This window comes from Ignavibacteriota bacterium (genome assembly GCA_016716225.1).
Lineage (GTDB): Bacteria > Bacteroidota > Ignavibacteria > Ignavibacteriales > Melioribacteraceae.
Map to the genome: position 1 here is coordinate 403,700 of JADJWT010000001.1, position 461,373 is coordinate 865,072.

Consider the following 461,373-nt stretch of genomic DNA (forward strand, 5'->3'; position numbering starts at 1 on the left):
TGAAGATAGTTATAAAGATAACGCTTCTGAAGTACGTGCGGATTATGGTGAAGGTGTATTAATGTTTATTATGAAACAATCCGATGCAAATACTGTATTGACTTCAAGACGTGTTAAAGAAGCCATGCCAGATATTTTAGCAAGACTTCCTCAAGGTACAAAACTTACTTCATTGTGGGATCAATCAGATTTCATAATGCTTTCCGTAAATAATCTTAGCAATACCGCAATAATTTCTTTTGTTCTGGCATTTATTGTAATATACTTTTTCCTTCGCAATATTCGCGGAAGTATAATTATGGGAATTTCAATACCCCTTTCAGTAATTGTAACATTTGCAGTTATGTATGCATCAAATTTAACATTAAATATTATTTCTATGGCTGGACTTGCATTAGCTATTGGAATGCTGGTAGATAATTCAATCGTTGTTCTCGAAAATATTTACCGCCACAGAGAAATGGGCAAAAATAAATTTGATTCCGCTGATATTGGAACTTCTGAGGTCGGATTAGCAATTACAGTATCAACACTTACAACAATTGCAGTTTTCGTTCCGGTTTTATTTGTGCCAAATATTACCGGGCAGTTATTTAAAGATCTAGTTTTAACAATTACATTCAGTTTAATAGTTTCATTGATAGTTGCGTTAACAATTGTTCCACTAATGTCCGCTAATATTTTGCGTTTGGAGAAAAAAAATAAAGATGGGTTTATTGAATCCATAAAAAATAAAATTGGAATTTGGCTTGAAAAACTTTCACAAAATTACTCAACAATTTTAAATTGGTCCTTACTTCATAAAAAAACAGTTCTGGGAATTGTATCAATAATGTTTTTAATTTCTCTGGGATTAACAACATTTCTTGGCGGAGAATTTTTGCCAAAGAGTGATCAAGGATTTATTGATTTTCTAATGGAATCACCATCCGGAACGCCAATTGAAAAAACAAGATTGTATGCATATCAAATTGAAGATATCGTAAAAGAAATTGTTCCAGCTGATGCAATGGAATCTATAGCAATTTTTTATGGTGAACGTGAAGGAATTGGTGCTTTTGGAACTACTTCAAGTACAGTTGAAGCAATTATAAAACTCAAATCAAAAGAGGATAGAAAAATTACACAATTCGAAATCCAAGATTCTTTAAGAAAAAGACTTGATGATATTCCCGGTGTAACATATTTCTTTCAAGAGGGTGCAACATTTTCAACAGAAAAGGATATTGAAGTAAAAATAATTGGATTTGATACTGACGGGGCAAAATCCATTGCAAATCAGTTAAAAAGTAAATTTGAAAAAGTTCAAGGATTTGTTGATATAACTCTAAATACAAAAGAAACAACTCCAGAGTTACAAGTTCACCTTAACAAAGATGTAATGAATGATCTTAAACTATCCGGATTATCTGTTGCAAGTAATATTTCAACAGCTATGCAAGGAAAAGTAATTTCGCAATACAGAGAAAAAGGTGATGAATTCGACATTAGAATTCAATATGATAAAAAATATCGCAATCAAAAATCAATGATTGAAAATATGCAAATTCCTTTGATGAATGATGAAATGATTCAACTTAAACAAATTGCAAATGTTACTGAAGAAGAATCTTCGCCAACAATTTTTAGAGAAAATCAAAGCAGATATATTTCTGTGGGAATTGCACTTTCCGGAATTGATTTATCACAAGCAGTTGATGAAGTTAATAAAATTGTTTCTGAAACTGCAATCCCTTCAGAGTTTCAAGTTATAATTGGAGGCACTGCAGAAGATCAACAAGAAGCATTTTTCTATTTAACATTAGCTTTCATTGCTGCAATTCTATTGGTTTATATGATTATGGCAGCACAGTTTGAATCATTTGTGGATCCGTTTATTATTATGTTCACTGTACCACTTTCTGTAATCGGAGTTTTCTTTTTCCTTTTTATTACCGGTACAAGTATAAGCGTTATGGCTTTAGTCGGATTAGTAATGTTAGTAGGTATTGCAGTAAATAATGGTATTGTTTTGGTTGATTATATAAATCAATTAAGGAAACAAGGAAAAGAATTATACGAAGCAGTTAAAGATGCATGCGCTGCAAGAATGCGCCCGGTTTTAATGACAGCATTAACAACAATTTTGGGAATGGTTCCCTTAGCTTTGGAATTTGGTTCCGGTTCTGAAACTTGGACACCATTAGCACGTTCAGTAATTGGCGGATTAACAACTACCACTTTGTTAACATTAGTTGTTATTCCAATTTTATATATTTTATTTGAAAAATTGGAAGTTAAAATAAAGACTAAATGGAAAGCTAGAAAAGTTAAATAATTGTATAAATGGAAACTGAATTAGAAAATAAAATTATGACATCTTATAAGGATGAGCTAGTTGAATTCTTAAAATCTCATCCTGAATTTTTTGATGAGGCAATTGAATTGGCTGTTTCCGATAAACAACCGTATTCATGGCGTTCAGCTTTTTTACTTTTTGATTGTATGGAAGAAAATGATTTTCGAGTTCAAAAACATTTAAAGAAAATTATTAATTCATTTGAAAATAAAAAAGACGGTCATCAAAGAGAGTTGTTAAAGATTTTACTAAAAATGGAAATAAATAAAAAATATGAAGGTAAAATTTTTAACATTTGCATGAATTTGTGGGAGCATATTGATAAAGCTCCTTCAGTAAGAATTACTGCTTTAAAGTTTATAATAAAAATTGCAAGAAAACATAAAGAATTATCTGAAGAAATTACTTATATAACTCAAGACCATTATTTACAGACATTATCGCCCGGAATAAAATGTTCTGTTGAAAAATTAGTACAAGAAATAGCTACATAGAAACCCAAATATATTTCAAATTTATAAGTATTTATGATCTTTTAAAAAATCGGTTTTTTTTAAATATTTACTTTTAATTTTTTAAAGATTTCTCAATCCATATTCTGCGTGCTTCAAAAAAACTGTTTTACTTTTGACCTTTGACTTTTTACTTCAAAAATTTGCAATATGGATTTTTAATAAATTTCATTAAATTCAAATAGAAATAATAAATCCTAAAAATTGCATGAAAAATTCATCTCCAAAAACAGAATTAATTAGAAGTCTAACTCTAACTGCATCAATAATGATAGTTGCGGGTTCAATGATTGGTTCTGGGATCTTCCGCAAACCGGCAACAATGGCTGGACAATTAGGCTCGCCGGAATTGTTAATTATAATTTGGATTATCGCCGGTATCATAACGTTTATTGGTGCGTTAGTAAATGCTGAAATTGCCGGAATTATTGATTCAACCGGAGGACAATATGTTTATTTTAGAAAAATGTACGGAGATGGAATTGCATTTATTTATGGATGGTCCGTGCTTTCTGTAATTCAAACTGGAAGCCAAGCAGCAATTGCATATGTTTTTGGTGAGTACTTAGGGTATTTTATTAATTATCCTCAATTAAGTCAAAGCTGGCAAGATTTTTCATTTTACATGCCATTAGTTGGTGATGTTCATCCGTTTTTTGAATTTGGTCCAAAAGCTGTTGCAATAATTTGTATTATATTTCTAACAACTGTGAATTATTTTGGAGTAATATTTGGCGGAATAGTTCAAACAATTGTAACAATTATAAAAATTGCTTCAATAGTTTTATTAGCATTTTTGTTAATTACATTTGGAAACGGCTCATTCTCAAATATTAATACGGGTTTTACAATTATTCAAAATACATCCGGAGAATTGATTACTGCAATTGGACTTGCACTTGCCGGAGCTTTTTGGGCTTATGATGGTTGGAATAATGTTACATTTATTTCCGGTGAAATGAAAAATCCACAGAAAAATATTCCACTCGGTTTACTTTATGGAACATTAATTGTTATGGCAGTTTACGTTATTATTAATATTGCTTACTTATATATTTTACCAATCGATGTTATGAAGGAATCTCCTCTTGTTGCAGCTTCTGCAATGGAAATTATTTTTGGTTCAGCTGGTGCTTCAATTATTTCAGTTGCTGTTATAGTTTCTACATTCGGAGCTTTAAATGGAAGTATTTTAGCTTCAGCACGTGTTCAATTTGCGATGGCAAAAGATAATTTATTTTTTAATTTTCTCGGTAAAGTCCATCCTAAATTTGGAACGCCGCACACATCTCTAATAATACAAGGGTTATGGTCAAGTGTACTAGTTCTTTCCGGTTCATTTGATACAATTACCGATTATGTAATTTTTGCCGCTTGGTTATTTTATATGCTTGGAGCTTATGGGGTAATTATTTTACGAAAGAAAATGCCAAATGAAAACCGACCCTTTAAAGTTTGGGGTTATCCTTATCTTCCATTAATATTTGTTGGATTTTCACTATTATTTTTAATCAATTCTGTTATTTCAGATTCCGAAGATGCCGCAATGGGATTAATTTTAATTTTATCCGGATTGCCATTTTATTTTTATTGGAAGTATTTTGCAAAGAAATAAGAAAACCTCCCCAAGGAGGTTTTCATTACTAATCATGAGGAACTAATCAACTCTATCTTCGTCCTCTGCCTCTCCCTGTGCCCCTTTCTGCTTCAGAAGTGACAATCGTCTGAAATTGTTCATCATCTAAATATTGAGCTTTATATGAAACATTTTGCGTATTCAAATTTTTTACAAATGCTCTTAAATGATTTCTCGAACCTCTCATCAAATTATTATAAACAAATGTTATATCTTCACTATCAACTTCATCAAGATATTTTTCTAAATCCAAAATATCAATTTCTTCAATAGCAGCACCAATTTTAAGTGCTTCAACTAATGAAACTTTACCTTTTTCAACTAATGAATTATATAAAGTTTGTAAATCGGAATTCTGAAAAACTCCTATTTCATCGTTCACAACCGGATCTTCAATTTCATATTTATCTAGTATTGTTTTTATTGCATTTGTATGTTTTTGTTCACTCTTTGCAATATTGCTAAAAACATTTGCATTCCAAGTTTCATATAAAACTAAATAAACATCTCTTGCTAATTTTTCTTCTTCGCGCATAAATTTTAATCCCTCCAATTCAGTTGGACTAACATCCTCAATAGCCATATTTTTTAGGATGGTTTCCATATCGTCGGAATAATTATCATTTGTTGATTCAACTGGTGAATTGCATGCAGAAATTAAAAATATTGAGGTCAATGTAATTGCTAAAATTTTTGATAGATATTTTTTTACATTTTTCATTTCGTATTCTCCTTTTTCTGCTTGATTGACAATTGCTGTGCCAAACAAAAAAATTCATTTTTGAATTTTATTTTACACAAACAAAAATTTGAAATAAAAATATCGACTGGTTTGTCGAACAAAACGACGAAAATGTTGACGATTCTTTGGGGGAAAATTTTTTATTAGAATGGAGAAAAAATGAATTGTTACACTTTTTTAAATATGTTCGTTTTTTATTAGTTAAACCAACTTTTTAAAATAAAAAAATTTTTGATTTTGCAATTTCGATCAAAAAATAATTTGGCATAATTGTTTATATATTTTATTTATGCAAATAAATTGAGGGAAATATGAAAAAAAAATTTACACTTTATTTAATACTTTTCGGATTTTTAACTTTAACAACAATACAGTTTGCACAAGATTCTTCATCAGCAAAAAATAAATCCGAAGTAAAAAACACCAATCAAAAACAAAATCAGCACGGTAGAAATTTTGTTGATAATGATGGAGATGGTTACAACGATAACGCACCGGATCATGACGGCGATGGAATTCCAAATGGTATAGATGATGATTATAATGCAAATGGTAGAAAAGGTTTTGTTGATCTTGATGGAGATGGAATAAATGATAATGCTGCAAACGGAAAAGGTTTTGGAGCGAGAAACGGAATGCATTCAACAAAAGGTTTAAATAAGAATGCTGTTGGTGCACAAAATGGCAATAATAATGGAAATGATAACTCTGATGGAACTTCTTCCGGGAAAATGAGAAAAGGTAGAGGCGGAAGAGGTAATTAATAAATCAAACTTCTAAACAAATTGAACTTATTTTCTGAATCCGTTTTAAACGGATTCAGAGTAAAAATTTGAAAATTTTTCTGAAGTTTATAAAAAGTATTTTTATGGCAAATTACAAAAATTATAATATTGTATTGATGGCAATTTTATTGTTATCATCTGAATTATTTGGGCAATGGAATTTTAGTTTATCAACTCAGCAAGAATATTCTGATAATCCATTTCATTCGCCAGTTCCAGTTTCCACTTTAATCAGCACATTTGATCTTGGAATAGAATATAAGCATGAGACTTTAGGAATTGGATATTACGGCGATTATACAATTTTCCATGAAATTGCAGAAAGAAATTATTTTTGGCATCAGATTGGTTTTTGGAATTCTGCTAATGATCTTATTTACGGGCTCTATTTTGAACAAAGAAAAAATAATATTGAATATGAATTGTATAATTACACAAATTACAACGCTTATCTGAGATACAAATTTCAATTTTCGGATATTAATATTTTTTCAAAGGCATCTTTAAGTGTTACAAATTATTCATATCTAACTGACTTAGATAATTTATTGGGTTCAATTGGAATTGGTTTTAATAAAAGTTTTGAAACAAAAACAACAATTATTGGTGGTGTAAATTTTAATTACAAAAATTATTTTGAAACAAATCTTAATGATCCTCTACTAATTGGTGATAGTTTGGAACAATCTTTTTCATCAAGTGTATTCACAAATCAATTAAATTTTTATGGCAGAATTGCTCAATCCGTTTCGGAAAATACTGGATTAGCTTTTCAATATTCACATCAAAATATTGTTGGAGGAACGGCAAAATATGTTCGTCAACTAGATTATATTTACGGCGATGAATCGCAATATTTTGACGATCCGGTTAGTTATGAAAGTAATACTATTTCCGCACAAATAACTCAACTTTTTGGCGATGGATTTTCTCTTAAAGGAATATATTCTTTCACTCAAAAAGAATATCCATCACAAGGAATTTATTTAGATCCGGAATTTTTTGATTCAACAATTTTAAGAAAAGATGATCAATCGCTATTAAGATTTACATTATCAAAAACATTTGAATTTGCTCAAAGTAATATTGATGTTTCCTTATCATACTTAGCAATTAATAACTTATCTAATAGCTATTGGTATAAATACAAAAACAGTCAGTTTAATATTGGTTTTGATTATCAATTTTAAGATGATATTTTTCAAAAAACTATTATTGTTTTGCAGATTAAAACATTTTAAATTCATGTAACAATAATTACTTAATGTGAATTTTTTAAATAAAATAAATCTCCAACCAAAAAGTTTTATTCTAATATTTATTGTTGTTGCCATTTTGGTAATCACATCATCTTTGTTTGAGTATTATCAAAGCAAAAAAGAAATGTATAATTTAATGGCAGAACAAGCTCATTCACTTTTGGAAACAACTTTAGTTTCGTCAACAAATGCTCTATATTCATATGAATCGCTTGAAACTGAACTTAAGAATAGACTTTTGAATAATGCTAATTTTGTAAAACTACTTTATGAAGAAAACAAAATTACTAATGTTGTTTTAAAGAATATTGCTGAACAAAATAAAATTTTTAGAATTAATATTTTTAACAATTCTGGTGAAAAATTATTCAGTAATCATGAAAATATTCATACTGATTTAATTCAAAAGTTTGATCCAAGAGAAGAACTTGCACCAATATTTAATGGAATAATCGACACAATTTTTTTAGGAGTAAAACAAGCTAGATTTGAAGATGATTACAGATTTGCTTTAGCAATTTCAGCAAAAAACAGAAGTGCAATTATTTTAAATTTTGATGCAGATGAAATTCTAAATTTTAGAAAACAAATCGGTTTTGGAAGTTTGTTAAAAAAACTTTCTGAAAATAAAAATCTAGTTTATGCAGCTTTACAAAATGATGAAGATATTTTAGCTGCTTCCGGAAATGTTAGCAATTTAGAAAATATTGATGAATCTGAATTTCTGCAAAAATCACTTTCTGATTCAGCATTTGCTTGGAGAGTTATTGATCTTGATTCAACTCAAATCTTTGAAGCAGTTCATCCATTTGCGCATAATAAAAAAATAATTGGAATTTTTAGATTAGGAATTTCTCTTGATCCATTAAAAAAAATAAATCAAAATGTAATAAGCAGATTAATTGTAATTGGAATAATTTTATTTATTCTTGGCTCACTGTTACTGATTTATATTTTTACTTTGCAGAATTTTGATTTGCTTCAGAAAAAATTCAAAGTTTTTGAAGGTTATTCGAACAAAGTTATTCAAAATGTAAGCGATGGCGTTATTGTACTTGACGAAAAAAATTTCGTTAAAATTATAAATTCTTCTGCAAAAAAATTATTTCATATTACTGATCATTTTGATTATAAAAAGAAATTTGATGAAATTATTTCTTCAAGTGAAATAAATAATTTTGCTAAAGCCCCAATTGGTTTAAGTCAAATTGAAAGTTCAATTAATAATCAAAAAAAATATTTGCTTGTTTCAAAAAGTGAATTTTTAACCGAAAATAATTTATCGAATACAATATTAGTAATAAGAAATTTAACTCAACAAAAATTATTGGAAGATCAATATCAGCGTAAAGAAAGACTAATTGCCATGGGAGAACTCGCTTCCGGTGTTGCTCATGAAATCAGAAATCCGTTAAATACAATAAGCACAATTACACAGCAGCTAAATAAAGATTTTGAACCTATTCAGAGAAGTGAAGAATTTCATTCACTTGCAAGTTTAGTTGCAAAAGAAGTAAAAAGAATTAATGAAACAATAAATAGTTTTTTAAGATTTGCAAAGCCGGAAAAAATATCCATTGCAGAATTTCAGTTATCAGATTTAATTAATCAAATTGAAAGTCAATATAAATCAATGCTGAATGAGAAAAATATTAATTTTGAAAAGAAAATGAATTGGGATGGAATTGTAAATTGGGATAGAAATCAAATTCAGCAAGCAATTATGAATTTAATTCAAAACTCCTTTGATGCTATTGAAAATAAGGGAGAAATAGTTTTAAGAATTTCAAAAGAAGAAAATGAACAAATTAAAATTGAAATAATTGATAGTGGACAAGGTATATCAAAACATATTTTAAATAAAATTTTTAATTTATATTTTACCACAAAAGCAAAAGGTACCGGTATTGGTTTAAGTTTAGTTCAAAGAATTATCTTTGAACATGGCGGAACAATTTTGATTGATAGCGAAGAAAGTAAAGGCTCAAATTTTTCAATTTTGCTGCCACAATTTCCAATTACAAATAATTGAAAATATTTATGAAAAAATTATCTATACTTCTTATTGATGATGAAGAAACTCAATTAGAATCTTTAAAAAGTTTTTTAGTTAGAAGGGATTACGAAGTTTTTACTGCTTCTGATGGAAATAAAGGATTCAGTATTATTCAAACAAAATTAATAGATGTTGTTTTAACTGATTTCAGAATGCCGAATTGGGACGGATTTACTGTTTTAAAAAAAGTGAAAGAATTTAATCCGGAAATTGATGTTGTTGTAATTACAGCATATGGAAGCGTTGAAGATGCAGTAAATATAATGAAAGCCGGAGCATATGATTATTTATCTAAACCTATTGATTTGGATGAACTTGAAAATTTATTAAATCGGATTAAAGAAAAAAGATTTTTGATTTCTGAAAATAAATTATTGAAGCAACAACTTGAAGAAAAATTCAAATTTGATTCTATTATTTCTGAAAGCGGAATTATGCAAGAAGTTTTGAATACTGCTGCGCGTGTGGCAAATAGTAAAGCATCAGTATTAGTAAGAGGTGAAAGTGGAACCGGGAAAGAACTAATTGCCCGCGCTATTCATTTTGCAAGTCCGCGAAAAGAAAAACCATTTGTTACTGTAAATATTTCTTCACTTTCTGAAAATTTATTGGAGAGTGAATTATTCGGTCATGAAAAAGGTGCGTTTACTGGTGCAACAAATTTAAGAATCGGAAGATTTGAAGAAGCTAATGAAGGGACTTTATTTATTGATGAAGTCGGAGATATTCCGTTGCAAGCACAAGTAAAACTTTTGCGCGCAATTCAATTTAATGAGATACAAAGAATCGGCGGAAATAATACAATAAATATTGATGTAAGAATAATAACTGCTACGCACAGAAATCTTGAAGAAATGATTAAGAATGGTGAATTTAGAGAAGATTTATTTTACAGATTAAATGTTGTTTCTATATGTCTTCCAAAATTAAAACAAAGAAAAAGTGATATCCCGATTTTGATTGATCATTTTATTAAAAAACATTCTAATATAAATCAGAAAAATGTAAATTCAATTTCATCCGAAGCATTGGATGTGTTGATGAAATATGATTATCCTGGAAATATTCGTGAATTGGAAAATATAATTGAGCGAGCGGTTGTGTTGTGCAGAAACGATTATATTTCAAAATCTGATTTGCCGAATTTGATTAATAAAATTTCTGAGAAAAAAATTTTTGATACTTCGAATTTGGAAGATGGATACGAAAATAAAGTTAGAGCATTTGAAAAAGAAATTATTTTAGAATCATTAAGCAGAACTAACGGTAATAAAAGTGCTGCAGCAAGATTATTGGGCATTAGCGAAAGACATTTAAGATCTAGATTGGAAATATTAAATATAAAATTCTCAAAAGATTAGATTATTTTTTACTTTATTTTTAAAATAAAAAAGAGAAGCAACCGCTTCTCTTTTATTTTCAATTTGATATTTAATTATTTTCTGCCGGATCTTTTTGCTGTTCCTTTTGAACCGGACCCATCGCAAACACCAGTTCCATTACCAGCTCCATTTCCTTTTCCGTAACCAGAACCGTCTTGAGGTTGAACTTTTGCTCCGCTGCCGTCTTTAATTCCGTAACCTTTTCCAGCACCCTTGCCTTGGTTTCCAGTTCCAACATTATCACAAATACCATCGCCATCTGCATCAACCCAATTTGGACCATGAACTACATCACCGGTAATCGGCACATCAATATCTTCTTGTGCAAAAATTGGTGATGATAATAATGTTACTACTAATAACATTGCTGCAAGATTAATTATACTTTTCATTTTTTTCTCCTTTGTTTTTTATTGAGTGATATGCTCCAAACAAAGAAATATTTATGCCAAAATTTATTGTTCAAATATTGATAAGAAAATAATGTTTTTTGAAAAGCAATAAAACGAAAATTACTTATTGGTCGTATATTTCGCCGTGGTTGTCGAATCTTAAAAAAATGCTAACCAAAAATTTTTTTTTTGATTAGCACTTTTACATTTGTGAGAAGATTTATTTTTAGAGTACCAAAGTATGCTTAATAGTTTTATTTGAATCTGACATATCAAAATTATTTCCGGTAATAGAATTTACAAATAATGCACAGCCCTCTAATTTTACAATTCCTAAATTTTCTGATAGCCAAACATTTGCTTTATAATTTTGAATTTTGCTATTCAATAAATTATTCATATCCGGAATATTAATAGTTACTGTATATTCAATTTTTATTGATGGAACTTGTTCTGATTTATTATTTAGTAAAATATTTTCTTCGCCTAAATATTTCGCAGTTAGTGCAAATACCTTAAATCTAGCTGTGCCCATTACAGCATAAGCTTTGTAAACTTCCCATTCTTTATTTTGAACAAGCGGAAAATCAAGAACTTTGAAAACTTCATCTAATTCAAGTTTTACCGTTATGCCTAATGAATCCGGAATTAAATCAGAAGTTCCCGTTGTATCTGAAAAAATTTCTACAGAATTATCTGTTACTTTTATTTTTGTTTGTAGATTTATTCCATGAAGGAAATTATAAATTTCACTGCATACAAAATAATCAGATTCAATTTTATCAACGTGTAAAGTTCTTTGTCCAATTTCTACATAATTTTCAGAATTGTTATCAAGAGTATCAACTTTGTAAATAAAAGATTTTCCAATTTCAATTGGAAAAAATTTAGAAATTTCTTCAGCATTATTATTTGTTTCCGGATCAGTTGTATTTGTTGAATTATCTGAACAACTAATTAATAGCGAAAGTATTACCGCAAAAATTATTTTATTAATTAATTTCATTTTTTATTTCTTTGCTCCCTTTATAAATATTATTGCTGTTTGTACTGGAAAATTTTATACTAAATTTGGTTCCAATTCCTTTCTTACTTTTAACTTGAATAAATGCATCGTTTAATTCACAATATTTTTTTACTAATGCCAAGCCCAAACCATTTCCGTCAAACTTTCTTTTATATCCGGTTTCTTCTTGTGTGAAAGGTTCAAAAAGTGTTGGAAGAAATTCATCAGAAATTCCAATTCCCGTATCTTGAATATCAACACTCAAGTTTCCATTTTCATCATTGTACACAACTATTTCTACATGACCCTCTTTGGTATATTTCAAACCGTTATCTATTAGATTAACGAATAATTGAGAAAGTGAATATTTATCACCCAAAATATTTGTTTTCTCAGCACTGTTAGTAAACTTTAATTCCAAACCACGCTGCTTTGCAGTATGTTTAAATTCCTCATAAAGATTATTTAAAATATCTTCTACCAAATCTATTTGTGTTCTAAATGTTTCAAAAGTTCCGGACTGGAACTGCGCCATATTAAGAATTGAATCTATAGTTCGTGTTAATCTTCTGCTTCCCAAATCTATAGCATGAAATAATTCTTTGTAAGTTGTCGCATCGTCTTGATTCAATTCATTTTGCAATAGTGAGATATAACTTAGAATTGTATTTATTGGAGTTCTAATTTCGTGTGACATTCCAGCTAAGAATTCGGTTTTTAATCTATCTGATTCTTCAGCTTTTTCTTTTGCTCTAATTAACTGAGCTTGGAATTGTTCTTGGATAGATACATCTTCAATTGTTCCATCGAAAAATACTCCATTCTTTTCTGCTTTTATAAGATTTCCGTTTATACTTACAGTAATTAACGAACCATCTTTCTTTTTTACAATTTGTTTATTGCTGCTTATTGCGCCTTCAAATTTTATTTTATCTATCAAATGATTCCAAGCTTCAATTCCATTTTGCAGTAATGAATAAGTCGGAACATTTAACAACTCGTTTGAATTCGCAAAGCCGAGAATTTTAACTAATGCCGGATTAACTAAAACCAATGTACCATCAATTTTAGTTCTAAAAATTCCCATAGTTGAATTTTGTACTAAACTTCTAAAACGAGCTTCATTTTCTCTTAACTTAGCTTCCATTTTGTGTTTGTACAATGCCATTTCTATAGTGGTATTTAGTTCTCTTTCTTCAAATGGTTTTATTAGATATCCGAAAGCATCAGAAACTTTTGCTCTTTGAAGTGTTGGTTCATCTGCATTTGCAGTTAAATATATTACTGGGATATCTGAAAAAGATCTAATTTTTGTTGCTGTTTCAATTCCATCAATATCACCTTGAATCATTATATCCATAAGTATAAGATCTGGTTCTTCTCTTATTGCATTTTCAATTGCCATTTGCCCGTTTGAAACTATTCGCATTACTTCATATCCCATTGCTTTTAGGCGCTCGGCTATTTCCATTGCAATAATAATTTCATCTTCAACAACAAGAATTTTTGCTTTATCCATAATTACTTAACTCGCTTTAGCATATTTGGGATCTTCGAAAACAAGTTTTACTGTAGTTCCATTTTTATTATAAAATTCTACTTTTCCGTTTAATTGAATTGTTAAATTGTTTACCAATCTTAAACCAAGTGAATCAGATTCTTCAATCTTTAGATTGCTGGGTATTCCCTTTCCATTATCGCTTATTTTCAATATTAGTTTATTATTTTCATTGTGACCCATATCAATTCTTATTTCACCACTAGCTTCATTATCAAAGCCGTGCTTCAACGAATTTGATATTAATTCATTTATTATTAATCCGCAAGGAACAGCAGTATCAACATTCAATTCAATGTTTGCAATATTTGTTTTAAGTTTTATTTTATTTTGGTTTACACCATAGGATTGGAATAAATAGTTCGTTAATTTTTTTACATACTCTTTAAAATTTATATTTGCCAAATCATCTGATTGATACAATCTTTCGTGAATTAAAGCCATTGATTTTACTCTATTTTGACCTTCTCGAAACATTTCTAAAGTTAAGGGATCGGTAATTTTTTTCGATTGAAAAAAGAATAGACTTGAAACTATTTGTAGATTGTTCTTTACTCGGTGATGAATTTCTTTGAGCAAAACTTCTTTTTCTTCGAGAGATTTTCCAATTTCTTTTTCAGCTTTTTTTCTAACATCATTTTCTTTTTGTAAAGATTTTAAAGCTCGTTCAAGTTCAACAGTTCTATCAACAACGCGTTGCTCCAATTCTTTATTTATGATTTCCATTTCAACAGTTGTGCCAGCAATTTTTTCTACCATTTCATTAAATGAATTTGCCAAATATCCAACTTCATCATTGCTTACAACTTCTGCTCTTTGTGAATAATCTCCATCTCTAATTTTATTCACTGTACTTACAAATTTTGTCAATGGTTTTGTAAAATACATACCAATGAAATAGACAAGAACACTGCCTACCAAGAATAAAATCAAACTTACAATACCAATATTGAATCTAAGCTCTTCAATTTTATCATAAACCAATCTTAATGAATAACCAATATAAATGTTCCCAACGGTTTCACTTCCCATTAAAATTGGAGCATGGATTTTCATTATTTCCCATCGTTTTGAAATTCCATTTCCTTCATTTTTTGTATAATTATTCATCACTGCAGTAAAATAGTTAAAATCAAAAAAGAGTGAATCAGCTTTTTCTATAACCACATATCTAATTTCTTCATTTTTAATTAAGGATTCTATTTCATCAACGGATGTATTATTTTCTTCTAAATATAAACCCGATGAAATTCCGTAAGCTGCAATTTTTGCAACAGAATTTGCTTTTTCTCGCAAACTTTCAATTCTTTCTTGCTCAAATTTTTCTGGGAAATAAATGAATATGAATAACGAAAATAATCCCAATAAGATTGTGAAAAGGGATGTGAGTTTAAACTTTAACGAAATATTTAATTTGAATTTCTGTTTCATATTTTAATTTTAGTGCATAAATCTTTTTACTCAAAAAACCTAAATACATAAAGAATTATATAATTTAGGTTTTAGTAAACTTTCTAAAATGTTTATTATACTATCGAATAAGAAACTAGTAAATTGAGGGAGAAATGATTAATTATTAGAAAGAAAAATTATTTTAATTTTTAATTTTTCTAATTTATAAATATTTGGAATTCCTCATCATTGGGTCTAAGTGAATCATACATTTTTCTTAGCGAGTTATAAGCGGCTTCGTTTCCTCTTCTTGCAGCTTGTCGGTATAATTTTGCGGCTTCTGTTTTATTTATTTTTACGGCAATTCCTTGTTCATAACAATTTGCCAAAGCTGCTTCGGCTAATACCGATCCTTTGTTTGCAAATTCCATTAATGTTTTTAGATGCTCAGAATTTGAACTATCTTTGTCAGAATTAATTTTAAGAAATGCTAATCTTACTTCAGCTTCGCTGCTACCAAGTTTTACAGCTTTTTCAAAATATTCGATAGCTTTTAAAGAATCTTTCTTAACTAAAATTCCGGTGTAATACGCTAAACCTAATTCAATTATTGAATTTATATGATTTTGTTTATCTGCTTTTTTTAACAAATCAAATGCTTCGGTTTCGGTTAGTGAGTAGTCCATTCCCAACGCAATTAATCCAGCCCAAATATACATTGCATCTGGATTATCATTTTTAACTTCATTTCGCAAATAATTATAAAAATTATTACTTCTAGAAATTTTTAATAGTGGTTCCGCAGCTTTAAAGGATCCTAGTCTAAAAGCTTTTAAATAATTTGCTGCTGCCAATATTTTATTTTTTTCAATTCCAATTCCTTGATCAAAGAGTTTAGCATTAATTAACAATGCTTCTGGACTTCCCGAAGTTGCCGCATAATCTATTAAACCCAATGCGGATGTATCTTTTATTTCATCTTCATATTCATTTGAATTAATATTTAGTATTTTTTTAATTTCATTTTTCTTAGAAGTTAAAATTTCATTTAGATATTTTCTTTCTTCATCTTCATTTAATGTATCGGCCTTAAAATCAAAATAATCCAAGTTGTAATCTTCAAGTGTAAATGAATTATCACTGATTTTTGTTTCCGGTTTTACATTTTGATAGTTAGTTGAATCATTTGCAATAACAATTCCGTTTTTCTTGAATTCGTCTAAAACAAGTTTCGCTTCCTCAAATCCTCTATCAGCTGACTTTTTCAACCATTTATATGCTTCATCTAAATTTTTATTAACAACAAGATTATCTGTATGAAGTAAACCAAAGATATACTGGGCTTGCTCCATTCCGCTTTCAGCAGCAACTTTAAAATTGTTAAATGCTTTAAAAGGATTCCATTCTATTCCAATTCCATTACTTAACATAATTGCATAATTAAAATTTGCTGCAGGTAAATTTTTAGATGCAGCTAAGCCAATCCATTCTGCAGCTTTTATAGAGTCAACTGGCACACCAATTCCGAGAATATATCTAATTCCCAATTCATGCTGCGCAAATGGATCTCCGCTTTTTGCTTTTTCTGTTAGAACAAATGCAGCAGCTAAATTATAGTTTGGATATTTGGGTTTGATAAGTGGTGTTTTATATTGCAGACCAGTTTTCTTTATAACTTCGCTTTTTACATTTTCTTGAGGGAAAAGAATAGTTGGAATTAAGAGTGCAACAAAAATTATTTTTTTAAACATATTCCGGTTAAAAGACTTTAGCATTATTTAAGGTTTTTAACCATTGTGAAAATATTTTTGTTCCCTTCTCTTAAATAATTTGTTTCATCCATAAGTTGTTCAATTATAAATAATCCCATTCCACCTTCAGGTAAACTTTCAATATCATTTGGATCAAAATCAAGTGTAGGTTTATTTAAATTTGATCGTTCAATTCCGTAATCGGTTAAAATAATTTTAAATATTTTATTTTTCACTTCCATTGAAATTTCAATAGTGTTATTTTCTTCTCCTTTATAAGCATGCTTAATTATATTATTTAGAGCTTCAGCAATACTTAATTCAATTTCTCTAATGGAGTTATCGGAAATTAAATGATCTTCACAGAAAGTTTTAGTAATAAAACAAACTGAATTAACATTTTTATATTCACTATTTATTATAAATTTTTTAGAGTTCATTAAAATTTTACTTTAGAAGCGAAAAGTTTTTAATTATCGAAAATATTATTTCAAAAATATAATATTTAATCAAAGTTGACAAAAAAAATCCAGCAAAAAGCTGGATTGAAAAAAATGCGTGAAAAGGAAGTCAAAATTATAAAACTTTAACGTCTTGAGCTTGCGGACCTTTTTGTCCTTCGCCAACGGTAAATTCTACTTTTTGTCCTTCTTTTAAAGATTTATAACCGTCTCCAACAATAGATTTGAAGTGAACAAATAAATCTTCACCTTCGGATTGTTGAATAAAGCCATAACCTTTAGAATTGTTGAACCATTTTACGGTTCCTTCTTTACGCTCTGCCATTTTACAGCTTTCCTTTAAATAATGATAAAACTAGGAGTTGAACAGAGCTTCAAAATAACCAGAAAAACAAGATACTACCTTGAAAATTGCTGATCAACCACTTACTTATTAAATAACTTCTTACGAAGTTATTGCGGAGAGTTAGGGATTCGAACCCCAGAAGGACGTAAATCCTTAACGGTTTTCAAGACCGCCGCATTCAACCACTCTGCCAACTCTCCAAAATTTAACTATCGAAAATTAGCTAATTTTCTTAAGTAAAGAGTTAAAAACTAAATATTTTTTTTAACAAGACCAAGAAAAATAGAAAAAATAGCAACCATTTTTTGTAATTTTATTTATATAAAAATTATAAAAAGAGGTGTTTGTATGAAAAATTTATCACTTCTCCTTACTTTTATTCTACTTTTTACTTTTTCCTGCTCAACACAAACAAAACCAAAAATTGATAGAGTTCCAAATTGGGCAAAATCTGCAGTCTGGTACCAAATTTTTCCTGAAAGATTTAATAATGGAGATAAGTCAAATGATCCAAAACCACTTGATTTAGCGGGAGGTTGGCCTTATGAAATTCCGGAAGGCTGGCAAAATCACCCTTGGACATCTGATTGGTATAAACTTCAACCTTGGGAAAATAATGGAAAAGATTTCTACTGGAATGCCGGAGTAAGAAGATATGGCGGTGATCTGCAAGGAATTTTAGATAAGTTAGATTACTTAGTTGATTTTGGAATAAATGCGATTTATTTAAATCCAGTTTTCGAATCTCCTTCGCTTCATAAATATGATGCGACAATGTATCATCATATTGACAATAATTTTGGACCCAATCCAGAAAAAGACAGAGAAGTTTGGGAAACCGAAAATCCATCAGATCCAAAAACCTGGAAGTGGACAACTGCAGATAGTTTATTCTTAAAGCTTATTGAAGAAGCTCATAAAAGAAATATAAAAATTATAATTGATGGAGTTTTCAATCATGTTGGAAATACATTTTGGGCATTTCAAGATGTTGTGAAGAATCAAGAAAAATCTAAATTCAAAGATTGGTTCACAATAAAAACTTTTGATAACCCTGAAACTGCGGAAAAAGAGTTTGATTACCAAGGTTGGCTTGGTGTTAAAGATCTTCCGGAAATTAAAGAAGATGAAAATGGATTAATTGATAACGCAGCAAACCATGTTCATAATATTCTTAAAAGGTGGATGGATCCAAATAATGATGGAAATCCAGAAGACGGAATTGATGGCTGGCGACTTGATGTTGCTGAAATGGTAAATCATCCTTTTTGGCAAAAGTTTAGAAATTGGGTTAAAGAAATAAACCCAGATGCATACATCACAGGTGAAATTTGGTGGGAAAATTGGAAAATAAATAAAATGATGAATGCTTCGCCTTGGTTGCAAGGAGATCAATTTGATGCCGTTATGAATTATAGATTTGCTGAAGCTGCAAAGAATTTTATCAGCGATCAAAAAAATAAAATTTCTTCACAAGGATTTATTGATTCTATAAATATTATCAGAAAAGATTATAATAAAGAAAATCTATATGTTTTGATGAATATTCTTGGAAGTCATGATGTTGAAAGAATAGCATCATTAATTGTAAATCCAGATTATTGGTATGATCATAATGCAAATCCAGCTCAAAGAGAAAATTTTGATGTAAGAAAACCAAATGAATCCGAAAGACAAAAACAAAAACTTATGGTTGGTTTGCAAATGACTATGCCGGGAGCTCCAATTGTATATTATGGTGATGAAGCCGGCATTTGGGGTGGAGATGATCCTGATTGCAGAAAGCCAATGATTTGGCCAGATTTGAAATATGAAACTGAAACAACTCATCCTTTTGGAAAATCAAGATCATTTGATGTAGTAAAATTTGATTCTTCACTTTATAATTGGTACAAAGAATTAATTAAAATAAGAAAAAATAATATTGAACTGAGTCTTGGAGATTTGGAATTTCTGAATATTGATGATAAAGATGTTATTGGGTTCCAAAGAAATTACGAAAACAGAAAATCGATAATATTAGTTAACAGTATAAATTCAGTGAAAAGTATAAATATAAAATCTGAATCAAATAGTTTAACAAATATAATTGATCAAAATGAATTTACAAATAAAGATTCTAATTTTACTTTTGAATTAAAACCATTTGAAATTAAAATTCTTAAGTAATTATTAAAAAATTGCGTATATAAATGGAGCTAAAGCTGAACCTTGAGTAAGAACTATTAATGCACCTAATAGTACCAAGAAAAAAACAATTGGCAGAAGCCACCATTTTTTTCTTACTCTTAGAAATTCCCAAAGTTCTTTAATTGTGGAAAGTTTGCTCATAAAATCTATTTTTAAATGAGTTGAAAAATATTAAAAACTATTTAAATAAATAATGAAATTTCGTTGAAAGTTATTTTTCTTTAAAATAAAAAAGACTGCCTATTATGACAGTCTTTTTTTTATAAACTATGTTAATTTTTTTTTACTGTATAAGTAAGATTTACCGGATCAAATCTAATCGTGTAATTACCAGCTTCAGAAAGTGCAATATTAGAACCGCCAGCTGATAGAGTTCCATCAGTACCGCCATAATTTACATCCCAGCCATTATTTGCTCTAAATTTAAATTCGCCAGCATTGAAATCGCCAGTAATTTCCCACATTTTTCTTTGACCATTATAGAACATATCAACATCAACAGACCAATCAAAAGGAGGAACTGAAGAACCAATAATTCCCCAATCATCAGTTTTTGTTAAGCTAATTGTTAAAGCGGAAACATCAGCTGTAATTTCATATGTTCCAGCTTCAACCTGTAAATTGCTTCCTTTTGCAACTAAGGTTCCTGAATAGTTATTTCCATCTTTTGTTAAAGAACCACCCCAATCGTTATCCCAATTTGCAGCTGGTGTAATCTTAAAATCAACAGTTGGATTATCTGCATCGACAAATCTAATAATTCCTTGATAGACTGAATTGAAACCATATGAATAAATTCTTCCGTTATCTGCACCCGGTGACCAACCTTGATAAGCGCCTGGTACATAAGCTATTGGATAATCAATGATAGTTTCAAATGGAATAAAAACTTTTGATTTTACATTAGAAGTAACAACTTCATTTGCAGTAACAGAAGCCAAAACACGATAGTAAACTGTTGCATTTTGACCAATTGAATTATTCCAAGATAGCAGTAAATTGTTAATATCACTAACTTTTGCTGTTCCTTCTGTATTTTGAGTAGTTATAAGAGTAGCAACATTATTTGAAAAATCATTTACAGGAGACAACTCCAATTTATAAGTTGTTGATGAAGCAAAACCAAAATCAGCTGCAGTCCAGGTAAATGTAAGAATTCCATTAGCATTAGCCATGTTAAAATCACCGGTAAATGATAAATCAGCTAAAGTTGGTTCAGTTGGATCAGAACTCATCACAACTTCGCTTATATCGCTTTCGCATGAGACTATCAAAAGCCCAAGCAAAACAATTAAAGAAATTAATTTTATTTTTTTCATTTTTATATTCCTTAACAATAATTTTTAATAGCCTTCATTTTGAACTAAATTAGGATTGGCATTTAGGTCATTTATTGGAATTGGATATAAATCTCTAAAACCACCGGTTGCTGTACCTTCTTTAGTTTTCCCTTTCCATTCCCAAACATAATTGCCGTCTGAAAATTGGCCAAAACGAATTAAATCAGTTCTTCTATGTGCTTCCCAATATAATTCACGAGCTCTTTCATCCAATAAGAAATTTAACGTTAAATCAGAATTTGTAATATTTCCCGAAGTGTTTCCATAAGCACGTTGTCTTAAAGCATTTACGTATCCAACTGCGGTTGCAACATCTCCACCGCCGCCTCTTAATACGACCTCAGCATACATTAAATATGCATCTCCCAAACGAAACATTGGGAAATCTGTACTAACAAATGTTGCATGAGCATTTGGAGCTGCTCCACCGGTTGAAGTAACATTTTTATATTTCGTAACACCAATGCCTTGAGTAAAAGTACCAACATTTTCAATTTCCCATTTCCAACTTGCATTATCAAAAAAGAACATTCCTCTTGTATCAGCACCGTGAAATTGAGTTGTTGAAGCGAAGTCACTTTCACTAATATTGAATTTTGTAACTAGATCACTAATTGTTCTAATACCTCCCCATCCACCATCTATTCCATTCAATGGCATACCGCCACCGTTGGATGCGTGAAGCAGAAATGTCATACCACCGTATTGCTGTGTGTTTTGTCCATCAAAAGCAATTGGGAAAATTAATTCTGTACTTGTGCTGTTATCTGCACTAAATAGTCTGCTATAATTATTATCAATTGTGTAACCGCCAGAAATCACTTTATTTATATATGTTAATGCTTCTGCATATTTTGCTGAACCAGTATAAACTTCTGAATTCAAATACAGTTTAGCTAATAAGAACCATGCTGCACCTTGATCAGCTCTTGCATATTCATTTTGTCTTGCAGGAATTAGTTCGATTTCAATTGCTTTAAGTTCGCTTTCAATATAATTGAAAAGGTCAGCTCTTGTTATTCTCTTTGGAAAAAATGCTCCAGGTAAATCGGCTTCTGTAATAAATGGAACATTTCCAAACATATCAATTGCATGCCAATAAGATAGCGCACGTAAAAATCTGGCTTCTGCTTTAAATGCTTTAAGATCATTTGCAAATGTTCCGCTAGCAGAACCGATTTTTGCATCAACATTTCTGATAAATTCATTACTTATCGTTACTGTGTAAAATATTCTGGAATAAATTGCCGCAATAAAAACATCATTGGGTGACCATGTTTGCCAGTGAAAATCCTTAATTGTAGCATCATCCCAAGCAATTAATGCTTCATCTGTAGAAAGTTCTTGTAAACCCCAATATTGGCGAATATAATTTCCAAAGTTTTCATCAATACCAGCAATATCAGCACTACCGCCGCCGCCGCCAGTTTGACCACTAACTGCATAGCTTGCATAGATTTTTGCCAAAGCTTGTTTATAAGCCGCTTCATCCTTAAATACTTTATCTTGAGTATTTACATTCGGATCGATTGGTTCCACATTCAAATCATCAACGCAAGAAGACGAAAAGAATGCAGTAATCAATACTACTGTAATTAGAAATATATTTTTTATTATTTTCATTTTTTTCTTCCTTCTTAAATTTTAATAATTAAGACTAATTGACAACATATAAGTACGTGGTCTTGGATAAATGTTATTATCAATACCATTATCAACTTCTGGATCTAATCCGGAATATTTTGTTAGAGTAAATACATTTTGAATAGATAACCCAAGACGTCCGCTAAGATTATTGCCAAATAAGGAAATGAAATTATAACCAAGACTCACGTAATCCATTTTGAAATAAGATCCATTTTCAAGATAAATGTTTGACCAATACTGTGCAGTAGTAAAATTTGTCTCTTTTACATCTGTTAAAATATTTGATAAATATCCGCTTTGGTTATAAACTTGTTGATATAATGCTCTATTTGAGGCATTATTATTATATACGTAATTACCTAAGCTTAATCTTCCGGAGAATGAAAGATCAAATTCTTTGTAATTAACTTTTGATGAAATACCAATTAAATATTCAGGATCTGGTGATTTGTAATAATATTTATTCAATTCATTACCGGAAACGTTACCGCCTTCACCGCTTTTATCAACATATAATCCTTCTATTGGATTTCCATCTTCATCATAAACTTGGTTGAATAAAAAGAATACTCTTGCAGGTAATCCAACGATATATTTTTGTACATTATTACCAACACCACCAGAAATTCCACCAGTATTTACACCGGTATATTCCGGATCATCAACTAAAGTTAATTTAGTAATTTCATTTTTATTATAAGTTAAGTTTGTACCAATTTCCCATGAAAAATCTCTTTCAAGAATTGGAGTAAAATTTAAACCAAGTTCAACACCATTATTTTCCATTGAACCTACATTGGTTAATAAGAAGTTTGAAAAATTACTTCCTACAGGAATTGGAATGCTATTTAACAAATCATCTGATGTGTTTTGATAAATTTCAATGTTACCTGATAATCTATTATTGAGCAGTACAAAATCCAATCCGGCATTTAATGAAGTAAGAGTTTCCCATTTTAGATTTGCATCATATGCATCTGGGCGTAATGTTGAATAGAAAGCATCACCGAATTGATAATACGCTCCGGATGTACTTGCTGTATATGTTGGAATATATGGATAATAATTTGTTCCAACATCTTGCTGACCAGCTTGTCCCCAACTAAGTCTGAGCTTCAATTCATTTACAAAATCTGATTTACCAATAAATGATTCTTCAGTTAATTTCCAAGCTAAAGCAACTGCTGGAAATAATCCCCATCTATTATCTTCAGAGAATCTTGAGGAACCATCATTTCTTAAAGTAAATGTTAATAGATATTTATCAAGCAAAGTATAATTCATTCTTCCAAAGAAAGAAATTAAAAAGTATTCATTTTTGTAAGGAGTAGTTCTTGCGCCCGGAAGTGTAGCATCCCAAGCTCTGTTTGAATTTTTTCCTTCATTATAAAAATGTTGATATGAATAACCACCGGTTAAATCAACATTATGAACACCAATTTCCTTTTTGTAATTTAGATAAAAATCTAACAAACTATTTTTCTTCGTTTGTCTGTATTCTCTAATTTGTGTTTCTGGTTCCCTATATGACCAAGATGCTAATTGATCAGTAATATCTTCACCTTCTGAATCAAAATAATCATAACCAAGATTTAAGATTGCTTTTAAATCAGAAACAAAAGGAATAGCATAATCAAATTTACCGCCTAAAATATATCTTGTAGCGCTTGAAGTATTATCGCGATATTCTAATCGTGCAACCGGGTTATGTGTTGCAATGTTATTTGGAAGATCATTAATTCCTCCACCGGTGCTTAATTCGGTCCAAGCAGTATAACCGCCGTATCTTGTATTTCCGTTTTTAATTGGCTGAGTTGGGTCAAATTCGATTGCAGAACCAATTGCATCATTATTCGAAAAATTATTGTCGATTAAAGAAGCAGATGCATTTAAATCCATATTCAATTTTCCATCAAAAAGTGATGGTGTTGTAGCAAAGGAAATATTTTTTCGATCAAGTGTGTTATATTTTAAAATACCGCCTTGATATAAATATCCCAATGAAACACGATATGGAACTGAACCAATTGCATGACTAATACTTAAATTTTGATCTGTTGATGCAGCTGATTGATAAATTTCTTCTTGCCAATCAGTGTTAGCTGTTCCTAATCTATTGGCAGCTTCTGAAGTTAAACCATGATTTGTAATTCTATCCTGTATTACATCTCTAAATTCATCACCACTAAAAACTTCTAATAATTCAGCTGGAGTTACTAATGAAACGTTACTATTATAATTGATATTTATTTTTGAAGTACCGTCTTTATCAACTAATGCTCCTTTTTTAGTCTTAATGATTATAACACCATTTGATGCTCTTGAACCATAAATTGCGGTTGCAGATGCATCCTTAAGAATTGAAATTGATTCAATATCGTTGGGGTTAATTGAAGATAACGGATTTGCCATACCGGAAATTCCAGAACTTTCTAATGGCATATTATCAACAACAATTAAAGGATCATTGCTGCCAGTAATTGATGAACCGCCACGGATTCTTATTTTTGTTGCAGCTCCAGCAGCTCCTCCAAGTGAATTTGCAACAACACCAGGAGCTTTACCAATAAGTAATTCCTGAGGTGAAGTAATTGTCCCTTTGCTAAAATCTTTTGCAGAAATTGCAGTTACAGAACCGGTAGCATCAGATTTTTTAACTTCACCGTACCCAATTCCAACAACTACTGCACTTTCTAATTCCAAAGCTTCTTGTTTTAATGCAATATTCAAAAAGTTTTGGTCATTAACTTGAATTTCTTCTTTTGTAAATCCCACGTAGGTAACAACAAGAACTGCACCTTTTTCAACAGTAATTTTAAATTCTCCATTGAAATCTGTTGAAGTGCCGTTACTAAGTGTTCCTTTTTCAAAAACGTTAGCGCCAATTAATTCTGCCCCGTCATCAGCACTAACTACTTTGCCCCTTACCTCGATTTCTTGCGCGAATAGAATAGAGCCAGTCTGCATAACTAAAAACATAAGCATAATAAAAAGCTTACTTAGCATTGCATAGTTGCCTCTTTTATCTAATTTCGCGGATAATATACGATTTCCGCTAGATGTTATACTTAACTGGCTTTTATTGCAGCTGCAATCATTTGCCGTTAAGTTAACTTGTTTTGGTCTTATCATATTTTTCCTCGTTTAATATGTATGATGAAATTAGTTAATTGATTTTTTTTGATTATTTTGAATTAAATTCTTTCCTAAACTTTTTATTTGAAATACGTTTTCATTTCAATTTTTATCAAATTGAAATGATTAAAATTCTTATAAAAGTCATTTATATAAAAAAATATTTTAGACAAATTGTTATTAATGGATTGAAATTCGGGATGAAAATCTAATGATAAAAAAATATTTTTTTTATGTTGATAAATATTTCTCACAATCTTTAGTAACCTAAATTTTGTTGTTGAATAAATAATTATTCATAAATGTGAGTAATTTATTCGTCGCAAAATATACCAAAATATTTTACTTAACAAAACTACACTTATGTATAGCAAAACCATTATTTTTTTACAATTTTCAAAATAAAACTACATAAATGGATAGGTAATTTTAATGTAATCTTATTTGAAAAAGTTTATCATAAATATTTTTAAAATTACTTTTTATTTCTGAAGAGCTTAACTTTAACGAATTTTCTATTGCCACTAAACTATTTCCTTCGGTTATTTTCTTCAAAATATTTATTTCACTTGGTTCTAATTTTTTTAACGAATTTCTTTTTTTGAAATATTCAATTGTTTTTCTTGCAATATATGAACTCATTAATACTTTTCCATTTGCCGCATCTTCCATAATATTTATAATTTTTTCTGAAGGAGTATTTTTAACTAAATAATTGTTTGCACCGGCAGAAAGCGCATCAAAAATCCTATCATTTTCTTCATGCAGTGTTAGAATTATTATTATAAACTTCTCTGAAATTTGTCTAAGTTTTTTAATTCCTTCAATTCCAGATATTCCAGGCAAATCCAAATCAATTAAAATTATATTGGGATTTAAAATTTTTATATTTTTTTCGAATTTCTCAAAATTTTCAAAAGTACCAACACACTTAAATAATTCTGAAGCATCTATAAGTGTTTTCAGACCTTCACGAATATTTTTTACATCTTCAACAATTGCTACTTTTTTCATAATTCGTTTTGGTTTTTGAAATCAAAAATTAAGCAGAATATTAAATTTTGGTAACTACATAATAGGATGGTTTTTTGTTGAATTATTTTTAAAACAAAAGAATTGCTACATTTTTTGGTAGGATTAGATTAAACCTTCTTTTAACGCTTTTACTACAGCTTCGGATTGTGAATGAACGTGCATTTTTTTGTAAATATTTCTAAAGTGAAATCTTACTGTATCTAAACTAACATTTAGTTCGTCAGCAATTGCTTTATAACTATTTCCTTCAACTAGTCCGCTTAAAACTTCTTTTTCTCTTTTCGTAAGCATAATATGCTCAGAATCTTTATGAATTGGTTTTGACTTTTGAAAATAATCAACAACTTTTCTTGCGATATTGCTTGTCATTGGCGCGCCACCTTCATAGGCATCTTTTATTGCATCAAGCAATTTTGCCGGAGGAGTTTTTTTTACTAGATATCCGGAAGCTCCGGCACAGAGCGCTTCAAATATTAAATCATTTTCATCATAAATTGTTAGTATGAGAATTAATATTTCATCAGAAATTTTTTTAATTCTTCTAATTCCTTCAATTCCAGAAATTCCCGGAAGATCAATATCCATCAATATTACATCAACTTTTATTTTTTTAATTTCTTCAAGAAGATCTTCGCAATTAGAAAATGCCGCAGCACAAGAATATCCTTCGGTTCCGTCAATAAGAAGTTTTAATCCTTCTCTTATAGTTGTGCTGTCTTCTACAATTACTACATTTATCATTTTATAATTTTTAATTATCTAATATTACCAATATACTTAACTACTGTTCCTTTACCAACTTCTGAATTTATTAATAATTTACCTCCAATTTTTTTTGCTCTCTTCTGCATATTCGTTAACCCGTTTCCTAAATTTTCACTGTTTGTATTTGTTGAAAACCCATTTCCGTTATCAGTTAAAATCATTTCCAATTTTTTTCGTTCAACTTTTGCATTTAATAATATTTCTGAACAATTGCTATGTGTAATCGAATTATTAATTGCTTCTTTAAAAATTAAAAATAAATGTTGTCTATGCTCCATTGTTAATGAAACTTTTTCAAGAGATTTTAGATTTTCTGATCTGAATGAAATTGAAGTATCAGCTAATAATTCGGAATAGGTATCTTGCAATCGTAAAATTAAATCATACAAAGAATCTCTCTGCGGATTTACAAGCCAAACAATATCGCTCATTTTATCAATAAGATATCTTGATTTCAAACTGATTTTATTGAGATTTTTTACAATATCTTCATCTTTACTTTTTAGTTTTGTGTTTATTACTTCGCTTAAAATTGAAATCTCCGTTAAACTTGATCCTATATTATCATGCAGATCGGCAGCTAATTTTGTTCTTAATCTTTCTACCGCTAGGAGATTTCTTACTTGAGTTGTAACAAAATAAATTATCAATGCAGCCAATGAAGAAACTATCATCAGAATAAACCACCAAGTTTTCCAGTATGGAGTTTCAATTACTATTGTTAATGTTGCATCCTTATTGCTCCAAACTCCATCGTTGTTAGAGCCTTTTACATGAAAAATATACTTTCCATCTGTAACATTTGTGTATGTTACTTTATTTGCATTTTGCGGAAGTGAAGGATTTTCATCAAAATTTTCTAAATAATAAATGTAAAGATTTTTTTCTGGCGTAATATAATCTAAAGATGCAAATTCAATATCAATTTTATATTGATTATACGGAAGTATAATTGTTTTATTTTTGCTGAAAGAATTTATATTAATAATTTTCTGCTGATTGGGAAAATCGATTGGAAAAATATTGCAATTCGTAATATATACCGGCGGCTCGTTATTATTTTCAATAAGCTGACTTGGAACAAAAGAATTAATTCCATTAATTCCTCCAAAATAAAAAGTTCCATCTTTTGCTTTGTGATAAGCTCCCCAAAAAAATTGATTGCTTTGCAAACCATCGCGTGTATCATAATTTTTAAATTTTTCAGTTTTAATATTGAATTTTGAAATTCCGTTATTTGTGCTTAACCAAAGATTTCCTTCATCATCTCCAATAATTCCGTAAACAACATTATTCGGCAATCCGTCTTTTTCCGTAAAATGTTTTACATCAAAAATTTGATTGCCATTCTTTTCAGTTAGAATAATTTTATTTAAGCCGCCGCCAATTGTTCCTGCCCAAATTATTAATTCGTTTTTAGAATTTTGAAATTTATCTTCGAACAAAGAAATTACCCTGCTATCACTCAAACTTTTAAGATCGCCGGGAATATTTAGATATTTATTTATTTTAATATTTGAGAAATCATCAAAATTATTTTTCATTGGAATTATTATTTGATTCAAACCTCGCCAAGTTCCAATCCATAAATTTCCATTTCTGTCTTCAATTATACATTTTGATTGAATTCTGTTATCGCTAATATTTACGGGCATTGAATCATTACTTGTAAAATGAAAAACTTTATTAAACTTTTCATCAAAAACATCTAAACCGTTTTCCGTTCCAATCCATAATCTTTTTTTTGAATCTTGAAAAATTGATTGAATAATATCATTGCTTATTGAATTTTTATTATTTGGATTATTTCTGTAAACTTGAACATTTTCCATTCTGGTGTTTTGGGAGTTGGGTGAAAATTTTATTTTGTACAAACCACTTGACCAAGAACCAACCCATAAATTTCCAAACTTATCTTCCAAAATTGATGTAATATTAACTTCGCTTAAGTTTAAATTATTTTTTTGCGAAATTCCGAAATGCTGAAAAATATTTTCATCTTTGTTAAATCTGTTTAAACCTTTTCCCAAAGTTCCTATCCAAATATTTCCAAAAGAATCTTCGGAAATTGCTCTAATCATACTATGACTTAAACTTTTTTCATCTGCGGGATTATGATTATAATGTTTGAATTTTCTATTTATATTAACTTTATTAATTCCGCCGCCGACGGTTCCAATCCAAACCAGATTGCTTTTATCAATAAAAATTGTTCTTGTTAAATTTTTACTTAAACTTTTTAGATCAGATAAATCATGTGTATAATTTATAAATTGATTTTGGTTTGCATCAAATAGACTTAATCCGCCTTCGGTTGAAATCCATAACATTTTTGCATTATCAAAAACTAAATCAGTAATATTATTATTAACCAAATTTGGAGAAGATTTTCCAAAATTTATTTGGGTAAACTTTTTTGAAATTTTATCAAACTTATTTAATCCTCCGTTATAAGTTCCAATCCATAAATTATTTTCGAGAGAAGCTATTGCCCAAACAGTATTGCTGCTCAAAGAATTTATATTTCCATTGCTCAAATAATTTTTAATAAAATTTTTATTTTGATCAAATTCAAAAAGTCCACCGCCTTCTGTTCCAATCCACAAAACATTATTTTTATCAACATGCAATGCTCTAATTGCATTTGCATCATTTCCCTTTTCTGAATTTTTTGCCAGTGAAATTTGGCTGAATTTATTTTTCCTAAAATTAATTTCCGTTAAACCTTTGCTGTTTGTGCCTAAAATTAAATTTCCTGATTTATATTGAACAATTGTGCGAATATTATTTTCAGAAATAGAATTTGAATTTTTTGGATCATTTAAATAATGAACAAAATTATTGGATTCATACGAATAACGATTTAGTCCTCCGCTATTGGTTCCAATCCACAAATTAGAATCAGAATCTTCAAATATTGACCAAATAAAATTATCGGAAATTGAATTTAAATCGGAAGGATCATTTCTATATACTATAAAACTGTAACCGTCATATCTATTTAAACCGTCTTCAGTTCCAAACCATAAAAATCCTTTGCTGTCTTGCAAAATTGCTTGAACGGTAATTTGAGAAAGTCCATTTTCTATTGATAATCTATCAAACATCAAATCTTTATAAACATCATTTTTACTAAAATTATTTTGTGGAAGTTTTACACTTGGTGAAAAGAAACTGAGAATCAATAAAAAAGTCAAAAATTTTATTTTTCGCTGATTTAAAAGCATTTTTAGTTATTTATTGCCTATAATGATTTATTAAAATAATAATAAATAATTATATTTATATCATACAAATTATTAGTAATCTTGCCAATAACTTTAATGTTTATTCAAATTTAAAATGATTGAAAATAAAATTCAAACTTCCGCATATAATAAAATTTCTGAGCTTTCCGATTTAGCAAAAAATGAAAATTATCAATCAAGTAAAATTGAATTGAAGCAATACAATTATGAAGTTGAAGTTGCTAAGAATAAACAAAAAATAAAAATTCAAGTTTATTTTGGTAAAAAAGGACTGAAAACAATTCTACAAGGGAATAATACTTCTAAAGAATTTGCTGAACTGAATAATTTAATAAATGGAAATTTTTCTCTGGATTTTCAAGATAATTCGGAAGAAAATTTTGATAAATATATTGGCACTGATGAAACCGGCAAAGGTGATTTTTTTGGACCCTTAATAATTGCGGGATTTTATGTTAATGAAGAAATTCAAAATTTCTTAATAAATTTGGGTGTAAAGGACAGTAAAGAATTAGCTGATACAAAAATTGATGAAATTGCTAAAATTATTAAATCCAAATTCCCCAAAAATTATTCAATCGTTATAATAAATCCAGAAAAGTATAATCAGCTTTATGATGAATTTAAAAACTTAAATAAAATTCTTAATTGGGCACATTCAAAAGTTATAGAAAATTTATATGAAACATTTCAACCGGAGACCGTAATTATTGATCAGTTTAGTAAAACTCCAATTAATATTTCCTTAAAAAATAATTTTGCAAAAGTAAATTTTGTGCAAATTCCAAAAGCGGAAAAATATGTTGGTGTTGCAGCGGCATCAATTTTAGCAAGAAATGAATTGAATAAATGGTTTAATAAAAAAAATCATGAAGGAATTCCGGTTTTAAAAGGAGCTTCAACCGAAGTGGAAAATTCGGCAAAAATAATTACAGTAAAGTTTGGTATTCAAATTTTGAATAAAATCTCAAAAGTTCATTTTAAAACAACAAAAAAAATTTTCGAGAATTAGTTTACATTTTAGAAATTACTTAAAAAAAATTATATTTAAATTCATTTAATTAGGTAAATAATGGCAAAGTCAAATCAAATTAAACGCATTGGAATTTTAACAGGTGGTGGTGATTGTCCCGGATTAAATGCAGTTATTCGCGGAGTTGCAAAACCGGCTCATGATCATGGCTTAACAGTTCTTGGCATTCAAGATGGTTTTGAAGGATTGGTTGAAGGAAAAGCTATTGAGCTTTATAATAAAGATGTTTCTGGAATTTTGGCTCAAGGCGGAAGTATTTTGGGAAGTTCAAATAAGGGCGACCCGTTTCATTGGCCGGAAGATATCGGCGATGAAATTCAAATTTTAGACCGATCTAAAAAAGCTATGAAAAACTATGATGCATGGAATTTAGATGCGATAATTGCAATTGGCGGAGATGGCACAATGCACATCTCAAAAAAATTATCAGAAATGGGAATGAACATTGTTGGCGTTCCTAAAACTATTGATAATGATCTAGAGGCAACAGATCAGACTTTTGGACATGATTCCGCAGTTTATGTTGTTTCTGAAGCTTTAGATAGATTACACACAACCGCATCAACTCATCATAGAGTTATGGTGATTGAAGTTATGGGACGATATGCCGGTTGGATTGCATTAAATGGCGGATTAGCTGGCGGTGCTGATATAATTTTACTTCCGGAATTTCCGTTCAGCTGGGAAGTTATTTATGATAAAGTTGAACAAAGAAGTATGCAGGGAAAAAGATTTAGTATTGTTTGCGTTGCGGAAGGTGCCAAAGCACAGAATGAAGAAATGGTAATTAAAGCAAAAGATATTAAACGTACTGATCCAATTCAACTTGGTGGAATTGCCGAACATGTTTCAAAAATGATTGCTGAAAATACAAAAATTGAAACTCGATATACGGTTTTAGGACATTTGCAAAGAGGTGGAAGTCCAACACCTTTTGATAGAATTCTTTCTACAAGATTTGGAACATATGCAATTAATTTAGCAATGAACAAAAAATTTGGGATGATGGTAGCTCTAAAAGGTTCTGATATAACAAGTGTAAAAATTGAAGATGCAATAAAACGACAAAAACTTGTTACTTCCGAAAATCAAAGTGTTCATGCGGCATTGCAAGTTGGCGCAAGTTTTGGCGTTGAAGAAATGGATCATAATGTAATCAGATGGCTTGGAGCTTACTAATACAAAATTAGCTCTAAGAAGGAACAAAATTAGTATAACAATTTTTTTGAAATATCTTTAATTTGTTATAGTAGAATATAAAAATTTTGCTTTTTGAATAAAAAGTATTATTTTTGGCAACTATTTTTATTGGGGTCGTAGTTCAGTTGGTTAGAACGCCTGCCTGTCACGCAGGAGGTCGCGAGTTCGAGTCTCGTCGGCCCCGCATCTAAAGCCTTGTAATTTAATAATTTACGAGGCTTTCTTGTTTTAAACAATATTAATAATAAAGTTTATTTTTAAATTTTATCTTGTTTTTTCTAAATCTTCTATTCTTTTAATTAAATTTTGAATGACTTCTTCTTGTTCCTGCACTGCTTTAACTAAAGGAACTATAAATTCGGTATAACGTAATCTGTACATACTTTTTTCATTTTCAGGTATTTCAACACCACTGAAATCAATACCAAGTTTATTAACCAACACTTCTACTTCCTGAGCAATAAATCCTGTTTGGCGCATTTCAGATTTTTTATTTCTTGCCTCAATTATTTTTATTTCTGCTTTTGTACTTTTTGAGCTGACAATTCCATAAGTTTCATTTTCCTTTGTTTTTACAATATTATTATTTTCACCAAGTTTTTCAGCAATTAAGTTATAATCCATTGTGTAACTTACCGGTCTAAGCCCCATAATAAAATCTAAACCTGAAATATTTTCTTTAATATTTTTCTTAAATCTCCCATCAGATAAAAGTGACATCGCTACTTGTCCTTGAATACTTGTAATTGCAGTATTACCAATTACAATATTATTACTTGAAGTTGGAATTGCAGAATAACCTATTGCGGTAGTATTATTTAAATCTGGAGTGATATGACTTGGACCTGAACTATATCCTATTGCAGTATTAAAATTTCCATTTACATTAGAATTTAATGCAGCATTTCCAATTGCAGTATTTCCCTCACCTTCTATGTTTGATTCCAAAGAATTATATCCATTTGCTGTATTTCCTGATCCAGAAGTATTATCAATCATTGCTCTAAAACCAGTTGCTGTGTTACCATTTGCAATATTTGAGAATAGCGCGTTAAAACCAATTGCAACATTATTACTTGTTGTCAAATTGTAGAAAAGTGCATTTATTCCAATTGAGATATTACTATTTCCACTTATGTTATTTGCCAGTGAACTTGTGCCAAGTGCAATGTTAAGATCACCTGTTGAATTATGAAACATTGCGCTGTGACCACATGCAATATTATTATGACCATCAATATTATTTGCAAGAACAATATTGCCAAGTGCTAAATTGTATGCACCTGTTGTATTTTTTTCCAATGTTTTATACCCTACAGCAGTATTCATGTATCCTGATGTATTTAGTTTCATGGAATGTTTTCCAATAGCAGTGTTTTGATTAGCGGTTCCATCATCATTGATTCCGGATTCAAAACCTAAAAAAATACTTGTTGCATCAGTTTTAGCATCACTTAACTGATCAAGTGAATCAATTTTTGAATTGCTTCCAGTCCTGCTCAAATTTGTATTACCATAAAAAAGGCTGTCACCATTCCTATAAAGTTTATTGGAGGTTAGAGCTGGAACTCCATCTTTAAATTGTATTGATGCTGAAGTTCCTTCATCTGTAATTCTCATTAGTTGGTTATTATCACCATCTTTAAAAACCACATCTCCTTCCACATCTTGTGTTTCTATAGGTTTTTCAACTTTAGATGTTTCTGGAGTTTTTTCATTATTCTTTTTTATCTCTTGAGCAAGTAAATGTGAAAAGGTAAAAGTGAAAAGGCAAAAGAAAATTAAAAAGGTATTCAATTTTTTTGATTTCATATTTCCCTCAACGATTATTTTGTCTAAATTCCGATTACAAGTCTTTTTATGGTTGTAAAATAATTTTCAAAAGCTGTTTTGTCTACTACTGATTCTGGTAGTATTTACATAAGCTTTATTTAAATATAATTGAACTGTTATGTATTAAAACGCCTTGCTCAACTAATTTTTTAATTAGCTATGCAAGGCGGACATTGAGGATTAAAGAACATTTAATTTTTATTTAACTGTCATCTTAATTTCGTTTTTATTTGCAATTACTTGATTAAGTGCATTTTTTATTTGTTCAATATCAGATTTGTACTCAGAGTTTAGTTTTGCCAATTCTTGATTTTGTTTTTCCAATTCCATAATCCTAACTTCTTGCTCTTTAGTCCTTTTCTCTAATGCTTGTATTGCAATAAAGTTAATTCCATCAAAATCTGTTGCTGAAATTGTTGTATCGGTTCCAATTGTCCCAATTCCGTCATTACCAAAAGCAGAATAAAAATCTTGTGCCATTGGTCCATAGTGTCTGTGAGTTTTGGAATCTTGAGTTTTATAATTCCATGAAGTGAGTTTAAATTTGGAGATTTTTCCCAAGAATTCCTCTCCATTGACTGACTTAAAGTTTTCCTTTTTAGTAGAATCCGAAATTGAACTCCACCCGTTATCACCTGCGTTCATTAAAGCACCGCTAGTGAGTGCCGAGTTTGTGTAGAAGCGATAACCATTTGCAAATCTTGCAGCCAATCTATTGTCTGTATTTGCATCTTGAACAGTGCTGGCTGAATTATCTCCCAAAAATATTGTTCCATTTCCGGCTGCATTAACGTTTGAACCAATTGCAAAAGAATTAGTTCCGTTTGCACTTGCAGTAGAACCCAATACAGCTTTGCCATTAACTCTAAAATTACCGTTAATTTTTACATTTTCACTTCCATCTGTAAAATCACCGTAAATTAAAGGATCAGATGTTCCCGAATTATCAATAACTAATTTATTATCTGTAAGCTCATTTTTACCGGCTTGATAACCAATAAAAATAGAACCATTTTGATAATAATTTGAAATTCCATGATAACCTGCTTCATGACCAATAAAAATATTTTTAGAGCCATTTATGTAATTTCCTGAACTATTACCAATACCAAGATTAAAATTTCCAGTCCCATTTCCAAGTGAACCACTACCAATTGCAATATTCTGATTACCCGAGAAAACTTGACCTGCTTGATATCCAAAAGCTGAATTACTGTCACCATTCATAGTAACAAATGTCCCGCTTCCGAAAGCTGAGTTGTAACTGCCGGTTATGGAAAGTAATGAAGAAGCACCAAAGGCGGAATTATAACTTCCACCATTAGTTTCTAAAGCTTTTGATCCAACAGCAGTATTTTGTTCACCATTTGATTGGTTAAGTGCGTTGTAACCAACAGCTGTATTATTTGCTATAAAAGAGCCGCTATTTAATGTTTGATGACCAATAGCAGTGTTAAAATTGCCTAATGTTAATGAAGTTAAAGCCTCATAACCATTTGCTGTATTCCCAACGCCTGTTGTGTTTAATTTAAGGGCATTATAACCGGTTGCAGTATTTCCAGTTCCTGTAGTATTTGCATACATTGCATTATGACCTATTGCAGTAGTTCCGTTAACAACATTGTTTCTTGCAGCTTCAAAACCTACTGCAGTATTTTGGTTCCCCGAATTAGAATAAAGTGAAGAACTACCAATAGAAACATTAGAATGTCCAGCAGTATTTGAAGATAAGGAAGAATTTCCAATAGATATATTATCATGTCCGCTGATATTGGAATATATACTCCCAACACCTATTCCTATGTTATTATTTCCGGTTTGATTTGTTTTTAATGAATTGTAACCCAATGCTGTATTATATGCCCCAGAAGAATTTACATTCAATGCTGCTATACCAATTGCAGTATTTTGATTATTACTTCCATCATCTAAATTACCGGTGCCATATCCAAGAAAAACACTTGTTCCATCAGTCTTTGCATCAGTTAAATCATTTATAGCGGATACTATAACAGATGTTCCATCGGAAGTAATATTTCCGGTAACATGAAAATCACCGTTTATTTTAACTAATTCACTTCCGTCTGTAAAATCTCCCCAAATTAATGGAAAAGATGAACTATCATTATTTATATAAAGTTTATTATTCCCTGTTTCAAAATATCCCGCTTTATAACCTAAAAATATATTCCCAGATTTATTATGAAATGCTGTTCCACTTCCTGCTTCATTTCCAACAATTGTATTTTTTGAACCAGTCTGATTATAAAAATTTGAATAATAACCTATTCCAACATTTTTGTTTCCAGTAGTATTATGATGTAGTGATGCAGAGCCAGTTGCAGTATTAAAATTTCCATTATTTGAACCAAGAGAAGAATTTCCAATACCCGTATTATCATTACCAGCAGTATTATCATTAAGCGCACCAGCACCATAAGCACTATTAGAATTACCAGTAATATTATCCGCCAAGGAATTTGCTCCAGTGGCAGTATTTAAATAACCTGTTGTATTAAAAGTTAAAGCTCGTTTACCAATTGCTGAATTTTGCCAGCCAGTCGAATTTGAATTAAGTGAAAGAATACCTATCGCAACATTTTCGATTCCTGTTGTATTTGAAAAAAGAGAATGATATCCTAAAGCAGTATTAAAGTTTGAAGTAAAACCAATTGAGACCCCGCCATCATCAGAAATACCTGATCCCTTACCCAGAAAAATACTAAAGGCATCAGTTTTGGCATCAGAAAGCTGATCGAGTGAATCTATAGTTCCACCGCCACCATTTAAATTAGCGTTACCAAAATACAGATTTGTTCCGCTTCTATATAACTTGTTGGTGGTATTTGATGGTACGCCGTCAGTAAATTGAATTGCTCCAGAAGTTCCTTCATCTGTAATTCTTAACAATTGGTTTGTTCCATCTGAAAAAATTACATCACCTTCAACAGCTTGCGTTTCTATAGGTTTTTCAATTTTTGATACGGCTGAATTTTTCTTTTCATCAGCTACTTTTTTTGATTCTTGAGCGTGGATTTGTGAAAAAGCAAAAGTAAAAAGGCAAAAGAAAATTAAAAAAGTATTCAATTTATTTGATTTCATATTTCCCTCAATGATTATTTTGTCTAAATTCTGATTACTTGTCTTTTTATGGTATGTAAAATAATTTTAGAAAGCTGATTTGTCTACTACCGATAGCAGTAGAAATGTTTCGATATTCGATTGAAAAGAATGTTTTTACTACCGAAATCGGTAGGAGAAAGTGAGATAATTAGATTCTTCAATCTGTTCAGAATGGCTAGTAATTAGCTTTTGTAATTGCGAGGAATGTAATGACGAAGCAATCTTTTTCATCTTGTCATTCCCGAATGTTTTTATCGGATATCTATTAAGACTTCTGGATTCCGGATCAAACCCGGAATGACAGCTCTTTTGTTTGTAATACTGAACTTGTTTCAGCATAGAGATTCTGAAATGAATTCAGAATGACAAATCCTTAATTATACTGAATGCTGTTTACTGAATTCTGATTACTGCTTTAAATCAGTCCTCTTTTAATTGCTGTGGCTACGGCTTCTGATTGAGAGCAGACATGGAGTTTTTTATAAATATTTTTAATATGATATCTGACTGTTTCAATTGAGATAAATAGATTTGATGCAATTCTTTTATATCCAAAACCTTGTGAAATACTATTTAGTATTTCATATTCTCTATCGGTAAGGTTTATTGTTTCTTCAACTTCTTTTTGCGGTGCAATATTTCTTAACAATTTAATTACTTTTCCTGCAATTTCGGAATTCATAGGTGATCCGCCTTCTGAAGCTTCTTTAATTGCTTTAATTAATTCTGATGGAGGTGTTTTTTTTGGCAAATAACCGGATGCGCCTGCCATTATTGCTTCAAATATATTTTCGTTTTCTTCGTGAACGGTAAGCACAATAATTGTTTGATTCGGAAGATTTTTTTTTACTTCTCGCATTCCTTCAATACCAGACATTCCAGGTAAACCAATATCAGTTATTAGAACATCAGGTGCAAGTTTTTCTATTTCAGCTAACATTGATTCACAATCTTCGAATGCAGCTAAACATTTAAAACCTTCAGTTCCATTTATAATGGCAGCAATTCCATTTCTTACAAATTCAACGTCTTCTACAATTACAGTTGTTATCATATAAAACTTAATCTTTGCTTATTAAATTTTCCCGTAAAAATTATTTTAGTACCATTATTCACTTCAGAAAAATATTCAATTTTTCCGCCAATTTCTTTTGCACGGTTTTGCATATTTAATAAACCATTTCCCAATTTTTCTTGATTTAAATCAAAACCTTTTCCATTATCGGAAAATGTTACTGTTAATAAATTTCCTGCGGTTTTTATATTTAAAGTTAGCAAATCAGCATCACTATATTTTATAGCATTATTAATTGCTTCTTTAAATATTAAATAAAGATGCTGTCTAAAATTCATTGGGAGTTTTATGTTTTCCAATTCATCTAAATTTTCAACAAATAAATCAGTATCGGTATGTTTTAAAACTTCATGATATGAAAGCTGAAGTCGTTTAAATAAATCCTTGAGTGAATCTTTCTTCGGGTTTACAAGCCATACAATATCTCCCATACTTTCTACTAAAGTTCTGGAAATTGTGCTTACATTTCCGAGGCCGGATTTTAATTCTTGTTTTTCTTCCGGCACTTGATATTTAAGTAATTCCGTCAGAATTGAAATTTCAGATAAACCAGAACCAACGCTATCGTGAAGATCAGCAGAAATTTTTGATCTCATTTTTTCAATTGCTAATAGATGTCGATATCTGTATGAAGAAATAAACGCAATCAGTGAACCGATTGCAATAAAACTTAAAGAATAAAACCACCAAGTTTCCCACCAAGCGGGATTTATAACAAATGACAATTGAGTTGGTTCACTCCAGTAACCCCATTCATTCTTTGCTTTAACTTCAAATATATAATTTCCATCATCTAAGCTTGTATATTGAACACTATTTACATTACTTTCTACCCAATCAATATCAACACCGCTAAGTTTGTATTTATAAATTATTTTATGCGGTGCAGAAAGGTTAATTCCCACATAAGAAAATTTTAAATAATTTTGATCATAATTCAATTGAGGATCTTGTTTAAACTTTTTTAAGTTTTGCGGTTGATTAAAAATTTCAACCCCATTAATATAGACCGGTGGAGGTATTTTATTTAATTTATCAAAGTTTGGATTGTATTTGCTCAATCCGTTTTTTGTGCCAATGAAAACATTATTATTTTCATCAACAAATAAAGCTCCTACATTGCAATCATTACCAATTAAACCATCTTCTTCATTAAACGATCTAATTAGATAATTATTTTCTGAAAATGTTAAAATATTAAAACCTTTTGGTGATGTTAGATAAATATTTCCAAATTCATCTTCGGCAACAGCTCTAATTTCATTACTTAACAAGCCGTTTTTTGTTTTAAAGATTTCTATTTTATTATTATTAAAAATATTTAATCCACCGTTTTGTGTTGCAATTAAAATTTTACCATTTTGGGTTTCATATAAATCGAGAATGCTATTATCAGAAAGTCCATTTAGCATTGAGAAATTTTTAAAATTTCCATTTGAATAAATATCAATACCAGAATTATGATATCCAAAAATTATAGAGTTATTTTTAGTTGAAATTACTGCCTGCACATAATTACTTTTTAATCCGTCACTTTTTGTAATAAGCTTAATTTCGTCATTAGTTATTTTATAAACTCCTTTATAAGTTCCGGCGAATATTTCTCCATTTTTAGTTTCGGCTAAAGCAAAAACATAATTACTACCTTCTGAATGAACATCAATTGTTCCTTTAAATTTTATTAATGATTGAATTTTATTGTTTTTGAAAATGTCTATTCCGAGTCGCGAACCAATATAAATATTACCGTTCTTACTTTCTATGAATGAAAGTCGGATATTGTAATTTTGAAATTCCGGAGTTTCATAAATTTTTGATGATATATTGTTTTCAACTAATAATCCGCCATAAGTATTTATAAATTTTATTCCGTTATTTGCTTGAAAAAAATTAAAAACATTGTTATCCGGTAAACCATTTTGTGAATTGTAATTTTCAATTTTATTTGGTTCATAAATTTGGAAACCGTCTAATCCGTTTGAAACAAATAAATCTCCAAGATTGCTTTCATAAACAACCCAACCACGATTGAAAGTCAATCCGTTCTGTGTAGTTAATAATTCTATTTTTCCTTGGGATAGAATTCCCAAACCAAGATCAGTTGAAAAATATCCAACATCAGAAATTTTTGAGAAATAAATATCATTCAGATCAATATTTAAAATTTTCTTATTTGGAACAAAACTTTTAATTTCTCCATTGTTGAAAGAATAAAGTTTTCCAGAACCTCCAAAATACAATTCCCCATTTTTATTTTTCCCAATTGCCGAAAAGAAAGGATCATTTACATGCTTTTCATTTACAATACTTTTTAATTGATTATTAGAATATTCTAAAATTCCGTTGCTTGATGCAAAGTAAATTAAATTTTCATCAGAAATTAATTTTTTATGAATTGGAGATGCCGGAATATTGTTCATCTCATTGAGATTTAATAAAACATTATTCTTGAAAAGGTAAATTCCTTGTGAAGCTCCTAAGATTAAAGAACCATCTTTGTTTGCATGAATTACGGAAACAAAATCGACTTTATTATTTGGAGTATTTAGAATTGTATCAATTTTTCCATCATTAAAAGTTGTGATTCCGTAAACACCAAAATTTGCAAAATAAATTGTACCATCATTTCCTTCGGTGATATCAAAAACTGCGGATGATGTAAGTCCATCAAATTTAGTTAGATTATAAAAATTATTTCCATCCCATCTGCTTACTCCATTATTAGTTGCAAACCACAAATAACCTTTAGAATCTTGAAAAATATTTCTTACTTCATTATCAACCAAACCATTTCTTACGGAAAATGTTTTGTGTATTTTAATTTGAGAATTGAATTCTGCTGAATTAAAAACAAGAACTAAAAATATTATAAAAACATTCTTCATGAAATTGTTGAATAATTGATGTAATAATTCATTGAAATTAAAAGGAAATAATAAATAATTCAATAACAAATTATTGTGATTTGGAAGAGAATTCCGGATTGAGTAAAAAAAAATAAAAAATAAAAAGGGAAGATCATTCGATAAAAAAACTAGTTTTTGTAGCACAGACACTCTTGTCTGTGTTTATTAAAAGAACAGACTGGAAAGTCTGTTCTACAAATAACTTATAAACTGGAATGGCTTTCCGGAAACAATCAAATAAATTTGATTCCCATGAGATTCCCGCCCGCCCTATGTGGGGGAACATAGGGTGTAGCCATTCCTAAAAATATTTATTTATTTATTTGCGTGAATTTTTGACCATCTAGCACACTTTCTATTTTGCTTAGTCGTTTTTCTAAGTCAAAATTCTTAATACTTGTTAAAGAATTCTGTTTTCTGAGTTCTTCATCTTGTTTTACTAACTTCTCAATTATCTTTTCTTGCTCTTTTATAGCTTCTACCAATAGTGCAGTTAGAGAAGCGTATTGCATAGTGAAATATTCACCACTATTGTCAACGACTTCTGGGATAATTTCATTAACTTCTTGAGCAATAAATCCCACTTGTAATTTTTCTGAGAACTCTTTATTATTTTTCCATTTATAATTTACACCGCGTAATTTTTTTACTTTATCTAATGCATCAGTTATAGTTGAAATTTCTTTTTTAAGTCTTTTATCACTTAAATTATTCCATGGAGAATTACCTCCAGCATCTCCGTTTACGAACAACTCATATCCCGTATTACCATACCCGCCATTTCCATTTATTACAACTCTATTTTTAACAAAATCTCCCCAAATTAATGGAGTGTAAGTAGATGTATTATCAATATAAAGCTTACTATTATCAGTTATAAGTTGTCCAACCCCATGTCCAATAAACACGTTGCTATCACCAGTTGCTTGATAGCCAGTCTTAAATCCTATATAAACATTTCTACTTGCACTGTATGTTGTAATACCTTTTCCAGCTTCATAACCAATAACTGTATTTTCAGACCCAGTTTGATTTAACTGATTAGCTCTAGTCCCTACAGCAGTATTATAATTTCCCGTGGTGTTATAATAAAGAGTTTGATAACCAATACCCGTGTTTTCAAGGCCTGATTGATTGTTGTATAGTGCCGCTACTCCATTAGCTGTATTGTTTAATCCGCTATAATTAGCTTGTAGGGCACTTGCACCTATTGCTGTATTATTTCTTCCAAATTGATTATCATGTAACGAAAACCATCCAATTGCTGTATTTCCATATCCACTAGTATTTAAAGCAAGTGATGATATCCCTATTCCTGTATTAAAGTTTTTTATTCCATCAGTTAAACCTCCATCATCATTAACTCCTGCGCCTTCTCCAAGAAAAATACTTCCTTCGGCACTTCCAACATCAGTTATAGCATCACTTAAATCATTTATTTTTGCAGTAGTAGGTTGTGCCCATGTCCCATTTCCTGATGCATCTGAGGTTAATACATAACCATTCAGTGCTCCGTTAGTTATCTGAATTTTTGACGTTTTCGTATTATCGGTAATTTCCAAATTACCGTTTATTTTAACATCATCAGTTGCAAAATCTCCCCAAATTAGCGGGGAAGATGAATTAGAATTTTCTATGTATAGCTTATTATCACCTGTTTCATTATAACCAGCTTGATAACCTAAAAAAACATTACCGGTTTTATTGTGTGCAATTGTATTTCTTCCAGCTTGGTTTCCAATAATTGTGTTGTAATTTCCTTCTTGGTTAAAAAAATTAGACTGAAAACCAATTACTACATTTCCAGATCCTGTTGTATTGCTATACAATGCTCCATGTCCAATTGCAGTATTAAAGTTCCCAGTTGTGTTTGATATAAGCGTATTTAGACCAATACCATTGTTATTATTTCCTTGAATGTTAAAGTTACCGTTAACATGAAAATTACCATTAATTTTTACTAGTTCACTGCCATCTGTAAAATCACCCCAAATAAGTGGAGAAGATGAATTTGTATTTTCTATAAATAATTTATTGTCGCTCGTTTCATTTGCACCTGCTTCTGCGCCAATAAAAACATTTCCGGAATAATCACTTCCTAGAGTACCTTCTCCAGCTCTCCAACCAATCATTGTGTTTTTTACACCATTCACATTGTAATAATTAGCTCTTGAACCTACAATTGTATTATAAAGTCCATTTACACCAAGTTTTGAAGCCTGGTGTCCAATTGCAATATTTTGGTTTTGAGTATTTGATTGCAATGCTTCATACCCAATTGCCACATTCCATTTTCCATCATAAATAGTTTGAAGTGCATCCTTACCTATTCCTATATTAAATAGAATTGAATCAGGCCCTTCATTATTTCCAGTGCCATTTCCTAAAAATAAACTTCTTGATATTGGACTATAATATGCATCAGATAACTCATTAATAGAAGTTGCCCCACTTCCGCCGCCAAGAGACAAGCCATTAAATTTTAGTGTGCCGTCTACATTATACAACTTATTTGTTGTTAAAGATGGTGGTGATGTCATTGAAGGTAAAGTAATTGATCCTTTATTACTTCCTTCATCGGTAATTGTAAGTAAAGAATTACCGGTTGAATTTTTTACTTCAACTTTATCACCGGTTGCAGTTGGTGCATTTGGAAATTTGATATTTGCAGTTTGGGTTGAATCTTTAGAAATTGTTTTAATTTCTTGAGCTTGCAATAAAATTAAATGTGAGAAGGCAAAAGTAAAAAGACAAAATGTAAAAACGTTGTGAAGTTTTGTTAAGTTGTTCATAATAATCCTCATTATCTGATTAAATTTTGCAAGCAAAATAAAAATTGAACAAAATCAAATCAACTAGCTATTAATGTAGTTTTTCAAGGAAGTGAAAAGTCAAAAGTGAAAAGTTAAATGTAAAAACGAAGAGATGTTGAAACGTTAAAAAAGTTAAAATAAGAAATGAGTATAGTTGCCATCAGTCATTCCTGAATGTTTTTACTTGACTACCGAGGCAGTTCGAGAATCTAAAAGTTTTTCTGGATTCCCACTTTCGTAGGAATGACAAATTCTTATTGTCATGCCGGACTCGATCCGGCATCTAAAAACGGAATGGCTTTCCGGGTATAATCAAACCTAGTTGATTCTCATGAGATTCCCGCCCAACTTAAATTAAAGCCGTAGCCATTCCTAAAATTACTTTCTTTACAAACTTATTGCTGATGCACTCATTACACTTAAATGATTTCTATGTTTAACTGAAATAAAATACTGATTTGATGGAGAGTCAAAATGCATCACTCCACCATTTTGAATATTTACTATTCTTCCATCATTAAGCAAATATGCAGACTTTGATTCAATAATATTTGTTTCATCATTTTTGTCCCGCAATTCTACTAGAACCCAATCAACAGCATTTGTTGGAGTTGTTAAAGCTGCTGAACCATCATATGGTGAAGTAGATGGAAGTGTTAATCCATAATTCATATTATTTGAAATATATGGACCTTCTAAAAAGACTTTAAGACTTGCAAAAACTCCGCCATAATTAAATTCATCTGCACCAATAAAAGGAGGATCATTTCTAGTATTTCCATCAATATCGGTCGTTATTCCGGCAATTGAAATTCCGAAAGTCGGTTGAGAAACACTTACAATATGAAGATCAGTATCTGATATGAAAGTAACTATTGCATTGTATGAATTGGTATCTAAACTAAAATCAGTCTTATATTTTGAAAAGGTTGAAGAATATTCTATATTGTTTAAGTTTGCAAAACTGGTTCCATTTGTATTAAGAATATTGTAATTACTTGTTACATTGTTAATTGTTCCAGTTTCAATCCAAGAAACAACATAACCACTCTTGAAATTATTAAAAATATTATTCCTAACATTTACGTTCTCAATTATTCCGCCTGAAGTAGCTTGGTAGCCTAATGCAAATGTCGTTGTATTTACAGTACCAAATAAATTTACGCTGTTAAAATAAATATCAACATTGCTGGAATTTAGTAGATTTATACCGTTATAGTTTGATGCAATAAAATTATTTTTAATTACTCCTCTATTTACTGAACTTCCATCGCACGCATTTAAATGAAGTCTTCCTCCAATAATTTTATTTTCAGATATTATAAAATTGTCTAAACAGTTAAAAAGTGTTAATGCAAAGGACCAATTTGTAGATAATGTATTGTTTTTAATTTGTGGTGCTGTTGAATTTTTTAATACAATATTATCATAATAACTATTTGTTACTGAATTGCCATCGATTAGAATATTGTTAGATAAATTATTATTATTTAAATCCAGATGAATACCATAGGATCCATAATTGATACTATTATTAACTAGCGAGATATTATTCATCTCGCTATTATCAATACAAATAAAATTGCTCTGTTCTAATTCATTAATAACACCAGAATTTGGAATGTTATAACTGTTGAAAGTGTTACCGTTAAACTCTAAGTCACTACAATCATTTTCCAATTTTACGACTGTTGCGAAAGAAGTTCCTCCAGCCGAAAAGTTAAAATTATTAAATGTTAGGTATTTAGCTGAATTAAATTTTAAAACATAATTATCTAAACTACTTGAAGCTGAGTAATTTACTATAACGTTTGGTCCAGCATCGAAGAGTATATTATTAGTTGAATTGCTTCCTACAATATTGCCATCAAAGTTAAATTGTTCATTGTATGTACCATCCAGAACAGTAAACTTTACTGTACCGGCTATTCCTTTAAAATACAGATCATACACTGCATCACTTATTGTTGTGTAATCGCCACCAGATCCAATATCATAAGATCCGTTAAGCGGGCCAAAACCAAATCTAACTAAAGCAAATTCATCATCAGTATTTCCAGCAAGTATTATTTTTCCATCTGATTGAATTCCAATACTATTAGCCATTTCAAAAGTTGATCCACCCATATCATTTATAATAATACCATCTGAATCAAAAGTGTTATCCAATATTCCATTTGTATTATAGCGAACAACAGCAAAATCATTATTTGAAACTCCACCTACTAGAATTTTTCCATCTAATTGAATTGCAAGACTATTTCCACCATCATTGCTTCCCAAATCGGTTGTAACAATTCCATCTGAATCAAAAGTGTTGTCCAATGTTCCATTTGCATTAAATCTAAAGAGAGCAAAATCTTGATTCTTAGAACCAGATATTAAAATTTTTCCATTTGATTGCACTTTTATTTCATGACAATATATCAACTCACCCTGTTGAGTTGTTACAATACCATCACCATCAAATGTATTATCTAATGTTCCGTTTGTATTATATCTAACCATAGCAAATACTGAAGATCCATATAAATTATAGTTAGATCTTCCGCAAATAATAATTTTACCATTTGATTGTATTGCCATACTGTGAGGATAATCTCCAATTATACCTATTGCTGTAGTAACAATGCCGTCTGAATCAAAACTATTGTCTAGCGTCCCATTTGTGTTATATCGAATTACAGTGAATACATATTTCCCAAAACTATTTCTGGAGTAACCGGCAACCACTATTTTTCCATCTGATTGTATTGCAACATTTGTTCCGACATCGTTATTTGATCCAATTGAGGTCAAAACAATTCCATCATTATCGAATGTATTATCTAAAGAACCATTTTCATTAAATCTTAATATTAGAAAACCACTTGAATCTGTAGACCCTGAAATATATCCAGCAACCACAATCTTACCATCAGACTGCAATGCTATACTTTTTGGCACAACTATACCTGAATCACTTGTTACTGTAACTACGCCATCATTATCGAATGTGTTATCTATTGTTCCATCTGGATTATAACGAATTAATACAAAATCTAAATTTGGTCCAAAATAATATCCCGCAACTAGGATTTTCCCATCCGATTGTATTGCCATACTTTCGCAATCCGTCTTAGTTGTGCCAACAGAGGTTTTAACAACTCCATCAGTTCCAAAAGTTATGTCTAAGGAGCCGTCTTGTGCAAAGGACAAGTAAAAAGTGAAAAGAAAAAATGTAAAAATGTTGAAACATAAAGAGGGTAAAACGCAAAATAGTTTAGTTAAGTTTATCATAATAAGCCTCTTTGTCTGGTTTTATTTCAATACAAATGTAATCTCGAAAACGAGTGAAATCAACTAGCTATTAATGTAGTTTTTTAGGGGAGTGAAAAGGGAAAGGGCAAAAGTCAGACCATAAAAAAGTTGAGGTGTTAAGACGTGAAAAAGTTTGAGAAGTTTAAATGAAAAAAGATTACGAAATAATTTCGGATTGACAAGTTTACTCGGTCTCATGCCGGACTTAATCCGGCACCTAATAATTTAATAGATTCCGGCTTTAAGCATAATGGAATGACAAATTATATTTATATTTTGATTACTGATTACTGCTTTTATATCAATCCTTTTTTTAACGCTTTGGATACTGCTTCAGATTGGTTATGAACCTTAAGTTTATCATAAATATTTCTGATGTGATATCTAACTGTGTGAATACTGATAAACAATTCATCTGCAATATTTTTATATCCAGTTCCGTTAGAAATTTTTTGTAAAATTTCAGTTTCTCTTTCAGAAAGATCAATTTTATTGTCTAAATCTTTATCCGAATGAGCAATACGCATTAAGTTAATTACTTTATTTGCAATGCTTGAATTCATTGGTGAACCGCCTTCATGCGCATCTTTTATTGCTTCAATAATTTGTTCCGGCGGTGTTGTTTTGAGCAAATATCCGGAAGCTCCCGCCATTAAAGCTTCAAAAATATTTTTGTTATCCTCATGAACCGTCAGCATAATAATATTAATATTCGGCAATTTATTTTTTATTTTTTTTACTGCTTCAATTCCGCTCATTCCCGGCAATTGAATATCCATCAAAATTATATCCGGTTCATTCTGATCAATTTTTTCAATCAAATCTTCTGCTGTTTCAAAAGCTCCAGCGGAATTAAATCCATCTGAATTTTTAATCAACATTTCTAATCCTTCGCGGATCATTTTTATATCTTCAACTACAGCAGTTTTAATCATAAAAAATTCCGTAAATAATAATGATATATATTTAAGAAAATATGTTAATATTATTTAAATTTTCCCGTTAAATTTAATTACTGTTCCTCTATTAATTTCAGAAATTATTTCACAATTTCCGTTAATTGCTTTTGCTCTATTTTTCATATTTGTTAATCCATTTCCTTTTTCATCTTTGCTCTTTAAATCAAATCCTTTTCCATTTTCTTGATAATGAATACTTAGATTTTTTCCTTTTACAATAATTGTTAATTCTATTTTTGAACATTCACTGTATTTTAAAGAATTATTAATTGCTTCCTTAAATAATAAAAATAAATGTTGACGATAGGTAAGAGGAAGATGAATTTCTTCAATGTTTTCAATTCCATTAATGTTAAAAGAAATATTTGCTTGAGCAAATACTTCTTGATAAGAATCCTGCAATCTTAAGAGCAAATCTTTTAATGAATCTTTTGCCGGATTAACTAGCCAAACTATGTCACTCATATTCCCGACTAATGAACGAGCTGTTACAGAAATATTTTTTAATCCATTTTGCAAATCATTTACATTTTTATTCGTTTTTAGCAATCCACTTAATATTGTAATTTCAGAAAGTCCGGAACCAATTGAATCGTGTAAATCGGCGGAAATTTTTGTTCTTAGTTTTTCAACAGCTAGAAGTTGTCTATATCTAAAAGAAGCAATAAACGCGATTAATGATCCAATTAATACTATGGTTAATGTATAAAACCACCAAGTTTCCCACCAAGCCGGATTTATAACAAATGCTAAAGAAGCAGGCTCGCTCCAATATCCCCATTCATTTTTTGCTTTAATTTCAAAATTATAAATTCCATTATCAAGACTTGTATATTGAACCGAGTTTTCTTTGCTTGTTACCCAATCTTTATCAACTCCAATTAATCTATATTGGTAAATTAGTTTATGAGTATTTGGTATATCAATTCCGGCATAAATAAATTTTAAATAATTCTGATCATAATTTAATTCCTGATTTATTTGAAGAAATTCAAGCGAGAAAGGTTTATTGAAAATTTCAAATCCCGTAATGAAAATTTTAGGCGGAGTAGAATTTATTTTATCTGCAGTTGGATTATATTTGCTTAATCCGGATGTTGTGCCAATCCAAACATTATTTTCATCATCAACAAAAAGTGAAGAAGGATTACAATCATTTCCCGCAAGTCCATCTTCTTTTGTAATATTTCTAATATTTATTTCACCTTTTTCAAACCGAATTATATTTAAACCATTTGGAGTTGTAACGTAAATATTTCGCAAATTATCTTTTTTTACGGCTCTAATTTCATTGCTTAGTAAACCATCTTTAACTGTGATTGAATCTATAATTTCATCTGATAAAATATTTAAACCGTTATGCTGAGTTGCAATAATAATTTTGTCATTATCAATTTCGCATAAATCAGTTACTGTGTTGTGCGATAATCCATTTTCGGTTGAATAGTGTTTAAAATCTCCGTTATTATAAATACTTAATCCTTTACCGTGATAACCGTAAATAATTGACTTATTTTTTGTAACTAAAATTTTAGAAACAAAACTGCTTAGCAAACCATTTTTTTGATTTATTAAAGTTGATTTATCATTTACAATTTTGAAAACACCTTTATAAGTTCCTGCATAAATTGTTGAATCATCAAAAGCGGCAAGTGTAAAAACTGCATTGCTTTGATTATGCATTACATTTCTTACCTGATCAAACTTCAGCAAATTTTTTATTTTACCATTTTCATAAAAATCAATTCCAGCACTTGTTCCTAAATAAATTTTATTGTTATTTTCAAGTAAAGTGACAAAATGTTCATATCCAAAACTGTTTTTATTTTCTAAACGAACTGTATTATTTTCCGTTTGCAATAAAAGGTTTTCATCAGTATTTATAAACTGATTCCCATTTTTTGAAACAAGTATATTGAGAATATTTTTGGCATCTGATTTATCTGAGAAAAAATTTTCAAGTTTATTTGGCTGATAAATTAAAACACCAGAAACCGCACTTGATATTAAAAGTGATTTATTTTTAAGAGCCCAAATAAATAATAATTTGTCATTTGGCAGCCCATTTATTTTTGTTAAAAAATGTATTTCTTTTGTTAAAGAGTTGAAAATACCTAAGCCAAGATCGGTTGCAAAATAACCAATATTATTTTCGTCAAAATAAATATCGCTTATTTTATCTGCCAAATAATTGAGACTTTTATTTACTTCACTTAATCCATTTTGATTTATTATCCAAAATTTATTTTCATCGGTAAAATAAATATTGTCATAATTATCAATTCCAATAGTATTTATAAATTCATTTTGATTGTTTTCATATCCGTATAAAATCTCTAGGTTTTGATTTGAATATTTTAATAAACCATTTCTTGTAGCAATGAATATTTCACCTTTTGAGTTTTCTTTAATATCGTGATATGATGAAGCTGGAATTTCGAAAAGTTTATTGAGATTTACTAAAGTGTTATTTGCTAAAATATGAATGCCATCAGCCGCGCCAAAAAATATTGAATTATTTTTTGCTTTATGCACAACTGTTACAAATTCTAATTTTTGATTTCTGTCAGCAAAAATTGTATCAAATTTTCCGTTATAAAAAGTTGTTATTCCGTTTTTGCCAAAATTTGCAAAATAGATTTTACTGTGGTTATCTTCAGTAATATCAAAAACCGCAGAAGATGATAATCCGTTTAACTCGGTAAAATTTTCAAATATTTTTCCATCCCATTTACTAACTCCGGCGTTTGTAGAAAACCATACAAATCCTTTACTGTCTTCAAAAATATTCCTTACAAAACCATTAATTAATCCATCACTTGTAGTAATTTTTTTGTGGATTTTAATTTGTCCAAATAACGAAATCATAGAACAAACAAGCAGTATAAAAAAATATATTTTGTTTATCATTTTTTGTTATTAGAAAAGATTAATCATTCAAAATTGATATAAATTTAATGCGAAAATTTTTATTATACAATATTAAATAACTATTGCAAAAGATAAATGTGACGTATATTAAATGAATAAGTATAAGTTAATTCGATATTACGAATGTTGATTAATTTCGAAATGACTAAAAGAATTCTTCGAGAGAACTTCTATATTTTTAAGAATTTATTCGAAGTGATTTTTTACAAAATGGAATTTGAAGAATTTTTACTTGCCCCTTTTTAATAAAAGGAGCAAGTGATTTTATGAAATTTATATTTCTAAATCAATTGAAAAGAAAAATGTTCTTGGTTGTGAATTACCGTAAACATATCCTGGACCTCGTGTATCTCCATAATCTAAATCTTCTTGATATGAATCGGCTAAGTTTTAACTCATAATTCAAATTGAATGAGTTAATTTATGGTAAAAATAATTATTGCAATTATCGGAGGTAAAAATCCGGCTGCTAAAAACCACTTCCCTCTCCCCAAAAATCCATTCTTTCCTTTTAGAATAAATAATCCCGTAATGTTTATTAAAATTAACGCAACCGCAAAAATATCGGAAAACCATTTCCATTCTTTTAAACTATTTCGATGAAGAACATTAACTTCGTAGAATAAAATTCTCTTAGTTATAACTTCATATAATCCTAATCTTCTTGAAAAATCTATATGGAATGATGCATCTTCGTAATAAATTTTTATTTGGTTAGTTGTTGGCGAATCATAAAGTTTAAAATCATTTTGATTAATTAGTTTACTCAGCTCAATTATATTTTGATCGGAAATATTTTCAAAATTATATTTTGCCGGAATTGATATTGTATCTTTCTGAATTACAAAATCCGGATTCCAATCATCAACATGATTTAATGCTAATCCGGATAATGAATAAACAATAATCAATGTTGAAAAAAAATATCCCAAATCTCTATGAAGATCATTATTTAATTTTCTAAGATTTCGAAAATTCATTTAAGATTGCCTAAATACTTAAATTTATTTTCTTAATAAATTCATTGGAAATATCCAAAATCCATTTTTCGATATTTTCATCCGGTAAAATTGAATCCGGTTTGTAGATTACTCTTTCGTTAGAATTTTTTATTTTCTTAATTCCATCACCGATAATTTTTATTTGAAACATTTCATCATGTGCAACTAAAACCGGAACTACTAATGCTTTTTCCTTTTTATTCAGAACTTGATTGATTGCAATTGTGGTTGAATCGGGATTATAATTTGCTACATGTCCGCACCAGCCATAACTAAATTTATCTATTCCAAAATTTTCTTTAATTGTATTTCCTACTTTTTCTAAAAGTTCACTCCATTCTTTATTGTAAGTTTTATCGCCATAAGCAATTAAAACCAATCCTTCGGAATCAGATTTTTTTGTAAGTACTCCAACTCGTTTTAAAACATTTTTCTCAAGAATATCTCTAAAATCTAAAAGCGGCGTGATATGGATTTTTGCTTTGGGTATATATCTTTCAATTTTTTCTATTTTCAATAATTCCAGAGAATGTTTATCATTTTTCTTTCCAATAATTGTGGGAATATCATCAAACGAATGTGAGCTTACAGTTAAAAATATTGGTATTAAAATAATATCTGTAAAACCAACTTCATCAAATTCTTTCAATCTAGTTGCAATTGAAGGTTCAGTATATTCCATAAAAGCGGTTGTAACTTTTGATATAGATTTATTTTGTAATAATTCAGGTTTAACACTTTTTTCTAAATCAATCAAAGCATTACGCCAAGTTGCAGAATGCGAACCGTGATTGACTAACAATACACCAATTTTTTTTGATTGCTGTTTATCTGATGCAGATATTTTAATCTCTAGAAAAAATACACTGATAATTAGAAATGTTAAAAAATATGTTATATTAAATTTATTCATGATTTCCCTTTCGGTAATTTTTTTAATTTAGTTTAAATATTTCCAATCAATTGTAAATGTGCCCGAATTTCCTTCGTCATCATAATAGTTAGTTATTTCAAATGCGGCATATTTTCCATCTGAAGTTTTAACAACATATACATAATCTTTTGAAGTAAGCAAATGACCTTCTCCATAATTATACCAACCCAGCGTTACATAACTTGTTTTTGTATCTGAAGTAAATTCAGAAGTAGAAATATTTGCGATACTTTCAATTGAAGTATTTTCCAATTTTTTTATCTCAACATTTTCTCCCAACCAAATTGCGCTGCCATTTATTTTTAATTGATAAGTTTGACTTGAAGAAACTTTTCCTTCTTCAAACGAAAAATATTTCATATCGTTATAAGCATTTTCCGTTTTGAATGAATCAATTGGAGTTGTAGAAAAATCAGTTCCACCGAATGAATTATATTTGTACCTAAAATGAATACTCGATATTTGATGAAGTGTAAAATCATAATCATAATTTGTGATTTCGAGTAATGAGTAATTGCCGGCACAATTTTTTATTATATAAACATTTTGCAAAACTGCATTATTAGCATCATACCATTTTTTTCCAATATAAGCTTCGCCAACAGTGTTATCTTTTGCAAATTCACTTGCAGCGGGAATAGAAGTAACTTCACCTAAACTTACAGCATCAATTATTGCAATTTCTGAATTTGGTCCGCATAAAATTACCGGATCGTTCGGCATTGTAAAATATTGACAAGGTGCAGATTCAACAGTTAAGGGTACAGTACCAAAAGCAATATCGAAACTACTTGGTTCACTCGTTTCTGCAGAATTTGTGCTGAATGAAAAATAGTGTTTGCCATTTGTTTTTACATTGTGGGATTTGAATTGTTGAACTTCTGTTTTATTATCATCTTTCGGATCCGTTGAGTTTTCATCGCATGAAATAAAAATACTTAATATTAAAATTATATATAGAATTTGTTTCATTTCTTCTCCTTAATTATTCAAATAGTTATAATTATTGAATTGTGGAATTATTAAATATTTTGTTACTGCTTTTTCAACTTCTTCTTTAAATTGTATGTAATCCTCATTATTTACGGTAAGTAAAATCGGATAGATCTTTATTCTAAAAGGTTTTTCTTTTCTTATTTTATCATTCAAATTATCATATTGATATAAAATCGTAAGCATATATTGTAAAGTCTTAAAGTTAATATGCATTTGAACGCCTTTGTAGTAAAGGTTAAATGCATTACAATTTTCACAATTGTTTATTAAGCAATTTTTTTTATTCAAGTATTTCCTCTTTTATTTTTCATTTTATTTATATGAATATTTTATACCAACATACCACTCACGACCCGGCATTGGTCCCCACATTTTATTTACGTAATCATTAAGATTTCTCATGCCGAGATAAGCATTAAGGGTTTCTGTTATCTTATAATTTAGATTTGTGTGGAATAACCAATAAGGTGGAATATTTTCTTTTATACCGACTTGTGCAATTTCATCATAATCTGCCCAATAAAATTGCTCACCGAAAAATTGTCCTCTTACATTAAATGAAATTGATTCGATAAAATTAAGATTGAGAGAAAAATTTAATTTGTGTTTTGATTTAAACGAAAGTGGTTCATTTGTTTGAAAATCTTTAGAATCAAAATATCCGTAACTAAATTTGAGATTCAGAAAATCCAATGGAAAATATTCTATCTCAAAATCTCCGCCCCAAGTATTTACTTTTTCCATATTTGAAGTTTTGTAAAAACCATAATTGTTTACAATTCCTAAATATTCGTAATCAATTAAATTTGAAATTTTGTTATAATTTAAATGAATTCTAAAATGATAATTATTATCGTTCCAATATTCAAAATCAGTTTGGATTGATATTGATTTTTCCGGTTGTAAATCCGGATTTCCAATTATGTGATATCCAACCGGAAGATTTACATATTCAAGAAATAATTCTTTAAATGATGGCGAACGAAAACCTTCTGCATAAGAAAATCTTATTCGTGATGTATTTGTTGGCTTTAACATTATTGCGGCTTTTGGTGTAAATTGACTTCCATAAACCGAGTGAGCATCTAAACGAATTCCACCTAAAAACGTTGACCAATCATTAAAAGTAATTTCATTTTGAAGGAAAATATTATTTAGAGTACTATTTTGATTTTTTCCAATTACTCTATCAGATTCAATTTCTTCGTACTCAAAAGAATATCCGCCATTTATTGAATTGCTGCCTACAAAAAAATCAAATAATAAATCTCCGCGCATAAGTTTTTCATCTGTAATATCACCTTCTTTAATAAATCCGCTGCTAATTACTTTTTGATCATATTTATGATTGTATGAGGAATACTCAATTCCAGCTTTAAGATTTAACGATTTATATATTTTCTTTGTTGCAAATTCAGCTCTTCCGGCAAAGTGATTATTCTCAATTTGATCTTCAAAAATTTGACTGCTTTGTGAATTGTGATTTTCTGTAAAAAATAAAGTTTTGAAATTCAGTTCAGAATTTTCATTTAAATTGCCATCGAGATTTAATTGTCCGTGATATTTTTGATAAGCAGTTCCATCTTCGGAAGGAGTCAGATCATTTAAATCATATCCATTATATTTTCTGTAACTTAGATTTAAACTTGGTTTCCAATTTTGAATTGGAGCGTTAATATTAATATTTCCGTCAAGTCTTCCGTAACTTCCAGTGGTTAAATCAGAATTAACAGAAAAATTATTATGAATTTTATTTGTGATAATATTTATAACTCCGCCCATTGCTTCGCTTCCGTACAATGCTGAAGCGGCACCTTTTACTATTTCAATTCTTTCAACTTGGTTAATGGGAATTGCGGAAATATCCAATTCGCCATTTACTCTGCCAATCATTTTAATTCCATCAACCAAAATCTGCACATGCTGACTGCTGAATCCTTGAATTTCAACAGTATTTACCCCGGTTCCAAATTGATTTTCATGAACTACGATTCCGTTTATTTCCGAAAGTGCTTGCTTGATATCGCTCGCACCGGAATTTTGAATTTGTTCTTTATTAATCACTCTGGTTGTTACAGGAGTGTCTTTTAAAAATCTTTCGGTTCTTGTTCCGGTTACAACAATCTGATCCAAGTTTAGCAAAGATGGTTTTAAATAAATTTCAATTGATTTATCAGAATTTATTTCAATAACTTCTGTGAAGTATCCAATGTATGAAGCTTTAAGTTTTCGGGACTTTACATTAAAATTGGAGGAAAGTGAAAAATTTCCATTTTCATCACTTAAACTTCCAATTTTTGTTCCTTCCAAATAAATATTTGCGCCAATTAAAGGAAGATTTGTTTTAGAATCGAAAATTTTCCCGGAAATCACTTGTTGCGATTGAAGATTACAAACAAAGTAAAAATGTATTAGAAAAATTTTAAGCAGATTAATTTTTTTAATAAACAAAAACTTAAATAAAGTATTCACGCCATTTTTATGGTTATTAAGATTATATCTTAATAGAAAATTAAAGATAAGTGGAACTTTTTATCAATACTTGGGAATTAGTAATTTTGGATACTAAAATTTTAGTATGTGAATTTTATTTGAAGGTAACTATTTCATTTCTAATTGAGGCAACAATTAATTCCGGAGTACTCTTTACATTTAATTTTTTCATAATATTTCTTCGGTGAGTTAGAACTGTATTTTCGCTTATGAAAAAAGTTTTTGCAATTTCCTTATTTTTTTTGCCAAGAACAATATGTTCTAAAATTTCTTTTTCTCGCTGGCTTAATAATTCGTCAAACATCTCACTTTTCTGATCATTCAATTCTTCGTCAAAATTATTCATTACGTATTCATATATTTTCTTACTGTAATATTTTTCTCCATTATGAATTTTTTTTGCGGCAAAAATTAATTCTTCTTTTGTGGTATTCTTAAGTAAATATCCTTCCAATTTATACTTCAGTAATTCGCTGATATGTTTTCTGTCATTATAATCAAGCAATACTAAAATTTTTAATTGCGGAAATTCATCCTTAATTTTTTCAATAAGGAGACACGTTTCATCTTTACTTTTTTCAACTTCGCAGATTAATAAATGTGGATTATACCTAATTATTTCATTATGAATTTCTTGCGACTGAACTCCGTATACTTCAAAGTCATTTAATCTTTGAAGTATACAAGTTATTGCAAAATTCATCAAAAAATATTTATTCGCAATTAGGATTTTTATTCTTTCCAATACAAAGTCTTTATTTAGATTTGATCTAAATTACTAAAATTCCAATCCAAATAAAACGTTTATTCTAAAATTTATATTTCATGTAAAATATTTTTTTTTCATTTTAAAATAAAAATCCCGAATCAAATTCGGGATATTTTAGAAACTACTCAAAATTTTATCTAATTATTTTTTGAATGAATCGGGATAAGTTACAAAATTAATACGAGGTTCATTTGTGTTATGAATCCAAGTATCAAATTTTCTTTCATCTTCATAAAGAACAATTACTCTTCCGCCTTTATCAAAATCTCCGTAGGAATTTTTTCCGGTTTTACAACCGTAAGCAAGAGCAATATTATTTAATGTTCCGATGTAATTATTATTATGATCGTGTCCGACAAAAATTCCCATAACATCCTTGCATTCTAAAAATGCATTATACATTCCGGAATTTATTTTTGGCGAACAAACCTCTTCATTTCTATCACCAATTGTTGTTGGGAAATTTTTAATTAAATCATATTCGGGAAGCGGAATGTGAAAAAAAGCCAATGCTGGTAATGGTTCCATATCATTGTTAGTTGTGAAATTTTTAGAAATATTTCTATACCATTGAATTTGATCACTTTTAATCCAATCATAATGACCGAGTTCTTCATTTTCTTTTTCATCCGTATATGCATTTGAATCAATAAAATAGAGCAAAGCTTTTAATTCATCAGAATCTGAAGATCTTACTTGAAGTACATAATTTCCAATTCCAGAAATATTTTCTGATCCCGCATCTGATAAATTATAAGGAAGTGTAACCAAATAATCCATAATTTCTTTATTTGAACTTCCTTGTTCATAATCATGATTACCAAACACAACAGCATAAGGGATTTCCATTATTCTCATTGGTTCTGTTACCTTCTCCCAAGCTTTTTCAACCGGTTTCGAGGTAACAATATCACCGGTTAATACAACTAAATTTGGATTCTCTTTTTTTATTATATCCGTCATCATATATATAACACTATCAGTTTCAGATTGATTCTTAATATCCAAATGAATATCTGTGAATTGTAATATTTTAAATTTTCCTTCCTCATTAAATTTAAGAGTATGTTTTGTTTGTGCGTTTATTTGAATCATTGAAAATAGTAATATCATAATTATTGAAATCCTTTTAGTGCGAATTTGATTAAATGTAAAAGTAAGAAGATTCATAAATTCCCCACAAAGCGAAGGTTCGATAAATAAAGTAATCAAATAAAAATTAAAAATAAATTTATATAATTGTGTTAAGTTTAAGTAAAGTTTACTTTCAAAGATTCCTTTTTTGCAATGTTCAATAAATATTTTTCATTCTATAATGAAGGAAATTATTTTATAATAACTTATGATAAATTATAATTTCATATTTCTAAATAAGAATTGTAAACCTTATTTCATAAGAATCATTTTTTTTGTTGAAGTAAAATTTCCAGCTTGCATTTTAAAATAATAAATTCCACTAGGAAGTTTGCTTGCATTAAAATTAATTTCATATGTACCGTGGTTTTGATTTTGATTAACAAAAGTTGCAACTTCTTCTCCCAAAATATCATATATCAATATTTTCACTTTTGACGTTTCACGTTTTTCATTTCCCGGAATTGAATATTTTATTGTTGTACTTGGATTAAATGGATTTGGATAATTCTGTTCCAACTTAAATTCTGAATTAATAATTTCATTTTCTACCGATACCGCTTTATCATCATATTGAAATGCAATTCTTCTTGGAGCAATACTTGTTTCATAAGAATTTATAATGCTGCCTTCATTACTATAAATTTTAAGAATTCCATTTGAAGCAAAATTTTTAGCATCAGTCAAATAATGATTTCCAGATAAATAATCAAATCCATAACCGTAAGTATTAAGAATAGTTGAATCATCAAGTGCAATTTCTGTTTCACGAGAATTTAAATTTAATCCAACAATTGCATTTGTTGCCGATTTGAAATAAATCATATCACTTTTCTTATCAACAAAAATATCTTTTCCAAAACCATATTCCGGAATTTCAAATGAATCAATTTTAGCAAAATTTGTTAATTCAATTTCGTAAATTACTCCACTCGGACAACCAACCAATAAATTTCCTTCATTAGTAATTGCAAGAGAAGAGGGATTTAATTTAACGGAAATTGTTTTAATTATTTCATCAGCTTCGGAATCAATAACAGAAATAGTAGAATCAGAATTTCCTCCCCATAAACTATTATTTGCAACAAATATTTTTCCATCATATGAAATTATTTCTTGAGGATAAACACCAACGGACAGATCTTTAACTAAGCTCAAATCATTTTCATTAAGAACTGAAATACTGCTTGTAGGACCATTTGTAATGTAAATTTTTTCATTTGCAATTGCCAATGAGTAAGGATTTGTTCCAACTTCTTTAGAATTTATAATTATTCCGTTTGAATCTATTTTATAAATTTTACCAACACCGCCAAAATTTCCTTGTTCAACTAAATAAATATTATCATTCTCTACAACTAATCCATCTGGATATAAACCAAGAGAGAAAAAGTATTGAGTATATAAATAATTATCCAAACTTAATTTGCTTAACACAGATGTGCCGGAACTAAAACCACCTTCTGATAAAACAAATACATTTTTTAATTGCTGAGCATTTAGTGAAATTGAAATAATAAGTATTAAAAATAATTGGAGTATTTTTTTCATGATTCCCTATTTAATAATTTATAGTAAATGACAACTTGTAAAACCTTAACGGCATTGGGTAACCGGAGATTACTTCATAGTCTGTGTTTGTTAAATTGTTTATTTCCATTTTTAATATTGAAACAAAATCAAACATGTTGATTTGATAACTTATATTTCCATCAATAGTGTGGTAAGAATTCATTTCAATTTTATTTTCAAAATCTGAAAAATGTTTACCGCTGTATGAATAGAAAATATTCACTTCTAAATTTTTGTAGTTTGCTCCAAAATTTAATTTTGCAGATTGCAATGGCAAGTATGGAATAAATTTATTTATTGTCGGATCACCGTAATATGAAGCACTTGTTTTTATTGTGTTGTTAAATTGATATCCGGAATTAAAATTAATATTTAAATTTTTTGAAATTGTTTTTGTGAAATCGAATGAAATAGAAATATTATTTGATTTTGATTCAGCAATATTTTGAGGTGCCCAAAGTCCGTTAGTTTGTGGTGTCCAAATAATTTTATTTTCTGCTTTAATGTGTGTGTAAGTTAATTCAATTTTACCGTTTATATAATTTGAAAAACTATAAAATAATCCACTTTCCATATTTACAGATTTTTCCGATTTTAAATTTTCATTACCGGAATTTTTCCAGTATAAATCATTAAATGATGGAGCTCTAAAATTTTTACCGGCATTGCCTCTAATCCCAAAATGATTTGAATTTAACGGTTGAAAATTGAACCCAAGTTTATAAGTTAACTCCCCTTCATCAATATCTGAAATATAATCATATCTTACAGACGGATAAATTTTTAACAATCCTGCATTGTCTATAAATGTAGATAAAAAGAATGCATGCTGGTTCCTGCTAATTCCGGTAAGTAGTTCATCACTTTCAAGAGTTGCATTAGTAAAATTGTATCCGGAAGTAATTCCGTAATTTTCTTTTTTATATTTAATTTCACTGCTTCCGGAGTAAACTATATTTTTATATGTACTGTTTAAAAATCTTCCTACAGTATAATTCATAAAATTATTTTGAAAATTGAAATTGGTTTTCAGAAATAAATTTTCCATTAAATCATTTTCAACGGTTAATATATTATTCCAATTTTTATCTTGCTGGTTTGTTGGAGCCGGAGTTGTACCGGTTTCAATTCCCGGAATTTCTTTTTTTTGATCTGAAAAAGTTGCAAAAAACTTAATAATATTTTTTTTATCAAATATATATTGAGCCCGTAAACCAATATCACTTAAATTATGTGCAGAATTTCGTCTTTCCTTTAGTTCATTTTTATAATAGTATTCATAATTTCCATCTGAAGTTTCTTTATTAAAATTCATTCCGATATTAAAATTTTCAATCTCTTTGTATGCATTAATTTTATAACCTAAAGTATTGAATGAACCTTTAGAAATTGATGCACCAAATTTTGAAGTTTTGTTTTCAGTTAAATATTCTTTGTTCTTTGTTATAATGTTAATAACTCCGCCCATTGCATCGCTTCCGTAAATTGAGCTAACTCCGTTATTAATAATTTCAATTCGTTCAATATTTTCTTTTGGAATTATGGATAAATCAACGTGAGAATTTTGAAATGAATTAATCTTAACTCCATCGATCAATATTAAAGTATTTTCTGCTCCTAATCCATTAATAGATATTGTACTTAATGCTGGTGTTAATCCATAAGATTTAATAAAAATATTGGATTTTGTTTTTAGTATATCCGGAAGTCTTTCACCATTTATTGATTGAATTTCTTTTTCAGTCATAATTTCCATTTTAGTTGGAACGTTATAAAGTTTTGTATCCAACTTATCAGAAACAATGGATATCTCATCAAGTGTATAATTCAGTGTTGAATCCTGTGCAATAAAATTGTGAGCAAGAAGAACTATAATTCCAGCAATATAATGAAACTTAATTCTCAATTTTTACTTCTTCTAATTTTGGGATGTAATTTTTTAACAATTTAAAACTTCCGAAAAGCATTGCTGTGTATATTAAATCTCCAAATAAATTATTATGAAAAAATGGAATTGCTGCAACAAAACATGCAATAAAACCTTCTATTGTTTTGGGATAATAATTACTAACAACCCAAACTGCAAAATTTGTTAAAACAAAAAATATTACTGAACCGATTATTGAAGCAAAGGCAATACTGGTAATACTTTTATTATCCCGTAGTTGAAAACCTAAAAAGACAATAATTACAAAACTTGCGTAAACAAAAGGAATTAAGCTGTGCATTCCTAAATATAAATCACTAAGAAACATTGCAAGCAACGGAACAATAAACGATAATTTCTTATCACTAAAGTACGCGCCGCCAAATAATGCAATGGCAGAAATTGGAGTAAAATTATAAGGATGAGGAACAAATCTTGAAACCACTGCCGCAATTATAATTACAGTTACAAATGAAAATTTATATTTGTTCATTTTCGAACTCCGATGCGTGTTTTTCTATTTTAAATAAATTGTTTTTTAATAATTTTAGCGTATTATGTAAAGAATTGGTGAACTGAAGTTTATTAGCTTCGACTAGAAAATTATTTAGATCAATAGAGTGATTTTGAAACTTAATTGAATTATAACTTATTGAAAATCCGTACTTAATGGCTTCTCTGAGAATGAGTTTGTTCACAGTTTTCCCGCTATGATAAAATTTAAATTTTAAGAATTAAAAAATGAAGTTTGGGGAAAGAAAGAGAAACGACTGAATTAGCTTCAATTCCCGAAAGCTTCTTAAACAAAAATTCAAGGCAGGTCTCCTGGCTCTTCCGATTTATAAGCGTCTTCCCGTTCTTTATTGTTTGAACAGTGACATATTGCCTATAAAATTTTAGTCCGAATTAACGGAATCAGAATTACAGTTGCGGGTACAGCTCCGGAATTTTTCAAATTTTGAAATCACCGGATTCCCTTTGAACCTAAAATTTGTGAAAGTAACTTAAGTAAAAAATTGAGTAACACAAAATTAATTCTAGTTTGGCTTGAAAAAAAATTAAAATCAATAAAATTTATTTAGAAATTTAAACTAAGTTTATGAATAATTTTTATCAAAGTACATCAGGTGAATAAATTGATTAATTCTCTGTTAAAAATTCCAACAATAAAACTCTCAAATCTTCCTACTCCATTGGATGAAGCAAATAGATTAGCAGAAAAAATCGGTTTATCAAAATTATTTATTAAGCGCGACGATCTTACCGGACTTGCTGGTGGAGGTAATAAAGCAAGAAAACTTGAATTTGATTTTGCGGAAATATTAAATAATAATCATAATGTTATTATAACTGCTGGCGGAATTCAGTCAAATCATGCAAGAATGACGGCAGCTGCTGCAAGAAAACTTGGGATTGATATTAAACTTGTTTTGGGTGGAAGTGATTTCGATATTCCAAAAGGAAATTTATTGCTTGATGTTTTATTTGATGCTGAAATAAGATATCTAATAAATGATGATTCAAATGCAAGTCTTGAAGCAGAAATGTTTAAATGGGCAAATGAACTTAAGAATGAAGGGAAAAATCCTTTTGTAATTCCTATTGGTGGAAGCACCGGATTAGGAGCTCTGGGCTATGTTAAAGCAATGCAAGAACTTTCCGAACAAGTTGAAACTGATAATTTGCAAATTATATTAGGTGTTGGTTCTTGCGGCACTTTTGCCGGAATAATTTTAGGCGCTCAATTATTTCTGCCAAATGCAAGAATAATTGGAATAAGTGTCTCCAGAACGAATGATGCAATAAAAAAAAGAACATTAGAATTAATAAATGAAAGTGCCTCACTAATTAATTTCAAAATTGAAAAAGAAATAAATATTGAATGTTATGATAAATATCATATCGAATATGGAATTATAACCGATGAAAGTAAAAAAGCAATTTGGGATTGTGCAAATTTAGAAGGAATTCTACTTGATCCGATTTATACCGGAAAGGTTATGTCGGGATTAATTGACTTAACTAATAAAAATATCATCAATAAAAATATTCCTGTTGTTTTTATCCACACGGGTGGTTTTCCTATAAATTTTTCTTTTGAAGAAGAATTAAGTAAAAATTTAAATTGTAAAAAAATCTATTCTAGAATATGAGATATACATATAAAATATTTTTTCATTTAATCTTTGCTTTTTTTCTATGCTCGGATATTTATAAAGCTCAAGTAATTAGCAACTTTGATTCAACAAGAATTAATTCATTAATAAATAATTTTAGAACAAGTGATCCATGGATAAATGGTGAAGCAATAAACGAAATTGTTAAAATCGGTGAAACTTCTGTTGATTTTCTTATTAGATCACTTAGTGATAGTAATGATAATGTGCGCTGGTGTTCATCGATTGCATTAGAAAAAATTTCTCCAAATGGAATTCAGTCTATTCCATATTTAATTAAATCACTTGAAGATAAAAATTCAAATGTAAGATGGTGTTCATCTTTAGCATTGGGTAAATTTCAAGATAAAGCAAATTCTTCAATTCCATATTTGCAAAAGCTTTTACATGATGATGATTTCGATGTAAGATGGGCAGCTTTTGCATCAATATCGAAAATTGATAAATCATCATTAAATATTGTCCCAAATTTTTCCAAAAGAATGCAATTCATTGAAAATTTAATTCCAGATTTAATAAATGAATTATTTGTCCCAGGAGTCTCAATAAGCATAATTAATAATTACCAAATTATTTACAATAAAACATTTGGAACTTCTGATGCAGAATCAAAAACTAAAACTAATGAAAATACAATGTTTGAAGCCTGTTCAATGAGCAAACCAATTTTTACTTTATTAGTTCTTCAATTAGTTGAACAAGGAAAATTTGATTTAGATAAACCACTATTTAATTATTATCCGGAAATTTTTGCAAGTGATAATGATAATTTTTCTGAACAAATTTCAGCTCGAATGATTTTATCACACACTAGCGGAATGCCGAATTGGCGTAAAGGTGACGAAGAAAGAAACGGACCAATTCCTATTTATTTTAAACCTGGGATGAAATTTAATTATTCCGGTGAAGGATTTTATTATTTACAAAGAGTAATTGAAAAAATTACTAACCAATCTTTAGAAACTTTTGCAAGAATAAATATTTTCGATAAATTACTATTAAATTCGACAAGTTTTATATGGGAAGAAAAGTATAACAATCAAATTGCAACAGGTCATAATTCTGATGGAAAAGTTAAAGAGAGAAAAAAATATTTACATAGCAATGCAGCATTTACGCTTTATACTACATCTAAAGAATATGCAAAAATAATTTTGGAGATTTTAAATTCATATAAAAATAATAAAACTATATTTGCAAAAAGTTCGATTGATGAAATGTTATCACATCAAGTTCGAGTTGACTCACGTGATGTTATTGAAAGACCAGGAAGAAATATCGGGTTACAAGCTTTCCGCGGATTAGGTTGGGCAATTGATTCAACAATAACCGGAGATGTTATTTACCATAGCGGTGCAAATCAAACCGGTTTTAGATGTTATTCACAATTTAGTCCAAAAGATGGTTCTGGAATTGTAATTATGACAAACGGTGAAAACGGAAACGAACTTTGGCGCAAACTTATTCAGAAAATTGGAGATTTATAGAATTAGGTAAATTCTTATAATAAATTAATTTCAATTTATATGTTCACATCATTAAAAAAAATAATTATAATTTTAGCATTAATTCTGCTTCTCCCAATTTTTGTTTATACTTTTTATGAATTAAATAATTTATCGGAAAACGAAAAACATTTAGAAAATATTTACTCGGAACAACTTAACACAATTATATTTAGTGTAAATCAAAATGTTGATGATGTTCTTCAAAGCTGGTCCGCTAAAATTAGTGATATTTATCAGTCACAAGATTCAAGCTTTACGAATATTGAAATGCAAAAATTCTGCAAATCAAATTCTTCCATTTCACTAATTGTAATTTCAGATACATCCAAACGGAATATTAAATTTTATTCATCGAGTTTGTTTTCAGCTTCAGTTAATGCTGTAAACAGAATTAAAAATATTTTGAATGAAAATTCAGAAAACATAAAATCTCTTATTGAGTATAAAAATTTGGGTTATAATAAAATTCAACCACTAAAAAATAACTTGGATGAAACTCCACTTTTATCATTCTTAATTCAAGATGATAAATTTTTAGAAATTGCAATTTTAGTAATTGATATGAATTTCTTTGTGAAGGATATTTTGCAGAAAAGAATTAATTCAATTTCAAATAATGATTTTATAGTTTCCGTTTTTCATAATCAAGATTTAGTAAGTTATTCCGGCGGGAAAGAAATTTCATTTGATAATTTAATTGAAAATAAAAATTTATGGACATTCACAAATTATACAATAGGAATAAGCACTTCCGGAAAAACAATACATAATATCGTTAAAGAAAGATCAAGAAATAATTTGATAAGTCTTGCTGTATTGAATATTGTAATAATTTTAGGAATTATTTTTCTATTTATAAATATTCGAAAAGAAATTAAACTCTCGCAGTTAAAATCAGATTTCGTTTCAAATGTTTCCCACGAAATCAGAACGCCGCTTTCATTAATTGGAATGTTTGCGGAAACATTAGAATTAAACAGAGTTGAATCTGAAGAACAAAAAAATGAATATTATAAAATAATCCGTAAAGAAGCAGAACGATTAACAAGAATTGTTAATTCAATTTTAAATTTCTCAAAGATGGAATCAAAAAATAAAAAGTATAGTTTTGAAAGTGAGAATTTAAATTCTATTCTTGACGAAGTTTTATTTACATATCAGCATGAATTAAACAGTAAAAAGAATGAATGTAAAATAAATAAATTTGAATCTCTACCCGAACTACAATTGGATAAAGAATCAATAATGGAAGCAATAATAAATCTAATTGATAATGCTTTGAAATATTGCGATAAAAATTGCAGCATTGAGATAGCAACTGGTATTGATGAAAAGTTTGCATATTTAGAAGTTAGCGATAACGGAATTGGAATTTCGAAAGAAAATCAAAAAAAGATTTTTGAAAAATTTTACAGAGTTACAAGCGGAAATGTTCATAATACAAAAGGAAGCGGCTTGGGATTATCGTTAGTTAAAAATACTATGCTTGCTCATAACGGAAATGTAACAGTAGAAAGTAAATTAGGTAAAGGAAGTAAATTTAAATTGCTTTTCCCAATTGATAAAATTTAACCTTATAAAAATATCATGAAAAAAATATTAGTAGTTGAAGACGAACAAAATATGCAGCTTGGACTTGGCAATAATTTGAAATATGATGGCTATGATGTTGAATTTGCCTCAGATGGTGAAGAAGGTTTGAAAAAAATTAAAGAGAATTTTTACAACTTAATATTGTTGGATGTGATGCTTCCCAAATTATCTGGATTTGATGTTTGTAAAATGGCAAGAAATTTTGGAATTAAAACTCCAATTATTATGCTTACCGCAAAGAGTGAAGAAATTGATAAAGTCCTCGGTTTAGAAATTGGCGCAGATGATTATATTACAAAACCTTTTAGTTTAAGAGAACTTCTAGCCCGCGTTAAAGCCGTTCTTCGAAGAGGCGATCAAGAAACACTTGATAAAATAAAAATTGGAAGAATTGATGTTGATTTCAATTCTTATAATGCAGAAGAAAATGGAGTTTCATTAAATCTTTCGTCAAAAGAATTTGATGTTCTTCATTATTTATGGAATAATAAAAACAAAACAGTCTCACGCGATGAACTCCTTACGCACGTTTGGGGAAATGATGTTTTCACAACTACAAGAACGATTGATAATTTTATTTTAAAACTCCGACAGAAAATTGAAGAAAATCCTAATGAACCAAAAAAGATAATTACAATTCATGGAATTGGATATAAACTTTTAGCATAATTACTTTATGTAAAAATTGCAATTCATAAAAATCATCAAAATAATTTGATGACAACTTGTGACATATTATAACAAAACTTTGACAACTCTCCTTTTACAATAATCGTCATAATAAGTGAACGTAAAAATTTTTTAAGTCGCAAAAAAAAATGAAATGACAACTTGTGACAAATATTTACTTTCAGATGACAACGGAAACAAAAACAAATAATATTTTTTCATCAACAAAAGGAGGGCTTTACAATGAGAAACTTAAACACAACAAAAAACATATCAACATACATTTTAATATTTGCGTTGATAATTTCAGTATCGGTTCAATTAAATGCACAAAGTTATATAACTTCCAAAAATATGTCTAAACATGTTACACTTGATTTAATAATGGAAAATTTTGCAAAATCGTTGGAATCAAAAAACCATGGTGTAAAAATGAGTACAGTAGAAAATATTGGTAGATACAAATTATCAAACTTTGAAGAAGAATTAATTGAAATGCTGGAAGAATCCGAAGACACAAAAGACAAACAAATTATTGCTTTAAGTTTATCACAACTAGGTTCATTAAATTCTATTAACGCAATTAAAAATTCTGTAAAAAATAGTACAGATAATGAATACAAAAATTTCTGCTCAGAATTGTTATATAGTTATAATGAATATGATAAATTAAGATCAGAATATTTTGAAGCATTTGTTGTTAATCTACTTGATACTAAATAACTTTATTGCATTATATAATTTAATCTTTGGATTTTAAGATTATGCGCACAAGAATTAAAATATTTGGATTTGCTTTACTAATAATTTTGACAAGTGAAATTATTGCTGACCAAAAATATTCCAGAATAGAAAATTTGAACGGACTTTGGAGATTCAAACTTGGAGATAATAAACGGTGGGCAAATCCAAATTATAATGATAATGATTGGGACCCGATTAAAGTTCCCTCCCGCTGGGAAGATGAAGGTTATAATGGATATGATGGATATGCTTGGTATAGAAAGGAATTTGATTTTAGTTCACAATTAAAAAATAAAAAACTTTACTTATCATTAGGAGTTATTGATGATGTTGCTGAAATTTATCTTAACGGAAAATTAATTGGAACTTCCGGAACATTCCCGCCAAATTTTAATACGGCATATAATTTAAAAATTTGGATTCCGTTACAAAGTAATTCATTAAATCTAAATGGAAATAACATAATTGCAATTAGAGTTTTTGATGAAAGATTAGACGGCGGAATTTACAATGGTGATATTGGAATTTTCGCTTCAGACTTGCCGCTAAATTTCATTATTAATTTAGAAGGAAGTTGGAAATTTAAAATCGGTGATAATTTAAAATGGATGAAAACTAATATTGATGAAAATGATTGGAAATCTATAATTGTTCCATCAACATGGGATCAACAAGGTTACAGTAATTATGATGGTTTTGCGTGGTACAGAATTTACTTTGATGTAAATTTGACAAAAGAAATTTATAATAATGATTTGGTTTTATTACTTGGAAAAATTGATGATATCGATGAAGCTTATTTAAATGAAAAAAAGATTGGAAATACCGGTGACTTATTAGCAATGCCATTAGTAAGAAATTTTTCAGAAGGAAATAATTCTGAATATGGTCAGTTAAGAGGATATAAAATTAGTAAATCAGATTTGAAAAACGGTAAGAATATTCTTGCAGTGAGAGTTTATGATGGTTTTCAGTTTGGCGGAATTTATGAAGGACCAATTGGAATTTTAACTTTAAAAGATTATGTAAAATATATTTCTAGAAATTTAGATACAAAGAAAAAGAATTTTATTGAAATGTTGTTTGAAGAATAATCTAAATTTCTTAAAAAATATTTAATCATAAAAAGAATTTTTTACATTAAATTTTTTTCCTCAAAATATATTTATTCAATTCAGTTAATTTATCATTTAATAAAAAACTTTTTCTTCTTGCTATTTAGGTTTTTTAATAAGATATTTAATCTTATTAAAACTTCAAATAATTGAAATTGCCAGCATCGAGAATTATTCGTAACTCTCTACGTGAAATTTTGAATAAATATTAACACATCATTAAAAGGGGACACATATGAAAAAAATATATACATTCTTAATTCTTCTCACTATTCAGGTTTATGCTCAACCTTATCCGCAGCTTTCTACAGATATTTCTTGGTCACCAGGTAACTTTAATACAGTTGCAGATATTGAAGCTGCCTTTGAGAATGGGCGAATTCAGGAAAACGTTCAACTCAATCCTGATATTTCGACAGATCTTGTAATGCCTTCTCAAGTAGATTGGGATGCAAAATCACATAGCGAAAAAGCTTTGTATCTAATTAATGCTGAGCGTGTTGCAAGAGGACTTCTACCTTTTGAAGCCGTAAGTAATAATATTGTTACAATCGCACAAAACTATGCCGATTTTTTACGAACAAATAATCTGTTTGGTCATAATTTGAACGGATCACCTTCAGATAGATTAAATTCCGATCCTTCAATTAGCGGTTGTAGTGAGTCCGGTTGGATTTTTGGACCAGAGAATTTGTCTAATTATGCTTCAACAAATCCAGATCCTCCAGCTTTACCTATAGAACGCGCAGTGTATGGCTGGATTTATGCTGATGCCGGTTCGACATGGGGTCACAGAAATACATGTTTTGCACTATTTAACAATAATTTTGGATCAGCATTAAACGAAGGTTTTATTGGGGTAGGCTATTCTCAAGGTGCATATACTTTTTTTGGTGATCCTTTTAATTTTGGTGCTGTAGTTGTTTTTAATTTTGTTGATCCATGTCCAACATCTCCTTTACCAGTTGAATTAACTTCTTTCACTTTAAATCTTTCAGAAAACAAAATTGAATTAAACTGGGAAACTGCAACTGAAGTAAATAATTATGGATTTGAAATTGAAAGATTGAAAACAAATATAATTATTAAAGATTCCGAATGGGAAAAAATTGGTTTTGTAGAAGGTCACGGGAATAGCAATTCTCCAAAATATTATTCTTTCAAAGATAATTTACTTGAAACTTCAGGTAAATATTCTTACCGATTAAAACAAATTGATATTGACGGAACTTTTGAATATTCAGATATTGTTGAGACAAATGTTAGTTCGCCCCAAAATTTTGAACTTAGACAAAATTACCCAAATCCATTTAATCCGGTTACATCAATAACTTACTCAATTCCGAATGATGGGCATGTAGAACTTGGAATATATGATATTTTAGGGAATGAAGTTGAAATTGTTGAAAATGGAATTAAACCGGCGGGAAGTTATACTTTTTCGTTTGACGCAAGCAAATTAACAAGCGGAATTTATTTTTATAAAATTAAAACCAATAATTTTATTTCCATTAAAAAAATGATGTTGATGAAATAAGAAAGGAATTTCTAAATGAATTCGAAACCAACATTGGAAAACTTATCTGATGAAGATTACATTATCCAAAAAGATTTACAATTAGAAGAATTGGATGTTGAAAATAAGAAGGATTTTCATTTGAAAATTGGCTTAGGTGTAGTTTATATCGCACTATTACTTACATCATTATTTTTGGTATAAATAAAAATTTTTGATAATGTGTATAAAAAACAGTAACTAATTGAATTTCTGAAATCCAAATCAATGCCCGCAAATTGCGGGCTTTTTTATCATCAAAATAAATGGAATTTATTTAATTATTTTTAAGATCAAAAAATTTTATAGTAATTAAATTTTGAAATGAACTAATAATATAGATTTCTTATCCTAAATTCAAAAAAGGAATTTATATCATTTTTAGGTTAGATAATTATTATCAATTTATTTAATTTTGCAAATAAGTTTAGAATTTATTAAAACTTTAGAAAAGGATTAAGTATGTCTATTTCAAAAAGATATTTGAAATCAAAACAAATTTGTAAAGTTACTTTTAAAATCCCGGCAGAAATTGGCATAAATCATAAAAAAGCAAATATTCTTGGTTCATTTAATAACTGGGATTATAATTCCCACAGAATGAAAAAACTTGTTAAAGATGGTTCTTTTTCAATTTTAATTGATCTTGAAGTTGGAAAGGAATATGAGTTTAAATATTTTCTTGATAATTCGGTTTGGTTAAACGAAAAAGATGCTGATAGTCAAAAAACTACTGAATTCGGTGATTCATCAAATTCTATTGTAAAAGTTTAATTCTATTGTTCATTTTTGAGTGGTAGAGTAAATTTAAACTCACTTCCTTCTTCAAATTTACTTTCTACCCAAATTTTTCCTTGATGTTTCTCAACAAATTCTTTACATAATATTAGCCCAAGTCCGGTTCCCTTTTCTTTATCAGTACCTTTGGTCGTAATATGACTATCAATTTTAAACAATTTTTCTATAATTTCTTCTTTTATTCCAACACCGCTATCTATTATAGAAATCGTTAAATTATTTTCATCTAATTTTTCTACATTAATTTTAATTGTACCGCCTTGCGGTGTAAATTTTATTGCGTTAGAAACTAAATTACGTAAAACCGTATCAATCATAAATTTATCGGCATTTACTTTATATTGTTTTTCCAAAAGATTTACTAACGTTATTTTCTTTCTTGCAGCATTTACTTGATAAAGCGCAATTACATCATTTATTAAATTGTTTATTTCAAAATTAATTGGATTAAATTCAATTCTTCCGGTCTGAATTCTTGACCATTGCAATAAATTTTCCAGCAGATTTTGAACATTTTTTGACGATTTATAAATGCTGTTCGTAAATTCTTTAATTTCTTCTTTTGATAATGTTTCAAGATCTTCAATCATAACTTCGGCAAATCCAATAATTGATGTTAACGGACTTCTCAAGTCGTGTGAAATTATTGAGAAGAATTTATCCTTGCTGGCGTTTAATTCTTTAAGTCTTGTTTCAGAATCCCAAAGCATTTCATTTAATCTTGCTGCTTCAACCGCATTTTCTTCCATCAATTCTTTATTAAATTGAAGCTCTTCCACATATCTTTTTAGTGCTTCTTCAGCTTCAATTCTTTCTGTAATATCATGGAAAGCAGTTACGCAGCCAATTATTTTTCCATTTCGTTTAATTGGCGATGAGACAAACGAAACCGGCAAATAATCATCATTTACGGTTTTGAAAAAATCATGAGTAATTCTTACAATTACTTCATCATTTAACACTTTGTTAATCGGGCAATCAATTTCAACTTTACTGTTATGATTATAAATTTTTTCAAATACTTTTGTATCTAGAACTTCTTCTGCGCTGTAACCAAGTAAATTATAAAATTCGGGATTTGCAAATCGCAAATTTCTATTTGAATCAATTAAGAAAATTCCTTCGGCAACTACGGAAGTAATTTCATTAAATTGTGTTTCGCTTTCCAAAAGTTTTGTTTCAATTTCTTTTCGTTTTGTAATATCAATTCCAACACCTAATAATCCAACAAATTCTCCGGTTTCTAAAATTCTTGGAACAACTTGCATTAAAATCCATCTAAATTCGCCAGCTTTATTTTTAATTCTAATTTCACCTTCAAATCTTTCTTTATCTTTTAATAATTTTCTAAATTTTTCGGAAAAAATTGAAATATCATCTTGATGAACAAAATTCTTAAAACTTTTTGCAAAATTTTCTTCACCAATAAATTCTGTTGTTTTGGGATTTACATAAGTTGCAGAAATTTTATTATCAGTCATCCAAAGCATTAGCGGCATTGTGTTTGCAATATTTACAAATCTTGCTTCGCTTTCTTTTAAAATTTCCTCGGCTTTTTTTCTTTCGGAAATATCACTTAAAGTTCCGGCAACTCTTAAAGGATTATTTTGTTCATCTCTAATTGCAACTTTTCCTTTATCCAAAACCCATTTCCAATCGCCGGATTTTGTTAAAACTTTATATTCTTTATTAAATTGTTCGGTTTTTCCTTCAAGGTGAGAATGCAAAGCTTCAATAACATCATCAATATGTTCCGGATGAATTCTACTTTGCCAGGTAAATAAATCAGATTTTATTTCTCCGTTACGATAACCTAAAATTTCATAATAATGTTTACTGTAAAAAATTTCATCTTTTTGAATATTCCAATCCCAAAATCCATCGTTCGATCCTTCAAAAACTATTTGAAGTCTTTCAACATTTTCGATAAGAAGTTCTACAGCTTCGTCTCTTTCTTCTTCAACAGTTTTACTTTCAAAGTTTTTTTCCGAATTGCATAAATCACAATCTTTAACATTTTTTCTTATCAAATCTTCATATTGATGACGAATGGTTTCATCGGTAATTATCAATTGAATATATTCTACATCATCATCTTTAATAATCGGTATAAATTGTATTTGAAAATGAAGATATTTTCCGCCTAATTTATATTGAAAATCCTCAATAAATTTTTCTTTCAACAAACATCTTTCAATCCAATAATTCCAAGTATCAAAATATTCTGAAAATCTTTTTATGCCTTGGTAGGAATTTAAACTTTTATTGTAATCAAGTTTTTCACCGATGAAAATTTCAAATCTTTCTTTGAAGGAATTGTTAAAATAAATTAACTCCAAATTTTTATTGAAGGAAACAACACTATCGCGCAGAGAATCCAGAATGATTTTATGATCAAGTGCAATGGATGGTTTAAATGTAATTTCTGTATTCATTCACCAAAATGGAAAATAGTTTATCTACTATCGAAATAAATATCTAGTTTTTAATAACTTATTTTAATTTACTGCGTCTATTAATTTGCAATAAATTCTTTTTGGAGTTGAAAAATGTTAACTTTTATACTTTGGGTAATTTTGGCGATTATTTCATTTCCTTTGGCAATTGCAGTTTTGATTCTTTATCCATTTATTTGGCTTCTTTTATTACCATTTAAAATTCTTGGTTTTGCTGTTGGTTTGGTTTTTGACGTTTTAAAAGCTATAATTTTATTTCCATTTAAAGTTTTAAAAATTGTTTAAATACATTTCATTACTTTTTCAAAATTAACTTTTTCCGCAAAAGAATAAGATTTTATATCTCATAATTTTTCTTCCAAATTATTTATCTTATAAAAACATTTTTTTAAAATAAGACACAATATTTTTTATGAATAAAAATAAATCTGAAAATGAATTGATTCATGAGAAAAGTCCGTATTTATTACAGCATTCTCATAATCCGGTAAATTGGTTTTCATGGAATGAAAAAGCATTTGCAAAAGCAAAAAGTGAAAATAAACCAATATTTCTATCGATTGGTTACTCAACTTGCCACTGGTGTCACGTTATGGAAAAAGAATCTTTTGAAGATGAAGAAGTTGCAATATTAATGAACGAAGTTTTTGTATCCATAAAAGTAGATCGCGAAGAAAGACCCGATATCGATAATTTGTATATGTCGGTTTGCCAAATGTTAACCGGACACGGCGGTTGGCCTTTAACAATAATTATGACTCCATCTAAAAAACCATTTTTTGCCGGAACATATTTTCCAAAAAATTCCTTTGGAAACAGAATTGGAATGATTGATTTAACAATCCGAATTAGTGAAGTTTGGAAAAATCAGCAAAATGATATTATTGATTCAGCAGAAAAAATAACTGAACATTTAAAATCGAATAGAAATTTTAAAGTTTCAGATTTTACAAAACACGAAATAATTGAAACAGCTTTTCAAGAATTTCAAAATAGATTTGATGAAGAATTTGGAGGTTTTGGAGACCGTCCAAAATTTCCATCGCCTCATAATTTACTTTTCCTTTTAAGATATTTTGAAAAATCTAAAAATACAAATGCATTATTTATGGTTGAAAAGACTTTAACAAAAATGAGAAATGGCGGAATTTTTGATCATATTGGATTTGGCTTTCATCGCTATTCAACCGATAGAAATTGGCTTCTTCCCCATTTTGAAAAAATGTTATACGATCAAGCAATGTTAATAATTGCTTATTCTGAAACTTTTCAAATAACAAAAAATCAGCTTTACAAAAATACTGCCGAAGAAATTATTACATACGTCTTGCGTGATTTGAAATCTTCCAACTTTGGTTTTTATTCTGCTGAAGATGCAGACAGCGAAGGTGAAGAAGGCAAATTTTACGTTTGGAATAAAAGTGAAATTCTAAAAACTCTTGGAACCGAAGACGGAAATAAATTTTGTGAAATATTTAATGTTACTGAAAGCGGAAATTATTTTGAAGAAGCTACCGGAAATTCAACAAATACGAATATTCTTCATCAAAAAAAATATTTTGATGATTCTCAAATAAATAGTTTCAAAACAAAAATATTTTTGGAACGCGAAAAAAGAATTCATCCATTTAAAGATGATAAAATTTTAACCGACTGGAATGGCTTGATGATTGCGGCTTTGGCAATTTCCGGAAGAATTTTTGAGAATAAAGAAATTATAAATGATGCGGAAAAATCTTTACAATTTATTTTTGAAGAATTAATTTCTGAAAACGGAAATTTGCTTCACAGATACAGAAACGGCGATTCGTCAATTTCAGCAAACATCGATGATTATGCTTTTCTAGTTTGGGCTTTAATCGAATTGTATCAATCAACTTTTAAAATATTTTATTTGCAAAAATCTATTGAATTTACAGAAAAATTAATTGCAAATTTTTGGGATGAAGAAAACAATTCCGGTTTCTTTTTTACCGATAAAAATAATTCAGATTTAATTTCACGCACAAAAGAATTTTATGATGGTGCAATTCCAAGCGGAAATTCTGTAATGTTTAATAATTTGCAAAAACTTTACAAAATTACAAACGATCATAAGTTTAAAAATTATTCAGAATTTTTAAACAAAACTTATAAACAAAGTGTTGAGAAAGTTCCAATTAGTTTTGCACATTTTTTAGCTGGATTGAATTTTCAATTTAATTCTTCACAAGAAATTATAATTGTTGGTGATAAAGAAAATTCATTAACAAAGCGAATGCTGAAAATAATTCATGAAAATTTTCTACCGAATAGTGTTGTAATTTTATGGGATAAAAATTCTTCTGATTTTAAATTGCAGAAAAAATTAATTCCGTATTTAGATAATTATGAAATGCTAGAAAATACAACCACAGCTTATATTTGCCAGAATTATGAATGCAGTTTACCAACTAATGATTTAGATAAATTTAAAGAATTGCTAAAATTGAAATGATTTGTTTTTAATTAATTATAAATCTACAAATTGCATGCTTATGCACGAATGTTTAAACCGGTCATTCATTTTTAAATTGTGAATTCTGAAATATTCAAGTAAGTATTTGGAAGAAGCAAGATTTAGAAATATATTTTCACAATTTAGATATTGTTGTTTCACAAAACTGAATAAAACTTTTCGATAAATTTTTAAATTCTTTCACAATTTCATCGTCATTGCAATTTCCGTTTTCATCAAATTTATCTTCAACATTTGCAATTGAAACAGCACGAGGTAAAACAAATCCGCCAATATGTGCACAGACACTTCTTAAATGTTCTAAAGATTTTATTGCTCCAATTGAACCGCTTGCAATTCCAAAAATGCTCACTGGTTTATTTTTCATTTCGGAAGGATAACTTGCATTTTCAAACATTAATTTTAATTTTGCCGAAAAAGAACCGTTGTATTCGGGAGTTCCTAAAATATATGCATCAGCAGATTTTAAAAGTTTTCTTAATTTTGGCGAGTCGTCGTTTTCAATTTGTTCGCCGGGAAAAGGTAAATTGAAATCTTTTAAACTAATTTCAGTAATTATAAAATTTTCATTTTTTGCAAAAACTTTTTTTATGCAATTTATACAAAAACCAACATAATTTCTTTTTTGTGCGCTTCCATTAATAATTGCAACATTAATCATTCTAACTTCTTTCTAAAATTGAGAAGAGTTTTACTTTGCAAAATTACAAATTTGAAATAGAAATTAGTAATTAAAAGAATCTTCTAAAATATTAATAATGTCATTCCGGCCAGCCTGCCGGTAGGCAAGTTTCCATTATTTGCAATACCGGAATCTATTAAACATATTCTGGATTCCCACTTTCGTAAGAATGACACCACCTTTGATTTATTTTTTTCGAGGTTTCTAAAACAAAGTTTCCTTTTTGAAGAAAATTTTATTTCCAAAAGTTTTTCCATCAAAATAATTTTCAATATTCATTGAAGATTCAATAATGTAGTTTATTGAATCTTGATAAGCAAAAATTGTTATAGGATTTTGATTTTCAACTTCGATTGTAAGTTTGGAAGTCAGCTTTGGAAAAGCTGCCTTTTCTTTATTAACAAAATTCGAATTCGTTAATCTCTCAATTGAGTTTAGAGTATTTTCAGTTTTTGTAGAATCCGTTTTAATTCCGTTTACAAACCAAGAATTATTGACTTTTACAAGCTCATAAGAACTATCAGAATTTGCAGATTCAAATTTCAGTTTGTTCCATTTTTGTCTTTCAGATTTAATAATTGTTTCGTCTCTAAAATCATTTGAAGTTTTGTTGAAAATCATATCCAAAAATCCTTCAACTTCATAAATATCAATATCACTGGCAAGTTTAACAAAAGTGGACATTGATCTTGGCTGCTGAAATGCAAATTTACCAATCATTAAATCCAGTACTTTTTCACTTCCTTCTTTTATTTCAATTCTTGTTGATGCAGAATCAATTTGATATTCTTTCCATTTATCTTTACTTCTCGCAGCAACTCTTTGTGGTTTCACCAATAATAATTGATTAAGCAAATTTTCAACTTTTATTTTTGGAACAGTAAATTGTTTACCAAAATCGGAATTTACTTTCCAAATATTATCAACTTTTAAAATTCTTACTTCTTCGCCTTTTAAAGATTTTGGATAAATAGATATTTGTGAAACTTTTGATGTATCAATTGAAACTAATTCATTTCTGAATGTTCTTTCCTTTTTTGTCGATTCACTCGTAAATATTAAGGTAACTGCAATTATTAAAATTGCTAAAAATATCCAAAGAAATTTGTTTGAATTTTTATTAAACATAGTCGGTCGATTTTATAATGTTTCTAATTTTTTTCTTATACTGAAATCTTGCAAAACCAAATAAAATTATTGCACCAATAGGAATTAAAAAATTAGCATATTTAACTAAAGTTTTTGTGCTGTCTTCTAATTGTGCATCGAGCGGGCGCGCAGTTACACCTTTTGTTCTAAGTTCAATTAAGCCGGTATCATCGGAAAGCCAATCAATTGCATTAGTCATTAAATTTACATTATCCGGTTGTAATTGTTGAGCTTGCTGGCCTTCTCCGTTTACAGCAAAATCGCCATCGCTAAACACAACCATTTTTGTATAGGAATTTCTTGCAATCTTTCCTTCAACCGCAACTGCAACGGGAATGTTAGACATTCCAAAATCTTGACTTCCCCACTGTTTTTGAATATCAAAAAATAATGGTAAAGTTTCTAAAGAAGATTTATCCGAAGAAGATGCTAAAGTAGTAAATTTTATACTTGTATCTTTTTGTGTAACTGTAATTGAACTTGCAAAAGGAAACAAAACGGCTTCTAAGCCTTTTGTAATTGGATGTTCATTAAATTTAGAAATAATTGGTAAGTATGGGAAACTTACCGGGATATTCATTCTGAACATTCCTTGATTTTGTTGAACCATAACGCTGCTGCATTTTGCATCAACTAAAAAATTATCCGCAATTGTAATTCCATATTTACTTAACCATTTTGAAAATCCAGTATTTACCAATTCACCGGTTGCATTTTGAAAATTTCCTTTAACATTATTTATTGCTAAAAGTAATCTCCCACCGCGAGATAAAAATTCATCCAAGAAAATAAAATCTCTTTCAACAATTGAATCAGTTGGAGCAATTACTACCAAAGTTTTTATTTCAAATGGAATATTTGTAGAATCTGTAAGTGTAACGGTTCTTTCTTCATACATTACATTTAGTTGCTGCCTTAACTGAATTAGTTGATCTAAACTTGGTTCGCCGTGACCTTGTAAAAATCCTACTACCGGTTTTTCTTTTGCCGATAATTTTTTAATTCCAGACGAAAGTGCATATTCCATTGCTGCTCCGGGTTGAATAAAAGGAATTGGTTCTTTATTTTCACCAAGCTGCAAAAGCGCACCAAGATATGCTTTCTGTTGTTTAACTTGATCTTTATCCCTAACATTTATCATAATTGGTGAAATTCCAGCTTGCTGAGCTTTCATTTCAACTTCTTGATCTTCATTAGGGTTTATAAATTCATAAACAACATTTCCGTTAGATCGGTTTGAATATTCGATTAATAAATCTTTAAAATCTTGTCTAACTTTCTCAATATCCGGAGGTAAATCTTCTGAAAAATATGATGTAACAGTTAACGGTTCATCTAAATTCTTTAAGATATCTTTTGTAGCATCGCTTAATGAATATCTTTGATCTTCAGTTAAATCAATCCTAAAAGAATATCTTGATGAAAGAACATTTATCAAAATTATTATTGCAACTGCTAAAAATAATGTGGTCTGAATTTTTCTTTTTGTTAACATATTTATTTTACTCAACTATATTTCTTTTTGATAATACTGAATCTGCAGATAATAAACCAATCGCTGTAATTGATAAAAAATAAACTAAATCTTTGGAATCTATTACACCTCTTGATATTGATTCGTAATGAGTTGATAAACTCAAATAATTGAAAAAGTATGCAGCTGTACCCGTAAAACTTGAAGATAAAACATCAAAAATTATTAGAAAGAATACACCAATAAAAAGTGCAATTAAAAATGCAACAATTTGATTATTAGTAATACTGCTTGCAAATAATCCAATACTTGTAAATGCGGCACTCATTAACAACATTCCAAAATATCCGCTCCAAACTGAACCGTGATCTATTGGTCCAAGTAGTGAAATGCTTATGTAATAAGGAATTGTTAAAAGTAATGCAACGCTAATCAACATCATTACCGAAAGAAACTTTCCGGCAATTAATTGCCAATCAGTAATTGGTTTTGTGAGTAACAATTCTAAAGTTCCGGTTTTTCTTTCTTCAGCTAGCATTTTCATTGTTAATGCGGGAATGAAGAAAAATAAAGTCCAATATGCAACTGAGAAAAACGGCATTAATGTAGCTTGACCAATAAAGAAAATATCCGAACCGTAAAGCCATGTAAAAAATCCGCTTAAACCTAAAAACACTACTAATATTATATAAGCGGCAAGTGAATCAAAAAAAGTTCTAAATTCTTTTTTTGCTATTATCCAAATTGGTTTCATATTATCCCTAAAATATAATTTTTATACTTTGTCATGCTGTCCGTTAGCCAACGTTTTATTTCAGCATCTTATTCCTAAAACAGATTCCGGCCTTTCATATAAAAACAATGAAAACCGGAATGACAAATAGTTAATTGTTGAAATTAATTTGTTGTTAAATCTCTAAAAATATCTTCAAGTTTTGTTTCAATTGGAGTTAGTTCCGATAAAACCCAATTATTTTTTACACACATTTCAAAAATTGATTTTTTTGAGCTCTTTTCATTTTTACTATTAACGTAAAATGAAAAGTCTACTTCTTTTATCGGATCAACCATTGCAACCGATTCTAAATTTTGCAAAGTTTTAATTACAATATTTTTATCTGAAGCTTCAGAAATTCCAACTTTTAAAACTTCTTGACCTTGGGCTTGTTTTCTCAAACTTTCAGAAGTTCCATCCGCAACAATTTTACCATCATTAATAATTAAAATTCTATCACAAGTTGCTTCAACTTCCGGCAAAATATGCGTACTTAGAATTACAGTTTTTTCCCTTCCAATTTCTCTAATTAAATTTCTTATTTCTACAATTTGATTTGGATCCAAACCGGTTGTTGGTTCATCCAAAATTAAAATTTCTGGATCATGAATTAACGCTTGAGCTAATCCCACTCTTTGCTTATAGCCTTTAGAAAGCTCACCAATTTTTTTATGTTTCTCAATATTTAATCCGCAAACTTTAACCATTTGAGCAATTCTATCTTTAACTTTTTCTTTTGGTACATTTTGAAGTTCAGCAATAAATTCCAAATATTCTAAAACCGGCATATCATGATAAAGCGGATTACTTTCTGGTAAATAGCCGATCATTCTCTTAACTTTTTCGGGTTCTTCTAGAACAGAAATTCCATTAATTTTTGCATCGCCATCGGATGGAGCCATAAATCCGGTAATTATTTTCATAGTTGTAGTTTTTCCGGCACCGTTTGGACCAAGAAATCCAAGAACTTCTCCCGTTTTAACTTCAAAAGAAATATTATCAATAGCTCTTTGTGTTTGATATTTTTTTGTCAGATTCGTTACGGTAACACTCATATGTTCAAATACCTATTTTTTTCGGTGAGAAAAATATTAAGTGATTAAAAAAAATTCAATAATAAAATTAACAATGTTGTTTTACAAAATTTGATTTTTACGGTTCCAAATTATTTTTCAAGAATTTTAATTCCATTTTTTCCGGCAACAATTACTTTTGATGTAAGTTTAAGAAAAAGTCCATGTTCAATAATTCCGGCTCTGTTTTCTAATTTTTCAGCAAGTTCAAAAGGATTTTGAATAATTCCAAAATTTGTATCTAAGATAAAATTTCCTTCATCTGTAACTAATGGAGAGCCATTTTCAAATTTTCGAAGTTTTGGTTTTCCATTAATTGATTCTAAAAATTTCATTTCCAAAGGATACGCAAATTGCAAAACTTCAACAGGAACCGCCCAATTTGTTCCCAATTTTTCAGAGAGTTTTGTTTCATCAACAACGATAATTAATTTCTTACTCGCTTGGGCAATTACTTTTTCTCTAAGATGAGCCGCTCCGCCGCCTTTGATCAAATTTAAATATTTATCAACTTCATCGGCACCGTCAATTGTTACATCAATTTCTTGTTTTTCGTGAAATGTTGTTAACGGAATTCCAAACTCATTTGCTAATTTTGAAGTTTTATCCGAACTTGAAATTCCTACAATATTTTCCAATTCACCGCTTTTTATTAATTGTCCAATTTTTTGGATTGCATAATAAAAAGTACTTCCGGAACCTAAACCAATTACCATTCCAGATTGAATTTCTTCAACAGCTTTTTCAGCAGCAAGTTTTTTAAATTGTTCAATCATATATTTTATTTTTGTTTGTGAAGTAAATTTATAGAAATTGTGCAAAAATTTATGCACCTAAAATGTTAATAAATAATTTTATTTTTTTAGATTAGTAATATTCATCAAAATGAGAAAAATTATGCATGGTAAAATAATTTATTTATTTTTTACAATTATATTACTTTCTGGTTGTTCTTCAAAAATTGAAGATATTTACCAAAAAAATTTAGAAGGACCAATTGCTGCTGGTTGCCCTGGGGTAACATATCCAAATTGGAAAACTTCAGAATATGTTTTACCATTTCCAATTGGGAAATCCTACAAAGTAGATTTAAGCAATTGCAGCGGTTCATTTCACGGAAAAGGTGAACCAGATCAATTTGCAGTTGATTTTAATATGAAAATTGGATCTTTAATTACAGCTTCTAGAAAAGGAAAAGTTGTACATGTTGTTGAAAGTGGTAAAGATGGTGAACATCCAAATAATTTGATTGTTATTGATCATGGTGATAGTACTTTTGCCCAATATATGCATCTTACCCGAAAAGGTTCTTATGTAGAAGTTGGAGATTCTGTGGAACAAGGTGATAAAATTGGATTAAGCGGTAGTACCGGACTAGCTGGTTATCCTCACTTGCATTTTGTAGTAACTAAGAGTTCTTGGGAATGGCCATATGAATCAATTCCAATAACTTTTAAAAATACTTTATCAAATGAACGTGGTTTATTTTCCGGAACACTTTATGAAGCTTTTGAATACTAATTATTAATCCAATAAATCAATCATTAGGATTTGTTGCAAAAACTGTTAATTCAATAATAAATCCTCTTTCATTCATTTCCAACGCAGAAACAATTGTGTGAGCAATATCTTCGCCAATTAATTTTGTTGGATTAAAATTTCTTCCGACTCTTCCGGAATTTACAACAAAATCCGTTTGAACTTCGGAAGGATTTATTAAAATTACTCGAATGTTAAATGGTCTCAATTCCGCACGCCAGCATTCTGTCATTCCGCGTAAAGCAAATTTAGATGCAACATAAGAAGTTCCACCAGCAAAACCTTTAGTAGCTGCGGTTGAAGCAATATTTATAATATCTCCGCCATTTTTTAATTTGAATATTTTTGATGCTTCTCTTGCAGCTAAAGCGGCTCCTATTACATTTGTCTGTAAAACATCATTGAATTTCTCAACATTAACATTTTCAAGAGTTTCAAAATAACCAAAGCCGGCATTGTTAATTAAAACATCCAAAGTGCCGAATTTGTTTTTTATATTTTGAAAAAGTTCAAGAACTTCATTCTCTTTTGAAACATCAGAAACAAATCCGGTAAACCCAAATTTATTTACCACATTTTCTAGCTTTGATTTATTTCTTCCGGTTATTATAACTTCTGAACCTTTTTCTTTTAACTTAATTGCGGTTGAAAGTCCAATACCTGAACTTCCTCCGGTAACTAAAATTATTTTTTTATCTATATTCATTTTACTTCCTTTCTCTTTTTTATTGATCAATAAAATTTCACATTGATTTTAATTTTACTTGTTCCGCCCTTATCATCAGAACAAAGAATATTTACGATTTTCTTCTTGGGGATAAAAAATATTTTTTCGCCCGGTACACATTTTTTATAAAATTCATCATTAATATACCAATAATGCGATAAAACATTTGATGTTGAAACAGCTTGTAATAATAATTTTTGATCGGAATTTTTATCAATATAATAATCATAATTTTCCAACGGAGAAATTATTTTGGGACCATTATTATTTAATTTGCTGTTACAATCGGGATTATGTAAAGGCGGTTCGCCAATGTGAATATTATTTTTCTTATACCATAATTTTAGATCCGGATCTAAAACCTGATACGCAATTTCCCTATATTTATTATTTCCTAAACACTCGGCACAATAAACTTTTGTTTCATTTTCATCAACTAAAAAAGTTTTGTATCTATCACATTTTTTTTGATGTGAAACATTTTCAATGTAATAATCATAAATAATGTTTTTACAATTTTCTGTTGGAAGAAGTCCGGTTTCCTCACAAACTTTTCTTTCTAATATTTCGTAAGGAATATCAAACCATTTTTTTTCTGAATTATAATCTATTGAATTGAATAGATCAAATAAAAGCGGTACAGCCATTTCAGCACCGGATAAATATGGTGAACCTTTTCCACTAAAATTTCCAAGCCAAACTCCAATTGTATATTTTGGATTTACACCAATTGCCCATGCATCTCTTTTCCCATAAGATGTTCCGGTTTTCCAAGCTATTTTGGGAAGTTTAGTTTCTCCAATAAATGTATTGGGGAAATCCGGTCTTTCAATTCCAGACAATATTTTTGTAACTAAATATGAAGCTGATTCGGAAAATATTTGTCTTGAGTTTATCTTTTTATTACTCAATTCAAAATTTATTTTTTTAAAATTTCCTTTATTAGCAAATGATGAAAATGCTGTAACAATTTCTTGTAAAGTTGTTCCACATCCTCCAAGAATAAGTGAAAGTCCGAGTTTATTTTTATCAGCAGATATTTTTTTAAAATCTGTATTTTCTAAGATTTGTATAAAATTATATAAACTAACTTTTTGCAAAAGTTGAACAGCTGGAATATTTAAAGAATTTTTAAGAGCAAAATCAGCTGTAACTTCTCCATAAAAATTATTATCAAAATTTTCCGGTTCATATCCACCAAAGTCCATTGGAATATCATTCAATTTCATTTTTGGTGTTAAAATTCCTTTATCGAAAGCTTGTGCATAAAGAAACGGTTTTAAAGTTGAACCGGGAGAACGAATTGCAGTAATTCCATCAACTTGTCCGGCATTTTCATTATTATTATAATCTGCTGAACCGCAGTAAGCCAAAATATTTCTTGTTTTATTTTCAATAATTAAAACTGAACCGTTTGTAACTTCTTTGCTAATATTTCTCGAAATATAATTTGATAAAAGTTTTTCTGATATTTTTTGTTTTGTAAAATCTAAAGTGCTTTTTATTACTGGTCCTTCAAATGTTCTAATCAATCTATTACAAAAATGCGGTGCAGATTTTGGCATAGAAAATCTATTGGTTTGTAAAGGTTCATAGAGAGCGTCTATTAAAATTTTCTCCTCGAAAACTTTTCCATCAATAAATTTATTTATCCAAATATCTCTTTTGATTTTGGTATTAATATAATTTTTATCTAACCGATAATTGTTCGGATCGTTTGGAATAACTGCAAGAGTTATAGATTGAGCAAGACTTAATTTATTCGGCGGTCGATTAAAATAAATATACGATGCGGCTTTTACTCCTTCTATATTTCCACCATAAGGAAGATAATTTAAATACATTTCAAGAATTTCTTTTTTGGAATAAAGAATTTCAATTTGTATTGCACGAAGAATTTCAAAAAGTTTATTTAGATATGTTCTACTTGATGGATTCCAAATTCTTGCCAACTGCATTGTAATTGTTGATGCTCCGGAGACAATTTTTTTTTGCGAAAAGTTTAAAAAAAAAGCTCGAAATATTGCAATTGGATTTACCCCAAGATGCCAATAAAAATATTTATCTTCCTTTTCAATAATTGATTGTACCAATTCCGGAGTAATTTCATTAAGAGAAGTTTTCAATCTCCATTTGTCATCACCGGAAAGATAAGCCGTTAGAAGTGTTCCATCATTAGCTAGAACTTCTTTTGAAAATATTTTTTCATTCGGTAACGGAAATAAAAAATTCAAAAATGAAAATAATGCAACTACACTTAAGAAAAATACAATTAAACGCGTAAATATTTTTTTAGTTCTTAATTTCACATTATTCAATCACAACCTTTCCGTTCCCGTTGAATGAATGATATTCCCTATCATACATAGCTTCCGCGGCAATTACTGGTAGTTGATATTCACCTTTATTTACAACTCTCAGCATGTAATAAAAATCATTAGTTTTGTTTGCATTCAAATTTGTAAATAAAATTAACCTATCATCTCTCACATCCATATATTGCACATATAATGGATTTTTATTTTCCCAATTAAAATTTGTTGATGTTGATAGCCGTGGATTCTCAATTTCAAATCCAGCTGGAATTAAATCAGATATAACAATATTTTCAGCTGATCTTTGTCCACCCGTTAATGATATTTTGCAAACAATCAAATCACCTTGTATAAATTTATTATTTGTAATTTCATTTTTGGTTTTGTAGTTATAATATGTTCTTCTAACTTTCATTTGCGAATCAATAATTTTCACATCCGGTTTCGTACTTATTCCTTCCGTATTCCAGAAGTAGTAAACTCTTCCTTCACCTTTTGCATTTATATTTATTTTACCCAAGTGAAGATTATTATTAGAAATTGTAATATCCGAATTTTTATATGTTCCAAGATTTTTACCATTTGAAATTACATCAACTTGCAGATCAGATTTTGTCTGCGATTTAAGAGCTTTGCCCAAGGCAAGAAACGTAAATGAAGTTTCTTGTGTTGAATATATATTTTCAGAATTTTGACTTAGATATTTTACAATAATTGGAATTTGCAAATTACTTGGATCAACTTCCAAAAGTACATTTAACATAATTGCATTGGCTCTAATGTTGGAATCAAAACATCCGCCTGAAAGTCTTTCTGTTTTTTCTTCGTTAAAATTATTTGGAATTAATTCCGCAAATGAATTTCTCTTTTCCATTAAAGCAAATGCACCCGCCAATAAATATTTTGTATCATTTGTTAGTAGCTGCGGCATTGCTTTATAATAATTCATAGTTGAAATATCGCCTTTGTTGGTAAGTGCTAAAACATATAAAGCATAAATAATTTCTTTTTGTGCAATCTTAATTATTGTTTTCTGATTGTTCGAATAAGTTACATAATCAACTATATTTTTTTCTTTAACTTTTCTTCCCAAGTACGAAATTAATTTTGAGAAAACATTTTCATCAACATAAAATCCGGCTTTTTTAGCTTCAACTAAAAAATGAGTTGCATAAACAGTTCCCCAAAAATTTGATTCGTTAGAACCTTGCCAATAAGAAATTGATCCATCATAAAGTTGCATTGATTCTAATTTTTTAATTCCTTCATTAACAAAAAATATAGAATTGTTATTTTCAAATAATTTTGGATTAATATTTTTCGCAATATCTCCAAAATACAATTGTGGAAAAACCTTAGATACTGTTTGTTCAACACAACCATAAGGATATCCGAGAAGATATTTCAATTGTTTTGCAAATTTTATTACCGGAAGTTTACTAATTGTTAGAGTTGAGCTTTGCGTTGATTTAATAAAATAATTTGGCAAATTTATTTCTAATTTATCGCCAGCTTTAATTTCTCCTGAACCGCTTTCAACAACCAATGGTGAAGCTGGTCTAATACCAATATTTATTTCCTCTTTTATTTTTGCTAAACCTTCGGTTTCAAAAATAATTTTTGCATTCCCAATTTCATTTTTTGCTGATAAATTAAATTGTACAGTTGCAGTTGAATTTGGATTAATTTCGACTGTTTTATTTTTTTCAGAAATAACTTCTATCGGTCCAGAAACAGATGCTTTAATTTTTACGTTACTTTTTTTGTTGGTAGTATTTACCAAAGATATGTTGGAAACAATTTTATCATTTGAAGAAAGAAATCTTGGAATCTGCGATTCTAAAATTAAATCATCCGAAACTTTAATACTTTTATCAGCTGAACCAAATTTTGGACCGCTATAGACAAGAGCCATTAATCTAAGTTCACCATTAAATTGCGGGATCGGCAGGTTAATTTTAACTTCCCCATTTGAATTGGTTTTTTTAATCCCGCTCCAGTAAGAAAGAAGTTTGTATCTTTTTGATGTTACCGGATTAACTCTTTTCTTTAACTGACTTGCAAGTTCATCCCCACCTGTTGATGATTTTTTAGAAATTACTTCGGGCAATAAAAGTGAATAGAGATCATAGCTTTCAACATTTAATGGTCTATCTGCATACATAAAATTATATGCATTTGGAGTAACAAAATTTTTGATTTGTAAAATCCCCTCATCAACTGCTGCAATAGTTACATAAATATTTTTTTCTTGATTGGTCTTTATTGTAATTTCTTGAGTTGTGTTTGGTTTAACTTTTTCCGAAGCAATTATTTTTACAGGAAGTTTATTTGCTTTCTTCTCTATTTTTATTGACGCAAATCCATGTCCAACCAAAAATGGTGATTCACTTTCTTTTCCGTGAGGTTTAAACAAAGTTGCAGAAATAAAAACATTCGGTAAATAATTTTCAGATAATTCAAATTCTGTTTGCGCCGAATTGTTTTTTACATCGATATATTTATATTCATAAATACCTTTTCGTTCCAATGTTAATAGTAATTTTCCGGAAAATGGACATTTAAAAATTGCTTTAACTTTTTCATTAGGCTCATAAGTTGTTTTATCCAAAACAATTTCTACACTTCCCTCTTTATCAATATCAAAATTTGAAACAGTAAGATCTGACCAGCCATAAACGTAAAACTCAGTTTTATAATATGCGCTATTACCTTTTTCGGAAATTCGCAATTCATATTGACCGGTACTTTTTGCATTAACGTTTATTTTTGATGGAACTCCGCTTATTGAAATTTCTTTTTCCCATTCAACAATTTCTGACTTAACTGAAGTATAAATATTTCTGCTATCGTAATCTTTTCTTAAAACCGAATCCCATTTATATCTTACTAATTTTGCAATTCCATTAAAACTTTTTGATGGCTTATCATCTTTATCTACCGAAACAATTTCAAAATTGTAGTTCTGATTATTGTTCAAATAATAATCCGGTGATTTGATTCCGATAAAATTATTTTTTGTGAAGATATCAAAATTAACAACGCGGTTTACGGTCCTTCCTGTTAAATCAAATACGCTTACATAAGCATAAGCAGAAATTTTTCCGCCACTTAATAATATTTCCGGAATTGTATAATCAATTTCAGCGCTTCCATTTTCATCCAAAGTTCCATCAAAAGTATAATTGCTGATTGAAGAATTTTCTCCAACGTAATCATCAAAAGTAAAATCTTTAAATTTGTTGCTTCTGAAATTTGTTTGTCTAAACTGGATTTCACCTTCATATTTTAATTTGGACGCTTTTGCCCCGAATAAAAATTCTGATTCCAAATTTAATTTTACTGATTCACCCAGGATGAATTTTTGCTTATCAATTTTAAAGTTTACTCTAATTTTATCTGGAACAAAATCTTCAACATTAAAATTATAATAACTAATTATTTTTTTTGCTCCATTATAAAGTTCGGCTTTGTATAATCCGGTTTGCGCATAAGTCGGCATTACAAATGATTGTTCAAATGATCCTTGTTCATTTAATGTTTTTGGAAATTCTTCAAAAACTTTTCCGGTTGGTGAAATAATTTTTAACAAAACCGGTTCATCGGAAATAATTTCCATTTTTTCATTTCTCAAAATTCCGCTTAAATTAACTTTTTCACCTGGACGATATAAATTTCTTTCTGCATACATGAAAACTGTGTAATTATCTAAAATGTCAGATAATCCACCAACATTAAATCTCGAAGTTTCAACGTATGATTCGCGGAGATCCAAATAATTAAAATCATTTTCCTTTTCGATAAAAATTATTCTTGGTGATTCATCTTTGTACTTTCCATTTTCTAAACTAAATTTTGCAACACCGTTTTTATCTGTAACTCCTTTCAACATTGATGTATTATGAGTTGAATAAATTTCAACATTTGCTCCTTCAATCGGTTCGGCATTTGAAATTGAATTAACAAAAACAAGCATTTCATTTTTGGCTTTTTTTGTAATTATTCCAAAATCAGAAACTGCAACAATTTTTCTATCCTTAATCCATCTTTCTTCGTTGGAAATTATTTCAACTAAAAATATTCCTTTCTTATTTTGCGAAACAGCTTTTTCCAAATTAATGTTAATTGTGTTCATCCAATTTTGCGATGAATTTAATTTTACTTTTTCTTTGTACAACGCTTTACCATAACTGTCTTCACTTTCATGCGGATTCATATAATAATCGTAACTATAATATCCCCAATAATCATTATTTAAATTATTTTTGAAATACATAATATTATTTTTCTGAATTTGCGAAACTTCAATATCCACAGCATCAATATTTACAATATTTGCAGTAAGATTTTTCAAACCAGGAAGCATTAGATATTTTCCCTGTTTATCGGAAAAATTTATTGAAGGATCAACATTAAAAAGCGAAACAACTCTTTCATAATCTCTATCAAGCGAGCCGCCGTACAAGCCTTGCAAACCTTTATTCACTTTTAGTGTAAACGTATTCTCGTTCTGATTTTTTGTAATAATTTTTATGTGATTATCATAAACTTGAGTTTCAAATTCTGTCTTTGGTTCAAGTGTTAAATAATTATTTACATTTTCTTTTATGATTGCTTGATTTAAGTATATATCAATCCAGCCGTTATTTCCGTCAAATCCGGAAACTACATCGGTTATATCAAGTTTTGTAATTTTTAATAATTCGTATTCAAAATTTCTATTTTCTGCTAAACCATCCTTTCCTAAAATTGATTTTAAATCTTTTTTAATTTCGACAGAAATATTTTGATTTTCAGAAGTCTGTTTAATTTCACCCAAATTGATAGAAATTATATTTGACGAAGAAGTTGTTGTAATTTCAAAATTTGAGATATTTTTTCCATCAATGGAAATTGTTAAGAATGATGAAAGCTCTTGTGGTTGAACAGGATAATTAAAATGTAAATTTGTTTGAATACTTGTAACATAAGATTTATGTGGAATTTGCGTCCAAAAAAATTCTGCTTTGGTTACATCAAAATGCGGAGTATTAAAATTATAAGTTTCAAAATCAGTACTTAAATTTTTATTAAACAAAACTTTAGTTGTAATTTTCGCAGAGTAATTCTGCATAGCATCCAAAGCAAAATCCGGAGAAAATTGTAAAGTTCTTGCATCAAGCCATTTGAATTTTCCATTTATCTTCGGTTCAAAAGAAATAAATTCATCTGTCAACCATTCACCAATTTTTTCCTCCGGAGCTAAATCTTGAGAAAATTCAACAGTAAAATTTGTAGCTTTTTCAATTTCACCATTGGGAGAAAAATCAACAACCTTAACTGTATTTTGGGATGAACATGAATAAATTAAAATCATTAAAACAGCAAAAGTTATTTTTGGGAAGTTCATATGTTCTCACGATTTAATAAAAATTTGTAATTAAAGTTATAAATTTTTTATTGCATTAATACAATTTTTCAATACCGAATTATATTTGTAAGTGATTTGAATTCTTGAGATTAAGCAAGCATATAAGTAAATTTCAATTCAAATTTTTTAGTTTTACAGAAAGGAAAAGTTTTGCAAAAAAGTAATGTCTATATTGAAACTTACGGATGCCAAATGAATTTGGCCGATACGGAAATTGTTCAAGGAATTTTATCAACAAAAGGTTATGATTTAACAAATAATATAAATAATGCAGATGTAGTTTTATTAAATACTTGCAGCATTAGAGAAAATGCGGAACAAAGAATTTACGGCAGATTAGGAAACTTTAAAACTCTGAAATCGGAAAAACCAAATTTGGTAATTGGAATTTTGGGCTGCATGGCTGAAAGATTGCGCGATGATTTAATTAACGATAAAAAAATGGTTGATTTGGTTGTTGGTCCCGATGAATACAGACGTTTACCTGAATTTATTGATTTTGCTTTTTCCGGAGAAAAAGGAATTGGTGTTAAACTTTCCAAAACTGAAACTTATGATGATTTAATTCCGTTCAGAGCCAATGACGATGGGCTTTCTGCGTGGATTTCTGTAATGCGCGGATGTGATAAATTCTGCACATTTTGTGTTGTTCCATTTACTCGAGGAAGAGAACGAAGCCGAACTTTAGAATCAGTAATTAAAGAAGTTGAACAGCTTTCAAATCAAGGATATAAAGAAATTACTTTACTCGGACAAAATGTAAATTCGTATAATGATAATGGTTTGGATTTCGCGGATTTACTTTCCGCTGTTGCAATTGTTGATAGAAAAATTCGTGTGAGATTTTCAACTTCTCATCCGCAAGATTTTTCCGATAAATTACTTTATACAATTTCCGAACATCCGAATTTGTGCAATTATATTCATCTTCCGGTTCAGTCCGGCTCAAATAGAATGTTGGATTTAATGAACCGAACTTACACTATTGAACATTATCTTAACATAATTGAAAAAGCTAGGAAAATAATTCCGGGTGTTACATTTTCTACAGATATTATTTCCGGATTTCCGACAGAAACTTATGAAGATCATTTAGCAACATTGGAAGTGATGAGAAAAGTTAGATACGACGGAGCTTATATGTTTAAATATTCTCCGCGAGAAGGAACCAAAGCGTACAAAATGATTGACGATGTTGATGAGGAAACCAAATCAAAAAGATTAAGCGAAATTATTGATCAACAGCAAAAAATTTCTTATGAAATAAATCAAGACTTAATTGGTAAAGAAGAGGAAATTTTGATTGAAGGATTCAGTAAAAAATCAAATGAATTTCTTGCCGGAAGAACCGATACAAATAAAGTTGTAATAATTCCGGCACAAGAAAATATTTTTAAAGGTGATTACATAAAAGTGAAAATTAATAAAGCAACATCGGGAACATTATTTGCAGATGTTGTTACAAAAGTAGATTTTTCTAATGAAGAAAAACATAAGATTGCATAAATGAAAAATTTGATTAAGATAATTTTATTAGTTTTTTCTACTCAAACATTTGCACAAAATGTTGATATAATTCCGCAATTAAAAATGATTGAACAAGGAAAAATTGATGAAGCGAAAGAAAATTTGGAGTTCTTCAAAAAGAAAAATGCAAATGATCCAAATGTAATTTTTCTTCAAGCAGTTTTAACTGAAAATGGCGAAGAATCTCAAAAACTTTATGAATTAGTCTATTCAACTTTTCCAAACAGTAAATTTGCCGATGCAGCTTTGTTCAGAAGTTTCTCATATTTTTATGCAATCGGTTTATATAAAAAAGCTGAAACTCTGAAAGCTTTGCTCAACAAAGAATATCCAGATTCACCTTATCTAAAAAATACAGATAGAAGTTTTATTCAAGATGATGAAATGATTCTAGTTGAAAATAAACCATATAATAAAAAATCTGCATCAAATAAAAAATATACAATTCAAGCTGGTGCTTTTGGAAATTTACAAAATGCTCAAGAGTTAAAAAATAAATTTATACAGAGAGGTTTAATATCAAATATTTCTCAAAAAAATGTTAATAATTTACAGCTTCATGTTGTTACCGTTGGAGAGTTTTCTTCACAATCAGATGCTGAAGTTTTGCAAAAAAGATTGAAAACAGAATTTTCTGTGGATGGAAAAATTAGAGAAATTGAATAGAAAATTTTTCCTTATTGAGTTCAAAACAAATTCAAAAAAATTTATTACAGACGATTTTACAAGAAATCATACCTAAATATTTAAAATTGATAAGTTTAAATTTCGCTTCAAATATTGCATTTTTATCAAATATTGAATAATTTTGTCGTATATTACTGTCATAATGTCATACAAAATTTAGTAAAATGGAAATAATTGGCAAATCCAAACAAATTAAAGATTTAATTGATATTGCACATCAAGTTGCTCAATCTGATATTTCTGTGTTAATTTACGGAGAAAGCGGAGTTGGGAAAGATATATTTGCGCGAGAAATTCACAATACAAGCAAAAGGGCAAATAAGCAATTAATTAGTGTAAATTGCGGAGCAATTCCAGAAGGAATTTTGGAAAGTGAGTTATTTGGACACAAAAAAGGTTCGTTTACCGGAGCGATTGACGACAGAAAAGGTTATTTCGAAATGGCAGATAAAAGTACGCTTTTTCTTGATGAAATTGCGGAAATGCCGCTAACAACTCAAGTAAAACTATTGCGTGTTTTAGAAACTGGTGAATTTTTACCATTGGGAAGTGAAACAACAAAAAAAGTAGACGTTCGCATTATTGCCGCAACCAACAAAGATTTGCAAACGGAAGTTGATTCAAAAAGATTTAGAAAAGATTTATTTTTCAGATTAAAAGCTGTTACTTTAAATATTCCTCCGTTACGTGAAAGAAGAGAAGATGTTGTACTTTTGATCAATTTTTTCTTAAATAAATATACTGAACATCACAAGATTGAATCTCCAAACATAACAAATGAATCATATGAATTGTTAAATAATTATTCTTGGCCCGGAAATATTAGAGAACTAAAAAATGTTATCGAAACTGCGGCAGCGTTAAGCAAAACCGGAATTTTAAATGAAGATTCGTTTACTAATTTATTAACAAATCCTAAAATTGAAGAAAATAAAAATCTTCCAATATTTTTACAGAAATCTACAGAATCTTTGGATAGAGAAATAATTTTGGGAGCTTTAATCGAAATTAAAAAAGATTTAAATGAGCTTAAAAATTTAGCATATAGAAGTAATGTTCCGCAAAAATCTGAAGAAGCAAATTTTGATTTGGATGAAATTATTCCGATTACAAAACTCGAGAAAGATGCAATAAAAAAAGCATTAGCATTTACAAAAGATAGTAAACGAAAAGCCGCAAATTTATTAGGAATTAGCGAAAGAACACTTTACAGAAAGTTAAAAGAGTACGGAATCTAAATTTATTTTCAAAAGTTAATAAATGAAAATGTTTGTGGAATTTTGAATACATTTGAACAAAACGAATTAGAAATTGTATAAAATTTTAGAAAATGTTTTACAAAGTTAAAAAATATAAAAATATTGTAATATTAAGTTTCATTGCAATAATTTTATCAAGCTGCGCTTATTCATTCACTGGAAGTTCTGTTCCCAATCATCTAAAAACAATTGCAATTCCTTTTGCTGTAGATAGAAGTGGATCCGGCGAACCAAATATGGCTGATAATTTTACCAGCACTTTGATTGAAAAATTTATTTCAGATAATTCGCTTGCAATAACAGATAAATCAAAATCTGATGCACTTTTAGATTGTACAATCAACTCAATTTCTGAATCTCCAAATATTATTCAAGGTGGAGAAACTGTTTCAACAATAAGATTAACAATTAATGCAAGAGTTATTTATAAAGATTTTGTGTTGAAAAAGACAGTTTTTGAGAAAAATTTTTCCGATTATGCTGATTATTCAAATAACGGAGATGTTTACACAAATAGAAATAATGCAATCACAGAAGCAATAGAAAAATTATCAGAGGAAATTTTACTTGCCGTTGTATCTGATTGGTAACAATTGAAAATCTGATAAAATTACGTATATTTACAGCCACTCTTTTTTAAAGAGTTTATTTAATAACTTTTGGAATTTATAAAATGGTTTTAGACGAAATAATTTTAATTGTTTACATTCTTACAATGGTTGTTCTGCTTGTATTTGCAAGTCACGGCGTGATAATGCTTTATTATTATAGAAAATTTATTTCCAACGTTCCGGAACCTTCTGAAGTAGAAAATTTTGATAAAAAAGTTACTATTCAACTTCCACTATACAATGAACAATATGTAACTGAAAGATTAATTGATTCTGTTTGTAAAATTGATTATCCAAAAAATTTGATGGAAATTCAAGTTCTTGATGATTCTACTGATTCAACAGTTGATCTTGTTAAAAAAATTGTTGAAGAGAAACAGAAAGAAGGATTTGATATTAAACAAGTTAGAAGAAGCAGCAGAAAAGGTTATAAAGCTGGAGCTTTGAAAGAAGGATTAGAATCAGCTACTGGTGAATTAATTGCAATTTTTGATGCAGATTTTGTTCCAAAACCGGATTTCTTAAAAAAGACTTTGAAATATTTCACAAATCCTAAAATTGGAATGGTTCAAACTCGATGGGAACATATTAATGAAGATTACTCAATTTTAACTCGAATTCAAGCTTTGGCATTAAATGGACATTTTGTTATGGAACAGCCAATAAGAAATAGAGCTGGATTTTTTATCAATTTTAACGGAACGGGCGGAGTTTGGAGAAAAGAATGTATTTTAGATGCCGGTAACTGGAATGATGATACAATTACTGAAGATTTAGACTTAAGTTATAGAGCTCAATTAAACGGATGGAAATTTGTTTATTTGAAAGATTTTACAACTCCTGCTGAATTACCGGCTGAAATGAATGCTTTGAAAGCTCAACAATTCAGATGGACAAAAGGTGCTATCGAAACTGCAAAAAAATTATTGCCAATGGTTTGGAAATCCAAAATTCCATTCAGAACAAAAATTCAATCAACTTTTCATCTAACAAATAATATTGTTTTTCCATTTATTCTTATTGCCGGAATTTTAAATGTTCCGCTTGTGTTTATTAAAAATAGCGGACCTTACGCAATATTTTTTAATTTTATGTCGGTTTTTGTTTTAGCATTTATAAGCTCATTTTTATTTTATCTTTATGCACAAAAAGATGTTTACACCGATTGGAGAAAAAAGATTGCGTTATTCCCAATTTTTATGGCTGGAAGTATGGGTTTTGCAGTAAATAATTCCCGTGCAGTTTTTGAAGGATTAATGGACAGAAAAAGTGAATTCGTTAGAACACCAAAATTTAAAATTGTTGAAAAATCTGACAAAATTAAAAAAAATGAAAGTTACCTTTCCTCTAATAAAATAAACTCTACAGTAATGGTTGAAATTATCCTTGCTGTTTACTGTTTAATTGGCGTTGTTGCATCACTATACTTTTTTGAAATTGCAGCATTACCGTTTCACTTAATGTTTTTCTTAGGATTTTCATCGGTTGCCGGATTATCAATAAAACATGCTTTAGAAAATAAATCTTAATTTCTATGGATAAATTTGCTCTCATTTACGAATTTAACAAAGAATCTCCGTTAATTGTATATGAAGCATCTAAAGAATTAGATAAAAAAAATTTTCAAAAAGCATTGGATTTACTTGAAAAAGCATCTCAAAAGTTTCCTTATCACCCAACTGTCTTTTTTCTTAAGGCAGTTGCGGATGCTTATAACAATCAATTTGAACTTTCCAAACAAAATTTACTTAAAGGTGATAACCTTCTGAATGATAAAAAAACATTAGATTTTTATCATCAGCTTGTTGAAAATATTAGGTTAAAAAAAGATTATATCAATTTATATTTAGAAAATTCTCAAAATAATTTTTTCTATAAATCAGTAATTGATAATAATGATTTTGATTCTTCACAAATAATTCCTGATGAAAATATTAATTCAAATGAAAATGATTTCGATAATGAACCTATTGTTACAGAAACTCTTGCAGAAATTTATGCTTCTCAAGAAAATTATTATGAAGCTTTAGAAATTTTTGAAAAATTAAAAATTGTTAAACCTGAATTAACAGAAAAATTTGAAAATAGAATTATAGAAATTAAAACTGCTATCGAAAATAAACAACAAAACAAATTTGGAAATTGAAAATATTTCCTTGTAATTAGATCCCATCAAATTTATTTACTCGAAAAAAATTTGGAGAAATAATGTCCCAACAAAAAAATTCAAGTGTAGAAAATTTAATTAAACAATATTCATCAGAATTCAATTATAAAAATAAAGAAACTGCAATAATTTTAGCTGCTGGTCACGGAAAAAGAATAAAATCTCAAACTTCAAAAATGCTGCATAAAATTTGGGGAAAATCCACGGTTCAAAGAGTTTACGAAGCTTGCAAAAATGGACTTTCAAAATCAAACTCAATTATTGTAACCGGAATTAAAGCAGAAGATGTAATTAAAGTTATTGGAACAAAAAAGAATAATTTATTTGCTTTTCAAGAAGTTCAGCAAGGAACCGGACATGCAGTTCAAATTGCTCTTCAAAAAATTGAAAAAAATAAATACGATGGTATCGTTTATATTTTACCTGGTGATATGGGATTAATTGATGATTCAACTTTAAAAATGTTTAAGAAAGAATTTATAAAATCTAAAACCGATATGATGGTTTTAACTGGAATGTATGATGGAAAAGATCCTTATGAAAATAGTTACGGAAGAATTGTTAGAGTAAAATTAATTGATGATAATGGAAAATCTTCCGGCAAAGATACCGGTAAGGTTATTGAAATTATTGAGTACAAAGATATTTTAAGACTCGATGAAAAAATTCCTTATACCAGAGATTTTAACGGAAGAAAATACAGTTTTACAAAGGATGAACTTATAAAAAATAATGAATTTAATTCCGGTGTTTTCGCATTTAAATTTAATTTTCTCGTAAAACTTATAAATAAAATCAGTAGCAATAATGCTCAAGGTGAAATTTATATTACAGATTTGATTGCATTATTCAACCAAAATAATTTATCTGTAGGAGCCGTAAGTGCCGAGCAGCAGCATGTAATTATGGGATTTAACAATAAATCCGTGTTAAAAGAAATGGATGATATTGCAAGAAAACATGCTTACGAAAAATTGAAAGATATAATTGAAATTGATGATCCCGATGATTTTTTTATTGCAGATGATGTTATGGAAAATATAATTGAAGCAGATAAAAAAGGTCAACCTTTGGATGTTAAAATTGGCAAAGGTGTTTATGTTGGTGAAGGTGTAAAATTAAATTACAATATTAAATTGCGTAAAAATGTTTACGTAATGGGTAATGTAGTTTTCGGACAAAATATAACTATTGGTGAAAATGTTCATCTTTCTTGTTTTCCAAATCAAAAGTTAGAATTGAAAGACAACGTAGAAATTCTTTGGGGTGATATTATAAAAGGAAATATTACAATTTGTGAAAACTCAAGAATTGAATCAAGCGTTAATATTACCGGAAGCGATGAACATCCAACAAGAATTGGAAAAAACGTTACAATAAAAGGAACAAGTTACGTTTTTGGTTCAATTGTAGATGATGATTTATTTATTGAACACAGTGTTTTGATTAAGAAAAAAGTTGATAAGTTAATTCGTAAAGATGGGAAAATTCAAGATATTAGATTCTTTCTTCCCATGCCGGAAGGAATTGACGCAATTGATGAATTATAGAATTTTATAAATTTTCGTATTTAAAAATAAAAAGCGATCAAGAATTTCAAGATCGCTTTATAATCTATTCTAAAGTATAACTTAACTTTTATTTTGCTAAAGAATTTACAAATTTTGTTAATTGAGATTTTTTTCTTGCAGCATTATTTTTATGAATTTTACCTTTCCCGGAAACTCTATCTAAATATGCAACAGCGTCTTTCAATTTAATTTCTGCAGTTTCTTTTTCTTTTGAATCAAGAACATTTTTAACTAATGTTTTCACTTTAGACATTGAAGCTTTATTTATCAATCTTTTCTTTTCACTAGTTTTTGCTCTTTTTTTAGCAGATTTATGATTTGCCATTCTTTACCTTACAAAATTTTTTAAGACAATAAACTTAGAAAATTTATTTTTCAACTGCAACTTTAAAATGTACAAAAACTTCTATTTTATTAGTATTTTTGCACATAAAATGAAAAGAAAGTTAGAAATTGATTAAAATAAACGAGATTTTTTATTCAATTCAAGGCGAAAGTTCAAAAGTCGGTTTGCCTTGTATTTTCATACGATTAACATTTTGCAATTTAAGATGCACTTATTGCGATACGGAATATTCATTTTACGAAGGTATGGATTATTCAATCGATGAAATTTTAGCGGAAATAAAAAAATACAAATGCAATTTAGTTGAAATTACCGGTGGTGAACCTCTAGTTCAAAAAGAAAGTTTGGAATTAATGGAAATTCTTTGTGATAATAATTATGAAGTTATGTTGGAAACCGGCGGAAGTTTATCTATAGAAAATGTTGATAAAAGAGTGAAAATTATTTTAGATTTTAAAACTCCATCAAGCAAAATGGAAAAGAAAAATTTCTATAATAATATTAATTTTCTAAAACCGAATGATGAAATAAAATTTGTAATTGGCGATAGAGAAGATTTTGAGTGGTCGAAAAATTTAATTACCGAACACAAACTTGATGAAAAATGTGAAATTTTATTTTCATCGGTTTTTGGTAAAATTGAGTATAAACAATTATCAGAATGGATTTTAGAAGAAAATCTAAATGTTAGATTTCAAATTCAATTACATAAACATATATGGGAACCAAACCAAAGAGGCGTATGAAAATTGCAAAAGAATTTAGATGGGAAATGGGACACAGATTACAATGCCACAAAGGCAAATGTATTAATCTGCACGGACATTCATACAAATTAATTGTTGAATTTTCCGGTGATATAAATAATGATGGAATGGTTTTAGATTATTTTGATGTTAAGGAAATTGTTGGTCCCCTTGTTGATGAGCTTGATCACACAGTAATTATAAGTGATAAGGATTTTGAATTACTTAATGCAATAAAAAAATTAAACTCCAATCACGTAATTGTAGATTTTGAAAGTACTGCAGAAAATTTGTGCAAATATTTTTTGAATAAAATTTCCGAAAAGAAATTACCAAAGAATATAACTCATCTAAAAGTTAGAGTTTGCGAAACAGAGAATACTTATGCGGAAGAAGAAATTTGTTTAATTGAAAAATAGATTTATCCTAATTAAACAATCCGATCTTTTAAAAAGATTGGATCTTTAACATTTTTTTATTTTCACTTTTTTTGCCAACTCCAAAATCTCCGGCAAAATTTCTCCGGACTTTCCCATGATTGAATAATCAACTTTGTAAGTCATTTCAGTTGGTTCAATATTTATTTCAACTAAATATGCGCCATATTGTTTTGCTGTAAGTGGAATATATGCTGCGGGATAAACAATTCCCGTTGTGCCAATAATAAAACAAATATCACATTTTTTTGCAATTCGTTCACTATTTGGAAACGCATTTCCACGTAAATTTTCACCAAACCAAACAACATCGGGTCTAATTAGTCCGTTACATTTTGAGCATCGCGGAACTTTATTATCAAACATAAAATCTTGATGTTCATAAAAAGTTTTACAACTAATACAGAAATTTCTAATTATGCTGCCATGTAATTCTTCAATATTTTTGCTTCCGGCACGCGCATGTAAATTATCTACATTTTGTGTTGCAACAAAAACTTCATAAAAATTTTGTAATTCTGCAATTGCTAAATGACCTAAATTCGGCTTTGACTCTTCAACAATTTTTCTTCTGTATTGATACCATTCCCAAACCATATCTGGATTTTTCATAAATGCATTAAAGTTAGCGAGTTCTTCCGGTTTTAACTTATTCCATAATCCATCTTTTCCGCGAAATGTAGAAATTCCGCTTTCTGCAGAAATTCCAGCACCAGTAAAAAATAATAGTGTGTCAGCAGTTTTTAATTTTTCTATAAATTCTTTTTTAAATTCCATACGAATATTTGGATTTAAAAAGCTTCGATCTTTTTTAATGATCGAAACATTGATAAAAATTATTTTGGAAAATTATCAAAACAAAGTTTCCTTGAAATCATCATTTATTTCTTTAGCTTCTTTCACATATAATGAAGTTTCTGCAAGCGGTAAATATTTTGTCCAACTATTTCCGCTTTCCTTTTCAGAAATAATTGCATTTTTATACGCATTGGCTTTCGCGCTTAACTCATCGGCATGATAAAGAATTATTGCTTCTAAAGTTTTAGGAATTACAGGAGATGCAAATTCCAATTTCCCTTGGTGACTTAACACAATATGTAAAAGTTGATTTTTTATTTCTTCCGGAAAATTCTCAATCTTTCTTGTTTCTTTCTCAATAATATTTGCGGCAATTACAATATGTCCGACTAATTTTCCTTTATCTGTATAATCAAATCCGGTTGAAAAATCTAACTCTTCAATTTTTCCAAAATCATGTAAAATTGCGCCGGTTACTAGTAAATCGCGATTTGCTTCTTGATGAATTTTACACATCAATTCACAAATTTTAATAATTTCCAAAGTGTGTTCAAACAATCCGGAAATATATGCGTGATGCCAAGATTTTCCCGCGGGAACTTTTCTATATTTATTAAAATTTTCTTCGGTAAAAATATTTTTTAATAATTGAGTTAAATATTTTGATTTAATTGAATTTAAAATCATTTTAAATTCCATTTCCATTTCTTCCAAATTTTGTTTTGATTTAGGAAGAAAATCTTCTATCGTAATATTATCATTTTTATCTGCAATTTTTAATCGCTCAATTTTTATCTGAAGTTGATTATTAAATTCATCAACAATTCCATTAATCTTTAGAACTATTCCGGTTTTTAAATTTTCAACAATCGATTCAAATCCACTCCACATTTTTGCATTAAGAGAAATTGTTTCATCTCTTAATTCCAAATCGAGAAAATTTTTTCCGGTTTTTGCAGCTTTTATGGAGAAATTTGAAAGCAATAAAAAGTGATCAATCTTATCTTGATTTTTAAGTTGTTTTAATTTTATTTGATTCAACATTTTTATCCTTTTTATTGTGCTTCAATAACGCTTTCTTTTGGAATTTTTACAATTACTGATCTTCGTAGTAAATCAATTGTAATTGCTAAAATTTTATCTTGATTTGCATTTTCATAAACAATTCCTTCAACATCTTTAAACGGACCAGAAATTATTTTAACACGGCTCCCAATTGCTAAAGTTTCAGTAACAGAAATATCCGTTCCTCTTTCTAACATTTTCTTGAGATTTTCAATTTGCCAATCCGGAACTATCGCTGGTTTGCCTTCAAAAAAAATGGACCGAACTACCGATTGCTGCTCCAATGCAATTAGTCGATCTCTTTCATTACCATGTACAAAAATATATCCGCTGAATAACGGAAAATCTACTTTCTTTTTTCTATCGCTCCATTGTCTAGTTTTAGTAATTGTTGGTAAATAATTTTCAATTCCGGCAGCATTTAATTGAGTTACAGATTTAAATTCATGGCGCGGCTTTGTATACATAGCATACCAATTTTTTTGTTGAGAAATTAGGGGATTCTGCAATTTTTTCCTTTAGAATTGTTAAATATTGTATTTAAAGATAAGTAAAAAATTAAAATAGTTGGAGTTTAAGAAATAATTCCGGATAGAATTTCAGAAATTTCTTGCGGTGTTTTGTTAAAGTCTATAAAATTATCAACTTTAAGTTTTTTATATTCCGATTTTTCTTCATTATCAATTTTATCAATTAAAATAATTACTGAAACTTTATTATGAATATCTTTTTTTCTAAGTGAAGAAACTAATTGAATTCCATTCATAAGCGGCATTTTATGATAAGAAATTATTACGGAAGGAGTTTTTTCTAAAATAAAATTCAGTGCTTCAAATCCGGTTTTTGTAAATGCAATTTTAAATGTTGGATATTTTTCAGAAAAAACTCTCTGATATTCATTTCGTATATCTTCATGTTCTTCAACAATTAAAATTGTATCTTCAGCTTTGGGAATTGTAAAATGAAATTCGCTGCCCTTCTGCAATTCAGAATAAAACCAAATTTTACCTGAATGTTTTTCGATAATTTCTTTTACCAAAGCTAAACCCAAACCGCTTCCCTTTTCGCCGGCAGTTCCGGTTTGAGAAAATTTACTTTCAACTTTAAATAATTTTATCTGGTTACTTTCGGAAATTCCAACGCCTTCGTCTTTTACAGTAATTTCAACCATATCGTTTTTGTAAAATCCGATATTTACCTTTATCTGTTTTCCGCTTGGAGTAAATTTTACGGCATTGCTTAATAAATTTGTAATTGCTTGCGAAATTAACTTTTCATCTGCGTTTACAAATATTCCTTTTCCGCCATCAATTTTAATTTCTATATTTTTTCTAATTGCAACACCGGTTAAAACAGAAATACAATTTTCAACAGCGTCTCTTATTTCTAATCTTTGAGGTTCAAATTTCATAGCTCCGGTTTGAAGCCGAGTCCAATCCAATAAATGATTTACCATTTGCAACTGAATTTTAGAAGCATCATAAATGTATTCCAAATATTCACGTTTTTCTTCTTCGGATAAATTCTGTTCATTCAATAGAATTTCTGAAAAACCAAGCAAACTTGTAAACGGTGCTCGCAAATCGTGTGAAATAATTGAAATTAATTTATCCTTAGAATTATTTTGTTCAGTTTTCGTTTCAATAATTTTATGAAATTCTACTTCTCTTTGTTTTAAATCGGTTATATCAACAAGCAGACTAAAAAATCCATTATTAATATTTGATTCATCAATAGAAATAAATTCCTTAAGCCAAATTGGTTTTTCTGCTTTTGATATGATTTTAAAGATTTTTGTGATTTGCGAAATTTTTTCATCAAAATTTAATTGAATTACTGAATTGTAAATTTGTTCATCTTCACCATTTTCGGTAAGCGAATGATGTTTATAAGGAAAGCTTGAAATTTCTTCTTTTGTAAATCCGGTTAAATTTTCAAAAGATTCTTGACAAGTAAAATCTCCGTTATAACTCCATGAAGCAATAAAATAATTTTCATTTGGAATTAAAAGTTTGTCAATAATTTTATTATCGATAAATTCCATTATTTACAAAAGTTTCTTTAAAGATTGAATTAAAATTAATTAAAATTTTGGAATAATATTTATTCCGTTATTTGTCGTGTTGGAATTCCTAATAATTCCATTTTTCTATAAAGCGAAGATAAGCCGATATCTAAAGCTTTTGCGGCTTCTTCTTTATTATTTTCATATTTTTTTACAATTCTTTTAATATGTTCTTTTTCAAAAATTAAAGTTGCTTCTTTAATTGATTCGGGCATATTTCCAATACTTACAGTTGAATTAACATTATCTGCAAGATCATTTACTTCAATTTTACTTCCACTAGAAAATATTATCGCTCTTTCTATAATATTTTCAAGTTCTCTAACTCCTCCGCGCCAATCGTAATTTATTAATTTTTTCATTGATTCATTACTTACACCAATAACTGGTTTTCCCATTTCATTGCAATATTTTTCAACAAAATGATCAACCAAAAGCGGAATATCTTCACGTCTTTCATTTAATGTTGGAAGCTTAATTTCAACAACATTTAAACGGTAATATAAATCTTCTCTAAACTCACCGGATTTTGTTTTTTCGTAAATATCTTGATTTGTTGCGGCAATAATTCTTACATCGGTTTTTACGGGTTTTATTCCGCCAACCGGCATAAATTCTTTATCTTCAATTGCGCGCAATAATTTTACTTGTAGATTAATTGGAAGATCAGCAATTTCATCAAGAAATAAAGTGCCGCCATCAGCAACTTTAAATAATCCATCTTTATCGCCTACAGCTCCGGTAAATGAACCTTTTCTATGTCCGAATAATTCACTTTCAATTAAATTTTCTGAAATTGCTCCGCAGTTAATTGGCAGAAAAATTTTATCTTTTCTTTTGCTGTTAAAATGAATTGCTTTTGCAACAAGTTCTTTTCCGGTTCCACTTTTTCCGGAAATAAAAATATTTGTATTTGTTGGTGCAACTTGAGAAATAATATTAAAAACCTTTTTCATCGGTTCACTTTTACCGATAATATTTTCGAAATCAGCTTTAGCAGTTATTTTTTGTCGCAAAAATTTATTTTCATCTGATAATTTTTTGTAATCAAGTAGTCGTTTTATTTTATTCAGAATATCATCAAACTCAACTGGTTTTAATAAATAATCGTAGGCACCGTTTCGTAATGCACTTATTGCAGTTTCTACGGAAGCATAAGCTGTCATCATAATAAAATAAGTTTCGGGAGAAATTTTCGAACATTTTTCAAGCAATTCAATTCCATCCATTCCGGGCATTTTTATATCGGAAATTACAAGTTGAAATTCATTATTCTTAATTTGCTCAAGCGCTTCTAATCCATCTGAAACTGCTGTTGTTTGAAATCCTTCTTCATTCAAAATCATTTGAAGTGAATCTCGGATTCCTTTTTCATCATCTGCAATTAAAATTTTTATATCCATAATTTTCCTTTTACTAAAAGAAATATTAGAAAATCTCTAAAACATTTTTGAATTTAATTTTCAACTTAAAATATTTTTTTCTTTCTATAAATATTAAATTTAGAAAAATTAAACCGGAATTTGTACAATAAATTCACTTCCGTTTCCTAATTCACTTTTAACTTTTATATCGCCGTTAAATTTTTTAATTATTCCGTAACTTACCGATAAACCCAATCCCGTTCCTTTTCCGACTTGTTTGGTCGTGAAAAAAGGATCGAAAATTTTTGAAATAACTTTTTCTTCAATTCCGCATCCGTTATCACTTATGCTTACAAAAATATATTTTTCTTTATAAAACGATTTTACTTTAATAATTCCTTCACCTTCGACTGCATCTAAAGAATTTATCAAAATGTTTATAAATACTTGAATTAATTGATCGGGAACAACTTTTAGCATTGGTAAATTTTCATCAAGATAAGTTTTAAACTCAACTTTTTTTACACGTTTATCGTATTTTACAATTCCTACAGCTGTTTTTATAACTTCATTGATTTGAGTAATAACTTCATCATGACTTGGCGGGCGCGAAAGATCTACCAATTCCCTAACAATTTTAGAAATACGATTTATATTATCTTTTACATTTGATAATTGTTCAGCTGTAAAATGATCTGTAGTTTTTCTCTGAAGTATTTGCACAATTGATGAAATTGCTGCAAGCGGATTTCCGATTTCATGTGCCACTCCAGCAGCTAATTGTCCAATAACGGCAAGCTTTTCCGATTGGTCAACTTGCTGTTGAAGTTTTCTAACTTCGGAAACATCCGTAATAATTACTGTTCTACCAGCGTATGAATTATTTTCTCCGGGCAATTTTGCAACATTTAATTGAACCGGAATAATTTTATTGTCTTTAGATTTTCTTTCGGTTTCAATTACTTCAGCAAAACCTTTTGCTTTTACTTCCTCAATTATATTATTTAGTTCAGTTATATATTTTTCACCTTCCGGTAAAAGTGCCGATGAATTTCTTCCAATAATTTCATCTTGAGTATAACCAAATATTTTTTCTGCGCCTTTATTCCAAACTAAAAACTCTTCTTTTTCATCTACAACCATAATTGCAGAATCAAGATATTTAAAAACATTGTGTAAATATTTTGGGTTAATTCCCCAGCTTGAAGTCATTTATATTTAATAATATTTTTTATGAAATTATATTTTATTTCTAAAATCAAATTTAATAAAATTTGAATTGTGTTTAGTTGATTATATTTGGAATTACAATTTACATTCATCATTATCGTTGTTCAACAACACATTATTTTATTTATCAAATATTATAATTACAAGTAAAATTATCTTCAATTATTTCTAAGTACATTAGAAAGTTTATATGCTAAAAATTAATTTTAAGTTAAATATTATTCCAATACTCATGTTTTACTGTTCAACATTTTTAAATGCACAAATAATTTTACGCGATGATTTTAAAGAAAATAGTAATTACTGGTTTTTCAGAGAAGATGGAAATCAATCGGTTCCTATTGTTAAAGATGGAACGCTTCAATTAAAATTAATTGATGCAGTAGAATCTGAATATTGCAACACCGAGATTTATGATCCAACAGAACCATACCAATCTGGAACAATTTTACGAACAAGAATAAAAGCTTCTCCACAACATATTGGTTCAAGAGGTTGGGGATTTTGGGATGGAGATTTAACCCTAATTGATATTTTTCTTGAATATGATGTTGCTTGGATTATGCAGCAAAAAAGTTTAGTGTCAGATGAAAAATATAATTGGTTTTTATTCGGTGTTGCCAGCGATTCTCTAAGCAATAAAAAAACTGTCAGCTTGCAAAATAAGTTGAATGAAAATGAATGGCATACTTATAAAATTATTTGGGATGAAAATATTACATCGTTATACGTTGATGATGAACTTTTCTACCTTACAAATTCCAATATTCCGGATGACAAAATGCGCTTTGATGTTTGGATTGACAACAGAGTTATAAATATTGAAGACCCAAGTAAATATTGGAATAATAATTCCAACGGCTCATCAATATTTGTTGATTATGTTGAAATTACGGGATTAAATGGAACAGAAATCTCAAGAAATACTTTTGGGAATATTTTATTTTGGGATTCACCAAATTCTTATCCAAATGGTAAGAAAGACAATTTGTGGAAAGAATATAATTTTTTTGTTGGTCAGCAAAGTGAAGTTTTAATTTACATTTCCGGAAATGCAGAAAATTATGCTGAGTTTGGAATTGATGATGATTTAAAAATTGTTATTAATGGAATTGATTATGGATGGGATAATCAAAATTCGCTAAATGGAAAAATGAATAATGGAAATGGTTATGCAATTTCTTTGCCGGTAAATTTATCTTCCGGAAATCATAATTTGAAAATTTATACTGATGAAACTCCTTTTGTAAGCGATATAATTGTAGTAAACTCTCCAAACGGAAAATTAATTTACAATAATATTTTTAATCAAATTGCAAACGATGAAGATGGATTTTTCAAAAATATTGATTTTGAAGTTTCCGAAAATTCTGAAATTACTTGTTTACTTTCATTTGATATGAATTCAAAAGATGATATTAATATTATGATTGACGATAAGGCAATTGATTTAACAAACCAAAAAAAAATTTTAGGAAATGAATTACAAAAACGAACTGCAACTTTTGTTATAAATGAATTATTAACTTCAGGAAAACATTCCTTAAAAATATTCAAAACCGGCTCACCAAAATTAGTTAATGTTTCCGTTTATTCTCCTTCAACTATTACTGATATTGATAATAATTTAAATGATAATTTTGAATTTGAGTTTACAGTTTATCCTAATCCATTTAATATTACGACAAATATAAATTATAAAATTTCTCAACCGACAAATGTAAAAATAAGAATTTATAATTTGCTCGGAGAATTAATTGAAGAAGTGATTAATGATAATCATATTATCGGCTATTATAATTTTGAATGGAATGCCGAAAATGTCTCAAGCGGAATTTATTTATTTACTATTTCCACAAATAATTATTTCGAATCAAAAAAAGTTATATTACTAAAATAGATTTTAGATTTTTGATATGAGAATTTGATATTTTAAAATTTCAGAAAATATTTTTTCTACGTTTTCCGTTTTCCGTTTTCACTTTAAAAATACTTTTGCAACATCAATTAATAATGAAGGATTATTTATTACAGCTTTTTTTGCAACATTTCCCAATGTTCTTTTTTCATCGGGCAAATCAACTAATGAATGCGCAATTTGATTATATTTTTCATCACTAAATTTATAAATTCCGTTTTTAATTCTATTAAACATTTCATGACGTTTGCCAAGTCTCTCTCGCCATAAAATTTCATAATCATAAATTTTATTCAAATCATTACTAATAATTGCATCAGCGGCAACTTTTCCGGCAATACTTCCGCCAATCATTCCGCTAATAATTCCTCCGCCGGAAAGCGGATTTATTTGTCGAGCCGCATCTCCGACTAACATAATTCCGGGATTTACAATTTTTTTTAAAGTTGGAGTAAATGGAATTCCCCCGGCAACCGAAGATAAAATTGGCGAATTGGGAAAGTAATTATTCATAAATTCATTAAGAAAAGAAATTGCGGATTTTTTCTTTCCAATATCTCCCGTAATTGCCAATCCAATATTTGCTAATTTGTTTCCTTTGGGGAAAATCCATAAATATCCTTGCGGTGCATATTCGCTTCCCCAATAAAAATAGCATGTATTTGGATCAACATTAATATTTGCTGCAGTAATTTGAATTCCGCTTTCCATATCTCTAAAATCTGAGTGAGTTTTTAATCCGCCCCAGCGCCCAACTCTTGATTCAACTCCGTCTGCACCAATTACAATTTTAGATTTTATTTGATGTTGTTTCCCTCGAAATTCATATTTAACTCCGCAAACTTTGTTGTTTTCTAAAATCAACCCGTTAACATAAGTACGAGTTAAAATTTCAGTTCCATTCTGAGCAGCTAAATTTGCAAGTTCATAATCAAATATTTTTCTTTCTAATATTATTCCTTTTCCATCAAAGGGAATTATTACTTCGGTTTTATCCGGTGAAATAAAACTGAATTTCGTAATTTCTGCAGCAATCCATTTCGGATCGGGTTTTACAAATTCTTCAACTCCGGCTAAACTTACAGCTTCTCCGCATCTTACCGGATAACCAACATCTCTATCTTTTTCCAGCATCAAAACCGAGATACCTTTTTCAGATGCAAATTTTGACGCTATTGATCCAGCTGGTCCGGCACCAACAACAATTATATCATATTCGTTTTTCATACTTTTTCCAATGCAATTTTATTTGAATTAAATTTCAAAACTTCAATTGGGCATGACCAAACACATTTTGAACAATTTGTGCAAAGTTTTTCAATAATTTTAATTTCAGCTTCTTTTAATTCAATTGCGTCTTCGGGACAAACCCCAACACAGCATCCGCAAAAATCGCATTTATCTGGTATTATTTCTATTAAAAGCAAAATGACTTCCTTTATGAAATTGTTGCAAAAAATAATTAAAGGTGCGTACAATTTAAAGAAATATATGTGATTCACCTCAAAAACTGGCAAGTTTTACCGATAATACTGCAAGGTAAATTACTATAAAATGCAAACAAATATTGAAAATACAGCAACCGGAAAGGATTTGACAGATAATTTCAGAGAAAGATACATAGATTTTTTTAAATCTGTATTTAATGAAGCGCAGACTGCTATTTGTATTGCAGATTATGAAGGCAAAATTGTAGAAATTAATAATCATTTTGCAGAATTATTTGGATATGAAAAATCTGAACTTGTTGGAACTGAATATCTTAATTTACTTTCAGTTGATTCGCAATCGGTTGCAAAAGAAAATCACAAAAAAATTTTTAACGGAATAAATATTTTAAAAGCTGAAGAAAAAGTTAAACATAAAAATGGTACATATTTTTACATTCAAACAACAAATTTGCGCGTTAATGATGAAGATGGAAATAAATTAAGAATTACAACCGCAGTTGATGTTACAAACAGATTAAAAAATGAATTAGTTCAATCAGTACTTCTACAAATTTCCAACCTAATAAATAATTCACAGATTGATAAAAATCTATATGAATCTATTTATAATTTTTTAACTCAATTAATGCCGATTAAAAATTTTGCAATCTGTCTGCTTAACTCAAAAACAAATCAGCTGGAGTTCCCATATTTATTGAGTGAAATTGAGTTTGATGAAAAACATAATTTAGAAGAAGAATTTAAATTCATGCAAAAAACTGCTTCATCATTTATTCTAAGTGAAAAAGATATAGAATTGCTTGTTACAAATTCGCAGTTATTTGAATACATTGCAAAACCAAATACTATTTTAGGAATTCCGCTAAAAATTAAAAATGAAATTATTGGTGCAGTTATTATAAAAGATTATTTAGGAAATTTGTATACAAAAAAAGATAAAGAAGTTTTAGAATTAGTTGCTGATCAAATTGCTCACGTTATAGAACGTAAAAATTATGAAGATGAATTAATTGCTGCAAAAAAAGAGGCAGAAGACGCAGCGAGATTAAAATCAGATTTTCTTGCACAAATATCACATGAAATTAGAACTCCGTTAAATTCCATATTAAGCTTTTCTGCATTGATAAAAAACGAATTGAACGGTCAATTAAATCCAGAAATGGCTGAAACTTTTGAATATATAGAACGAGGCGGAAACAGATTAACAAGAACAATTGATTTGATTTTAAACGTATCTAAAATTCATAACCAAAAGTATAAAATTGAATTAAACGAAGTAAACTTGGATGATGATATTCTTTGGCCAATTGTTAAAGAACTTCACTCAAAAGCTTTTGCTAAAGGAATAAAACTGGAATTGAAAAATTCTAAATCACCGTTGCGTTTAGTATGCGATCAATATTCGATAAATCAAATGTTTATAAATTTAATTGATAATGCAATTAAATACACAAACAAGGGAAGTATTTCAATCGAATCATTTATTAATCCTTACGGAAATATTCAAGTTGATATAATTGATACTGGTATTGGAATTTCATCTGCCTATATAAATAAAATTTTCGATCCTTTTATTCAAGAAGAACAAGGTTACACAAGAACTTATGAAGGAATTGGTCTTGGTTTATCTTTAGTTAAAAGTTATGCCGAATTAAACAATGCCGAGTTAAAAGTAAAAAGCGAAAAAAACGTTGGTTCAATTTTCTCGGTAATTTTTAACACATAAATTTGTGTTATTATAAATTCTTTAAGTAATCTAATCCATCTTCCTTGCGAACTGTAAAATAAAACGTTGTTCCAATATTCTCTTTACTTTCAACCCAAATTGTTCCGCCGTTTCTTTCAACAAATTCTTTGCAAATACCTAAACCTAATCCGGTTCCTTTTTCACCGGCTGTTCCAATTGTAGAAATATTATAAGAATCTCTAAACATATTTTTCAAATTTGCTTGTGGAATTCCAACTCCAGTATCTGTTATGGAAATCGTAAACTTCTTATCATTATTCGGTTCTGCTTTAATAAATATTTTTCCTTTATTCGGTGTAAATTTAATTGCGTTTGAAAGTAAATTACGAAGACAAGTTTCAATCATAATTTCATCGGCAAATATTTTTATTGACTTATTTATATTTTCTTCAATATCTATTTGCTTATTTAATGCATTTATTTTTTCTTGATTTATAACTTTTTCAATTTGTTTACTTAGTAAATATGTTTTGGGAGAAAATGTAATTTGTCCAAGCTGCATTCTTCCCCATTCTGCCAATCCTTCTAAAATTGAATTTAGTGAAGTTGATGACTGATAAATGTAAATGCAATATTTTTTTATTTCTGCAAGATCAAGTGTTTCAATATCAGTTACAAGTAATTCAGAAAATCCATTAATCGCAACTAACGGACTTTTCAAATCATGACTAATAATTGAAAATATTTTACTTTTCTCAATATTCTGCTTTTCAAGTTTTTGACTATACTTTACTAATTTTTGCTGAATATATTTTCTTTCAGTAATATCAATGTTAATTCCAATTGCTCTTTCCGGTTTTCCATTTTGATTTCTTGCTATAACTTTTCCTAACACTTGTACCCATTTCCAATTTCCGGATTTTGTACCAAGTCTTGATTCCGAAGAAAAAACTGGAGAATATCCTTCAAAATGATGATTAAGCTTTTCCATCACTTCTTCTCTATCTTCCGGATGAATAAGTTTTTCCCAACTTTCATATTTTGATTCTAATTCATTTTCTCTAAACTCAAGCATTGTAGCAAATCTATCATTGTAGTATAAATCTCCGGTAATAATATTCCAATCCCACAAACCCAATTCTGCACCATCTATTGCTAAATTTAGTCTTTGTGCACTTTCATTTAATTCGCTGGTTCTTTTATCAACAATTTTATTTATTCTTTCCTTTTCTTTTGATACTCTGTTATAATAGAATGCGAAAAAAGTGAAAATCGAAAGAGAAATTATTGCAATTAAATGAGGAATATAAGCTTGGTTTTTATCGTAAAAATCTTTATTGGGAATGCAAACAATTGCCCAATTTCTTCCACCAAAAACAAATTGTTTTTGAAATTTATTATCCTCAAAATTTGATTTCCTTTTAGAAGAATCTTTTGATATTCTTGCTTTATGATAATATAAAATTTGATTTTCGATTGATGCAGATCTATCTAATAAATAAATATCAATCCCTTGTACACTTAAAATTGAAATTGAATTTTCAACAATATTTTTTGGTTTAAAAACACCGCCAACAAAACCAATTAGATTATCAAATCTCTCTTCCGGAGTTTTATTTATGGTAATATTTTTTATTACTGGTTCAAATAATCTTATGCCGACTTCGTTTTTATTATCCTGAACTAAATTTAATTTTTCAGAAACAACAAACATATTTTCCGCTACAGATTTTCTTAGAGCAGAATTTCGTGCTTCATCTGATGAAAGATCAACCCCAAGTACCTCTTTATTATTTTCAATCGGCTCTAAAAAATAAACGGGAAAGTATTCGTTTTTTTCTCGTGCGTTTATCAGATTTTTGTTTTTATCTAATTCGTATATTCCATATGGAATTCCTAAAGTTAAACTTGCTTGCTTTATAAAATTTTCTTTTTCTGAATTTATAATTTTGGGAATCCATTCAATAGATTGAATTCCAAGCATTTTTTTATTGTAAGAATTAAAAAATTTCTGAAAGTCTGAATAAGAAATATCGCCTTTAACTAAAAATAAATTCCTCATTGATTCGGTAACCAATTCGGTCATTTCAATAGACCGATAAATTATTTCAATTCTTTCGGAAGCGGCTTTTTCAAAAACTATTTGTAATCTTTTTTGTTCAATATTATCTGCAATGAAGTAAGAAATAATTGTGCTAATAAGTCCCGTAATTATAATAATTGTTAATTTATTATTCTTTGACATGATAGAAACCTTTCATAAAAATGGGAAATTGTACATTGTGTCTTATTACAGGTTATACGAATTCTAACATAAACAATTTCAATGTAACATTTGGGGGATGAGTAAATAAATGTAAATAAATTTACAATTTCAACTATCAAAATTTTCTCTAAAATTTTCACATCACATAAAACAAATAAAATACATTTATAATAATTTTTACATTACACAATTATTAAATTACTTTTGGAATTAAGAACTTTTTATAGTCCACTTTTTTATGATAAAATTAGAAATTTGTATAAATTGTGATGGTTTGCAAAAAGTCAGCGAATCAGTTAAAGCTGCTTATTTAGGTGGCGCTTCAACAATTGAACTTTGCAGCGCAATGCATTTGGATGGATTAACTCCAACACCAAATCAAATTGTTGATGCAAGAAAATCCTTTATGATTAGAAAAGGATTGATGGTTATGATAAGACCGAGAGCCGGAGATTTTTGTTATTCTAAAAAAGAAATTCAAGTAATGAAAAACCAAATTAATATAGCTGCAAAAAACGGTGCAGATGGAGTTGTTTTTGGAATTTTAGATAAACAGAATAATTTAGATATAAATTCAACACAACAATTAATTGAAGATAGCAAAAAATATAATTTGCTTACTACATTTCACCGCGCATTTGATGCTTCAAGAAATCCTTTTGAAACTTTGGATTTATTAATTCAATTAGGAGTTAATCGTATTCTAACAAGTGGTACAGTTTGGGGAGAAAATAAATTCGCAATAGAAGGAATTTCCAAATTATCTCAATTGATTGATAAAGCTAATAATAAAATTGAGATTGTAATTTCCGGAGGCATTAATTTTATAAGTTTAAAAACTATTTTAAGTCAATTTAATATAGAAAATAAAAATATATCATTTCATTCGTATTCCGGCGTACGAGAAAATGGATTTACAAAATTGGAATTGGTAAAATCTCTTGCTGAACTAGTTAAGAATTTTTAGTTCACAAATAGTATAATACATTAAATATCTTTTCAAAAACTATAAATTCCACCCATTTGAAATGAAATTTTTTCTTACTGAATTATAATCTTCATTATTATGAACATAATATTCTTCTAACTCTAAAATAATTCTATCGATATTAAAGTTTGCAATTATTGATTTAATTTTTCTTGTTCCTTCCCAAGCATCATCTTGTAATACCAATTCTAAAAAAGGTTGAATATCTGTTTCGAAATCTTTCCTTGCTGTTCCAATTAAATCTTTTTGATTATAAATAGACACATTGATATTTAGTTTCATGATTTGTTAACCTTAACAATGAAATAATTTACATAAATTAAATTTTTAATTGCATTTTGTTTATATCGCTTTTTCTACCCATCAAAAAAAGTATTGTATCCGGTTTCAATTTAAAATCTGCATCCGGCATTAAATAAAATTCATTTGTTAATACATCCTTAACTGCAATAAGTAAAATGTTAAACTTAGTTCTTAATTGAATTTTTTTTAAAGTATTACCAGCAAATTTATCCGGACAAGCATATTCAACAATTGAATAATCTTCAGATAAAGGAATTCTTTCTATTAAATTCGGTTCAGCCAATCTTGTTGCAATCCATTCTGCAATATCTCTCTCGGGAAAAATGATTTCTGTTGCACCCATTAGTTTTAGTATTTGGGCATGCATTTCATTATTTGCTTTTACAATAATATTTTTAACGCCAATTTCTTTAAGATGATTTACTGCTAAAATGCTGTCAAATTCATTTTCTCCTGTACTGATAATTGCAGTATCAATTGTTGCGTCAATAAATTCAGTTAAAACAATTTTATTTTTTATATCTCCAATAATTGAATCACTAACAATATTTTTAATTTTTTCAATTTGATTTGGATCTGAATCTATTGCTAAAACATTCTTTCCTTTTTCAGATAAATTGCGAGCAATATTAAAACCAAAATTTCCTAAACCTAATACAGCAAAGTTTTTCATTTTCAACTCCTATTATGAAATAAAAAGTTCTTCTTCGGGATATTTATAATGATTTCCATTTGACTTACTCAGAAAAATTAAACCAAGTGCAAAAGGTCCAATTCTACCAATTAACATTAAAATTGTAATATAAATTTTTCCAATTGGTGTAAGATTAAAAGTAATTCCAGTTGATAACCCAACTGTTCCAAATGCTGAAGTTGCTTCAAATAGTAATTTTATGAAGTCTGTGTTTTCAGAGATTGTTAATAGAATTGTAAAAATTATTACAGACGTAAATCCAATAAATACTTGACCAACTGACTTGTAAAAATTTTCAAAGTTAATACTTCTTTTAAAAACGGAAACATTTCTTTTATCTTTTATTAATGCAAATGAAAATATTGAAAGCAATGCAAACGAAATTGTTTTAATACCTCCAGCAGTACTTCCGGGTGACCCGCCTATAAACATTAAAATTACAAAAATGAAAAGACTTGAAGATGTTAACTGTCCAATATCAATTGAATTAAAACCAACTGTACTAGATGCCGAAATTGCTTGGAATGAACTGAAAAAAATATCGTCCAATAAATTTGAAGAAAACTTATTCCCTTCAATAAAAAAAACTAAAATGCTTCCTATTGCATACAAATAAAAAGAAGAGGAAATAACTAATTTTGATTGAAGTGTAAATTTATTATTGGTTGATGATTTTTTAAATTTCTCTAAGACATCAAATATTACAAAAAATCCTATCGCGCCAGAAATAACTAGAAAATTAGTGTTTATGTTTATTATCCAATTTGATTTATATGAAACGAAACTGTCTGCAAACAGTGAAAATCCAGCAGTGCAGAATGCTGATACTGAGTGAAAGATTGAAATGTATAGAGCATCTATAAAAGAATATTTTTCAATAAAAACAATGAAATAAAATATTGTTCCAATAATCTCAATCACAGATGCATAAGTAACAATTAATTTTCCAAAACCTATTAAGTTTATATTCGGCAATCTAGAAATAGATTCTCGTAAAAATTTTTTACTACTAATTGAAAACTTATTGCTGGTTATCATTACAATTATTACATAAATTGCCATGTAGCCTATACCACCGATTTGAATTAAAACTAAAATTATTATCTGTCCAAATAGAGAATAATAAGTACCTGTATCAACAACAATTAAACCTGTTGTTGAAATAGCTGAAGTGGCAGTAAATAATGAATCAATAAAATTTTGTGATGTTTGTTGACTTGATGAAATTGGAAGCATTAGTAAAAATGCACCAACTAAAATTATAACAATGTAGCCAAGACTAAGCGTTTGTACTGGAGTAAATTTTATATTGAATTTCTTTAACACTTCTATGATAATTTTTTATCATAGTTAGACAAGTTTGATGCCATTTAAAAAGTTCAAAAGACTTGCTGAAACGCAATAAAATCAATGTATATTTTTATAAATTTTACAGCTCTATTCTATTATGAAAATTATTTTTCAAAATGAAAAAGATTAAGCGATTGGTAGTGTGAAATGAAATTTGGATCCTTTATTAATTGAACTTTCCACCCAAATTTTACCACCTTGAGTTTCAACCATTTCTTTTGCAATAGATAATCCTAATCCGGTTCCTTTCTTTTTATCTGATCTTACAAATTTCTTAAATATATTTTCAATATCGTCTTGCGATATTCCAGATCCATTATCAATAACAGAAAACATTAAATAGTTTTCAAGTTTTTCTAATGTAATTTTAATCTTTCCGTGTAAAGAAGAATATCTAATTGCATTTGTTAATAAGTTTACTAATATCCAAACAGATTTTTCTTTATCCGCTTTTATTTGAGGTGGGTTTTCTAATAATTCAAAATCAAGTTCAATTTCCTTTTCTGAAAATAATATCATTAATGCAGAAATTGCCAAATCAATTAACTGTATCGGATCTGTTTTCTCAATTATTAAATTTATTCTTCCGGTTTCTACTTGTGTAAAATCCAGCAATTCATTTACCACTCTTAACAGTTTTCTATTCTGTAGAGAAATTGATTCAACTAATTTTTTCTGTTCTTCATTTAATGTACCTAATCTAATATCATTCAATAATTTCAAACTCAAATTAACTGATGAGATTGGGGTTTTCAATTCATGAGAAATTGTTGCAATTAAATTAGTTTTCGCTAAATCTTTTTCTTTAAATAAAGTAACATTATTAAAAATTAAAACTGTTCCCTTTATTTCATTTTTATTGTTTAATGCTTTTTCAAGTTTAACCTCTATTTTATCAAGATTAAAGAACTGTTTAGTTTCGTCATCAAATATTTCAATTTGTTTATTGTTTTTATTTTCAGAGAATATTTCATTACAATAAATATCCAATTTTGCTGAATGTTTTTTTAAATCAAAAATATTTTTATTTATGACTGGTATATTCTCTGTAAATAATAATTTTTGAGCTTTGGAATTTATTAAAATAATATTATTGTTTTCATCAAGAAGTATAATCCCGTCATTCAAACCATAAACCAAACTTTCAATTCTTTTCTTTTCGAATAATTTCTGATCAATATGCTGTTCTTCAAATTCCTTTAGTCTTTCCGCCATTAAGTTAAACGCATTTGTTAGTGAACCTATTTCATCTGTTGATTTGAAATTAATTTTTTGATCAAAACTTTTTGCAGAAATTGCTTTTATTTTAGATGTAAGTTCTACGATAGGTTTTATTATATAATTTGGAAACTTTATTAAAAAAAATAATATTATTATTAAACTGCTGAATGAAATAATTGACATCAGCGATATTACTTCTTTCGATGTATTTTCAGCAATGTCATTTTTCCGTACTATGCTGTTCATATTTAGATTATAAATATCACTAATTATTTTTCTCATCGAAATAATTTTTGTTTCAAGATTTTCTACCAATAAATTTTCATCATTCTGATTTTCTGAAATTACTTTTTTACAATCAAAAAAAAACATTTCTAATTGTTTAACAAGTTCCTGTTCACCCTTTTCTGTAATATTGTTTTTTTGTCGGTGTAATAAAATGCTGAAATTAGAAATGTGTTTTAATAATGAATCTTGATTAATAAAATTATGATCAAGTTTTCGTATTTTTTTTAAATTATATATGTCTTCAATTTTACTTAATTCTTCAAACATTAAAAATGAATAATCAATTGAATGATAATTATCTTTTATTATTGCTCGTGAGTCTTGAGATAGTTTATTTAACGAATAAATGCCGAATAAACTAAGAGCAATAATTGTTATAATAATTATTGAAAAACTGACGAATATTTTTGTTTTAAGTGATAACATTAATCTTGTTTTATTTCATATTGCTCAATTTTTCTGTACAACGTTGTTAATCCTATTCCCAATAGATCAGCTGCTTTATTTTTGTTATTCTGTGTTAATGCAAGTACTTCCTGAATATGTTTTTTTTCTAGATCATTTATTGACAATGTATTATTCGACATGGTAAAATCATCATGTTGGAAAAAGAATTCTTGAGGTAAATATCTTGATTGAATGTTTCCATTTTCTGAAAGTATAACTACTCTTTCACAAACATTTCTTAATTCTCTTACATTCCCTGGAAATGGATACATTATAAGTTTAATATGAAAATCCGGATCAATATTAAATATTGGTTTATTAAATTTCTTTGAGAACTGAGAAATAAAATATTCAGCAAGAATCGTAATGTCTTCTTTTCTTTCACGTAATGGTGGCAAGTTCAATATAAATGTACTAATTCTGTAAAACAAATCTTTCCTGAACATCTCCTTTTTAATTTCTTCATCAAGATTTTTATTCGTTGCTGAAATAATTCTTACGTCAACTTGCGTTTCTTTTAAATCACCTGGTTTTATAAAAGTATTTGTTTCGAGAACCCTGAGTAATTTCGCTTGCAGATTAATCGACATTTCACTTATTTCATCTAAAAATAAGGTTCCTCCATCAGCTTCTTCAAAAAGTCCTTTTTTATTTGAAATGGCACCTGTAAAAGCACCTTTCTTATAGCCAAATAACTCCGATTCCAAAATATCTTTCGGAATACTGCTGCAATTTATTGCAACAAATTGTTTATCAGCTCTATAACTTTCATAATGAATTGCCTGCGCAAAAACTTCTTTTCCGGTTCCGGTTTCACCGGTTATTAAAATAGTTGTATCAGAATCCGTAAATTTTTTTGCTAGTGAAATGTTTTCTTTAATTGAGGTTGAACATCCAATAATATTTTCATACTTAAATTTGTTTCTAATTTTACTTTCAAGTTTATTTAATTTTGATGATAAACGAAATTTATCCATTGCTTTTTCAATCGTCGGAATAATTTTTTCATCATCATCTCCTTTTGTAATATAGTCAAACGCCCCAAGTTTTATCGATTTAACACCGTCATTAATTTTACCATAAGCTGTCAATATTATTATTTCGACAAATGGGTTTTTCTTCTTTATGATTGGGATAAATTCAATACTATTAATTTCATTTAGTCTTACGTCCAGAACAATTACATGAATATCTTCTTCAGTTATAATTTTCAATCCGTCATCAATATTTTCCGCACAAAATGAATTATAATTTTCCAAAGTCAATAATTTTGATAACAGATTTCTAATTTCCAGCTGATCGTCAATTACTAATATATTTCCTTTATTCATTGGATTATCTACTAAAATAAAATGTTTTCATTATGAATTAGAAATAATATAATCAATATTTATGCCTATTGGAAAAGTAAGTTTGTTTAACATTTTGAATAAATATCAGTTTATTTTTTTCATTTTGAAAATATTTTATTCAATTTGGAAATTGATTTAATATCTTTATTATGTTTTAAGACAATAAATATATTTATATGGTTAAGGATGATAAAACTAACACTTTAATTTTTCTATATCGCTGCAACTTCCATTTCCATATTTTTTTCATCTTTGTATGGAACACATTTTTCAAAATTACTGCTTAAATCTCCACTTAAAAATTCAACTGCATCTTTCATATTCAATATAACTGGCATTCTGTTGTGAATTTTTTTCATAAATTCATTCGGTTCGGTCGTAATTAATGAAATAGTTTTTTTACCTTCTTTATCCTTGTTAAATAAACCTGGAACGAAAAACATTTCGTCATTTTTTAAAAATATTCTGTATGGAATTTTCTTATTTTTTTCTTTTTTCCATTCATAAAAAGCTGACATTGGAATTATACATCTATTTCTATCAAACAACATTTTCCAAAATTGTTTTGATGAAATAGTTTCAATTCTTGAATTGAAAATTAGTGGTGATTCTTCTGAAAATTTTATTCCCCATTTATTTGTTTCAGCTAAATGATCAGAATCATTCTTCAATATTGTAACAATGGTATTAGTTGGAGCAATATTTTCTTTTTTTCGCAATTTATCAATTGTTCTAAAAAATACATTAATATTGAACTCTGCAAATTTTTCCATCATCCAATCTTCACGGACTTTATTCTCAAATCTCCCGCACATAATTTTCCCTTTCTTAAAGTCTTTAAGACAAATTTAAAAAATAAATCAGATAAATAAATGGCAAGATTTGGGATGGATTTTAAACGTAGATAATTTTAGAAGGGTTATTGTTTTGCTAATAAATATTTATTATTCTATATTGCCATACTTTTCTTTTCACCACACACTAAACATATTTCTCTGTGAACACAAATGATGTTTCCGCATTTTGAACAACTCCATTTCTTTTTTTCATTTTGAATAAATTTTTTAATACCAATTTCTTTGATAGTATTTAAATTCTCAATCATGCTCATTCCATATTTTGTTCTATAGCGTTTATCAAGATTCCTAATTCTTTTACATGGATATTTTGCACATGTATAACAGAATTTAGATTTATCATTTAATAAGAATTCGCAATTTTTTATAGAACATGTAAAACAATGATTCGACTTATTTAAACTAGTTGATTGGCAACCAGCACATTTATTTTTAATTCGTTGATAGCCAATACAGAGCCCACAATTCATTCCGCATGGTGCTATCATTGAAGAAGTTAAATTAATATTTATTTTCATACTTGAATTTAAATTTTTTTCAAACTTTCTGATTTCAAACCAAACCCAAATTAGCGAAGCAGTTTACCCCGATTCATCGGTTTCGGGAACATGCCCCGCTTGTTTTTACGGGGATTTGTTGGCTATGCAATTATTTAAATGTGTTAAATAACTGTTAAATGAATTATAATTAGCCAATTATTATTTACTTTCTCTAAAACAAGTAAATTTCTTCCTATAGCTTTTTGTCCATTATTTGTTGCTTCGTATTTACAAGTAAGCGTTGCAAGTTTACATGAATAATTAATTGATAGGATTTCAATACTATCAATATGCCCTCCCATATTCATACCGTTTTGAAAATTCTCAATTAATCGGTCTCTACCTTTTGCTACTAATCCTTTTACGTGGGGAGAAATATATTCAGCATTTTCACTATATAACGATATAAGATTTTTTGCGTCACCTCCATTGTAAGCTTCAATCCATTTTTGCAAATTATTTTGAAAAGCAATTTTAAGTGAATCAGCAACTAATTCATTTTCAATACTAGTTTGTGCAGTTATTGAATAATGTAAATAAAATACAATAAAAAAAATGAATAATACTTTCATACCTGAACTCTTATATTTTTAAATAATACTATTACATTGCCTAAAAGTGTGGCTCCGTTATCCGTTAGTTAACAGAAACGGATAACCAGTCAGCACAAAATTACAATTTTTAAATAACGATTGGTTAATTTTACAAAGTAGTTTTTAATTTTATTTTACTAAAAACTGCGACTCACTTTTCTTAATTGCACTTCACTTTAACAAAAAACTAAAACTTGCCTGCTGCAAGCAGGTTTAATTTCCAACTTTCTGTTTACAACCCAAACCAGTATTTAGCTTACACGCCTTGGTGAGTAAAGCTATCAGGTTGAAGTTGGTAAGGAGTAACTCTAATTTGACTTTGAATTTTGTCGTAATAAACTAATAGTTGTAAAAATGGCTGAAATACTAAAAAGAACAAAAAGAAGTAATCCCATAACTACAACGCCCCATTCTTCTAACAGATCTGGTTCGCGGTTCTGATATATATCCAGCAATGAGAGCACCACAACGATTAAATATACGACCGAGATTATACCTAATACTAGGGTTACTACTATACTTGTTCTATGATTTTGCATAACTCCTCATAAATTGATATTAGTTGATGGTAATTTTCATCTTGAATAATACCTATCAATTATAAGTCTAATTCTATTTCTATTAAATCGTTGAACAAAAACCGGATAGAGATTCATTATTACATTAAATATCGTTAGCCAAAGCACAAATTGAATGTCTCTTAAAATTCCAAATAAAATTGCTAACAAAACATTAAGTCCAATTCCAAGAGCATGACCTTGTTCAGATTCAATCATTTGCTTATTTAAGTCTTCAACTGCAGAAAGACTCTTACCTTTTAAAATAATTTTTCTTGTTGAAATGGGAATAGGATATTTTTGCAAAACTTTCTTGAATCTTATAACTCCGATAGATTTATAAATTTTTGAAGAATATTCAATTGGTAGAATTTTTAAATGCTTTATTAATCGAATATTCATTAATCTTGTGACTAAAGTTATAAATACCACTGAAAGACCAGTCAGCCAAAATGAATCCAGTATTATTCCGAATAAATTTCTGTTTAATTCATTATTCAAATATAAAACCAATATCAACAGATATAAAAGAATTAATAAAAATCCAAGAAGGCGTTTCATCTTTTCATAAATCCTAATTTTTAAATACAAACTACATGGCTCAGTTGCTAGTGGATTTCTAATTTTTACTCTACTTTTACAAACTTGCATTGAGCATGTCGAAATGATACTAAAATTTACTTTCTAGCTTAAATCGTAAACAAGCTTGTTACTTTTCATCGATGTAGGGTTGCCTGCACTTCTTGTTTTACTGCTATTTACCGGTTATTTTTTTATTTTTTTAAATTTATAATTATTGTTCTACAAGTTGATCATCTTGATGTGAGCCATGATAATGCACTATTTTCCAGTTCTTACCTTCTCTTCTGCAGACAATTGTTATAGCTCCTTTGTTAAAATATTGGCTTTTATTCTTATCTTTCTTGGTACCATACCATTTATATAAAACACTGACAACTCCAGAATTTTCACTTAATATTGTACATCGGATCTCTTCAATTTCATGTTTGTAGTTTAAGTGTTCTTCTGCTTCATGCTGCATACTACCAAATGTAACTTCTTCCCATTTATTAAAGCTTGGGACATAAAAACCATCACTAATTAATGTAAAATCATTTGTTTTTGAAAATAATTTTAATGAGCCTTTTGGATCGAAAGGTGGTTCCCAACTTTTTAGGTAGTTGATTGCTATATTTTTTAATGAATCACTAACTGCAAAATTGTATTCCTTTATTGAATTTTCAGATGTTCGCTCACATGATAACAATATGAATGTTATAACAACCAGAATTAAATATCTCATTTATTGTTCTCCACATTTATTTCTATTTTGACTTTTCATTTTTTGTATTTAATAAGGCATATCGATATGGCCCCATTTTCCGTAAGCTATACAATTATCTTCACTTTAACAAACCTGCATTCAGCTTGCCGCAATTCATCTGGAGTCTGGTTGCTTTCCGCGTTTGCTTTTGCGGGGATTTGTTTGATAAACGAATTTTTTATTTCCATTTACCAATTGCAAAATAACTAAAATCACAATAACCTTCCCAATTCATATAAAATCTTGCACTTGAATTTGTGATATTATCAACACCTAATGCATTTTGTCTAACTATTAAATCCATAAGTATTTTGGGCGGATCTATAAAACTAACTGGAAACTCAAGAGTTACTCCATTCATATTTGTTCTCCCGTTCCCCCAGCACATTTGTAAACTATCGATTCTTAAATAATTTTCATTTGTTTCAGGCTGACTAGCTATTAACATTTGAATTGTTTGCGCTTGGTTCTCAATTAACCTTTCTAATTCTGAATTCAAAGAATCTGAATATTGTTTTTGTGATAAATTTAATGAATCAATAATTTCTTGTTGCCTAGTTAACTGAAAAAGTAACGTTTTAATTAATTCTTTTTGATTTTCTTGTTCAATTTTTTGACTTTCTAATTCATCTTCTAACTTATTCAATTTATCTTCTAAAGGATTTTCACAATTTACAAATAATATAGTAGTTAATACGATTAACTTAATTTTTAATATTTGATACATTATTCCTCCTAGACAATAATTGTAAATTAATTTTTTCAAACATACTAAGTCACTTTACCCCTTTATTTTACTTCACTAAAAGCATCTTCTTTGTTTGAGTAAATTCTCCTGCTTGAAGTTTATAAAAATATACTCCAGTTGGAAAATCACTTGCATGAAACTCAATATGATAACTTCCTACACTTTGTAGATTATCGACCAAGGTTTTAACTTTTTCACCAAGTATATTATAAATAATTAATCTTACTTTTGTTTGTTCACTATTCACATTTATTGGGATTGTATAGTTAATTCTTGTTGTTGGATTAAAAGGATTTGGATAATTTTGGGATAATATAAACTCAATTGGATTTACAATTTCTTTTTTTTGAATCGACGTAATTGTTGAACCCAAATAAATACTAGCTGTATCATTATCTGTCTTCGTACCAATATATAAATTATCTTTTGAATCTATAAATATTGAATTAATTGTTGAATCGATTAATCCCACATCAATTTTTTCCCAATTATTCCCATTATTTGTTGAATAATAAATTCCAGCATTTTCTATTGTATTAAAAATTGTTCCCTTTGAATCTATGGCAATTTTTTTTACTTTCAATGATGGTAATCCATTATTTACTTGCTTCCAATTAATACCATTATCAACTGACAAATAAATTCCACCACTATTTAATGTATCATATTGCGATGAAGCTGCAAAAATATTTCCATCTTTGCCTTGCACAAATGACCAAGAATATGTTCTTTCTAAAGTGAGTACTTCTTCCCATGTTTCTCCACCATCTGACGAACGATAAATAAAAGAAGGCGGATTAGGAAAATATCCAGAGATTACCCCGGCTAATATGACATCGTCATTTATAAACAAATATTCTTGTACTTGATTTTCTAAATCTAATTTTGTCCAACTTTTACCATTATCTTTTGAGCAATAATTTGTGCTGTTTGCACCAATAAAAATTTTACCATTTGGACTGATTCCAATTGTATGAACAAAACTTACCGGTAATGTATCTACAATAGTTTCCCAATTTTGTCCTTTATCAATTGACTTGTATATCCTTCTTGCCGCTGTTATGTAAATGTAATTAGTATTTGAAATCACACAACTTAAATATGGATGATCATAAATTTGTTGAAAAATACTTTTCCCTACTTCTTTTAAATGTAGTTTATTAGTCCAACCACCAAAAATTATATTTGGATCATGCCAATAGGATATTGTTAAAATATCATCATTATTATTGACAACAATTTTTTCAATTCTTTTAGTTTCGGGAATAATAAATTTTGTCCATAACAAACTATTAGGATAAATAATTGAAATAAATAAAATTGGTAAACCTATCAAACTAACACAATAATATTTTTTCATAAGATTTTCTATTTATCAACATAACGGCGGCGCAAACAACCCGTCCGCCCAAAACAACAATTTTATTAAATAACGAATGATTTATTTTAAAAGCAGTTTTTAACCTTGCGGGCAGGCATGTTTGGTTTTACAAAAAACTGCGACTCACTTTACATAATTGTACTTCACTTTAACAAAAAAATAAAACTTACTTTCAAACTTTCAGTTTACACACCAAACCAGAATTGAGCGAAGCGGTCGCGTTGATTTGTTGGTTATATGCAATTATTATAATCTTAAATTAATTATCTAAAAACGGATTAAAACTAAGAGTATAAATCATATAATCTATTAATATTGTAGTATCATTTTCAACTTGCCATATTTCAAAATACGAGCCATGATACGCCTTTGGAATTTTTGACCATTTAGTACTTTGTGACATTGCCCATGTTCCTTTTTCATATATTCTATCATCGCAGCTCCACATATCTTCAATTTTTGCATTAAACGAATGTATAACAACATTATCGTCAATATTTTTTTCGTACGCTTTTTTGATAGCTTTTTTACCTTCTAATTTCGGACCTAAAGGCGGAGCAATAACTGCATTATTAGTAAAGTATTTTAATTGAGTTTCATAATCATTTTCAATTACTGCTTTGTTGAGTTCTATAGTAATTTGTTCAATTCTCATATAAGATAGGGAATCATTAGTTTTTGTTTTTTGAGATGTGAGCTTTATTTCTTTTTGATTACAACAGCTTAGAAGCGTTAGTATTCCAGTTATAAGGAGAAAATACATTACCATATTCCTAGTAAATGATTTCATTTTAACCTCATTATTTATTATTACATCAATGTATTTAATCAATTGAAAATATATTGACGACAATAATTTTACAAAATATATCTCACTTTTGCGATAAGTTTATAAAATGACAGATTTTATAATGTTCTTTTTGCATATAACGGCGTGGCAAATAACCCGTCCGCCCAAAACAACAATTTTATTAAATAACGAATTTATATTTTTACAAAACAATGTTTAACTTTTTCTTACAAACATTGTTTTTAAACTTTCTGAATTGACTTCACTTTAACAAAAAACTTAAAATTACTTTCTAACTTTTATTTTGCACAAAACCCAAGCCGGAACGGCGGTCAAGTTGATTTGCTTGATATTTCCAATAAGTAAAATAATAAATATGTTAGTAATAACATTAACAACAATTGGAGGTATCAAATGTATTACACCGGAATCGATCTTCACAAATTTACTTCTTATCTAACAACTGTTGATTCATCCGGAAATATTATCAAACAGCAAAACATTAAGAACACAGATTATTATTTTGTTCAATATTTTTCTGATCTTGGAACTGAGAATTTAACAACTGTTGAATCCACTATGACTTGGTATTGGTTAGATGATTTACTCAATTCTCTAAATATACCATTAGTCCTTGCCCATGCTAAATATGTTAAAGCTATTGCTTATGCCAAAGTTAAAACCGATAAAGTTGATTCTCACACTCTTGCTCAACTCCTTCGTATGGATTACATTCCAGAAGCTTATAAAATTTCTATTCAAAACAGAACTCTCAGAGATGCTCTTAGAGCTAGATTAAAAATAGTTCAACGGCATACTTCTGTAACCAACTCTATGCATCTGCTTTTAGCTAAATTTAACTTCGATAATCCATCTCAGCTATTTGGTATCTCTAAATACCAATATCAACAATTAGCAAACTTAGAATCTTTACTCAATGATCAAATTCTTGATCTTGAAAAACAACTTTATCCAGCCTTAATTCCCAATGAAGACATTCAACGATTACTCTGGATTCCCGGTATTGGGAAGTTGAATGCTTTCAACATTGTTCTAGAAGTTGATGATATTAACCGGTTTGAATCTATTAACAACTTCTATTCTTACTGCCGTTTATCTCCTTCTGCTCGTAACTCTGCCGGCAAAGCTAAACAACGTTCCTCTAATGATGGGAACAAATATCTTAAGGTTGTTTTCTCTGATGCTGCTGTTCATGCTATTCAATATTACCCAGTAATAAGAAAATACAATAATTCTTTAATGAGAAAAAAAAATAAACAGATAGCTAAAACTATTATTGCCAAAGAAATTGCGAATATTGTTTTTCATGTACTTAAATACAAAACTAACTTTAATAATAAATTTAAGGGTAGAGATTTAGAACATACTAAATCTTTACAATGGCCACGAGTTGTAAGCCCCTACGCATAACTGATTACTGCTACACCGTAATCCTCGCGCTGGATTGGGAATCAACTCGTTTGCCTATTAAATATCTGAGATTGTTTCTTTTTATTTTGGAACACCTAACATTTTTTTTGTTAGTAAGCTCCTTAAGAGGTTTGGTTGCCATCTATTTGGTTAACCTTAAAAGATATTCTGGCATTGTTTGTTGTTTATTATTGTTTATCTAATTTATGCACCTATCGTGTACAACTTTTTTTAACAATTTATTTTTGTGATAAATTTTTATACCCTCTTAACTTTTTACTTATTTAAGAGGTTATGTGTTAATTACTTTTAATTTGATTAACTAAGTTTTCCACATCCAACAATTTATGACCTTCAAACACTGTTAAAATGTCAACAGAATTTTTCTTAATTAAATAAACTATCCTATAATTTTTGTGTAATATTTCCCTTATTTGACTTATTGATAATTCTGGAACTATCCTTCCTTTTTCTGGAAATTCAATTAAGTCTTCAACAAGTGAAATTAGTTTGTCAGTTAATTTAATTGCAGCATTAGGATTATCTTGAGAAATGAAATCTTCAATTTCTTGAAGATTAAGAAATGATTCTTTTGTCCAATTAATTTTCATTTTTATTTTACAACTCTGTGTTTTTTCAATCCATTTCTTATTTGATAAGTTGTCAAAACTTCTCCATTTTCTGAATCAGCAAGTCCTCTTGAAATTGAATCAATAAATAATTTTGTTTCCCTAAGTTCATCGAACTCTTTTGGTGAAACTAAAACACCAGCTGGTTTACCATTTTGAGTAATAATTAAAGAATTTTTACGAATTTGTAAATCCTTTAAATATTTTGCCAAACTAGATTTAAATTCTCCAACTGGAATTATGTCACTTGAAACTGATATATTTTTCATTTTATGCCTTTTTCTTTACCTAAATTTTAGCCCTAATTTAATGCTAAATTACGACTTAAACAATAACATTTTTTAACACATAACGGCGTGGCAAATAACCCGTCCGCCAAAAACAGCAATTTTGTTAAATAACGATTGATTAATTTTACAAAGCAGTTTTTAATTTTCCTTTGGCAAAAACTGCGTCTCACTTTTATAAATTATACTTCACTTTAACAAAAAACTGAAATTTACTTTCAAACTTTCTGTTTACAAACCATACCCAAATTAGCGAACTTGTCTGCCGTGGCAGAGCGGTCGGGTTGATTTGTTTGTTATGTGCTTTTTTATTAATTTATTTCATCATTATAATATCATTATATAATCTATATGTATAATATTCATTTTCAATGGGATCAAAAGAAAAATATTGAAAATATTAAGAAACATAAAATTTCTTTTGAAGAAGCTAAAACAGTTTTCTTTGATGAAAATGCTCGAGTTATTTCAGATCCAGAACATTCCATTGATGAAGATAGATTTATCATTTTAGGTTTTTCAACTAAACTCAATCTCCTAGTTGTAGTTCATACTTATAGAGAAAATGATGAAATTATTAGAATTATTTCTGCTAGAAAAGCAACAAAAACAGAAAGTAAATATTACCAAGAGGTAAAATAAAATGAAAAAAGAATATGATTTTTCAAACTCCATAAAAAATCCTTACAGCAAAAAACTGAAAAAACAAATATCAATTCGTATCGAAGATGATACCGTAGAATATTTTAAAAAATTGTCTACAGAAATTGGAATTCCCTATCAAAATTTAATGAATATGTATTTACGTGAATGCGCTGATAAAAATATGAAGCCGAATATTAACTGGCAATAATTCACTCTTTTTAAGCATATAACGGCGTGGCAAATAACCCGTCCGCCCAAAACAACAATTTTATTAATTAACGATTGATTTATTTTAAAGAGCAGTTTTTAATTTAGTTTTACAAAAACTGTTTTTTGGTTATTTAATTTTACTTTCAATGTTTAACAACAATTTAAAACAAACTTTCTATTTTAATTTTTACAACAAATGCCTGACTGCTTACGCAGTCGGGTAGATTTGCTGGTTATACATTTACTTTATTAAACTGTATTTAGTTCCCCATGAACTAGATTTGTAATCTAATTTATATATTCCAACATCTTTCTTGATAGTAATAATATCTTGTCCATACTTAGAAATTTTTATTGTATCGCCTTGAATAAATGAATTATATCTATTAAACGATACTACCCAATAAGATAAATTTCTCAATGTAATTAGATTTGAGCTATCTTCAACTATTTGAAATGTTAACTCACTTGAATCCTTTTTGGAAGTTAACCAATTATCTGTGGTAAAATTATAAACTAATTTTTCTTCAACTTCATAAATAATTTTATCCTCAAATGATTGAATATTATTTAGTTTCCAGAATGCTAATCCACTTCGGAAATACAAACTGGCAAAATTATATGTTATATAATTAAATATTTTTTCGAATTCTGAATTTATGGGGAAATAATCATCTTTACCCTTTACTAATTCTATATTATATGTCATATTGCTTTTAACATTTATATCATTTCTAAAAATAATAGTAGGTGAATATTGAGGATGAGATAAAAGTAAATTTATTGTATGAACACCTTCCTTTACTTTTGGAAATACATATTTCCCTTCTAAATTAGTGTATACTGTATCTCTGTCTAAAACTACAGCAGCATTTTCTCTTATATTTGGGGTTGAATCCCAATAAATTTTATCATATACAAAACCACTGAGTTCGTAATAATTTGAATCGATGGGATTAGTTTCACATGATTCAAAGAATATAAATAATATAAGAATTAAAGTTATATTAACTATTCTTTTCATAAGTTTCCTTAAATGCATAACGGCTTTGCGGTTAAGCTGCTGCCAATAACAAGTAGGCAGTAAACAGTAAGCAGTATGCAATTTTAAATAATTTTGTTTAGTAAGACCAACCTGAACAAGTACCTTTAAACGGAAAAATAAACTCTTAAATATTAAATAAACCCGAGTGCGAAAGCGCAGTCAGCTTGAACCGCTGGTTAGGCAGTTTTTAGTTTTAACATTTTTATTAAATAATTAATAATCTGTTTGAAATAATCATATCCGATTCCTATTCCAAATCCAACCAACAATCCTATTTTTCCCATTGCTATTAAAAAGTCAATTGGTGGAAATTCTAATTTTGCGTTAATTGTATACACAATAATTGCTGCAATTATATTATTTATTGCATAAAATATTGCTAATGCAAAACTTCTAAGATAAAGAGTTAATTTTGAGTTTTGTCGAATAAATTGTTGATATAATTTAATTGATAATAAAAGACTTAGTAAATAGAATAAATCTCTAATGATTGAACTAAAAGAAATGTATTTCCCAAGAATAAAAGTTATGTCTAAAATTATTATTATAGCTATACCAAATAATTGTTCTTTTTTTGATGTGAATTCTAATAAACTAAAAAATAATGACCCAGCAAATCCCATTGTTATAAATTGAAATGCTGAATGTGATGAAACAAAAATTAGATTACCCACAAACAGAAAACCAACTAAAATACTTCCAAGTGTCCCAAGTAAAGTTAAAACAATTATCTTAAATATTATTTCAGTTTTCATTTGAATAACTTTTTTTAACTGCATAACGGCGTGGCAAATAACCCGTCCGCCCAAAACTACAATTTTATTTAATAACGAATGATTTATTTTACAAGCTTGGCCGCCGTCTTTTTGGCGGGAGCAGTTTTTAATTTTCATTAACAAAAACTGCGACACAATTTGCTAAATTGTTCCGTCAGCTGACGGATCACTGTAACAAAATACCAAAATTTACTTTCTAACTTTTATTTTGCACAAAACCCAAGCCGAAACGACGGTCGGGTTGATTTGTTGGTTAGGCAAATTTTTTATGGAAAAGTAAAAATTGGTTTTTTACCAGTCCATTTCTCTGTATTGAGTATCTCATTTATTTTAATATATAAATTCTTCAATTCTTCTGGTGCTGAGCTATCACCAAAATAATGTTCTATTCTTTTATATTTTCCTTCCATATCTATTGATGTAATTGCTGAAGCCATATCAGTAACATGTATTGCATTATATTTATCTTTTAATAAAAAATAATTACATTCATCAAATGCATTTGTTAGCTTTTTAATTTGTTCTAAAGTGACCGACTCATAAATTGTATCTTTATTTGAAACATATCGTTTCCCTACATATCTCAAAATACGATCACTGCTGATTGTAATTTCATATACAGGGCAACCTCCTCTACAAGAAAGTTGATTATAATACATTGTTTCAAGTAATCTATCTTCTTCTTCACAACCATTAATTATGAAGAATAAAATAATAAATAAATATTTTCTCATTTTAATTTGCCTAACGGCGTGGCAAATAACCCGTCCGCCCAAAACAACTATTTTATTAAATAACGATTGGTTTATTTTAAAGAGCAGTTTTTATTTTTCCATTTACAAAAACTGCGACTTACTTTTCTAAATTGTACTTCACTTTAACAAAAAACTAATATTTACTTTCAAACTTTCTGTTTACAACCAAACCAGAATTGAGCGAAGCGGTCGGGTTGATTTGTTTGTTATACGTTATTATTATTTTAACAAAACAAATTTTTTAGATTGAGAAAAGTTTTCAACTTGCAACTTATAAAAATATATTCCACTTGATAGATGTTTTGCATTAAAATCTATTACATAATTTCCTAATGCTTTTTCTTGATTAATTAATGTTTCAATTTCGTTACCAAGAATATCAAATATTTTTAATGTAATAATACTTTTAGTAGGAATTGAAAAATTTATTTTTGTACTTGGATTAAATGGATTTGGATAATTTTGATATAAAATAAAATCTGTTTTGATTTCTTTATCATTTTCTATACTTGAAATAGTTTGACCGTATTTTTTTCCATCAATTTCACATCCTAGCAAATATTCTGGGACCCAATTATTCCAACTAGTTGCCCATAATGTATTAAATCCAATACTATCTGAATAACTATAAAAATCGTATTGAGTAAAAGAGAAATAATAAGTATTTAAATTTCTACTAAATACATTCTCAATTATTATTGTATCTAAAATCGCTGGATATGGTTCGTTATAAAATGAAATTACTGAATCACTTATTTTCATATCATAATCCATAATTAATCTATTTGGATATTCAATGATTTTTCTTCCTTCTAATCTAAGATAAGAATAGCCTTCTTCTAATAAGTTAATTGAAGAATCTGAATTGACTTCAAACATATTAAATTTAGAATAATAATTATTATCTTCAAGAAGAGTATCTTTTTCAATTTCTAATTTTAATCTAACAACACTATCAGTCCCTTTTGAAAAAAACCATTTATTTCCAACACTCAACGGAAAGTATGAAAAACCCTGTGCTAAATTAATGTTAGATATTTGTATTATAAACATTAAAAAAAGTAATCTGATAATTTTCATATTTTTTCTCATAACGTATAACGGCGTGACAAATAACCCGCTGCCCAAAACAACAATTTTAAGTTTATTCGTTTCTGCCATAATTTATAAAAACAGTTTTTAAATTGTTTTTACAAAAACTGTTTTTTGGTTATTTAAATTTACTTTCAATGTTGAACAACAAATTTAAACGATTTTTCAAATTTAATTTTTACCACAAATGCCAGCCTGCTTACGCAGTCGGGTTGATTTGTTGGTTATATTTTATTTATCTAATAATGATGGCATTTCTGTAGCAGTTTCTTCAAACGAATATTTGATTACTGTTATTTTACCTTCAATTTCATAGAATATTATATCTAAAACCATTGGAAAATTTTCATGATATATCAAATACCATTGGTTTGTTACTTTTCCAACACTTTTACTCCAAACTAGTTCACAATCTAATATTTTACCGTAAACTGATTGAAGATTTTGTATTTGAGTAATTTGGTTATTTTTATTTGTTTCTACACCAAAAATAGTATTATATAAAATCGTTCCTTCACCAATTAAACTAGCCAATCCATTTTCAAATTGTTCATTTTTCAGCAATTCAATTGATGATTTAACTCTATTTTCATATTCTTGATTTTGTGCAAATATTGTTAATGTAATATTTAGAAAAATTGTAATTAAAATAATTTTTTTCATATGACTCCTTTTTATAAAATATAACGGCGTGGCAAATAACCCGCCCGCCCAAAACTCAATTTTATTAAATAACGAATGATTTATTTAAAGAGCAGTTTTTAATTTTATTTTACAAAAAACTGCGACTCAACTTTCTAAATTGTGCTACACTTTTACAAAAAACTTAAAATTACTTTCTAACTTTTATTTTGCACAAAACCCAAGCCGGAACGGCGGTCGGGTTGATTTGTTGGTTATACAGCATTTATAATTTTGTTTGTATATATGATTGGTACATAAAATATATTGATATTAACCAATACAAAACTTGTATTATCTTTACAATAATACCACTATATTTTTTCTCTTCATCAATTCCAAAATATTTAGATAATTCTTTCGGAAAAAATATTATAAATTCAATCCAAAATAACGGGTTAAAACTTTTGAGAGCTTGAACTTTATAATATCCTTTAGCACGTTTCATAATTTCAATAGATTTCCCCATAATATCACTATTTAAAAGCAATAAATTGTCAAGTGCTGAAATACTTTGTTCTTTAGTATAACCAAGCCCTAAAGGTTTCATGTATGATTGTTTTTGATCTTGAACTCCAGTATTTAAAACTACCTTCTTGATTTCAATTTGATTTTCTTGTACCCAATCACCAGCTTTCCCGGCTGCTTCTTTTTGACTTTCGGTTGATTCTTCAAATTGACCTTGAATATAAATTTCTTGTTTCTTTAATACTTTTTTTAAATAATAAAACTTGGATATATTTAGGAGAAACCGAATTATTATGCTCAGTATAAAAAGTGATATGAATATGTAATTATCTTCCATAACTATTTTTTTTTGCTGTATAACGGAGTGGCAAATAACACGCCGCCCATAATTAACAATTTTACAAAATAACGAATTTATATTTTTACAAAACAATGTTTAACTTATTTCACAAACATTGTTTTTTCACTTTCTGAATTGCCCAATCTTTAACGAAAAACTTAAATTAAACTTCCAATATTTCTATTTACAAATTTTCGCCAAGTGAAAACGGCGGTCGTGTTGATTTGTTTGTTATAAAGCTTTTACATATTTAATATATCATTAATACTTTTACTACTATTTAATCTATTCTGATATTCTTCTTTTTCTCTTTTCTGTTCTTCTAATTGTTGTGACCAATTATATTCTTTTAACCAATCACTAACTACATATTTTATCACAAAACAATAAAAATAAAATATAAATAATGAGATCATTAAAATGATTGGAAAACTTTCTTTTTCAATTCCGACAATTTGTGATATTATTATTGGTAGAAAAATCATTATTATAAAAGCTGTAAACCAGCCAAATCTTTTTTCTTTAAATAAAACATATAGTAAAAATGGAGTAAATAAAATAGCAGCTAAACTAGTTAAGATTAATGCGATTACATGAAAATATGATAATGCGAGAAGAATTGAAGTCGATAATTGATAGTTTAAAATTGTGCTAAATGTGTTAACAAGATTATAATTGTATATTTTATTCATATTTTTCTCAAGCTTTATAACGGCGTGGCAAATAACCCGTCCGCCCAAAACAACAATTTTATTAAATAACGAATTTATATTTTTACAAAACAATGTTTAACTTTTTCTTACAAACATTGTTTTTAAACTTTCTGAATTGACTTCACTTTAACAAAAAATTTAAAATTACTTTCTAACTTTTATTTTGCACAAAACCCAAGCCGGAACGGCGGTCGGGTTGATTTGTTGGTTATATTGCTTTTTATTTTTATATATTAAAATTAATTGGATTGATTTACATTTTTAGAATTTTAGCCAAATTTATAGATAAAATAATTTAAGAATAAGTTTGAGATAGTTTTATCTTTTTTTGTTAAAATATACATTAATAAATAACCTTAAAAATATATTATATAATAGTAAAAAAATATAAAATCCAAGTTATAAAACTGATAATATAACTGAGCAAAAGCCATTTACTAAAGATAATCCCTTTTGGAGTTAATCCTTTTTCTGGATCAAAAATACTCAGACTAATATCTTTTATTTTTTGAGATTGAGTAAGAAGTGTTAGAATAATTGAAAATATATTAGCAATAATTGCTATGTAATAAAATAATTTCATGTTTATTTAAATTGCAATATAACGGCGTGGCAAATAACCCGCTGCCAATAACTGCAAACTTAAGTTAATTTGTTTCCGCTAAAATTTATAAAAACAGTTTTTAAATTGTTTTTACAAAAACTGTTTTTTGGTTATTTAATTTTACTTTCAATATTAAACAACAATTTTAAACGAACTTTCAAATTTAATTTTTACAATAAATGCCAGACTGCGCACGCAGTCGGGTTGATTTGGTGGTTAGGCATTTATTTAAAATTTAATTACAAATAATATGTTAGCAATAAATTTAGCTCAGAAGTATTATAATCAATCCATTCATAAGTGCCACCATCTCTTGTAAACTCTCCATTTTTTGGTATTGAAGTTAATCCAAAATTATAGACAGATTTAATCCCAAATTTTTCTTGGGATATTAATACGACATATTCTAAACCTAATCCGATGGCAAACTGAATTTGGTTCATTTCATTTGTAATCTCTCGTTCTTCTGATGTCATTTCTTCTGAAATACTAGGAAATTTAATTTTACTTTTAAAAATATAAGATGGCTGAATATTCAATAATGCATTTGTATTAATAATATCAACATTATACTTAACTTGAAAAGGAATAGATAAAATATAATTATCAACAGTAAAAAATTCTCCTTCTGCGAATCCAAAAGGTGACATATCCAAATATCTAAATAAATCATGATATCTTAAACCAGCTGTAAGAGAAAAACCATATAATGAATAAACTTGATAATTAATCCCAAAAGTTAATTGCGGTTTAAACTCAGCATCAAAATCATTATTAACATTTAACTCATAATTAAACCAAGACTGACTTAATCCTAATTCAATCTGAAATAATTTTTCTTGTGATAGAAGAGCGGAATTCAAAAATAATAAAACAATTATTACATGATTAAATTTTAACATTTTTAGCTCCAAATTATTTGATAATAAAAATGTATCTAAACTTAACTTATTCTAAAAGTCAATTGGAAATGCCTAACGGCGTGGCAAATAACCCGTCCGCCCTAAACAACAATTTTATTAAATATCGAATGATTTATTTTAAAGAGCAGTTTTTAATTTGGTTTTATAAAAAACTGCGACTTACTTTTCTAAATTACACTTCACTTAAACAAATAACTAAAATTGAAACAAAATTTTCTGTTTACAAACCAAGCCCAAATTAGCGGAGCGGTCGGGTTGAGTTCGCCATAAAGACCTTGTCTTTATTCAAAAATCAAATGACCTTTGTGTTGATAATCCGTGTAAAAATGATAGTCCAGCTAATTGATGCTTTCATGCTCGTGGTTGAGTCTTGTTGTCGAAGATTTGTAATTCAATAATTGGTGTTATACTTCTTTTCTGGAAAACCCGCTTGGCAGCCTACTTTTTTACATCTTCGAACACGGAATTAAATAATTAACTGGAGTTCATATGAAACAAAAAAATATCAGAAAAATCAATCACACTGCTGCCGGTATTGATATTGGTTCTACTGAAATATTTATCGGCATTGAAAACAAACCGGTTTTATCTTTCCCAACTTTTACTGAAAGTTATATTAAAGCTATTGAGTATCTTATTGAAAATAATATTACTACCGTTGCTATGGAAGCCACCGGTGTCTATTGGTACGCTCTCTATGATATGATTGAACAAGCCGGCATTGACGTACATCTTGTTAATGGAAGAGCAATGCGAAATGTCCCCGGTAGAAAAAGTGATGTTCAAGACTGTCAATGGCTCCAAGAACTTCACAGCTATGGTCTCCTTCGACGTTGTTTTATCCCAGATGATATTACTCGTCAACTTAGAACCTATACTCGTTTACGTCAAGATCATCTCTCTTTAGCTACTCAACATATTCAACATATACAAAAAGCTTTTGATTCAATGAATATTAAACTTCACAATGTTATTAGTCAAATCAATGGCACCAGCGGTTTACGTATTATTAAAGCTATTATCTCCGGTCAAAAAGATCCAATAAAATTAGCATCTCTTTGTGAAAATAGTATTATTAAAAAGAAAAATGATTTAGTAATTAATTCCCTTAAAGGTAATTACCGTAATGATTACATTTTTGCCTTAGAACAAGCTTTTGATGGTTATCAGTTTTATTTAGATAAAGTATTCTTATGTGATAAAAAAATTGAAAATCTTTTAGAGCTAATTACTAAAGACAAACATGTACCAGAAAAACTTAATCTCCCTAAACGAGTTAGACACAATGCTCCACAAATTCAAGACCTTCACTTAATGCTAATGAAATTAACCGGTGGTAATGATCCTTCCCAAATTACCGGTCTTACTGACAAAACTCTTTTGGAGATTATTGCTGAAACCGGAACTGACTTATCCAGATGGCCTACTGAAAAACATTTTACTTCTTGGCTTTGTCTTGCTCCTGGTAAACACTCCTCGGGTAAAAAAAATAAAACCAGAAATAAAAAAGGTCACACTAAAGCTGGTCAAATTTTTAGAAACGCTGCCTATGCTTTAACTAATAGTAAACATATTGCTCTTGGCGCTTTTTATTATAGAATAAAAGCTAGAAAAGGACCCCTTATTGCTATTAAAGCTACTGCTAGAAAAATTGCTGTTCTTTACTACAATATTATGACTAAAGGTATTGAGTATGTTGAAAAAGGCATTAAAGATTATCAACAAAAAGTCAAAGAACAAAAAATTAAATTTTTACAAAAACAAGCCAAACAACTTGGTTTTAATTTATCGCCAATGATTACTTAGTGGTCATTGGCATTTGTTTGTTATACGTATTTTACAATATTTTAATATATACTAATGGAAATTCAATTTTAAACCACTTTACAAATTTTGAATAATTATTTCCAAATTCATAATTTAATTTGTCCCACATTTCATTTTCAGAAAAAGGTTTTAATTCATTTGAAAAATTTTTGAAATTATCTAAAATTGTAAATGATTTTTGCATTTCATCACTTAAATAAAATATACTTCTATGTTTATTTAATTTCCAACATTTATCATTAATTGTTTTTTGACAATTCCAATTTTCTGGCAAATCACCAATTAGTAAAAATGATAATTCAGTAAAAAAAAGAATTACAGAAACATTAACTCGATCAATATTATCAGATTGCTTAATCGTATAAATAGCTTTATCACATAATTCAACTAATTTAGTTATATGAATATTGTCAATGTTGACCAAATTTATTTTTATAGATCTTTTTAAAGAAGAAATAATTGATGAGTATATTTTTTTTAATCTTGTAATATTATAATGTCCAGTTGCTCCGTGATAATTCGCTTGACCAAAAAGTGTTTTTAATAAACCTTCAAATTCTATTGGAATTGTGAATTCTTCTTTTTTCATAATACGTATAACGGCGGCACAAATAACCCGCTGCCTAAAACACAATTTTATAAAATAACGATTGGTTAATTTTACAAAGCAGTTTTTATTTTGCCTTTAGCAAAAACTGCGACTTAACTTTTTGAACATTGTTCACTTTTAGCAAAAATTACAAAACAATTTTCAATTTATATTTTTATACAAAACCCAAACCAGTACGGCGGTCGGGTTGATTTGTTTGTTATACCACTTTTAAAATATTGATTTTATTTTCTCTATTATTTTCTTTTTTAATTTATATGTTGTTGAAAATTTAGTTAAATCACCATTTAACAATTCTACGTTCTCAAGCAATATTTTTATATTTAATCTTAATTCTCTATCAAATTGTTGCAATTTTTGTATTTGAAAATCAAAATTATGAATTAAATTCTTTTCTGGTAAACATTCTTGAGGTAATTCCATTTCTTCAATCTGAACAAGATTTTTTTTGTATTCATCATTTGAAATTAATTCTCTAATTGCAAAATAACTTGATGATTTTTTTGAATCTGACTTTTCATAAGTTTTTATATCCATTCCAACAAATGAATTTACTCCAATCCCAACATTTATTGAATAATTTTCTTTCTTATATTCAATGTAATTTTCATAAGCAATATTATAGAAATTTGGTTTACTAAAATTATGTTCAATTACTAAAAACGATAATCTTTCTTTCACTAAATTTTGAATATTATCAAACATTCTTTTGTTTTTTTTTAGTGGTATAACGGCGTGGCAAATAACCCGTCCGCCCAATACAACAATTTTATTTAATAACGATTGGTTAATTTTACAAAGCAGTTTTTAATTTTCATCAACAAAAACTGCGACTCACTTTTCTAAATTGCACTACACTTTTACAAAATACTTAAACTTACTTTCAAACTTTATTTTTACAAATTCGACCCAAACGAGCGAAGCGGTCGGGTTGATTTGTTGGTTATGCACAATTTTAGATTTATTCAAATTAATTATTTATTTATTTATTTTATATTTTCATTAAGTAGTTTTACTCTAAAGTCTTCTGGTTTCGAATTTGGCAACAAACTAAATTTACTCTTTGATGAATCTGATGGAGGTAGAGGTATTATTTTAAAGTCTTCATTTTGTTTATTATTATTTTGAGCATCTAATAGTAGTTTATTTAATAATTGATCGACTTTTTGCTTTGATAATTGATTGTCTTGCAATTGCTCACTTTTATTCTTCAATGTGTCAATATTATTTTTATCTTGATTTTGAGAAAATATTGAAGTTGATAAAACAATTATTATAAATATTGAATAATTTATTTTCATTTTAAACCTCATTTTAATTTCTCATTAAACTTTTTACAAATATTATTTTTTTTATGTTTCAATAATATTTAGCTATTTCTAACTTTTTTTTGTGCATAACGGCGTTGTGCTTAACCCGCAGCCCATAACAAGACTGCCGAATGAAACTACAACTGTCAATGATTAAGCAAACCGTACTTATCTTTCTTTGCAAGTACGGTTTGCAAGTTAATTAATTTAGTAAGAACACCTGGAACAAGTTTGCCGAAACGGAACGACCAACATTAAAATTATAAAAAAGCCGAATGCGAAAGCGCTGTCGGGTTGAAGCACTGGTTATATGGCGTTTTGAAATTATATTATTTAAAATTACTTTTTTCCTTCATACCATAAATAATGGAGTGCTCTCATTGCATCTATACAATGATTTCCCCAATGATATTTAAAACCAAAATTTAATTGCCACAAAGCATCTTCTATTGCTTCATCGGAATTAAGTTTTATTTTTTCCAACTCTCTTTTCAGATCTTTGTAAATGTCCCCGAAATCATCTTCTAATGAAGCAAGAACAGTTTTATCTTCTTCCCTTGAATCAGTTGGATCAAAAACTTCCCAATACAAGATTTCCTTTTTAAGATTAGAAATTAGGTTTCGATTTTTTGATTCTATATTAATGTTATTATTTATTTCTTTATCAGCATCAGAATATTTTAAGGAAATATCTTCTAAATGGTAACCAGATATATATAATTCTAATAATGAAGAATGAGCATAATTCATAAAATCTTGAAATGATATTTCTTCATTTTCAAGTAAACTTACAAAATTTTGAGCAGCTTTTAGGAATATTTGAGTTGATCCCTTTTCAAGAAATATTTTTATGTCTTCAGAAATATTATTTGACATATTTGTTTTAGCCATATAACTATATATTAAGCAGAATAGCCCAACTCATATTGAAAAGAGTTAAACAAGCAATTTCTTCTGCTTTTGTATTTTCTAATATCTACTTAAAATTTTTATAACTTGTTATAAAATATACTTTTACAACAAAATACAAACTTATATTTTGATCTGATATGCGGAATTTTCTTCCGCTTTTCATTCCTTCAATATCATTATTTTACTTAAATAACTTTCTGCATAATATTAACTTACAATTATTAAGTATTTGTGTTTTAATACTACATACAAAACTTAATTACTTAATTTTATTTATCAACAATTATGCTAATTTTATAGAACTTAAAAAAAGCTTCGCCAATTAACCTACATTAACAATTATTTTATAATTTTAACTTAAATCAAAAATACAATATAAGAGAAAAATATCTTTTTGTAAATACGTATAAGTACGTACAAAGTAAAATTTCATATAAACTGGGTTGCTCACACAGTGTTCTACACCTATGGTTCGAACCCTTGTGAGAAACATACGGGTAGCTCGCAATGGATTTCATTTACCTCCCCTATCTGAATATTTTCAACTACTAAGATGCTAATGTCGATGTATGATTTATAGAAATGTTTTTAATACTTCCTGATCGCCGGCGGATCAAGATTTTCTTTTTCTACTTCTTCGTTTCCCCATTTTTACTGATTAGTTGATTGATTTGATTTGTGAGAAAGTTGGGAAGTTTGGATAAATTGTGTTAAAACAGCTTATTTTTATGTGGAATTTTATGAGAGAATTTGGAAAGATTATTTCGGAATGTACTTCCAAAAGTTCTTCCTTAAATATTTCTTTAAAAAACAAAACCCTCATAAGATATTATCTCATAAGGGTTTAGGGGAGTGAGCGCGGGTGGTCTCGAACCACCGACCCTCTGCTTAAAAGGCTCCCTTAAGTTTCAAATATTGAGATTTTAAGCTATTTTTCAAATCTTTTTCATCCATATTGTTTTATTTCAGATTCAAACTACTACGATTTCTACTACGATTTATTGTTACTTATTCTGAAACCCAATACAAGTATTAATTCTTTGACACTTCGACAAAATGACACTTCGACAAATAAATTTATGGTACCAATAAATTATTTTTTATTGAATGGATTTACTTTGTAGGAAATTCTAATTTGTTCAATTCCAATGCTTGTTTGGTAAGATTAAGTTGGTTATAATATTTCTGTGTTGTGTTTATTTGCTTATGTCCGGCAAGTTTTGACACTGTTGCTAAATCCATACCGCTTGCATGAGCCAATGTAATAAACGTCTTTCTGAATGTTCTCAAAGTGTAACCTTTGTTCTGAAGCTTTTGCTTAGTCAAATATCTTCGATATGCCTTACCTATATTGTTGATTGATTCGTATTCAAGAATTTTCCCTTCCTTAACTTCGCTAATTCTTTCCTTTAGAATCGGAATCAGATTAGGATGCATCGGAACCATAAAATGTTCATTTGTCTTTGGAGAATAATATGATAAAATATTATCTGTGAAATTAATATCACTAACTTTCAATTCATAAATGTCCGACGGTCTCAATCCTGTATAAATGAGCAGGTTAAAAGTCGTTCTGAAATTCGAGTTCTTTGTTTTCAATCCATCAATTAACTTTTTGAGATCTTCACTTGAGAAAACAATAATAGGTTTGACCGCTCTTTTAAATGTGACATCTTTGTTTAACTTGAACATTGGAACATAATTATATTCAAACAGGAAGTTCAGAAATTTCTTCAGGACTTTGCTAATTTTAAATAAAGTATTCTGTTGATAATTTGAAGTTCGAAACGATGTCAGCCATGCCTCACAGCTTAATTTTGTAAGCTGAAGGCACGACTCATCTTTATTAAATTTCTTATTTAACTTTTCAAAGAACCAATCATATTCATCAATAGTACCCGGTGCTTTGTTGGAATTATTTCTATAGAAATGTTCAATAGCAATGCTTAGTTTATCTTTTACAATTCCGATTTGGTTTAATTTATTTATTTTATTTTGCAGTTCTAATTCAAATGCTTTTTTTAATCTCTCGGCAATCTTTAAATTCTCAGAGTTGTATTTTAAACCAAGAGCTTTACTTTTAGGTTTACTTTCAAAAGTATCATACCAGGAAATGTAAATTTTATTATCCTTTTTATAAATGCTTGCCATCTAATATTTCTCCTTTTATTTTATTAAATATTTCAACCGTATTAAATTCATCCATTGCGGCAACATCTGAATGATTACTGAATTCAAATACTGATGTTGGGGTGCTTGTGTATTGAATGCTTTCGTTTATGTATCTCACAATTTCTGTGTATGGAATAAATCGTTTCTTTCCCAGAAGAATAAAACCGATTTTGCCTTCGTTAATTAATGCGTATAACCGCTCTTTGCCGATGTGCATTAGCCCGGCGGCTTTTGATATTGTTATTAATTCTAATTCATTATTTTTCATAATTCACCTAATCAGTGCGTAAGTGCACAAGTTTTCCTATTATTAATTATATATATTTTCTTAAAACATTCTCCGCGATATAATGGTAATTCTTCTGCACTTGTGCACTTTACTTTGTTTTTAATCTATAATCAAAGATTTTACAGTGCACAATACAGTGCAGATGGAGTGCACAGCAGTGCACAACTTTTAGAATATCTGAGTTATATCAATTTCAGAATCATCCGTATTTTCAATAGCGGCTTCTTTCTGATTTGGGTTAGTAATAATTATGTAGCGGTTTCCATTACTCTGGCGTTCTGAGAGTTCATATTCCATATTGTTGGTAAAAACTGTTATGCAGCTCGAAAACCATCGCGATGTCCATTTGGAGCAATCAGGATACTTCAAACGGAAAGATTCAACGAGTTCTGCTTTATTATATTCTTCATCGAGTTTTACATAGTTCAGCATAAAATCATAAAAGTCCTGACCTGTTGTATTTATTATTTTTCTAACCGGTAAATTTTTGACAGAATAAGTTTGCAGTCCGTTTTTTAAGTAGAATTGGATATAACCAATCATTGTAATATAGAATTCTTCCCACTGTTCATCATTCCATTCATCAAACAAACGATGTCCAAATTCCATATCGGGAGAAAATCCTTTACGATAATAATTTGAAAATTCTATTTCATGTTTTCTTCTGTCAAACGAATTTCCATTTCCGTTGATGGTATAGTTTGTTGTTATAACAAACTTCGGCGCATCTTCAAATGGTATTGTGATTGGGTCCTTGAATTTCCTTTCAACAACTAAATCAGAAGTTATTGCTGAAAGTAAACTTTCAAAATCAAATTTTTTTCTAACGTCATCAAGAATTACAACTTTAGTATCTGTTTCAATTTTTTGAAATGTAAACCTTGACTCTGTGTTATAATTCTTACCGTCAAATATTGTTGTTTTTCTTAAATAGTTTAAAGAACTGCAAACGAGGGATTTGCCGCTTCCACCATTGGCATCATTGCCAATGGGGATCGATTCATCACAAAATATAATTGCTTTTGCTTTTGCCGGATTTTTATATGAATGAAGTAGATAACCAATCGAACTTATTAAAGCATTATACCATTGCTCCTCATTTCTTGTTATATTTTTAATTAACATATTAAATGTAGAATTATTGTGCATATAATCGAGCCTATAAAGCCCGCAATTGCGCCGAATAATATTTCCTGACCATACATATTTTTGATCTGCCGAACTATATTGGTTACGTTTAATATTATCTGCCGATATTTCAAAATATGCATCTTGAAAAAAGAGGTAAGCTTTGTTTTGTTCATCTTTTATAATCTCCGGATTTATTGTTGTTAAAAAGTTAAATTTTTGTTTATAAAATATTTCTTTTGTCTTTGTAACTATTTTGTTTAATAATTCATCTTTATCATTTTCATCTACATTATTTATGATAAAGTATTTAACGTATTCTTGAATTTCTGTTATTGACACTTTTTGAATTATGTGCTCGTCTATTTTCACAAATTCGTAAGTGTCAAATCCATATTTCATTTTGTAAAATCCCTGCTCTTCCAAAAAATCTATAAATTCATTTTCTTCTATAACGATTCCTTTTTTTTCATGATAAGACCAAAACTTTTTGAATTTAGGTTTTTGATTCTTTGAAAAATTTTTATAGGCTCTTTCAAATTCCGTATTTAACTCAGATTCATCAAGCGGTGGTTGGTTTAAAAGATTCCATGATTGAAGTGATTGAAGTATTTGTGGTTTGGTTAAGCCTTGTTTTATATAAGCTCCGATTAGCTTAATCATTGAGGAATGGCGTCTGCCTTCTTCGACACCGCAAAGAATTTCTTTTATTTCATCTCTTTTATTTATTGGCGGGGGGGTGTTTACCAATACATAATTATTAAGAAATTCTCCTTCATCAATATTTATTGCTTCAGCTAATTCATTGATGTACATAGCCGGATCAAAGCTTAAGAAACAAGCTCTTGCTGAATCTTTTGTTGAGCGATCCAAATTTACATTGAATTCTTTCTCAATGAGATTAACTAGGTTCAAATAAATTCTCTCATACTCATTATTAGCTGTAATGGGTCTATTTAGCTTTACAATGAGCTTCAGACCGTTACCAGAGGGAGATATGAACACTGCACTGGTATATTTCCACTTTGATAAATATGATTTGATTTCTTCTACATTTTCAAGATGGTCGATATCAAAAACCATTGCTTGTGTTGAAATAAAGTTTTCTTTTGATCTCTTATTACTAAATTTGTTTAAAGTAAAATATGGTAGATTTTTTGCTTTAAATTCTGCTCGTTCTCCGTGATCATTAATTTCTCTTAGTTTTCCTACTAATGTTTTTAACTCTTGATCATAAGTTATTTTGTTAATAATTTCAGCCATTGGTAATAACTCCAACGCTGTTGGATTTTTTACGTTTAACCCGAATGTTACCATTAAGGTTAAAAACGCATTTGTAATTAATAGATTTTGCATTTTTTTGTTCCCTATATTTTGATTGTTAAATTCTCCCAACCACAAAGCTGGGAGTTGTTGTTAATTAATTAGGTTTGCTGATTTACTAAGTAATATTTTTCTTCGCTTCTTTATTATTAATAAAATCATTTAATTTGTTTTCTTCTACTACATACATTTTACCGACTTTCTTAGCCTCTAAGCGATTGAACATTACATAAAGCCAAGCTGACTGTCGAGAAACTCCCATTCTGTTTGCGCATTCTTTTAATGAAAGTAATTGCAATTCCATTTTCACCGTCTCCTTTTTTTGTTTTTAGAATCTTAAATTGCAGTAGTAAAAAAAATATCCGATAATCGCGAAATCAAGTGTGGGGTTACCTAATAATTCATCAAATCAGAATATTTTTTATTACAATCAACCTAAGAAATGGTCAAATCGATTTGTAAGTGTCAATTTCAAAGTTATTATGCAGATTTTATACACTAAGTGTAAACTTCTTTTAAGTCAATAAAATGAGGATCAAAACCAATTACAAAAGCCGATGATGTTTCCAATCGTATTTAAATATTAACGTACAGTAGAAATTATATTTGTTTTTTAAGTAACAAGAATTCAATTTTAATAAGAACAATTTATACTTTAAAAATGCACATGCATGGTGTTTAGGTCAACCGTAAATATCGTCAAATCGATTTAATGGTTTTGTAGTGCCTATTTCTATTGGCTAAAGTACTAATTTTGCATTGTTGTTGGTTATTGAATATTAATATTAAAAACTTCATTTTTAGAAGGATTTCAAAGTTTACACTCAATAAATAACCTTTATTGCAGCACACATATGAACTTTAAAACTCGGTGCAATATTTATTCTGCACCAAGTTTAATACAACACAAAAACAAAGAACTATTAGAACTAACTTCAATTACATCTTTAATATCAATATGTTAATATGGCGATGGGTATTGGGTTTTTCAAGATTGAAGGTTGTAAAATCGATTTGATCAAATCTATGGGTTATGGAGATGAGTTAATAATGATGGGGTTAATTTATAATATCAGCATTGAAATTTGTAAAATCACCCAAAATATATGATACGGCTTTATTCGCTTCTGCGGCGGCTCGGGGGAATAGATTTTCTTGCTTCTCACTCAACTTAATCCATCCATCAATGTAACTTGCAGAATTATCAATCACCTTTGGAGATATTCCGCATAGAGCTGAAAGATATGCGCTTCCAATTTCTGCAATCAGTTCTTCAAAGGAATATTTATCTTTATCATTCACAGTTAGACTTTCCCTGCTCAACCTTTGAGAATGCCCGCTCCAATGAATAACCTCATGGAATAAAGTTGCGTAATATTCCTCAGTAGAGTTGAAGTCTTGCATCTTGGGAAGTGAAATATAATCCTTCTTTGGATTGTAATAACACCTTCTGATATTGTGCTTAATAACCGGTTTATCTTTCATCTTTTCTATTACCTGCTCACATTCAATTATTCTGGGGGCTTCATTATTCTCCTTGATCAGCGAGGTCTGACTTAAGTTAAATACATTAGAATATCTTATAACTGGATATCTTTCCAAATCCTCATCCCTCTCCTCATTCTTATATTCCAATACTTTCCAATATACAATCATTTGGCTTTTGGATCCTGTTAATACAGATCCGCCTCTTTCTTTGCACTGGTTAAATGTAAGATAATACGGACTATCAAAATCATTCATCGATAAACTTAAGAAGTTTATTCCGTGATAATTTCTCTTACTTATGAAGTTCGCCGGAATACCTTCTTTCCAAGTTTTCTTCCATGGGATTACATTCTCCTTGAGCTTCTCCAATATCTGATTATTTATTTTACCGAATAATTCATTTCTGTTCATAATTCCTGATCTCCTTAGGCATTGCCCTTTGCTGTTAGATTTACTTTTACTGTTACATCCCCATCAAATCGGTTTACTAATTCCAATAGTTCATTTATTAGAATTTCTTTCAACCGTTCCTGTTCATAGAAATTAACAGGGATATAATCTTCTTCTTTCCATACATCAAGCTGGAATTCTCTAAATGAGTTCATTTTCTAAATCTCCTTCTGTTATTGTTCGTTTACATACTTCACATTTGTTTTCTTCAAGATTATTTTTTACCCTTGTCTGATTAAAACACCACGGACAGATAGTAACATTCTGTAACACATGCAAATATCTATTAGTAGATAAAGTTTTATCTAAACTACTAATAGTTATATTATTATTTTTCATATAGTTATCTCACTATTTTATGATTTTAAAAACTAGAGGTTAATATTTTTTTTTACTTTGAGGTGCTAAACTGATGTTTTTTAGATGGTTTTACTTCTTGCGATAAAGAGGGTTATTGCGATCTTAGCTGGGTCAGCCATTCCGTTTAAATCAGAATTTATCTTTAGAGCATCTGAATATGAACGTTTCATAATATGGAAGAATTCATCAGGCTCATCTTCAACTTCTGTCGGGAGAATATCTTTAATTGCTTCTCCAATTGAAACAATATTTGATTTTGGAACTCTGTTAAATATATCTACAATACATTTAGTTACAAGTTTAGAACCTTTCTGTTGAGCAACTTTTGTTATTGTTGCCTTTGCTCCCTTTCTTAAATAACTTAGTTCTTTATGCACCTCATCCGGCGCGAAATAACTGTATTCATTTCCGTTTACTGAAACAGCGTACATATTATAATTTCCGAATTCACTTCTTCCTGTTACCGGTTCATCATAAAGAAGTTCAATCGTTACCGGCTTGTTTATTTCCAGCTCAAGCTTCATTCGTTTTGTCATCTTCTTCCTCCTTGTTATTGTTTAATGTTAGTTTAAATTCCTCTGTTCCTGCTATTTTAGATATCCCTGGAATTGATCTTCCGCTGTATTTCATCAATGCTTTAATCTTTGTGAGATTGGGTTTTATAGATTCCGGTACAACGGTAAGCATATCATTTGTTGCGGACTTTAAGAATAAATCAAGATCTGATATTTCTATTCGGTCTGGCTTCTTGTGAAGTTTTAGAATACCATTTGGGAATGATATTGTTTTCACATTGGGATCAAGACGATTTTTTTCACGAATATATTCTTCCAAAATACGCGCGATTCCGTCTACGGCTTCCTTGATCTTACTATTCTTCTTAAGATAGAAATCATTTATTATTTTAACTTCCTCCTCTGCTATTTTGAAATTCCTGCTGATTTGAGATTCAAGTCCTGAAATCTTTTTAATTAATAAATCAAAATATGCTTCAGACTGTAACTCCTCTTTAATTTCTACTTCTGCTAATAACTCATCCATAAAATTAATTTCTGTTTCCACTACTTACCTCCTTGAATATTATTGTTATTTACTTTGTTATTTAAATACATCTCAACTGCTTCATTTATTAAAACAGTCATTGGTCTTTTTTCAATCTGTTTAAGTTGATAAAGTTTTCTGATTAGCTCCTCAGATAGAGCCGGAGTGTACATACGGATGCCTCCTTTAGTTTAGTGATTGTTAATGTGGGTTGGTTTAAAAAGAGAAAGCCCTTCTTTAAGGGAAGGGCAACAACTAAATTGATTTAAATATTAGATATTGTTTAAATGCTAGTAAATTTTTAACGTGTCGCGGCTTACACCAGATGCTGCTGCAGTCACTGACCAATACAAAACTACAACTTTTCTAAGAAAGATAAAATTGTTTCCACCAGATTATTCTCCACGAAGCAAAAATAGCAAGCGCAAGCCCAGCAATTAGTGTAAACCACTGTTAGAGGCTGTGTTAACTTACTTTAATCTTTCTAATTTACCTTTTCTTTTCACAATGTTTTTATAATCCCATTGAATTTCTCTAGACTTGTTTAACCAGCTTTTTAGTTGGGTTGGATTAATTTCAGAAACGTTATTGAAGAAAATAGATGCGTCTTTAAATTTCTCGCCTTTAATATTTAATGAAGGTTCTTTAAAATCAGCTCCACTCCAAAACATTAATCTAATACCAGGCTTTTGTCTGCTATATCCGACAATTGGATTTTGATCTAAAAACCAAACAGGATGCGAATGCCAAATTTTACTTTCAGCTTCTAATAATTCGTCGTCAATAATACTTGCTATCTCGTCACATATTTTTTTGTCCTCAGCACTCTGATTATTGTTATAATTTATAATTTCTTCTTTCATTGTTAATTTAGTTTCAGTTTTGAAAACATAGCCTATAACGTGCCGCGGCTATATGGTTCCGCTTCGCTCCACCAAAATTTTTGCTCCACTGCGTTCCGCAAAAACTTCATATAGCCGCTGTTGTGCGATGTGCTTGGGAGGTGGTCTTCATACGATAATGCTTCTTTATACATGTGCCTTCTTCTTCTCCTAAAAAACTTGCCCGTCCTTTAGCTGAAACACCTCCATGTGTTTCGGCTAAAATGTTCAATTCAATTATTTGATTTTTTTATATTGCATGTTGTGCAAAGCATTTGACAGTTATCCAAAACTGTTTTTCCTCCTTTGCTCCATGGTTTTATATGATCAGCATGCATTTCTGTGATTTTATATTGTTTTTCACATAAGGGACATACACCTTTTTGTTGATTATACACTGTCACACGTTCATCATTATCAAACTGTCGAAGACTTAAGTATTTCTCATCTCCTGTTAAAATGAACTCATATATCCCAGATTTTTTTTGAACTTCTTTATCGGCCATCAGTTTTAAAATATTTTCCTTGATTGTAGAAGAGTCAAGATTGTCATCCTTGTGTTTATTATAAAGTATGCCCCATTTTATGCCCTTCATAGATTTGTCATAGTTGCCAAAACTATTTTCCACCCACTTAAATACATCCTCAATATACTTCCATAACTGGTCTGCATTAGAATCATTTCTATGTTTTTGCATGTATTGTGAAATGGGGTCCTTACCAGTTAATCCTGATGCGTCGGCACTCCAAGATATTGCTGTTTCAAGGTACTTCTGTCTGATATATTCCCCAGCAAAATATTTACCATGGTTCTTATAAGCTGCACAATTACGACGACTAAATACTGACTTAGCATCTGATAACCATGCACTATGATAAATTGCGTTTCGGATTTCTTGTGTTTCTAGCATTTCCCCTGCTATATTGATAATTTGAAACCACTCTAACTTTTCTTTTTCAGTACCTTCGCAAAGATAAACTTGCAGTTCATAGCTTAGAAAAGCCTCTGACTGCTCATCAAATAGATTGGGAAAATTGACAGTGTTATACTCTCCTTTTGCATCTGGTATTTTAACGCTATATTTATTTGTAGCATATCTGCAAATTGAAATTATTCTTTGTTGACCATCTAAAACTTCGTATGAACCATCCTTTCTATCTACAAAATACATAATATTTAGTGGGAAACCTTTTAAAATTGTATTAATAACAGCATCACGTTTCTTATCGTCATATACATATTCACGTTGGTATTCAGGGCGAACATCTAAATTACCTCCCCAACCTTGAACTCTGCTTGTAGCATCATCTTCACTGTAAGATTTTACTAAATCTCTTATTGGCAATTTAATCATATTAATCTTCATTTTTAATCCTTAACTCTTTTTATTATTATTCTGCTATATGGTATTGAGCCTGCTTTCCCATTTTCCTCTAGTCTCAATGAATTACCTGCTTTTCGTTCAGGCACTGTGTATGGAACACTATAAATCAGCTTGTTTGTCTTAGCATCAATAAAATCAATTTTATCACCATTTGTTTTATGTATAATTGTCTTTGGAACACTATTGCCTCTTCCGATAATTTCAAACTGCTCCGGACTATACTGACTCATAAATGTAATTGGGACACCCATGTGTCCATAGTAATCACAAGGAATTTCTGCTACTTTTGGAACATCAACGCCATCATAATTATAATATTTTGAATATTTTTCTGGGTTGAAATAATTCCCTCTAAGGTCAATTTTCTCGTGTCGTTTAGGTATATCCATGTTAGTTATCCAAGTACAATTCCGAAATTTTACAAGACCTGTTTCTGGATCATAAACACCTTTTGCATAGTCTTTAGCTACTTCCTTTGGTATTCTAAAAAAAGCATTCCCATTAGCAAATCCATACCCAAGCCATATTTTATTTTCTTGAAATAAACCAAAAATCTCTTCACGAGATATGGCAGTAAATGGAGCTATAATTAAAAATTTTTTATCGTATTCTATTAATTGCTGTATATATTCTGTAATGAGACTGAATGGAGGATTGGTAACAACAATATCAGATTCCCTTAATAAATCTATACAATGGGCAGATCTGAAATCACCATTACAAGGTATCTGTGTAATTACTGGTTCGTCATTAATATCTATACGACCATCACCATTTGTATCCTCGGTTAACTCTAGTTTATAAGCATAGTTTTTCTCGTCAGGCTCATAGTGAGTTGCCATAATTTTTTTCAAACCAAATGGTTTAAAGTTCCGAACGAAATATTTCCAAAATTCTGATGATACGGGGTCATCACAATTACAATATACAACTTTATTGATAAAGTGTTCTGAATAATGAGATACTTCATTTTCTATATCTACTCTTTGTGTGTAGAATTCATCAAATTTCTTTTTTTTTGCATCTTGAAGATTTTTATTTGGTGCCATTATTCTTCCCTTAATTCTAATTGCGAGCTATGGACGGCGAGCATCCAAGATGGGCAAGTTTTTTCTTCAGTCTCTTCGCACATGTATGTTCTCATGGTTGCTGGTAGCCCTCCTAAGCATTTCGCACAACGTTTGGCGGTAGTATTTTATATTCTTCCTTCAATTGTTCCAATCAAATTTATTAAAGAAATCGTTGCTGTCGCACATAAAGAAGCTTCTTTTTTATTCGCCGTCCGTTTATGTGTTAATTCGTTAGCTAAATCTAATGTCGCTCTTGCATACTTTCGCAGAATCTCGTTACTTGAACCCGATAATTCAATAGCGATATAAGCTTCAAGCATTCTTTTTGCATCAGTTTTACTAACCTCTTTTCCATCAAGTATTGGGTGTTTGTCTTTACTAAATACAGCTTGAGCTAAAGTAATAATAGTCTCCCTACTTAACAATCCAACAACTTGAAATTGTTCCTCTGTTTTTGCTTCGTTTTGTCTTAACCTAATTTCGTTTACAGACCTTTCTATTCTTTCCCAATCAGTTAAGTCAACTGTTACACTTATAAAATCTGGCTCTTCATTTTCCTCTAACATTTGAATAAGAGAATTATACATTTCATTAATATATGTTCTCCTTTCGCTGTATTTTGAAAACGTAGAACTCCATTTACCATACCATTCCCAAAGGTCCTTGTGTGGGTTAGGATTTTTAAAATTCAATTTTTGCAGTGCTTTGTCGGTTGCTATATATTTAGATTTATATTGGTCGTTTATATCTTGAATCCTTTGTCCACCAGTAGCAACAGAAATCATTGTGTTTTTCTGAAATCCTATATCTTGAATCAGTTGTTCTTTACTAATAGTTCCACCAAGTCTAGCCCAATCAATTTTAGGTTTTGCTTTTGGAACAATCGTAATATTTGATATTCCTTCGTTTTCATAATGTCTTGTGGCAATACTGAATTTTTCAAGCAAGTCGGATTCAACACTTTGAATTCTATCACGAATTTTCACAAACGTACCAATATCAACAAGTAAATGAAGCGTATAGAAATAAGTTCCACCATTCCAATTATCATATCCAGTCTGCTCTAAAGTTATTTGAGCACTATTCAAAATGTCAGTCAATTCTTCAAGTTTATCGGCTTTTAGAATTTCTGTCACAGTATAAACAATCGTTCTTATTTCATCTTGATTTTCAAGCATCTCTGTCTCTTTTTAATATTACCGCCAACTTATTATTACACGCAATTATATAAAATTTAAGTCATATTTGTAAGTTTACTGCAGATAAACCACCAAATTAAGTGTTATACAGCAAGTAATCTACTAAATTATATTTATTGCGGGAGGTTTACTTCTATAAAATTAATAAGACTAATTTTTCAGTATTATAACTTCCTTTATGACTATAAATTAAACTTAAATATATTATTCTTTTTTTCAAAGATTATTTTAATACTCACATTATTAAAATTCTATATAATTCTCTCTTCAACTAATGAAGTAAATCCATTATCCGTGAATATAACGTGGTCTAAAACTGAAATGTCTACAATTTTGCCTGCTTCAACTAATTTCTTAGTAATATTTATATCTTCCCTTGATGGCTCCAAATTTCCTGATGGATGGTTGTGAGCTATAATTATATTTGCACATGTTGCTACAATGGCGCCGCGAAATACTTCCCTGGGATGTACTAGGCTGCTGTTTAATAAACCTTCTGATATAACTTCAAAGCCAATAACTTTATTACTTGAGCTTAACCAAAAACTACAAACCTTTCTTTTACTTCTCCTGAAAATAGAAAATTGAAGTTTTCATAGATTGTTGATGGGGACGTGATTTTAACCTGCTTATCCTTTAATTCTGGGTATGTCTCACTTGTATCTTTAAATTTCCAAGTGATTGTTTTAATGCATTGTTTCATGGAATTCCCCTTTGATCGTGGATGTTATTTATGGATTATATTATTGCTTTAAGATGAAAAGCCTTTCTTTTTCGGAAGGGCTAAATCTTATAAAATTTATATATTAAATTTTTAAATGATCGCAAGTTTTTTGACGGTTTCAGGCTTACGTAGTGCGGGATTTCAAGGCACTTTACTTTCCGCTTACCTATTAGTTTATTTAATGTATTTAATTTAATAGCAGCACTTTGCCCGTATTACGTATAGCTATTGTTAGCGGTTGTTTTTTTAAGTTAATGTCTTTACTTTCTTGTACAAGCCAACTAAATGTAAAACTGAAATATCAATCAACGGTTCATACATAAATGCATTTACATGAATATTTTCAGGTGTCATCAAATTTACTCTCTCTAATACGGAAATGATTGCCTGGTCAGTAGAGGATTGCTTATAATGTTTCAAAAGTTCTGAAGTTTGGTTTGAAGTAATCACTAGTGTTGCAACATTAGGAATTTTTGCCAACATATATTCTTCAGCTTTCAATCGTATAGCAATGGATAAAGTTATTTTGTTTTCAAGCAAAATTTCATTTATTGGATTTTCGTTTTCGATTGAGTCCGCAGTTTCATAAATCAAATCTTTTATAAGTTTTGCTCCAAATGCAATATTTTGATTTGCAGTTGATTGAAAGTGATAATGTATCAATGTCAAAATATTGGTACAACTAATTGAACTAGTGTCGGTTTTTATATGCAAACACGAAGTTAATAAAGCATAATTTGCACAAGCACTATCTTCCGTATATTCAATGATATTGCGTAGAAATGGAATGATACTAATAAAAATCTTAGGATCTGTAATATGTTGTTTGAAATAGCTAAAAACGTCTTTTCTGTATCGTCCTTGTGATAAGGTAATCTCTCTATTATCATTTTTAGTTGCCATAAATGCAGAATTCCAATTTAATGAAAGTCTTGAAGCAACTGTTCTGTAAAAGTCGAAATTATGGGTAAGAATTAAAAGTCTAAAAATTGAATTGTTATGCAATTCTTTTAAGTATTCAATTATTGCGTACTTGTTTTTATAATCAAATGAATCAGCAATGTCATCTAAAATTAATAATGTTGGTTGGTTAAGCTGTTTGCGAGATTCAATATCAAATAGAAGTTGAAGAATATAAAATGCTCGTTGCTCTCCTTTGCTTAAAATCAACAATAACGAATTTTTGTCTTTTCTTACAGGAGTTTCACTTGAGTCTATATAATCAAATTCAAGATTTGCGGTTTCTTCTTTTAAAATAACGTCCTCTTGGTTTACTAGTTTTATTTCAAAAGGAACATAAAATCGCTCATTAAAAGTTCTTATAATTTCTTCCCAAATTGCAAATTCTTTTTTTGCATCATTTATAATCTTTTCGAGGTCCACTTTTTTACTTTCATAAAATGTTGCAAGTTCTTGAGTTTCAGTTGCTAATGAAGAAATATAATTTAGCCATATTTTTTTTCTAAAGGCTTCATACTTTTCAAGTTCAATAAGTAGAAGATTGTCCTTTTCAATTGCTGATTTGAAAGTCCTTAATTCGACATTTGCACCAATTGATTTGTCTACTTGGTCAAAAGATTTTTTTAGTTTTTCATCATTTACAATTGCTGTGATTTCATTTTGGAGTAACTGCTTCAATTCATCTGCTGATTTAATTTCTGCATTATCATTTAAAGTAAATTTATGTCCTGCATCAAAAAAAGAATTGTCTTCTATTGATTTAAGCAATTCGTTTGCTTGATATGTTCCGAAAGAATTTTCAGAGCTTTTGAAGAATTTGGATTTTGCTAATAATTCATCATATTTGGTAACATACTCTGATAAAAGTTTTTGATTCTTTTCTAAGAATTTTTTTACGTAACCTTTTTTATCAAAAATATCATTATACCTAAATTTATATAAGTAAGGTTTAGAAACTAATGATTTTGAAATAGTAAGTAATAATTCAAAAAAAGTATCTTTAGGAGTTTGGCTATAAGTATTAACAAATTCAGTTTCGCAGTCCGTACTTTGAGAAACTTGTTTCAATTTTTTAATGTATGCACTTTTTTGTTTTTCTAAATCCGTATAAATTTCATCATATTTCTTCTTTAGATCTTGGCTCGCAATAAACGAGCTAATTTTATTCGAAGAATCATAACTGCCGTCTTCTGCATTTACAACTAAAATTGATTCATTGGAAATGGCATTTCCATCTACATTGATAATATATGAGGTTATTCTATCGTCATAGACCTTGTCACAAGGCATTGATTTCGTATCATTTTTTGCAATAAGGTCTAAAGTCTTTGCAAATGAGGTTTTCATTGTCCCATTTGGTGCATATATAAGAATGGAATTGCTGTTTAAATGTCCAAAGTCGAAATTTTGGTCAAGTTTTCCAATTCCAAAGCAATTTTCAAGTTGAATTTCAATTAGGTTCATTTAATTCTCAGTGTTTTTTTAAATTACCACTAATTACTAAATTATATTTATTGTGGGAAGTCCACTTTAGGAAATTAATTCGATTAATTTAGTTTTGTAAACTTACTTTATCACGATAAATTAAACTTAAATATATTATTCAATATATCAAAGAATATTTAAGTTTATTTATTATAAACAAGTAAGTAATAAATGAGGAATTAAACGTTTTATTTAATTTCTTAAGTACTGCGGAGCTTAACAAACCATTGCTGAAAAGCTGTTATTGAGGTAAGAGTTTTTAGATGGGCTGAACTGCGGAGCTAAATTTAGAAGCGAGTAAATCCCGTCTCTAAGCTTGCATTCATCACCAAGATTTAGAAGTGTTTTTCCAATCAGAACTTGATTCTTCTCAATTAAAACCTCTGTTGTGGAGCTTATCTTTTTAAGATCAATTTTGTCTTTCGTCCAAAATCTCACCTCGGATATTTCCTTATTTTCCGGTTTGACCACTTCCCTTTTTACACATCCGTTCTGTTTAACTTTGTACGCTTCTCCAATTTCTGAAAGTATGTGTATCATCTGAAAAGCTGTTCCAAGTGTTCCATCTGTTCCGTTTATCCATAAAATGCTGTCATGTACTGCAGATTTGGATTTGTAAATCTCATACGAAATCGCCGAAATAATTTCCTTTCTTTCATTTTCTGAATATTTCTCAAGCTTCTGTAAAAACTTCTTCTGTATAAATTCAATTCTCTCCTTGAGAACAATATTTCTTTCATTCTTCGGAAGTTTATTTGTTTTCTCAATCAGAATGGCTACTTCTTTGTTATAGTTTTTCATCAATACCTGTGATTCTAATTTCATTCTGTTCCCTAAGTTGTAAAGCCCTAATTCAATCACCGGAATATCCAATCTGTCAATCCAACCTTCAATACGATTACCCTTCTTCACCGAACCGCGCCCGACAATTTCTTTATCTGTTTTATCAACTAGTATTTTTATAGCTTCCAATAGCTGATCCAATAGATGCCCGTTCGTAATCTTTGCCTCCTCCTGTAATTTCGACGGTAGTCGGTGGATTATTGATTTTGGTAACTCTATTTTGCTAGTTATTATAAATTCATACATTTTTCTAATAGAGTTCATATCTTCATCACTTGCAACTCCATCTTTTACGGTGCTATCAATTATTCGTTCTAAGTTCCATGAATAAGTTCTTGTAAGCATTTCAAAAACTTCATTGTTCTCAATTCCTATTGCTGATCTTATCATCTCAGCATTTGCTGCAACTCCGATATTTGAACTGTTTCTTGATATTCCCGTGTAGGTTCTGAGTAGGTTTTTTGTGCTGTATTCAATATTTAGGAACGGTTGGAACACTTGGAACGCTTTTTTTGAATACATACCATCAAGTAATTTATTTCCATATTCTTCAAGTTTTTGTTCCACTTTATTTATTTCGACTTTCTTTTGATTCAATCCTCCAATTAGAATATTTTCTTTAACTTCACAAAAAGATTTTAAGTCACAAATTAGATACTCACCATATTGGTTGGGGTTTCTGTAGACAATACACTTCCCTTCTTCAATTGGAATAATTCCCAATGAATCATCCATATCCGCGCCGCCAAGTATCTTTAAGTTCTTTTCAATATCAATATCACTGAACCATACATTTCCATATTCATCTATTTCTATTTCCCCCTTGTTAACCTGCACCTGAAAGTTTCCTAGCTCATCATGGTTTCTTAAGTCTATTCTTAAATATCCTCTCATTCCTCCTGGAACTGGTATTCTAAAAACTGGATTTCCTGAAACTGATTCTCCATACCTCAGTATTGAATTTCTCATCATGCCCCAAGCTAATCTTACTAATCCCGGGAATTTCCTGTAATCAACCTTATGCCAAATTGCTTTTCTTAGTATCCAACTTTCCTTGTTATAATCCTCAACACTTATTTCATCAAAGTTATCCAGCCATTCACTTAGTCTTCCGCTCTTTAGTATATTTACATATTCCTCTATTCCTGAATATGCCCATTCAAGATATTGTTCTGCTCCAAATAGATGCCATAGATTTAATAGGGACTGGATATCAAGCCTAAGACTCTTTCCCAACTTAACTGGCTCAAGCGTTACATAACAAAGATCACCGGATAAACTAATATCTTTTTTAATATTTCCTGATCCGTAAATTACTACATCGGATTTAATCTTATCGCTTACAACACAATGCCCTTTTACAAGTCCGTCTTTATAGAACAAAGTGAACTGCCCTGACATATTTACCTTAGCTTCTTTCCATCCAAGAGAATTAGCCAAAGAAATAGATATCAGAGAAATACCGTCTGTAATCGCGCCGGAATACTTCTTCTCCTCGTTTACATAAACATCTAACCCTTTATAAAAACTTCCATATTTAACTGGTCTGAATATCCTACTAAAATACTTGCCTGATTTAAATAAATTACCTGAGTTTACTTTTATTCCGAACTTCTCTAAAAACTGATTAAACGAAATCTTACTATTCCTGCTGTCATAAACATCAATTGTTCTAAGTTTATCCTCTCTTAAATATGCAAATGAAAAATTTTCTCTTAATAGGCTTAATTCTACTAACTCCTTATTCTGATCAAAAAACAGACTATTGAACTTTACTTCACTTAATCCAAACTGAGATAGATCAAAAAAATGACTTCTGTAATCACCTTGAGAGATGTTGGACTTAACAAGATTAACTGGTTGCTTCATTAAATGTGACATAGAAATACTCCTCTCCGTTAATAGCGGTTTAAAATGAAAAAAGACCAGCCCCAAAGAGATAATTATTCCCTTCAGAACTGGTCTTAATGAATTAGTTATTTATTTTATTTAGTTAATTGTACTTTGTTTTATATTGTAGAGGGGGGTGGGCTCGCATCGAAAATGGGAAAGAGTCCCATATGCAGAATAACGGGTTACCTAGGGATGCGCTTGTTGATTGGGTTAATGGTCAATGACGTTTATAAAGATTATAGAGAGAACAAATGTTTAATATCGAATCATTTGACGGTGAAATGATACTATTTTACTTTATGATAATTCTCAAGAGGTTCAAAATATTTAAAATATTTATCACTTAGTTTGTTATTTAATGAAATACTAAAACTTGGTGCAAGAAAACCATCTCCAGAAAAATCTCCAAATTCATTCAAATCATATGAGACTAAAAATCTAAATTCCTCTTTTCTATTACAAACTGCTATTTCTAATGTAGATTCTTCAAGATCTAATTCACCAAACATATCGATTGATTGTTCATTGTTTGCAAATTCTCTAATTATTGGTAAACCTGTTTTACCAGAAATAAATGTTACTAGCACAGATTTTTCATTGTTAAATTTTATTTCTAAAATATTCCCAGAATTATTTTTCCATGTGCCCAAAAAATTTTTCTATACTCATAACTTTTTTTAACAAACATTGTTTTTAAACTTTCTAAATTTTACTTCACATTAACATATAACTTGAAATTACTTTCTAACTATTATTTTGCACAAAACCCAAGCCGGAACGGCGGTCGGGTTGAGTTCGCCATAAAGACCTTGTCTTTATTCAAAAATCAAATGACCTTTGTGTTGATAATCCGTGTAAAAATGATAGTCCAGCTAATTGATGCTTTCATGCTCGTGGTTGAGTCTTGTTGTCGAAGATTTGTAATTCAATAATTGGTGTTATACTTCTTTTCTGGAAAACCCGCTTGGCAGCCTACTTTTTTACATCTTCGAACACGGAATTAAATAATTAACTGGAGTTCATATGAAACAAAAAAATATCAGAAAAATCAATCACACTGCTGCCGGTATTGATATTGGTTCTACTGAAATATTTATCGGCATTGAAAACAAACCGGTTTTATCTTTCCCAACTTTTACTGAAAGTTATATTAAAGCTATTGAGTATCTTATTGAAAATAATATTACTACCGTTGCTATGGAAGCCACCGGTGTCTATTGGTACGCTCTCTATGATATGATTGAACAAGCCGGCATTGACGTACATCTTGTTAATGGAAGAGCAATGCGAAATGTCCCCGGTAGAAAAAGTGATGTTCAAGACTGTCAATGGCTCCAAGAACTTCACAGCTATGGTCTCCTTCGACGTTGTTTTATCCCAGATGATATTACTCGTCAACTTAGAACCTATACTCGTTTACGTCAAGATCATCTCTCTTTAGCTACTCAACATATTCAACATATACAAAAAGCTTTTGATTCAATGAATATTAAACTTCACAATGTTATTAGTCAAATCAATGGCACCAGCGGTTTACGTATTATTAAAGCTATTATCTCCGGTCAAAAAGATCCAATAAAATTAGCATCTCTTTGTGAAAATAGTATTATTAAAAAGAAAAATGATTTAGTAATTAATTCCCTTAAAGGTAATTACCGTAATGATTACATTTTTGCCTTAGAACAAGCTTTTGATGGTTATCAGTTTTATTTAGATAAAGTATTCTTATGTGATAAAAAAATTGAAAATCTTTTAGAGCTAATTACTAAAGACAAACATGTACCAGAAAAACTTAATCTCCCTAAACGAGTTAGACACAATGCTCCACAAATTCAAGACCTTCACTTAATGCTAATGAAATTAACCGGTGGTAATGATCCTTCCCAAATTACCGGTCTTACTGACAAAACTCTTTTGGAGATTATTGCTGAAACCGGAACTGACTTATCCAGATGGCCTACTGAAAAACATTTTACTTCTTGGCTTTGTCTTGCTCCTGGTAAACACTCCTCGGGTAAAAAAAATAAAACCAGAAATAAAAAAGGTCACACTAAAGCTGGTCAAATTTTTAGAAACGCTGCCTATGCTTTAACTAATAGTAAACATATTGCTCTTGGCGCTTTTTATTATAGAATAAAAGCTAGAAAAGGACCCCTTATTGCTATTAAAGCTACTGCTAGAAAAATTGCTGTTCTTTACTACAATATTATGACTAAAGGTATTGAGTATGTTGAAAAAGGCATTAAAGATTATCAACAAAAAGTCAAAGAACAAAAAATTAAATTTTTACAAAAACAAGCCAAACAACTTGGTTTTAATTTATCGCCAATGATTACTTAGTGGTCATTGGCATTTGTTGGTTATGTGGTTTTTGTTAATTTACCCAAACAAATTTTAATAATTCAGGTTTTAATATCTCAATTCTTAGGCTATTTTCTCTATTTCCATTTTCATTATATAGATTAATTATATTTGGATTTTCTTTTAGTAATCTCCACCTTAATTTTACATATCTATGCCCATCGTTTGGTTCTAAAATAGTATATTCACATTCTCCATTTTCATAAAAATTTATTTTACCTCTAAATCTACTTGGTTTATATTCCTTATAATTTTCTGGTCTATATATTTTTATTATTGTCTTTTCTTCTTCTCTAGAATTAATCCATTTGCAATATAAATCTTTAATTGAAAAATCTTTTGTAAAGAAATTTTGATTTGGAAAAAATACTGTGGAATCTGATATCTCAACAAATTCTTCTAAGATTCTTGACCTTTTTTCAAATTCAGTATAACATCCACTTAATACTATTGTAAATAATATTACATAAATTTTTTTCATATTTTTTAACCACATAACGGCGTAGCAAATAACCCGACGCCATAAACAACTATTTTATTAAATAACGATTGATTTAATTTAAAAAGCAAAGTTTAACTTTTCTTTGCAAACTTTGCGACTCACTTTTATAAATTGCACTACACTTTAACAAAATACTTAAAATTACTTTCTAGCTTTTATTTTGTACAAAACCCAAGCCGGAACGGCGGTCGGGTTGATTTGTTGGTTATATTGCTTTTTATTTTTATATATTAAAATTAATTGGATTGATTTACATTTTTAGAATTTTAGCCAAATTTATAGATAAAATAATTTAAGAATAAGTTTGAGATAGTTTTATCTTTTTTGTTAAAATATACATTAATAAATAACCTTAAAATATATTATATAATAGTAAAAAAATATAAAATCCAAGTTATAAAACTGATAATATAACTGAGCAAAAGCCATTTACTAAAGATAATCCCTTTTGGAGTTAATCCTTTTTCTGGATCAAAAATACTCAGACTAATATCTTTTATTTTTTGAGATTGAGTAAGAAGTGTTAGAATAATTGAAAATATATTAGCAATAATTGCTATGTAATAAAATAATTTCATGTTTATTTAAATTGCAATATAACGGCGTGACAAATAACCCGCTGCCCAAAACAACAATTTTAAGTTTATTCGTTTCTGCCATAATTTATAAAAACAGTTTTTAAATTGTTTTTACAAAAACTGTTTTTTGGTTATTTAAATTTACTTTCAATGTTGAATAGCAATTTTATAAGAACTTTCAAATTTAATTTTTACACCAAATGCCAGACTGCGCACGCAGTCGGGTTGATTTGTTGGTTATACAACTTTTTTATTTTATTTGAATAAATTCATTATTGTTATTTTTTACAAAAATATATGTTTTGTTTCCACTCCAAATTGTATTGGCAATTAAAGTTATGGCATAAGTTGCTCCACCCACTGCTATTCCCGCAAGACCACACATCTCTGTACAATCATCCATCAATTGATTTGTAATTATGATAGATGCGAAACTAACTGGAATTCCCATGAAAAATCCATCAAAAAATCCTCTTACCCAATCTCTTAATTCTATTGATGAAACTAATTCTAATGGAATTGATTTGGATCTATAGCCTTTAATAACAAGTGAATCTTTTGTTACTTCAATTAAATTTGAATAAAACTCCGTTCCATCAGACAACTTAATTAATGGGACATAAGATTTAGTTAAATAGTTGATTTTTTCAATATAATTTTCTGAATCTTCTCCTTGAACTAAATATGTTGAAGAACAACCAAATATTGAAATCATTAATAAGATTAGTAAAACAGAATTTTTCACAATTTTGAACCTATTTTTTAAGTTGTATAACGGCGTGACAAATAACCCGCTGCCCTAAACTGCAAACTTAAGTTAATTTGTTTCCGCCAAAATTTATTAAAACAGTTTTTAAATTGTTTTTACAAAAACTGTTTTTAGGTTATTTAAAATTACTTTCAATGTTGAACAACAATTTTAAGTGAACTTTCAAATTTAATTTTTATAACAAATGCCAGACTGCGCACGCAGTCGGGTTAATTTGTTTGTTATGCAACTATATTTTAAAATTATTTTCAAGGGAAATAGAAACCAACCATTAATTGAATATTGCTATGCTTAAAACTTGTATTACTTGCATCAAATGTTTTTGACAAACCTAGTGAATATCTAGCACCAAAACTAAATTGTTTATACAGATATTCTCCTCCAATAGTTATACCAAATCCCGGGCTTTTGATCATTGAGGATTTTATTTTATGTGTATCATCTTCATTGATATTTGTTGTAATAACTTCATTTCCATTATTAAATTTTGAATACCCTTTTGAATTTATTTCTGTTTCACCATTAATAAAAATGTCAATATATGGGCCAGCAAAAATATTAAAATTTTTAATAATTGGATAAACTATAAAAATTGGCATTTCAATGTAATTTAACGATAATGTCATCTTGTTATTTACAGAGTATTCATCAATTCCACTCAAAGAATAATCTTTGTATTCTGATAAATAACCTTTTGAACAATAATAAATTTCTGGACGAATTGATAATTTATCATTTAATTTAATTGTTACAAATCCCCCCAAAGAATAGCCAAAACGAATAGAATTATTTTTAACATCATTGCCGTATAAATTTGATAAATTAAGTCCACCAACAATACCTTTTGAAACAATCTCTTGAGCAGAAACTTTAATTAGACTAATAAAACTTAATAATAGAAGCAAAAATATTACTTTTCTCATTTCATCCGCCGAATGTTTGTTTAAGAAATTAAATAAAGAATAATTATGTTTTTTATTTAACAAATAAAATCTTAAACAATTCTAATATTTTTGTGTTCCAATTATTTTAATATTTTCTAATACATTACCTAAGTATTATTTTATGTTGCATAACGGATTGCGGCTTGGCGAAGGGCGGGATTTTTACCACAAAGGTTCATACGAAGCAAAAATGTTTGATAAACCACAAATGTTTCTACGAAGCACGAAACCCCGCCTTTTGCCAAACCGCTGTTAGCAGTAGTGGTTTTTTGTCCTTCCGTCATTTTGATAGTTTTAGAATTTTAAATGCTCCTTGTCCAACGATGAAAAATACTATTGTCCCAACGATAAGGTCGGGATATTTTGAGTTTGTCAAGTAAACAAGTCCGCCTGCGACAATTACACCTAAATTTACAACTACGTCATTAGATGTAAAAATCATACTCGCTTGCATATGTGCTTCTCTGCTTTTGCTTTTTTGCAGTAAATACAAACAAAGTCCGTTGCCAATAAGTGCAAGAATTGAAATAATTATGATTGTCTGAAATGTAGGAACTGTTTCAGTTCCAATAAATCGTCTGATTACTTCAATGAAACCAAAAATGGCAAGTGTCAACTGAAAATAACCTGCTGATTTTGCAATGTTCTTTTTTCGTGTCATTGTCCCACCAACAGCGAAAAGTGCAAGTCCGTAAACAATACTGTCGGCAAGCATATCTAAACTGTCGGCAACAAGTCCCATTGAGTTTGAAACGAAACCTGTCGTAAGTTCAAGTGCAAAAAAGAAAAAGTTGATAGCTAAAACTTGCCAAAGCAATTTTCTTTCTCGGTCGGTGTTGTCGGTTGTAACAGAATAATTGTCTGCCGAAACGCTGTCAATAAGTGAAGTGTCATATTTTAAGTTGTCAAGTCGCTGAAAAATTTGGTCGTGGTTGTCTGTGTGAAAAACGGTCAGCAGTCTATTAGGTATATCAAAGTCCAACGAGTTGATGTTCTTCAAGTCGGCAAGTTTCATCCGTATCATTTGCTCTTCGGATGGGCAGTCCATTTTTGATATTTTAAATGTCGTTTTTTGCATTATTTATTATTGTCGGTTGGGTCGTCCTGCCATTACTGCTAACTATATATTAAGCAGAATAGCCCAACTCATATTGAAAAGAGTTAAACAAGCAATTTCTTCTGCTTTTGTATTTTTTAATATCTACTTAAAATTTTTATAACTTGTTATAAAATAAACTGTTACAACAAAATTCAAACTTGTATTTTGGTCTGATATGTGGAATTTTCTTCCGCTTTTCATTCCTTCAATATCATTATTTTACTTAAATAACTTTCTGCATAATATCAACTTACAATTATTAAGAATTTTTGTTTTAATATAAAATACAAATCTTAAATACTTAACTTTTTTAAAATTATTTTAATAATTTTATAGAACTTAAAAAAGCTTCGCCAATTAACCTACATTAGCAATTATTTTATATTTTTAACTTAAATCTTAAATATAATATAAGAGAAAAATATCTTTTTGTAAATACGTATAAGTACGTACTGTAAGTATTATTACTTACAAAATTTTAATTTTTATCTATTAATTTCATTGGCTTTCGCATAATTTGAATTATGATTTAAAATTACAATAGTGCACCCCGGTGGCTCACACAGAGTTCTACACCTATGGTTCGAACCCTTGTGAAAAACATAGGGGTAGCTGCAATTTGCTTCTACACTATGTTCCGAATCAAATTGAGGAACCCAGGGTAGCTCGCAATGGATTTCATTTACCTCCCCTATCTGAATATTTATAACTACTAGGATATTGATGTCGATATGTGATTTATAGAAATGCTTTTAATACCTACTGACCGTCGGCGGATCAAGATTTGGTTTTTCTACTTCCTCGCTTATCCTCTTAAACATTCAATACATATATCATTCCCTTCAGGATATTTAGCTTCTTTTGATTTCCTGATCTCGATGGAATCGTTATACTTTAACCTGTTGTTGTAAAATCCAGATCCTACCGATACATCTCTACCGCATCTATTGCATATAGAATTAGGATCTTCAAATAGACTGAATGTTTTGTCTACAAGATTATGTTTGTTAAATATTTTAGCTACTTGAACTAAAACTAAGAATATTGCTAATAATATTGCCATTGACATACTTATACTCCTTTTTTTGTTTGTGATTAGTTGATTGATTTGATTTGTGAGAAAGTTGGAAAGTTGTGGAAAATGATAAATATATTATTGAGAAGAAATATCCTAAAAATTAAATGTCAAATTGTCACTTTGACAAAATGATAAAACGAAAGATGGAATAAATTATGGTAAAAAAGCTAATTTCTGTGTGAAGTTTTATGAGAGATTTTTCTAAAACTACTACGATTTCTACTACGGTTAATATTCTTTAAAAAACAAAACCCTCATAAGATATTATCTCATAAGGGTTTAGGGGAGTGAGCGCGGGTGGTCTCGAACCACCGACCCTCTGCTTAAAAGGCAGATGCTCTACCACTGAGCTACGCGCCCAAATTTTAAGACAGCAAATTTACCAATATTTATTATTTATTTCCAATTTTTTTAAAACTTTTATCAAAAAATAATCGGTAAAATTTTCCTATTTGGTTTCGAATATACTACTAACAAATATTCCTTTATTAAGAAATGTCTTTACAGTCTAAAATTTTCCATTAAATTAATAGGTAATTTTCTACCTTTTTATAATTAAGAATGAATAGAAATAATAAAATTTTAATTGCAGATGATGATGAAACTCTGTGTTATTTGCTGAAGGAAGAATTAATCAATCAAAATTTTTCCGTTGATATTGTTTATGATGGTAAATATGCAATCGAAAAATTAAAGGAAAAAGATTATGATATTCTTTTACTTGATTTGGAAATGCAATTTATTTCCGGTGAAAAGGTTTTAAAATTTGCCAACGAAAATAAACCCCGCCTTCAAATAATTGTCCTAACTGCACAATCTGATATGCGAACCGCAATTGAGTGCATGAAACTTGGCGCATATGATTTTCTTAACAAACCTTATGATTTTCAACAATTGTTAATTACAATAGAACGCGCCTTAAAACATCGTGAATTGCTTGAGAAAAATACAATTCTTGTTAATAAAGTCGAAAAGTATAGCAGTATAAATATTGTTGGTAATAGTAAAAGTATTAAAGAAGTAATTCATTTGGCAGAGCGTGCTGCTCATTCAGATTCAAATATATTACTCGAAGGTGAAACTGGAACTGGAAAGGAATTATTCGCAGAATTTATTCATCAAAATTCATTAAGAAATCAAAAACCGCTGGTTGCAATAAATTGCGCTTCGCTTCCAGATCAATTAATGGAAAGTGAACTTTTTGGATATGAAAAAGGCGCATTTACAGATGCAAAAACTTCTAAACCGGGTTTGGTTGAAATTGCAGATGGCGGAACTTTATTTCTAGATGAAATTGGTGAACTCAGTTTAACTCTTCAGCCAAAGATTTTAAGATTTTTGGAAAATGGTGAATTTAGAAGAATTGGAGGAGTTACAAATCATTCTTCAAACATTAGAATTATTGCAGCAACAAATAGAAATTTAATGGAGTTTGCAGAAGAAAAAAAATTCAGAAGAGATTTATTATTTCGCTTAAATGTAATTACTTTAACAATTCCGCCTTTGGTTGAACGTGACAATGATATTCTTTTACTTTCCGAATATTTCCTTAAAAAAAAATGCTCAATCAATTCGCCAAAAATTTTATCTAATGAAGCAAAATTTGCACTTCAGAATTATGAATTTCCGGGTAATGTTAGAGAATTGGAACATATGATTGAAAGAGCAATAATTTTTGCCGAAGGAAATTTAATTGAAACAAAAGACTTAAACTTGCCGGTAATTTCTGTAAAAACAAATATAGAAGATCTGAATGATAATTCAATTTTAAACTTAGAAGATGTTGAAAAATATCATATCCAGAAAGCTCTAAAAATGAATAGTTGGAATAGAGAAAACACCGCAAGAATGCTTGGGATAAGTCAGAAAACGCTTTACACAAAAATTAAAAAGTATAGTTTAAAATAATGAATGGCAGCAACCGGCATATTTTCAATTCCGAAAGCAATTCAAAAACTGATCTGCTAAAAATAAAACATGATTTAAACAATCTTTTAAATAATATTTTAAATTCTTTAGAACTAGTTAATGAAAATTTTAATTCGAAAAATAGAGTTGAACAACTTTTAGATATCATAAAAAAAAATACATTTCTCGCAACCGATTTAGTGTCAGAAATTTCCAGCTCACAGAATTTATCTAAGGAAATAATAAGTTTATCAAAAGTTATTAAAAACTCAATTGAGCTTGTAAATATTGAGCGAAATAATGATTCAATAATTTTTGTTAACAATGCAACGAATGATTTAATTCTTGCAAATTATGTAAATATAAATCGCATAATTTTGAATTTAATAAAAAATTCTAAAGAAGCTGATTGCAATTCTAAAGTTTTAATTTCACTAAATGATCTTCATCCCAATAAAATTGAATTAGAAATTAGTGATAATGGTCCGGGAATTTCTCCACAAGATTTAGAACATATTTTCGATTATGGTTTTTCATCAAAGAAAAACAATTCTGTTGAACACGGTTTAGGACTTTCAATAGTTAAAGAATTAGTTGAAGAATATTCCGGAAATATTTCCGTTAAATCAAATTTAGGAAAAGGAACACTATTTAAAATTGTTTTTCCAATTCACAAAACAGAAAAATTTTCTAAATCCTTTAACAACAAAACAATTATTATTGGTGAGGATGATCCTTTCCAGCTTGAGGTTTTAAAGGATTTGCTTACTTCGTTGAATATAAAAACTTATTCTGCACAAAACGGAATTGAAGTTTTAGATTTGTTAAATAATCATAAACCGGATATAATAATTATTGATAGATATATGCCAATTATGGATGGAATTGAGTGCATAAAAAATATAAAACAAATTTATTCTAATATTCCGATTATTTTAACATCGGGATCTGATGTTGAAAATTTTAAAGAAGAAAATTTCATCTCGGAAGTTTTAATGAAGCCTTATAGTTTTGAAACTGTTCAAAATATTTTAGAGAGAATTCTCTGATTCTACAATTTCTTCTTCACCAATTTTAAATTGATTTGCCTTTAAATTATCCAAATACAATTTAACTTCCGGCTCTTTAATATTGAGCATTGTTCCCATAAAATGCAAAATATCTTTTACTGCATTTTCAATAAATTCAACTCTTTTCAATGCCGAATTTTTACTAAAAGTTTCAGATTCAATTTCTCTTTTAAGAGCTGTTACTGATAAATTAATTAAAGTTAGTGGTTGTTTGATTTCATGATTTGTTTTTTTTACGGTTGTAGAAAATGTATTAATTTTTTCTAATTCAATATATAATTTATTTGTTTCGTTAAAACGTAATGCAGCTTTTACTCTTGCTAAAAGTTCGCTTCTATTAAATGGTTTTTTAATATAATCAAATGCACCGGCTTCAAATCCATTTTCAATATCCATTGAAGAATTTAATGCAGTTACTAAAATAATCGGAATTGTATTTGTTAATTCATTTTGTTTTAAGGATTTGCAAACTTCAAAGCCATCTATATCCGGCATCATAACATCAAGCAAAATTAAATCCGGTTTTTCAAGTTCTGCTTTTTTAATTGCAGATTTTCCATCATAAGCTCTTATTACGTTAAAACCTTCTTTGTTTAATCTGTCCTCTAAGAGAAAAACATTATCCGGTTGATCATCAACAACAAGTATTTTAAATATTTTTGTCATGCAATTAATTTGAAAATATTTTTCAATCTTTTTTCTAATTGTCCCGTATTTATTGGTTTTGTAAACAATCCGTTGAAACCGTTTTTCTCAATTATTTCTCTATCTGTTAACATTGCATATGCTGTTAAAGCAAATACTTTTAGTGATTTTGTTATCGAATTATTTCTTATTTTTTTTATTGTTTGAAAGCCGTCCATTTTGGGCATCATAATATCCAGCAAAACTATATCAGGTTTTTCATTATTTAATATTTCTAAACATTCAAATCCATCTGTTGCAAATATTGGATTATATCCTAATGATTTCACAATTTCACCTATTGTAAATCTTGCATCTTTATCATCATCAACAATTAAAATGCTATATGATCCATTATAATTTTTATGTGAATTATTTTCACTGATTAACTTTGATTCTATTTTTTCATTTTTATTTGATTGAAAAACTGTTGAATCAATCAATTCAATTCTGTCTTTTATAATTTTTAAAACATCTAACGGATGATGCTGTGCAATAAGAGTTGTTTCAAAAAGTTTATTATTAATTTCTTGAATTTCTTTTTCGTTATTTAAATTTTGAATAAAAGAAATTACTGGAATATTTTTGGAATAGATATCTTCTTGAATTTCATTTAGTAATAGAAATGAATCGAATTTTTTGTTTAATAAATCGATCATAATTAAATCCGGTTCAAACTTTTTTATTTGATCGCAAATTGAATGATGATCATTACTGTGAAATATTTTTAATTCGTCGGAAATTAGTTCGTCCTCAAGTATATTAAATTTGATTTCATCTGTAACGAATAAAATTTTTCTAAATTTTATACTTTGTTTGTTTTCAATATTTTCAATTATATTGATTATATTCAATCGAGTAAAATCATTATTGCAAAACTCATAAATATTAAATCCAATTCCGCAATTCGCTTCTTGATCCATATTTATAATTACAATCGGAATTTTTGACGTAAACTTATTCTCTTTCAACTTTTGAAGAATCTGCCAGCCATTTCTGTTTTTAAGTAAAACATCGAGAATTATTACGTTTGGTAAACTTTCTTCAATTGAGATTATATTGAATTCATCAACATTGGGAATTTCAACAATTACATTGTTGGATTTTAAGTAATCACCAATTAATTTGATTGAATCTTCGCCGTCTGAAATTATAACTGCTTTAAATATTTTTTTATTTTGTATTTCTCTAATATCAAGTTGGGTTGCAAATATATCTTTCACAACATTTGGTAAACTTACTGTAAATGTTGAACCTTTTGCCAATTCCGAAATTACGTCAATTTCACCATGTAAAATATTTGTATATTTTTTGCAGATTGCCAGTCCCAAACCAGTACCGCTATATTTTCTATTTAAGCTTGCATCAGCTTGTCGAAATTCCTCAAAAATAATTTTTCTATCTTCATAAGAAATTCCCGGACCGCTATCTTCAACTTCAATTATTAATTCTTTATCTACGATTTTAATTTTAAGATTTACAAATCCTTCTTTAGTAAATTTAGCAGCATTTCCTACAAGATTATAAATTATCTGTTCAATTTTTTTAATATCTGATTTCAGCAAATAATCATAGTCATTTGGAACAGTAATGTTAAAAGATATTTCTCTTTCCAAAAATATTGGCGAGATAAAACTTTTCACTTCGCTGATAAATTCACTTAATAAAATTTCTGATTCTGTAACAATTATATTTCCGGATTCTAATTTTGAGAATTCCAAAATATTTTCAACTAGATTTAAAAGTTTTTTACCATTGCGCAATACTACATTTAATCTTTCTTTGGTTTTTGAATCTGTGTTTGTGTCTTTAAGTATTAGTTCTGTTAATCCAAGAATAGAATTTTGTGGAGTTCTTAACTCATGCGACATGTTTGCAAGAAATTGCGATTTAAGTTTTGCTGATTCTATTGCTTTCTCTTTTTGAATTTCCAATTCCTCAGCATTTTTTTTAAATTTATTATGTAATTCTAAAAGTTCATTATTTTTCTCTGTTATCTCTATATTTTGTTTTTGATAAGCATTGTTTAATTGCTGCAATTCATCAACAAGATTTTGAAGTTTGCTAAATGCCTTACCGTTTGCTATTCCAATTGATAATTGATCTTTAATCTTTTCATAATATTGCTTTACATCATTTTGCGGTTTATTTACAGAGGCTAATTCTAAAATTGCAATAACTTCATAATTGTAAGAAATTGGTAAAATATATAGATAATTAATTTTCAATTCTGTTAAACCGGTTCTTACAACTGGGTGATTATTTTCAAACTCAATTTCTATAATTTCTTTATTATCAATTGCTCGTTTATAAAAATTTGATTCATGAATTTCTTTATCACTAAAATGTGGAATTCCATAAATAGCTAAAGGTGAAAGTAAATTATTTTCGAGTAAATAAATTCCACCGATATCAACTCCGGTTGATAAAATTATTTTCTCAATTGTAACTTCGCTTATTTCCTTTAATGTTGGTTTCTTATTAATCAAAGAAATAAATTCTGTGTATTCTTTTTCAGCATCATCTCTTTTTTTAATTTCCTCCAACATATTATTGAATGCAGAACCTAAATTGCCAATTTCATCTTTTGAAATTATTTTAACTCTTTCATCAAGCTTACCTTTCGCAATTTGTGCAACACTATTCGAAATATAATCAAGTTGTTTTCTAAAGCGTGTTGTAAATAAAAATAGAAAAACAATTGTAAGAGATATTCCGGATAGAACAATAATGAGTGTAACAATATTCATTGTTTTATTAAATGTCGAAGCTTCATCAGAAGCAGAGAAAATAATAAAATCTAATTTATTTCCTAAAACATTTTGAGCTGCGGGAGAATAATGTGTAACAAATAAATCTGAATTGTTCACATCTTCTTGTAATAATTCGAAATTACTTTTATTATAAAGTTCGCGAGCTGCTTTGCTCAAATTTGGAAGATACTGTTCATTATCTGAGTTGTTAGATAATAATGAAACAACCCCGTTATCAACATACGCAATATCAGATCGAATTTTTTCAGCAAGACTTCCTAGGAAATATGAGTTTATGACTTTACCATAATAAACTAAATCATTTTCTATTTTTTTTTGTCTTACAATTACATTTCTATTTAATTCAAAAAATTGATTTAAGGAGTTAACATCAGTATAAACCTTAATGTTTGGCTTAATATGGAAATTATTTGATGAAATTTCATTTTTATTTTGTGCAGTAATTAGGAAATCAATCTCTGAATTTGTAAAAGAAAATTTCTCTTCTGAATAATTATTTTGAAAATCCGTATCAATATCATCAATTACTTGTTGAAATGTGAAAATGAAATTATTTGCAGAATTAATTAAGTTTTTTGACTGTTGCTTGAGTAGGAATTCTTTGGTAAGCGTATGATAAATAAATGCCGAAGTGACAGAAACTAAAGTAATAATCGTAAATGTTAGAAGTAATAACTTTGCATTTATTTTCATTTTAAAATTTATTTACATGAATATAGGAGCTATTAATAAAAATTTACCCAGTTGCGAATTTCACAACTGGGTAATAATTTTTCTCAATATCAATTTTTAGTTACTTAATTTATTTTCATTTTTATCATCTTCATTTCTAAAAGCTTTAACTTTATATTTCTTAAGATACTCATGATCTTCAACAATTTCTCTTTCCATAACATTCATTTTCTTTTGTGCAACTCTATCTTTTAATGTTGGCACTAACTCAACTTGGAGAACAATTATAACTTCTTTTTTATTTACTGTCAATTTGTCATAACCGGTTAAATATCTAATTCCAAAAACCCACCATGGCAAATCTTTTAGTATTGGAATTCCTTGTCTAACATTAACTTCTTCATTGATGAATAATCCGCCAATAACTTTTTCTTCACCATGTAACATCATCAAATCAGTAACAACTAAAGTTTTCTTTATTTCAGTTGTAATTTCACCGGGTATAGCGGAACTTCTTTCAGCACTAACTTTTAGTAATATATAATCTTGGTCTTCTTCAGTATAGATAAATGGCGTAACTTCAATTATTGTACCTGTAGAGAAAAACACGTCAATTATATTTCCAGCAAAGTCTTTTTGTTTGATAGAAATATCAGAACCAATTTGAATTTTCCCTTTCATTTTATCTCGAACAGTTACTTTTGGTCGTGCAATTACTTCACCTAAATTTTCCGATTCGAAAAATTTAAAAACGCCTTCAACGGTTCCGGACCAATCACCGGATTGAAATTCATGTAAGCCATTTATTAAATATTCTGGTGGAAGATCAGTGCTGCTACTACTGCTGCTATTTTCATTTTTAACAGTTTCTGTGAATGATCTTAAATTACTTCCCAAAGCAACTCCAGAACTGGACATTAACCATTCCCAATTTATACCTCTTTCTCTAAACTCATTAACATCTGCTTCAAAAAATATTGCAGATATTTTAACTTCTCGAGAATTTAATGAAGCATAATTATCTTCCGTTAAATTCTTGGCTTCAGTAATTTTTTTTGAAATTAGGATTACACTTTCTTTTTCTTCAAATTGAAGGCTATTATATTGAACAATAATAATTAATGCTTTCATGTAAGGAAGATTTTTTATTTCAATGCCTATTGGTGAAGCTAAACCAGCAGTACTTACTATTTTTTTACCGGTCTTTCTTTCACTTATTTGACTTAAAATTTCAATAGCCTTATCAAAACTTGTATACTCAGAAATTGAAACTAGTTCATCCGGATTTACAAATTCGCTAAGAGTTTTTTCTAATTCTCTCTGACCAAAGATTGGTAAAGAAATTAAAAATGCAGTTATGAATAATATTAGCTTTTTCATTTTATTTTCTCGTATTTTTTTTGTCTTTTTCTTGATCATTTTGTTCGAGAGTTAAGGTAATATTTTCTATAACTCCGCCTTTATTCAAAATAAAATTAACTTCATTTGATGTATAATCTATTTTGGTTAAATACCCAAGATACACTTTATCGCCTTCCCATAATAAGTGTGTAGTTCCAGAAGCGTCAGCCAGATAAGCTCCATCCGGTATCAATGCTAATAATTGTGCAGTTTGAACATCAAGCAATCCTTCCGAGTTCGGCGGAATTTCTTCTCTTATCAAAGGATAAAAAATATTATATAGAGGATTGGGTTCTAATTTGTTTTCAGCATAATTTGCTGAAGCAAACATATCATTATCTGAATAATAAACCATAGCTTCTAAAGAATAAGTTACTAAATAGTGTGGTATTTCATCTTTATCAACTTCAACAAAGTTCGTCAAATTTCCTTTTGTAATTTTTTTAAGTTCTTTACTTTGTTCAATTGAATAAACTAATTTGAACAAATCATTGAATTCGGCAATTCCTTTCAAAACATAATTATGTGTTGAAAAACTTCCTTGCTCACCGGAACTGATATATTCAACATTCACATGAGAATTTTCCGTAAAATCAGCACTCACATCATTAACAAATTGAAAAAAACTTGATTGTGCAATTTTAGTTGGAATAACATATTTTCTTAAAGATAAAATTGAATCCATTTCTTCAACTTTTAATTTCAAATCTGTAAGTTGCATTTCTAATTCTTCAGTATTCTGTGCATTGATTTTTAAATCTTTCAATTGCTTTTCATTTTCTTCAATTTCATTGCCTTGAAAGTAATATGTATATGCACTGCCGGTAATTGCAATAATTGCAAATATTGCAACAAGTAATAATGTGCTAAATGTTTTACGGTTCATTTTTTTCTGCTCCGACGTTACTATTAATATTAAATTTTAATGTGTACGCGTAAGATTTTGCTTCACGAAGTGGTTCATATGTTACAGTATTTAACAATGATGAATTGTTTGCATCTGCAAATTCTGTTAGAACACTTCTATTTAGTGTATAACCCTTTATTGCAACTGTTTGATCTACATTTGTTTCTAGTCCAGCAATCCAAAAATTTCTTCTTCGTTCCATAAAATCAGAAACATTTGTAAGCATATTTCCCCAAATTTCTGTTCCTGCCGTAGCTGAATCTAACAAAGATTGGGTTTCATCAAATTTGCTTATTTTAGTTGTTAACTGATCCATTTCAGCAATTATTAATTCGTTTTGAGCTTTTAGTTTTTTAAGTCTATTTATTTCTAATTTTTGTTCGGCAATTTTTTTGTTATTCTCTAATGTTTCAAATGTGAAGAAGAATGTTGCCGCAAACAATAATGGGAACACTAAAAGTGCATGCCAGCCAAATTGAATTGCTTTTTGATTCTCAACTATATATTTCGGAAGGAAATTTATTCCGGCTTGCTTATTACCTTTTGTTTCAAAAAATTCAATTCCCGCTGCTAAAGGAAATGCGAATGCTGCTAAATTTTCATTCTGCTCTTCATTTAGTGAAGATGTGTCTAAATTTTCAAATTTTAGTTCAGTTACATTTGCTTCCGGGAATGTTCCATAAAAAGATAATACAAGATTTTCCGATTTATCTTCGCCGCAAAGAATAACATTGTCTAATCTTGGAATACCACCATTCTCCATTTCAAGAAGAATTTTCGAAAAATATACATCATACGTATGAATATTTTGTGTACCAATATCTAATGAAGAGCCAATGTGATGAAGTTTACTTCCTTTTAAGAAAATGAGTTTACTTGATTCGTGACCAGTATTTATTATAAGTGTAAAATCTTCTTCAAAAAATTTATTTGTTTTTATTACATAATTTGCAAGTGCAGTTTCTGAATTTTTAATTGTAGTTATTTTATAAAATCTTCTTCCGTTATGAGCAGCCCAAGCATTAATAAAATTTACACTTGGATTATCTTCACGTAAAAATACACTGTGTAAAGTGTTATCATCAATTTTAATATAATCAATTGAATCTGCAGCAACTGTTATATTTTTTTGTTTTGCAATATCTCCAATAATTGCATTGATTGTTTTCTGCTTATTATTAGAAATATTTCCGGTAAAAATATGGTGGTTTACAATTGGATCTGTAACAACTGAAACAAATTCAGAATTTTTTAGTTCTTCCGAATTAAAATAATTTGCTACAAAGCTCACATCATTTTTATCAACAGCTGCTAATTTTCCACCACTTTCATTCAAGCTATCAAAGGAAATATCTGAATCACCACTTTTAATTATCTGAAGTTCATTATTGTTTCCAAGTGGATCTTTAAAATCATGACCACCGGACATAATCATGGAAAAAGTTTTTTTAACTTTTATTTTGTCTTTTTCCTTAGAAAGAACTACAATCTTGGTATCATTTCCCTCTGAAGAGACACATACAATTGGTTTCATAATTTATACCGCTTTAAATAATTGTTGCATTCTTGTTTTGTTATTTGCAAATGCTATCATATTTTCTTTAGAAATTTTTCTTTGCTGATATAATCGCATTAAATCTTGTTCCATTGTAATCATTCCAAGATTTCCACCTTGGTTCATCATCATATAAATTTCACTTGTATTATTATTTTTGATAGCTGCTTTTACACTTGGTGTAACTATTAGTATTTCTTTTGCAAGAACTAACTTTCCTTCTAAACCTGGAATTAATTTTTGAGATACCACAGAAACTAAAACGTCTGCAAGTCTCATTCTTACTCTTTCTTGCTCAACCGGATTTACTTCAGCTATAATTCTATCAATTGATTCAATTGCTGAAGAAGTGTGTAATGTTGAAAAAACTTTGTGTCCTGTATCGGCAACTTCAAGCGCAGCAAGTATTGTATCTGGATCTCTCATTTCACCAATAATTATAATGTCCGGGTCTTGTCTTAATGCTTGAGTAACTCCATCTTTAAATGAAAGTACATCTCTTCCAACTTCTCTATGTTTTATAATACATTGATTCGATGCGTGAACAAATTCTATTGGTGATGCAATTGTGATAATTTGACATGGAGTTCCTTGATTATGCATGTCTATTAGAGCATCAAGTGTTGTTGATTTTCCGGAACCTGTAATTCCGGTAATAAGTGAAAGTCCAAATTTTATATAGTTTATGCTCATTGCTTGCAAAGCATATGGATGAAATTCATAACTTTGAATTGTTCTTAATTTGCTTGAGATGGAACGCATGTTCAATGTTAAACTATCTAAATCATAATATGCATCGGCTCTAAACCTTACGTTAACATTTTCTTTAATATATCTGAATGAATAACTAAAATCGAGATTTCTGTTAACCATTAAATGACGATGTTGATTTTTATTTAGAAATGCAGCAATAAGTAATGTAGCTTCATCAATCTTAAGATTTGGTAAATCTTTAATACGCTGTTTAATTCCTTGTATTCTGAACCAAATATAATTTCCTGAGCCAGGACCACCTATTTCAATATCTGATGCGCCTCTATCAACCATTACTGTTAAGATGTGATTGATAAGTTTGATTAGTAGATCTTTATCCTTAATACTTAATTCTTGAGATTTCTCAATAATATAATTGGTTCTATCAAGTCCAATGTAAGCATCCGGAATTGATTTAGCGAATTTCGATAATATTTCTAATGCGTGATTTATCATTTCATTTCTTGATTATTAACTTATTCTTCCATTGTTGCTGCTATTACTTCTTTTATTGATGTTAGTCCTAACTTTACTTTTTCAAAACCATTTTCTCTTAAGTTAAAAGTACCGTCTTTTTTTGCTTGAACTCTAATTGCTTCTTCATCAACTTCATTACCGGATCTAACAATTATTTCTCTAATTTCTTTTGTAAAATAAAGTGCTTCATGGATTGCTAACCTTCCTTTGTAACCAGATTTATTGCACTTTTCACAACCTACAGCTTCATACACATCATAATTCTTCCATTCTTCAATTTTTAATCCATGCGATTCTAATTCAGCTTCATCAAGTTCTGATACTTTTCTTTTGCAGTTTTCACATAATCTTCTAATTAATCTCTGAGCTACGATTATATTAATTGCATAAGCAATTAAGAAAGGTTCAACACCCATTTTAAATAATCTCGCTACGGCGCTTGGTGCATCGTTTGTATGCAAAGTTGAAAAAGTTAAGTGACCAGTATTCGCAAGTTTGATTGCGGTTTCCGCAGTTTCTTTATCTCTCATTTCACCAACTAGAACAATATCCGGGTCATGACGAAGTATTGCCCTAATAGCTTGCTCAAAATTCATTTTGTGACCAATTTTTAATTGGCGTGCTCCTTCAATAACATATTCCACCGGATCTTCAACTGTTAGAACATTTACTGTAGGATTTATTACTTGATATAAAGCTGCAATTAGTGTTGTACTTTTACCACTTCCCGTAGGACCAGTTAAAATTACCATTCCTTGCGGTTGTTTAATTGCTTTTTCAAATGCCTTCTTGGCATAATTTACTAATCCAAGTTTGCTCAAATCTTTGATAACATTTCTGTCATCTAAAATTCTTATTACAATACTTTCAAATTTACTTTTTAATTCAGTTCCAACCATTGGTAAAACTGAAACTCTATAACGAATAACTACATTATCTATTTGTCTTTGAATAAATCCGTCTTGTGCACGTTCTCTTTCAAATCTATCCAAACCTTTAGCACGGTCTTTTACAACTGCCATTACGGCTTCTGGTAATGTATTATCTTGCGTATACCAAAGCTGTAATTTTCCGTCGGTTCTAAAATGTATTTCTGTTTTTTTTCCACTTTTAGGAAAAATATGAATATCACTTACTCCTCTTCTAACTCCTTCAACCAAAGCAGCTTCAACTAAGTTTACTAACGCACTTTTGTTAATTTCGGAATCAAGCTGTTCTTCAGAAACTGAACTTTCATCAACATCTACATGCATAACTTCGTCAGAAGATTCGATCATCTGAAGAAATTCATTTTCGCGAGGGACTAATAAATCAGAGAGTTTTTCATAATCTTTTTTCTTTATGAAATTAAGTTCATATTTTTTTGCTTTAAGATTATATGCAATTTTTGTGAGAGATCTATCTGTTGGATCTATTGCTGCAAGAATGAGTTTGTCTCTTATTCTATCATCAAATTTATAAGGTAGAACTTTGTGTTCAAGTAGTTGAGTTTTAACTTCCTCACCAGCATCTTCTAATATTTTCTGCATTTCCGTTATGTGCGTTTCGGTATATTCAAGAGGATTAAATATTATTTCTTTGAACGCATAAAGGATTGCAATTTCTCTAAAAACTACATCATGATCAAATCCAAATTCTTGAACTAAGATTTGTCCTAAATTTCTCTTAGCATTTCCATATTCTTTATCTTTTATCTGAAGAGCTTTTTCAAGAATATCTAAATCGATTATCCCTTTCTTTAGTAAAAGGTAACCAATTTTATCCGTCATTTCTAATTTTTCTTCAACCATCTCAGCTCATCAACTTTCAATTAATTACATTGTTGGTGGTTTAGGACTAATTGTTGCCGTTTCTGCCGAAACTAAAGTTAAGCCTATCATAACAATCATTATTATCATTGCTATAAATACTTGAATCATTTCAATTACATTTTTTAACCTAAACACTGTTTCGCTTTCATAATAATTAGCTAACTGCTTTGCAGTATTTTTAATTGTTCCGGTTTCTTCCCCGGAGTGAAATCTTGATATTGCAGTTGGAGTAAAAATGCCGCTCGCTTCTAATGCGTCCGTAAGTCCGATACCTTTACTTACCATCAGTGGAATCGAGACATTTTTAATTTGACTTTCGAAGTATCTATTTCCAGTAGCTTCCGCTGCAATTCTAATTGGTTCTATACTATCTGCAGAACCAGTATATAAAGTGTAAAATACACGGCAAAATACTTCAATATTTGTTTTATGAATTAAAGAGCCCATTATTGGAATTTTCAGCATATATTTATCTAAAAAGAATTTTCCCTTTTCTGTTTTTGAAAATCTCCAAAGTGCTATTGGCGGACCTAAAATTATTATTGTTAGTAAAATTGGATTTGATAAAATGAAATCGCTAAAATCTAAAGTAGCTGCTGTCATTGGAGGAAGTGGAATATCAAACTTTAAAAACAATTTTGCTGTTTCCGGAAAAATATAGCCAACGTAAAATAGCACAGCAATAAAAAGAATAAATAAAGTAATCATTGGTGTTATAAGTGCGCTTCGTAAGTTTTTCTTAAATTCTTGTTGACGTTCAAGAAATTTTGCAGTAGCACGATAAATCTCTGTCATGTTACCACTTTTTGATGCTAACCCAAGCATATAGGCAGTAAATTTCCCAAAAACTCCTTCATACTTTAAGTAAACGGCTTCACTATCAGCACCTTTTTTAAGCTCATTGTTTATTTGCTTCAAAGTTTCTCTTAAGGTTTTATTTTCAAGATCATTTTGTAGCAAAGTCATAATTTCGCTGTATGGCAATTTTTGATCTAATAACTCTGCACTAATTTTTACAAATGAAACAATCTCCTGTGCCGGAGGTTTCATATTCATTTCAAAAAGTTTTTTATTTACAGAAATTACTTGATATCCAAGTTTTGACAAAGCTTGAGTTACTTCATCTTTATTAAATGCTTTTTGTTCACCGGTAAAAGGTTTTTCACTTCCTTTTCTTACTTTAAAAATAAAAGTGGATTTTTTCTCAATTGATTTAGTTTTTAATCCATGTTTTTCAGCAAGTTCTTGAATTTTCTTTTTGCCCGCGTTAAATGTTGCGGCACTTATCGTTCCTGAAATTGCTTGACCATTTGCTTTTACTGCATTAAAACGTAATTCTATCATATAATTTCTTTTTAATTATTTTTAATAAAGAAGGCTAATAAAACTTCTCATTTGTCCTATTAGCCTCAAAAAAGAACTACAAATAACAATACTAAAATCGAAAATTGTTATAAAAAGTTTAGTTATCAATTGTTGTTGATGTAATTGAATTTCTATCAATTATCATAGTAACTTGAACAGAATCCGATTCATTGTTACCTATTTCGGTACCCACACCAACTAAAGTTACAGATTGAGCTCCAACTGTTTCAGTATATGAACCATTTGCTGTAACTTTAAGTGTTGGAGGAATTTCCCAACCATCACCACCATTAAAGGTGTTTCCGCCACCGCCCATTGCAACTGGTTTTCTGTAAAATTGTTGTGCCATTGCTGCTAATGTTGTTAGATCTGCAATTACTGCATCTCTATTTGCGTTCATGCTGCTAGCTGTAAAAACGTTTATTCCTACAACTACTGCAATACCTACGATGATAACACCTAGAACGATTAATAATAACTGCTGTTGACCCATTTTTTTAACTCCTTTTGTTTGTTAATGGTTTTATTTTGAATGTTGGTTAATGATTAGAAATTATTATGCCAAGTGCAAAACCGTTAAAATTTCAACAAAAAAGTGATTTGGATCACAATTATGTGTGTATTATTGAGTCATTTTTGGTTAATATTAGCAATAATATCAAATTGGGACAGTAAGATTGTAAGGTACAGGTAAATATTACCTGTAAGAATAACATTTATTTAGTGAATAATTATTGTTTGAAAGGCATCTCTTGTAACAACCATTTGAATTTGTACAGAATCAGTTGCAGTTACAAGTTCATTTCCCGTACCGGTAATTATTACCTCTTCAGGTTGAACACTTGCTTGAACAAAAAATCCGGCTTCAGTTTTGTTATATTCTCTTGGTATTTTCCAACCCACAAAAGATTTACCACCACCTCCATAGACTTTTGGTTTTCTATAGTAAAGTTGGGCTTCACTTGCAAGAATTGTACATTCATTAATAATTTCGTTTCGTTTTTGTTCAATGGCATTTGATGTAAACAATTCTACACCTACAAATATTGCTACACCAATTACCAATATACCAAGTAGTATTAAAAGAAGTTGTTGTTGACCCACTATTTTCCCCCTAGAAAATATTTATATAAAATTTTCATATAGAACATCATCAAGTTTCTTGCCAAATATTATCGATAAAAATTGAGTTATTGTAACCAATTTCATCATATAATTCAAATCAAATATTCTCAATTTGATCTTTATCAAATAATATTTGTAAACTTGATGAAATTAACACATTTAAATAAAATAAATAAATTTATTTTCTAAGCCTAATGTGTAAATCTCTTAGTTGTTCATCATTTACTTTTGAGGGGGCTTCATCCATTAATGATAAACCGCTTGTTGTTTTTGGAAATGCAATTAAATCTCTTATTGAATTTTCTTCGGTAAAAAGCATTACCATTCTATCTAAACCAAACGCTATCCCACCATGTGGTGGCGCTCCGTATTGAAATGCATTCATCAAAAATCCGAATTTCTCTTTCGCTTCTTCATCCGAAATTCCCAATGCTTTAAACATTCTTGCTTGTAATTCTGAGTTATAAATTCTAATACTTCCACCAGCAATTTCATTTCCGTTCATAACTAAATCATAGGCTCTTGCATGAACTTTTAGTGGATTACTTTCTAGATATTCAACATCTTCTAATTGAGGTGAAGTAAATGGATGATGCATTGCATATAATCTTTGAGTTTCATCATCCCACTCGAAAAGTGGAAATTTTGTAACCCATATTAATTCATCTTCTTTTTGATTTTGATTTAAATTCAATCTTTTTGCCATCTCTAAACGCAAATTGCCCATAATGGGAAGTGCTTTATGTTTTGTTCCGGAAAGAATTAAAACTAAATCACCAACCTTTGCATTTAAATTTGAAATTATATTATTTTTCTCAGTATCTGTTAAAAATTTAGAAATTGGCGCTTCCAAACCTTCTTCTTTTACTCTCATCCAAATTAAACCGCCGGCACCTAATTTTTTTACAAATTCAGTTAAAACATCCAATTGATTTCGTGTGTAATCACCGCATCCTTTTGCCAATAATGAAGTAATTATTCCGCCATTATCCAATGTATCTTTAAAGACTTTAAATTCCGTTGATGTAAAAACCTTATTTAAAGTAATCATTTCCATTCCAAATCTAGTATCTGGTTTATCACTTCCATATTTTTCTAGAGCTTCTTCATAGGTTAATCTTTTAAGCGGAAGCGGAAGTTCTTTTCCTTTAATTTCTTTATACAATTTTGACATTAATCCTTCAACAACTTGATAAATAGTTTCTTCATTGATGAAAGACATTTCAACGTCTATTTGAGTAAATTCCGGCTGACGATCTGCACGTAAATCTTCATCTCTAAAACATTTTACAATTTGAAAATATCTATCATATCCCGAAACCATTAATAATTGTTTATACGTTTGCGGAGATTGTGGAAGAGCGTAAAAACTTCCTTTATGAAGTCTGCTTGGGACTAAAAAATCACGAGCACCTTCCGGAGTACTTTTCATCAAAACCGGAGTTTCAACTTCAATAAAATTCTGTTCATCAAAATATCTTCTTACAATTTGATAGAATTTATGTCGAATAAAAAGATTGTTTTGCATTCTTGCTCTTCTTAAATCGAGATATCTATACTTTAATCTTAATTCTTCGGAAACATCAATATTATCTTTTATTGGAAATGGTGGAGTTTTTGCTTCGTTTAAAATTTTTAATTTATCAACCATTACATCAACATTTCCGGAAGCTAAATTCGAGTTTTCCGTTCCGGCTGGTCTTTTTCTAACTTTTCCTTCAATTGAAATTACATATTCGCTTCTTAAAACTTTGCCTAATTCATGTGAATCTTTATTATAAGTTGGTTCAAAAACAATTTGCGTAATTCCATATCTATCTCTTAAATCTATAAAAATTACCCCGCCTAAATCACGGCGATTATCAACCCAGCCGTTTAAAACAACAGAATCTCCAATATTATTTTCTCTTAAATCATTACAAGTATGTGTGCGAAGTTTAAAATCCATTTATTTCCCTAGTTTTAATCAAATTAAGTTTGCTAAAATAAGGAAATGAATATGCTTATTCAATATTGATAAGTTTAAAAATATAAAAGTCCAGTTGTTACTGGACTTTTTATACTAATTATTGAATAATTTAATTAGCGAGTAATTCCATGAGCAGATGCGCTTCCTCTTCCATTAGGACCGTTTACATTAACAATAACTGTTATTGCAGAGGGTGTTAATTCATCTGGTTTTGTATCTTGAACTACAAAGAAAAATGAAGTATTTCCTTCTTGAGTATCCGGCATGGAAACATTAATATCACCGGCAGCTTCTGCATCACCTTCTGTAGCGACCTCAACCGAGTAATTATTTCCGGATGCAAGTGGATGTCCCATATCATCTGTTACTGTATACATAAATGATTGAATTCCTCCATTTGCAATATCTATTGTTCCAACTTCGGAAATATTTCCTAACGTATCAATATTTAAAGGAGTTAAAGTTACAATTGGAATACCGGAAAATAATATCCTTGTTCGTGTAGAAATTTCTTCTTCATTTTCATTAACAGTTTTTGCATATACAAAGAAAAATCCGGGTCCATAAACCGGATCATTTGGCTTTGGATAACCGGAAAGTAAACTTACTGTTGCTACACCCATTTCGTTTGTAAGTGCTGAACCAGCTATAACTGCTGCATCTGAATTAAAATAAACTGCTGTTCCTTCTCTAACCGGATTTGAATATTTATCACCAATTAGAACAGTAATTTTTGCTTCTTCATTTATCTTATAAAAATATGGATAGTTTAATTTATCAGGACCAATACTAAAATGTGCTAAATCCGGGAATCCACCATGAATTGTTACACTTACCGGTTTTGATGAAATTGGTTTACCATCAACAACTGCTTCTGCAATAATTTGGGCAACACCGGCTTTGGTCCCGGTTTTTAAAGAAACAGCGGCTTTACCTAAAGCATTACTAATTACTGATGATGGATACAAATATTCTCCGCCGTTTGGAGCAGAACCAAATCTAAAACTAACTTCTATAGAATTATCTTCTCCAATTATTATTCCGCTTGAATCTGAAATTTCAAAAACTATATCTATATTTTCTGGTGCACCGCTTGCAGTTACACCAACAAATTCAGCAGATTGTGAATAAAGATAAATTGATGCTGCTTTTCCGGAATATCCGGCAACATTAGCACTTTCATCTCTTTGTAATTGAAAAAGCGGAACTTCTATATCAGTATTTACAATTGCAAATATTGAAGTAGTATCTTGAAAATATCCGGCTTTAAATGCTATAATTGTTAATTCGGCATCTGATTCAAGTTCATAATTTGCGGTAAATTTTCCATCTGCACCGGTAGTTGCACCTTTAACTGTAGCTCCATCAGAGATTTTTATTATAGCGCCAGCTAACGGATCGCCAGTTTCAGCAGCAACAACTTGTCCTTTAAGAACAACAACATCAGTTGTATCTGTTCCATCATTATCATCCGGATCAGTACTTTTTGTTTCACAGCTAATAATAAATGCAGATAATATTATAATGAGTGCAAATAAAATATAGTTCTTTTTCATTTTTCTATCTTCATATTTATTTGTTTTAAAATAGTATATTCAATAATCGACTTAAGTTTTCTTTAGTTAAGCTATAATTAAATTTCATTTTACTTTTTCTGTTAATTTTCTGAAAAAAATTATATGAAAATTTGTTTTTTCTAATTATTTGATACATTCCTATCAAATAATTGTCTTAAAGCAATACAAAAAAGTGTAAATATTACTTAAATGTGATATAACTCACACAAATAAATAGGAAACAAATTGTGTCCGCAAGAAGTATTATTGTTAAATTTTACTAAAGTTTTTTAGAAATGTTTAAATGTTAAAAATGAAAGAATTTTTGTTTTTCTTAAGTTTTCTTACTTTTACAAATTTTATTGCGCAAAATTCTCCATATTTTGAAATTGCACGTGTAAAATATTCCGGTGGTGGTGATTGGTACAACGATCCTTCTGCAGAAATAAATCTGCTAAAATTTGTTTCGGAAAATACAAATATTAAAACGAATCCGGTTTACAAATTTGTAGATATTGAATCAAATGAAATTTTTAGTTTTCCGTTTTTATTTTTAACTGGTCATGGAAATATAATTTTAACTGAGAAAAGTGTAAAAAATTTAAGAGAATATTTAAGTAGCGGTGGATTTCTATATATTGATGATGATTACGGTTTGGATAAAGGAATTAAAAGAGAATTAAAAAAAGTTTTCTCAAATAACGAATTTGTTGAACTTCCTTTTGATCATGAAATTTATCATTCATTTTACAAATTTGAGCAAGGTCCGCCAAAAACTCATGAACATGATAATAAAGCACCAAAAGGTTTTGGATTGTTTTTAGGAAAACGAATGGTTATTTATTATACTGCGGAAAGTAATCCAAGTGATGGCTGGGCTAATCCCGATGTACATAATGATTCACCGGAAAAAAGAGAAGAAGCATTAAAATTTGGGACGAATATTATTATTTATGCACTTACAAATTGAAAATGTCATCAAAAAATTCAAATATAAATTCCTTAATTTCAAAAATTTCAGAATATATAAAATTATTATTCCTAAGAGATTTTTCAATTTCGTTTTTAAAAATTATTGGAATTATTACGCTATTGTTTTTGATAATAAATTTTTTAGAAATTTATTTTTTCTTCGATCCAACTTTTAAAACTATTTTTGGAATATTTCTTTGTTCAATTTTTTTCTTTCCAATAATTTTTAAAATAATAAAATATCTTAGAGTTTTTAGAAAACCCGATCAAACCCTAATAGAATCAGCATCAAACGAAATTGGTTCCAAATTTCCTAATGTAAAGGACAAACTTTTAAATTCAATTCAATTACTAAAAAACGAAAACGCTAATTTTTCATCTCAACTAAAAGATGCAGCATTTGCTGATACTTTTCATTCTGTCAAAAATTTAAATTTCTCAAATGTTATTGATTACACGGGATTAAAATACTTTGTCAAAATTATTACCCTGCCAATTTTAACCTTTTTGGTTTTTCTTTTTTTAAATCAGAATTTTAGAAGCGCAACAAGTAGATTAATTAATTTTCAGAAAACATTTATCAAACCAAATTCATTTACGTTAGAAATTTTTCCCGGAAATTTTGAAATACAAAAAAATGAAAATGTTGAAATTAAAATCCGTGCTTTAGGAAATGCTCCAAACTCAATTGAATTGTTTACAAAAAACCAAATGCAGTCTGAGTTTATTCCACAAACTCTTTATTTGGACTCAAACAAAACGTATTATTTATTAATTAGAAATGTTAAAAATTCTTTTTCTTATTTTGCCGGAAATAAAAATTACAAAACAGATTTATATAAAATATTTGTTTCATCAATTCCGCAAATTTCAAATTTATTTTTGGAAATTATTCCCCCGGTATATTCTAGATTGCCCAAAATAATTCAAAATGATAACGGAAATGTACAAGTTTTAAAAGGATCAAAAATTAATTTCAGTTTGAAAACTTCGAAAGAAATATTAAATGCAGCAATAATTATTAACGATAGCTTGAAAGAAAATTTAACAATTGAACAAAACAATTTAAATGGAAATTTTATTGTAAAAAATGATATTAATTATTTTTTTGAAATAATTGATTCTTCACAAAATAAAAATGAAAATCCAATTTATTATTCTGTAAAAATTATTCCGGATGAATTTCCCGAAATTGAAATTACAAAACCTGAACAAAATTCTGTACTTCCACAAAATAATTTGATAAATATTAATTACGCTATTAAAGATGATTTCGGATTTTCAAATTGTGTACTTAATTATAAAATTTCAGAAATTCCTCAAGAAAATTCAGATGATATTTTTAATAAAATTAATTTGCAAATTGATAAAACTGAACTGGAACAATCACTTTACTTCAATTGGGATTTGACCAAACTGAGTTTGCGAGAAAATAATATTCTAACTTTTTTTATTGATGTTTATGACAATGATAATATTTCCGGTCCCAAACAAACACGAAGTAACTTCTTTAAAGTTCGAGTTCCAACTTTAAACGAACTTTTTGCCGAAGTTGAAAATACTCAAGAAAATGCTATTGATGAATTGACAAAAACTTTAAAAGATGCCGAAGAATTAAAACTTGATTTAAATGAAATTAGTAATGAATTGAAAAAGAATGAAAATAAAATTGATTGGAATGAAAAAGAAAAGATTGAACAAGCCGCAAATAAATTTGAAGAAGTTACACAAAAAATTGAAGATGTAAAAAGTAAATTAAATGAAATGCAAAATGAAATGACGCAAAATAATTTACTTTCAGAAGAAACCATGAAAAAGTATGAAGAACTGCAAGATTTGTTCGAAGAACTAAATAATGAAGAATTGAAAAAGGCTTTTGAAAATCTTAATAATTCATTGAAAGATATGATGAGAGAAAATGTTCAAAATGCTTTAGAAAATTTAGCAATGCATGAAAAGGATTTTCAGAAAAGTATAGAAAGAACTCTAAATTTATTAAAGCAAATACAGATTGAACAAAAGTTGGATGAATTAATTAAACGAACTCAAAATATTGTAGAAAATTTGGATGAATTGCAAAAGGAAACCGAAAATAAAAATTCGGAAAATGAAAATTCTGAAATGGATAAATTATCAAATGAACAAAAAAATATAAATGAAAATATTTCAGTTTTTAAAGACGAACTGCAAAAATTGAATAATAAAATGAAAGAAGTTGAAAATACTCCGCAGCAGCAAATGCAAGATGCAAACAAAAAATTTGATGAACAAAATAATGAAGAGATTTCACAAAAATCTTTGGAAGAAATACAAAAACAAAATTTTGAAAATGCGAAGCAATTTCAACAGCAGCTTTCTCAAAACATGAATTCAATGAAAAAAGATTTACAAAATATGCAGCAACAAATGCAGCAGAAAAATCAATCAATGGTAATGCAGAAAATGTTGCAAGCCATTGATAATATTATTGATTTATCAAAAGAGCAAGAAAGTTTAAAAAATAAAGTTGAAAATTCTTATACACAAAAAGAACAATATCCCAATTTTATGCAAAACCAAATGGAGCTCCAGCAAAATCTTGATAATATTTTTAAACAATTGGATAATCTTTCTCAAAAAACTTTTGCCGTTAGCCCTGAGATGGGTAAAGCACTCGGCGATGCAAAAAAAAATATGAATGAATCACTTTCTGGATTACAAAATAAAAATGGGATGGGTTCATCTAAAGAGCAAAGTGAAGCTATGAAAAATTTAAATGAAGCTGCATCCATTATGCAAAATTCTTTACAAAATATGATGCAAGGTGGTGGTCAAGGCGGCGGAATGATGTCGCTAATGCAACAATTACAGCAACTTGCACAACAACAAATGGGATTAAATCAGCAAACTCAAATGATGAAGCAAGGACAATTATCAATGCAGCAAAGAGCTCAGCTTCAAAGACTTGCTCAACAGCAAAGTGCAATTCAAAAATCTTTGCAAGAATTAAATAAAGAAGCAAAAGAATCGAGTGAATCTAAAAAACTTGCGTCAAATTTGGAATCAGTATTACATGAAATGAAAGAAGTTGTTTCGGGAATGAATACACAAAAATTAGATGATGAATTGATTAAAAAACAAGATAAAATTTTATCTCGACTTTTAGACGCACAGCGTTCAATAAATGAAAGGGATTATGAAGAAAGAAGAGAATCAAAAGAAGGAAAAATATTCAATTTAAATTCACCGGAAAAATTAATTTTGTCAAATCAACAAGCAAAAGATGCTTTGCGAGAAGAACTTCTTAACGCAATCAAAGAAGGTTACTCAAAAGATTACCAAGATTTAATCAGAAGATATTTTGAATCTTTGAATTCTAATGAAAATAATTAATTATATAGATATCTTTTTATTTTTTTAGTCGGTGTTTTTTCAAACGGTTCCGGCTGCTGGATAATTTTATTTAATTTTGAAAATGTTGAAACTCTTTTGTTTACGTTAACCAAAATATCATTTAACAATTCGTCAACTTTTTTTCTAGCTTCAGATTCTTTAACATTCTGCAAATTAAATTCCCTATCAAGCTCTTCGTAATTTAAATGTATTCTTGCAATTAATTTTTTATCTGATTCATAAACTAAAGATTCAAGTACATAATTATTTTCGTTAATTACAGATTCAATTTCTTCCGGATAAATATTTTTTCCGTTACTTCCTATTATTACATTTTTCGATCTTCCCTTTAAAAACAAATATCCTTCTTTATCAATATAACCAAGATCACCGGATTTAAACCAACCATCTTTCGTTAAAACTTCCGCAGTTTTTTCCGGATCTTTGTAATATCCTTTCATTACATTCGGACCTTTAATAAATACTTCACCTTCATTTGTGGTTGGATCGGGATCAACAATTTTAATTTCCATTCCATAAAGTACAGTTCCCGATGCGCCCATTCTAACGCCAAAATTATCAGTTCCCGTAACAAGCGGAGAAGTTTCCGTTAAGCCGTAACCCATTGCATATGGAAATTTTGCTTCGACTAAAAACTTTTCTACATCGGAAGCTAATGCCGCACCGCCGATGCAGAACATTCTTAAACTTCCGCCAAATGTATCTAATAATTTCTTACCGGCAATTGAATTAATTTTTTTTCTAAACATTGGAATTTTATACAAATTTCTTGTTACAGCTTTTTTATTAATTTCCGGTAAAATTTTCATCTTATATATTTTTTCAATTATTAACGGAACAGAAACCATAATTGTTGGTTTTACTTTTTTCAATGCGGGTAGAAGAATTGCAGCTGTTGGAGGTTTTTCTAAATAATAAACTGAAGCTCCAACCATCATTGGTGTAATCAATCCAAGAGTACATTCCATTGTATGCGCAAGCGGAAGCTGAGAAAGCATTCTATCTTTTTCATTTATGTCTACAAATTCAGTTGTGGCAACTGCATCGAAAACAATATTTTTATGTGTTAACATTACACCTTTTGAATGTCCTGTTGTACCTGAAGTATAAACAATCGCAGCTAAATCATCTTCATTTATTTTTTCATCTTTAACACCAACAAACTTTAACGCAGCATCTAATATTTTTGCAAATTCTCTTTTGCCCTCTTTTAGTTTTTCACTAATTATATCAGAAGTTTTTTTATGTGGAATTATGCTGAAGTCGTCTATTAAAATAAATGTTGATAAACTTTCCGAATCAAATTCTTCAACTTTTTCATATAGTTTTGCTGAAATGAATAGTGCCTTACTTCCGGAATGTCTTAAGATGTGATGCACATCAGCATATTGGAATTCAGTCATTATGGGAACTGCAACTGCTCCCATTGATGTAATTGCAAGATATGTTATTGCCCAATTCGGAGTATTCTCACTTAAAATAGCAACTCTGTCTCCACTTACAATTCCTTGATCTCTAAGAAAGTCAGAAATTTTCTGAACTTTGTTTTGCAGTTCATGAAACGAAACCGCATTTCCATCTATGCTTGAAAGTGCAATATTGTTTGAATATTTTTTTACTGATTCCTTAAGAACTTCGGCAATTGTGTGATTTTGCAGAATTACCATTTCATGCCCCAATGAAATTATTTGTATCAGAAAATATACTTTTAAATTTTTATTTCTAACAAAAAATAAAAGGATATTTCAAATTACAAATGAAATATCCTTTTAAGAAATCTAAAGTTAGTTATGCCTTTTCTTCCCAAATTTTACATATTTCTACAATAGTTTTTGTTGACATTTCCATATCTTGAATTGCAACATATTCGGTTACAGCATGGAAATTATGCCCGCCAGCAAAAATGTTTGGCGTCGGCAAACCCATAAAACTTAACCGTGATCCGTCTGTACCACCTCTAATTGGAGACTGGATTGGTTTAATTCCCAACCTTTCTAAAGCTTCAATTGCATTAGCTTCAATTTCCGGATGTTGAACTAAAATATTTTTCATATTTCTGTATTGTTCAATTACCTTAAAATTACTGCTTGATCCGGGGAATTTTTCTACGGTTTTGTTTACTAATTCTTCAAGATAATTTTCATATTCTTTTAATTTTGTATCAATAAAATCTCTAATGATAAATTTTAAAACTGTTTTTTCTTCATTCCCATTTATTGTTGTGCAATGAACATAACCTTCTCTTTTTTCTGTCGTTTCAGGAGATAGTTTATCTTTTGGTAAAAGTTCTAAAAAGTATGAAGCCATTTTTACTGAATTGATCATCTTTCCTTTTGCATAGCCGGGATGAACATTTTTCCCAATAAATTCAATGTTTACGGCATCTGCACTAAAAGTTTCTGTTTCAATTTCTCCTCTCGTTCCTCCGTCAATTGTGTAAGCATATTTTGCACCGAATTTTTCAACATTAAATTTTTCCGTTCCTCTACCAACTTCTTCATCCGGAGTAAAACAAATTTTTATTGTTCCGTGTTTTATTTCCGGATGTTGAACTAAATAATTCATTGCATCCATAATTTCTGCAATACCAGCTTTATCATCAGCGCCTAAAAGTGTTGTTCCATCTGTCGTTATTATATCAAATCCCAACATATCTTTTAGTTCCGGATTGTTCGCGACATCGATAATTTTACCATTTAACAAAGTAATATCGCTTCCATTATAATTTTTTACAATTTGCGGATTTACATCTTTCCCACTTACCGCCGGTGAAGTATCAACATGTGAAATAAATCCAATTACCGGAACATTTTTTTCTGTATTACTTTTTAGGGTTGCAATTACATAACCATTTTCATCCATGTGGGCATCGGTTAAACCAATTTCTTTTAATTCATCAACAAGATATTTTGAAAGTTCAAGCTGCTTGGGATCACTTGGAAATGTTGAAGACTCTTCATCCGATTGAGTATCAAATTTTACATATTTTAAAAATCTATCAACACAAGTAAACTTATAATTTGGATCGAACATATTTCCCTCAAAATTTTTATTTAATTAAATAGATTTATAATTTCATAATATCTAAAATGATTCTTAATTTCAATCTTACATTGATAAATTTTATATTGCATTTAGAATTTTTAGAAATCAATTCATAAAAAAAATGAATACTGTAACTTTAATTAAAAAGAAACGCGATAAAGAAGAATTAAATTATGCCGAAATTAATTTCCTAATTTCTTCATATAGCAAAAATTTAATTCCTGATTATCAATTTTCAGCATTTTTAATGGCTGGATTTTTAAATGGATTTACTGAAAATGAAACTTCGCATTTAACTAAAGCAATGCTTTATAGCGGAAAAGTTATCAACTTAAATCACATTAAAGGGAAGAAAGTTGATAAACATTCTACCGGCGGAGTTGGCGATAAAACCTCGCTAATAATAGCTCCAATTGCTGCTGCTGCGGGAGTTAATGTTCCAATGATTTCGGGTAGAGGTTTAGGTCATAGCGGTGGAACACTTGATAAGTTGGAAACAATTCCGGGATTTAATACAAATCTTTCGCTGGCACAATATCAAAGTATTTTACAAAAATGCGGAGCGGTTTTAATTGGACAAACAAAAGATGTTGCGCCGGCAGATAAGCTAATTTATGCTTTGCGCGATGTTACCGCAACTGTTGAATCAATTCCACTTATTACCGGAAGTATAATGAGTAAAAAATTAGCAGAAGGGATTGATGGTTTAGTTTTAGATGTTAAAACTGGAAGCGGCGCTTTTATGAAAACTTTAAAAGACGCAGACAAACTTGCTACTTCATTAATTGATACAGCAAAATCATTTGATAAAGAAGTTATTGCTTTTATTACAGATATGAATCAGCCTTTGGGAAATTATATTGGTAATTGGCTCGAAGTTTTTGAATCTGTAAAAATTTTACATGGTGAAAAAGTTAACGGTTTATATGAACTTTCGCTCAATCTTTCTGGAGCAATGATTTATCTTGGCGGAAAAGCAAAATCAATTGAAGAGGGCTATGAAATTTCTGAAGAGTTAATTAGGAATGGAAAAGCTTTTGATAAATTTCTTGAGATCGTAAAACTTCAGAAAGGCGATGTAAAATATGTAAAAAAACCGGAAAGTTATCCAAAAGCAAAATACTCAGAAATAATTTATTCCGAAAAAAACGGATATTTAAAATCATTAGATAATTACCAAATAGGAATGGCATCTTTGGAATTAGGGGCGGGTAGAATTACGAAAACAGATATAATTGATCCAACCGCCGGAATAATATTTTATCCAAAAATTGGTGATAAAATTAGCAAAGGTGAAAAAATTGCGGAACTGTTTTCAAATAAAAAAGTCAAAATAGAGGAAGCAAAATTACGAATTACAAATTCGATTACAATTTCATCAAATAAAGTAAAACCAGAAAAATTGATAAAAAAAATAATTAGTTAGCTTTGGAGGAAAAATGTATTTCATACTTGGTGTTTTAGTTGCGGTAGTTTTCTTCGCAATTCATGTAAGTGTAAAAAAGAATAAAAGATTTCAAGAGGCATCAATCACTTTAATTATTGCAATTGCATCAGCAATTTTTGCTTTTGCTCAAATATTTACTGTAATTCCGGCCGGTACTGTTGGAGTTGTAGATTTTCTTGGAACTGTAAGTGATAAAACTTTAAAACCCGGTGTTAATCTTGTAAATCCAGTTGCCCGAATTATAAAATATAGTTTTAAAACTCAAGAAATTAAAGAAACAATGACTGTTCCTTCAAAAGAGGGATTAAGTGTAAATTTGGAATTAAGTCTACAATTCCGCCTTGATCCATCCAAAACGAATGAAATTTATAAATCAATTGAAGGCGGAGATTATTTGAATGTAATTCTTGTTCCGCAATTTAGATCTGTTACACGAGGTGTAACAGCAAAATATGAAGCTAAAGCTTTGTATACGGCATCACGTAAACAATTGGAAGACGAAATTGTAAATGAACTTCAGCATTTAGTTGGTGATAGAGGAATTATTATTGAAAAAGCTCCATTGCGACAAGTCGCATTGCCAGAAAGATTAACACAATCAATTGAAGAAAAATTGCAAGCTGAGCAAGAAAGTCAGAGAATGTCCTTTATTCTCCAAAAGGAAGAACAAGAAGCAGATAGAAAAAGAATTGAAGCAAAGGGAATTGCGGATTTTCAAACAATTGTTAGCAATGGAATTAATGAAAATCTTTTAAAATGGAAAGGAATTGAAGCAACGGAGAAATTAGCAAATTCATCAAATTCAAAAATTGTTATAATTGGTTCTGGTAAGGATGGTTTACCAATTATTTTAGGAAACAACTAAAAAAAGTGTGCTAAAGTACTTTAAGTATTTTAGGCACTTTATGAATTTTAAGTATTTATAATTTTATTATGAAACCAAAGAAAATAAAACTTATTGATCAAAATATTTTATTAGTTGAATGGAACGACAATAATATAATTCAATTCCCATTAAAATTTTTACGTGATGAATCTCCCGATGCCGGAAATAAAGGCGAAACTATACTTTGGAAACATTATCCGCCGCCGCCGGCTGGTCCGGATAAACCTGGGAAATACGAAATTGCAGATATAAAAAGTGTGGGAAATTATGCAATTAGTATTACATGGAAAGATGGCTATGATTCTGGAATTTATTCTTGGGAATTACTTGAAAGATTTGCGGAATTTTTAAAGATTAAAAATTCGATAAATTAATTTATTCTTTTGATAAATAATTGTTAAATGAATATTTGCTTGTCATTGCGAAAATTTTTATGAGGCATCTTAAATCAATATAGAATTTTACAAAAATTATTTTTATTTAAAGATTTCACCTCACTAGAAAAAATCGTGATCGAGATGACAACTTCTTTCATTGAGTTTTAGAAATATATAAATGTAAATATTTCAGTTTTTTGTTGCAAAATTAAAATAGTACATTAAAATAAAAAACTTATAAAATGAAAATATTAATTGCAGATGATCATGCTGTTGTTAGAGAAGGATTAAAACAAATCGTTTCTCAAATTGATGAAATTGCATCAATTACAGAAGCTGAAAATGGTACACAAGTAGTTGATCTTGCGCTTAAAAATAAATATGATTTACTGCTTTTAGATATTTCAATGCCAGGGAAAAGTGGTTTTGAAATTTTAAGTTATTTAAAACAAATTAAACCGGAACTTCCAATTTTAATCATAAGTGTTCATCCGGAAAATCAATACGCAAAAAGAGTTTTAAAAGCCGGAGCTTCCGGTTATATTTCTAAATTTGCAAGTCCGGATGAATTAAAGCATGCAATTCTTACAAGTATAAAAGGCGGGAAATATATTTCTAGTGAATTGGCTCAAGAACTTGCAATGGGTTTAATAAAAAATAGAAGTGATAATCCTACAGAAATTCTATCAAACAGAGAATTTGAAGTAATGCGATTAATTGCTTGCGGAAAAACTGTTTCGGAAATTGCAGATGAAATTTGTCTAAGTATAAAAACTATAAGTACTTACAGATCAAGAATCTTAGCAAAAATGAATTTTAAGAATAATGCGGAAATTACCAAATATTGCATTATGAATAGTTTAGTTTAATTTTTTTGTAAGCTTATATCCTACATCATTAATCAAAATTGATTCACTTACAATAAGAATAATCCTATTATTTTTAGAAAAAGTTGTTGTTACTTTGTTAGCAGATAAACTTTCCGAATTAAGTTTGAGGTTAGTGAATGCAAAAGCTTATGATAGTTGACGATTCGGAACTATTAAGAACACGCCTTAAAAATATTATTGCCTCTGTAAGTAATATATTTATTGTTGCAGAGGCTTCCAATTCAATCGAAGGTCTTCAATTAATTAAACACACAAAGCCGGATATTTTAATCTTGGATATCAGAATTCCCGGTGCAAACGGATTAGATGTTTTAGCAAATATCCGCAAAGAAAATAAAAAAATGAAAGTTCTAATTGTTACAAATTATCCAAATGAACAATATCGAAACACCGCTTTAAAATTAGGTGCGGATTATTTCTTAAATAAATCTACTGAGTTTGAGCAAATTCCGGCAATCCTTTACGAAATATCAAATCCTAAGTATAAAAAAGTTGTAAATCAATAATCAAATCTTAAAGCAAAACTTATTTAAAATCTTATCTAATTAATATTAATAGATCATTGTGAACTTTAAATATTTTTCTGTTCTTCGATAATTTGTTAAAACTTGAGTTAATAATGAAAGGAAATTCTGAAAAGAAATTTCAAAATAATGAATTAAATAGTTTAATTTTTGAAAAGGCTATTGAAGCAAAACCTTTTGATTATATATTAAAAGATGAAACTTCGCTACAAAATGAACTTGCAAAATTACAAAGTACCGCATTAGAAGTTGCAGCAAACGGAATTGTTATCACTAATTCTGATGGCAAAATTATTTGGGTAAATAAAGCTTTTACCTTGTTAACCGGTTATACAAAAGAAGAAGCTTTGAATTGCAATCCAAGTGTATTAAAATCCGGTTATCACTCAGATGAATTCTACTTTGAACTTTGGCAAAAAGTAATTACCGGAAATGTTTGGCACGGTGAAATTATCAACAAAAAAAAGGATGGAAGTTTTTATACTGAAGAAATGACAATTACACCGGTAAAAAATTCGGATGGAATCATTACAAATTTTATTGCCATTAAACAAGATATCACAAAAAGAAAAGCCGCCGAACAAAAAATTGTAGATAACGAAGCAAAGTTTAAAGCAATTATTAATTCAACAAAAGATGCAATTATAACATTTAATCAAAATTTAGAAATAATTTTTTGGAATGAATCGGCAAAGTATTTATTTGGATATAGTGAAAATGAAGTTTTAAATAAATCAATTTCATCACTTCTTTTTCCGGAAGATAAAATTTCAGTCTTTGAAAATTACATCAAATCAATTATTACAATCGGTAAAGATTATAAAGCCTCATCAAGTTTTATAACAAAAGATAAAAATAGTAGAGAATTTGAATCAATACTTTCAATTTCATTAACTGAAGTTGACAAAGAATGGTATTTAACCGGCATTTGGAGAGAAAATCCAAAATCAATGAGCACTACGGAAAAAGATAAATTAATTGAATCACTTAAAAACGAATTAGAAATTCTAAAAAGCAATAACAATATTTTGAATACAATTCTTGATTTTTTACCTCACCAAATTTATGTGAAAGATGAAAAATCACGGTTTATGAAAGTAAACCAAACGATGATTAATTTCCTTGGATTAACAAAAGAAAGTGAAATAATTGGTAAAACGGATTTAGACTTTTTTGAGAAAAAAGTTGCAGATATTTATCTTAAAGAAGAAAAAGATATTATGTTAACCGGAAAACAATTTATCGGAAAGGAACATTTTGAAATTCACCAAAACGGAAAAATAACTTGGGGGAGAACTTCAAAGTTTCCTCTATTCAATAAAGAAAACAAAATTATTGGAACGTATGGAATTACTGTAGATTTAACGGAACGAAAACAAGTTGAAACGGAACTTCAAGAAAGTCAATACAGATTTAATAAATTAATTGAAAATGCTACACTAGGAATTTTAAGATTAGATGATAATGGAAAAATCATTATGGCTAATCCGGCATTAGTTAAAATGCTAAATTATTATTCACAAACAGAATTGGTTGGAACAAAATACTTAGAAATATATTCATCACATTCGGGTTTCTTTAAATTCCTAAAATTATTACGAATTGAAGAACGCATTTACGGTTATGAAGATACGCTTATAAAAAAAGATAAATCAAAAATTGATGTGAGACAAAGTGCTTGGGCAATAAAAGATAAAAATAATAAAACTTTATATTATGAAATTATTTTAGAAGATATTACCGAACAAAATGAAGTTTTAAGAGTTTTACATGAAGCAGAATTTAAATACAGAACATTAATTGATAAGTTAAATGAAGCAGTTTATCTTTTAATTAATAGAAGATTTGAAATTGCAAATAAGAAATTTCTTGAATTATTAGAAATTGATGAAAGTGATTTATTTTCAAAAAACTTCAATATGTTGGATTATTTAACTGAAGAAAGCAAAATAAGAATTTTGGATAGAGAAAAGAAAGTTGCCAGAGGTGAAAAAGTTCCTTCAAAATATGAAATTAGAATAATTTCAAAAAATGGTAATGAAAAAGATGTTGAAGTATCTGTAAGTTACATAACAATGAATAACAATATTGCTGTTCAAGGAATAATTAGAGATTTAACTGAAGTTAGAAAAAATGAAGCACAAATAAGGCATCTCCAAAAAATGGAAGCAATCGGTACCTTAGCTGCCGGAATTGCTCATGAAATAAACACTCCGTCCCAATTTATTAATGATAATCTATTTTTCTTAAATGAAACACAAAATTCTTTAAAACCAATTATTGAAATAATTAATAAAATAAAAAACGATAATTCTGATTTAAACGAGTTAAAATCAGCTTTAACAGATATTGATTTGGAATTTCTAAAAGATGAAATTCCTTCAGCAATTGAGCAATCAATTAAAGGAATAGAAAAAATTGCAAAAATAGTTGGCGCTATGCGTGATTTTTCACATTCCGGACCAAAAGAAAAAGTTGCAACAGATTTACATAGGTTGCTTCAAAATTCAATTACTATTTCAAGAAATGAATGGAAATATTACGCTGAAATGGTTACAGATTTTGATAAATCTATAAACTCGCTAATTTGTTATGCTTCAGATTTAGGCCAAGTTTTTGTTAATATTATTGTAAATGCATCGCACGCTTTAGAAAGTAAATTAAAAAATGAAAATGCAGCTAAAGGGCAAATTATTATTAAAACTATAAATAAAACAGAATTTGTAGAAATTATTGTAAAAGATAACGGAATTGGAATGTCTAAAAAAATTAAAGAAAGGATTTTTGAACCATTTTTTACAACTAAAGAAGTAGGCAAAGGTACCGGACAAGGATTATCAATAGCTTATGATATTATAGTCAATAAACATAAAGGCAGTATTGAAGTTGAAACCGAAGAAAATATTGGAACAAGTTTTATAATCAGATTGCCGGTTATTCAAGATTAATAAGGAAAGTAAATTCGAAATGAACCTAAGTGTATTATTCGTTGATGATAATGAAAATGTTCTTTCGGGAATTAGAAGAATGATGTACCCGTTAAAAAAAGACTGGAAACTTTATTATGCAAACGGAAGAAACGAAGCAATAAATATTTTAAATAGTAATTTTATTGATGTTATTATTTCAGATATTAGAATGCCGAGAGTGGACGGCACTCAACTTTTGCAAGAAGTAAAAGAAAAATTTCCAAGTATAATTAGGATTACACTTTCCGGCTACGCAAATGATGAATTAGCACTAAAGAATTCTAAAATTGTTCATCAATCACTTTTAAAACCAACAAGTCCAAAAATTTTAATTTCTACAATTGAAAGACTAATTCGCTTAAAAGAAACATTGAATAATGAAGAATTACAAAAAATTGTTAATGGATTAGACACTTTGCCAAGTTTGCCAGAAATTTATATTAAACTTGAAAATGAAATTAATTCACAAAATACTTCAATTGATAAAATTGGAAATATAATTGATAAAGATCCTATAATAACTGCAAAAATTCTTCAGCTTACAAATTCTGCATTTTTCGGATTACCACATAATATTACAAATATTAAACAAGCTTTGAACTTTTTAGGAATTAAAATGATTCAAACATTGGTGTTAACAATAAAACTTTTTAAAATGTTTGAAGATAAAAATCAAAATTCAAAATTATTTAAAGACGTTTGGGAACACTGTAACAAAGTTGCAATATTGGCAAGAAGAATTGCAATACTCAAATCGTTTTCAAGTGAGGATATTGAAGATTCATATTTAAGCGGATTGCTTCATGAAATTGGTAAATTAATTCTATTAAGTAATTATTCAACCGAAGAAATAGATATACTTTTCTCAAAAACTTCGCATGCAAATATTGGCGCATATTTATTGGGAGTTTGGGGTTTGCCAAATTCAATTGTTGAAGCAGTTGCATTTCATAACATTTATATTTTTATGGAAACGGATCAATTTACTCCCACAAAAGCAATTTACATTGCTAATAAAATTTCAAAAAATAAAAAATATAATTTTGAAGATTTGAATGAACAAAATATTGATGAAATAATTTCGGAATTTGACAAAGAAGATGGAGAATTTTCTCATGAATCCTAAAATACTTCTTGTTGATGATGAAGAACATGTGCTCGCCGGATATAGAAGAACTTTACGTTCTCACTTTGAAATTTTTACATCAACTTCCGGAAAATTAGCACTTTCTACTTTAAAACAAGAGGGACCATTTGCAGTTGTTGTTTCTGATTATAAAATGCCAGAAATGAATGGAAATAAATTTCTTTCTCTTGTTAAAGATTTTGCACCGGATTCGGTAAGAATTATGTTAACCGGTTTTGCTGATTTATCAACAACAATGGAAGCCGTTAATGAAGGAAATATTTTTAGATTATTAACAAAACCTTGTTCTGTTGATAAATTACTTTCCTCAATAAATGATGGAGTAAAACAATTCAATTTAATCAATGCAGAGAAAGAATTACTCGAAAAAACTTTAAAAGGTACAATAAAAATTTTAATAGATATTCTCTCAACCGTAAATCCCGTAGCTTTTAGCAGAGTTTCAAGATTTCAAAAATTTATTCCGCAAATTTCAAGTTTATTAAATATTGAAAATAAATGGGAAGTTGAAGTAAGCTCGTTGCTTTCGCAAATTGGACTTGTAACAATGCCGCCGGAAATATTGGAAAAAAAATTTAAAGGAGAGAATTTAGAAGTTGAACTTGAAAATATTTTTAATCAACATCCACAAATTGCAAAATCTTTTCTGAAAAATATTCCGCGTTTGGAAAATATTACCGAGTCTATTTATTACCAATTTCATCCATTTAAAAATGAAAACAAAAATGAAGTTTGTGAAGAAAAACTTCCGATTGCATCAAGAATTCTTTATGTGTTAAATAAATTTGATAGTTATGTAACAACTGGATTATCTTTTGAAGATGCTTATGATGAATTAAAAAAAAATGAAGATGAATTTGATCCAAATGTTTTAATTGCTTTGGATGCAGCAATTGCCGGAATATATCAAAATTTAAAATTAGTTTCTACCACTATTGAAGATGTTGAACCTGGTGTTGTTGCTGCTGCTGATATTATTGATAAGAATGGATTTGTGCTTATTACAAAAGGTGCTGAAATTACAAATATGATGAAACTAAAATTATTGAATTACAACAAATTGGGAAATGTTAAAAAGGAAATAAAGGTTTTAAAATAAAAACTGAGTAAAAATAAATTTTAAATTCTTTATGAAAATTAAAAAATACTTTTACTCAGTTTAGTTTACAATTTTTGTGTAATGGAAATTGCGCCTCTTAAATCACCAATTTTATAACCAATTGCTTTATCATCCGGATAATTTTTCTTTATTACATCTTTTACTTCGGCAATAATTTCATTTTCATTTCCATGACAATTTAAACACGGAGCTTCAATTAAAATTGGTTTTAAATATCTAATTGATTCTTCACCGTTTACATTAATTTTTTTAATGATTTCCGTTTTCTCGTTTAAATTATTTTCGGACAATAATTTAATAAACTCATCAATTCCCTTCTGCTCATATTCATCGGGATAATTTTCACTATTTCTATTTTTATAACTTACTCTTTTAACTTTCAGTTTCATAGTTTCTGAATATAATTTCGTTAAATCCGCAGCAGTATCTGAGCAGACAGTTACAGCTTTTAAGGGTCCGCCTTCGTGCATATTTTTCATTAAAACGGTTTTTAAACCGACTAAATATTCTTTTGCATATCCTCTAAATTCTTCAGAATATTTTTTTTCATCAAACTTATCTTCTTGTTTGCATGAAACAAAAAATAATATTGTTGTTATTAAGAGAGTTATTAAAAATTTCATTTTGATTATTTCTTATTTTGCTTTTGGTAAAGAAAATTCTGGTGCAATATATTTTTTATCCGAAACATAACTTTTGGCCAATGCTTTATTTATATCGTTAACATATTGAGCTTTTTCAATCAAACCTTGATAATAAGAAACAATATAGCCTTCTTTATCAACTACAAATGAAGTAGGAATTGAATTTATTCCGCCATATTGTTGAGCAACATTCATATCACCAATTAAAATTGGATAATTAATTCCATACTCTTTTATAAAAGGAACAACATCATTTTTTGTTGCGCCGCCTCTTGTAAAAGTATCTAGAGAAATCCCAATAATTTCAACGCCTTTATCTTTAAATTCTTTTTTAATTTGAATTAAATCCGGAATTCCTTTTCTACATGGCGGACACCAAGTTGCCCAAAAATCAATAATTACAACTTTTCCTTTGTAATCTGAAAGATTTACCAAATTTGACGTATCCACATTATAATTCGGCGGATATGGTCCTTCTTCGGATTCACCATTTGTGTTGTTAATAATAAAGAAAAACAAAACAGCAGCTAAAAACATTCCGGTATATAAATAGCTTCTGTGTTTGGGATTTTGAAAATCAAATTTTTTGTTTGATGTATTTTGAGTTTTTTCGTTATTGCTCATTCACTTCTCCTAAATCATTTAATTTTTATTTTTTGCAGAAAGATTGTTTAAATCGGAAACAAATTTACTAATTTCTGAATCAGAAAAACCTTTTTCTTTTGCGGCATTTTCTAATGTTCCCCAAATTGGTTCACCGCATCTTAAACATCTAATTCCTTTTTCCATCAAATAAACAACCGCATCGGGAATTTGTTTCACCAAATCTTCAATTTCTATTTCTTTAGTTACCATTTTCTTCTTTAATTTTCTTTTTGGAAGGAATTGAAATTAAAAATCCTACCGCCGCACCATAAACAGTTGAAATAAATGGATTGCTTGTAATTGGGCATCCGCCTGAATTACATCCAATAAAATGATAATATGCATATCCTAAAATAGCACCGCTTAAAACCGGTAAAATTCTTTTATAAACTATATACATTTATTTTCTTTATAAATTGTAGTAATTTGATGCACAAGTTCAATTTGGGATTCGAGAAAATTATAAATTTTTCTAAAAATTTCTGATGACAAAAAAAACATTTTATTTATTTGTTATATCGTTTTTAATAATCCATTTTTTCATTTCAAATTTTTGGCAAAAAGAATTTAGAAATCAATTATTTACGAATAAAAAAAATCAAGAAACAAAGTTTTTCCCCGCTGATTTTGAAATGTTAAAAAGAACTTTTCCGTATTATGATTTTAAACAAAATGCTTACAATGAATTATTAGCACAATTTAAAAATTTACGAGAAGAGCAAAGACTAAAAAAAAAGAATAATTTAGAATGGGAATTTGTTGGTCCCACAAATATTGGTGGAAGAGTTGTTGATATTGAATTTAATCCGCAAAATCCAAATATAGTTTATGCCGCAGCGGCAACAGGCGGAGTTTTTAAATCAGAAGATATGGGAATAAATTGGTTCCCGATTTTTGATGATCAGCCGTGTTTATCAATAGGAGACATTGGAATTGATCCGCAAAATCCCAATGTAATTTATGTTGGAACTGGAGAAGCAAACGGCGGACATAATAATTTTCCCGGTGTAGGTATTTTTAAATCTATTGATGCAGGAGAAACTTGGAACTTTATTGGATTGGATTCATCGGTTTCAATTGGGAGAATTTTGGTTGATCCAAATAATTCGCAAAAAATTTGGGTTGCAGCAGTTGGAAGTTATTTTACACCAAATTCACAAAGAGGAATTTTTCTAAGCGAAGACGGGGGAGTAAATTGGGAAAAATCTTTATTCGTTTCTGATTCAACCGGAGCAATTGATTTGGTAATTAATCCAATTAATTCCGATGAAATTTTTGCGGCAATGTGGGAAAGAGTTAGGCGACCAGTTTTTATTTCGAACACTCATCTTTATGGACCAACTAGCGGAATTTACAAAACAATTAATGGCGGGAAAACTTGGGGAAAATTTGGAACCGAAAATGGTTTGCCTAATGAAGCAAATGAAAATATCGGAAGAATTGGATTGAGCATTTCTCTATCAAATCCTCAAATTATTTATGCAACTTTTAGCGATGGAAATTTTTTAACCGGAATTTATAAATCGATTGATAGCGGAGAAAATTGGATAAAAACAAATTCTGATTTTACGGGAAGCGGAAATTTTGGCTGGTATTTTGGTCAAGTTAGAGTTCATCCGCAAACTCCGGAAACAATATTTGTTTTAGATGTGCCGCTTTTAAAATCAACAAACAGCGGTGTAAATTGGGATTTCAGTTACGGTTATGGAATTGATTTTCTCCTTCATGTTGATCATCATGCTTTGGCATTTCATCCAAATAATCCGGATTATATAATTTCCGGAAATGACGGTGGAATAAATATTTCTCAAGATGGCGGAATTACTTGGTCAAATCCGGTTCAACTTCCCACAACTCAATTTTATGAAATCGGTTTGGATAAAAATAATCCTAAAACTTTTTTGGGCGGAACACAAGATAACGGAACTATTATTACAAATTCCGGAAACGAAATTAACTGGGAGAGAATTTTAGGCGGAGATGGATTTTATGCAATAGTTGATCCAAATAATTCCAATATAATTTTTGCAGAATCGCAATTTGGAAATTTATTTAAAAGTATTGATGGAGGAAAAAATTTTAATTTGGCGTTGAATGGAATTAATCAGAGTGAGCCAACAAATTGGTCAACTCCGATTGTTATAGATCCCAATAATTCTAATGTTTTGTATTACGGAACATATAAAATATACAGAACAATAAATTCCGCAGAAACTTGGAATTCTATTAGCCAAAAATTGACTGATTATAATTCAGATAAAAAAATTGGTACAATTTCTACAATTGCCATTTCGCCTTCAGACTCAAATGTTATTTACATTGGTACGGATGATGGGAATATTTGGGTAACAAAAAATTACGGAATAACTTGGGAAAAAATTTCTAATAATCTTCCGCAAAGATGGGTTACAAGAGTTGCTGTTCATCCAACAAAAGAAAATATTGTTTATGCAACTTTTTCCGGTTTGCGTTGGGCAGAACCGCAATCTCATGTTTATAGAAGTGAAAACTTTGGCGAAAGCTGGCAAGAAATTAATAATGGCTTACCAGATGCACCAGTTAACGCTTTTGAAATTGATAAAATAAATCCAAAAATTCTTTATCTTGGAAATGATATTGGAGTATTTGTAAGTTACGATGAAGGGAATAATTGGGAAATTTTGGGAAATAATCTGCCAATTGTTGTTATAAACGATATGAAAATTCATCCCACGGAAAATTATTTAGCAATTGGAACACATGGAAGAGGAATTTTTAAATTGGATTTGAATCCTATTACAAAAGTTGATTACGATAAAATAGAAATTCCGAATGAATTTATTTTATATCAAAACTATCCAAATCCGTTTAACCCAACAACAACTATTGAATATAACGTTTCGTCAAACCTTGCTTATCAGCAGAAACGTGAAATGTCAAATGTAGAAACGTTTAATGCAACTTCTCTACAATTAAATGTGTTTGATGTTTTAGGAAAAAAAATTAAAACATTAATTAACGAAAAAAAATATCCGGGAAATTATAAAGTAACTTTTAATGCAGAAAATCTTCCAAGCGGAATTTATTTTTATAAATTAAAATCCGGTAAAACTGAAATTGTGAAAAAAATGGTACTAATGAAATAAATTTAATTTGTGATGCCGACCAAAGTTTGATAATAATACTTTCCTATATTTTGATTACATCAAAACTATTTTTTTCTTAATTTAAGAATTAATAATTTAATTCAAATCCGATGCAAAAGAATTTTTCGATATTAATTATAATAATTTTTGTATCACTTCTAACTTTTTGCAGTGCGCCCCATAATAATCCACTTGATCCTGAAAATCCAAATAATGAAATTAGTTTAATCGAAGGTTTTATTAAGTCAGTTAAAATTCCCCAAATACCAATAAAAGATGTAAAAATATTTTGGCAAAACGGCGGAATAATTACAAATTCTGATGTAAATGGATATTTCAAAATTGAAAATCTTGAACAAAAAGACGGTTGGTTAATTATTGAAAAATCCGGTTACTCAACAGATTCCATTTATGTTAGTTTTAATTATCAAAGAAAAATTTCGCAAAATATTTTCCTTAATGCAATTCCAATTATTTCTGAACTTAAATTTTATAGTATTACAGAAAATAAATATCCTTCTCAGCAGATTTATAGTATTGGAATTAAATTAAAAATTAATGATGAAGAAAACGATGTTGATTCTGTATTTATCGAAAATTCTGAGCTGAAAATAAATAAACAACTTTTGTACAACTCAACAAAAAAATATTATGAAAATTCAATAACATTGGAAGATTTGAAAATCACATCGATAGATATTGTAATTGGTAAAGAGTTTAAATTAAATGTTATGGATGCTGAATCAAAAAAGTTTGAAATAGGAAAAACAAATATTAAAAGAATAATTAAAGAAGAAATTTCTGCAATTTCACCGCTTGGAAAAGATACGGTAGATTCTCCAAATCCAATACTGGCTTGGAACAGATTTAAACCCGGTTTTGATTTTAGATATTTAATTGAAATTTATACAGATGAGATAGCGCCAAGATTAATTTGGCAAAGTGATGTTAATTTTGAAGAAATACAATTGCAGACAAATGCAAATTTACAAAGCGGTGAATACTTTTGGGTAATTTGGGCAATTGATGAATTTGAAAATAGAACAAGATCAAAACCTTCAAGTTTTATAGTAGAATAAATTATGCAGAAAAATTTTCCAAATATAAGCGAGCTTAAAAATCTTACAAAAGATCAATACGAGGCTTTATATAATTTGAGTCAAACTTTAAATTCGGCATCTCAAGAAGAATCTTTGATAGAAAATATAATTGATATTTTGATTGAAGTTACAAATGCTGAACGAGGTTTATTTGCAAAATATGATTCGGAAACTTTTAAATTTTCAATCGTATCTGCAAGAAATTTGAAGAAAGAAAATATTTCTGATTTATCAAATTTTTCATCAAGTGTAATGCAGCAGGTTGTAAATAAAAATAAACCTGTTTTATATCATGATGTTCAATCAAACCCAAAACTCACACAGTTCGAGAGCGTTCAACTTCATAAAATAACTTCTATTCTTGGAGTTCCGATTAAAAAAAATGAAAATATTTGGGGAGTAATTTTAGTTGATAGTCAAACCGACCGAAAAGAATTTACGGATAAAAATTTATTGTTTCTGCAATTTTTCTCAAATCTTGCATCAATAACTTTTGATAAAATTTTTGAAATAGAAAATCTTGCTGATGAAAATATTCGCTTGAAAAATGTATTGGAATCATTTGAAAATATTCCGGATATGATTGGAGAAAGCAAGCCAATTAAGGAATTAACCAATACAATTCATAAAGTAGCAAATACAGATGCAACAGTTCTAATTCTTGGCGAAAGCGGCTCTGGTAAAGATTTGGTAGCGCGTGCAATTCATAATTTAAGTCATCGAAAAGATTTTCCTTATTTAGCACAATTCTGCGGATCAATTCCCGATAGTCTTTTAGAAAGTGAACTTTTCGGTTATGTGAAGGGAGCATTTACAGGCGCAATAAAAGACAAAAAAGGGCTTTTCGAAATAGCCGATAACGGAACATTTTTCTTAGATGAAATTGCGGATATCTCAAGCGCGCTTCAAGCAAAGTTGCTCCGCGTTATTGAGAATAAAGAAATAATTCGACTTGGCGATACAAAAGTTAAAAAAATAAATGTTAGAATTTTAACAGCGACAAATAAAAATCTTAAAAAATTAGTTGAAGAAGGAAAATTTCGCGAAGATTTGTATTACAGATTAAATGTTTTTCCAATTTATGTTCCGGCATTAAGAGAAAGAAAAGAAGATATTCCCCTTCTTGCAAAATATTTTATTGAGCAGAATGGAAACAAAAATATCAAATTAAATTTAAATGCAATAAATAAATTAGAAAAATATTCTTGGCCTGGAAATGTTAGACAATTGCAAAATGTTTTAAGTCGTGCAATAATTTTAACATCTAACGGAATAATTAATGATGAACATATTGCATTGGAAAATGAAAGCAGCGAAAGTTTTAACAAAAGAACTTTACATGAAATTGAAATGAAAATTCTTCTTGATAGATTAAATGAATTTCAAGGGAACAAAACTTTAGCTGCAAAGTCTCTTGATGTTTCGGTAAGATGGATTCAATTAAAAATGAAAGAATTTAATAGTGAATCCGAATGAAAGAAAATTTAAATGAGATATTATTTAAGAAATTTGAGATTTTAAACTGCTTCAAGAAAGATGAACATTCAGCAGTTTATTTGGCAAATCATATTTTTTTGGAAAAAAAGGTCTTTTTAAAAATTTTAAATACCGAAACAATTCCGGATTCTTCAATTATTGAAAGATTTAAGAGAGAAGCTAAAATCCTTGCCCAGCTTGAACATCCGAACATTATAAAAGTTTTCGATTTCGGAATGTTTGAAAACTTTTTCTACATTTCGTTTGAATATTTCGAAAGTAAAAATCTTCGCGAAGTTTTAAATTCTATAAAATTATCTGATGAAAATAAAAAAGATATTTTTCTGCAAATTGTAAAAGCTCTGGATTTTGCACATTCCAAAAACGTAATTCACAGAGATATTAAACCGGAAAATATTTTAATTAATGAAAACCTCGAAGTAAAATTGACAGATTTCGGGTTAGCACAAGATGCGTTAAATAATTTTGTTACACAAAAATATTCTGTTGTTGGAACTCCGGCTTACATGTCGCCCGAGCAAATTCAAGGTGAATCTTTAACTTATAAAAGTGATTTGTTTTCTTTGGGAATTACAGCAGCAGAATTATTTCTCAGTAAAAATTTATTTTTGGGCGAAAACACAAACGAAACGATTAATAATATAATTTCATTCAATGAAGAAAATTATCAATCAGAGTTTGAGATTTTATCTGATGAAATTAGAAAAGTTATTAAAGGATTGCTTGCCGCAAATCCAGAAAATAGATTTGAATCGTGCAAAAATATTTTAGAAATTTTTAATGTACAAAATGTGTACCCAAACAAAATTGAAAAAAAGTATGAAAAGAAAATTCTTATTCCAATTTTAATTTTTATAGGAATTTTTAGTTTAATAATTTTGTTGAAATTTTTATTGAACAATTTTGAAGATAAAAATTCTAAAGATAATAATCTCAAATCAGAAAATTTTTCGGATACAAATTTTATAAATCAACAAAACTCCAAATCTGCAAAAGTTGATACTCAAAAAAAATCGGAAATTGAAAATGCTGAAAATTTAATTCCTCAAAATTTTGATAAAATAATTTCATCAGAAAATTTAAATTCAGCTCAAAATATTTTTGGCGAGCTATATGTAAAATGTTATCCTTGGGCAAAAGTTTATTTAAATAATAAATTTATAGAAACAACTCCGCTCGAAAATAATATTAATACAAAATCCGGAAATTACTTACTAACATTGGTTCATCCGGAATATCCAAAATTTTCAGATAGTATAAAAATTATTCCAAACAAACTTACTTTTGTAGAAATAAATTTAGATACGTTATTTGGATATTTTAATTGCCAAGTTTTTCCTTGGGGAGAAATTTTTATAAACGGTGAAAAAAAAGGAGTTACTCCACTTGAATTTCCGATTAAGCTGTTTGAAGGAAATTATAAATTGACAATTAAAAACCCGCAGTTTTCGGAAATTGAGCAAAAAATTAAAATTGTAAAAAATGATACATTGAGCATGAAGTTTAATATGAAAAATTATCAATAAATTTTTATGGTATGGTAATTGATAAATTATAAATTTAGGTCAGTCTGGAAATTTTAATTATGAAAAAATTTTTAATAATATTTTTCTTTTTTTCTGCAATTCAATATTCTCAGTTTGATTATTGGGAAACTTTTAATACAATGCCAAAACCAGTTGCCGGTGGAGATATTTGGCAAAATAATGAAAACATTTTTATTATCGGCGGATATTCTGATTCAACACAAAATTATACAAATTGGATTCAGCGATATAATTTATTTTTAAATCAATGGGATTTGGATACAATAAAAACAGCAAGATTTGGACTTGTTGTTGAAAATTATAATAATAAAATTTATTTCTTCGGCGGAGTAAATTCTGAAGATTCTTCAATTTCCGGAATTTCAAATTGGGAAGCAGATTTTACAAATGAAAATACTTTGCAATTTAATTTTAATTTCAATAGAATTTTTTCTACTGGACATATTATTGGTGATAATTTTTACATTATCGGCGGAAACCCGCTTCCCGGAACCCGCTCCGATACAATGGCTTATTTAATTGAGTATAATTTAAATGAATCAAAAATTATACATGAAATCGATACTTTATTTAAGGATGAAGATTTTCCAGAACAGCAAATGTCGGAAGTTATTGGAAATAATATATTTATTTTCGGCGGCGTTATAAATGGAATTTCGCAAGATATTTATAAATACAATATTGTTGATCATAGTTACGCAAAACTTGATGTTAAACTTTTAGAACCGCGGGCTGGCGGTCGTGCAATAATTGGAAGCGAACCGAATCAAATTTTAATTATCGGCGGATATAATGAAACTTCACAAACATTAAATTCCGTTGAAGTTTTTTACGATTTTGGAAATGAATATTATATAACCCAAGCTGCACCGATTCAACAAGCTCGTTATAATTTTATGACAGCAAAACTTGATGATTATATTTATATCTTAGGTGGATTTGATGAAAATGGAAAAGTTATAAATTCGATTGAAAGGACATATTCTGCAGCTGTTACAGATTTGGAAGAATCAATAATAGAAAATAATATTAATTTATTTCAAAATTATCCAAATCCGTTTAACCCAACAACAACAATTGAATATTCGGTTCCATCAACGTCTGTCATGCTGAATTCATTTCAGCATCAAAAGATCCCGAAACAAGTTCGGGATGACAACCAAAACGTAAATTTAATTGTGTATGATGTTTTGGGTAGAGAAATTGAAACATTAGTTAACAAAAATAAAACTCCTGGAAATTATCAAATTCAATTTGATGGAACAAATCTTCCAAGCGGAGTTTATTATTATCAATTGCGGTTTGGATCAAATATTCTTACCAAAAAAATGCTCTTGCTGAAATAATATGAAATTCATTCAAATATTCATTTTACTATTTCTTTCAACTTTGCAAATATTTTCTCAAGTAAACCTTGATATTTCTAATTTGCAAAAACATTATGAAGCATTTGAATACTCTACAATTGTTATAAAATCAGAAGCATTATTATTGGATAAAGAAAGATTCACCAAAAAAGATTTAATACAGATTTATACACTTAAAGCGGCATCACATTTTTCTATGAATGATTCCGAAGATTCGCGAAAATCATTTATTGAAATCCTAAAACTTGATGAAAATTTTGAGCTTAATAATTCGCAATATTCTCCAAAACTTGTCGCTTTTTTTGATGAAGTAAAAAAAGAATTCCTAGATATTTTAGAAGAAAAAAATAAACCTCAGCAAATAAAAATTATTCAACCGGACGAAAATATTTTTCCTCGACAAAATAAAAATGAAATAAACATTGCGCTGGCAAAGTCAATACTGATGCCGGGTTTGGGACATTTACATTTAAACGAGAATTCTAAAGGTTGGATTTTAACATCTATAAGCACAGTAAATTTAGCTTCAATGATATATTTTATTTTCGACGCAAATAAAAAGGAAGAAAATTATCTAGCTCAAACAAATCAAGAGCAAATAAAAATTAAATATGATGCATACAATAAATCATATAAAATCAGAAATGTATTAATCGGAACTTACGCCGCAATTTGGCTTTATTCGCAAATAGATATTTTGTTTTTTTCTAATGAACTTGGAAGCGAAAAAGTTTTAACAAATTTTCAAAATCAACAAAATAGTATAATATTTTCCTTCAATTTTACATTATAATTCCTGCGAAAAATATTCGTTTAAACGAAAAAATTTCGCACAAAACTCAAATCGAAATCTAAAATTCTATCATAACAGTAGAATAATAAATTAACTTCTTGGCATTTAATTTGAGCAAAGTTTATAAGAACGGAATAATCATATGAAAACAAAATTATTACTAATTATAATATTTTTTATAAATAATATTTTTTCACAACAAGATTCGATAGATGAATTAATAAAATATTATCCTCTCCATATTGGTGATTACTGGGAATACGAAGTTTCTCAGCGTGATGAAGGGAAAATTTATAGTTGGATTGGTTTTAGAAAAATTATTGGTGATACTCTTTTAAATAATAGAAATTACTTTACAGTTACTGAAAGCAAAATGGGCACAGTAAATTCTGATTTTATTCGCAGATATTTTTTAAGAATTGATTCATTAAAAGGAAATATATATGAATATGATCAAAGTATTAAAGATATTTTAGTAGATAGTTTGCAAATAAATATTGGTGATACATTAAAATATAATTGCTCCAAGTTATCTGATTTTTATATAAAGGAAATCTTTGGAAACTCTGTAGAAACCAGAATCTATACAGAAGCATGCATTACAAATGAATTAGTATCTTATGATATTGAGTTATCAAAAAATTTTGGATTAACAAATAAATTATATTCTGAGTCTATTGTAACACCGATTTCATATGAATATAATTTAATTTTTGCAAATATTAACGGAATTGAATATGGAATAAAAACCGATATAAATAATAATTTCCCATTACAAAAATCTTTTTTGCTTAAACAAAACTATCCCAATCCTTTTAACCCAACAACAAATATAAATTATTCAGTTCCAAAATCTCAAAATGTGAAAATCATAATTTATGATATGCTTGGTAATGAAGTAAAAACAATTCTTAACGAACTTAAAATTGCCGGCAATTATTCAATAAACTTTAATGGAGAAAATCTTTCTTCCGGTATTTATTTCTACAGATTAATTGCCGGTGAAAATATTCTGACTAAAAAAATGACTTATATTAAATAGATAAAGTATGAAAAAGCATCAATTCAAAAATTTTTTATTCTTCACTTTTATTCTTTCCGTTTCAATTTATTCACTTTTGGAACCGGATGAACCAAAAATTCTTTTGAAAAAATATTATCAAAATTGTGAATATGAAAAAGCTATTGAGCAAGCTCAAATCATTTTGAAAAATTCAAACCTTTCTAACAAAGAAAAATCAGAAACATATTTAATAAAGGGAATTTCAGAATATTCATTGAATAAATTTTTAGATGCTAGAATTTCCTTTTCTGAATTATTAATAATTGAAGAGAATTTTAATTTAGATACAAATGAGGTTTCGCCAAAAATTGTAAAATTTTTTAATGAGTTAAAACAAAATAATTATAGCCAACCCCTAAAATAGAAACTGTGCAAGGTTAAACTTAAACACAACTAAGCACGGTTTCTATTGGATTTGAGAATAACTTTTTAATAAACATAAAGAGGCTGTGTATGAAAATATTTAAACTAATTTTAATCGCGTTTTTTTTTCTTTCCAATTTTACATATGCTTATACGGAATTAAGGATTAACAATCCGCAAACTTGGTATGTTGGTCAAGGCACAATTAAAGAAGCAACTCTTTCAATTCAACCAAAGGGAATTTATTTTGAGTATAATTTATACTTAACTTTTTCTGCAATTAATTTAGGATTAACACATGAAGATACAGTTGAAATAATTTACAATTTTAATCTTCCACAAAATTCAATTGTACATGATTCATGGCTTTGGTTCAATGGAGAAATTATTAAAGGAAAAATTCTTGACCGCTGGACAGCTTCACAAATTTATGAACAAATTGTTGGAAGAAGACAAGACCCCTCAATTCTTGTAAAAAATTATAATGATCAATATGAGCTTAGAGTTTTTCCGTTAGCTGGCGATGAAACGAGAAAAGTTAAACTTACATTTTTAGTTCCAGCAATTTGGAATTCAGCAAATGTAACTGCTGAAATTCCGACGTATTTACTTCATAGTTCGTACATACTTTTAGAAAATTTTGATTTGCAAGCAAAGCTTACGGATGATTGGAAAAATCCCAAAGTTTTAGAATTTGCAGACAAATCTTTTTCTGAAGTAATTGATTCAACGAATGGAAATTATCTCTCCATGAATTTTGTAAAAAATGAAATTTATTCAAATTCCAATTTAACTTTTTCAATCGATGCACCTTTTAAGAATGGAATTTATTTAAGTAAATTTGAAGGAACCGATGAAAACCTTTACCAGCTTGCGTTTCTGCCCGCAGTTCCGCAAGAAGTAATGAAAAACAAAAAAGCTGTAATTCTTATTGATTATCAAATTTCAAACAGTTCAACAACAAAAAACGATGTTTTAAATGGAATTAAAAGAATGCTGCATCAATATTTTTCTGAGCAAGATTCATTCAATTTAATTTTATCAAACAAAACTATAAATCGTATAAGTGAAAACTGGATTTCTGCCGACAGTAATTCTATTGAAAATACTTTTAATAATTTAACGCAAAACTTACTTTCGGATTATAGTAATTTACCTTCACTTCTTTCAAATGGAATTCAATTTATCAACGGGAAAAATAATGAGGGACAAATTATTCTTCTCGCAAATTCTGATAATGTTGGTGAAGCTGAAGTCGCAAATTCTTTAATTGAAGATTTAATGAAAATGATGAATGAGATTTTTCCAATCAATGTTGGGAATTTCCAAGAGAATTATACAAATTGGTATTACTATGGCGGAATTGATTACTTGGGAAATTCTTATTTTTATCAAAACTTAACAAGACTAACCGGAGGAAATTTATTTAGCACTGATTATCAAAATTCTTTTAATGCAATGATAAATAATTTATTTACATCTCTTAATTCACTTCTTTCTACTTATGATCTTCATACTGCGTTGGATAATGGCTTTACTTACGGAAGATTTGATTTTAATACAAATGATAACTTGGTTTCGCTAAATACCCCAATTCTACAAATCGGAAAGTATATCGGTACATTTCCATTTAATATTGAATTTAACGGAATTTATGATGGAACTCCTTTCTCCAATTCTGAAGAAGTTACAGATAAAAATACAATTATTGCAGATTCAATCTCTGATGTAATTTGGGCGGGGAAATTTATAAGCACAATTGAAGGAAATTATGATTACTATTACAGCAATTTAACAAATCAAGAAATTTATGAAATAATTGATCTCAGCGTTAACAAAAAAGTTCTTACAAAATACACAGCTTTTCTTTGCTTAGAACCGGGAATGGAAATTGATATAACTGATCCAAACCAATTTATTGATGATGGTAATGGTGAATGGGTTGTTGATGTTGAAGAAACAGAAGAAATTAATTCAGATACACTTTTTACATCTTATCCAAATCCGTTTAATAATCAAACTACAATTAAAATCAGATTGAGCAATAAAATAAATCCCGAAACTGCTACATTCAAAATCTATAATGTACTTGGGCAAGTTGTAAAAACTTTTATACCTTCAGCAAATATAAATGAAACAAAAGAATTTGAATTTTTCTGGAACGGTGAAAATGATAATAACTCATATGTTGCAAGTGGAAATTACTTTTTTGTTATGCAGCATGCGGGTAAAGTAAAAACATTAAAATTGGTTTTGGTAAAATAAAAATTTCAGCACATAAATTTTTAGAAATGACAGATTTATTTTTTGTGAATTTATCATTTCACAAAAATCTGTTGGGAGGCAATTCTAAATTATTTGTGTGCTGTTTTTTGTATTTAAGAATTGAAAAGTTTTTCAGATTTTTGATAAAGTTTCAATAAACTGAAAATGTTAATTTATATTAAGAAATTAATAGTGAAAAACTTAAAAAATTAGAAAGAAGTTTTTGAAATTTCGATAATAATAAAGGCATGTTTTTTGTAAATATTATTAATTAAACATGAGAAAAAAATGAAAAATATTTTACTAATATCATTTATGTTAATAATTTCATACAAGATTAATTTTGCTCAACAAAACTATGAAAATCCTATCGATTATTATCCTATGCAAATTGGGAATAAATGGATTTATGAACAAATTGAACTTGAAAATATAAATGATCCAATTAATAATTTTATAGTTACGGATACATTTTTTGTTGAAGTAGTCAAAGATTCGCTAATGCCGAACGGCATTAAATATGCCGTTCTTAATCGAGAATTTGGACCCGGAAAATTTGTAAGATCCGATTATAATGGAATATACTATTATAACGAGTTTGATTCTACCGAAGCTTTAATTTATGATTATGATGCAAATTTAAATGAGAAATATGATATCCATCATTCAATTTTATCTAAGTCTGAATTAATTACTAAAGAAAAATTTTATTTATATGGAGATAGTGTAAATGCTTTAACATATTATGTTGACGGTCTTGTTTCATTTCATTTAACTATTGCAGAGAATTTTGGTCCAACAAATTTATCAAATTATAGTGTTCCTGTAATTTTTAAAAATATAGGTGCATATATTAACGGTAAAATTTACGGTGAAAACCCTCTCGATTATTATCCTCTGCAAATTGGGAATAAGTGGATTTATAATGTGCAAAGAATAGATTATGACTCTGATTATTATCCAAATGAAAGTAATTATATTGTTATCCGAGAAGTTAAAGATGAAATTTTAATGAATGATAAAAAATACTTCTCTATCATGGCAACAAATACAAATAGTGGATTCGTTGAATACTCTTTTGAAAGAATTGATTCAGCTCAAGGAAAAATCTATAAATATGATGAGTCATTTGAAAATACAAAGGAATTTTTATTAGAAAATCTGTCTTTAGAAAAGGATCAAAATTTTGAGAGTTTTGTTAAATATAAAAATGAATTATATGAAACTGACATTTATTTTACTTCCACATCTCTTGAAAGTATCTTTGATGAATCTGAAAAAATACAGACCAAATCATTCGAATTTAATTGTGTATATTTTTCTAATTACACTTTATCAATCGGAATAGGAAAAACTTCTCATTTCAGTACTAAAATTGATGGATTTGATGAATATTGGATATTAAAAGCTGCTTTTATAAATGGTAAAATCTATGGTGACACAACTTTAGTCGGAATTGAATCTGATCAATCTCAAATAATTCCAACAAATTTTTCTCTTTCACAAAATTATCCTAATCCGTTTAACCCAACTACAACAATAGAATATTCTGTTCCTAACGTAGAGACGCAAAATTTTGCGTCTCTACAACTAGTTGTGTATGATATTTTGGGAAGTGAAGTTGCAACCTTGGTTAACCAAACTCAAAAGCCCGGAAATTATAAAATTCAATTTGAGGGATTAAATCTTCCAAGTGGAGTTTATTATTACCAATTAAAATCCGGTAATTTTTCTCAAACAAAAAAAATGATAATTCTCAAATAAAATTAAACTCGTATGAAAACACTTAAACAAATTTTACTACTAATATTTATCTCATTTTCTTATACATTTCCCCAATGGCAAAAACTGAATGAAGGAATTAAAGGCAATTATCCAACCCGATTGCAATTTGTAAATGATAATATTGGTTTCACACTTTTATATCCATCTACAATTTTAAGAACTTTAGATGCTGGAAATTCTTGGGAAGAACTGCAAATCAATCCGGATTTAAGCATAAATCAATTCAGTTTTATAAATAAAAATATTGGCTGGATAGTTTGTTCAAATAATATAGCAACAAAATTAATAATTCAAAAAACTGAAAATGGTGGAATTACTTGGGAAACACAATTTGAAGAACCATACGAAAATTGGTACGGCTTAAACTCCTTACAAACATTGGACGAAAATAATATTTATGGGACAAGTTACAACAAAATAATTTCTTCAAATGATGGAGGCGAAACTTGGGATGAAATTACACCGCAAGGATTTATTGGTGAATATCGCAATATCAAATTTCTTTCTTCAAATCTTGGCTTTGTAAGTTTTTACAACAATATTAATTATGAACCGGCATTGCTAAAAACTGAAGACGGTGGAACATCTTGGAACTTACAACAATTTAAAGATTTAAGCAATATAAACGAAATTCTTTTTATTAGTGATTCAACCGGAATTTTTACGGCTCTTGATGATTCATCAAATAATGTAATTTTCAAAACTATTAACTCCGGTAAAAGTTGGGACCAAATATTTAAATCTGATTCAATTAGTTTTAACAATTTAAGATTTATTGATGATCAAACATTTTACGGAACTACTTGGCAAGGAAGAAATTATGAAATTACTTATCTCAAAAGTTTTGATGGAGGTATAACTTGGAATTCCCAAAATCCAAAATTCCATTTTTACAATAATGAAAATATATTTCCACAGTTTTCTTTAAGTGATATTTATTTTAATTCCATTGGTGAAGGAATAATTATTGGAAGTCTTGGTTATTATATTACTGTTTTTAAAAGTTTGGATAACGGAATTAATTGGTACATGCAAAAATATTCTTGTCCATTTACTCAAATTAATTTTACAGATTCATTACACGGTATTGCATTTGGCGGATATGAGGTTGACGGTTTTCATGTTTTAGATTCGTATGGACAAGTCTTTTCTACAACTGACGGCGGTAAATCGTGGGAAATTATTTCCGAAATTCCAACAAGAATTATTAAAGCAGATTTTATAAATGAAAACATTTCATATGTCCTAACAAAAACCGGTGACTGGGGAAACATTACAAATATTTTTAAAACGATAGACAGAGGAAATAACTTTTCTGATATAATTTCTTTTGAAACAGATTTTAAAGAGCATAATATTTTTGCATATGATTTTGCAATGTTCAATGAAAACAAAGGCTGGGTTGTTGGAAACTATAGTGATTCTTTATCATATGGTTCAATTATTATTGAAACAAATGACGGCTGCAAAACTTGGCAAACTGTTTTTATTTCTCCGAGTTTAAATGATATTTACAAGAGGCTAACTTCTATTAGCATTATTGATTCAATCGTTTGGGCTGTAGGCGAAAGCGGACAAATTATAAAATACACCCCACAATTTGGTTGGAAAGAAATTAAAACAGATATTTATATTCCTCTGGAAAAAGTACTTTTTAAAGATGAATTAAACGGATGGATTTCCGGAGGATTTTATAATTCACAAGAATACCAATACTCATTATTTTCAACAACGGATGGCGGAAATTCTTGGAATAAAATGAACAACTTCAATTATAAAATTAATGATATCGTTTTTACTGATTCTGAAAATGGAATTTTTATTGGAAATGATTCTGAATATAATGGTGTAATTTTCAAAACTTCTGATGGCGGAAAAAATCTAAAATTAGTTTTAGATAATCAAATTGGTGAATTGTACGATGTTGAAATTAAGGATAAAAATATTTGGATTTCTGGAAATTATGGCTTGTTGTTAAAATCTAAAGATTCAATTTTAACTTCTGTTGATGAAAAAAAATCAGTTCCGCAAAATCTAATATTACACCAAAATTATCCAAATCCGTTTAATCCAATTACAAATATAGAATACAGCATTCCAACAAATATGAAAAGTGAAATGTCAGATATAGTCTCAGACTTTAGTCTTAGTAAAATATCATTAAAGATCTATGATATTTTAGGCAGAGAAATTAAAACACTTGTTAATGAAATTCAAAAACCCGGTAATTACAAAATTCAATTTGATGGGAGTAATCTTTCAAGTGGAGTTTATTATTACCGAATAAAATACGATTCATTCCTTCAAACTAGAAAAATGTTATTGCTTAAGTGAAAGAAACAAATTGATGAAAATTATATTTAAATACTTTCTTATTATTCTATTTGTATTTACAAATAAAAATTTAACTCAGCAAAATCCTAAAATATTTATTAACGAAATTCTTGCATCGAATGTTTCTGTTGATGCGGATATTGTTGACTTTGACGACTATTCAGATTGGATTGAAATTTATAATGATGAAATTTTTGATGTTGACATTTCCGGATTTTATTTAACCGATAATTTTAATAATCCAACTAAATGGGAAATTCCTTCCGGAACAATCATTAATGCAAAAGGTTTTTTAAGATTTTGGGCAGATGGATTTGATAATTATCCCGGACAAACTTTCAGACGAGATTATTATCCTTATGATTATTTTACAACAAAATATTATCATTTAAATTTTAGTTTAAGCAGATCATCGGAAGAAATAGGATTTTTCTCCCCAGATACAATTCTTGTCGATTCAGTTTCATATAATTTACAGTTGCAAGATATTTCAATGGGAAGAAAACCCGATGGTTCATCCAACTGGTTTTATTTTGGTGAGCCGACACCAAAGGCTTCGAATATTACTGAAGGAATATTAAATACAAATTATTCTGCTGAACCAAACATTTCGTTAGAAAGCGGAAATTATAATTCACCACAAAATGTTTCAATCACTTCAACCAATACAAATTCGTTAATAAAATTTACTTTGGATGGTTCAAGTCCAACGAGCAATTCCGAGACTTATATAAGCCCAATTTTAATTGATAAAAATTCAGTTTTGAAAGTAAGAGTTTTCGAAGAAAATAAACTTCCAAGTAAAATAATTACCAAATCATATTTTGTAAATGAAAATTTTTCTATTCCGGTAATTTCGTTATCAACAGAACCAAGTATTTTATTTGATAATTCATTTGGAATTTATTCTAATAATTTCAAAGAAAGAGAAATTCCTATTAGTATTGATTTAATTGAGCCAAATGGAAATTTGGGAATAAGTTTAAATGCCGGATTAAGATTAACGGGACAAGCTTCTTTATTCTATCCGCAAAAATCATTTACAATTTCTGCTGATAACAGATTCGGTTTTGATGAAATTGATTACAAATTTTTTAGTGAAAGAAATTACACAATTTTTAATTCCATTTATTTAAGAAATGCTGGTGTGCCGGATAATCGTTCAACATTTTTTAGAGATGCACTTCAGCACAGTTTAGTGATAAATAAAATTGATATTGACTGCCAAGCTTACCAACCTTCGCTGGTTTTTATTAACGGAAACTATTGGGGAATTTATAATATCAGAGAAAAAATTGATAATAATTATTTATTTGCACTTCACAATGTAAACCCGGAAAACATAGATTTGCTAGAATATAACGGTAATTCAATTCCCGAAGTTATGGAAGGCGATGCAGATAATTATAATTCATTTTATTCATTTATTGAAAATTCCGATTTAACAATTGAGGAAAATTATAACACTGTTACGAACTGGATGGATATTGATGAATATATAAATTATCAAATAAGCGAAATATTTTTTGATAATGTTTTTTGGCCCGAACAAAATATGAGAATGTGGCGTGAGAAAAAAGACGGCGCTAAATGGCGATGGATATTGCACGATCTTGATTTTGGCTTTGGAATGCCGAATCAGCGTTCAATCGGTTATGCAAATAATTCTTTAAAATTAGCAACTTCAACAAAAATTAATAATGAATTCACTCCTCCGATGTGGTCAACTTTAATTTTTAGAAAACTTCTTACAAATAATGATTTTAAAACAATATTCATTCAAAGATTTTCAAGTTATTTAAATTCAATATTTCACCAAGATACAATTCTTTCAAATATTGATAAGCTCAGAAATGCAATTGCTCCAGAAATGCCAAAGCATATTAGTCGATGGAGAAACGGCGAATACTATTACGGAAATCCAATTCAAAGTTTATCTGAATGGCAAAGTAATATAAATGTAATGAAAGAATTTGGAGAGAATCGTCAATTCCATCAGCGCCAGCAAATAATTGATTTTTTTAATTTATCGGGTTTGTCAATTGTTACAATCAATTTTGAAAATGAAAACTTGGGAAATGTCTTAATTAATTCTGTTGAAACAGTTTACAAAAGTTCAACAAATATTTATTTCAAGGATATTCCGATTGAATTAAAAGCTGTTCCAGATGTTGGACTTAAATTTGTAAAATGGATTGGTGTTGCTCAAGAATTAGAAAATCAAAATCCATTAATTTTTCCAATTGTCGAAGATTCACTAAACATATCTGCACAATTTGAACCAATTTCAATTAACACAATTCCAAATGTAATTTCATCTAATACCACATTGAGTTTTACAAATTCTCCTTATTATGCATTAGGAAATATTAAAGTAGATTCAAATGTTACACTAACAATAGAAAGTGGTGCAGAGATTTTAATGCCGGAAAATTCCAAAATTTTACTAAATGGTTGTTTATTAATTAACGGAACTGAAGAAAACCCAGTTATTATAAAAACTAACGAATCTTCAAATAATTGGGGTGCTTTGTGTATTGTTAATTCAACCGATTCATCAATTATTAAGAATCTTAAAATTATTGGAGCAACAAAAGGATTTGATAATTCAAGAGATAGAGCTGCTATATCTACTTATAATTCTAATGTTTATCTAGAAGGAATAACTGTTGAAAATGTTCAAGCTCCAATTTTTTCTCAATACGGCAATATTACAATAAAAAATTCTAAACTCAATACTGAATATTCGGGAGATTTAATAAATATCAAAAAAGCAAATTTTGCGCTTGTTGAAAATTGTGAACTTATCGGGAATGATCAATTTGATTCTGATGGAATTGATTATGATGAAATAAATTCGGGAATAATTAGAAATAATAAAATTTATAATATTTACGGCTTTAACAGCGATGCAATTGATTTGGGCGAAGGTGCAAAAAATATTTTAATTGAGAACAATATAATTTTTAATGTAAATGATAAAGGCGTATCGATAGGAAACAGTTCATCCGGAATAATTAAAAGAAATGTAATTGCAAATTGCGGAATGGGAATTGGAATAAAAGATCATAATTCATACGGATATAGTTTAAATAATACATTTTACGGAAATCAGTATGCTGTTGCATGTTTCGAAAAAAATATTGGTGAAGGCGGAGGAAATGCTGATGTTATTAATTGCATTCTTGCCGATAGCAAAACTTCAGCAATTTTAATTGATGAATTATCCAACATAAATATTTCTTATTCTCTTTCAAATACGGAAGAATTAACCGGAATAAATAATTTAAAGCTGAACCAAAATTTATTAATAATTTATTTTTATCAATAAATTCTCCGGCAATAAATTCCGGTGATCCAAATTCACCTTATGATATTGACGGAAGCATTTCAGATATTGGCGCATATCCGTTTGATCAATTTAAACAAACAAATTTAATTTTAAATGAAATTCATTACAACCCGGCAAATGGAGAAGATTTTAAATTTGTGGAAATTTATAACAGAGGAAAATCTTCTGTAAATTTAAATAACTTTAAATTTTCCGGAGATATAAATTTCACTTTTGAAAATGCAACTATTGCTTCCGGTGAATATTTAATAGTTGCAAAAAATAAAAATGTATATGAAGGAAATAATTATAAAGTATTCCAATGGCATAATGGAAATTTGAAAAATTTTCTTGGCAATATTTCACTTTTTGATAATTACGATAACATTATTGATTTTGTAAATTATGACAATAAATATTGGTGGCCTCAAGAACCAAATGGGAAAGGACCTTCACTGGAATTGCAAAATATTTCATATGAAAATATGGTTTCGAAAAATTGGAAAAGCAGCAACAGCGTTGGTGGATCGCCTGGAAAATCTAATAACTCAAATCTGCTTAGCAATATTTTTATTAACGAATTTTTAACAAGCAATGATAATTTTAATAAAGATGAATTCAATGAATTTGACGACTGGATAGAAATTTTTAACAATAATGATTTCCCAATAAATATTGGCGGAATGTATATTACTGATAATTTTAATAATCTTTGTAAATTCCAAATTTCGTACAATTCAACAGAAGCAACAATAATTCCCGCAAAAAAACATATTATACTTTGGGCAGATGAACAAGCCGAACAAGGAATTTTTCATTTAAATTTTAAACTTGATAAAGATGGTGAAGAAATTGCATTAGTTCAAGTAATTGATAATGATACTTTGTTTATTGATTCGCTGACTTATTCAGAACAGACAAACAATATTTCTTTTGGAAGATTTCCGGATGGAACAAATAATTGGCAGTTTATTAATTTTCCAACTCCGGCGGACAGCAATAAAAATATTACTGATATTGATGATGAAAAAAAATTATCGACAACATTTTCTCTTTCACAAAATTACCCAAATCCATTTAACCCAACTACAACAATAGAATATAGTATTCCGCAATCTGTCATGCTGAATTCATTTCAGCATCTTAATAATTCTGAGATCCCAAATCAAGTTCGGGATGACAATGTAAAATTAATTGTGTATGATATTTTAGGAAGAGAAGTTGCAACTTTAGTTAATCAAAAACAAAAACCCGGAAATTACAAAATTGATTTTGATGCAAACCAATTATCAAGTGGAATTTATTTGTATCAATTAAAATCCGGGACTTTTATTCAAACTAAGAAAATGATAGTTTTAAAATAATTATAAACTATTATTCGTATTAAATGAAAAATAATTCCTCTCTGTTAAATTCTTTGGAATCTGAAATAAGAAAGATTTTCTTAAAATTAAATTCAATTGAAAAAATTCAATTATTCTTAGATTCTGTAAAATACAGTTCCGATTCAATTTATAGATGTCCCTTGAGAGTTTTTAATGAAAAAGTCGGGCATTGTTTTGATGGAGCCGTTTTCGCCGCATCAGCATTGAGTCAAATCGGATTTCAACCAATAATTTTAGATATGCTGCCAAACAAAAGAGATGATGATCACATTCTTGCTTTATTTAAAATTGATAATCATTGGGGAGCAATTGCAAAATCAAATTTTGTTGGATTAAGATTTCGTGAACCAATTTATAAAACATTACGGGAATTAGTTCTTTCATATTTTGAACAATATTACAATACTGCAAAAGAAAAAACTTTACGTGGTTACACGGTTCCGTTAAATTTGAAAATTTTTGATAAATATAATTGGCGGACTGATGATAACACAATGGAATTGATTGCACAAAAATTAGATAAAATCCGCAAGTTTAAATTGATGACAGCAAAAATGGAAAAACGATTATTACAAGTTGATGATAGAACTTATTCCGCCGGTTTAATTGGTGTAAATGAAGCGGGTTTATTTAAACCATAAGATTTATGAAGTTCTAAAAACTTCAAATCGTAAAAAACAAATTATAAATAATCTCCAAGAGCCAAAATTCAAAAGATCAAAATTTAATTTTGGAATTTTATTTTTTTGAATTTGGAATTTATTTGTTATTTCGTACTTGTTGTTTGAGATTTTTGAGATGCTTTTTATTTATTCAGCATAACAAATCAATCCTTTCAAATATAATCCTTCCGGAAAATTTGAAGCAACAGGATGATCTTCAGATTGCGTAAGCCATTTAATAATTTTTACATTTCTTCCCGCATCAATTGCAGCATCAGAAACAATTTTTTGAAACAATTCTCTTTCCATTAATCCCGAACAAGAAAACGTAAAAAGAACTCCACCTTGATTTAAGATTTTAAACGCAAGCATATTAATATCTTTATATCCTCTGCTCGCCTTATCAATATTTGCTTTGGACTCAATAAATTTAGGCGGATCAAGAATTATCAAATCAAATAAATTGTTTTCATCACGATATTTTCTCAATATTTTGAAAACATCTCCTTCTACATTTTTAATTTTTTCTTTAGAAAAATTATTTAACTCAATATTCTTCAACAATAATTTCAAGGCATCAGAGGACGAATCAATATTTGTAACTGAATTTGCCCCGGTTATTAGTGCATAAAGACTAAATCCTCCGGAATATGAAAAACAATTCAGAACATTTTTTTCTTTGGTAAATTCTGAAATTATTTTTCTGTTATCTCTTTGATCTAAATAAAAACCGGTTTTATGTCCCTTTTTAACATCGACAAAAATCTTAATTCCATTTTCTAACATTTCAATTAATTCCGGAGGTTCTTCGCCAAATAAATTTCCAATTTTAGATTCTAGTCCCTCTTTTTTACGAACATCAACATCTGATCTTTCAAAAATTCCTTTTGTTGGAATTACATTTTTTACCGCTTCAATAATTTCACTTTTCCAAAATTCTGCTCCGGCAGATAAAAATTGTAAGACTAAAAATTCAGAATATTTATCTAAAATTATTCCCGGCAAATTATCAGATTCTGAATTTACTATTCTAAACGAATTTGTATTTTTTTCAATTATTGAATTTCTTAAATTAAACGAGGATTTAATTTTTGATTCAAAAAATTTTCGATCAATAATTTCGGATTCATCAAAAGTCCATATTCTAACTCTAATTTGCGATTGAATTGAAAAAGCTCCTCTTCCCAACCAAATATTTTTTGATGAAAAAACTTCAACAGTTTCACCGTTTCGCGGATTTCCCAAAACTTTTTCAATTGCTCCGGAAAAAACCCAAGGATGTTTCCTTAAAAGTGATTTTTCTCGAGCCGGTTTTAAAATTACTTTTATCATTATAATCTTCTAAATATTTGATTTCTAAAATAGTTAAATCAGAACTTCTTTCACATTTATTAAAATGATTCTTAATAATTGACTTTTTCTTTTGCCATTTTTTTTTGCATATTGATTAAAAGATATTTTGTCCAATAATTTTAGATTTATATGAAAATAAAATTTGCTATACTTGGTTTAATTTTTTGTTCAGAAATAATTTTTGCGCAAAACAAAATTGATTTTACTGCCCAAACTTTAGAAAATAAAAACATAAAATTTTCTGAAATTTTAAAAGACTCACCAACACTTATAAGTTTTTGGGCTTTGTGGTGCAAGCCTTGCAGAACTGAAATGAAATATCTTGAAGATTATTTCGAAAAATATAAAAGTAAAGGTTTTAATATAATTGGAATAAATCAAGATTCGCCAAGAAGTTTGGCAAAAGTAAAATCTTTTGTTGCTACACACAAAGTTTCATTCCCTATTGTGCTTGATCCAAATCAAGAAATTTTTCAAAAATTTAATGGTCAATCAATTCCGTTAACAGTTTTATTTAACAAAAATGGCGAAATTGTCTATTCCCACATTGGCTATTTGCCCGGCGATGAAATTAAACTTGAAAAAGAGATTATTAAATTATTGGAGAATTAATTGGTAAAATTTCTTTTTGTATCGTTCTTTTATTTATTCACACTAATTTCAAATGGACAAATTCAGCCAAGTTTATCAAATTTATTACGGTATGGAAATGGTAATCAAGAAATTGGAACTTTGTCAAATAAATTTCAATATTTGGAAAATTTAACAGATTTCAGATTATCTCTTCCAAATAATTTTAATATTGGTTTAAGATTTTTATATGACGAACCCCCGGAAATTGGAGAAAACTTTAAAGGAATTAAACGAAGATTTATTGAATACAATGGTGATAATTTAAATTTTAGAATTGGAAATTCAACTGAACTTTTCGGGCGCGGATTGGTTTTAAATTTGTTTGAAAACCGCGGATTAGCTTACGATACTTGGCTTGACGGAATAAAAGCAAATTATAAATTTGATAATTTTAAAGCTTCGTTAATTGCGGGAGAAATTGAATTTAGAGATTCTGTAACAGTTACCCGATTTGAAAATTACAATTTGCGCGGAGGAAATTTGGAATATAATTTTTTAGATGAATTAAAATTTGGGGCATCATTTATTAGTTCGGAAGCAACTATTCCGCAAAATGATAATTCTAATTTAAATTCAGTTTCAGAATTACCCGAAATTTATATGGAATTTAATAACACACATTTTAATTTTTATTTTTCAGTAGCAAATAAGTGGACGAACACTTCTGTACTAAAAAAATCATTTGAGGGAAATGGAATTTATTCTTCAGTTTCATTTGCAGATGAATCATTTGGAATTACAATAGATTACAAAAATTATAATTTCGATAAACAAAATCCTTTTCTTCAAAATGATGTTACAAGAACTTCAAAATTTTTACCATTTCAAAATCCACCGATTGTTATGAAAGAACACAGTTATTATTTTCTTTCCCGCGCATTGCACGATGTTGATTTTAACGATGAAGTTGGTTTTCAAGTAGATGCAAATTATTCTGCAAATGAAGATTTGAATTTTAATTTAAATATTAGCTTTTCCAGCCGACATAATTCATACTTTTTTGATAATGCAAATTTTGTTTTTGAAAAACAAAAAAGAGAACTCGATTTTCTGCCGACGAATATAAAACATTATTCGCCATATTTAGAAATTTTTGCTGAAGGTGAATATTATATTGACTTATCTACAATTTTAAGATTTGGAATTGCTTCAAGAGAAAAAACAATTTATAATTATTTTACGGGATTAAATGGAAGTCACTCAATAAAATCAATAGTTTTACCGCTGCAAATTCAAAAAACTTTCTCGGAAAATTTTTCTGCAATTCTTCAATATGAATTTGAAAATGTAAATGATAATTACAATTCCGGGCAAGAAACTTTTAACAATCATTTTATTTCAATACTGACTTCTATTTTTACAAAAACTTCCGCAGCATTTAGATATGAATTTACAAACAATAATTTTGATGTTTCCGGAAGAAAAAATTGGTTTGTAGGTGAAATTGGATATAGAATTTCTGGCTCAAATTTGCTAACAATTTCATACGGAAGAGAAAGAGGCGGTCAAGTTTGCACAAACGGAATTTGCAGATACTTGCTTCCGTTTAAAGGATTAAGATTTACACTTCAAACAAATTTATAACTTTAGAAAGGTAATTATGAAAAAGATAAATGTAATTTTAATTTTGCTTTTTTTTATTTCTGCAAAAGTATTTTCAAGTGAAAGAAAAGTTCTTGTAGAAATTTTTACAAATTCACATTGCCCGCTTTGTCCACCGGCACATTCTGCAATTGATAATTATCTTCAATCAAGCAATGGTTCAAAAATTGAATTTATATATTATCATATGATTTTCCCTTATTCAACAGATAAACTTTATCAAGATAATACAGAAGATGCTTCGGCAAAAAATAATTTATACGGGAATTTTTCATCAACTCCTCAAGCTTTTTTTAATGGGAAACATGTGTCAAATAGTTACGGTAATTGGGCAAGCACTTTTGATAATTTAGTATCTGAAGAAGGTAGTTTTAATATTTTATTATCCGGAAATTATACTGAAACTGAATTTTCAATTAATGCAAAAATTACAAAAACGGCTGATGTTGTTGAAAATGATTTGGTGCTAAATTTTATTGTAGTTGAAAATGTAAATTATCAAGGTAATAATGGAATTAGTAATCACAAAAACGTTATGAGAAAAATATCAGATATTAATGGAAATCCAGTGAATATTACTTTAAATGAAACACAAGAAATTTCTGCGACTTTTAATTTAGATAATTTGTGGAATGCAGATGAATTAAAAATCATTGCATATTTGCAAAGTTCATCATCAAAAAATGTTTATCAAGCAGAATCTATAAATTACAATGAATTATCATTAACAAATATTGATCAAAAAATAAATGTTCCATTTCAATTTAAACTTTATCAAAATTATCCAAATCCATTTAATCCGGAAACAAAAATTTCTTATACAATTCCAAACGAAGATAAAATAAATTCACCAGTACAATTAAGAATTTTTGATTCGTTGGGTAAAGTTGTTAAAACTTTAGTTAACAAAAAGCAAAGTGCTGGAAATCATGAAATTTATTTTAATGCGAATAATTTACCAAGTGGAATTTACTTTATGCAACTAACATTTGGTAAATATAATGAAACCGGAAAAATGATTTTATTAAAGTAAATATCACCTTTTAATTATTACATTTTTATTAAGAAAAATTTAAAGTTCAATAATACTTAACAAAAAATCAGATATTTTAACAAAATATTCTTAATTATTTTCATAATTGCGTTTAATTTAATATTTTTGTTATGGATTCTGCCATCGCTCAAGTACAGCATAATTTTGTTCCTTAAAATTTCTCTAAAAAGTTATTTATTTTATCCGATAGTAAAAATGAGATAAACTTTTTCTGACAAATTTTTAAAAACATAATAAATAGTATAAATTTGTCGATAATTAAATAAAAAGTGGTACCAAAATGAGTGAAGAACTACAAAGCAAACCAAGGTTATTAATTGTTGAAGATGATTATGAAAATCAAAAATTTCTTCAAATATTTTTAAAAAGAAAATTTGATTTAGAAATTTGCGATTCTTCTGATACTTTTTATGAAAAACTAAACAAATCCAAATTTGATATAATTTTGATGGATATTTCTTTAAGAGGAAAAAAAGACGGTTTGCAGTTAACACAAGAAATTAGACAAATGGATGATTATAAAAATTTACCGGTTGTGGGATTATCGGCTCATGCATTTCAGCGCGATAAAGATAATGCTTATAATGCCGGAGTTGATATTTTTCTAACCAAACCGGTTCAAAATGATGTTCTTATGGATACATTAATTAGAACATTAGAGAAAAAATCAAGAAATTAGTTTTACACTATTTTTTAATTTCCAAATTTGTAATTTTCCCCAACGGTTTTCTTAAAATCATTGGGGATTTTTTATGTTTGGAAAAGTTAAATCAAAATTTCTTCTTTTAATAGTTTTTACTTCACAAATAATTTTTCCACAAGAAAATTTAAATTCTTTATCAACCCAAGATGATTTTAATTTCGGAAGCTGGTTTTCCGGATCAAAAAATTTTATAGAAGTTTCATATGGTTTTGGTGAACTAAAACACAAAGAATTTACAACAGATTTTAATCCAATTTCAATTTCGGAAATCAAACTTGGAAGAAGATATTTAAAACCCGCCGGTAACTATAGAATTTTAGAATTTGAAGATAATTTTTTATTCTCAACTTATTTGAATTACAACCAAACGCAAAAGCAAAATTTAGAAATCAATACAAATATTTGGCGGTTTGGAATTGGTTATAGAAAGGGCTATGGTTATAGTTTAGGAACAAATTTTGAAATTTTACCATCTTATAGTTTAGCATTTGTGTGGAACCAATCAAAATTCAATCACCCAAGCGAAAGAATTTTAACAAATACGCAAATTACAATTTGGGAAGAAGAAAATAAAATTCTTAAAAAATATGATAACGAAATTAAATTTGGGAATACAAATTCTGCGGGAATTGATATTAGAATTAGTTCAATGCTGAATATTGGTGTAAATTATGAGACTCAAATTCTATTTCCTCAATATTTAGTCTGGAAACATTTAGGCAGTTTTGGAATTGAATTATTATCTCAAACGGGAATTGATTTTTTAACTCAAGGTGTAATTATTAAAGCTGTACCAAAGTTAACACCAATACTCAATTTTTTAATGAAAAACGGATTATCATATTTTTTCTATACACTTAAACAAGAAAAAATGTTTTGGCCTTTTGATACAAAAGCGCCCTTAGCTATGGAAACATTAAAATTTGATTTGAAAATTACTTTTTAATTCCTAAAAATTATTTAGTAAATACAATGTTAAATTTAAAAAACTTAAAGTAAATTTTATTTAATTATTGCATGATTGCTTTTTTCATTTTTCTTATCTCTCTTGGCAGCTTTTTTTTCTTTCATTGATTTAGTAGCAACTTTCTTAGAACCTTTTTTTGCATTTTGCCCTTTACTCATAACATCTCCATCCTAATTTTTACAAAAACATTTATTGCACTATTAAAAGATTTGTCAAATATGATTTATCAATTAATAAAAGAAAGCCAATTTATGGCTTCAGAATTTTGTCCATTAAAAAAATATTTTAGTATACACCAACTATCATTTCTATTTGTTGATTGTATTACTTTCAATTTTTTCTTTTGGTTTGTTAAAACAATAGCAATATGATCGGAATTCTTAAATCCAAATTGCTGAAGTTCATCTTCAGTAGAGTGAATATTTAATATTGTCCCTTGTATTGTTGTATCTCTATGATCAAAAATAAATTTATTACAATTATTTTTTCGGGCAATTTTTACAGCTTCTCTTGAATATTCCTCAATTATTTGAAAGTTTAATCTTCCTTTAGTTTTGATTCCAATGATTTTTTTCTCTGGTAAAAAATCAATAGTGTATTTCATTATAAATTCCTTTCACTATTAGATTGCAACAATATAGGTAGAAAAGATTTAGTAAGCTAATTAATAAGTTGATTGAGTAAGCATAAGAATGGAGAAAAAAAATCCCAGAAAAAATCTGGGATTTTAATTTGAAAAGTTTTATCTGATAACTTTTACATCAGATGCTTGTAAGCCTTTTGCACCTTGAGTAATTGTAAATTCAACTTTATCGTTTTCATTTAAAGATTTGTAACCATCGCCAATAATTGATTGAAAATGTACAAATACATCTTCACCATTTTTTTGTGAAATAAATCCAAATCCTTTTGAACTGTTAAACCATTTAACAGATCCTTGTTTTCGCTCTGCCATGACAGATGCTCCTTTTTAATAAATTAATGATTTTTGTTTATGACAGGGCTCTAAAATTTTACAGGGGAAGTTTATGAATTGAATCTACTTCTACATCTACAAATATCTGGAATCCCAGATTTACTTCTAAAGTTACTGCCGTACATGATAAAAATATAGTAAATAATCTTACAAACCTAATTAATTTTTAAGTTTTGATTTTTTGTTTTGATCTTAAACTTCTGACTTTTCACTTCATCACTTTCTTTTCGGTCTATACAAATGTGTTGCTTCCCCAAAAAATACTTCCGCACTTTCCATCATTGTTTCAGATAAAGTTGGATGTGCGTGAATTGTAAGTGATAAATCTTTTGCTATTGCAGCCATTTCTATTGCTAAAGTTCCTTCAGCAATTAATTCTCCTGCTCCGGGACCAACAATTCCAACTCCCAAAATTCTCGTTGTTTCAGGATCAATAATTAATTTGGTTAAACCGTCACTTCTATCCATTGTTCTGGCTCTTCCGCTCGCAGCCCAAGGAAATCTTGTAACTTCTACTTTAATTCCTTTTTCTTTTGCTTCAGTTTCTGTTAATCCAGCCCAAGCAACTTCAGGATCAGTATAAACAACTCCGGGAATGGCAGCAGGTTCAAATGCAACTTTGTGCCCGGCAATTGCTTCCACAGCAACTTTTCCTTCTGCAGAGGCTTTATGCGCAAGCATTGGACCTTTTACAATATCGCCAATTGCAAAAATGTTAGAATCATCAGTTTGCAATTTTTCATTAACTTGAACAAATCCGCGTTCGTTAACTTTTACTTTTGTATTCTCAATTCCCAAATTTTTTGTTACCGGAGTTCGACCAATAGAAATAAGGGCTTTGTCAAATTCTAATTCTGTTTCTACTAAATTTTCATCAACTAATTTTACTTTAAGAACATTTCCGGCATCTTCCAACTTTGCAACTTTTGTTTTAGTTAAGATTTTTTCAAACTTTGGTTCAATACTTTTTTGAAAAACATTTACTAAATCTTTATCAGCTCCGGGCAATAATGATGGCAGCAATTCTACAACTGTAACTTTACTTCCCAAACTTGCGTAAACTGAGCCGAGCTCCATTCCAATTACACCACCTCCAACAACTAGTAATTTATTGGGAATTTCTTGAAGTTCAAGCGCATCGGTTGAATCCATAACTTTTGGAGAATCAATTGAAAGTCCCGGAATTTTTGCTGGAATTGACCCTGTTGCAAGTATAGCTTTTTCAAAAGTTAATTCCTCTATTCCACCATCAACTTTTTCTATTGATAATGTTGATGAATTTACAAAACTTGCTTTTCCTTGAATGTAATTTATTTTTCTCTGTTTAACTAATTGTCCAGTTCCCGATGTATTTTGAAAAACTACATCTTCTTTAAATTTGCGGATTTTATCAATATCGATTTTGGGTTCTTCAAAAGTTACTCCCCATTTATAAGCTTCTTTAGTTTCATTCAATAATTTTGCAACATGCAGATATGCTTTAGATGGAATACATCCAACATATAAACAAGTTCCACCGGGATTTTTTCTCGGATCAATTAATGTTACTTGCATTCCTAAATCTGCTGCAAGAAATGCAGCTGTATATCCGCCGGGTCCAGCGCCAATTATCGCAAGTTGTGTTTTACTGCTCATTCAAAACTCCAAAATTTAATTACTATCATTCCCGAATGTTTTTATCGGGAATCTATTTTATTTTTATGGATTCCCGATATCGCGGGAATGACAAAGTGTATTATCCTTCCAAACTTAGTAAAAATGGCTGCTCTAAAGCATTAACAATCCATCTAATAAACCTAGCGCCATCAGCGCCATCAATAATTCTATGATCATACGACAAAGAAAGAGGCAGCATAAATCTTGGAACAAAATTTCCATCTTTATAAACGGGTTCGTAATTTCCTCTGGAAACACCAAGAATTGCAACTTCCGGTGAATTTACGATTGGAGTAAATAATGTTCCACCAATTCCTCCTAAATTACTTATTGTAAAACTTCCGCCTTGCATATCTTCAATCGTAACTTTTTTATCGCGTGCTTTTACAGAAATTTCATTTAACTCAATAGCAAGTTGAATAATATTTTTCTTATCAACATTTTTTATTACGGGAACAATTAAACCTTTTTCGGTATCAACAGCTACGCCAATATTATAATAATCTTTATAGATAATTTCTTTATTGTCAATATCAACACTAGCATTAAATTGAGGAAAAACTTTTAATGCTGATGCAATTACTTTAAGCAAAATCGCTGTAACAGTTAATTTTCCTCCACCTGATTCAGCTTTCTTTGAAAATTGTTTTCGTAAATTTTCCAAATCAGTAATATCAGCTTTATCAAATTGTGTTACATGCGGAATTGTTGCCCATGCGTATGAAAGATGTTCCGCTGTTTTCTTTCGAACATTACTCATTGGTTCTTTTCTTGTACTTCCCCACTTAGAAAAATCGGGAAGTGTTTCTCGTTTCAATCCGACTGTAACTCCCGCAACACCGCTTCTTATTTTTTCATTAAATGATTTTGCAAACTTTTTAACATCTTCCTCAGAAATTCTTCCGCCGGGTCCGCTTCCGTTTACTTCATTTATATCAATTCCAATTTCTCTTGAAAATCTTCTTACTGATGGCGCTGCTGCTGCAATTTTATTCGGAAATTCTTTTTTGATATTTGTATCAGAGAAAGCAGATTTTGTTTGAACCGGAATTTCTACTTTTTGCTCAAATGGTTTTTCAATTTTTGTTTCTACTATTTTATTTTCTTCAACATTTATTAGTTTCTCAACTTTTTGAATTTCACCAATTTCCACTATTATAACTATTTCACCAACTTTTGCTTTTTCACCCGATTTAACTTTTACTTCTTTTATAATTCCGCTAAACTCAGAGGGAATTTCCACAGTTGCTTTATCGGTTTCAATTTCAAAAAGTATTTGATCTTTTTCAACTTTATCACCAACTGATACTAAAACTTTTGTAATATCCGCAGAAGTTATATTTTCTCCAAGTTCTGGTAATTTAAATTCAATAATGCTGGATTGACTTTTACCGAATTCAATTTTTTCAGATTTTGGTTCAATAACTTTTTCTGTTTTATTTTCTGATTTTTCCAACTCAACATTTTTTGCTGGAATATTTTTCTCATTTTCCAAAATTACATTTTCACCTTGATCAAAAGTAAAAATTACTTCCCCAACTTTAACAGTATCGCCGTCTTTAACATTTACACTTTTAACAATTCCGGAAATTTCCGCTGGAATTTCCACAGTTGCTTTATCGGTTTCAATTTCTAATAAAATTTGATCTACTTCAACTTTATCTCCAACCGAAACCAAAACTTTTACAATATCGGCTTTTTCAATATTTTCGCCCAGTGCGGGTAATTTAAATTCAAGTGCCATTTTTTACTCTAAATTTTTAAGTTATGATTTTATTGGATTACTTTTTTGTAAATCGATTTTCAAATCAGAAACAGCTTTAATGATTATTTCTTTATTGATTTTTCCATCTTCAAAAAGTGAATATAAAGTTGTATAAACAATATGCTTTGCATCAACTTCAAAGAAATTTCTTAATGCTTCTCTATTTTCGCTTCTTCCAAATCCAAGTGTTCCTAAAGATGTAAATTTATTTGGAAACCATTTTGAAATTGAATCAGTTAAAATTTGTGAATAATCTGAAGCTGAAATAAATATTCCTTCTTCACCTTCCGTAATTTGTTGAATATAATTTTTCTTTTTTGTTTCAAGTGGATTCATGCGATTCCATCTTTCGATTTCTAAAGCATCATAATGTAAATTTTTAGCGCTTGTAACACTCCAAACATTAGCAGAAACATTGTAATCTTTTTCTAAAATTTCTTGAGCTTTAATTGCTTCATTTAGAATTGATCCACTTCCCAAAAGATTTACTTTTAATTTTGATTTCTTATCGGAAGTTTTGAATTTATACATTCCATTAATAATTCCTTCTTCAACACCTTCCGGCATTGTGGGCATTGAATAATTTTCATTCATTACAGTAATATAATAATAGCAATCATCTTGAAGCTCATACATTCTATAAATTCCATCACGAATAATAACAGCAAGTTCATAAGCAAAAGTTGGATCATAAGCTTTAACGGTTGGAATTGAATGTGCAAATACATGGCTGTGCCCATCTTGATGCTGCAAACCTTCACCGGCTAAAGTTGTTCTTCCGGCGGTTCCTCCAATTAAGAATCCTTTACATTGCATATCTGCTGCAGCCCAAGCAAAATCTCCAATTCTCTGAAATCCAAACATTGAATAGAATGTGAAGAAAGGAATCATATTTATGCCATGAGTTACATAAGCTGTTCCGGCAGCAATGAAAGATGACATTGATCCGGCTTCGGTAATTCCTTCTTCCAAAATTTGTCCGTTTACTGCTTCTTTATAATAAAGCAAACTATCTTTATCAACCGGTTCATAAAGTTGTCCGCGTGTTGAGTAAATTCCTACTTGTCTAAATAAGGCTTCCATTCCAAATGTTCTTGCTTCATCCGGAACAATCGGAACAATAAGTTTACCTATTTCTTTATCTTTCAACAGTTTTGTTAAAATCCTTACATAAACCATAGTTGTGGAAACTTCTCTTCCTTCCGTTCCGAGGTGAAATTCCTTAAACAATTCTTCGGAAGGTGTTTTTATTTTTTGGTTTCTTACAATTCTTTTTGGAACATAACCGTTTAATTCTTGTCGACGTTTTTTGAGATAGAGAATTTCTGGACTGTCTTCTTCTGGTCGGTAAAATGGAGCATTTATTACTTCTTCATCAGACATTGGAATTCCAAATCTGCTTCTAAATTCTTTCAGTTCATCTTCATTTAATTTTTTCTGAGAATGAGTAATATTTTTTCCTTCGCCAGCTTCTCCCAAACCATAACCTTTAACGGTCTTTGCTAAAATTACAGTTGGTCTATCTTTGGTATTTACTGCAGATTTAAAAGCGGCATAGACTTTTTCAGGATCATGACCGCCTCTTTTCATTTTAGCAAGATCTTCATCTGTATAATGTTTTACTAGTTCTAAAAGCTCGGGATATTTCCCAAAGAAATGTTCCCGAATGTAAGAACCACCTTCAACAATATATTTTTGAGATTCGCCATCAATAATTTCATTCATCCTTTTTGTTAAAAGTCCGGTTTTATCAGCTTCCAATAACGGATCCCAATCGCTTCCCCAAATTACTTTTATAACATTCCATCCAGCACCTCTAAATACGGCTTCCAATTCTTGAATAATTTTTGCATTCCCCCTAACGGGACCATCTAATCTTTGCAAATTACAATTAATTACAAAAATTAGATTATCAAGTTTTTCTCGTGAAGCTAAAGAAATAGCACCCAAAGCTTCCGGTTCATCGGTTTCACCATCACCTAAAAATGCCCAAACTTTTGATTCTGATGGAGTTTTTAATCCACGATTTTCTAAATATTTATTAAATCTTGCTTGATAAATTGCCATAATTGGACCCAAACCCATTGAAACAGTTGGGAATTCCCAAAAATCCGGCATTAATCTTGGGTGAGGATAAGATGAAAGTCCACCGCCGGGTTTTAATTCATGTCTAAAATTATGTAATTTCTTTGCATCCAATCTTCCTTCCAAATAAGCTCTTGCATAAATTCCAGGAGCTGCATGACCTTGAAAATAAATTTGATCACCTTGATTATTATTATCTTTTCCCTTAAAAAAATGATTAAACCCAATTTCATAAAGAGTAGCTGCTGAAGCATATGTTGAAATGTGTCCGCCAATTCCAGGATCAATTTTATTTGCTCTAACCACCATTGCCATTGCATTCCAACGAATTAAACTTTTTATTCGTCTTTCAATTTCACGTCCACCGGGAAATTTGGGTTCATTTTCTTTAGGTATTGTATTTATATATGGTGTATTTGCCGTGAAAGGAAGCTCAACACCAGCTTGATGTGCATAAGTATCCAAGTCATGTAGAAGTTGTTTAACTCTTTCAGGTCCACCATTTTGTAAAACAAATTCAAGGGATTCTAACCATTCACGAGTTTCTATCTCATTTAAATCTTCAATACTATCTCTTTTTGTGGAATCCATTTACAATTTCCTTATTATTTTCTAAACTTGTTAAAAGTTATTTTATCTTATTTTAATTTTCCTTAAAGTACAATCAAAATTTTATCAAATAAATTATTATTATATAACAATTTACAGAAGTTTTCATGTATTTTCAAGAAAGATGCTTATAAAAATTGAGTTTTGGTTGCATATGCAACACCAAATTAATCTTGAAACATTATTAAGATATAGATCGTAAAATAATTCGATTTATTTAAAATATATTTTTATCAAAAAATTCTTAAATTCTTTAACTTTTATAAAATTGATATGTGAAGTTTCAAATAAATTTATATATTACAACACAATTTTTTTCACACAAAAAAAAGGAATAAAATATGGATATGCTAAAATCAGTTCTCGGCGGTGGAGATAAAAATGATCTCATGTCGATTGTCATGAATTTAATTGGCGGACAGAAAGGCGGTTTAAGTGGATTGGTAAGCCAATTTGCTTCAAAAGGATTGGGTGATATTATTGGTTCTTGGGTAAGCACTGGCGAAAACAAAGCTATTTCTGCAGATCAATTGCAAAACGCTCTTGGCTCTGATCAAGTAAAAGATATTGCATCAAAATTAGGAATTGATCAAAGTTCAGTACTTTCTCAATTAACTAATTTATTACCGCAAGCTGTTGATAAATTAACTCCAGATGGAAAAGTTCCAGAAGGCGATATATTAAGTAAAGGTATGGATTTATTAGGCGGGCTTTTTGGTAAAAAATAATTTTAATTAAATTCCCCCAATTTCTAAAAATTGAGCCGTGATAATTTCACGGCTTTTTTATTTTTTTAATAGAATTTATTTTTTTGTATAACTCAAATCTGGTCTTAAACTTCCGTATTTATTTTCTATATTAAGAATTAACGGAGCAAATTTTGCCCAAAGTTTTTCTTCATCTGCTTTTATTTTACTGCTTATTTCTTTCATACTATTGTAATAATCTGCACCATCTTTATAAAGTTCATTTATTACAATCATATTTGCATTTTCTCCCATATCTATTGTCCAAACATCATATGCAAAAGAAAGATTATTTTTTTCGTAAAGCTGTTTCCATTCTTTTAAAATTGATTTTACTTCCTTTTGTTTCCCAAGTCTATAATTAAAAAACATCCAATGCATAAATTTCCCCTCGTCTTGTTTAACGTGTGGAGTTTTGGGAATATACGAAAGATCAGCCGACCAATTTGCAACAAACTGTTTATACGTCTCAATACTTTCAGAATTTTTTGTTTCAAAATCAGAGGCTTTTTGCTTATCTATTTTTTCATAAGCTGACATAAATTTATCATGAATTTTATCAATTTCAGCGTAATTAGCAATTGGAATTAAATAATAATAATGAAAATCATCTCTTTGAGAAACGTGAATTTGAGGAATATCAAGTCCAACTTCCGTCATAAATTTTAACCATTCTTTTGATGATTCCTCATATTGATCAAACTTTTCAACTTTGGCTATTTCTTCATGAATTAAGAAAAGTTGATCTTTGACCATTTCTTGTGCATTTATTGAAATTGATATAAATGTAATAAACCCATAAAACAAAAACTTCTTTAGTTTTTGAATTTTCATAAACACCTCTTTCTTTTAGTTTAATAAATTTTTAAGCGGTGATTTTTGTGGAGTGCTTAATTTAACCTAACAAAATATTTCGATTAAAACAAGATTTGTTGTCCAATTAAAGCTGAAGATATCTCAATTTATTTTAAAAAATATTTACTTGGCATCAAGAATTTTAATTTCTACCCCAGAAGAATTTACCAACAATTTATTCCCATTTTGATAAAATAAAATATTGTAAATTGGATTTGAAAAATCAGACAAAATTAAAATTGATTCACCGGTTTCAATATCCCATATTCTTGCGGTTAAATCTGCGGAACCAGTTGCCAGTCTTTTTTCATCCGGAGTAATATCTAAACTAAAAACTCTTTGCTGATGTCCTTCAAATTCTTTTAATAGTTTACCGGATTTTACTGCCCACATTTTTACAATTCCATCTTCACCAGCGCTGAAAATAATTTCATCATTTTTTGAAAATATTAAATCATTCGGTTGACCTTTATGCGCTTGGATTTCCATAATCTTTTCTAATTTTTCGGAATTCCATAAAGTAATTTTTCCATTTGATTCACCTGCAGAAATTATTTTCCCATCACTACTAAATTTTAATGAGAATGGTCGAGATTCCAATAAAAGTTTTTTTACCAAATTTCCGGTTTCAACATCCCACAAAACAATTGCTTTTTCTGTTGAAATAATTGCAACAATTTTCCCATTCGGAGAAAATTCTATTTTTGCACTTCCACCATTTGATCCTTGAAAATTTTTGAATAATTCACCTGTATCGGTTTTATAAATTTTAACGGAATTATTCCAATTGCACACAGCTGCTAAAGTACCGTCGTTATTGAGTGAAACATCATTCAATAAATCAGAATTTATTCCATTTATGTTTTTTAGAAATTCGCCGCTTTCAATATTCCAAATACTTAATAATGAATCTGGTCCGTTCATTGCTAATAATTTTTCATTTTTGGAAATATCAACGGCGTATGTTGCAGAATTATTTCTTCCTTCTGGGTTAGTAAATTCCAACCCAGTATTAGTTTTCCATTTTCTAATTGTATTATCCTTTGATGCAGTAAAAATTTCATTCCCATTTTCTGAAATATTTAGCGAATGTATTTTTCCTTCGTGACCAAACATTGTATTTAAATGATTTCCGGAATTTAGATCCCAAAACATAATAACACCTTCATCACCAGCTGTGTAAATTTTATCTCCATTGTTATTAAATGAAATTGTATAAACCGGTTTTAAATGTCCGCGCAATTCTTGTATTAATTTTCCACTTTCAATTTCCCAAACTCTTGGTGAAGTGTTTTTTGTTGCTGCTGCAATTAATTTACTATCGGGACTGAACGCAATATCATCAATAGCGGAATAAGTTTTCACATCATTGAAATCAAATATTTTATTTATGGATAGATCATTCAAATCCCAAACACCAACTTGCCATTCCCAACTTCCGACTGCAAACTTTTTTCCATCCGGCGAGAATTTTATTGAAACAAGCGGATGTGTATTAAATTCTTTATGCCATATTCTTTCTTTCTTTTCCAAATCATATATTTGAATAAATCCCCTTACTCCTTTTTGATTAAAATACCAAGAGCAATACGCAATAGTTTTTCCATCCGGTGAAACATCAACATCAGCAAGCCCCAAACCGCCGGTTTTCGTTTTCCATAATTCTTTGCCGGAATTAAAATCCCATATTCTTATTGTTGTATCTCGTGAGCATGAAATTATTTTTTCATCATTATCAAAAAATTTTGCGGAGTATATTGTGTTTAAATGTCCTTCAATAATTTTTTCTTGCTCAAAATTTTCAGAATTGCGGATATGAATTTTTCCTTCGAGATCACCAAATATTATTAACTTTCCATTTTTATTTAATGATATTTTTGTCGGCGTAATTTCTTTCAAATCCAAAATTGCTGTGCTTTGTTCTAATTTATTTTTAAGATAATTCCATTCCCAACCACGAAATTCTCTTGGTGAATTTTCAATCCATTTTTTAGCTTCGGATTTTTCATTCAACCTAAGCGAAGAATTTGCCGCTGAAATATGTGCAAGATACGATTGGTATTGAGGATTATGTGATGTTTGAGAAAATAAAATATTGGTTAAAAATAATACAATTGATAAAATTATATTTTTCATTTTTCACCTAATTGAATTAGATGAAATTATACAAATTATCTTATTTTATCAAATTTTTATAAAGTCTTATTTGAATAGAATTTAAACGAAATATTTTTTCTTTTGTACTAAGTAAAATATTTTTTAAAGAAGTTAAAATTTTACTATAATTTTTGATTTATATGTTTTCAAATTTTACGTTTTACTAGAAAAATTTTTTAATCCTTCTTCAAAATTACAATAGAAAGATAATCGTATTTATAATTTATAACTTGTTTTATAATAATTAGTTAAAATGGATCTGTTTGGTTTTAGTTACTAAATAGTTACTATTTATATATTTTATTTTGAGAATTCTTAAAATATAAGATATGATAATTGTTAATTAATAGTGTTTCTTTTAAAAATCTTAAAATTAAAATTTTATATTAACCCTTTCTATTTCCTTATGATTAAATTTATTGGGTTAATATTCCAAGTTATTTTCACTTATTATCAAAACAATCTATTTGAGTTGGAAATATCAATTGAATATAGACTTTACAATACATTATTTCATCTATTACAAATAATTTATTTAAATACTAAATTTTCTTGATTTTTGTTCTCAAAAATATTTTTTATATTCTTCAAAGAAAGATCAACATACTCTTGTTTTATATCATAACCAATGAAGTTCCTATTTTCCTTTAATGCTGAAATACAAGTTGTACCACTTCCACAAAATGGATCCAAAACAATATCTTCTTGAAAAGTAAAAAGTTGAATTAATCTTTTAGGTAATTCAATAGGGAATGGAGCTGGATGACCAACTTTTTTTGCTGAAACTGTTGGAAATGTCCATATACTTAATGTATTTTCTAAAAAACTTTTTTTATCAATTGTACTCTTTTTTTTATTTGATTTAAGTGAAAATGTATCTTTTGAAAAAATTAAAATATATTCATGCTTATCTCTTAGAACAGGATTAGAGGCTGATAACCAACTTCCCCATGCTGTTGAAACACCACCACTTGCCCCCTTGTCCCATATAATTTCTCCCCTCATCAAATAGCCAATCTCAATCATATCTTTTATGAGATAACTATGTAATGGTATATAAGGTTTTCTACCAACATTTGCTATATTTATACATGCCCTACCACCTGGAACCAGGACTCTATAAACTTCAGTCATTACACTTTTTACCAAATGGAAATATTCTTCAAGTGATAAATCACTTTCATATTCTTTTTGAACATTATAGGGTGGTGAAGTAACCATTAGATGAACACTATTATCTGGTAACTCATTCATTTTCACACTTGAATTGCAAAAAATATTATTTAAAAACTTTGGATCAATCTTGTTTTCAACATATTGAATTTTATCATTCATCACATTTTCAAATATTTTACTACTATAAAATGAGCTAGAATCATGATTAATTCTTCCAGATGATCCAAATGAACTAGTCTTGGTTCCTTTTCTATTATATTTTTTGCTATTCATTAAAGCCTTAGAAATTCATTTTAGAAATATAGTAAATTCATTTCTCCTATTCTTTATCTTAATAGAATTTAATCCATGTGGATATTATTAAATTTTTAATTAAATTGTTAATTATTAAAAAATATAATGGTGTTAAATGGGTGATGTTCTTACTAACTTAAGAGAACTTAGTGTAGGCTTTTCTTTCTATAATAACAAACCAATTGATACTATTAAACCCAATTATTTTTTTGAATCTATTAAAAATATTTCTAATACTAACCATCTTACTATTTCTAACATTGCTAAAAATGATATTTCATTCAATCCACAGGAATTGGATACTATTCTGAATGGATTAAAATTGGGTGAAAAAATAAAAGAAATTTTTAGTATAAAAGCTAATCCTAAAATTTGTTGGACAGGCACAGAAACACAAAGTGATTCTGTAGTTGATATCATAATTGATGATAATAGATTTTCACTAAAAGAACATAGCTTTATAATTGAGAATATGGGATTATATAAGTTAATCAACTTACTTATTGGAGAAGAAAAATATTGTAGAGGTCAGTTACATGCATTTGAAGATTTTGCTTCTACTGAATTAGATAATTGGTTTAATACTACTAGAGATTTAATTAAAGATCATCTTATAAAAACAAATTTTAATTATAAATGTCCTAGATATAGTTCAGAGCTTAGTCTTAATAAAAATGATGAATTGAAATATAAATTTGAATATGTTGGAGGAAGCCCATATGAAAAAACTATTCCTAATTTTTCCAGTTTAACATATAAATCATTCCATAATCAAACAGATGGAAACATAAGAGAACATGTGTTCTCAAAATTCATTAATAAAAATATTAGTAAAAATGAAAAATACATAGATGCTAAATCTAAATGTTCAAAAGCAGCTGGTGAAAATATTATTAAGTTGATTCTAAAAAAAAAATATTATGACTCTAAACTTCTAAAAAGATTTTTTAGAATTGAGGAGCATGGTTATTATTATGCAAAAACAACAAATTCTAATTTGGAAATTTACAAGGTACCTTCTAATAGTGAATTCAATGTTATATTAGAATTAAATGAAGTGAATTATAGTGTTAATAAATCTCAATTAAATATATTTACAAAACTTATCAATAAACAAACAAAGATGGAAATAATATTTAGAAGTGAAGTTAGATATACACATGGCCAATTAAACAATGTTCCTGAAGCAAAATCATATATAGAAAGAGGTGATCTATCATTAGCCTATTCAAAAATTCTTTAAATTGCAACTGTTTTTTTTATATTTTTTTTGTGTGTGCTGAAATTTGAAAAAAACTATCAAAAAAAATATTTTATATTTTTTAATAATCCCCCCACACACACACTTATTGAAAACTATAGATTAATATTTACTTAAAATACAATTTGCCTATCAGTCTGGATTAAAAACAATTTTATTCAATTTTTTTTCTATTATTTTAAATAAAAATTTGAAACAAAAATCCCCAATAAATTTCATTTTAGACAAGGAATTATAACTGCCATCTTTTATCTATGTTTTTATAAAAAAAGTCTATTTGAGCACACTTAAAAACAAAAATTGATTATGAATTGATAGAAGTAGAGTTACATTAAACAAAAGAATTCATAAATTAATGAATTTTTAAATACTAGCATTAAATAGAAACAATTGTGTGTATTGTTGATTTGCTGTAGCAATTTAATACTAATACAATAATTACCAATTGATTTACCAACTATTTCCATTATTTAATAAAGAATAAAAAATAATTTTAATCCATATATAGAGTTATTTAAATAAATAATTTTATACAATATTTAGATAATGATTTAACAGATGTATCATCTGAATACTTCACCACATCTGAATTACACACAACCCATAGCTTAATATATAATACAATTTAAATGACTATTAGTATATTAAGAGTAATGTTTTAAAAAGTACTCTTCAATATCTAGCTTAGTTTTTTTGACTCTTTTTTTTATACCCTTTTCAAGTTCTTGATAATCACTTCTTGTTATATCAATTTTCAAATAGTTATTTAAATTTAATAAACAATTTTTCAAGTGGTATTTTTGCTGTGAAGTGTAAGCATCTAAATTAAAATGTTTGATTATTTCAGAGACACCAATTTTTTCTAAACCTACTGAAGCAAGATATGATTTAAGAATTTTAGGTGTAACTAAAGGTATTTTACTAAGTTCTATATTTATATTATCAGTTGGCATTTTTTTAATTCTCATAAATATATGTTGATAATGATCTATTAACAAATCAAGAAATTCTTTTTCATATAAATTTTCAACTGTAATTTTTTCCCCTTTAAGTTTTAAACTTTGTTTTAGACCTTTCATAAATCTGAGTTCATATCTTAATACACTATAATTATCATTTATTTCAACATTTTCTTTTTTTTCTTTTATTTCTTTTAATTTGTCATAAAAACATAATTCACTTGAGTTATTTCTGAAATAAAGTGTTTCTCCAATAGTATCTCTTCTAAAAAATTTAAGTGAGTTCAATCCAGACAAATAGCTTTGAATATTTTTTTTTACATTAAAATTTTTAGCAATATCAATTCTATAAATATTCAAATCTGCTGCGTGTTTATTTAGTGCTGACTGTAGATTATCTAATGCTTTTATTAATCCAGCTGTTGAAAGACTTTTAAAATTTGTGTCCAAGTGAAATCTGGTCAAACTTCCCTTCACATATGTACAATATTCATTTCCACTAATTTTTAAATTTTTTAACCAATAGCAATTATTTTTTATGTCTTCCTTCAATTCTGAAGTAAATGGAATCTCATCAATAAATTTATCTATTGGGGTTATTATGTATAAACCTATTGTATCAATCATTTTTTCCTCCATTTTTCATTAGTGATATAAGATAGTGCTCTATCTGCTAACTCATTTTGTGAACTAATTTTATTACTTAATGCCCATGCATCTAAATCACTTTTTACAAAATAAATTAATTTGCCTCCAGGTTTGAAATATGAAATCTGTTTTTGATGGGTTAACTTATAAAGATATGATTCTGAAATATCTAAGTAAGAAACAGCTTGTTTGAAAGTTAAAAACAAAGTATCATTTTTATTGTTAGCCATTTTAAACTCCAATGTTATTAAAAAATCTTAACAACAATTTTGTGGTTCAAAATGCTGATTTCAATTAGTCTTAAGTTATTACTAATTATTTGATAGAAGGGAAATTATATCATTTGCTAATGTGTTGATTTTCTCTGAATGAAGCTTATTTTGAGTACTTGCTATACTCAGTCTTGCGTTAGAATATTTTTTTTTATTAATGTCAATAAAATTTTCTGTTAATATTACATATCCTTTATTGTCCTGGTCAAAAAAATTTTCTTTGATAAAATTTTTAATTGAAAGCATTTCAAATAATACAACAAGCAATCTCTGTGATGATTTCCATATAATAAAATTACTTTTTATATTTTTTTTATTTTCTAATTGACTACCATTTGAAATTTGAAAATGATTTATAAAGTTCTTTGATGAACATTTTTCTATTAAATCTTTATCAATTAAAATATTGAAAAAACTATTTAGTTTTTCTAATTTTGAAATCCAAACTATTTTTCTTGTTTCTATGTTAAAATTATTCTGATCTATACTTTGATTATTATCTATTATACTTTTGAATAATTCATACTCTTTCTTTATCTCATTCTTTTCAAACTTAACAATTTCTAAAAGTAAAGTCTCTGAAATAACAAATGTCTCATCATTTTCAATAAATTCATGAGCAGCATTATTCAATCTGTTTTTTAATGTAATATTTTTTGTAATAAAATTAAAATAATCTGGTTTACATTTCAATTTCACAATATCAATATCAATCAATAATTGAGTGTATTCAATTAATTTCTTTATTAAATCATTATCATTATTTTTCAAAGTTTTTTTCATTTATAAATTTTTTACAAAAAATTAGGAATAGCATCAACAGCTTGTATTTTCTTTTTATCTATTATCTTAGCATAAATTTGAGTTGTCATAATATCTTTATGACCTAATAACTTACTGACTGTATAAATATTTGCTCCATATGTCAATGCTAATGTGGCAAATGTATGCCTTGCTGAATGAAAAGAAATGTTTTTATTAATTCCTGCTGATTTCACCCATTTTTTAATTATAGAATTTTGATATGACTTTGATGGGAGATTAAACACTTTCATCATTGGTATTGGAATAATATTGTTTGATGAATTCTCAAATAAAAGTTTTTTTGCATCTTTGTGAAGTGGCAAATACTCAACATTATTAGTTTTAATTTGTCTAAACTCAATCTGATCATTTTTTATATTACCCCATGTCAAATTTTTCACATCTGAAAACCTTAGTCCAGTATAACAAGAAAATAAAAATGCCCTTTTAGTTTCAGGAACTTTGCAATCAGTTTTAATTAATTTCTTTATATCATCATCAAGTAAAAATTCTCTTTTAACATCTTTCTTTGGTATATGATTTACTCTTTTCAATATATTATTATCAATTATTCCATCCTTCACAGCTTGATTAAACACAGTTGACAAATTTGCAAAATAATGATGAGCTGTATTTTGAGAAACCTTTGATAATAAATAATTTTTATATTCTTCCAACCACTCAACTGTCACCTGATTAAATCTAATTTTGCCATTAGTAAATTGCTTAAGTTTTAGATATGAGTTTGTCCATGATGGTCTGTCTGGTGGTTTCAATTGTAGATTTTTTAAATAATATTCTACAAGATTTATCTTGGTTTTACTTTTATTTGGTAAATTATTGCTAGAATAAAAGTAATCTAACTTTCTTTGGTCTCTTATTGCTTCTGCTAGTTTTCTTTCCTCTTTATATTTGCTATTTTTCTCTCCAAGATCAATTTTTAAGAATTCAAACTTTTTCTTACCATTTAAATTATACTCTAAATAAAAACTAGTTTTTCTACTCTTTAATTTTCTTTCTCTTAAAATTATACCCATGATATAAAAATATTAGTTTCTAAAAAGTATCTAAAATTATTAAAATAAATACTAATAAAAGAAAACAAAAGATATACTATTGTTTAATTTTAATTAAATTTTCAACTTTAATTTACACTTTTATTCACTTCTTTTCAATATTACAATAGAAAGATCATCATGTTTTTTTTCATTAGCTATAAATGTTTTAACGTTTTGTAATAATCTTTCCCCCACTTGCTGAGGTGAAAGTTGACTAGAAATTTTTAATATTTTATAAATTCTTTCCGTGCCGAAAAATGTTCCGTTAAAATTTCTTGCTTCTGTAACTCCATCAGAAAATATTATTAAACTATTTCCAGATTCTAAATTTATATTTTGTGTCGTAAATTTTGCAGAGTTTGATAAACCCAATGCTACATTGCCTTTTGGCAATATTTCAATTTCATTTTCTTTAAGAATTACCGGCGGTAAATGTCCCGCATTAAAGATTTCCAAATTACTTGAGTTTTCTTGAATTGAACAATAAACCATTGAAGCAAAACTATTTGGCAAAATATCTTTATGAAAAACTTTATTAATCTTTTCGCCAAATTCAGAAAGATTTGTCATATCCGGAGCAAAAGCTCTAACTATTGTTTGAAGTTTAGACATAAGCAATGCAGCAGCTAAACCTTTTCCGGAAACATCTGCAAGTGTAATTCCATATTTACTTTCACCGGTTTTTACAAAATCAACAAGATCACCGCCAACATCATTTGCGGGCTCTGTAAATAACCAAATTTTCCATCCAGCAACTTTTGGATTTTTATCCGACATTAACGCAACTTGCACAGATTTTCCAGCATTGAGTTCATCCTTTGCTAAAAGTTTATCTTTAAGCTCTAGCATCAAAATAAATAATATTATTATTCCGCCCAAAACACTTGTGTCGTAAGAAAAATTTACATTGTTTCCATTAAGTCCAAAATTACCAGCTGAAACAAGAAATACAATTCCAAGAATTAAAAGTAATCTTCTAGTTGGATTTAATTTTAGCAAAAGATCTTTCAACATCCAACCGAGCATGTAGAAAAATCCTTTAAATTTTCCCATTCCGGTAAGCTGTTTTTTTCTTTCATCTGTAAGAAAAAATTCTTTTAGTTCAGAATAATCTTTAGAAATATTTGTACTAAAGCCGCCTTCCGAAATATCATTTTTTAATGTTTCGTATAATTTTTTTTCGCTAGGGTTTTTATAATTTTCATTCATTTTAATTTAACTTTTTACTTAAGACGAATTTTACATTTTTAAGTTCGGTTTTAGATATCAATTTTATAAATAAGCATCAACTTTTTCATAAATGAAATTATTGATGTTAACATTTCTTCTGCAGTATTAAAATTATTTTCCATTTCCAATTTCATAGCATCATTATTTTGAACTAACTTTATTGATTTCGTGTATTCGGAAACTATGAATTCCATTAAAGTTGTAAATTTATTTTTATAAAAATCTTCGTTATCACCTTTGGGTAAAATCATGGTTACTTTTTTTCGGGTAATTATAATTCTTTCAAACTGAGCGAATGAAGCATAGAATCTTAAAATTGCAGTCAAAATTAATCTTTCAACAATTACCGGAAATTTTCCAAATTTATCTTGAAGTTCATCTTTAATTTCATCAAGTTCATCAATTTTAATCATAGAAAACAACGCTTGATAAAAACTTAGTCTATCTGACTGATCCGGCATAAATGATTTCGGAATTCCGATTTCAAAATATGTATCGATAGTTGGCTCCGATCTTTGCTGATGTTTAGGAAGATTTTTGAAAACATCTTTAAATTCATTTTCTTTTAATTCTGAAACAGCTTCATCAAGTAATTTCACATACAAATCAAAACCAACTGTATCAATTGTTCCGGATTGCTCAGTTCCCAATAAATTTCCAGCCCCACGAATTTCTAAATCACGCATTGCCAAATTAAATCCGCCGCCAAGTTCTGTTGATTCTTCAATAGCTTGCAATCTTCTTACTGCTTTTTGATTTAAAGTATTTAAAGACGGAACTAGAAAATAACTATATGCTTGTCGGTCTGATCTTCCAACTCTTCCGCGCAATTGATGAAGTTCTGCCAAACCAAATCTATCTGCACGATTTATTATAATTGTATTTACATTTGGAATGTCCAATCCGCTTTCAATTATTTTTGTAGAAATTAAAACATCAGCTTCTTTATTCATAAAGCTGTAAATTACACTCTCAAGCTGAGCCGGTTTTAATTGCCCGTGTGCAACTAAAATTTTTATTTGTGGAATATGCTTGTGTAAATACTGCGCAATTTTTTCAATCGATTGAACACGATCGTGAACAAAATAAATTTGACCTTTTCTTTTTAATTCGTCCAAAATCCATTCTCTAATTTTTACTATATCAAAGGTTTCTACTTTAGTATAAATTGGTTGGCGATTTGGCGGAGGCGTTGCAATTATTGATAAATCGCGTGCTCCAAGCAAAGATAAATTTAATGTTCTGGGAATTGGTGTTGCGGTTAAAGTTAGAGTATCAACATTAACTCTAATTTGACGAAGCTTCTCTTTTGCCATTACACCAAAACGATGTTCTTCATCAATTATCAATAATCCCAAATTGTTGAATTTAATATCTTTTGATAAAAGCCGGTGTGTGCCAATTACAATATCAACTTTTCCTTCAGCAAGTTCTTTAATAATTTCTGTTTGTTTTGTTTTACTTGCAAACCTTGAAAGTACTGCTACTTTAACCGGAAATTGTGAAAGCCGATCTTTAAAAGTATTATAGTGTTGCTCTGCTAAAATTGTTGTGGGAACCAACATTCCAACTTGTTTTCCATCGCTAACAGCTTTAAATGCTGCACGAATTGCAACTTCGGTTTTACCAAATCCCACATCACCGCAAACGAGTCGATCCATCGGATTTTCTTGCTCCATATCATATTTTACTTCGTCTGTAACTTTTGCTTGATCCGGAGTTGGCTCATATAAAAATGATGCTTCCAATTCTCTTTGCCAAACTGTATCACTTGAAAAAGCAAAACCTTGTGCAGCTTTTCTTTGTGCATATAATTTTATTAAATCTCTTGCAGCTTCTTTAATTTTTGTTTTTACTTTTTTCTTTGTTGCGCGCCACTCACCACTTCCAAGTGTAGTAAGCTTAGGAGGAATTTTATCACCGGAAGAATATTTTTTTACCAGCGATAAATAATTCATATTTAAATAAACTACTCCACCTTCTGCATATAATATTTTTATTGTTTCTTGTTCTACCATACCGATTTTTATCGTTTCTAATCCGACGTATTTCCCAATTCCAAAATTTTCATGAACAATAAAATCACCAATTTTTAATGATGCAAATTCTTTTATCCGCGATTTTTTAAGTATTTGTTTCTTAGAAATTTTTGTTCGGTATGGTTTATTAAATGTTTCGTAATCCGTTAAAATTAAAATTCTTTCATCGGATATTAGAAATCCCTCTTTAATTGCAAACACTTTAATTTTAACAATTTCCAATTCCAGCAAGCGTTTCAGCTCTTCGTTGAAACTTGATAAAAGCTCAAACAATCTTCTTCCTTGAATTTCATTTTCTGCTGTTATGAATATTTTATAATTCTGATCAGCAAAATCTTGAAGTGTTTTAAACAACAAAGTAAAATTTGAATTTATAACCGGTGCATGTTTTAATTTTAATTTAATATTATTTTCTTTGCTACCAAATAAATCTTCAACAATCCAAAAAACTTTTTCATCAAATAATTTTTCCAGAGAAATTTGCTCATCATAATTGAAATCATATTTTACAATTTGTGATTTGTTATTTTCAAGCAGTTCCGATTTTAATTCTTCATCTAAATCATTCTCGTATATTTCATTTTTCTCTTTCTCTTCATTATTTAAATTTTCCAAATCATAAATATTTGCAAATACTATTGGCGAGTTTAGATAATTAAAAATATTATTAGTATATGATGAATTTTGATTATCTAAAAATGAAGCTAGCGTAATGCTTTCAACTTTATTTGATGAACGTTGACTTTCCGGATCAAACAATCTTATTGATTCTAAAAAATCTCCATCATACTCAAGTCTACACGGATGTTCTTCACTGTATGACCAAAAATCAATTATTGATCCTCTAACAGAAAAACTTCCGGGATCAACAACAGCTTTTTCGCTGTTGTAATTTATTGAATTTAAATATTCTACTAATTCATCGTATGTAATTTCAGAACCGATTTCTATTTTGGTTGTACTTTTTTCTATTATTTCTATTGAAGGAAGTTTTATTTTCAGAATATCATAGGTGGCAATTATTAAAAATGAATCTTTATTTTTTATTGCAGTTAATTTTTCTTGAATGGTTTCTATTTCAATTTCATCAATAGCAATAATTTTTTCGGATAATCCTAAAATTGTTAATTCAACATTTACTTCATTAACCAATTGCCGCGAAGGTAAAAGAACAAGAATCTGTTTTTCTTTTTTACTTAGCAGAGAAATTGCGATTGATTTTGATGAGCCGGATAGAGGTGAAGTATAAATGATATTTTGATTTTCTTTTTTCCGGTGAATTTCTGAAATGAAATTTCTAAAAATATTTAATTCGGATAATTCTGATAAAAAATTTTCTGTCATAATGTTTAAATGGAATTTACCCTTCCTCACAAATAAATGCGGGAATTGATTAATTGGAAATTTTAGCAAATCAAATTTACTATAAATTGAAATAAACTTTTTGGTTATATTTTAATAAATAAATTATTCATTTATTGTTGGCATATTTATGAAACTTCACAAGGCACCAAAATACCAACCATTAAATCCAGAACAGCTTAAATTAACTTGCGATCCTAATTGTTTTAAATTTGATACAACCGACAGCATTACTCCAATTGAAGGAATTGTGGGCCAAGCAAGAGCAATTAAAGCTTTAAAAATTGGAATCGATATTGAAAGTCCCGGATATAATATTTTTATTACCGGTCTTTCAGGAACGGGCAAACAGACAACTATAAAAAATTTATTAAAAGAATTTCTGCCAAAAAAAAATGTAAAATTAAACGATTACGTTTATGTAAATAATTTTAGAGATTCTGATCATCCAACTTTACTGATTTTTCCAGCTGGACAAGGAAGAATGTTTAAAAATGATATGAAAAAATCTATTAAACTTCTTCATGATAATATTCCGCAGATTTTAGAACGCGAGCCATTTTTATCAGAAAGAAAAAAATTGGCAACCGATTATGGAAAATCTCAACAAACTTTAGTTAGCAATTTTGAAAAGAAATTAAGAAAAGATAATCTAACACTCGGCCAAATTAAAGTTGAAGAAGTAACACGTCCGGAAATATTTGCAGTAATTGAAAATCAACCAGTTTATGTTCAGCAACTTAGCGAACTTGTGCAAGCTAATAAAATTAGTCAGAAAGAAGCTCAGCAAATTGTAAAAAAGTATACAGCACATCAAGATGAGTTGTACATTGTATTTAAGGAAAGTTTAAAACTCACTCAAAATTTTCAAACTCAATTAAGTGAACTTGAATCTAACGCTGTGAAGAATTTAATTTCCGCAACTTTTGATGAATTGCGTGAAAAATATAAATCGAAAAAAGCACAAAAATATTTTGCCAAAGTAACGGAAAATATTTTAGAAGATTTAGATATTTTCAAAATTCCACCTCAACAAAAAAATAATAGTGAAGTTGAAAATGCAGAAAATTTATTGGCTTACCAAGTAAACTTAATTCTTGATAATTCTAATGTAAAAGAAATTCCCGTTGTAATAGAAACTTCTCCAACTTACAATAATTTGTTTGGTGCAATTGAAAAAGTAAATGACGGCTCGGGAGTTTGGCAATCAGATTTTACAAATATTAAATCCGGTTCAATACTTAGAGCTAACGGAGGTTATTTAGTAATTAATGCAATTGATGCAATTCAAGAACCGGGAGTTTGGAAAACCTTAAAACGTGTTTTGCTATACGGAAAATTAGAAATTCAAGATTTATCAAGCGTGTATCAAATTACTTCAAGCACTTTAAATCCAGAACCAATTGAAATAAATTGCAAAGTTATAATGATAGGAAATAATTATTCTTATTCTCTACTTTCAAATTATGAAGATGATTTTAATAAAGTTTTCAAAATTAAAGCCGAGTTTGATTATGAAATGAATCGTACAGAAAGTGCTTTGATTGAATATGCTAAAGTTGTAAAAAAACTTGTTACGCAAGAAAAATTATTGGAGTTTGATAAATCTGCAATTGGAAAAATTATTGAATACGGTGCAAGATATGCCGGAGATCAAACAAAATTAACAACAAGATTCGCATATATTGCTGATCTTGCTCGTGAAGCAAATTTTTGGGCAAAAGATGTTGGAGAAAAAATTGTAACTTCAATTCACATTTTAAAAGCGTATGATTCTTCCGTTGAACGGCATGCAATGTACGATTCCAAAATGAAAGAAATGATTGACCAAAAGACTATTTTGATTGATACACATGGCTCAAGAGTTGGACAAATAAACGGGCTTGCAGTTTACGGCGGAAGTTATTTTTCATTCGGAAAGCCTACACGAATTACTGCATCAGTCGGACTTGGAAACGGAAATATTATAAATGTTGAACGCGAAGCTGGGCTTAGCGGAAGTACACATAATAAAGGTGTTTTAATAATCACCGGGTATTTTAGAGAAAAATTTGGAAAACGTTTACCGCTTTCATTTACTGCAAGTTTGGTCTTTGAACAAGGCTACGGAATGATTGACGGAGACAGCGCTTCGGTTACTGAAGTTTGTGCCCTTCTTTCCAGCATTGCCGAAATTCCTATTAAACAAAATTTTGCAATTACCGGATCAATAAATCAAAAAGGTGATATTCAGCCAATTGGTGGAGTTAATGAAAAAATTGAAGGCTATTTTGATGTTTGCAAATCGAGAGGTTTAGATAAAACTCACGGAGTAATAATTCCTCATCAAAACGTAAAAGATCTTATGTTGAAAGATGAAATTATTGATGAAGTTAGAAATAAAAATTTTTCAATTTATTCAATTCAAACTGTTGAAGAAGCAATTGAATTACTAACCGGAGTTAAAGCCGGAAAGCAAATGAAGAACGGAAAATATCAATCTAATACTGTTTTTGGTAAAGTTGAAAAATGTTTAACTGAAATGAAACACAGAACTCGTCCGCAGCAACAAAATCAAAAAGAGAAAGAAAATAATGGAACTAACACATCTAAAGTAAAAGGGATAAATTGAATACTAGATTTGTAAAAACAAAAATTTTAGCAACAATTGGTCCAGCATCTGACAGTAAAGAAATGCTTCTTGGACTTATTGATGAAGGAGTTAATGCGTTTAGAATGAATTTCTCTCATGGAGATGAAAATTATTTTACGGATTTATTTAACAAAATTCATGAAGTATGCGAAACAAGCAAAATGCCAATTCCGATTCTTCAAGATTTGCAAGGACCTAAAATTAGAATCGGCAATTTGGAAAAAGATGAAATTGAAATTCTAACCGGTAATAATATTGAAATCACAATTGATACTATCTTAGGAAATGAAAATATCGTTTCATCATCATATCAAGAATTAATTGTTGATGCAAAGATTGGTAATCAAATCTTAATTGATGATGGATTAATAAAGTTGGAAGTTATCAGTAAAAAAGAAAGGTCGGTAGTCTGCAAAATTCTTGAAGGTGGAAAACTCAAACCCAAAAAAGGAATGAATTTACCGGGAATGGTTTTAAGCACACCATCTTTTACAGAAACAGATAAAAAAAATATGGAGTTTGCATTCAAACACAGAGTAGATTATGTTGCTTTATCATTTGTGAGATATGCAGAAGATATTTATGAACTAAAAAATTGGATGAAAAGCAAAGGTTACAATAAACCAATTATTGCAAAAATTGAAAAACCGGAAGCTGTAGAAAATTTTGAAGCAATACTTGAAGCTTCTGATGGAATTATGGTTGCAAGAGGTGATCTTGGTGTTGAATTAGCTCCGCAGTTGGTTCCGATAATTCAGAAAAATATTATTGGAAGATGTAATTCAGTTGGCAAACTTGTAATTACTGCAACTCAAATGTTGGAATCAATGATTACAAATCCAATTCCCACAAGAGCAGAAGCCTCCGATGTTGCGAATGCAGTTTTGGATGGAACAGATGTAGTAATGCTTAGTGGCGAAACAGCTGTTGGTAAATATCCGCGACAAACAATTAAAACGATGAAAAGCATTTTAATGTCAACAGAATCTCAAAGTCAATTTAAGACAAAAGTTAAGTTCGAGAATCCCAGGAATAAAGCTGATAATATTTTTGATGCAACGGGAAAAGCTTTTGTTGAAATTGCAAATCAAGTAAATGCAAAAGCGCTGGTGGTATTTACACATCAAGGTCGAAAGGCAAACATACTTTCAAAATATAATCCTGATGCACATATTTTCGCTTTCTCGGATTCTTTTGACACGCTTAACCACTTGAATCTACATAAAGGTATAAAACCCTACTTTTTAAAAGATATAATGAATGAAGATTTTTATATCAAAAGTGCATTGGAAATTTTGATAAAAGATGAAATAGTTACAACCGGCGATGTTGTTGTTTTTACAGCCGGAGCTCCGATTGATGAAATAAACAGAAAAAATTGGGTGCGATTTTTAGTTGTAGATTAATAATATAATCTTACTTTAGTAATAAAAGAAAAAGTAAGAAATGGAATTTAAATTAGCAAAATGGTGGGAGCTTCAATCTAACGGAAAAATACTCTGCACACTATGTCCGCGCTACTGCACAATTGGAAATGGGCAAAAAGGTTTTTGCTACATAAGGGAAAATATTGATAATAAGCTTTATTCTATTGGTTACGGAAGACCAACCGGATTTGCAATTGATCCAATTGAAAAAAAACCACTTTCACATTTTTTACCCAGAACAAAAGTTTTGAGTTTTGGAACTGCCGGCTGTAATTTGGGCTGCAAGTTTTGTCAAAATTGGTCAATCAGTAAATCAAAATTAGATGAAATAAATTCACTTTCGGCAACTCCGGAAGAAGTTGTTAATCTTGCAAAAAAATATAAAACTCCATCAATTGCTTATACATATAATGATCCGACAATTTTTGGTGAATATGTAATTGATATTTCCAGAATTGCTCGTCAGGAAAATATTAAAAATGTAATGGTAACCGCTGGATACATTGATAAAAACGCACGCAAAGAAGTTTATAAATTTATTGATGCTGCAAATGTTGATTTAAAAGCATTTACTGAAACTTTTTATCATAAATTAACTTTCTCTCATTTGAATGATATTTTAGATACTTTAATTTGGATTAAAAACGAAACTGATGTTTGGTTAGAAATTACTACTTTATTAATTCCGGATGAAAATGATTCGCCGGAAGAAATTAATAAAATGTGCAATTGGATTGTTACAAATTTAGGTGAAAATGTTCCGCTTCATTTTACGGCATTTCATCCGGATTTTAAAATGAGAAATAAAATTAGAACCCCATTTTCTACTTTAGAAATGGCAAGAAATATTGCAATTAATGAAGGAATTAATTTTTGCTACGTCGGAAATGTACATAATATAGAAGGACAAACAACATATTGCCCAAATTGTAAAGAGTCGTTAATAATTAGAGATTGGCATTCGGTTTTAGAAATTAATATGCAAAATGGAAAATGTAAAAATTGTGGAAACAAAATTGATGGAGTTTTTAATTAAACTAATTTCGTTTCAAAAAAATTATTTTTGAAATATCTTAACATATTCATCAAAAATATAAAGACGATTTCTTTTAAAACCGGTTAATTCTACCAATACACCAAATTTTTCAAATTCTTTTATTAAATTATTTGCTGTTGTAGGAGTAACTTTAAGCACATTAATAACTTTTAAACTATCAACTATTGGATTTTTATATAATTCATCTAAAAGTATTTTTGCTTTAATTTGCTTTTTCCCCATTTTTAATAAAACTTCATTTTCTAATTTTTGTTTAAGCTTAATTATATTATTAAACGTAGCAATAGAACTTTTTGACGTTTCAATAACACCAGCTAAGAAAAACTTTATCCATTGTGAAATATTATTATTGGTTCTAGCAATTGTTAGATTGTCATAATAGTAAGCTTTATTTTTTTCGAAAAAATCTGATAAGTATAAAGTTGGTTTTAATAAAATATTATTACTTACCAAATATAATGTTATTAAAAGTCTTCCAAGTCTTCCATTACCATCCAAAAAAGGATGAATTGTTTCAAACTGATAGTGACCAATGGCAATTTTTATTAAATGTGGAACATTAATAGAATTATTGTTTAAAAACTTTTCTAAATCGCTCATTAGTTCTGGAACTTCCTCGGCAGTTGGGGGAATAAATATTGCATCTTTAAGAGTTGCTCCAATCCAATTTTGACTTCTTCTAAATTCTCCCGGTGTTTTCTTTTCACCTCGAACACTTGTTAAAAGTATTTCATGACTTTTTCTTAGCAATCTATTTGAAAGTGGAAGTTTTATTAGTTCCTTAATTGCATAATTCATTGCTGATACATAGTTCTGTACTTCTTTATAATCATTACGCCTTTCTGGCTTTATATTTTCTTCTTTTATAAAAGCTTCTTCAATACTGGTTTGTGTGCCTTCTATTTTACTGGATTTTGTTGCTTCTTTTGTAATATGCATCATAATAAAAAAATCAACATCTGGGATAAGTTGAGAAAATGCGTTTAATTCTCCAATTTTTCTATTTGCTTCTCCTAATAAGCTATTTATCTCCGGATCCGAGATTATCCATTCTTTATTCACAAAATTCGGGGAAAAACTAAAGTATTCGTATTGTTTCTTTAAATTTCCGGCTTTGAAATTCTTTATATCCATATTTTTACTATAATATAAATAATTATATTTTAATTTGTAATCTTAACTTGGAAGATAAAATTTTATATTCCAAGTTGCAAGATATTTTTAGAATAAAAATAATATTTGATTATGTATTTTGAAAATGTAAAAATTGTGGAAACAAAATTGATGGAGTTTTTTAATTAACCAACGTATTACAATTTTTAGATTCATTTACTATCTTTATATTTATCAATAAACAAATATTTAAAGAATGAAAAACATTTTATCTATACTAGAAAAATACTCGGTTGAATATGGATTTAAAATTTTAAGCGCAATTTTAATTCTAATAATTGGGATTTGGCTTGCGAAAATAATTTCGAAAATATTCAATAAATTTTTAGCTAAATCAAATGTTGATATAACTTTACTAAAATTCTTTACTTCTTTAGTTAGAATTATTTTAATAACTTTTGTTGCTATTGCCGCCGTAAATAAATTAGGAATTGAAACTACATCGTTTGTTGCAGTGCTTGGTGCTGCGGGACTTGCAGTCGGTTTGGCATTACAAGGTTCACTTTCCAATTTAGCATCTGGAATTATGTTAATTATATTTCGACCAATTAAAGTCGGCGATTATATTCAAGGCGGCGGCGGTGAAGGAACTGTGAAAGAAATTGGAATTTTTGTTACAAAATTAATTTCAATAGATAACAAATTACTATTTGTTCCAAACTCAAAATTAACTTCGGATAATATTGTAAATTTCACTTTTAATGAAACTCGCAGAGTTGATATGGTTTTCGGAATTGGTTACAAATCAGATATTAAAAAAGCTAAGAATATTATTGATGAAATTTTAAGCAACAATCCAAAAGTTTTAAAAGAACCAAAGCCGGATATTTTTGTTAAAGCTTTAGCTGAAAGTAGTGTAAATATTGCAGTTAGACCTTGGTGTAAAACAGATGATTATTGGGATGTTCTTTCTGAAGTTACTGAAAATATTAAGTTACAATTTGATGCAAATAATATCGAAATTCCATTTCCGCAAAGGGATATACATTTGCACAATAAATGATTTTTTGAAAATTGATTTTTAGAAAAAGTAAAATTTATATTCTATTTTTTCATCAAAAAAACATATCCGCTAAAAATAAAAGTTGTAACTATTTGAATTAATATCGGTGTTGAAATTAAACTTCCATCAATAAATAACAAACTTAGCAATCCAAATTTTACTGCATAATATGCCATTTTACTTAATCCGATACTTAAAATCATTGATGCAAATTTATTTTTAATTTTTTCTGTTAAGAAAAAGAAAAGCCAAACATTTAGTAATAATTCGCCGGTAATTAAAAATGTTTTAATTAAATGCGGATGAGCAGAAATTACAAAAGAGAAAATAGGTAAAGTTGAAGCAATTATGTAAGCATTCTTTTTTGAAGTATGAGCAATTGATAAAATTAACATCAACCGCATTGGCTCAATAAAGTAGATGGGCAAAGCTGTTAAGTGAGAAAGTGCCGGCACCAAATAGATAAACGCTAATGCCATTATATCAAACACAGAACTTTTTATAATTTCTTTTTGACCAATTTTTCCTAAAACTGAATCCATTTTACACCTTTTGTATTTACGGTTTAAATATATCAAAATTAATATAGAATGGAAAAAGTTAGAAAATGTTGAGATGTTGAAATGAAAAAAATTAAAAAAGCCAATATTTGTCATTTCCGATGATTTTTACCGGAAGAGAGATTTCATAAATTAATTCTGAGATCTCTCAGTCTCCGTTAGCAAACGGATCACTTTTTCAAGATGACAAAATGTTTGTCAGTCCATAAAATGTTTCGGGGGAAAAAGGATTTTTCTTTAAAATGTTATTTCAATTTCCATAACTATAATTCAAAGATGCCATCTTTTAAAAAGATGGCATCTTTTTAAAGTTTTTTAAAATGAAAACAAAGATCAATATTGTTTTTATTTTCCTAGTCTCACTTTTTTCGTTTTACGTTTTCACGTTTTTACTTACTTGCGTTTAACATCCACAAAGATTTTTCTAACCAAGCAACATTTTCATCAACTAAAGCTTGAGTCGTTAAATCATTTTTGCTAGCGGCAATGTCTGAAGTTTTCTTAAACTCGCTTTTTAAATATTCAAAATCATTTATTAAGATATTTATTACTTCATTTGCAGAAAATTCTGATTTATTTTCTTCAGTAATTTTTGCTATTTCTAAATAACCTTTTAAAGTTGTTAATGGTTTTCCGCCAATTTGTAAAATTCTTTCTGCAACATCATCATAAACACCGGCAAAATAATCATAATATTCTTCGGTTTGTTTGTGAATTCCAAAAAAGTGCGGACCTTTAACATTCCAATGATAATTGTGAAGTTTTACATACAAAACTTGAACATCTGCCAAATTTTGATTGAGTTGTTTTACTAATTCTTTCATTACATTTTCCTTTCAAATAATTTATTTTAGATAATAATAATTATTATATTTAATTAAAAAAATACCACATTTTTCAATATGGCATAAATTTTTACAAAGATTTTTTACTGAAATACCAATCTGTGTATTCGTAACCTTCGTCTTTACGTTTTGCTTGAGCTTCTTGTGTTTGGGGTGGAGGAACAATTACTTTTTCTCCCGGTTTCCAATTTTCCGGGGTTGCAACTCCAAATTTCTGACTTGTCTGCAAAGCTTCAACAATTCTAAAAATTTCATCAATACTTCTTCCGTTAGTTAAAGGATAATATATCATCGATCTCAAAATTCCTTCTGCATCAATTATAAATACTGCACGAACTGCCGAAGTATCGGAAGCTCCGGGATGAATCATTCCATAAGCTTTTGCAACTTTCATATTTAAATCGTCAATAATAGGGAAAGGAATTTCTACATCAAAATTGTCTTTAATATTTTTTACCCAAGCCAAATGTGAGTAAATGCTATCAATACTTAAACCAATTACTTGTGTGTTTAATTTTTTGAAATCTTCATTTTTTCGTGCGAAAGCCAAAAATTCCGTTGTACAAACCGGTGTAAAATCTGCGGGATGTGAAAATAGTACAACCCATTTTCCTTTTAAATCTGATAATTTTATCATTCCGTGAGTTGTTTTTGCATTAAAATCCGGTGCTGGTTCATTAAGTCTTGGCAAACTAAATACTTGTGTTTCTTCCATTTTGTAACTCCTTATTTTGCAAGTGATTAAATTAATTTTAACTATATGATGAAGAAATTTCTAAAAGGATTCAAATTATTATTAGATAATAATTATTATTGATTCTCTAATTTCTGCAATCGCTGCAAATAATATTAAATTGAATATTATAATTAATAAAACTATGTTCAGATACAATATCCGGTAATTTGAGATTATTTAATTCCGGATCAGAAACATCAATAATTTTTTTACATTTTACGCAAACAACATGATGATGATTTTCAATTTCTGCTTCATAACGAACTGTTTCATGCAAAGGTGTAACAACAGAAATAATTCCTTTTTGCTCAAAAGTCTCCAAAGTTTTATAAACTGTTGCGAGAGAAATTGTTGGAAATTCACCTAAAATATTTTTGTGCACAGTTTCCGGTTTTGGGTGGCTTTTATCATTTATTAATGCTTTGTAAATTGCCAATCTTTGGGGAGTAACACTTAATGCATTAGTTCTACATTTATCAATAAATGAATTTATTTTTTCTTGTGTTTCCATTTGAAATTATTCTTAGTTGATAATTTTTATTAGATAATATATAAAATTTGCGATGTGATATCAAGATTGCTAAAATAAAAAAGGGTAAAATTTCTTTTACCCTTTCGAATTTAAATATGAAGTTGTTATTGTGTTGCTACAATTTTGTAGCTTTTCCTTAATTTTTCCGCATTACAAAACTCCAAATAAAAGTTTGATGCACTTTTATCTTCCTTTTTTTCCACAATTTGCGCGGAAAAACCTTGTGCAGTATGACGATCAATTAACAACTTAAAATATTTAGAGGCAATTCTGTTTGCTTCTTCAAGAGTGATGTTGGTCATTAAGTCTCCTGAGTTAATAATTTTTCAGAACAACCGTAAATTGATTATCGACATTTTCTGAAAAAATTAAATTACTTTTGAAAGCGGAAGTGAAATAATTGCTTCTACACCTTCATTTAATTTACTTTTTAACGAAATATTTCCATTATTAATTTTTACTAATAAATCAGCTAAAATTAATCCCAAACCGGTACCTTTTATTCTATTTGCTGAATTTAAAGTAATATCTTCATTAACTTTGAAAATCTTTGACATTTGCTCTTCTGAAATTCCGATTCCAAAATCCTTAATTTTAATATTTGTAATTTCGTTCAATTCATCAATTTCACAATTTATTAAAATATTTTCATTGCTTCCGGAATGTAAAATTGAATTTTCCAAAATGTAATAAATAGTTTTATTGAGAGATTCTGTATCTGCTTTAACAAAAATCTGAGAATTGTAATTAAACTTAATATTATTATTTTGAAATTTTCTAGAAATTAACTGAATTGAACTTTTAATTTGTTCATTCAAATTCAAATCAACAATTTCAATTTTTACTTTTCCAGTTTTGTAGTAAATCCACTCAAAAAATCTTTCCAAATATTTATTTGTGAAATGTGCGGATTTTATAATTTCGTTTAAGTAAAATTTCCGTTCTTCATCATCAAGTTGTTCATAATCTTCAAAAAGCAAATCGGAAAACCCTAACAATGTTGTAAACGGATTTTTAATATTATGAGAAATAATTGAAAAGAATTCGTTATTTTCCTTTGAAGCCGGAATTCCAGATGTAAAATTTGAATGCGAATTTTCCAAATTTTTAATATTCGTAAAATTATTAAAATAACTATCCATAATTAATTTGCTTTCAAGTTTTGTTTTTTCAATTAGACATTGCCTTTTTTAGTTATGTTTAACTTTGGAAAAAAATATTTTCTATATAAGTTTTTAATTTTATTTGCTGCTCTTCGTTTGTGTATCTTTTTTCAATTACTTTATTACACCTCATGAGAATTTTTTTGAAATTGCCGTTTCTTCTACTCTCTTCTGGTGTTTCTTTGATGTTAAGTTCCTTCTCTACTTCTTGCAATAAAATATAAGCAGATAAAGAAGTTTCGTAAGATAGCTCCATTATTAATACTCCCCTTTGTTAACTATGAAACTTGCCGGTTTTATTAGTTTGTTAATTATCATATTGGCTGAATTTCTTGCAATAACTATACCAAGGAATCTTAATTTTTTACCTGAAATCTTTTCGAAATCGTGGTAATTTTTGAATGTTTTTTATCAATAAATATTTAAAATTTAGCATAAAATTGAAGTTTGTCAATTTATGTTTACGTAATAAAACATACTTTTTGTCCATTTTAATAAAAAATTTTTGAGATTTCTAAATCATAATGACTCAATTTGAAATACAATTTTTGTAAGTGAATTGAATTTCCAACAAAAGAAATAGAAGACAGATAACAAAGAAAAAAGGGGTTACATTAAAATTTTATGTTTGGTAAAAATAGATTTTTGTTAGATTATGAATTTTCATTTTTACTAAAATAAAATTTCAGATTTTATTGTAGATATATTTTTTTTATTATAATATTTTAATCTATTAAAGCCACTGCATTAATCTAACACATAGAAATTTAATTTTTACTTCTTCAATGTGTGCTGAAACACAATACAGCATTTCGTTTTTCTATTATTTTCAAATAAAGATTGAGGCAAATAATCAAAATTATTTTTTTGATTTTATTTGATATAAAAGGATAAATTATTTTGATTAATTTTCGCTTCCAATTTTTGAAATAGGATTAAGAATTTATTAAATTTTATTATTGCGGAGTATAAAATGTTTAACGTATTATTAGTAGAAGACAATAGCGGAACTCAAATTTTACTTAAGAATATTCTTAAAAGAAAATTTTACTGCAATGTTTATACTGCAAAAGATGGAATTGAAGCTTTAAAACTTGTTCCTATCAGTAAACCAGATTTTATACTTCTTGATTATATGATGCCCAATATGGATGGTTATGATTTTCTTAAAGAATTACGACAAAGGAAAATGCACAGAAATATTCCGGTAATTGTAATCTCCGCAGTAAATGAAAAAACCTCATTAAACAAAATTTTAGCTTTAGGCGTTAAGGATTATATCTTAAAACCTTTTAACATTGAAACTACAATGGAAAAAATTGCTAAAGTTATGAATGAAAGAAATAAAGATCTTTCTCTAAGTTTGAAAAATCTTGAATCGAGAGTTACATTATTAGAAAGACAAAATAAAACTCTTAAGAAATTAAATTCTGAAACTTCTTTAATTGATAGAAGAATTTTTCTTAATTAAAGTTTTAGTTAAAAGTAGAAATTTGCTGATTTTCACTTCCATTTTCATGGATATGATCATCCAAAAAATCCAAATGATCAAATCCTGCAATTCCCATTAAATGAAGAGTTTCGTGTTTTTCAATTAATTCTTCAGCTAATTTAATATAAGATTTTGAAGCTTTGGATTCTTCATTAAATAAAATAATCGGTTTATTATAAAATGTTGATTCGGCTACTTCGGTATTCTTAGGAATTGTAGTTTTAAAAACTAAATTCGGATACTTTTCAAATAATTCTTTTTTTGCATTAAAAGCAGCACGCGTATTTATTTCATACATAGTTAAAAGTAAACCATCCACTTGAAGTTTAGGATTTTCAAATTTTTTAATTTCGTTTACAAAGTTCATCATTTTATCAACAGCTTCTAAAGAAAATTTGGATGACTTTACTGGAATTATTAAATAATCGGAAGCAATTAAACTATTTATTGTTGAGCCGTAAAGAAAAGGTGGGCAATCAATTATTACATAATCATATTTATGTTTTACTTGATCAACGGCAGTTTTGAGAACTGTTCTATCAGCTGTTAATCCGTTAAAAACAACTTCCTCATCATAATTAATTTTAGCAAAAGGAATAATTTCCAAATGTTGAAGTTCGGTTTTATGAATTACCGAATTAACGGATTTTGTTTTTTTGTATAAATCCAAAACATTACCAAAAATTTTATCTTCGTCATATCCAAAAGAAGAACTTGCATAACCGCTTGGATCTGCATCAAAAAGTAATGTTTTTTTATTTTGAAGTGAAAGTGCTACTGCAATATTGACTGCTGTAGTAGTTTTTCCTACTCCCCCTTTTGGAGCAGCCACAGATAGTACAATATTGTTCATATTTTATTTCATTTTCTTGAATTTTATCAAATAGATTAATTAATTTTTAATTAAAAGAATATTATAAATATAATAATATACCAATTGTGACTTATATCACTTTTTTAAAATTCTTTCAAAGAATATTAAAATCTAATTTTTTAATTCCCCCAAATTTGAAATTTTGTAAACCTAAACAAAAATTGATTTAATAAAATCTCTATTCATTCTTGCAATATTTGATACGGAAATTCCTTTGGGACATTCGGCTTCGCAAGCGTAAGTATTTGTACAGCTTCCAAATCCGGCTTCATCCATTGCCGCAACCATTGCTTCAACTCTTTCATATCTTTCCGGCTGTCCTTGAGGAAGCAAAGCAAATTGAGAAACTTTTGCACCGACAAATAACATTGCAGAAGAATTTTTACAAGCTGCAACGCAAGCTCCGCATCCGATACACTCGGCTGCATCTAATGCTAAAGAAGCTATTTCTTTAGATATTAAAATTGCATTTGCATCTGGAGCACTTCCAGTATTGAATGAAGTATAACCTCCAGCTTGCTGAATTTTATCAAAACCGCTTCTATCAACAATTAAATCTCTAATTATTTTAAATGCATTTGCTCTAAACGGTTCAATGAAAACAGTATCACCATCTTTAAAATTTCTCATATGCAACTGGCATGTTGCAGTTTTGGGTAATGGTCCATGCGGATGTCCATTAACCACTAATCCGCAAGTTCCGCAAATTCCTTCACGGCAATCACTCTCAAATGCAACAGGAATTTTTCCTTCTTTTTCTAAACGATTATTTAGATCATCTAACATTTCCAAAATTGATGCATGAGGTGAAACTGAAACTTTAAATTCTTCAAAATTTCCCTTTGAGTTTTCTGTTTGTTGACGCCAAATTTTTAATGTTAAATTAATATTCGAATGTGACATTATTTGTAACTCCTTGTAGCTAATTTAACATATTCAAAATTTAATTCTTCTTTGTGAAGATTCCACTTTCCGGCATTTTCATATTCCCAAGCGGCAACGTATGCATATTCTTCATCGTTTCTTACAGCTTCGCCGTCTTCGGTTTGATATTCTTCTCTAAAATGAGCACCACATGATTCATTTCTGTCTAAAGAATCAATTGCCATTAATTCCCCAAGTTCAAGAAAATCTGCAACTCTCCCGGCTCTTTCCAAAGTTTGATTTAAATCTTCACCTTTTCCAACAACTTTTACATCTTTCCAAAATTCTTCTCTTAAATCACTAATTGATTTTATTACTTTTTCTAATTTTGGTTTTTCTCTAGACATTCCGACATCTGCAATTAATAATTCACCTAATTTTCTGTGAATATCATCAACGGTTTGCTTTCCATTTATTGAAAGAAGTTTACTTATTTCATCTTTAACTTTCTTTTCAACTTCTTTAAATTCACTTTTTTCTGAAGATACTTTTTCTGGTTTTTCACTTGCAAAATAATTGCTTAAAGTATATGGAATTACAAAATAACCATCAGCCAAACCTTGCATCAAAGCACTTGCGCCAAGTCGGTTTGCGCCGTGATCAGAAAAATTAGCTTCGCCGAGAATAAATAATCCGTCAATTGTACTCATTAAATTATAATCAACCCAAAGCCCGCCCATTGTGTAATGAGGTGCTGGATAAATTTGCATTGGCACTTTATAAGGATTTTCTCCGGTAATATTTTCGTACATTTCAAAAAGATTGCCGTATTTTTCTTTAACTTTATCAATTCCAATTCGTTTAATTGCATCTGCAAAATCTAAATAAACAGAACGTCCGCCATTAACTCCTCTTCCTTCATCGCAAACGTATTTTGCACTTCTTGAAGAAACATCTCTCGGTGCTAAATTTCCAAATGAAGGATATCTTCTTTCAAGATAATAATCTCTTTCGTCTTCCGGAATATTATCCGGACTTCTATTTTCTCCAACTTTTTTTGGAACCCAAACTCTACCGTCATTTCTCAAACTTTCACTCATCAAAACTAATTTTGATTGTCCTTCTCCATGAAGCGGCAATGCAGTTGGATGAATTTGTGTAAAACATGGATTTGCAAAAAGTGCGCCTTTTTTATGTGCGCGCCAAATTGCTGTTGCATTGCAATTCATTGCACTTGTTGAAAGGAAGAAAACATTTGAATATCCGCCGGTTGCCAAAATTACTGCTTGTGCAGAATAACTTTCTATTTCTCCGGAAATTAAATTTCTTACTACTATTCCTTTTGCTTTTCCATCAACAATTACTATATCCAACATTTCTCTGCGGTGAAACATTTCAACATTTCCGTCATGAATTTGGCGATTTAAAGAGCTGTAAGCCCCAAGTAATAATTGCTGACCCGTTTCACCTCTTGCATAAAAAGTTCTTGAAACTTGAGCACCGCCGAAAGATCTATTTGCTAAAGTTCCGCCATATTCTCTTGCAAACGGAACTCCTTGTGCAACACATTGATCAATAATATCATTGCTAACTTCAGCTAATCTATGAACGTTTGCTTCACGTGAACGAAAATCTCCGCCTTTTACGGTATCATAAAATAATCTATAAATTGAGTCTCCATCATTCTGATAACTTTTTGCAGCATTAATTCCGCCTTGAGCAGCAATAGAGTGTGCTCTTCTCGAAGAATCATGATAAGTAAAAGTTTTAACTTTATATCCTAATTCTCCTAAAGTTGCAGCGGCAGATGCTCCGGCTAATCCGGTTCCAACAACTATAACTTCGTATTTTCTTTTATTTGCGGGATTCACAAGTTTCATATTAAACTTATGATTTGTCCATTTTTCTGAAATATGTCCTTCGGGAATTTTTGAATTTAACTTTATCATTATTTACCTCCCAGAGAAGCTATGTAAAAAAATACCGGAATTGATGCAAAACCAATTGTAATTACGATTGCAATAAAAGTTCCTAATCTTTCAACCATTGATGTGAATTTTGTATGTCGCAATCCGAATGTTTGAAACGCACTTTGAAATGCATGATTTAAGTGAATTCCTAAAAATATCATTACGATAAAATAAAAAATTGAAATTATCGGATTTGCAAATGCTTCTTGAACAATTACATAAAATGGAAATTCTACATTTAACTGATGAGCTTCAAAATTAAATGTTCTCCAAAATGTTGCAAGATGAATTATGAGAAAAACCAATATTATTATTCCAGAAACTGTCATATATCTTGAATAAAAAGTGCTGTTTTGAGATGAAGCATCAATTGCGTACTTATGCGGTTTAGCTTTTTTATTTTCAAAATATAATTTTAATGCATTGTAAATATGAAGAACAAAAATTGCAAGCAAAATAATTTCAACAATTCTTATCAATGGTTTGATTGATTCAAGCTGTTCAACATTACTGTTAAAAATTTCTGGTCCAGCGAAAAGTAATAAATTATTAATGAGGTGAACAACGAGAAAAAATAAAAGCGATAATCCCGTAATTGCCATAATAATTTTTTTTCCAATGGAAGAATTTAAGCGTTCCAAAAGCCAGCTCATTAATTACCTCCTAAGTGCAAATTGATTTTATTAAATTTTATTAGTAGTTCAATATTTTTGAATGGATTCAAAACAGACCTAATAGTATAATTTAGTGTATAAAGATAATTTAAAGCCTTGTTATATTCAAATAAGGATTTACATAATAAATATTTTTATTTCGTTTAATTCTAATTTATGTTTTATCAAGATACTTCAAATAATTCCAAATCTGCGCAATTTTAGCAAATCGGACTAAAAATTTCTAAACTATGCAATTTTTGTTGCGATAATTTTATTTAGAAAAATGTCATTATAAAAAATTCGAAAATTTACACAAACGATTGCCTAATGGAGTTGAAATGCGACCAAAAATTCAACCAACTGAAGTAGAGATGTTAATGCGAGATGATGATTTTATTGTCTCTAAAACTGATACAAAAGGTGTAATTAATTATTGTAACCGTATTTTTATGGAATTCGCAAAATATGAAGAACAAGAATTGCTTGGACAACAACATAATATTGTACGTCACCCAGATATGCCAAGATGTATTTTTAAATTGTTGTGGGATACACTTCAAGAGAAAAAGGAAATTAATGCTTATGTAAAAAACATGGCAAAAGACGGTTCATATTATTGGGTTGATGCAAATGTTACACCGGTTATTGATGATAGAGGATTAATTCAAGGATATTATTCAGTAAGAAGAAAACCAGATGCAAAAAAATTAGAAAAAGTAAAAAAAATTTATGGTCAATTACTTTCGGAAGAAAAAAAATTTGGTTCAAAAGAAGGATTATTAGCTTCAGAAAAATTACTCAATAAAATGTTAAAAGATGAAGGCAAAACCTATGAAGAATTTATTTTCAGTTTATAAGTTTACTTCCGTAAAAAGTATGATTTATAACCGCGCATTTATAATTGGTGCGCTGATGATTTTATCAACTATAGTTTTATTATTCAGATTTAATGAATTGAATCATAAAAGTGATGCTTTATGCAATTATTATGAACAAGTTGTAAAAGGAAATCAAGAATATTCCACTGAAAAAATTGAAGAATTAAAATCTACATCACCAATTATTTCAATAATTTTTTGGGGAAGTTTAGTTGTACTTTCGGTAGTTCTGCTTTTAATTGCTAATCAAATCATTAATTATATCGTTAATACGGTTTCGGTTATTGAACAGCAAATTAGATATCTACGGAACGGAAATCTTTCGGAAAGAATTACAAATATTAAACAAAAAGATGAATTCGGAAAAATCTGCTGGGATTTGAATGATGCAACAGATCAATTTGAAGCTTTGGTTAAAGAATTGTTGACTTCAATAAACTATGTTTCCCAGAAAAAATATTTTAGACCCGTTTTAACTAAAGGTTTAAAAGGATCGTTTTCTATAAGATTAAATGAAGCTGATTCACTTTTAAGAAAGTATACCCAGACACTTATTAGAGAAAAGAAAGAAATTGAAGAAAAAGCTTCTGAACTTTTGGGAGCGATGGATAAATTCTCAAAAGGTGATTTAACTGAACAATTAAAAGTTGATAACGAAACCGAACTTATGGGTAGATTATTTACCGGTTTTAATAATTCTGTAAGCAATATTCATCAAATGATTGAACATTTAAATGAAGCAGTAAATTCAACAATAAATGCAAGTACACAAATTGCTGCGGCAATTGAAGAAATGGCTGCTGCTTCGGAAGAGCAAAGCCGACAAACAAATGATATTACATCTGCAGTTGATGAAATGATTAAAACAGTTACAGAAACAACCAAGAACACTTCTACCGCAGCTGAATCTGCAAGAAATGCTGGATTCTTAGCTCAAGAAGGAAGCGATGTTGTTAGCAAAGCAGTAAATGCAATGGGACAAATTGCAAACATAGTTTCACAAGCTTCATCAAAAGTTGTTGGATTAGGAAAAGACAGCGATAAAATTGGTGAAATAATAAAAGTAATTGATGAAATTGCTGATCAGACAAATTTACTTGCCCTTAATGCCGCAATAGAAGCAGCAAGAGCCGGCGAGCACGGAAGAGGTTTTGCAGTAGTTGCCGATGAAGTTAGAAAATTAGCAGAAAGAACTTCAAAATCTACAGAAGAAATTGCTTCAATGATTCAACAAATTCAAACAGCAACAACAACTGTTGTTAAATCAATAAATGATGGAAATAAAGAAGTTGAATCCGGAATTAGTTTAGCGGAAAGTGCTGGAAAAGCAATTTTAGATATTGTAAACACAACAAATAATGTTGTAGATGAAATTAATCAAGTTGCAACTGCAAGCGAAGAACAGTCTTTAACATCCGGACAAATTGCAAAAAATATAGAAGCCGTAAATAATGTTATTTCCGAAACTTTATTGGGAATTCAACAAACTGCAAGAGCTGCCGATGATTTAAACAATATGACCGGAAATTTGCAAGAATTGATTAGCAAATTCAAAATTAAAAAGCAGCATTCGTATAATGAAAAATTTGCATTAAAGAAGCATCATAAAATATATGAACACGCTGAAGTTCATTAAGAAATATTTGAAAAATTAATTGGGGATTTAAAATGGAAAAAACAGCAAATACAACAATAATAACCGACGAATTGCTGCAGCTTGTAAGCTTTAAAATTGGAGACGCTGAATTTGGAGTTGATATTCTACGAGTTCAAGAAATTAATAAAATGATGGAATTAACTGTTGTACCAAACACTCCAAATTTTGTTGAAGGAGTTGTAAATCTTAGAGGAAGAATAATTCCAGTTTTAAATTTAAGATCAAGACTTGGCTTACAGGTAAAAGAGTACAATTCCGAAACAAGAATAATTGTTGTTGAAATTGAAGATAAGACTATTGGATTTATTGTTGATGAAGTGAAAGAAGTATTAAGAATTCCAAAAAGTATTACCGAAGCTCCTCCGGAAATTGTTACAGGCGTAGATTCAGATTACATAACAGCAATTGGGAAATTAGAAGATCGCTTAATAATTTTGCTTGATTTAACAAAGGTACTGTCAACATCAGAAATGAATTCTTTATAGAAATTAAGGCGGAATCAATGTTCTTTAATTCAGATGATAACATAAAAACAATTACAATTTTAATTAAGGAAAAAGACCAATCTATTATTAAATCTATTCTAGATTTTTTAAAGGACAAGAACAAAGATTTTACCGCAATGAAATATAAAACCGGTAAAATTGGTGAAGATGTTTTAGTTTCATTTAAAGTTAAGAAACAATTCTACGCACAAGTTTTAGAAAAATTTGCTTACAATGATATTCCGGTGATTATAAAAGATCAATCTGTTATTGATTTTATTGATGAAAAGAAAGAACACAAAAAACAAAAACTTAGAGCCCGTGGCTGGAAAGAAATTGGTGTTCACATAAAACAAATTACATTCCAAGAACTTGATCAATTAATTAGTGAAGGAAGAATTAAAGAAGTTGCTAAAGAAGCAAAAGGTGGAGTTGGTACAAATTCTGAGATAGTTCAAAAAGCAAAAAACTCTTTAACTCACACTGTTGATGTTGCCATTGAAAATCTTATAAGATATGCTGAAGAAAATCCAAATAAAAAGCAAAATGCAATAAATGAACTTTTAGATATTGCAACAGATTCCGATTTGAAACTTTTTCAAAAAAGAAGTGAAATGATCAAAGCCGGTGAAGCGGCAATTGCAATTGCAATAAATAATGAAGAACTTTATGATAATTTAATTTCAATTGCAAACAATAATAAAATTGAAAATATTCTTAATATAAAATCAACCGTTTATTTATCCGGATTAATTTTAAGTATTGATGAAAGCAATCAAGAACTTGAATCAGATAAACAAGTGGAACTTCCTGATGTTGTAAAATTATTAAACACTCGATGGTTAAAAATTGCTTTTGAAACTGTACAAAATAAATTAACTGACGAAGAAAAAAATAATTTTAATGAATTAATTTCTTTTATTGAACAAAAACGTAACGTTGCTTAATACGCTTTGATTTAATCACTTTTGTAAATTAAAATTAGTTTTGCGCTTTTAATTTATTTCAAATCTTTTTTCACAAAATTCTAAATTTAACATTTTTAATTCATTCAAAATTTTTGGATAAATTTCTGGGTGAGTTGGAATATGACATCCTTTCAATTTTAATTCATTTTGTAAAAGTAATTTAACGGCAATAGCCGCTGGAGCTCCTACAGTTTTTGCAATCGCAGTCATATTATTTTTTGGATCACCATAATCAACCAATGTAGAAATTATTTTTTCTTTTTTATTATTTGGATATTCAGCTTCAATTTCATGATGAAGAATAACCATATCTCTTTCACCTTTTGGTAAAGGTAATTTTCGTTTGATTAATTCAGTCATTAATTCAACTGAATTTTTAAAATTGCTACCAATTTTTTCATTGCTGAAAAGACCAAGAAATTCCAAATTTTTCATAATAATTCCGGTTGGATTGATACCCAAATAATTTGCAATTTTTAATTCCAAATTTGTTCCGGAAATATTTTGAGGTAAATACATTTCGGTAAAATCTCTATAAGATAAATTTTCAACTTCTGGTAATAATAAAGTTCCTTGTGTTAATCCTAATTTAATTAACTGAATCCAAGTTTCAGCCCAACCGGGATTTCTCAATGTTCCTCTAATTACCGTTTGAGAATTTTCAAGTTTAAAAACTTTTTGATAGAGTAATGAATCTCTGTTTGGATAAGCTTCGAATTTTCCCAGATTTTCAATTTCAACATTCCAAGTTCTATTAAATACTTGATGATAAGGAAGAATTTTCATTTTACCATTTTCTAAATATTGAGCACCGGCTTCTCCGGCTGTTACAACATTTGCCGGATTCCAAGTAATACAATAATTTAGCGGATTTGATTTTACTTCCGGAGCCGGTAATGCACTTCCGTACGAAATAAAACTTTTTATTTCGCCATCTTTTTCTCTAATCGCGGTTAAAATTTTCATTGCCGACATATTATCAATTCCGGGATCTAAACCCATTTCGTTCAATATCAGTATATCATTTTCCACTGCTGCACTATTCAATTCAGCAACTTTTGGATTTTCATATGAAGCGGTAACCATATGTTTTTTAAATTTCACACATTCGGTTGCAATTAAAAATTGAAACATCGGAGCTAAAAAATTTACAACAATATCACAATTTTTAATTTGATTTTCTCTTTGAATTTCATCGTTTACATCAAAATCAATTGCATTTCCGTTTGGATGATTATTTACAGATCTTTCAGCAAGTTTTACATCACGATCACAAACTGTAACAAACCAATTATTTTTTTCTGCTTCTGTAAGAAGATATTGAATTAGAAAAGGTGCGCTTTGTCCTGCACCGAGAATAAGAACTTTTTTCATGGTAAAACCTTAGAGAAAATTTAAGCAAATTTGTAAAAAACTTTTTTTATTTAGTAAACCTATAGAATATAGATTTTATTACAAATTCAATTTTATGATAAATATTTGTAAAGATATTCAAATTGCGGTGTAAGCTTTCCTTTGTGTGCAATTATTGCATTTTTAATTTCTTTTGAAATTTCTAATTCATTATAACATTTTGAATAATCTGTGTTTGCAATATTTTTTACAAAAGGCAAAAGTGAATTCCCAAAAAATTGGGATGATTCTATTGGCAATTCTGCCGGAAGTTTATCAACAGCTAAAACTACCGGACCGTTTCCTTCAATTCCGTCTATAACATTATTAGTCAGCGGTTCATAAACAAAAGTTGGATTTTTTGAATCAGTATTTTTCACTGTAATTTCTATTGAGCCTTCAATATCGCAGCTTATATCACCAATTACTTTTAGTTTATGATTTTTTTCAGATTTATATAATTCCTTCATAAACTTTTTTGTAACATGTTTGGGAAATTTATTTTCCCAATAAATTCCGTTGATCAGCAAAGTTAAGTTTGGAATATATTTTGAAAAAATACTTTCATATTCATTTGGATTTTTTACAAAGTGTTCAAAATTAAATTCATTTTGTGAAATATGTTTGTACATATCTTTTTCTCTGAATTCAACTTTGTAAACTACCTTATTCGAGAATTCCTTATTTTTAATAAAATTTTCCAATTCATTCGGTTTTATTTCAACAACCGGAAGCAGATTAAAAACATTTTGTGCACCTTTTGAAACATTTCCATAACCGGAAAATCCGGTGATTAAAGGAGTAATTTCTTGAGGCAAACCAATTTCTGAGATTTCTTTTCCTATTGATTTTATTGCTTCTTCGGCACTTTTCAGATTTTCATAATTTAGTGCTTGTTTAATTTTTGAAAGCGGAGTTTCAATTCCTTCGAGCAAAAATCTTTGGCCTAAGAGCCAAAGTGAATTTATCATTCCGGCATATCCGGCATAATTCCCAAAAAATATTTGTCTAAAACCTTTTTCATTTTTTACAAGTTCATAATCAATTAAAGTAATATTTTTTTCCAAAATTGCTTTAAGCATTGCCATGTTATAGGTTTGCGCTTTAATTGTGTGAGAAAAGAAAACGTATGTTTTATCTGAAATTAAATCTTGAACGGGAACTTCTTTTACTCCGAAAATTATATCGCAGTTTGATAAATCGTTTGAAATTTTTGCTCCGGAATTTAAATAGTCATTCGACGTGAAAATACGCTGCTCAGCTGGTTCAACATAAATTTCACAATTCTCTTCAGTTAATTTTTTTACATGATCCGGTGTAAGTGGTGATCTTCTTTCCGATGGATATTGTGTTTCTCTGCGAATACCGATTTTCATTGTAATGTTCCCCAATAAAAACAAAATTTAAGAACATTAAAAATATAGAAAAGAAAGTTGATTAAAAAATTCGGGTGATTTTAATCAATCACTACATTGATTGTTTTTGACTCTTAACAATGTTCACTTTTATTAATTCATAAATAATTTTTTCAGTTGCGCCAATATTTTTTTCGACATAATTTTTTGAAATTTCACCAATATTTTTTCTTTTTTCATCATTAATTAGTAATTCTCTAAAAACTTTATAAGCTTCAATTCTATCTTTAATTTCAATTCCACAACCGAGTTTTAACATTTTTCTTGCTTCTTGACTATTCTTATTTTTTGGACCAAAAATTACGGGAATTCCATAAACAGCGGGTTCTAAAACATTGTGAATTCCTTGTTTAAAACTTCCGCCAACATAAGCTAAATCTGCATAACGATAAAGTGTTAGCAAAACTCCGATAGAATCAACCAAAATTATTGATTCATCTTTATAATTATTTTTATATGAAAATCTTATTGTTGGAATTTCTCTAAAAGTGTATTCTAAAGCTTCAAGTCGTTGTATGGAAGGTTCATGCGGAACAACAATTGTGACAACATTTTTATCATACTTTAACAATTTTAATATTGCCGGAAATATTACTTCTTCGTCCGATTCCCAGGAACTTCCTAACGCGATAACTTTTTTGCCTTTAAAAATATCTAGTCTGAACAAATCCTTACTTTTTGCATTAATACTTTTTTGATAAACTCGGTCAAATCTTGTATCACCAACAACAGCTAATTTTTCTTCGGGAATATTAAATTCAATAAAATTTTGTTTATCCTTTTCACTAATTGTAAGAATTTTCAAAAAATCTTTAAATAAAACTTTATGAAAACTAATTGCCACGGGTAATTTTCTTTTTGAAGTTTTACTCATTGTTGCATCAACAATAAAAGTTGCAACTTTATATTTGCTTAAAACCCAAATAAAATTAGGCCAGAAATCATATCTCATAAATAATACTGCGGAAGGTTTTACTAAACTTACAAATCTTTTTGCATTGCTGAACGAATCAAAAGGGATGTAAGAAATAATATCTGAATGAGGATATTTTAAAGAATTATTATATCCGGAGGGAGAAAAAAAAGTTACTAAAATATTTACATTTGATGTACTTTTTATTTTTTCAATTATTGGTTTTGCTTGTTCAAACTCACCCATCGATGAAGAATGAATCCAAATGATTTTTTTGCTTCGGTCAATTTCGGTCAAGTTAATTATTAATTTTTCAAAAAGTCGATGCCTTCCTTTTATTCCTTCTCTAATTTTTTTATTGAACAAACTTAAGAAGTATAATGAAATTTTTAAAAACGGCAGAATGAGAAAGTTGTAAAAGTAAAACCAAAATGTTTTCATATATTTTTTATAAATTCCGAAGTTTTTTGAAATACAAATTGCGGAGTTATATCAAGCATGCATTTAAAATGTTTTTGCGGACATTCCGCCAACCCAATATGACTGCATGGTCTACAAGATAACGAATTATTTTCCAAAACTAAACTTTTTCCTTTATAAGGTGCAAAACCAAATTCTTTAACAGTTGAACCAAAAATTGCAATTACTGGAATATTTACAGCCAATGCCAAATGCATTAAACCGGAATCATTACAAATTACAACTTTACATTTTTTCATTACTTCAGCAGTTTTCAATAATTCATCATCGTTTGATAAGTTTACTGAATTAGGAATTTTATTAGATATTTTTTCGCAAATTTCCTTATCATCTTTTCCGCCAAAAAGTAAAATTGTTTTTTCGAAATTGGAAAACATATTTCCCAATTCTACAAAATATTCTTCTTTCCACATTTTTGTTTTATGTCGGGAACCTGGACAAAAACCAATTATATTTTCATCAATTTTAATTTGTTCACTTTTCCCAATAAAAATTTCCAAACCTTTTTCATCTAAGTTAAAATTGGGAATTGTATTTGCATATCTAACCGGAATTGGAATTATTTCTTTAAAAAGATTCCATTTAAATTTTACCAATAAAAATTTCTCAATCGATGGTTTTTTAAATCTCAAAATTTCTTTAGAAATTCCTTTAGATAATTTTCTGCTTCTTAAATTATTCTGAAGATCAATTACCAAATCATAATTTTGAGAAGAAAGATTTACGACTTTATTTTTTGATTTCGCAGTTAAAAATTCCCTCGAAATGACTGTTAATGAATTATCTTTTCTGTTTAATGAAATTACTGAATTGAGATTTGGATTAAAAATTACTGCATCTTTATATTCTTCACGCAATAAAAAATCTATTTTCAAATTTGGAAATTGATTATTAAGCGAACGAATTAATGGCGAAGTTAATAATATATCGCCGAGAGAGCTTAATCTAATTATTAAGATTTTATTAATTTTACCTAAATTCACAGTAAACAATTTTTGTTGAAAGAAATTTAAGCAATTAGATTTAAGCTTGCTAAACAGATATTGTGATATTATTTATTTATCTATATTTTTCAGTATAATTTTGAAGAAATTAGGAAAATTAAATGTCAACATTACCTCCGCCAAAAGTTAAACTTTTTTCAGAAGATTCGATGGAAAAAAAAGTATATAGTTTAGTAGATTCTCTTGAGCAGTACATTCCTATAATGAATGATAGAAACCGACTTTCATTTGCATTGCTTAATTATTTGAAAGGGCAAGGTGATGAACCATTTATAACCGTAAGAAATAATAAACTTACGTTAAAAGGTATTAACAAAGTTGAACTTGCAAAATTAATTGAAGAAAAATTAGCATCAATATAATAATTTATTGATTTTCAGCTTTTAAAAATTCCTCAGCTTTATCAACTGCATCTTTGCTTCCTATATAAATTGGAACACGCTGATGTAAATTTGTTGGCTGAATTTCTAAAATTCTTCTTGATCCGTCAATTGCTCTTCCGCCGGCTTGTTCAATAATAAAAGCCATAGGATTACATTCATACATTAATCTTAATTTTCCATCTGGATTTAAATTATCAGCCGGATAAATAAAAATTCCACCATATAACATATTTCGATGAATATCCGCAACCATTGATCCAATATATCTTGCGGAATATGGCTTTCGTCCTCTATTATCAGCATCTTGAATATATTTAATATATTTCTTCAAACCCGGATGCCAGTATTTATAATTTCCTTCATTGATGCTGTAAATATTTGCTTTCTCGGGAATTTTAATATTTCTGTGGGAAAGTAAAAATTCACCGAAAGCTGGATCAAGTGTAAAACCGTGAACTCCATCTCCAACCGTATAGACGAAAATTGTGCTTGAACCATAAACAATATAGCCAGCTGCAACTTGCTTCAATCCTGGCTGTAAGCAATCTTCCAATGTTCCGCCCGAACCATCATCTATAGTAACTCTTTTATAAATTGAAAAAATTGTTCCAATACTCACGTTAACATCAATATTTGAAGAACCGTCAAGCGGATCAAAAAGTAAAACATATTTTCCCTTGCTGTGATAATCGGGAATATGTAAAATATCCTCTTCCTCCTCTGAAGCCATTACACAAAGGTGTCCGCCGTGATCCATAGCTTTAAACAAAGTTTCGTGAGCAAAAATATCTAATTTCTTTACTTTTTCTCCATGAATATTATTATGCCCGGCAAAACCAATTATATCAACCAAACCGGCTTTGTTTACTTCTAAAGAAATTACTTTAGCGGCTAAAGAAAGTTCGTGCAGCAAATCAGAAAGTTCACCGGTTGCGCCGGGATGCCTTTTTTCTCCCTCGTAAATATGTCTTGTTAACGTCATAAAATTAATTGCCATAAATTCTCCTTTTAAGAAAATTCTTTCAGCTCTTGTTCTTTGTACTGAAGCTGATACAATTTATAGTAAATTCCTTTTTGTGAAAGTAAATTTTGGTGAGTTCCCATTTCACGAATTTCACCTTTATGCATAACAATTATTTTATCAGCGTTTTGAATTGTTGAAAGTCGATGTGCAATTACTATTGATGTTCTACCGACTAATAATTTTTCAATTGCATTTTTTATAAGAATTTCTGTTTCAGTATCAACGCTTGATGTTGCTTCATCTAAAATTAAAATTTGTGGATCATAAGCTAAAGCTCGGGCAAATGAAATTAGTTGTTTTTGTCCAACACTAAGCGACGAGCCTTTTTCTTTCACTTCTTGATTATATTTCTGAGGAAGTTTTTCAATAAATTTATCTGCACCAACTATATGTGCGGCTTTTTCAATTTCTTGATCGGAAATATCTTCTGAGTTTAATCCGATATTTGATTTTATATCACCGGAAAAAAGATATACGTCTTGCAAAACAACTGATATTTTTTTTCTTAATTCGTGTTTACTTAAATCTTTGATGTTAATTCCATCAATTAATATTTCACCTTTTTCAATATCGTAAAATCTTGTAAGCAGACTTATAATACTTGTCTTTCCGGCACCGGTTGCACCAACAATTGCAACAGTTTCACCGGGATTAATTTTGAACGAAACATTTTTTAATACATTTTCATCACTGTTGTAAGCAAAAGTTACATTTTTAAATTCAACTTCACCCTTGAATTTATTGATGATTTTAGGATTTTCCGGATTTTCAATTATTGTTTTATCATCTAAAACTTCAAAAATTCTTTCCGATGCAGCCATTGCTGTTTGCATAATATTATATTTTTCCGAAAGATCGCGTATTGGTCTGAAGAACATTTCAGTATATTGAATAAATGCAAATAAAATTCCAATTGTCATTGTGCTTTGAATTACACTTCCACCGCCGTACCAAATGATTAAAGCAATAGAAATTGAACTAAGTATTTCTACAGTCGGAAAAAAAACTGCATAGTAATAAATTGATTTTATAATTGCATTTTTGTAATCGGAATTGATTGAAAGAAATTTTTTAAACTCCTCTTTTTCCCTATTGAAAATTTGGACAACATTCATTCCAGTTATGTGTTCCTGCATATAAGAATTTAATTTTGATAATTGCTTTCTCTCTTTTCTGTACGCATCTCTAACTTTTTTTCTGAATAAAAATGTTGCATAAAATAATATTGGTAATACAGAAAGTGTAATAAGCGCAAGTTCCCACGACATGAAAAACATAAATCCGAAAATCCAAATAATCGTAAACACATCACTGAATACAGTTACAATTCCGGAAGAAAATAATTCATTCAAAGCTTCAACATCATTTGTAACTCTTGTAACAATTTTCCCAATAGGAGTTTTATCAAAATATTTTAATGATAGTTTTTGAATATGTTCAAATAATTTCACACGTAAATCAAAAATTATTTTTTGTCCCATTAATTGTGTGAAATACGTTAGTGCATATTGAATTGCCGCTTGAAATATTAACGATGCAAATAACACTAAAATTATTAATAAAAGTCCATGATAATCTTTATGAACAATTGAATCATCAATTGCAATTTTTGTTAAATATGGACGAACTGGACCAAGTCCAGCAACAAGAATATTTAGAAGAATTCCGGCAACAATATACTTTTTATACGGCTTTGCATAAGCCAGCAAACGTTTCATTAATTTCGAATCGTATGCTTTCCCTTTTATTTCATCAACTTCTTCTTCTTTACTCATTATTCAATTTCTTTCAATTCTTCTTCAAGTAACTGTTTATTATTTAGATCGGCATAAATTCCATCTAATTTAACTAATTCATCATGAGTTCCTTTTTCAACAATTTCACCATTCTGTAACACAATAATTTTATCTGCATTTTTTACTGTTGAAATTCTATGACTAATAATTATGCTTGTTCTTCCATTCATATAATTTTTTAATTTGCTAAGAATTTCTTCTTCGGTATTTGTATCAACCGCTGAAAATGAATCATCAAGAATTAATATTTTGGGATTGATCGCTAAAGCCCTTGATAAGCTTGTTCTTTGCTTTTGTCCGCCGGAAAGAGTAATTCCTCTTTCTCCAAGAATTGTTTCGTAACCTTTGGAAAATGTATCAATATCTTTTTTGAGTTGAGATATTTCAGCAATTTGATTTATAAATTCCAGCTGAGGATTTTCAACTCCATATGCAATATTATTAAACAAAGTATCAGAGAATAAAAATGTTTCTTGCGAAACCATTCCAATACTTTTTCTTAAAATATTTCGAGAAATATTTTTTATGTTAATTCCATCAATTAAAATTTCACCGTTTGTCGTATCAAACAATCTTGGAATTAAATTTATTAAACTTGTTTTCCCGCTTCCGGTATGACCAATAATTGCAAGTGAACTTCCAACCGGAATTTTTATACTAATATTTTTTAAAACTTCCGGTAATTGATTTCCATATTTGAAAGAAACATTTCTAAATTCAATTTCTCCATTAATTTCAGAAATTTCATTTTTGATTTCCGAATCTTTTACATCATCAATTTCATTAAATATTTTCAATAATCTTTTCATACTTGCTGCGGCTTGTTGAATTAAGTTTGTAACCCAGCCAAATGCAATTACCGGCCAAATCAGCAAACTTAGATATGCAACAAATGCAACTATTTCACCTAAAGTAAGTTTTCCATCAATAACCATAGAGCCGCCAAGCCATATTACTACAATAATAGAAATTCCCGAAATGAGAAATAAAATCGGCATAAAGAAAGCTTGAATTTTTACTTGATCCATATTTCTATGCAAATATTCGCTGCTCAATTTTGTGAATTGTTTTAATTCATCTTTTTCTCTAACGTAAGATTTTACAACTCTAATTCCGGAAAAACTTTCTTGTGCTTTTGCGGTAAGTTCGCTAAACTTTTCCTGAATCCTTGTAAATTTTAAATGAATTTTTTTGCTCAGTTTATAAACAAAAAATGAAAGAATCGGAAGCGGGATCAACGCATAAATTGTAAGCCACGTGTTCAAACTTAACATCAGAACAATAACAATTAAAAATTTTGAAACGTTATCCAATGTGTACATAACTGCTGGACCAATATACATTCTTACGGCACTAATATCGTTTGTTGCATGTGCCATAATGCTTCCGGTTGAATTATTTTGAAAAAATCTTGTTGGAAGTTTTTGAATATGCGCCCAAAAATCACTTCTCAAATCATATTCAATTTTACGCGAAACCAATATTATTGTTGTGCGAATTAAAAATCTAAAAATGCCACCGAGAATTGCTGTTCCAACGATAAGTAATGAATATTTTAAAATTAAATCATGACTAATATTTTTCTGGAGTGCATCAATACTTTCCTTAAGTAAAATTGGAATATAAACTTGAGCTGCATTAGAAAGTAATATGAAAATTATTCCCAGCAAAAGTGTGAATTTATATTTTAGAAAATATTTGTTTAACGTTAAAAGTGATTTCATAAAGTACTTTCATATCAATAAAAATTTCAAAGTATAATTTATCATAAAAAATAATGAGACGTTTGGTAAAATTTATTATAGAACTTCCATAATAATATCCAAAAAACAAAACTCAATTCACAAACAAATTACAATTCAGAAATAAGAAATCAACAACTTCAACTTTAGCAAAAAATATTTCTTTTTAATACTGGTTTGAAAATTTGTTTTTAGAATTTGAAATTTGAAGTTTGTTATTTGGAATTTACAAAATCAGTTTTCAAAATTAATTTTTGTTCATAGTGATAAAAACAAAAGTAAAAATGCAGAATATTTTTGTACTAAACCTAAGTATTTACCAACTTCACCCAAATTATAATTTGGTTGATTTTTATAAAATTCGGAAATCGATTTCATTATGAATTCTTTATGCTGATTATGTTCTATCATTTGATTTGCTAAACTTAAATTTGGATCAAATTCACTCATCATTTTAAAGTGCATGAATAATTCCTTTATATTTTTTAAACTATCAACACAAATAGAATTTTTATTTGTTTCTAATTCAAAACTTTCGAAAGATAAATTATTTTGAAGTGAATTATTTATTGAATCAATCAAATTAATTCGGAGAAATTTTAGGGAATCTTGAGCAAATTGATTTTGGGAAAAAATCAATAAAATGAAAAATATCTTTAAATGAAGTTTTTTCATTATTAAAATTTAAAATGAATAACTTTTATAAATCCAATTCAATAATTTTGTTTCAAAAGGTATTGTATGAATAATAATATTTTGTTCTTTAGAAATGCTGCGGAATTAAGAAAATGGTTTGAAAAAAATCATGAAACAGAAAAAGAATTATTGTTGGGGTTTTATAAAGTTCAAACTAAAAAGCCAACTGTTACTTGGTCTGAATCTGTTGATGTCGCAATTTGTTTCGGCTGGATTGACGGGATTCGAAGATCAATAAATGAGGAAAGTTATTACAATAGATTTACTCCACGAAATCCTAAAAGTAATTGGAGTGCAATAAATATTGATAAGTTTGAAAGATTATCAAAACTTGGATTGGTTCATAAAAAAGGATTTGAAGCTTTTGATAAAAAGACTGTAGAAAAATCAAAAGTATATTCTTACGAAAGAAAAAATGTAAAACTTTCTAAAGAATTTGAAAATGAAATTAAGAAAAATAAAATTGCTTGGGAATACTTTAGTAAACTTCCACCTTCCGCAAAACATATAACAATTTATTGGGTAATGAGCGCTAAAAGAGAAGAGACACAAAAAAGCAGATTAAATATTTTGATTGAATCTTCCGAACAAAATTTGAGAATACCCATTTTAAGAAGATGAGATTTAAAGAAGACAAAATTCAGAAAATTATTTTTAAAGATGCAATCTTTTAAAAAGATCGCATCTTTGAAAAGATTTATTAAGTTGGAAATTTTATCCGATTATATTAAACCCAGTATATTTCTGCAAAACTTTTGGAACAATAATTTTTCCTTCCGGTGTTTGATTATTTTCCAGAATTGAAACCATTAATCTGCTTGTAGCCAATCCCGAACCATTTAAAGTATGAACAAATTCCGGTTTTTTGTCATCTTTTTTTCTGAATTTAATATTAGCTCTTCTTGCTTGGAACGATTCAAAGTTACTGCACGAAGAAGCTTCAAGCCATTTATTTTCCGCCGGCGACCAAGTTTCAATATCATAACATTTTGATGCGGCAAAGCTTAAATCACCGCTGCACAACATTAAAATTCTATATGGAACTTTTAATTCCTTTAAAATATCTTCAGCATCGGAAACTAATTTTTCTAAATGATCATAAGAGCCTTCCGGATTTACAATTTTAACCATTTCAACTTTATTGAATTGATGAACTCTTAAAAATCCTTTTGATTCTTTTCCGTAACTTCCGGCTTCTCTTCTGAAACATGCTGAATAAGCAACGTAATTAATTGGAAGCTGATCTTCATTTAAAATTTCATCTCTATGTAAATTTGTAACCGGAACTTCTGCAGTTGGAACTAAATATAAATCGTCTCTTTCGGCATAATACATATCCTCTTGCATTTTCGGTAATTGTCCGGTGCCAAACATTGATTCAGCATTAACCATAAACGGTGGAAATATTTCTTTATATCCATGATGTTCAAGATGATAATCGAGCATAAAATTAATAAGTGCTCTTTCTAAAGTTGCACCTTTGCCAACATAAACCGGAAATCCCGAACCGGAAATTTTTGCGCCGCGCTCAAAATCTAAAATTCCAAGTTTGCTTCCAAGCTCCAAATGATTTAATGGTTTTTCAACCGGTGATTTTTCAAATCCTTCCGGTAGCCATTGTCTTGCTTCAACGTTATCTTCTGCACTTTTACCAATTGGGGATGATGAATGTGGCAAGTTTGGCAATCTAATCATTTTGTCATGAAGATTATCATTTATTTCTTTTAACTCATCATCTAACTTTTTAATATCATCACCGACTTGCTTCATCTCTGCCATAATTGCTTCTGCATTTAGACCAGCTTTTTTCAGTTTACCAATTTCTTGAGATGCAGAATTTCTTTTTGCTTTTAGATCTTCAACTTTTTGCAGTTTTTCTCTTCTAGATGAATCAAGCAAAATAATTTCATCAATTCCATTTTTAACGTTTTTACTTTCCAAACCTTTGTTAACAAACTCGGGATTTTCTCTAATTAATTTTATGTCTAACATATTTCCTTCAAAAAATTTTCAAAAAAATGTCATTCCGGATTAACGAAGTTAATTCCGGAATCTGTGAATTTTGTTAATTGAAATATCGATATTAAAAATCAAAGCGGCATGACAATTATTAAATATTTATTTATTATTATTTAACTACAATATTATAGATTTTATTTTTGATGTAAATTTCTTTAACAATAATTTTCCCATCAGTGTGAGCTTTTACATTTTCATCATTTAATGCAATATTTTTAACTGTTGATTCTTCAGTGTCAACTGGGAAATCTAATTTAGCTCTAATTTTTCCATTAACTTGCACAACAACTGTAACTTCATCAACAATTAAAGCACTTTTATCTACTTTAAAATCATGTTTAAATTTATAAATTGAATATTCATTTCCTAAAAGCTGCCAACATTCTTCACCCAAATGAGGAGCAATCGGCGCAAGCAAATACACAAATCTTTCTAATGAATAAGTAATTAAATCTTTCCTGCAATTTGGTAGTGATTTTATAAGTTCGTTTAATAATTCCATTAAAGACGCAACTGCAACATTAAATCTAAAATTTTCTAATTCACCATCATATTTATCTAAAGTTTGATTAACTTTTCTGTAAACATTTTTTTCAGCATCCGATAAATCACTCATTAAATAAATTTCTTTGGAGGGATTTTCTTTCATCACATTTTCATTATTTTGAAAAAGTGTAAAAGATCTTTGCACAAAACGGTCAACACCAACAATTCCTTTATCACTCCAATCTCCGCCTAAATCATATGGACCCATAAACATTAAGTACATTCTGAAAACATCTGAACCATATTCGCTAGTAAAAATTCCAGGATCAACTACATTTCCTTTTGATTTAGACATTTTAGCACCTTGATTTGTAATTGTGCCTTGATGTATCAATCTTTGGAAAGGCTCATCACTATTGATCAATTTCAAATCACGTAAAAATTTGTGAATGAATCTTGCGTAAAGTAAATGCATTGTTGCATGTTCAGCACCACCTACATAAGTATCAACCGGAGTCCATTTATCAGCTAAATCATTATCAAAAATTTTATCGCTTATTTTGGGATTGAGATAACGTAAATAATACCATGATGAATCAACAAAAGTATCCATTGTATCAACTTCACGTTTAGCCGGAGCTTTACAATTAGGACATATTGCATTTACAAAATCTGAATTCCCAGCAAGCGGCGAACCGCCATCGTGTTTAAAGTCAACTTCATATGGAAGCTTAACCGGAAGATCTTCAATCGGTACCGGCACTTCACCGCAATTCTCACAATGAATAATTGGAATTGGTGTTCCCCAATATCTTTGTCGTGATATTAACCAATCTCTTAATCTATAATTAACTTTTGCTTTTCCTAAATTATTTTCTACAAGCCAATCAATCATTTTTTGTTTAGCTTCTTTAACATTTAATCCATTCAGAAACTCACTATTAATTGCCGGACCATCTTCTGTAAAAGCTTTTCCATCAAATCCAGCTTTAGGTTGAACAGTTCTAATAATTGGCAAATTAAATTTTTCTGCAAATTCCCAATCTCTTTCATCTTGTCCCGGCACTGCCATTATTGCTCCGGTTCCGTATGTCATTAAAACATAATCTGCAATCCAAATTGGAATTTTTTTATTATTTGCCGGATTGATTGCAAATGCACCAGTGAATGCACCGGTTTTTTCTTTAACTGTTGATGTTCTATCAATCTCAGATAAATTTTTAACTTTTTCTTGATAATCAAATACTTCACTCTTTTGTTTGTCAATCGTAATTTTTCCAACTAATGGATGTTCTGGAGAAAGCACCATGTATGTTGCTCCAAACAAAGTATCCGGTCTGGTTGTAAATACAATAAATTCATCATCTGAATTATCAATTTTAAATTTAATTTCTGCACCAATACTTTTACCAATCCAATTTCGCTGCATAGTTTTGGTTTTTTCCGGCCATTCAATATTATCAAGTCCGGAAAGAAGATCTTCCGCATAATCGGTAATTTTGAAAAACCATTGTGTTAAATTTTTCTGTTCAACAATAGTTCCGCAACGTTCACATGTTCCATCATTTTGAACTTGTTCATTTGCCAAAACTGTTTGGCAAGAAGGACACCAATTAACTGGTGCTTTTTTTCTATAAGCTAAATCTTTTTCAAATAATTTCAGAAATAACCATTGATTCCATTTGTAATATTCTGGAACACACGTCATTAATTCTGCATCCCAATCATACATACAGCCCATTGTTTTCAATTGTTCTCTAATATCACTTATATTTTTAAATGTAGAATCTTGTGGATGTACTCCGGTTTTTATCGCATAATTTTCTGCGGGCAATCCAAATGCATCATATCCCATCGGTTCAAAAACATTGTTTCCTCTTAATTTTTTAAAACGTGCCCAAGAATCTGTGGGAGCATAATTATACCAATGTCCAATATGAGTTTTTGAACCTGAAGGATAAATAAACATTACAAGTGTATATAATTTTTTTTCTAAATCGGAAAGATCAGTTTTAAATATCTTATTATCTTCCCAAAACTTCTGCCATTTTTTTTCAACTTCTTGATGTGGATATTTCATTTTTAATCAACAATATTTTATAAAAGAAGTAGAAAGCTATTAAAAAGCTTAGGGTTTATCAAGATTAGCAAGTAAATTGCTTCTATTTGTGTTCACTTTTTGAGATATTTTGATTACAAATTTTTAAAATCTGGAATACATAATGAATTATTTTGAATCTGAGTATTTTACTTATAAGAACGATAAACTTTTTTGTGAAAACTTAAATCTTGGAGAAATATCTTCTGAAATTGGAACTCCAACATTTATTTACAGCAAAAAATTTTTTATGGATAGTTACAAATCTTTCAATAATTCGTTCAAAGAAATTTCTCATAAAATATTTTATGCAACAAAAGCAAATTATAATATAAATGTTATCAGATTATTCAATCAGCTTGGGGCTGGAATTGATGTAAACTCAGCTGGTGAATTTTACAGAGCTTCAGCTGCGGGAGTTTCTCCAAAAGAAATGATAATGTCCGGCGTTGGTAAAACTGATGAAGAAATTCAATTGGCTTTAGAAAATGAAATTTTATTACTAAAAGCGGAATCAATCCAAGAAATAAATCGAATAAATGAAATTGCAAAAAGTTTAAATAAAATTGCTCCTTTGGCAATTAGAGTAAATCCAAATGTTGATCCGGCAACGCATCCGTATATTTCTACCGGATTAGCAGAAAATAAATTTGGTATTGATGAAACTTTAGCAATAAAAATTTTTATTGAAGTGAGCAAACTTTCCAATGTTAAACTTTTGGGAATTGATATGCATATCGGTTCTCAAATTACAACTATTCAGCCATATATTGATGCGGTTAAAAAAATAATCAATTTAGTAAATTCTTTAAAGGAATTTGGAATCAATATTAAACACATTGATATTGGCGGTGGATACGGAGTTAAATATAATGATGAAAATTTATTTTCTATTGATGATTTAGCAAATGAAATTGTGCCGATTTTAAAGCAAACAGATTGTGAAATATTTTTTGAGCCGGGAAGAGCTTTAACTGCAAATGGCGGAATTCTTCTATCAAAAGTTCTTTACACAAAAACAAATTTAGATAAAAATTTTATTGTCGTCGATTCTGCAATGACAGATTTGCTTCGACCAAGTATTTATAAGGCTTATCATCACATTCAACCGATTGAGATTAAAAATAATGAAGATATAATTGCAGATGTTGTTGGTCCCGTTTGCGAAAGTGGAGATTTTTTAGCAAAGAATAGAAATATTTCAAAATGTGATAAAAATGATTTAATTGCCGTAATGTCTTGTGGAGCTTATGGAATGGTAATGTCATCTAACTATAATGCAAGAAGAAGAGCCGCAGAAGTTTTAGTAGATGATGATAAATTTTTCGTTATTAGAGAAAGAGAAACTTTTGAACAAATGTGGCAGAATGAAAAATTGATTTGAGTAATAATTTTGACTTTCATTTATAAATTTGAAATCATTATTTTGTAAACCTTTAAGTATCAAACAGAGTATTTATATGAAAAAAATAATTTTACTAGTTAACATTCTACTAATTAACTTTCACTTATTTGCACAGGATAAACATGCATTATCTGTTGATGATTTATGGAATATGAAAAGAATTGGTTCGTTCACAGTATCTGAAGATGGTAAGAAAATAATATTTGATGTTACTACTTATAACATGCAAGAAAATAAAGGTAAATCAAATTTATGGATTGTAAATTCTGATGGAACCGAGTTAAATGAATTTGTAAATATTGATAAAAGCGTTTCGTCGCCGCAAATAATAAAAGATAAAGTTTTCTACAATCTCGGAGATCAATTATTTTCACAAAAAATAAATGATACTTTAAGATCAAAAGTTACAGATTTTTATTCCGGTGTTAGCGGTGTAAAATTTGCTCCTTCCAAAAATCAAATTATTTTTTCTTCACAAGTTTATGCGGATTGTAAAAATCAATCATGCAACAAAGCTAAAGATGTTGAAAGAGCAAATAGCAAAATTAAAGCAGAAATATTCACAGAATTAATGTACAGACATTGGAACGACTGGCGCGGACCGAAATACAATCATTTGTTTTTGCACAAAATTGGTGAAGGAAATTATATAGATTTAAATCAAGATTTGAGATTTGATGTTCCTCCAATTGCTTTAGGAAGTGCAAATGATTATTCATTTTCACCGGATGGAAATGAAATTGCATTCACAATGAATGAAAGTAATTTTCTTGCAACAAGTACAAATAATGATATTTTTATTTTAAATTTGGCTGATATAAAAGACAACGAATCAACTCCATATAAAAAAATTTCTAATAGTTTAGGTAATGATAATCAGCCAATTTATTCTCCCGATGGGAAATATATCGCTTTTTGCTCAATGGAGCGAGCTGGATTTGAATCTGATAAACAAAGAATAATTTTATACAATAGAAATTTGAATATTGAAATTGATTTAACTTCTTCAATTGATTTATCAGCTGGAGAAATTATTTGGTCGCATGATGCAAAATTTATTTATTTCACTGCCGCCAATACAATTTATAATTCTATTTATAGAATTGATATTTCAACAAAGGAATTATTTACAATTGCTGAAAAAGTAGATGTTTCAACAATCACACTTTCACCAAATGGTGATAAAATATTTTTTAAAAATCAAAAATCAAATTTGCCGTATGAAATTTTTTCAATTGATATAAATGGTAAAAATTTAAAACAAATCACAAATATTAATGCGGAACTTCTTTCAAAAATTGAAATGATTCCTATTGAAACTTTTTGGGCAGAAGGTGCTGAAGATGCAAAAGTCCAATCAATATTGGTTAAACCGCCATTTTTTAATCCAAATATAAAATATCCATTAATGTTTTTAATCCACGGCGGACCTCAAGGACATTGGACTGACGATTTTCATTATAGATGGAATACACAAATGTTTGCAGCTCAAGGTTATGTTGTAGTAGCTACAAATCCCAGAGGCAGTTTTGGCTACGGACAAAAATTCACTGATGAAATTTCACAAGATTGGGGCGGAAAAGTTTATACTGATTTAATGAATTCTTTAGATTATGCAATTAACAATTATGATTTTATTGATTCTCAAAATATATTTGCAGCAGGAGCATCTTACGGTGGATATATGATAAATTGGATTGCGGGTCATACCAACAGATTTAATGCATTGATTTGTCATGCCGGTGTTTTTAATTTAGAAAGTATGTATGGAACAACTGAAGAACTTTGGTTTCCGGAATGGGAAAACGGTGGAACACCTTGGGAAAATAGAGAGCTATATAAAAAATGGTCGCCGCATAATTATTTGCAAAACTTCAAAACTCCAATGCTTGTAATTCACGGCGAATATGATTTTAGAGTTCCAATAGGACAAGCAATGGAATTATTTACTTCTTTGCAAAGAGTTGGTGTAAAAAGTAGATTTTTATATTTCCCTGATGAATATCATTTTGTAACAAAACCTCAAAATGCAAAATTGTGGTGGAATACAATTTATGATTGGTTAAACGAAAACAAAAAATAATTTTTATTGAATGGAAAAGAAATGAAAGATTATATTAAAAATCCGGATATCAGCGAACTTGAAGAACACGAATATATGGAAAATTCATTAAATGATATTGGCGATGATTATTCTTCGCATGAAAAATATCTTCATGGAAAAGAATTTATTGAAGAAAATCTTTGGGAGAAAGTAGAGAGAATTGGGAAAAAGATTTCTTTCACAAAGGATATTAAAGCATTGTTTAATTACTTTCGAGATAAACAAATTCCATGGTATAGAAAAACAATTGTAGTCGGAGCATTAGTTTATTTTATTATACCGATAGATACAATTCCGGATATTTCTCCATTAATTGGTTACTTGGATGATTTAGGTGTGATAACTGCCGTTATAAAATATCTTGGAAGTGAGTTAGTTCCGTTTTATGATAAATAAATAATTTTAATTTTATTCAATAAATATTGAAAAGTCATATATGAATTTTATTCTCAAAAAATCTGATACCGTTTTTAACGGAATAGTATTTGATATTAAAGTTGATCAAATAGAATATACTTCCGGAAATTTGGGAATAAGAGAAGTAATTATTCACAATGGCGGAGCTGTTGTTGTTCCCGTTTTAGAAAACAAAAAGATAATTTTAGTTAAACAATACCGCTATCCTTTTGGAGAATGGATGTTTGAACTTCCTGCTGGAAAATTAGAAAAAGGTGAAGATCCTTTTGTTTGTGCAACACGTGAACTTACAGAGGAAACTGGTTATTCTGCAGATTCAATTTTACCTCTTGGAAAAATTTATACTTCTCCCGGGTTTTGCAATGAAATACTTTACATTTATTTAGCTGAAAATTTAAAAGAGGGAAATCATAATAGAGATGAAGGTGAACAAGGTATGGAAATTTATGAATTTACTTTAGATGAAATAAATGAAATGATTTCTTCCGGAAAAATTGTTGATGCTAAAACTATAAGCGGAGTTCATTTTTATCAGAATAAAATTAAATAATGCCTTTGGAATTTTTGGTAATTTAAAAGAGAAGCCATCGTTTAAAATGATGGCTTCTTTATTTTCACATATTGAGAAAATTTAGAATCAAACATTTATAATTTCTTCAAGATCAACTTTTTCAAGATGTTCCAATTCTTTACCTAAAAATCTACTTGCAATTTCGTTAAATTTTTTTGGAACATCACTAACATAGAATTCATGTTTGCCGATATTATGCTGGTAATTTTTAATTCCTCTGCCTTCTAAATATTCATTTACTTCTACTGAAGCAGCAGAACCGGAATCAATTAATTTTACATTTTTGCCAATCACTTCTTGAATCACATCTTTCAAAATCGGGTAATGTGTACATCCCAAAATCAAAGTATCAATTTTCGCCTTTTTCAAATCAGCTAAATATTCTTGAGCTATTAATTTTGTTGCCGGATGATTTATCCAACCTTCTTCTGCAAGCGGTACAAATAGCGGACAAGCTTTTTCAATTACTTCAATTTCGGGATTTATATTTTTTATCACTTTTGAATATGCTTGATTTGAAACAGTTGTTTCTGTTCCAATAACTCCAATTTTATTATTCTTTGTTTCTTTAATTGCCACTTTTGCTCCGGGATTTATCATTCCAATTATTGGAACATCAAATTTATTTCTAAGTTCATCAAGAGCTACCGAAGAAGCTGTATTGCATGCAACAATAATTAATTTAACATTTTTTTTTGCTAAAAATTGTGCATCTTGAATTGAATATTCTATAATTGTAGTATTAGATTTGGATCCATATGGCACACGAGCTGTATCGCCAAAGTAAATTATTTTTTCACTTGGTAAAAATGAGTTTACACTTTTTACAACTGTTAATCCTCCAATGCCGGAATCAAAAACTCCAATTGGATTTGTCTTGTTCATAAAATTCATTAAAATTTATAATCCCTTTATTTCAGTAATTAATTCAGACCTAATAAATTCAAATTCACTCTTTCTTAATTTTTGTCCGTTATTTTTTAGAACATAAAAAACATCAATAATTCCATCAAGCTTTGTTACAATTTTTGCAAATGAAACTGCCAATCCAAGTTCTGCAAGTTTATTTGTAATTGTATAAAGCAAACCGATTTTATCTGGCGAATGTACTTCAATAATTGAAAAGTTATGCTGATTTTCAAAATCAATAAAAATATTTTTTGTTTGTGTAGTTGCAGCACTAAGTATTCTTTTCCATTTTTGTTTTACTCGTTCAAATTCTTTATCAATTTTCAACTCATTGAGGATAGCAGCTTTTACATCTTTTTCTATTTTTTGATATCGAGAATTATCAACAATGGAATTAGTTCTAAAATCCGAAACACTAAAGCTATCAATCACAATTGCATCTTTTCGTGTAAATATTCTTGCATCGTGAATATTCAAATCATTAATTGCTAAAGCACCGCAAAGCCTTGCCAGTAAAGCATCAGAATCTTTTGTAAGAATTGTGATGTTAGTAAAATTTTCGCTTTCTTTAAAAAATACTGCAACCTTTGAACCTTTTTCAATTTCTTCAATATGCTGATTTATTTCATCTTCCGAAAAATGGAAAACATAACCTAAATCATCAACTTGATCAAGATGTTCAGCCATTACTGCGTTATCATTGTAATTATCATTAACAAGTTGGAATGATCTTGCGCTCATTAACTCTTCACCGGAAAGCTGTTCCATAAGCATTGATTTCGCTTTCAAATATAATTCATGCAAAAGATCAGCTTTCCATTTTGTCCAGACTTGCGGATTTACGGCAGATAAATCTGCGTAAGTTAAAATGTATAAATAATCAAGTGATTTTATTGTAGGAAATATCGAAATAAAATTATCAAGTGTTGCCGGATCATTTAAATCTCTTCTGAAAGAAACTTGTTCCATTGTAAGATGATGACGAATTAAAAATTGAACAAATAAAATTTCATTTTGTCCGTAACCTAAATTCTGCATAATGCTATTGGCTATTTCTGCACCGATAATTTCATGACCGGAAACACTTATTGGTTTTCCAATATCATGTAAAAGAGTTGCAAGATATAATAAATCTTTTGATTGAACGGATTTATAAATTTTTGCAATATGATTGTCTTCATTTGCTAAATTTTCGATGTTCTGCATTGCAACAAGTGTATGTTCATCGGCAGTATAGCAATGATAAACTCCGGGCTGGAAAAACCCATTTAAACTTTTGAATTCGGGTAATACAACATCCAAAAAACTGAACTCATTCATTGAAGATAATGTTTTAGCAACATTTGCCGGAAGTTTTAATAATTCTCTAAAGAAAACCGATGAAGTAACTTCCGGAGTTTGCGTTTCTTCAATTAAATGAATACTTTCAATAACTAAAGAACGGAGATTCAATTCAAAAATTGCATCATGAACTGCACGATAATAAAATGCACGCATAATTTCCGAAATATTTAAAATTCTGTCTCCTTTAAAGAGTAAAATATTTCCTTTTATTTCAAAATCATCATCAAGATCAATTGATAAAAAATTTGAAATTGCAGTTGCATAAGAATGCTTATATCTCTTCATCATAGTTTTTGAAAAACGATTAAGAATTGTAGTAGCCCTAAAGTAACTGTACATAAATTCTTTCCAGTCACTTTTTTTATATCCTAATCTATTAGCAATTTGTTCTTGCTGTTCAAATTCTAATCGGTCATTTTTTCTTCCTTCAACAAGATGAAGATGATTTCTAGCATTCAATATAGTTTGGTAACTATCAAATAATCTTTTATATGCTTTTCTATTTATTGTTCCGTTTTCTAAAATTGTTTTGAGAAAAATTTCGGTGTGAGTTATTTCATCTTGATTAGAAAGTAGAATATTGTTTTTAATCGAGTACATCCATTCAACGCAATGAATATCGCGCAATCCGCCGCCGGTAAATTTTACATTTGGTTCTAAAACTTTTGGTGAACTTCCATATTTTTTGTAACGTAATTCAACATCGTCAAAAAGATCAAAAATTAACTGTTTCTCGTCTGTCTTTTCAATTATTTCAAAAACTTTTCTATTCCATTCATCATATAATAATTTATTGCCGATTAAAAACCGTGTTTCAAAAAATTGTGTAAATGCATGAAGATCCTCGTTCATAAATTTTTGAATATCGCCAAAAGTTCTTACTGTATGTGAAACTTCAATTCCCGCATCCCAAAGTTTTGTAACTGCATCTCTAATGTTTTGTTCATGGGTTTCAACTTTCTGTATGATAAACATTAAATCAATATCCGAATAAGGAGATAATTCGCGTCTGCTAAAGCCGCCGGCAGCAACCATAACGCAATCAACTGATTGGGGTTTTATAATTTTTATAATATATTCTTCGACTAATAAACTGTAACGGACGCAAAATTTATATGAATTTTTTATTAATTCTTCATCATTAAATAGTCGGTTTCTATCGGTTAAAAATTGTTCTCGAAAATTTTCCATACATTAAAAAATTATTTCATGAGAAAATAAGTTTTACATTTTGTTTATTTTTTTGACTGATAATTATACAAAAAAAAAATCCCGCAAACTATTTATGTTAAGCTTGCGAGATTTAATTATATCAAAAATTATTTTCTATAATTTTTTAAATCTTGCTTGAAAGAATCTTAAATACTTTGGTTCATAAACCATTTTTAATCCTTTCACAGATTTTCTATTTTGAAAAACGCTTGCAATTGATTCAACCGTAACATCAATGTGAGCTTGAGTATAAACTCTGCGTGGAAATGTACATCTTACCAATTCCAATTTAGGATAATTATTTTCACCGGTTTCTTTATTTCTTCCCGCTGAAACAATTCCTCTTTCCATTGTTCTAACACCGGAATCAATATAAATTTCTGCAGCTAATGTTTGCGCCGGATACTGATCTTGTTTTACATGAGGAAGAAATTTTTTAGCATTCAAAAATATCGCATGTCCACCGATTGGTTGAACAAACGGAACTCCATACTGAGCAAGCTGATCTCCGAAATATCTTATTTGTCCAATTCTTGCATGAATATTATTATAATCCAACATTTCTTCAATTCCAATTGCCATAGCTTCCATATCTCTTCCGGCAAGACCACCATAAGTGTGTAAGCCTTCATAAATTACAACCATATTTCTTGCTTCTTCGTATACTTTTTTATTTTTGGTAGCAATTATTCCGCCGATATTTACCATTAAATCTTTTTTCGCACTTACCCAAACTCCTTCAAAATAAGAACACATTTCTAAGAATATTTGTGCAATTGTTTTTGATTTATAGCCTTTCTCTCTTTCTTGAATAAAATATGCATTTTCTGTTGCGCGAGTTGCATCAAACCAAAGTTGTATCCCATGTTTATCGCAAACTTTTTTTACTTCTTTTAAGTTTTGCATTGAAAAAGGTTGACCGCCAGCCATATTTACTGGTCCAGCCATACTTACATAAGGAATTTTTTTTGCACCGACTTTTTTTATCAAATCTTCTAATTTTTGAATATCAATATTTCCTTTAAATAAATGTTCATTATCGGGATCATGTGCTTCATCAATAATAACATCAACAAAAGTTGCGCCGGCTAATTCTTGGTGAAGTCTTGTTGTTGTAAAATACATATTGCCCGGAATGTAATCACCCGGCGTAATTAATATTTTAGAAATCATATGTTCAGCGGCTCTTCCTTGATGCGTTGGGACAAAGTAAGGAAATCCGTAATACTTTTTAATATTATCCCACAAGTGATAAAAGTTTTTACTTCCGGCATAAGCTTCATCACCAATCATCATTCCAGCCCACTGATTATCACTCATTGCATTTGTTCCGCTATCAGTCAAAAGATCAATATACACATCTTCAGATTTTAAAAGAAAAGTATTGTACCCGGCTTCTTTTATAGCTTTTTCTCGCTCTGCTCTTGTTGTCATTTTTAAAGGTTCAACAACTTTAATTTTGAACGGTTCTGCCCAGCTTCGTTTTGTAATTTTTTTCTTAATCATTGTAAACTCCTTATTATTAAAAATTGTTTTAGATTTTTACATAAATTAAGTTAAGCTATAGCATTGCCATGTATTTGTATAACAGAAGTTTTCTTTGTTTAAAAAATGTTAGATTTGGAAGAAGCAGAGCAAGACAAAATTTTACTCTGCCAAAAAAAATACATTGAGTGCTGTAAAATTCAATATTTGAAAAATTTGTTTTCACAAAAAATTTTAATTGAGACTACTTATTTCTTCTTCTTTTTCGTACTCAACTTCAATTACAGATGAAATTCCCCCGCGGGTATTAAACTCGGCTCTGATCTTCATATATCTTGGTTTACAAACTGTAACTAAATCATCTAAAATTCTGTTAGTTACGCTTTCAAAATAAATTCCGTCATTTCTAAATGAGTTGAGATAAAATTTATATGATTTTAATTCTATGCAAAGTTTATTTGGAATATATTCAAGAACGATAGTTGCGAAATCCGGCTGTCCGGTTTTAGGACAAACAGACGTAAACTCCGGCGCAGTATGTTCAATCATATAATCTCTATCTTGATATTCATTTTCAAATGTTTCTAAAATTTTTCTTTTGTTCTGCATTTACTTTCCCTTAGTTTTCTTTATAATTTGGAATTTCTTTGTATGGAATTGGATCAACAATATTTAAACTTTGGAAACCCCGCAAACGTAATGCACAGCTATCACAAATACCGCAAGCTTCTTCATCGTTACTGTAACATGACCATGTTAGTTGTAATGGAGCTTTCAGATCCAATCCTAATTTTATTATTTCTTTTTTTGTTAAATGAATAATTGGCGTTTCAATTTTAATTTGAGTTTCCGGTTTTGTTCCCAAATTTGCAGTTTGCTCAAATGATTGAAAAAATTCCGGTCGGCAATCCGGATATCCGGATGAATCTTCATAAACTGCACCAATAAAAATTCTTTTTGCACCAATAATTTCTGCCCAGCTTACACAAGCAGATAATATATTCGCATTTCTAAATGGAACGTAAGAAGTAGGAACTTCCGTATTATTTAAATTTGCACGAGTAATTTCCATTGTTTTATCGGTAAGAGAAGATCCGCCGATTTTCTGAAAATGCGTAAAATCTATGACTAATTTTTTGCTGACTTTAAAATAATCTGCAATTTTATGAAATGATTGCAATTCTTTGGATTCTGTTTTTTGTCCGTAATTTATATGCACTAATGCTAATTCATAATATTGATTTGCAATTGCAGTAGTTACACAACTATCTAATCCTCCGCTAACTGCAACAACAGCAAGTTCTTTACTCATCTATTTTCCAAATCTGAATTTTTGAACTGTAAATATACTTATTTATTTAATTTTTCTAATAAAGTTCTTCCAACTCATAATCCTAATCTTTTTCTTAATCTTAATCAAGATTTTTGAAGCATAATTTTGAATTATAAAGCTAATTTTATCAAGGAATCTCAAAAGCTGAACAATAAAAATTATTTTTAAGAAGATTAAGATTATGATTATGAGAAAGACAAAAAATAAATTACAACAATATTTTTCCCAATTTAACTTAATTATTCAAATTGGTTTTTGAATTATTTTTTATAAGATTTAGCTTAGTAAAAGTTATTTTATTCTTTTGGGGAATTGGGGGAAATATGGAATTTTACGAATTACATCCAGTTAATCCGCAGCAAAGATATTTAAACAAAGCGGTTGAAGTTTTGAAAGAAGGCGGAGTAATAATTTATCCAACCGATACAGTTTATGGTTTGGGCTGCGATATTTTTAACAAAGAAGCCGTTGAAAGAATTTACTCAATTAAAAATGAAACCGAAACAAAACTATTTAGTTTTCTATGTTCCGATTTGAAAGATATTTCCAAATATGCTAAAGTTTCTGATTTTGCATATAGAGCGATGAAGAAATTAATTCCCGGTCCTTACACATTTGTTTTACAAGCATCAAAAGAAGTTCCAAAATTATTATGGACGAAAAGAAAAACGGTTGGAATTCGTGTACCGGATAATAACATTGCAAGATCTTTGGCTCAAGAATTAGGAAATCCAATTATCAGCACAAGCGCAACTACCAGAAAAGGTGAATTAATTTACGATCCTTTGGAAATTAAAACAATTTTTAACACAAGTGTTGATTTAATGCTTTCAATGGGTGCATTAAATGGAGTTCCTTCCAGCATTATTGATTTAAGCGGAGATACCGTTGAAATTGTTAGAGAAGGTTCCGGAGATTTATCTTTTTTTACAAATTATTAATAAGAAAAGATTCGTTATTAAAGATGCCATATTTTAATAATTTGTCAAACTGTCCGTTAACAATCGGATTATTTCAGATTCTTAATCAAATTAAATTTTAAAAGATTCTGAACCAAGATCACAATAACAAATAGAGGCAAATTTCAAATCAAAATTTTTTCACCTAATCTTAAAAACAAAAAACAAAATCAAATTTTCTTTAAGTTAAATCTTTTTCTTTCGTTTGTATCAAGATATAATTTTCTCATCCTAATTGATTTGGGAGTTACTTCAACCAATTCATCATCCTTAATATATTCAAGCGCTTCTTCCAAAGTAAATTTTATTGAAGGAGCAATTTTTGCAGCCTTATCTGAACCGGAAGCTCGCATATTTGTTAATTTTTTTCCGCGCTGTACATGAACTTCAATATCATTATCTTTATTGTATTCGCCAACAATTTGGCCTTGATAGACAACATCGCCCGGATCAATAAAAAATTTGCCTCTGTCTTGCAAAGAATCAATTGCGTAAGCCGTAGCTTGTCCTTCATGCATTGAAATTAAAACCCCGTTTTGTCTGTGTGCAATAGAACCTTTAAAATATTCATATTGATAAAATCTATGATGCATAATTCCTTCGCCGGAAGTTACGGTTAAAACTTTATTTCTTAATCCCATTAATCCTCTTGAAGGAATATGAAATTCTAGTTTTGTTAAACTTCCTTTTTGCTCCATTTTTATAAGCTCGCCGCGTTTTTGTCCAACAAGTTCAATAACTTTTCCCGCTGTTTCATTTGGAACGTCAATAACTAATATTTCTATTGGCTCTGCTTTTTTTGTATCAATTTCTTTATAAATAACTTTTGGCGGACCAATTGCTAATTCGTAACCTTCTCTTCTCATATTTTCAATTAATATCGAGAGATGTAAAATTCCTCTTCCACTAACTTTTAATGTATCCGGAGAACCGGTTTCATGAACTTGTAATGCTACATTTTGCTGAAGTTCTTTTTGCAGTCGTTCGTGCAAATGTCTAGAGGTTACATATTTCCCTTCTTTTCCGTAAAATGGAGAAGTATTTACCGTAAAGTTCATACTAATTGTTGGTTCATCAATAGAAATTATTGGAAGTGGTTCGGGATTTTCACTATCCGCAATTGTATCGCCAATATCAATATCTTCAATTCCAACTACTGCACAAATATCTCCGGCTAAAACTTCTTCAACTTCTTTTCGTTCCAAACCTTCAAATAAAAATAATTGCTTTATCGAAATTTTATGAATTGTTCCATTTCGTTTAATAATACTTAAGGAATCACCTTTTTTTAGAATTCCTCTAAAAACTCTGCCTATTCCAATTCTTCCGACATAATCATTATAATCCAAAGTTGTAACTTGCATTTGAACTGAGCCATTATCAAAAATTGGCTGGGGAATTTTTTCAACAATTGTATCAAGAAGTGGAACCAAATCTTTTCTTTCATCTTTTAAATCTTTAACGCACCATCCGTCTCTTCCACTTGCATATATTACCGGAAAATCAAGCTGATTTTCATCGGCATCCAAATCAATAAATAAGTCGTATATTTCATCTAGAACTTCTGCCGGACGATTATCTGGTCTATCAATTTTATTAATTACAACAATTGGTTTTAAATGTAGATGCAAAGCTTTCTCAAGAACAAATCTTGTTTGCGGCATTGGTCCTTCAAAAGAATCAACCAAAAGCAAAACTCCGTCTGCCATTTTTAAAACTCGTTCAACTTCACCGCCAAAATCAGAGTGACCGGGAGTATCAATTAAATTAATTTTTACATCTTTATAAGGAATGCTAATATTTTTTGCGAGAATTGTAATTCCCCTTTCGCGCTCCAAATCATTGGAATCCAAAAATTGAGCTTGCACAACTTGGTTTTTTCTAAATACGTTTCCTTGTTTTAATAATTGATCAACCAAAGTAGTTTTGCCATGATCAACGTGAGCAATAATTGCTATGTTTCTTAACTTTTTCAAATAATACCTTTTTTATTGGAATTGAAAAATACTGAAAATTCTAAATTAGTACTTGGATTGATAAAACTAATTTCAGCAGATTAAATGAATTTTAGCTTAGAAAAACATCTGAAAAAAAATTTTTTTGTGTTAGATCTTTTTGCTTGTCATCCCGAATTTATTTCGGGATCTAATCTTTTAGATGCTGAAACAAGTTCAGCATGACAATAATTTTAATTTTTCAGAAGTTACTTTAGAATAACTTTCAGATACATTTTAATGGCTGCAAGTGTAAATAAAATAAATCATTTATCCAAATATTTATAAATCCTAATTATATATTCGTTACCTTTATAGTTGATTTAAAAAAATTTAGGAGTTTTGAAAATTTATATGAAGTCATTTATTGAATTAGGCGTAGAAAATAATATTGTAAATGCATTAGAAGAGTTGGGATTTAAAACTCCAATGCCGGTGCAAGAAGAAGTAATACCATATTTAATTGAAAATAATGCAAAAGATCTGGTTGTTCTTGCTCAAACCGGAACCGGTAAAACTGCAGCTTTCGGAATTCCGATTATTCAAAAATCGAAAGGAAAACCAAGTAAAATTCAACATTTAATTTTAAGTCCAACCAGAGAATTATGTTTGCAAATTGCAGATGATTTAAAAGATTATTCCAAAAATTCCGGAAATGTAAAAATTGCAGCGGTGTTTGGCGGATCAAGTATTGAAAAACAAATTTCAGCAATAAAAAGCGGAGTTCATATTGTTTCTGCTACACCGGGAAGACTTGTAGATTTAATAAATAGAAATGTTGTTGATTTATCAAAAGTTGAAACATTGGTTTTGGATGAAGCCGATGAAATGTTAAATATGGGATTTAGAGAAGAACTTGATGCAATAATAAATCAAACTCCCAAAACAAGAAATACATTACTTTTTTCTGCAACAATGCCGGATGAAGTTTTTCAGCTTTCGAAAAAATATATGACTGAAGCTGAAGAAATAACTATTGGAAGAAAAAATATTGGCGCGGAAAATATTACTCACAAAATTTATTTTGTACAATCGCGTGATAGATATTTAGCTTTAAAAAGAATTGTGGATTTTCATCCAGAAGTTTATGGAATTGTTTTTTGCAGAACCAGAAATGAAACGCAGGAAATTGCAGATAAATTAATTCAAGACGGATATAATGCAGATTCGCTTCACGGCGATTTATCACAAGCCCAGCGTGATATTGTGATGAATAAATTCCGAATTAAACATTTAAAATTGCTTGTTGCTACAGATGTTGCCGCTCGCGGTTTAGATGTTGATGATTTAACTCATGTTATAAATTACAATCTGCCGGATGAATTAGAAATCTACACACACAGAAGCGGTAGAACCGGTCGTGCTGGAAAATCCGGAAGTTCAATCGTTATTGCAAATTTAAAGGAAAAGCATAAAATTGGCATGATTGAAAAACAGCTTGGTAAAAAGTTTGAAATTTCTGAAGTTCCATTGGGAAAAGAAATCTGCGAAAAGCAGCTTTTCCATTTAATTGATAGAATGGAAAAAGTTACAGTTGACCATACTCAGATTGACGAATTTCTTCCTCAAATTATTAACAAACTTGAGTGGCTTGATAGAGAAGAACTTATTAAAAAATTTGTTTCTGTTGAGTTTAACAGATTTGTTGAATATTACAAAAATCTTCCTGATTTAAATAAACCCGATAGAAAATTTGGTGAAGGCAGAACTAATAAATCAAATAGTGAAATGAGCAGATTTTTTATCAATCTTGGTAAAAAAGATAGTTTAAAGCCAACGGATATTATTGGAATTGTAAAAGATAATTCCGGCAATAAAGAAATTGAAATCGGTGAAATTCAGATTAAGGAAACATTTTCATTTTTCGAAACAGAAAAAGCTTTTGAAAATATTTTGATTAAAAACACTTCCGGAAAAGATTTTAGAGGAAGAAAAATTAATTTGGAAATTTCATCACCTAAAAATGATGATAATAGAAAACCAAGAGAAAATTTTAGAAAATACAGAGACGATTCTAGATCATTTAGTGATAGAAAACCTCGAAATAATTCTAAAAGAGATTTTAATAAATTTGAAGACGAACCAAGAAAAGATTATGGCAAACCGAAAGAAGAAACACGCGGAAATTTTAAGAGAAAAAGAGAAGATTTAAATAGTCAATTTAGAAGAAAACGAGAAGATACAAACAATTTTAGAAAGCCAAAAGAAGAAGCAAGCGGTGAATTTAGAAAAAAAAGAAGTGAATCAAAAAGTGATTCTCGTAAACCGCGTAATGAATCTCGAAGTGATTTTAGAAAATCGAATGATGAATCAAAATCATTTAGAGATAGAAAACCTAAAAAAGTTTGGGTCGATGATTCTGCACCGCAGAGAAAAAAATTGAGAAGAAAAAAATAATTTTATAAAAATATTTTCAGACCAGAATACCATAATTTCAGGATTTTAAAAATGTGAGAAATCGAGAAAGATTTGTAACATTTTCTAAAATCCGATAAAGACATCTAAAATTAAATACAAATTGTCTTTTTTTTTAGTTCTTATTTGCCAAAAAATAATTATCTTTTATCCCATCAATTATATTCATCCAAAAATAAAAAGAAAGTGAAGGTTCAAGAAGAAATTAGCATATCTGAAAAACTATTATGTTTTCATTGCGGTGAAGAATGCGCAGATGATGAAATTAAAATCGGCGATAAAATTTTTTGCTGCAACGGATGTAAAACGGTTTATGAACTTTTAGATGCCAACAATCTCTGCACCTATTATACTCTTGATGAAAATCCCGGTTTAACAAAAAAGAATGATATTAAGAAAAATTTTGATTTTCTTAATGACGCAGATTTAAAAGAAAAACTTATTGATTTTACCGACGGAAAAATTACTACAATAACCTTCAGCATTCCTCAAGTTCATTGCAGTTCTTGTATTTGGATTTTGGAAAATTTATACAAAATGGATTCGGGAATTATACATTCTGAAGCAAACTTTTTAAAGAAAATTGTTTCCATAAAATTTGAAGAATCAAAAACAAATCTTAAAAATATCGTTTTTCTCCTTGATTCTATTGGTTATGAACCCGATTTAAATCTTGCCGAAAAAGAAGTTGAAAAATCTGCAATTATAAATAAAAAACTATGGTATAAAATAGGCGTTGCCGGATTTGCCGCTGGAAATATTATGCTTTTTAGTTTTCCGGAATATTTATCTTTGAATGAAATAACAACGGATGATGTAAAACCGGTTTTCAGTTATTTGAATGTTTTATTTTCACTTCCGGTATTTTTCTACAGCGCTAGCGATTATTTTATTTCTGCATTTAAAGGTTTAAGAAAAAAAATAGTAAATATTGATGTGCCAATTTCTATTGGAATTTTAGTCCTTTTCTTAAGAAGCCTTTACGAAATTTTTACACAAACCGGCGCCGGATATTTAGATTCGATGACTGCACTTGTTTTCTTTATGATTGTTGGAAAAATGTTTCAGAGTAAAACTTACGCCGCTTTAAATTTTGAAAGAAATTACAAATCGTACTTCCCAATTGCCGTAACAATTTTGAAAAATAAAATTGAAACAACAAAACCCGTTGAAAAATTAGAAGTTAAAGACAGAATAATTATAAAGAATGGAGAATTAATTCCCGCTGATTCTGTGTTAATAAATGGAACCGCATTTATTGATTATAGCTTTGTAACCGGCGAATCAAATCCGGTTGAGAAAATTAATGGCGATTTAATTTATGCGGGTGGAAGACAAGTCGGCGGCGCAATTGAAGTTGAAATTATTAAAGAAGTTTCGCAAAGTTATTTAACTCAGCTTTGGAATAACAAAACTTTTCACAAAGAAGATGAAAGTAAAATTGATGCATTTGTTAATGTAGTTAGCAAATATTTTACTTTTGTAATTATTCTCATTGCCGCATCTGCCGCATTTTATTGGTTCTCGATTGATAAAAGTTTGGCATTTAATTCACTAACTGCTGTGTTAATAATTGCATGTCCGTGTGCGCTTGCTTTATCAACTCCGTTCACACTCGGAAATAGTTTAAGAATTTTCGGAAGAAATAAATTTTATATAAAAAGTACTTTGGTGATAGAAAAATTATCAAAAATTACTTCAATTGTTTTTGATAAAACCGGAACAATTACAGAAACTCAAAATGCAAAAGTTGAATTTGTTGGTGATAATTTATCGGAATTCGAAATTAAATTAGTAAAATCTCTTGTACATAATTCTTCTCATCCTTTAAGTAAAAATATTTTTAGAATTTTTCCCGAAGCAGAATTGTTTAAAATTTCAGATTATAAAGAAATTCCGGGACAAGGAATTTCTGCAAATATTCAAGGTATAAAAGTCCAAATTGGATCAAGAGTTTACGTAAATGAATTTTCTGATAAAGATGAAAATAATTTAAGTACAAAAGTGTACTTAGCTTTTGATGATAAGACAAAGGGATTTTTTACAATTTCAAATTCATACAGACAAAATTTGAAAGAAGTAATTTCAGCACTTCAAAATGAATACAAATTATCAATTCTATCTGGCGATAATGATAGTGAAAAAAAATTGCTTACCGAATTTTTTAATCCAAATACGGAAATGCTATTTAAACAATCTCCGTTTGACAAACTAACTTATATAGAAAAATTACAGAAAAATGATGAACAAGTTTTAATGATTGGGGATGGATTAAATGATGCCGGTGCCTTAAAGAAAAGTAATGTTGGAATTTCAATTGCAGAAAATGTTAATAATTTTTCTCCCGCTTGCGATGGGATATTAGATTCAAAATCATTTAGTAAATTAAACGATTTTATAAAATTTTCTAAAACCAGCAAAAATATTATTATTTTAAGTTTTATAATTTCCTTTTTCTACAATATAATTGGTTTAAGTTTTGCAGTTCAAGGAACTTTATCCCCAGTAATTTCAGCAATTTTAATGCCTTTAAGTTCAATTTCCGTTGTTGTTTTTGCAACTTTAACAACAAATTTAATGGCAAAAAGGAGAAATTTACTTTAATGAATGTAATATTTGTTTTAATAGCATTCAGTTCGTTTGTGGCAATTATGTTTTTAGCAGCATATATATGGTCAGTAAAAACGGGTCAGTATGATGATAATTATACTCCATCCGTTAGAATTTTATTTGATAGTGAGGTAAGTAAGAATGAAAAAGAAAAGACAAAAGATGCTGATAAGTAATAGAAACTTCTTAAATTTTTTTTAGTGTGGTTTTAAATCTGTTAACAATAGGATAAAAAAAACATTCTAAAATAGAATTGAGATATTTCAAAATTCATAATTTTACATTTTTTAACGGAAGTTTCTAACAAAAAATAGATTTACTAATTAACCATATAAGGAGCCTCTTTTATGAATGTTGAAAAATTCAACTATGACAATCAAATAGTTAAACTGTTTTTGGTTGCCACAGTTGTTTGGGGAGTTGTTGGTCTTCTAGCTGGATTGTGGATTGCAATTCTACTATACGTCCCCGAATTAAACTTTGGTATATCATACACAACTTTTGGTCGTCTAAGACCATTGCATACAAATGCCGCAATTTTTGCATTTGTCGGTAATGCAATTTTTACGGGAGTTTATTATTCTTTACAAAGAATTACAAAAGCCAGAATGTTTAGTGATATTCTGAGTAAAATTAATTTCTGGGGATGGCAATTAATAATAGTTCTTGCCGCAGTAACTTTAGTTTCCGGAATTACAACTTCTAAAGAATATGCAGAATTAGAATGGCCAATTGATATTTTGATTGCTTTAGTTTGGGTTGTTTTTGGTGTTAATATGATTGGAACTTTGATAAAGCGAAGAGAAAAACATATTTATGTTGCAGCTTGGTTTTACATTTCAACATTTGTAACTGTTGCTGTTTTACATATCGGGAACTCAATAGAACTTCCGGTTACATTCTTGAAAAGTTATCCTGTTTATGCGGGAATTCAAGATGCATTAGTTCAATGGTGGTATGGTCACAATGCAGTTGCATTTTTCTTAACTACACCATTTTTAGGATTGATGTATTATTATTTACCGAAAGCTGTAAACAGACCAATATTTTCTTATAAACTTTCAATATTACATTTCTGGACTTTAATATTTATTTACATTTGGGCTGGACCTCATCATCTTTTATACTCAGCAGTACCAAACTGGGCACAATCACTTGGAACAGTTTTTTCGATTATGTTATGGATGCCATCTTGGGGTGGAATGTTGAATGGTTTATTAACGTTAAGAGGAGCGTGGGATCGAGTTAGAGATAATCCGGTTTTAAAATTCTTTGTTGTTGGCGTTACTGCTTACGGTATGTCAACTTTTGAAGGACCAATGTTATCATTAAAAAATGTAAATGCATTAGCACATTTTACAGATTGGATTCCTGCACACGTTCATGTTGGTACATTAGGGTGGAACGGATTTATGACTTTTGGAATGTTATACTGGCTTGTTCCAAAAATGTGGAAAACAGAATTATATTCTAAAAAATTAGCCAATGCACATTTCTGGATCGGAACTTTAGGAATTGTAGTTTGGGTTATTCCAATGTGGTGGGCTGGTATTACGCAATCATTGATGTGGAAAGAATTTACTCCGCTCGGCTTATTAAAATATCCAAACTTCTTAGAAACTGTTTTACAAATTGTTCCAATGTATATAATGCGTTCAATTGGTGGAGCTTTATATCTTACTGGATTATTGATAGCGGTTTACAATTTAGTTAAAACAATGAAACAAGGTTCGTTTGAAGCAAACGAAGCCGCTGAAGCTGCACCACGCGGACCAATGACAGAAAAACTAAAATATGGTATGATTCACAGATATATTGAATCAAAAGCTGTTTTATTTACCGTTCTTGCGTTTGTTGCAATTATTATTGGAGGAATTATTGAAATTGTTCCAACTTATTTAATTAAATCAAACATTCCAACAATTGCATCTGTTAAACCATATTCTCCTTTAGAATTGGAAGGAAGAGACGTTTATATTAAAGAAGCTTGCAATAGCTGTCATTCACAATTGGTAAGACCTTTTAGATCTGAAGTTGAAAGATATGGCGAATACTCAAAAGCCGGTGAGTTCGTTTACGATCATCCATTCTTATGGGGATCAAAAAGGACTGGTCCGGATTTGCACAGAATTGGTGGAAAATATTCAAACATGTGGCATTATTTACATATGGAAAATCCACGATCAATGTCGCCTGGCTCATTAATGCCGCCTTATCCATGGCTTTTAGAAAATAAATTAGATGATTCAAATCTTGAAGCAAAAATTTCTGCTATGAGAACTTTGGGAGTTCCTTATGCCGAGGGTTATGAATCACAAGCAAGAGCAGAATTAACTCAACAAGCTCAAACAATTTCTAATGATTTATTGGATAACGGAATAGTTGTTGATCCTGATAAAGAAATAATTGCTTTAATAGCTTATCTTCAGAGATTAGGAACGGATATCAAAGCTGAGGTTGCTCAGAATAAATAGGTGAACAAATGAAATTTTCTAATTATTTAAGCTCAATTGAAAATGTAGGAATATATCCTGTAATAACATTGATTTTGTTTTTTTGTGTATTTATCGGAGCTGTAATTTGGATTTACACAAGAGACAAAAATTATATTACAGAATTAGAAAATATCCCTTTAGATAATGATAATTTTTCAAATAATAAAGAGAACAAAAATGAAATTGATTAAAAAATTTAAAACGTTTGCTGCTCTGTTTTTGTTATTCATTTTAAGCTCACCGTTAATTGCTCAAACTGCAACAGAAACCGGAAACGAGCTTGAGTCAATAATAAAAATCATGGTAGCAGTTACAGCTTTTTTAGTTGCTGTAATAATGTGGCTAGTTTTAGTTTACTCTGAAAAAGGTGATAAGGCAGAAGAATCCGGCTTTAAAAAACTTATGCATCTTTTAAACCAAAGACCAAGTATTAATGATGAACAAAAACTTCTATTAGATCATGATTTTGATGGAATAAAAGAATTGAATAATAAAATTCCGCCATGGTTTATGGCTATATTTTACGGATCAATTATATGGGCAACAATTTACATGGTTGATTATCATATACTTGGCTCCGGTAATGTTCAAGAAGATGAATTTACTGCCGAAGTTGAAGTTGCCGCAATGGAAAGAGAAATATTAAATAAATCCGGTAAACTCTTAAATGAGGATAATGTTACCGTAACAAATGATGTTGCGGCATTAGCAAACGGAAAAGATATTTTTGTCAAAAATTGCGCTGCTTGTCATGGTCAAAATGGTGAAGGTTTAGTTGGGCCTAATTTTACTGATGATTATTGGATTCATGGAAATAAGATAAATGATTTGTTTAAAACTATTAAATACGGAGTTCCGGCAAAAGGAATGATTAGCTGGCAAACCCAGCTTGATCCAAACCAAATGCAGGAAGTTGCAAGTTATATTTTGACTTTAAGAGGAACAAATCCGGCAAATCAGAAAGCAGCCGAAGGTACACTGTACACTTATTAAGGATAAACTATATATTTATTTCAAACCCCAGCAGATGATTTTTATTTACTGGGGTTTTTTATTAGATGAAAATATTTTGTAAGTTTTAATTGAAAAATATTTTATACTCTAAAAAAACTTTAAGCTATGAACACTTCAAACCAAACCCCAAACAAAGAAGAATTCAGAGATCATTTAGCAACTGTTACAGAAGAAGGCAAGCGAATTTGGATTTATCCCAAAAAACCTTCCGGAAATTTTCATAAGTATAGAGTAATTGTTGCAATAATACTTTTAGCGGTTTTGTTTTTTGTTCCATTAATAAAAGTAAATGGACATCCGTTAATGTTGCTGGATATTTTAGGAAGAAAATTTATTTTATTTGGAATTGCATTTGGTCCGCATGATTTTCATCTTTTTGTTCTTACAATTATTGGATTAATTATTTCAATATTCCTTTTTACAGTTGTTTACGGGAGGATTTTCTGCGGATGGATATGCCCGCAAACAATTTTTATGGAAATGGTTTTCAGAAAAGTTGAATACCTAATTGAAGGCGATGCAAATAAACAAAAAGCATTAAATAAGCAATCATGGAATGGTGAAAAGATTTTTAAGAAAGCTTTAAAACAAGGAATATTTTTCATACTTGCATTTTTAATTGCAAATGCTTTACTCGCTTGGGTAATAGGAATTGATGCATTAGTAGAATTAGCAAGTAAACCAATTCCGGATGTTTTAGGAAGATTTATTGCAATGATTTTATTTACGGGTGCAACTTATTTTATGGGTGCTTATTTCAGAGAGCAAGTTTGCACAATGATTTGTCCATACGGCAGATTGCAAGGAGTTATGCTTGATCCAAACTCGATTGTAATTCATTATGATTATAAACGAGGGGAACCAAGAGGGAAAATTAAGAAAGATGAAGAACAAAATCTTGGCGATTGTATTGACTGTCATTTGTGTGTTGATGTTTGTCCAACCGGAATTGATATTAGAAATGGTACTCAATTAGAATGTATAAATTGTACAGCTTGTATTGATGCTTGTGATGAGGTAATGGTAAAAGTTAAACGTCCGGAAGGTCTTATCCGATATGCCTCAAAAAATGAAATTGAAACCGGAGATAGAAAAATTTTCACCCCAAAAGCAATTGGATATACAATTGTCTTAATTCTGCTGTTTTCATTTATTACATTTTTATTATCAACAAGATCTGATTTTGAATTATCAATAGTTAGAACTGCCGGTTTAATGGCTCAGGAACAACCTGGAGATAAATTAAGTAATTTATATGATGTAAAAATTATTAACAAAACATTTAACACTTTACCGGCAACTTTGGAATTAAATAATATGCCGGGTGAAGTTAAATTAGTTGCTGGCGATATTACCACACAGCCGCAAGGAGTTTCTGAAGGTAAATTTTTCGTAATTATTCCAAAAGAAAGTATTAAATCATTAAACACTCCAATAGAAATTGCAGTAAAAGCTAACGGTAAAATTATTGATGTAATTAAAACATCATTTTTAGGAAAAGTTGCTGGACAAAAATTGGAGAATAAATAAATCATTTTTCGTAAATATTTTTTAGATTAAGAAGTAATTCCTAGGAAAGAAAACATGAAAATCAGCTGGGGTGTTGGAATAACAATTTCAATAATTGTTTTTATGCTATTATCAATTTGGTTAATTTATTTTTCTTTTAATCAAGATGTGAATTTGGTTAGAGACGATTATTACGAAGCTGAAGTTCAATACAATGAAACAATGGAAAAAGTAAAAAGAACTAATGAACTTAAAGAAAATCTGAAAATTTCCATTGTGGAAAATAATATTCAACTTCAGTTTCCAAATAATCTTAATTACAAAAATATTGGCGGAAATATTTTTTTATACAGACCTTCTGAAAGAAATTTGGATTTAACCATTCCAATAAAAATTGATTCTAATTTTACGCAAACTATTCCAACAGAAAAATTAATTTCCGGAATGTGGAAAATTAAAGTTGATTGGATTGCAGATTCTATTTCATATTTGAGTGATGAAATTATTATGATTCAATAAAATCATAATCTCAATTTAATTTCATTCCCCTAAAAAAACATTTTCTGCTTTGAAAACATTTTGCATAACTTTTATTAATTTTACGATAAACCAAAGATTACAAAGGTGATTGAATGATAAAAATCATTTTTACATTATTCGTAATTTCAACATCTATAATTGCTCAAGAAAATAATTTCGTTAAAAATGCTCAGACTCAAAATGCGAAAATTTTGCAAAAAGGTGAAGCAAAAGATTGGTGTTCGGTTTGCGGAATGAATTTAAAAATGTTCTATAAAACAAATCATGCAATTGAACAAAACGATGGAAATATAAATCAGTATTGCTCACTCCATTGTTTGTGTACAGATAAACCAAATCATAAAAATCATATAAAAAATATTTTAGTTGTAGATGCAAAAACTGAAAAAATGATAAATGTAAAAGACGCTTTTTACGTTGTTGGTAGTGACGTTCAAGGGACAATGTCGCCGGTAAGTAAAATTGCTTTTTCCACAAAAAATGATGCTGAAGAATTCAGCAAAAAGTTTAATGGAAAAAATATTATTGATTTCAAATCTGTAACGGAAATAGTTGAAAAGCAATTATCCGAAGAAACATCTATGTTGATTAAAAGAAAAGAGATGAAAGTTTATCCAAAAGGTGAAAAATTATTTGAAGATCTTTGTGATAAAAATATTGATTTTAAAAATTTTGCAAACATAGCTGAGTTAAAAGCTCACATTAAGAAAAAAAATATTTGCAAAGAAATTGATGAGCAAAATCTTCAAATAATTGCTCTTTATTTGTGGGATGTAAAATCAAAAAGAAATGATAAAGAAAGCGAATCCGTAAAAATTGATGTTCCTCAGAATGCCAAATGTCCGGTTTGTGGAATGTTTGTTTACAAATATCCAAAGTGGGCTGCAGTTATTGAAATGATTGAAAAAAAATTATATTTCGATGGCGTTAAAGATCTTATGAAATTTTATTTTGAACCTGAAAAGTGGACTAAAGAAAAATTGATAATCGAAAATATTTACGTTACCGATTATTACTCGCAAACAAAAATAAATGGCAAAAAATCTTTATATGTAATTAATAGCGATGTGCTTGGACCAATGGGCAACGAACTAATTCCATTTAGTACTGAAAAAAGTGCAAAGGAATTTTTAAAAGATCATGGCGGAAAATTAATCAATAATTTTAATGAAATTACAAAAGATATTGTTTACAAATTAGATGAATAAATCAACAACAAAATTTTTATTCATTTTTGTTTTAGTAATTACAATTTCAATTTTCGAAATAATTTATTACGGATATTATTCAGAACAAAAATCAAAATTATTTCACATAAAAAGAAAATCCGTAAACTTAGTTCAGCTTCCGGATTTAGCTTTATCAACTGAAGCAATTTGGATTAGACATCGTTCAATCACAAATATTTTTTCAATTGTTCCAGATGACGGAAATTTATTGGAATATTACCCTTCTTCATTTATTTATAATATTCATTTGCCAAACAATTCGGAATTACAAATCCAACAATGAATATTAAATTAATAGAATTTACGATAAAATCTTTACAAAGAAATTTTGTAAAAAAAATTGCTGTAATTTTTGTTTTTACTTTTCTTGTTTTTTTACTTGTCTCGGTATTATCAATTTCTTCTTCAATAAAAAAAGTATTGGAAATTTGCGTGAATGAATTACCGGAATTAATTATTCAGAAAATGAGTGGAGGAAGACAAACCTTAATACCGACCGACAGAATTTACGATATTATTGATATTGCCGGTATTTCAAATGTTCAAGAAAGAATTTGGGGTTATTATTATTTTAAAAATGAAAATGTAAACTTCACACTTGTGGGAATTGATTTTGATTTGCAGTATTACAAAACTCATTATAATGATATAATTAATTTTTATTCAAGTAAAATTGATTCAACTAATACAGCTTTTATAATTACCGGAGAAGGAATAAACAAACTCCTTGAGAAAAATTTTTATAAAAATTATTTTGTTTTTGATAAAGTTACCGGCGGAAAATTAGAATCAATAATTCTTGGCACATTTAAAAGTGAATCAAATTTAGAAACAAATGATGTAATATTAATGCCGCAAAATTATGTGCGGGAGATATTTGGTATTTCTGAAAATTTATCCACGGATATTGTTGTTCAAATTCCAAATCCAAGTGAAACTGAAATTGTAAAACAAAAACTTCAAAATATGTTTCCCGATTGCAGAATTGTCAGTCGTAATGATATCGAATCTTCATATCAAAATATTTTTGATTATAAAACCGGAATATTTTTAGCACTATTTTTAACAGCTTTTGTTTCTTTCTTCATTTTAATTTATGATAAAGCAAGCGGCTTGAGCAAGGAAGATCAAAGAGAAATTGGAATTCTTAAAGCAGTTGGATGGCAGACAGAAAATATTTTACAAATGAAATTTCTTGAAGGAATTTTAATTTCCATTTTTTCATTTTTTTTAGGAACCGGTTTAGCGCTGTTCTATGTTTTCAATTTGCAAGCTCCATTATTAAGAAATTTATTTACAGGCGTAAGTAATTTAAAACCGCAATTTCAACTTTTGCCAACAATTGATTTTAATGTTCTATTCTTAATTTTTATATTAACTGTTCCGGTTTATATTTTGGCAACTTTAATTCCGTCTTGGCGTGCTGCGATAATAGATGCAGATGAGGTTTTACGTTGATTGAATTAATTAACATAAATAAAATTTTTAACTCCGGTAAAATTGATGAACATTATGCGATAAAAAATATTTCTTTCAAGATTAGTGAAAATGAATTTGCACTTTTACGCGGAGCAAGCGGAAGCGGGAAAAGTACTATTTTATCAATAATTGGCGGATTGATAAAACCAACAAGCGGCGAAGTTATTGTTGATAAAAAATCAATTGCAAAACTTCCGGATAAATTCTCATCTTTGTTGCGACAAGAAAAAATTGGATTTATTTTTCAAAAGTTTAATTTAATTTCTGATTTAACTGCTTTTGATAACATAATAATTCCTCTAATTCCAAGTAAATTAAGTAAATCTGAAATTGAACAAAGAGTTGAAAATTTATTAAGTGATTTTTCTCTGCTTGATAAAAAAAATGTTTTGGTTAAAAAATTATCCGGAGGTGAACAGCAAAGAGTTGCAATTGCAAGAGCATTAATAAATCATCCGAAAATTATTCTAGCAGATGAACCTACTGCAAATTTAGATGCAAAACTTTCTCAGAATTTTATTGAAATTATTCAAAATCTAAAATCAAAAGGAATTACAATTCTTTTGGCAAGTCACGATCCAATTTTTTACAATTTAAATTTCGTTGATAAAATTATTGATATTCATTTGGGTGAAATTAGATGAGTATTTTAATTTCTCCGGAAGTAATTGTTTTATTTGTAATTGATTTTTTACTTCTAATTTTTAACTCTATTGCAGCAATTATTTCATACAAAATATTTAAGAATTTCAATTTAAGTGAAACTACTTCAACTCAATATAATTTAGAAAAGCAAAGTTATCTTGCCTCTTACATAATCAAATTTTCATTATATCTAAAAATCATTTCAATAATATTTTTTATTTACACACTTGATAAATTATCAAACATCATTCCTGGAGCAATGTGTGCAGTTGGAGTAACAACTTCATCTGATTATGGAATTTATCTTTTAATTGTAAAACTCATTAATATTTACCTTTTCGGATTTTGGATTTTAGTAAATAATAAAGATATGGAAGACGAAAATTTTCCTTTTACGAAAAGTAAATTCAAATATTTTTTATTTATCTATTTTTTCTTTTTATCAGAATTAATTGTACAAATTTTATATTTCTTTGATATAAATCTGCAAAAAATTGTAAGCTGCTGCAGTACTGTTTTTAATGAAGAAACAAGTTCAGTTGTTGGTCAAATTACTAACATACCTAATTATATTTCAGTTCCAATTTTCTATTTTTCGTTTTTTACTCTACTTTATTTCACATTGAAAAAAAAATTAAGATTTATTGGAATTACCAATTTATTTTTCTTAATATTTTCTTTAATTACACTTACAAGTTTTTTTGGTACTTACATATACGAACTTCCAACACATCATTGCCCTTTCTGTATTTTACAAAAAGATTATAATTTCATTGGTTATTTTCTTTATGCATTTTTATTTCTTGGAACATTCTTTGGAATTTCGATTTTTGTTTTAAAATATTTTTTGGATATAAATTTAAATAGATATAATTGGTCACTTTTTTTTATTTCTGTTTACGTTTTATTGGTAACATTTTTTCCAGTTAAATATTATTTAATAAATGGTGTTTGGCTGTAAAATTAAATTAATTTTTTACGTTCCAATTAATCTATAATCAAGTTACTTTTACACTGAACATTTAAATTCTTTATGGGACCAGAAGTTTTAGGCGGTTTTTTAATAGGCTTTTTAGGTAGCTTTCATTGCGTTGGAATGTGCGGACCAATTGTATTAGCGTTACCAACCGGAAATTCTTCTAATTCAATTTTAATCCTCAGCAGAGTTTTATATAATTTTGGCAGAATTATTACATATACATTTTTCGGTGCCGTGTTTGGTTTTTTCGGAAGAGGAATTACTTTTGTAGGATTTCAACAATTTGTAACAATTGCAATCGGTGTTTCAATTTTACTATATTATTTAATGCCAAGTAAATTCAAAGGAAAATTATCTTTAACATATCCTTACCAAATTCTAAGCAATTTTGTAAAAAGTTCATTTAAGAGATTAACAAAAACCGGCTCGCCTCAAGAATTATTTATCTTTGGAATTCTTAACGGATTTCTTCCATGTGGATTTGTTTATGTTGGATTAGCTGGCGCAATTACTACTGGTAATGCTTTATCCGGCGCAATATTTATGGCACTTTTTGGCTTAGGCACAACTCCAATAATGCTTGGAACTGCTTTGGTTGGAAAATTTATAAGCATAAATATTAAACGAAAAATGAATAAGTTAATTCCGGTTTTTGCTATTATTCTTGCAATTATTTTTATACTAAGAGGATTGAATTTAAATATTGATTACATAAGTCCAAAATTAACAAACGATGCTTTGCAAAATGCAGAATATTGTGAACCGACCGAAGAACAATTAAATAAAAATTAACTAATGAATAAAATATTAATTTTTACCGCAATTCTTTTTACTCAAATATTTATTGGCTGTAAAGCAGATTTAGAGGAATTAGAAGATTTAACTACACATAATTTTATTTTTTTAAATCAAGATAGTATTCAAGTTGAGTTCCCAAAATTGGTAAAGGGAAAAATTTCTGTTGTGGGTTATATATTTTCAAATTGTGTTGATGTTTGTCCGCTTACCACAAACAATATGCGCTTAATTCAAGAAGAATTAAATAAACAAAAAATTTCTAATGTGGAATTTGTTTCAATAAGTTTTGATCCGGATGTTGATAAACCCTCTGTATTAAAAAGTTTTGCAAAAGTTAGAGATTTAAATTTAGACAATTGGAATTTCTTAACAAGTTCAAAACAAACTGTTGATTCATTAATGAAAGAAGTTGGAATGGTAATTATTAAATCAGATTCTACAATTTATGAAAACGGATTAAAAACTTTTTACTATGTTCATACAGATAGAATTCAATTGATTGATCAAAATGGGATTTTAAGAAAAAATTATATTGGAAGTAAAATTATAATTAATGAAATTGTTAATGACGTGAAAACCTTATCCGGCTTATAGTTTAGCTATCTGCAAAAAATTATTTTATTAAAATTCAGCACTAAATGAAAATTTTATTAAACGATTGAACAAATTTCCATTTGGTAAATATTTAACATCTTCATCAAATAAATTTTCTAATCCGAAAATTAAATTCAAACTTTCAACAAAATAAAATTTCCTTAATTCTAAAGAGTAATAAAAATTTATTGTTGAAAATCCATCAATCTTACACAAATCATTTTCTGAAATATCAAAATTTTTCCATCTTGTTGATGATTGATAAATCCAATTTAATTTAAAGAACCCCAATATTGGTAAGCTATAATCAATTTCTAATCTTGATTTGTGTTTGGGAGAAAATAATATTTCGGTATTATCCGTAAATTTATATTCATAATTAATTTCAGTGTTATCAGAAACCAAGTAATTTAAATTACCAAAAATACTTATTGCACTTTTATCTTTTCCATTCAGATAATTTCCATTCAATATTAATTCATTTGTAAAATAATCTCTATCAGCATTATTACTTTTCATTTCAATTGGATCTTTCACAAATTCAATTAACGGAAAAATTTCAAAACGGAAATTCTCAGAAAGATCACTCACATATTTTAATCCCAAATTTATTCTTCTTTCATAAGTTAACTTTTCATTTGAATTAATTTTTGATAACATAATCATTTGATTTTCAAAACTCGTGAACTCTTTTGAATAATTTCCGTATAACTCAATTTCCTTAGGATAATTTACGAATGAACTAAATTGTAGGAAAATATTATTATTAGCATTTACTCTAAATCCTAATTTTGAATTGAACGATATTGATGAACGCAAATAGTGATTTGTATAAATAATTTTCAAATCACTATTAAAATTATCACTAATATTAGAAAAGTAGTTGAAATCAAAATTTGCAATAAACTTATTTATTTCTTTATTAAGATATTTCTCAAAAATATTTTCAGAATTGGTTTTAGTATTTTGTGTCGAAATATTATTTAGCTCAGCAGAAATTTTTATAAAATCTTTGTTAAAACTTTTCAACCAATTTGCGTAAAAAGAAATATCACTTTCTAAAGCGCCAATTTCATTTTCTTTTTCTGTTTTATTGAAATAAACTAACTGACCATCTTTTTTAAAAGTGAATGTAAAATCTTCAATTATATTATTGAATGATAATTGCGCTCTATGAAAATAATTTTCAAAATGAATAAATGAATTTATAAACGGCGGAATATCCCAACCGTAATAACTGATAAAATTAAATTTAAACTCAATGTTTTTTGTTTCACTAATATTATAGTTTATTTCACTTCCGGCTAAAAACTGCTTATTTTGTTTTCCGAAATAATAATTACTTTTATTAAACATAATTTGATCATTTATAGATCCGGTTGAAAAAAATCCAAAATATCCTGCGGAAATTCTGAAGTTAATTTTATCAATTGAATTTGCCAGACTAAATGCTGCAGAAGGAATAATTTTATTTTTATTTGTATGAGATATTTCAGGTCGCGTAAAAATATGAATTAATGGATCACCAGTTTCTCCGCCTAAAAAACTTCTTACATTAATTTCTAAACTATCCGCAATTTTTTTACTAAATATTTTAATTGAATTATCCGAAGCAAAATTACTTTCGGAAATTTCATTTGTTAAAATATCAATTGGTAAAAAATCCAATGAATTATAACCAAGTAGAGAAATGTTGATAGGAAGCTCATTTAAAATAATTTTTGTACTAAGTGAATTAAAATTATCTAAAACTGAAAAAGCTGGATTCGCTGAAAATCTATTAGCACCATAATTATTATAGAAAATATTTGAGTTAAAAAAATTTGAGTTTCTTAAAGAGAATTTATCAATTGAAATTTTTTGATAAACAAAATTATTTTCTTGAGCAAAATTAATAAGACCGCAATGCAAGTATAAAATAATTATAACAATATTTTTGTCGATTTTTCTCACAAAACAAAAACCGATATACTTATAGAAATTATTTTAATTGTAACTGGTTTTGAAAAAATTGATTGGTAACGAAAATTAATATCAATTGGAATTTTGTAAAGTAAATTTGAGCTAATCCCCGTTCCGATAAATATGCCAAATTCTGATTCGCTTGTATTGTCTTCAAGTTTATTTTCAGCTTCATCCTCAAACTCAAAAGTATTACTCTGAATTCCGCTGGAAAAAATTACAGAAATATTTTCAGTAATATTTGTTGAATGTTTAATACCGCCGAGAATTCCTAAATAAATTATGTCCGGAAAACTTTTTTCACAAGAATTAATTTTAGATATATAACCTTCGCCAATTGCATATAGATTTGCATGAATCTTATAAGTAGCTGAACCTCCGATAGCTGGAGAATTTTGCCAATTATTTCCTAAATCTTCTGTAAATATTAAATAAGATAAATTTGGACCAAGTGAAAGATTTTCCCATTTAATTTCTTGTGCAAAAAAAATATTACTTGTAAAAAATGCAAGAATTATAAAAAAGAAATATATAAGGGAACGGATTTTATTTCGCATAATTGCCAAAAATTCTCAATATTGATTTAACCTAAATAAAATTTTATTTAGTATTTTTGTTTCGTTCAACAAATTTTTCATAAGTGAAAAATAAATAATTAAAATATAATTTGAAGCCATACGAACTTTGATTAATATTTTAGAAATAGAGAATTACATAAAAAATTATTATGATAAAAATAATCCTCCGGAAAATGTTTATCATAATTTAAACCATATTTTAGAAGTTGTTGAAGCTGTAAAAAGAATTTCGGATTTATCAAATCTAAAACAAGATGAAACCAATTTAATTATTGCTGCAGCTTGGTTTCACGATGTTGGACATTTTAATACTTGGGAAGGACACGAAGAATTAAGTGCGGATTTTGCTGTAGATTATTTACTTTCAAAAAATATTGCTGAAACAGAAATTGAAATTATTACAAATTGTATAAAAGTTACTGCTCTTCCGCACAATCCAAAAAATTTATTAGAAGAAATAATTTGCGATGCAGATGTTTGTAATGTTGGCTCCGATTCTTTTTTTGAAAAAAGTAAATTGTTACGAATTGAAATTGCAAGCAGAAGAAACAAAGTTTATTCTGAAATTGAATGGATGAAAAAAAATATGGATTTTGTTATTCAAACAAAATTTCATACAAAAGCGGCATGGGAAATATTTGAAGAGAAGAAGCAGAATAATCTGAAAAAATTATATTCAGAATATAAAAAATTTACTGAAAATTAAATGCGGAAAAATATTTGAAAACACTTTATTTAATGCGGCATTCCAAATCAAGCTGGGAAAATAGATTACTTTCTGATTTTGAAAGACCATTGAACGAAAGGGGTTTACGTGATGCTCCATTTATGGGTAATATTTTATCAAAATTAATTTCAACACCGCAAATTGTATTTTCGAGTCCGGCGCAGAGAGCAATTTCAACCGCAGAAGTTATTGCCCAATCTCTGAATTTCGATTTGCAAAAAATAATTAAAGACGAAAAAATATATCATGCAGTAGTTTCTGATATTATGAGGATAGTTTATACTGTTGATGATAATATAGAATCAATTATGATTTTCGGGCACAATCCAACTTTTACGCAAGTCTCAAATTACTTATCAGATAAAATTATTGATAATATTCCGACAAGCGGATTTGTTAAAATTGATTTTGATTTAAATTCATGGAAGAATATAGAAGGCAAAACCGGGAAATTAGTTTTATTTGAATATCCAAAAAAGTATTTAAAATCGAAAAATTAAGAAAACAACTTTCGCAAAATTTTACTTTTTGTATTCACAAATTGATTTGCTAAATTAAATTTTTAATATCATTAATTTTAAAAAAGTAATGACCGAAAGTTTATTAGTAATTATTGGATTGGGTTTATTTGCCGGTTTCTTTTTTTCGGTTCCAATTGCTGGTCCAATAAGTATTTTAGTTACATCCAACGCATTAAACAATAAATTTAGATATTGCTTGCGTTTAGCTTTCGGCGGCGCAGTTGTAGAATTTCTTTATGTTTTTATTGCCGTTTACGGATTTACATCTTTATACAATTATTATAATTCTGCAATTCCAATTATTTTAATAGTTGGATCTGTTTTTTTAGTTTATGTTGCTATAAAAATTTTTAGAACCGAACTAAAAATTGAAGAACTTAGAAAAACCAAAAATTCAGAAAAAAATATAGAATCATCCGGAGGATTAAGAACCGGTTTGTTATTAAATTTAACAAATCCTTCCTTATTTCTTGGATGGTTCACATCTTCATTTCTTTTGCTTTCATTTGCATCTTCAATTGGATTAAACACCGGCGGCTTAGATATGTTGATGTATGATAATGTAGTTTCAATTGAAGAAATTACCGGGAAGAAATTAGAAAATTTAGAAAAGTATAATTTTATACCAAATGAAAATTCAATAGATGTTGAACAAGAATCTTTACCCAAATTGGTTTTAAGTTTAACTTATGCAACTATGGTTGGCGTAGGAAGTTTTATTTGGTTTTACTTTCTCTCAAAGTTTTTGATAAAACACAAAGAGAAATTAAAAATTGAATGGCTTAACGGATTGATAAAAACTTTAGGAATATTTCTTTTGGGAATTGCCGTTTATCTCATTTATCAAGGGATTGTATTGATATAAAATTAGAAGGATGATTTTATAATCACCCTTCTAAGAAAAAATTTATTTCATCAAAATCATTTTTCTTGTATTTTGATAATTCTTACCACTTATACCAACTGCTTGAATTGAATATAAATAAATTCCGCTTGCTAAATCTTTTCCATCAAAATTTATTGAATGATTACCGGCATTATAATTTTTATTACTTATTTCTAATAATTTTTGACCTAATAAATTATAAACATTTAAAACAACTTTAGAATTTTCCGGCAGACTAAAACTTATTGATGTAGATGGATTAAATGGATTGGGATAGTTTTGGAATAATCCATATTCTTCTGGAATTTTGTCAAAATCAATATCTGTTAACGGACTAAAATTTGCTACAATTTCTTTCTGAACACTAACTTTAAATGTCAAAACAGAATCTGAACTTATAACTATACTGTTATCCGTCCAATTATCAAATTTCCATCCATCATTAGCAATAGCTTTGATATTTGCTTGTGCACCCTCTCCATAAATTCCGGCTCCTACAATTGTCCCGCCATTTATTGGGTTACTTGTTCCAATGATTTCAACTGGAGATGCTCCATTTTGAATTATTTTTAAAGAATCTTGAATATTTTCACTTACAATGTAAATTGTTCCAACTCTTTTACTTGTATCCGTATTTACATGAAAATTAATAAGAATAGATGCATCCCCATCTGCCCCACTGATAGAAGGTACAATCCAATTGTTGCTATTATTTATTGTCCAAGTTTGATTTGATTCAATATAAAAACTTACTGAGCCTGCTTTATTAGAAACTTCCCAAAATGAAGGATTAATACTGATGTAAAAATCTGCTCCTGTCTGTTTAATTTTAAGTGTTCGTATAATTACATCATTGCTCAAAGTAATTATAGCAATTCTTTCAGCATTACTATTGTTTTTTAGATACGAAATTGCAATTGAAGCATTTCCAAAACTATCAGACGGTGAAATTGTTATCCAATCAACATTACTTGATAGTGACCAATTTGTGTTAGATTCAATGTTTAAAATAAAATCTCCACTATGAAAATCCACATTTATCGAATCTGGTGATAATAGTTCTAAATAACTTGCAGGTTTACCAACCTGAGTTATTTTAATATTACGTGTTATATTTCCTCCACTTACAGTAATTATTGCCTCTCTATCAATCTCTAAATTATTTTCAAGATAATTTATTGTAAATGAACCGTTATCAATACCTGAAACAACAGAACTTGATATCCAATCAGAATTTTCACTTACTGACCAATTAACATTAGATTCAATTATAAAATCAACCTGTCCGGATGAAAAACTTACATTTTGATTTTGTGGAGAAATATTTAAAGTATCAGGAGCAACAACTGTACCATATGTTACAACTTTTAAATTACGATAGGTTAAACCAGGAACTGAGTTTGTATATTTATCACCTACTCCAGGAGCACTACCTAACCAAATTTTATGATCTTTTGGAACATAATCATAAATGCCATCAGTAACCGACCAAACAGCGGTACCATTTATACTAATGGTAAACTTTTTATTTTTCCATTCTGCTTTAACAGTATACCATGTTGTTGAATTTGTAATATAATTAATACCTGTAGGTTCTTCTCCCCAATCCTTTGCAATTAATCCCTCGCTATCATAACCAAAAACAGCCTTTGTTGCATTTAGTCTTTCTGGTGTAGGTGCTGAACATTGAATTACGGATTTGAATGCATTTTTATTTTGTCTATAATGAAAATTCCATCTGAAAAAATTCGTTTTGAAATCATCGAAATACATTATTGGCTCTGTAATTCCCCGACCATCATACATTCCAAAAAAACCATTGTCCGCATCACCTTCTGGATCTTCAATTGCCGCGGCGGTAAAACCTTTAATCTGAAATTCTAAATAGCCATTGGGAACTTCATATGGTAGTTTATAAAGAATATGTCCCGTGCCTTTACCAGGTTTATAACCTTCTGAAGTAAAAGAACCTCCTACTAATGTGCCATGAGATGTACCACCAATTAAAGGATCTTCAAAAATAGTTGTTTGAGAAAAATGACTATTATTAATTAAAAAAATAAAGATTATAAAATGTAATACCTTTTTCATATATGTTTCCCTAAAAATGTTACAAACTATTAGTAGTGAATATTTTATTGTATTCAAATTTTGTTAAATGTAAATAAAATGGAGTAAATAAGAAATAAATTGCTAAAAATCACATTTTAAAAATAATAATTAAATATAAATTTGTAAGTGTACAAAACGCAGGTCAAAGTAAGAGTTTGATAGTACTGAAATTATAATCTGATAATTTTTACAAAAAATTAATCTTTTCAAAAGATATAAAAAAACCCACCATAAGTGGGTTTTTTATTTGTCATGTGAAACCTATCTATTCAAGTAAAATCATTTTACTAGTTTTAACGAACTTACCTGAACGTATTGTGTAAAAATAAATTCCTGAAGAAAGCTTTGAAGCATTAAAAGTTACATTATAAGTTCCTTCTGTTTTGTACTCAGATATTAATTGTTCAACAATTTGTCCCAAAGAATTATATACTGCTAATTCAGTGTAACCAGCAACAGGTAATGAAAATTGTATTGTTGTGGTTGGGTTAAAAGGATTAGGATAATTGCCAACGGAAAATTTATTTGGTATTTCTTTTACTTCTTCTAAAACTAAGTTACTGAAATCGGCTTCTGGTGTTTCACCATTTGATTTAGCTAAAACACCACTTGCAGACTGATTTATAGTAATTGTTTTAGTAATTCCTTCACCAGAAAAAATTAAATTCCCACTTCTTGATTTTCCAGTTAAATTTGCATGAACTCTAACTGTGACCACTCCATTACCAGTTCCGTTTTTAGGCGATTTACTAATCCATCCACCAACAATTCCTGTATTATCCTTAACTGACCAGGTAATATTTGAACTTACATTTACGTTAAATGAACCTGCTGAACCAGAAATATTTATTGTAGAAGGAACATCTATATAATTTCCGCTTCCTCCACCACTATTACTACCTGTTCCAGCTTGTGTTACTAAAATACTCTTAGTAATACCCCCACCTGAAAATATCAAATTTCCGGTACGTGAAGTAGCCGAAGTATTTACTTTATATTTCATTGTAACTGATCCATTTCCTGTACCATTCTTTGGAGTTTTTGTTATCCAGCTGCCTTGACTTCCAGTGTTGTCTTTAACTGTCCAAGCAATATTTGATTCAACATTAACTTCTATTGAGCCAGCATCACTTGGAATATTTAAGGAAACTGGAACATTTATAAAACTTCCACCTGTAGAACCACCTGTACCAGACTGAGTAATAGTAGCAGTTCTTGTTATTCCACCACCTGAAACTGTTACAGTTGCTGTTCTGGAACTTGAACCTGTATTTGCTGTAAATGAAGCACTTAAATTTCCGTTATTACTTCCTGATGTAGGAGCAATGGTTAACCAGCTAGCATCATCACTAACATTCCAGCTAACATTTGAACTAACCGCAATATTTGTACTTCCAGCACTTGATCCAACATTCTGTGTTGAAGGACTAATACTTAAACTGTTAACAGGAGTTGTTGATGTGCCAGACTGAGTAATAGTAGCAGTTCTAGTTATTCCACCACCTGAAACTGTTACGGTTGCTGTTCTGGAACTTGAACCTGTATTTGCTGTAAATGAAGCACTTAAATTTCCGTTATTACTTCCTGATGTAGGAGCAATGGTTAACCAGCTAGCATCATCACTAACATTCCAGCTAACATTTGAACTAACCGCAATATTTGTACTTCCAGCACTTGATCCAACATTCTGTGTTGAAGGACTAATACTTAAACTGTTAACAGGAGTTGTTGAACCACCATAAGTAACAACTTTAAGATTTCTATAAACTACACCAGGTACAGAATTGACGTATTTATCAGTATGTCCTGGTGCGCTACCAAGCCAAATTTTATGATCTATTGGTGCATAATCATATGGTCCCTCTACTTGCCAAACAACAGTTCCATTGATTGAAACTGAAAATTCTTTATTGTGCCAAGTAGCTCTAATTTTATACCATGATGTTGTATTTGTTGAATAATTACTACCTGTTGGCTCTTCACCCCAATCTTTTGCAATTAGGCCTGAACTGTTCACACCAAATACCGCTACTGAAGCATTAAGTCTATTTGATGTTGGAGCAGCGCATTGTAAAACACTTTTATATGCTCCCCTATTCTGCCTATAATGGAAATTCCATCTAAAGAAATTTGTTTTAAAGTCGTTGAAATATTGAATAGGTTCTGAAATACCTCGGCCATCGTACATAGCAAAAATTCCATTATCTGCATCTCCTTCAGCATCTTGAATCGCAGAAGCAGAAAAACCTTTAATTTCAAATTCCATATAACCATTTGGAACTTGATAAGGTAATTTATATAAAATATGACCTGTACCAACCCCAGGTTTATATCCCTCTGATGTAAATGAACCACCAACCGCTGTACCATAAGAAGTTCCCCCAGTTAATGGATCTTCAAAAACTGTTGTTTGTGCAGAAATTGTATGAAGAAATAAAACAATTAGAACACTTATATAACGAATTTTTGATTTTAGATTGACTACCATTTTAACTCCTTTTTTATAAATAAAAATTATACAACTTTACAATTGAAATAGGTGGCAAAACTGAGGTATCCGAATGGATTTCTTAAAAACTATTAGTACCTTAAACTATTGCAAAATTTAAATCCAATTTAGTAAAAACAAGATTTAAGTTACAAGGTAAAAATTTATTTTATTTTTAAAAGCTGTGATTAATATCACAACATTTTAAAAAATTTTTTATATAACAAAAATATTTACATTTTTATCGAAGTTGCTGAGTTAATATAACATTTTTAAATTGAAAAAAGGAATTTTTATTACAAAGAATAGAATTTGATAAAATAAAAAGGGTGTGAAAATATTTAATTTTCACACCCTTTATGTTAATTTAGTTTATTTTATATTTTATTTAAGTAAAATCATCTTTTTAATATCTGTAAAATTTTCAGTAGATAACTTGTAAAAATAAATGCCACTTTTCAAATCTAATGCATTAAATGACATTTCATAAAATCCGGAACGCATTTTTTTGTTTAAAAGTACCTTTACATTTTCTCCAAGGATATTAAAAATACTTAGATTTACAAATGATTCTTCTTTTATACTAAACTTAATCATCGTACTAGGATTAAATGGATTTGGATAATTTTGATAAAGTTCGAATGTTAAAGGAATTTGAGAGATTTCATCTAAATCAGTAACAATTACACTGATAATATTACTAAATTCACTTGTATTATCGTGGATATCAACCGCAGCAATAATATAATAAATAGTCGCATTATAATTTACATCTGAATCAACAAAAAATGTATCAGTTGTTGAGTAAGTGAATGTACTCATCGTATCTGGATTGAAATTATTTTCAAACGATCTATATATAATATAGTGTTGAATATCATTTTCGCTATTCTTATCCCAAAATAATTTAACTTTATTATCTACTTTTTCTAATGAAAATCCATTAGGTTTTGAAGGAGATGTTATATCAATTACTCTAGCAGATAATAATTCACTTAATTCGCTTTCATTTCCCGTTGAATCGATTGCAGAAATTCCATAAAAATACTTATTACCATATTCAAGAGAAAAGTCAGTATAAAATGTATCTATAGTAGACACTAAAAATGTATTTGTGGAATCATTTGTAAATGTAGAATCTAAAGAACGATATATATTGTAATTCATTAAATCTTGTTCGTTGTTTTTCTTCCATGTTAACTTTATACCATCACCAATTATAGAAGTTGAAAGTAAAATTGGAGTTGCTGGCGGAGTAATGTCGGGATAAAAATCATTTATACTTATTATTTGATTTGTATTTACGATATATTCTATGGAATGACCACTTAAAAAAACAACAACTAATTTTACTTGATCTCTCTGTCCACATCCAAAATGTAACACAGGATCATCTTGAGATAGATATCCTTGATTGCTATGCGCTTGTCTGAAACTAATTAGAGAATCACCATTTATTGAATATAAATATACTTTTGCACCAAAAGCACCAATTTGTCCGTCTGCAGTTTTTAGCTTAACTTTTAAATACTTGTTTGTACCACCATAATCATTTCTATAAAGCCTATTGTATATTCTTTTCTGGCCCAATGCAAAATCCACATCACCATCATTATCTATATCAGCAAATGAAACTGTTCTAGGATCATTAACTGTACCAACACTATAATTTATTTCTTGAAATGTCATATCACCTTTGTTAATGAAAGCTGTACCAACACCAGGAACAATTAAATCCCAAAAACCATCATTATTTAAGTCTGCTATACCTCTCATATAAATATATGTACTTCCTTGTGGAATATATGAGACTTCCGTAAAAGTTTTATTTCCATTATTCTTAAATATTTTTTCACCACTAACTATATCAAGTAATCCATCACTATCCAAGTCCCACAAAGTAACACCATCATAACTTGCATTACATAAGTCTAAACCTGTATTTTCTAATTTTACAAACTGTCCATTAATGTTTTCCATAATTTCAACGCATCGTCCATCTAAATTCCCTTGATATACACATAGTACCAAATCCATGTCACCATCATTATCTATATCTCCATCACATACGCCTTGGTCTCCTCGTTTTGCTCTCAGTCCATTATCAATTCTTGTAAATATGAAATCACCGTCGTTTCTATAGAATTCATTTTCTTCACTTGTTGCATACCAACTATTTCCAAATAAATCTAAATCTCCATCATTATCAAAATCAAAGGCAGCAACACCTCTTGTTGACATATTTATATCTTCAATTCCACTTAAACTAAATTTATCAACAAAATAACCTAGTTGATCATTTTTGTTCATATATGGAATATTTTTTGTATAGGATCCATTCCATCCATCATAATCTCCGTCATTATCTAAATCAGCCCAAACCCATCCATGGCTTCCTTTTGTATCAAAATTGTCAATTCCTCTTTCAACACCTTTTTCGGTAAATACTCCGCTGCCGTTGTTCTCAAAAAATAAATCAGCCATTGCAGCACTATTATTCATAGTAATGTACATATCTGGATCTTGATCATTATCCACATCAGCAAACATAACTCCATGTCCACCATATTTTCCGGAATTGTAAGCATCGCCTATAAGATTACTTGTTGTAATATCATTTATTGTGATATTTTGATAATCATATTCTTGAAGACCGGCTAAGTAATTCTGTTCAACTTGTTCATCTGTCAAAGCTTTACTATATATAGCATTTAAAAAAAATGTGCCCAACCAATATCTAAAGGTTCCGTAGTCACTTCCTATAAAAAGAAAATACGAATCATCCCATGTAGAAAAATCTCCAGTTACTGTATCTTGAGCAACAATTTCGTTATTCCAATATAATTTTATAACACCGTCAGCTCTATGTGTAAAAACAAAATGGGTTAATTTTACATCAAAATTAAAAATTTTCCACTCATATCCATTTTCTGGCGATGTTGAAGTTCTGCAGTGAAATCCAAAATCATTTTTTAATTGCCAAAATTTAAGATTTGTTGTATGTATGTTGTTATTTGTCAAAGTTAGCATTCTTGAAACAACATCTCTTGTTGTATCTTGAGGTATAAACCAAGCTTCATATGTAACTTCATTTGTTGTTTTGCATGCGCTTATTACTTTTGTTGCAGCTACAGAAGATTTTACATTTATATCACCATTTATTTTTAATCCAGGATTTTTCCAAGTAACAAGATTACTATTTGTTATAGCTAAATTTAACGGCGCTCCAACATTTGAAATGTCATTTACAGTTGTTCCGGAAGTTTCTGAAAAATCGTACAGAACTTGCAAGTCATCTGTAACACGTTGTGTTTGACCTAAAACTAAAGTTCCCAAGTTTAGAACAAAAACCAAGATTATAAAGATTTTATTAAAGTTTTTCATAATTTGCCTTTTTACAAGTTATAAGTTATAAGTTATAAGTTATAAGATATTTATTAATAATTATCTATTATTTATTTTTGTAAACTTTTTGAAGTTGATTATAAAAATTGGGAAGACATTAAGAACTTAATACTTCTAAAGTCCTTTAAAAATATTTTATGAGAAGATAATTTCCTTTTTATAAAAGAATTTTCAAAAATTAGATTGTTATTTAAAGTTGGGTTGGAATATAAGTTGTAATTTGTTTCTAAATTATTGGTTTCTGCATCATTGTAATAAATTGTTGAAAGAGGATAAATTTCCGAATTTTTACTTTTTTTAAAATTTACAGTTGATTTCGAATTAAAATCAATATTTAAAAGTAAAATAAAAACGATAATTATTATATATTTAATTTTTTTCATGACATTTAAAAAAAATACAAAATAATAGTCAATATCCTTTCTGAGATGGATAACAAGTTTATACTTCCATTTGTTGTGGTTTCCATGGACCACTTGGTTTTTCCGGAAATACAATATATTTTCTACCAAGAAAGTTTATTAAAAAACCTATTCCCGTCGCAATTAGTTTTGAAATACCTGGGCTAAAACTCATATTCAATAAAAATTTTGTCAGATATAAATCAAATAACCCAGCAACAATTACTAATAATACATACATTAATAATTCTGTAGGAGCATTCCATTTTGCTTTATGTCTAAATAACAGTTTTATACTTAAATAATAGTTAACAGCTGCAGCAAGAACAAATGCAATTGGAGCAGATAATTCAATCAAAAAGTTTGAATTAAATAAAGCCAAAAACACAAATAAATTTACTAACGCTGCTGTGCCGCCAATTAGTAAATAAAAAAGGAATTGAATTGGAACAGGAGCCTTATTAGCATTGTACCTAAAAATACAATATAGGGCTCTAAACCCATCTTTTGCGCCAATTTTTTTCCCTTCTTCGTAAGTCCTTCCATAATATGATATGCCCATTTCAAAAATTCTTAACCTTCTTTGAGCTATTTTTGCAACAATTTCCGGTTCAAAACCAAATCTATTTTCTTCAATATTAATACTCTGAATTACATCACGCTTAAATACCTTATAGCATGTTTCCATATCACTAAGATTTAAATCAGAAAACATATTAGATAGCATTGTAAGAAATTTATTACCCAAAGAATGCCAGAAGTATAAAACCCTATGTGTACCACCAGATAAAAACCTTGAGCCTAAAACAACATCAGCATCTCCATTTATTAGAGGGACCAATAATTTCCTCAAATCCATTGGATCATATTCAAGATCTGCATCTTGAACTGCTACGAATTCTCCAGTTGCATATTTGAAACCCGTTCTTAAAGCAGCTCCTTTACCTTGGTTCTTTTCATGTTTTACAACTTTAACATCCGAATATTTTGTTGCTAAATTGCTTGCAATATTGTAACTATTATCTTTAGAACAATCATCAACAATTATTATTTCAAGTTTTAGGTTTTCGTCGGCAATATCTCTTACTCTTGCCACACTTTTTTCTAACGTTCTTTCTTCATTATAGCACGGCATCACAATAGTAAATTTAGTATTAAGTACTAATTGATCTGATTTCATTCTACCTCAATAAGAAAAATTATTTGTTTTGTTGACTATTTTTTTGACTTAAATCATATAAGTAAACTGATGCTCCATCAGCAGAAAATGATTTTAACTCTTTTCCATTTTCCTTTAAAAATGACAAGTAGAATTCTTTGGCATGTGGGTGATAAGGGGAAATATGAGTAAAAAATATCCAAAATCTTTTTGTCCCTAAATACTTTTCTGCATCATCCCATTTACCTTTATAGTAATGTCCAACAATATATTCTTCTTCGGAAAAACCATATTGTTTTGAATAATATTTAAAACCTGTTTCAGCTAAATTGTAAAGATAAATCGTGTCACCTTTTTTTCTATTTTCTTTTAAGAATTCAATAGCAAGTTTTATTTCATCTCTTGTTCTTGGAGTATTTAATTTTCTAAAACTGTTTATCACTGGATGAAGAAATAGAAGAAATAAAACTAGTATACCAAGATTTTTTGAACTGATATATTTTTTGTCAAATAAAAGTGAAACTCCATTAGCAATCATCATTAAAAAGATTGGAACTAAAAACAATATTAGTCTGTGATTAAAAGGATATTTTCTCATAAATGATGCTGCAATTGTAACTATTAAAGGAAAAATAATAATTGTGAATTTTAACTTCCTTGATTTATAGAACTCTAAAGAACCTAAAATGAAGGTTATTACTCCTAAACCAGTAAAATATAGACCAACAGGATGTTCAAAAATTTTAAATGGTCTTTCTAAATACCAACTAATGAAATCTATTTTACTAGAAAAAGGATTTCTGGGGAAAAATGACAATTGCCAAAATCCTTCCATATACGTATCATGAGCAAGATATTTAAGAGAAACCAAGTAGAAAAATGCGAAGCTCAATAACCAAAAACCTACTGTAAATACTAGTGTTTTAAGTGATTTTTTTTCGCCATTAGTTAAATAAAAAATACCTAAAGCAATACCGGAACCAGCAAGCATAAACATTGTAGGATGTGAAAACCATAAAAGAATTGCTCCGGTAAATGCAAAAACAAAATAACTTCCTAATTTATTTTTCTCAATTACTTTGTAAGCTGCCAATAAAACTAATAACATTGCTGTAACATCATTTGAGTATTGTTTAATTTCTGATGCATAGTATATTAATGGATCAGAAAAAGTAAACAATCCAAGGGCAATTATGGTTGCTCTATTCGTTAAGTTGTATTTTGCCACTTTATAAAATAAAAAGAGACCTACTATTGAAGTAATAAAAGGAAATAATCTTAAAATTAAATCCGTGTTTCCAAATGTATTTATAAAAAATTTAACAATAATTAAAAAACCAAAAGGTGCCCCTTGATGATAATCTAGAGGTTTCAAAAATTCTAAATAGTCTCTTTCAACTATATTTAATGCTAAAGATGATTCATCCGGCCAAAGAGAACGATTAAATAAAAATTGAGATAATCTAAAAACGATCCCAAGAAAAATCAAAAAAAAGGCAATTTTTTCCTCATTTTTTGAACTAAAATATGTACGTAAACTTCTCTTTATTTTTATTATGATATTATCAATATTTTCTACATTATTATTCATACATTTTAACTCATTTTTTCTTATTTGTTTTTGTAGGAATATAACCACACTCTGTTGGAATAACATTAAATGCCATGGATGTTCTTGACAAATCGTTTTTATATTGTCTATCAGCTAATTTAGTAATCTGAGGTTTATTATTTAACTTTGATGTATTGAAAATAATATAAACTCTCCTATCTTGTGGAGCATAAACTATTTCTTCTCTGTGATCTCCCCATAAATCACCAGCCCATAAAATCCCTTTTTTTAACAATAAAATTAATTCATCATTGTACCTTTTTAATTCACCATCTTTTGTACAAATTTCTTTTATTCCGTCCCCTTCCCAATCTATAGTAAAACTTCCGATCCAAGAAGTATCATGATTTGATATTTTTTTTCCGTTTATATCAAATAATATTTGATTTGGATCTTGGAATGAATGTTCACCAGGTTTCCAATTTTTTTGTTGAACATCATAAGCAAAAAATTGCGTTGCTTTTGAATTTGGAATTACCTTAGCCGCCCATCCGCCATCTATATGTGTGTAACCCCAATTTGCCCAAATTATTTTACCATTTTTATCAACTACATGCATACCTATATTATCCATTTTTCCTCCCCAGCCCTCTCTACAATAATAAGTTTCTAAACCAGGTTTTTCTTTTATTAAATCTGCAGGAAAAACAATATCTAAATGACCTGAGTACGGAATTTTTTCTTCAACTTTCCATAAGTCTTCACCATTACTGGTTATAACATGTTCACCCCAAAAAATTTCTTCAGTTCCATTTTCATCAACATCAGCTATAGGTAAACTGTGAGAACCCCTTGATTCATCATTGAAAAATAACTTCCATATTTTTTGTAAATATTTATTTTCAAATTTTTGTGGAATATCTTTACCTAAGATTCTTTCCCATTTTTTATTTAAGAATAAATCATATTCACAAATAATCTGAGTAAAATATAATCCTCTTCCAACTATTATGGATGGATTAACACCATCTATGTGAGCAATTGCCAAGTAATTTCTACTATTACTGTTATAATTTTCCGATGCTGGATTTGGCCATCTTGTTTCTCTAATTAATTTTCCATTTTCTCCGTTAAGTATAGATAAATATTCTTTGCTATAATCTCTTGGATCTGATGATTTGTTTGTCTTTAAAATTACTTCACTTTTACTATCTCCATCTAAATCCCACAAAATTATTGGCGAATAATTTTTTCCGGCTTCAATACCAAAGCCTAAATCCTTTTCCCAAAGCTTTTCGCCATATTTTGTGAATGCGATTAAGTGATAGGAATCAGTAGATATTTGCCAAGCTTTCTCAAAAGGATCAACTGCTGGCATTTTAGAATAGTCTATTAATAATTCTAATTCTCCATCACCATTTAAATCACCAGTAACAACGTGGACCTGTTTATAATCAACATCTAAATTAAATATTAGAGCATCATAATTATTTGTATCTCTTATATTAGCCCTTTCGAATGAAGTTGGTACTTCGTTCATCGATGTTGAAATTCCATAATAAACATTTTTACTAGTATTTATACTATCATAAAAAAATGTTGAACTTAACTCTGCAATTTTACTTATTTCATCTTCAGATTCAGATGTTTTTCTCCATAAAAAATAGGTTTGGTTTTCAACATCATTAACTAATTTCCGCCAACTGATAAAATTTATAGTTTCATTTTTTGCAAATACAACAATTCCACGGTTTATTTTGGAATTTATTTCTTCCTTATACGGGATTCTTTCTTTAATTACATCTTGATTCTGACACGAAAGAAAAATTAATACACTTGAAATAAAAAAAAGTATAACTTTTAAATTGCGCATTTTTTCCTTATTAAAAAGAATCCGGTTTAAAACCGGATTCTTTAACTATTAAGTTACTTTAATAATATAAATTTCTTTGTTTGTACAAACTTTTCACCGGAATTGGAAATTGCTTTTAACGAATATAAGTATATTCCAGAAGTAAGATCACTTGCATTAAAATTTATTTCCTGTCTGCCTGCAGAAAAATTTCTTTCAGTAACAATTTTAATTTTCTGCCCAATGAGATTATAAATAACTAATGAAACATTTGATGCTTCTGGAAGCATAAATGCAAATGTTGTTGATGGGTTAAACGGATTGGGATAATTTTGTAATAAACAAAATTCATCTGGTAAATTATTTATCTCATCAACACCAACTAATACATCGATAATTACTTCAGAACTCTTATCCGAAATATATTCATCATTAAATGCAAAAACCCTATATACATAAGAAGTACTATCATTAACATTACTATCTGTATAAGTAGTTACATCAATATCAACAGAATCGACAGTTACAAAATTTGATCCAACAATTGCAATTCTTCTTTCAATAATATATCCATTTTCATTAAATGCATTATCAAACCAACTTAATATTGGGTGACCGCTAGAATTCAATTCTATTGATAAATCAGTCGGCGCTTCGATAAATGAAGCTTTGCTTCTAATACTCATAACATTACTTGCAGCTGATGTTATATACTCTGTATATGCTTTTATTCTATATGCATAAATCACACCTTCTTCAATTCCGAAATCATCATAAGTTGTAATATTTGGTCCAACAGTTCCGATTTCAGTATAAACAAAAGGTTCTTCTTCACCCATGGCCCTTTCAATAATAAATCCTGATTCACCGTTTGAATTATCTTTCCAAGTAAGATTTATTTGACCGAGTTGGTCAGCTTTTCCAACTAAACTATTTGGATTTTTTATTAAAGAAATTACTGAAGACTCATTACTGTAAATTGTATCAATCCCTAAGAAAGAATTTGAAACTTTGACTCTGTAGGTATAGTTCTTTCCTTCCAATATACTAATATCAGTATAGCTGGTTGAGTTCTTTTCAACTATAGAAATTTCTGCCCAAACTGGTGGCAAGACTTCACTTCTTTCAACTATATATTTATCTTCATTTGAAGCGTTATCAACCCAATTTAATGTAACTTTGCCAACTTCTGTAGCTGAAGCTAATAATTCAGAAGGTGCGTTTACCCCAACTTCAACCCCAAATGGTCCAGTATTGTAATTATGTAAAACCTCCTCAGAGGTTAAGCGTCGATTAAAAATTGCTAAATAATTAAATGTACCAAGCCAAGGCCTTGAATCAATTACTTCATTTGCAATACCTAATCTGAAAGAATTGGACCAAGTTGAAAAATCTCCGCCAATTGTTTTTCTAACTTTTTCAATACCATTTACAAAAATTATTGCAACACCATCTTCTCTAAATACATATACTACATGCTGAGGTTTTGCTTCCACAGGTGAATTAGTTGAAACAACAAAAGGTGAAGCATTTACTGTTGTATTTGAAGTTCTTAACCTGCCGGAATATTGATCTGCTTCTTGAGAAAGTGAAACATTTCTTGCAGAACCATCTTGCGAATAAGTTACTATTCTTGATGGATAATTTTGTGTAGTGTTTGCTGGTTTAATCCAAGTTTCAATTGTTAATTGATTAGTTGTTGTACACATATCATAAATTTTTGAGGCAGCATTAGCTGATAGAATATTTGCTTCCGAATTTATTTCCAGACCATTTTGAATCCAATTAACAGCTTCCGGAGTACTAATTACTAAGTCAATTGGGGTACCAACTCCAGAAACATCATGAATAATAGAACCTGCACCTTCGGTAAAAGTATATTGAGCAATTATATCTTGAGTTATTCTTGAATTTGGTTCAGCTACAGTTAAAAGAGCTGAATTACTTTCTACTGAACCATCAGGTCCTGTAATAATACATTTATAAGTGTTATTATTAAATCCAAGTGTTAAAACCGGTGTAGTATAAGAAGAACTTGTTGCACCTGATAAAGCAGAGTTATTTCTATACCATTGATATGTTAATGGTGCGTTTCCTATTGCCGTAACAGAAAAAGTTGCCGTTTGACCTGTGGGTTTGAGAATCGCATCCTGAGGCTGTGAAGTTATCAACGGGAAATTATCATAATCTACACCATAAAAATAATTTTGATTAATTTCTGATTGGTTTAGGGCTTTGCTATAAATTGCAGTTAAATAAAAAGTACCTTGCCAATAAACATTATTTTCTGCATCACTCCCCAAATAAAGATAATAACTTGGATCCCAGTTCGAAAAACTACCAGATACTACTTCAGTAACAACTTTAGTTCCATTTATGTAAATATTAACATTTCCGGAAACGTCCTTTGTCGCGACATAATGAATTAATTCTTGATCATTCTCTGTGTTTGTAATTTCTTCACCATTTAAACCTGTGGATGTTGTTCTTACATGAAAATTATAATTTGTTCCAAATTGATCTAATTTAATATTCGATGTTGATTTACTTGTGTTTGTCATTGTCATAATTCTTGCATACACACTTCTTTGTACCATATTTGAAGGTATAAACCAAGCTTCAAAAGTCATTTCGTTGGAAGCAACACAAGCATTTGTTACTTTTGTAGCAATTGTTGATGATTTTATTCTATTTTCTGTATAAACATTTAAACCTTTTTCTGTCCATACAACATTTGTCGGATTACTAATTGTCAGATTCAAAGGTGTACCAACTCCTGATTCGTCATAAACAATATCACCTGAGCCTTCTTTAAAGTTGTAAAGTACTTGTAGACCGTTAGTTATTCTTGAATTTTCATAAGATACACTTAAGGTAGCTGAATTACTTTGGGCGGTACCACCATTATTTGTTACTTTACAGTAAATAGTCGTTCCATTAAATGCAATATCATTAATTGGCTCTGTAGTGTAACTTGAAGATGTTGCTCCGGGAATCAAAACATTGTTTGCATACCATTGATATTGCAATGGAGGTGTTCCGGAAGCTGTTACACTAAATGTTGCTGTTTCTCCAATGAAAATATTCTGATTCATTGGATGTGATGTTATTGTTGGACTAACAATTGGATCAACAAATAAAACAGCATAATTTGAATAAGTTGTTCCGGAATCGTTAGTTACAGCACATCTATACCAACCACCATCCATTGACAAAGTAGTTGGTGATGTTGTATATGATAAATTTGTAGCACCAGGTATATTTGCAAAATTTGCAGCATTCTGATCAAATGTAGCTTGCCATTGATATGTAAATGGTGCCAAACCACCAATAACAGATATTGAAAAAGAAGCTGTTTCTCCCTCAATAACTTGTTGATTATTTGGTGAAGAAACTACCGGAATTTGAGAAAATATTGCTTCAACTCCCGTAAAAAAAATTATCATTAAAAATATTACAACTTTTTTCATTAACTCTCTCCTAGGTTTGTTAAAAAAATTATTTCTTTATTTATTAGTTAAACTTTCAATCAATTTAAAAATGTATTATAAAGATATTACATTTCTCATAATAATACATATCAATATATAATAATCGTCTATTTTTAATCGAACTTTAATTGGAATGTGTTTTTAACTTATTTGATTAAAATTAACTTCCTGAAGTCTTCAAAAACCTTGCCAGTAGATGTAGAAGTTGCATTAAGTTTGTATAAGTAAGTCCCTGAACTTAGATTTGATGCATTAAATAAAAATTCATATTTTCCTTGTTTCTGAACTTCATTTACTAACTCGAATACTTTTTGTCCAAGTATGTCATATAATTCCAACTTAACAGTTGATTCTTCTAAAAGATTATATGTAATATTTGTGGTAGGATTGAATGGATTTGGAAAATTCTGAAAAAGTTCATAATCCGTGGAAAATTCTACTTTATCAGATTTAACATCAACAACATTTATAAGATATTCGTTACTATATTGTGAAATAGTATCATTTGTAAATGCATAAACTCTATAATAATACGGAGAAATAAACTTTGGTACAGTATCAATATAATTTACTGTATTAGAATTAACAGTTCCAATAACTTTATAATTTGAATCTTGAATTGCTGGTTTACTTTCTATAATAAAACCCAATTCTGATTGAGATTGATCTTGCCAACTTAATTCAACAAAATTTTGATCATTTATAATTGCTGTAAGATCAGTTGGATTATTCAATTTCTTAAAAATACCACTAATGTTTGAAGATTCGCTTATTCCAAAATTATTAAATGCAACAACACAATAACTGTATTTTTTACCTTCTTCAGCGCTATTATCCGTATATACAGATACATTTGATAAAACAGAATCAATAAATTCAAAATTTTGTTGATAGCTTTCTTTTCTGAGAATTTTATACCCTATTTCATTTGAAGAATTATCAACCCATGTTAAATTAATTTTCTCTTGTTGATTTACTTCAACAATAAGATTTGTTGGTGCATTAATATTTGTGAAGTGTGAAACTCCTTTAGAAAAATTATGCTGAATTTCATTTTCATTTAATGCACGATTATAAATTGCAATTAAATAATATGTGCCTAACCATGGTTTACTATCATTAAACTCATTAGCTATCCCAAACAAATACGTTGAATCCCAATTATTAAACACGCCACTTAAATGCATTTCTTTTTGAAGAACACCATTTATATACATTTTTGCAGTATCATTGTCTGAAAATGTGTATAGAAAATGAGTCAAATTTGTTGTTACTGTTTCAGCGTTAGAAATTAACGAGGGAATTCCATTGTTGTCTGTTGAACTTGTCCTTAGTCTAAATTCATATCTATTTCCATTCTGTAAAAGCCCGAAATTTCTTTCAAACCTACTTGGCGAAAATGTAATAATCCTAGCTGGACCATTTTGAATAGTGCTTTCTGGTTTTAACCAAAGTTCAACGGTTATTTCATTTGAATTAATTAAAGAATCATAAAGTTTTTTAGGTTTATTTTCAGATTGAATAATTGTACTTTCAGAAATTTTGAGTGAATTATAAAACCATTCATAACTTCCGATTGAATTAATTTCCAGATTTAATGGTAAATTTTCTGTAACTCTATCATGCACTAATTTCCCAGTACCTTCATTAAATTCGTAAAAAGTTAGAATATTTGAAGAAACTCTCGAATTAGAATTGGTTACAATTAATAAACCTTGGTTCGATTCAATTGACTTACCCCAAGATGTAACTTGACAAGTATATACTGAGTTATTTAAATCATCTTTAACATTTTCTAGGATAAGTATCGAATCATTTTCTCCAACTAAATCAATTCCATTTTTTTTCCACTGATAAGTAATAGGTGTTAAGCTGGTAGCAGATATTATAAATTCTACGGTTTCACCTTCTATAACAAATTTTGTTGATGGTTGTTTATTTATAATAATTGGAGTATCAAGTATTGAATCTAATGCTTCAAACCATACATTGGCCATTTTTTGATATCCTTTGTCGTTTGGATGTAACGCATCGTTCATATCACCAAAGATTCCATTTCCAATTGTTCCCATAGAATCTATTACATAATCAATATCGGCACCACTTTCCATATCCACAACAATTATTCTATCAGGATATGCGTTATTTAGGGGATTGTTTACTCTATCTAATGCCATTTCAACCACATTATTATTCAATGCGGTTACATAATTCTCATTTGGTACACGATCAATAATTCTTGCCAATATTACAATTACATCAACATCATTATCTTGCTCATAACGATCAATTTCATCCAGAATTTGTTCCATATAATCCGGAATTGTACCATCAACAGGATTATCATTATTGTTTGTTCCAATATGAATTAAAATAATATTTGGATTATATGTTTCTAAATATGGACCTGGAGTAATTTGTTGGTCAATTGAGTAAAAAGGTTGATATCTTCTTCCGGTAATTAATAAATTAGCTAATTCAGAAGATCTTATTCCAGGAAATCCGGCATTTTCATCATTTGAAAAAAAGTTGGAACCTGCATGTTCACTTCCAATAAACTCAAAAGAATATCCTTTATTGTGTAGCAAATTAAATAACGGAAATCTATAACCAATTTTATCTTCTACAACTCTTGTATCTTTACTTCTGTTGTCAAAAGTGATTGAGTTCCCGAGCGGTAGTATTCTTACTGGATCAATTGTCTTTTTTTGAAATGAAAAAATATTATTATGTAAGTCGTTGTTAACAAAAACAAAATTGTCTGAAATATCAAAAATTTCTTCGTTTTCATCAGCAGAAATTTTGATTTTTATAGGCTTATTTATTTGAGGAACTTTCCAACTATATGATCTTAAAACGGAATTTATCTTATGATCAATTTTTGTCCAAGTTGCATCATCAAAGGTATAATATAATGATAAAGACTTGACATCATTTGAATTCCAAGTAATACTATATCTTGAATCAGGGTACAAAATTTCATTTCCATTTGGAGATATTAAATTAACGTTTTGGGCATGATAATAACTTAAAATCTGAAAAAGTAAAATTAAAAATAGGAATTTAAATTGTTTCAATTTGCTTGTCAAGATAGCCTTTAGATATTAATTTTTGAGTTTTGTATTTCTTCTACAACTGAACCATTTTTATTTATAAAAATATTTAATATTCCACCAACAATTGCATCTATTATACCCTTTGCTCTAATTAACAAAGCTGTGGAAAGCGATAAAGAAGGTGATATAGAAAATAACGAAAAAGTAAAGACATATCCAAATTCCATTAAACCAATTCCGCCAATAGAAAATGGAATATTCATAATAAACATAATTACCGGTACGGCTACAAAACAAGTAATTAAATCAATTTCATTACTAAATGCTAATGAACTTAACCAAACATTTAAAATAGCAAGTAGTTGAAATAATACAGAATTAACCATCGCCCAAATTATTGCATTTTTATCATTTTTGTATTCTAACACTGGTTTTCTAAGTTTATCGATTTTGCTAATAAATTTATTTATAAATTTATTTTTTTCACCAAAAAATTTTATCAATAATTTATATGAATTTTCGCTTATAACCAACCAAGCAACAAAAGTTAGTCCAATTGCTCCAATTCCCAAAGAAATAGTTAACCAATCATGATTAAATTTTTGTATATTAACTATAACTGCAATTATTGCAAATATAATTAAAGTAACTAATCCAGTAAATCTTTCAACTATTACCGAAGCAGCTGCTGTGTGTTTTTTACCGGTAAATTTTCCTAGTTGAAAAATTCTAACAACATCTCCGCCCATACTTGTTGGCAATATTAAATTAAAAAATTTACCAATATTGTAATATGCATAAATCCGCGATAATGAAACTTTAATACTTCGCGAATCTAAAAGCATTTTCCATTTAATTGCACTTGATAAATTTAATAGAAAGGTTATAAACAAAGCTGCAAAAACATAAAAAAAGTTTACATTTTTTAAAAGATTAACAAATTTTTCTCTTCCTTCGGAATTTAAAATACCCGCTTTGTATAATGCAAAATAAATTAGAAAAAGTGTAAAAACTATTCTGAAAGTGGAAGTGATAAATTTTTTCATCTAAAAATTAAATTCTTGATTTATGAACTTTTGCGGGAATTCCAAATACAATTGAATATTCCGGTACATCTTTATTTACAAATGAACAAGCGCCAATTATTGATCCTTTTCCAATTTTTACACCATCAGCAATTACACTATTTGCGCCAATCCAAACATCATCCCCAATGTACACACCACCCTTACTATCAAAACCTTGATGAGCAATTGGAATATCAATTCTATCTGTTTTATGATTTCCACCACCAATGTAGCAGTATGCTGCAATAAAAACATACTTCCCAATTTCAATATTTCCGTTTGCAATAGAAATTCTGCAATTGCTTCCAATACTCGAAAAACTATCTATTTTAATTTCGCCTTCTCTTACTTTAATTTCAGTTGCCCTTCCAACAAAATTTTTTTCATTAATTTTTATTGCTGATGTTTCTGAACCTCTTACACTTAGGTTAACCAAATCATCGATAATACACCCTTTTTCTATTGATATTTTCTTTGCTTGTTTAAAACTTACACTATTTCCAATTGTGGTTTTTTTACCTAACTTTTTAAAAAGTTTTGGATATGTTAATTGTCGGAATAATAACCCCAACAAACCGAACATATTCGCAAATAAAAAAGTAAATAATTCATATAAAAATAAATCGATAATGTTCCTATTACCAATAACAATATCTTGGTATTTTCCTAACCGAGAAGTTTTTTTATCATCAATAAATGAGTGAAAATTTAAATTATGTTCTTCTTTTTGTTGGACTTCCATACTCTATTTTCTTCTATATTTTTTACTTTTATTATATTGTCTTAATTTTATGAAAGGAACGCCCCATTTGGATGTTAGAAATTTGTATAAAGGATATCTAATAATTCTATGATGTCCACACATCATTACAAATGTTTCCAATCTTTCTTCAAAACTTTCACGCAATGTAGGTTTAGGAACTGCTCTATCATAAATTGGAACCGGAATTCCTTTAGCTTTTAATCTTTCGACACGTAACGGAGTTTTAAGACCTTTTTTGCGTCTATGCAATTTATGCGTTTGATAATTTTTATTTTTTGTTACATCTTCAACAACCAAAGAACCAGCTGCAACCGCATTGTTTAATGCTCTTAAACCTTTTTCAGTTCTAATCAACATTTTGGATTGAGATTCAAAAATATATTTTCCGGTTTCGTCTCTTGTCCATGCATCGCTGACGGAAATATCAGAAAATTCCGAAGATCCATCAATACATGTTTGGCATCTAAACGGACTGTATAATTGTGTCATGTAATTAATTGCACCATCTTTAAAATTTGAATAATGCATATTAACTTTTTCACCTGATTTTAACGTTGCTCTTATATGTCCAGGCCAAGAGCCTTCTCTAAAATTAAATGTCGTAATATCATTTGGATCAACATTTTTCATTTCCATCATTTCTAAAGCAACAAATGGTTCCATAGCTGCTGCACAAAATAAACCAATTACCAATTCTATTTTTTGAACAACTGGATCTTTAATTTTTTCCATTAATCTTATACCATGTATTTGACAAGGTAAAGCTGCCATTGCATACTTTCCGGGCAAATCTCTTATTTCCTTAAATACTTCATTGACGGGAATTACAATATATTTTGATTGCTGACTTTCCAATAATTCTTCATATGTTCTAGCAATATATACTTCACCGTAATATGGTTTATTTGGATTCATTCTTGTTACAATACACCCGTCTACAACTTTTCTTTTTAGTAAATCCCAAAGTAAACCGGTAATTACGCCACCGCCAGCACCACCACCTCTAATTCTATTATCACTGGAATATCCAACTACAGTTTTTATTACTTCGCCATCAAAAGTATCAGCATCATTTGAATGTCCGAAAGTAATCTCTGTTAATTCTTTAAAGTTAACTTTTTCACCGGGACAAATATCTGCACAAATTCCACAAGATGTACATAAATCTTCGTTAATTTCCGGATAAAAATCTTTTCCAATTACTAAAGCTTTTTCGGGACATGCACCTACACATGTTCCGCTTCTTGTGCAAAGATTTTTATTTGTAAATGCGATGCTTAATTTCTTCTTATCAATTTTCTTTAAAGAATTTCCATCAACAAAATTAGGATTTGAATCTTGCATCTAATTTTCCCTATTTAATTTTAAGTAACTCACCAACCAAATTCACAACATCCTTTGCTTTTTGCTGTTCTCTTCTTACTAGCGGAATCATATTTTCTTTTGTTTCAACTCGTTTATTCCAGCCGTCTTTAATAATTCTCATCAGATTTTCATAATTCATATCTTCAAAATCAATTATCCAATCCCCTTGACCAATTGTTTTTACATATCCGCCGGATTTTGGATAAGCATTAATTGTTATCATTGGTGTTAATGCTGCCGATGAAAGAATTAAAGAATGAGTTCGCATTCCAACATGCAATCCGCATTTGCTTAATAAACTTGTAATTTCTTGATATGTATATTTTGCATTTGCAATTACTGTAATTTTATTTCTGTTTTTAACTTTTGCCAAAACTTCGTTAGCAATTGTTATATCCATAACTTGTGTTACTGTGAACATAATATCTAACTTCATTTCTTCAATTATTGAATCAAGAGTTTTAGCTATTAATTCAACAAATTTTTCTCTTCCAAATTCTTCTCCCCCATGCATGATCTTTTGCCAAGAATCAATATATGCATTTATGTTAAAGCTCAAAGTTCCATTTGGATTTTTGAATAATCCTTCTTTTTGAGCAATTTCATTAATTTTTGATTCATGAATATTTTTTGTGTTTATTGCACAATCAGCACCATCTATTATCTTTGTATATTTTAATTTGTTGTTATCAAGCATATCTTTGGATTGCTGATCTCTAACACTTAAATAAGGACTAGCATCCAATATTTTTTGCATTGCAACTCTGCCACGATCCGTAGTTATTGGTCCTAAACTTGCATTGTATGGTAGAATTGGAATTTTCCTTTTTTTTGCTGACGGAGCAAACAATGCAATTGTTGATAAATAATTGAAAAGCGGATTAAAATATTTTCTATCAAACAAAATATTATCTGTTATTAAAATTAAATCTGTATCAATCATTGATTTATAAGTTGGATAACCTAATATTTTGAAAGCCATATTCCAGGGCTTTAATCCCATTGCTTCTATGTTATGATGACCAAAATGTTTATTAACAAAATCAACACTCCAAGTTGGTACTAAAAATTTTATATCGGAATATTTTTCAGTAATATCATCCAATAAATTTCCAAGGATTGCATTATCGCCTGCATTTCTTCCGGAAAAATTTCCTAACACTGTAACTCTTTTCATTCTTTATTTTGCTCCTTTTATTTCAAAAAACTTTATATCAATTTCTTTTCTTTATACCAATTTGCTGTTCTGGTTAAACCTTCTTCCAAAGTTATTTGCGGATTATAGTTAAGAATAGTTTTAGCTTTTGTAATATCGAATGCTCGGTCCTTAACAAAGAAATCTATTCTTCTTCTAAATATTGGGGGTGATATTCCAAATGGTTTACAAATAAATTCGCATAAAGCTCCGGCAACCCAAACCGGAAAAACGGGAATTTTAATTTTCGATAACGGCTTGTTTAAAATCTTTGCAATTTTTTCTACTAACTCATTTAATGTTAAATATCCGTTCCCACCAATTGTAAAAATTTCATTGTTTGCTTTTTCACTTTCGCCGGCTAATCTAAATCCTTCAACTAAATCTTCAACAAATGTTAAATGATAAAGAACATTTCCGTTTCCAATCATTTTAAATTTACCATTGCTGATTGTTTTGAAAAGTTTAAGAAATCTTGTATCTCCGGGACCATAAATTCCCACCGGACGAACGACTGTTCCCGCAAGTCCTTCTTCTTTGAAAAATTTTAATGCTAATTTTTCACCGTCTAATTTTGATTCTTGATAATAATCTCCCGGATTATCCGGATGTGTTTCTTTTGCGGGTGGATTTTTTATATCACCTTGAACTCCAACCGTACTGCAATGAACAAATTTTTTAACTCCGGCTTTTTTTGCTGCAACTAATAATTTTTTTGTGCCTTCAACATTTACATCCCAAAAATATTTTTGCGGAACACCTTCAGTTCTATATGCTGCACCAATGTGATAAACCACGTCTACATCTTTCATAATATTATCGTTAATTTCATCTTTAGCTAAATCAACATAAGCTAATTCAATATTCAAACCATCCAACAATTCCAAGTTGCTGGATTTTCTCACCAAACCTTTTACTTGATATCCATTTTTTAATAAATTTTTTACCATGTACGAACTTGTAAATCCATTTGCACCCGTTACCAAAGCTTTCATTAAACCAAAACTCCTTCTTTTTCGGAAATTACTAATCCTCTTTTCGTATAATAATTCTTCAAATCTTCAATTTCATTTTCTGTTTTTTCTTTATCCCAGCCTAAAATATTACAAATTTCTTCTGCGTATTTTAAAGCATTAATTGGATTATCACCTAATGTCGATCGACGTAATAGCAAATCTTGCAAATGAACAACCGATTCATTTTCAAATTTGGATTTAATAATTTCTCTAACTTCTTTATCTTCTAAATTCCAATCCCATTCAAAAACTCCGTATTCTTTATTTGATTTAGAACTGAACTTAATACTTTTTCTTTTTCCAATATTTTTATTTTCGAAAATTTTATTTAAAACTTTCTCTGCAACTAATCGTGAAGTTGTTAATTTAACTCCGGATAAACTATATAATCCTTGCGGTCCGCCTTGTTCCGCATGATTAAGAATAATTTCTCTTACTGCAATTTCATTTGAACCTTGTTTTTTTGCTGGAAGCAATCCAGAATAAATTTGCAGAATTTTATCTTTTGTTAAATTCAAATTGGGAATTGACAAATTCAAATCTTCAATAAAATTGTTTATTGATTCTTCTGTAGGAATTGGATTAGTTTCAACTCCATCCCAAGTTTGGTGAGTTGTACCGGCAAATAATTTACCTTTCCATGGGCGCAAAAAATATGCTTTTGCATTATCTTTTGGCGGAGTAATTGCAAGTGCGCTTTCCGATAAAGCATCAACATCAAACAATATATTCCATGCTATTGAATATTTAAACAAATCTTCAAAATCTTTATGGAAAGATTTTGCTAATTCTCTGCTCCAAGGTCCGGTTGAATTTATTATAATTGATGAATTAAACTCAACTTCCGAATTTGATTTTTCATCAACTGCAATTACACCTTTAACTTTATTATCTTCTTTAACAATACTTTTAACTTCAAAATAATTTAAAGCAGTACAGCCATTATCCACAGCAGTTTTAAGAATTTCTAAAATTACAAGTTGAGAATCATCCATTGCGCCGTCATTCCAAACTGCGCCGCCTTTTAATTCTTTTGTATCAACCATCGGAAAAATATCTTTTACTTTTTTTGATGAAATTATTTTTCCGTTGAGTAAACTATTTTTTTCACCAACTTCGTTATTTCGATTGATAGATAAAATATCATTTAAATTTAGTGCAGCCCACATGATTGAATTTCTTTGCAAACCCTTGTTGTACAATGGCATTAAGCATGAAATTGGTTTTGTTAAATTCGGGAAGTTTTTCAAAAACCATTTTCTTTCGCCAACGGATTCTTTAAATCTGTGCAAATCTAAAGACTGCAAATATCTCAATCCGCCGTGAACAATTCTTAAACTGTTAAAACTTGTTGCTGAACCAAAATCGTTTTTTTCAAGCAATAATGTTTTCAAACCTCTGCACGCCGATTCATATGCGAGCATTACACCGTAAAATCCTCCGCCGATTATGATCATATCATAATTTTTGTTTTTTGCGGAATTAATATCTCTAATAATTTTTGTCATTTTAAATCTATTTTATATTAGTTTGAATCTAACCATCTGTTTTTCCAATCATGGAAAACAATTAAAGCCCATAAAATATGGCTGTGATTTGCAATTCCGGAATTATGTTCACTTTTCAAATTCTTAATCATTATTGGATTAAAAATTCCATCTGATTTAATTTTGCCTTCATCAAGTAAATTATCCATCAAAGGTTTAAATTCATTGTTCAGCCAATTTTTTATCGGAATTGAAAATCCTTCTTTGGGTCTGTAAATACATTCGCTTGGAACATGTTGAGCCGCAACTTTTTTAAGTATAATTTTTGTTTCGGTCGAATTTGTTTTAAATTTTTCCGGAACTTGAAATGCTAAATCAACAACATCTGGATCAAGATACGGAACACGTGCTTCTAGTGAAACTGCCATCGACATTCTATCAACTTTGGTTAAAATATTATCAACCAAATAACTTTTTACATCAACATACAAACTTCTATTAAGCTCACCTCTATCGCCGGCTTTATTAAATAATTTCACAATATGATCTGCAGAATTTACATTTATTTTATTTAAGGAATCTTTTGTAAACAAACTTTGTTTTACAGCATCGCCGATAAACAAGCGCCAGCGGGCATGAGAAAGTTCATTCTCGTACTGCAATCCTTCAACAAATCTTTTCGATTTATTTATCAATCCTTTTTTCTTAGCTGTAGGATTTATAGAATTTATAACAGGCTCAATTAATCCTTTTCGTAAAAAAGAAGGAATTTTTTCAAACTGATTTGCTTTATGATTTGCAAGATAAGTTTCATATCCGCCGAAAAGTTCATCGCCGCCATCGCCGCTTAAGCTTACCGTTACGTGCTTTCGCGCAAGTCGTGAAACTAAATAAGTTGGGAAAATGGAAAAATCACCGATCGGATCATCCATAAATTGCATAAGATGATTGAACAAATCCAAAACATCGGGTTTTATAATTTCATCTTTATGATCAACGCCAAGATGATCTGCAACTTTTCGCGCCCAATTTAATTCATTATATGTCGGATCATCAAAGCCAATGCTGAATGTTTGTGCATTTCCCATGGATGCGACAATTAAAGAAGAATCAACACCGCCGGAAAGAAACGCGCCAAGCGGTACATCGCTTATCATCTGCATTTTTGTTGATTTCTTAATCTGCCAATCTATTTTCTCAATCCATTCTGCTTCGCTTAAATTTTGAGAATTGCTGTGAAACGGAACATCCCAATATTCTTGAGGATTACATTTGGGATTAGAAATATCTATTTCTAAAAATTTGCCCGGTTCTAATTTTTTTACAGATTTTAATAAAGTTGATTCACCCGGAATATATTCCCACGAAAGAAATTCTCCGAGTGCATTCATATCCAATTCTTTTTCAACAAGTTTGGTTTCTAAAATTGCTTTAATTTCTGAACCGAATACAATACGTTTATTATTAAATGAATAGTAAACCGGCTTAATACCGATATGATCACGAACAAGAAAAAATTTATTTTTTTTCTGATCATGCATTGCAATTGCAAACATTCCATTTAAATGTTTGGGAAAGTCATTTCCCCATTCTTCATATCCGTGAACAATTACTTCAGTATCGGAATTAGTTTTAAATACGTGACCTTTACTTGTTAATTCACTTTTTAATTCCGGAAAATTATAAATCTCTCCATTGAAAACCGTCCAAATACTTTTATCTTCATTATAAATCGGCTGACTACCACCGCTCAAATCTATAATAGATAAACGGCGCATTCCCAAAGCTGCATTACCGTGAATTGCCATGCCGGATTCATCAGGTCCGCGGTGATACAAAGTATCAACCATAGTTTTCAACATTTCGTTAGAAATTGTCGGGTTAGATTGAAATGAAACAACGCCGGCAATACCGCACATTTATAAAGTCTCCAATAATTTTTTAAGTTTAGATGTATAAACAGTTCGCGAATATTCTTTCTCATATAGCATTAATGCATTATCAGCTTTTCGTTTTGATAATTCTTTATCATTTATTGCAGCCAAAATTCCTTTTGCCATTTCTTGCGGATTTGGTTCAACTAAAAATGAAACATCATCAGTCAATACTTGAGTATGTGAGTAAATTCTGGTAGCAACAAGCGGTTTTCCCGAAGCTAATTGTTCGTATATTTTAAGAGGAGTATTAGTTCCGTCACTTCTCGGTGAAAGTAAAATATCTGCCTTTGCAGAAAATTCTTTTGCATATTTTTGAGCAACTCTTCCGGTAAATTTTATAAAATTACTTACGCCAAATTCATTTGCTAATTTCGAAAACTCATCGACTTGTTCTTTAGTTCCGCCGGCAATAATTAACTTTACTTTATTATTTTTTTCGATAACATCTTTCATCGATTTTACAAGAATATCAATTCCTTGATATTTCTCAAGTGTTCCCGCATACACTAAAAGCTGTTCATCACTTTTTACAATATCTTCAACTTTAAAATCCAACTCAGCTTCTGTAATTTTTTGTTGATTATTTTTTTGTTTCACGGGTTCGAAGATTGAATTTTCAATTAAAAAATGTTTTTCTTTTTTTGTGATTATCGTATTAACGTAATCTCTTAAATCGGGACAAATAGTAATAATTGCATCGGCGCTATGCAAACATTTATCTTCCAGAGTTTTGAAAGTATTTATCAAAAATTTAGAAGTAGTAAATTGAAAATTTGTAAGCTGCTGCGGCAGACTCGAGTGCATATCGTAAATTAATTTATACTTAAATATTGGCTTGAAAAACCATGCAAAAAATACAGCTTCTTCATGTGCGTGAACAACATCATATTTTTTTGTGATAAAAAGCTGAAGCATTTTTAAAATGATGAAAATATCCAAAAATAATTTTAGTGGTGATGGACCTAATTTTACATTTCCCAACATTTTAAATCTGGGAATTCTTATGATATTTACATTTGGAATATCAACATCTTGACCTTCGCCGTAAGTGAGAAAATCCATTTTTACGCCAAGTTCTGAGCTTATCATTGTTCTGTAATAAACAGAAAACGGTGTTCCGCGCGGAGAGAAAAACGGCTGAGGTGCAATTACTAAAGTTTTCATTTATTTTCTATTTCGTTTAACAATCTGCATTGAAATTTGATTTTTAATAAAATTATAAACCGATTCTAATTTTCCAAATGTTTTAAACTGAATTTTGGAAGAAATTATTTTTTCATAAATACTATCGAATGGTTTTTCCTTATCTAAATTTCCATCGATAATAAAACCAAAACTACCGGGTTTTTTCACTTCATTTAAAAATGGAAGAGAATCGCTACCGGGAATATTTATAATTCCGTTTTTAAAAGCTTCATTAAAAATTTCCGGTTTACTCCAAAAAAATGGGCGATTTCCATTATCACCCAAATAAATAGGAAATGTATTGTTTTGCAACACTAATTTTTCAACAATTTGCTTACGATTTCCCATCCATTTTCCAACCCCCCAAGGAATAACCGGAATAGCATTTTTTCCATTTACAAATTTTATTACTTCTTCAATAAGATTTCCATCATTCGGATCTTCATTTAAGCCTAATGCCAAAACTTCTAAATTTTCTTTAGTTACAATTTGTCGACCGGCAATTAAGTAAATCTCAAAATTTACTTTATCCCTAAGAATTATTGAATTTTGATTCTGAGTTTTTAAAATTTCCCAGTTACCTATCTTCTCATTCTTTTCAGCTTTATCAAAAAGATTTGCAAAATAATTTGCTTTGTGCGATTCTGTTAAACAAAGTACGGACTTAAAATTTTCACAATCAATTTTATTCGCTTGATTTTGAAAATTTGATTTTGCAGAATTAAAAAAAGTATTCAAATCAAAACATTCATGGATATGAATATGGGCATCGATTAAAATATTTGATTTCATTATTAAACTTAAGTTGGTAATTAAGATTTTTGATTTGATTGAAAAATGAATTAACTAGTTGGAAATTCCATTAAGAACATCCAAAAATCTTTTATTCATTATTTCGGAAGAAATTTTAGCATAATCTTCATAAGCATTTTTAACTTGTTTTTCACGTAAATCCGGATGTTGAGAAATATAAATAACCATATCAGCAAGCTCTCGGGAATCTCTCGCAGCAACAAAAAACAAACTTTCATCATTAAAGACTGATTCTGCCGGTTTTAATCTCGATGTTACAACCGGAATTCCAGATGCTACATATTCAAATAATTTTGTAGAAAAAGCTAACTGCATAAAAAAATCATTTATATATGGTACTATCCCAATATCAGATTCTTTAATCTTTAAATAAATATTTTCTAAACTTTCTCTATCATTCAAAAAAACATTATTTTCTAATTTAAGTTTACCTATTAATTCTTTAATTCTAACTTTAAAAGCTTTATCATAAAAGCCGTAAATGTTTAAAATTGCATTTGGTATTTTTTCAGTAATATACTTCATAGATTCAACTGCTATATCAATTCCAAATCTTTCAGCAATAGATCCATGATATATTATTTTTAAATCTTTTTCAATTTTTTGATATATCCTTTGCGAATCAAATCTAAAAATATTTGTATCTGCCGAGTTAAAAACTACTGTTATTTTTTCTTTAGGTATATTTCTTTCTAATAATTTTTCCTTAAATCCGGGACTGGCAACAAGAATTTTATCAGCAATAGAGCAAGAGAGATTAGCAAAAAAAACAACTAATTTTCGTAATAGTTTTCTGTTTTCATGACTCCATTTGGAATCGAAAAGTTCAACAGAAGTATCTCTAATATCTAGGATAACTTTTGTGCCGAATATTTTTTGAAAAATTGTTATAAATACTAATAATTCCGGCAGAGTGTGAACAATAATAATATCAAACTTTTTTGAGAAATTAAGTTTTTGAAGATAATAAAAAGCCGGTAATGCGAATCTAATCGTATTTCCGATATATTCAAGAATAGTATCTTTTGCGCCAGGTGTAGAAACTCCATAAACTCTAACATTTTTCTTAATACTAATATTTCTCTTTTCCTCAAGCTGACAAATAACTTCAACAGAAAAGTTGTTTTGACTAAGAATAGAAACTTGTTGCTGAAGTCTTGTATCATTTTCATACAAGAATTTTGATATTATGCAGGCACGTTTATTTGTCATTTACAAAAATTATCATCAATGGGTGTATAAAAATACTTTATTTTAATAACCTTATCAAAATATAATTAAATGTTTTCTTTTAGACCTAATCTTTTAAAAATTTCCTTATAAACTTTTTTGTTTTCTAACCATTCGAACTTTTTCTGAATTTTTAAAATGCTCTCTTTTTTTGCTAAATATTCTTCAGATTCTAAATTAAAATTAATTTTGTTTTTTAATTCGTCAATATTTTTTATAAAATACCCAATATTATCTCTTGATATTAATTCTTCAGATTCCCCCGGAACATTCGTAATTAGTGGAATACAATGAGATAGCGCCATATATAAAGTATTCGGGGCAGTATATTCAAAATATTTTCTTTTATCGTTTAGGTAATAAATTATAAAATCTATATCAGCTAAATACTTTCTTATATTTTTCTGCCAGCCTAAATAAATTATATTTTTATTCTTTTCAGCAATTTCTTTAATTTCGTTTTCGTGTTTGCCAACTCCGGCAATAAAAAAATAAACGTTCTTTTTTTCTTTAATTGTTTCGATAATTAAATTAATCGGTCTTTCATCAAAATTTATTACTCCAAAATAACTTAATAATATTCCATCTTCCGGAATAGAAAACTCCTTTTTTAGACTTTCTTTTTCACCAATATACGTGTCATACCAATTTCCAATAATGTGTATTTCTTTATTCGGTAAATATCTATCGTAAAATTCTTTTCGTTTTTTGTTAACAACAATTAATTCATTAATAAATTTTAGTAATATTTTTTCGGTGAAAAAGATCAAACTTCTTATAACTGATGGATATTTTTCCCATTCCATTAAGTGATAAATTTCATGTGCATCATAAATTAAAGGCTTATTATTCTTCAGTTTAAGATATACGCCCAAGGGAAGCATTAAAAAATCATGTGCGTAAATAAAGTCGAAATTTTTTCTTTTGTTAATAATTTTTGAAACAATTAAAATAAATTTAAATAAGTCAATTATCTTTCTTATTCCTTGCTGTTTTTGTGTAATTACTTTAATTCTATGTATATTAAATTTCTCATGACTTTCATTTTCCGAAAGTTTTCCTTCTTGGTCCCAGCAATATAAATCAATATTAAACCCAAGTTGAATTAAAGTATTAATTTCTTTTTGAACTCGTAAGTCCGGATTAAACGCATTATCAAGCAGCATTAAAATATTTTTGTTCATCAAATTCCTATTATACTTTCATACAAAATTTTGTATTTAATTAACACTTTTTCCGGCATTAGATGAGAAATACTATTTCTAATTTCTTCTCGGTTCCAATTAATTAAAATAGATTTTTCAAGTTTTAAAGTTAAATCATCAACTGAATTTGGTTCTGCTAAAAAGCCATTTAATTCATTTTGAACAATTGTTGGTATTCCTCCAACCCTTGAAGCAACAACCGGTGTTCCGCAAAAAAAAGATTCCACAATAACATTTGGCAGACCTTCATTTTTACTTGGGAGACAAAAAACATCGGCTGCATTATAATACTTTACCAAATTTCCGGTATTTAAATTTCCAACAAATTTTATTTTATCGTTTAAATTCTTTGTTTGTACTAGTCTTTTTAACAATCCTTCTTCGGAACCACTTCCAGCTATTATTAACTTAATATGTGTTAATTTTTTACAAATATTTTCAAACGCACAAATTAAAACATCAACATTTTTTACCGGAACTAATCCTCCGGCAAAAAATATTATCTTTTCACTTCGGTTAATTGATATTTCATTTCTAATTTCATTTTTATCAAAAATCTTAAATATTTCAGATTCATAAATATTATCAATTTGAATTTTGTTATCGGGTTTTATGTTAATATTTTTTTTGGTACATGCTTCAAATAATTCATTTGTTACAGCTGTAACTTTATTTGCATTAAGGAGCAGTTTTTTTGCACTTTTCCAAAAAACAGTCCCTTCAACTAATCGATTAATATCACTACCCATTAAAGAAATTAGGAAAGGTATTTTAAATTTCTTAGAAATTATACTTGCAAGAGTTCCAGCAGGAAATATCCAGTTAGCATGTAAAATTGAATCTTTTTTTACTAATTGCGGCAACTGTTTTTTTAATTGAAAATATGCAAACCATCCTTCAATATTATGAAAATATGAACGCGGTAACCTGAAATATCTTAGGTAAATTATTTTTAATGCGGAATATTGGGAATTGGGGTTATCTATTTCGGTGTAATTTTTTTTCCAATCATTATATATTCGCATCCAATCCTTAGGATATCTTAACATTTCAAATATTGGGGGAGCCGCCGGATATAAACTTACAATTGTAATTTGATAATATTTTGATAGTTCAGCTACGGTTCTAAATATATATACACCCTTAGTATTATCCTTATTGCTTGGGAATTCCGGAGTAAGCCAAATTATGTGCATTGGTTAAATATTTAATTTATTTTAAATGTTAATAAATGTTAATTATTATCTTCATGGTGATAATTTTTTACTTCTTCATTTTTTCCAATTAAATATTCTGCAATAACCCCACCGTATAATAGAAAAGCATATTTTTCAAGAAGATTAGGATCTCCTCCTAAAGTATAGATGAACATATAAATCAAAATATATACTAATGGTATTGGAATTGAATTTTCCCTAACAAGTTTTAAAATATTTATAATAAGTAGTATGAAGAAAAATATGAAAAATAGAAGTCCAATTAGTCCAATTTCAGCAATTGTATTTGTATAGAAATTATGAGCAGAATACTGGAAAGCATCTTTGCCTCCAGTATAAGTTATTTCTCCAATTTTTGAATAACCGCCAATTCCAAAACCAAATAAAACTTTCGATGTATTTTGTTTAAAAAACTTAGTCATGTCAGTAAAGAATTTTTCAAATCGCCATTTCATTGAGCCTTTTTTAATGTTTTCATTCCATCCAAAAATTACCTTGTCTTCATCAAAGATACTAACTGGTTCTTCTACCAATCTGTAATATAATTGTTTAGAAAACGTAGATTTGATATTCATTTCTTTTAGAACAAAAGAGTATGTTATTGCTACAATTGTTAAAAGCAATATTCCAAGGAATCCTGAGATAAAAATTTTCTTGAGGTTAAGTTTTAAAGATTTTTGAGTTACGATTATTATTAGAATTGTAACTAAACTGGAAACAAATGACATTCTTGATGTAGATATAATTAGACCCAAAAGAAAAAAAGAAAGTAAAAACAACATTACTAACTTGTTTTTAGATTTGAATACAATCAAAACAAATGCAGTAATTATAGCTTCTCCGCAAATTTCTCCAAAAAAATTATGATTGTATTTTACAGGTGTAAGAAAATTATATTCAATTACCTTATATATGAATAAACTACTTCTCAAAAAATAACTGTAAATTAAATCTATTGTACTAAATAGTCCTGAAATTAAAATAGCAAAGAGAATTGTCTGTTTGTATTTTCCATTTAATACTGTTGTAAAACCAATAAAAAAAGCCACTAAATTAAGAATTTGAATCCTTAAGATTTTAAAAAGTGTACCACCATTGAAATATTGATTTATAATAACATAAAGAGTGAAAAATAATATTATAACGATGAATTTATTACTTATATTTTGTCTAATTAAATTTAAGTTATTATTATCAAATATTATAATTCTTAAAAATAATATTAGCGAAAGAAATCCCCTTAAATCTAATGGTCCCGGTAATTCAAAATTGAAGCCATATAAATACATAAATACGAAAACAGAAACCAAATAATATGGTTGTTCAATTAAAATAAATAAAAATAATGCTAAAACTATAATAGCACCAAAAAGTAAAATTATTTCCATTTTTAAGAGTTTTTATTTTATTAAAGATTTTAAGTATTCAACTAACTTATCAGCCAAAAATTTTGGATCATGATTGGTTTTTACATAATCAACACATCTTATGCTCATTTCATTGTATAAATTGAATTCAAGGTCATTTATTTTTTTTACTAATTCAGGTAAATAGGAATATGAATCTGCAACAAAACCTAAATTATATTTTTCAATAAGTTCATCAGGATTAACATTTTTTGTTGTAATTACTGGGACACCCAAACTCCATGCCTCAAGAAAAGTATTTGAAAATCCCTCAGTAAATGATGTATTTAACACAGCAATAGCTTTTGAAAGAAATGTTTTTAATTCTGTTCTAGTTAAATAACCAACAAATTCGACATTTTTAAGATTTTTTAATTTTTTAACAGCTTCTTGTGTCTCTTTATCAGCAATAGATTCTACACCAGCAATTTTAAAATCGATAAAATCTAATTTTTCGGCAACATCAGCTAATGACATTACATTTTTAATCCTTCTAAAATTGCCTACCCAAGCAATATATTGTCTATTAGCTCTAGGTAATGGTTTATCAGAATAATCATTTGCATAAGGATTATGAATAATAGTAATATTTTTTTCAGGATATTTTTTTTTCAATTCTTTATATTGATAATTATTTTGCGTTAAAATAATATCTGAATATTTTACTCCAAATTTATATAAATGAATTTCCTTTGAACTAATAAGGGTGCTAAGACGATTATCAACATGAACATCTGAAGCAATTCTATGAATGAATGGAATTCCTAAAATTTTTGAAACAAGCATTAATATTCCTGTATATGCTGTTGCAGAACTTTGAATCACAAAGTCAGGTTTGTATGATTTAATTGCTTTAAAAAGTTGAAAAAATTGTGGATAAAATAACCTTAAATTTTTAATACCACGCTTAGGATCAATTGACTCTACAATATCTAGGTTATCTTTTTTCTTTACGAAACTATTTGCACCTTTCCAAGTAAGTAGACCAAATCTATGACCAGCTCCAGTAATACCACTTATCCAAGATTTCCATTGCACAGCGGCTCCGCCTACAAATTCTCTGGAATCATTCAAAAGTGCTGGTAATTCTAAACTAAAATATAAAAATTTCATAAAGTAAAATTAGTTTTAGTAATTAAAAAAATAATTAATATTGTGGTTTATTTTTGTAGATATTGTTGATATACGTTTTCAATTTTTTTTGCATATTGAACTACATCAAATTTCTCTAAAACTTTAATTCTTGCCTGTTTACTTAAAGTATTTCTTAAATCAGTATTTTTCGATAATTTAATTATTTCATCCGCTAATACTTCCGGATTTTCCGGCGGTACAAGAATTCCATCAACACCATTTTCAATAATTTCTACGGGTCCACCAAAGTTTGTTGCAATAACAACTTTTTCAAGTGCCATTGCCTCTATTATTACCATTCCAAACGGTTCGGGCACTATTGATGTATGAACAATTAAGCTGGATTTTTCAATATAGTCTTTAACATTTGTAATGTGCCCGGTAAACAAAATGTTTTTTTCCAATCCTTTATTATTAACTCTGCGTTTCAATTCGCTTTCAAAATCTCCGGCTCCAATTAGCAATATTTCAATATCCGGTATCTCTTTAACAATTTTTTCCGCAGCATCAATTAAAATGTGCTGTCCTTTCCAAATTTCCAAGCGACCAATACAGCTTATCATAAACTTATTATTTTCAATTGAGCTTGGTTTATAAAAAGAAGTATCAATGCCGTCATAAATAGTTTTGCATTTATTTCCATTTACCCCGTTATTAACATAAACACTTTTCGAAAAATCAGACATGCAAATTATTTTTTCAACACGTTTTGATAAATAAACATCTATATCCATTGGTATATATAGACCTCTATTATGACATATTATTTTTTTTTTGGTTAGTAGTCCTGCTAAAATCATAGGGTGATCACTTGTTATGTCATGATTAGTATGAACTATATCAATTTTATTCTTCAATAATAATTTCGCATAATGTATTGTTTCAGGAAATCTTTTTATTATGTGTTTAATATTTTTTATTAATGAAGATGTTCTGGATGATTTAACCAGTTCATTTTTTAAACTTTTGTCTGGATTTTCATTTTTTACTGAAACTTCTGCATTTTTTTTTAATTGTAAATACAGCTTTGTTTTAATACTCTGCGAAAAGTTTATGAGGTTTATTTTTTGTTTTCGTAAATCTTCAATTAAAATGCTTTCATCCCTAAATAAAACTATAGGCTCAAACTTTGATTTATCTAAATATTTAACAAGTAAATACAAACATGTATCGGAACCTCCGGCTGCTGCTCCTCTCATATAATGATAAAGTACTTTAATTTTCTGTTTGTTTGAATTCATTAATTTTACCTTGCGTTAGGAGAATTAAAATTAAATTACTTATTTAAATAAAATTCTTTGTACCAATCAACAAACTTCTTTAAACCTTTTGAAATTGGCGTATTAGGATTATAGCCAATTACATTTTTTAATAAATCAATATCCGCATAAGTGGAAAGCACATCACCCTGCTGCATTGGTAAAAAGTTTATTTTTGCTTTTTTTCCAATATGTTCTTCAAGTATGGTAATAAAATCCATTAGTTTAACCGGTTGATTATTCCCAATATTGTATACTCTATACGGCGCAAAACTATCTGAGGGGCTTGATTTATATCTATCCCAATTTTCATCAGAAGTTGGAGATACTTCAATTATTTTTTTTATTCCTTCAACAATATCGTCAATAAATGTAAAATCTCTTTCCAAAATGCCGTTGTTAAATACATTAATTTGCTTACCTTCAATAATATTTTTTGTGAAAGAAAAATATGCCATATCTGGTCTTCCCCAAGGACCATATACTGTAAAAAACCTTAATCCGGTAGAGGCAATTTTATACAAATCTGCATAAGTATGAGCCATCAATTCGTTGCTTTTTTTGGTTGCCGCGTAAAGTGAAACAGGATGATCCACGTTATCATTTTCAGAAAAAGGCTGTTTAATATTAGCTCCATATACAGAACTGGATGAAGCATATACTAAATGTTTAACCGGAAAATTTCTGCATGCTTCCAAAATATTTAAGAAACCTAAAATATTGCTTTCAATATATGCGTATGGATTTTCAATGGAATATCTAACTCCGGCTTGAGCGGCTAAATGAACAACATAATCAAATTTTTCTTTCTCAAACAATTCAGATATTTTTTCTTTTTCAATCAAATCTATCTTTTCAAATTCAAAATTCTTGTAATCTTGTAATTTTGCTAATCTTGCAATCTTTAGATTAACATCATAGTAATCGTTCAAATTATCTATGCCGATTATATCAACTTTTTCATCAAGTAAAGACTTAGATAAATGAAATCCTACAAATCCGGCTGCACCGGTGACCAATATTTTTTTTCTGCTGTACATTAATTTTATTCTCAGTTATTATTCATAAAAAAATCAATTGTTTTATTTAATCCTTCATTAAAATTAACAATTGGGGTAAACCCGATTTTTTCCTTTATAAGCGAAATATCTGCCAATGAATGTTTAATATCTCCGGCTCTATTATTAAGGAATTCGGGTTCGATATTTTTATTTAGATAACTGCTTATTTTTATTGCTACGTCCTTTAGTACAGTCTGTTCGCCGCAAGCGCAATTCATTGCAATTCCGGTTTCACACTCGGCAAATGCCGCTTTAATATTTGCATCAACTACATTTTCAATAAATGTAAAATCTCTGGATTGTAATCCATCGCCATAAATTACTGGTCTTTTATCGTTTTTTATTGCTGTAATAAATTTTGGTATAACAGCCGAGTATTGTGATGTTGGATCTTGATTTGGACCGAAAACATTAAAATACCTTAAGGCAATTGTTTCAAATCCGTAGATTTTTGAAAATACTCTGCAGTATTTTTCTGCCGCCAATTTTGAAACTGCATAAGGAGAAAGCGGATTAACCATCATATCTTCAATCTTGGGTAACTTTGGATTATCACCGTAAACAGAGGATGAACTTGCAAAAACTAACCTTTTTACATTACTTTCTTTTGCTGCTTCTAAAATATTAAGAGTTCCTAAAACATTAACTTCATTAGAAGTTATCGGGTCATTTATTGATCTTGGAACACTTGGCAATGCAGCTTGATGCAATATATAATCTGCTCCTTCAACAGCTTTCATCACAGTATGGTAACTTCTAATATCGCCTTCAATAAGTTCAATATCATCCTTTATTTTTTCTAAATTTATTCTCTTACCCGTTGAAAAATTATCAATTACTTTTACATTATGGCCCAATTCCAGAAGTTTTTTAGTTAGATTTGAACCTATGAAACCAGCCCCGCCGGTAACCAGAAAAGTTGAAGTACTCATTGATTTCCCTATAATTATTAACAATTATTATACAAAAAATTAATTTGACCAATCATTTTTCTTAAAACTTCATTTGATGGCATGAATAAAATCTAGCTACAATAATCAGTTATTTGGAATACATACTTAGTATTTGTGTTTTTAATTTAGAATTAACCTCTTTAAGTTGCTTAATTTTTATTTTTCTATAATCATTTTAATATTGTTGAAAGTATTAATTAAAACTTAAAAAGAATATAACTTTATTAAATATTATATTTGAATGATAATTGAACAAAAAATTTTAAATTAGTCCTTTGGATTAAAACTTACTAATATGAAATAATATTTACTTTTTTGATACAGCTTCGCCAATTTAGTCACAATAAGTTATTAAATACTTTATCGAGTTTATATTAAAGGCAATTACTATGCCGATAATAAAAAATTTAATATTTAAAAAATAGCTTAAATCAAGCAATTTTTAGGTTTAGATTGATTATCATCGTATCATTATGATATAAGTTGATACAACCATATCATATTAATACTAATTATAATCAAAATAATGTACTAAAATAAAACATTTTTTTATGAGAAGGGTTTGAAAATTAATTTGAGGGAATTAAATATTATATTGTTCCTCACTTTGATAGATAGAAATCCAATATAAAAGTTCAATAGCAAGAACATCTTTCACAGAATACAAATCGCTGTTAAAAAGTAAATTATTTTCATCTTTACATAAATGAAAATCACTATCGCTAAAAAAAGCAATAATATTTTTTATCAGATTTTTTTGTTCTGAAATCGAAACTGAATTTTTAAGGGCAACCAATGATGTAATATTAGTAATTATATACTGGAAATAATGTTTGATCTCTGGTTCAAATAACCTACCTGATTTATCAAAACAAGATAGAAGAAATTTTTCGGCTTTTTTTATTTGCTTGATTTATTCTTTCTGCTAAATTATTGTCAATGTATTTAGATTTTAAACAATTTTTTAAGGTAATCATCACGATTGGGTGATAAAGTAATAAATAAGTTCCTTGTCTCCTTTCATTATAAGGGTAATGCCCGTCTTCAGCTAATTTTTCAATACATAGATTTATTGAATCAATCATTGCTTCTTTTATTTTGTCAGAATAATGATGTTCTAATAAAATTGCACATGCGTTAGCAAATGTTGATGCAGAATTTAAGCACCAAATATTTTCTCCAGCTGTATGTAATAAACTCGTTTTAGGGGAGTATAAATTCGAATACATTGCTTCACAAGTTGAGATTGCAGCATTTAAATATTTAATAATATTTGTTTTTTCAAATGCCTTTACTAAAGCAAGTGTTGACCAAACAGAAGCTATTCCCTCGTCTTGTAAATCCCATGAAACTTGATTAAAATTAAATAAACCATTTTGCATCCTCATCCCAAGTAAATAATCACTTAGCTTTTGTACCAAATAATTATTTTCAAACCTTGAATTTACTCCCTTCATACTTAAAATTAAAATTGCTCTAGCTTGACTTAGAACCATAGGAAAATTTTTATTTCTCACCCTAGTCTGAAAATATGCTCCGTTTTCTTCAATAACTAAGTTTTTTAAAAAATGTTGCCATAAGATAATTTTAACATCTTCAAAGTTTTGCCACTCAGTAAACTTTACATGTATTTCAAACTTATTATGGAAAAAAATTCTTATTTTTTTAATTAGAAGAAAAAGATAATAGATTGAGTTCTTTTTCATTTTTGTGTGTTATTTTGTTTAATTATTCTTGCAGGTACACCAGCAACCACTGTGTTATCCGGAATATCATAAATTACAACTGCATTTGCCCCTATTATAACATTATTTCCTACATTTATAGCGCCTAAAACTTTGGCTCCGGTTGCAATATAAACGTTATTTCCAATAGTAGGAACATCAAATTTTCCTGACCTTCCACCAATAGTGACATTTGTTCCTATCATAACGTTATTTCCAATTTTACATCTTTCATGTAATACAACTCCAATTGCTCCATAACCAAAATCTGAACCCAAACCAATTTCAGCTTTAAATGGTATATATGAATTGTATAGGTAAAAAATTATATATTGAAAAATATTAGGTAGAATAGGTATCTTTTTCCTAAACAAATAGTTTGCTATTCTATAAAATTTAATTGCGCTTATCATTGTAATTGGAGGAATATGTTTTTCAAAAATTTAATAATATATTAAAGTATATATTAAAATAAATATCTTTCCTTATTCACCTAACATAAAATTTTTTATTAATAAAACCAAATATAGTAAAATTGAAAATTGGCATATTAATTGTCATATAAACATAGTGATTTCTTCACCGATAATTATAAGAGCTAAATAAAAGGTAATAATGATGAAAAAAATAATTTTTTCTTTCTTTTTAATATATTCAACAAATCTTTATGCTCAAACAAATTACTTTGTTAGTAATGATGGTTCGGGCAATTTTTCTACAATTAAAGAAATAAATTCAAAAAATCTCAAGTTCGGTGATATAGTTAGTTTTAAAGGTGGACAACAATTTTCTGATGCAGTTTTAATTTGTAAACAAGGCGTTACTTATAACTCATATGGTAATGAAAAAGCTATTTTAGGTGATGCAAACGGAAACACATCAAATGAAGCCACAATTAATGTAAATTCGCAAAACGTTACACTTGATAATCTTAAAATTTTTGGTTTTAAGGAAGCAGAAAATGCAGTAATTTTTTCACAAAATGAATTAACAATAAAAAATTGTGAAATTATAGGTGGAAAAAATGCTCATCGAAAATGGTCATATGGTATTAAACAAACTTCAAAAACATCATCAAATGTAAGTATCACACAGAATAAAATAAGTGGTTTCGGTGGAGCAGGAATTTTCTGGAATAGACCATTAAATTTTGAAGTTAGTTACAACGAAATTTTCGACCTGTGGCGAATTGATTCAAAAGTAAATGATGGTGCTCAAGCAATACAAAGGGCTACATTCGGAAATGGTAAAAGCCCAGAAGATGTGTGGGACTGCGCTTATACCGTTAATGTTCACCACAATAATATACACCATTTTGAAATGGCTGCATTTATGGGTTATTCTCGGATTATTTTTGAATATAATGAAATCCATCATAATTTGGATGAGAGAATTTATAGAGGTGGGGTAAAACACGGGTCTGTTGGGAAACTTTGGGATAATTATGGAACATCTGATAATGAAATTTCATTAGGTAGTTTGGGTTTAATATTTAGGTATAATTATGTACATGATCTTAATAGATTTGGTAAAGCGAATTATACTTACGGTGAATCTACTGAATATCATAGAATAAATGGTATTGTTCCCGATGTGGTTTCTACAAATAATAGCAAAGATCATCCTATATACTTAGGATCGGGTTTGGAAATCTATTCAAATGGTATGAAATCAGAATATGCAGATGATTTTAATTCTGATGGAAAACCTGATTTTTTAGGCGCACCTGATTATGTTATTAGTGGGTTAGGTTATGGTAATTTTTGGATTCATAATAATGTTTTTTATAATTGTTCAAATCAAATCATTGGAAGAGCTTATAACTATCATAGTGAATATTACACAAATTTAATTTCCTATTTTATCAATAATACGATTTTAGATTGTGGTTCACAAAGCCATTTAACTGATGATAATGGTTTAATGATAACTCAAGCAAATTCGCAATCACCTCATGTTATGTTAAATAATATTATAGATTTTACTAGCCCTTCAGCTCGTTACACTGGCAGATGGAGGGAAGACGATCTTTATTTAGGTTTTAATATTTACACAAATCAAGGTGGAACAACGAAAGATAATATTCCAACTTTGAGTTCAAATAAAGCTGCTTTTTTTGAGTATAGTTCAAACGAATCAGCCAAAATTGAAAACGAACTTTATTTTATTCCTAAAGAAAACATTTGGAATAATTCAAATCAAACTTTGTTTGTTTTTAATATTGGGATTAATGGAACGTCCATTCCAGACTTACGTATTAAAAATGGTGGAACTGCATATAACCAAGGAAAACCATTTAATACTATTGGTGATAATTTTACTGTAAAATCTACTTACTGGTCAGAATCACATAAAATTGGTGAAGATCCAACCGGAAGAAGTTTTGCTTATGATATTTTAGGGAATTTTAGAACAACAAATGATATTGGAGCTATGGGTGTATCAGATGCAGCCAATGTAATTCCAAATCCTGTAAATTCTTCACCGGTTATTATTAGCCACCCGCAAAATATTAATGCAAATCTAAACGAAACAGTTAGTATTAACATAAATGCAACCTGTGATGACCCAATCGGCTATCAATGGTGGAAAAGCCCATATGTAAACGAAACAGAAAGTAAAATTAAAGATGGCGATAAATACTCCGGAGCAACAACAAACACACTGACAATTAAAAATTTAAGTACGGAAGATGCAAATTCAAAATTTATTTGTGAGGTTTATAACACAAAAGACCACTCAAATTTATGGTTGAATTCCAATACCTCTACGATATTTATTAGTACAGTAAATACATCAGAACAAACAAATTTAAAAACTGGATTGAAAGTTCTTTTAGAAGCAGCTATTCTTCCGAATAAATTGAATAGTGCACTAAATGAATACAAACTGCTTCCTAATAGCCAGCCGTATAATGTTAACCCTTGGAATTTTAACGGTAACGAAAAAATATCGGATATGAAAACTATTTTTGTTGACTGGCTGATTGTTGAATTGCGAGATAATTTAAATTCAGTTAAATATACAAAAGCTGCCGTATTAGGAAACGATGGCTCTGTATATAATACCGACGGTGCACAATTATTTTTTACAGATATCATTAACGGTGATTATTATATTGCAATAAAGCATAGAAATCACCTTAATATTGTTAGCTCAGAAAAGGTTCAGATACAAAATGGAATAAATGTTAATTATGATTTTACCGGTTCTGCTAATTCTGCATATGGTATAAATGCTTTAACGTTATTAAAGAATGGTAAATATGGAATGATAGCCGGTGATACTGATGCAAACGGAGTTATAAATAATTTAGATTTTGGTATTGTTGCTAACAATATTCCATCAAGGGCTTATCATCAAGGTGATTTGGATATGAACGGAATTGTAAACGTTTTAGATTATTCTTTGATAAATAAAAATATATTAAAGAGAACAAACGTTTCAAATTAGCATAATTATATTTTGCCACTTATGAAAAATTAAATTTTCGATAACTCTGAAATAATTGAAATATGATTCCCGTAATCTATTGGCAAGTGGACGGGAATCTTTTTAATTCTTAGCGGATTTCAAACAACTCGTAATTTCCGGAATGCTGTTCATAAATTTCATCAAATTATTTTGAGACTAAAACTGGTTCATTAATGTGTTCCGGATATTTCAAATATTCCATTCCCAGAGCATGCACTAAATGAAAATATGGAGGTAAAAATTTAAAGTTATGCCAATTTAAATTTTCATCCCAATAACCTTGTTCCATATCATCCGGGAATGTCCAAGACATTTCACATACTTGCGGATTACCGTTTTCATCCATCAAAAAGTCATAAGCCATTGACTGAAATTTTAATTCTTTAGAAATTTTAAATGCAGTTTCAACACACCTTAAATCAATATTGTCTTTATTTAAATCCCAATTTCCGCTTCCCGAAGCTCTGAAATCATTTTGCCTTGTAAATCTTCTGCATGCAAATGCTTTATTTCCTATAATATTTACACGAGTATCAAAACTATTATTTGGTAAAAACTTTTGAAAAAGCACATAATTTTTTTCTTTCTGCCAAATAAACGGCTTTATGCCACGTAAATTATTTAGAAATAATTGGTCTGCTTTGTTTCTAAAATAACTTTCCAAATTTTTAAATTTTACTTTTCCTTTAAATGGAAGTCCAAACTTTGGCAAAATTCCCTTATTAAACATTATGCGGATTAATTTTAATGCTTCGCTTTTTTCTTTAATTAAAATAACATTTGTCGATCCGGCTCCTTTTTTAAGTTTGAAAACAACCGGATACTGAGCATTTTTTGCCCAGTTTACAGCATTCTCTTCATCCCAAAATATCCAAGTATCAATCATAGGATAACCAAGAGTTTTTAGTAAATAATATTCTCTAATTTTATCATCAAAATGCCAGCTTGTATTAAAATTTGGGAAGCATTTAACATTTAAATAATTTTCTACAACCGGTAAAATGGCCTTTGTAAGTTGATGATCGTCATCGGAATGTGAAAATCTATACAAAAATAAATCAACATTTTTAACTTTTTCCCAAAAGTCTTTTTGGGCTATATCTAAATCAATGTATGGAATATTGTTGTAGTCTAAAATTTCTTTATACAGTTTATTTCTTTTTATTTGATAGCTTGGAAATGTGGTTTTATAAATTCCGACTAGCATTTTCCTTTCCTTAAGAATATTAAATATGTTTTTAACTGTTTAAAATTAAATAATAAATTTTATTTTTATCAAAAATAATATTATGTAATTTATTTTATTTAAATGAATATGTGAAAATTATGAAAGATTTACGATTAGAATATGATTTGAATCACAAAACTGTTTTGAACGAGGCAAAATATATAAATATTTTTTGAATACTTAAATTAAATAGTAAAGGTTAGAAAAATATTTAAAAATTAATATAATTACTTTATAATCAGCTTTTAATATCAATAATTTCTGGTTGCTTTAGATTTTCTAATTGTAATAAATCCTTTAACTGTAAATATTGAGGCCAATAATGTCCTTCATGCCAAATCATATTTTCATCCCAAAAACCTTCGCAATTGTAAATTACTGAATCAACAAATGTGTATGAAATTTCACAGATTTCCGGTTCTCCCTTTTCATTATAAAGAAAATCATATGCCATTGATTGGAATTTTAATTTGGTAGAAATTTTTAATGCCAATTGAATTAAACGTAAATCTATTTCATTTCTATTAAAATCAATTTTCCCGCTTCCCGATGCTCTGAAATCATCATCTCTTACAAAACGTCTGAATGCAAAAGCTCTATTGCCTATTGTAGTAACTCTGGTATCAAATTTATTATTTGCCAAAAATTTTTGAAATAAAATATAATTTTTTCCAATTTGCCAAGTGTTAGGTTGAATTTTTCTTAATTTATTTAATATGTATTTATCAATTTTAACTCTAAAAAAATTCTCAATGCTCTTATATTTAATGTTGCCTTTATGTTTTAATCCGGAAGCTGGTACTCCTTTTCCAAAAATTTGTTTAATTATTTTCTTAGAATCTTTATAGTTTGATAAAAGTAGCACATTAGTTGATCCGGCACCTTTTTTTAGTTTAAAGACAACCGGATATTCAGCAGATTCAGCCCACTTTAGAGCGCTTTCTTTTTCCCAAAAAACATAACTATCTATTATTGGAAATTTATGTGCTTTAAGTAAATAAAATTGTTTTACTTTATCATCAAAATGCCAGCAAGTATTTAAATCCGGAAAAACATGAATTTTTAATCCGTTTTCAATTATTGGCAAAATTGTATTTGCAAGCTCATGATGATCATCAATATGTGCCCATCTGAATAAAAATAAATCTACGGTTTTTATTTTATTCCAAAAATCAATATCATCAATATCCAATTCTATAAATTCTATTTCATTGTAACTTAAAATTCTTTTATATATTTCGTTTCTTCTTATCTGATAATCTGGATATTTAAAATTGTATATACCAATTAGCATTATTAACCAATTTTTTTGACAATGCAAAAATACTCAATTTTTATTTAGTATTTCATTAATTACCGGCCTAAATTTTCCCGAAGAAGTTGTATTTATCTCGTCAACAATTTCAATCTTCGTTTCAATATTATCAAGGAATTTTTTTATACTTTCATTCAAGTGCGGAAGTATCCCAAAATCAAATTTTTTATTGGGTACAATATTAACCAAAACCGTTCCCACTTCTTTTTGATGAAACTGAACTTTTGCTAATCCCTCAATATTTGCACATAAATAACCGATTGCCGCAACTCCGCTTACTTTTTTATTCAATGGAGTTAAAATAAAATCGGTAATTCTACCCGAAGAAATTTTAATTGTAGAAAGGTTTCTTCCGCATGGACAATTTTCTTTTGTTCTAACTGCCGTATCTCCAATTTTATATCTTATAACAGGAAAAGCATGATTTATTAAATCAGTAATTAATATTTCTCCTTCTTCGCCAATATCGCATTTGCTTCCGTCTTCTCGTACAATTTCTAGAATAATATCTTCATCTCTTACATGCATGTTATGAAACTCACATTCAGATGCTATAACGCTTGTTTCTCTTGCGCCGTATCTGTTAAAAACTTTTGCATTAAATGCATTTTCAATTTTTTCTTTATCATTACTTGTTAATAGTTCTGCTGATGAAATAATAGAATTTGGGGGATATAATTTAAAGTTGGTAGAATTTATATAGTCTGCAACATAAACAAGACTTTGTGCATACCCAAGTATATTTTTAGGTTTGAATTTATTTAAAGTATGTAAAAATTGTTCGAGTTCATTATCACTTATTGAAGAACTATCAAAAATTAAAATATTGTTTGTAAGATAATTCAATATTTTAGATTTAAGATTTAGTTTTTTAAAATCTCTACGTGCACCCCAAATTATAGCCTGCTTATCTCCAAATTCAAAATTTGCCCAGCTATCGTGTCGTTTTGCTGCTGCACTTCTGCGGTAAAATGTGTCTTTTGAATAAATTAATTTAACCGGATTTCCCGTAGAACCTCCAGAAGAAGTTTCAATAAATTCATTACCATTTAATTTATCTGAAAAAAAATGGCGATAATTTTCTTGAATACTTTTTCGGTGTAAAATAGGGATTTGACTTAAATCATTAAGATTTTTTACACTCGATAAATTTCCATGTTCTTTAAATAGTTTTTTATAGTAAGGTACATTTTGTGAAGCATTTAAAATCAAATTTTTAAATTTTTCATTTTGAACTTCCTCAATTAAGCTCTTTGAATAAAATTGACTAATTATCAAATCACTTAAGTGAGATAATTCCGAACTACCTTGCAATTTACTTATAATTGGATATGAAATACTTTTTCGCCAATTCAATTAAGACCCCCTTTCTGTATATCTTAATGAAAAATAAGTTATGAAGTATTTTTATAAAATGAAAGTATACATATTATTTTTCTTTAAAGTTGATTTAAAATACATTTAATTTGTATAAATTTTTTATAACATTAAATTCTTAAAAATCATAATAGTTAAGGTGTTTTATGAAAATTGCGGTCTTGGGCGATATTGTTGCAAATTATGTTGAGAAAACAAAATTGGATTTAGATGTTTTTCTTAATGATTATAGAAATTCAACAATATTAAAAACACTAAGTGAATTTGATTTTGTTATTGGAAATCTTGAAGCTCCGATAACAAATTCAGAAAACGAAATATTTAAAACCGGACCTGCAATTAAAAATCCTAAAGAGGTTATTGAAATTTTAAAACTTTCGAATATTAATGTTGTCACTTTGGCAAATAATCATATTTATGATTTTGGAGAAATTGGATTAACCGAAACAATTAATATTTGCAATCAAAATGGAATTAAAACAGTTGGAGCCGGTAAAAGTTTAGATGAAATAACAAAACCACTAATTTTAGAAAAAAATGATCAAAAAATTGCAGTAATTAATTTTGCCGAAAATGAGTTCAACACAATTTCTTTAGATGATAAAATTATTGGCAGTAATAGTTTGGATTTAATAAACCTATTTTATCAAATATCTAATGTAAAAGGGAAAGTCGATTATGTTATCGTTATTTCTCATGGAGGTCATGAGCAGTACAATTACCCAAGTCCGAGAATAAAAAAATTATATAGATATCTTATTGATTTAGGTGCCGACGCACTAATTGCCCACCATCCTCATGTACCGCAAGGCTATGAAGTATACAATGGAAAGCCAATTTATTATAGTACAGGAAATTTTATTTTTCCTTCAACAGAAGAAAATTTTTCAAATCATCATGGGTATGTTGTAGGTTTGGATTTAATTCAAGATAAAATAATTTATAATATTTACCCTTACAAACAATGTTGGGAAAATTTCAAAGTTGATGTTATGGAAAGAAATGAAAAAACAAACTTTGTTAATTTAATTGAAACTCTTTCAACAGAAATAACTAATGATAATGTTTTACAAGAAAATTGGGCAAAATTTTGTGAAACACGAAAAGATTCATTTTTTAATTCTTTATTCCCTTTTAATCAGAGAATAGTAAATAAATTAACAAAATTTTCTATTCAATCTTTGTTTGTACCAGAAAAGCATTTTTTAAAAATATTAAATCTCATAAGATGTGAAAGCCATAAAGATATTTTAATTCAATCCATCAAAAAGAAAGTTTATAGATAAATTTAAACTTTAATAAATTATAATCTTGCTAAAAAATGATGTAATCAAATCAGTATAAATTAAATACTTTAATTCTTTAAAACTAGTTTTCATAATTTTATTTCTTCATCATTTTTTTAACATGATCTAAAACAAAGTGGAAATTTTCTTTAGACATATATAGCAAAATTCCCCAAGTGACTATACTAATTATCGATTTAATAATTATGGAAAAAAATACGTTTTCTATAAAAAAGTAGTAGGAAAAACTAAAAAGAATTGCGGCTAAAACTGCACTTAGAAATAGTGGAAAAACTAACACATTTAAAAATTTTGTAAAGGATTTCTGTAAAGATATTTTAACAAGTAAATAGAATGCTTGGAAAAAGTTAATTGAAAAAGCTGTTAAAATTCCATAACCAATATAAATTAAATCTTTACCAATAAATATTCCGAGAAGAATTCCAACAACAACAAAAATTGTGCTTATTAATCCGGAATAAAATAATAAATCTGTTCTATTGGTTGCCTGAAAAATTGAACCGCTGGTTGCTAATAAAATCTGAATACCTACAGCAAGTGCTAATAATTGAAATACCGGAATACTTAGATCCCATTGCGAACCGTAAAAAATATTAATTATTTCTCTAGAATTAAAATACAAGAAAATAGATAGAGGAAATCCAATTATTGCAAGTAACTTTACAATCTTATAATATGCTTCATAGATAACTGATTTATCATCTTGGTATTTTGATAAAACCGGGTGCAGCACTGGAGTTATAACGTGAGTTAAATTTTGAACAGGCATTAGCATTAGTTTATAAGCTTTTTCGTAGAAACCAAGAGCTGAAACATTAAAATATTTTCCTATCAGTAAATTATCCGTATTTCCTGCAAAGTAATTTATGAAATGAAATAAAAATTGAAATGTTGAAAATTTTAGAATTTTTTTAATTGAGTCTATTTTAATTTTTAATGTTGGAATTACCGGTGCCAAATAAAAAAATGCAGAAAAAGTTAAAAATCCGGATAAAATACTATTTATAATTAATGAATAATAACTAAAACCTGCATAAGCAAGTATAATAGCAATAATGCCTGTTATTATGTGAACAACAACACTTACGATTCCTAATTCTTTAAATCGCAATTTCTTAGAGTTTAACGCACTTGGTACGATCTTTAAAGAATTAAACAGAATAGCTATTGCCATTAACCGTGATAAATTAATTAAGACCGGCTCATTATAAAAATCTGCAATAAAAGGAGCAGAGAAAAAGAAAATTGCTGCTAATATAAAACCAAATATTATTGAAAAGGAAAAAATTGAAGAAATGTCTTCATCATTTAGATTCTGATTTTGGACAATTGCCGCTCCAATTCCAAAACTGCTAAGAAGATTAAAAAAATTAGTAAAAACACTTACTATTGCAACTATTCCAAATTCTTCCGGAGTTAACAATCTTGCTAGTGTTGCACCAATAAAAATACTAACAACAATATCGCTGTATCTTGAAAGTCCGGTATAAAAAATACCAAGCCTAATATTTTTTCTAATCTCTGTCATATCTTTTTAATACTTAAGCTAAAATTCAAATATTTTTGGATAATTGTAATTTTATCAAGATTATGTAAATTAAATTCAAAGTTTAATAAATCTCTATTTTTCATATTAAATTAAAGAATATTTTACCAATGAATTAGAGAAATATTTAAAAACATCTTTTGCTCAGTAACGTCTGATTTTAAAATAAACTTTATAATAGAGCAAATTAACAAAAGAATAGTATTATTATATCATATACAACAAAATAAAATATATCAAAAAAATTCTATTATTTTCAAATTTCATTAAAATTGGACTATAATACTAAAATTATTAAGATTTTAATATAGATTTATCTTATTAATTTTCATTTATTAAAATTTATCTAATGAATTTTAATTTGCTTGATTTATCTCACATATTGTTTAAGAAACTATTTTTTTTCAATTTATAAAGACAATTAATATTTAAAATTTTTTATATTTAATTTTTTATAAAATCTCTTAAAGATATCATTTATATATTGATAAATAAATCTATATTAAAATAAATTATTGTTTGTTATTTAATACATTTTTTAGTTTTTAATAACTTTTTTATAATAGTTTATCAATTGGGAAAGGAGATGAAAAATTTACTTTTAGACTCATTGCTTATCTTTATTCTAATTCTATTTATTGACATTAAAAGTCAAAGTGTTTCTAAACAAGGAGGGATCTGTTTTAGAACAGATGATAACCAACCAATAAATATGTATTTAGAATATGCAGAAGTTTTTGATAAATACGATAAAGAATTTACTTTTGCACTAAATTTAGCAATGCAGGAAATCACATCAGACTACATTAGTAAAATAAAAACCATTCAATCCAATGGTCATGAAATGATGGATCATACACCATTTCATAGAACAAATTATTTTCACACAATCCTTGGTTCAGATTTTTATAAAAATCATCCTGGAGTTGCAAATATTAAAGATAATAAAATTGAACTATCTTATGTTAAAATAACAGAGGATTATGCAAAAGCAAATTATGAAAGAACCGGTTATGTTGATATAAATGGTAATTATATCATTAGTAATATTGGACAATTCAAAGAATTTAAAAAAACAGATTGTTATCTCTATTTTCCAACATTAGATAAATTAGTTTTTATTGACGAAAATACCGGCTGGATTGATAATTATAAAGTGCAAATACGTGGATTTTGGAGAAATGATGAAAATTTAGGTATTACTAAAAATTTAAAGTTTTATAATCTTGATATTAATGACGTACATTTAACCCCACAAGCATTAAATGCCTTAATGAAAGAATCATTAAGATTGGCAGAACATTATAATTTAATTCGTCCATATACTTGGATACAACCAGGTGGTTATTTCCCCCATGTATATAGAGAAGAAATTAAAGAAGGATGCCAAACTTCTTTAGCTTATAAAGCTGCTGGTGTGTTTTCAAATCCAAGTTTAAAAGTATTTAATGAATTTGATCCGAATAAGGATAAGCAATACGGAATGAATTTTGGTGATTTCAGAGAAGATATATGGTCATTAGAAAAATGTAAAAATTTTATTGCTAACAGAATTGCTAAACATCATGTTGTTATCGGGCATAGTCACTTTAGAGAATTGCTTGGCGGTTGGAGCGGCTTTCTTGAACGTACTGAAAAATTAATTCAATGGTGTATCGAAAACGATATCCCAATAAGAACATATTCTCAATGGGCTGATGTTTTATATAATCAAATTCCGAACCCAAACGAAAACATATTTCCAAGTTTAAATATTGATAAGGACAAAAACAATCTTCCCGATGGTTTTGAAAAGTTTACTGATTCTTATATAGATATGACAGATGGAATATCTCAAGATGAAAACTTGTCTTTGGCAATAAATAAGAAAGGTACAATAGCGAAAATTATTGATCTTGCTGGACTTGAAAAAGGAAAGAATTCATTTGAGTTATGGACCAAAGGAGCTACTGGAAATTTTATTGAAATTGACTTTCAAGTTGGTTCTAACAACCAAATTTTCAAAATCCCTGCTGAAAGTTCTATATGGACAAAATATACTCTCCAAAATTCAACTAATGGCAATACATCCTTAATTATTCCAGAAAATATTTCTTTAATAAATGTTACAATTAGAAGTACAAATTTTAGTTCCGGAACTACTAAAATTTGTGGAATGAAAATGAGTAAAGAGAATATAAATCTCCCAGAAATTGAACTTAGTAAAAATTCAGATATTTTAGAAGCTACTAGCAAAAGTACAAGTTTTAGCATTACATCAAATGTAAGTTGGAAAGCAGAAAGCAATTCCAGTTGGTTAACAGTTTCTCCTTCTTCTGGAAATAATAATGGAACTATTACCGCTAGTTTTTCTGAAAACACTAACTCTTCTCCAAGAAATGCTATTATTACTGTTTCAGGCGGTGGTATTTCTAAAACTATTTCCATTACTCAAAATGGTAAACCTTCTTCGGGCGGTGAAACTGGTAATTATATAAATATTCCTGAAACTTTATCCTTAGGAAGAGATGCCGGTTCTACTACTGTTAATGTTAATTCTAATATTACTTGGACCGTTAAAGATAATACCGGTTCTGTTGGTGGATGGATTAGTAAATCTCCTAAATCTCTTACCGGTAACGGGACTATTACTGTACGTTACTTAGCTAACAATACTGGTAAAGACAGAATAGGTCAGCTTATTTTTCTGATAGTGGTATTACAAAAACTATTAACGTTTTTCAATCTGCTTCGACCTCTGTACCAAGTATCAATTCACTTTCGGTAAATACTTCCACCCAAACTGTTTCTGCTATTTCTGGAAATACCAATTTCACAATTACATCAAATGTAAGTTGGAAAGCAGAAAGCAATTCCAGTTGGTTAACAGTTTCTCCTTCTTCTGGAAATAATAATGGAACTATTACCGCTAGTTTTTCTGAAAACACTAACTCTTCTCCAAGAAATGCTATTATTACTGTTTCAGGCGGTGGTATTTCTAAAACTATTTCCATTACTCAAAATGGTAAACCTTCTTCGGGCGGTGAAACTGGTAATTATATAAATATTCCTGAAACTTTATCCTTAGGAAGAGATGCCGGTTCTACTACTGTTAATGTTAATTCTAATATTACTTGGACCGTTAAAGATAATACCGGTTCTGTTGGTGGATGGATTAGTAAATCTCCTAAATCTCTTACCGGTAACGGGACTATTACTGTACGTTACTTAGCTAACAATACCGGTAAAGACAGAATAGGTCAGCTTATTTTTTCTGGTAGTGGTATTACAAAACTATTAATGTTTTTCAATCTGCTTCGACTAATATGCTTTCCAAAGTAGAAATTAACAATGATAATCAATTTGGTTTTTATGAAACCGATGTAATGCCAATAATTGATCATTATGAACTATTTCAAAACTACCCAAATCCTTTTAACCCAACTACAACAATTAAATATTCTATTCCGTCAAGCGTGCAAAGTGAAAAGTCAAACGTAAAACTAATTATTTATGATGTTTTGGGTAAGGAGATTGAAACTTTAGTCAACGAAAACAAATCCCCCGGTAATTATGAAGTGAATTTTAATGCTTCTAATTTTGCTGCGGGAGTTTATTATTATCAACTAAAAACCGGTGATTTTGTTAAAACTAAGAAAATGGTACTTATGAAATAAGATACTTTACAATATAAAATTAACAATTTTTCTAAAAATTTCTGGAGACTATTTTGATATGCGAAAATTAGTTAGTAATAAATTTGTGTTGTTTTACCTAATTTATATATATACTTCTCTAATATTTCCTTCTCAAGAATCTTCGGAAATTATTCTTTTCACAATTAGTCCCAATATCCATCTAAATTATGGATGCAATTATCCCATTACATATGAAATAAAAATACCTGCAAACAGTTCTAATTTAATTGTTTATAAGAAAAATACATCTTTGGAAAATTGGTTTAGATTAGAAGTGAAAAAATCGAATGATTTTTTTAATGGAATTGAAGCTGTTAGATTTGACTATAAAAATAATATTGCTTTTGTATCCGTTAATTTTCAAAATTACTCTGATTCAATTTTTATTAAAATTTGTGACAATCAGAACAATATTTTAAGAATAAAGTACCTCGGCACATCTAGATATTACGATAATCGAAATGCTGTAGTAGTCACTACTGCAGATGATTATTCAGGTGCCTCGGCAGGTTTTAACAAAGCATTTAAACTTTTTAGAGAAAGAAATCTATGGCTATCTTGTGCCGTTATTACAAGTAGATTAAGTAAATCAGAATGGATAAATTTACAAAAGGAAATTGATTTGGGAAAAATTGAAATTAATTCTCATAGTTCGTCACACATTTACCCTTATGCAGATAATTACTATGAAGTTGTAAATTCAAAAAATGATATAATAAATAATTTGAATTTACCATTAACATATAAAAACGGCAATCTTGAATATGTTTATTCTTACGTCTATCCTTTTGGAACATGGGGAAAAAATATTGATTTATTAGCAGGGGCAAATAATTACATAGTATGTCGTACGGTTCTTGAAAATGAAATTGATTTTTCAAATTGGAATAAAGATTTTAATATGTATAACAGAGTAGGTGTAGTTTATGAAGTTGGGCCAGTAAATATGGGAGTCTCAGGTATTTCTGACATAAATATTCTAAAAAAAACATTTAACAATGTTATTTCAAAAAATGGAATATATCATTTTTCCATTCATCCGAATAATGTAGAGTCAACTGGAGATTACGAGAAATCATATTTTACTGAACATCTAGATTTTATTAGTAACAAAAATTATTTATGGTATGTAGGATTTGGACACCTATATTTATATCATTTACTTACTGAAAACGTTTTTCAATCTGCTTTGACCTCTGTACCAAGTATCAATTCACTTTCGGTAAATACTTCCACCCAAACTGTTTCTGCTATTTCTGGAAATACCAATTTCACAATTACATCAAATGTAAGTTGGAAAGCAGAAAGCAATTCCAGTTGGTTAACAGTTTCTCCTTCTTCTGGAAATAATAATGGAACTATTACCGCTAGTTTTTCTGAAAACACTAACTCTTCTCCAAGAAATGCTATTATTACTGTTTCAGGCGGTGGTATTTCTAAAACTATTTCCATTACTCAAAATGGTAAACCTTCTTCGGGCGGTGAAACTGGTAATTATATAAATATTCCTGAAACTTTATCCTTAGGAAGAGATGCCGGTTCTACTACTGTTAATGTTAATTCTAATATTACTTGGACCGTTAAAGATAATACCGGTTCTGTTGGTGGATGGATTAGTAAATCTCCTAAATCTCTTACCGGTAACGGGACTATTACTGTACGTTACTTAGCTAACAATACTGGTAAAGACAGAATAGGTCAGCTTATTTTTTCTGGTAGTGGTATTACAAAAACTATTAACGTTTTTCAATCTGCTTCGACCTCTGTACCAAGTATCAATTCACTTTCGGTAAATACTTCCACCCAAACTGTTTCTGCTATTTCTGGAAATACCAATTTCACAATTACATCAAATGTAAGTTGGAAAGCAGAAAGCAATTCCAGTTGGTTAACAGTTTCTCCTTCTTCTGGAAATAATAATGGAACTATTACCGCTAGTTTTTCTGAAAACACTAACTCTTCTCCAAGAAATGCTATTATTACTGTTTCAGGCGGTGGTATTTCTAAAACTATTTCCATTACTCAAAATGGTAAACCTTCTTCGGGCGGTGAAACTGGTAATTATATAAATATTCCTGAAACTTTATCCTTAGGAAGAGATGCCGGTTCTACTACTGTTAATGTTAATTCTAATATTACTTGGACCGTTAAAGATAATACCGGTTCTGTTGGTGGATGGATTAGTAAATCTCCTAAATCTCTTACCGGTAACGGGACTATTACTGTACGTTACTTAGCTAACAATACCGGTAAAGACAGAATAGGTCAGCTTATTTTTTCTGGTAGTGGTATTACAAAAACTATTAATGTTTTTCAATCTGCTTCGACTAATATGCTTTCCAAAGTAGAAATTAACAATGATAATCAATTTGGTTTTTATGAAACCGATGTAATGCCAATAATTGATCATTATGAACTATTTCAAAACTACCCAAATCCTTTTAACCCAACTACAACAATTAAATATTCTATTCCGTCAAGCGTGCAAAGTGAAAAGTCAAACGTAAAACTAATTATTTATGATGTTTTGGGTAAGGAGATTGAAACTTTAGTCAACGAAAACAAATCCCCCGGTAATTATGAAGTGAATTTTAATGCTTCTAATTTTGCTGCGGGAGTTTATTATTATCAACTAAAAACCGGTGATTTTGTTAAAACTAAAAAAATGATTTTGCTTAAATAATTTTAAGTAATAATCTTTTCTTTAATATTAACTTTAATGGAAGTTTTATGAAAATTTTATATTTGTTAGTCCTAACTAATTTTTATTTTTTACATTCCATAAATGCGCAATCCGTTATATTTTCTGATTATTCTGATTATAATCTTAGACTTAAAGTTGGATCAACTGAAATAATATCATGGACCAGCAACGGTATTGAAAACATAAATATTGAATACACAACAGATGCTGGCAAAACATGGAAGTTAATAATAGAAAATTACAAAGCTGAAAATGGACTTTTTGAATGGATAGTACCCAATACTCCTTCCATATTTTGCCAATTAAAAATTTATGATTCTAGCGATTCAAATACATTCCATATTAAACCCGATCTTTCAAGTTATGGAAAGTACCATTACTTTACAATAATAGGAGAAAATAAATGGAAGTATATTCAATCAAATACAAATTATAATCTAACCAATATTAATTTTCTTGACAGTTTGAATGGAATAATTTGGGGTAATTCCACATTATTAGTTACAAACAATGGCGGAATAACTTGGGATATAAAATCGGAATTTTCCGAAAAAAATTTACTAGATGTGATTTTCATTGATGATAAAAAAGGTTTTGCCTATAAAAATAATGAGATTTTTAGTACAAATGATGGCGGAGTAAATTGGGGTTCTGTTTACTCTAATTCTGAAATCAGAAATATTAAAAAGTTGACTTTTCAGAACGGTTTCATTTTTTATATTTCTCATGAGAATAACAATGATTATCTACACTCAAACATATATAAAATAGACGAATTTGGTACCGATAATCTCAAAATATTTTCATTTGATTCATTAAAGAAACCGGATGGATCTTATATTTACCCAAATGGAATATATAAATTTGCCTTTATAAACGACAGTACAGGTTATTTAGATTTTATCTATGAATTTAATGGATTCTATAAAGAACTTTTATTAACATCAGATGGAGGTTTTACATGGCAATTGTCTGGCATACCTGCAACGCCTTCTGATATAATTGTTTTAAATAATCTAAATATATATGGGATTTATATAATTTTTGGAAACGAAGGTTATAAAGAATGCGGAATTTATAAATTTGATCAAGATAAAAAATTTTCAATACTCTATAGAAAAAATGTTCTATATTATTCTATCATTTTTGAGAAGATACATTTTTATAATAATGAAATTGGGTGGTTGTTAGGAAGTGTTGATGGTGAAAGCTGGGATGCTGACCCTATTACTATTTCAAAAAGTTCTGATGGTGGAGTAACATGGGATTTACAATTTTTCGGGAGTATTTATTGTAAAATTAACAATCTGTACTCATTCGATGGTCAAACATGCTGGGCTGTTGGTGATAGCGGAACAATTTTAAAGTCTAATGATGAAATTACCAATGTTAAAAATGTTGATAAAAAATTAATATCTAATTTCACTCTTTACCAAAACTACCCCAACCCATTTAACCCAACTACAACAATTAAATATTCTATTCCGTCAAGCGTGAAAAGTGAAACGTCGAAAGTGAAACTAATTGTTTATGATGTTTTAGGAAAAGAAATTTCTACGCTCGTAAATGAAAATAAATCTCCCGGTAATTATGAAGTAGTTTTTGATGGTACTAATCTTTCAAGCGGAATTTACTTTTATAAAATTCAAGCTGGTAAATTTGTTGAAACAAAGAAAATGATTTTAATAAAATAAAAATTGTGAAAAAGGGTTAACTTGTAATTGGCACTATCTTGTACTTATCTTGCTCTTTGATTGGCTTATAGAACTTTTTGAAAATCAGCATTATTTTAATAAAATTCTGCTGATTTTTTTAACCTAAAATTTTCTTTTTCAACATTCGTAATTTGTATTCTGCCGGATATGTATAATAAAATTTTGCAAGTTCGCTATTCTTTTTCTTTAGAGTGTTTAGTGCATTTTTATAAGTTGATTTTTCATCAGCAGAAAAATGCAAATTGCTGGCGGTTTTCATAATTATCATTGCTTTGGCAAGATTTATAATTTTTTTATCAATATTTTGCCTAGTTTCTTCTTTAAGCCTGCTCAAATTTTTTAATTTTTCCAGGGTTTCGTTTGTTTGAATATATCCAAAAATATCTGCAAAGCATCTATCAAGTTCCATTGTTGAGCCTTCTCTAATTCTTCTATCGCAATAACTTTCGTCTTTAATTATAGTTTTTTTTGCGTGCAGAAATAATTGAAATGCAAATTCTTCGTCTTCAAACCTAATTGATCTGTATTTAATATTATTTTCAATCACAATTGTTTTTTTGAAAATATACAAATACGGTAGTGGTGAAAACGAACTTATCGGATATAAGATATTAAACGCATCTTCGCCGGTTTTACAAACAGCATTTGTTTTTCGCGAGTATACTGTTGTGTTTTTTATTCTATTTTTTTCTGTTTCACTTAATTTATAATCTTCATCAATAAGCGGAGTTGCTGAAAATGCAAAAATTTCCAAATCGGGATGTTCTGTTAGAATTTCGTTAAATCTTTTAAACAATCCCGGTTTAAGTATATCATCGGAATCAAAATAATAAATAAATTCTCCGGTTGAAATTTGTGTCCCAAAATTACGTGCGGGACCTTGTCTTTGATTTTTTGTGTGATGAATTTTTATTAACGGATTTTCCGAATATATTTCTTCCAAATATTCTCTGGAACCATCTGTTGATCCATCATTTATCAAAATTATTTCTTGTACAAACTCTTTTTGTTCAAGAATTGAATCAACACATGCTTTAACATATTTTTTTGTATTATAAACCGGAATTATTACTGAAATTTTTTCAATCATTTATTTTCCATTTTCCTTAAATCTGTATTGAATTGTTGAATTTTTAGATAAATAAGATATTGAATTTAATACTTTTTTCAAGTTATATGTTCGATATATTTTCAGAATTTTTAAAATCGAATATAGAAGTTCCCAAAGCAGATTTTTTCTTTTTCTCAGAAAATTTATTTAAATAATTTTTCATTTTATTTCTAATTCGTTTTGCAAAATGAATTGTAGAATTTTGAACTTTACTGAAGTGTAGTAAAATCCTTAAATAAATTTTTACATTTAACAATGGAAGGAATTTATATTTTACTAAAAACTGAAAAATTTCAGAACTTAATTGTATGTCTTCTTTTTTAAATTCCGGAAAATCTATTACTGCTTCATAGCGTTCTTTATATATTTCTTTATCAGGCAACCAATTATTCGTTTCACAAACATTTGCTAAATCAGTTGAGGGATAAGGCTGAAAAATTGATGGCTTTCCTTTGGCTCCGACTTCTCTTGCTAATTTTACTGTATCAAAGAATAATTTTCTATTTTCTTCCGGAAATCCAACCATAATAAAATCATCGTGAGAGATTTTATACTTATTCACCAAATTAAAAACGTTTTTAATTTGCTCATTCGTCATTTTTCTATTTAAAACTTTTCTTCTAAATTCTTCATTACCATGCTCAAGCCCAATACCAATATTTTTTGCACCGGCTTCTTTTAATAATTTTATTATATCTTCATTTACGGTTTCAATCCTTAAGTTACATCTAAACGGATATGAAAAATTTTTCTTATACATTTCAAAAAAAGTGAAAAACCATTTTTTGTTTAAGGAAATTGTATCATCATCAAAAGTGATTTTATTAAAATTAAATTTTGCTTGATCTATTTTTATTTGTTCAATTGCAAGTTCCGGATCCATAAATCTATAATATTTATTTTTATTTGGATAAACTGAAGAAAGTGCTTCGTTTGAACAATATGAACATTTAAATGTGCACCCTCTGCTGAAAATAAATCTGTTATTTCCATTGCTTATATCAAGAATTTTTTGATAATCTAGTGATTCTTTATCTGGAAATGGTAAAGAATTTAAATTTTCAATAAGTGGTCTAACAGGATTTTTAATAATTTCATTTTTATATCTAACCCAAAGATTTTTAATTTGAGTAAAATCTGTTTTATTCTGAATTGTGTTTGCCAAATCCAGCATTGCATATTCACCTTCACCTATTGAAATAGCATCAAGCTCGGGAATTTGAGTTATTGATTCAGGCTGTAATGTTGTATGCGCACCACCGCAAATTAAAAATGAATTAGAAAAAGTTTTGATTTTTTTTGCTATTTCTTTTAGATAAGGAAATTGCGAGCTTGTTGCAGAAAAACCAATTATTGCTGGATTATCATCTACTATATTATTAAAGAATTTTTCGAGATCATTAAAATCCCAAATTGGAAAATATTTTACATTAAATCCGTTATTCTTTAAAACGGCAGAAATATAGCCGAGTCCATAATTATATCCATGAACATAGTGAGAGTTTATTTGTAAATATGTAAGATAAATAAGCATTTACTATAGCTAATTATTAAAATGTTAATTTATTAAATTTTATTTTTATCTCTGTGATTTTAATCAAATTTTCATTCATCAAAATTTTCTGTGCGAAAAAACAGAAATAAAATTCGATTTAATCCTTCTTGGTTTCTCTATGCAAATAGTCTGTCCCAAAACAATTACACAATTTTGACTTTTGCTCTACTTCTAATATCACAAATTGAGACACATTCATATTCATATTGATTTTCAGCACTAATTGATGATTTTTGTGATCAATATCACTTTGGCATCATAATTGGCAATATGTTGGAAAACAAGATTGGAAATTACAAAATGTAAATAGTTTCAATAAATAAAAAGGGCTAACAAGCGGCAACTTGTTAACCCCAAATGCATTAACAAAAGGAATGGGAGTATTTGTAATGCGGTACAAACTTACCAATTTTTATATAAATAAAAAACTAAAATTTTACTTATTTAATGTTCTAAGTATTTTTCTTTTCTCCGGAAATATTTTTGCATCACAGATTTACAAAATGAGTTTGGAGAATTATAGAATAGATGGAGATAGTAGTGTAAGTGCGGATGTATATATAGAGAATGTAGGCGAATCATTCGAGTTAACAAGCTATCAATGTGCATTAAGTATAAATCAAAGTTTGGATTTATCAAGCCTAAGATTGAAATATGTTGAAGGAAGTTCAGATACTTCGAGAATATCACAAACCCGGAAAGCCATGTAAGTATATTTTCTTTGTTAGGCGGAAATGAAGAAGAGGAAGAAGAAACAAAAGAAATAGAAAAGATAAACATCATAGGATCGGAAGCATCGGCAATAAGCGGAGAAAAGTTTACGGATAAAATGCTGTATGATGGAATAAGCCCGGAGAGTAATGGAGGAGAATATAGTTCGTCATCAGATGGAAGATGGGCAGTGGAAGGATTTCCGCAATGGGTTACATTGGATTTGGGCGAAGAGAAAGAAGTAGAAACAATAAAGATAAGTGGATATGGATCAGATGAAGGGATAACCTATGATTGTGAATTTTACAGAGGAGAATACAGTAATAAGGAACTAATAAAGAAAGAAACAACAGAAAGCGGAAGTTACTGGTCGGAACATGAATTAGGAAGTGTAAAGACAAGATACATAACAATAGTAGTAACGGGAAGTGAGGGAAACAGCTGGTGTGATATATGGGAGATGGAAGTATATGGAGTAGATGGAACATCAGAAGTTGGAGAAGAAGAAGTAATACCGGAAGAATATGGAATAAGTCAGAATTACCCGAATCCGTTTAACCTGAGTACAAAAGTGCAAGTGAAGATGAAAGAAACGGGAAATGCAAGACTTGATGTATACAATATATTGGGAGAAAGAGTATTATCTGTATTGGATGCAGAACTAAGTGCCGGAATACATGAAATCAATATTGATGGATCTAATCTTGCCAGTGGTACTTACATATATCAACTAAATATTGATGGTAACTTTTCCCAAATCAAAAAAATGAATCTGATTAAGTGAAAAGTTGAAAAATCAAAAACTTAATTACAGTATAATTTTGCATTTTACTTAAATAAAGAAAAATAAATATCTATCGATAATATCCAATCATATATCTCATTTTGATAAAAATTTCATTGTAAATTCAAAAATGATACTATCTGGTAAAGATTTTGTATTTTTTTGAGCCAAATATTGCTATTTTTTTGGTATAGTTTATGAAACTCAATTATTTCTCAACAAAGTTAACTTTTAATGGATTTATCAATAGTTATTCCCTTTTATAATGAAGAAGATTCAATTAAGCCTCTTTATGATGCTGTAACTGAATCAATGTCAAATCTTCCTTATTCATATGAACTAATTTTGGTTGATGATGGAAGCAAGGATAATACTTTATATAAAATGGTTGAAATTGCTAAATCAGATTCAAGATTAAAAGTTGTTAAACTTAAAAAAAATTATGGACAAACTACCGGTTTGCATGCCGGATTTCAAAACGCAGTTGGAAATTATATTGTTACAATGGATGGTGATTTACAAAATGATCCATCGGATATTGGAAGAATGATGGAAAAACTTGGCGAAGGAAATGATATTTGTCTTGGTTGGCGCGAACACCGTCAAGACAGTCAATTTACACGATTGCTTCCATCAAAAATTGCGAATTCCTTGGTAAGAAATGTAACAGGAATTCCGGTTAGAGATAACGGTTGTGCAATTCGTTCCTACAAAGCAGAAACAATAAATAAATTTCCTATGTATTCAGAAATGCACAGATTATTGCCTGTTATAAATGCATTAACGGGAGCTTCGTTTACGCAAATTCCCGTAAAACATCACGCAAGAAAATTTGGTTCTTCAAAATATGGATTATCCAGAATTTATAAAGTTATCTTAGATTTAATTGCACTCAAAACAGTTTTTTCATCATTTAATAAACCGTTGTTTGGTTTTGGATTTCCGGCATTAATTTCCGGTTTATTATTTACAATTTTTTTTGGTGTTTCAATTACTACTTGGTTTTTTAATCCGGGTTATCCTTTGGTAGTGCTTTTGGGTTCAACAGCATTATTTGGAATTTTATCATTCACTCTTGGATTTTTAGGAATCATTTGTCATTTAATTTATAGAAGTGGAAATTTAAAAATAGAAAAAATGTATAAGCTAAAAATAAGCAAAGCTTAATTTGGAGTTTTAATGAATAGAAAGTATGATTTATCAGCTATTATTGTTTACTATCAAAAATATGAGTTTGATAATATCAAACCTCTTTTTGATCAGTATAAGGAAAATTTAGATAAAACCAATCTAAATTATGAATTCGTTTTTGTTATTGATGGTAATATGCCCGGTGTATTAAATGAAGTAAAATCAATTGCAGAAAAAAATCAAAATATTAAAGTTATAAAACTTGGTAGATGGTTTGGTGATGCAACATCTTTGCAAGCTGGATTTGAAGCTTCTGAAGGAAATTTAATAATTACACTTCCCTCATTCCAACAAGTTGAAGCCGATGAAATTCCTAAAATGATAGAAAATATTAAGGACTGTGATATGGTTGTTGGCTGGAGATATCCAAGAATTGATAGTTTTCTAAATAATTTTCAATCAAAGGTTTTTAATAAAATTGTAAAATCGTTTGTCGGGACTCAATTTCATGACTTGAAATGTAATGTAAGATTATTCAAAAGAGAAATTCTTGAAAACATTTATATGTATGGTGATCAAGATAGATTTTTACCATTGTGGGCTTGGCGTTTAGGTTATAAGGTTAAGGAAATAAAAGTTAAACAGCATAAAGTTGATTACAGACAAAAATTATATCCGCTCCAAAGTTACACACAAAGAGGATTGGAACTTTTATCATTGTTTTTCTTAATTAAATTCACAAAAAAACCAATAAGATTTTTTGGTTCTTCTGGACTAATTATTTTCAGTTTAGGTTTATTATTAGGGTTCATTTTATTTATTCAAAGAATGTTTTTTGATGTTGCATTAGCAGATAGACCAATTGTATTAGTCAGTATACTTTTAATTGTGTTTGGAATATTAGCTTTTGCAATCGGTTTAGTTGGAGAGCTAATAATATTTACTCACGCCAAAGATATAAAAGATTACATTGTAGAAGATGTTTATTCATTCAAAAATGATAAGTTGGAAAAGAATAATTAGTCTTCATCTTTGCAATTTATGATAAAAATAGAAAATCTTAAATCAAACTCTAAATACTTCTTTTGGATAATTATTGGGATTTCGGTCTCGCTTGGAACTTTAATACGATTTGATGATTTAGGTAAATTTACTTTAGCTTTAGATGAATATTATATTATTAAATCTTCCGAATTTATTTTGGAATACGGTTTACCTCAATTTCCAAGCGGCGGTTATTATTCGCGCGGAGTTTTAGTTCAATATTTAATTGCTCTTTTATTAAACTTTGGCGTTAAAGCAGAACTTGCCGGAAGAATTTTTTCAGTCGCTGCAAATCTATTAACAATTCCACCACTTTATTTTATTACAAAAAAAATTGGAAATAAATTAACTGCATTAGTGGTAATTATAATATTTTCATTTTCTGTTTGGGAAATTGAGTTTGCTAGATTTGCCCGAATGTACACTCCGTTTCAAGCAATTTTTATGTTGTACATTTATTTTGCATTAGTTGATTTTCATAACAAAAGTTTCAAAAATTTCAAATGGATGATTTTACTTTCTGTAATTTCTTTACTTGTTTATGAAGGAAGTATTTTTATTGCCGTTTTTAATTTTGTTCCGTTTGTTGTTCACAAAAAATTTGATCTAAAATATTTTATTTCTGCAGTTTTAACATTTTTTGCATCAACATTTTTTAATATGTTCGGATTCAGAACTTTTAATTCTCCTCCTACACTTCCTCCGCAATTAGTTGATTTTGTTAGAGAAGCCACAAAACAATCTCCAATTAAAATACCACAAACTCTGTTTCCATTTGCATTTGATAATTTTTTAACGTCAATTCTTACAATAATTTTGGTTTCAATTAATATTTACATTTTCATACAATTAGTAAAATTTTTATCAGAAAAAAAATTCTGGTCGATTTTCTCATTAGTTCTTTTAACAATTTTTGCAACATTAAATTTATTCGGATTATTCATTTTGAGCTTTATTTTATTGGCTTTCTGGAATTTGCTGGAATATGATTTCAAAAATAAAAAATTCAACATTTATCTATTTTCACTTTTTGCGATTAATACATTTTATTGGTTTTCGTTTGGATTATTAACAAAAAATTGGTTCGTACTTTTCAATGATTTTTCTTCTTATACAATTGGCGGAATCAGCAAAAGATTAATTGTTGCGTTTTTTAATTTCCCTGATAATTATTACACAATTTTAAATTACTTACGAACTATTCCAATCATTACAATTTTTTCAATAATATTCGGCATCTTATTGATTTTATTGCTTATCACAAAACTGAAAAAATATTTTGAGATAAAATTTTTATTCGCTTCTTTGATTTTTGTAAGCTTATTGGCAACTGTTCCGACTTTGGAATATGATGAAACTCGTTATACTTTTTTTGCAGTTCCGCTACTAATTATTCTTGTTGTTTTTTCCGTTCAAAAATTTTCCGAAATAATATTTTCAAGAAAACTTTTATTGGCAAATTTAGTTTTTCCCATAATTGTTTTTTCCGCATTCGGATTATCAAAAGATTTTGAATTTTACCATTTAATAAACATTGATAAAGCAGATGTAAATTACCGACTAATTTACAATTCAAGAATAAAAAAACATTTATACAGAAGATGGGATATTGAAAATCCCGTAAAATTTGTTGCAAAAAATGCCAAGAGAGATGATATAATTATGGTAAACGAAAATAGTCTGGAATATTATTTACCGCGAGTAGATTATTTTAATGTTGATTTTAATCATGAAGCATTTAGTATTTTAAGTGCGGAAAAAGGCACTAAAGAAAGATGGAGCGAAGCAAAATTAATTTATAAAAATGAAGATTTGATAAATTTTATCGAAAATAGAACACAGACAATTTGGTTTGTTGTATTTCCGGAAAATTGGTTAGGTAAAATTAATTTTTATGAAAAATATAAATCAAATTTAGCTTATCAAGGTATTGACGGATTGTTAAAAGTTTATAAATTTCCAGTAAACGAAAGTAAATAATATTTGAGATTGTTACTATATAAACTAATATATTCCTCAACTTTACACCCAAATTATTTTTATATTTCTTTTTATTAATACAAAATTTCAAACTTTATAAAAACATGTATATTCTAGGTATTTCCGCTTATTATCATGATTCAGCAGCTTGTTTAATTCAAGATGGAAAAATTATTGCCGCAGCTCAAGAAGAAAGATTTACACGCAAAAAGCATGATTATAATTTTCCCAAACACGCAATTGAGTTTTGTTTAAAATCCGCAAAAATTAAAAGTAACCAATTAGATTTTGTTGCTTTTTATGATAAACCTTTGCTAAAATTTAATCGGCTTTTAGAAACTTATTTAGCATTTCCAGGGAAAGGTTTAAAATCTTTTATTACTGCAATGCCTTTATGGTTAAAACAAAAATTGTGGATTCCCGATTTAATTAAAAAAGAGTTGAATTTCGATGGCAAGATTCTTTTCCCGGAACATCACGAATCTCATGCTGCATCGGCATTTTATCCATCTCCATTTTCGCGAGCTGCATTTTTAACAATTGATGGCGTTGGCGAATGGGCAACTTCTTCTTACGGAATTGGTAATGATAATAAAATTGAAATTTTAGCAGAGCAGCATTTTCCGCATTCAATCGGATTGCTTTATTCCGCATTTACATATTTTACAGGATTCAAAGTAAATTCCGGCGAATACAAAGTTATGGGTTTAGCTCCTTACGGAGAGCCGAAATATGTACAGAAAATTTATGATAATATAATTGATTTGAAAGATGACGGCTCATTTACAATGAATATGGATTATTTTGATTATCCAACCGGATTAAAAATGACAAACAAAAAATTTGCTGATTTGTTTGATGGTTCGGCAAGAAAATCAGAATCTCAATTGACTCAACGTGAAATGGATTTGGCAAAATCAGTTCAAGTTGTAACAGAAGAAATAATGTCAAGAATGGCAAAACACATAAAAAAAGTTACCGGCGAAAAATATTTATGTTTAGCTGGCGGAGTTGCATTAAACTGTGTTGCCAACGGAATTTTATTAAGAGAAAATATTTTTGAAGATATTTGGATTCAACCGGCTGCCGGAGATGCCGGCGGAGCTTTGGGTTCAGCACTTTTGGTTTATCATGATTATTTAAAAAATCCCAAAGTGAAATCCACCAGATCAATTCAAGGGGGTTCTTATTTTGGAACAGAATATTCTACCGTAGAAATAAAATCTTTTCTTGATGAGAAAAACATTCCATACAGTTTTGTTTCTGATGAAATATTGTTTAATAATGTTAGCAATTATTTGATAGATGAAAAAGTTGTCGGATGGTTTCAAGGCAAAATGGAATTTGGTCCGCGAGCTCTTGGGAACCGCTCTATAATTGGAGATGCACGTTCTCCCAATATGCAGAAAAAAATGAATTTAAAAATTAAATACAGAGAAAGTTTTCGTCCATTTGCACCATCGGTTTTAGCCGAAGAAATTAGCAATTGGTTTGAAATTGATAGAGAAAGTCCGTACATGCTTTTAGTCGCAGATGTAAAAAAAGAAAAGCAAAATTTAATGACAGAAGATGAACAGAAATTATTCGGCATTGATAAATTAAATATTGTTCGTTCGGAAATTCCGGCTGTTACTCATATTGATTATTCCGCAAGAATTCAATCGGTGAATAAAGATGATAATCCAAGATATCATTCATTAATAAAAAACTTCTTCGAAAAAACTGGATGCCCAGTAATAATTAACACATCGTTTAATGTAAGAGGTGAACCGATAGTTGAATCCCCGCTTGATGCATATAAATGTTTTATGCGTACTGAAATGGATTATTTAGTATTGGGAAATTTTATTTTGGATAAGCAAAATCAACCAAAATTTATTGATACAATTAATTGGAAAGATACGTATGAGCTTGATTAAAGATACAAAATATGAACTTGAACAAATTGACTTTAGTGAAAAATCATTAAAGAAATTTGGAATTACAATCGGATCAATTTTACTAATTATTGGACTATATTTTACTTGGAAAATCACCCCAAATATTTTTTTAACAATAATTTCAATTATAGGTATATTGCTTTTTGTATTAGGAATTACAAATCCTAAAAAATTATCAAAAGTTTATAAATATTGGATGATTTTTGCTTTAATTCTTGGCTGGTTTGTATCAAGAATAATTTTAACTATTTTATTTTATATTATAATTGCACCAATTGGGATTGTAACGAAAATTTTAGGAAAAGATTTTTTAAGAATATCCAACAAATCTAAATTAGATTCCTTTTGGTTAAAAAAAGACAATTCTATAAAAAACATTGAAAAAATGTACTAATATGTCCATAAAATTTAATTGTTTGTGAGTTATATCATCAAAAACTTGAAATTTTCTTTTTATTTGCAAATATAATTTTAAGTTTTGAGTTTGACAGTAATAAATACATTTAATAAATTATTAATAATTTTTATATTTAGTACTAAGCGATTTAATCATTTACTATGACAAAAGTTCCGAAATATAAATTCTATTTTGCATTATTCGATTTGATAATTATTTCAATCGCATTTGTCATTTCCGCATATGTTGTTAGATATGATAAAAATCTTGATTTAATAAACTTTGTCAGAATTTCTTTCCCAATTTTATCACTTTTTTTTATTGCAGCAGCATTTTTTATTTTCATCTTTCAAGTAAATAATCTTTACAGAATTAACATAATTTTTAATCGTTCCGCTCATCTTACTGCAATAATCAAATCACTTTACTACGGAACTCTAAATGTTGTTGTAATTTCGCACCTCGTAAAATCTTCTGAAGTTTTAGATTCAAGATTAATTATTTTCATGTTTGTGCTAATTGTTGTTCCAACTCTTTATATTTTTAGAGTAGAAGTCGGAAGAAGAATTTTTCTTAAGTATAAACAACAATTTAACAGTAATGTAATTATTGTTGGTGATGGAACAACCGGCAAATTATTAGCTACAAAATTATTGTTTGAGAATCCTGAAGGAATTAATGTTCTAGGGTTTGTTGTTAATCATGAAGTACCTGATAAAAAATTAAATGGCATAGAGGTCTTAGGAACAATTGAAGATTTAAAGCGAATAAATAATGAATTCACAATTGATGAAATTATTATTGCGATTGACGATATAAATTATGAAAGACTTCTTGAGATTTTGGATTTATGTAATTCTTTACATGTAACTGTTAAATTGACTTCAGAACTTTTTGATATTGTAACGAAAAAAGTTTCCACAGAAAAATATGCGGGAATTCCGGTTCTTGGAGTTTCTCCTCATTATAGCAATAACTTAACTCTTAAGCTTAAAAGAATTGTTGATTTAATACTATCATTAATTGGAGTAGCAATACTTTCGCCAATATTTATAATAATTGCATTATTGATTAAACTTTCCTCCAAAGGTCCAGTATTTTTTAAACAAGATAGAATTGGTCAAGGAGGACAACCATTTAAGTTTTACAAATTTCGTTCAATGACGGTTGATGAAAAGGGCGAAGAAGAAAGAAAACGCCAGATGATTGAATTTATAAAAAATAATGGTTCTCAAAACGGCGATACAAAAATTGTTAATGAAAAAAGAGTTACTTGGATTGGAAAAATTATAAGAAAATTATCTTTGGATGAATTACCGCAGTTAATTAACGTAATTAAAGGTGAAATGAGTTTAGTAGGACCGCGCCCAAGCTTACCGTATGAGTTTGATAATTACGATACTTGGCAGAAAAGAAGAGTTAATGTATTGCCAGGATGCACAGGAGTTTGGCAAGTTTGGGGAAGAAGTTCTGTATCATTTAGAGATTCTGTAGTTCTTGATTTGTATTATGTTAATAATATGTCACCTTGGCTGGATATTCAATTAATTCTTAAAACTATTCCTGTTATGTTATTTTCCAGAGGCGGAAAATAATTTTCCGAAACATATATTTAAAAAATGTTTTTTTTTTCGATATTAACATCAAATTGTTAATATTTCAATAAGACCCAAAAAGAGGAAGTTTATAATAATGAAAAGAAAATTAACAATTATAATGCTGTTTTTTATGGCATATGGTTTGTTTGCTCAAAACGAAAATGATGTACGTCTTGGTACACAATACACAGGAGTAACTTCGCAAAGACAAGGTGGATTTTATGATTACTCTGATCCTGAAGCTGTAAATATGAGTGTTTCTGTTTGGGGATTTGTAAAATATCCCGGAAGATATCAAATACCAGTATATACAACTGCTAGTGATTTATTATCTTATGCTGGTGGACCAACAGACGATTCTGATCTTGAAGATTTACGGCTTTACAGAGTTATGGAAGATTCAACTCAACATCTGTTTTCGTTCAATTTTAATGATTTACTTTGGGCAGATAATTTAGAAGTGCAAAGCAGAAAATTACCAAAATTACAAGGCGGAGATTTACTAGTTGTTCCAGGTTCTCCAAGATTATACTTTAAAAATTGGTTTCAAGTTGGTTTAAGCATTTTTTCTGCTGTAATTTCCCTATGGCTTTTAATATTAAGATTAAAATAAAGGATATAAATTAGTGGAAAAAGTTAAAAATTTTAACTCGAATTCGAAAAACAAAAGCGCATCAGTAAATTATCTAAATATGTTGAAATCAAATTTGGTTTTGATTCTAACTATCAGTTTAGTAATATTTTCAATTATTCTCATTTACGCAATTTCTGCGCCCGATATTTATACGAGTACAACAGTTTTAAAAATTTCTGAACCTCAGAATAAAAATATCTTATCGGATCCGCTTCAGGCTGCACTTGGTTCCTCAAGTACTGATAGATATATAGCAAATGAAATTGAAGTAATGAAAAATAGATCAATTAGAGAAGAAGTTGCAAGGGTGGTTATCGATTCATTTAAACAAATTGGAAACTCCGAAGTATTTGATTTAGCAGTAAATAAAAGTTCCGGTATTTTTGAAAATACAAAAACTCAAGTGCGTTCCGATAGATCATTAGCTGCTCTTTTATCAGAAAATGTAACCATAGAACAAGTTCCAAGCTTGGATTTTATTCAGATTAATGTTGAATCTGGTTCACCAAAGGAAACAGCAATAATTGCAAATGCCTATGCAAATGTTTATCGTGATTTTAACCTCAGAGATAGTCGTAAACAATTAACAAAGGTTAAAGAATTTTTAGCGCTACAGAGAGATGAAAAGTTTGAGGAATTAGCAGTTGCTGAAGATGATCTAAGAGTTTACCAAGCTCAAGGCGGCGGAGTTGAATTAGGTGAACAAGCGCTTAATTTAATTAGAACGACTTCTGAATTCGAAGCTGATCAAAGTCGTCTTCAAATTGAAATGAGTATGGCAAAAGAAAATTTAGCTAGGTTAAAAGATGAGTATCATGCAAGAAATAAAACATTATCCGGTTGGGTAGAATCAAAATCGGTTGAACCTGAAATAGAAGGTTTGAGAAATGAAATTGCAGCTGTGGAAATTCAAAAAACAAAGGCATTATCTGGATCAAATTCTGGTACAAATAATTCCTCACTTATTGATAGTTATGATCAAAAATTATCGAATTTAAATTCTAGATTGAAAAAAATTCATGGTGAATATCAAGACAAAGTTCTATCCTCAACTCCTACCGAACTTAAGGAAATTACCCAAGAATTGTTTCAAGCTGAATTAAAATATGAAGGACTGAAAGCAAGATATAGTTCCTTAAATTCAGTTGTTGCTTCCTATGATAAAAAATTTAATGAATTACCAAGTAAAACTTTAGACTTTGCAAGACTTGAAAGAAAAAGACAATCACTAGAAAAATTATATACAGTTCTTGAAGCTAAATATCAAGAAGCACTTATAAATGAACAATCTACACCGGGCAATGTTTTAATAATGAGTGATGCCCGAGTACCTGGTGGTCCGGCAAAACCAAACCGACCATTATTAGCAATTATGGGTTTAATTCTTGGTTTTGGTGTTGCATTTACTTACGTATTCTTAAAAAGTTATTTTGATAAAACTGTAAAAACTCCGGAAGATATTGAAAAAGAATCTACAAATGTTTTAGCATGGATTCCAAAATTTGAAAGAAAAATTGATAAGACTCAGAAGAATGCAGAAATTTTGGTTGGTGGAAGTACTGAAGCAGCTGCTGGTGAATCTTATAGATCATTAAGAACTCGTATTCAATTTAGTAAAATTACAGAAGGCGCTAAAAGCATTTTAATTACTTCTTCAGCTCCGCAAGAAGGTAAAACAACTGTTGCAACAAATTTAGCTGCAAGTTTTGCTCAATCAAATAAGAAAACAATTATTTTAGATTGCGATTTAAGAATTCCAAGAGTTAATGAAGTTTTTGGCGGATTGAAATCCCCCGGGTTTACAAATTATTTATTCAAACAAGCATCATATGATGATATTTTGAGAAAAACTGATTTTGAGAATTTATTCTATATTGCAGCCGGTACAATACCAACCAATCCTTCTGAAATTTTAGGTTCTGACCAAATGAAAGAATTTATCGAATTTCTAAAATCAAAATTTGATATTGTTGTAATTGACTCTCCTCCGGTAATGACAATTACAGATGCAGAAATTCTATCTCATATTGTTGATATGAGTATTTTGGTTGTATTTGCCGAAAAAACTGAAGTTGATTGGTTAATTGAAGCAACAAATCAATTAACATCTCACGGACAAAAATCATTTATTGGAACTGTTCTAAATAATTTTGATTACAATAGTGGTTATAGATCCTACAATAAATATAACCATTCTAAATATTATTCAAGAGTTGATGAAACAAAGCAAAAAGAATGGGTTAATTCTTAAAAATAATATAAAAGCAAAAAAATTAAGCCTCAGAAATGAGGCTTTTTTATTGTACCCCGGAGAGGATTTGAACCTCCGACCTGCAGTTTAGGAAACTGTCGCTCTATCCTACTGAGCTACCGGGGCTTTATATGTTTACTTTCCTAATACAAAAAATAATAATAATCCTTTTGTTATCAAATTTACAATTTCTTAATGTATCAAAATTGTAATTGCCTTTCTTTTTAGATAGTTTTACAATTATAAAATTAACTATTACATTCATTTTAGGAGTTTTAATAATGACAACAATCATTGATATTTTAGGTAGAGAAATTTTAGATTCCAGAGGCAATCCAACCGTAGAAGTTGAAGTACTATTGGATTCAGGAATTATTGGTCGTGCTGCAGTTCCAAGCGGTGCGTCAACCGGTGAACACGAAGCAGTTGAATTGCGTGATGTTAAGAAAAAAAGATATTTAGGAAAAGGAGTTCAAAAAGCAGTTAGTAATGTAAATGATATTATTGCTGATTTGTTAATTGATTTTGATGCCGCTGATCAAGTTGCGATAGATAATTTTTTAATTGAATTGGATGGAACACCAAACAAATCTAAATTAGGTGCAAATGCAATTTTGGGAGTTTCACTTGCTTGTGCAAAAGCTGCAGCAGAAGCTTTGGAATTACCACTTTACAGATATATCGGTGGAACAAGTGCAAGAGTCCTTCCAGTACCTATGATGAACATTCTAAATGGCGGCTCGCACGCTGACAACACTGTTGATTTCCAAGAATTTATGATTATGCCTCACGGAGCTACAAGTTTTGCTGAAGCTTTAAGAATGGGAACCGAAACTTTTCATTCTTTAAAATCTGTATTAAAGAAAAACGGTTACTCAACATCTGTTGGCGATGAAGGTGGATTTGCTCCAAACTTAAAATCAAATGAACAAACTTTAGATTTAATTCTTGAATCAATTACAAAAGCCGGTTACAAACCTGGAAAAGAAATTAGTCTTGCTTTGGATGTTGCATCAAGTGAAATGTATGATAAAAAGAAAAACAAATATGTATTCTTCAAATCAGATAAATCAGAAAAAACTTCCGATGAAATGATTAAAATTTATGAAAAGTTAGTTAAGAATTATCCTATCGTTTCAATTGAAGATGGTTTAGATGAAAATGATTGGAAAGGCTGGAAAAATTTAACCGATGCTTTAGGCAAAAAAATTCAATTAGTTGGTGACGATTTATTTGTAACAAACACACAAAAATTATCTAAAGGAATTGGGGAAGGAATTGCAAACTCAATTTTGATTAAAGTAAATCAAATTGGAACTTTAACAGAGACTTTAGATGCAATTGAAATGGCAAAACGTGCCGGTTACACAAATGTAATCAGCCATCGTTCAGGTGAAACAGAAGATACAACTATTGCTGATATTGCCGTTGCTACCAATGCCGGTCAAATTAAAACCGGTTCCGCAAGCAGAAGTGATAGAATTGCAAAATACAATCAGTTGTTAAGAATTGAAGAAGAATTAGATTCTACAGCAATTTATCCGGGTTTAGCAGCAATTAATTACAAATAAATTTATTTGAATTGGTTTATAAAAGCGTCTAATTTTAGGCGCTTTTTTTATGTTCAAAATAATGAAATTGTTTCAATCGAAATGGTTTAAGAACTCTTAGGAATGTTGTGTAATTTGTTTCAATTATTTTTAATGTAATTTGACATACTTCTTACAACAAAAATAAATGTTCCAACAAGAAACGCAATAATTAACGAAAAGTATAAAATAGTTTCCATTATTTTTTCTCAGTAAATTATTCTATCAAATAAAAAGGAATTACATAAGTAAATTGTGATTCCAAACAATTTATTATCGAAAATAAAATTTTTATAATTAAGTGAGTTTTTAGTTACAAATAAATTGGATTAAATTTTATAAGTCAAATATGCAATTCATTGGTGAAATTTCAGCATTAATTACAGCATTTCTTTGGTCGGGAACAGCAATTGCTTTTTCAGAAGCTACAAAAATTGTCGGCTCATTTGTCGTAAACATTACCAGATTATTGATGGCAACACTTTTTCTCATAATTACAATTTTAATTTTTAACTTAAACTTCCAAATTACTTTTGAGCAAATTTATTTATTAGGATTAAGCGGAATTATCGGATTGGTATTTGGCGATGGATTTTTATTCAAATCATATCAATATATTGGTGCAAGATTGAGCATGTTAATTATGACTCTTTCTCCCGCCGTGGCTTCATTTGCCGCATATCTTTATTTAGATGAATCTTTATCCTTTTGGGGAATTATTGGAATTGTAATTACTATTTTTGGAATTTCTTTAGTTGTGCTAAAAAGATCAGAACAACCTTCTGGTGATTATAAAAAAAATAATATTGGATATTTGTTTGCATTTTTAGGTGCAGTTGGGCAAGCAATAAATTTAATTTTTGCAAAACAAGCATTTCAGTTAGGTGAAATAAATAGTTTTGTAGCAACTTTTTATAGAATGCTTCCATCAATTTTTTTAATGTATTTTATTGGTTTAATTTTTAAAAGCAGAAGAACAAGTTTTTCAATTCTGAAAGAAAAAAAAGAAGCTCTTAAATTTATAATTATCGGTTCATTGATTGGTCCATTTTTAGGAATAACTTTTAGCTTGATTGCAATTTCACATACAAAAATTGGAATTGCCGCAACACTTATGTCAACCGTACCAATATTGATGTTGCCAATTGTACGATATTATTTTAAGGAAAAATTGTCTTTTATCTCAATTCTTGGAGCTGTTGTTGCAGTAGTTGGTGTTGCAATTTTATTTCTTAAATAATTTACTTTCTTCCCTTTTTAAATTCATAAATTATTTTTCCAAGATTTGCAAGAAAAGGCAAACCAATTTCATCGTATTCATATTTATCATCATTGTAAATTTGATCTTCATTAACATGAATTACAGCTGATAAGAAAAACTCAATTTTATTTTCTTTATCTTGAATAAAGGCGTTATCAATTAAATATCCGTAAGCTAATCCGCTTTTGCTATGAATTTTAATATTATTTGGAATTGGATTTTTTGAATCGCCAAACATTAAAAACTTTACATATCCATCATAATATTCGGTAGAATCATACTTCGGACATTCACTTTCTCTGGGAAGCATACACATATATTTATTTAAAAATTTATAATCATCTTTGTTTAAGTTAAATCTTTCTTCTTTGTTAAATAGTTCCGGATAAGTAATTCTAATCATCAAATTATGCTGATCTCTCAATCCAAAAAAATTATTCTGCGAAAAATCTTTTGGTTCATTTATTAAAATATCATTTGAATAATAACCAATTCCCTTTTTCATTTCGGTTAAATTTAATTGATTATTTGTTCCTTCAAACTTTGCCGGTTGTTGATAAATCACATTATTATTTTCATCATAAAAATTAATTGGATTAGTTTGCTTATTTTGTTCTTCGGTTCTTGCAACTTCCAATCTGTGAACAATTTTAGTATTAGCAAATCCCCTATTTTGCAAACGTTCATTAATTTCTTTTTGTCCGAGAAAATCATACAATCTGTTGAATGCTTCATTATCACTAACTAAAAATATTTTCTTAATATAATTTGCAATATTCGGATAACCGCATTCATCTTTAAAATTTTTATCGAACGAAACTTGATTTTTATAAATGCTATCTATTGATAAATGTGTGAATTTATTAACGCCGGAAATATTTAAATCATTCAATTTTTCTAATGCCAAAATTGCTGCGGGAAATTTTACGGTACTTGCGGGATAAAAATATTTTTGCGGATTTTCATTAAATGAAAAAGTGTTAAGAGAAATTTCACCATTATCGTTTTTATCAATCTGCGTATATATTATTTGGATTTCATACTTTTCTAAATTTTCTATTGCCGGTAATAATTTTTCATAATTATCATTAATTAATTTTTCCAAAATATTTTCAGATTGTCCAAAATTTTGATTTATCATTAAAATTATTCCAAATAAAATTAAAATTGATTTTTTCATTTTTTATAAACTCTAATTTAAAATAGAAATTACTTCTTTATGAATATTTGGAGTTGCGGCAATAATGCTTTCTCCTTCTTCGGCATTTTTACCTTGGTAATCTGTAATTATTCCGCCAGCACCCTTTATAATTGGAATTAAAGCCATTGTATCCCACACATTCATTATTGGATCAATCATTATTTGCGCAAAACCGGAAGCAACCAAATAATATCCATAGCAATCTCCCCATTGGCGATATAGTTTTACTTTCCGCATAAGTTGCTCAAATTTTGGTAAATTCTGAAATTCCTCAACTGCCAAATGATCGGTTGTAAGAAGCACAGCATCTTCAATTTTATTTACATCTTTTACTTTTACTAAATTATCATTTAGAAATGTTTGCGAGTTATCACCAATTAAAAATTCATTAAGTATTGGTTGATGAAAAACTCCAATTACCGGTTTACCATTTTTAGTCAAGGAAATAAGAGTTCCAAAAGTTACAGTTCCGCATATAAAACTTTTTGTTCCATCAATTGGATCCAATAGCCATTGGTATTCCGCTTCTTTATTGTATTGACCAAATTCCTCACCTAAAATTCCATATGATGGAAATTCTTTCATGATTAATTCCCGCAATTTTTCTTCTGTTGATTTATCAGCAATTGTAACCGGAGAATCATCCGATTTAGTTTCAATATTTATATTGCTTCTAAAATATTTACGAATATTTTTACCACTCACATCCGTTAACATTTTGCAAAAATTTGTAAGTTCTAAAATCTCACTTTGAGATAACACCACAAAAACCTCATAATTAATTTGTACTATTCTTTTCTTATTATTGGGTATTAAAATAAATTATTTATGAAACTTTTAGAAGCAACTTCAGAAAATATTAATTTATCTGCGGAAATATTAAAATCCGGCGGACTTGTAGCATTTCCTACAGAAACGGTTTACGGCTTGGGTGCAGATGGTTTGAATAGTTTAGCAGTATCAAAAATTTTTGAAGTAAAACAGCGCCCCTCTTTTAATCCGTTAATACTTCATGTTTCTTCAATAAAAATGTTACATGAAATTGCTGAATTTTCGAGCGAAAAGATTTCCAAAATAATTGATAAATTTTGGCCCGGACCTCTAACATTAGTTTTGAAAAAAAAAGATATTGTTCCGTACATTGTAACATCCGGATTGGAAACCGTTGCAGTAAGAATGCCAAATAATAAAATTGCTTTGGAATTAATTGAAAAACTCGGAAAACCAATAGCAGCGCCAAGTGCAAACAGTTTTAGTAAACTGAGTCCAACAAAAGCCGAGCACGTTGTAAAACAATTAGGAAATAAAGTTGATATAATTTTAGATGGCGGAAATTGTGAAATCGGAGTTGAATCAACAATAATTGAAGTAAATGATGATTCGCAATTTTTATTACGTCATGGTGGAATTGCAAAAGAAAGCATTGAAGAAATAATTGGCAAATTGGATAAACCTAATTCCCTTGCTGTATTTCCAAATTCGCCGGGACAATTAAAAATTCATTATGCTCCAAATATTCCAATTTACTTTTATGATGACGAATTAATTAAGAATTCCTCAAATAAAAATATTGGTGCAATATTCTTTCATAAAATCAAGAATAGTGAAAGGTTTAAAGTTTCAAAAATTCTATCAAAAAATTCAGATTTACACGAAGCAGCTGCAAACTTATTTTCTTTTTTGCATGAATTAGAAAATCTAAATTTGGATTTAATTGTTGTGGAACCTATTAAAAATATCGGACTTGGTGCTGCCATTATGGATAGATTAACAAAAGCTGTGAATAAATATGTATAATTAAAATTAATTATTCCAAAACAACAAGATGAGATGTCTGAGGTTGGTTTTTAATTTCAGAAATCTTTTTCAAATTTACTTCTTTAGCTAAATAATCTAATCCACCATTTTTTACATAGTTTTTAAAATTATTGTAATGATCTTTTCCGGCTAAATATTCAACAACAACATTTAACTTTCCCCAAAATGAATTTGGTGTAGGAGTTATATAATCACCAATTATTATTTTATTTGAAATTTTTTTAATTGCGGATAATAATCCCAATCTTTCATTTTCCTGCATTTCATGAATAACGTAAGTAAGAATTGCAAAATCAAATTTTTCGGAAACTCTTCTGCTAATTTTTTCTATATCTCCATGTACAAATTCAACATTTTTATAATTTCCATTGTGATTAGAATTTGCAACAGAAATATTTTTTGATGATAAATCAATACCAACAATTTTTCTACAATGATTAGAAAGTTGAAAAGCCAATCTTCCAGTTCCGCATCCAATATCTAATACTGAATTGTCTTTACCAACAATTCTTTTAATTTGCTCAAACATTTTATCTTGGTTTGGGGCAATAATTTTATCGTAAAAAATTCCATCATACCAATGTTTTTTATCATTCATATTTTCTAAAACCCAACTAATAATTCAAAAGACATAATTATAATTGCAACAATTAAAATTATTTTAATAATTTTTTCACCTTTTTTTACAGCAACTTTTGCAGCCCACCAAGCTCCAATTCCGCTTCCAGCCGAAAGACTAATTCCATATAACCAATTTATGTTATCAGTAAAAATAAAAATTAATAATGCAGGAATTGTATAAATCAAAACAATTAAGACTTTATGATAATTAACATAAACTAAATTTAATTTTAGAATATTGTGAAGTGTTAACATTAATAAAAATCCAATCCCCACTTGAATAAATCCTCCATAAAAACCTAATGCAAACATTAAAGGGTAAATTGCCCAAGGAAGTTTTTCCAAAATTTTATCTTTCAAAATAACTTTTGAGTTTGGAATAAGCATTGTAACAACAATTCCAATCATTACTATCCCAAGAATTTTTTCAAACAATTCATTTTCAATTTTTGTAGAATAGAAAGCTCCAACAATTGCGCCGGGTAAAGTAAGTAAACTTAATTTTACGCTTAATTTAATTTGACTTACTTTTTGATTGTGAAATGAAAGTGCACCAAAAATACTTTGCGATAGAATTCCCAAACGGTTTGTACCATTTGCAACCGGTGCATCGAGTCCTAAAAATATTAAGATCGGTAAAGTCAAAGTTGATCCTCCGCCAGCCATAACATTTATAAAACTTGTAATAACTCCGGCTGAAAAAAGCAATAATATTTCTAAATAAATATTCATGGAAATAAAATATAATTTTGGTTTGTAACTTTTAACTCCTTTTCGGAATTATTATTTTATAATGTAAAGAAAAATAGTAATATTAAAATTACTATCATTAAACAATTTTTTGCCATTTAGAAAATCAAAAAAAAATAAATTATGAATTACATTGAAATTATTGGCTACGTCGGCTCTGTATTAGTTGCAATTTCACTAATGATGAAAAATATTTTTTATCTGCGAATCATTAATTTAATTGGCGCAGCAACTTTTGCAACTTACGGATTATTAGTTGGAGCAATTCCCGTTTTTATTCTCAACACTTTTATAACACTTGTAGATATTTATTACATTTTTGAAATGAAAAGAAAGAAGGAATATTTTACACTTTTGCCGATCAATAATTCTCACGATTCATTGTTAACTAAATTTTTTCAATTTTATTCAAACGATATAAAAAAGTTTTTCCCAAATTTTTTAATAACTAAAATTAATGAAGATAAAAGTTTTTTTATTTTGCGAAACCTAATTCCAGTTGGATTATTTGCATATAAAGAAATTAATGAACAGAAAATTTTAATCGAACTGGATTATGCAATTCCTGATTACAGAGATTTAAAGAATGCCAAATTTATATATTTTGCTCAGTCAAATCATTTTGAAAAAAAAGGATACAAATTATTAATCGCAGAAACTGAAGTTCAAGCCCACAAAAAATATCTTACAAAAATCGGATTTGAGAAAGATCATAATGATCCGAAGTTATTTTCTAAGAAAATCTAAATGAATTTTAACAAATCCGTTGCTAGAGTTAGAGATTGAAAATTGGCATGAGGAAGTAAAAAAACAATTAGTCAAATAAAAATCTGTGTAAATCATAATTTATTAGTTAAATCTGTGTTCTATTTTTTTTGATTAAATAATTGATTTTTACTTCATATAATTTTATTCACACAATCGGTTAAATTAAATTTTTTATTGCATCATTTAAGAAATTAGGAAGGACTGTATTTCTTGTTAAAATAATATTATCCGGATTTTCTAAATGTTCCACCATATCTTGCAATTTTTTTTCGCCATATTCATCAATAACTTGCTGTTGCCTTTCTCGTTTGCCAAAATGATGCCGCATACTCACAATATCAGCTTCGGGATGAAACTGTGTTCCAACAATTTCATTAGAAATTCTTACAGCCATCATCGCACGTTCAAGTTCAATATGTGGACGAATTTTTTCTAATGCAATTAATTTTGCACCAAATTCTCTAAAAACATTTTTATTGGGATTTACAACTTGATAACTTCTAAAATCCGCACCAAAAAAAATTTCCGGCAAACCTTTTAGAATATTATCCATTCTGCCAATTTCAGTTTTATGAATTGGTAAAATTCCAAATGATTTAGAGTTTCTCGGTATCACATCGCCAAATTTAAAATATCGCGCCATAATTTGGAATGAATGACATATAAAAAAAATGTATTTTTTTTCGTTGGAATTATTTTGGTTATTCGCCCAAATTTTATCCATCAAATTAAAGTATTTCTTTTCCCATTTTGTGCCCTCCCCATCGAAAGGATCGCCGGGTCCGCCGGAAGAAATGTAAATATCATATTCTAAATTTGGAACTTCATTTTTATTTCGCGATTCATAAATTTTATATTCTAAATCAACATTAACATTATTTTTATCAGTTTCTTTCAAAATATCTTGAATACATCTCATCCCTTGATTTTCTTCGCCGTTATACAAATCAATTATTGCAGTTTTAATTTTCACAATAAACTCATTTCTAATTACTAAAGTGCAAATATAGGAATTACCTAAATATTCTACTAAATCTTAAATCATTTCATTATTTTCCGTTGAAGGAAAAATTTTTATGAACAAAGTTTGTAAATGCGGACATGATATAAATCATCCTATCGTTATTCACGAAAGCGAATATTCAAAATGGGGATGGTTTCTTTTCACAATATTGGGATTAAGTGCTAAACCAAAATCAGTGAAATTTATATGTTCAAAATGTAATGAAATTATTTTTAGCACTTCTGAACCGAAAATATTAAAGAAATTTGTAGGAAGATAAATATGTTTATTTCAATAATAAAATTTGTAAGTGAAAATAATTATCATATTTGTTTGATATAAAAATTAACGGAGAATTAAAATGGCTGATCAATTAATAATCGAAAAACAAAAACAAGCCGCAGAAATTTTAAAAGAAAAAAATATTGATATGTGGATGACTTTTGTACGTGAAACCGGAAATATAAAAGATCCGATGATGGAAATGATTGTTGGAACTGGCGCAACTTGGCATTCGGCATTTATTATTACAAAAGATGGAGATACTACAGCAATTATTGGTTCGCTTGAAGAAGCAAATATGAAAACTGTCGGAACATTTAAAAATATTATACCGTATTTAAAATCTGTAAAATCAGATTTGATAAAAGTTTTAGATAAGTATAATCCAAACAAAATTGCATTAAATTTCTCGCGCAATTCTTCTATGGCAGATGGTTTAACTCACGGAGTATACTTAGAATTACTGGATTTATTAAAAGATACTCATTACGTTGAAAAATTTGTTTCTTCCGAAGAAATTGTAGCAGCATTACGAGGAAGAAAATCACAAGTAGAAGTTGATTTTATTAAAGATGCAATTAAGGAAACATTAATAATTTTTGATGAAGTTACAAATTTTCTTGAACCGGGAAAGACGGAAAAAGATGTTGCAAATTTTGTACGACAAAAAGTTAAAGATCGCGGATTTGAATTTGCTTGGGATGAAGAACATTGTCCCGCAGTATTTACCGGACCAGATACAGCCGGAGCTCATTCTGGACCAACCAATAAAAAAATTGAAAAAGGTCATGTTATTAATATGGATTTTGGAATAAAGAAAAATGGATATTGTTCTGATCTTCAGAGAACTTGGTACGTTTTAAAAGATGGAGAAACAGAAGCGCCGGAAGAAGTTTTACACGGATTTAATGTAATTAAAAATGCTATTATAAAATCCGGTGAAGCAATGAAACCCGGAAAACTTGCTTGGGAAATTGATAATATTGCACGCAGTTATATTGTTGAAAATGGATATGAAGAATATCCGCATGGATTGGGACATCAAGTGGGAAGAGTTGCCCACGATGGCGGCGCAATGATGGGACCTAAATGGGAAAGATATGGAAATTTACCTTTTCTTCCGTTAGAGAAAGGAAACGTTTTTACAATTGAACCGAGGTTGCCAATTAAGAATTATGGAATTGCAACTATGGAAGAAATTGTTTGGATTAAGGAAGAAGGTATTGAATATTTATCTAAACCTCAGACTGAGATTTATTTGATTAAAAAATAGTAATATGAAATAATATTTTTTTAACTGCGGAAATCTTAATAGATCAGTGTCATCTGCGTTCTATTAATTTTCTAAAATTCTTTAAATATTCTTGTAAGCGGTTTTCCCGGTGCATCTAATTGAATATTAAGAAAATATCCAAATGGAGTTTGATAAGTTTCATATTCGGAATTTTTTAATCTCAATTCTGCATTTTCAAAAATTTGTTTTGTAAAATCCGGATTAGCACTGCTTTCCGATAAATGATTAAATGAGTGCAAAATAATTTTATTTGTTTCGTTTTTTCTTGCTGCCCACTTTAGATTTTTAATTAATTTTGTTTCAACATCTGAACTATTTATTTCATCTTTTTCTTCGACATGAATAAATCCTAATATTGCATTTTCTATTTTATCCTTAATCTCAATATCATCGGCAGAATCTAAACCTTTGTGATGAGTTTCAAACAAAAAAGAATTTACATAAAATATCAGAAGCCTCATTTTAATTTTCCTCTTTAAAACTAAAAATTGAATTTGGATCAACTCGTTTATCAAACCATTGAACTCCCCAATGCAAATGCGCACCGGTTGATCTACCAGTTGTTCCAACTTCTCCAATTATCTCACCTTTTTTAACTAACTGTCCTTCTTTAACAAAACTTTTACTTAAATGTAGATAAAATGAGTTTAACCCTAGTCCGTGATCCAACAAAATATAATTTCCGCTATAATAAAAATTATCAGCAGAAAGATGAACTACTCCATCTGCCATTGCTTTAACCGGAGTACCAGTCGGTGATGCAAAATCAATTCCGTTGTGAATATTTTTCGGCACGCCATTTAATATTCTTTGACTTCCAAATACACTTGATATTCTTGCGTTGCTAATTGGTTTTATAAATCCTCCTAAATATAATGCATCTTTCACACTTCCAACTTTTTCTCTTGCTGCTTTCGATATTTCTCTTTCCTTTTCAATTCTTGGTAATTCTTCATTTGGTGCTTCAACATATTTTTGTTTCATTCCATTGATTTTTTGAATATTATATTTTTCCTTTTGAGGAGTAATTTTTTTTATAATTGTTTTATTTTCAAATTTGAATATTAATACATGCTCAACTGAATCATCTCTATCAAATCCTAAAACAAAATTTCCATTTTCGTCAAAAGCAATTTTTACAGAATCGATTGTAATTTCTTTCACATTTTCGGTTTTTCCAAATATTAAATTTCCTTGTTTAAACTCTCCGTTAAACTTTACTTCTTGTGGAAGTATAATTGCAGATGAAAAGAAAAAACTGATAAATATTATTCTAAAATACATTTTTTACCTTAATTAAATTAGAGACATTAAAATAGCGCAAAGCCAAGCCCCATATGTTCCAAGAGCATATCCAAGAACAGCAAGCAAAACACCCACACTTGCCAGCGACGGATGAAATGCTGCAGCAATAATTGGGGCAGAAGCTGCTCCACCAATATTAGCTTGACTTCCAACAGCTAAAAAGAAAAACGGAGCTTTAATAATTCTGCCAACGATTAACATAAATACTGCATGGAATGAAATCCAAATTGAAGTAATTAATAAAAGTTGAGCATTTTGAAAAAATCCTAATATATTCATTTCCATTCCAATGGTTGCAATTAGAATATAAAGAAATAAATTTCCAACTTTTGATGCACCATGATTTTCTAAATTTCTAAATTTGGTAAAACTTAAAACTAATCCGCCCGTGGTTGCCAAAACAATTAACCAGAAAAAATTTGATGTTAAGCTAAACTTTGCCAGCTCCGGAAAATTATTTTGAAAAAACGGAGTAATTATATCTGCAAGAAGTTGTGAAAGTCCGGTTACACCAAATCCCACCGCAAGAATTTTCATCATGATTGGTGTATCTGAAAAATCAAATTTATCAGAATGATTTTTATCAATTCCCTTTTTAATAGCTTCAATTGACTTTAAATCTACTTTTAAAAATTTATCTAGCTTTTCAGAAATTCCTACTCCGTACAACAGTACTGCAAACCAAACACTATAAGTTAAAACATCAATAGCAATAATTGCAGAAAACACAGAATCGTCAACATTAAAAATTTCTTTCATTGCTGTTTGATTTGCCCCACCGCCAATCCAACTTCCGGCAATTGTGGAAAGTCCTCTCCAAGTAGCCAATGAACCATCTTGAATAATAAAATCCGGGAAAAAAGTTGAAACCAAAAATACGGAAATTGGTCCTCCTAAAATTACACCAAATGTTCCCGCAAGCATCATTATTATTGCCTTTGGACCTAATTTTAAAATTCCATTAAAATCAATTCCTAAAGTTAAAAGAACTAAACTTGTTGGAAGTAAATATCTCGAAGACATTTTATAAAGTTGTGAATCTTCCGCAGAAATTATTCCTATTGAATTCAATATCCCCGGAATAAAGTAACATAACAGTAGCGATGGAATATACTTGTAAAATTTTACCCAAAAATTTTTTTTACTTTTTGAAGTTGTAAATACAAATGCAAGAATTATTAGCAATATTGCAAATACAACAGAATCATTTGTAATTGGGAAATTCATAATTATAACAATGTTATGTAAAATTAAAAGTTAAACAAATGATTTATGAAAATCATTTCAAAAATCATTGGACGTAATTTTAAATTGAATTAACAAAATAATTCACATAAAAAATGTATTGCTTGTTATTGGGAATTAAAATAAAAATATTTATTTATTAAATTAAATAATGTTAGCAATCAAAATGTTAGAAATAAATAATCTTCAAAGTTTACTTAAATTTAAATTTTCCATTCAAAAATTTCTCAACAAACTTCCAATACCAGAATATGCTTTGTTCAGCATTTATGCAATTTTTATTGGAGCAATGGCGGGAATTGCAGCGGTGTTTTTCCATAAATCAATTGGATGGACAACAGAATTATTTTTTAATTCAAACACAGAAAGCTTTTCTTATTTAATACCTGCAATTGGTTTATTTATTTTAAGTATAATGACATATTTTGCACCGAACATTGCAAAAAGAAAAGGCGTTTCCGAAGTTATAAAAGCAGTATCGCTAAGAGGTGGATATACACCATTTCGAATAACGTTATTTCATTTTTTTGCTCCAGTAATTTGCATTGGTTCCGGAAATACACTTGGTCCGGAAGGTCCTACTGCGCAATTAGGAGGAGGAATTTCTAGCAAAATAGGAAATATTATTGGAATGTCTGATTCTCGCAGAAGAATTTTTACTGCTGCTGGAGCCGGAGCTGCTATTGCTGCAGTTTTCAATTCTCCTCTTGGTGGAATATTTTTTGCGCTAGAAATTATTTTGTTAAATGATTTTCAAACTCAAACTTTTTCTGCTTTGGTTTTAGCATCTGTAACTGCAAGTTCAATTTCAAGAATTATTTTAGGCAACCAACCAACTTTTCTTTTTGGTGAAATTTCAATTGGATCATATTCTGATTTTTATTTATATGCAATTTTGGGAATTCTATCCGGATTTTTTTCATTACTGTTTATTAGATATTCAGAATTTATTGATAAACTTTTAAATAATAAAATTCTTCACACATTTCCAAGATGGGTGGTTATGGCCTTTGTGGGCTTGGCTATGGGCTTTGCTGGATATTATTTCAATGGAATTTTAGGTATAGGTTACAATACAATTAATAGCATTCTTGCTTCAAACGAAATTTGGCAAGTTGTATTAATTCTTCTCATTCTCAAATTTATTTTAGTTCCAATAATTTTATATTCCGGTGGTTTTGGTGGAATCTTTGCTCCGTCTTTATTTATTGGCGCTTGTCTGGGATTTTTATTCTCATTTGCATTAAATCAATTTTTTGGAATGCAGCTTGATACTACGGCTTATGTTTTAGTGGGAATGGGAGCTGTTCTTGGCGGAATAAACACAATTCCAATTTCTGCAATTCTAATAATTTTTGAAATGACAAAAAATCATACTTTTATTTTACCTTTAATGCTAGGGGTAATAATTAGTACAACAATTGTTCAAATAATATTGAAGGGCTCAATTCATATTAAACATCTTGAGCGTGAAGGTTACAGAATTTCAAGTGGAAAAGAAACTAACATTTTAAAATCAATTTTTGTTGAAGATATAATGCGCGATGATATTTTATTAATTCCCGAAAATACTTCAATTTCAAAATTGATTAGTTTACTAATCGAAAGTCCTCATGCAACTTTCTACACAATTAATAAGAATGGAAAATTAGTCGGTACAATAACAGAAAATGAACTTCGACCAATAATCACAGAGTACGAACAAATACGAGATACATTAGTTGCCAGCGATATTGCAAAATCTGAAGTTCTAACAGTTTTTAAAAATGATGATCTTGATCATATTCTAAAATTATTCGGAAGTAGTAATGTTGATCAATTACCCGTTGTTTCGGTAAAAGATTCTCTAAAAGCAATTGGAACTATTTGGCGACAAGATGTGATTTCTGCTTATAACCAAGAAAGTTTAAAACATAATTTAGCGGAAGGATTTGCAAACGAAATTAAATCAATTGATAAAACTCACGTTTCAAAAGTCGCTGAAGGATTTTCTATTGTTGAGTGCAATGTAAATTCTACATTTATTGGAAGCACTTTAGCTGAACTGCGTTTGAGAAACAAATATGGTTTAGAAGTTTTAATGATCAAGCAAAAAAAATCTTTGTTTGATGAAAACACGGAAACACCGAAACTAATTATTCCAGATCCAAACTATGTAATTAAATCAGATGATATTCTTGTTTTATTCGGTTCCGATGAAAACATTGCTAAAACTAATGAATGGAAATGAGATAAATTAAATGTCAAATAACATAATTCAAAAAATTAAATAATTATCAAAAAGTAATTTTCAAAACATTTAAAAGAAATTAATTCTCATTAACAATTTTCATTTCTGATTTTTTGTATTTTAATTTGATTAAAGTAATTTGGAATTTTTTATCATTAATTTTTTTGGAAAATAATGCAAACCTACATTGCTTTGCTGCGCGGAATTAACGTAAGTGGTCAGAAAAAAATTAAAATGGCTGACTTAAAAATAATTTTAGAAGAATTAAAATATGAAAAAGTACAAACATATATTCAAAGTGGAAATGTAATTTTTAATTCAAAGAGTAATGATGTAAAAAAACTTGCAAAATTAATCTCAAACAAAATTAAAACTCAATATAATTTTGATGTTGAAATAATTGTCAAAACTCCAGAGGAATTTAAATTCGTTTTGGATAATAATCCTTTCATCAAACAAAAAAAAGATAAGGAAAGGAATTATATAACTTTTCTTTTTTCAGAACCCGAAAAAGAATATTTAGAAAAACTGAAAGAAATCAGCTTTCCACCGGAAGAATTTTTTTTATTAAATAAAATAATTTTCTTTTATTCTCCAAACAATTACGGAAATGCAAAAATGAATAATAATTTTTTTGAGAAAAAATTAAATGTTATTGCAACTACAAGAAATTGGCAGACAGTAAATAAATTATTTGAGCTTTCCCAAAATAAATAGTTTCAAAATTATTAAATGAATATTTTAATTCTTTCTGAAAAAGACAAATTAAGTAATAATCTATACCGCATTTGTGATGAGCGATTTATACATGTTAAAAATATTTTAAAATCTGAAATCGGTGATATTCTTGAAATAGGATTGTTAAATGTTCAACTCGGAAAAGCTAGGATAGTTTACTTAGATGAGAAAAAATTAGAACTCGAAATTATAGATTTATTCGATACAGAAAAAACTAAATTAAATATTGATTTAATTTGTGCTTTACCCCGACCACAAACTTTAAAGAAAGTTTTAGCAATTTCTGCAACAGTGGGAGTTAGAAATTTATTTTTCATTAAATCTGAAAAAGTTGAAAAAAGTTATTTTCATTCACCACTTTTATTTGAAGAAAATTATACAAAATATTTAGTTGAAGGATTAAGTCAAGGTAAGCAAATTTTTCTTCCCAATGTTTCATTTCATAATAGATTTAAAATATTTTTTGAAGATGAATTTCATTCAAATAATTATGATACAAAATTATTAGCACATCCTAATTCTGAAAATAATTTATTGAAATTTGATTTCAGCAATATTAATAATATTGTTGTTGCTATTGGTCCGGAAGGCGGTTGGAATGATTTTGAAATTAATTTTATGCAAAGTTTGGGTTTCAAAAAGTTTCTATTAAGCAAAAGTATTTTACGTGTTGAAAGTGCAATAATTTCTGCATTATCTCAAATTGAGTTAATAACAAAGCTTTAATTTTATGAAAATAATAAATAAAGACAATTGGAAAAGAAAGGAACATTATAATTTTTTTTCGCAATTTGAAGAACCTTTTTTCGGAATTGTAACAGAAATTGAATGCACTAATGCATATAAATTTTGCAAAGAAAATAAAATTTCATTTTTTGCTTATTATTTACACAAATCCATTCTATCAGTAAATCAAGTTACAGAATTAAGAACCAGAATTGTAAATAATGAAATCGTTTTGTATGATGAAATTCACGCAACATCAACAATAGCAAGAGCAGATGAAACCTTTGGATTTTCATTCATACCATTCAATTCCGATTTTAATATTTTCAATAATTATCTCAAGCAAGAAATTCAAAACGTTCAAAACTCCAGCGGTTTACGTTTAACTGAAAATTCAAAAAGATTAGATGTTATTCATTATTCACCGCTTCCGTGGATTAAATTTTCAGCTTTATCGCATGCAAGAAATTATAAAATGAATGATAGTGTTCCAAAATTGTGTTTTGGAAAAATGTATGAACAAAACAGCAAACTTATGCTTCCGGTTTCTGTCCATGCTCATCATGGATTAGCTGATGCTTTTCATGCTGCAAAATATTTTGAGTTGCTTCAAAATTATTTGATAAATAATGAATTGTAATAATAGTTAAAAAGAAATATTTTTCTAAAAAAGAAGAAAATTTATGGAAAACCTTTTTGATGGTGTTAAAGAATTTAATTCAAATGATTTTTTAGAACACAAAGATTTGTTTGCTGAACTTGGTAAAAAACAAAATCCCCACACACTTTTTATTGGCTGCTCAGATTCCCGACTTGTTCCAAATTTAATTACCAAAACTTTACCGGGAGAATTATTTGTAATTAGAAATATTGCGAATATTGTTCCCTATTACAGAGTATCACAAGAATTTGCAGCAACAACATCTGCTATAGAATATGCAATAAAAATTTTGAATGTAGAAAATATTTTGATTTGCGGTCACTCAAACTGCGGCGGATGCAATGCATTGTTTTTTGATGAACAACAATTTTCAGAAATCCCAAATACAAAAAAATGGCTAGAGCTTTCCAATTTAGTTAAACAAAAAATTAATAATATTCCCGAAATTCATTCTGATCATGCAAAAAGAGAATGGATGACCGAACAATTAAATATTGTTGAGCAAATGAAACATCTTTTAACTTATCCGTTTATTAAAGAAAGATTTAAGAAAAATGAATTGAAAATATTAGGCTGGTATTATATTATAGAAACTGGTGAAATTTTTAATTACAGCACTGAATCCAAACAATTTGAAAAAATAGAATAATTTAATTGGAGGAAAAATGAAAATTATATTTTTATTAATAATTGCTTTAACAACATTTGCTTGTAGCAAACCAATAGATAAAGAAAAAGTTAAAAACGAAATCGTTGAAACTGAAAAACTGTTTGAAATAATGTGTAAAGAAAAAAGTATTGAAGAAGCTTTTGAATTTTTTGCAGATGAAAAAGCAGTAATTAAAAGAGGAAATGATTCTTTAATTTCCGGCAAAGAAAATATTAAAAATTTCTACGGGAAAGAATTATATAAAAATGCAAAAGTGAATTGGAAGCCAGATTTTATTGATGTTTCTGATTGCGGTAATCTTGCATATTCATACGGAAAATATGTTTGGATAATTTCTAGCGATAGTTCAACAACCGAATACAATGGAATTTATACTACAATTTGGAAACGCCAATCAGATAAAAGCTGGAAATATGTTTGGGATTAATTTTTGTGGAAATCAACTTGGATAAAAAGGAACTTAAAAAAAAATATTTACAAAATCCTCCGGCAATGGGAATTTTTAAAGTGGAGAATTTGATAAACAAAAAAATTTTTATTGATTATGGATTAAACGTTAAAGGAAAAATTAATAGCTGTAAGTTTCAGTTGGATAATAATTCACATCCAAATAAAAGTTTACAAGAAGATTACAAAATTTTTGGAAGTGTGAATTTCTCTTTTGATGTTGTTGATATTTTAGAACCAAAAGAAAATGAAGCAAAAATCTATGTTGAAGAATTAAAAATTCTTGAGGAAATGTGGATAGAAAAACTTCAAAGTTTTGATGAGAAAGGTTACAATAAATTAAAAAGTTAGTTTAGGATTACGAAATATGAAAATTTTATTTTTATTTATTCTTGTTCAATTCTCAATTCTATTTGCTCAAAATGAAAAAATTGTAATTCTTGAAACTACAAATTGTAATATTGAAGGAAGTTTACTTTTTCCCTACAAAACTAACGATATTCCGGTTGCGTTAATTATTGCCGGTTCTGGACCAACAGATAGAGACGGAAATAATTCAATGATGAAAAATAATTCTTTAAAAATGCTTGCGTATGCATTGGAGGAAAATGGAATTGCATCTTTGCGTTATGATAAAAGAGCAATAGGAAAAAGTATTATCAATAATTTTGATGAAAGTAAATTAATTTTTGATGATTATGTTAATGATGTAAAAAGTTGGATTGACTTTTTAAATAATGATAGTTCGTTCAATAAAATAATTGCTATTGGTCATAGCGAAGGTTCTTTGCTTGGAATGATTGCATCTCAAAACACAAATGTAGATAAATTTATTTCAATTGCCGGAGCCGGAGAATCAGCAAATTTAATTTTAAGAAAACAATTGGCAATTCAACCTAAAGATTTTTATGAAACTTCTTTAAGTTATTTAGATAAATTAGAAAAAGGTGAAACGATTGAAAGTGTTGATCAAAATTATTATGCACTTTTTCGACCAAGCATTCAATCCTATTTAATTTCTTGGTTTAAGTATAATCCGCAAGAAGAAATCGCAAAACTAAAAATCCCAATTTTAATTTTGCAAGGAACAACGGATTTACAAGTAAAAGAAGAAGATGCTAATTTTTTGCATAAAGCAAATCCAAATTCCGAATTAATAATTATTGATGGGATGAATCACGTTTTAAAGGAAAGTGAAATGGATTTACAGAAAAATATGCAGACTTATTCAAATCCGGAATTACCTTTAAAGGATGGATTAATTGAATCAATTGTAGAATTTATAAAAAAATAAATTTTCTATTATTTACGGTTTAGCTTCTACAATTTTTCCTTTTGTTTCACCTAAATTTCTTCCCCATTTTGATATTTCATTTAAAATTGGAACTAGTGTTTTTCCAAATTCCGTTAAAGAATATTCAACACGCAAAGGAACTTCAGCAAAAACTTCTCTTTTTATTAAACCATCTTCTTCTAGAGATTTTAACTGTAAGCTCAACATTTTTTCAGTTATATCCGGAATTTGCTTTTTCAATTCCCCAAATCGGTAAGTTTTATTTTTTAAATACCACAAAACAATTGTCTTCCATTTTCCGCCAATATATTTCATTGTTAAATCCATTGCACAATGAAATATTTGTCCTTCAACATTAATAACAAATTCTTTTCCTTTTATTATCATTTTTTTCCTACTGTTAAAATTGACAGTTATTGCAAAAATAATAAACTATACTTAGATTAGCTACTATCATTTTTATAGTAAACGAAAGGGAAATAAAATGAAAATAACAGTTTTAGGAACTGGAGTTGTAGGACAAGTAATTTCAGAAAAATTAATAGAACTTGGTCATGAAGTTTTTATTGGAACAAGGGATATTAATAACACTTTATCAAAAACAAATAAGGATAATTTCGGAAGACCTCCTTTTTCAGAATGGATCAAAATTAATAACACAGCAAAATTGGAAAGTTATTCTACCGCCGCAAAATCAGGAGAATTAATTATAAATGCTGCAAACGGCTCTGGAACTTTAGATGCATTAAAACTTTGCGGTGAAGAAAATTTATCAGGCAAAATTTTAATCGATATTTCAAATCCGCTAGATTTTTCCAAAGGAATGCCGCCAACATTAACAATCTGCAATACTGATTCATTGGGAGAGCAAATTCAGAAAATGTTACCCAATTCAAAAGTTGTAAAAACACTAAATACTTTAAATGCATATTTGATGGTAAATCCCTCAATAATTTCCGGCGATCATAATTTATTTTTAAGCGGAAACGATAAATCTGCAAAAGAAGAGGTTATGAAATTGTTGATTTCATTTGGATGGAAAGATTCAAATATTATTGATTTAGGTGATATTACTACAGCTCGCGGAACTGAAATGCTTCTTCCAATTTGGATAAGATTATGGGGAGCTTTGGGAACTCCGGAATTTAATTTTCATATTGTTAGGAAATAAGAATGAAATAAATTGGCGGGTGTAAATATTACATTCGCCAAAAATATTTATTAAATATCTTCCACATAATTAAGATCATTGCCAAAAGTTTCTTTTAAATGATATGCAGAAACAATTGCAATAATTACGCTCAAAATTCCAACAATTAATGCGCTGTAAATCATTCCGAAAGATCCGCGTAAAAATTCAAACAAAAATGTTATTGGAACAACCGACCCGCGAATAAAATTGGGAACCGTTGTTGTTACAGTTGATCTGATATTTGTTCCAAATTGTTCCGATGCAATTGTTACAAAAACTGCCCAATATCCAATTGCAATACCGAGAGCAACACATAATCCATAAAAATATGTTGATGTAAAATTTGAAGAAAATAAATAAACCAAAATAAAAACAAATGTAAGTGTAATAAACATTATAATAATTTTTTTTCTGCTCTTTAAATACTGACTTAAAAATCCGCTTGCAAAATCTCCAAAAATTAATCCGATGTAAGTAAACATAATTGCTTGTCCAGCAGAAATATTATCTTTTGCTCCAAGAACTTTTCCAAACTCCGGCGAAAAAGTTATAAGCACACCAACAACGTACCAAATCGGCAATCCAATTAAAATGCAATTTAAGTACCTTAAAAATCTTTCTTTTGAAGTAAAAAGTTTAATGAAATTTCCTTTTGAAACATTAGAATCTTTAATTGTTTTATACATTCCGGATTCAAACATTTTAATTCGCATAACTAATAAAATCAATCCAAGAATTCCGCCGATTATATATGAAGTTTGCCAAGTAAAAATTTCCGCAACAATTGCAGCGCCAATTGCACCGCTAACTCCGATTGTAGCAACAATAGCAGTTCCGTAACCACGTAATTCTTTGGGAAGAATTTCACTAATTAATGTTACTGCAGCTCCTAGTTCTCCAGCTAATCCAATTCCAGCAAGCAATCTTAAGAAAGCATACATTTCAATATTTGTAACAAAAGCATTTGCAATATTTGCAATTGAGTAAAGAAAAATTGATCCGAATAAAACCGAAAGTCTTCCCTTTTTATCACCGTAAATTCCCCAAAAAATTCCGCCTATTAACATTCCAGTCATTTGCATATTTAAAAGAAAAACACCGTTTTTAATTAAACCTTCTCCGGCATAACCCAATTCTGTTAAGCTTGGAACACGAACAATTCCGAAAAGTATTAAATCATAAATATCAACAAAATATCCAAGCGCAGAAACAAGAACAGTTGTATTTAATACTTGTGATAATTTACTTTTATTTGATGTTTCCATATTAATTTTTTGTAAGATTGAAAATTGGTTGATAACATAAAACTTTTTTAGAATAAATGTTATTAAAAATTTATTTTATATTTAGTTGATTTTTTTTAGGTGAAATTTGAAATTAACCGAACATTATAACAATCTCTTTTCTGATTTTGTAAACAAACTAAAATTCTCAAATGTAGAAGTTGATAATCAACTTTTCTCCAAAGCTGATAATAGATATGGAATTACTCTTGTTATTGTTCCGCCGGAAATCGTTAAACAAAATATTCAACAATTTTTAAGTGAATTGAAAATCATTGAACCGGAGCAATATTATTACAGAAATTCTGATATTCACATAACTGTAATGTCTTTAATTTCTTGTTATCAAAATTTTAGTTTGGAAAAAATAAAAATTGAAGAATATTTAAGAGTCATAAAAAAAAGTTTAACAAATATTAAAAATTTCTCAATAGATTTTAAAGGAATTACAGCAACTCAATCTGCAATTATGGTTCAAGGATTTCCATCAAGTAATAATTTAAATATTTTGAGAAAAAATTTGAGAAAAGAGTTTGCTTTAACAAATCTTGAGCAATCTTTAGATAAACGATACGCAATACAAACTGCACACTCAACAGTTATAAGATTTCGAAATGAAATTCAACATAAAGAAAAATTTCTACAAATTTTAGAAAAATATAGAAATCATGAATTTGGAAAATTTGAAGTTGAAGAAATAATTTTTGTCGCAAATGATTGGTATCAGAAAAAAGAAAAAGTGAAAATTTTGGAAAAATTAACATTGGAAAAGTAAATGGATTTAGAAAAACTTAAATATCCTATTGGCAGATTTACAAAACCGGAAATTATAACTTCCGAAATGAGAAATGAATTTATTGATCTAATTAAAAATTTTCCTAATCAACTAAAAAATGAAGTTGAAAATTTAAGTGATGAACAACTTAACACTCAATACAGACCGGATGGTTGGACAATCAGACAAGTTGTTAATCATTGCGCTGATAGTCATATGAATAGTTTGATTAGATTTAAATTAGCATTAACTGAAGATACACCAACTATAAAACCTTATTTGGAAGATCGATGGGCTAAGTTGGAAGATAGTAAAAATTTTCCTATTAGTTCAGCTTTAAAGATGATTGAAGGAATTCATGAAAGATGGACTGCATTATTAAACTCTTTTTCAGAAAATGATTGGAACAAATGTTTTTATCATCCACAAAGCCAAAAAGAAATAAAGTTAGATGAAAACTTATCTATCTATGCATGGCATTGCAAACATCATCTTGCACATATTACGGAATTAAAGAAATCTAAAAATTGGTAGAAATTAATTGAAGAAAAAAAATGAATAAATTTAAATTACTTAGAAAATTTTTAACTCATATTAATCTTGAAAAAGAGATTGATGATTTTGAAATAATTCACAAAGCAATTGAGAAAGATATTGTCTTTAAAGGAACAAATTTATGGATTTTGGTTTTCGCAATAGTTATTGCTTCTGTTGGTTTAAATGTTAATTCAACGGCTGTAATAATTGGAGCAATGTTAATTTCTCCTTTAATGGGACCAATAAATGGAATGGGTTATAGCATTGCAACTTATAATTTTCCATTGCTTCGTCAAGCAATTAAAAATTTTACTTTTGCAGTAGTTGTAAGCTTACTTGCATCAACATTATATTTTACAATAAGTCCAATATATAGCGCACATTCAGAATTGCTTGCGCGAACAAGTCCAACAATTTATGATGTACTAATTGCATTATTTGGCGGTTTAGCCGGAATTGTTGCCATCAGCAGCAAACAAAAAGGAAATGTAATCCCCGGTGTTGCAATTGCTACAGCTTTAATGCCTCCGTTATGTACTGCTGGTTATGGACTTGCTTCCGGTCAATTTAATTATTTTTTCGGAGCGTTTTATTTATTTACCATAAATACAGTTTTTATTGCGCTTTCATCTGTTTTAATTTCACGAATACTAAAATTCCCTATCCGCACTATTGTAGAAGAAATTCATATGGTTAAAGTTAACAGATGGATTTCAATAATTACCACTCTAATCATAATTCCAAGTATTTATTTTGGATATAAATTGGTTCAGAATGAAAGATTTACTGATAATGCAAATAGATACATTCAAAATATTGGAGTTTTTGAAGGAAGTTATTTGTTAAAAAATGAAATTATTCCGGAAAGAAAATCAATAAAATTAATCTATGGCGGTAATCTTTTAAATGAAAACACAAAGAAAATAATTGCGGAAAAAGCTAAGGATTTTAAATTAAATGATGCAGAAATTAATTTTCAACAAGGATTTTCAATAAATCAATTTGATAAAAACGCTACCGAGGTTGAACAGTTAAAAACTGAAATTAATAGATTAAATAATACAATTATTCAGAATCAAAAATTCTTAGATACGCTAAACAATAAATCGAAATTAGGAAAAGTTTTACTTTCAGAAATTAATTCAATTTTTCCGGAAATTATATCATGCTCATATTTTGAAACACCTATACATAGAATAGAGAAAACGGATTCTGTAAATAGTCACTTTGTTATCCTTAAAGTAAAGAATAAATCAAAGCTTTCTAATGATTCGAAAAGAAGAATAACAAATTGGCTTAATTCAAGATTGAAGACTGATAAAATAGAGTTAATTTTTGAATAATCATCTAGTAGGAAATTAAATTTCGATTTTAAAAAAATATTTGGTTAACTTTATAAAAAAAGTAGAATATACTTTTTTAATTTAATTATCCGAAAATAAATTTAGAGAATTATGTCACATACCAAAGAATCTTGGGGATCGCGAGTCGGCTTAGTTTTAGCAATGGCCGGTAATGCAGTTGGATTGGGAAATTTTTTAAGATTTCCGGCACAAGCATCACAAAACGGCGGTGGCGCTTTTATTATTCCGTATTTAATCTCTTTTGTCGTAATGGGTTTGCCATTACTTTATATTGAATGGTCAATTGGAAGACACGGTGGAAAGTACGGACATCACTCAACACCCGGAATGTTCGACGTTATGGGAAAATCTAAATTCTTAAAATATATCGGCGTGTTTGGTTTATTTTCCAATTTAACAATAGCTGCTTACTACACTTATATTGAATCTTGGACTTTAGCTTATGTATTTCATTCAATTACCGGAACTTTTTTTGATGTGAAACCCACAGATTTTTTCCCAAGTTTTTTAGGTGTTCATGAATCGAGCATTTTTGCATTACCATATGAAGCTTTCTTCTTTTTTGTTGTTACCCTTCTTTTAAATGTTTGGATTCTTTCTCGCGGCTTGGCAAAAGGAATTGAAGTAGCTGCAAAAATTGGAATGCCATTATTAATTTTATTTGGAGTTATTTTAGTTATTAAAGGATTAACACTTGATACAACCGATCCGGGTGTTATTCAAGATCCTTTGGTAGGATTAAATTTTGTTTGGGAACCAAATTTCAGCGGATTGTTTAATCCTACAACTTGGCTTGCTGCTGCGGGTCAAATATTTTTCACGCTTTCTGTTGGCATGGGTTCAATTCACTGCTATTCAGCTTACGTTAAAGAAAAGCAAGATATTGCACTTAATGCTTCATCTGCCGGATGGATGAATGAATTTGTAGAAGTAGTTTTAGGCGGATCGTTATTAATTCCAATTGCAACAGCTTATCTTGGGCTTCAAGTTGTGCAAGCATCTACAGCTGGCGGTAGTGGTTTTGCATTAGGATTTTTAACATTACCAACTTTATTTAATAATTGGGGATGGTTTGCACCAATTGCCGGTGCAATGTGGTTTGGATTATTATTTTTTGCCGGAATAACTTCTTCTCTTGCAATGGGTCAGCCAATTTTGGCTTTCTTCAATGATGAATTTAAAATTCCACGTGAGAAAGGAGCAATCTTAACCGGTTTGGCAATTTTCACTTTGGGATTTATTTGTGTTTGGCTATATCCCGGCGGTTCGTTTGATGAATTTGATTTTTGGACGGGAACATTTTCACTTGTTGTTTTCGCACTTTTAGAATCAATAGTTTTTGCTTACGTTTTTGGAATTGACAAAGGTTGGGCAGAAATTACACGGGGTGCAGATATAGCAATTCCTAATATTTTTAAATTCCTAATTAAATACGTAACTCCCGTTTTTATTTCAATAATTTTTATTGGTGCTGCAATAAAACCAAATGTGGATTGGTCAATAGCAATTTCAAATTTATTTTCCGGCAACGGCTGGCAATTTGCCCCGGATAGTGTAATTGGTGTAATATTTCACGTTGGTGCAGAAAATACAAAATGGTTTATTAATGGATTACCGACAAGAATTTTTGTACAAGATTTTACAAGAGTTTTGTTGATGTTAACATTTGCGGCAATTGCATTTATGGTTCACAAATCTTGGAAGAAAAAGAAATTACTAAGAAATGGAGTAAATGAAAAATGAGTACTTCCGCTTTAATTATGATGTTATCAGCTTGGGCAGTAATTATTTTTTTTACGGTAAAATTTTTTCTTAAGATTTTGAAAACTCCGCAAAAAGAATAAATATTAATTATTTATTAGGAGGAATATTTAATTGCGTTGCCGATTGTAGACCTTTTGAGACTTCTGGAATAATTCCCAATTTAATATAAATTGGTTTTGTAAATTTTCTTATATGAGGTAATTTTCTGTAAAACCAAAATGCCGTAATTAAACTTATAATTCCCATTAACAAAACAGTATTTGATGCACCAATTTTTCCAGCTAGAGTTCCTGCAAGCAAGCTTCCAAGCGGAGCAGTTCCCATAAATGACATAACATACAGACTCATAATTCTTCCGCGTTTATCTTCATCAACAATTGTTTGCAATAATGTATTTGCGGAAGCCATCTGCGTCATCATTCCCCAGCCGATAAATATCATTAATGGAATTGAAAAATATAATGATCTCGATTGTGAAAAAAATATTAACCCAAATGAAAAAACTGTTGTAGCAATAACAATAATTTTTCCTAATCCCAAAACAGTTTTACGCGAAGCTAAATAAATTGCACCAATAAAAGCTCCTATGCCGATTGCTCCAAATAAAAATCCTAAAGTACTAGCGTTTCCTTGTAAAATATCTTTGGCAAAAATGGGCATTAAAACTGTGTAAGGCATTCCAATTAAACTCAAAACTGCAATCAGCAATAACAAAGTTCTAATTGGAATAAAATTGAATGCGTAAACAAATCCTTCCTTAATTCCTTTTAATAATTTCTTATCTGAAATTTGTTTTTCTATATTTTCAAATTTCATCAACATTAATGCTATAATAACCGCAAAATAGCTTATCGCATTTATTAAAAAACAAATCCCTTCGCCAAAAGATGAGATAATAAATCCAGCAACAGTTGGTCCAATCAATCTTGAGGCATTAAACATTGATGAATTAAGTGCAATTGCGTTTGGTAAATCATCTCTGTGTTCAACTAAATCAATTACAAAAGATTGTCGCGTTGGCATATCGAATGCATTTATCAATCCGTTAAAAATTGCAAGAAAAATTATATGCCAAATTTGAATAATATTTGTTAGTGTTAAAAAAGCCAAAATGGCAGCTTGAATTAAAGCTAAAATTTGTGTTGATAAAATTATGGAATGTTTATTATATCGATCGGCAAAAACTCCGGCAAACGAAGCAAAAATAAATGTTGGAACTTGTGCCGAGAAACTTACCAATCCTAATAAAAATGGAGAATCTGTTAATCTGTAAACAAGCCAACCAAGAGCAATTTGCTGCATCCATGTACCAATTAGAGAAATTCCTTGTCCGCCAAAAAATAATCTATAATTTCTTGATTTAAATGCGCGCAATATATTTTTTATTGTGGGAGAATTCTCAAACATTGATATTCTAAAGACGTAAATTTTATTTTTATCAAAAAATGTAATTGAAAAATAATTTATTTATCTGCAAAAATTATAACTATTTTTTAGTGATAAAAATTATAAGAAAATATTATGCTTAATTATAATATAGTTTTAGAAAATTCTAATGTTTTACTTCGACCAATAAAATCGGTTGATTTTTACAGTTTTAAAGAAATTACGAATGAACAAAAACTTTGGTATTACTTTGCAAGCGATTTATCAAATTTAGAAGAATTAAAAAATTGGGTCGAAACTGCCGTAAATGATTTACAAAACAAAACTCGCATACCATTTACAATAATTTACAAACCAGAAAATAGAATAATTGGCTCAACAAGTTTTGGAAACTTTTCTCAAAGAGATTTAAGAATTGAAATTGGCTGGACGTGGATTTCAAAAGAGTTTCAAGGAAAAACAATAAATGATCAAGTAAAATTTCTTATGCTGAAATATTGTTTTGAAGAATTAAATCTTACTCGTGTTGAATTTAAAACTGATGTTTTAAATGTTCATGCAAGAATTGCATTAAAAAGAATTGGCGCAGTTGAAGAAGGAATTTTAAGAAGTCATATGTTAATGACAAATAATAGAAGACGCGATTCAATTTACTATAGCGTTCTTAAAGATGAGTGGCAAAAATTAAAAGAATTATCATTAAAATTTGGAGAAATAAAATGATTTCAATATCAAAAAAAATTTTAACAAATAGTTTTAATATTTTTATTCTTATTTTATTTGTAACAGTAAACTCATGCTCTTCAAGTAAGAATGATTCTGATAATTGGATAAGTTTATTTAACGGTAAAGATTTATCCGGATGGAAAATTAAATTTGCCGGACATGAGTTAAATGATAATTATAAAAATACATTTCAAGTAAAAGATGGAATTTTAAAAGTTTCTTATAATGAATACCAAAATTTTGATAACAAATTCGGACATATTTTTTTCAATAAAAAATTCTCAAATTATATAATTCGTGTTGAATACAGATTTGTAGGTAGCCAAGTTGCTGGCGGACCAGAATGGGCAATTAGAAATAATGGAATTATGCTTCATTGCCAATCTCCGGAAAGCATGAGTAAAAATCAAAATTTTCCGGTTTCTATTGAAGCACAAATGCTTGGTGGAAACGGAGTTGACGAAAGATCAACTGGAAATGTTTGTACTCCAGGAACTAATATTGTAATGAAGAAAAATTTAATAACAAACCATTGCACCGGTTCAAATTCCGCAACTTATCATGGTGATCAATGGATAACGATGGAAGTTGAAGTTCATGGAAACGGAAATATTAAACATTTTGTAAATGGTAAATTGGTTATGGAATATGAAAAACCGCAATTAGATCCGAGCGATCCGGATGCTCAAAAAATAATTCCTAAGGATAATAATCTAATGTTGAGTGAAGGATATATTGCGCTTCAAGCAGAAAGTCATCCAACGGAATTCAGAAAAATTGAAATTCTGGAATTAGAATAATTTTATAAATCATGAAACACTTAAATGATTTATTATTATTAGGAAATCCAAAGTTATATGAAATTTCTTTGCCGATAGAAAAATCAGAATTGCATTTAGTAAAATTTTGGGTTGATGAACTTCACAATGTTATGTCGGAAATTCGTGTAAAATATAATTTCGGAAGAGCAATTGCCGCTCCACAGATTGGCATAATGAAAAGATTAATATATATGAATATTGATAAACCGACTGTTATAATAAATCCCGAATTTACTTATTTAAGTGATGAGATGTTTGAACTTTGGGATGATTGTATGAGTTTTCCAAATTTATTAGTGAAAGTAAAAAGACATAAAGAATGTAAAATTAGATTTCTTGATGATAATTGGAATATTGTTGAACTTAGTCTACAAAATGATTTATCCGAATTGTTACAACATGAATATGATCATCTTGATGGAATTTTAGCAACAATGCGCGCAATTGATAATAAATCATTTAAGTGGCGTTAAATATTTTACAAAATTAAATTTTCTTTACATGATAAATATTATACGAACAACAGCAGATAATCCAGACTTTAAAATATTATTTGAACTGCTAAATTCTGAACTTAGAGAAAGATATATTGATCAGGAAATAAAATTTGCACCACATAATTTATTAGATAAGAATGTTAAAATCGTAATAATATATGTAGACAATATTCCAACTGCTTGCGGTGCATTTCGGGAAAATGTGGAAAATAGTACAATAGAAGTTAAAAGAATGTTTGTCTTAAAATCAAACAGATCAAAAGGTTATGGAAGAAAAATTCTAAATGAATTAGAAAAATGGGCAGCTGAATTAAGTTACAAATTTGCAATTTTGGAAACCGGAAATAATCAACCGGAAGCAATTAAACTCTATCAAAATATGGGATACGAGCAAATTCCAAATTTCCCTCCTTATGAAAATATTCCAGAAAGCATCTGTATGAAAAAAAAATTGATTTAAATCAAAAACTTTGGAAACTACTATTGACAAAATAGTTTCCATGTATTATATTGGAAACTAAAAATACAATAATAGTTTCTATAGGTTATGGAAGAAAAAGAAAAAATAGTTTCATTCTCAAAAGATAAATTTCTATCTGATGGATTTTACAAAATCACAATGGATGAAATTGCAAGCGGATTGAGGATGAGTAAAAAAACTATTTACAAATATTTCGCTTCAAAAGAAATTCTTGTGGATGCAGCCGTAAAGTTTTTCCAATCACTTGTACAAAAGAAAATAGAAGATATAATAAAAAGTGATTGCAACTCAATATTGAAAATTAAAAAATTAACAAATTTATTTGCTGAACTTTCTTTGAAAATTAATAATAAAATGATGGATGATTTAAAAAGTTTTCGTCCGGATTTGTGGCAAAATATTGATGAATTTAGAACTCGTAATATTGAAAAAATCTGGAAAAATATTTTTGAACAAGGGAAAAAAGAAGGCTACATTGTTGATTATCCAAGTGAAATAATGGTTCACGTAATTCTTGCCTCAATGCAAAAAATAATTAATCCGGCTTTTTTAATAAATCATAATCTATCAATTAGTCAAGCATTTGAAATTACTTTTGGAATGCTTATTAACGGAATTTTAACAGAAAGTGGAAAAAAAATTTATAAAAAAATTGAGAAGGAAAATAAATTATGAAAAAAGTAGAATTACTCATTCCTCTTCTATTTTCAATTCTAATTATAAGCTGTGGTGATAACAGTGATGAAAATTTAATTAAAGCTACCGGAACAATTGAAGCAACATTTGTAACGCTTAGCGCAAAAGTTTCCGGTGAAATTTTGGAAATTTATTTTGATGAGGGAACAAAAGTAAATATAGGTGATACTATTTTAAAAATAGATAACGAAACTCTCCAACTACAGCTTTTGCAAGCTTCGGCTTTACGACAAAGTGCTGAAGCTCAATTTCAGTTATTAAAAAATGGTTCGCGCAAAGAAGATATTCTTCAAGCGCAGTCTATGTTCAATCAAGCAGAAATTAGTTTGAACCAAGCAGAAAAAGATAAAGCAAGAATGCAAAGTTTACTTGAATCAAATTCAATAACTAAAAAACAATTTGAAGATATTGAAACGAAATTTGAAATTGTAAAATCACAATATTCTGCAGCAAAAGAAAATTTAAGTAAAATTAAAAATATTGCTAGACCCGAAGAATTAAAGCGTACTGAAGCTTCATTAAATCAAGCAATTGCGAATGAAAAAATAATTCAGAAGAATATAAATGATTGTTATGTAGTTTCTCCAATAAATGGATTTGTTGTAGAACAATTTTATGAGAAAGGTGAAACTGTTGCACCAATGTCATCAATTTTGAAAATAGCAGATTTAGAAAAAGTGAATTTGGATATTTATGTAAATGAATTGGAATTACCAAAAGTTAAGCTAAACCAAAAAGTAGATGTTTTTATTGATGCTTATGACGATAAAACTTTTTCTGGAAAAGTAGTTTATATTTCTCCGGAATCTGAGTTTACACCAAAAAATATTCAAACGCCGGATGAACGAACAAAGTTGGTTTACAAAGTTAAAGTAGAAATTAATAATCCAAATTTTGAATTAAAAAGCGGAATGCCCGCGGATGCGGAAATAAAATTGCAAAATTAACAAGATTGCAAGATTTCAAAATTAAAAGAGACAGAAATGAAAATAAAACAATTTGAAGATTTGAAAGTGTGGCAAAGTTCAAGAGAGTTTATAAACAGAATTTATAAATTGACTTCAAATGATAGTTTTAAAAAAGATTTTGGATTGAAAGATCAAATTCAAAGAGCAGCTGTTTCTATTATGAATAATATTGCCGAAGGTTTTGAAAGAGATAATAATAAAGAATTTATTCGATTTCTAATTTATTCAAAAGGATCAGCCGGAGAAGTTAGAAGCTTATTATACATTGCTTCTGATCTAAACTACATTTCGAAAGATGAATTTTCTGAATGCTATAATCTTTCAATTGATATTATTACGCAATTAGCAAATTTTATTAAATATTTAACTAAATCTGAATAATAACATGAATTTTGTAATCTTGATATTTTGCAATCTTGGAATCATGTAATTGAAATGAGTACAATTATAAACATATCCTCTTTCAGTAAATCCTACGGAACAATAAACGCCGTTAACAATATTTCATTTTCTGTTAACAAAGGAGAAATGTTTGGTTTGGTTGGTCCGGATGGTGCCGGAAAAACAACAACAATAAGAACATTATGCGGATTATTAAAATCGGATAATGGAAATATTTCATTGTTGAATTTAGATATTCAGAAAAACAAAAAAGAAATTCAAAATAATATTGGTTACCTATCGCAAAAATTTAGTTTGTACGAAGATTTAACAATTGATGAAAACATAGAATTTTTCGCAGAAATTCATAACGTTAAAAATTATAAAAACAGAAGAAACGAACTTTTGGAATTTACTCGATTGATAGATTTTCGAAATCGTCAAGCTGGAAGACTTTCCGGAGGGATGAAGCAAAAACTGGCATTGGCTTGCAGCTTAATTCACAAACCTAAAATATTATTTTTAGATGAACCAACAACTGGAGTTGACCCGGTTTCACGGAGAGATTTTTGGAAAATACTTTCTAATTTGCTTAAAGAAGAAATCACAATTTTTATGTCAACACCTTATTTAGACGAAGCCGAACGTTGCAATAGAGTTGCACTAATGAACAATGGCAAAATAATTGCGCTGGATTCTCCTCAAAATGTTAAAGAATCAATAAATAAAAAAGTGGTTGAAATTGTTTGCGATGATGTACGAATTGCAGCAAAATTAATCAAAGATAATTTGGGAATGGATGTACAACTTTTTGGTGATAGAATAAATACAATTGTTAATAATGACGATGAGGATTATAAAAAGTTAGAAAAATTGTTGACTGAAAATAATTTTAAAATAACTGATCACAGAACAAACATTCCATCTTTGGAGAATGTTTTTATTCATTTAGTAAACAATGAAAATTTATTGAGCTCAAAATGAAAAATATAATTTTTATTACAATCTTAATTTCATCTTTTAATTTACTTGCGCAGACTGATTCATATTCTCTGCAAGAAATTATTCAATTAGGAATTCAAAACAGTAAAACATTAAAAATTTCTGATGCAAAATTACTTTCAGCTTCAGCAAAAGTTAATGAAATTAATTCGCAAAGATTTCCGCAGTTAAAATTTAATGCATCCTATATGCGATTGAGCGATGTTCCTCCTTTTGAAATTTCTATGTCGTTTTTACCAAATCCAATTAGAATTCAAGATGCAATTTTAAATTCATATAATTTCAAACTATCATTGCAGCAGCCAATATTCACGGGCTTTAAGTTGTCCTCGTTAAATTCTGCCGCAAATTATAATTTAGAATCTTCCGAATTGGAATATTCGAAAGAAATAAATGAAGAAACATTTAAAATAATTTCAGCATTTTGGAATGTTTACAAAATTGATAATGCAAATAAAATTCTTGAAGAAAATTTAAAGAGCTTAGAATCTCATATAAATGATTCGCGTAATTTTTTAGAAAATGATTTAATCACAAAAAATGATTTATTGAAATTAGAAGTTCAAAAATCTACCGTTGAATTAAAGAAAATTGAAGCTGAGAATTCTCTTGAAATTGCAAAAGCATTATTAAACAAAACAATTGGAAATGATTTATCAGATAAAATAGAAATTAAAACTGATGAAATTATTTTTAGAGAAATAAATTTGGATTTAAATAATTTATTAGACGAAGCAAAATCAAATCGACTTGAAATTCAATCATTATCAAAAAAATTATCAGCCGGTAAAGAACAATTAACAGCAAGCAAATCCGGATGGTATCCTTCAATATTTTTAATTTCTGATTTTTATTACAGCAGACCAAACCAAAGAATTTTTCCGCAGAAAGATCAGTTTGATGATACTTGGGATGTAGGAATTTCGCTTAGCTGGGACATTTGGAATTGGGGTTACAATTCTTCGCAATCTCAGCAAGCGGAAAGTAATTTAATTCAATTGGAAACAACTAAAGCACAAATTGAAGATGCAATTGAAATTGAAGTTTACAACGCATTCTTGCAATTTCAATCGGCAATAAAAAAAGTTGAACTAAATAAATTAACATTAGAACAAACAGAAGAAAATTATAGAATTACAAATGATAAATATTTAGTGCAGTTAGTTAGTTCAACGGATTTGATTGATGCAGAAACTTCTCTTTATTCGGCAAAAACTGAACTGTTAAATTCTTTAATTGACTACGAATTAGCAAAAATTAAATTAGATAAAGTTGTTGGGAAAAAAATCTATTAAAAAGGAGTTAGGAGTTAGTAGTTAGCCTTTTGTTCTTACTACTTTCTACTTATCACAAAAATGTTTTCAATAGAAGTAAATAACTTAAATAAAACTTTCGGCAAGTTTATTGCTGTGAACAATATTTCATTCAAAGTAAAAGAAGGTGAAATATTTGGATTTCTCGGTGCAAACGGTGCGGGAAAATCTACAACTATAAAAATGCTTTGCGGATTACTTGAGCAAACAAGCGGTGATGCGCTTATCGGTGGATACAGTATTAAAACTCAAGCTGATTTGGTTAAGAAAAATATTGGGTATATGTCGCAAAGATTTTCTCTTTATAACGATTTAACAATTGAAGAAAATATAAAATTCTTTGGCGGTGTTTATGGTTTAGAAGGCAAAGAATTAACTAACAGAATGCAATGGATTTTAAATACTGCAAATTTAATAGGTAAAGAAAATATTTTAACCGGCTCACTTCCTGGAGGAATAAAACAGCGATTGGCATTGGGTACGGCTGTAATTCATAAACCTAAAATAGTTTTTCTTGATGAACCAACTAGCGGTGTTGATCCAATTTCACGTAGATCTTTTTGGGAATTAATAAACGAACTTTCCGGAGAAGGAATTACGGTTTTAGTAACAACTCATTATTTGGAAGAAGCGGAATACTGCGGAAACATAATTTTGATAAACGCCGGAAACCTAATAGCAGAAGGCAATTCCAAAGTTTTGAAAACTAAGTACCTACAAAATCCAATTTATGAAATTAAATGTAATAATGTTGTTGATGCAATGGAGATTTTTGATAAATCCAATTTTGTTGATGAAACTTCGATTTTCGGAAATTCAATTCACTTAATAATGAATGAAAATTTTACAAATGAAAGTCTGATTTATAATGAATTAAAAAAGTTGCCTCAAATAAAAATTGAGAAAGTTGAGAAAATAGTTCCAACTTTAGAAGATGTGTTTATACACTTGCTGGAAAAGGATAAGAAGTGAGCATAAGAAGAATTTTTGCAATCACTAAAAAAGAATTTAAACATCTTTTCAGAGATATACGAATGTTATCAATTCTCCTTCTCTTCCCCATATTTTTATTGGTGGTTTTTGGTTACGCAGTAAATTTTGATGTGAAAAACATTAAGCTCGCAGTTTATGATCAGAACAATACTGAACTAAGCAGAGAATTTTATAACTCATTAATTTCATCTAATTATTTTCAAATATCACATTTCATAAATAGCGATAACGAAGTTAAAGATGTTCTTGATAAAAAAATTGCACAATGTGTTTTAATCATTCCCAAAAATTTTTCACAAAAATTCTATTCAAAAGAAAATGTAAAAGTTCAATTTCTTACTGATGGAGTTGATGGAAATACTGCAACAATAATTCAGAATTATGTCAATGGCGCAACAGCAAATTTTAATTCACAAAAAACAAACTACATTCTTTCTCAAAAAGGATTAAAATCTTATATGCCTTTTGATTTTCATCCAATATTTTGGTTTAATAAAGATCTTCAAACAACAAGATTTTTAATTCCCGGATTGATTGCAATGATACTTGTAATTGTTGCAGTAGTTAGTGTTTCACTTTCTTTAGTTCGTGAAAAAGAACGCGGAACTATTGAGCAAATTAATGTTTCGCCGATTAATATTATTGAGCTGCTATTAGGTAAGACTTTTCCTTACATTATTGTTGCATTGTTCAACGCAGTATTTATTTTGATATTTGGTTATTTACTTTTTAACGTAGAAATTAAAGGCAATTATTTTCTATTAGCATTTACAACTATTATATTTTTATTCACATCAACAAGTATTGGAATTTTTATTTCCACAATTTCAGATTCTCAACAAATTGCATTTACAATTGCTACAATGGTTTCGCTATTGCCTTCTGTAATTTTATCCGGTTTTATTTTTCCCATTGAAAGCATGCCGCCTTTTATTCAAATAATTACAAACATTACTCCGGCAAAATTCTTTATTCAAATTCTAAGAGCGATTATTTTGCGTGGTGTTGGCATTGAAGCAATTTGGGATCAGATTTTGTATTTATTAATGTTTGCGGGAATTCTACTTTCTCTTTCAAGTAAAATTTATTTGAAAAAGGAAAATTCATAATGAATATCATTTTAAATATTATCAAAAAAGAATTCTCTCAATTTAAACGCGATCCAAAAATGTTTGGAATTGTTTTAGTTGCACCAATTATCCAGCTTATATTTTTAGGATATGCCGCAACTATGGATGTAAACAATGTTCATATTTTGTTTTTAGATAAAGATAAAACTGAAGAAAGCCGCAATTTTATTGAGCGATTTGAAAGTTCCGGATTTTTTTCAATCGACTATTACGCAGAAAATTATGAGGAACTAACTGAACAAGTTAACAAAGCAAAAGTTCTTGTGGGATTTGTTATTCCCAATAATTTTTCTAAAAACATTAATAGAAATGAAACCGTAAAACTTCAAGCAATATTTGATGGTTCCGATGGAAATACAGCTTCAATTGCTGCGGGATATATAACAAAAATAATTTCCGAATATTCTCAAAATATTATAATGGATTACAGAGAAAAAAAAGGAATGAAAGTTTTACCGGTTGGACAAATTTCCGCAGAAGTTAGAACTTGGTATAATCCTTATTTGAAAACAAGATATTTTATGGTCCCGGCTATTGTTGGATTACTATTAAGTATAATTACATTAATTTTAACATCGCTTGCGGTTGTTAAGGAAAAAGAAATTGGAACTCTTGAACAAATAATTGTTACTCCAATAAAACCTTATCAATTAATTATCGGAAAACTTGTACCATTTACAATAATGGGATTTATTTCAGTAATCCTTGTTATTACAATGATGAATATTTTGTTTGGAATTCCGGTTAGAGGAAGTGTAACTTTTTTGCTTGTTGCATCATTCTTTTATATTCTTTCCACTTTGGGTTTGGGACTTTTTGTATCAACAATTTCAAAAACTCAACAGCAAGCTATGATGATAGCAATATTTGGAATAATGATGCCCATGGTTTATCTTTCCGGATTTGCATTTCCAATTGAAAACATGCCTAAAATTTTGCAATACATTAGTTATTTAATTCCTCTAAGATATTTTATTACAATTCTTCGCGGCGTTGTTTTAAAAGGAATTGGAATAGCCGACCTTTGGCAAGAAACTGCAATTTTATTTTTAATGGGAATTTTAATTTTGCTCTTGAGTTCTCTACGATTCAGAAAAAGATTGGATTAGAAGTAAATGAAAAGTTAAAAATCAAAATTTGCCGAATATCATTTTAAATACTATAACAAATCCACAAATTTCAACTAACCTTTAAATATTCTCTTATTTATTAAAATATATTCTGTGATTAATTAAGATTACCAATATCTTTAGAGTCATAATTTAGTTTGGAAAAACTTTGCAGTTTCTAACTCAAAGAAAAATATTATTTTTTTGGCTTCCACTTGCAGCAACTTGGCTTATGATGTCGTTGGAAGGTCCATTTCTTGCCGCAATAATTGCAAGACTAGTTGCTCCCAAATATAATTTAGCAGCTTATGGAGTTGCATTTTCATTCGCATTAATTATCGAAGCTCCGGTAATTATGATGATGAGTGCTTCCACTGCATTGGTTAAAGACTTTGCATCATTTAAAAAATTAAGAAATTTTAATTTCTTTGTAAGCGGAATAATTACAATTTTCATGTTGATAATTTTAATTCCTTCATTTTTTAATTTTATCGCAATTGATTTAATTTCTCTTGATTCTGAAGTTGCCAAATTAACATACAAAGCATTTTTTATTTTATTGCCTTGGCCCGGAGCAATTGGTTATCGCCGATTTTACCAAGGAATAATGATTAGAAATAATCTCACAAAACGAGTTGCTTTCGGCACCGTTATAAGATTGATGATGATGTCTTTATCGGCAATATTGTTATATAATTTTACAAATTTGGAAGGCGCAATTGTCGGAACTTTTTCGCTATCCGTTGCAGTTGTTTCCGAAGCAATTGCTAGCAGATTTATGTCGAATAATATTTTAGTAAAAATTAAAAATGACAATTTTATTTCCGAAGAAAAATTATCATACAAAGGAATATTTAATTTTTATTATCCACTTGCGTTAACATCTTTTATTGGATTGGGTGTTCATCCGATGGTTACATTTTTTATTGGTCAAAGTCGAATGTCTTTGGAATCTCTCGCAGTTCTTCCCGTAATAAATTCTTTGGTGTTCATTTTCAGAAGTTTAGGATTATCTTATCAAGAAGTTGTAATTGCTTTAATTGGAGAAAAAGGTGAACACTATTCATCAATAATTATTTTTGCAAAAAAGTTAGCATTCTTTTTAGCGCTTGGATTAATTACAATTTCAATAACTCCTATTTCTCAATTTTGGTTTAGCACAATCTCCGGTTTATCAAATGATCTCACAGCATTTACAAAAATTCCAACAATAATTATTTCAATAATGCCGGCTTTTACTGTTTTTATAACTTTGCAGCGTGCACTACTGGTTGCTTCTAAAAATACAACACCTATTACATTTGCAACAATTATTGAAGTTACAATAATAATTGTCACACTTTTTGTTTCAATAAAAATATTTGATTTAACCGGAATTACATCTTCAATGATAGCTTTTATAGTTGGACGAATTTGTGCGGTAATTTTTCTTCATTTTCCTTATAAAAATATTGTTAACAAATTTTCAATGAAAGTTTAATTTACGAAATGCTAATCCATTAGTATTTAATATAAAGATACTTTCTTTTCAAAAGATAGCATCTTATTAAAGTTATGAATTAATTACCAATTTAAAACCTATTCCGTGAACATTAACAATTTCTAATGATTCATCTTCCTTTAGATAATTTCTCAATTTTGTAATGTAAACATCCATACTGCGAGAAGTAAAATAATTATCATTTCTCCAAATTAACGGGAGTGCTCTTTCCCTTTCCACAGTTTGATTAACATTTTCACAAAGTAATTTTAATAGTTCATTTTCTTTTGAAGTTAGAGAAACTGAATTACTTTTTAAACTCAATAATCTCTTTTGATAATCAAATAAGTATTTTCCTATTTGATAAACTTCATCAGTATTTGACAAATTTATTGATCTTCTTAACACTGCATTAATTCTTAAAATTAATTCTTCAGTATTAAACGGTTTTGTAATATAATCATCTGCTCCAATATTGAAGCCTTCAATTTTATCTTTCAACATTGATTTTGCAGTTAAAAATATTACCGGAATATTTTTATTTATTGCTCTAATTTCTTTTGCGAGTGTAAATCCATCTTTTCTCGGCATCATAACATCTAAAATGCATAAGTTAAATTTGATTTTCTTAAATGCTTCAATACCCTCTTCACCATTTTTGTAAAGTTCAACTTCATATTTTTTTAGTGATAAATATTCACTCAAAATATTTCCCAAGTTTATATCGTCTTCAACTAATAATATTTTATACTTTTTCATCAATTTATTTTTGGCAAATTAATTATAAATTTGGATCCCTTATTTTTTTCACTTTCAAGAATTATTTTTCCTAAATGAGCTTCAATTATTTTTTTTACTGTGCTTAGTCCAATTCCATTACCTTTTACGTCGTGAATATTTCCGGTAGGAATTCTATAAAAAGTATCAAAAATTTTATTATGATATTTTTTATCAATCCCAATTCCATTATCCTCAATTACAATTTCAAAAGTTGAATTGCTGTTCATTGTAGAAATTTTAATTTCGGGATTTCCAACATTATATTTTATTGCATTATCAATTAAGTTGCTTATTGCGTTTGTGATTTGAAGTTTATCAACTGATAAATTTGTATCGGTTGCCTTTAAATCATAAATAATTTTTCCAAATTTTTTGTCAATTGGTAATTCATATTTTTCACTAACTTCAAAAATTATTTTGTGAATATCTTCATTTGTTTTGTTTAGTTCAAACTTGCTGTTTTCCAATTCTGCGGATGATAAAATTGTTTCCACCATATTTGTTAGTCGCTGCGATTCATTTTTAATTATTGCAGAATATTTTTTTGTATCAATATCCGGTTCTTCATTTATTACATCAGCCGCCAAGCTAATTGTGGATATTGGAGTTTTAAATTCGTGAGTAATATTATTTAATAAATCATTTTTTACTTCTGTTATTTTCTTTTGTCGTATCAACATTTTAATTGTTAAATAAAATAGAATAATAATTAAAAACGTAAGAATTACTGAGATTAAAAGTATCCACCAAATTGATTTGAATAAAAATACATTACGGTTTTTAAAATCGATCACAAGAAAATTCTGACTTTTAATAAAATCATTTGGGAAAAGTTTGATTCTGTAATTTGATTTAAGAATATCATTTTTATCAAAAATATTTTTCGATAAAATTATGCTGTCGTTATTTATTACTCCAAAACCATAATTGCTTTTTATGCCATATTTTATTAGCTCATCGTTTAATAGAGAATCAATTTTGGACTCATCAATTCTTTTTAAAATATTATCAGATTTTTCCACAAACACAAGCTCATCAAAAACATTTTCAATAATTTTGGTTTTTTTATGTATTAAAGTATCAAGATTTTCATTCCACACAATTGTTTCTTGGATTGTACTGTCTCCTTTGTGCTCAATATTTTTCACAACTTTCATAGTTGTAAAATCCGAATCATTTTTCCCGGAAACATTAATTGATAAAACGTTACTATCATTTGTGTTAAAAACCATTACATTATTTTTAATAAATTCTTTTTGCTTTATTTTTTTTTCTACTCTTTTATCAATATATGTTTTATTTAATTTTTTAGGAGAAATTGTTCTAACTAAAACTTTTGCCGCTTCTCTATCTTCAATTGATTTTACCAAATCGCTCAAAGCATTTCCCACATTTTTGTTAAATTTTTCTTCTTCAAGTTTCAGAGCAAGATTGATCCAATAAAATTGAATTGCAATTAATCCAATAACAGCAAAGGTTATAAAGGCAATAATTATTTTTAACGATTTTTCTTTCATGCTGTAAAATTATTGTTAACTATTATCAATTGCATGATTTTAACATTTTTTAACAAAATTTAAGAATCTTTTAACATTATCAAAATAAATTAAATTTTATTTTCACATCAGAAGTTTTTATAACATAAACAAAAGGAGTGAAAATGAAAACTAAATCGATTATCACAATTTTGATAATATTTATCACAATGACATTTTTATCAGCTCAAGAAAAAAATCTTAAAGAAAAATTAAAAAATATTAAAGAAGCAAAAAAAATTGTTATCTCAACAGAGAATGGTGATGTAGTTTTTGAAGGTAAAGAAGCTGAAAAATTATTGCAAAGAATGAAATTGCAAGAAATGAAAAAACGTATAAAAATAATATCTGAAGATGATGAAATTTTAACTGAAGATTTTGAAGGCTTGGATGATGAAGATATTTTAATTTGGAAATCTGAGGATGGAGAAGAAAAAGTAATTAAACATAAAGGTAAGGGTCACAAAATGATGATGTTTAAAAATGATGATGGGGATTTTGATATAATTGAAAATAGAAAAACAATAAAAGTAAAAGTCGATGATGAAAACGGTGAAAAAACGGTTACTGTTACAACTAAAGAAAACGGTGAAGAAAAAGTTGAAACTTACAAAGGAAAAGATGCTGATGAATACTTGGAAAGCATGGAAGAAGAAAACTTGAAAATTGATATTAATGAAGATTCAGATTCAATGTCAATTTGGGTAGAAAAAGGTGATAAAGTAAAAAATAGAATCGAAAAAAATGTAAATGTAGAAATGGAAAATGGTGTTAAAAAAGTAACGGTAAAAACATTTGAAAATGGTGAAGAAAAAGTTGAAACTTATATTGGTGAAGATGCAGAAAAATATTTGGAAAAAATGGAAAGCGAGAATAAAGGTAAAAAAATAATAAAGAAGAAAATAATAAAGTAATTAACTCTCCGCAAAACTGCTGAAATAATAAGTTTCGGCAGTTTTGTATATTTTCATCTTCATAAATGATCCAATTCACTCAATTTTAAGTAAAATATAACGATTATTTTAATAAGAGTTTTAAAGGGGGGGGAAATGGATAAACTCAAAATTAAGAATTGGAATATTCTTACAAAAATTTTAACACTTTCTTCAATCGCAATAATTCCTTTTACATTTTTTCTTTTCCTAGAAATTTTACCAAATTTTAAACAGACAATGCTTGAAGACAAAAGAGAAAATATTAAACAAGCCGTTGAAGTTGCATATGGTATTATTTCAAATCTAGAAAAAGATTACAAAGAAAATAAAATAACATTTCAAGATGCTCAGAAAGAAGCAATCCATCAAATAAAAGATATAAGATTTGGTGAAGATAATTATTTCTGGATAAATGATGATTATCCAAATATGATTATGCATCCTTTCAAGCCGGAATTAAATGGAAAATCTTTAAGAGATTTAAAAGATCCAAATGGAATTTATCTATTTAATGAAATGGCGAAAATTTGTAAACGAGAAGGTGATGGATACGTAGATTATTATTGGCCAAAACCGGGTTTTGAAAAACCAGTTCCGAAAATTTCTTATGTAAAATATTTTAAAGATTGGAATTGGATAATTGGTGCCGGACTTTATGTTGATGATGTGGATGAAAAAATTGCAAATATTACAGAAAGAATTTTTTTAATATTTGGAATTCTTACTATTGTTTCTTCAATTCTTGTAATATTTAGTAGTATTAAAATTTCAAGACCTATTAAGGATTTAGCCATTGCTGCTGAACAACTTGCAAACGGACAAACAAATATTGAAGTAAAAATATCTTCCAATGATGAAGTTGGAAAACTTGCAAGTAATTTCAATATAATGAGTAAAAATATCAAGGCTTCAATAGATCAGATTAACCAAAAATCTAAAGAAGCGGAAGAAGCAGCAAATTCCGCTAGATTATCTCAAAAAGAATCTGAAGAGAAATCTGAGTATTTATCAAAAAGTGCCGCAATTATGTTAAGTGCAATGGATAATGTTTCTAAAGGTGATTTAACAACTTCATTGGAAATCCAAAATAATAACGATGATATTGGAAAACTTTTCGGTGGTTTTAATTCAGTAATTAAAAATATAAGCTCGATATTAGTTAAAGTAAAAGAATCGGCAAATTATAACACATCTTCTACAAATGATATTTCTGCATCGATGGAACAAATGTCGGCTGGTGCTCAAGAACAAAGCAGCCAAGCTGAAGAAATAGCAACTGCGGTTGAACAAATGACAAAGACAATTTTGGAAACTTCCCATAATTCAACAAATGCTTTTGAATCGTCAACGAAATCTAGTAATCATGTACAAACGGGATTAGAAAAAGTAAAACAATCCAAACTTAAAATGCAAAAAATTGTTGATACAAATGAAATAACCTCCGCAACAATAACATCATTAGCAAATAGAACAAGTCAAATTGGAAATATTGCAAAAGTTATAAATGAAATTGCCGAACAAACTAATTTATTGGCTCTTAATGCCGCAATTGAAGCTGCACGGGCTGGCGAACAAGGTCGCGGTTTTGCTGTTGTAGCTGATGAAGTTAAAAAATTGGCAGAGCGTACAGCATCGGCAACAAAAGAAATTGCAACAACAATTAAAGAAGTTCAAAATGATGCACAATTAGCAAATTCGGAAATGGTGAATTCTAAAAATGTTGTAAATGATGGTATGCGAAATATTCTTGAACTTGAAAAACTTTTAGCAGAAATAACAACAAATGTTGAAAATGTAAAAGAACAAATAAATCAAGTAGCAACTGCAAATGAAGAACTCTCCACAACAGCCGAACAAATAGGAAGAAACATTAATGGAATTTCCACAGTTTCAAATGAAAACTCACAAGCAATTCATCAAATTTCTCAATCAATTACAGAATTACTAAAAAATTCCGAAGTCCTTTTAAATTTGGTTTCCACATTTAAGGTTAGCGATTCCGAATATATGCGAAAAGAATTTATTAGAAATAAAAAAATTAACTCCTTTGTAAAAATCTAATTTCCAGATTTAACTAAAAAAATAAAATCGGTTATTTATTAGCCGATTTTTATTTAACACAAAATATAAAAATGTGTTATGTTATTTTTATATTTGAACCATAAACTTTACTAATAATCAATAATGATTGAAATAAAAAATCTACATAAATCTTTTAGTGATAAAAAAGTTTTAAATGGAATTAATTTAACAATTGATGAAGGTGAAACCAGTGTAATTATTGGCAAAAGCGGAAGCGGAAAAAGTGTTTTGCTAAAACACATTGTAGGATTAATTTTCCCGGATGAAGGATTTGTAAAAGTCGGTGGTAAAATTGTTGATCCCAATAATGAAAAGGAACTATATAGCATAAGAAGAAAATTCGGGTATTTATTTCAAGGTGCTGCACTTTTTGATTCGATGACAGTTGGCGAAAATATTGCTTTACCAATAATTGAAAACGAATATAAAATATCTAAAAAAGAATTAGACGTTAAAATTGATAAAATGCTGGAATTGGTAAATCTGCCAAATACAACAAATTTAAAACCATCGGAACTTTCTGGCGGAATGAAAAAAAGAGTTGGACTTGCACGAGCTTTGATTACTGAACCGGAATATATTTTATATGATGAACCAACAACCGGACTTGATCCAATAATGTCGGATTCGATTGATGAACTTATTAAAAATTTAGCCGACCAATTAAACGTAACGTCAATTGTTGTTACTCATGATATGTTCAGTGTAAAAAATGTTGCAGATGAAATTGCAATGGTTCATGAAGGTAAAATTTATTTTACAGGAACACCGGATCAGTTATTAAATTCCGATGATAAAATTATTAAGGATTTTATTCACCGAACAGAATTTTAAATAAATGTCAAAACAAACGATAAAATATATTTGCACAAATTGCGGATATGAATCACTACGCTGGCTTGGAAAATGTCCCAATTGCGAAGAATGGAATTCATTCTCTGAAGAATTTGTTGAAACAAAATCAAAAAAATCAAAACAAAAAGTTAGTGAAGAAAATATTTTTAAATTGAGTGAAATAAATTCTCAAGAAGATATTCGTATAAAAACAAACTTAGATGAATTTGATAGAGTTCTTGGCGGCGGATTAATTATTGGTTCAGTGGTTTTAATCGGTGGAGATCCGGGAATTGGAAAATCAACACTTGTTATGCAAGCGGCTTCATCAATTAGTGCAAAAGTACTTTATGTAACTGGAGAAGAATCTGTAAAGCAAATTAATCTTCGCGCTAAAAGATTAAAAGTGAATGAAGAGAATATTTTTATTCTATCGGAAACAAATCTTGATGTAATTACTTCTGCAATTGATAAACTAAAACCTGAAGTTGTAATAATTGATTCAATTCAAACAACATTCAAACCTGAATATGATAATGCACCCGGAACTGTTACTCAAATTAGAGAATGCACTAATTATTTAATGCAGCTTGCGAAAACTTTAAATTTTTCAGTTCTATTAATTGGACATGTAACTAAAGAAGGATTTATTGCTGGACCAAAAGTTTTAGAACATATTGTTGATACGGTTTTGCAATTTGAAGGAGAGAAAAATTATTCATATAGAATTTTACGTGCACAGAAAAACAGATTTGGAAATACAAATGAAATCGGAATTTTTGAAATGCACGAAGATGGTTTAACAGAAGTAAAAAATCCAAGTCAAATTTTTCTTAGCGAAAGAAATGAAAATATAACCGGTGCTTGTGTTACAGCAAGTATAGAAGGATCACGCCCGGTTTTATTAGAAGTTCAAGCGTTAGTAACACCAACAAATTTTGGAAATCCGCAACGAGTTACAACGGGATTTGATTACCGCCGACTTTCTATTTTATTAGCTGTTTTAGAAAAACGAGCTGGATTAAAACTCTCTACTCAAAATGTATTTTTAAATATTGCCGGCGGATTAAAGATTGATGAACCAGCAATTGATTTAGCGGTCTGTGCTGCAGTTGTTTCCAGTCTTAAAAATCAAGCAGTAAAAAGTAATTTGGTTGTTCTAGGCGAAGTTGGTTTAGGCGGAGAAATAAGAAGCATTAGTCATATTGAAAAAAGAATTCAAGAGGCAGAAAAATTGGGATTTGAAAATGTAATTGTGCCTAATAATAATATCAAATCAATAAAAAGTAAGACAAATATAAATTTAATCCCTATTAAAAATATTTCTGATGCAATAGAAAAAATTTTATTCTAATTTATAAATTCATACAATAATTTGATTTGAATATGAAGTTAAATAAATCTAAGCACTGCTTGAATTGCCACAAAGATATTGATTTTGCAAACTATTGTCCTAACTGCGGACAATTGAACACTGATAAAAAATTAACATTCAAACAGTTAACTAATGATTTCTTAGGTGATTATTTTACATTCGATTCGAAATTTTTCAGAAGCTTAATTCCACTGATTATAAAACCAGGACATTTAACTAGAGAGTATCTAAATGGAAAAAGAGTCAGTTATATTTTACCTTTACGATTATATATATTCACAACCTTTGTATTCTTTTTTCTTGTTTCTTTTAATACAAAAATGGATTATAATAAATTTAGTAATAATCCAAAAGATTCAACTATTGTTAATGAATCAATTGTGGATTCAACAGATTTACTTACTAAAAGGATTGATAAGGGACTAAATACTGAGATTTCTTATTCAATTGACTCAACAAAAAATAAAAAAGAAGTTGTTGTTGAAGGTCCGGGCTTCAAATTTTCAATTGGTAAAGACAAAGAAAATAATAATGCACTTGTTAGATATTTCAATAATAAATCAAAATACTTAGCAAGTTTTGGTAAAGAAAGTTCGGCTATATTTTGGAAGGAATTTGTAAATCAAATTCCGAAAGTAATGTTTATTTTGCTCCCTCTTTTTGCATTATTCCTAAAACTATTATATGTTAGAAAGAAAATACTTTATATTGAGCATCTGGTTTTCTCACTTCACATTCATACATTTATATTTATTGTACTAATAATTTCGGTTTTCATTCCTAACACGTATATAATTTTTGGTCTCTTCCTTCTAATTCTAATCTATCTATTTTTTTCATTAATTAATTTTTATCAGCAATCAATTCTTAAATCATCACTTAAATTTTTACTTTTGATCATATTATATTTATTCTCATTGTTGCCAACATTTCTAATATTAACTTTTTTGGCAATGGCAAGTATTTAAGAATGCCGGATAAAACCGGCATTAAATTTATTAGTTTTGGAATTGTAAATAATGCAAGAAAAAATTATAGAATATACTTGCTCAAATCTCTATTCTTAACAATCTTATCAAGTTTTTCATTTACCATTTCTCCGGAAATAGAAACTTTTCCTTCCGGCATTTTATCGGGAACATCAAATAAAATATCTTCAAGTAAAGTTGTTAAAATTGTATGAAGTCTGCGTGCACCAATATTTTCAACTTCTTCATTTACTATTGTAGCGGTTTTAGCAATTTCTTTAATTGCGGAATCTTCAAAAACAATTTCCACATTTTCAGTTTCTAAAAGTGCAGCGTATTGTTTTAGCAATGCGTTTTGCGGAATTGTAAGTATTTTAATAAAATCTGCTTCGGTTAAACTTTTTAGTTCGACACGAATTGGAAATCTTCCTTGTAATTCCGGAATTAAATCAGATGGTTTTGATACATGAAACGCACCGGAAGCTAAAAATAAAATGTGATCTGTTTTTACCGGACCGTATTTTGTGTTAACCGTTGAACCTTCAACAATTGGAAGAAGATCTCTCTGAACACCTTCTCTGGAAACATCCGGACCACTATGCGAACCTTTATTTCCGGCAATTTTATCAATTTCATCAAGAAAAATTATTCCGGTTTCTTCAACTCTTCTAACAGCTTCTTTTTGCACATTATCCATATCAATTAATTTTTGAGCTTCTTCTTGAGCAATTACTTTTCTTGCTTCTTTAATTGTAGTTTTTCTTTTCTTTTTCTTTTTAGGAAGCATGCTGCCAATTATTTCTTGAATATTCATTCCCATATCATCCATACCAAATGGACCGACAACTTGCATTCCCACAGCAGCGGTCGTTGTATCAAACTCAATAAGTTTATCATCAAGTTCTCCTTTCTTTAATTTCTCACGCATCCATTCTCTTGTTTTTTCATTACGAATTATTTCTTCATTTTCACCATTTTCAATTTCATTGTTTGTTTTAACAGTTGTTTTTACTGGAGGAATTAGTAAATCCAAAATTTTTTCTTCTGTTAAATTATTTGCCTTTTCTTGAACCAATTCGGTTTGTTCAGCTTTAACCATATTTACAGCAAGCTCAGTTAAATCTCTGATCATTGATTCAACATCTCTTCCAACGTAACCAACTTCAGTAAATTTTGAAGCTTCAACTTTGTAAAACGGAGCACCGGTAAGTTTTGCCAATCTTCTTGCAATTTCTGTTTTTCCCACTCCGGTTGGACCAATAAGAATAATATTATTCGGCATAATTTCCTCTTTAAGTCCTTCGCCTACTTGCTGTCTTCTCCATCTGTTTCTTAATGCAATTGCAACAGCGCGTTTTGCATCATCTTGTCCAATTATATATTTGTTAAGTTCATTTACTATTTGTGACGGTGTCAAATTTTTCAATTTTTCTTTTTTCACTATTTATTTCCCTATAGTTTCAACATTAATTTTATCGTTGGTGTAAATGCAAATTTCCGAGGCAACTTTTAATGCTTCTTTCACAATTTCATCTGCAGAAAGACTACTATACTTAACCAGCATTTTAGCAGCTGATAAAGCGTACATTCCACCCGAACCTATTGCAATTATTTTATCATCCGGTTCAATTACATCTCCGGTTCCGGAAACTACAAAAGTTTTATCTGCAGAAACCACCGCAAGTAAAGCCTCGAGTTTTCTTAAATATTTATCGGTTCTCCAATCTTTCGCCAATTCAACAACTGCGCGTTCAACATTTCCTCTGTACTGATCTAATTTCTCTTCAAATTTTCCAAGAAGTGTAAATGCATCTGCAGCTGAGCCAGCAAATCCTACTAAAACTTTTCCATCTAATAATTTTCTTATTTTCATGGAATTGTGTTTCATAACTGTATTGCCGAGTGTTACTTGTCCGTCTCCACCAAGTGCCGCAACTCCATTATGAATTACGCCTAGAACTGTTGTTGATCTAATTTTTCTTTCCAATTTTTTCTCCAATTTTTACCATGTAGTCGCTGATTTTAGCCAGTGTTTATTTTCAATATTTCCGCAGACCAAAGTCTACGGCTACAAAATAAATATAAAAGTGATTTACTTTATAATGGTTCTTTCTGTTTTTGTTCCAATTTTTCTTTCCAATTATAGAAAGGTGAAACATACGGAAATGCTAATATTGATCCGCCAAAACCCATATATCTTACAACCATCATTTGAACATTATTTAATTTCAAAGAATTCAGCAGTTTTTCATTTACGGAAATTCCATATTTTTCTGCTAGCTCAACTGTTTTATTTTCTAAATTTTCCAAAGCTTTTTTGTATAAAATATTTTCTCTATTATTTTTTGAAATATCAGCATTTGAGTTTTCAATCTTAATTTCATTTTTATCAGTCAATTTAAAAAGAGAGTATTTTCCTTCGATTTGAAGCGGACCGTAAACATCGCCAATTTCCATTGTGGAAACAATTTTTCCAATTTCACCAAATTCTGATTGAGAAAAATATTCAAACTCTCCACCTTTATTTTTAACAGAATCTCTTTGCGTGTGAATTTCTGTAAACTTTTTTAATTCATTTGTATCATCAGCAATTGTTAAAGCTTGTTGAATAATCTCTAAACTATCAGTAAGTATTTCAATAATTTTAAATTTTGTTTCCACAAAAACAGAATCATTTTGCAATGTAAAATTTTCTTGTTTAAAATTATTCTTTGTTTCCAGTACTAAATCTTTTCTATATAAAGTTGCCAGATAATTATTCTTCCAAATTTCTGTATCAGATTTTACTTCATTTAAATTTTCTAATCCTAATTCATATCCATAGCGCGTTAACAATTCCATTTCAATATTGCGTTTTACTCTTTGGTTCAAATGTTCAGCTATGTAATTTATTTCAGAGGAAAATGTATAAAATCCTTCAAACATAAATTCATCCAAAAAATCATTTAGAGTAAGCGGATTTTTTTCAAACTTTATGAAAATTTTGTTAAGTGAATCTGGGTTGAGCGAATTTCTAAATTTTATAAAATCATCATCGCTTATTTGAATTTTTTCATTTTCAGCAATTTTGTTTTTTATTTTTACGGATTCTACCAAAGGTTGCAGCGAATCAACCAAATACCAGAAAAGGTTTCCGTCAGTTGTAACTTTTTTATCTTTTAAATAATTATAAAGAAATGAATCATAAAGAGAATCTTCATTTCTATTTTTTACTGTTTTTTCAACAAGTGTAACTTTATCTTCAAAAGATTTATAATTTGCAGTGGATTTATTTATCAGTCTAAAAATGTACCAACCTTCCGGTGATTGCTGCGGAGCAGTAAATTGATTTAGTTCAAGCGAGAATATAGCAGTTTCCGGTTCAATTGCCATTTTGCCGTAAGTAACTTCGTAAGGTTCATTAACAAATTCCACATTCTTCAAAAGTGCGGCAGTCGAATCATAATTTTTAGAATCTTTTAATTCATTGTAAGCAATATCAATTGCATCTTTACTTTGTGTATAAATGTAATCAACAAAATATTTTTTATTTGCAAGAGAAATTCCTTGTTCAAATTTTTCTTTATTCAGCAAAACTTTATTTTTAATTTCTTTTTTATACAATGCATCTCTAACATGCATTTTTTCCATTGGGATGTAATTCATCTTCATTGAAGCAGTTGAATCGTAACCAATTTTTTCCGCTTCAATTGCTAAAAGTTTTTCTGCAATTAATGTGTATAACAATTCTTCTTTAGCTTTCTGAATTCCTTTTTCTGAATTTTTTCTTTTTATCTGCGGAGTAAATTCAAAACGGTATTTAAATTCTTCTGCTGTTATAATTTTATCACCAACTTTTGCTAATATTTCTTCTTGTTTTTGCGAATAAATATTTAAAGTAAATGAAATGAAAATGATTATTAGCAGATTTTTTTTCATAAAGGAATTTTAGAATTAATTTTTAAATGGATTTGGAAATATTTTAGGAACTTTTGATTTATAATTTAGATACGAATCTCCATAACGTTTTTCTAAGTTTTTTTCTTCATATTCAGATCCGATATAAAAATAAATTACCATACTTATGAAAAATATTAAGTAAAATAAATCCATTGTTGATCGAAAACCTAAAACAATTATTGTAAAAAAATAAATTGGATGACGCGAAAACTTAAACGGACCTTCTATAATAAGTTCATGATTTTCATCTAAATTTTCTGTTGTGTAATTATTTTGGAAATATCTTTTAATTTGATTTATGCCAATAAATTCTTTCAAATTAAGAAAAGATGAAGTCCAAAATAATCCAATAATTCCAATAAATTGAATTGTAAAAATAATGAGATCGTACGGAAATTGTAAGTCGTAAATTTTTACGTTGGGTTTTGGTGAAATGTAATAAATTGCAACAAAAAATATTACTGAAGTTATATTGTAAAAAAATCTATAGAAAGCAATTTTGTTTCCAACTTTTTCGGTAATTTTTTTCTTAACATCAAATGCTGCTAATATGGAGTGTGAAATTGCAAAAAGAGAGAAAAGAAAAATTATAATCAGAACATCAAAAATGTAATTCATAAAAAAATTTTCAAAACCTTTGCCTTGTCATTGCAAACGCCAATTCTTATTTGATGTGAATCAATCCTAAGATAAAAATGATTGCTTCGGAAAAAAACTCCCCGCAATGATAACTTTTTTTCAATTATTCTAATTTTTTATCTCAATTCTTTTCTTAATCGTGCAACCGGAATTTGTAATTGCTCGCGATATTTTGCAACCGTTCTTCTTGCAATATGAATTCCTTTATCAACAAGAATTTTTGCAATTTTTTCATCACTATGAGGTTTGCCTTTTGGCTCAGAATCACAAATTTCTTTTATTAAAATTCTAATATGTTTGTTAGAAACTTCATCGCCGTCATCTGTAGAAAGTCCCTCGCTGAAGAAATATTTTAGTTCATGAATTCCAACCGGACTTTGAACATATTTTCCGTTTACAACTCTTGAAATTGTAGAAATATCCATCATAATTTCATCGGCAATATCTTTGTAAATCATCGGTCGCAAAAATTTTGGTCCGCCTTCAAAAAATGCATATTGTTTTTCGAAAATTGAGCGCATAATTTTCATTAAAGTTTCTCTTCTCTGCTGAATTGAAGCGATAAACCATTTTGCAGATTCAAACTTTTCACGTAAAAATTGATGTGTTTCTTTTTCACGCGGAGTTACTTTTCTTTTTCTTTTTTTTCCGTCAATCATTTCTAAATATGTAGAGCTGATTGTTACCGAAGGCATACTTTTATCATTTAAAGTAATTACATAATCATCATCAACTTTTTCTATAATAAAATCTGGAGTAATTTGATTTGCTTCCTCTGATTCAAGTGCGCTTGCACCGGGCTTAGGATTTAATTTGTGAATTAAATCTAAAGTAGATTTTAACGTTTCTCTTGTTAAATTCATTTTTGTTTGAATTGCATCAAATCTTTTGTTAACAAAATCTGTATAATTTTCGCTCAGAATTTTTTCTGCTAAATATGAATAATACGGATCGTAAGAAGAATTTCTAATTTGAATTAACAAACATTCTTGCAAATCTCTTGCGGCAATTCCAATCGGATCAAAAAGTTGAATCATTTTCAAAACTTTTTCTGCATCTTCCAAACATACTTCAACGTGTTCAAAAAGTTTTAAATCTTCAACAATTTTATTTAAATCTTCTCTAAAATATCCATCTTTGGAAAGGCTTCCTATTATTACTTCGCCTAAAATAATTTGCTCTTCCGGCAAATTTAAAATATGTAATTGATCTAACAATTTTTCGGTTTGCGAAACTTTTGCGGGAGCAATCGGTCGGTTATCTTCATCATCCGGACTTTTATTAATTCTATCATTATCCAAATCACCGTCATTCATATAATCTTCAACATCAAATTCATCATCTTTGTTTAACTCAATTTCATCTTCTTGATTTTCATCATCGCTGGAATTTTCTTCTTGCTCTTGTGTTAACTCAATTTCATCTTCCAAAGTTTCTTCCAAAATTGGATTTAATTCCAACTCGGTTTTAATTCTTTGTTCCAACGCTAACGTATTTAACTGCAATAATTTTTGATATTGAATTTGCTGAGGTGATAATTTTTGCTGTAGTGAAAGTTTTTGCTGCAATGATAACATAATTATTTTCCGTTAAGAATCTTTAGTTTATTGAAAAATTCAGAATTATATGCCCTTTTAATTGGTTTTTCGCAAAATTCCAAAATTGATAATTTAGTTTTTTTTCCTTTTTCTAATGCTGGATCACATACATCGTATTTTTCATATTTTAAAACGTCTCCGCCAAAATCTGCAACTCTAATTGGAAATAAATGACAAGAAATTGGTTTAATAAATTTTACTTTTCCATCATAATAAGCTTTTTCAATTGAACATTTTGCAACATCACCTTCGTAAAAAACAAAAACGCAATCTTTTTTCCCAACACTTCGTGTCATAAATTCATTGTGTTTTTCTTCCCAAAATCCATTTTTTTCAATTTCTTTAATATTTTTTGAGGGTAAATATGTTTTAACAATATCCAAAATTTCATCAATTTCGGCAATTTCCTCTTTCTTTAAAGGAGCACCGTATTCACTTTTCATAGTACAGCATGCGCCTTTGCAAACTTCTAAATTGCAAGTAAACTGAGTTTTTAGAATTTCTCTGCTTACTAAAACATTATCAATATTTTCGAAATCAATCATATTAAAATTTGGAATAATTTTTGCTAAGATAATGAAAAAAGCTTTACTTGTAAAGTTTTAATTCTTCAAATAATTTCTTATAACATTTGGA

General features: G+C 28.8%; 379 protein-coding genes, 4 tRNA genes and 1 riboswitch (1 of these 384 running past the window's edge). Of the genes, 161 read left to right on the forward strand and 222 right to left on the reverse strand.

Annotated elements, in window-relative coordinates; all coding sequences use genetic code 11:
• The 3 genes from IPM32_01760 to IPM32_01770 all read left to right on the forward strand — a co-directional run.
• A protein-coding gene (locus IPM32_01760) for an efflux RND transporter permease subunit (GenBank protein MBK8943972.1) crosses the window boundary here: on the forward strand, window positions 1-2,317 show its 3' portion. Its footprint begins 782 nt before the window's first position; the window shows 2,317 of its 3,099 coding nt (coding positions 783-3,099); the start codon falls outside the window, past its left edge; the stop codon is at window positions 2,315-2,317.
• 8 nt (window positions 2,318-2,325) lie between these two features.
• Window positions 2,326-2,832: a hypothetical protein gene (locus tag IPM32_01765; protein MBK8943973.1), complete on the forward strand. Its 507-nt coding sequence runs from the start codon at window positions 2,326-2,328 to the stop codon at window positions 2,830-2,832.
• A 226-nt stretch (window positions 2,833-3,058) separates the two neighbouring features.
• Window positions 3,059-4,465, forward strand: coding sequence for an amino acid permease (locus tag IPM32_01770; GenBank protein MBK8943974.1), 1,407 nt, complete (start codon window positions 3,059-3,061; stop codon window positions 4,463-4,465).
• 52 nt (window positions 4,466-4,517) lie between these two features.
• Here the strand turns inward: IPM32_01770 and IPM32_01775 are convergent, their stop codons facing one another.
• The gene (locus tag IPM32_01775) at window positions 4,518-5,090 is read right to left on the reverse strand and encodes a DUF2202 domain-containing protein (protein ID MBK8943975.1); all 573 of its coding nucleotides are present in this window, start codon (window positions 5,088-5,090) and stop codon (window positions 4,518-4,520) included.
• 449 nt (window positions 5,091-5,539) lie between these two features.
• Here IPM32_01775 and IPM32_01780 point away from each other — a divergent pair, with 449 nt between their 5' ends.
• The 4 genes from IPM32_01780 to IPM32_01795 all read left to right on the forward strand — a co-directional run bounded on the left by IPM32_01780 (window position 5,540) and on the right by IPM32_01795 (window position 10,689).
• On the forward strand, window positions 5,540-5,992 hold the full coding sequence (locus tag IPM32_01780; protein MBK8943976.1) for a hypothetical protein: 453 nt from the start codon (window positions 5,540-5,542) through the stop codon (window positions 5,990-5,992).
• Window positions 5,993-6,096: 104 nt separating this feature from the next.
• Entirely contained in the window at window positions 6,097-7,203 is a 1,107-nt protein-coding gene (locus IPM32_01785) for a hypothetical protein (protein MBK8943977.1), read from the forward strand.
• 193 nt (window positions 7,204-7,396) lie between these two features.
• Window positions 7,397-9,304 carry an ATP-binding protein gene (locus tag IPM32_01790; GenBank protein ID MBK8943978.1) on the forward strand — a complete coding sequence of 636 codons (1,908 nt, stop codon included), beginning with the start codon at window positions 7,397-7,399 and terminating at the stop codon, window positions 9,302-9,304.
• Window positions 9,305-9,312: 8 nt separating this feature from the next.
• On the forward strand, window positions 9,313-10,689 hold the full coding sequence (locus tag IPM32_01795) for a sigma-54-dependent Fis family transcriptional regulator (GenBank protein ID MBK8943979.1): 1,377 nt from the start codon (window positions 9,313-9,315) through the stop codon (window positions 10,687-10,689).
• Between the two features lie 74 nt (window positions 10,690-10,763).
• On the opposite strand, the gene IPM32_01800 is transcribed toward IPM32_01795, so the two are convergent.
• The 8 genes from IPM32_01800 to IPM32_01835 all read right to left on the reverse strand — a co-directional run bounded on the left by IPM32_01800 (window position 10,764) and on the right by IPM32_01835 (window position 17,816).
• Window positions 10,764-11,102, reverse strand: a complete 339-nt coding sequence (locus IPM32_01800; GenBank protein ID MBK8943980.1) for a hypothetical protein — start codon at window positions 11,100-11,102, stop codon at window positions 10,764-10,766.
• Window positions 11,103-11,328: 226 nt separating this feature from the next.
• Window positions 11,329-12,108 (reverse strand): hypothetical protein, encoded by a 780-nt coding sequence (locus IPM32_01805; protein ID MBK8943981.1) that lies wholly within the window; start codon window positions 12,106-12,108, stop codon window positions 11,329-11,331.
• On the reverse strand, window positions 12,095-13,627 hold the full coding sequence (locus tag IPM32_01810) for a response regulator (protein MBK8943982.1): 1,533 nt from the start codon (window positions 13,625-13,627) through the stop codon (window positions 12,095-12,097). The genes IPM32_01805 and IPM32_01810 overlap by 14 nt, the downstream gene beginning before the upstream one ends.
• Before the next feature lie 6 nt (window positions 13,628-13,633).
• Window positions 13,634-15,097: a HAMP domain-containing protein gene (locus IPM32_01815; protein MBK8943983.1), complete on the reverse strand. Its 1,464-nt coding sequence runs from the start codon at window positions 15,095-15,097 to the stop codon at window positions 13,634-13,636.
• Between the two features lie 179 nt (window positions 15,098-15,276).
• Window positions 15,277-16,809 carry a sel1 repeat family protein gene (locus tag IPM32_01820; GenBank protein ID MBK8943984.1) on the reverse strand — a complete coding sequence of 511 codons (1,533 nt, stop codon included), beginning with the start codon at window positions 16,807-16,809 and terminating at the stop codon, window positions 15,277-15,279.
• A 23-nt stretch (window positions 16,810-16,832) separates the two neighbouring features.
• Complete coding sequence (locus tag IPM32_01825) at window positions 16,833-17,249, reverse strand: ATP-binding protein (protein MBK8943985.1); 417 nt, start codon at window positions 17,247-17,249, stop codon at window positions 16,833-16,835.
• 136 nt (window positions 17,250-17,385) lie between these two features.
• A complete protein-coding gene (locus IPM32_01830) occupies window positions 17,386-17,595 on the reverse strand; it encodes a cold-shock protein (protein MBK8943986.1) in 210 nt (69 codons plus the stop codon).
• A gap of 134 nt (window positions 17,596-17,729) precedes the next feature.
• Window positions 17,730-17,816, reverse strand: a tRNA-Ser gene (locus IPM32_01835).
• Between the two features lie 148 nt (window positions 17,817-17,964).
• Between IPM32_01835 and IPM32_01840 the strand changes: the two genes are divergently transcribed.
• Complete coding sequence (locus IPM32_01840) at window positions 17,965-19,785, forward strand: glycoside hydrolase family 13 protein (GenBank protein MBK8943987.1); 1,821 nt, start codon at window positions 17,965-17,967, stop codon at window positions 19,783-19,785.
• Window positions 19,786-19,788: 3 nt separating this feature from the next.
• Here IPM32_01840 and IPM32_01845 read toward each other — a convergent pair whose 3' ends face one another.
• The 7 genes from IPM32_01845 to IPM32_01875 all read right to left on the reverse strand — a co-directional run bounded on the left by IPM32_01845 (window position 19,789) and on the right by IPM32_01875 (window position 30,913).
• Window positions 19,789-19,947, reverse strand: a complete 159-nt coding sequence (locus IPM32_01845; protein ID MBK8943988.1) for a hypothetical protein — start codon at window positions 19,945-19,947, stop codon at window positions 19,789-19,791.
• Window positions 19,948-20,078: 131 nt separating this feature from the next.
• The gene (locus IPM32_01850) at window positions 20,079-21,125 is read right to left on the reverse strand and encodes a SusE domain-containing protein (protein ID MBK8943989.1); all 1,047 of its coding nucleotides are present in this window, start codon (window positions 21,123-21,125) and stop codon (window positions 20,079-20,081) included.
• Window positions 21,126-21,149: 24 nt separating this feature from the next.
• Window positions 21,150-22,769 carry a RagB/SusD family nutrient uptake outer membrane protein gene (locus tag IPM32_01855; GenBank protein MBK8943990.1) on the reverse strand — a complete coding sequence of 540 codons (1,620 nt, stop codon included), beginning with the start codon at window positions 22,767-22,769 and terminating at the stop codon, window positions 21,150-21,152.
• 21 nt (window positions 22,770-22,790) lie between these two features.
• A complete protein-coding gene (locus tag IPM32_01860) occupies window positions 22,791-25,925 on the reverse strand; it encodes a SusC/RagA family TonB-linked outer membrane protein (GenBank protein MBK8943991.1) in 3,135 nt (1,044 codons plus the stop codon).
• A gap of 432 nt (window positions 25,926-26,357) precedes the next feature.
• A complete protein-coding gene (locus IPM32_01865) occupies window positions 26,358-26,942 on the reverse strand; it encodes a response regulator transcription factor (protein MBK8943992.1) in 585 nt (194 codons plus the stop codon).
• A 123-nt stretch (window positions 26,943-27,065) separates the two neighbouring features.
• The gene (locus IPM32_01870; protein MBK8943993.1) at window positions 27,066-27,704 is read right to left on the reverse strand and encodes a response regulator transcription factor; all 639 of its coding nucleotides are present in this window, start codon (window positions 27,702-27,704) and stop codon (window positions 27,066-27,068) included.
• A 14-nt stretch (window positions 27,705-27,718) separates the two neighbouring features.
• Window positions 27,719-30,913 (reverse strand): hypothetical protein, encoded by a 3,195-nt coding sequence (locus tag IPM32_01875; protein MBK8943994.1) that lies wholly within the window; start codon window positions 30,911-30,913, stop codon window positions 27,719-27,721.
• A gap of 157 nt (window positions 30,914-31,070) precedes the next feature.
• Between IPM32_01875 and rnhC the strand changes: the two genes are divergently transcribed.
• The 3 genes from rnhC to IPM32_01890 all read left to right on the forward strand — a co-directional run bounded on the left by rnhC (window position 31,071) and on the right by IPM32_01890 (window position 33,393).
• Window positions 31,071-31,988: a ribonuclease HIII gene (rnhC, locus tag IPM32_01880; GenBank protein ID MBK8943995.1), complete on the forward strand. Its 918-nt coding sequence runs from the start codon at window positions 31,071-31,073 to the stop codon at window positions 31,986-31,988.
• Window positions 31,989-32,048: 60 nt separating this feature from the next.
• Window positions 32,049-33,188 (forward strand): ATP-dependent 6-phosphofructokinase, encoded by a 1,140-nt coding sequence (locus IPM32_01885; protein MBK8943996.1) that lies wholly within the window; start codon window positions 32,049-32,051, stop codon window positions 33,186-33,188.
• A 131-nt stretch (window positions 33,189-33,319) separates the two neighbouring features.
• Window positions 33,320-33,393: transfer RNA gene (locus tag IPM32_01890), tRNA-Asp, on the forward strand.
• An 80-nt stretch (window positions 33,394-33,473) separates the two neighbouring features.
• Here IPM32_01890 and IPM32_01895 read toward each other — a convergent pair.
• The 18 genes from IPM32_01895 to IPM32_01980 all read right to left on the reverse strand — a co-directional run bounded on the left by IPM32_01895 (window position 33,474) and on the right by IPM32_01980 (window position 63,468).
• Window positions 33,474-35,021, reverse strand: a complete 1,548-nt coding sequence (locus IPM32_01895; protein ID MBK8943997.1) for a tail fiber domain-containing protein — start codon at window positions 35,019-35,021, stop codon at window positions 33,474-33,476.
• A 219-nt stretch (window positions 35,022-35,240) separates the two neighbouring features.
• Entirely contained in the window at window positions 35,241-38,144 is a 2,904-nt protein-coding gene (locus IPM32_01900; protein MBK8943998.1) for a tail fiber domain-containing protein, read from the reverse strand.
• A 436-nt stretch (window positions 38,145-38,580) separates the two neighbouring features.
• Window positions 38,581-39,219, reverse strand: coding sequence for a response regulator transcription factor (locus IPM32_01905; protein MBK8943999.1), 639 nt, complete (start codon window positions 39,217-39,219; stop codon window positions 38,581-38,583).
• Window positions 39,216-42,125, reverse strand: a complete 2,910-nt coding sequence (locus IPM32_01910; GenBank protein MBK8944000.1) for a hypothetical protein — start codon at window positions 42,123-42,125, stop codon at window positions 39,216-39,218. Before IPM32_01910 ends, IPM32_01905 begins: the two co-directional genes overlap by 4 nt.
• Before the next feature lie 332 nt (window positions 42,126-42,457).
• A complete protein-coding gene (locus IPM32_01915) occupies window positions 42,458-44,938 on the reverse strand; it encodes a tail fiber domain-containing protein (GenBank protein MBK8944001.1) in 2,481 nt (826 codons plus the stop codon).
• A gap of 408 nt (window positions 44,939-45,346) precedes the next feature.
• On the reverse strand, window positions 45,347-48,238 hold the full coding sequence (locus IPM32_01920; GenBank protein ID MBK8944002.1) for a hypothetical protein: 2,892 nt from the start codon (window positions 48,236-48,238) through the stop codon (window positions 45,347-45,349).
• A gap of 317 nt (window positions 48,239-48,555) precedes the next feature.
• Window positions 48,556-49,194 (reverse strand): response regulator transcription factor, encoded by a 639-nt coding sequence (locus IPM32_01925; protein ID MBK8944003.1) that lies wholly within the window; start codon window positions 49,192-49,194, stop codon window positions 48,556-48,558.
• Between the two features lie 54 nt (window positions 49,195-49,248).
• Window positions 49,249-52,086: a hypothetical protein gene (locus tag IPM32_01930; GenBank protein MBK8944004.1), complete on the reverse strand. Its 2,838-nt coding sequence runs from the start codon at window positions 52,084-52,086 to the stop codon at window positions 49,249-49,251.
• Window positions 52,087-52,565: 479 nt separating this feature from the next.
• A complete protein-coding gene (locus IPM32_01935; GenBank protein ID MBK8944005.1) occupies window positions 52,566-53,129 on the reverse strand; it encodes a PepSY-associated TM helix domain-containing protein in 564 nt (187 codons plus the stop codon).
• 10 nt (window positions 53,130-53,139) lie between these two features.
• Window positions 53,140-54,063, reverse strand: coding sequence for a CbiX/SirB N-terminal domain-containing protein (locus tag IPM32_01940; GenBank protein MBK8944006.1), 924 nt, complete (start codon window positions 54,061-54,063; stop codon window positions 53,140-53,142).
• A gap of 27 nt (window positions 54,064-54,090) precedes the next feature.
• A complete protein-coding gene (locus IPM32_01945; GenBank protein MBK8944007.1) occupies window positions 54,091-55,056 on the reverse strand; it encodes an HmuY family protein in 966 nt (321 codons plus the stop codon).
• Window positions 55,057-55,065: 9 nt separating this feature from the next.
• The gene (locus IPM32_01950; protein ID MBK8944008.1) at window positions 55,066-55,293 is read right to left on the reverse strand and encodes a hypothetical protein; all 228 of its coding nucleotides are present in this window, start codon (window positions 55,291-55,293) and stop codon (window positions 55,066-55,068) included.
• Between the two features lie 99 nt (window positions 55,294-55,392).
• On the reverse strand, window positions 55,393-57,453 hold the full coding sequence (locus tag IPM32_01955; GenBank protein MBK8944009.1) for a TonB-dependent receptor: 2,061 nt from the start codon (window positions 57,451-57,453) through the stop codon (window positions 55,393-55,395).
• Between the two features lie 214 nt (window positions 57,454-57,667).
• Window positions 57,668-57,877, reverse strand: coding sequence for a response regulator transcription factor (locus IPM32_01960; GenBank protein MBK8944010.1), 210 nt, complete (start codon window positions 57,875-57,877; stop codon window positions 57,668-57,670).
• Between the two features lie 606 nt (window positions 57,878-58,483).
• Window positions 58,484-59,512 (reverse strand): metallophosphoesterase family protein, encoded by a 1,029-nt coding sequence (locus IPM32_01965; protein ID MBK8944011.1) that lies wholly within the window; start codon window positions 59,510-59,512, stop codon window positions 58,484-58,486.
• A gap of 216 nt (window positions 59,513-59,728) precedes the next feature.
• Window positions 59,729-61,027 carry a T9SS type A sorting domain-containing protein gene (locus IPM32_01970; protein ID MBK8944012.1) on the reverse strand — a complete coding sequence of 433 codons (1,299 nt, stop codon included), beginning with the start codon at window positions 61,025-61,027 and terminating at the stop codon, window positions 59,729-59,731.
• Window positions 61,028-61,037: 10 nt separating this feature from the next.
• Window positions 61,038-62,954, reverse strand: coding sequence for a TonB-dependent receptor (locus tag IPM32_01975; protein ID MBK8944013.1), 1,917 nt, complete (start codon window positions 62,952-62,954; stop codon window positions 61,038-61,040).
• Window positions 62,944-63,468, reverse strand: coding sequence for a hypothetical protein (locus IPM32_01980; GenBank protein MBK8944014.1), 525 nt, complete (start codon window positions 63,466-63,468; stop codon window positions 62,944-62,946). The genes IPM32_01975 and IPM32_01980 overlap by 11 nt, the downstream gene beginning before the upstream one ends.
• Window positions 63,469-63,772: 304 nt before the next feature.
• Window positions 63,773-63,997, reverse strand: a riboswitch (cobalamin riboswitch).
• A 114-nt stretch (window positions 63,998-64,111) separates the two neighbouring features.
• Between IPM32_01980 and IPM32_01985 the strand changes: the two genes are divergently transcribed.
• The 9 genes from IPM32_01985 to IPM32_02025 all read left to right on the forward strand — a co-directional run bounded on the left by IPM32_01985 (window position 64,112) and on the right by IPM32_02025 (window position 73,110).
• Window positions 64,112-65,128: a D-cysteine desulfhydrase family protein gene (locus IPM32_01985; protein ID MBK8944015.1), complete on the forward strand. Its 1,017-nt coding sequence runs from the start codon at window positions 64,112-64,114 to the stop codon at window positions 65,126-65,128.
• Window positions 65,125-66,639, forward strand: a complete 1,515-nt coding sequence (locus tag IPM32_01990) for a serine hydrolase (protein MBK8944016.1) — start codon at window positions 65,125-65,127, stop codon at window positions 66,637-66,639. Before IPM32_01985 ends, IPM32_01990 begins: the two co-directional genes overlap by 4 nt.
• 39 nt (window positions 66,640-66,678) lie before the next feature.
• Complete coding sequence (locus IPM32_01995) at window positions 66,679-68,232, forward strand: HAMP domain-containing histidine kinase (protein ID MBK8944017.1); 1,554 nt, start codon at window positions 66,679-66,681, stop codon at window positions 68,230-68,232.
• Between the two features lie 12 nt (window positions 68,233-68,244).
• Window positions 68,245-68,922: a response regulator transcription factor gene (locus IPM32_02000; GenBank protein ID MBK8944018.1), complete on the forward strand. Its 678-nt coding sequence runs from the start codon at window positions 68,245-68,247 to the stop codon at window positions 68,920-68,922.
• 243 nt (window positions 68,923-69,165) lie between these two features.
• Window positions 69,166-69,645, forward strand: a complete 480-nt coding sequence (locus tag IPM32_02005; protein MBK8944019.1) for a hypothetical protein — start codon at window positions 69,166-69,168, stop codon at window positions 69,643-69,645.
• Between the two features lie 41 nt (window positions 69,646-69,686).
• A complete protein-coding gene (locus IPM32_02010) occupies window positions 69,687-70,760 on the forward strand; it encodes a beta galactosidase jelly roll domain-containing protein (protein MBK8944020.1) in 1,074 nt (357 codons plus the stop codon).
• Between the two features lie 256 nt (window positions 70,761-71,016).
• Window positions 71,017-72,318: a T9SS type A sorting domain-containing protein gene (locus IPM32_02015; GenBank protein MBK8944021.1), complete on the forward strand. Its 1,302-nt coding sequence runs from the start codon at window positions 71,017-71,019 to the stop codon at window positions 72,316-72,318.
• 15 nt (window positions 72,319-72,333) lie between these two features.
• Window positions 72,334-72,501: a hypothetical protein gene (locus tag IPM32_02020; protein MBK8944022.1), complete on the forward strand. Its 168-nt coding sequence runs from the start codon at window positions 72,334-72,336 to the stop codon at window positions 72,499-72,501.
• A 297-nt stretch (window positions 72,502-72,798) separates the two neighbouring features.
• Window positions 72,799-73,110 carry an isoamylase early set domain-containing protein gene (locus IPM32_02025; GenBank protein ID MBK8944023.1) on the forward strand — a complete coding sequence of 104 codons (312 nt, stop codon included), beginning with the start codon at window positions 72,799-72,801 and terminating at the stop codon, window positions 73,108-73,110.
• 2 nt (window positions 73,111-73,112) lie between these two features.
• Here IPM32_02025 and IPM32_02030 read toward each other — a convergent pair whose 3' ends face one another.
• On the reverse strand, window positions 73,113-75,569 hold the full coding sequence (locus tag IPM32_02030) for a PAS domain S-box protein (GenBank protein ID MBK8944024.1): 2,457 nt from the start codon (window positions 75,567-75,569) through the stop codon (window positions 73,113-73,115).
• Between the two features lie 114 nt (window positions 75,570-75,683).
• Here IPM32_02030 and IPM32_02035 point away from each other — a divergent pair, with 114 nt between their 5' ends.
• Together IPM32_02035 and IPM32_02040 are read left to right on the forward strand one after the other, a co-directional pair.
• Window positions 75,684-75,875 (forward strand): hypothetical protein, encoded by a 192-nt coding sequence (locus IPM32_02035; protein MBK8944025.1) that lies wholly within the window; start codon window positions 75,684-75,686, stop codon window positions 75,873-75,875.
• 127 nt (window positions 75,876-76,002) lie between these two features.
• Window positions 76,003-78,066, forward strand: coding sequence for a thioredoxin domain-containing protein (locus IPM32_02040; protein ID MBK8944026.1), 2,064 nt, complete (start codon window positions 76,003-76,005; stop codon window positions 78,064-78,066).
• A gap of 136 nt (window positions 78,067-78,202) precedes the next feature.
• On the opposite strand, the gene IPM32_02045 is transcribed toward IPM32_02040, so the two are convergent.
• From IPM32_02045 to rpiA, 6 genes are all read right to left on the reverse strand, one after another.
• A complete protein-coding gene (locus tag IPM32_02045) occupies window positions 78,203-78,748 on the reverse strand; it encodes an NAD(P)H-dependent oxidoreductase (protein ID MBK8944027.1) in 546 nt (181 codons plus the stop codon).
• Window positions 78,749-78,973: 225 nt separating this feature from the next.
• Window positions 78,974-79,897, reverse strand: coding sequence for a DUF4340 domain-containing protein (locus IPM32_02050; protein ID MBK8944028.1), 924 nt, complete (start codon window positions 79,895-79,897; stop codon window positions 78,974-78,976).
• Window positions 79,890-81,413: a Gldg family protein gene (locus IPM32_02055; protein MBK8944029.1), complete on the reverse strand. Its 1,524-nt coding sequence runs from the start codon at window positions 81,411-81,413 to the stop codon at window positions 79,890-79,892. The genes IPM32_02050 and IPM32_02055 overlap by 8 nt, the downstream gene beginning before the upstream one ends.
• Window positions 81,414-81,420: 7 nt before the next feature.
• Window positions 81,421-82,146 (reverse strand): ABC transporter permease subunit, encoded by a 726-nt coding sequence (locus tag IPM32_02060; GenBank protein ID MBK8944030.1) that lies wholly within the window; start codon window positions 82,144-82,146, stop codon window positions 81,421-81,423.
• Window positions 82,147-82,289: 143 nt separating this feature from the next.
• Window positions 82,290-83,222 (reverse strand): ATP-binding cassette domain-containing protein, encoded by a 933-nt coding sequence (locus IPM32_02065; GenBank protein MBK8944031.1) that lies wholly within the window; start codon window positions 83,220-83,222, stop codon window positions 82,290-82,292.
• Window positions 83,223-83,332: 110 nt separating this feature from the next.
• On the reverse strand, window positions 83,333-84,016 hold the full coding sequence (rpiA, locus tag IPM32_02070) for a ribose-5-phosphate isomerase RpiA (protein ID MBK8944032.1): 684 nt from the start codon (window positions 84,014-84,016) through the stop codon (window positions 83,333-83,335).
• A 121-nt stretch (window positions 84,017-84,137) separates the two neighbouring features.
• Here rpiA and IPM32_02075 point away from each other — a divergent pair, with 121 nt between their 5' ends.
• The gene (locus tag IPM32_02075; protein MBK8944033.1) at window positions 84,138-84,761 is read left to right on the forward strand and encodes a M23 family metallopeptidase; all 624 of its coding nucleotides are present in this window, start codon (window positions 84,138-84,140) and stop codon (window positions 84,759-84,761) included.
• 16 nt (window positions 84,762-84,777) lie between these two features.
• On the opposite strand, the gene IPM32_02080 is transcribed toward IPM32_02075, so the two are convergent.
• From IPM32_02080 to IPM32_02090, 3 genes are read right to left on the reverse strand one after another with little or no spacing between them, the layout of a single operon-like run.
• The gene (locus tag IPM32_02080) at window positions 84,778-85,485 is read right to left on the reverse strand and encodes an SDR family oxidoreductase (protein ID MBK8944034.1); all 708 of its coding nucleotides are present in this window, start codon (window positions 85,483-85,485) and stop codon (window positions 84,778-84,780) included.
• Between the two features lie 26 nt (window positions 85,486-85,511).
• Window positions 85,512-87,824, reverse strand: coding sequence for a penicillin-binding protein 1C (gene pbpC / locus IPM32_02085; protein MBK8944035.1), 2,313 nt, complete (start codon window positions 87,822-87,824; stop codon window positions 85,512-85,514).
• Window positions 87,817-93,210 carry an alpha-2-macroglobulin family protein gene (locus IPM32_02090; GenBank protein MBK8944036.1) on the reverse strand — a complete coding sequence of 1,798 codons (5,394 nt, stop codon included), beginning with the start codon at window positions 93,208-93,210 and terminating at the stop codon, window positions 87,817-87,819. The genes pbpC and IPM32_02090 overlap by 8 nt, the downstream gene beginning before the upstream one ends.
• Window positions 93,211-93,381: 171 nt before the next feature.
• On the opposite strand from IPM32_02090, the gene miaB reads away from it, so the two are divergent.
• The 7 genes from miaB (at window position 93,382) to IPM32_02125 (ending at window position 101,032) form a co-directional block, all read left to right on the forward strand.
• Complete coding sequence (gene miaB, locus IPM32_02095; protein MBK8944037.1) at window positions 93,382-94,737, forward strand: tRNA (N6-isopentenyl adenosine(37)-C2)-methylthiotransferase MiaB; 1,356 nt, start codon at window positions 93,382-93,384, stop codon at window positions 94,735-94,737.
• The gene (locus tag IPM32_02100) at window positions 94,738-95,424 is read left to right on the forward strand and encodes an SPOR domain-containing protein (protein ID MBK8944038.1); all 687 of its coding nucleotides are present in this window, start codon (window positions 94,738-94,740) and stop codon (window positions 95,422-95,424) included.
• Between the two features lie 185 nt (window positions 95,425-95,609).
• The gene (locus IPM32_02105; protein MBK8944039.1) at window positions 95,610-96,683 is read left to right on the forward strand and encodes a sigma-54-dependent Fis family transcriptional regulator; all 1,074 of its coding nucleotides are present in this window, start codon (window positions 95,610-95,612) and stop codon (window positions 96,681-96,683) included.
• Window positions 96,684-96,775: 92 nt separating this feature from the next.
• Window positions 96,776-97,294 (forward strand): LptE family protein, encoded by a 519-nt coding sequence (locus tag IPM32_02110; GenBank protein MBK8944040.1) that lies wholly within the window; start codon window positions 96,776-96,778, stop codon window positions 97,292-97,294.
• A gap of 83 nt (window positions 97,295-97,377) precedes the next feature.
• On the forward strand, window positions 97,378-98,844 hold the full coding sequence (locus tag IPM32_02115) for a glycosyltransferase (GenBank protein MBK8944041.1): 1,467 nt from the start codon (window positions 97,378-97,380) through the stop codon (window positions 98,842-98,844).
• Window positions 98,845-98,849: 5 nt separating this feature from the next.
• A complete protein-coding gene (locus tag IPM32_02120) occupies window positions 98,850-99,461 on the forward strand; it encodes a hypothetical protein (protein ID MBK8944042.1) in 612 nt (203 codons plus the stop codon).
• A 62-nt stretch (window positions 99,462-99,523) separates the two neighbouring features.
• Window positions 99,524-101,032 carry an NTP transferase domain-containing protein gene (locus tag IPM32_02125; GenBank protein MBK8944043.1) on the forward strand — a complete coding sequence of 503 codons (1,509 nt, stop codon included), beginning with the start codon at window positions 99,524-99,526 and terminating at the stop codon, window positions 101,030-101,032.
• A gap of 88 nt (window positions 101,033-101,120) precedes the next feature.
• Here the strand turns inward: IPM32_02125 and rpsT are convergent, their stop codons facing one another.
• Complete coding sequence (gene rpsT / locus IPM32_02130; GenBank protein ID MBK8944044.1) at window positions 101,121-101,378, reverse strand: 30S ribosomal protein S20; 258 nt, start codon at window positions 101,376-101,378, stop codon at window positions 101,121-101,123.
• A 128-nt stretch (window positions 101,379-101,506) separates the two neighbouring features.
• On the opposite strand from rpsT, the gene queE reads away from it, so the two are divergent.
• The gene (gene queE / locus IPM32_02135) at window positions 101,507-102,145 is read left to right on the forward strand and encodes a 7-carboxy-7-deazaguanine synthase QueE (protein MBK8944045.1); all 639 of its coding nucleotides are present in this window, start codon (window positions 101,507-101,509) and stop codon (window positions 102,143-102,145) included.
• Window positions 102,142-102,564 (forward strand): 6-carboxytetrahydropterin synthase, encoded by a 423-nt coding sequence (locus tag IPM32_02140; protein MBK8944046.1) that lies wholly within the window; start codon window positions 102,142-102,144, stop codon window positions 102,562-102,564. The genes queE and IPM32_02140 overlap by 4 nt, the downstream gene beginning before the upstream one ends.
• A gap of 45 nt (window positions 102,565-102,609) precedes the next feature.
• On the opposite strand, the gene IPM32_02145 is transcribed toward IPM32_02140, so the two are convergent.
• From IPM32_02145 to IPM32_02170, 6 genes are all read right to left on the reverse strand, one after another.
• Window positions 102,610-103,359, reverse strand: coding sequence for an NAD-dependent deacylase (locus tag IPM32_02145; protein MBK8944047.1), 750 nt, complete (start codon window positions 103,357-103,359; stop codon window positions 102,610-102,612).
• Between the two features lie 75 nt (window positions 103,360-103,434).
• Window positions 103,435-104,424: an HD domain-containing protein gene (locus IPM32_02150; GenBank protein MBK8944048.1), complete on the reverse strand. Its 990-nt coding sequence runs from the start codon at window positions 104,422-104,424 to the stop codon at window positions 103,435-103,437.
• A gap of 11 nt (window positions 104,425-104,435) precedes the next feature.
• Entirely contained in the window at window positions 104,436-104,954 is a 519-nt protein-coding gene (locus IPM32_02155) for a UpxY family transcription antiterminator (protein MBK8944049.1), read from the reverse strand.
• A 65-nt stretch (window positions 104,955-105,019) separates the two neighbouring features.
• Entirely contained in the window at window positions 105,020-106,489 is a 1,470-nt protein-coding gene (locus IPM32_02160; protein MBK8944050.1) for a hybrid sensor histidine kinase/response regulator, read from the reverse strand.
• A gap of 59 nt (window positions 106,490-106,548) precedes the next feature.
• Window positions 106,549-107,913, reverse strand: coding sequence for a sigma-54-dependent Fis family transcriptional regulator (locus IPM32_02165; GenBank protein ID MBK8944051.1), 1,365 nt, complete (start codon window positions 107,911-107,913; stop codon window positions 106,549-106,551).
• 108 nt (window positions 107,914-108,021) lie between these two features.
• Entirely contained in the window at window positions 108,022-109,086 is a 1,065-nt protein-coding gene (locus tag IPM32_02170) for a PAS domain S-box protein (protein MBK8944052.1), read from the reverse strand.
• Between the two features lie 208 nt (window positions 109,087-109,294).
• On the opposite strand from IPM32_02170, the gene IPM32_02175 reads away from it, so the two are divergent.
• Window positions 109,295-111,004: a T9SS type A sorting domain-containing protein gene (locus tag IPM32_02175; GenBank protein MBK8944053.1), complete on the forward strand. Its 1,710-nt coding sequence runs from the start codon at window positions 109,295-109,297 to the stop codon at window positions 111,002-111,004.
• Between the two features lie 78 nt (window positions 111,005-111,082).
• Here the strand turns inward: IPM32_02175 and IPM32_02180 are convergent, their stop codons facing one another.
• Both IPM32_02180 and IPM32_02185 read right to left on the reverse strand, forming a co-directional pair.
• Window positions 111,083-112,249: an NAD(P)/FAD-dependent oxidoreductase gene (locus tag IPM32_02180; GenBank protein MBK8944054.1), complete on the reverse strand. Its 1,167-nt coding sequence runs from the start codon at window positions 112,247-112,249 to the stop codon at window positions 111,083-111,085.
• A complete protein-coding gene (locus tag IPM32_02185; protein ID MBK8944055.1) occupies window positions 112,246-112,485 on the reverse strand; it encodes a 4Fe-4S binding protein in 240 nt (79 codons plus the stop codon). Before IPM32_02185 ends, IPM32_02180 begins: the two co-directional genes overlap by 4 nt.
• A 91-nt stretch (window positions 112,486-112,576) precedes the next feature.
• Here IPM32_02185 and IPM32_02190 point away from each other — a divergent pair, with 91 nt between their 5' ends.
• On the forward strand, window positions 112,577-114,199 hold the full coding sequence (locus IPM32_02190; GenBank protein ID MBK8944056.1) for a PAS domain S-box protein: 1,623 nt from the start codon (window positions 112,577-112,579) through the stop codon (window positions 114,197-114,199).
• A 10-nt stretch (window positions 114,200-114,209) separates the two neighbouring features.
• On the opposite strand, the gene IPM32_02195 is transcribed toward IPM32_02190, so the two are convergent.
• Window positions 114,210-116,405 carry a CHASE domain-containing protein gene (locus tag IPM32_02195; GenBank protein ID MBK8944057.1) on the reverse strand — a complete coding sequence of 732 codons (2,196 nt, stop codon included), beginning with the start codon at window positions 116,403-116,405 and terminating at the stop codon, window positions 114,210-114,212.
• A 259-nt stretch (window positions 116,406-116,664) separates the two neighbouring features.
• Between IPM32_02195 and IPM32_02200 the strand changes: the two genes are divergently transcribed.
• Window positions 116,665-117,393, forward strand: coding sequence for a copper homeostasis protein CutC (locus IPM32_02200; protein ID MBK8944058.1), 729 nt, complete (start codon window positions 116,665-116,667; stop codon window positions 117,391-117,393).
• Window positions 117,394-117,432: 39 nt separating this feature from the next.
• On the opposite strand, the gene IPM32_02205 is transcribed toward IPM32_02200, so the two are convergent.
• The 13 genes from IPM32_02205 to IPM32_02265 all read right to left on the reverse strand — a co-directional run bounded on the left by IPM32_02205 (window position 117,433) and on the right by IPM32_02265 (window position 129,858).
• Window positions 117,433-117,696, reverse strand: a complete 264-nt coding sequence (locus IPM32_02205) for a hypothetical protein (GenBank protein MBK8944059.1) — start codon at window positions 117,694-117,696, stop codon at window positions 117,433-117,435.
• A 37-nt stretch (window positions 117,697-117,733) separates the two neighbouring features.
• Window positions 117,734-118,390 (reverse strand): TrkA family potassium uptake protein, encoded by a 657-nt coding sequence (locus IPM32_02210; protein MBK8944060.1) that lies wholly within the window; start codon window positions 118,388-118,390, stop codon window positions 117,734-117,736.
• 12 nt (window positions 118,391-118,402) lie between these two features.
• A complete protein-coding gene (locus IPM32_02215; protein ID MBK8944061.1) occupies window positions 118,403-119,737 on the reverse strand; it encodes a Trk family potassium uptake protein in 1,335 nt (444 codons plus the stop codon).
• A 150-nt stretch (window positions 119,738-119,887) separates the two neighbouring features.
• Window positions 119,888-121,696, reverse strand: a complete 1,809-nt coding sequence (locus IPM32_02220; GenBank protein ID MBK8944062.1) for a HAMP domain-containing protein — start codon at window positions 121,694-121,696, stop codon at window positions 119,888-119,890.
• Complete coding sequence (locus tag IPM32_02225; GenBank protein MBK8944063.1) at window positions 121,696-123,048, reverse strand: sigma-54-dependent Fis family transcriptional regulator; 1,353 nt, start codon at window positions 123,046-123,048, stop codon at window positions 121,696-121,698. Before IPM32_02225 ends, IPM32_02220 begins: the two co-directional genes overlap by 1 nt.
• A 233-nt stretch (window positions 123,049-123,281) precedes the next feature.
• Window positions 123,282-123,884, reverse strand: coding sequence for an SOS response-associated peptidase (locus IPM32_02230; GenBank protein ID MBK8944064.1), 603 nt, complete (start codon window positions 123,882-123,884; stop codon window positions 123,282-123,284).
• 134 nt (window positions 123,885-124,018) lie between these two features.
• Window positions 124,019-124,444, reverse strand: a complete 426-nt coding sequence (locus IPM32_02235) for a DUF3795 domain-containing protein (GenBank protein MBK8944065.1) — start codon at window positions 124,442-124,444, stop codon at window positions 124,019-124,021.
• A 143-nt stretch (window positions 124,445-124,587) separates the two neighbouring features.
• Window positions 124,588-125,037: a DUF4440 domain-containing protein gene (locus IPM32_02240; protein ID MBK8944066.1), complete on the reverse strand. Its 450-nt coding sequence runs from the start codon at window positions 125,035-125,037 to the stop codon at window positions 124,588-124,590.
• 596 nt (window positions 125,038-125,633) lie between these two features.
• Window positions 125,634-126,017, reverse strand: a complete 384-nt coding sequence (locus tag IPM32_02245; protein MBK8944067.1) for a hypothetical protein — start codon at window positions 126,015-126,017, stop codon at window positions 125,634-125,636.
• 391 nt (window positions 126,018-126,408) lie between these two features.
• Window positions 126,409-126,918, reverse strand: coding sequence for a nuclear transport factor 2 family protein (locus IPM32_02250; GenBank protein ID MBK8944068.1), 510 nt, complete (start codon window positions 126,916-126,918; stop codon window positions 126,409-126,411).
• A 199-nt stretch (window positions 126,919-127,117) separates the two neighbouring features.
• On the reverse strand, window positions 127,118-127,666 hold the full coding sequence (locus IPM32_02255; protein ID MBK8944069.1) for a hypothetical protein: 549 nt from the start codon (window positions 127,664-127,666) through the stop codon (window positions 127,118-127,120).
• Between the two features lie 67 nt (window positions 127,667-127,733).
• A complete protein-coding gene (locus IPM32_02260; GenBank protein ID MBK8944070.1) occupies window positions 127,734-129,047 on the reverse strand; it encodes a T9SS type A sorting domain-containing protein in 1,314 nt (437 codons plus the stop codon).
• 280 nt (window positions 129,048-129,327) lie between these two features.
• On the reverse strand, window positions 129,328-129,858 hold the full coding sequence (locus tag IPM32_02265; protein ID MBK8944071.1) for a hypothetical protein: 531 nt from the start codon (window positions 129,856-129,858) through the stop codon (window positions 129,328-129,330).
• A 414-nt stretch (window positions 129,859-130,272) separates the two neighbouring features.
• Here IPM32_02265 and IPM32_02270 point away from each other — a divergent pair, with 414 nt between their 5' ends.
• The gene (locus tag IPM32_02270) at window positions 130,273-131,289 is read left to right on the forward strand and encodes an IS110 family transposase (GenBank protein MBK8944072.1); all 1,017 of its coding nucleotides are present in this window, start codon (window positions 130,273-130,275) and stop codon (window positions 131,287-131,289) included.
• A 299-nt stretch (window positions 131,290-131,588) separates the two neighbouring features.
• Here the strand turns inward: IPM32_02270 and IPM32_02275 are convergent, their stop codons facing one another.
• Both IPM32_02275 and IPM32_02280 read right to left on the reverse strand, forming a co-directional pair.
• The gene (locus tag IPM32_02275) at window positions 131,589-131,900 is read right to left on the reverse strand and encodes a type II toxin-antitoxin system RelE/ParE family toxin (protein ID MBK8944073.1); all 312 of its coding nucleotides are present in this window, start codon (window positions 131,898-131,900) and stop codon (window positions 131,589-131,591) included.
• A gap of 2 nt (window positions 131,901-131,902) precedes the next feature.
• Window positions 131,903-132,187: a type II toxin-antitoxin system Phd/YefM family antitoxin gene (locus tag IPM32_02280; protein MBK8944074.1), complete on the reverse strand. Its 285-nt coding sequence runs from the start codon at window positions 132,185-132,187 to the stop codon at window positions 131,903-131,905.
• 369 nt (window positions 132,188-132,556) lie between these two features.
• Here IPM32_02280 and IPM32_02285 point away from each other — a divergent pair, with 369 nt between their 5' ends.
• Together IPM32_02285 and IPM32_02290 are read left to right on the forward strand one after the other, a co-directional pair.
• A complete protein-coding gene (locus IPM32_02285) occupies window positions 132,557-132,847 on the forward strand; it encodes a BrnT family toxin (protein MBK8944075.1) in 291 nt (96 codons plus the stop codon).
• Between the two features lies 1 nt (window position 132,848).
• A complete protein-coding gene (locus IPM32_02290; protein MBK8944076.1) occupies window positions 132,849-133,058 on the forward strand; it encodes a BrnA antitoxin family protein in 210 nt (69 codons plus the stop codon).
• Window positions 133,059-133,301: 243 nt separating this feature from the next.
• On the opposite strand, the gene IPM32_02295 is transcribed toward IPM32_02290, so the two are convergent.
• The 8 genes from IPM32_02295 to IPM32_02330 form a co-directional block, all read right to left on the reverse strand.
• A complete protein-coding gene (locus IPM32_02295; GenBank protein MBK8944077.1) occupies window positions 133,302-134,084 on the reverse strand; it encodes a hypothetical protein in 783 nt (260 codons plus the stop codon).
• 197 nt (window positions 134,085-134,281) lie between these two features.
• Window positions 134,282-134,998 (reverse strand): hypothetical protein, encoded by a 717-nt coding sequence (locus IPM32_02300; protein ID MBK8944078.1) that lies wholly within the window; start codon window positions 134,996-134,998, stop codon window positions 134,282-134,284.
• Window positions 134,999-135,147: 149 nt separating this feature from the next.
• Window positions 135,148-135,615 (reverse strand): hypothetical protein, encoded by a 468-nt coding sequence (locus IPM32_02305; GenBank protein MBK8944079.1) that lies wholly within the window; start codon window positions 135,613-135,615, stop codon window positions 135,148-135,150.
• 240 nt (window positions 135,616-135,855) lie between these two features.
• Complete coding sequence (locus IPM32_02310; protein MBK8944080.1) at window positions 135,856-136,410, reverse strand: T9SS type A sorting domain-containing protein; 555 nt, start codon at window positions 136,408-136,410, stop codon at window positions 135,856-135,858.
• Window positions 136,411-136,959: 549 nt separating this feature from the next.
• Entirely contained in the window at window positions 136,960-137,391 is a 432-nt protein-coding gene (locus IPM32_02315; protein MBK8944081.1) for a hypothetical protein, read from the reverse strand.
• 244 nt (window positions 137,392-137,635) lie between these two features.
• Window positions 137,636-138,310 (reverse strand): hypothetical protein, encoded by a 675-nt coding sequence (locus tag IPM32_02320; GenBank protein MBK8944082.1) that lies wholly within the window; start codon window positions 138,308-138,310, stop codon window positions 137,636-137,638.
• A 149-nt stretch (window positions 138,311-138,459) separates the two neighbouring features.
• Window positions 138,460-138,909, reverse strand: coding sequence for a hypothetical protein (locus IPM32_02325; protein ID MBK8944083.1), 450 nt, complete (start codon window positions 138,907-138,909; stop codon window positions 138,460-138,462).
• 864 nt (window positions 138,910-139,773) lie between these two features.
• A complete protein-coding gene (locus IPM32_02330; protein MBK8944084.1) occupies window positions 139,774-140,436 on the reverse strand; it encodes a hypothetical protein in 663 nt (220 codons plus the stop codon).
• Between the two features lie 510 nt (window positions 140,437-140,946).
• On the opposite strand from IPM32_02330, the gene IPM32_02335 reads away from it, so the two are divergent.
• Window positions 140,947-142,263, forward strand: coding sequence for an IS110 family transposase (locus IPM32_02335; GenBank protein ID MBK8944085.1), 1,317 nt, complete (start codon window positions 140,947-140,949; stop codon window positions 142,261-142,263).
• 31 nt (window positions 142,264-142,294) lie between these two features.
• Here the strand turns inward: IPM32_02335 and IPM32_02340 are convergent, their stop codons facing one another.
• The 22 genes from IPM32_02340 to IPM32_02445 form a co-directional block, all read right to left on the reverse strand.
• Complete coding sequence (locus tag IPM32_02340) at window positions 142,295-142,873, reverse strand: hypothetical protein (GenBank protein ID MBK8944086.1); 579 nt, start codon at window positions 142,871-142,873, stop codon at window positions 142,295-142,297.
• A 231-nt stretch (window positions 142,874-143,104) separates the two neighbouring features.
• Complete coding sequence (locus tag IPM32_02345; GenBank protein ID MBK8944087.1) at window positions 143,105-143,599, reverse strand: hypothetical protein; 495 nt, start codon at window positions 143,597-143,599, stop codon at window positions 143,105-143,107.
• Between the two features lie 281 nt (window positions 143,600-143,880).
• Complete coding sequence (locus tag IPM32_02350) at window positions 143,881-144,195, reverse strand: hypothetical protein (GenBank protein MBK8944088.1); 315 nt, start codon at window positions 144,193-144,195, stop codon at window positions 143,881-143,883.
• Between the two features lie 348 nt (window positions 144,196-144,543).
• Window positions 144,544-145,095, reverse strand: coding sequence for a DUF5063 domain-containing protein (locus IPM32_02355; protein ID MBK8944089.1), 552 nt, complete (start codon window positions 145,093-145,095; stop codon window positions 144,544-144,546).
• Between the two features lie 1,134 nt (window positions 145,096-146,229).
• On the reverse strand, window positions 146,230-147,267 hold the full coding sequence (locus IPM32_02360; protein ID MBK8944090.1) for a site-specific integrase: 1,038 nt from the start codon (window positions 147,265-147,267) through the stop codon (window positions 146,230-146,232).
• Window positions 147,251-147,556, reverse strand: coding sequence for a helix-turn-helix domain-containing protein (locus IPM32_02365; protein ID MBK8944091.1), 306 nt, complete (start codon window positions 147,554-147,556; stop codon window positions 147,251-147,253). Before IPM32_02365 ends, IPM32_02360 begins: the two co-directional genes overlap by 17 nt.
• Window positions 147,557-147,745: 189 nt before the next feature.
• Window positions 147,746-150,061 (reverse strand): primase C-terminal domain-containing protein, encoded by a 2,316-nt coding sequence (locus tag IPM32_02370; protein ID MBK8944092.1) that lies wholly within the window; start codon window positions 150,059-150,061, stop codon window positions 147,746-147,748.
• 85 nt (window positions 150,062-150,146) lie between these two features.
• Window positions 150,147-150,332, reverse strand: coding sequence for a hypothetical protein (locus IPM32_02375; protein ID MBK8944093.1), 186 nt, complete (start codon window positions 150,330-150,332; stop codon window positions 150,147-150,149).
• Window positions 150,333-151,087: 755 nt separating this feature from the next.
• A complete protein-coding gene (locus tag IPM32_02380; protein MBK8944094.1) occupies window positions 151,088-151,927 on the reverse strand; it encodes a DUF1738 domain-containing protein in 840 nt (279 codons plus the stop codon).
• Between the two features lie 14 nt (window positions 151,928-151,941).
• Window positions 151,942-152,121: a hypothetical protein gene (locus tag IPM32_02385; protein MBK8944095.1), complete on the reverse strand. Its 180-nt coding sequence runs from the start codon at window positions 152,119-152,121 to the stop codon at window positions 151,942-151,944.
• Between the two features lie 264 nt (window positions 152,122-152,385).
• Window positions 152,386-152,850, reverse strand: a complete 465-nt coding sequence (locus IPM32_02390; GenBank protein MBK8944096.1) for a hypothetical protein — start codon at window positions 152,848-152,850, stop codon at window positions 152,386-152,388.
• A complete protein-coding gene (locus IPM32_02395) occupies window positions 152,840-153,388 on the reverse strand; it encodes a host-nuclease inhibitor Gam family protein (protein MBK8944097.1) in 549 nt (182 codons plus the stop codon). Before IPM32_02395 ends, IPM32_02390 begins: the two co-directional genes overlap by 11 nt.
• Complete coding sequence (locus IPM32_02400; protein ID MBK8944098.1) at window positions 153,388-153,540, reverse strand: hypothetical protein; 153 nt, start codon at window positions 153,538-153,540, stop codon at window positions 153,388-153,390. The genes IPM32_02395 and IPM32_02400 overlap by 1 nt, the downstream gene beginning before the upstream one ends.
• Window positions 153,541-153,837: 297 nt before the next feature.
• Window positions 153,838-154,230 carry a DUF1801 domain-containing protein gene (locus IPM32_02405; protein ID MBK8944099.1) on the reverse strand — a complete coding sequence of 131 codons (393 nt, stop codon included), beginning with the start codon at window positions 154,228-154,230 and terminating at the stop codon, window positions 153,838-153,840.
• Between the two features lie 251 nt (window positions 154,231-154,481).
• The gene (locus IPM32_02410) at window positions 154,482-155,615 is read right to left on the reverse strand and encodes a DUF262 domain-containing protein (protein ID MBK8944100.1); all 1,134 of its coding nucleotides are present in this window, start codon (window positions 155,613-155,615) and stop codon (window positions 154,482-154,484) included.
• A 2-nt stretch (window positions 155,616-155,617) separates the two neighbouring features.
• Complete coding sequence (locus IPM32_02415) at window positions 155,618-156,682, reverse strand: modification methylase (GenBank protein MBK8944101.1); 1,065 nt, start codon at window positions 156,680-156,682, stop codon at window positions 155,618-155,620.
• A 146-nt stretch (window positions 156,683-156,828) separates the two neighbouring features.
• Window positions 156,829-157,881 (reverse strand): hypothetical protein, encoded by a 1,053-nt coding sequence (locus tag IPM32_02420; GenBank protein ID MBK8944102.1) that lies wholly within the window; start codon window positions 157,879-157,881, stop codon window positions 156,829-156,831.
• Window positions 157,882-158,153: 272 nt separating this feature from the next.
• Window positions 158,154-158,480 carry a JAB domain-containing protein gene (locus tag IPM32_02425; GenBank protein MBK8944103.1) on the reverse strand — a complete coding sequence of 109 codons (327 nt, stop codon included), beginning with the start codon at window positions 158,478-158,480 and terminating at the stop codon, window positions 158,154-158,156.
• On the reverse strand, window positions 158,438-158,605 hold the full coding sequence (locus tag IPM32_02430; GenBank protein MBK8944104.1) for a hypothetical protein: 168 nt from the start codon (window positions 158,603-158,605) through the stop codon (window positions 158,438-158,440). The genes IPM32_02425 and IPM32_02430 overlap by 43 nt, the downstream gene beginning before the upstream one ends.
• Before the next feature lie 267 nt (window positions 158,606-158,872).
• On the reverse strand, window positions 158,873-161,050 hold the full coding sequence (locus tag IPM32_02435) for a hypothetical protein (protein ID MBK8944105.1): 2,178 nt from the start codon (window positions 161,048-161,050) through the stop codon (window positions 158,873-158,875).
• Between the two features lie 237 nt (window positions 161,051-161,287).
• Window positions 161,288-163,795 carry a hypothetical protein gene (locus IPM32_02440; GenBank protein ID MBK8944106.1) on the reverse strand — a complete coding sequence of 836 codons (2,508 nt, stop codon included), beginning with the start codon at window positions 163,793-163,795 and terminating at the stop codon, window positions 161,288-161,290.
• A 299-nt stretch (window positions 163,796-164,094) separates the two neighbouring features.
• Entirely contained in the window at window positions 164,095-164,457 is a 363-nt protein-coding gene (locus tag IPM32_02445; GenBank protein ID MBK8944107.1) for a hypothetical protein, read from the reverse strand.
• Window positions 164,458-164,830: 373 nt separating this feature from the next.
• Here IPM32_02445 and IPM32_02450 point away from each other — a divergent pair, with 373 nt between their 5' ends.
• Entirely contained in the window at window positions 164,831-166,147 is a 1,317-nt protein-coding gene (locus tag IPM32_02450) for an IS110 family transposase (protein ID MBK8944108.1), read from the forward strand.
• Between the two features lie 34 nt (window positions 166,148-166,181).
• Here IPM32_02450 and IPM32_02455 read toward each other — a convergent pair whose 3' ends face one another.
• From IPM32_02455 to IPM32_02480, 6 genes are all read right to left on the reverse strand, one after another.
• Window positions 166,182-166,649: a hypothetical protein gene (locus IPM32_02455; GenBank protein ID MBK8944109.1), complete on the reverse strand. Its 468-nt coding sequence runs from the start codon at window positions 166,647-166,649 to the stop codon at window positions 166,182-166,184.
• 849 nt (window positions 166,650-167,498) lie between these two features.
• Window positions 167,499-167,993, reverse strand: coding sequence for a hypothetical protein (locus tag IPM32_02460; GenBank protein ID MBK8944110.1), 495 nt, complete (start codon window positions 167,991-167,993; stop codon window positions 167,499-167,501).
• 272 nt (window positions 167,994-168,265) lie between these two features.
• Window positions 168,266-168,940, reverse strand: coding sequence for a PorT family protein (locus IPM32_02465; GenBank protein ID MBK8944111.1), 675 nt, complete (start codon window positions 168,938-168,940; stop codon window positions 168,266-168,268).
• A gap of 301 nt (window positions 168,941-169,241) precedes the next feature.
• On the reverse strand, window positions 169,242-170,039 hold the full coding sequence (locus IPM32_02470) for a cation transporter (GenBank protein MBK8944112.1): 798 nt from the start codon (window positions 170,037-170,039) through the stop codon (window positions 169,242-169,244).
• An 826-nt stretch (window positions 170,040-170,865) separates the two neighbouring features.
• The gene (locus IPM32_02475) at window positions 170,866-171,129 is read right to left on the reverse strand and encodes a hypothetical protein (protein MBK8944113.1); all 264 of its coding nucleotides are present in this window, start codon (window positions 171,127-171,129) and stop codon (window positions 170,866-170,868) included.
• Between the two features lie 297 nt (window positions 171,130-171,426).
• A tRNA-Lys gene (locus IPM32_02480) sits at window positions 171,427-171,498 on the reverse strand.
• A 201-nt stretch (window positions 171,499-171,699) separates the two neighbouring features.
• On the opposite strand from IPM32_02480, the gene IPM32_02485 reads away from it, so the two are divergent.
• Window positions 171,700-173,046 (forward strand): sigma-54-dependent Fis family transcriptional regulator, encoded by a 1,347-nt coding sequence (locus IPM32_02485; protein ID MBK8944114.1) that lies wholly within the window; start codon window positions 171,700-171,702, stop codon window positions 173,044-173,046.
• Window positions 173,046-174,095 carry a hybrid sensor histidine kinase/response regulator gene (locus IPM32_02490; protein MBK8944115.1) on the forward strand — a complete coding sequence of 350 codons (1,050 nt, stop codon included), beginning with the start codon at window positions 173,046-173,048 and terminating at the stop codon, window positions 174,093-174,095. Before IPM32_02485 ends, IPM32_02490 begins: the two co-directional genes overlap by 1 nt.
• Here IPM32_02490 and IPM32_02495 read toward each other — a convergent pair.
• The 12 genes from IPM32_02495 to IPM32_02550 all read right to left on the reverse strand — a co-directional run bounded on the left by IPM32_02495 (window position 174,078) and on the right by IPM32_02550 (window position 191,165).
• Window positions 174,078-174,773 (reverse strand): response regulator, encoded by a 696-nt coding sequence (locus tag IPM32_02495; GenBank protein MBK8944116.1) that lies wholly within the window; start codon window positions 174,771-174,773, stop codon window positions 174,078-174,080. The genes IPM32_02490 and IPM32_02495 overlap by 18 nt on opposite strands.
• 5 nt (window positions 174,774-174,778) lie before the next feature.
• On the reverse strand, window positions 174,779-178,267 hold the full coding sequence (locus IPM32_02500) for a response regulator (protein MBK8944117.1): 3,489 nt from the start codon (window positions 178,265-178,267) through the stop codon (window positions 174,779-174,781).
• Between the two features lie 96 nt (window positions 178,268-178,363).
• Complete coding sequence (locus IPM32_02505) at window positions 178,364-179,626, reverse strand: hypothetical protein (GenBank protein MBK8944118.1); 1,263 nt, start codon at window positions 179,624-179,626, stop codon at window positions 178,364-178,366.
• Between the two features lies 1 nt (window position 179,627).
• Window positions 179,628-180,533 carry a hypothetical protein gene (locus IPM32_02510; GenBank protein MBK8944119.1) on the reverse strand — a complete coding sequence of 302 codons (906 nt, stop codon included), beginning with the start codon at window positions 180,531-180,533 and terminating at the stop codon, window positions 179,628-179,630.
• Complete coding sequence (locus IPM32_02515) at window positions 180,523-182,088, reverse strand: hypothetical protein (GenBank protein ID MBK8944120.1); 1,566 nt, start codon at window positions 182,086-182,088, stop codon at window positions 180,523-180,525. Before IPM32_02515 ends, IPM32_02510 begins: the two co-directional genes overlap by 11 nt.
• 3 nt (window positions 182,089-182,091) lie before the next feature.
• A complete protein-coding gene (tadA, locus tag IPM32_02520; protein ID MBK8944121.1) occupies window positions 182,092-183,318 on the reverse strand; it encodes a Flp pilus assembly complex ATPase component TadA in 1,227 nt (408 codons plus the stop codon).
• 20 nt (window positions 183,319-183,338) lie between these two features.
• Window positions 183,339-185,129 carry a type II/IV secretion system protein gene (locus tag IPM32_02525; protein ID MBK8944122.1) on the reverse strand — a complete coding sequence of 597 codons (1,791 nt, stop codon included), beginning with the start codon at window positions 185,127-185,129 and terminating at the stop codon, window positions 183,339-183,341.
• A gap of 24 nt (window positions 185,130-185,153) precedes the next feature.
• Window positions 185,154-186,494: a type II secretion system F family protein gene (locus tag IPM32_02530; GenBank protein MBK8944123.1), complete on the reverse strand. Its 1,341-nt coding sequence runs from the start codon at window positions 186,492-186,494 to the stop codon at window positions 185,154-185,156.
• Window positions 186,495-186,612: 118 nt separating this feature from the next.
• Entirely contained in the window at window positions 186,613-187,008 is a 396-nt protein-coding gene (locus tag IPM32_02535; GenBank protein MBK8944124.1) for a hypothetical protein, read from the reverse strand.
• A gap of 227 nt (window positions 187,009-187,235) precedes the next feature.
• Window positions 187,236-187,619, reverse strand: coding sequence for a hypothetical protein (locus IPM32_02540; GenBank protein ID MBK8944125.1), 384 nt, complete (start codon window positions 187,617-187,619; stop codon window positions 187,236-187,238).
• A gap of 199 nt (window positions 187,620-187,818) precedes the next feature.
• Complete coding sequence (gene aspS, locus IPM32_02545; GenBank protein ID MBK8944126.1) at window positions 187,819-189,588, reverse strand: aspartate--tRNA ligase; 1,770 nt, start codon at window positions 189,586-189,588, stop codon at window positions 187,819-187,821.
• Between the two features lie 134 nt (window positions 189,589-189,722).
• Window positions 189,723-191,165, reverse strand: coding sequence for a hypothetical protein (locus IPM32_02550; protein MBK8944127.1), 1,443 nt, complete (start codon window positions 191,163-191,165; stop codon window positions 189,723-189,725).
• 313 nt (window positions 191,166-191,478) lie between these two features.
• Between IPM32_02550 and IPM32_02555 the strand changes: the two genes are divergently transcribed.
• Window positions 191,479-192,135 (forward strand): DUF4159 domain-containing protein, encoded by a 657-nt coding sequence (locus tag IPM32_02555; GenBank protein MBK8944128.1) that lies wholly within the window; start codon window positions 191,479-191,481, stop codon window positions 192,133-192,135.
• Window positions 192,136-192,137: 2 nt separating this feature from the next.
• Window positions 192,138-195,509 (forward strand): hypothetical protein, encoded by a 3,372-nt coding sequence (locus IPM32_02560; GenBank protein MBK8944129.1) that lies wholly within the window; start codon window positions 192,138-192,140, stop codon window positions 195,507-195,509.
• On the opposite strand, the gene IPM32_02565 is transcribed toward IPM32_02560, so the two are convergent.
• Both IPM32_02565 and pepT read right to left on the reverse strand, forming a co-directional pair.
• Window positions 195,506-197,197: an AMP-binding protein gene (locus tag IPM32_02565; GenBank protein ID MBK8944130.1), complete on the reverse strand. Its 1,692-nt coding sequence runs from the start codon at window positions 197,195-197,197 to the stop codon at window positions 195,506-195,508. The two genes, IPM32_02560 and IPM32_02565, sit on opposite strands and share 4 nt — an antisense overlap.
• A gap of 121 nt (window positions 197,198-197,318) precedes the next feature.
• Entirely contained in the window at window positions 197,319-198,563 is a 1,245-nt protein-coding gene (gene pepT / locus IPM32_02570; protein MBK8944131.1) for a peptidase T, read from the reverse strand.
• A 133-nt stretch (window positions 198,564-198,696) separates the two neighbouring features.
• Here pepT and IPM32_02575 point away from each other — a divergent pair, with 133 nt between their 5' ends.
• The 8 genes from IPM32_02575 (at window position 198,697) to IPM32_02610 (ending at window position 207,914) form a co-directional block, all read left to right on the forward strand.
• Window positions 198,697-200,001, forward strand: a complete 1,305-nt coding sequence (locus tag IPM32_02575) for a thymidine phosphorylase (GenBank protein ID MBK8944132.1) — start codon at window positions 198,697-198,699, stop codon at window positions 199,999-200,001.
• A gap of 13 nt (window positions 200,002-200,014) precedes the next feature.
• Complete coding sequence (locus tag IPM32_02580; protein MBK8944133.1) at window positions 200,015-200,887, forward strand: prohibitin family protein; 873 nt, start codon at window positions 200,015-200,017, stop codon at window positions 200,885-200,887.
• Between the two features lie 68 nt (window positions 200,888-200,955).
• Window positions 200,956-201,282 (forward strand): DUF971 domain-containing protein, encoded by a 327-nt coding sequence (locus tag IPM32_02585; GenBank protein ID MBK8944134.1) that lies wholly within the window; start codon window positions 200,956-200,958, stop codon window positions 201,280-201,282.
• Between the two features lie 245 nt (window positions 201,283-201,527).
• Complete coding sequence (locus tag IPM32_02590) at window positions 201,528-202,154, forward strand: response regulator transcription factor (GenBank protein ID MBK8944135.1); 627 nt, start codon at window positions 201,528-201,530, stop codon at window positions 202,152-202,154.
• Between the two features lie 137 nt (window positions 202,155-202,291).
• Window positions 202,292-202,681: a response regulator transcription factor gene (locus IPM32_02595; GenBank protein ID MBK8944136.1), complete on the forward strand. Its 390-nt coding sequence runs from the start codon at window positions 202,292-202,294 to the stop codon at window positions 202,679-202,681.
• Between the two features lie 113 nt (window positions 202,682-202,794).
• Window positions 202,795-205,647, forward strand: a complete 2,853-nt coding sequence (locus IPM32_02600) for a PAS domain S-box protein (GenBank protein MBK8944137.1) — start codon at window positions 202,795-202,797, stop codon at window positions 205,645-205,647.
• A 19-nt stretch (window positions 205,648-205,666) separates the two neighbouring features.
• Window positions 205,667-206,794: an HDOD domain-containing protein gene (locus IPM32_02605; protein MBK8944138.1), complete on the forward strand. Its 1,128-nt coding sequence runs from the start codon at window positions 205,667-205,669 to the stop codon at window positions 206,792-206,794.
• Window positions 206,784-207,914, forward strand: a complete 1,131-nt coding sequence (locus tag IPM32_02610) for a response regulator (protein MBK8944139.1) — start codon at window positions 206,784-206,786, stop codon at window positions 207,912-207,914. The genes IPM32_02605 and IPM32_02610 overlap by 11 nt, the downstream gene beginning before the upstream one ends.
• Before the next feature lie 65 nt (window positions 207,915-207,979).
• On the opposite strand, the gene IPM32_02615 is transcribed toward IPM32_02610, so the two are convergent.
• The 4 genes from IPM32_02615 to IPM32_02630 are packed head-to-tail and all read right to left on the reverse strand — an operon-like array spanning window position 207,980 to window position 209,624.
• Entirely contained in the window at window positions 207,980-208,558 is a 579-nt protein-coding gene (locus IPM32_02615; GenBank protein ID MBK8944140.1) for a DUF3365 domain-containing protein, read from the reverse strand.
• A gap of 12 nt (window positions 208,559-208,570) precedes the next feature.
• Window positions 208,571-209,203, reverse strand: a complete 633-nt coding sequence (locus tag IPM32_02620; protein ID MBK8944141.1) for a TlpA family protein disulfide reductase — start codon at window positions 209,201-209,203, stop codon at window positions 208,571-208,573.
• An 18-nt stretch (window positions 209,204-209,221) separates the two neighbouring features.
• Window positions 209,222-209,434 carry a DUF1858 domain-containing protein gene (locus tag IPM32_02625; GenBank protein MBK8944142.1) on the reverse strand — a complete coding sequence of 71 codons (213 nt, stop codon included), beginning with the start codon at window positions 209,432-209,434 and terminating at the stop codon, window positions 209,222-209,224.
• Window positions 209,424-209,624, reverse strand: coding sequence for a hypothetical protein (locus IPM32_02630; GenBank protein ID MBK8944143.1), 201 nt, complete (start codon window positions 209,622-209,624; stop codon window positions 209,424-209,426). Before IPM32_02630 ends, IPM32_02625 begins: the two co-directional genes overlap by 11 nt.
• A gap of 232 nt (window positions 209,625-209,856) precedes the next feature.
• Here IPM32_02630 and IPM32_02635 point away from each other — a divergent pair, with 232 nt between their 5' ends.
• The 14 genes from IPM32_02635 (at window position 209,857) to IPM32_02700 (ending at window position 231,820) form a co-directional block, all read left to right on the forward strand.
• Window positions 209,857-212,349: a T9SS type A sorting domain-containing protein gene (locus tag IPM32_02635; GenBank protein ID MBK8944144.1), complete on the forward strand. Its 2,493-nt coding sequence runs from the start codon at window positions 209,857-209,859 to the stop codon at window positions 212,347-212,349.
• A gap of 110 nt (window positions 212,350-212,459) precedes the next feature.
• On the forward strand, window positions 212,460-213,428 hold the full coding sequence (locus IPM32_02640) for a hypothetical protein (protein ID MBK8944145.1): 969 nt from the start codon (window positions 212,460-212,462) through the stop codon (window positions 213,426-213,428).
• Window positions 213,429-213,431: 3 nt separating this feature from the next.
• Window positions 213,432-214,925: a sigma 54-interacting transcriptional regulator gene (locus tag IPM32_02645; protein ID MBK8944146.1), complete on the forward strand. Its 1,494-nt coding sequence runs from the start codon at window positions 213,432-213,434 to the stop codon at window positions 214,923-214,925.
• Window positions 214,922-216,472, forward strand: a complete 1,551-nt coding sequence (locus IPM32_02650; protein MBK8944147.1) for a serine/threonine protein kinase — start codon at window positions 214,922-214,924, stop codon at window positions 216,470-216,472. Before IPM32_02645 ends, IPM32_02650 begins: the two co-directional genes overlap by 4 nt.
• A 527-nt stretch (window positions 216,473-216,999) precedes the next feature.
• Window positions 217,000-217,839 carry a hypothetical protein gene (locus IPM32_02655; GenBank protein MBK8944148.1) on the forward strand — a complete coding sequence of 280 codons (840 nt, stop codon included), beginning with the start codon at window positions 217,000-217,002 and terminating at the stop codon, window positions 217,837-217,839.
• Window position 217,840: 1 nt separating this feature from the next.
• Window positions 217,841-218,653: a hypothetical protein gene (locus IPM32_02660; protein MBK8944149.1), complete on the forward strand. Its 813-nt coding sequence runs from the start codon at window positions 217,841-217,843 to the stop codon at window positions 218,651-218,653.
• 142 nt (window positions 218,654-218,795) lie between these two features.
• Window positions 218,796-219,695: a T9SS type A sorting domain-containing protein gene (locus IPM32_02665; protein MBK8944150.1), complete on the forward strand. Its 900-nt coding sequence runs from the start codon at window positions 218,796-218,798 to the stop codon at window positions 219,693-219,695.
• Window positions 219,696-219,702: 7 nt separating this feature from the next.
• On the forward strand, window positions 219,703-220,080 hold the full coding sequence (locus tag IPM32_02670; GenBank protein ID MBK8944151.1) for a hypothetical protein: 378 nt from the start codon (window positions 219,703-219,705) through the stop codon (window positions 220,078-220,080).
• A gap of 89 nt (window positions 220,081-220,169) precedes the next feature.
• Window positions 220,170-222,344: a T9SS type A sorting domain-containing protein gene (locus tag IPM32_02675; GenBank protein MBK8944152.1), complete on the forward strand. Its 2,175-nt coding sequence runs from the start codon at window positions 220,170-220,172 to the stop codon at window positions 222,342-222,344.
• 1,038 nt (window positions 222,345-223,382) lie between these two features.
• The gene (locus tag IPM32_02680) at window positions 223,383-224,108 is read left to right on the forward strand and encodes a T9SS type A sorting domain-containing protein (GenBank protein ID MBK8944153.1); all 726 of its coding nucleotides are present in this window, start codon (window positions 223,383-223,385) and stop codon (window positions 224,106-224,108) included.
• 12 nt (window positions 224,109-224,120) lie between these two features.
• A complete protein-coding gene (locus IPM32_02685) occupies window positions 224,121-226,463 on the forward strand; it encodes a T9SS type A sorting domain-containing protein (GenBank protein MBK8944154.1) in 2,343 nt (780 codons plus the stop codon).
• A gap of 13 nt (window positions 226,464-226,476) precedes the next feature.
• Complete coding sequence (locus IPM32_02690; protein ID MBK8944155.1) at window positions 226,477-229,794, forward strand: CotH kinase family protein; 3,318 nt, start codon at window positions 226,477-226,479, stop codon at window positions 229,792-229,794.
• A 158-nt stretch (window positions 229,795-229,952) separates the two neighbouring features.
• Window positions 229,953-231,158 carry a lamin tail domain-containing protein gene (locus IPM32_02695; protein ID MBK8944156.1) on the forward strand — a complete coding sequence of 402 codons (1,206 nt, stop codon included), beginning with the start codon at window positions 229,953-229,955 and terminating at the stop codon, window positions 231,156-231,158.
• Between the two features lie 23 nt (window positions 231,159-231,181).
• Window positions 231,182-231,820: a hypothetical protein gene (locus IPM32_02700; GenBank protein MBK8944157.1), complete on the forward strand. Its 639-nt coding sequence runs from the start codon at window positions 231,182-231,184 to the stop codon at window positions 231,818-231,820.
• 168 nt (window positions 231,821-231,988) lie between these two features.
• Here the strand turns inward: IPM32_02700 and IPM32_02705 are convergent, their stop codons facing one another.
• Entirely contained in the window at window positions 231,989-233,173 is a 1,185-nt protein-coding gene (locus IPM32_02705; protein MBK8944158.1) for a class I SAM-dependent methyltransferase, read from the reverse strand.
• A gap of 150 nt (window positions 233,174-233,323) precedes the next feature.
• Here IPM32_02705 and IPM32_02710 point away from each other — a divergent pair, with 150 nt between their 5' ends.
• The 5 genes from IPM32_02710 to IPM32_02730 all read left to right on the forward strand — a co-directional run bounded on the left by IPM32_02710 (window position 233,324) and on the right by IPM32_02730 (window position 238,132).
• Window positions 233,324-233,806: a TlpA family protein disulfide reductase gene (locus tag IPM32_02710; protein ID MBK8944159.1), complete on the forward strand. Its 483-nt coding sequence runs from the start codon at window positions 233,324-233,326 to the stop codon at window positions 233,804-233,806.
• Window positions 233,807-235,411 carry a hypothetical protein gene (locus IPM32_02715; protein ID MBK8944160.1) on the forward strand — a complete coding sequence of 535 codons (1,605 nt, stop codon included), beginning with the start codon at window positions 233,807-233,809 and terminating at the stop codon, window positions 235,409-235,411. It begins immediately after the preceding gene.
• Window positions 235,412-235,427: 16 nt separating this feature from the next.
• Window positions 235,428-236,462, forward strand: coding sequence for an Omp28-related outer membrane protein (locus IPM32_02720; GenBank protein ID MBK8944161.1), 1,035 nt, complete (start codon window positions 235,428-235,430; stop codon window positions 236,460-236,462).
• 301 nt (window positions 236,463-236,763) lie between these two features.
• Window positions 236,764-237,162, forward strand: coding sequence for a response regulator (locus IPM32_02725; protein MBK8944162.1), 399 nt, complete (start codon window positions 236,764-236,766; stop codon window positions 237,160-237,162).
• A 73-nt stretch (window positions 237,163-237,235) separates the two neighbouring features.
• On the forward strand, window positions 237,236-238,132 hold the full coding sequence (locus tag IPM32_02730) for a hypothetical protein (GenBank protein ID MBK8944163.1): 897 nt from the start codon (window positions 237,236-237,238) through the stop codon (window positions 238,130-238,132).
• Between the two features lie 247 nt (window positions 238,133-238,379).
• Here the strand turns inward: IPM32_02730 and IPM32_02735 are convergent, their stop codons facing one another.
• The 5 genes from IPM32_02735 to aceE all read right to left on the reverse strand — a co-directional run bounded on the left by IPM32_02735 (window position 238,380) and on the right by aceE (window position 245,226).
• Window positions 238,380-238,757 carry a hypothetical protein gene (locus IPM32_02735; GenBank protein MBK8944164.1) on the reverse strand — a complete coding sequence of 126 codons (378 nt, stop codon included), beginning with the start codon at window positions 238,755-238,757 and terminating at the stop codon, window positions 238,380-238,382.
• A 138-nt stretch (window positions 238,758-238,895) separates the two neighbouring features.
• Window positions 238,896-239,108, reverse strand: a complete 213-nt coding sequence (locus IPM32_02740; GenBank protein ID MBK8944165.1) for a cold-shock protein — start codon at window positions 239,106-239,108, stop codon at window positions 238,896-238,898.
• 237 nt (window positions 239,109-239,345) lie between these two features.
• Window positions 239,346-240,764: a dihydrolipoyl dehydrogenase gene (gene lpdA, locus IPM32_02745; GenBank protein MBK8944166.1), complete on the reverse strand. Its 1,419-nt coding sequence runs from the start codon at window positions 240,762-240,764 to the stop codon at window positions 239,346-239,348.
• A 100-nt stretch (window positions 240,765-240,864) separates the two neighbouring features.
• Complete coding sequence (locus tag IPM32_02750) at window positions 240,865-242,529, reverse strand: 2-oxo acid dehydrogenase subunit E2 (GenBank protein ID MBK8944167.1); 1,665 nt, start codon at window positions 242,527-242,529, stop codon at window positions 240,865-240,867.
• Between the two features lie 21 nt (window positions 242,530-242,550).
• Window positions 242,551-245,226 carry a pyruvate dehydrogenase (acetyl-transferring), homodimeric type gene (gene aceE / locus IPM32_02755; protein MBK8944168.1) on the reverse strand — a complete coding sequence of 892 codons (2,676 nt, stop codon included), beginning with the start codon at window positions 245,224-245,226 and terminating at the stop codon, window positions 242,551-242,553.
• Window positions 245,227-245,585: 359 nt separating this feature from the next.
• Between aceE and IPM32_02760 the strand changes: the two genes are divergently transcribed.
• On the forward strand, window positions 245,586-245,972 hold the full coding sequence (locus IPM32_02760; GenBank protein ID MBK8944169.1) for a DUF937 domain-containing protein: 387 nt from the start codon (window positions 245,586-245,588) through the stop codon (window positions 245,970-245,972).
• 75 nt (window positions 245,973-246,047) lie between these two features.
• On the opposite strand, the gene IPM32_02765 is transcribed toward IPM32_02760, so the two are convergent.
• From IPM32_02765 to IPM32_02775, 3 genes are all read right to left on the reverse strand, one after another.
• Window positions 246,048-246,824 (reverse strand): hypothetical protein, encoded by a 777-nt coding sequence (locus IPM32_02765; GenBank protein ID MBK8944170.1) that lies wholly within the window; start codon window positions 246,822-246,824, stop codon window positions 246,048-246,050.
• A 144-nt stretch (window positions 246,825-246,968) separates the two neighbouring features.
• Window positions 246,969-248,981, reverse strand: coding sequence for a WD40 repeat domain-containing protein (locus IPM32_02770; GenBank protein MBK8944171.1), 2,013 nt, complete (start codon window positions 248,979-248,981; stop codon window positions 246,969-246,971).
• Window positions 248,982-249,533: 552 nt separating this feature from the next.
• Window positions 249,534-250,451, reverse strand: coding sequence for a site-specific DNA-methyltransferase (locus IPM32_02775; protein ID MBK8944172.1), 918 nt, complete (start codon window positions 250,449-250,451; stop codon window positions 249,534-249,536).
• Between the two features lie 136 nt (window positions 250,452-250,587).
• Between IPM32_02775 and IPM32_02780 the strand changes: the two genes are divergently transcribed.
• Window positions 250,588-251,715 carry a hypothetical protein gene (locus tag IPM32_02780; protein ID MBK8944173.1) on the forward strand — a complete coding sequence of 376 codons (1,128 nt, stop codon included), beginning with the start codon at window positions 250,588-250,590 and terminating at the stop codon, window positions 251,713-251,715.
• Window positions 251,716-252,377: 662 nt separating this feature from the next.
• Here the strand turns inward: IPM32_02780 and IPM32_02785 are convergent.
• From IPM32_02785 to mfd, 6 genes are all read right to left on the reverse strand, one after another.
• Window positions 252,378-253,319: a hypothetical protein gene (locus IPM32_02785; protein ID MBK8944174.1), complete on the reverse strand. Its 942-nt coding sequence runs from the start codon at window positions 253,317-253,319 to the stop codon at window positions 252,378-252,380.
• A complete protein-coding gene (locus IPM32_02790; GenBank protein ID MBK8944175.1) occupies window positions 253,316-253,570 on the reverse strand; it encodes a helix-turn-helix domain-containing protein in 255 nt (84 codons plus the stop codon). The genes IPM32_02785 and IPM32_02790 overlap by 4 nt, the downstream gene beginning before the upstream one ends.
• Before the next feature lie 81 nt (window positions 253,571-253,651).
• On the reverse strand, window positions 253,652-254,395 hold the full coding sequence (locus IPM32_02795) for a hypothetical protein (GenBank protein ID MBK8944176.1): 744 nt from the start codon (window positions 254,393-254,395) through the stop codon (window positions 253,652-253,654).
• 11 nt (window positions 254,396-254,406) lie between these two features.
• Window positions 254,407-255,453: a site-specific integrase gene (locus IPM32_02800; GenBank protein ID MBK8944177.1), complete on the reverse strand. Its 1,047-nt coding sequence runs from the start codon at window positions 255,451-255,453 to the stop codon at window positions 254,407-254,409.
• Window positions 255,454-255,573: 120 nt separating this feature from the next.
• Window positions 255,574-256,683 (reverse strand): serine/threonine-protein phosphatase, encoded by a 1,110-nt coding sequence (locus IPM32_02805; protein ID MBK8944178.1) that lies wholly within the window; start codon window positions 256,681-256,683, stop codon window positions 255,574-255,576.
• Between the two features lie 50 nt (window positions 256,684-256,733).
• The gene (gene mfd / locus IPM32_02810; protein MBK8944179.1) at window positions 256,734-260,087 is read right to left on the reverse strand and encodes a transcription-repair coupling factor; all 3,354 of its coding nucleotides are present in this window, start codon (window positions 260,085-260,087) and stop codon (window positions 256,734-256,736) included.
• A gap of 148 nt (window positions 260,088-260,235) precedes the next feature.
• On the opposite strand from mfd, the gene IPM32_02815 reads away from it, so the two are divergent.
• The 3 genes from IPM32_02815 to amrS are packed head-to-tail and all read left to right on the forward strand — an operon-like array spanning window position 260,236 to window position 265,200.
• The gene (locus IPM32_02815) at window positions 260,236-262,716 is read left to right on the forward strand and encodes an AAA family ATPase (GenBank protein MBK8944180.1); all 2,481 of its coding nucleotides are present in this window, start codon (window positions 260,236-260,238) and stop codon (window positions 262,714-262,716) included.
• A complete protein-coding gene (gene pyk, locus IPM32_02820; GenBank protein MBK8944181.1) occupies window positions 262,713-264,143 on the forward strand; it encodes a pyruvate kinase in 1,431 nt (476 codons plus the stop codon). Before IPM32_02815 ends, pyk begins: the two co-directional genes overlap by 4 nt.
• Window positions 264,144-264,183: 40 nt before the next feature.
• Window positions 264,184-265,200 (forward strand): AmmeMemoRadiSam system radical SAM enzyme, encoded by a 1,017-nt coding sequence (gene amrS / locus IPM32_02825; protein ID MBK8944182.1) that lies wholly within the window; start codon window positions 264,184-264,186, stop codon window positions 265,198-265,200.
• Window positions 265,201-265,221: 21 nt separating this feature from the next.
• Here the strand turns inward: amrS and IPM32_02830 are convergent, their stop codons facing one another.
• Window positions 265,222-266,355 carry a Fic family protein gene (locus tag IPM32_02830; GenBank protein MBK8944183.1) on the reverse strand — a complete coding sequence of 378 codons (1,134 nt, stop codon included), beginning with the start codon at window positions 266,353-266,355 and terminating at the stop codon, window positions 265,222-265,224.
• Between the two features lie 235 nt (window positions 266,356-266,590).
• Here IPM32_02830 and IPM32_02835 point away from each other — a divergent pair, with 235 nt between their 5' ends.
• Window positions 266,591-267,397 carry a mechanosensitive ion channel gene (locus IPM32_02835; protein ID MBK8944184.1) on the forward strand — a complete coding sequence of 269 codons (807 nt, stop codon included), beginning with the start codon at window positions 266,591-266,593 and terminating at the stop codon, window positions 267,395-267,397.
• 41 nt (window positions 267,398-267,438) lie between these two features.
• Here the strand turns inward: IPM32_02835 and IPM32_02840 are convergent, their stop codons facing one another.
• From IPM32_02840 to IPM32_02870, 7 genes are all read right to left on the reverse strand, one after another.
• Window positions 267,439-267,939, reverse strand: a complete 501-nt coding sequence (locus IPM32_02840) for a hypothetical protein (GenBank protein MBK8944185.1) — start codon at window positions 267,937-267,939, stop codon at window positions 267,439-267,441.
• Window positions 267,940-268,346: 407 nt separating this feature from the next.
• Window positions 268,347-268,781: a DNA starvation/stationary phase protection protein gene (locus IPM32_02845; protein MBK8944186.1), complete on the reverse strand. Its 435-nt coding sequence runs from the start codon at window positions 268,779-268,781 to the stop codon at window positions 268,347-268,349.
• 91 nt (window positions 268,782-268,872) lie between these two features.
• Window positions 268,873-269,517, reverse strand: a complete 645-nt coding sequence (locus IPM32_02850; protein MBK8944187.1) for a peroxiredoxin — start codon at window positions 269,515-269,517, stop codon at window positions 268,873-268,875.
• A 106-nt stretch (window positions 269,518-269,623) separates the two neighbouring features.
• Window positions 269,624-270,049 (reverse strand): transcriptional repressor, encoded by a 426-nt coding sequence (locus IPM32_02855; protein MBK8944188.1) that lies wholly within the window; start codon window positions 270,047-270,049, stop codon window positions 269,624-269,626.
• A 125-nt stretch (window positions 270,050-270,174) separates the two neighbouring features.
• A complete protein-coding gene (locus tag IPM32_02860) occupies window positions 270,175-270,372 on the reverse strand; it encodes a hypothetical protein (GenBank protein ID MBK8944189.1) in 198 nt (65 codons plus the stop codon).
• Window positions 270,373-270,438: 66 nt separating this feature from the next.
• On the reverse strand, window positions 270,439-271,212 hold the full coding sequence (locus tag IPM32_02865; GenBank protein ID MBK8944190.1) for a HAMP domain-containing histidine kinase: 774 nt from the start codon (window positions 271,210-271,212) through the stop codon (window positions 270,439-270,441).
• 58 nt (window positions 271,213-271,270) lie between these two features.
• Window positions 271,271-271,489, reverse strand: a complete 219-nt coding sequence (locus IPM32_02870) for a hypothetical protein (protein ID MBK8944191.1) — start codon at window positions 271,487-271,489, stop codon at window positions 271,271-271,273.
• A 717-nt stretch (window positions 271,490-272,206) separates the two neighbouring features.
• On the opposite strand from IPM32_02870, the gene IPM32_02875 reads away from it, so the two are divergent.
• Window positions 272,207-272,704 carry a response regulator gene (locus IPM32_02875; protein MBK8944192.1) on the forward strand — a complete coding sequence of 166 codons (498 nt, stop codon included), beginning with the start codon at window positions 272,207-272,209 and terminating at the stop codon, window positions 272,702-272,704.
• 4 nt (window positions 272,705-272,708) lie between these two features.
• Here IPM32_02875 and IPM32_02880 read toward each other — a convergent pair whose 3' ends face one another.
• The 4 genes from IPM32_02880 to IPM32_02895 form a co-directional block, all read right to left on the reverse strand.
• Window positions 272,709-273,578: a ParA family protein gene (locus IPM32_02880; GenBank protein MBK8944193.1), complete on the reverse strand. Its 870-nt coding sequence runs from the start codon at window positions 273,576-273,578 to the stop codon at window positions 272,709-272,711.
• 171 nt (window positions 273,579-273,749) lie between these two features.
• Window positions 273,750-274,502: a succinate dehydrogenase/fumarate reductase iron-sulfur subunit gene (locus IPM32_02885; GenBank protein ID MBK8944194.1), complete on the reverse strand. Its 753-nt coding sequence runs from the start codon at window positions 274,500-274,502 to the stop codon at window positions 273,750-273,752.
• Window positions 274,502-276,412, reverse strand: coding sequence for a fumarate reductase/succinate dehydrogenase flavoprotein subunit (locus IPM32_02890; GenBank protein ID MBK8944195.1), 1,911 nt, complete (start codon window positions 276,410-276,412; stop codon window positions 274,502-274,504). Before IPM32_02890 ends, IPM32_02885 begins: the two co-directional genes overlap by 1 nt.
• Window positions 276,412-277,086, reverse strand: a complete 675-nt coding sequence (locus IPM32_02895; GenBank protein ID MBK8944196.1) for a succinate dehydrogenase cytochrome b subunit — start codon at window positions 277,084-277,086, stop codon at window positions 276,412-276,414. Before IPM32_02895 ends, IPM32_02890 begins: the two co-directional genes overlap by 1 nt.
• Before the next feature lie 341 nt (window positions 277,087-277,427).
• On the opposite strand from IPM32_02895, the gene IPM32_02900 reads away from it, so the two are divergent.
• Genes IPM32_02900 through IPM32_02915 form a run of 4 tightly spaced genes read left to right on the forward strand, consistent with a single transcriptional unit; the run spans window position 277,428 to window position 281,056 of the window.
• Window positions 277,428-277,946 carry a PAS domain-containing protein gene (locus tag IPM32_02900; protein MBK8944197.1) on the forward strand — a complete coding sequence of 173 codons (519 nt, stop codon included), beginning with the start codon at window positions 277,428-277,430 and terminating at the stop codon, window positions 277,944-277,946.
• On the forward strand, window positions 277,921-279,603 hold the full coding sequence (locus tag IPM32_02905) for a methyl-accepting chemotaxis protein (GenBank protein ID MBK8944198.1): 1,683 nt from the start codon (window positions 277,921-277,923) through the stop codon (window positions 279,601-279,603). Before IPM32_02900 ends, IPM32_02905 begins: the two co-directional genes overlap by 26 nt.
• A 32-nt stretch (window positions 279,604-279,635) precedes the next feature.
• Window positions 279,636-280,109, forward strand: a complete 474-nt coding sequence (locus tag IPM32_02910; protein ID MBK8944199.1) for a chemotaxis protein CheW — start codon at window positions 279,636-279,638, stop codon at window positions 280,107-280,109.
• Between the two features lie 17 nt (window positions 280,110-280,126).
• Complete coding sequence (locus IPM32_02915) at window positions 280,127-281,056, forward strand: hypothetical protein (protein MBK8944200.1); 930 nt, start codon at window positions 280,127-280,129, stop codon at window positions 281,054-281,056.
• A gap of 48 nt (window positions 281,057-281,104) precedes the next feature.
• Here the strand turns inward: IPM32_02915 and IPM32_02920 are convergent, their stop codons facing one another.
• The 4 genes from IPM32_02920 to IPM32_02935 all read right to left on the reverse strand — a co-directional run bounded on the left by IPM32_02920 (window position 281,105) and on the right by IPM32_02935 (window position 286,260).
• Window positions 281,105-282,451 (reverse strand): saccharopine dehydrogenase NADP-binding domain-containing protein, encoded by a 1,347-nt coding sequence (locus IPM32_02920; protein MBK8944201.1) that lies wholly within the window; start codon window positions 282,449-282,451, stop codon window positions 281,105-281,107.
• 92 nt (window positions 282,452-282,543) lie between these two features.
• Window positions 282,544-283,845: a hypothetical protein gene (locus IPM32_02925; GenBank protein ID MBK8944202.1), complete on the reverse strand. Its 1,302-nt coding sequence runs from the start codon at window positions 283,843-283,845 to the stop codon at window positions 282,544-282,546.
• Window positions 283,846-283,936: 91 nt separating this feature from the next.
• Window positions 283,937-285,238, reverse strand: a complete 1,302-nt coding sequence (locus IPM32_02930) for a 3-deoxy-D-manno-octulosonic acid transferase (protein ID MBK8944203.1) — start codon at window positions 285,236-285,238, stop codon at window positions 283,937-283,939.
• On the reverse strand, window positions 285,235-286,260 hold the full coding sequence (locus IPM32_02935; GenBank protein ID MBK8944204.1) for a glycosyltransferase family 9 protein: 1,026 nt from the start codon (window positions 286,258-286,260) through the stop codon (window positions 285,235-285,237). Before IPM32_02935 ends, IPM32_02930 begins: the two co-directional genes overlap by 4 nt.
• A gap of 122 nt (window positions 286,261-286,382) precedes the next feature.
• Here IPM32_02935 and IPM32_02940 point away from each other — a divergent pair, with 122 nt between their 5' ends.
• Window positions 286,383-286,643: a hypothetical protein gene (locus IPM32_02940; GenBank protein ID MBK8944205.1), complete on the forward strand. Its 261-nt coding sequence runs from the start codon at window positions 286,383-286,385 to the stop codon at window positions 286,641-286,643.
• Between the two features lie 4 nt (window positions 286,644-286,647).
• Here IPM32_02940 and fbp read toward each other — a convergent pair whose 3' ends face one another.
• The 4 genes from fbp to IPM32_02960 form a co-directional block, all read right to left on the reverse strand.
• Complete coding sequence (gene fbp / locus IPM32_02945; protein MBK8944206.1) at window positions 286,648-287,661, reverse strand: class 1 fructose-bisphosphatase; 1,014 nt, start codon at window positions 287,659-287,661, stop codon at window positions 286,648-286,650.
• A gap of 11 nt (window positions 287,662-287,672) precedes the next feature.
• Window positions 287,673-289,463, reverse strand: a complete 1,791-nt coding sequence (locus IPM32_02950) for an ABC transporter ATP-binding protein (protein MBK8944207.1) — start codon at window positions 289,461-289,463, stop codon at window positions 287,673-287,675.
• Complete coding sequence (locus IPM32_02955) at window positions 289,463-291,208, reverse strand: ABC transporter ATP-binding protein (protein ID MBK8944208.1); 1,746 nt, start codon at window positions 291,206-291,208, stop codon at window positions 289,463-289,465. The genes IPM32_02950 and IPM32_02955 overlap by 1 nt, the downstream gene beginning before the upstream one ends.
• A 276-nt stretch (window positions 291,209-291,484) precedes the next feature.
• Complete coding sequence (locus IPM32_02960; GenBank protein ID MBK8944209.1) at window positions 291,485-291,808, reverse strand: hypothetical protein; 324 nt, start codon at window positions 291,806-291,808, stop codon at window positions 291,485-291,487.
• Between the two features lie 159 nt (window positions 291,809-291,967).
• On the opposite strand from IPM32_02960, the gene IPM32_02965 reads away from it, so the two are divergent.
• Window positions 291,968-292,543, forward strand: a complete 576-nt coding sequence (locus IPM32_02965; GenBank protein MBK8944210.1) for a YdeI/OmpD-associated family protein — start codon at window positions 291,968-291,970, stop codon at window positions 292,541-292,543.
• A 93-nt stretch (window positions 292,544-292,636) separates the two neighbouring features.
• On the opposite strand, the gene serS is transcribed toward IPM32_02965, so the two are convergent.
• The gene (gene serS / locus IPM32_02970; protein ID MBK8944211.1) at window positions 292,637-293,914 is read right to left on the reverse strand and encodes a serine--tRNA ligase; all 1,278 of its coding nucleotides are present in this window, start codon (window positions 293,912-293,914) and stop codon (window positions 292,637-292,639) included.
• Window positions 293,915-294,050: 136 nt separating this feature from the next.
• Window positions 294,051-296,507 (reverse strand): leucine--tRNA ligase, encoded by a 2,457-nt coding sequence (locus IPM32_02975; protein ID MBK8944212.1) that lies wholly within the window; start codon window positions 296,505-296,507, stop codon window positions 294,051-294,053.
• A gap of 142 nt (window positions 296,508-296,649) precedes the next feature.
• Between IPM32_02975 and lysA the strand changes: the two genes are divergently transcribed.
• The 4 genes from lysA to IPM32_02995 all read left to right on the forward strand — a co-directional run bounded on the left by lysA (window position 296,650) and on the right by IPM32_02995 (window position 301,001).
• Window positions 296,650-297,909: a diaminopimelate decarboxylase gene (lysA, locus tag IPM32_02980; GenBank protein ID MBK8944213.1), complete on the forward strand. Its 1,260-nt coding sequence runs from the start codon at window positions 296,650-296,652 to the stop codon at window positions 297,907-297,909.
• Window positions 297,910-297,985: 76 nt separating this feature from the next.
• Window positions 297,986-300,013, forward strand: coding sequence for a S9 family peptidase (locus IPM32_02985; GenBank protein MBK8944214.1), 2,028 nt, complete (start codon window positions 297,986-297,988; stop codon window positions 300,011-300,013).
• A gap of 75 nt (window positions 300,014-300,088) precedes the next feature.
• Window positions 300,089-300,430: a DUF1232 domain-containing protein gene (locus tag IPM32_02990; GenBank protein ID MBK8944215.1), complete on the forward strand. Its 342-nt coding sequence runs from the start codon at window positions 300,089-300,091 to the stop codon at window positions 300,428-300,430.
• Window positions 300,431-300,470: 40 nt separating this feature from the next.
• The gene (locus IPM32_02995) at window positions 300,471-301,001 is read left to right on the forward strand and encodes an NUDIX hydrolase (GenBank protein MBK8944216.1); all 531 of its coding nucleotides are present in this window, start codon (window positions 300,471-300,473) and stop codon (window positions 300,999-301,001) included.
• An 87-nt stretch (window positions 301,002-301,088) separates the two neighbouring features.
• On the opposite strand, the gene IPM32_03000 is transcribed toward IPM32_02995, so the two are convergent.
• The 5 genes from IPM32_03000 to queC form a co-directional block, all read right to left on the reverse strand.
• On the reverse strand, window positions 301,089-301,916 hold the full coding sequence (locus tag IPM32_03000) for a glutamate racemase (protein MBK8944217.1): 828 nt from the start codon (window positions 301,914-301,916) through the stop codon (window positions 301,089-301,091).
• Window positions 301,917-301,922: 6 nt separating this feature from the next.
• Window positions 301,923-304,466, reverse strand: coding sequence for a [protein-PII] uridylyltransferase (gene glnD, locus IPM32_03005; GenBank protein ID MBK8944218.1), 2,544 nt, complete (start codon window positions 304,464-304,466; stop codon window positions 301,923-301,925).
• A gap of 135 nt (window positions 304,467-304,601) precedes the next feature.
• Window positions 304,602-305,993 carry a tyrosine phenol-lyase gene (locus tag IPM32_03010; protein MBK8944219.1) on the reverse strand — a complete coding sequence of 464 codons (1,392 nt, stop codon included), beginning with the start codon at window positions 305,991-305,993 and terminating at the stop codon, window positions 304,602-304,604.
• A gap of 213 nt (window positions 305,994-306,206) precedes the next feature.
• The gene (gene queF, locus IPM32_03015) at window positions 306,207-306,581 is read right to left on the reverse strand and encodes an NADPH-dependent 7-cyano-7-deazaguanine reductase QueF (GenBank protein ID MBK8944220.1); all 375 of its coding nucleotides are present in this window, start codon (window positions 306,579-306,581) and stop codon (window positions 306,207-306,209) included.
• Between the two features lie 10 nt (window positions 306,582-306,591).
• Complete coding sequence (gene queC, locus IPM32_03020; GenBank protein MBK8944221.1) at window positions 306,592-307,284, reverse strand: 7-cyano-7-deazaguanine synthase QueC; 693 nt, start codon at window positions 307,282-307,284, stop codon at window positions 306,592-306,594.
• A gap of 344 nt (window positions 307,285-307,628) precedes the next feature.
• On the opposite strand from queC, the gene IPM32_03025 reads away from it, so the two are divergent.
• The gene (locus IPM32_03025) at window positions 307,629-308,246 is read left to right on the forward strand and encodes a threonylcarbamoyl-AMP synthase (protein MBK8944222.1); all 618 of its coding nucleotides are present in this window, start codon (window positions 307,629-307,631) and stop codon (window positions 308,244-308,246) included.
• Between the two features lie 188 nt (window positions 308,247-308,434).
• Here the strand turns inward: IPM32_03025 and typA are convergent, their stop codons facing one another.
• A complete protein-coding gene (typA, locus tag IPM32_03030; GenBank protein ID MBK8944223.1) occupies window positions 308,435-310,240 on the reverse strand; it encodes a translational GTPase TypA in 1,806 nt (601 codons plus the stop codon).
• Window positions 310,241-310,612: 372 nt separating this feature from the next.
• Between typA and IPM32_03035 the strand changes: the two genes are divergently transcribed.
• From IPM32_03035 to IPM32_03105, 15 genes are all read left to right on the forward strand, one after another.
• The gene (locus tag IPM32_03035) at window positions 310,613-312,655 is read left to right on the forward strand and encodes a DEAD/DEAH box helicase (protein ID MBK8944224.1); all 2,043 of its coding nucleotides are present in this window, start codon (window positions 310,613-310,615) and stop codon (window positions 312,653-312,655) included.
• A 204-nt stretch (window positions 312,656-312,859) separates the two neighbouring features.
• A complete protein-coding gene (locus tag IPM32_03040) occupies window positions 312,860-315,277 on the forward strand; it encodes a heavy metal translocating P-type ATPase metal-binding domain-containing protein (protein MBK8944225.1) in 2,418 nt (805 codons plus the stop codon).
• Window positions 315,277-315,459, forward strand: a complete 183-nt coding sequence (ccoS, locus tag IPM32_03045; protein ID MBK8944226.1) for a cbb3-type cytochrome oxidase assembly protein CcoS — start codon at window positions 315,277-315,279, stop codon at window positions 315,457-315,459. The genes IPM32_03040 and ccoS overlap by 1 nt, the downstream gene beginning before the upstream one ends.
• A 171-nt stretch (window positions 315,460-315,630) precedes the next feature.
• Window positions 315,631-317,757 (forward strand): cytochrome-c oxidase, cbb3-type subunit I, encoded by a 2,127-nt coding sequence (ccoN, locus tag IPM32_03050; GenBank protein MBK8944227.1) that lies wholly within the window; start codon window positions 315,631-315,633, stop codon window positions 317,755-317,757.
• A gap of 8 nt (window positions 317,758-317,765) precedes the next feature.
• Window positions 317,766-317,969, forward strand: a complete 204-nt coding sequence (locus IPM32_03055; protein MBK8944228.1) for a cbb3-type cytochrome c oxidase subunit 3 — start codon at window positions 317,766-317,768, stop codon at window positions 317,967-317,969.
• Complete coding sequence (locus IPM32_03060) at window positions 317,956-318,771, forward strand: c-type cytochrome (protein ID MBK8944229.1); 816 nt, start codon at window positions 317,956-317,958, stop codon at window positions 318,769-318,771. Before IPM32_03055 ends, IPM32_03060 begins: the two co-directional genes overlap by 14 nt.
• 126 nt (window positions 318,772-318,897) lie before the next feature.
• Window positions 318,898-320,322, forward strand: a complete 1,425-nt coding sequence (gene ccoG / locus IPM32_03065) for a cytochrome c oxidase accessory protein CcoG (protein ID MBK8944230.1) — start codon at window positions 318,898-318,900, stop codon at window positions 320,320-320,322.
• Between the two features lie 54 nt (window positions 320,323-320,376).
• A complete protein-coding gene (locus IPM32_03070; GenBank protein MBK8944231.1) occupies window positions 320,377-320,820 on the forward strand; it encodes a FixH family protein in 444 nt (147 codons plus the stop codon).
• A 113-nt stretch (window positions 320,821-320,933) separates the two neighbouring features.
• Entirely contained in the window at window positions 320,934-322,049 is a 1,116-nt protein-coding gene (locus tag IPM32_03075) for a nitrous oxide reductase accessory protein NosL (protein MBK8944232.1), read from the forward strand.
• Entirely contained in the window at window positions 322,042-322,353 is a 312-nt protein-coding gene (locus IPM32_03080) for a hypothetical protein (protein MBK8944233.1), read from the forward strand. The genes IPM32_03075 and IPM32_03080 overlap by 8 nt, the downstream gene beginning before the upstream one ends.
• On the forward strand, window positions 322,350-323,528 hold the full coding sequence (locus IPM32_03085; GenBank protein ID MBK8944234.1) for an FtsX-like permease family protein: 1,179 nt from the start codon (window positions 322,350-322,352) through the stop codon (window positions 323,526-323,528). Before IPM32_03080 ends, IPM32_03085 begins: the two co-directional genes overlap by 4 nt.
• Window positions 323,525-324,193, forward strand: coding sequence for an ABC transporter ATP-binding protein (locus tag IPM32_03090; GenBank protein ID MBK8944235.1), 669 nt, complete (start codon window positions 323,525-323,527; stop codon window positions 324,191-324,193). The genes IPM32_03085 and IPM32_03090 overlap by 4 nt, the downstream gene beginning before the upstream one ends.
• Window positions 324,190-325,155: a hypothetical protein gene (locus IPM32_03095; protein MBK8944236.1), complete on the forward strand. Its 966-nt coding sequence runs from the start codon at window positions 324,190-324,192 to the stop codon at window positions 325,153-325,155. Before IPM32_03090 ends, IPM32_03095 begins: the two co-directional genes overlap by 4 nt.
• A 72-nt stretch (window positions 325,156-325,227) precedes the next feature.
• Entirely contained in the window at window positions 325,228-325,965 is a 738-nt protein-coding gene (locus IPM32_03100; protein ID MBK8944237.1) for a sulfite exporter TauE/SafE family protein, read from the forward strand.
• A gap of 3 nt (window positions 325,966-325,968) precedes the next feature.
• Window positions 325,969-326,565, forward strand: a complete 597-nt coding sequence (locus IPM32_03105) for an SCO family protein (protein MBK8944238.1) — start codon at window positions 325,969-325,971, stop codon at window positions 326,563-326,565.
• A gap of 27 nt (window positions 326,566-326,592) precedes the next feature.
• On the opposite strand, the gene IPM32_03110 is transcribed toward IPM32_03105, so the two are convergent.
• Together IPM32_03110 and IPM32_03115 are read right to left on the reverse strand one after the other, a co-directional pair.
• Window positions 326,593-328,518: a TonB-dependent receptor gene (locus tag IPM32_03110; GenBank protein MBK8944239.1), complete on the reverse strand. Its 1,926-nt coding sequence runs from the start codon at window positions 328,516-328,518 to the stop codon at window positions 326,593-326,595.
• Window positions 328,515-329,093, reverse strand: coding sequence for a hypothetical protein (locus IPM32_03115; GenBank protein ID MBK8944240.1), 579 nt, complete (start codon window positions 329,091-329,093; stop codon window positions 328,515-328,517). Before IPM32_03115 ends, IPM32_03110 begins: the two co-directional genes overlap by 4 nt.
• 118 nt (window positions 329,094-329,211) lie before the next feature.
• Between IPM32_03115 and IPM32_03120 the strand changes: the two genes are divergently transcribed.
• From IPM32_03120 to IPM32_03130, 3 genes are all read left to right on the forward strand, one after another.
• Entirely contained in the window at window positions 329,212-329,811 is a 600-nt protein-coding gene (locus IPM32_03120) for an HD domain-containing protein (GenBank protein ID MBK8944241.1), read from the forward strand.
• Between the two features lie 14 nt (window positions 329,812-329,825).
• The gene (locus tag IPM32_03125; protein MBK8944242.1) at window positions 329,826-330,332 is read left to right on the forward strand and encodes a histidine phosphatase family protein; all 507 of its coding nucleotides are present in this window, start codon (window positions 329,826-329,828) and stop codon (window positions 330,330-330,332) included.
• An 88-nt stretch (window positions 330,333-330,420) separates the two neighbouring features.
• Window positions 330,421-331,218, forward strand: a complete 798-nt coding sequence (locus IPM32_03130) for a LysE family transporter (protein MBK8944243.1) — start codon at window positions 330,421-330,423, stop codon at window positions 331,216-331,218.
• Between the two features lie 42 nt (window positions 331,219-331,260).
• Here the strand turns inward: IPM32_03130 and IPM32_03135 are convergent, their stop codons facing one another.
• The 27 genes from IPM32_03135 to IPM32_03265 form a co-directional block, all read right to left on the reverse strand.
• Window positions 331,261-333,330 (reverse strand): T9SS type A sorting domain-containing protein, encoded by a 2,070-nt coding sequence (locus IPM32_03135; protein MBK8944244.1) that lies wholly within the window; start codon window positions 333,328-333,330, stop codon window positions 331,261-331,263.
• Window positions 333,331-333,616: 286 nt separating this feature from the next.
• Window positions 333,617-335,839 (reverse strand): T9SS type A sorting domain-containing protein, encoded by a 2,223-nt coding sequence (locus IPM32_03140; protein ID MBK8944245.1) that lies wholly within the window; start codon window positions 335,837-335,839, stop codon window positions 333,617-333,619.
• 384 nt (window positions 335,840-336,223) lie between these two features.
• A complete protein-coding gene (locus tag IPM32_03145) occupies window positions 336,224-339,223 on the reverse strand; it encodes a VCBS repeat-containing protein (GenBank protein ID MBK8944246.1) in 3,000 nt (999 codons plus the stop codon).
• 462 nt (window positions 339,224-339,685) lie between these two features.
• On the reverse strand, window positions 339,686-340,825 hold the full coding sequence (locus IPM32_03150; protein ID MBK8944247.1) for a bifunctional glycosyltransferase family 2/GtrA family protein: 1,140 nt from the start codon (window positions 340,823-340,825) through the stop codon (window positions 339,686-339,688).
• A 19-nt stretch (window positions 340,826-340,844) separates the two neighbouring features.
• On the reverse strand, window positions 340,845-342,395 hold the full coding sequence (locus tag IPM32_03155; protein MBK8944248.1) for a glycosyltransferase family 39 protein: 1,551 nt from the start codon (window positions 342,393-342,395) through the stop codon (window positions 340,845-340,847).
• A gap of 10 nt (window positions 342,396-342,405) precedes the next feature.
• Window positions 342,406-344,229: a hypothetical protein gene (locus tag IPM32_03160; protein ID MBK8944249.1), complete on the reverse strand. Its 1,824-nt coding sequence runs from the start codon at window positions 344,227-344,229 to the stop codon at window positions 342,406-342,408.
• Between the two features lie 53 nt (window positions 344,230-344,282).
• Complete coding sequence (locus IPM32_03165; protein MBK8944250.1) at window positions 344,283-347,678, reverse strand: T9SS type A sorting domain-containing protein; 3,396 nt, start codon at window positions 347,676-347,678, stop codon at window positions 344,283-344,285.
• A gap of 167 nt (window positions 347,679-347,845) precedes the next feature.
• Entirely contained in the window at window positions 347,846-350,674 is a 2,829-nt protein-coding gene (locus IPM32_03170; protein MBK8944251.1) for a T9SS type A sorting domain-containing protein, read from the reverse strand.
• A gap of 122 nt (window positions 350,675-350,796) precedes the next feature.
• A complete protein-coding gene (locus IPM32_03175) occupies window positions 350,797-351,801 on the reverse strand; it encodes a flippase-like domain-containing protein (GenBank protein ID MBK8944252.1) in 1,005 nt (334 codons plus the stop codon).
• A 7-nt stretch (window positions 351,802-351,808) separates the two neighbouring features.
• Window positions 351,809-352,564: an acyltransferase gene (locus IPM32_03180; GenBank protein MBK8944253.1), complete on the reverse strand. Its 756-nt coding sequence runs from the start codon at window positions 352,562-352,564 to the stop codon at window positions 351,809-351,811.
• A 3-nt stretch (window positions 352,565-352,567) separates the two neighbouring features.
• A complete protein-coding gene (locus IPM32_03185) occupies window positions 352,568-353,929 on the reverse strand; it encodes a Coenzyme F420 hydrogenase/dehydrogenase, beta subunit C-terminal domain (protein ID MBK8944254.1) in 1,362 nt (453 codons plus the stop codon).
• Between the two features lie 10 nt (window positions 353,930-353,939).
• Entirely contained in the window at window positions 353,940-355,127 is a 1,188-nt protein-coding gene (locus IPM32_03190; GenBank protein MBK8944255.1) for a polysaccharide pyruvyl transferase family protein, read from the reverse strand.
• Between the two features lie 32 nt (window positions 355,128-355,159).
• Window positions 355,160-356,140, reverse strand: a complete 981-nt coding sequence (locus IPM32_03195) for an NAD(P)-dependent oxidoreductase (GenBank protein ID MBK8944256.1) — start codon at window positions 356,138-356,140, stop codon at window positions 355,160-355,162.
• Entirely contained in the window at window positions 356,140-357,669 is a 1,530-nt protein-coding gene (locus tag IPM32_03200) for an FAD-dependent oxidoreductase (GenBank protein ID MBK8944257.1), read from the reverse strand. The genes IPM32_03195 and IPM32_03200 overlap by 1 nt, the downstream gene beginning before the upstream one ends.
• A gap of 17 nt (window positions 357,670-357,686) precedes the next feature.
• Entirely contained in the window at window positions 357,687-359,567 is a 1,881-nt protein-coding gene (gene asnB / locus IPM32_03205; protein MBK8944258.1) for an asparagine synthase (glutamine-hydrolyzing), read from the reverse strand.
• Window positions 359,568-360,749, reverse strand: coding sequence for a glycosyltransferase (locus IPM32_03210; GenBank protein MBK8944259.1), 1,182 nt, complete (start codon window positions 360,747-360,749; stop codon window positions 359,568-359,570).
• Window positions 360,750-361,562, reverse strand: a complete 813-nt coding sequence (locus IPM32_03215) for a hypothetical protein (protein MBK8944260.1) — start codon at window positions 361,560-361,562, stop codon at window positions 360,750-360,752.
• Between the two features lie 54 nt (window positions 361,563-361,616).
• Window positions 361,617-362,795 (reverse strand): glycosyltransferase family 4 protein, encoded by a 1,179-nt coding sequence (locus tag IPM32_03220; GenBank protein MBK8944261.1) that lies wholly within the window; start codon window positions 362,793-362,795, stop codon window positions 361,617-361,619.
• 65 nt (window positions 362,796-362,860) lie between these two features.
• The gene (locus IPM32_03225; GenBank protein ID MBK8944262.1) at window positions 362,861-363,997 is read right to left on the reverse strand and encodes a glycosyltransferase; all 1,137 of its coding nucleotides are present in this window, start codon (window positions 363,995-363,997) and stop codon (window positions 362,861-362,863) included.
• Entirely contained in the window at window positions 363,997-365,214 is a 1,218-nt protein-coding gene (locus IPM32_03230) for a glycosyltransferase (GenBank protein ID MBK8944263.1), read from the reverse strand. Before IPM32_03230 ends, IPM32_03225 begins: the two co-directional genes overlap by 1 nt.
• Before the next feature lie 38 nt (window positions 365,215-365,252).
• Window positions 365,253-366,623, reverse strand: a complete 1,371-nt coding sequence (locus IPM32_03235; protein ID MBK8944264.1) for an O-antigen ligase family protein — start codon at window positions 366,621-366,623, stop codon at window positions 365,253-365,255.
• A gap of 12 nt (window positions 366,624-366,635) precedes the next feature.
• A complete protein-coding gene (locus IPM32_03240; GenBank protein MBK8944265.1) occupies window positions 366,636-367,754 on the reverse strand; it encodes a glycosyltransferase family 4 protein in 1,119 nt (372 codons plus the stop codon).
• Between the two features lie 47 nt (window positions 367,755-367,801).
• The gene (locus tag IPM32_03245; GenBank protein MBK8944266.1) at window positions 367,802-369,016 is read right to left on the reverse strand and encodes a glycosyltransferase family 4 protein; all 1,215 of its coding nucleotides are present in this window, start codon (window positions 369,014-369,016) and stop codon (window positions 367,802-367,804) included.
• Between the two features lie 35 nt (window positions 369,017-369,051).
• Window positions 369,052-370,074, reverse strand: coding sequence for an NAD-dependent epimerase (locus IPM32_03250; GenBank protein MBK8944267.1), 1,023 nt, complete (start codon window positions 370,072-370,074; stop codon window positions 369,052-369,054).
• A gap of 11 nt (window positions 370,075-370,085) precedes the next feature.
• The gene (locus IPM32_03255; GenBank protein ID MBK8944268.1) at window positions 370,086-371,027 is read right to left on the reverse strand and encodes an SDR family oxidoreductase; all 942 of its coding nucleotides are present in this window, start codon (window positions 371,025-371,027) and stop codon (window positions 370,086-370,088) included.
• 887 nt (window positions 371,028-371,914) lie between these two features.
• The gene (locus IPM32_03260) at window positions 371,915-372,754 is read right to left on the reverse strand and encodes a hypothetical protein (GenBank protein MBK8944269.1); all 840 of its coding nucleotides are present in this window, start codon (window positions 372,752-372,754) and stop codon (window positions 371,915-371,917) included.
• The gene (locus IPM32_03265; GenBank protein ID MBK8944270.1) at window positions 372,751-373,182 is read right to left on the reverse strand and encodes a serine acetyltransferase; all 432 of its coding nucleotides are present in this window, start codon (window positions 373,180-373,182) and stop codon (window positions 372,751-372,753) included. The genes IPM32_03260 and IPM32_03265 overlap by 4 nt, the downstream gene beginning before the upstream one ends.
• A gap of 208 nt (window positions 373,183-373,390) precedes the next feature.
• Between IPM32_03265 and IPM32_03270 the strand changes: the two genes are divergently transcribed.
• On the forward strand, window positions 373,391-376,225 hold the full coding sequence (locus tag IPM32_03270) for a hypothetical protein (GenBank protein ID MBK8944271.1): 2,835 nt from the start codon (window positions 373,391-373,393) through the stop codon (window positions 376,223-376,225).
• A gap of 166 nt (window positions 376,226-376,391) precedes the next feature.
• Here IPM32_03270 and IPM32_03275 read toward each other — a convergent pair whose 3' ends face one another.
• The 3 genes from IPM32_03275 to IPM32_03285 all read right to left on the reverse strand — a co-directional run bounded on the left by IPM32_03275 (window position 376,392) and on the right by IPM32_03285 (window position 380,145).
• Window positions 376,392-377,453, reverse strand: a complete 1,062-nt coding sequence (locus tag IPM32_03275; protein MBK8944272.1) for a hypothetical protein — start codon at window positions 377,451-377,453, stop codon at window positions 376,392-376,394.
• A gap of 259 nt (window positions 377,454-377,712) precedes the next feature.
• Window positions 377,713-378,768, reverse strand: coding sequence for a hypothetical protein (locus IPM32_03280; protein MBK8944273.1), 1,056 nt, complete (start codon window positions 378,766-378,768; stop codon window positions 377,713-377,715).
• Between the two features lie 33 nt (window positions 378,769-378,801).
• Entirely contained in the window at window positions 378,802-380,145 is a 1,344-nt protein-coding gene (locus tag IPM32_03285; GenBank protein MBK8944274.1) for a phenylacetate--CoA ligase family protein, read from the reverse strand.
• 167 nt (window positions 380,146-380,312) lie between these two features.
• On the opposite strand from IPM32_03285, the gene IPM32_03290 reads away from it, so the two are divergent.
• Window positions 380,313-381,452, forward strand: coding sequence for a CapA family protein (locus IPM32_03290; GenBank protein ID MBK8944275.1), 1,140 nt, complete (start codon window positions 380,313-380,315; stop codon window positions 381,450-381,452).
• A 97-nt stretch (window positions 381,453-381,549) separates the two neighbouring features.
• Here the strand turns inward: IPM32_03290 and IPM32_03295 are convergent, their stop codons facing one another.
• On the reverse strand, window positions 381,550-383,001 hold the full coding sequence (locus IPM32_03295; protein ID MBK8944276.1) for a lipopolysaccharide biosynthesis protein: 1,452 nt from the start codon (window positions 382,999-383,001) through the stop codon (window positions 381,550-381,552).
• Window positions 383,002-383,605: 604 nt separating this feature from the next.
• On the opposite strand from IPM32_03295, the gene IPM32_03300 reads away from it, so the two are divergent.
• Window positions 383,606-385,786, forward strand: a complete 2,181-nt coding sequence (locus IPM32_03300; GenBank protein MBK8944277.1) for a BACON domain-containing protein — start codon at window positions 383,606-383,608, stop codon at window positions 385,784-385,786.
• On the opposite strand, the gene IPM32_03305 is transcribed toward IPM32_03300, so the two are convergent.
• Complete coding sequence (locus tag IPM32_03305; protein MBK8944278.1) at window positions 385,740-386,012, reverse strand: hypothetical protein; 273 nt, start codon at window positions 386,010-386,012, stop codon at window positions 385,740-385,742. The two genes, IPM32_03300 and IPM32_03305, sit on opposite strands and share 47 nt — an antisense overlap.
• Between IPM32_03305 and IPM32_03310 the strand changes: the two genes are divergently transcribed.
• Genes IPM32_03310 through IPM32_03325 form a run of 4 tightly spaced genes read left to right on the forward strand, consistent with a single transcriptional unit; the run spans window position 385,921 to window position 391,094 of the window.
• Complete coding sequence (locus tag IPM32_03310; protein MBK8944279.1) at window positions 385,921-386,340, forward strand: BACON domain-containing protein; 420 nt, start codon at window positions 385,921-385,923, stop codon at window positions 386,338-386,340. The genes IPM32_03305 and IPM32_03310 overlap by 92 nt on opposite strands.
• Entirely contained in the window at window positions 386,325-386,675 is a 351-nt protein-coding gene (locus IPM32_03315; GenBank protein MBK8944280.1) for a T9SS type A sorting domain-containing protein, read from the forward strand. The genes IPM32_03310 and IPM32_03315 overlap by 16 nt, the downstream gene beginning before the upstream one ends.
• Window positions 386,676-386,733: 58 nt before the next feature.
• Window positions 386,734-389,379: a T9SS type A sorting domain-containing protein gene (locus tag IPM32_03320; GenBank protein MBK8944281.1), complete on the forward strand. Its 2,646-nt coding sequence runs from the start codon at window positions 386,734-386,736 to the stop codon at window positions 389,377-389,379.
• Window positions 389,380-389,426: 47 nt separating this feature from the next.
• Complete coding sequence (locus IPM32_03325) at window positions 389,427-391,094, forward strand: T9SS type A sorting domain-containing protein (protein ID MBK8944282.1); 1,668 nt, start codon at window positions 389,427-389,429, stop codon at window positions 391,092-391,094.
• Between the two features lie 118 nt (window positions 391,095-391,212).
• Here IPM32_03325 and IPM32_03330 read toward each other — a convergent pair whose 3' ends face one another.
• Both IPM32_03330 and IPM32_03335 read right to left on the reverse strand, forming a co-directional pair.
• Entirely contained in the window at window positions 391,213-392,205 is a 993-nt protein-coding gene (locus IPM32_03330) for a glycosyltransferase family 2 protein (GenBank protein ID MBK8944283.1), read from the reverse strand.
• Between the two features lie 82 nt (window positions 392,206-392,287).
• Complete coding sequence (locus IPM32_03335; protein ID MBK8944284.1) at window positions 392,288-393,760, reverse strand: B12-binding domain-containing radical SAM protein; 1,473 nt, start codon at window positions 393,758-393,760, stop codon at window positions 392,288-392,290.
• A gap of 365 nt (window positions 393,761-394,125) precedes the next feature.
• Between IPM32_03335 and IPM32_03340 the strand changes: the two genes are divergently transcribed.
• The 10 genes from IPM32_03340 to IPM32_03385 all read left to right on the forward strand — a co-directional run bounded on the left by IPM32_03340 (window position 394,126) and on the right by IPM32_03385 (window position 406,251).
• Window positions 394,126-394,491 (forward strand): hypothetical protein, encoded by a 366-nt coding sequence (locus tag IPM32_03340; GenBank protein ID MBK8944285.1) that lies wholly within the window; start codon window positions 394,126-394,128, stop codon window positions 394,489-394,491.
• An 11-nt stretch (window positions 394,492-394,502) separates the two neighbouring features.
• Window positions 394,503-395,276, forward strand: a complete 774-nt coding sequence (locus tag IPM32_03345) for a T9SS type A sorting domain-containing protein (protein MBK8944286.1) — start codon at window positions 394,503-394,505, stop codon at window positions 395,274-395,276.
• A gap of 234 nt (window positions 395,277-395,510) precedes the next feature.
• Window positions 395,511-396,443: a glycosyltransferase family 2 protein gene (locus IPM32_03350; GenBank protein ID MBK8944287.1), complete on the forward strand. Its 933-nt coding sequence runs from the start codon at window positions 395,511-395,513 to the stop codon at window positions 396,441-396,443.
• Between the two features lie 12 nt (window positions 396,444-396,455).
• The gene (locus tag IPM32_03355; GenBank protein MBK8944288.1) at window positions 396,456-397,430 is read left to right on the forward strand and encodes a glycosyltransferase; all 975 of its coding nucleotides are present in this window, start codon (window positions 396,456-396,458) and stop codon (window positions 397,428-397,430) included.
• Between the two features lie 18 nt (window positions 397,431-397,448).
• On the forward strand, window positions 397,449-399,431 hold the full coding sequence (locus IPM32_03360) for a hypothetical protein (protein MBK8944289.1): 1,983 nt from the start codon (window positions 397,449-397,451) through the stop codon (window positions 399,429-399,431).
• 104 nt (window positions 399,432-399,535) lie between these two features.
• Entirely contained in the window at window positions 399,536-401,350 is a 1,815-nt protein-coding gene (locus IPM32_03365; GenBank protein ID MBK8944290.1) for a carbamoyltransferase, read from the forward strand.
• Entirely contained in the window at window positions 401,337-401,765 is a 429-nt protein-coding gene (locus IPM32_03370) for a hypothetical protein (protein ID MBK8944291.1), read from the forward strand. Before IPM32_03365 ends, IPM32_03370 begins: the two co-directional genes overlap by 14 nt.
• A gap of 164 nt (window positions 401,766-401,929) precedes the next feature.
• Window positions 401,930-403,363 carry a sugar transferase gene (locus IPM32_03375; protein ID MBK8944292.1) on the forward strand — a complete coding sequence of 478 codons (1,434 nt, stop codon included), beginning with the start codon at window positions 401,930-401,932 and terminating at the stop codon, window positions 403,361-403,363.
• A 97-nt stretch (window positions 403,364-403,460) separates the two neighbouring features.
• Complete coding sequence (locus IPM32_03380; GenBank protein MBK8944293.1) at window positions 403,461-403,979, forward strand: SLBB domain-containing protein; 519 nt, start codon at window positions 403,461-403,463, stop codon at window positions 403,977-403,979.
• Window positions 403,980-403,992: 13 nt separating this feature from the next.
• A complete protein-coding gene (locus IPM32_03385) occupies window positions 403,993-406,251 on the forward strand; it encodes a polysaccharide biosynthesis tyrosine autokinase (protein ID MBK8944294.1) in 2,259 nt (752 codons plus the stop codon).
• Between the two features lie 52 nt (window positions 406,252-406,303).
• Here IPM32_03385 and IPM32_03390 read toward each other — a convergent pair.
• Window positions 406,304-406,377 (reverse strand) — tRNA-Arg (locus IPM32_03390).
• A 155-nt stretch (window positions 406,378-406,532) separates the two neighbouring features.
• On the opposite strand from IPM32_03390, the gene eno reads away from it, so the two are divergent.
• Both eno and IPM32_03400 read left to right on the forward strand, forming a co-directional pair.
• Complete coding sequence (gene eno / locus IPM32_03395; protein MBK8944295.1) at window positions 406,533-407,822, forward strand: phosphopyruvate hydratase; 1,290 nt, start codon at window positions 406,533-406,535, stop codon at window positions 407,820-407,822.
• Between the two features lie 367 nt (window positions 407,823-408,189).
• The gene (locus IPM32_03400) at window positions 408,190-409,080 is read left to right on the forward strand and encodes a DMT family transporter (GenBank protein ID MBK8944296.1); all 891 of its coding nucleotides are present in this window, start codon (window positions 408,190-408,192) and stop codon (window positions 409,078-409,080) included.
• Between the two features lies 1 nt (window position 409,081).
• Here IPM32_03400 and IPM32_03405 read toward each other — a convergent pair whose 3' ends face one another.
• Window positions 409,082-410,281, reverse strand: coding sequence for a serine hydrolase (locus tag IPM32_03405; protein ID MBK8944297.1), 1,200 nt, complete (start codon window positions 410,279-410,281; stop codon window positions 409,082-409,084).
• Window positions 410,282-410,293: 12 nt separating this feature from the next.
• Window positions 410,294-411,019, reverse strand: a complete 726-nt coding sequence (hisN, locus tag IPM32_03410; protein ID MBK8944298.1) for a histidinol-phosphatase — start codon at window positions 411,017-411,019, stop codon at window positions 410,294-410,296.
• 111 nt (window positions 411,020-411,130) lie between these two features.
• Between hisN and IPM32_03415 the strand changes: the two genes are divergently transcribed.
• A complete protein-coding gene (locus IPM32_03415) occupies window positions 411,131-412,099 on the forward strand; it encodes a threonylcarbamoyl-AMP synthase (GenBank protein ID MBK8944299.1) in 969 nt (322 codons plus the stop codon).
• 10 nt (window positions 412,100-412,109) lie between these two features.
• On the opposite strand, the gene IPM32_03420 is transcribed toward IPM32_03415, so the two are convergent.
• Together IPM32_03420 and IPM32_03425 are read right to left on the reverse strand one after the other, a co-directional pair.
• Window positions 412,110-412,718: a class I SAM-dependent methyltransferase gene (locus tag IPM32_03420; protein ID MBK8944300.1), complete on the reverse strand. Its 609-nt coding sequence runs from the start codon at window positions 412,716-412,718 to the stop codon at window positions 412,110-412,112.
• A 5-nt stretch (window positions 412,719-412,723) separates the two neighbouring features.
• A complete protein-coding gene (locus tag IPM32_03425) occupies window positions 412,724-413,473 on the reverse strand; it encodes a sulfite exporter TauE/SafE family protein (protein ID MBK8944301.1) in 750 nt (249 codons plus the stop codon).
• A 141-nt stretch (window positions 413,474-413,614) separates the two neighbouring features.
• On the opposite strand from IPM32_03425, the gene IPM32_03430 reads away from it, so the two are divergent.
• On the forward strand, window positions 413,615-414,238 hold the full coding sequence (locus IPM32_03430; protein ID MBK8944302.1) for a hypothetical protein: 624 nt from the start codon (window positions 413,615-413,617) through the stop codon (window positions 414,236-414,238).
• Between the two features lie 178 nt (window positions 414,239-414,416).
• Here IPM32_03430 and IPM32_03435 read toward each other — a convergent pair whose 3' ends face one another.
• Window positions 414,417-415,178, reverse strand: a complete 762-nt coding sequence (locus tag IPM32_03435) for a GMP synthase (protein ID MBK8944303.1) — start codon at window positions 415,176-415,178, stop codon at window positions 414,417-414,419.
• Window positions 415,179-415,335: 157 nt separating this feature from the next.
• Here IPM32_03435 and IPM32_03440 point away from each other — a divergent pair, with 157 nt between their 5' ends.
• Window positions 415,336-415,542 (forward strand): hypothetical protein, encoded by a 207-nt coding sequence (locus IPM32_03440; GenBank protein MBK8944304.1) that lies wholly within the window; start codon window positions 415,336-415,338, stop codon window positions 415,540-415,542.
• Between the two features lie 81 nt (window positions 415,543-415,623).
• Complete coding sequence (locus tag IPM32_03445) at window positions 415,624-416,817, forward strand: aminopeptidase P family protein (GenBank protein MBK8944305.1); 1,194 nt, start codon at window positions 415,624-415,626, stop codon at window positions 416,815-416,817.
• Between the two features lie 71 nt (window positions 416,818-416,888).
• Here the strand turns inward: IPM32_03445 and IPM32_03450 are convergent, their stop codons facing one another.
• Genes IPM32_03450 through IPM32_03460 form a run of 3 tightly spaced genes read right to left on the reverse strand, consistent with a single transcriptional unit; the run spans window position 416,889 to window position 419,370 of the window.
• Complete coding sequence (locus IPM32_03450; protein ID MBK8944306.1) at window positions 416,889-417,299, reverse strand: hypothetical protein; 411 nt, start codon at window positions 417,297-417,299, stop codon at window positions 416,889-416,891.
• 1 nt (window position 417,300) lies between these two features.
• Entirely contained in the window at window positions 417,301-418,122 is an 822-nt protein-coding gene (locus IPM32_03455) for a M23 family metallopeptidase (GenBank protein ID MBK8944307.1), read from the reverse strand.
• Window positions 418,123-418,134: 12 nt separating this feature from the next.
• The gene (locus IPM32_03460; GenBank protein MBK8944308.1) at window positions 418,135-419,370 is read right to left on the reverse strand and encodes a DUF819 family protein; all 1,236 of its coding nucleotides are present in this window, start codon (window positions 419,368-419,370) and stop codon (window positions 418,135-418,137) included.
• Window positions 419,371-419,554: 184 nt separating this feature from the next.
• On the opposite strand from IPM32_03460, the gene IPM32_03465 reads away from it, so the two are divergent.
• The 8 genes from IPM32_03465 to IPM32_03500 all read left to right on the forward strand — a co-directional run bounded on the left by IPM32_03465 (window position 419,555) and on the right by IPM32_03500 (window position 426,154).
• Window positions 419,555-421,618: a chloride channel protein gene (locus IPM32_03465; protein MBK8944309.1), complete on the forward strand. Its 2,064-nt coding sequence runs from the start codon at window positions 419,555-419,557 to the stop codon at window positions 421,616-421,618.
• A 174-nt stretch (window positions 421,619-421,792) separates the two neighbouring features.
• A complete protein-coding gene (locus IPM32_03470; protein ID MBK8944310.1) occupies window positions 421,793-422,335 on the forward strand; it encodes a DUF1697 domain-containing protein in 543 nt (180 codons plus the stop codon).
• A gap of 15 nt (window positions 422,336-422,350) precedes the next feature.
• Window positions 422,351-423,082 (forward strand): RNA methyltransferase, encoded by a 732-nt coding sequence (locus IPM32_03475; protein MBK8944311.1) that lies wholly within the window; start codon window positions 422,351-422,353, stop codon window positions 423,080-423,082.
• Between the two features lie 4 nt (window positions 423,083-423,086).
• Window positions 423,087-423,722: a chloramphenicol acetyltransferase gene (locus IPM32_03480; protein MBK8944312.1), complete on the forward strand. Its 636-nt coding sequence runs from the start codon at window positions 423,087-423,089 to the stop codon at window positions 423,720-423,722.
• Between the two features lie 43 nt (window positions 423,723-423,765).
• Window positions 423,766-424,392 carry a carbonic anhydrase gene (locus tag IPM32_03485; protein MBK8944313.1) on the forward strand — a complete coding sequence of 209 codons (627 nt, stop codon included), beginning with the start codon at window positions 423,766-423,768 and terminating at the stop codon, window positions 424,390-424,392.
• Between the two features lie 16 nt (window positions 424,393-424,408).
• Entirely contained in the window at window positions 424,409-424,840 is a 432-nt protein-coding gene (locus IPM32_03490) for a nuclear transport factor 2 family protein (GenBank protein ID MBK8944314.1), read from the forward strand.
• Between the two features lie 5 nt (window positions 424,841-424,845).
• Window positions 424,846-425,211 carry a GIY-YIG nuclease family protein gene (locus IPM32_03495; GenBank protein ID MBK8944315.1) on the forward strand — a complete coding sequence of 122 codons (366 nt, stop codon included), beginning with the start codon at window positions 424,846-424,848 and terminating at the stop codon, window positions 425,209-425,211.
• A 16-nt stretch (window positions 425,212-425,227) separates the two neighbouring features.
• Window positions 425,228-426,154 (forward strand): alpha/beta hydrolase, encoded by a 927-nt coding sequence (locus tag IPM32_03500; GenBank protein MBK8944316.1) that lies wholly within the window; start codon window positions 425,228-425,230, stop codon window positions 426,152-426,154.
• Window positions 426,155-426,166: 12 nt separating this feature from the next.
• Here the strand turns inward: IPM32_03500 and IPM32_03505 are convergent, their stop codons facing one another.
• Window positions 426,167-426,541 (reverse strand): helix-turn-helix transcriptional regulator, encoded by a 375-nt coding sequence (locus tag IPM32_03505; protein ID MBK8944317.1) that lies wholly within the window; start codon window positions 426,539-426,541, stop codon window positions 426,167-426,169.
• A 97-nt stretch (window positions 426,542-426,638) separates the two neighbouring features.
• Between IPM32_03505 and IPM32_03510 the strand changes: the two genes are divergently transcribed.
• Window positions 426,639-427,325 (forward strand): NAD(P)-binding domain-containing protein, encoded by a 687-nt coding sequence (locus IPM32_03510; protein ID MBK8944318.1) that lies wholly within the window; start codon window positions 426,639-426,641, stop codon window positions 427,323-427,325.
• Window positions 427,326-427,375: 50 nt separating this feature from the next.
• Here IPM32_03510 and IPM32_03515 read toward each other — a convergent pair whose 3' ends face one another.
• Window positions 427,376-428,611 carry an MFS transporter gene (locus IPM32_03515; protein MBK8944319.1) on the reverse strand — a complete coding sequence of 412 codons (1,236 nt, stop codon included), beginning with the start codon at window positions 428,609-428,611 and terminating at the stop codon, window positions 427,376-427,378.
• 106 nt (window positions 428,612-428,717) lie between these two features.
• On the opposite strand from IPM32_03515, the gene IPM32_03520 reads away from it, so the two are divergent.
• The 4 genes from IPM32_03520 (at window position 428,718) to IPM32_03535 (ending at window position 433,048) form a co-directional block, all read left to right on the forward strand.
• Window positions 428,718-429,404, forward strand: coding sequence for a mutarotase (locus IPM32_03520; protein ID MBK8944320.1), 687 nt, complete (start codon window positions 428,718-428,720; stop codon window positions 429,402-429,404).
• Window positions 429,405-429,938 carry a putative metal-dependent hydrolase gene (locus tag IPM32_03525; protein MBK8944321.1) on the forward strand — a complete coding sequence of 178 codons (534 nt, stop codon included), beginning with the start codon at window positions 429,405-429,407 and terminating at the stop codon, window positions 429,936-429,938.
• A gap of 20 nt (window positions 429,939-429,958) precedes the next feature.
• Entirely contained in the window at window positions 429,959-431,284 is a 1,326-nt protein-coding gene (locus IPM32_03530) for a DUF389 domain-containing protein (GenBank protein ID MBK8944322.1), read from the forward strand.
• 111 nt (window positions 431,285-431,395) lie between these two features.
• Window positions 431,396-433,048: a sodium-dependent transporter gene (locus IPM32_03535; protein ID MBK8944323.1), complete on the forward strand. Its 1,653-nt coding sequence runs from the start codon at window positions 431,396-431,398 to the stop codon at window positions 433,046-433,048.
• 108 nt (window positions 433,049-433,156) lie between these two features.
• Here IPM32_03535 and IPM32_03540 read toward each other — a convergent pair whose 3' ends face one another.
• Complete coding sequence (locus tag IPM32_03540) at window positions 433,157-434,476, reverse strand: MFS transporter (protein ID MBK8944324.1); 1,320 nt, start codon at window positions 434,474-434,476, stop codon at window positions 433,157-433,159.
• Window positions 434,477-434,590: 114 nt separating this feature from the next.
• Between IPM32_03540 and IPM32_03545 the strand changes: the two genes are divergently transcribed.
• The 13 genes from IPM32_03545 (at window position 434,591) to IPM32_03605 (ending at window position 446,052) form a co-directional block, all read left to right on the forward strand.
• Entirely contained in the window at window positions 434,591-435,178 is a 588-nt protein-coding gene (locus IPM32_03545) for a GNAT family N-acetyltransferase (GenBank protein MBK8944325.1), read from the forward strand.
• Complete coding sequence (locus IPM32_03550; GenBank protein MBK8944326.1) at window positions 435,175-435,981, forward strand: DUF1080 domain-containing protein; 807 nt, start codon at window positions 435,175-435,177, stop codon at window positions 435,979-435,981. Before IPM32_03545 ends, IPM32_03550 begins: the two co-directional genes overlap by 4 nt.
• 11 nt (window positions 435,982-435,992) lie before the next feature.
• The gene (locus IPM32_03555; protein ID MBK8944327.1) at window positions 435,993-436,475 is read left to right on the forward strand and encodes a peptide deformylase; all 483 of its coding nucleotides are present in this window, start codon (window positions 435,993-435,995) and stop codon (window positions 436,473-436,475) included.
• Window positions 436,447-436,959, forward strand: a complete 513-nt coding sequence (locus IPM32_03560) for a GNAT family N-acetyltransferase (GenBank protein MBK8944328.1) — start codon at window positions 436,447-436,449, stop codon at window positions 436,957-436,959. The genes IPM32_03555 and IPM32_03560 overlap by 29 nt, the downstream gene beginning before the upstream one ends.
• Before the next feature lie 87 nt (window positions 436,960-437,046).
• A complete protein-coding gene (locus IPM32_03565; GenBank protein ID MBK8944329.1) occupies window positions 437,047-437,655 on the forward strand; it encodes a TetR/AcrR family transcriptional regulator in 609 nt (202 codons plus the stop codon).
• Window positions 437,652-438,623 carry an efflux RND transporter periplasmic adaptor subunit gene (locus IPM32_03570; protein MBK8944330.1) on the forward strand — a complete coding sequence of 324 codons (972 nt, stop codon included), beginning with the start codon at window positions 437,652-437,654 and terminating at the stop codon, window positions 438,621-438,623. The genes IPM32_03565 and IPM32_03570 overlap by 4 nt, the downstream gene beginning before the upstream one ends.
• A gap of 36 nt (window positions 438,624-438,659) precedes the next feature.
• Entirely contained in the window at window positions 438,660-439,025 is a 366-nt protein-coding gene (locus tag IPM32_03575) for a four helix bundle protein (GenBank protein MBK8944331.1), read from the forward strand.
• Between the two features lie 54 nt (window positions 439,026-439,079).
• Complete coding sequence (locus tag IPM32_03580; GenBank protein ID MBK8944332.1) at window positions 439,080-440,009, forward strand: ABC transporter ATP-binding protein; 930 nt, start codon at window positions 439,080-439,082, stop codon at window positions 440,007-440,009.
• Window positions 440,006-441,322 (forward strand): TolC family protein, encoded by a 1,317-nt coding sequence (locus IPM32_03585; GenBank protein ID MBK8944333.1) that lies wholly within the window; start codon window positions 440,006-440,008, stop codon window positions 441,320-441,322. Before IPM32_03580 ends, IPM32_03585 begins: the two co-directional genes overlap by 4 nt.
• 60 nt (window positions 441,323-441,382) lie before the next feature.
• The gene (locus IPM32_03590) at window positions 441,383-442,312 is read left to right on the forward strand and encodes an ABC transporter ATP-binding protein (protein ID MBK8944334.1); all 930 of its coding nucleotides are present in this window, start codon (window positions 441,383-441,385) and stop codon (window positions 442,310-442,312) included.
• 62 nt (window positions 442,313-442,374) lie between these two features.
• Window positions 442,375-443,442: an ABC transporter permease gene (locus tag IPM32_03595; protein ID MBK8944335.1), complete on the forward strand. Its 1,068-nt coding sequence runs from the start codon at window positions 442,375-442,377 to the stop codon at window positions 443,440-443,442.
• Entirely contained in the window at window positions 443,442-444,572 is a 1,131-nt protein-coding gene (locus IPM32_03600; GenBank protein ID MBK8944336.1) for an ABC transporter permease, read from the forward strand. The genes IPM32_03595 and IPM32_03600 overlap by 1 nt, the downstream gene beginning before the upstream one ends.
• 169 nt (window positions 444,573-444,741) lie before the next feature.
• Entirely contained in the window at window positions 444,742-446,052 is a 1,311-nt protein-coding gene (locus IPM32_03605; protein MBK8944337.1) for a hypothetical protein, read from the forward strand.
• A 72-nt stretch (window positions 446,053-446,124) separates the two neighbouring features.
• On the opposite strand, the gene IPM32_03610 is transcribed toward IPM32_03605, so the two are convergent.
• Both IPM32_03610 and IPM32_03615 read right to left on the reverse strand, forming a co-directional pair.
• Window positions 446,125-446,814, reverse strand: a complete 690-nt coding sequence (locus IPM32_03610; GenBank protein ID MBK8944338.1) for a response regulator transcription factor — start codon at window positions 446,812-446,814, stop codon at window positions 446,125-446,127.
• Entirely contained in the window at window positions 446,811-448,349 is a 1,539-nt protein-coding gene (locus tag IPM32_03615; protein MBK8944339.1) for a HAMP domain-containing histidine kinase, read from the reverse strand. The genes IPM32_03610 and IPM32_03615 overlap by 4 nt, the downstream gene beginning before the upstream one ends.
• Before the next feature lie 143 nt (window positions 448,350-448,492).
• Here IPM32_03615 and IPM32_03620 point away from each other — a divergent pair, with 143 nt between their 5' ends.
• The 5 genes from IPM32_03620 (at window position 448,493) to IPM32_03640 (ending at window position 454,561) form a co-directional block, all read left to right on the forward strand.
• Entirely contained in the window at window positions 448,493-449,281 is a 789-nt protein-coding gene (locus IPM32_03620) for a hypothetical protein (GenBank protein MBK8944340.1), read from the forward strand.
• A 135-nt stretch (window positions 449,282-449,416) separates the two neighbouring features.
• Window positions 449,417-451,363: a cache domain-containing protein gene (locus tag IPM32_03625; protein MBK8944341.1), complete on the forward strand. Its 1,947-nt coding sequence runs from the start codon at window positions 449,417-449,419 to the stop codon at window positions 451,361-451,363.
• 123 nt (window positions 451,364-451,486) lie between these two features.
• Complete coding sequence (locus tag IPM32_03630) at window positions 451,487-452,218, forward strand: ABC transporter ATP-binding protein (protein MBK8944342.1); 732 nt, start codon at window positions 451,487-451,489, stop codon at window positions 452,216-452,218.
• A 4-nt stretch (window positions 452,219-452,222) separates the two neighbouring features.
• Entirely contained in the window at window positions 452,223-453,572 is a 1,350-nt protein-coding gene (gene radA, locus IPM32_03635; GenBank protein MBK8944343.1) for a DNA repair protein RadA, read from the forward strand.
• 113 nt (window positions 453,573-453,685) lie between these two features.
• A complete protein-coding gene (locus IPM32_03640; protein MBK8944344.1) occupies window positions 453,686-454,561 on the forward strand; it encodes a DUF3667 domain-containing protein in 876 nt (291 codons plus the stop codon).
• Between the two features lie 64 nt (window positions 454,562-454,625).
• On the opposite strand, the gene hslU is transcribed toward IPM32_03640, so the two are convergent.
• The 6 genes from hslU to IPM32_03670 all read right to left on the reverse strand — a co-directional run bounded on the left by hslU (window position 454,626) and on the right by IPM32_03670 (window position 461,282).
• Complete coding sequence (gene hslU, locus IPM32_03645; protein MBK8944345.1) at window positions 454,626-455,987, reverse strand: ATP-dependent protease ATPase subunit HslU; 1,362 nt, start codon at window positions 455,985-455,987, stop codon at window positions 454,626-454,628.
• 18 nt (window positions 455,988-456,005) lie between these two features.
• Complete coding sequence (gene hslV / locus IPM32_03650; GenBank protein MBK8944346.1) at window positions 456,006-456,560, reverse strand: ATP-dependent protease subunit HslV; 555 nt, start codon at window positions 456,558-456,560, stop codon at window positions 456,006-456,008.
• 98 nt (window positions 456,561-456,658) lie between these two features.
• The gene (locus tag IPM32_03655) at window positions 456,659-458,479 is read right to left on the reverse strand and encodes a peptidyl-prolyl cis-trans isomerase (protein MBK8944347.1); all 1,821 of its coding nucleotides are present in this window, start codon (window positions 458,477-458,479) and stop codon (window positions 456,659-456,661) included.
• Between the two features lie 15 nt (window positions 458,480-458,494).
• The gene (locus IPM32_03660; protein ID MBK8944348.1) at window positions 458,495-459,118 is read right to left on the reverse strand and encodes an isoprenylcysteine carboxylmethyltransferase family protein; all 624 of its coding nucleotides are present in this window, start codon (window positions 459,116-459,118) and stop codon (window positions 458,495-458,497) included.
• A gap of 137 nt (window positions 459,119-459,255) precedes the next feature.
• Window positions 459,256-460,716, reverse strand: coding sequence for an RNA polymerase factor sigma-54 (rpoN, locus tag IPM32_03665; protein MBK8944349.1), 1,461 nt, complete (start codon window positions 460,714-460,716; stop codon window positions 459,256-459,258).
• Window positions 460,717-460,718: 2 nt separating this feature from the next.
• Window positions 460,719-461,282 (reverse strand): DUF3109 family protein, encoded by a 564-nt coding sequence (locus IPM32_03670; GenBank protein ID MBK8944350.1) that lies wholly within the window; start codon window positions 461,280-461,282, stop codon window positions 460,719-460,721.
• Between the last annotated feature and the right edge of the window lie 91 nt (window positions 461,283-461,373).

Excerpts from the sequence above, each read along its gene's own strand:
- IPM32_01765 (MBK8943973.1), top strand. The coding sequence starts at position 2,326 with ATGGAAACTGAATTAGAAAATAAAATTATGACATCTTATAAGGATGAG.
- IPM32_01770 (MBK8943974.1), top strand. The coding sequence starts at position 3,059 with ATGAAAAATTCATCTCCAAAAACAGAATTAATTAGAAGTCTAACTCTA.
- IPM32_01775 (MBK8943975.1), bottom strand. The coding sequence starts at position 5,090 with ATGGAAACCATCCTAAAAAATATGGCTATTGAGGATGTTAGTCCAACT.
- IPM32_01780 (MBK8943976.1), top strand. The coding sequence starts at position 5,540 with ATGAAAAAAAAATTTACACTTTATTTAATACTTTTCGGATTTTTAACT.
- IPM32_01785 (MBK8943977.1), top strand. The coding sequence starts at position 6,097 with ATGGCAAATTACAAAAATTATAATATTGTATTGATGGCAATTTTATTG.
- IPM32_01790 (MBK8943978.1), top strand. The coding sequence starts at position 7,397 with ATGTATAATTTAATGGCAGAACAAGCTCATTCACTTTTGGAAACAACT.
- IPM32_01795 (MBK8943979.1), top strand. The coding sequence starts at position 9,313 with ATGAAAAAATTATCTATACTTCTTATTGATGATGAAGAAACTCAATTA.
- IPM32_01800 (MBK8943980.1), bottom strand. The coding sequence starts at position 11,102 with ATGAAAAGTATAATTAATCTTGCAGCAATGTTATTAGTAGTAACATTA.
- IPM32_01805 (MBK8943981.1), bottom strand. The coding sequence starts at position 12,108 with ATGAAATTAATTAATAAAATAATTTTTGCGGTAATACTTTCGCTATTA.
- IPM32_01810 (MBK8943982.1), bottom strand. The coding sequence starts at position 13,627 with ATGGATAAAGCAAAAATTCTTGTTGTTGAAGATGAAATTATTATTGCA.
- IPM32_01815 (MBK8943983.1), bottom strand. The coding sequence starts at position 15,097 with ATGAAACAGAAATTCAAATTAAATATTTCGTTAAAGTTTAAACTCACA.
- IPM32_01820 (MBK8943984.1), bottom strand. The coding sequence starts at position 16,809 with ATGTTTAAAAAAATAATTTTTGTTGCACTCTTAATTCCAACTATTCTT.
- IPM32_01825 (MBK8943985.1), bottom strand. The coding sequence starts at position 17,249 with ATGAACTCTAAAAAATTTATAATAAATAGTGAATATAAAAATGTTAAT.
- IPM32_01830 (MBK8943986.1), bottom strand. The coding sequence starts at position 17,595 with ATGGCAGAGCGTAAAGAAGGAACCGTAAAATGGTTCAACAATTCTAAA.
- IPM32_01840 (MBK8943987.1), top strand. The coding sequence starts at position 17,965 with ATGAAAAATTTATCACTTCTCCTTACTTTTATTCTACTTTTTACTTTT.
- IPM32_01845 (MBK8943988.1), bottom strand. The coding sequence starts at position 19,947 with ATGAGCAAACTTTCCACAATTAAAGAACTTTGGGAATTTCTAAGAGTA.
- IPM32_01850 (MBK8943989.1), bottom strand. The coding sequence starts at position 21,125 with ATGAAAAAAATAAAATTAATTTCTTTAATTGTTTTGCTTGGGCTTTTG.
- IPM32_01855 (MBK8943990.1), bottom strand. The coding sequence starts at position 22,769 with ATGAAAATAATAAAAAATATATTTCTAATTACAGTAGTATTGATTACT.
- IPM32_01860 (MBK8943991.1), bottom strand. The coding sequence starts at position 25,925 with ATGATAAGACCAAAACAAGTTAACTTAACGGCAAATGATTGCAGCTGC.
- IPM32_01865 (MBK8943992.1), bottom strand. The coding sequence starts at position 26,942 with ATGAAAAAAGTAGCAATTGTTGAAGATGTAAAAAATATTCGTGAAGGT.
- IPM32_01870 (MBK8943993.1), bottom strand. The coding sequence starts at position 27,704 with ATGATAAATGTAGTAATTGTAGAAGACAGCACAACTATAAGAGAAGGA.
- rnhC (MBK8943995.1), top strand. The coding sequence starts at position 31,071 with ATGATTGAAAATAAAATTCAAACTTCCGCATATAATAAAATTTCTGAG.
- IPM32_01885 (MBK8943996.1), top strand. The coding sequence starts at position 32,049 with ATGGCAAAGTCAAATCAAATTAAACGCATTGGAATTTTAACAGGTGGT.
- IPM32_01895 (MBK8943997.1), bottom strand. The coding sequence starts at position 35,021 with ATGAAATCAAAAAAATTGAATACCTTTTTAATTTTCTTTTGCCTTTTC.
- IPM32_01900 (MBK8943998.1), bottom strand. The coding sequence starts at position 38,144 with ATGAAATCAAATAAATTGAATACTTTTTTAATTTTCTTTTGCCTTTTT.
- IPM32_01905 (MBK8943999.1), bottom strand. The coding sequence starts at position 39,219 with ATGATAACAACTGTAATTGTAGAAGACGTTGAATTTGTAAGAAATGGA.
- IPM32_01910 (MBK8944000.1), bottom strand. The coding sequence starts at position 42,125 with ATGAAGAATGTTTTTATAATATTTTTAGTTCTTGTTTTTAATTCAGCA.
- IPM32_01915 (MBK8944001.1), bottom strand. The coding sequence starts at position 44,938 with ATGAACAACTTAACAAAACTTCACAACGTTTTTACATTTTGTCTTTTT.
- IPM32_01920 (MBK8944002.1), bottom strand. The coding sequence starts at position 48,238 with ATGATAAACTTAACTAAACTATTTTGCGTTTTACCCTCTTTATGTTTC.
- IPM32_01925 (MBK8944003.1), bottom strand. The coding sequence starts at position 49,194 with ATGATTAAAACTGCTGTAGTTGAAGATATAAAAATGATCCGCGAAGGA.
- IPM32_01930 (MBK8944004.1), bottom strand. The coding sequence starts at position 52,086 with ATGATTTCGTTATTTGGACAAATTAAAATCCACAAAAAAATTACTACA.
- IPM32_01935 (MBK8944005.1), bottom strand. The coding sequence starts at position 53,129 with ATGAATTTTCGAAATCTTAGAAAATTAAATAATGATCTTCATAGAGAT.
- IPM32_01940 (MBK8944006.1), bottom strand. The coding sequence starts at position 54,063 with ATGAATAAATTTAATATAACATATTTTTTAACATTTCTAATTATCAGT.
- IPM32_01945 (MBK8944007.1), bottom strand. The coding sequence starts at position 55,056 with ATGAAACAAATTCTATATATAATTTTAATATTAAGTATTTTTATTTCA.
- IPM32_01950 (MBK8944008.1), bottom strand. The coding sequence starts at position 55,293 with ATGCATATTAACTTTAAGACTTTACAATATATGCTTACGATTTTATAT.
- IPM32_01960 (MBK8944010.1), bottom strand. The coding sequence starts at position 57,877 with ATGTTTGACGAATTATTAAGCCAGCGAGAAAAAGAAATTTTAGAACAT.
- IPM32_01965 (MBK8944011.1), bottom strand. The coding sequence starts at position 59,512 with ATGAATCTTCTTACTTTTACATTTAATCAAATTCGCACTAAAAGGATT.
- IPM32_01970 (MBK8944012.1), bottom strand. The coding sequence starts at position 61,027 with ATGAAAAAAATACTCCAATTATTTTTAATACTTATTATTTCAATTTCA.
- IPM32_01980 (MBK8944014.1), bottom strand. The coding sequence starts at position 63,468 with ATGAACAAATATAAATTTTCATTTGTAACTGTAATTATAATTGCGGCA.
- IPM32_01990 (MBK8944016.1), top strand. The coding sequence starts at position 65,125 with ATGAGATATACATATAAAATATTTTTTCATTTAATCTTTGCTTTTTTT.
- IPM32_01995 (MBK8944017.1), top strand. The coding sequence starts at position 66,679 with ATGTTCACATCATTAAAAAAAATAATTATAATTTTAGCATTAATTCTG.
- IPM32_02005 (MBK8944019.1), top strand. The coding sequence starts at position 69,166 with ATGAGAAACTTAAACACAACAAAAAACATATCAACATACATTTTAATA.
- IPM32_02010 (MBK8944020.1), top strand. The coding sequence starts at position 69,687 with ATGCGCACAAGAATTAAAATATTTGGATTTGCTTTACTAATAATTTTG.
- IPM32_02015 (MBK8944021.1), top strand. The coding sequence starts at position 71,017 with ATGAAAAAAATATATACATTCTTAATTCTTCTCACTATTCAGGTTTAT.
- IPM32_02020 (MBK8944022.1), top strand. The coding sequence starts at position 72,334 with ATGAATTCGAAACCAACATTGGAAAACTTATCTGATGAAGATTACATT.
- IPM32_02025 (MBK8944023.1), top strand. The coding sequence starts at position 72,799 with ATGTCTATTTCAAAAAGATATTTGAAATCAAAACAAATTTGTAAAGTT.
- IPM32_02030 (MBK8944024.1), bottom strand. The coding sequence starts at position 75,569 with ATGAATACAGAAATTACATTTAAACCATCCATTGCACTTGATCATAAA.
- IPM32_02035 (MBK8944025.1), top strand. The coding sequence starts at position 75,684 with ATGTTAACTTTTATACTTTGGGTAATTTTGGCGATTATTTCATTTCCT.
- IPM32_02040 (MBK8944026.1), top strand. The coding sequence starts at position 76,003 with ATGAATAAAAATAAATCTGAAAATGAATTGATTCATGAGAAAAGTCCG.
- IPM32_02045 (MBK8944027.1), bottom strand. The coding sequence starts at position 78,748 with ATGATTAATGTTGCAATTATTAATGGAAGCGCACAAAAAAGAAATTAT.
- IPM32_02050 (MBK8944028.1), bottom strand. The coding sequence starts at position 79,897 with ATGTTTAATAAAAATTCAAACAAATTTCTTTGGATATTTTTAGCAATT.
- IPM32_02055 (MBK8944029.1), bottom strand. The coding sequence starts at position 81,413 with ATGTTAACAAAAAGAAAAATTCAGACCACATTATTTTTAGCAGTTGCA.
- IPM32_02060 (MBK8944030.1), bottom strand. The coding sequence starts at position 82,146 with ATGAAACCAATTTGGATAATAGCAAAAAAAGAATTTAGAACTTTTTTT.
- IPM32_02065 (MBK8944031.1), bottom strand. The coding sequence starts at position 83,222 with ATGAGTGTTACCGTAACGAATCTGACAAAAAAATATCAAACACAAAGA.
- rpiA (MBK8944032.1), bottom strand. The coding sequence starts at position 84,016 with ATGATTGAACAATTTAAAAAACTTGCTGCTGAAAAAGCTGTTGAAGAA.
- IPM32_02075 (MBK8944033.1), top strand. The coding sequence starts at position 84,138 with ATGCATGGTAAAATAATTTATTTATTTTTTACAATTATATTACTTTCT.
- IPM32_02080 (MBK8944034.1), bottom strand. The coding sequence starts at position 85,485 with ATGAATATAGATAAAAAAATAATTTTAGTTACCGGAGGAAGTTCAGGT.
- IPM32_02090 (MBK8944036.1), bottom strand. The coding sequence starts at position 93,210 with ATGAACTTCCCAAAAATAACTTTTGCTGTTTTAATGATTTTAATTTAT.
- IPM32_02100 (MBK8944038.1), top strand. The coding sequence starts at position 94,738 with ATGAAAAATTTGATTAAGATAATTTTATTAGTTTTTTCTACTCAAACA.
- IPM32_02105 (MBK8944039.1), top strand. The coding sequence starts at position 95,610 with ATGGAAATAATTGGCAAATCCAAACAAATTAAAGATTTAATTGATATT.
- IPM32_02110 (MBK8944040.1), top strand. The coding sequence starts at position 96,776 with ATGTTTTACAAAGTTAAAAAATATAAAAATATTGTAATATTAAGTTTC.
- IPM32_02115 (MBK8944041.1), top strand. The coding sequence starts at position 97,378 with ATGGTTTTAGACGAAATAATTTTAATTGTTTACATTCTTACAATGGTT.
- IPM32_02120 (MBK8944042.1), top strand. The coding sequence starts at position 98,850 with ATGGATAAATTTGCTCTCATTTACGAATTTAACAAAGAATCTCCGTTA.
- IPM32_02125 (MBK8944043.1), top strand. The coding sequence starts at position 99,524 with ATGTCCCAACAAAAAAATTCAAGTGTAGAAAATTTAATTAAACAATAT.
- rpsT (MBK8944044.1), bottom strand. The coding sequence starts at position 101,378 with ATGGCAAATCATAAATCTGCTAAAAAAAGAGCAAAAACTAGTGAAAAG.
- IPM32_02140 (MBK8944046.1), top strand. The coding sequence starts at position 102,142 with ATGAAAATTGCAAAAGAATTTAGATGGGAAATGGGACACAGATTACAA.
- IPM32_02145 (MBK8944047.1), bottom strand. The coding sequence starts at position 103,359 with ATGGAATTTAAAAAAGAATTTATAGAAAAATTAAAAACTGCTGACACA.
- IPM32_02150 (MBK8944048.1), bottom strand. The coding sequence starts at position 104,424 with ATGTTGAATCAAATAAAATTAAAACAACTTAAAAATCAAGATAAGATT.
- IPM32_02160 (MBK8944050.1), bottom strand. The coding sequence starts at position 106,489 with ATGGAATTTATCGATAATAAAATTATTGACAAACTTTTAATTCCAAAT.
- IPM32_02165 (MBK8944051.1), bottom strand. The coding sequence starts at position 107,913 with ATGGATATAAAAATTTTAATTGCAGATGATGAAAAAGGAATCCGAGAT.
- IPM32_02170 (MBK8944052.1), bottom strand. The coding sequence starts at position 109,086 with ATGACTTCAAGCTGGGGAATTAACCCAAAATATTTACACAATGTTTTT.
- IPM32_02175 (MBK8944053.1), top strand. The coding sequence starts at position 109,295 with ATGCTAAAAATTAATTTTAAGTTAAATATTATTCCAATACTCATGTTT.
- IPM32_02180 (MBK8944054.1), bottom strand. The coding sequence starts at position 112,249 with ATGAAAAACGAATATGATATAATTGTTGTTGGTGCCGGACCAGCTGGA.
- IPM32_02190 (MBK8944056.1), top strand. The coding sequence starts at position 112,577 with ATGCAAACAAATATTGAAAATACAGCAACCGGAAAGGATTTGACAGAT.
- IPM32_02195 (MBK8944057.1), bottom strand. The coding sequence starts at position 116,405 with ATGTCAAAGAATAATAAATTAACAATTATTATAATTACGGGACTTATT.
- IPM32_02200 (MBK8944058.1), top strand. The coding sequence starts at position 116,665 with ATGATAAAATTAGAAATTTGTATAAATTGTGATGGTTTGCAAAAAGTC.
- IPM32_02205 (MBK8944059.1), bottom strand. The coding sequence starts at position 117,696 with ATGAAACTAAATATCAATGTGTCTATTTATAATCAAAAAGATTTAATT.
- IPM32_02210 (MBK8944060.1), bottom strand. The coding sequence starts at position 118,390 with ATGAAAAACTTTGCTGTATTAGGTTTAGGAAATTTTGGTTTTAATATT.
- IPM32_02220 (MBK8944062.1), bottom strand. The coding sequence starts at position 121,696 with ATGTTATCACTTAAAACAAAAATATTCGTCAGTTTTTCAATAATTATT.
- IPM32_02225 (MBK8944063.1), bottom strand. The coding sequence starts at position 123,048 with ATGAATAAAGGAAATATATTAGTAATTGACGATCAGCTGGAAATTAGA.
- IPM32_02230 (MBK8944064.1), bottom strand. The coding sequence starts at position 123,884 with ATGTGCGGGAGATTTGAGAATAAAGTCCGTGAAGATTGGATGATGGAA.
- IPM32_02235 (MBK8944065.1), bottom strand. The coding sequence starts at position 124,444 with ATGAAAATAAATATTAATTTAACTTCTTCAATGATAGCACCATGCGGA.
- IPM32_02240 (MBK8944066.1), bottom strand. The coding sequence starts at position 125,037 with ATGAAAGTATTATTCATTTTTTTTATTGTATTTTATTTACATTATTCA.
- IPM32_02245 (MBK8944067.1), bottom strand. The coding sequence starts at position 126,017 with ATGAATATTCGATTAATAAAGCATTTAAAAATTCTACCAATTGAATAT.
- IPM32_02250 (MBK8944068.1), bottom strand. The coding sequence starts at position 126,918 with ATGAGATATTTAATTCTGGTTGTTATAACATTCATATTGTTATCATGT.
- IPM32_02255 (MBK8944069.1), bottom strand. The coding sequence starts at position 127,666 with ATGTATCAAATATTAAAAATTAAGTTAATCGTATTAACTACTATATTA.
- IPM32_02260 (MBK8944070.1), bottom strand. The coding sequence starts at position 129,047 with ATGAAAAAATATTATTGTGTTAGTTTGATAGGTTTACCAATTTTATTT.
- IPM32_02265 (MBK8944071.1), bottom strand. The coding sequence starts at position 129,858 with ATGAAATCATTTACTAGGAATATGGTAATGTATTTTCTCCTTATAACT.
- IPM32_02270 (MBK8944072.1), top strand. The coding sequence starts at position 130,273 with ATGTATTACACCGGAATCGATCTTCACAAATTTACTTCTTATCTAACA.
- IPM32_02275 (MBK8944073.1), bottom strand. The coding sequence starts at position 131,900 with ATGAAAATTAATTGGACAAAAGAATCATTTCTTAATCTTCAAGAAATT.
- IPM32_02280 (MBK8944074.1), bottom strand. The coding sequence starts at position 132,187 with ATGAAAAATATATCAGTTTCAAGTGACATAATTCCAGTTGGAGAATTT.
- IPM32_02285 (MBK8944075.1), top strand. The coding sequence starts at position 132,557 with ATGTATAATATTCATTTTCAATGGGATCAAAAGAAAAATATTGAAAAT.
- IPM32_02290 (MBK8944076.1), top strand. The coding sequence starts at position 132,849 with ATGAAAAAAGAATATGATTTTTCAAACTCCATAAAAAATCCTTACAGC.
- IPM32_02295 (MBK8944077.1), bottom strand. The coding sequence starts at position 134,084 with ATGAAAAGAATAGTTAATATAACTTTAATTCTTATATTATTTATATTC.
- IPM32_02300 (MBK8944078.1), bottom strand. The coding sequence starts at position 134,998 with ATGAAAATTAAAAACTGCTCCCGCCAAAAAGACGGCGGCCAAGCTTGT.
- IPM32_02305 (MBK8944079.1), bottom strand. The coding sequence starts at position 135,615 with ATGAGAAAATATTTATTTATTATTTTATTCTTCATAATTAATGGTTGT.
- IPM32_02310 (MBK8944080.1), bottom strand. The coding sequence starts at position 136,410 with ATGGATTATGATATGAAAATAAGTGATTCAGTAATTTCATTTTATAAC.
- IPM32_02315 (MBK8944081.1), bottom strand. The coding sequence starts at position 137,391 with ATGAAAAAAATTATTTTAATTACAATTTTTCTAAATATTACATTAACA.
- IPM32_02325 (MBK8944083.1), bottom strand. The coding sequence starts at position 138,909 with ATGAATAAAATATACAATTATAATCTTGTTAACACATTTAGCACAATT.
- IPM32_02330 (MBK8944084.1), bottom strand. The coding sequence starts at position 140,436 with ATGTTAAAATTTAATCATGTAATAATTGTTTTATTATTTTTGAATTCC.
- IPM32_02335 (MBK8944085.1), top strand. The coding sequence starts at position 140,947 with ATGAAACAAAAAAATATCAGAAAAATCAATCACACTGCTGCCGGTATT.
- IPM32_02340 (MBK8944086.1), bottom strand. The coding sequence starts at position 142,873 with ATGAAAAAAGAAGAATTCACAATTCCAATAGAATTTGAAGGTTTATTA.
- IPM32_02345 (MBK8944087.1), bottom strand. The coding sequence starts at position 143,599 with ATGTTTGATAATATTCAAAATTTAGTGAAAGAAAGATTATCGTTTTTA.
- IPM32_02350 (MBK8944088.1), bottom strand. The coding sequence starts at position 144,195 with ATGAAAATAAATTATTCAATATTTATAATAATTGTTTTATCAACTTCA.
- IPM32_02355 (MBK8944089.1), bottom strand. The coding sequence starts at position 145,095 with ATGGCTAAAACAAATATGTCAAATAATATTTCTGAAGACATAAAAATA.
- IPM32_02360 (MBK8944090.1), bottom strand. The coding sequence starts at position 147,267 with ATGGCAAGCATTTATAAAAAGGATAATAAAATTTACATTTCCTGGTAT.
- IPM32_02365 (MBK8944091.1), bottom strand. The coding sequence starts at position 147,556 with ATGAAAAATAATGAATTAGAATTAATAACAATATCAAAAGCCGCCGGG.
- IPM32_02370 (MBK8944092.1), bottom strand. The coding sequence starts at position 150,061 with ATGCAAAATCTATTAATTACAAATGCGTTTTTAACCTTAATGGTAACA.
- IPM32_02375 (MBK8944093.1), bottom strand. The coding sequence starts at position 150,332 with ATGGAATTGCAATTACTTTCATTAAAAGAATGCGCAAACAGAATGGGA.
- IPM32_02380 (MBK8944094.1), bottom strand. The coding sequence starts at position 151,927 with ATGAACAGAAATGAATTATTCGGTAAAATAAATAATCAGATATTGGAG.
- IPM32_02385 (MBK8944095.1), bottom strand. The coding sequence starts at position 152,121 with ATGAACTCATTTAGAGAATTCCAGCTTGATGTATGGAAAGAAGAAGAT.
- IPM32_02390 (MBK8944096.1), bottom strand. The coding sequence starts at position 152,850 with ATGAAGCTTGAGCTGGAAATAAACAAGCCGGTAACGATTGAACTTCTT.
- IPM32_02400 (MBK8944098.1), bottom strand. The coding sequence starts at position 153,540 with ATGTACACTCCGGCTCTATCTGAGGAGCTAATCAGAAAACTTTATCAA.
- IPM32_02405 (MBK8944099.1), bottom strand. The coding sequence starts at position 154,230 with ATGAAAGAAGAAATTATAAATTATAACAATAATCAGAGTGCTGAGGAC.
- IPM32_02410 (MBK8944100.1), bottom strand. The coding sequence starts at position 155,615 with ATGAAGATTAATATGATTAAATTGCCAATAAGAGATTTAGTAAAATCT.
- IPM32_02415 (MBK8944101.1), bottom strand. The coding sequence starts at position 156,682 with ATGGCACCAAATAAAAATCTTCAAGATGCAAAAAAAAAGAAATTTGAT.
- IPM32_02420 (MBK8944102.1), bottom strand. The coding sequence starts at position 157,881 with ATGCTTGAAAATCAAGATGAAATAAGAACGATTGTTTATACTGTGACA.
- IPM32_02430 (MBK8944104.1), bottom strand. The coding sequence starts at position 158,605 with ATGAAACAATGCATTAAAACAATCACTTGGAAATTTAAAGATACAAGT.
- IPM32_02435 (MBK8944105.1), bottom strand. The coding sequence starts at position 161,050 with ATGAACCTAATTGAAATTCAACTTGAAAATTGCTTTGGAATTGGAAAA.
- IPM32_02440 (MBK8944106.1), bottom strand. The coding sequence starts at position 163,795 with ATGTCACATTTAATGAAGCAACCAGTTAATCTTGTTAAGTCCAACATC.
- IPM32_02450 (MBK8944108.1), top strand. The coding sequence starts at position 164,831 with ATGAAACAAAAAAATATCAGAAAAATCAATCACACTGCTGCCGGTATT.
- IPM32_02455 (MBK8944109.1), bottom strand. The coding sequence starts at position 166,649 with ATGAAAAAAATTTATGTAATATTATTTACAATAGTATTAAGTGGATGT.
- IPM32_02465 (MBK8944111.1), bottom strand. The coding sequence starts at position 168,940 with ATGAGAAAAGTAATATTTTTGCTTCTATTATTAAGTTTTATTAGTCTA.
- IPM32_02470 (MBK8944112.1), bottom strand. The coding sequence starts at position 170,039 with ATGCAAAAAACGACATTTAAAATATCAAAAATGGACTGCCCATCCGAA.
- IPM32_02475 (MBK8944113.1), bottom strand. The coding sequence starts at position 171,129 with ATGTCAATGGCAATATTATTAGCAATATTCTTAGTTTTAGTTCAAGTA.
- IPM32_02485 (MBK8944114.1), top strand. The coding sequence starts at position 171,700 with ATGAATAGAAATAATAAAATTTTAATTGCAGATGATGATGAAACTCTG.
- IPM32_02490 (MBK8944115.1), top strand. The coding sequence starts at position 173,046 with ATGAATGGCAGCAACCGGCATATTTTCAATTCCGAAAGCAATTCAAAA.
- IPM32_02500 (MBK8944117.1), bottom strand. The coding sequence starts at position 178,267 with ATGAAAATAAATGCAAAGTTATTACTTCTAACATTTACGATTATTACT.
- IPM32_02505 (MBK8944118.1), bottom strand. The coding sequence starts at position 179,626 with ATGAAAAAGCTAATATTATTCATAACTGCATTTTTAATTTCTTTACCA.
- IPM32_02510 (MBK8944119.1), bottom strand. The coding sequence starts at position 180,533 with ATGAACCGTAAAACATTTAGCACATTATTACTTGTTGCAATATTTGCA.
- IPM32_02515 (MBK8944120.1), bottom strand. The coding sequence starts at position 182,088 with ATGAAACCAATTGTATGTGTCTCTTCAGAGGGAAATGATACCAAGATT.
- tadA (MBK8944121.1), bottom strand. The coding sequence starts at position 183,318 with ATGATAAATCACGCATTAGAAATATTATCGAAATTCGCTAAATCAATT.
- IPM32_02525 (MBK8944122.1), bottom strand. The coding sequence starts at position 185,129 with ATGGTTGAAGAAAAATTAGAAATGACGGATAAAATTGGTTACCTTTTA.
- IPM32_02530 (MBK8944123.1), bottom strand. The coding sequence starts at position 186,494 with ATGATAGAATTACGTTTTAATGCAGTAAAAGCAAATGGTCAAGCAATT.
- IPM32_02535 (MBK8944124.1), bottom strand. The coding sequence starts at position 187,008 with ATGGGTCAACAGCAGTTATTATTAATCGTTCTAGGTGTTATCATCGTA.
- aspS (MBK8944126.1), bottom strand. The coding sequence starts at position 189,588 with ATGGATTTTAAACTTCGCACACATACTTGTAATGATTTAAGAGAAAAT.
- IPM32_02550 (MBK8944127.1), bottom strand. The coding sequence starts at position 191,165 with ATGAAAAAGAACTATATTTTATTTGCACTCATTATAATATTATCTGCA.
- IPM32_02555 (MBK8944128.1), top strand. The coding sequence starts at position 191,479 with ATGAAAGAATTTTTGTTTTTCTTAAGTTTTCTTACTTTTACAAATTTT.
- IPM32_02560 (MBK8944129.1), top strand. The coding sequence starts at position 192,138 with ATGTCATCAAAAAATTCAAATATAAATTCCTTAATTTCAAAAATTTCA.
- IPM32_02565 (MBK8944130.1), bottom strand. The coding sequence starts at position 197,197 with ATGGTAATTCTGCAAAATCACACAATTGCCGAAGTTCTTAAGGAATCA.
- pepT (MBK8944131.1), bottom strand. The coding sequence starts at position 198,563 with ATGTTCGATCCAAATTATAAGTTTACTTGTGTTGATAGATTTTTAAAA.
- IPM32_02575 (MBK8944132.1), top strand. The coding sequence starts at position 198,697 with ATGAATACTGTAACTTTAATTAAAAAGAAACGCGATAAAGAAGAATTA.
- IPM32_02580 (MBK8944133.1), top strand. The coding sequence starts at position 200,015 with ATGTATTTCATACTTGGTGTTTTAGTTGCGGTAGTTTTCTTCGCAATT.
- IPM32_02585 (MBK8944134.1), top strand. The coding sequence starts at position 200,956 with ATGAAACCAAAGAAAATAAAACTTATTGATCAAAATATTTTATTAGTT.
- IPM32_02590 (MBK8944135.1), top strand. The coding sequence starts at position 201,528 with ATGAAAATATTAATTGCAGATGATCATGCTGTTGTTAGAGAAGGATTA.
- IPM32_02595 (MBK8944136.1), top strand. The coding sequence starts at position 202,292 with ATGCAAAAGCTTATGATAGTTGACGATTCGGAACTATTAAGAACACGC.
- IPM32_02600 (MBK8944137.1), top strand. The coding sequence starts at position 202,795 with ATGAAAGGAAATTCTGAAAAGAAATTTCAAAATAATGAATTAAATAGT.
- IPM32_02605 (MBK8944138.1), top strand. The coding sequence starts at position 205,667 with ATGAACCTAAGTGTATTATTCGTTGATGATAATGAAAATGTTCTTTCG.
- IPM32_02610 (MBK8944139.1), top strand. The coding sequence starts at position 206,784 with ATGAATCCTAAAATACTTCTTGTTGATGATGAAGAACATGTGCTCGCC.
- IPM32_02615 (MBK8944140.1), bottom strand. The coding sequence starts at position 208,558 with ATGAAATTTTTAATAACTCTCTTAATAACAACAATATTATTTTTTGTT.
- IPM32_02620 (MBK8944141.1), bottom strand. The coding sequence starts at position 209,203 with ATGAGCAATAACGAAAAAACTCAAAATACATCAAACAAAAAATTTGAT.
- IPM32_02625 (MBK8944142.1), bottom strand. The coding sequence starts at position 209,434 with ATGGTAACTAAAGAAATAGAAATTGAAGATTTGGTGAAACAAATTCCC.
- IPM32_02630 (MBK8944143.1), bottom strand. The coding sequence starts at position 209,624 with ATGTATATAGTTTATAAAAGAATTTTACCGGTTTTAAGCGGTGCTATT.
- IPM32_02635 (MBK8944144.1), top strand. The coding sequence starts at position 209,857 with ATGTTAAAAAGAACTTTTCCGTATTATGATTTTAAACAAAATGCTTAC.
- IPM32_02640 (MBK8944145.1), top strand. The coding sequence starts at position 212,460 with ATGCAAAAGAATTTTTCGATATTAATTATAATAATTTTTGTATCACTT.
- IPM32_02645 (MBK8944146.1), top strand. The coding sequence starts at position 213,432 with ATGCAGAAAAATTTTCCAAATATAAGCGAGCTTAAAAATCTTACAAAA.
- IPM32_02650 (MBK8944147.1), top strand. The coding sequence starts at position 214,922 with ATGAAAGAAAATTTAAATGAGATATTATTTAAGAAATTTGAGATTTTA.
- IPM32_02655 (MBK8944148.1), top strand. The coding sequence starts at position 217,000 with ATGGCTTATTTAATTGAGTATAATTTAAATGAATCAAAAATTATACAT.
- IPM32_02660 (MBK8944149.1), top strand. The coding sequence starts at position 217,841 with ATGAAATTCATTCAAATATTCATTTTACTATTTCTTTCAACTTTGCAA.
- IPM32_02665 (MBK8944150.1), top strand. The coding sequence starts at position 218,796 with ATGAAAACAAAATTATTACTAATTATAATATTTTTTATAAATAATATT.
- IPM32_02670 (MBK8944151.1), top strand. The coding sequence starts at position 219,703 with ATGAAAAAGCATCAATTCAAAAATTTTTTATTCTTCACTTTTATTCTT.
- IPM32_02675 (MBK8944152.1), top strand. The coding sequence starts at position 220,170 with ATGAAAATATTTAAACTAATTTTAATCGCGTTTTTTTTTCTTTCCAAT.
- IPM32_02680 (MBK8944153.1), top strand. The coding sequence starts at position 223,383 with ATGGCAACAAATACAAATAGTGGATTCGTTGAATACTCTTTTGAAAGA.
- IPM32_02685 (MBK8944154.1), top strand. The coding sequence starts at position 224,121 with ATGAAAACACTTAAACAAATTTTACTACTAATATTTATCTCATTTTCT.
- IPM32_02690 (MBK8944155.1), top strand. The coding sequence starts at position 226,477 with ATGAAAATTATATTTAAATACTTTCTTATTATTCTATTTGTATTTACA.
- IPM32_02700 (MBK8944157.1), top strand. The coding sequence starts at position 231,182 with ATGAAAAATAATTCCTCTCTGTTAAATTCTTTGGAATCTGAAATAAGA.
- IPM32_02705 (MBK8944158.1), bottom strand. The coding sequence starts at position 233,173 with ATGATAAAAGTAATTTTAAAACCGGCTCGAGAAAAATCACTTTTAAGG.
- IPM32_02710 (MBK8944159.1), top strand. The coding sequence starts at position 233,324 with ATGAAAATAAAATTTGCTATACTTGGTTTAATTTTTTGTTCAGAAATA.
- IPM32_02720 (MBK8944161.1), top strand. The coding sequence starts at position 235,428 with ATGAAAAAGATAAATGTAATTTTAATTTTGCTTTTTTTTATTTCTGCA.
- IPM32_02725 (MBK8944162.1), top strand. The coding sequence starts at position 236,764 with ATGAGTGAAGAACTACAAAGCAAACCAAGGTTATTAATTGTTGAAGAT.
- IPM32_02730 (MBK8944163.1), top strand. The coding sequence starts at position 237,236 with ATGTTTGGAAAAGTTAAATCAAAATTTCTTCTTTTAATAGTTTTTACT.
- IPM32_02735 (MBK8944164.1), bottom strand. The coding sequence starts at position 238,757 with ATGAAATACACTATTGATTTTTTACCAGAGAAAAAAATCATTGGAATC.
- IPM32_02740 (MBK8944165.1), bottom strand. The coding sequence starts at position 239,108 with ATGGCAGAGCGAAAACAAGGATCTGTTAAATGGTTTAACAGTTCAAAA.
- lpdA (MBK8944166.1), bottom strand. The coding sequence starts at position 240,764 with ATGAGCAGTAAAACACAACTTGCGATAATTGGCGCTGGACCCGGCGGA.
- IPM32_02750 (MBK8944167.1), bottom strand. The coding sequence starts at position 242,529 with ATGGCACTTGAATTTAAATTACCCGCACTGGGCGAAAATATTGAAAAA.
- aceE (MBK8944168.1), bottom strand. The coding sequence starts at position 245,226 with ATGGATTCCACAAAAAGAGATAGTATTGAAGATTTAAATGAGATAGAA.
- IPM32_02760 (MBK8944169.1), top strand. The coding sequence starts at position 245,586 with ATGGATATGCTAAAATCAGTTCTCGGCGGTGGAGATAAAAATGATCTC.
- IPM32_02765 (MBK8944170.1), bottom strand. The coding sequence starts at position 246,824 with ATGAAAATTCAAAAACTAAAGAAGTTTTTGTTTTATGGGTTTATTACA.
- IPM32_02770 (MBK8944171.1), bottom strand. The coding sequence starts at position 248,981 with ATGAAAAATATAATTTTATCAATTGTATTATTTTTAACCAATATTTTA.
- IPM32_02775 (MBK8944172.1), bottom strand. The coding sequence starts at position 250,451 with ATGAATAGCAAAAAATATAATAGAAAAGGAACCAAGACTAGTTCATTT.
- IPM32_02780 (MBK8944173.1), top strand. The coding sequence starts at position 250,588 with ATGGGTGATGTTCTTACTAACTTAAGAGAACTTAGTGTAGGCTTTTCT.
- IPM32_02785 (MBK8944174.1), bottom strand. The coding sequence starts at position 253,319 with ATGATTGATACAATAGGTTTATACATAATAACCCCAATAGATAAATTT.
- IPM32_02790 (MBK8944175.1), bottom strand. The coding sequence starts at position 253,570 with ATGGCTAACAATAAAAATGATACTTTGTTTTTAACTTTCAAACAAGCT.
- IPM32_02795 (MBK8944176.1), bottom strand. The coding sequence starts at position 254,395 with ATGAAAAAAACTTTGAAAAATAATGATAATGATTTAATAAAGAAATTA.
- IPM32_02800 (MBK8944177.1), bottom strand. The coding sequence starts at position 255,453 with ATGGGTATAATTTTAAGAGAAAGAAAATTAAAGAGTAGAAAAACTAGT.
- IPM32_02805 (MBK8944178.1), bottom strand. The coding sequence starts at position 256,683 with ATGAATGAAAATTATAAAAACCCTAGCGAAAAAAAATTATACGAAACA.
- mfd (MBK8944179.1), bottom strand. The coding sequence starts at position 260,087 with ATGACAGAAAATTTTTTATCAGAATTATCCGAATTAAATATTTTTAGA.
- IPM32_02815 (MBK8944180.1), top strand. The coding sequence starts at position 260,236 with ATGAAACTTCACAAGGCACCAAAATACCAACCATTAAATCCAGAACAG.
- amrS (MBK8944182.1), top strand. The coding sequence starts at position 264,184 with ATGGAATTTAAATTAGCAAAATGGTGGGAGCTTCAATCTAACGGAAAA.
- IPM32_02830 (MBK8944183.1), bottom strand. The coding sequence starts at position 266,355 with ATGGATATAAAGAATTTCAAAGCCGGAAATTTAAAGAAACAATACGAA.
- IPM32_02835 (MBK8944184.1), top strand. The coding sequence starts at position 266,591 with ATGAAAAACATTTTATCTATACTAGAAAAATACTCGGTTGAATATGGA.
- IPM32_02840 (MBK8944185.1), bottom strand. The coding sequence starts at position 267,939 with ATGGATTCAGTTTTAGGAAAAATTGGTCAAAAAGAAATTATAAAAAGT.
- IPM32_02845 (MBK8944186.1), bottom strand. The coding sequence starts at position 268,781 with ATGAAAGAATTAGTAAAACAACTCAATCAAAATTTGGCAGATGTTCAA.
- IPM32_02850 (MBK8944187.1), bottom strand. The coding sequence starts at position 269,517 with ATGGAAGAAACACAAGTATTTAGTTTGCCAAGACTTAATGAACCAGCA.
- IPM32_02855 (MBK8944188.1), bottom strand. The coding sequence starts at position 270,049 with ATGGAAACACAAGAAAAAATAAATTCATTTATTGATAAATGTAGAACT.
- IPM32_02860 (MBK8944189.1), bottom strand. The coding sequence starts at position 270,372 with ATGACCAACATCACTCTTGAAGAAGCAAACAGAATTGCCTCTAAATAT.
- IPM32_02865 (MBK8944190.1), bottom strand. The coding sequence starts at position 271,212 with ATGGATAGTTATTTTAATAATTTTACGAATATTAAAAATTTGGAAAAT.
- IPM32_02870 (MBK8944191.1), bottom strand. The coding sequence starts at position 271,489 with ATGGAGCTATCTTACGAAACTTCTTTATCTGCTTATATTTTATTGCAA.
- IPM32_02875 (MBK8944192.1), top strand. The coding sequence starts at position 272,207 with ATGTTTAACGTATTATTAGTAGAAGACAATAGCGGAACTCAAATTTTA.
- IPM32_02880 (MBK8944193.1), bottom strand. The coding sequence starts at position 273,578 with ATGAACAATATTGTACTATCTGTGGCTGCTCCAAAAGGGGGAGTAGGA.
- IPM32_02885 (MBK8944194.1), bottom strand. The coding sequence starts at position 274,502 with ATGTCACATTCGAATATTAATTTAACATTAAAAATTTGGCGTCAACAA.
- IPM32_02890 (MBK8944195.1), bottom strand. The coding sequence starts at position 276,412 with ATGATAAAGTTAAATTCAAAAATTCCCGAAGGACATATTTCAGAAAAA.
- IPM32_02895 (MBK8944196.1), bottom strand. The coding sequence starts at position 277,086 with ATGAGCTGGCTTTTGGAACGCTTAAATTCTTCCATTGGAAAAAAAATT.
- IPM32_02900 (MBK8944197.1), top strand. The coding sequence starts at position 277,428 with ATGCGACCAAAAATTCAACCAACTGAAGTAGAGATGTTAATGCGAGAT.
- IPM32_02905 (MBK8944198.1), top strand. The coding sequence starts at position 277,921 with ATGAAGAATTTATTTTCAGTTTATAAGTTTACTTCCGTAAAAAGTATG.
- IPM32_02910 (MBK8944199.1), top strand. The coding sequence starts at position 279,636 with ATGGAAAAAACAGCAAATACAACAATAATAACCGACGAATTGCTGCAG.
- IPM32_02915 (MBK8944200.1), top strand. The coding sequence starts at position 280,127 with ATGTTCTTTAATTCAGATGATAACATAAAAACAATTACAATTTTAATT.
- IPM32_02920 (MBK8944201.1), bottom strand. The coding sequence starts at position 282,451 with ATGAAAAAAGTTCTTATTCTCGGTGCAGGACAAAGCGCACCTTTTCTA.
- IPM32_02925 (MBK8944202.1), bottom strand. The coding sequence starts at position 283,845 with ATGAAAATCGGTATTCGCAGAGAAACACAATATCCATCGGAAAGAAGA.
- IPM32_02930 (MBK8944203.1), bottom strand. The coding sequence starts at position 285,238 with ATGAAAACATTTTGGTTTTACTTTTACAACTTTCTCATTCTGCCGTTT.
- IPM32_02940 (MBK8944205.1), top strand. The coding sequence starts at position 286,383 with ATGTCAACATTACCTCCGCCAAAAGTTAAACTTTTTTCAGAAGATTCG.
- fbp (MBK8944206.1), bottom strand. The coding sequence starts at position 287,661 with ATGGCAATTAATTTTATGACGTTAACAAGACATATTTACGAGGGAGAA.
- IPM32_02950 (MBK8944207.1), bottom strand. The coding sequence starts at position 289,463 with ATGAGTAAAGAAGAAGAAGTTGATGAAATAAAAGGGAAAGCATACGAT.
- IPM32_02955 (MBK8944208.1), bottom strand. The coding sequence starts at position 291,208 with ATGAAATCACTTTTAACGTTAAACAAATATTTTCTAAAATATAAATTC.
- IPM32_02965 (MBK8944210.1), top strand. The coding sequence starts at position 291,968 with ATGAATAATAATATTTTGTTCTTTAGAAATGCTGCGGAATTAAGAAAA.
- serS (MBK8944211.1), bottom strand. The coding sequence starts at position 293,914 with ATGTTAGACATAAAATTAATTAGAGAAAATCCCGAGTTTGTTAACAAA.
- IPM32_02975 (MBK8944212.1), bottom strand. The coding sequence starts at position 296,507 with ATGAAATATCCACATCAAGAAGTTGAAAAAAAATGGCAGAAGTTTTGG.
- lysA (MBK8944213.1), top strand. The coding sequence starts at position 296,650 with ATGAATTATTTTGAATCTGAGTATTTTACTTATAAGAACGATAAACTT.
- IPM32_02985 (MBK8944214.1), top strand. The coding sequence starts at position 297,986 with ATGAAAAAAATAATTTTACTAGTTAACATTCTACTAATTAACTTTCAC.
- IPM32_02990 (MBK8944215.1), top strand. The coding sequence starts at position 300,089 with ATGGAAAATTCATTAAATGATATTGGCGATGATTATTCTTCGCATGAA.
- IPM32_02995 (MBK8944216.1), top strand. The coding sequence starts at position 300,471 with ATGAATTTTATTCTCAAAAAATCTGATACCGTTTTTAACGGAATAGTA.
- IPM32_03000 (MBK8944217.1), bottom strand. The coding sequence starts at position 301,916 with ATGAATTTTATGAACAAGACAAATCCAATTGGAGTTTTTGATTCCGGC.
- glnD (MBK8944218.1), bottom strand. The coding sequence starts at position 304,466 with ATGGAAAATTTTCGAGAACAATTTTTAACCGATAGAAACCGACTATTT.
- IPM32_03010 (MBK8944219.1), bottom strand. The coding sequence starts at position 305,993 with ATGATTAAGAAAAAAATTACAAAACGAAGCTGGGCAGAACCGTTCAAA.
- queF (MBK8944220.1), bottom strand. The coding sequence starts at position 306,581 with ATGCAGAACAAAAGAAAAATTTTAGAAACATTTGAAAATGAATATCAA.
- queC (MBK8944221.1), bottom strand. The coding sequence starts at position 307,284 with ATGAGTAAAGAACTTGCTGTTGTTGCAGTTAGCGGAGGATTAGATAGT.
- IPM32_03025 (MBK8944222.1), top strand. The coding sequence starts at position 307,629 with ATGGAATTTTACGAATTACATCCAGTTAATCCGCAGCAAAGATATTTA.
- IPM32_03035 (MBK8944224.1), top strand. The coding sequence starts at position 310,613 with ATGAAGTCATTTATTGAATTAGGCGTAGAAAATAATATTGTAAATGCA.
- ccoS (MBK8944226.1), top strand. The coding sequence starts at position 315,277 with ATGAATGTAATATTTGTTTTAATAGCATTCAGTTCGTTTGTGGCAATT.
- ccoN (MBK8944227.1), top strand. The coding sequence starts at position 315,631 with ATGAATGTTGAAAAATTCAACTATGACAATCAAATAGTTAAACTGTTT.
- IPM32_03055 (MBK8944228.1), top strand. The coding sequence starts at position 317,766 with ATGAAATTTTCTAATTATTTAAGCTCAATTGAAAATGTAGGAATATAT.
- IPM32_03060 (MBK8944229.1), top strand. The coding sequence starts at position 317,956 with ATGAAATTGATTAAAAAATTTAAAACGTTTGCTGCTCTGTTTTTGTTA.
- ccoG (MBK8944230.1), top strand. The coding sequence starts at position 318,898 with ATGAACACTTCAAACCAAACCCCAAACAAAGAAGAATTCAGAGATCAT.
- IPM32_03070 (MBK8944231.1), top strand. The coding sequence starts at position 320,377 with ATGAAAATCAGCTGGGGTGTTGGAATAACAATTTCAATAATTGTTTTT.
- IPM32_03075 (MBK8944232.1), top strand. The coding sequence starts at position 320,934 with ATGATAAAAATCATTTTTACATTATTCGTAATTTCAACATCTATAATT.
- IPM32_03080 (MBK8944233.1), top strand. The coding sequence starts at position 322,042 with ATGAATAAATCAACAACAAAATTTTTATTCATTTTTGTTTTAGTAATT.
- IPM32_03085 (MBK8944234.1), top strand. The coding sequence starts at position 322,350 with ATGAATATTAAATTAATAGAATTTACGATAAAATCTTTACAAAGAAAT.
- IPM32_03095 (MBK8944236.1), top strand. The coding sequence starts at position 324,190 with ATGAGTATTTTAATTTCTCCGGAAGTAATTGTTTTATTTGTAATTGAT.
- IPM32_03100 (MBK8944237.1), top strand. The coding sequence starts at position 325,228 with ATGGGACCAGAAGTTTTAGGCGGTTTTTTAATAGGCTTTTTAGGTAGC.
- IPM32_03105 (MBK8944238.1), top strand. The coding sequence starts at position 325,969 with ATGAATAAAATATTAATTTTTACCGCAATTCTTTTTACTCAAATATTT.
- IPM32_03130 (MBK8944243.1), top strand. The coding sequence starts at position 330,421 with ATGACCGAAAGTTTATTAGTAATTATTGGATTGGGTTTATTTGCCGGT.
- IPM32_03135 (MBK8944244.1), bottom strand. The coding sequence starts at position 333,330 with ATGAAAAAGGTATTACATTTTATAATCTTTATTTTTTTAATTAATAAT.
- IPM32_03140 (MBK8944245.1), bottom strand. The coding sequence starts at position 335,839 with ATGGTAGTCAATCTAAAATCAAAAATTCGTTATATAAGTGTTCTAATT.
- IPM32_03145 (MBK8944246.1), bottom strand. The coding sequence starts at position 339,223 with ATGAAAAACTTTAATAAAATCTTTATAATCTTGGTTTTTGTTCTAAAC.
- IPM32_03150 (MBK8944247.1), bottom strand. The coding sequence starts at position 340,825 with ATGAAATCAGATCAATTAGTACTTAATACTAAATTTACTATTGTGATG.
- IPM32_03155 (MBK8944248.1), bottom strand. The coding sequence starts at position 342,395 with ATGAATAATAATGTAGAAAATATTGATAATATCATAATAAAAATAAAG.
- IPM32_03160 (MBK8944249.1), bottom strand. The coding sequence starts at position 344,229 with ATGCGCAATTTAAAAGTTATACTTTTTTTTATTTCAAGTGTATTAATT.
- IPM32_03165 (MBK8944250.1), bottom strand. The coding sequence starts at position 347,678 with ATGAAAAAAGTTGTAATATTTTTAATGATAATTTTTTTTACGGGAGTT.
- IPM32_03175 (MBK8944252.1), bottom strand. The coding sequence starts at position 351,801 with ATGAAAAAATTTATCACTTCCACTTTCAGAATAGTTTTTACACTTTTT.
- IPM32_03180 (MBK8944253.1), bottom strand. The coding sequence starts at position 352,564 with ATGGAAGTCCAACAAAAAGAAGAACATAATTTAAATTTTCACTCATTT.
- IPM32_03185 (MBK8944254.1), bottom strand. The coding sequence starts at position 353,929 with ATGCAAGATTCAAATCCTAATTTTGTTGATGGAAATTCTTTAAAGAAA.
- IPM32_03190 (MBK8944255.1), bottom strand. The coding sequence starts at position 355,127 with ATGAAAAGAGTTACAGTGTTAGGAAATTTTTCCGGAAGAAATGCAGGC.
- IPM32_03195 (MBK8944256.1), bottom strand. The coding sequence starts at position 356,140 with ATGAAAGCTTTGGTAACGGGTGCAAATGGATTTACAAGTTCGTACATG.
- IPM32_03200 (MBK8944257.1), bottom strand. The coding sequence starts at position 357,669 with ATGACAAAAATTATTAGAGATATTAATTCCGCAAAAAACAAAAATTAT.
- asnB (MBK8944258.1), bottom strand. The coding sequence starts at position 359,567 with ATGTGCGGTATTGCCGGCGTTGTTTCATTTCAATCTAACCCGACAATT.
- IPM32_03210 (MBK8944259.1), bottom strand. The coding sequence starts at position 360,749 with ATGAAAACTTTAGTAATTGCACCTCAGCCGTTTTTCTCTCCGCGCGGA.
- IPM32_03215 (MBK8944260.1), bottom strand. The coding sequence starts at position 361,562 with ATGAAATCAAATATTTTAATCGATGCCCATATTCATATCCATGAATGT.
- IPM32_03220 (MBK8944261.1), bottom strand. The coding sequence starts at position 362,795 with ATGACAAATAAACGTGCCTGCATAATATCAAAATTCTTGTATGAAAAT.
- IPM32_03225 (MBK8944262.1), bottom strand. The coding sequence starts at position 363,997 with ATGAACAAAAATATTTTAATGCTGCTTGATAATGCGTTTAATCCGGAC.
- IPM32_03230 (MBK8944263.1), bottom strand. The coding sequence starts at position 365,214 with ATGCACATAATTTGGCTTACTCCGGAATTCCCAAGCAATAAGGATAAT.
- IPM32_03235 (MBK8944264.1), bottom strand. The coding sequence starts at position 366,623 with ATGGAAATAATTTTACTTTTTGGTGCTATTATAGTTTTAGCATTATTT.
- IPM32_03240 (MBK8944265.1), bottom strand. The coding sequence starts at position 367,754 with ATGAAATTTTTATATTTTAGTTTAGAATTACCAGCACTTTTGAATGAT.
- IPM32_03245 (MBK8944266.1), bottom strand. The coding sequence starts at position 369,016 with ATGAATTCAAACAAACAGAAAATTAAAGTACTTTATCATTATATGAGA.
- IPM32_03250 (MBK8944267.1), bottom strand. The coding sequence starts at position 370,074 with ATGTACAGCAGAAAAAAAATATTGGTCACCGGTGCAGCCGGATTTGTA.
- IPM32_03255 (MBK8944268.1), bottom strand. The coding sequence starts at position 371,027 with ATGAGTACTTCAACTTTTCTGGTTACCGGCGGGGCTGGTTTCATAGGT.
- IPM32_03260 (MBK8944269.1), bottom strand. The coding sequence starts at position 372,754 with ATGAAAAAGAACTCAATCTATTATCTTTTTCTTCTAATTAAAAAAATA.
- IPM32_03270 (MBK8944271.1), top strand. The coding sequence starts at position 373,391 with ATGAAAAAAATAATTTTTTCTTTCTTTTTAATATATTCAACAAATCTT.
- IPM32_03275 (MBK8944272.1), bottom strand. The coding sequence starts at position 377,453 with ATGCTAGTCGGAATTTATAAAACCACATTTCCAAGCTATCAAATAAAA.
- IPM32_03280 (MBK8944273.1), bottom strand. The coding sequence starts at position 378,768 with ATGCTAATTGGTATATACAATTTTAAATATCCAGATTATCAGATAAGA.
- IPM32_03290 (MBK8944275.1), top strand. The coding sequence starts at position 380,313 with ATGAAAATTGCGGTCTTGGGCGATATTGTTGCAAATTATGTTGAGAAA.
- IPM32_03295 (MBK8944276.1), bottom strand. The coding sequence starts at position 383,001 with ATGACAGAGATTAGAAAAAATATTAGGCTTGGTATTTTTTATACCGGA.
- IPM32_03300 (MBK8944277.1), top strand. The coding sequence starts at position 383,606 with ATGAAAAATTTACTTTTAGACTCATTGCTTATCTTTATTCTAATTCTA.
- IPM32_03305 (MBK8944278.1), bottom strand. The coding sequence starts at position 386,012 with ATGGAAATAGTTTTAGAAATACCACCGCCTGAAACAGTAATAATAGCA.
- IPM32_03315 (MBK8944280.1), top strand. The coding sequence starts at position 386,325 with ATGCTTTCCAAAGTAGAAATTAACAATGATAATCAATTTGGTTTTTAT.
- IPM32_03320 (MBK8944281.1), top strand. The coding sequence starts at position 386,734 with ATGCGAAAATTAGTTAGTAATAAATTTGTGTTGTTTTACCTAATTTAT.
- IPM32_03325 (MBK8944282.1), top strand. The coding sequence starts at position 389,427 with ATGAAAATTTTATATTTGTTAGTCCTAACTAATTTTTATTTTTTACAT.
- IPM32_03330 (MBK8944283.1), bottom strand. The coding sequence starts at position 392,205 with ATGATTGAAAAAATTTCAGTAATAATTCCGGTTTATAATACAAAAAAA.
- IPM32_03335 (MBK8944284.1), bottom strand. The coding sequence starts at position 393,760 with ATGCTTATTTATCTTACATATTTACAAATAAACTCTCACTATGTTCAT.
- IPM32_03350 (MBK8944287.1), top strand. The coding sequence starts at position 395,511 with ATGGATTTATCAATAGTTATTCCCTTTTATAATGAAGAAGATTCAATT.
- IPM32_03355 (MBK8944288.1), top strand. The coding sequence starts at position 396,456 with ATGAATAGAAAGTATGATTTATCAGCTATTATTGTTTACTATCAAAAA.
- IPM32_03360 (MBK8944289.1), top strand. The coding sequence starts at position 397,449 with ATGATAAAAATAGAAAATCTTAAATCAAACTCTAAATACTTCTTTTGG.
- IPM32_03365 (MBK8944290.1), top strand. The coding sequence starts at position 399,536 with ATGTATATTCTAGGTATTTCCGCTTATTATCATGATTCAGCAGCTTGT.
- IPM32_03370 (MBK8944291.1), top strand. The coding sequence starts at position 401,337 with ATGAGCTTGATTAAAGATACAAAATATGAACTTGAACAAATTGACTTT.
- IPM32_03375 (MBK8944292.1), top strand. The coding sequence starts at position 401,930 with ATGACAAAAGTTCCGAAATATAAATTCTATTTTGCATTATTCGATTTG.
- IPM32_03380 (MBK8944293.1), top strand. The coding sequence starts at position 403,461 with ATGAAAAGAAAATTAACAATTATAATGCTGTTTTTTATGGCATATGGT.
- eno (MBK8944295.1), top strand. The coding sequence starts at position 406,533 with ATGACAACAATCATTGATATTTTAGGTAGAGAAATTTTAGATTCCAGA.
- IPM32_03400 (MBK8944296.1), top strand. The coding sequence starts at position 408,190 with ATGCAATTCATTGGTGAAATTTCAGCATTAATTACAGCATTTCTTTGG.
- IPM32_03405 (MBK8944297.1), bottom strand. The coding sequence starts at position 410,281 with ATGAAAAAATCAATTTTAATTTTATTTGGAATAATTTTAATGATAAAT.
- hisN (MBK8944298.1), bottom strand. The coding sequence starts at position 411,019 with ATGTTAACGGATGTGAGTGGTAAAAATATTCGTAAATATTTTAGAAGC.
- IPM32_03415 (MBK8944299.1), top strand. The coding sequence starts at position 411,131 with ATGAAACTTTTAGAAGCAACTTCAGAAAATATTAATTTATCTGCGGAA.
- IPM32_03420 (MBK8944300.1), bottom strand. The coding sequence starts at position 412,718 with ATGAATGATAAAAAACATTGGTATGATGGAATTTTTTACGATAAAATT.
- IPM32_03425 (MBK8944301.1), bottom strand. The coding sequence starts at position 413,473 with ATGAATATTTATTTAGAAATATTATTGCTTTTTTCAGCCGGAGTTATT.
- IPM32_03430 (MBK8944302.1), top strand. The coding sequence starts at position 413,615 with ATGAATTACATTGAAATTATTGGCTACGTCGGCTCTGTATTAGTTGCA.
- IPM32_03435 (MBK8944303.1), bottom strand. The coding sequence starts at position 415,178 with ATGAGATGTATTCAAGATATTTTGAAAGAAACTGATAAAAATAATGTT.
- IPM32_03440 (MBK8944304.1), top strand. The coding sequence starts at position 415,336 with ATGAACAAAGTTTGTAAATGCGGACATGATATAAATCATCCTATCGTT.
- IPM32_03445 (MBK8944305.1), top strand. The coding sequence starts at position 415,624 with ATGGCTGATCAATTAATAATCGAAAAACAAAAACAAGCCGCAGAAATT.
- IPM32_03450 (MBK8944306.1), bottom strand. The coding sequence starts at position 417,299 with ATGAGGCTTCTGATATTTTATGTAAATTCTTTTTTGTTTGAAACTCAT.
- IPM32_03455 (MBK8944307.1), bottom strand. The coding sequence starts at position 418,122 with ATGTATTTTAGAATAATATTTATCAGTTTTTTCTTTTCATCTGCAATT.
- IPM32_03460 (MBK8944308.1), bottom strand. The coding sequence starts at position 419,370 with ATGAATTTCCCAATTACAAATGATTCTGTTGTATTTGCAATATTGCTA.
- IPM32_03465 (MBK8944309.1), top strand. The coding sequence starts at position 419,555 with ATGTTAGAAATAAATAATCTTCAAAGTTTACTTAAATTTAAATTTTCC.
- IPM32_03470 (MBK8944310.1), top strand. The coding sequence starts at position 421,793 with ATGCAAACCTACATTGCTTTGCTGCGCGGAATTAACGTAAGTGGTCAG.
- IPM32_03475 (MBK8944311.1), top strand. The coding sequence starts at position 422,351 with ATGAATATTTTAATTCTTTCTGAAAAAGACAAATTAAGTAATAATCTA.
- IPM32_03480 (MBK8944312.1), top strand. The coding sequence starts at position 423,087 with ATGAAAATAATAAATAAAGACAATTGGAAAAGAAAGGAACATTATAAT.
- IPM32_03485 (MBK8944313.1), top strand. The coding sequence starts at position 423,766 with ATGGAAAACCTTTTTGATGGTGTTAAAGAATTTAATTCAAATGATTTT.
- IPM32_03490 (MBK8944314.1), top strand. The coding sequence starts at position 424,409 with ATGAAAATTATATTTTTATTAATAATTGCTTTAACAACATTTGCTTGT.
- IPM32_03500 (MBK8944316.1), top strand. The coding sequence starts at position 425,228 with ATGAAAATTTTATTTTTATTTATTCTTGTTCAATTCTCAATTCTATTT.
- IPM32_03505 (MBK8944317.1), bottom strand. The coding sequence starts at position 426,541 with ATGATAATAAAAGGAAAAGAATTTGTTATTAATGTTGAAGGACAAATA.
- IPM32_03510 (MBK8944318.1), top strand. The coding sequence starts at position 426,639 with ATGAAAATAACAGTTTTAGGAACTGGAGTTGTAGGACAAGTAATTTCA.
- IPM32_03515 (MBK8944319.1), bottom strand. The coding sequence starts at position 428,611 with ATGGAAACATCAAATAAAAGTAAATTATCACAAGTATTAAATACAACT.
- IPM32_03525 (MBK8944321.1), top strand. The coding sequence starts at position 429,405 with ATGGATTTAGAAAAACTTAAATATCCTATTGGCAGATTTACAAAACCG.
- IPM32_03530 (MBK8944322.1), top strand. The coding sequence starts at position 429,959 with ATGAATAAATTTAAATTACTTAGAAAATTTTTAACTCATATTAATCTT.
- IPM32_03535 (MBK8944323.1), top strand. The coding sequence starts at position 431,396 with ATGTCACATACCAAAGAATCTTGGGGATCGCGAGTCGGCTTAGTTTTA.
- IPM32_03540 (MBK8944324.1), bottom strand. The coding sequence starts at position 434,476 with ATGTTTGAGAATTCTCCCACAATAAAAAATATATTGCGCGCATTTAAA.
- IPM32_03545 (MBK8944325.1), top strand. The coding sequence starts at position 434,591 with ATGCTTAATTATAATATAGTTTTAGAAAATTCTAATGTTTTACTTCGA.
- IPM32_03550 (MBK8944326.1), top strand. The coding sequence starts at position 435,175 with ATGATTTCAATATCAAAAAAAATTTTAACAAATAGTTTTAATATTTTT.
- IPM32_03555 (MBK8944327.1), top strand. The coding sequence starts at position 435,993 with ATGAAACACTTAAATGATTTATTATTATTAGGAAATCCAAAGTTATAT.
- IPM32_03565 (MBK8944329.1), top strand. The coding sequence starts at position 437,047 with ATGGAAGAAAAAGAAAAAATAGTTTCATTCTCAAAAGATAAATTTCTA.
- IPM32_03570 (MBK8944330.1), top strand. The coding sequence starts at position 437,652 with ATGAAAAAAGTAGAATTACTCATTCCTCTTCTATTTTCAATTCTAATT.
- IPM32_03575 (MBK8944331.1), top strand. The coding sequence starts at position 438,660 with ATGAAAATAAAACAATTTGAAGATTTGAAAGTGTGGCAAAGTTCAAGA.
- IPM32_03580 (MBK8944332.1), top strand. The coding sequence starts at position 439,080 with ATGAGTACAATTATAAACATATCCTCTTTCAGTAAATCCTACGGAACA.
- IPM32_03585 (MBK8944333.1), top strand. The coding sequence starts at position 440,006 with ATGAAAAATATAATTTTTATTACAATCTTAATTTCATCTTTTAATTTA.
- IPM32_03590 (MBK8944334.1), top strand. The coding sequence starts at position 441,383 with ATGTTTTCAATAGAAGTAAATAACTTAAATAAAACTTTCGGCAAGTTT.
- IPM32_03595 (MBK8944335.1), top strand. The coding sequence starts at position 442,375 with ATGTTATCAATTCTCCTTCTCTTCCCCATATTTTTATTGGTGGTTTTT.
- IPM32_03600 (MBK8944336.1), top strand. The coding sequence starts at position 443,442 with ATGAATATCATTTTAAATATTATCAAAAAAGAATTCTCTCAATTTAAA.
- IPM32_03615 (MBK8944339.1), bottom strand. The coding sequence starts at position 448,349 with ATGAAAGAAAAATCGTTAAAAATAATTATTGCCTTTATAACCTTTGCT.
- IPM32_03620 (MBK8944340.1), top strand. The coding sequence starts at position 448,493 with ATGAAAACTAAATCGATTATCACAATTTTGATAATATTTATCACAATG.
- IPM32_03625 (MBK8944341.1), top strand. The coding sequence starts at position 449,417 with ATGGATAAACTCAAAATTAAGAATTGGAATATTCTTACAAAAATTTTA.
- IPM32_03630 (MBK8944342.1), top strand. The coding sequence starts at position 451,487 with ATGATTGAAATAAAAAATCTACATAAATCTTTTAGTGATAAAAAAGTT.
- radA (MBK8944343.1), top strand. The coding sequence starts at position 452,223 with ATGTCAAAACAAACGATAAAATATATTTGCACAAATTGCGGATATGAA.
- IPM32_03655 (MBK8944347.1), bottom strand. The coding sequence starts at position 458,479 with ATGAAAAAAAATCTGCTAATAATCATTTTCATTTCATTTACTTTAAAT.
- IPM32_03660 (MBK8944348.1), bottom strand. The coding sequence starts at position 459,118 with ATGAATTACATTTTTGATGTTCTGATTATAATTTTTCTTTTCTCTCTT.
- rpoN (MBK8944349.1), bottom strand. The coding sequence starts at position 460,716 with ATGTTATCATTGCAGCAAAAACTTTCACTACAGCAAAAATTATCACCT.
- IPM32_03670 (MBK8944350.1), bottom strand. The coding sequence starts at position 461,282 with ATGATTGATTTCGAAAATATTGATAATGTTTTAGTAAGCAGAGAAATT.